Consider the following 360,410-nt stretch of genomic DNA (forward strand, 5'->3'; position numbering starts at 1 on the left):
TAGAAATGCTGAACCCGCAAAGAACTTTAGAGCGGGGCTATGCAGTGATTCTAAAAAAGGAAAAAGAGTTACTTCGGGCAGTACGTAATCCTAATGAGTTATCGGTAAAAACTAGCTATCAGGTTCGTTTAGCTGAAGGCCAGGTTGAGATTGAGCTAATCAAAGTAGGCAGCTGATTTTTTAAGCCCGCTCAAAAAACACTCCCGCTGGGACTTTGAATCTTTTTGCTAGAGCGTTAATTTGTCTTACATTTAGTTGTCTGGCTCCAGACAAGATTTGGGAGATAACGCTTTGATTGCCAACCTCTGGCAAGTCAGATTGTTTGAGTTGATGCTCTTCCATTAAAAAAGCCAATACCGCTTCAGGCTTTGGATCATCTATTTTGAAGTGCTCGTGTTCATAAGTGCGAATTAACTCGCTTACAAGCTCAAAGAGATCAATCAAGGGATGTTTTTTTGACGACGCGACAACATCGGACAGCATGTCTGCTAATTGCACCATTTTTTTGTATTGCTTTTCGGTGCGAATAGGGCTGAGATCAACAGTCTTGGATAGGTTTTCCCAAGCCTTTTTGAGGTCGTTAAGGTTCATTTTTTCCACCCATCCTTGTCAGCAGATCTAAAAACTTGCTTTACTTCTGCAGAATTTTTATAAGATCCGAATTCCATCAGCTTTCTCCATGACTGAAGAGGCTCAAGAGCATCTTTGTGAGGGCTAGAAAAATCTAATAGACGACGATTGGTGATGACTCTCATAAAACCATTATATTGCAATTTGCAATAATTAATCTGAAAGATTTTTAGCCCATAAGGACTCAAGGGAAATGCAAATTACAAAATATTTGGCTCGATCTCTAAGTGCACGCCAAATTCTTTTTTAACCTTCTCCTGGATGCATTTAGCAAGCCCCAAAATATCTTGGGCTGTGCCATTGCCGTGATTAACCAGGACTAGAGCTTGGTTTTCATAGACACCAACATTTCCCATGCGTTGGCCTTTGAAGCCACATTGGTCAATTAACCAGCCAGCCGCTAGCTTGCGCTTGCCGGCAGCATCAGGGTAAGAAGCCAGTCCTGGAAATTTATGAAGCAGGGTTTCGTATTGCTCATTAGGTACGATGGGATTCTGAAAGAAGCTGCCTGCATTACCGATGACTTTCGGATCTGGCAGTTTATGAGTGCGAATTTTACAAACCGCTAAAAAGATTTCTTCAGGGCTTGGGCTAGATTGTTCGGAAAACTGTTTTGCCAAATCTGCGTAATGAACGCGTGCTTGCCATTGCTTGGGAAGTCTAAAGACGACCTTTGTCACAATAAAGCGTTGGGGATTTTTCTTAAAGTAGCTATCGCGGTAAGCAAAGCAGCACTCTTCATTTGTAAGGGTGACAAAGGCATGACTATTGGCATCATAGGCATCAACAGAATCAATGTACTCACCGATTTCAACCCCATAGGCGCCAATATTCTGAATAGGTGCGGCACCTACCGTACCTGGAATAAGAGCTAAGTTCTCTAGGCCTGGCAAATTATTCTCTAAGGCCCATGCAACAAAGTCATGCCAATTGACGCCACCACCAACGGCTATCAGAGTCGAATTGGTATCGGAGGAAATAATTTCTTGCCCGGCGATATTCATAAGCAAGGTTGCACCGGGTAAAACCGTTGGCAAAATGACGTTGCTGCCACCGCCTAGAACGCGCCAAGACAATTTCTTCTCGGCTATTTGCGTCATCACTGCTGGAATTTGCTCGGGAGCGGTAATTTCATAGGCGAGCTCTGCGCTTGCCTCAAACCCAAAGGTATTGCGATGCTTAAGACCAAGGTTTGGGCTCGATTTTGGGCTTGGATGGGCATTTGATGCAAAGTTCATGCCACAATCTTATTCGAATGTCTGCTAAGTGCGCAGATAATTGCAAGATAACTCAAATCAATATTAAATAGATTAACCAAGAGATTAACTAAGGAGTAAAAAATGCCCTCATTTGACGTAGTTTGCGAACCGGATATGGTTGAGCTTAAAAATGCGATTGAGCAATCTAATAAAGAAATTAGTAATCGTTTTGATTTCAAGGGTTCAGATAGTCGAGTAGAGCAAAAAGACGAAACTCTGATCTTGTTTGGTGACGACGATTTTAAATTAGGTCAAGTGCGTGATGTGCTTTTTGGCAAGATGGCCAAACGTAACGTGGATGTTCGTTATCTGAAAGATGACAAAAAAGAGACTATTGGTAGCGATAAACGCAAGCAAACTATGAAGATCCAAAAAGGAATAACTTCAGATCTTGCTAAAAAAGTTGTCCGTATCATCAAGGACAGCAAGATTAAAGTCCAGGCAAGCATTCAGGGTGATGCAGTACGTGTCACTGGTGCCAAGCGTGATGATCTTCAAGCAACGATGGCTTTATTGAAAAAAGACGTTACCGAAGCGCCATTGGGCTTTAATAATTTCCGTGACTAATGCTGGGCTAACGGGTTCCTAAAAACCATTTGCTTATGAAGCTTATGTATATTATGATAATATACATAAATGATCGATCTTCATCAAATAGTAGGGTTTCAGTGGGATGCAGGAAACGCCTATAAGAGCCAGGATAAGCATGGAGTTACTCAGGGTGAGGCTGAGGAAATATTTTTTAATCAGCCTTTATTGATTTCTGGCGATGAGAAGCATAGTGAGGAAGAACGGCGCTATCTTGCGCTTGGAATCACTGGCGCAAAAGTGATGTTATCTGTAGTGTTTACTTTACGTAAAAAGGCAAGCTTAATTAGAGTGGTTTCTGCAAGACCAATGAGCAAAAAAGAAAGGGCATTTTATGAAAAAGCCTAACAAGATGATTCCCAAATTCAAGAACGAAAAAGAAGAGCGTGCTTTTTGGGAAAGAAATGATGCCTCAGATTATTTTGATCTGTCCAAGGCAGCAAAAGTGACGATGCCAAATCTTAAGCCTTCAACGGCGTCAATTTCTTTGCGCCTTTCCCAAAGCTTCCTAGAGAATATTAAAATACAGGCCAATAAGTTGGATGTCCCTTATCAGTCTCTGATGAAAATTTGGCTGGCTGAGAAGTTGGAAGAGGCTGTTAAGTAAGCGGTGAATAACTCTTTGTTTTTTGCCACAAAATCTCAACTACTATGACCCCTAAAGGTCAAATACATCCTGCAAGCGAAGCAGCAATCGAACGTTTTTGTGATGCTTGCTGGCTAGAGGATGGGTTGGCCAAGAATAGTCTATCGGCATATCGCAGAGATCTATTGTTATTGGCTCAGTGGCTCTATAAGGAGTCTGGCGCTGATTTATATTCAGTCCAAGAAAAAGATCTCACTGCTTATATTGCACATCGCCGTGCAGACAAGGCTACTACTGCTAATCGTCGTCTGACGGTATTTAAACGTTTTTATCGACATGCTTTGCGTATTAATTTAGTCAAGAACGATCCATGTATTGGATTACGCGCTGCAAAACAGGCATTACGTTTTCCAAAAACATTGAGTGAAGATCAAGTAAGCGCTTTGCTCAATGCGCCAGATATCGAAACACCTTTAGGTTTACGTGATCGTACGATGCTAGAACTCATGTATGCGAGTGGCTTGCGCGTCTCAGAAATCGTCTCCCTGAAAACCGTTGCGCTGGGTTTAAATGAGGGTGTTGTTAGGGTGGTGAATGGCAAGGGTGGTAAAGAGCGATTAGTGCCATTTGGTGGTGAGGCAGGTCAGTGGCTTCGTCGATATTTGGCAGAGGCCCGCACTCCCTTGTTAGAGGGTAAAACAACGGATGCCGTTTTTGTGGGGCGTCATACTGGTACGGGGCTGACAAGGCAGGCATTTTGGGCGTTGATTAAGCGTTACGCCACGGTAGCCAATATCCCAGTAGCTCTCTCACCCCATACACTGCGTCACGCTTTTGCAACCCATTTGCTCAATCATGGGGCTGATCTTCGGGTAGTGCAGTTGCTGTTAGGCCATGCAGATATCTCTACTACCCAGATTTATACCCATGTAGCAAGGGAGCGTCTTAAATCGATCCATCAGCAGCATCACCCTCGTGGATCATAATTGGAGTAGCAAAAGTGATTAAGATGATGCTATGACTCTGACCTTAGATTTTTTATTCATTCCAATTGCCTATCTCATTGGCTCTATTTCATTTGCAGTTGTGGTGAGTAAGTGTATGAACTTACCCGATCCCCATTCTTATGGTTCCGGTAATCCTGGTGCTACCAATGTGTTGCGTACTGGCAATAAATTAGCGGCCGCGCTCACTTTTCTGGGTGATGCACTCAAAGGTTACTTTGCAGTCATGCTTGCGCGAGTCTTATTGGGTGATCAGTCGTTAACGAGCACTATAGGATCTTGGGTCTTGTGTGGCGTAGTGCTTGCCGTTTTTCTGGGACATTTATTTCCGATATTTCATGGCTTTAAAGGTGGCAAAGGAGTCGCTACAGCTTGCGGAATTTTATTTGGCGTCAATGTAATCCTTGGCGCCGCTACCTTAAGCACCTGGATTATTGTGGCTGTATTCCTGAGATATTCATCTTTAGCTGCATTGGCTGCAGCCGTTTTTGGACCTATCTATTTTGTATTCCTATTTGGCTTTCAGCCGTTGGGAATTGCACTCTTGTTAGTTTGTATTCTCTTGATTTGGCGTCATCGTAGCAATATTAAAAACTTACTTAATGGCACCGAGAGTCGTATCGGTTCTAAGAAGAGTAAGACCTGAGGTGATTGCTAAAGTAGCTCAACAGTAAAGAAAGTATCTCCATGACAATCGCTTATGCCTGCATTCTATTTATGGGATTATTCCCATATGTTGCCGCTGGCATTGCCAAGAAGGGCTTTGAGCAATATGACAACAGTATGCCAAGGCAATGGTTAGCTAAGCAAATAGGCTTTAGGGCGCGCGCTAATGCTGCCCAAGCTAATCTCTTTGAATCACTGCCACTCTTTTTTGCGGCAGTGATTATTGCCGGTATCGCTAATGCACCTCAGGCCAGAGTTGATCTTCTTGCTATTGGTTTTGTTATTGCTCGGATTGCATATCTCGTTTGCTACATCGCAAATTGGCCCACTACTAGATCGATTGTTTGGTTGCTAGGGCTTATTTGTGTCATCTCCATCTTCTTTCAGATCTAAATAGAACAACCACTAATATGACAGTCAAAAAAACATCTAAACAAGTAGCCGCTAAGGTTGATGCTAAGAAGTCTGTGCCAACTAAATCAGCGACGAAAAAAGTTACCACCAAGGAAGATGAGTCCGGTCTTCCACTTTCGGTTGTGATACGCCGTCGTATCGAAGCACAAAAAGCACGCTTTCATGCCAATGACAATATTGCTGCATTTATTAAACCGGGCGAGTTAGAGGGGCTGGTTGAAGAGGTGTCACAAAAGATGCAGGCTGTCTTGGAGAGCTTAGTGATCGATACTGAAAACGATCATAACACCCGTAATACAAGCCAGCGTGTGGCTAAGATGTATGTGCAAGAAGTCTTCAATGGTCGTTACGTAGAGCAGCCAACACTTACGAAATTCCCCAATGTGAGTCGCCTTAATGAGCTCATGATTATTGGGCCAATTACCGTACGGAGTGCATGCTCGCATCACCTTTGCCCGATCATGGGCCGTATTTGGATTGGAGTATTACCAAGCAAGGAGTCTGCCTTAATTGGCTTGTCTAAATACTCACGTCTAACAGAATGGGTCATGTGTAGACCGCAGATTCAAGAAGAAGCTGTCGTCGAATTGGCAGATATGTTGGAAAAGAAAATTAAGCCGATTGGTGTAGCGGTTGTGATGGATGCCGATCACTTCTGTATGCAATGGCGAGGTGTAAAAGATCGCGACTCTAAGATGATTAATAGTGTGATGCGCGGTGCTTTCTTGAAGGACTCCAATCTACGCCGTGAATTTTTAGCTTTGATTGATCGAAAATAATTGAAATGAGATTTTCGTGTTTTCTGATTACCTTGCTTCTTCTCACGGATTGTATTAGTGAGCCTAGTAAAAACGAAGATGCCTCAAAAAATAATCAAGTTACTTACCGGAAGGATCTCAGAGAGTGTCAAGAAGACTACCCAGAAACAGGTAGCGGGGTTTATCTACGACAGCGTGCAGGTTGCATGAATTTGAAGGGCTGGAAATAACTTCTTTTGGCTGAAGTTTTGGTGAGAACAATTCTCATCTATATTTGTATATAAATCAGTAGCTTACAAGCTTGCTAGCAAGTGCAAATCTTCTCCACTATGATCAACAAAGTTTTGTAACTGTGTAACTTTTTGTTGTCTTACTTTTTGGAGAACCCATGAAAAATAGTCGTCGCCAATTTATGATTTTGTCTGCTGCCGGTGCCTGTACTTTAGCTTTGAACGGCAAAGTTCAAGCTCAAGCAATGGTTGCTGATACTGATCCACAAGCTGCTGCATTGGGTTACAAATCTGATGCCACCAAAGTAGATAAAGCAAAGTATGCCAAGTATGCCGCTGGTCAAGCATGCAGTAACTGTGCACTTTTTCAGGGTGGTGCTGCAGCAAGTGGCGGCTGTCCATTATTTGCAGGCAAGCAAGTTTCTGCTAAAGGTTGGTGCTCTGCTTATGCTAAAAAAGCTTAAGCATCGCCTAGGTACCGAGAAGCAGTTCACTGCTTTGACTAATAAAAAGACCGCTACAGCGGTCTTTTTATTTCCTGAAAATATCGAGGCTATCCAAGATCTCAGGTTTATGGTGGAATGCAATAAATAATAAAAACCTCTTTGAGGTTATAAATATGAGACATACAGCTAAATACCTCATCAAACATTATTCGTTCTACTTTGGCGGAGATCAGCCTGAGGTAAGTTGGGCCGAACGCCTGCGATCCTGTGCCGGTGCATTTGTTGGGTTGATATTGGTCTTTACCATCGCCAAATTACTAGGCGAGCTCACAGGCATAGATGAATGGTTAATGGCTTCGCTGGGTGCAAGTGCTTTATTGGTGTTTGCTTTGCCAGGCAGTCCGATGGCGCAACCCTGGGCAGTTATAGCGGGCAATACCTTATCTGCATTTATTGGGATTAGCGCAGCCATACTCATACGCGAGCCATTATTGGCGATGCCAATTGCGGCTAGCTTATCCATCTTGGGGATGTTCGTATTACGATGCCTTCATCCGCCAGCTGCCGCAGTTGCACTCATCGCAATCCTAGGTCATGTAACACACTATCGCTACGCTTTTTTCCCGGTGATGATCGATTCCATCTTGCTAGTACTTGCAGGTGCAGTTTATAGCAACCTGACTGGTAAGCGCTACCCAAATAGACCTCAGTAATGAGGCCTATTTTCTGGGCTAACTCTTTACTGTAATAAAGCTTATTTAGTTTTGGTTGCAGCGATTGATGCGATGCAGTCTTTAATGCCATAGTTGTGATACTTGCCGGCATTTTCTTTTTTCAAGGATTGGGCGCATTCGATTACCGAATTGCGTACATTAATTTTTGGTGTATTACTTGTTGTCATTTTTAGCTCCTAGCTATTTTTTAATTGCGGGTATTTTTCATAAAGCTTTGCATAGCTTTCTTGAAGAAGGCTATTATAAAAATCTTGATGCCATACTTCAAAACCATGAAAGCCCATCGGCAGCATGCCAGTCTTTTCGACCCAGTAGCTTGGATCCATTTCTAGGGAAAACTGGGCGGCTGTGAGTATTGGACATGCATGAAAATATTGATCTACCGAGCCCCAGTAGCCAAAAAACGCATCTTCCATGAAGAAGGTTTTGCTAATGTGACCTTCTTTGCGCTGGAGTAAATCCATCGTAGAAGAAATCTTGCGTAGGGATAAGCCGCCGTTTCCAACATGAAAACGTTTTGTATTTACTTTTATTGGCCAGCGATTGAATAGGAAGCGATATTGTGGAAAACCAATTTTCCAAGGGGCGCCATAGTAGTCGTAACCTTGATTACAAAATGTGAGAATTTGATTGCTCAACAAAAATGCATCGAGCTGATAAATGAGTAGATATTCGTATTGGCTTGCAAATGCTTGATAAAAAGCGCTACTGATCACTAAATCGTTATAGCTTTGCACGCTGACAAAATGTTCTGGTGAATAGCGCTGCACCTGTAGATCAGGCCATAAATCCAGGTAATACTGAATATTCAGACCCTCAGGGCAAACCAGGGTCACATTCGCAATATCTAGTTCCCGCAACTGGAGCAGGGAAAGAGTCTCAGTTTTGGTGGGTATGGTCTTGTAAACAGGAACCGCTGTCACATAGCGCTGGTGAGGGGTGGAGGGCATTTCTAGGGATTTATAAAGAAGCTAGCTGAAGGGGGTAGATTGGGGTAAATGAGACCCAATGGGCCTTACAATAAGGGTTATTTCGTCAAAATACATAATCTGTGACTGATATTACGACAAACACCCAAAACACCCCCATAATCCCCGTGATTTTATGTGGTGGCTCTGGTACTCGTCTTTGGCCTCTATCAAGAGCAGGTTTTCCTAAGCAGTTTTTAGTACTTTCTGCTGATGAATCTAAGCAAAGTCTGTTTCAGCAGGCTATTGAGCGTGTCCGCTCAGTTGGGGCATTAGACATTTCTCTTGCCAAGGCATTAATAGTCACCAACGAGGAACATCGCTTCTTGGCTCTAGACCAGTTGCGTGAACTCAAAAACTTACAAGCAACTTTATTGTTAGAGCCCTCTGGCAGAAATACCGCACCTGCATTAACCATTGCAGCGCTTCAAGCTCAAGAAATGGGTAACGATCCTATTTTGGTGGTTACTCCTGCGGACCAAACGGTAACGGACAAAAATGCTTTTGTCAGCGCTTTGCATCAAGCAGTCAGCATTGCGCAAAGTGGAGCCATTGCTATTTTAGGTGTAACGCCTACCGCGCCAGAAACTGGGTATGGATATATCAAAACTAAAGCTCAATCATCTGGCGAGCTTAACAAAGATCCCTCAGGATTTGTGGTGGAGCGCTTTGTCGAAAAGCCTGATGCCAATACAGCCGCTCAATATCTCAAAGAGGGCGGCTATTTTTGGAATGGCGGCATGTTTGTTCTCAAGGCCAGCGTTTGGTTGGCTGCCTTGACTGAGTTTCGTCCAGACATCCTTGAGTCAAGCAAAAAAGCTTGGCAAGACAAAACCGCCGACACGTCTGGAGATGCACTATTTGTAAGGCCAGATCCCAAATTATTTAATCAAATTCCGAGTGAGTCGATTGACTATGCCGTGATTGAGAAGTGCCCAAATTCAAAATATCCAATCAAGATGGTCGCGCTCGATGCAGGCTGGAATGATCTTGGTGCTTGGGATGCAGTATGGCAGGTCGGTGCGCATGATAAAGATGGCAATGTGACTAGCGGCGATACCTTGCTAAGCAATACAAAAAATTCTCTAGTGCATGCCAGCACGCGTTTAGTGAGCGCTGTTGGAGTAGAAAATCTCATCATTGTTGAGACTGCAGATGCTGTTTTGGTGGCTGATCGTAGGAATAGTCAAGATGTCAAAAGTATCGTAACTCAGCTAGAGCAACAAAAGCGTGAAGAGAAAAATCTCCATCGCAAGGTATCACGACCTTGGGGTTGGTATGACAGCGTAGATGAAGGCGAGCGATTTAAGGTCAAGCGTATTCAGGTAAAGCCAGGTGCCAGTTTGTCGTTGCAAATGCATCATCACCGCGCTGAGCATTGGATCGTAGTCAAAGGAACAGCAGAAATCACCAATGGCGATAAGGTGCTGATTCTGACTGAAAATCAAAGTACTTATATTCCACAAGGCCAAACACATCGCTTGGCTAACCCTGGTAAGACACCGCTAGAGATTATCGAGGTGCAATCGGGCAGCTATTTGGGTGAAGATGATATTGTGCGGTTTGAAGATACTTACGGCAGAAGTTAGAAAGCTAAGAATCATTGGTATTAAATTTATAATGACTTTAATTAAGCAATAATTGAAGTAAAACAAGTAATAAGAATAGAAAAGTAAACGGGGCTAGAAAAATGACCACGCAAAAAGTAGCGTTAATTACTGGTATTACCGGACAAGATGGCTCTTATCTAGCTGAGTTCTTGTTAGAAAAAGGCTACATTGTTCATGGCATTAAGCGCCGCGCCTCCTCTTTTAATACTGAGCGTATTGATCATATTTATCAAGATCCTCATATCAACCACCCTGATCTCATTCTTCACTATGGCGATTTAACTGATACCAGCAATTTGGTGCGCATTATTCAAGAATGTCAGCCTGATGAGATCTACAACTTAGGCGCTCAATCTCATGTGGCAGTTTCATTTGAGTCTCCTGAGTACACAGCAGACGTAGATGCAATTGGTCCACTGCGTATGTTGGAGGCTATCCGCATTTTGGGCTTAGAAAAGAAAACCCGCTTTTATCAAGCTTCTACTTCTGAGCTCTATGGTTTGGTGCAAGAAATACCACAAAAAGAAACCACCCCGTTTTACCCAAGAAGCCCTTACGCGGTTGCAAAGATGTACGCCTATTGGATTACCGTGAACTACCGTGAAGCTTATGGCATTTACGCTTGCAACGGTATTTTGTTTAACCATGAGTCTAAGCGTCGTGGTGAAACGTTTGTTACTCGTAAAGTGACCCGTGGATTGGCAAACATTGCCCAAGGCCTTGAGAAATGTTTATTTATGGGCAACATTGATGCCTTGCGTGATTGGGGTCATGCTAAAGACTATGTGCGTATGCAGTGGTTGATGCTTCAACAAGATAAGCCGGAAGACTTCGTGATTGCAACTGGTGTGCAGTTCACTGTTCGTGAATTTATTATCCGTAGTGCTAAACAACTCGGTATCACCCTCAAATTTGAGGGTAAAGAAGAAAATGAAAAAGCAATTGTTGCAGCCATTGAAGGCGATAAAGCCCCAGCTCTAAAAGTCGGTGATGTGGTTGTCCAAATTGATCCACGCTACTATCGACCAACTGAAGTTGAGACACTCTTGGGTGATCCAACTAAAGCAAAAACAAAGTTGGGATGGGTTCCAGAAATCACTCTCGATCAAATGATCGTCGAAATGGTGGCTAGCGATCTAGAGAAGGCTAAGCAGCATGCTCTCCTGGAAAAGCATGGCTACTCTGTGGCTGTCGGTAAAGAGAATTAATCTCAAAAACTCAATCTAAAAAATTAAGATAAACCCTGGCAAGTAAATACGTGAGTAAGGATCTGAACCAAAAGATTTATATTGCCGGCCATCGCGGTATGGTTGGCTCAGCCATCGTCCGAAATCTGCAAGCCAAGGGCTTTAATAATATTGTGACTCGCACGCATGCAGAAATGGATCTTACAGATCAGGCAGCGGTAAAAGCATTCTTTGAACAAGAAAAGCCTGATCAAGTCTACTTAGCTGCAGCTAAAGTAGGGGGTATTCATGCGAACAATACTTTCCCTGCTGAATTTATCTATGACAACTTGATGGTACAAAATAACGTCATCCATCAGGCGTTTAAAGCTGGCGTCAAAAAACTCTTATTTTTAGGATCTAGTTGTATTTACCCTAAGCTGGCTGCACAGCCAATGAGTGAGGATGCCCTTCTCACTGGCAAGCTTGAATCCACCAATGAGCCTTATGCCGTTGCAAAGATTGCTGGTATCAAGATGTGTGAAAGCTATAACCGTCAATATGGCCAAAGCCATGGTGTGGACTACCGATCAGTCATGCCAACTAACTTGTATGGTCCCGGAGATAACTATCATCCAGAAAACAGCCATGTAATACCAGCCTTAATTAGAAGATTTCATGAGTCAAAGATCAATAATGCTCCAGAGGTTGTTATTTGGGGTACAGGCAAACCCAGAAGAGAATTTCTCTATGTTGATGACATGGCAGCTGCATCCGTGTTTGTCATGCATCTAGATAAAGCAACATACGATAGTCAAACGCAGCCAATGCAAAGTCATATCAATGTAGGTTATGGCAGCGATGTGACTATCAATGAGCTTGCGCAAGCAGTGGCAAAGGCAACGGGCTATAGAGGCAATATTGTTTTTGATTCCACCAAACCTGATGGCGCTCCTAGAAAGTGGATGAGCTCTGAGCGATTAAATGAACTAGGCTGGACGCCAAAGGTCAACCTAGAAGAGGGTCTTGTCCAAGCGTATTTAGCATTTGATGGGCAATAGTTTTTACATCCCCCAATGAAATTGCCCTCTCAACTTTCCAAGTTTGATTATGCGGTGTATGCAATTTCTTTATGTCTTTGTTTTTTGCTGTTTAAGCAGTCTGACCTCACGCATACCAATAGCTCCTCATTTGCTTTCCTTTATGGGCATTTTTGGGATTTTTATGATTACAACAAATCGCGTATGGGGGATAACAATTACCTCCCGATTTTTTATTGGTTCTTTGCGCTATGGAATATCCCGCTTAAATTATTAGGGCTTCTTCCTGAAGTGACGGGTGAGACTTGGATGCTGGCTACCCCCATCCAAACTATCTGGTCCAAGCTTCTTTTGGCTGTTTTTTTCTTTTGCTCCGTTAGCTTGGTTGGAAAAATCTCAGAGCAAATTAGCGCTACCGCTCTCCCTAATAAAATAAATCAAGATGGCTTGCCACCACGCTACCTCTTCGCCACCTCACCGATTGCGATTTTTGCTGTATTTATCTTTAGCGGCTACGATATTTTTGCTGTCTTTTTTATGCTTTTGGGAGTGCGCGCCTATTTTGCAAAAAACTTTAATTGGTTTGCTTTGTGGTTTTCAGTGGCAATTTCTTTTAAGTATTTTGCAGTATTGATCTACTTGCCACTCGTTCTGTTAATAGAAAAACGTCTGATCTATTTGGTGCTATATGGCCTATTAGGTGTTTCCATTACCGCTATCCAGTTCGCCTTGTATTGGCATAGCGATATCTTTCTTGGGGAAATTTTTGGCTTGGTGAGCGCTAAGGCTACAGGCCATGCAGTGAGCATACGCTTCGTCATAGCCAACATAGCTTATGGCGCCATGTGCTTATATTTATATTTTTCTAAACTCGACATCACTGCTGATCCGCAAGCATGGTATCGGCGCACTATTTTTGCTTGCATTCTTTCCTATGCATTGTTCTTTAGTTGGGTGCTCTGGCATCCTCAGTGGATTATTTTAATTACCCCCTTTATTTGCCTTTCTTATTCCTTCACCCGCAATCAAAAAACAATGCTTTGCATTGAAATCCTCGGCTATCTAGGATTTGCCATTTATTGCATGAATAATTGGGTAGGTAACGTGGATAACACCATGATCTATGGCGGAGTTTTTGGCGGCATCCTGCCACAAATGCATACCTTGGCAAGCGATGTTATCGGGCATAAATGGATGGCACTATCAAGAACTTTATTCTATGGATTACTTTATGCGCCGCTGTTGATGATGGTTTTGGAGCGATTTGATCCCATGATTGCTCGAAAGAGTGATGGATCAAAGCTGGGCTTCTGGGCGATAGGGCTGAGTTCAGAAAGAACGCTCTTTGATATTCGGTTTTTGGTGGCGACGTATTTTTATATCTTAGTCACGGCAGTCTGCCTTTACCGAGGATAGCAAGTCCTAGCTATTGAGTTTTTCATTAGGATGTTTTATTTCAGAGATCCAATAACGCATTAGTAGTCTCTCGGCATTGACTGGCCTGGCTTCAATCTCGCGCAAGGCATTTTTTAAGAAGGTTGGGTTAACTTCCGACCACTCGCTTACCGAAATGACTGGAAGCTCATTAAACAGGTCATTGATCTTTGCCGATTTCACAATTGGAATGCACCCTAACAATAAAGCCTCCCAAGTACGGTGGCAATCTAGGCCAGCCCCGTGAGGGCTCAATACAAATTGATACTTAGATTGCAGCGCCCAGGTGTTTGTCATGGGTGCAGGCTCTGGCTGAAAGTAACAAACTGTTTTATCAATTACATCCAGGCATGCCTTGCGATCGGCTCGGTCAATAGAGAAGTGCCAGTTACAAAATATTTTTGTCTCTCGATCGGCCAAGGGCTGAGATTGCTCAGCAATCGTTTTGAGCTGCAACTCTTGTAAGGCCGGCAAAATAAAGCCACCACCCCATTGCAGAGGATCAGCCCACAAATTGTGAATATTGATACCAATGGGGAGAGAAAAAATTTTAGGGGCATCGACATCCCTGTTCTGCGCAAACCATCTTACTAAATAGGGATTCTTAAGCAAGGTTTCTAAATGAATACCAAGGATGCTGTGGTTAATTGGTAAATCACTATCCCCGCTCACCAAAATAAAAGGCTGATCAATTTTTGGTAGGACTTCTTTGGCGAAGTAAGTTAACCCATCGCTTGAGACGTAAACAGAGGGTATGAGATTGTCGGACTGTAAGGCGGTACAGGTATTTATTTTGGAGATGATGCTATCAAGATAGTCGGTATTGGCATGACTTGATCGAGGATCGGCAGGATGGACATCACAGGCAAATAGAATGGAGCGACTATTTACAAAGGTGGCATTCCTGATGGAGTAGTTAAAACTATCACCCAATAAGATTTTGGTCGCTATTTTGCGGCGGTCGTACTTTTTGAGGAGCTTCCCCATGAGTCGGTAAAAAGGTCTGTGAAGCATGGAAATGGTGTGATTTAATGGGTGAAAAGCTTATTTTGACTCAATTATGTGGTTGCACTAGAAAATCCTACCTGTTTAGGGTGGACCCAAGAAGTGTGATGGCGATAAACGGCGTTAGCGGTCTTACCTTGAGGTTTTAGGGGGGGCAAACCCCAAAATTGGTTATAATTTCGAGAACAAAGACTAATTTATTGCAATGCACCAAATTATGTCGTCAATAGGGTCAAAAAGCCCTTTTTTCTTGTAAAATCAAGGTTTTAATCGCTTAAAGGTTGTAATGAAGGCTGTCATATTGGCTGGGGGTCTAGGAACCCGAATTGCAGAGGAAACCTCTTCTCGCCCAAAACCTATGGTCGAAGTGGGTGGAAAACCGATTTTGTGGCACATCATGAAGATGTACTCTGCTCATGGAGTGAATGAATTTGTCATCTGCTGTGGCTATAAGGGCTACATGATCAAGGAGTACTTTGCGAATTACTTCTTGCATATGTCCGATGTCACTTTTGATATGGCAAACAACAATGCCATGCAAATTCACCAGCAATATGCAGAGCCCTGGAAAATCACCTTAATTGATACTGGTGAAAATACCCTAACGGGTGGTCGCCTTAAGCGTGTGCGCCAATATCTGGGCGATGAGGATTTTTGTTTTACCTACGGCGATGGTGTGGGCGATGTAGACCTCACTAAATTAATCGCTTTTCATAAAGCGCATGGTAAGCAAGCTACCGTGACTGCAGTTCAGCCCCCCGGTCGTTTTGGTGCGTTGGATATGAGCGGTACTGCCGTAAATAGTTTTGTAGAAAAACCGCATGGCGATGGTATGTACATCAATGGTGGTTTCTTTGTACTTTCTCCCAAAGTCATTGATCTGATTGAGGATGACTCCACAATTTGGGAGCGTAAGCCTTTGGAAAATTTAGCAACCTCCGGTCAGCTACAAGCATTTACGCATAATGGTTTTTGGCAGCCGATGGACACCCTGCGTGATAAACAACATCTCGAAGAGTTGTGGGCAAGTGGTAAAGCTCCATGGAAAGTTTGGGCATAAAAATGTCCGCACAGCCCAACCCCGAGGTTGCGAGCCGAGCTTCTATTGCTGCAGTCAATCCATCCTTTTGGAATGGTAGGCGGGTATTTTTAACTGGGCACACTGGTTTTAAGGGCGGCTGGTTGTCTCTGTGGCTCGCTTCAATGGGTGCCAAGGTGACGGGTTACGCATTGGCGCCAAATACAACCCCCAACTTTTTTGAAGTTGCCGGGGTTCAAGGTGATCTTGAGCAATCTCATATTGCTGATATTCGTGATTTGGATAAATTGCAAAAAGCAATGGCCGATTCCAAGCCGGAGATTGTGATTCATATGGCAGCCCAACCTTTAGTGCGCTACTCATATGCCAATCCGGTAGAAACCTATGCCACCAATGTCATGGGTACAGTCCACGTGCTCGAATCCATTCGTACGTTAGATTGTGTTCGTGCCGCTGTGATTGTTACTACCGACAAGTGTTATGAGAATCAAGAGTGGGCTTGGGGTTATCGCGAGAATGAGCCGATGGGTGGTCATGACCCCTATAGCAATAGCAAAGGCTGCGCTGAGTTAGTCACTAGCGCTTACCGCCAGTCATATTTTTCACCAGATAAATATACTCAACATAAAGTAGCTATTGCGTCAGCGCGCGCAGGTAATGTGATTGGCGGTGGCGATTGGTCTGAGGATCGTTTGATACCGGATGCCATTAAAGCATTTGAAGCGAAAGAATCATTGATGATTCGCAACCCCTTGGCTATTCGTCCTTGGCAGCATGTCTTAGAACCATTATCTGGCTACTTAGTATTAGCCCAATCTCTTTATCAAGAGGGTGCCAAGTTTGATGGCGGTTGGAACTTTGGGCCACGTGATGATGATGCAAGATCAGTGCAGGATGTAATTAATCTCTTAATTAAAAATTGGGGCTCTACAGCAAGCTGGACTCAAGACAAAAGTGAGCAGCCTCACGAAGCGCATTCATTAAAGCTGGATTGCTCTAAAGCTCGCCAGTATTTAAATTGGACTCCAAAGTGGAGCCTTGAGCAGGCGATTCAAAAAATTACAGAGTGGCAGCGCGGCTTTCAAAATCAAGTGGATGTGAAAAAATTGTCTCAAGAGCAAATCAAGATGTATTTGAAGGGTTAAAAGTAGTTGGTTTATATATTGAATGAAGTGATTTAAATAAAGTTAAGGCATTAAAAATGGTTAATAACGAAATATTTGAAGATTTATTTGTGCTGGAGATGGCGAGTAACCATCAGGGAAGCGTAGAGCGTGGATTACAAATTATTAGCGCTTTTTCCAAGGTAGCTCGTTTTAATAATGTGCGCACAGCCATTAAATTGCAGTTCAGAGATATCGATAATTTCGTTCATAAAGATTTCGTTGGTCGTGACGATATTCGCTACGTTAAGCGCCTAGCGGATACCAAAATGTCAAAAGAGGATTTTGGTATTTTGGTAGAGGCTATTCGTAAGAGTGGCTGCATTCCAATGTCTACTCCCTTTGATGAGAAATCAGTTGATTGGTGTGTAGAGTTTGAGATGCCAATTATTAAAGTGGCTAGCGCAGATAACAATGATTGGACCTTGCTGGAAAAAATTGCTACAACTAAAAAGCCAGTCATTATTTCTACTGGTGGTATGACTCAAAAAGATATGGACGATGTGGTTCATTTCTTTACGTCTCGCAACATCACCCTATCTTTGAACCACTGTATTGCCGCATATCCCCATGAGGATAATGAGTGCGAGCTAAATCAAATTGACTACTTGCGTCATCGGTATCCAGATTTAGTGATTGGATACTCATGCCATGAATACCACGATTGGTCAGCATCAATGTACATCGCTTACGGCAAAGGTGCTCGTACATTTGAGCGCCATATTGATATTGATGATGACGGCTTCAAAGTGGCCACATACTCTTCTTTGCCTGCGCAGATCGATACTTGGTTTAAAGCGTGGCATAAGGCTCAAGAAATGTGTGGCACCTCCGGTAGCCATAGAAGAAACTTTATTGACCGAGAAATTGCTTACTTGGATTCATATGTGCGCGGTGTTTATGCAAAACGTGACTTAGCGGCTGGGCAGACGTTGAGCGAGGAGGACTATTACATGGCAATTCCTTTGCAAAAAGGCCAAATATCTAGTCGTGAATTGATGTTGGGTAAATATGGACATAAATTATTAACATCATGCAAAAAGGATGAGCCGATCACTGTGAGTATTTTGGATACACCTTATTCAGGTGATCCCTCAATGCTTGAGGCCTTTAATAAAAGAGGTTTGTAGTCTAGGCCACCAACATTCGAAAGTAATCTACGATTACTTTCGAATAATCCTATTTGTATATGACCTCAACTTATTGTGGAATAGTGTTTGATCTTGATGGGACGCTGATTGATAGCGCCCCTGTCGTCGCAGACGTTTTGAATGGAATGCGCCAACAGCACTCTAAGGACGCTTTAGGTATTGATTGTTATAGATCTTGGAGCAGTGAGGGGGGTACTGTTTTGGTGGGAAATGCATTGGATATCCCGCCAAAAGATGCGGAGCAATTTGTTCCGGAATTTCGGAGGCGTTATTTTGATTATCCAACCCCATTCAATAGTATCTATCCTGGCGTTATTGAAATGCTAAGAGTATTCAAATCACGAAATATTCGCTTAGCAATTTGTAGTAATAAACCTGAAAATCTTTGCAAAAAAGTACTCAACGAAGTTAACTTAGATTCTTATTTTGATATTGTGTTGGGCGGAGATACGCTGACTAAAAGAAAGCCAGATCCATTGCCACTGATACATGTCATTAATGAGATAAGAATTAATCCCAACCAAATTCTTTATGTTGGCGATAGCTTGATAGATCAGAATACCGCTAGATCAGCAGGGATTGACTTTGCTTTTTTTGCTGGTGGGTATGATCCAAAAATTACCCTAGGGCCAAGTGATATTTCATTTAGCACTCACGATCTTTTCGTCTCGGATTTAATTTCTCAAGGAAAAATTAATGGGTAAAGATTGGAGTCTTCAGCAAGATCTGCAAAATATAGTCGACTTGTGCGAAAGAGAGCTCAAAGAGCTATCTTCGGCAAATATATTTATAACGGGTGGAACGGGATTTATTGGTTGCTGGATGCTTGAGGCAATTAGGCATTCAAATTTAACTCTAAAAACAAATATTCGTGCATCTATTTTGACTAGAAGTGTTGTTAATTTCAAAAACAAGGTGCCGTATTTAGCTGACTATGAGTTATTTAATTTTATCGAGGGTGATGTATCGGGCTTCATCTCACCCGCGGAAAATTATTCCCATCTTATTCATGCTGCCACCGACGCCAGCGCAGACTTAAATGAGAATGATCCGTTGCAGATGTTTAATACCGTCCTACAGGGCACTAAGAGAGCGTTAGATTTTGCAGTAGAGAAGAATGTAAAAAATGTTTTATTTTTAAGTTCCGGGGCGGTATATGGGCAACAGCCATGGGAAATGAAAAATGTGCCCGAGAGTTGGCTTGGCGGTCCAAATTGCGTTGATGCAAGGGCAACTTACGCCGAGGCCAAAAGAGCCGCTGAAATGCTCTGCGCTATCTATATGAAGCAATTTGGATTGAAAGTTTCAATAGCAAGAATCTTTGCTTTGCTAGGCCCGTATTTATCTTTGGATATTCATTTTGCAGCAGGCAATTTCATTCGAGATGCAATGGTTATGAAGAAGGTAATCGTTAATGGAGATGGTTTGCCTTGCCGGTCTTATTTGTATGCCTCAGATTTAGCTGTATGGTTATTTAAGATGCTGGCAGATAAACGACAGCTTCCCCCATTAAATGTTGGCTCAGACGAGTCAATTTCTGTAGGTGAATTGGCGGAAAAAGTATCCTCTTTGGTGGGGACTGGAGAGTATGAAATTCTGGCTAAGCCAGATATTGGCTGGAATCCAGGTATTTATGTGCCAAATACAGATCTGGCCTACAAAGAGTTGGGCGTTAGAAGAACGGTTTCATTGGCCGATGCAATTGTACAAACTGCGATCTGGAATGGTTGGAGAAAAAATGATGGCTAATAAATATTCACCAATTTTCCTATTTCTTGTATTTTCCTTAATTGGTGCGTGGAGGCAAATTATTGTTGCTTTTGGCGGGTGGAGTTTTTATTTTAGTCTACATGCATTATTTTTCGCCCTCACTGTAATATCAGTTTTTGTAGTGCTTAAAAAAATCCACAAAAGTCCAATTCTAGTTAGCGGTCAGAGGCATCAATATGTTAATGGTGATCCACTTTTATTTTTAAGGGCATTATTTTGTTTGCTAGTTCTCTTGCAGCATGGATTTGGAATAACTTTCCAAGCAGAAAGCCTTGGGCAGCATCTTTTCTCTGAGTGGGTATGGCTGTTACTGCCCTCGGCTTGGATGGGAGTCTGGGGATTTTTTGTCCTTTCTGGCTACTTAATGGGTAAAAGTTTTTTACTGGAGTCTACCCAATCAACAAAGAGGGTATCTTAGGATTTTATAAGAATAGGTTAATTAAGATCGTGCCCGGTTACTTTTTGGTATTAGCTTTAGGGGGCCTTTTACTGGAACCAGAAATATTTGACTATAAAAATTTATGGATTCTGGCTAGCACAGCTTTATTTGACTATGATGGCGCTCTTCCTTTAAACCCGGTAGGGGCATTATGGTCTATAGCAACGGAGATGCAGTTCTATGTTATATGCCCGATAGTTGCATTGCTTATTGCAACCTTAAACTTTAAAAAATACAGCCTTGCTAAAAATTTTATTTTTTTGGTTCTGCTTTTTGGCATCATGATGGTGTACAGACTTATAAATTTTATTGATGGGGGGTACTACTGGAAGACTGCTGTAATGACTCCAGTCGTTGGAAATTTGGATTTATTTTTTGGTGGGATGATTCTTTCCTATATCTTGACAAGAGATAGAAAGAATATTTTTAGTGTATTTATTGGCTTGATATTGAGTTTTATGTTTTATATTTTCGGCGCCTATGTTGTATCTTCAATATTTATAGGGAAGAATTGGTTGTGGAAAATTGGATATTTTGGTCCAACCTTAACTGGTTTAAGTGTTCTTTTGATTATCACTATTTTTGAAACAAATATTTCTGAAAAATTAAAAAATTACTTGATCATATTCATAAAAAAATCTAGTTTTTTTGGTTTGATTACTTATGAGATTTATTTGCTTCATGATCCAATTCAGAGACTCACTAGAGGGCTTTTTCCAGGTGAATTAACTTTAGAGAATTCACTGCTAGCCCTACTAGTTAGCACTTTAATTATTATTCCGTGTGCATATGTTCTCAATATATTTTTTGAGACAAGCTTTTCAAAATTTCGATATAAAAGAAACCATTAAAAATGAAGCTATCAGATTATGTAGCAAATAAAGTAGTAGAGCTGGGAGTAAAGCATGTGTTTATGGTTACCGGAGGGGGTGCAATGCACTTGAATCACTCTCTTGGTACCCACAAAGGTTTGGATTGCATATTTAATCACCATGAGCAGGCATGCGCAATTGCGGCCGAATCTTATTACAGGTTGACAAATCAGCTACCCATAGTAAATGTAACCTCCGGCCCTGGCGGCACGAATGCCATTACAGGAGTGTATGGGGCTTATGTAGATTCAATTGGAATGGTGGTTATTTCTGGGCAGGTTAAGTGGGAAACTACAGTTCGTAGTACCAACCTTCCTCTGCGTCAGTATGGGGATCAGGAGCTGGATATCGAGGAGCTAGTCAGGCCTGTGACCAAATACTGCAAGATGGTGACTGATCCGCAAGATATTCGTTATGAATTAGAAAAAGCCTTCTATTTAGCGTCTTCTGGGCGCCCAGGCCCCTGTTGGTTGGATATCCCGTTGAATGTTCAGGGCGCCAAAATTGATCCAGAAACGCTGCGAAGTTTTGATCCTTCTGAGCTTAATGATTTATGCTTGCGAGATGGGTTGGAAATAATTTGCAAGGATGTTTTGCAAAAAATTCAAAATGCAAAGAGACCGGTAATTTTTGCGGGAAGTGGTGTGCGCCTTAGTAGGCAGTATGAAACCTTTTTGAATTTAGTTAAAAAACTAGATATTCCAGTGGTAACTGGCTGGAATGCGCATGATGTCATCTGGAATGATCATCCAAATTATGCTGGTCGCCCTGGAACTGTTGGAGATCGAGCGGGTAATTTCGTTGCTCAGAATGCTGACTTGCTTCTAATTCTGGGAAGTAGATTAAATATTCGCCAAGTTAGTTATAACTGGAATTCCTTTGCAAGGGAGGCCTACAAAATCTGGGTTGATGTTGATGCAATTGAGCTGCAAAAACCTACTGTTAGACCTGAAATGCCGATTCATGCGGACTTAAAAGATTTTCTGCCAATATTGGTAAGCACTTCTTACCCCGGAAAAACTAAAGAGCATGAAGAGTGGTTAAAGTGGAGTAAGGAGAGAAACGCTAGGTTCCCAATTGTGCTCCCAGAGTATTGGCAGAGTGAAAAAATAAATCCATATTGCTTTGTTGAGGCCTTATTTAATGAATTGAACGAGGACCAAATTATTGTTGCCGGCAATGGCAGTGCTTGCGTGGTTAGTTTTCAAGCTGCAAACCTTAAGCACGGGCAAAGGCTTTGGACTAATTCGGGGTGTGCGACCATGGGATATGACTTGCCCGCATCTATCGGAGCTCATAAAGGCTCTGGAGGAAAGTCAATCGTTTGTTTGGCGGGTGACGGTAGCATTATGATGAATTTGCAGGAGCTTCAAACAATATCAGGAAATAGGTACCCAATCAAAATATTTATCCTAAATAACAGCGGGTATGTATCAATTTTTCAAACCCATCGTAATTTTTTTAATGGTGTAGAAGTTGGCGGAGGCCCTAAAAGCGGGGTGACCTTTCCAAACTTTGAAAAGGTCAGCAGAGCTTTTGATTTGCCTTATAGAAAAGCAACAAAACACTCCCAAATGAAAGAGGTCATCGAACAGACTATGTTGGAAAATGGGCCGTGTGTTTGCGAAATCATGATTGATGAAAATGTTTCGTTTGCGCCAAAGTTGGGAGCAAAGCAGCACCCTGATGGGCGCATTACTTCGCCCCCATTGGAGGATCTATCGCCTTTCTTGACGAGAGAGGTTTTACGTGAAAATATGATTATTGATTCGCCGCCAGAAGAATAAGTCATTGACTACATGAAAATTAAATTTTTAATTTTGAAAATGGCCTCTGACCATGAAAAAAAAATACGTTTTTTTGATCGCGGGAGGCGTCAATACTTTAGTAGGCTTTTTGGTCTACCCTTTGCTCTATTTAGCATTATCACCAGTGGGTTTCGGGTATATTCAGATACTTCTTGCAGCTCAAATCCCATGTATTACTTTTTCATTTGCTACAAATAAATACTTTGTTTTTAGAACGAAGGGGAATTTAAAAAAAGAGTATTTAAAATTTACGGTATTTTATGCAGTAATTTTATTAATAAATTTAATCTTTCTGCCAATCTTAGTAGAGATTTTTGGAGTAAGTCCTATTATTTCTCAAACACTATTTGTGGCATTGACCATAGTGACTAGTTTTTTTTGGCATAACTTTATTACATTTAAGCCAATTTGAGAAAGTGGATAATGAGTAAAAAATTAATTTCAATAGTTACGCCTACCTATAACGAAATTGAGAATATTGAGGAGCTATTAGATCGCGTTAAAAAGTCTATTGTTGGGCTGGATTATGACTTCGAATTTATAGTTATTGATAATAGTTCAGTAGATGGAACGCAGGAGAAGCTTAAAGAGTTGGCCCGTAAAGACTCAAGAATTAAAGTAATTCTAAATGTTAGAAATTTTGGGCATATTCGATCACCATATTATGGGATATTGCAGAGTCGAGGATCGGCAGCGATCTACTTGGCATCTGACTTGCAGGACCCGCCCGAGATAATCCCAGAATTTATAGCTCAATGGGAGGGGGGTTACAAGTTAGTTATGGCTATTAAGCCTTTTAGTCAGAGTAGTCGACTTATGCATTTTTTTAGGAAGGTGTATTACCGATTTCTTGATGCAATTTCTGAGGTAGAAATTATCAAGGACTCTACAGGGTTTGGGCTGTACGATAAAGAAGTCCTTGATCAGCTAAGAGAAATTAATGATCCATATCCATTCTTAAGAGGGTTGATATGCGAGCTTGGGTACACTGTAAAAACATTACCATTTGTGCAGCCCAGAAGATCGCGTGGGATTACTAAAAATAATTTTTATAGCCTCTTCGATATCGCAATGCTGGGAGTAGTCAGTCACTCCAAAGTTCCGATTAGAATTGCTGCATTTTCTGGAATCCTAATGGGATTTCTTAGTATCGTGACAGCTTTTATATTTTTAATATTAAAGCTAGTCTTTTGGAATTCATTTCCGCTAGGTTCAGCCCCAATAGTCATAACACTATTTTTTCTATTTGGAGTTCAATTATTTTTTATGGGAATTCTAGGGGAATACATCAGCTCTATTCATTCTTATGTTCAAAAAAGACCTGTAGTTGTAGAAAAAGAAAGAATAAACTTTGAAATTAAGTAAATATAATAATATTTATATAGAATTTATTAGTGTGTTAATAGGTATTACAATTTTATTATGCACTGATTTATTGATTGCTAAAAATACCCTGCCATTAACTGAGGGATGGTGGGAGGTTATTGCAAAAGAATCGAATAGCATGGAGCTATATAAAGATTTGTATATAGGTTTGCCACCTTTGTATATAAATTTTATTGCATTTCTTCAAGGGTTTACTGAAAATATATATATACTCAGACTAATATTTATTGGCATTCATTTTTTAGAAGCCTTTACATTAGCATATTTTTTCTCAAAATTCTTCAATTTCACTGTTAGTATGGTAGCTGTAATTATTTCCGAGCTATTAATTTCAACCTATATTACTACCTATCTAACAAAAGACTACCACTTATTTTTACAATTATTAATTAACCTGTATTTATTATCTTGCTTTTATTTTTATAAAACAAAAAAGTTTTATTCAATAATTGCACTAGGTTTATTTACGTCGGGAATATTATTAACCAAGCAAAATTATGGAGTTATATTATTTATCGCTAACTACTTCATATTTTTTACAATCAAAGGAAATTTCAAAAATAAACTAATAAGCGCAGCATTATTTACAATTTATGTATTTGCATTTTTATTTTTATATACAAATGCAAATGGATTGGGGTGGTTATCTACTTACATAGGTAATGATGCCAAGGGCGGAATAATAACAATTATATCCAGAGTATTGTCTGAAAAATCAACAATACAAATAATTCTATCGCTGCTTGCATTTTATGCCTGCTTTTCTATAAAAGATGGCGGGTGGTTAAATTTCATTAAAGAATCAGATTTTGATCGTATATCGACCAAATTTAACTACGTAAAAATCATAAAAATTATTATTTTTATGTTGGCTATATACCTTGGAGTGAGAGTATGTAGTAACAAAGATTTCAATTTGTGTATATTGATAGTGTATTTTTATTTACTATCTGGAATTATAAAATACTGGGGCATGTCAAAAAAAGGAATAGATTATATTGATTTTGGTATTCTTTCCATCCCATTAATAGCAATACTATATTGCAATACTTTAACTGCAGGGTATAACTTCTCAGGATTCCAGGTTGGGGTAGCAGTTTTGTTTTGTCTATTGCTATCTTTAATAGGTTCTATAAGTATTAATTTAAGAAATCTTGTATCAGCAATTTTCTTTATCATTATTGGAATAAATTTTTATAGCACCAAATACATGACTGCCTCCTACAATTGGTGGGGTTATCGATTGGACTCAATTGCGCAAGCTAATTACCATTTGGATAACAAATATCTAGCTGGATTAAATTTAACATCCGATTCTTATGATGTTATATCAAAAGTTAGTGAATTAAATTTAAAAAATAATAGTTTTTATATTTATCCGAATATTCCATTATTTTATTATATTTTTAATATTGATTTAAAGTCTAAATTTCCGGTTCTATGGTTTGACGTAGTGCCAAATAAATATAAAAGCGAGGCAGTTTCTGAATTTGAAAAAATTAATCCAGAATACGTTTTATGGCTTAAGCCTATGAAATCGACCTATGATGGGCATTACAAACTTAAGCAATCTGAATCAGTTATGACTTTAGTGGATCAGCATATATTAAGTAGAATAAATGCTGGAAAGCTAAAATTGATATGGTCTCGACCCATGGGAACCGTCGATTCAAAAAGCAGTGATATTGACTCACCGATCCTTGCAGTCATTGAATGCCAAAAATGTAGCGCTATCAACTTTGATGACCTGATTGCTAATTATTCAATTAGTTCTGTAAAGTTAATGAACTCTACGAAGAAAATTTATGAGATTGAATTTGCAAATGGCTTTAAATTTATTAATTTTGTAGATAATTACAACCCAACTATCATAAATTCGAATTACCCGATATTTTCAATTTACAAGAGAGTGGATCGATAATTGTTTGTATTTAATTTTATGGATGTATTTTTTTATTCATAAAAATAATGGTATTTTTATTATTTTGAAAAATGGTGTAATTAGTTGAATCAGTAATGAATTTAAATGTTTCCTGATCCATTAGGGCGGAATCAATATTATCGCCAAATTTTTCAAAAACTATAAATTTAACTGCTGGGCTAGAAAGAGTTTTTCTTATTTCGGGAATGCGTGAATGAGAATAAGAGGTTCCTACGTGCCACCAAAGTGGGAGATTTTCAGGCGGAATGAGGTTATATTGGCTATATAAGTACTCTAATCGTGGCCCAAACATAATGGCATTTTTTTTTTGTTGTTGTTGTTGTGGCCATAAAATTCTGTATTTCACTATCAACCTCTTGATGAAATTTTGTTGTTTTCAGATGAATAAAAAACTTATTGTTAATTTCGAAACCAAAATCTCTAAATCCAGATGGTGGCCCAGCTAAAATGATTTTTACTCTTTGGTATCCTTCAGCACTAAATATCAACAAAATTACCAGTGCAATTAAAATGCCCAATTTTTTATTTTGTAATTGGTAGTTGCAGAGGCTGGATTGAATTATCATGCCAATTCCTAGCGATGTGAAAAGTATTGGGAAGTCGCTACTCTTTACGTCAAAGTTTGTCGCGAGACATATTATTGATAGGATGCCAACGCACAGCGCTAAGACTGCAAATATAAAATTTGTAAACTTGTAGTTATTGGAGCGCTTAAGCGCAATGAATACTGAGGAATAAAATATTATTAAGATTAGTACTAATAAATTATATCCAGAGAGATCATATTGGTTGTTCAATACTGAATAGATTACTACTATTACACATAGTATTCCTGTCTCAATCCGTTCAATTTTTAAGATATTCTTGGAAAAAAATATTAGCGTAAAAATTAATACGCTGGTAAGAATGCCAAAATTTATGAGGTGATGAAGGCCTTCGCCAGATAGTATTGTCAGTGGAAATAATACCTTTACATCTATAAGGCTTAGATTCAGCGATGCTCTATTTTGGCTAATCAGTTTTATAGTATTAAGATAGTTATTTATATTTAATCCAATAGACCAGTTCAATAAATTAATCCAAATAAATCCACCTGAGGTTATAAAAAAAATATTTTTTATAACCTCAAAAGTCAATGCTTTGACATTTTTATAGGCCTTAATTTCGCTTAGCAAAATCAGCCCATTGACAAATAGAAAGGTAGGTAATCCTATATTCGGCTTTAATAATAAGGGAAAGGTGGAAATAATTAAAATAATATTTTTTAAGGGGCTAGATAAATTCGGTCTAGCCATATTTTCAGAATTTCTCGATATGAAATATATCGATGTTAAAAAAATTAATACACAGCAAAAAATATCAGAAGTATCTGAAATATAAAAATGACCATCAGTAATCAAAGTTGGGATGCAAATTAGAGTTAGTGAAATTTTAGATATAAAAACTGTTGACTTATTAATACAATTATTTTTTGCATAATAATTTATTAGATATGTAGATATTAAGAAAATTGCCGCTACAAATAATTGATTTCCATAAAAATAGGAAAGATAATTGTTCGAAAATGGGCGTGTAAAAATATGTACAATGAAGCTAAATCCTGGTGACATTGGATTATCAATTGAGTATTCATTGCCCATCCCAGATATTAGGATATTATTCGCAGAAATCATTGGTGATAAGTCGAAGCCTGCAAATCCCTTTCTACCCAGTTGCGTCGAAAATAGCGATGCAACTAATAAGACTACAACTTCCCATCTGGAGACTAAAATTCTTTTCATATTTTTAATTTCTTGAATATCATTTCTGGAATGTGGTTCACTATAAGCATGATATAAAGCCAGAATTGCGGTGTATACAACACAGATTTTTTTCGTAATATTGCTTTATGGATATCCTGTGCAACGCGATCTGGTGTTACCCAGGCAACCCCCTTTTTAAAGCTAGCAGTCATGGGTGTATCTACAAACCCCGGTTTCACTGTTAATATATTTACACCTGATTTATTGAGTCTTTGCCTCAGCCCCGATAAAAAAGTAGAAACCATTGATTTTGCTGATCCATAGACGTAGTTGCTTTGCCTTCCTCGATCTCCGGCTACTGAGCTTAATACGGCAATAGTTCCGCTGCCCTGAGATTCGAGTCTATTAGCCAATTGAGTAAGGAGTGCAATTACTGATAACCCATTTGTTTTTATTTCATTTATCGTTAAGCCGACCAATTGCTCGCATTTTTTCTGGTCTGATAACGTTCCATGCGCAATAAGCACAACATCAATCTTCTGTAGCGATTTAAACGCTGCATTAAGCATGGGCAGATGCAAGTCAAAATCATTCGCATCCATGGGGTAAATTAAAGCCTTAGATGCACCTCTAATCTTCATATCTTTGGATATAACATCTAATTGCTCCGCATTCCTGCCAACAAGGAAAAGCTCAGCCCCTTCGGTTGCCCATATTTTGGAGGTTGCCTGGGCAATTGATGAAGTTGCGCCTATGACGAGTATTTTTTTCACTGTAAGCCTAGTCTTTTGGATTGGTCGGATGAAAATTTGCCATGAGCCCCATATTTGGAGCGCACCTGCTCGAATTCCACCCAATTGGGATATATTTTCTTAAAAGTACTTTCAGATAGCAGCGCATCTTTTGTTAAATAAATTCTACCCCCCATATCTAGCACCATGCTGTCTAATTCTTTAAGTAGCGCAAACGTTTCTTTTGATATTTTAAAATCTAATGCCAATGTGTAACCTTCAATTGGAAAGGATAGTAGGTTTTGATTGGATTTCCCAAATACTTTTAACACCGCTAAAAAAGATCCTTTTCCACTATCTACAATTTTAGTCAGGATTTTTTTTAGGCCCTGCAATCCAACAGCTTTTGGCAATACAAATTGATATTGCACAAACCCTCCTGCGCCATAAAGGCGATTCCAGTTCCTAATGGAGTCTAGTGGATAGAAGTAGGGTTCAAATGGGAGGGTTATTTTATTTAATGCAGATGCTTTATGGTAATAAAATGAATTGAAGCATTTGATGGAGTGTTGGTTCAAGAGTCCAGATGGCATCTCAAATGGGATATTAAACCTTTTAGACTTGGCCATTTCTAGAACATTATTTTGTGCGTGTTCACCAAGCATTAAGAGGGATCGCCCTAGTTGCGCCCCTTTTGCCAGGCAATCAATCCAAGCTACAGAATAGGTGCTTGCACTATTATCTTCAAATTGTTGGCATACCTCCTCGAGGCAGTTTGCCTTTATTGTGGTTTGTGTAATCTGGCTGGATTGAATTTTCTTTAATTGAATTGTGGCGGAAATTATCATGCCTGTTAGACCCATTCCACCACAGGTCGCTATAAACAAGTCCGGAAAATTCATTCTTGATACATGGCACATTTCTCCTGTGCCAAGAATGATGTTAAATGAGATGACATGCTCTGAAAATGTTCCGTTTATATGATGATTTTTGCCATGCACATCGCTTGCAATTGCGCCGCCCAGCGTGACATATCCAGTCCCCGGGGTTACGGGTATAAACCAGCCCTTTGGAACAGCTAGCTCAAGAATTGTGCGTATTGAAACCCCAGCTTCACAAGTTAAGACGCCTGATTGCTCATTAAATTCAATGAAGTGATTAAGAAATGTAGATTGAAGAGCTGTGGTGCTATTAGCGCTATCGCCGTAGCTTCTGCCAAGTCCCCTTGGAATAAGGGTTTCAAGCCCTTTTATTGATTCAACGCAATCTACCCGTGTTTTGGGCTGTAAAATTTTTGCATCAGTAATGGGATATCTTCCCCAGCCATGAATTTTCATGCTAAAAATTTTCTATTTTTGTTAATAAATACAAAGCGCTTATCTAGCCAGTATTTAATAAAGTATCCAATTGAAAGCCCCAGAATTCCGCCAATGTAACGCATGAAACTGGTAATGAATATCAAGTGAAAAACATATTCAGTAATCCAAAAAATAGCGGTAGTAAATATCCCCATAAGGCTATACAAAAGAAATAAATGACCATCATGCGCCATGCCATTCGATTGAAAAGAAAATATGAAGCGCTTTTCTAGCACGTAGCGGAGCGGCAGCCCGGCGAGAGTCCCAATTAAAATGGAAATTGTAATCGCGTAACTTCCACTGTAGGCCATCATCGATATCATTTGACTGCCAATATTAACGAGAGTCGATAATCCGGCAAATAAAATATATAAGACAACAAGCCTGGGTGCTAATTTGATCATCACCATATCCTTGCTAGCGCAAAAGTGGCAAGGAAAAACATGCCAATTAACACGCTTGTTTTATCTTTTATGGCGAACACTATAGGGTCATCGTTCATTAAGCCCCTATCTACTTTGAGCCACATCCTGCTTACCCATAGAATCATTAGTGGAATGGCACCCCAAATAATTTCAGGGGTGCGGTATAGCCTGGCTACGTTATCGCTATTGAGATAAAGCGCCAAAACAAGTATTGCTGCATATCCAGAGGTCACTCCTAATTGCTGCACTAGGAAAAGATCTGCCGTGTAATACCCCCTCCCATCAGACTTTTCAACGCTAGTATTTAGATGTATTTTTAGCTCCGCGCAGCGTTTGATGAATGCTAGGGATAGAAATAGGAATACCGAAAAAGCAAGGAGCCAAAATGACAGTTGCACGCTTGCTGCGGCCGCACCAGCCACAATTCTTAAGGTGTATAGGATTGCCAGGAGTAAGCAGTCGATTAAAGCTAAGCGTTTTAGACCCCATGAGTATGCACACGTCAGTCCAAAATAAACTAATAGCCATTGTAGGAAATTTGCACCAACATAGCTTGTAATTAGCAGGCTTAAGAAAAGGGTTATTGGGGCAAGTACTATGCCCTTCCAAATCGGCGCGACTCCAGAGGCAAAGGGGCGAAATTTTTTCCGAGGATGTTTTCGGTCGCTTTCCAAATCCAATAAATCGTTTGCAATGTATACCGATGAAGCGCATAAGCTAAAAGATAAAAACGCAAGCAGAAGCTGAGTGCCAATTTCTCCTGAAATGAGTTCGTGGGCGGCTAAAACTGGCACGAATATAAGGATATTTTTAATCCATTGATGAAGTCGAAAGACTTTTATCCAAGTTCTAACGGTATTTTTTTCTTTGGGAAAAACATGCTGGACCTCTGTGAGTAAGCCTGCTTTTCGGGGCAAATCATTTGACCCATTAACTACAACTGCACGCCTAGATTTTTTCCAAACAGCTAAATCTGCCGACGAATTGCCAACGTAGTCAAAGCCATTCTCTCCATAAGCTTTAGCCAACGCACAAGCTTTACTTCTCCCGGCTAAATTAATTCGTCCATTACTAGCTATAGTGGCATCAAAAAAACCTAGATGGGTTGCGATTGCGCTGGCGATTGATTCGTCAGTTGCGGTGCAAAGTACTAATTTTCTACCCAATTCTTTCTGTGATTTAAGCCAATTAATTAAACAAAGGTTATAGGGTAGTAGAGCAACATTAATATCCACATAGCTAAATATTTTTTTTTAAATTTGGCCTTTCCTTGTAGTAGCCAAAATGGGATGAGGGCTAATAAATATGGCTTATGTCGAATAACTTTTAATAATGCTTCATGCAAAGTATCGGAATGAATTAACGTACCATCTAAATCCACTATTAATGGTTGAGTAATTATCAAAATTTATTAGCGCCTATTTAACACTTCAATTAAAAATAATTTGAAGTTTGTAGAAGTATTTATTTATATTTTATATGATTTATGAGGTTTTTTGTCTTTAAAGGCCTGTTCCTCCAGCATAGCGCATTGCTGTGTCCGGCTTTGTCCATCTTCCTCGCTTCATTAGGGTTGGCAGGCTTGCTCCAGAATTAATGAGATCTTGGGCCGCACCTACTCTAGTGGAGTGCCCGCTAATATTTTTAACTTGATCCTTAGGTATTTTTGCTAATATCGCCATTCTTTTATAGATGCGATTTATTTGTCCGGGACTTAAAGATTCAGATTTATGCCTATTATTTTTGATGCCCCTAAATATAAATCCTTCACTAATGTTGGCGCCATCAATCCAATCTTTAAGCGATGCTTGTGCCTTGGCGCTAATTCTAATTACTTTCCCAATTGCTTCTTGATCGGTTTTGCTTCTCCTTAGGCGAATTTGAGTGGGGAAATTTCTATCGTCACTTACTATATCTTCCATTCTTAGTGAGACCAGCTCGGTGCGTCTGCACAACGAAATGTATGCAAGGTGTAATAGCGCCCTATCCCTTAAGCCTCGTAAGTCATTTTTGGTTGTTGAAATCATTTTTTCAAGAACATCTTCGGTTATTCCATATGCTTGTTTGCTGGCTCGCCCAAGAGTGCGGTGCATTCTTCGCATTTCAATAGCAACATCTGGGTGCTGGGTTGGGTCATTGAATTGATTGAGTTTATGAATACTAGAGATGGCTGCTATAGCAATTCGGATGCTTGCAGATTTCAGCCTGCTTTTTGAGAGCAGTGCTATGTAAGTTGCAATATCTTTAGAATTGGCTGGAATAGAGCTCGCTTGTATGCTTTCACAAAACTCAATAAATCGTTCAAAGTTGGCTTTATATGCGCGAATTGTTGAAGGTGAATATGCGCCATCTATCCTCCGCATGGTTTCTGTTAACAGTTCTTTTGCTGTAGTATTCATATCAATATTAACCTCCATAAAAGACACTAATAGTGTCACATAAGAATTTAATAATGTCAATAATTACTTCCGATCAAGTACGTGCTGCAAAAGCCTTTTTGCGATGGTCGGGAGAAGATTTGGCTCAAAAATCGGGTGTTAGCCTCTCCTCTATACGAAGGGTTGAGTCTGCCGAAGGAATTCCAGAGGGGCAAAACCTGAAGACTTTGCTTTCAATTAAGGTGGCGCTTGAGGCAGGCGGTATTGAATTTGTCGGCACCCCAGACGATCGACCAGGCGTTCGCTTAGTTAATGCTGAGAAATAATTATGACTTTGCTGCCTAAATCGCGTCGTTCAGGTGGCCCAAAGACAGATCAAGGAAAACTAACATCTTCCAAAAATGCCCTAAAGACCGGTGTTTACTCAAAGCAAGAAATCCTCCCATTTGAAAGCGAGCAGGATTTTGATGGGCTCAAACAATTATTTATTCAAGATTTCAAGCCAAATGGGGTTACTGAGCTTTCTCTAGTTCATGAGCTCACAGTTCTTGCCTGGAAAAAAACTCCGATTAGAGAAGATCGAAAACAATTTTTTGCATGGCTTGCTTCAGGCAGTAGAGACGCCAGAGGAGTTTTATGCCGCCGGCTTTCCAAGGCGAGATCAAATCGATTGGCTCCTAAGGGATTTATCTATTTTTACTCATGAATTTATTTCTAAACATCGCGAGGAATTGGAATTGGCAAAAAGTATTCGCAAGCCTGAGGTTTTGGCTGAATTTCTGAAAACTGCACAAGAAAAACATTTCGAGTTTTACGAGCGACTTAAAGAGACGATTCGAAATCCCCCAAGAAAAGAGGGTGATGGTGTTCGATATATTGTGATCCATAACGGTTTGCCGGGATATCGCGAGGATGCTGAGAAAGTTACAGTCTCGGCGGTCGATAAAATCTTAAACTCTATTATTGAGCAATCCGAGGCTGTTCTATATATTGCTGAGCATTTAGAAAAGCTGATGCAATTGAAAGATTTGATTCGGGACCGACGTTTAAAAAATTTCATGGAAACATCGGGAGTTGCCAGGCCTTATCAAGAACTATCGCGTTCTTTCTTTAAAGTGTTGGCGGAGTTGCGTAAGCAACAAGAATGGCGTTATCAGAAGGGCTTAATTGAGGTTGCTACTAAAGCCTCAACTTTGCCGGTATCAAAAACGCGTAAAAAGTAACTTTTTACAAAACGGACTAATTCTCAATTGGAGGGGTGGGGAGTGGGGTAAGAACGCTAATACCTCTTATCAGTCCTAATAGATTACGGCACCAAACTCAAAAATAGATACTCAAAGAAGATAATTAAGTGCACAACGCCTTGTAATAGGGTAGTTCTACCGATAGCCAGTGTTAAGGCGCCAATAAAGAATGTTAGATACATCAAAGTCATATTCAGGTCGCTGATACCCAGGCTCAATGGAAGATTGAAGTAAATTGCAATGGCTGCAATAGTGGGGATTGAGAGCCCAATACTAGCAAGTGCAGACCCCAGGGCTAAGTTCAAGCTACTTTGTAAGCGATTGGCTTTGGCTGCCCTGACTGCTGCAAAACCTTCGGGCAAAAGGACCAGCATTGCAATTGCAATACCAACAATCGTTTTGGGTGCTCCAGCAGCCTTAACCCCAGCCTCAATGGCGGGGCTGAGCAATTCTGCTAATCCCACCACCACAATGAGAGAGGCAATTAGTAGCACTACGCTTACAGTAGTTTTGACGTTGCTTGGCTTGGGTGCATGAAAATTAATATCGTTTTTCTTATCCTCCACCTTCGGCAAGTAGTAGTCACGGTGGCTGACTGTTTGGAAGAATAAAAAAGCAGCATAGAGAGCAAAGGAGGCTATGCCTGCAAAGGCAAGCTGGCTTTTAGTGAAGTCTGGGCCTGGGGTGCTGGTAGTCACGATTGGCATTACTAAAATAAATGTAGCGAGCGCTGTCAAAACTGCTAATGCAGAGTTGGTGCCTTCATTGCGAAAGCTCATTTCATGATGGTGCAGGCCGCCAATAAAAATACATAAGCCAATAACACCATTGAGAACGATCATCACTGTTGCAAATACGGCATCGCGTGCGATGAATTCAGAACCCTCGTGCCCAGTTAGCATCATAGAGATAATCAGCGATACTTCAATAATGGTGACGCTAATCGCCAATACTAGGGCGCCATAGGGTTCACCTGTCTTATGAGCAATCACCTCTGCATGATGTACGGCTGAGAGTACCCCGCCAATGAGCAGGACGGCCATTAGGGCTATAAACCAAGTTTGAGAAGCCAGAGAGTGAAGAAGTTCCATGAATTAGCCTTATCGAATTAATTAAAATTCACAATTACAAAATAAGAGTTAAGCTTACAGATAAATCTGGGTTAAAAGTGATTCATCTAGTAAAACCGCTAATAGTTAGAGTTTAAAAGTAATTTATGAAAGCAATCATTCTTTTTGGTCATGGCGCTAGAGATATCCGTTGGCGCGAGCCCTTTGATCGACTTGCTAGTCTATGGCGTGCCCAGCATGCCGACACTCCGGTAGAACTCGCTTTCTTGGAAATGATGCAACCATCACTAGAAGAGGCTGTGACTTCATTGGTTAGTGGAGGCGCCACTCAAATTACTATAGTGCCCATCTTTTTTGGCCAGGGTGGGCATTTACGTAATGACTTTCCTGTATTGCTAGATGCTTGTCGGGAAAAATTTCCGAGGGTTAATTTAAGCGCGACGCCTGCCGTTGGCGAGGACTTGAGTGTCTTGCAAGCTATTGTTGATTTCGGAGCTAGAGCCCTCTAAATTTTCTTTAGAGCCTGTGGCATTACTATTTGTATTTCTTAGAGCTTCACCAACCATAATCAATGCTGGTGAATGACTATCAAACCAATCATTCGCTTTGCCAAGCGCTAATTCACCAAGAGTGCTAGACCACAGGCGCTCACGAGTGGTAGATACTGCCTCCAAAATTTGCACTGGTGTACTAGCAGTTTGATTGGGACTTTGCTCAATGAGTTGCGTTGCAATTTTGGCAGCATCTTTACGCCCCATGTAATAAACCAAGGTATCTGCGTTTGGGTATGTGATGGGTTGTAGGGTTTTATCTTGATTTAAAAGCGAGTGATCGGTGCCTTGAGCTAAGGTAATAAAGGCAACACTTCTGCTGATGCCTCGTAAAGTAAGTGACTGCTGCAAGCTTGCTGCACCAGCTAGGGCTGCAGTAATGCCAGGGACCACCTCAACAATAACGCCTGCCTCCTTGAGGGCGGTGATTTCTTCATCAGCCCTACCAAAGAGCATGGGATCACCACCCTTTAGACGCACGATGATTTTGTACTTTTGAGCGGCATCTACTAAGCGTTTATTAATAAACTGCTGCGCAGAAGAGAGCTTGCCACAGCGTTTACCGACTGCTACTTGCTCTGCCTGAGGACAAAGAGCCATCACCTCAGGATCAACAAGTGCGTCATAGAAAACAATATCAGCTTGTGCCAATAGTTTTGCTCCCCGCACAGTAATCAGATCTGCTGCACCAGGTCCCGCACCGACTAGATACACTTTTCCCAATTCGCCAGAAGCGCTTTGGTTTAAGGTGTTGCTCAGTTCTTTGCTCATGTTTGGATGAATCGTTTTTCTATAATCTTAGTTAGATGCTTAGTTCGCTTAAAGTTGCGCGCTTATCACGCCAGCTATTCTGAGTCGTCACTGAGAACAAATCAAATTGCTTGAGAGCAACATCCGTCTTTTGGTCTGGGCGTAATGCAAAACTATCAAAACCAACGCGGGCACCTTGTAAGAGTTGATCAATCAGCACATCACCAATTGCACGAACTTCACCAGTCCACTGAAAGCGATCACGCAGAAGTGCAGCGGTACTAAAGCTTCTACCATCTCTAAAAATCGGGAAGTATGCTGCTACTAGCGGCCATACCTTTTTGCCTTCTTCAATCAGCTCAGCATGCTTCAAGATATCGTCATCAGCAGCAAACCACACGCCAATATGACCTGCTTTTGTTTTGCTCTGAATGTCGGATTCTTGGTGATGTTGTACCCACCAAGCAAAAGGCACCAAAACATTCTGCTTGCCGTGCTCTAAATCAGGAAGGCCGCCTTCATCCTGGCTACCATTCCAGATAAGCCATTCATTAGGAGCTAAGTTAGGTTTGCCACCTTTAGGAAAATGCAAAATCTGATCATGTGCAGCAATTACAGTGCTATTACTTAGATTAGCTTGGCTCATGAAGCATCTCCCGCAACTTCTGCCTTCTCTTTCTTCTTGGCATTCTTGTAGGCAGCTTCTTTGAATGGGGTCACCCCAATTCTGCGATAGGCATCTATGAAAGACTCATCTTCGCTGCGATGATTTACATAAGTGTTGATCATATTAGTGATGACGTCTGGGATTTCATCTGCGTAAAAAGATGGCCCGATGACTTTACCGATTGCAGCATCGTTCCCTTGTTCGCCCCCAAGGGTAATTTGATACCACTCCTCACCGTCTTTATCGACGCCTAAAACGCCAATATTGCCAACGTGATGGTGCCCACAAGAGTTAATACAGCCCGAAATGTTGAGGGAGATATCACCTAAATCAAATAAGTAATCGAGATCATCAAAGCGCTCCTGAATGGCTTTAGCAATCGGTAGAGACTTGGCATTGGCTAAAGAGCAGAAGTCACCGCCAGGGCAGGCAATGATGTCAGTTAGTAGACCAACGTTCGGTAGAGCCACTTTTTGCTTCTTGGCTTCTTGCCAGAGCTCATACAGTTTGGATTGCTCTACATCAGCCAGGACTAAGTTCTGTTCATGCGTCGCGCGTAGTTCACCAAAACTATATTGATCTGCTAAATCAGCGATTGCCAACATTTGTGCAGTGGTGGCGTCACCAGGTGCTACTGAGCCATGTGGCTTAAGCGACAAAATCACGCTCGCATAACCAGGCACCTGATGCGGTTTCACATTACGCTCTAGCCATCTTGCGAAAGACGCTCTTTCTGCTTCGCTCGCTGTATTGATCACTTGTTGATCGGATAGCTTTGCTAGAGACAGATATGCAGGTTTGGTGAAATGCTTAGCAACACGATCCCACTCTGCCTGGGTAAAGTTGACATCGCTATCTTTATTAAATAGCCATTCACCTTCAACTTGGCGGGCAAATTCTTCTGGGCTTAAGGCTTTCACTAAGATCTTGATGCGAGCCTTGTAAAGATTGTCTCTGCGGCCAAAGCGGTTGTATACGCGCAATAGGGCAGTGAGGTAGCTCGGCAATAGCTGCCATGGCAATCCAGTCTTAATGAGTGAACCTAAGATTGGTGTGCGACCCATGCCGCCACCAGCATAGATGTCAGCAATGAGTTCGCCATTTGTATTTTTCTTCAATTCAATGCCAACATCATGGCAAAGGAGGATCGTGCGGTCTTCTTTAGCGCCATTAATCGCAAACTTAAATTTGCGTGGCAAGTGAGCAAACTCAGGATGCAGTGTTGACCATTGGCGTAACAACTCACATACAGGGCGTGGGTCTACATACTCATCACCAGCAACGCCAGCAAAGGCATCGCTTGTAATATTGCGTATACAGTTTCCTGAAGTTTGAATCGCATGCATTTCTACTTTGGCAAGCTCAGCCAAAATATCGGGTGTATCTTCTAATGTGACCCAGTTGTACTGGATATTTTGACGAGTAGTGAAATGACCATAACCGCGGTCATACTTCTCAGCAATCAAGGCCATCGTGCGCAATTGTTTGGAATTAAATAAGCCATATGGAATTGCAACGCGCAGCATGTATGCATGACGCTGGTGATAGAGGCCATTCTGTAATCGTAGGGGGCGAAACTCTTCTTCAGCAAGGCTGCCATCAAGACGTCTAGCTACCTGGTCTCGAAATTGTGCAACCCGTTGATTTACAAGGGTTTGATCAATGTGGTCGTATTTGTACATAGCCCACGATTGTCAGGGTTATTCAATATTCTTTCAAATACTTAAAAATCCATTCTATATAACCCATAGCTATATAGATGTGAGAAAACCCTAAGCTATTAAAAGTCTGCTTCAATAGGTTCGGAAGAATCAAAACAGAGGGCAACCAAAGCCCCAAAAACCCAAAAAATGGAGACAAGATGAAGAAATTACAGGCTATTGGCCTTGCGCTGACCCTAGGCGCTGGCTTATTGAGCAGCACAACTTTGCTTGCTGCCGATTATTCAAAGGCACCCTTGCCATTGAGTAGCACTCCCGGTAAAGGTTTCAGTCCAGACGGCCTGAAGAAAATCGACACTTTCTTTGCAGATCAGATTGCTAACAATCAATTGCCAGGAGCAGTTTTGGCTGTCGCTAAAAATGGCAAGTTAGTTATTTTCAAGCCCTATGGTTATGCAGATAAGACAATTAACAAGCCAATGACTACGGACGCTATATTTAATTTGGCATCCATGACAAAAGTGATGGCGACTGTTGGCGGCCTTACATTTTATGAAGAGGGCAAGTTGCCGCTCAATGCTCCCATTTCCAATTGGCTCCCCCAATTTAAAGAGATGAAAGTAGGCAAGGTGGATGCGGATGGCAACCTCACAACCGTGCCAGCAAAAAATCCGATAACCGTACAAGATCTCATGCGTCATACCAACGGCTTAACGTATGGTGGTCGTGGTACAACGCCAGTACATAAATTATTCCCAGCAGGCTCTGCTCCAGCGGCAGTGCAATATACATCTTCAGAATTTATTGATAAGTTAGCTAGCAATCCATTGCTATATGAGCCAGGTACCGCCTGGGATTATGGCTTTGGTATTGATGTGCTGGGCATCATTGAAGAAAAAATTTCAGGGAAGTCTTTAGGCGGCGTACTACAAGAGCGCATTTGGAATAAGGTGGGCATGCCCAATACTACTTTTCAGGTGGCAGAAAAAGATCGGGCTCGTTTAGCTCAGCCATTACCAATTGATCCGCTCACTGGCAAGCCCCAGAAAGTAGAGATTCTGAATCAAACAGTAAAGTTTGATTGTGGTGGTTCATGTGCGTTCTCAACTGCGGGTGACTATGTTCGTTTTGGTCAAATGCTGCTCAACGGCGGTAGCTTAGATGGCAAGAGAGTCCTCGGCCCTCAAACTGTGGCATTCATGACCTCGAATCATTTGAATAAAGATATTAAAAACAATGTGGGCGGTACTGAGCCAGGTCGTGTTGGCTATGGCTTTGGCCTAGGCGTAGCAGTACGCATGGAGCGCGGTCTCTCAGCGATTAACGGCAATATTGGAGACTTCACTTGGAATGGCGCCAATGGAACTATTTTCTGGGTAGACCCAAAAGAGCAAATGGTTGTGGTGATGATGGCCGTAGCACCCGGGGAGATTCGTAAAGTGCATCGTGAGGAACTTAATGCAGTGATTTATGGAGCGCTAGAAAAGTAACAAAAATGCATTAAATAAAAACATGCCACTCTAATACAGTGGTTTTTCTGTTCTTTAAAATAAGCGCAGCCACTAAAAATGGTTGCGCTTATTTTTTTACCCAATTCATTTGTTCCTGGAGATCGACATGACATAACTTATTAACAAGCATTTAAGGAATCTGTTATGTCACGCACAGTGAGACGTAAAAATCAAAAGCATGAATATGCATGGGTTTTAAAAGATTGGCATTTATTCATTCATGGGGGTCCAAGTGTTCGTCATGACCAACATTCGCTATTGGGTAAAAAAGTAATCGCACTATTTCATTCTGATAAAGAAGTCACTATGAGGAGTAGCGCACCGCGCTGGTATCGCAAGGTATTTGATCGGCGTCGACGCACCAGAAATGACAGGATGATGAGGCAATGGCTTGTGGATCGGGAATTTGATCCCGTTTTTGAGGCTAGCCATAAGCATGATGCCAACTGGTCATGGTGGTGAGTAGATATTTCATTATCTTTTTTATAAAATGTTTCTTATTATATACAAATAATATAAATTGTATATAATAAGAAACATTATGAGAGAAAAGATTAATCTACCCCAGGCCCATGATGTACCTTTATTGGCTCGTTTAGGTGCCCAAATTACGGCTAGAAGAAAGGTTTTGAAGGTTCGTGCCCAGGTTTGTGCTCAAGTCGCGGGTATTTCAAGGGTGACATTACATCGCATTGAAAAAGGAGAGCCCACAGTAAGCATTGGAGCTTATTTGCAGGTATGCGAAGCATTGGGTTTGCATTTGACTCTATTACCAATGGCTGGCGAAAAGGCAGATATCAATTTGCACGATCCCGAAATGCCCCATATCCGCATTAAAGAATACCCCCAATTAAAGGCTTTATCTTGGCAACTGAAGGATGACGAGTATTTAACGGATGCAGCAGCTATGTCTATTTATGAGAGAAACAAACGCTTTTTAGATTTCAGTCATCTTGAAGAGCGCGAGAGAGCATTGATGCAAAGATTGATAGATACAAGAGGAATGGAGCAAATACTTGTTTAGACGAAAACATCACCAAGCTATTGGAAATATTCTTCAGCAGTTGAATGGCGACCTATTGAGAGAGCATCGTTGTTACTTTGGCGGAGGAACTGCCATAGCGCTGATGAAGGATGAATATCGAGAGTCTGTTGATATCGATTTCCTGATTTCTGATAAAGAGCATTACCGTGAATTACGCAGTTTATTAACGGATACGGCGGGTATTTATTCAATTGCTAAAAAGGGCGCTAAATTGGTTTTAGCTCGGGATATTAAGGCGGATCAGTATGGTATCCGTACAATGATCCAGTCGGGCGATGTAGTTGTCAAATTTGAAATTGTCTTAGAAGGTCGCATCGTATTTGATGGGCCGGGTCCGAGCAATTTCGTTGAAAATATTGCCACGTTAACCAAGCTTGATTTGTTAACAAGTAAATTGCTGGCTAATTCCGATCGTTGGAATGATGCTGCAATTTATAACAGAGATATTATCGACTACGTAATGTTAGCCCCAAGCAAAATTGAATTAAATGCTTCATTAAAAAAAGCCCATCTAGCCTACGGTAACAGTATTCACCGGGATTTACAAAAAGCTAGTAATAAATTATTGGCTCATGATGGGTGGTTGGAGGAGTGTATGAAGATGCTAAAAATTGACATTCCAAAGGCACTTTTATGGCAAAAGCTAAATGATTTAATGCGTGACCACACAACTAATGAAAAGTTATATAGCCTTAAAACTTAATATAGCAAACGATGATGAAGTAAAAAAATTAATGGATCAAAAGTTAAAAAACATCGACCATACCCTAGCGTACTTGAAAGATAAATAAAGTACTACTTTGCTATCTTCTTGTAGAGCCAATGGAATTCTTTAAGACTTTGGAGAAAATGATCTTCAACTATTTGTTTATTAAAATTAGCCCCTGAGATTTTTTGATAAAGCATCTCATCCCGTTTGGTCGGGCTGATATTTGGAGGTCGATTGGGGATCTTTTTCTCTGCCATATTTGCTGGATTGTCTTAGAGATTAAACTCCCGATAGTGCCTATAGAGATTGGCAATCGATGCAAATCCCAAAGTCACAATGAGCACTGCAAACAAGTACTCAGTAGTAAGGTAGTTGAAGACTTTGAGCTGTATAAGAACGGCTGCGGCAATAAAGATGCCAGTAGATCCAAATGCCACTAGTTTGAAGTTGGGTATGAATGCACCCAAGGTAATGGCAATAAACACCAAGTAGAGAGCAGATACCAATTGATCTGCAGTCACAAAAATAGAATTCGTTAATTCAGGGTTTGTGAATTTACCCAAAATAGCAATCGCTAGAATGCTAGCCAGTATGGCAAAGTTCAGCTTTGCATTAGTCAGAATCGCTTTGAATTGATCGTTCATATTGCTTAAGTTAACGCAGCGCCATTACCATTAAAGACTAGGCTCATTCCTAGCCAGAGAAGAATAAAAGCAACTAATACAGTAAAGCCAATTTTCTTAAGAAAGAATTCAAGAGTATCCATATAGGCTTCATCATTGCGACCAAACCATTGGTTAAAACGTTTCCAAACTAGGCGGCCAACTACCAGTGGCAGCAGCATCGCAACAATGCCCAAAATGACAGTAAGGGTGGTGTCCATATAAACCTATTCTTTTCACTTAATTTTGTTCAGCATGAAACGCTGGGAAGTCATACAGAATACAAGGGTTATCTACCAAGATGGATTTTCTTAAAGCCAGGTCTGTAACCCAGTCTCCATAAAGGTCGCATAGATCTGCATCATGAGGCATTTTCTTCTTGACCATCACATGTGGCCAATCACTTCCCCAAATCAGTTGCTTGGGATTTGCCCTAATCACTGCATCATTGAATGGGCGCATATCAGAGTAGGGAAGATCACCATCGCAAATACGATAAGGCCCCGTCATCTTGACCCAAGCCTGCTGATTTTTGAGTAAATCTAATAAACCCTGAAATCCCTCATCATGGGTCCCATGTTTTGCATGGCTATAACCAAAATGTCCAAATACTAAATCTACAGGAAAGTTTTCAAAGACCTTGGCAAGGTTAGGATACTCATTGACATGCATCAGAAGCTCAAGATGCCACCCGAATGGTTTGATACGTTCGGCTAATGATTTGAGATTCTGTATCGGCAATCCAGCAGACTTATCGGCTACATCGACGATATTGCAACGAATGCCGCGCACTCCAGCGGCATGCAATTGCTCTAATTCTTGATCTCGAATATCGTTCACATTATTGGAAACAACTGCAACACCCCGAAATTTCTGGGGGTGTGCTCTCAATGCCGCAAGCATGGCTCGGTTATCGATTCCATAAACGCTTGGCTGAACGAGGACCGCTCTATCAATGCCTAACATGCCCTGTAGAGATTGATAGCTCTCTAATGTGGCGTCTGGCGGAGTGTAGATACGCTCCTTTGCGTACGGGAACTGGGATGCTGGTCCACAAACGTGTGCATGACAGTCAACAGCCCCAGCCGGAAATTCAATCTTGGGTGATCGAATCTCTGGATCTGGTGCTTGGCACAATGGTGCGTGAGTGTGAGAAGTCAAAGCTGAATTGATCGTATTCGTTATTGCGGTTCGATATTGGCATCTTTGGCAATCTTTTGATACTTTGCCATTTCTTCGCGAACAAATTTACTAAATTCTGTTGGACTCATAGGGGTAGCTTTGATTCCTTTGCTGTCATATGCATTCTTGACTTCAGGATCTTGCATTGATTGATTGATATCGGCATTGATCTTTTTCACAACAGCAGCAGGTGTGCCAGTTGGTGCCCAGACGCCAAACCACAATGCGATCTCAAAATTAGAATAGCCTTGTTCAGCAATACTAGGGATATCAGGCACGGCAGCATTGCGGGTTTTGCTGGTTACACCAAGAGCGCGTAACTTACCGCCCTTAAGTTGACCGATTGCAGTATCGAGTGGTGCCATGTAGAAAGCGGTGCGGCCAGACATCGTATCCTGAATCGCTTCAGGAGATCCTTTATACGGTACGTGAATCAATTTCACACCCATCATTTGATTGAAGTATTCGGCAGCCAAGTGAGTGGAGCTACCAACACCTGCAGAGGCAAAGGTAATTTCACCAGGCTTGGATTTGGCTGCAATCACTAAATCACGAATGGTTTGATATGGGCCATCAGCAGCGGTAATCATGACGTAAGGAGTTTGCCCAAGAATGGCGACATCAATCAAACTCTTAAGCGGGTCGTAAGGCAGCTTTTTATAAATTGCTGGGTTGGCTGCATAGGATGCCGATTGCACTAATAAGGTATAGCCATCAGGATCAGAGTTCACCACAACACCTGTCCCAATAAGTCCGCCTGCACCGGGACGGTTCTCAACAATGACGGGTTGTTTCCAGGTTTCGGTAAGGCTTTTAGCTACCACGCGGCCAGCAATATCTGCGCCCGAGCCAGTAGTCAAGGGCACAATCATTTTGACTGTACGGTTAGGGTAGCTTTGGGCGAGCGCCAGGCTGGTTCCAAGTGCGAGGCTCAGAATGAGAATGAGCTTTTTCTGAATAAACGATCTAAACATCTTGTCTCCTATGCTTTTATAAGCGTTTTATAGTTTTGTCTTTATACCTTCTTAGGTATTTCATTGGATAATCTACCATGGTCTCGGCAATATATAAATAGAGATAAACAGAGGCCATCAGATATTAAAAAGGTAGAGACAAATGACTCAATTGCAAGACACCCAAACCGTTAACGTCAATGGCGTTGATATTGCTTATCGATTTGATGGTCCCGAAGATGGACCGGTGCTTTTAGTGGCAAATAGTCTGATGGCGAATGGCAGTATGTGGGATTGGAATATGCCTGCATTTACAGATCGTTATCGCGTACTACGTTACGACAAACGCGGGCATGGAAAGTCTGGTGTTGCGCCTGGCCCATACACCATCGCACAACTGGCTGACGATGCTGCTGGTTTACTAGACGCCTTAAAGATTGAGAAAGCCCATTTTATGGGGCTCTCTATTGGCGGCATGATTGGCCAACAATTAGGCGCTCGTTACCCTGAGCGCATTCTTTCACTATCACTTTGTAATACCGCAAGCGAAATGCCGCCACGCAGCTTGTGGGAAGATCGTTTTCAAACTGCGCGCACTCAAGGTCTTACAGGCTTGGTGGATGGAACTATTAACCGCTGGTTCACTGCTCCATTTATCGAGCGAGCTCCACAAGATATTGAAAAGGTTCGTCAAATGATTTTGGCAACCAATGTCGATGGATATATTGCTTGTGGCAGCGCAGTGCGCGATATGGCGCAAAGCACCATGCTTCTCAAGATTAAAGCGCCTACCCTAGTGTTATCTGGTCGTCATGATCCAGCTTGCACAGTAGATCAAGGCATTGTGCTCAATCGCCTGATTGATGGATCGAGAATGGTTATTATTGAAGATGCAGCCCATTTATCGAATATCGAGCAGCCCGCTAGATTCAATAAAGCGGTGCGAGAGTTTATCGATTCAGTAGATGATCGTCTGTAAGGTTTGTATGAAGGTGTATTTCTAAATAAGCACTAATAACAAAGAGGGGTTTTATATGACCGATTTATCTGTAGATCAAATTAAAGCAATCCGCGCCAATGTATTGGGTGCAGCGGCAAAAGTTCCTGGAGCGCTAATTGGGCTAGGCATTTTGTTCATCATCCTTGGCATGATTGGCGTTGCTGGTCAGGTTCTTTTCTCCTTGGTATCTGTTAACGTGCTTGGCATTTTCTTGTTTGCTGGCGGAGTACTTCAAGGTATACATGCATTCAAATCTGCTGGCTGGAAAAGTGTCAGCGTTCAGCTCATCTTTGCTGTTTTGTATATTGGTGCCGCTATTTATGTTTGGGCCTTCCCAATCCCAGCACTAGAGGCAATCACCTTGTGGCTCGCTGCGATCTTCTTCATCACCGGCTTCTTGCGCTTAATCTCTGCATTTCAGCATCGTCATTTTGCAGAGTGGTTCTGGCTCGCACTATCTGCAGCGATTTCAATCTTGATGGGCGTACTCATCATGAATAACTTCCCATCCTCAAGCCTGTGGCTGCCAGGTCTCTTGATTGCCATTGAATTGCTATTGCAAGGCTGGTCATTATTGTTCTTGGGCTTTGCTGCCAAGTCACTCACGAAGTAATTTACTCATTCAATACAAAGAGCAGCGATCATGGCAATGAAAAAACAGACTTATACAAAAACTTAGCCTTGACCACTGCTCAGCGTATGAAGAACGCGGCTAAGACTCCTAAGCCTGGAGCTGCTGATGCAGTAGCAAAAACCAAAAAAGAGTTAGCAGAGGCAAATCCGATGCTAGCTTCTTTGATGGGCAAGAGTAAGCCCAGATCTAAGTAGTGCATTTTTAATCAATGTATGTGCAAGATATTGGGGTTTAGTCGGCATACCGTTGCCCTCTACTTCATTAGTCACACAGTAGTCAGTTGGGCGCAAATTGCGCCACCTCCAAACTACGATCAAAAGTTAAACGATATGGTGGTGAATGCCACCCGTTCAGGAACACCCTTGGACGAGATGTCACTTAACACCACCATTCTGACAAAAGATGTATTGGAGTCTTCTCCTGACCAAACCATTGATCAGGTCCTCAAGAATGTGCCTGGCGTCTTTTTGAATGATGTCCCTTATTACCAAAAAGACCCGACAGGCCAAAGCATCAACGTGCGCGGCTTAGGTTATGGTCGCACCCTAGTATTGATTGACGGTCTTCCGGCAAACGATGCTTTTTATGGAACGGTGCAGTGGAATCTAGTACCCATGTCTTCGATTGAGTCTGTCGAGTTTGTGCGTGGTGGCGTATCAAGCCTGTATGGGAACTACGGCATGGGCGGCGTGATTAACATTAATACCAAGACGCCTAAAAATAGCTCGCAAGATGTTTCTGCGAGCATTGGATCATTTGGCACGGGTAATATCGCCGCTTCAAAAGATTTAATTGTTTCTGATGCCATGCAGATGCGACTTTCTGCAGATTACTTCTCCAGCGAAGGTTTCCAGAACTACGCCACGATTTCTCCGGGGTCACCTAGCAATATTAAAAACGGTATGGGTACAGATGCGGTTAAGAATTCTAATATCCGTCTGCAAAATTATTTCAAGCCTAGCTCAGACACCAATGCCTTCTTGAGGTTGGGCTACAGCACTATGGCTGATTTAAGTAATAACTATGCCATTGCGCCTAATTTAATTCAGACAGCCGATGTAGCGGGTGGCTCAACCACGAATCTGGATATCGATAAAAAAGTTCAAGTGAATGTTTTTTATCAAAACACCAATTTTTATAAACAGACTGCTAACAACCTCACTACTGCACCCTATAAGCCTTACGTAAATGCTAATTACACAGATCCTTATTCAACGCTAGGCGCTTCCGCGCAGTACACGCATGACCTCAAGGCTGCAGGTATTGATCAATACATTATTGGGGTTGACGCCAGAAATATCTCAGCTTCAAACTTGACCAATAATTTGAGTAGTGCGGGTGCTGTGAACTCCGTTAGTTATGCGCAGGGTCAGCAAAATTTTTATGGCCTCCTCGGCCAAATTAAATCCAATGCTAGCGCCATCCCTCTCGAAACGACATTGGGTGCACGAGTCGATTCATGGAATAGTCAAACGCCAACGTCCTATAACGCAGGCGCCAATGGCGTTAATCCTGTTTACCAAAGCATCCCTAATCAAAGCAAGACTCAGTTAAGCCCATCTTTAGGTCTGGTCTATAAGGTCAATAGCGATTGGAATTTACGAAGCGCTGCCTATCAAGCCTTTCATGCGCCTAGCATGAATAACACTTTGCGCAGTTATGGCAATAATGTCAGTGGCTATTCATTGGCTAACCCTAATCTCACTCCTGAGACGATGACGGGTTATGAGGTGGGTACAGACTATCGATGGAAGAGTGGCTTTGCCCAGCTTACTGCTTTTAATAACTATATTCAGAATGCGATTACCAGCTACAAAATTACAAGTGCCAACTGGGCCCTTGCAAACAGTCTTTGCACTTCTTCGGGGATTTCAGGTTGCGTTCAAAATGCCGGGGGTGGCTACACCAACGTGAGTTACTACACCAACCAACAAAACCTCTTAAGTCGCGGTATTGAATTGCAATATCACCAGGATGTAAATGCGCATTGGGCATTGGATGGGGGCTATAGCTATACCAATACCATCCTGACCTGGAGTGCAACAACTGATCCCATTAATACTCAGGTTGGCGGCGTTCCTAAAAATATGGCTAATGCCGGTGTTAGCTATTTTCCTATTCCAGAGGCGAGCTTGACGACTACGGTTCGTTATGTCGGTAATTCTTGGATGGCAACAGGATCGCTACCAGTGCCTGCATATGCCGTGCTTGGATTAAAGGCAAATTACCAGGTAACCCCTCAAGCCTCCGTATTTGCCTCGGTAGTGAACCTATTTAATCGCCAATATGTCACTTTCAACATAGCTTCACAAGCATCCTCGTATCAGGCTGGTATGCCGCAGGCAATTACCGTGGGCGCAAGAGTCATCTTTTAGTAATTTGGTGCACTGCAGTAGTTGCTGTTTAATGTGAATGTATTCAAAATGCTTTAGGATTTAGCAAAATGTAGTTCAAAGCAGTAAAGACGTTAGTAAAAAAATAAAAGAAATCAGGAGACGTATCTATGAAATTAAAAACCATTCATTCTTTGATGTTTGCTGCAGGAATGGCAGTTGCTACTTTAGCAAGTGCTCAGGCTCCAGCGGCAGCGCCGTCTGCAGTGCCTGCTATTCCGCCAACATGGGCGCAAGGTAGAACTGCTGATGGCATGAATCCATCCTTAGCCCCAAACCCTCCTGGCATCTCTGCATTGCCTGCAGATGAAATTCCAGTAAGCAAGTTAAAAGTACCGGCAGGCTTCAAAATTGAGCTCTGGGCATCAGGTATGCCTAATGGCCGCTCAATGACAGAATCTCCAAGTGGCACAGTGTATGTGGGCACTCGCTTTACCGGTAATGTCTATGCCGTGGTAACGAAAGACGGTAAACGTGAAGTAAAAACGATTGCTAAGGGCTTGCATCGCCCTAACGGTGTGGCGTTTGCAAACGGCTCACTCTATGTTGCCGAACTGTCTCGCATTATTCGTTACGACAATATTGAGAAAAATTTAGACAATCCACCTGCGCCAGTAGTGGTGTTTGATGCACTTCCAAAAGATGAGCCGCATGGTTGGAAGTTCATGACTTTAAGTCCTGATGGTCAGTACTTGTATTTCCAAATTGGCACGCCAGCCAATATCGTGGTACCTCCATACACTCATGCTGCGATCGTGCGCTTGAATTTGAAGACTAATATTTTGGAATACGTAGCTACTGGAGTTCGCAATAGTGTCGGCATGGATTTCCAAAAAGGGACTAAGGAACTTTGGTTCACCAATAATGGTCGTGACTGGGCAGATGAAAATCTACCAAACGACACCTTGAATCGTTTATCTCGTCCAAAAGGCATGAACTTTGGCTACCCATTCTGTCATCAAGGTGACTTCTTGGATCCTGAGTTTGGTAAGGGCCGTTCATGTGATGAGTTTGATAAACCAGAAATGAAGCTAGGTGCTCACGTGGCTGCTCTGGGTATGCGTTTTTATAACGGCAATATGTTCCCAGCAGAATACAAAGGCAATATTTTCATCGCAGAACATGGTTCATGGAATAAAACTAAGAAATCCGGTTATCAAGTTGTACGCGTTGTCTTGGATGGTAAGAACAAACCAGTTAAGCTAGAACCATTCATTACTGGCTGGGTTGAAGGTGAAAACTTCTGGGGTCGTCCAGTAGATGTTCAAGTTCTCAAAGATGGATCGATGTTGGTGTCCGATGATGAGACTGGTGCAATCTTCCGCGTGTCATACGGCAAATGAAATTAATGACTAGTACTAAGGCCATCCTCGTGGTGGCCTTTTTTAATATTCCCTTTCTGTCATTCAATGCTGGTGCAGCACCACCAGATGCTGCTGCTGGCAAAGTCAAGGCACAAAGCTGTTTTGCTTGTCATGGTGAAAATGGCATTGGTATCTCCCCAGAGATCCCCAATCTTGCTGCACAACCCCCACTTTCGATTACCTATCAACTGATTCAATTTAGAGGGCAACAGCGTAATGGCGGGGCAATGGCAGCGCTTGCGGCCGGATTAAGTGATCAAGATATGCGTGATATTGCTGCTTACTATGCGGCCTTGCCACCGCCACCTGCAAAACCTGGCAATGCAGAAAAAATTGCCAAGGGTCAACAGATCTCCAGTACGCAATATTGCAATTCTTGTCATGGGGCCCAGCTGCAGGGACAAAAACACATTGCACGCTTAGCAGGTCAATCGCCAGAATATGTAATGACTCAACTGAAAAACATTCGATCTGGCACGCGCATTGATATGGATGGCACAATGGGTAGTGCAGCACGCGGCTTGAGTGATGACGATATCGAAGCTCTAGCTGCTTATGCCGCCTCCCTTAATTAACTTGCGTCAGATTCCTCTTTGCAGTCAAAAAACCATTTTCTTCTTGTCGATTTTTTAAAGACCTTTGCCTCTCTAACGATCATTCTTCATCATTTTTCGAGTTATGGTCAGATTGCTGAAGATGTTAGGCAACTTCTGCCGGGAATCATGACTTGGTTGTTTGAGTATGGTCGTTACGCTGTACAGATCTTTTTGGTAATGGGCGGCTACCTGGCCGCCCAATCCCTCACGCGCACAAGTGATCTTAAAAATCCGCGCAATGTCTTAAAGACAATCTTTAATCGCTACCTACGATTATTTGCACCTTATGTTATTGCTTTGCTCATCACAATAGCTTGTGCCTGGGTTGCGCGCTTCTGGGTGCAGGATGAATTTGTGGGCGAATCGGAAACGCTTGGCCAGTTCTTGGCACATTTATTTTTCTTGCAAGGTATCTTAGGCCTAGATTCAATCTCGGCTGGTGTTTGGTATGTTGCGATTGATTGGCAGTTGTATGCAATTCTGGCCATCATGCTTGGTATGTTTCCGGGCTATCGATCCGTTGTTTGGGTGTTGCTAGTTCTCTGTGTTGCATCTCTGCTGTATTTCAATCGTCATGGGGATTATGAAAACTATTTCATTTACTTCATGGGTGCCTACGGCTTAGGGGTGCTGGCGCAGCTTTGCAAAAACTTTCCTGATAAAGCAGTCAATCGCTTTGCTCAAATGTGGATTATTGTGATTGGCTTGGTGATTGCGGTATCAAGCTTTCATGAATTCTGGCTACGCAATATTTTGGCGTATGTCGTTACTATTGCATTGATCTTCTGGGGTGACTGGGCCTATAAAGATCAGAGGCAGGTTCATAAGCGACCTCAACATCAATCTAAAACCCACAAGTTAGTTAACGTGATTCTCTGGGGTAGTAGAAGATCGTATTGCGCTTTCTTAATTCATTTCTCATTTATCTTGCTGGCCAATACTTTGTATATTGCCTGGGGCATGAATCAGCGCCACGATGGCGTTATGGCGCTAGCCCTAATGATGATTGCTATTGCCGCTAGCTGGATGACAGCAACATATCTGTATCGCTGGGTTGAAGTGCCAGCTCGCAGAATCAAACTCTAAAGACCCATCTCTTTTAAGACGCGAAAGATTTCTCGATAAGCCTTTGGCGGTTTGTTTTGCTCTTTCTCTCTACGTGCATTCCGAATCAGAGTACGCATATTCTGAATATCCATATCGGGATACTTTTCAATCATCTTAGTAAACGTTTCGTCATTCGAAATCAGCCTGTCACGATAGCTTTCTAAGAAGTGCAATTTAGCCGTTTCTGCTTTGCTTACCCCTTGAATAGCATCAAGTCGTTTTTGGATTGCATCAAGCTCTTCTTCGTCCAAGAAGCGCATGAGCTTACCTAAGTATTGCTTGTGACGACGAATGGCTTCAAAACTTTTAATCTTGTTGGTCTCTGCAATTGCTACTTTGATCGCCTCATCCATAGGGATGGTTTTAAGGGCATCGCTACTTAAAGCCGCTAATACTTCCGCCAATTTCTGGCGCTCGGTCATTTGGCGCTTTAACTCCGATTTGCTCGGGCCTTCATCTTCCTCGGGAAGCTTGGGCGTACGATTTTTCTCATTGATATGCATATGGCTATTTTAGACGGGTATTGGGCTCTAACTATTCTTTACTCATTTTTTGCTTTAGAAGTCGTAAATCGGAACTGGAAAATAGCTGACTTCTCCCAATAATGGTTGACGGCTTTAATCTGCCTGCCTGAACGTATCTGCGCAAAGTAGGGAGGGAAATTTCTAAAAATTCCGCAGCCTCTTCTGCTGAAAAACTCGCATTTCTGAGATCTCCAAATACTTGATCATGGCTGTAGTCAGTCTCTTTAAAGGCATTTATTGCAATTAAAGAGAAAAATTTAATTCGTTCTTTTGCTGGCATTTGCTTCACTTGAGCAAACAAATCCTCTGCAGTAATAGATTGAATCATGTTTGCACCTCACTTTCTTTGCATGGTTATGAACTTTTAGTTCAATCGAATTGATCTTTTTAGCTGGGTATAAAAGTTTTCATGAGATCCAATTTGATAGAACTTAATCCAGGTAATACTCGGTTGATCAAGGCTTTGATCAAACTCATATGCCATTAAATATTCTTGTTTATTAAAGTGAAACTTATGCGCAAAAACTCCTTGAAGGTTGCCAGTTTTCTGTTGACCTATTTTGGGGTTGTTGCAGACCCTTATTACCTCATCTTCTATTGCCAACTGCAGTGGTCTCCGAGACTTTTTTACAAATTGGGCAAATGCTTTTTTATAGCTAGTTCTTATGATCTAATATTAGATCAAATATGATTCTATAACAAATCAACAAAAATACCAAAAAATACCTGATTTTTTGGATTGGTAAATAATAGGATGAACTTTTTTGTTGCAATGAAAACATGACTCAAGCAAATACTTACGACTACATCATTATTGGGGCGGGCAGTGCAGGCTGCATGTTGGCCAAGCGTTTGACCGAAAATCCTCAAAAGAGGGTTTTGCTGATTGAGGCAGGTAAGAGCGATAACTATATTTGGATTCACATTCCGGTTGGCTATCTCTATTGCATCGATAACCCAAGAGCGGATTGGCGCTTTAAAACCGTTGCTGAAAAAGGGCTGAATGGCCGCTCATTGCTATATCCCCGTGGCCGAGTGCTTGGAGGATGCTCCTCCATTAACGGCATGATCTATATGCGCGGTCAAGCGGGCGATTATGAATCTTGGGTGCAGGCCACAGGAGATGATGCTTGGTCTTGGGAGAATGCGCTCAAGCGCTACAAAGCATTTGAGGACTATCACAGCGATGCTGACCAATGGCATGGCAAGGGTGGCGAGTGGACTGTATCTAAGCAACGCCTGCGTTGGCCGATCATGGATCGGTTTAGAGATGCAGCAGTTGAGGCTGGCATTTCTGCGTCAGATGACTTTAATCGAGGCGATAACTTTGGCGTGGGTTACTTTGATGTCAGTCAACGTAAGGGCTGGAGGCTGAATACTTCAAAAGCATTTTTAAAAGAGGCGGTTAAGCGCAGCAACTTAACTGTACTTACTGAGGCAGTTGTTACTAAACTCAAAATTGATCCAATGACTAAAAACTGTCTTGGCCTTGAGTACCAGAAGAATGGGATAGCTAGTGAAGCGCGCATTAACCCAAGTGGCGAAGTGCTTCTGTGTGCTGGTGCGATTGGTAGCGTACAAATACTGGAGCGTTCAGGCGTAGGTTCTGCTGCGCATCTTCATAAACTAGGTATTCCAGTCATTGCAGACTTGCCTGGTGTTGGCGAGAACCTGCAGGACCATTTGCAATTACGCATGATCTATAAAGTCAGCGGCATTAAGACCTTAAACACCAAAGCCAATTCTTTGTTTGGCAAGATGATGATTGGTTTGGAATATCTCCTTAAGCGCTCAGGCCCCATGTCTATGGCGCCATCACAGCTCGGTGCTTTTGCTTATAGCTCGCCTGCACAAAAGAGTGCCAACTTGGAATATCACGTACAACCTTTGTCGCTTGAGCGCTTCGGTGAAGATTTGCATTCCTTTAATGCTTTCACTGCAAGCGTATGCAACTTACGCCCAACATCACGCGGAAGTGTGCACATCACTTCAACGGATCCTGAAGCGCCACCAGCAATTCACCCCAATTATTTATCGACGGATGACGATCGTAAAGTCGCAGCAGAATCTTTACGCTTGACGCGCAGTATTGTGCAAAGCCAGGCACTTAGACCTTATGCCCCGGAAGAATATAAGCCTGGTGCGCAGTATCAAAGTGATGAAGAGTTGGCTAAAGCAGCAGGCGATATTGGAACAACGATTTTTCATCCTGTAGGAACATGCAAGATGGGGCGCGCCGATGATTCGATGGCAGTGCTCGATTCAGAGTTGCGCGTGAGGGGCATTCATCATCTGCGAGTAGTGGATGCTTCTGCGATGCCAACGATTACTTCGGGCAACACTGCGGCACCAACCATGATGATTGCGCAGCGCGCAGCAGAATTGCTCACGCGTGAATAGTCCACGCAAGCCTCAGCTGAATTACCAGTTGCCAGCAAGTCATCTGCTCCTGGCTTTAGCAATCGTAGCCGTATGGGGCACCAATTTTGTAGTTGTATCAAAATCTCCTTGGCGAGCTTTCCACCATTTTTATTTGCCGCACTTCGTTATGTTTTTGCATTTCTGCCGGCTGCACTTTTGTTACCAAGGCCAAAGGTGTCTTGGATCAACCTTTGTGTTTATGGCTTGGCTGTAGGGGTAGGTCAATTCGGAGTGCTCTACTACGCGATCGATGGGTATATTTCTCCTGGTTTGGCTTCTTTGGTCATTCAGACCCAGGTATTTTTCACGATTGGTTTTGCCATGCTGTTTGCTAAAGAGCGACTGAAGCTCTATCAAGCGGTGGCAGTAGGTATCGCCATGATTGGTCTGGGAATTATTGCAGTGCATACCGATGCCACCACAACCGTTCTAGGATTGGCCCTAGTGGTATTTTGCGGCTTTTCTTGGGGTATCGCTAATACTGCCAGCCGGCGTGCAGGAGCCATCAACATGCTTTCTTATGTGGTGTGGGCTAGCGTTTATGCCATTCCACCCCTTTTTGCTATTGCCCTCATATTCGAAGGAGGGTGGGGATCCATGAGTAGCTCACTGACTTCTGCGCCTTTGAGTGCTTGGCTTGGAGTGTTTTGGCAGTCCTGGGGCAATACCCTGTTTGGCTACGGTGCCTGGGCCTGGTTGCTCTCTAAGCATCCTGCCGCCGTAGTCGCACCAGCACCATTATTAGTGCCCATATTTGGGATGGGGGCATCAGCCTTTTTCCTGGCTGAGCCATTGCCGGCGTGGAAAGTATTGGCGGCGAGTTTGGTAATCGCTGGTTTGGTGGTCAATTTATTTTGGCCAAGTCTGCGGAACCGCCTTACACGCTACTGTTGATCGCGCCTCACTGGCCCTGAGAGCTAGTGTAAAACCCTAATACAAAACCCTTTTTTTGGCCATGCATTAACAGTAAGATAACAATTCGTTATTTGTACTACCTATAAAAATTATTTATTCAATAGCACTTTTAGTCATGGAGACTTTATGAAGATTCGTCATCACATTTTTGCAGTAGCTGCTACTGCGCTGCTCGCAACTGGCGCTTACGCCGCTGATATCAAAGTAGGTGTTATTGGTCCATTCACAGGCGGCTCATCCTCAATGGGTGTAAGTATGCGTGATGGCGTGCGTTTGGCAGCTAAAGAAATTAACGCTGCCGGTGGTGTTAACGGCAATAAACTCGTTTTAGTTGAGCGTGACGACGAAGCCAAGAACGAGCGCGGCGTACAAATTACTCAGGAATTTATTAACAACGAGAAAGTAGTTGCTACTCTCGGTTATATCAACACTGGTGTTGCTTTGGCTTCACAGCGCTTTTATCAAGAAGCAAAGATCCCTGTAATTAATAACGTAGCAACGGGTTCATTGATCACTCATCAGTTCCCAAATGCTCAGGAGAACTATGTTTTCCGGACAGCAGCTGCTGACAATATTCAAGCACCGATGATTGCAAAGGAAGCAGTTGAAAAGCGTGGCCTAAAGAAGGTGGCGATTTTGGCTGACTCAACAAACTACGGTCAATTGGGTCGCGAGGACTTAGAGAAAGCGCTGAAGGGTTACGGCATAACCCCAGTGGCAACTGAAAAGTTCAATATTGGCGACGTCGATATGACTTCACAGTTACTGAAGGCAAAAAATGCTGGTGCAGATGTAGTATTGACTTATGCAATTGGACCTGAGTTAGCACAAATTGCCAACGGTATGGCAAAGTTAGGTTGGAAGAAGCCAATTATTGGTAGCTGGACATTGTCTATGGCTAGCTTTATTGATACTGCGGGTAAGAATGGTGATGGCGCAACAATGCCAGAAACTTTTATTCAACAACCAGCAACAACGCCTAAGCGTAAAGCTTTCGTTGATGCGTACTTAAAAGATTTCAAGCCTAAGAATGGCATCATCGCATCACCTGTTTCTGCTGCTCAAGGTTATGACTCTGTTTACCTTTTGGCTGCTGCAATCAAGCAAGCAAACAGCACTGAAGGGCCAAAGATTTTGGCGGCATTGCAAGATCTCAAGACCCCGGTTGATGGCGTTGTAATTACCTATAACAAGCCATACTCTGCAACCGACCATGAAGCAATCAAGGCAAAAGACGTTGTTATGGGCGTGGTTGAGAGCGGCCGTGTTCAGTTCTTGAATGCTGAGGATGCAACGGCTAAGAAGAAGTAATAGAAGAAGTAATTCTTGTAGTTCATGTGCAAGTCAGTACTTTTTGCACTGCAACATTTTTGAATGCAAAGCGCCGCCGTCAGAGCGGCGTTTTGCTTACAATGTCGGATTCGTCAATAAAACAGTTTTAAGTATCTTTTAGGCCAATAACAATGGACATGCTTGCACAAATCCTCTCAAGCGGTATCGCGGTGGGGATGATCTATGCGGTGATCGCTTTCGGTTTCCAGCTTACTTTTGCCACATCGGGCACATTGAACTTCGGTCAGGGTGAAGCCTTGATGTTAGGTGCACTGGTAGGTTTGACCTGCGTCGATACCTTTGGCATGAACTACTGGGCCATGATTCCCATTGTTTGTATCTTCGGCATGATCCAAGGTAGCTTTGTTGAGTTGATTGGTGTGCGTCCTGCAATCAAAATAAAGTCTGAGTTCGGCTGGATTATGTCCACAATTGCACTCGGTATTATTTTCAAGAACGTTGCTGAAAATATTTGGGGTCGTGATGCATTGCCATTCCCATCTCCTTTGCCAATGGAGCCGATGAGCTTCTTGGGCGCTAATATTTTGCCAATGGAAATATTAGTTGTGGTGGGTGCGTTGGTGATGATGTTATTGGTTGAATTCTTTAACCGTAAAACAATTTACGGTAAAGCAGTAGTTGCTACTGCAAATGATCGTGATGCTGCTGGCTTAATGGGCATCAACACCAGCATGGTGATCACCTTCTCATACGCCTTGTCCTCATTGACCGCAGCGTTTGCTGGCGTCTTGATTGCGCCTTTGACATTAACTGGCGCAACCATGGGCGGCGCCCTAGGTTTAAAGGCTTTCGCGGTTGCGATCATTGGCGGATTATCAAGCGGCCTCGGAATCATTGTGGGTGGTTTGATTCTGGGTATTGTTGAAACAGCTACTGGCTTTTATATCTCTACTGGTTACAAAGATGTTCCAGGTTTGATTTTGCTGTTGCTTGTATTGGCATACAAACCATCTGGTCTCTTCGGCAAATCTGCAATTAAGAAAGTTTAATGATGAAATTGAAGTCCTCCATTCCTCTATTAATTGCGATAGCTGGCTTATTTTGCTTGCCATTAGTTCTGCAGAATCCCTATTACATCCATTTAGCAGAAACAATTCTGATCTACACCATTCTTTTGTTTGGTTTGGATATTGTGGTCGGCTATGTAGGTCAAGTATCTTTGGGTCACGCTGCATTGTTTGGTATTGGTTCATATACTGCTGGCATCTTGTTTTTCCAGCTGGGCTGGCCAATTTGGATAACCATTCCAGCATCGATTGTTGTTACTGCCTTCTTTGGCGGGATCCTGGCATTACCAGCATTGAAAGTCGTAGGTCCTTATTTGGCGATGGTGACTTTGGCATTCGGAACGATTGCCCAAATTCTCATTAATGAAATGACTTGGTTAACTGAGGGGCCGTTGGGTATTAAGTTAACCTTGCCAGAGCTGATGGGAGCGCCAATGAACGTTACCGAATACTTCTGGTTGGTAGCGGTATTCTGCATCCTAGCCCTCATTGTCATTGACCGCTTGGTAAAATCACAAATGGGTCGTGCTTTTGAAGCTTTGCGTGATAGCCCGATTGCTTGTGACTGTATGGGCGTTTCTGTATACCGCTTTAAAGTGATTGCATTTGTCATTAGCGCAGGCTTTGCAGGCTTGGCTGGTTGCTTGTATGCCTATTCTGAGCAATACATCTCGCCCAACACCTACAACAATGAACTGGCCGTCCTCTTTTTGCTTGGCATCATCATGGGTGGACGTAAGTCACGCTTAGGTGCAGCGATTGGTGCAGCGATTATTGTTCTGTTGCCAAAACTGCTCGATGACATCAATCTATTCCGCATCGTGGCATCGATCATTGCAGTCGTGGTGGTGATTGGTGCTGCAATGGCTCTGTCCAAGAAGGTCACAACTCCAAGGCGTGTGGTAGTCCCGGTTGCTGGCGTAGTTGGCTTAGCAGTATTTTCTTTTTGGCTCAATAGTATTGCAGACTGGCGCCTAAGTATTTTTGGCTTCATGATTTTGTTGGTGGTGTACTACTTGCAAAATGGTATCGTTGGTTTTGCAAAGAGCTTCTATCAATCTATTGCGGGTAAGGCAAAAACTGTTCGTGGCGGTGATGCTGAAGTAGTGGATGACTCCATTAGCTTCATCAGCGCTGTTGGTAATCAAAATGCCGGTGCAGAACTCTTAAAGGTAGATTCTGTATTAATGCAGTTTGGTGGTTTGAAGGCCTTGAACAAAGTGGATCTCAGCATTAAGCGCGGCACCATTCATGGTTTGATCGGACCAAACGGTTCCGGTAAGAGCACGATGATGAACGTATTGACTGGTATTTATGTTCCGACAGCGGGTAACGTTTTGTATGCAGGTGAGAGCGTTGTTGGCAAAACTTCCTCTGACATCGCCTTGTCTGGTATTGCCCGTACCTTCCAGAACGTTCAGCTCTTTGGTGAAATGACTGCCATCCAAAATATTTTGGTCGGTTTGCATCACACCTTCAAATCTAATATGGTGGAAATTGCTTTGCACCTCCCACGTTACAAGCGTGAAGAAGCTGAAGCGCATGCTCGCGCTATGGCTCTGCTCAAGTTTGTTGGCTTGGATGATTTAGCAAACGAAGAGGCGCGCAATTTGCCTTACGGTAAGCAGCGCTTGCTTGAGATTGCCCGTGCATTAGCCCTTGACCCAGAATTACTCCTCTTGGATGAGCCAGCCGCTGGTTTGACTGCTCCCGATATTCAGGAACTCTTGCGCATCATTCGTAAGATTCGTGATAACGGCATTACTTTCATCCTGATTGAGCATCACATGGACGTAGTGATGTCAGTTTGCGATACCGTTTCTGTGTTGGACTTCGGTCAGAAGATTGCAGAAGGTAAGCCAGCTGAAGTTCAGGCAGACGAGAAGGTGATTCATGCCTACTTGGGCGCTTAATCACTAGAACCTATTGAATCGGTAAATACCATGTTATCTATTAAGAATCTTGAAGCAGGCTACGGTAAAGTTAAAGTCCTCCATGGCATCAATATTGATGTACCTAAGGGTCAAGTAATTACTTTGATTGGCTCTAACGGTGCCGGCAAAACCACCACAATGCGTGCTATTACCGGCATGATTAAGCCAACTGCAGGTGAAGTTACTTTAGGTGGTGAAAAAATTGATGGTTATGACTCTCATAAAATTGCTCGCCTAGGTTTGGCTCATAGTCCTGAAGGCCGTCGTGTCTTTACTACCATGTCAGTCACTGACAATTTATTGCTGGGCGCATTTCCACGCTTTACTGGTAGCCGCCCAAAGGGTGATATCAAGCATGATTTAGATAAGGCCTTAGAGATGTTCCCGCGCCTCAAAGAGCGTCGCAATCAGTTGGCTGGTACTTTGTCCGGTGGAGAACAGCAAATGTTGGCTATGGCTCGTGCCGTGATGCTGAACCCAGAGATCATTCTGTTGGATGAGCCTTCAATGGGCCTTGCGCCAATTTTGGTAGAAGAGGTTTTTAAGATTATTTCTAATCTCAAATCACAAGGTGTAACGATGCTACTGGTCGAGCAGTTTGCTGCTGCAGCTCTGAACGTGGCTGACTACGGCTATGTATTAGAGAATGGCAAGATTGCTACGCATGGTCCAGCAAGTAAGCTCAAGGATGACCCGGCAGTTAAGGCGGCATACTTGGGTGGAGCAGGTGGCCACTAAGAAATTACCTTAGTAGTTATAGAAAAAAGCCCTTAGAAATAAGGGCTTTTTCTTTAGTAGTAAGCAATACAAACTGGTTTTTCAAAAGACACGAAGGCCCTTAATAGTGAGGCTGATTGCAACAGCAAAAACCATCACTGCAAATACTTGCTGCAAACGAGGCCCACTCAGTTTTTTACTTATCATCATCCCTATGAGTAGTCCTGCTAGTGCCCCCAGAGAAAACGGGGCGGCAATCAGAAAATTCACATTACCGGATGCTGCGGAGTAGGCGACGCTTCCGCCAGATACCAAGGCTTGCACCCCTAATGAGGTGACGATAATAGATTGTGCAGATAAATTGGTATACCGTTTTAGAGCGGGAATGATGATGAAGCCACCACCGACTCCAAGCAGTCCAGATAAAAATCCTGCTAGGCCGCCCGTCATAAGAAGTGCTTTTGCGCAGGGGACATTCCAATTAAATTTACCAATAGCAGGATCTATTAAGCAAGGTGGTGCTTGCCGCAAAGAATCTGGAATTCCGAGAATAGATTGACGTGCTTTTACATATTGACTCAATGCAGAATAAAAAAGAGCGGCACTAAAAATTAATAGCAATGGGCCATTGGGAATGTGATTAGCAAGCCAAAAACCCAGAGGGGCTAATATCACCCCAAAGCTAGCCATGAAGATCGCTGCTTTATAGCGCAAGAGATTATTTTTTAGTCCCAGAAGGGCGCCCACACTTGCTGCAAGTGCAATTGCACAAAGAGCAATAGGGCTGGCATCCACCATATTCATGTGCAGGGCAAATACCAAGAGCGGTACGGACAGAATTCCGCCTCCAGCGCCAGTAAGACCCATCAATAGGCCTACTAATACGCCCAGCAATGGGCTGATGATTGAGTTATCCATTCCACTAGATTTTATAGGGGAATGAATTCTTTTATGCCTTAATTAGCGGCTGTACCACTCCCTATTCTCGAAGTCTGATGGGTTGGTGCATAAGAAAGATGGCAAAGAATAGCAAGCCAATAACCGAGTGCACATCAATCACCGTATCTCGCATCCATTCTGGGCCGTAATAGAGTAGCGCTCCAGAAATGATTAATGCACTTAAGAGGCTTAGTTGGCTAAATCCACTATGCCATTTTCGTCCTGACTTGAGACCTGCCTTAAGGTGAAAAGGCAGTATTGATCCAAGTGCCAGTGTTGCAAATATTGCAGCAATCCCATGTATTGCTAATACATTATGGTTGCCTAGCAATACTCGATTAATCTGTAGTTCATGTCCGAGGAGGTAGATGACCCCAGTAAGAGAGCAAATCATCATCCCAGAAGTGACAAACCACTTTTGCCATACCGGCATTTTCCCTAGGCGACTCATGTAGCAATCCTGATGGCCTGAGCTGAGAATTTCTTAAAGCAGGGATGATGTTGATTTTGAGATAGGGCCAGGACTTTTGTTAGAGCATCTGCATAGATACATTCTTTTGCCAATACTGAATAGGAGTCTCTTGATTGAAGAGTTGATTCTTCTTGTGATAAAGGATTAATGAGGTGACTATGTTGTTCATCTCGTTTTGCAAAATACAAACCACTGGTAGCTAGTGCTGCATTTTGCAGGGTGCCAATTTCGAGTAACTCCGAGGGCTGTCTTGGATTGCGGATATGAATAGGCCAAGAAGATTCACCAAACACTCGCAGATCTCCTCCGGCATTGACTGAACCAGAAAAGACGCCTTCAGAGATGAGTATCTTGACTGCCATATCTACTGCAAACCCTTTGGCAATACCCCCAAGATCTAAACATACTGGACGCCTAGAGATAATGAGCTCTGGCGCGAGAAAACTGATATCTTCGATGCCACCAAGATCATGGTTGCTAAAGGTGATATGGCGAGGCAGCAAACCAGCCGCCACTAGTCGGTGACCAATTCCACAATTAAACAAGCCACCAGAATGGCGATATATCTTTTTGGCAATACATAAGACTTGTGCTGTCCAAGGATGAATATCTACTGCTTTTTGGTGAGCAAGATGATTGATGCGATTCAGTTCGCTATTGGGGTTATGAAAACCCATGAGCTCTTGAATCTTTTGAATGACAGAGAACGCACGATCAATTGGTATTTGGCAATCCTCCTGATCGACCACGATTTCAACAAAAGTACCCAATAGTGGTTTACAACGCATCATCATTTGGTTTGTACTGGAATATTCTTGAGAGCCAGCTCATAAAGCACAGTTACTCGCTTAACGCCATCAGTCAAATGTTTGCATGACAAAGTCGCCCCACCAATATTCTGAATATCTTGATTGAGCTTGATGGGGTCTACTGAAGTTTTACCTACAAATTGTTTGCGCCACTGAGCCTCTGCCACCTCATAGCCATAGGACTCAAGGTATTCCAATATCTCAACGCCAGTAATGCTTCCTTTGGCATTGAGAGCGACAGCGTAAGTAATCATTTCATGCTTGCCTACGACCTCGTCGATCACGAACCAGCCGCCATTAGATGATTGCCAAATGCGATCTCCCCGAAAGGGGTGGCGAATACTAGATGCCGCCCGCATTCTTTCTTGTAGGTCATCAGTAATGATGAGGGGAGATTTACTCAATAATGCATTTGGGAACAGAATTTGCTGGGCTTGCTCGCTGGAGATATAAATCTTCGCTTGAACAATGATGGGGGCCGTCAATAGCGCTAACCCAGCTAGGGCACAGGGAGATGGTTTCCAGTTCATTGGATTGATTTCTACTCTATGGCTTAGTTGAGTGGAAAGCCCACTTTGAGGATGTATTCATTAACCGAGTGGCTATCCCATACCCGGGCATTGGAGCATTCCGCTTCGCCGCCACCCATGCAAGTCCCACCAGCAAGCTGATAGCGCCAGGCACCAGTTACCCACCAATCCTTTGCGGCATAGTGCAAATTGGGGCCGACAAAGGTGGCGCGCTGTACTTGATTGCGTAAATTGAGCTCTGAGTAGTCATTATGGAAACGGGCTTCTACGCCAGCTGACCATTTGGGAGCAAAGCGATAGCTAGCTCCAACTAAGATATCGAGCATCGATTCAGGAACATTGCCATTCTCGATAAACTTTAATCGTTCATTAGCAACAACAACGTTACTTGCTACTACTAAACGATCATCGATAAAGTTAGATTGCAGTAATAAGCGAGCTTCAATTTCATCCTTATTCCTACCCCAGCTTGGCTCTAAATAAAGACCAATACCAACAGGTGAAGTCACTGGATTGGTAATGCGGTAAATCGCCTCAAGAGACCCGCCTTCAATGCCACTCTTTCTATAAGCAGTTGAGGGATCATGAGATGAAGGTACCCCATAGCCGCCTGTGCAGGTGGGTGTATCACCGCATGCCTCTGGATTGGTGTAATTTTGATTGGCATCGGTGTAGTACGAATTGATATAGCCTGCAATTTGCAAATCATTGGTTACGCCATATTCCAGCTCGGTTCTTGCTGTCCAAGCATCATAAGTACCAGATGCTTGTGTTTGGTTTAGTTGCAGTCGTTGTTCAAACTCCAATTTATCTTTTGGTTGAAGATCTAAGGTATAGATCCATCCAAAGACACCTTCACCAGCATGAGCTAATGAGAAATGTAAGGTGGCAGCGAGGACGAGACTAAAGGCAATCAGTTTTTGAATGGTCAGTTTCATATTTATTCGAGAGAAGGGGTTGAAAGAAGTGGCTAAAACTTAAATGAGAACGGTTCTCAATATAGCAAATCAAATGAGAATGATTCTCAAGTGGTTAAAAGACCTTCTCTGAATAAATGGCTAAATTTGTAGGGTGATTTGTATTCCCTTGTAAGATTTCACTTCAATGGATTCACAAGCACTAGAAAAACTCGTACTCATGAAAATGCCTTACGGTAAGCATGCAGGGAGAGCTTTGGCAGATTTGCCAGGAAATTATTTAGCGTGGTTTGCACGCGAAGGATTTCCGAAGGGTGAAATAGGCGAGTTGCTAGAGTTAATGCACACCCTAGATCACAATGGATTGCGCGGATTGCTTGCACCCATTCAGCGGGCGCATGGCCTGCAAGCTAAATCAAAACTACTTTGAGCGAATGATGGCAGTAACGCGATTGCGTTCGTAGGTAACACCAGGGATATCTGGTGGGCTGCTTTGAATAGGACTGATGAATAAGGCGGTTTGCGATTCAATTTGCGAGGCGATCCGTTTGGCTAGCTCTTCATTGCGGTCATATTGAATCTGAATGCTTGCCACTTTTCCCTCCCGAATGCGGGTAACGATGCCATTGACCTTTTCTGGCGAGTACACATCAAAAAATACGGGGTACCACCCGCCAAGAACGGCCTTATTTGGCTTGGCATTGGGGGCGATTGCTTGGGTCTGCGAAGGGTCCTTATTCAACGGCAATTGAAAATCGATTCCCGTCTTCTCTATTAAATCTGCATAAGAGATCGGCGGGGACATTCGAGCCTCATTGGTGTTTTCAATCCAATAAGCCCACGCCAAATTTTTATTCGGGTCGTAAACCAATTTATACAGATGGCTTGGAATCGTTACCTGACCTCTACCAATGCTTCCTTGATTTCCAGTGGAGCCAGTAAAAACATATATATCGCCAGCCGCTCTTTTGGCATAAAGCCGGGTCGGTTCCTCTACATTCTTGGCCCAGATGCCCTGATTATTCTGCCTAGCCTGGGGCATCATATTGGCTAGCGAGAATGACTGTGCCATGGCTCGCTCGTTGCTCATATCACCCGCTGGGGCATTATGGCCACGGTCGTAGCCGCTACCTCGATAGTCAGAAAGTAGGGCGCGTTCTGAATATGGCAGCCTTGCCTCCTCATAGAACTGGTTACTTCTGCGGGGGTGCGGAGCCAGCAGTTGCTCGCGACTCAGCTTCTCAACTGTGTAGATTGGTTTCTTATCTTGCGATGAGTAATAAACCGCAAAGCTATCAAAGCAAAGATCCCGTCCAGCCTGGGTAGTTATAGGCACCTGTTGGTTTGGAAAGAGCTCATTACATGCTTCAAAGAGAGCAAAAGCCCTGATAGGAGCTAGCAAGCAAGCAAGAAGGGCTGCAAGAGTCAGGAGTTTGCGTTTCAATTTCATTGTTTATCAGTGTAGGGGCTGGCTTTAAGTAGCCTAAATCTTTTTTCTTAGCTCGCTGACTTATTAGCCCTTCAGCGAGTACTAATTTGCTCGGTAGCTGGGCTGGCGTGCTCCTCTAAACCAGCAATGGCCTTTAAAAATAATGCCTTGCAACATTTACTAGCTGTCACTATGGGTAGAAATTTGCGGACTTGAAAATACTAGATGTATGGTTTTTAGGGATGATTTTTCATTCCAAATAGTAAAAAAGTCAGAATTTAGACAATTTTTTATAAAATGAAATTAGTGCGCCCTAACATAGCTAAGCTATTGAAATATATAGATAAATTATCTATTTTTCAGGATATATTCGGGATCTCCCGTATTTCAAGACCTAAAAGTTATTGAAATGCCATTCTTTATTCTTGACTTGATATAAGAACCTTTTTAGGATGACCCATGTTTTTTATATATTGCGATGCAGCATAAATCAGCAGGACAGTAAGTTCAGCGGTTTTGAAGGTGTCGTAAAAATTGAATGAGTAAATGTTTATCTAACAATTTGAGTGAGATGCAGGGGGAGCAATCAGCAATGCTGGCTGCTAAAGAACTGCTAGCCCACGCTATGGCTCCAGTGTATCGAGTCATCAATGGCTTACTCGTTGTGACTGTATTCATGGTGGTAGGTCTTTGGCTTTCGGGTAACGGTACTAATGCAGGTCCATTTGACTTAGCTCGTGTACTAGTCCCTGATGAAGCTCGTAACATTGTTTGGAGCAACGGTTTTGGCATGCTCGATCAATACAAGAGCGGCAATGAAGTAGCCTCTTCATCTGCGCCTGAGACCGAGATTGCGGCTGTTATCTATAACAAGTCAAAACCCAATAATTCCGGCTTGGCATCTGCGAAGCAACAAACCGTAGCACTATTGATGCCCTCCGTCGCTCAAGTGCCGGTGAAGTCTATCTCTCATTTGGCTGACCGCATTCCAACCTCCAAGATTGATCCACAAGCCTTGGATAGCAATTTGATGGGCTCTATTCAGAATCAACGTGCTGTTGCTGATTTCTTTGAAAAGAAATACAGCCTCGATCGCGCCAAGATTGAAGAGTATGTGTCAAACACGATTTTGATTGCCAAAGAAGTGAATATTGATCCGGTATTGTTATTGGCGGTGATCTCTGTAGAGTCCAACTTCAATCCCAATACCAAGAGTCAAGCTGGTGCTGAAGGCCTCATGCAGGTAATGACTTCAGTGCACCGTGAAAAATATGCGCTTTATGGTGGTACACAACAAGCAGTTAAGCCTGAAGTAAATATTCGGGTGGGCGCCTATATCTTGAAGTACCTCATTGCTACTGCAGGCTCTTTACGTAATGGCCTCAAGTTCTACGTGGGCGCTGCTAATGCGGAAGATGATGGTGGTTACGCTGATAAGGTCATGGCAGAACGCAGTCGCTTAATTGGCCTTTGCCAGACGCGTTCTATAAACCGCTTGACCTTAAATGGCAAAGATTTACGCTCCTAATTGAATTAATAATGACGGATTAAAAAAGCCACCCTTGGGTGGCTTTTTATTTAGCGGAAGGCGACCTTACTTAGTTCACCCCATGTAACTCAACATCAAATACGAGTGTGGCATTTGGGGGTATCACTCCACCAGCGCCACGTGCGCCATAGCCCATTTCAGAGGGAATGATGAGAGTACGCTTACCGCCGATCTTCATTCCAGCAACGCCTTCATCCCAACCCTTAATCACGTGACCAGCGCCCAAAGGAAAGCTAAAAAGCTGGCCGCGATCGAGTGAGCTATCAAACTTTTGACCTTTATGGTCGGGCGCTTTTTCGTCAAAAAGCCAGCCGGTGTAATGCACGTCAACGTGATTGCCGGCGGTAGCTTCCTTGCCTTCACCAACAACGGTGTCGATTTTTTTGAGTTCAGTCATGATGTTTTCCTATTGGGTACAAATTGATCGGCTAGTATATTCTGAGCTTTAGATTCTTACTTCAAGCTTACAACATGACCAATTACTGGCTCAATTCTGCCTATCAAACCCTACTACCAAGCCCAGATGGACAGCTATTGGTAACAGACGACTTTTTGCGCACCTATTTATTGAGGCCTGAGCTTAGCTTAGTCGCTGAATCATGCGAGGCTGAACATTTACTCCACCAGCGCCTTACCGAAAACCCCCGTGCTCAAATTGCCGATCAGGATATTGCGGCTATGGCTGATCTGGATATTCAGGAAAACTATCGGGTCTGGTTGCGCTATCGCTCACGTCTATTAGCAGCGAGCTCCTTAGAAGCTTTCTACATGAGTCTTTTTAAAGGCGATGGTGTTGATGTGCCGCCTTTATTTGTGATGCAATTAGCGCAGATGTTTGTACGACACATTTTGGGTGAGAATGCACATCCACTTGAAGTGCGCATGGGAGAACTATTCTTTCGGACTCAGAAAATTACCGTCCTTGAGGACAGTATTGTTATGGGTGCGGATGAAGAGGTGGTCTCGCGTAATGCGCAGGCAGGTGAGTCTGGAAATATTATGGACTTGCTCAAAGGCAAATCGATGTTGACTCGCTCGGCTGATCTCGATGTTTTATATGAAGAAAATGCTGCTGAATATTGGGCGCGTAATGAAGGATTTGATTTTGCTGTCCAACTTAATTTTGGGCATGAGCCTATTAGTCATTTTTGCCGCGTGTTAGAAAAATGGATTGCACATTTCCTCGGGATTGCAGTGCGCATTACGCCGATGCAGCAAATCAGCGATCCTAAATGGTCATGGCATGTAGGCTTAGACGCATCAGCGACAGCAATATTAAATAAGCTCTACAACAAGGAGTCTGTTGAGTCTGATGAGCTTGAGAAAGTGATTTGTTTATTTCGATTGGACTTTATCGATGAAGCTGCGGTTACCAAAGCTCAGCAAGGCAAGCCAGTCTACATGGCAATTGCTGCAAATGAGCAGCAGCAGTTAAAGTTAAAGCCGCAAAACTTATTATTTAATTTACCACTCGCAAAAGTTTCTTAAGCTGTTTGGGTTTTCTTGTTTACGCCTGCCAGCCAAATTAGTGCTGCAGCAGTAATGATGACTGGAATAAGTGATCCTAGATTGAGGATATTCCAGCCTTGTGAAGTTATGAGTGCGCCAGATCCAAATGAGGTAAATGCCATGGTCCCAAATACAAAGAAGTTGATAGACGCCTGCGCTTTATCTCGCTCATTTGGTTTGTAGGCTGTCATTGCTAAAGATGTTGAACCAGTGAACAAAAAGTTCCATCCCACTCCTAGCATGAATAGTGCAATGAAGAACTGGTGAAGATCGGTACCGGTGAGTGCAATGCATATGCAGAGAAAGTTAAGGCTTACGCCAACACCCATCATTTTGAGAGCGCCAAAACGTTGAATAAGGGCGCCTGTAAAAAATCCTGGAGCAAACATGCCAATGACGTGCCACTCCAGAACGAGGGCGGTATCTGAGAAGGGTAAGCCACAGATTTGCATGGCTAAGGGGGTTGCTGCCATGAGAAGATTCATCACCCCGTAGCCCAATGCAGCACCAATAACGGCAACCATAAAGACGGGCTGTTGAAGAATGCTCTTGAGGGGGCGCCCATCCGAAAGGGAATGTTGGGTTTTAAATTCTTCTGGAAAATGGATGCACTGCATAAGCAAAATTCCAATCAAAGCGGCAATCGAGAGTGTGAGGTAGGCGCCCAAGAAGGCGGTATCGAAGAGGTTGCGAGTCCAGGAGGCTAAATTAGGTCCAATAACTGCTCCCAGAATGCCTCCAGCAAGCACCCATGAGACTGCCTTGTCACGCTGGCTGACTTCGGTTAGCTCCGCAGCTGCAAACCGATAAAGCTGTCCGTTGGCGCTGTAATAGCCGGCGATAAAAGTGCCAGCTACCAAGAGCCAAAAGTTTCTGCTAAACGCTGCATAAGCGCACACCAGGGCGGATAGCATCGCCACTAAGAGCCCTAGCTGGAAAGAGGTCTTGCGCCCAAATCGGTTTTGGGATTTGGCAACAATAGAGGTGGAAAAAGCAGCCCCAACAACATAGCCCATGACGGGTAGGGTGGCCATCCAGCTCAGTGGCGCTAAGCTGAACCCCACTAGGCCATTAATGGCGATAAAGGTAACGTTATTGGTTAGAAATAGACCTTGGCAAATAATCAGTAGCACTAGGTTTTTATTGAGTAAAGGGTGCTTGCTGGACATGACATGCAGTTTAAGGTGAATTTGTCATCCCCGCTATCTCGGGGGATTCCCTTAAATTGGGCAACATCTGCGGGTTTGGGGTGCAAATCCCCCCTTTTTGGCAATCTCGATGATTTAAAATTGAAGACTCGCCTCATTGGCAAAAAGGCCTATAAAACAGACCTGCTAAAAGCGATTTGCAAAATGCGGAATATGAGAGTGGCAGGGTAAAAACCTGACTCTGTAAATTTATCAATATCGAGGAAACGTTAATGGCTTCAGAGAAATCAAAGATTATTTACACGCTGACAGATGAAGCGCCGCTTTTGGCGACTTGCGCATTTTTGCCAATCATCCGCACTTTTACAGCGCCTGCTGGAGTAGAGATTGTGAAGAGCGACATTTCTGTTGCTGCACGTATCTTGGCCGAGTTTTCTGATTGTTTATCTGCTGAGCAAAAAGTTCCAGATAATTTGGCTGAGCTGGGCAAAATGACTTTGTTGCCAGACACTAATATTATTAAGTTGCCAAACATCAGCGCATCTGTTCCACAGTTGCTCGCAGCCATTAAAGAATTGCAAGCTAAGGGATACAAGATCCCGAATTTTCCAGATGATCCTAAAACGGATGAAGAAAAATCGATCCGCGCCCGTTATTCCAAGTGCTTAGGTAGCTCAGTAAACCCAGTGTTGCGTGAGGGTAACTCTGACCGCCGAGCACCGCCCGCTGTCAAGCGTTATGCGCGTAAGAACCCACACTCTATGGGCGAGTGGAGCCAAGCTTCTCGTACGCACGTTTCTCATATGCATGGTGGCGACTTCTACTCGAGTGAGAAGTCAATGACGATGACAAAGGCCTGTAATGTCGCCATGGATTTAGTGACCAAGAGCGGTAAAACGATTGTCCTCAAGCCAAAGACTGCTTTGCTGGCTGGTGAAATTATCGACAGTATGTATATGAGCAAGAAAGCCTTGTGCGAGTTCTATGAAAAAGAAATCGACGATGCTTATAAAACCGGCATGATGTTGTCCTTGCACGTGAAGGCAACCATGATGAAGGTTTCTCATCCGATCGTATTCGGGCATGCCGTGAAGATTTTCTATAAAGATGCTTTTGAGAAACACGCTAAGTTGTTTGAAGAGTTAGGTGTGAATGCCAATAACGGCATGAGCAGTCTCTACGAGAAGATCAAAACCTTGCCAGAATCCAAGCGTGAAGAAATTATTCAGGACTTGCATGCTTGTCACGAGCACCGTCCAGCATTAGCGATGGTTGATTCAGCTAAAGGCATTACCAACTTGCACTCTCCTAGCGACGTCATCGTTGATGCATCGATGCCTGCCATGATTCGTGTTGGCGGCAAGATGTGGGGCGCGGATGGTCGTTTGCATGACACTAAAGCAGTGATCCCAGAGAGTACCTTTGCCCGCATCTATCAAGAAATGATTAATTTCTGTAAGACTCACGGTAACTTTGATCCAACCACTATGGGCACTGTGCCTAACGTGGGCTTGATGGCTCAACAAGCTGAAGAGTACGGCTCACATGACAAGACATTTGAGATTCCAGAGGCGGGTGTAGCGCGTATCGTTGCTGAGGATGGTACGGTGTTGCTTGAGCAACATGTAGAAGAAGGTGACATCTGGCGTATGTGCCAATGTAAAGATGCCCCAATTCGTGATTGGGTCAAGTTGGCAGTTAATCGTGCACGTCTCTCCAATACTCCGGCCGTATTTTGGTTGGATGAGTACCGCCCACATGAGGCAGAGTTGATTAAGAAAGTTAAAACCTATCTTAAGGACTATGACCTTGAAGGCGTTGATATTCAGATCATGTCTCAAACCCGTGCAATGCGTTACACCTTAGAGCGCGTCATTCGTGGCAAGGACACTATTTCTGTTACTGGCAATATCTTGCGTGATTACCTCACTGACTTGTTCCCGATTATGGAATTGGGTACCAGCGCGAAGATGCTCTCTATCGTGCCTTTGATGGCCGGTGGCGGCTTGTTCGAGACAGGTGCAGGTGGCTCTGCTCCTAAGCACGTTCAACAGCTCGTAGAAGAAAACCATTTACGTTGGGATTCTTTGGGCGAGTTCCTGGCCTTAGCTGTCTCTCTAGAGGATATCGGCGACAAGACTGGCAACCAAAAAGTGAAGATCTTGGCTCGTACCTTGGATGAAGCTACTGGTAAGTTATTGGATAACAATAAGTCGCCTTCTCCGCGAACAGGTGAGCTGGATAACCGTGGTAGCCAGTTTTACTTGGCTATGTACTGGGCTGAAGCCTTGGCTGCCCAAACTGAGGATAAAGAGTTGCAGGCCTACTTTGCACCTTTGGCTAAATCACTCGCTGAAAATGAGCAAAAGATTACGACAGAGCTAAAGGCTGTCCAAGGCAAGCCGGCCGATATTGGCGGTTACTTTGTTGTCGATTCTGAGAAGTGCAAAGCAGTGATGCGTCCGAGCCCTACTTTCAATGCAGCTTTAAAGGCAATGAGGGCTTAATAGGTAGAAGCGATAGCCTAATACGTGAATTAGGCTTAATATAAAAAGGCAAACCCGAGAGTTTGCCTTTTTGTTGTTAGATACCCCATTCGATAGATCCATGCCAAAACCAACAGACCTCGTAGAGCTGACATACCTGAGTGAAGCGGTGTCTGATATGTCCTTTCTGGATCTCATGCGCCTGTTGGAATCTGCAAGAGCTTTTAATCTTGAGCTTGGTGTGACGGGAATTTTGTTTTATGACAACCAACAGTTCGGTCAAATTATTGAAGGTGAGCGCGCTAACATTATGAAAGTATGGAAGCGCATTCAAGAAGATAAGCGCCACCACCGAATCGAGCTTTTAGAAATCAGAGAAATTTCTGAGCGTAGCTTTCCTGACTGGTTATTGCGGTTTTATGGCGGAGAGACTCTTGTTGGGGACCATCCAGTATTAGCTGGAATGGTAGGCGGAATGGATAAGCATAGCCTTGCCTTACTGAACAAAATGCGTGAAGCACTGATTTAATTCGCCTGCCTAGCAATAAATCCTTATCGGTAGCAAAATGGTCGTAATACATCAACGGGGTTCGCCATGCCTTATATCGATAAAACCATTTTGACAAGTGACATCACACCGCAGGCCGTTTTTGAGAATCGCCGAGCCCTGATTAAGGCGGCCGCCGCAGGCAGCTTTGGTGCGGCACTCTCACCTTGGTTTTCAAGGCAGGCACTTGCTGCTACCCCGGATAAATTGAGCTCCACTCTAAACCCAGCCTACAGCACTAAAGATGAGATGACGCCTTATAAATACGTCACGAGCTATAACAATTTCTATGAGTTCGGGACGGATAAGTCAGATCCAGCTGCCCACGCGGATACTTTGCAAACCCGACCTTGGACTATCTCTATTGAGGGCTTGATTAAAAAGCCAATGACGCTAGATATCGATGCCTTATTGAAGTTGGCACCCATGGAAGAGCGTATTTACCGTATGCGTTGCGTAGAGGGTTGGTCTATGGTGATTCCTTGGGATGGCTACTCGCTATCTAAGTTAATCAATAAAGTAGAGCCACTGGGTTCAGCTAAGTACGTGGAATTTATTTCTTTAGCAGATCGCAAACAAATGCCTGGTGTGAGTAGCAACATTATTGATTGGCCCTACCGCGAGGGCTTGCGCATGGATGAGGCAATGAACCCGCTTACCTTGCTTGCGTTTGGATTGTATGGCGAAGTATTACCAAAACAAAATGGCGCACCTGTTCGGATTGTGGTGCCCTGGAAATATGGTTTCAAAAGTGCCAAGTCGATTGTCAAAATTCGGTTCACTGAGGAGATGCCTAAAACCAGTTGGAATCAATTTGATGCCCGCGAATATGGCTTTTACTCTAATGTGAACCCTCAAGTGGATCATCCGCGCTGGAGTCAGGCAACAGAACGCCGAATTGGTGATCCTAAAGGCATGTTTGCTCCGAAGATCAAAACCCAAATGTTTAATGGGTATGCTGATCAGGTCGCTAGCATGTATGCCGGCATGGATTTGAAAAAATACTATTAGTCAATGAACAAAATCTATTCAGCAGTTTTTAGCGCTTGCTTTTTGTTTATCAGCTTCCCAAGCTATGGACAAGTGGATGTGCCGGTGAAAACAATTGCATCTCTTGATGTTCCTCGTTACCTGGGAACTTGGTATGAGATTGCTAAATTTCCGAATTGGTTTCAAAGAAAATGCGCTAGTAACACTCAGGCAGTTTACTCAGCTAAGCCAGATGGAAATCTCAAGGTGCTTAATAGCTGCAAAACAGCAGATGGTGCAGTGACCCAAGCAGAGGGTGAGGCTAGACAAGTCGGCGCTAAAGATTCACCTAAGTTAGAAGTACGCTTCGCTCCCGCATGGCTCTCTTTTATTCCAATGGTGTGGGGCGATTACTGGGTGATCGATTTAGATCCTCAATATCAAGTCGCCGCTGTGAGCGATCCCAAAAGAGAATACCTTTGGGTTCTCTCTAGAACACCACAGCCCGATAAAAAGACTTATGACGAATTGCTACAACGTCTAGAGACCCAGAAATTTGACGTGCGTAAGCTAGAGTTAACGCAACAAACGACTCAGCCACAGAAGAATTAAATGAATCAGTATGTTTTACCGCCTGGCATTGAGGTATTTGAGAGGGGCTGGCTATCGGCTAATAATATTTTTCACTTTGGTGAAGAAGATGTCTCTCTGGTGGATACAGGATATTGTGCTCACCAAAATATGACGCTGAATTTGGTACACAATGCATTGGCTAAACATCACTTATCTACCTTAACTAAGGTAGTCAATACTCATCTGCATTCAGATCACTGTGGTGGTAATGCTGCCCTCATGAATGCTTATGATTGTGAGGTTTATATTCCCGCTGCAGAAGAGTTGGCTGTTAACGATTGGAATACTGATTTACTAAGCTATGACAATTTGGGTCAAGAATGCCCTCGCTTTAAGCATTCCGGATTACTGATTCCGGGGCAAGAAATCCTCTTGGGCAGATATCTTTGGAAGATCCTGTCTGCACCCGGCCATGATCCTCATTCAATCATGCTGTATCAGGAAAAACACGGCATCCTCATTTCGGCAGATGCTCTATGGGAGGAGGGCTTTGGCGTCATCTTTCCTGAGCTTTGGGGCGAGTCTGGATTTGAGGAGGTTGCACAAACCCTAGATTTGATTGAAAGCTTGCCGGTATCCCTGGTAATACCGGGGCATGGCATGCCTTTTATAGGCGTCATTAAAGCAATTGCTACGGCACGTTCGAGACTAGATTATTTGGCATCTGATCCCGATCGCAATGCGCGCCATGGGGCCAAAGTCTTATTGAAGTACAAGTTATTGGAATGGCGTGCCAAGAGCTTGTTAGAAGTAAATGATTGGATAATCAATACACCTGCACTTAGGAGTGCTGCTAATCAGCTGAATATGGGTATGGAGGAATTTTCAGCATGGTTGCCGCAGGCTTTAGTGAAGTCTAGAGCAGCCACTGTAGATGGAAAATATTTAATAGATCAAGCTTGAATATCAAAAGAGGAAATATGGAACATACCGTTTTAGTTACTGGCGCTACTGCTGGATTTGGTGAGGCAACTGCCCGCCGTTTTTTAGCTCATGGGAACAAGGTCATTGCTGTCGGAAGAAGGGCAGAGCGTTTAGATGCTCTCAAGGCATCTCTACCTGCTGATCAACAGAAAAAATTATTAACCTTAGTAGTAGACGTTTGCGATAGCGCAAAAGTAGATGCTTTGGCAGCTGCTTTACCTGCTGAATTTACTAATGTGACGGTACTAGTCAATAACGCAGGCTTAGCCTTGGGTCTTGAGCCCGCTCAAAAAGCCATCTTGAGTGATTGGGATCAAATGATTGATACCAATATTAAAGGTCTCGTACATATGAGTCGCGCATTCTTGCCTGGCATGGTGGAGCGTAAACGGGGGCATGTGATCAACTTGGGATCAGTCGCAGCTAATTACCCTTATCCAGGTGGCAACGTATATGGCGGGACGAAAGCATTTGTGAAGCAATTTAGTTTGAATTTGCGTGCTGATTTAATCGGAACCCCTGTGCGCGTGACTTGTATTGAGCCAGGTATGTGTGCTGGTACAGAGTTCTCTAATGTTCGTTTTAAGGGGGATGACGATAAGGCAGGTCAGGTTTACACCGGAGTAAAGGCTTTGAGTGCTGACGATGTAGCCGAAGCTATTTACTGGTCTGCGACTCTACCAAGCCACATGAATATTAACGTGCTCGAAGTCATGCCAGTTCAGCAGGCTTCTAATGCGTTTAATGTATACCGCGGAGAGTTTTAAGAGCTCTGGTCTTGCCAGCGATAAAACTTGGGATAAATGCGTAGCACTACAGGACCATTGAAATCCCAAGACTTACATGTGCCTAGGTAAAGTGGCGGCTTGTTTGTATCGGGATCAAATAATGCGCCCGGAATGGATTGGAAGGCAGCAGTAGCAAGACTATTCAGTAATTCGCGTAAATGGGTGCAGCCCGCAATGCCGCCTAAATGCGTTTGAATTGTTTTGCGCCAACCTTTTCCAATGCGTGCACCAACAAGTGCATCCATTGGTGGAATTACTTGTGGGCATTCTGGGTGTGGATGTGCATCCATCGACACCTCAATATCCTGAATGACTAGCTCGTTATTGATTGTTAGGCGAACCCACATATCATGAAAGGCCTCGCCCGGCTTCCAAGTGGTATTGCCAGTTACAAATGGCGTAGGTTTGTAGTCCTTGAGATGGCCCTCGATATCCCATAGACCATCTTCTCTGGCAAAGCCGCAGAAGGTAATTTCTCGGGTATGGATTGGGGTACGTGGTTTTGGTGTTGAAAGCATTCGGAATCAATTCAAATCTTTGCTGGGTCTATCAATGATAATCAATTGATCCAATAACAGGTAAAGGTGCTCTGTAGTATTCTCTGCAGCATATGGCAAAACCGATTTCCCTCGAAAAAATTCTCTTTAGCCAGGGCTTTGGCACACGTCGCTATTGTAGTGATTTGGTGTATGCCGACTTGGTCAAGGTGAACGGTGTTCTTGCTGAAGATCCTGAAGAGCGCATTCCAACAGAAGGACTTGTGCTCAATGTTGAAGGCAAGGATTGGGAGTTCCACGAAAAAGCCTATATCGCTTTTAATAAGCCGGCAAACTATGAGTGCTCGCATAAAACAACACATCATCCGAGTGTCTATAGCTTATTGCCCACCCCTTTCGTAGAGCGCGGCTTGCAATGCGTTGGGCGCTTGGACTTTGATACCACTGGCCTGTTGTTAATTTCAGATGATGGGCAATTTATTCATAAGATGACAACGCCTAAAAAGAACATTGGTAAGGTGTATGAGATCACAACACCTGACCCAATTACTTCGTCTCAAATAGATCATTTGCTCAATGGGGTTGTTTTAGATGATGACCCTCGGCCATGTTATGCCACCGCGTGCAAACAGCTTTCTGAAACCACCTTAGCTATGACTATAGTTGAGGGTCGGTATCACCAAGTAAAGCGCATGATGGCTGCAGTAGGGAATCATGTTGCTAAGCTACATCGGGTTGAAATTGGTTCATATGTGATGCCTATCGATTTGGCTGAGGGCCAATGGCGCTGGTTATATCCAGAGGATTTAAAACAGTTATCCCAAAGCGTAGAGTCAAAATGAGTGCAATAGTTCTATCTCGGGATTTCAATTATCAAGAAGCCATTCCCCTGTGGAGAGTGGAGCCATCAGGTATTCACATTACCCGTGAATTTATTTTCCAAGATTTCAAGCAGGCATTTGCATTCATGACGCTGTGCGCACAATATGCTGATGAAATTGATCACCACCCAGATTGGAAAAATTCTTGGAATAGAGTGGTGGTGCAGTTAAGCACCCATTCAGCTAAAGCATTGACTACTCTAGATATTCAGATGGCTAAAGCAATGGATGCTTACGCCTTGCAGGTGTAGCCCTAAAAATTAGTGCTCTTCGCCTTCGTGATCTTCTTCATTAAGGCTCATCAAAATTGTTGCCAATAAGCCATAGACCACTTCGGTAGAAATCATGCCGTCCTCGTCAAGCTCATCAATTAAGTCATTCAGACAGTCCTCTGTGGGCTCGTTTAATAGAGTCATGGCACATTCGCAACCATAGTCAAAATCTTCGTCGTTTGAGGGTTGATTTTCGTTTGTCATAAATATCCTTAATTTGAACCCTCAGAATAGCAAATTAGGCCCAACTTCGATAGGAATAAATGCCATTGGAAGGCGCTTCTAGCCCTAGCCTCAGGAATTGATGTGCGCCTGCAAAAATTCCAGAATGATTTATAGTCATTTGAAAATAAAACAGAGGAGACAACATGCAGCTAAACATCAATGGGCAAATCCACAATGTCGACGTAGAGCCCAATATGCCCCTGCTATGGGCTATTCGTGAGGTAATAGGACTGACAGGTACCAAGTATGGCTGTGGAATAGCCCAATGCGGCGCCTGTACCGTCTATATGAATGGCGAACCTGTTCGCTCATGCTCGGTTCCGGTATCCGCTGTTGGTGCCACTAAGATTACGACAATTGAATCTTTGTCTAAAGACAACTCCCATCCGGTACAAAAAGCCTGGATTGCACTAGACGTCCCCCAGTGCGGCTATTGCCAATCTGGTCAGGTCATGGCTGCCGCTGCCTTACTAAAAAGAACACCAAAGCCTACTGATGCAGATATTGATAACGCCATGTCGAATATTTGCCGCTGTGGCACGTATCAAAAAATTCGTGATGGCATTCATGTTGCATCCGGTCAGAAAACATTAGCAGAAGTATTGGCGCAATACCAAGCTTCTCCTGCGACTCGTGGTTAAGGGGGAGTCAGATGACAATCCAAAATACTTCGCGTCGCGACTTTATTATCAAGGGCAGTATTGCTGGTGGCGGCTTAATGTTAGGCATTGGCGCTCTACCTGAGTTTGCTTTGGCGCAATCTGGTGGTTCATATGATCAGAACTCACCAATGAAAACCGGCGAGCCAGAAGTTAATGCTTGGGTCAGCATCAAGCCTGATGACACTGTCTACATCAGGATCGCCCGTTCAGAGATGGGGCAGGGCACTCGCACTGGTTTGGCTCAACTAGTTACTGAAGAGTTGGAATGCAATTGGAAAAAAGTAAAAACCCAGTCTGCAACTCCAGGCCAGAGTTTGGCGCGTAAGCGTGTATGGGGTGAGCACGGTACTGGCGGTAGCCGAGGTATTCGCATCTCTGAGGACTATGTGCGACGTGGCGCTGCTGCTGCCCGCATCATGTTGGTTCAGGCTGCCGCGAATCAGTGGAATGTTCCCGTTAAGGAATTAAAAGTCGATAAGGGTGTCATTACTCATGTGCCAACTGGTCGCAAAACGACTTATGGAAAAGTCGCAGAGCTAGCATCTACTCTGACTCCTCCAGATCCACAGTCAATTACCTTAAAAGACCCGCGTAAGTGGACGGTGGCTGGTCAGCCTTATGCACGCATAGATACTGCCAATAAGGTAAATGGTACAAAAGTCTATGGTGCAGATCTGCAAATGCCTGGTATGTTATGTGCATCAGTGAAGTCTTGCCCGGTATTTGGGGGGAAGATTGTCAGTTATGACGAGGCAAAGGTAAAGAACTTGCGTGGTGTTAAAGGCGTAGTCCAAATTAATGATGCGACTGTTGCTGTAGTGGCAGATACTTGGTGGCGTGCAAACACTGCCTTGAATGCATTGCCGATTGTCTGGAATGAGGGCAAAGCCTCCAACGTTTCTCAGGGTGACATTGATCAGATGTTGCGTGCTGGCTTAGATGAGCAAGGCGACTTCTGGCAGCGAAAGGTGGGAGATGCTCCTGAAGTGATTAATAGCTCCGCTAAAAAAGTAGAGGCGATTTATTACACTCCATATCGCGCTCACGTCACTATGGAGCCGATGAACGCTACTGTAAAAATTAGTGGTGATCGCGCAGAAGCTTGGGTGCCTACTCAAAATGGGGAGGGATCGCATGCAGCTTTATCTGAAGCTACCGGGATTCCATTGGCCAATTGTGAAGTCTATAAATTAGATTCTGGTTGTGGTTTGGGTCGTCGCGGCTCTACGCAGGATTTTGTGACCTATGCAGCCAAGGTTGCCATGAAGTTCCCTGGAGTGCCCGTGAAGGTACTTTGGAGTCGTGAAGAGGATATGACACACGACTACTATCACCCAATTGCGATGGCAAAAATGAGTGCTGGCTTGGATGCAGGCGGCAATGTGACTGGTATGCACATTAAAGTAGCCGGCCAATCTATTAACGCAACTCTCGCACCCTCGGCAATTAAAGACGGTAAAGATGAGCGTCAGTTGCAAGGGTTGTATGAAAAAGGCCCTGACGCACAGCTCGGTTATACATTTCCAGCGCTCTTAACCGAATATGTCATGAAGAATACCCATGTGCCTGTCGGACCATGGCGTGGCGTAAACACGAACCAGAATGGCATCTTTATGGAATGCTTTATGGACGAATGTGCAAAAGCTGCTGGTAAGGATCCTGTCAAATTTAGACAGGCCGTAATGCAAAGTCATCCCAAACATTTAGGTGTTTTGAATGCAGCTGCTCAAAAAGCCAATTGGGATAAGCCTTTGCCTGCCGGAACGTATCGTGGTGTAGCGCAGTTCATGGGTTACGCAAGCTACTCTGCATGTGTTGCTGAAGTCTCTGTGGATGGCAATGTGGTTCATGTCAAACGTTTAGTATTTGCATTGAACTCTGGTCATGTTGTAAATCCCTATCTAACTCGCGAGCAAATCGAAGGCTCTGTAGCAATGGCTTTAGGTGCGATCTTCAACCCAGAAATTACAGTTGAAAATGGTCGCATCAAACAGCAGAATTTGGATTCTTATCCAATGATCAAGTTAGCATCTACTCCACGAATAGAAACAGTCTTGGTGCCAACCTATGATTTCTGGGGTGGGGTAGGCGAACCAACCATCTGCGTTGTTGGTCCTGCTGTTGCCAATGCGATTTCTGCTGCTATTGGTAGACCTGTGCGCAACTTCCCCCTCTATAAGGAAGGCTTGAGCTTAGCATAAGGCAAATTCCCTTTGTAGCTCAAATAAAACGACCCTATTTAGCATTGCCAGATAGGGTCGTTTAACATCATAGGATGATGTTTCTGAAAAGCGCCGTATTCCTACTCTCCCTAATTCCTTTGGGGCGCTTGGTATGGCTTGGATATGAGGATGGATTGGGCGCTAATCCTATAGAATTCATTACCCGCTCAACTGGTACATGGGCTTTAGTATTTCTATGCTGCACGCTGACCATGACGCCATTGCGTCTTGTTACCGGCTCGGTTATCTGGATTAAGCTGCGTCGCATGCTTGGGCTATTCTGTTTTTTCTATGCCAGCATCCATTTCAGTATTTGGCTTTTCTTAGACCAGAGTCTTGATCTGCAAGCGATGTTTCACGATGTGATCAAAAGGCCATTCATTACGATGGGCTTTGTAAGTTTGGTGTTATTGCTTCCATTGGCACTCACATCAAATCGATGGTCTGTGAGGCAGCTAGGAAAACGCTGGACCTTATTGCATAAACTGATTTACATCATTGCGATCACTGCTATTGCTCATTATTGGTGGCACAAGGCTGGTAAGAATGATTTACAAACGGTATGGATCTATGCTGGAGTGGTGCTAGTGCTTTTAGTTTTCAGACTACCATTGGTCAGTCAGTATTTTCGTCAACAACTAAAGAGCTAAATGAACCTTATTCGTATGAAGTTGACTATTTTGCTCTTGATCCTATGTTCTTCAGCAATGGCTCAAGCCCAGTCAAATCAAGGGGTTCAGACCTTTTCGCCATATACTCCTGAGCAATTAAAGGCATTTAATGATCAGAAGATTTCTCCGGCTGAAGGCCCTTTTGGTTCAGTAGATCCAAATCAGCAGCAAATGAATTTACAAAAAAGACCACCAGTCGATTCCCAATTTTTTAATGTACCTGCTGGTGAGCAGGAGGCAGAGGCGATTGAGACAGAGTCTACTGATCCTTATGAAGCAATGACCCCAGCCATTTCCTTTTAGGCTCAGAATTTATTCAGAGAAGGTGAGTTCGGGAATTGAAGAAAGACTTAAAAGAGCCATTGCCGATTCGGGAGTGGCATTTAACCATTTCTGAAATAGTTCCGGCCGTAGAGGTACAACAGTACGTTTTTCATCTTCAGGTTTATGGCAACGATTCATGAGAGGGTGCCTACCTGCCTCAATAGTGAGCATTGAAAATGACACAATTAATTCCCCAGTTTCAGGTTCGGTCCAAGTATCCCAAATAGATGCAATGGCCATTGGCTCACAATTGACTTGGGTAATCTTGGTGCGAACAGCTTTGCCAGATTCGTAGCAGGGCTCATAAAACGCATCTGCCAAAGCCAATGCATAGTGGCGCTTGGTCCATGCATGTTTGTAGGACGGCTTTTCGCTGACGGTCTCTAGTCTAGCGTTATAAGTCTTTCTACCAAAGGCCTCATCCTTAGCCCATGAGGGAATTAATCCAAAGCGGGCAGGGCCAAGCGCTGTGCGCTGTGTATTGTGACTTTTTAAAACAATTGGGCCTGGGTAGGTAGGAAATACGTCCTGTGCGCTAGTTACTGGCAGATCAAGATCAAAGTGGGTCTTGACCCAATCGGTATTAGTGGTTGTAAGGTATTGAACACACATAAGGCCATTTTACTGTGATGGCTACTGGTAGTATTGAGGTTCTCATATAGAAAGATTAACCTGAATGAAACTTTTTAGCCCTCAATTTAAGCCCCTGGCCATGCAATTTATTGCTGCTAGTTTTTTGACTGCCGCTGCTTGCGGATCTGCCCATGCTCAGCAAAGCGGTTTACCGGTAAATGCTGCTGCCTCCGTTAATGGCGCCATCATCACCAACGATATGGTTGAGCAAGGTATTCGTGCGGCACTTGCACAAGGGCAAAAAGATTCTCCCGAGTTACGTAAGGCTGTACTAGAAAAATTCATCGAAGTATTGCTTTTATCACAACAAGCGGAAAAAGATGGTTTAGCAAATTCTGATAAGGCAAATACGCAATTGATGATGATTCGTCAAAACTATTTAGCTGACCTAGAGCTTTCTAATTTCATGACGCAAAATCCTATTACCGATGCCGATGTGCAGGCGGAGTACAACAAACAAGTTTCTTCCCTTGGACCGCAGGGCATGATTGTGGAATACAAGATTAGCGACATTGCTGTTGCTACTGAGGCAGATGCGCAAGCGGCATTAAATAGAATTAAAAAAGGTGAGCCGTTTGATAAGGTTGCTAAAAGCGTTTCATTGGCCCCCAATAAGGCTCAAGGCGGCGCTGCAGGATGGGTTCAGGCAGGTCAAGTGCCACCCCAGATTTCAGCTGCTTTAGTGAATCTTGAAAAAGGCCAAACTTCATCCCCAATCGATCTTCAGCAGGGCTGGTATTTGCTCAAAGTGGAAGATAAAAAATCTAGCAAGCCACCTTCCTTTGAGCAAGCTAAGCAAGCTGTGCGTGCTGGACTAATCCAAAAGAGGCAGCTTGAATTTGTATCCCAAATTGCAAAGAACTCAAAGATTGTCGTTCAGTAATCAATGGCATTAAGGCCCGAGTGTTTAGTCGCTTCCCCAAATAAAAAGGACTCCTAGGAGTCCTTTTTATTTACGCTCAAGTGTGACAAAGTGAAAGTCGATACCATTTTCAGATCCCGGAGTCCGCTCCACTTCTTGCCAGTCTGATTCCTTAGGTACTTCAAAGAAGGTGTCACCACCATCAATATCCATCTCGATTTCAGTGATAAAGAGTTTGTCAGCCCTATCAAAGGCTTGTTTAAATAGTTGCTCGCCACCAATCACAAACACTCGAGGGGCTTCACTTAAGCGATTGAGTGCCTCATCAAGAGAGCTCGCAAGTTCTGCACCTGCAAGCTCATAGCTAGCGTTTCGGCTCACAACGATATTGCGACGACCAGGAAGTGGGCGACCAATCGATTCCCAAGTCTTGCGACCCATAATGACTGGGTAGCCCATGGTGACGCGCTTAAAGAACTGTAGGTCTGCCGAGATCTTCCAAGGCATTTGATTGTCTCGACCAATAACGTGATTGCGCGACCGCGCAACGATCATCGAGATAGCAGGTTGTGTCATGTCTAGATAATTTCTTAAATAGCTACCGGAGCTTTAATGTGGGGATGGGATTCGTAGCCCACGATTTCAAAGTCTTCAAATTCATAATCAAAAATAGAATCGGGTTTGCGCAAAATATTGAGCTTAGGCAGCGGGAAGAACTCTCTAGAGAGCTGGAGATCAACTTGCTCTAGGTGATTGCTATACAAGTGACAGTCACCACCAGTCCAAATAAAGTCACCCACTTCTAAATTACATTGTTGCGCCATCATATGAGTCAATAAGGCATAGCTGGCAATATTAAATGGCACGCCTAAGAAAATATCAGCGCTACGTTGATAGAGTTGGCAAGACAATTTGCCATCGGCAACATAAAACTGGAAGAAGGCATGACAAGGCGCTAAAGCCATGCGCGGAATATCGGCTACGTTCCATGCAGAAACGATAATGCGACGTGAGTCCGGATTCTTTTTAATGGTTTCTACAACTTCACTTATCTGATCAATGTGCTGACCGTTAGGTGCTGGCCATGAGCGCCACTGGTATCCATAAATTGGACCTAAATCGCCATCGGGAGCAGCCCATTCATTCCAAATGGAAACACCACGATCTTTGAGCCAATTGTTATCGGTACTGCCTTTGAGGAACCATAGCAATTCATAGATGATGGACTTGAGGTGCAGCTTTTTAGTGGTGACCATCGGAAAGCCATCCGCCAAGTTAAAGCGCATCTGGTGCCCAAACACGGAGATCGTGCCAGTTCCTGTCCTATCGGACTTTTGAACGCCTTTTGCAAGGACTTCTTTCATGAGATCGTGATATTGGCGCATAGAAAATTGGCTAAAAGTAAATGAACTTCTGTAAGGATAACTTACTCGGGTGAGGCTGGCTTTACCCCAAGCGCTTGATGAAGCTTGGGGGAGGTGGTGGTGTACTGCAATTGAATTTGCTTCTCTGGATTGAGGTATGCAGCAGCAGCAAAGGCAGCCAAAGCCGCCTCATGAAAGCCAGACAAAATGAGCTTCTTTTTGCCTGGGTAGGCATTAATATCACCTACGGCATAAATCCCCGGAATGCTAGTCTGAAATTTTTCGGTATCGACCACAATTTGCTTGCGATCAAGATCTAAACCCCAATTGGTAATCGGACCTAATTTAGGTGAAAGTCCAAAGAAGATCAAAAGATCATCTAGCGGTAATAGATTGGTATTACCATCAATATCGCTTACAAGGATTTCAGATAATCTATTGTCTTTACTTTCGTAGCCAGTAATTTGTCCGATCACTAGCTGAATTTTTCCAGTCGCGCAAAGTTCTCGCATCTTGGTGATTGATTGCGGCGCTGCTTTAAAGTCATCGCGGCGATGAATCAAGGTAACGCTAGCTGCTTTGTCTGCAAAATATAGAGTCCAATCGAGCGCAGAATCTCCGCCACCACAAATGACAATACGCTTTCCAGAAAATTGCTCTGGATGTTTGATGCGATAGAACACTTGTTTATCTACAAAGGCTTCAATGCCTTCTAAATCGAGTAAGCGGGGCTGAAAGGCGCCAACGCCAGCCGCAATAAATACTGTTTTAGCTAGGAAATGCAGATCTTGTGAGGTGCTGATTAGAAAGCGCCCATCGGCTTGCTGCTCAAGCCCTGTGACCTCTTGCCCTAAATGAAATTGCGGGCTAAATGGTGCAATTTGCTTGAGGAGATTGTTGGTGAGTTCGCGCCCAGTACAGACTGGAATCGCTGGAATGTCGTAGATGGGCTTATCTGGATAAAGCTCAATACATTGACCGCCTGCTTCAGGTAGCGAATCAATGACATGTGCTTTGATATCTAAAAGACCTAGCTCAAATACTTGGAATAGACCCACTGGGCCGGCGCCAATAATGACTGCGTCGGCAAGTGTGGGTGAGTGAAACACAAATCCTCTTTAGTAGTGTTGGTCTAGATGGCGACCGAACAAATTACTTTACAAGCTGATCAAGTTTGTTTTTGACATCTTTCCATTCGTCAGCATCTGGAAGTGCTGCCTTAGATTTGGTGATCGATGTCCATGAGGGAGACAACTCAGCATTGAGTTTGATGAAAGCTTGTTGATCTCCTGGTACGTCATCTTCTGCATAAATCGCATTGACTGGGCATTCTGGTACGCATACTGCGCAGTCGATACACTCATCAGGATCGATGACCAGGAAATTAGGACCTTCGCGAAAACAATCAACTGGGCAAACATCAACGCAGTCAGTGTATTTGCAGCGGATGCAGGATTCGGTAACAACGTAAGTCATGATGTTTAATCTAAAGAACCCCAAATTTGGGGTTGCTAAGTTATAAAAGCTCAATTTTAGCTGAAATAGCTCGATTTACTTGAGGTAAAGTTCCCCCTATGAATATCCAGACAAATACCCAAACTCAGGGCCAAAAGCCCAAAATCTTCGTCGCTAGAGCCATTTTTCCTGAGGCCTTGGCCAGATTGGAGCAATCCTTTGAGGTTCACTCAAACCAGGCGGATGAAATCTTTACTCCTGAGCAATTGCAAAAGGCCCTCTCTGGAGTTGCTGGAGCCCTAGTAACTGGTAGCGAACGAATTGATAGCGCTGCCTTGGCCAATGCGAAAGATCTAAAAATTGTCGCCAATATTTCGGTGGGCTATAACAACTTTGATGTGCCAGCGATTACAGCTGCTGGTGTGATGGCTAGCAATACACCAGATGTTCTTACTGACACCACTGCAGATTTTGGATTTGCATTGCTCATGGCTACTGCAAGGCGTATTACTGAGTCAGAGCATTGGGTAAGAAATGGCCATTGGGATAAGTGGTCGATTGTGAACAATCCTCTTGGGATGGATTTACATCACAGTACTATCGGCATTATTGGTATGGGTCGAATTGGTCAAGGCATTGCGAAGCGTGCGCTTGGTTTTGGTATGAACGTGATTTATCACAATCGCAGTCGTCTATCAGAGGCTGATGAACAATCGTGTGGTGCAAGCTATGTTTCAAAAGAAGAGTTGTTACGAACTGCTGATCATATTGTGCTCGTCTTACCCTATAGTGCTGAGAGCCACCATACCATTGGTGCAAAAGAAATTGCCTTGATGAAACCCTCTGCAACCCTTGTCAATATTGCGCGCGGTGGTATTGTGGATGATCTTGCCTTAGCTCAAGCACTTAAAGAGAAGAGAATTTTTGCTGCCGGATTGGATGTCTTTGAAGGCGAGCCCAAGGTTAATCCGGAGTTGCTTAAATTAAGTAATGTGGTGCTAGCCCCACATATTGCTAGCGCAACTGAAAAGACTCGCAGGGCTATGGTTGACTTGGCAATTGCTAATTTAAGAGCAGCGCTCGATGGTAAGAAACCACCAAGTCTGATTAATGTAGAAGTATTTAAGCCTTAGATCTTGATGTAAGGCATATCTGCAGGAATTAAAAAAGCCGAGAATTTCTCGGCTTTAATTTTTTCTACAGCATGAAGTATTAACTTATTCGGCGTCAATTTCTTCTGGAAGCTCACGCAGTGCTAATTCAATTCCACCAAATTTTTCTGCCACCCAGTTATACACTTTGCAGGCGAGCCAAAGTAAGCCAAAGCCTAGCAGTGCGTTCAGAATCAGAGCGGATAGGACGGTAAATCCTGGAATAGCACCATCCCGAATAAAGGCTACAAATAAAGCCAGCAAAACGATGGGTACAGAAAAACACAAGTAGACCAAGACTAAGGTTTTAGCTGTATGTGTTGGGTCTAGAAAGACGAGTTCTTTTTTGGTAAGTTTCATGATGACGCAATCTTAAAGCAGTCCATCAAAAAGCGCTATATCTACTAACTCGCCAGCAGCTATATTTCCTTGTTCGTGACCCAAGATAACAAAGCAATTTGCTTCACTCATTGAGCGCAAAATTCCAGCTCCTTGGCTGCCGGTCAGTCTCACGCTTGGCCTGCCCTGTGAGTCGCGACCCAAAATAGCGCGCTGGAATTCTGTACGACCGGGTTTTTTCCGAATGGCGGTTTCAGAAACAGCCTGAACTAGTGGGAGCTCAGTTTGGTTTGCTCCATTGAGCTGCAAAAGGGCGCTACGAACAAATTGATAGAAGGTCACCATAACAGCAACAGGGTTGCCTGGTAGACCAAAGAAAAGGGTTTTGCGAGCTGGAGATTTTCCGGGAACTGGTTTTAGGATGCCAAAAGCCATAGGGCGCCCAGGGCGCATTGCAATTTTCCAGAAGCCTACATCACCTAACTCTTGCATGATTTGCTTGGTGTAATCTGCTTCGCCAACTGAAACGCCACCAGAAGAGATCAAGACGTCTGCTTTGCTGGCTGCCTCAATAAATGCTTGCTTCAAAGATTCCGGGTCATCACGCACAATGCCGCAATCAATAATTTCTAGATCCAGTCGGTTCAGTAGACCAGTTAGGCTATAGCGATTGCTGTCATAAATGCTACCCGCATCTAGAGATTCCCCCAGAGAGCGAAGCTCGTCACCAGAAGACAAAATAGCCACTTTGAGTTTACGTTGCACCTTGAGAGTGGCAATACCAAGTGAAGCTGCTAAACCTAAATCGGAGGGACGCAGTAATCGACCAGCAGTAATGGCTGGTTTGCCTTTTTGTAAATCTTCACCCTTCAAACGGCGGTTCTCACCGGCCTTGAGTTGATCAGATGGAAAATGGATTGAGTCATCATCAATGGTGGTGAGCTCTTGCGGAATAACGGTGTCACAAGCGGTGGGCATTACTGCGCCAGTCATGATCTTCAGACACTGTCCAGGGCCGATCTTACCCTCGTAGGGCTTGCCAGCAAGGGCGGTGCCGACCACATCCAAATGAATCACTGGAGTGCTTAAATCTAGGCAACTCCCATGAAACGCATAACCATCCATTGCAGAGTTATCGGCAGCGGGTACATCGATTGGGGAGAGCAGATCTTCAGCTAGAACGCGATTAATCGCTTGGTCTAGAGAAACAATTTCAATATCTGCTGGATCATGAATAGCTGAAGATTCTTGCAGAAGTTCGCTAACTAAATTTGCAATTGCTTGACGCGCCTCATCCACATGCAATGAGGAGGTTAATAAGATGGGGCTATTGGGTGAGTGCTTCATGCTGAGAGCGCCTCTAAAGATTGCAATTCTTCCGGTGTATTGACGTTCGCAAATGCATTGTCTTCATCAAATACAACGGTGCTACTTTTTAATTCTTTAAACCAGCGATCAATCTTGAAGTCACCCTTCAACAGAAAGGCATTTAATGAATCTTGGACGTCAGTACGCATGAGAGAGAAAACAGGTTGAGACCAAATCTTGCCATCCGCTTCTTTGCTGGAGGCGTAAACCAACTGAAAGTCACCGCGCTCCAGTTCGCCAGCAAGCTTTAGGCCAAGATCGGTTGGTAGTAATGGTGAATCACATGGGGTGGTTAAGAGATAAGGGGTCTTGCAAGCCTTTAAGCCCACTGCAAAGCCTGCCAATGGTCCTGAGAAGTCTGGGGTTTCATCCATCATGACGGGATAGCCATAGGCTGCATATTTCGTAATGTTCCGATTGGCATTGATCACAATCGAGCCTACTTGAGCTTGAAGTCTGGAGATGGTTGATTCAATCAAGGGTTTTTGATGAAAGGGGATAAGACCTTTGTCGATGCCGCCCATGCGTTGTGCACGACCGCCTGCCAGTATTAGTCCGGTAATTTGCTCAGCTGAAATCATTAGCCACCGATGTAAGACATTTCGACCTTCCGGTTGCCTGTCGAAGGATTGGCGGTATGAGAGCCCCGAATTTCGGAGTAATGATCATCACGTCCGGACCAGGTATTCATAATCGCATTAGCAATTTCCAAATCACTATTGCCCGAGCGAAGTAAGGTTTTGAAATCAAAACCTTCATTTGCAAAAAGGCAGAGATACATCTGACCATCGGTTGAGATGCGAGCACGAGTACATTCATGGCAGAAAGTTTGTGTAACGCTAGAGATCACACCAATTTCACCGGATCCATCCGCATAGCGCCAGCGCTGAGCAACCTCTCCTGCGTAGTTTGGCTCCATTGACTCCAGTGGAAACACGGCATTGATTTGGGCAATCACTTCTTTGGAGGGAAGAACCTCAGACATGTTCCAGCCGTTAGAGCTACCAACATCCATAAATTCGATAAAACGCAGAATGATGCCACTACCTTTAAAGTGCTTGGCCATGGAAACAATCTCGTGATCGTTCGTTCCTTTTTTAACAACCATATTCACTTTGATGTTCTCAAAGCCTGCCTCTTGAGCGGCAACGATGCCATCAAGGACATCGCTTACTGGAAAATCAACATCATTCATTTTCTTGAAGATTTCATCATTCAATCCATCAAGACTGACAGTGAGTCTATGTAAGCCAGCCGCTTTGAGTGCGCTCGCTTTCTTGCGCAGAATGCTGCCGTTGGTAGTTAGAGTTAGGTCTAAGGGCTGCCCTGTCGGAGTGCGCACTGCTGCCAGCATCTCGATGAGAACTTCTAAGTTTTTTCGCAACAACGGTTCGCCACCGGTGAGACGAATTTTCTCAACACCTAGCGTGGAGAAGATGGTGGTGAGGCGAGTAATTTCTTCAAAGCTCAATAATTCTTTATGAGCAAGATAAGGATAGTCTTGATTGAATACTTCCTTGGGCATGCAATAGGTGCAGCGGAAATTGCAACGGTCCGTTACAGAGATGCGTAGATCTCGTAAAGAGCGACCGCGCTGATCTTGAGTGCGATCATGGGGCGCAAGCAGTTGCTCGTGAATAGACGGCGTAAGGCCTTTGCCTTCATCGATACGAATGGGAATCACTTTGGGGATTGCTTTTTCAACCATATTTGCAATTATGGCTGTGAAACGGGGTTTCTGCCAAACCGCCCAATATCCTTTTGGGATAAAAGGCGGTCTGGAGAAAAAGCTGTAAGGCTTAAACCGTTTTTTCTTGGCCGCCGGTTTCTACTAACACCATTGGGCCTTCAGGTAGGGTTGCGGCTGGCTTAGGTGTTCTACCCAAGTTATGCGCAACAGGCTCAGCCTGAATTTGGGTTTGCGCTTCTGCATGTTTGGAAGCATCGGTTGCAACCCAAATCATTCCAGCAGATTGCACAACGCTATGCAATGGAGTTTCTTCAAGCGCTTGGAAGGCAACCTTAGGAAGTTCTGGTGCAGGTTTAGTAATGACTTCAACCGTAGCAGCGGCAACTACAGCGACAGGCGCTGACGTTTGTGCTGCAGGAGTAGCAGTTTGTGCAGGACGATTTGACTGGCGTGGAGCGCGTGGTGCTCTTTCTTGCCTTTCCTGTTTCTCAGCAACAGGTTTTGCATTACCAAAACTATTCACAATGTTTTGAATCGGCATCGATGCAGATGCACCACCCATGCCTACAGGAGGTCCAGCAAAAGGGCTAGCTGAAGGGGCGGCAGTAGCTACAGAAGTTACATCGCCGTTTTCAGTACGCTCACCACGTTCGTTTCTATTGCGACCACGACCACGACGATTGCGACCACGACCACGACGCTCTTCGCCTTCCGCGCTTGGCGCTGCTTCGCTACCAGGAGACGCCTCAGTTGCCGGTGTTACAGCAGCAGGATTGGCTTGACGTTCAGGCTTTGGACCATTTTGGTTGCCTTGATTGCGATTGCCGTTACGGTTGTTACGGTTACCGTTGCGATTGTTGTTGCCTTCAGTGGTTGTACCTTCGGCTGCATTAGCTACCGGACGTTCTGTACGCTCACCGTTACGTTCACCGCGGCGATTGCGGCCACGATTGCGATCACCACCATTGCCATTGCGGCCTTGGTTACGACCACGGTTGTTGTTAGGCGCTGGCTTCTCTTCTACTGCTGGAGAAGATGAGAAGAGTTTCTTAATAAATCCAAAGAAACCACCGGAGCTTTCGGTCGCTACTTTTTCAGTGCGTGCAGGGCGTGGCTGGCTGACTGGCGCAGGCTGAGTTGGCGTAATGCCTTTCACTGCAGCTTCTGGGCGAACCCTCACATCAGCATCTTTTTTACTTACAGTGGTGTCGGTTTCCAATTCACGCGCAGCCTCTTCAGCCATAACGTAGCTTGCTTTTTGATCGTCCAAACGAGGATCGTCATGACGCAAACGCTCCAGCTTGTAATGTGGAGTTTCTAAATGCTTATTTGGAACCATCAAGACATTCACCTTGAAGCGAGTCTCAATCTTGATTACTTCAGCACGCTTTTCATTCAAGAGGAATGCAGCCACTTCGACTGGAACCTGTGTATGAATCGCGGCTGTGTTCTCTTTCATTGCCTCTTCTTGAATAATGCGCAGAACTTGCAATGCAGAAGACTCGGTATCGCGAATGTGACCTGTGCCGTTACAGCGTGGGCAAGTCACATGGCTACCTTCAGATAAGGCAGGGCGTAAACGTTGGCGTGACATTTCCATCAGGCCAAACTTGGAGATCTTGCCCATTTGAACGCGAGCACGGTCATGACGCAAAGCATCGCGCAAACGATTCTCAACATCTTTCTGAGCCTTGCTCGATTCCATATCAATGAAGTCGATCACGATTAAGCCACCCAAGTCACGTAAACGTGCTTGACGGGCGATTTCATCAGCAGCTTCTAAGTTAGTGCGGGTAGCAGTCTCTTCAATGTCAGAACCACGGGTAGCGCGAGCAGAGTTGACGTCCACAGAAACTAAGGCTTCAGTGTGGTCAATCACGATGGCGCCGCCAGATGGCAATGGCACAGTACGTGAGTACGCGGTTTCAATTTGGTGCTCAATTTGGAAACGAGAGAACAAAGGCACATCATCTTGATAGCGCTTTACTCGTGGCAAATTATCTGGCATCACTACTGACATAAATGCAGCAGCTTGTTCATAGATGTCATCGGTATCGATGAGAATCTCGCCGATATCGGGTTGGAAGTAATCGCGGATTGCGCGGATCACTAAACTAGATTCGAGATAAATTAAGAGTGGAGCTGAATTACCTTTAGCAGCTTCGTCAATCGCTTTCCACAATTGCATCAGATAACTTAAATCCCATTGCAATTCAGTAGCGTCACGACCAATACCAGCGGTGCGAGCAATGATGCTCATACCGTCAGGCACTTCTAATTGGGACATAGCTTCACGCAGCTCTTGACGGTCTTCGCCCTCAATGCGGCGGGAAACGCCTCCTCCGCGTGGGTTATTTGGCATCAATACCAAATAACGGCCAGCCAGGGAGACGAAAGAGGTAAGGGCAGCGCCTTTTTGGCCACGCTCTTCTTTTTCTACCTGAACAATGATTTCTTGACCTTCGCGCAGGGCATCCTTAATGGAAGCGTTGCGAACATCGATACCTTCTTTGAAATAAGTTCTGGCAACTTCTTTAAATGGCAAGAAGCCATGACGCTCTTCACCGTAGTTGACAAAGCAAGCCTCTAGTGAAGGCTCAATACGGGTGATAACACCTTTGTAGATATTGCCTTTGCGTTGTTCACGGCCGGCAGCTTCGATATCGATATCAATGAGTTTTTGACCATCAACGATGGCAACTCGCAACTCTTCTTGTTGAGTTGCATTAAACAACATGCGTTTCATAACACTCTCCTATGGGGGAGGTTGTCGTTGCGCGCTGCGTTAGGGATCAGTTCGATACCGCACAGGACGGTGCCTATAGCGGAATTTGAGTGTGGATCATGCAAATCTAAGCACTTTTTGCCTAGTTCACCCAGTTAACTGTTGGTTAAATCGGTGCCACACTTGACGATCGCCGCAGAGACCTCCTTTAGGTCATCAATGCAGGCGCGCGCCTGAAAACTGTCTTCTAATCGCGGGTCGCGGCATACGGCACACCAACCCTGCGCCTCATTACAACGGGGGAGGGGCAACCCCGGGAGTCTTTTAAAGGGCGACTCCAAGCTCCACGATTCAAACCTGACTTCAGGTTGGTCTCGGGCCAATAAATTGGCTAGAGCGTTGATTATACGGCACAAGTTGAATGACAATGGGGTATTGTTGAGTCCCTTGTCGTCCCAGAACGAGGCGATAAGAGAGATAAATCATGAAATCAGACCCAGTATCCAAGCCCTTAACGGTAAAAACGCCCACACCGCCAGCAGTCCATTTGCAGACGATTGGTCCGGAAGAGGCTGGCCAGCGTCTGGATAACTACTTGCTGCGTTGGGCCAAAGGCGTCCCCAAAAGCCACGTTTACCGAATTATTCGCTCTGGTGAGGTGCGGGTGAATAAAAAGCGGGCCGAACCAACCACCCGCCTAATTGAGGGTGATGTTGTCCGAGTTCCCCCGGTCCGAATTGCTGAGCCAGCTCAAATGGCAGCGGTCAATACTGCCCAGACCAAATCCCGTGCCAGGGGCTATTCCGACAAAATGCCCATTCTTTTTGAAGATGAGGCCTTATTAATAGTAGATAAACCTCCTGGCTTAGCAGTCCATGGCGGATCTGGAATTGCCTTGGGGGTTATCGAAACATTGCGCATTACGCGTCCAGAGCTCAAATTCTTAGAATTAGTGCATCGTTTGGATCGCGATACTTCTGGGGTATTGCTCCTTGCTAAAAAGCGCAGCGCCTTGGTGGAGTTGCATCGCCAAATCCGCGAAGGTCAAACCGATAAGCGTTACTACTTACTTGCCCATGGTGAAATTCAACAAGGTGCGCAAGTGATGCAGCTCAAATACCCATTACATAAATACTTATTGGCTAATGGGGAGCGCCGTGTACGCGTTGACCCAGAAGGCTTGCCCAGCCACACTGCTTTGCGCGTCACACAAACGATGAAGCGCGATGATGTTGCAATTACTTTGGCTGAGGCTCAACTTAAAACGGGGCGCACTCATCAGATTCGGGTACATCTGCAAAAATTAGGGCATGCCATTTTGGGCGATGATAAATATGGCTTTGAAGATCAAGATAAGCTCATTAAGTCTAAAAGACTTTATCTGCATGCCCACTTAGCAGGCTTTACCCATCCCCGCACTGGCGAGAAGATACGCATTGAGTCACCGCTGCCAGCTGAGTTTGCAGCGATGATGAAGGGCTTTGAAAAAACTGAATCGTAATATCCATGACTCAAATAGATAAAGCAGATCGCCGTTATGACCTGATTGTGTGGGATTGGGATGGAACCATCATGGATTCCACGCCAACGATCGTGTATTGCATTCAACAGGCTTGCCGAGACTTAGGATTCAAAGAGCCTGATGACACTTTGGCTAGTTCCGTTATTGGCTTGGGGATACAGGACTCTTTACGAAGAGCGGTGCCTTGGATTGAGCCCGCCCACTTTCCTAAATTGACGGACCGCTTTCGATATCACTATTTAGCAAAAGATCACGAACTCGATTTATTTGTAGGCATTCGGGAGCTCTTAGAAAAATTAAGAGCCGATCAATATCTGTTGGGAGTCGCAACAGGAAAATCTAGAGTGGGGCTGGATCGCTCCTTAAAGCATCATCAAATTGGCCATCTCTTTCATGAGACGAAAACGGCCGACGAATCTTTTTCCAAGCCGCATCCAGGGATGCTGCTAGAGTTATCCGATATTACGCAAGTTCCTACGCGTCGCATGCTGATGATTGGTGATACTACTCATGATCTGGATATGGCCGCTAACGCAGGTGTAGATGCGGTCGCAGTCACTTATGGCGCGCATCCACCAGACGCCTTAAAGACTTCACCGTCATTAGCGCATGTGGATGACGTACCGCAGCTTGCGCAATGGCTTAAAGAAAATTTATCAGCCTGATTTGAAATTTCAATAGCAATTTAATGAGCAATACTGAGGAATCGAGATGGAAAATAATCCAACCCCCAATTGGGAACGTCAAGCGCTAGAGCATTTACTTCTAGAGAATCTAAAAGAGACTCGTAAAGCGCGTCGCTGGAAAGCGGTGTTGCGTGTTTTGACTTTGCTGGTCATCGTCGGAGTCGTTCTATCCGTATTTGATTTTCATCTGCCTGGGCGACGGTATGAGTACTGAAAAACATACTGCCATGGTGACTTTGGAGGGCGAGATCTCTTCAAGCTCTATGGCTAATGCTATGGACATTAACTCATCATTGGTCTCGGCGTTTGAGAATGAAAATAGTGCTGGGGTAGTCTTGCGTATCAATAGTCCAGGCGGTTCACCAGTGCAGGCAGGAATGATTAATGATGAAATTCATCGTTTGCGCAAACTCTATCCCAAGAAACCATTCTATGTAGTCGTGGAAGATATTTGCGCTTCAGGTGGCTACTACGTTGCAGTAGCAGCAGATCAAATTTTGGTAGATAAAGCCAGCTTGGTGGGATCTATTGGCGTGATCATGGAAGGCTTTGGATTTACTGGCTTGATGGATAAGTTGGGTGTGACTCGTCGCATGATTACAGCAGGCTCTAATAAGGGCATGCTAGATCCCTTTAGCAAGGAAGAGCCAAGGCAAGTAGAAATGGTCAAGACCATGATTGATGAAATTCATCAGCAATTTATTCAGGTGGTTAAAGAAGGTCGTGGTACACGTTTAAAGGATGTGCCAGATCTTTTCTCTGGCCGGATTTGGAATGGTGAGCAAGCTGTCAAACTGGGCTTAGTAGATGGTTACGGCACCGTCGATTCGGTAGCGCGCGATATCTTTAAGGCGCCAGAAGTACTTGACTACACCATGAAAGAAAACTTTGCGGAGCGCGTTGCTAAACGCTTTGGTGCAGAAGCGGGCGCGGCAGCTGGCAAAGCGTTGGTGAAGACACCAGACCTTAAATAAGAAGATTAAATCAGCGAGAAACTCAAAAGAGTCCCTCATCTAGGCCAATAGTAGAAATACCGTTGGCCTATTTTGTAGTGGCGCGCAGGCCGCTTCATTTGGATAGCGCTTGCGCCAGTCTGCAATCGATAGGGTGGTAATCATTTCAGATTGAAGACTGAGATCAACGCCAAGACATAAAAGTGTTTGAGGTGCTAATGAATTCATGCAAGCCATTAGCATTGCGGTGTTGCGATAAGGAGTCTCAATCCAAATTTGGGTTTGCTGTAATTTTCGAGACTCAAGCTCTATTTGCTTGAGCTTGGCACTGCGCTCATGCGTGTCATGCGGTAAATAGCCCTGAAAAGCAAAGCGTTGACCATTGAGGCCGCTGGCCATCAGGCCCAATAAAATGGAGCTTGGACCAACCAAGGGCTTCACCTGAGCCCCCAGTTTGTGCGCAGCAAGAACCAATTCAGCGCCTGGATCGGCAACGCCTGGAACACCTGCTTCAGACATGAGGCCCATGTCATTTCCAGCAAGTAATGGTTTTAATAAATCGGCTGGCTTCACCGAGTCGCCATACTTCGCATTACGCGCAGCACCACGCCACTCGCTCATTTTCATTTCTTGAATCGTGCAAGCCAATGGTGAGATGCTATCAACCGCTTTTAATAAAGCGCGTGCCGTTTTTGCATCTTCCACAATCCAGTGTTTGAGCTTGGCTGTGCAAGTAATCGTTTCACTTGGCAAGACCCAAGGTAGCTGCTCGGTCCGGGCATCATCACCTAAGGTATTGGGAACTAAATAGAGTGTGCCGAGCTTTGCCATAAATTATTTCTTTGATGGAATTACAAAACCAGCATCACGCAGCAAGCCCGTTAGAGCAATGAGTGGCAAGCCGATAAGAGCAGTTGGGTCATCGCTCTTGATGGATTCAAGTAGGCTGATGCCGAGACCTTCTGACTTAGCGCTACCTGCACAGTCGTAAGGCTCTTCAGTAAGCAAATAGCTTTCCAATACTTCATCTGAGAGTTTGCGAAATGTGACTTCGGTCGGCACGCTCAAGGTAGTTTGTACATCACCCTTCATTAAACATAGCGCTGTATGGAAGGTGACTGTTTGGCCGCGCATGAGTTGAAGTTGTGCCATCGCTCTTTCAAAATTACCGGGCTTACCAATTGCAGCACCGCAAAGATCGGCCACTTGATCGGAGCCAATCACCCAAGCATTCGGGTGCTGTTTAGCAACAGCAGTCGCTTTTGCGTGTGCAAGTCGTAGCGCTAAATCGAAAGTGCTCTCGCCGGTGAGAGGTGTCTCATCTACTTTTGGGGAGATCACTTCAAACGGAATGCGCAGACGCTTTAGCAGCTTTCTTCGATATACCGAAGTAGACCCCAATATCAAAATTGGGTTTTGAGGCGAATTGGTTGAGTTACTCATTGATGCTGACTTTCTTGGATGCCTTGATTTAGACTGATGCCATGAATCGTAATCAAGTTTTACCTCAAGTTCAGTTATCGGCGGATCCGAGCGCTTTAAAGCGAGTCGATTTCTGTGCCCCACAATCCTATAAGGGTGCTGGTTTTTTAAGCATCTCAGACCTTCCTAGATTGGCTGAAGAAGCATCAACGGTTGTTTCGGGAGATGGATTTCATTGGGAGCTAGAGACCCATTTTGAAGATTCCCCGGGTGCGGAGCCTCGCCAAATCCTCAATTTGGGCCTAGAAGGGCGTCTTCACCTCATTTGTCAGCGCTGTTTACAGGATTGTGCGATCGATTTAGATGAAAAGCGCCGCTTTATCCTCGTTACCACCGAGGAAGAGGCTGAGGACTTTCCTCTTGAGGATGAAGAGCAGGAGCCTTTGGTCGTAAGCCAGCAATTTAACCTTCTAGAAACCATTGAGGACGAGGTTTTGCTCTCTATCCCCTTGATTCCAAAGCATCCTGAGGGCTTTTGCGAACCCCACGCCTCTGTTTTTGGGGTGGAGGACGATGAAGAGGCGCCTGTAGAGCGGGAAAATCCCTTTAACATATTGAAAAATATGAAGAAAAACTGAAAAGTCAGCCTTTGTAGTGATTGTTGTTCAGAGTACCCTTGATCGATAAATCAAGCATTTAGACGCTTTTCCATGCTAGAATATCGCCTTGCTTAGGAGTTCAATATGGCCGTTCAACAAAACAAAAAATCACCTTCCAAACGTGGCATGCACCGTGCGCACGACTTTTTGACCGCACCTGCTACGGCTGTTGAAGCCACAACTGGTGAGGCTCATTTGCGCCACCACATTTCACCAAACGGCTACTACCGTGGTCGTAAAGTTGTTAAAACTAAAAACGACTAATTTTTTAGTCTAAACAGATAGAAGCGGCTCAAGTTAAGGCCGCTTTTTTCTTGGATAAATCAATTGCAGCAATCAATTAGTTTATGAGCGTAACTCTTGCTATTGATGCCATGGGCGGAGATCATGGAGTCGTCGTGACGGTTCCTGCCGCCTGCGATTTTCTGGAAAAACATCCTGATGTCAAGATTGCTCTAGTAGGCGATCCCGAGTTGATCAAGCAAGTCTTGAGCAAATCCCCCAAAGCTCCGATGGAGCGCATTCAAATTATTGCAGCGAGCGAAGTGGTATTGATGGATGACCCCATTGAGGTTGCTTTGCGTCGCAAAAAAGATTCTTCTATGCGGGTTGCCATTGAGCAAGTGAAAGAAGGCGCTGCTGATGCGGTGATCTCTTCCGGTAATACTGGCGCGCTCATGGCGATCTCTCGCTACATCTTAAAAACTCTCGAAGGCGTTGATCGCCCTGCGATTGCTACTGCCATCCCCAATGAATTAGGACGTGGCACAACCATGTTGGATCTTGGTGCTAATGCCGACTGTGAGCCAATGCATTTGGTTCAGTTTGCACAAATGGCAAACGTGATGGTGCAGGTGGTGGATGGTAAACAAAACCCTTCGATCGGCCTTCTCAATATTGGTGAAGAGGTGATCAAAGGTAACGAGGTAGTGAAGCAAACAAGTGAGTTATTGCGTCAGACCAATTTAAACTTTTACGGCAACGTCGAAGGTAACGACATCTTTAAAGGCACTACTGATATTGTGGTGTGTGATGGTTTTGTGGGTAATGTTGTTTTGAAAGCTAGCGAAGGTTTGGCAAAAATGATGAGCGGCCTCATTCGTGAAGAATTTAATCGCTCCATCTTGACCAAATTGATGGCTATTTGTGCGATGGTGCCTTTGTTGCGTGTTCGCAAACGCGTTGATCATCGTCGCTATAACGGTGCTGTATTGTTAGGTTTACGCGGTTGCGTAATTAAGAGCCATGGCTCTGCTGATCGTTTTGGATTTGGCTTTGCCTTAGATCGTGCGTATGAAGCAGCGAAAAACCGCATGGTCGAAAGAATTGCCGCAGCCTTTGTGGCGGAGACAAAAGAATGAGTATTTTTGCAAGAGTGGCTGGAACGGGTAGCTACCTACCTGCACAACGATTAACCAACCATGATTTAGTTGAGCGTCTCGCTAAATCGGGTTTGGAGACTAGTGATGAGTGGATTACTACTCGCAGCGGTATTTCTGCGCGTCACTTTGCTGCAGAAAATGAACTCACCAGTGATCTTGCTGTGAAAGCAGCGCAATCAGCCTTAAGCAGTGCTGGCATCACTTCAGGAGACTTGGACCTCATCATTCTGTCAACCTCTACACCTGATCACTTGGGTGGTTTTCCAAGTACCGCCTGTGTGGTGCAAGATAAATTGGGTGCCCACACTAACTGTGCTGCATTTGATGTGCAAGCAGTTTGTGCAGGTTTTACTTATGCGCTTGCTACAGCGGACGCATTTATCCGTTGTGGGTCGTATAAAAAAGTATTGGTGATTGGCGCAGAAACATTCTCTCGTATCTTAGATTTTCAAGATCGTGGCACTTGTGTGCTGTTCGGTGATGGTGCTGGAGCAGTAGTGCTAGAGGCTTCAAGTGAGCCTGGTATTTTGTCTACCGCATTACATGCTGATGGTAGTCAACGCGATATTTTATGTGTTCCTGGGCGTGCTGGTAACGGTTCAGTACACGGCTCCCCGTTTATGACCATGGATGGTCCGGCAGTATTTAAGTTGGCCGTGAAGGTCTTAGAGCAAGTGGCGCATGAGGTTTTGGAAAAAGCCAATCTCAAGCCAGAGCAAATTGATTGGTTAGTGCCACATCAAGCAAATATCCGCATCATGGAAGGCACCGCTAAAAAGATGGGTATGTCGATGGATAAGGTCATCGTTACTGTGCATGAGCATGGCAATACTTCCGCCGCATCTATTCCACTGGCTTTAGATGCGGGTGTTCGTTCCGGTCAAATTCAACGAGGCCAGCATCTCTTGTTAGAGGGTGTTGGTGGCGGCTTTGCGTGGGGAGCAGTTGCTCTAAAGTATTAATTCAGTATCAATGTGCATTCATCCTATTTTTATTTTTAGTAAATTAATCTCATGACATTTGCATTCGTATTCCCAGGCCAAGGCTCTCAATCGGTTGGTATGCTCAATTCGATTTCTGAGCGCCCCGAAGTTCTCGCAACCTTGCAAGAGGCTTCTGATGCTTTAGGTGAGGATGTCGCAAAACTGATTGCTGAAGGGCCTGCAGAGGCATTGTCTTTGACAACCAATACACAGCCAGTCATGTTGACTGCTGCAGTCGCTTTTTATCGGGCTTGGTTAGCAGCTGGCGGTAGCGCTCCAAAAGTCATGGCAGGCCATAGTCTTGGCGAGTATTCTGCTTTGGTTGCAGCAGGTGTGATCTCATTTAAAGATGCCGTTCCTTTAGTGCGCTTTCGTGCAGAGGCAATGCAAACAGCAGTACCAGTAGGTACTGGTGGCATGGCGGCTATTCTTGGCCTAGACGATGCAGCCGTAATCCAGGTCTGTGCTGAAGCAAGCCTTGCATCGGGCGGAGTAGTTGAGGCAGTCAATTTCAATGCGCCTGGTCAAGTGGTGATTGCCGGTGCAAGTGAAGCGGTCACTAAAGCCTGTGAACTCTTAAAAGTAGCTGGCGCAAAACGGGCATTGCCACTACCAGTTTCCGCACCATTTCATTCTTCTTTATTACAGCCAGCCTCTGAAAAGCTGAAGGGCTACTTGGCGAATATCGAATTTAAAGCGCCAATAATTTCCGTGATTAACAACGTTGATGTGGAAATCTTGAGTGACCCGATTGCCATTAAGGATGCATTAGTGCGTCAAGCATCTAAACCTGTGCGCTGGCAAGAAACAATTCAAGCAATGGCTGCGCAAGGTGTGACTCAAGTGGTGGAGTGTGGTCCCGGCAAAGTATTGGCTGGACTTACGAAGCGTATTAATGATCAAGTTACTGGAGTGCCAGTATTTGATGAGGCTAGCTTGAATGAAGTGCTCGCCAGCCTGAAATAAAACTATCGATATAGCGGAAGATAAATATGAATCTCGACTTAAGTGGACAAATTGCCTTGGTTACAGGTGCCTCTCGCGGTATTGGTCAGGCGATTGCAGATGAGTTAGTCAAGTGCGGGGCCAAGGTGATTGGTACTGCAACCTCGGAGAGCGGTGCCAAAGCAATTGATGAGAGATTGAAAGCTTCCGGCGGCGCTGGTTTGGTTTTGAATGTCACTGCACCGAATGCTTGCGAAGAAATCATCGATCACATTGTCAAAGAGTATGGTGGCATCAATATCTTGGTGAACAACGCTGGCATCACACGTGACAACTTAGCAATGCGCATGAAGTCTGAAGAGTGGACTGATGTGATTGATACCAATTTGAGCTCTGTGTTCCGATTGTCTCAAGCTGTTTTGCGCCCTATGATGAAGGTAAAAGGTGGGCGCATTATCAATATCACTTCAATCGTAGGACATATGGGTAACGCTGGGCAGTTGAATTACGCTGCTGCAAAAGCGGGTGTTTCAGGTATGACTCGAGCTTTGGCTCGTGAAATTGGTAGCCGCAATATCACTGTTAACTGTGTGGCGCCTGGCTTTATTGATACGGATATGACACGCGCTTTGAGTGAAGAACAGCAAAATGCACTAAAAGTGAACATTCCTTTGGCTCGCTTAGGTAGCCCTGAAGATGTAGCCCAGGCGGTGGCCTTTTTGGCCTCCCCAGCCGCTGCTTACATTACCGGTAATACCCTACACGTCAATGGCGGACTCTATTTAGCCTAACGGCAAAGCAAGGATTTAGTCATTTTTAGGCGAATTTGCTAATTCGGTCCGCCAAACTGATAAAATCCTTCCATCGTTTTTTACAACCCCTGGGGAAATTAATGGACAACATCGAACAACGCGTTAAGAAAATCGTCGCTGAGCAATTAGGCGTCGCCGAAGGAGATATCAAGAATGAATCTTCTTTTGTGAACGACTTAGGCGCTGACTCTCTTGACACTGTTGAGCTGGTTATGGCTTTGGAAGATGAATTCGGCATCGAGATTCCTGATGAGGAAGCTGAAAAGATCACCACAGTTCAGCTCGCGATCGACTTCGCACAATCAAAAGCTCAGGGTTAATTCCCTAGTCTAGGTATTACTGTGTCAGTATCAAACGGCCGACGCCGGGTAGTAGTCACCGGCCTTGGTCTTATCTCACCTGTTGGTAATTCAGTTGACGTAGCTTGGTCCAATTTGCTCGCGGGCAAATCGGGCATTGCTACGATCACTAAGTTTGACCATACACCACTGAGCGTTCATTTCGCTGGTGAGGTCAAAGATTTCAATGTCGAAGAATATGTTTCTGCCAAAGAAGCGCGCCACATGGATACCTTTATCCATTTCGGTATCGCTGCGGGCACGCAAGCGATTCGTGACAGCGGTCTAGAAATTACCGAGCAAAACGCCGAGCGTGTTGGTGTGATGGTTGGCTCCGGCATTGGCGGTTTGCCAATGATTGAAGAGACTGGCGCCGAGCTTCTGGCTCGTGGCCCTCGTCGTATTTCACCATTCTTCGTTCCAGGCTCCATCATCAATATGATCTCTGGTCATCTCAGTATTTTGTTTGGCCTTAAAGGTCCAAACGTTGCTGCAGTGACCGCATGCACTACTGGATTGCACAGCATTGGTTTGGCTGCGCGTTTAATTCAGTATGGCGATGCGGATGTGATGGTTGCTGGCGGTGCTGAATCTACTATTTCTGCATTAGGTGTTGGTGGCTTTGCTTCTGCAAGAGCGCTATCTACTCGCAATGACGATCCTGCCACTGCTTCACGTCCTTGGGATAAAGACCGTGATGGTTTTGTTCTTGGTGAAGGTGCTGGCGTAGTGGTGCTAGAAGAGTACGAGCACGCTAAGGCGCGCGGTGCAAAAATTTATTGCGAGCTCCTTGGCTTTGGCATGAGTGGTGATGCGTATCACATGACCGCACCAAATATGGATGGTCCACGTCGCTGCATGGTCAATGCAATGCGCGATGCTAAATTAAATCCAGATCAAATTCAGTATTTGAATGCTCACGGTACTTCTACGCCTTTGGGTGACAAGAACGAAACCGAAGCGATCAAAGCAGCCCTTGGCGATCATGCTAAGAAGGCTCTTATCAACTCCACTAAGTCCATGACAGGTCACCTTTTGGGTGGTGCTGGAGGCTTGGAGTCAGTTTTCACGATTCTGGCTCTCCATAACCAGAAATCACCACCAACCATCAATATCTTCAATCAAGACCCAGAGTGTGATTTGGACTACTGCGCCAATACTGCCCGGGATGTGAAGATTGAGCATGCGGTCAAAAACAACTTTGGCTTTGGTGGTACTAACGGCACCTTGATTTTTGGTAAGCTGACCTAATATTCTCTTTATCTCCATTTTTTGGTTTTTACCAAGTAGGTCGATAGCATTATGAAAAAGCACTTTATTGCGCTCTTGGCTATTTTGAGTCTGGGCCAGCCTTTATTTATTCCTGTTGCATTGGCGGAAAGCCCTCGGGTAAGCATCCCAGATTTTGCGGATTTAGTTGAGCGCGCAAGTCCTGCGGTAGTTAATATCCGCACCACCGAAAAAGTCATGGTTCAACAGCAAGGCGGAATTCCAGGTCTTCCTGAAGATCAAGCAGAATTTTTCCGTCGCTTCTTTGGTGTTCCTATTCCCGGTATTCCCAATGGTCCAAAGCAAGTGCAGCCTGCACCAGGAAAACCACAAGAAGCTGATCGTGGTGTCGGCTCAGGATTCATTATTGAATCGAACGGTTTGATTCTCACGAATGCGCACGTGGTTGAGGGCGCGACAACTATTTATGTCACCTTAACGGATAAGCGCGAATTCAAAGCTAAGTTATTAGGCATGGATAAACGGACGGATGTAGCGGTTGTCAAAATTGATGCGCGTGATTTACCAAGACTACCTTTAGGTGACTCATCTAGAGTACGAGTAGGTGAGTGGGTTCTGGCAATTGGCTCTCCATTTGGTCTTGAGAACACGGTGACGGCGGGCATTGTCTCCGCTAAGAGTCGCGACACTGGGGACTATTTACCCTTTATTCAGACTGACGTTGCCGTCAATCCAGGCAACTCTGGCGGACCCTTGCTCAATACTGCTGGGCAGGTGATTGGCATCAACTCCCAAATCTTTAGTCGCTCTGGTGGCTACATGGGAATCTCATTTGCAATTCCAATTGATGAAGCGATGCGTGTTGCTGATCAGTTGCGTACGAATGGAAAAATGACACGTGGCCGTATTGGTGTTGCTTTAGGTGAAATGACTAAAGAGGTTGCTGAGAGCTTAGGCTTGGGTAAACCTCGTGGCGCATATGTGCGTAATGTTGATGCTGGTGGGCCCGCAGCAGCTGGAGGCATTGAAGCTGGTGATGTAATTCTGACTTTCAATGGGCATGACATTACCAAAGCAACTGACCTGCCTAGGGTGGTTGGGGATACTAAGCCTGGCACAACAGTGCAAGTTCAGGTATGGCGTAAAGGTGGCACGCGCGATTTGGCTGTCACTGTTACGGACGGCGAATCTTCTCAAGTGGCGAATAAGAAATCCGATGTTCCTGCGGCCAGTGTTTCCTCGGCCAATATATTTGGGGTTAATGTCAGCGAACTATCGGATGCCAAAAAGAAGGATTTGAATATTAAGGGTGGGGTTGAGGTCACAGGCCTGAGCGACGGTCCTTTAGCTCGGGCTGGCGTTCGTCCAGGCGATGTCATTATTCGGGTGGCAGATGCTGATATTTCAGGGGTAAAGCAGTTTGAGGCCCTAGTTAAAGGCCTTGATGCCAATAAGGCTGTTCCGGTCTTTATACGCCGTGCCGACAGTACTTTGGTCATCCCTGTAAGGCCAAAATAAGCCCTTTTTAGGCCAAAAAATGGGGTTTGGTGCCTTTTGGGCGCCACCCATTACAATCCTCTTAAGACGACTTTTTGCAGCGCATCATTGTGGTGCGTTCTGACAAGGCGTTTTCTTGAATGACTTATTAAGACGCTATGGATTTAATCCGCAATTTTTCTATCATCGCCCACATTGATCACGGCAAATCCACGCTCGCTGATCGCATTATTCAACATTGCGGCGGTCTCTCTGATCGCGAAATGGAAGCTCAAGTTCTCGATTCAATGGATATTGAACGTGAACGTGGCATCACCATTAAAGCCCAAACAGCAGCGTTAAATTACAAAGCTAAAGATGGCAAGATTTATAACCTCAATCTGATTGATACCCCAGGACACGTCGACTTCTCTTATGAAGTCAGTCGCTCTTTATCTGCTTGCGAAGGTGCTTTGTTGGTAGTGGATGCAAGTCAAGGCGTTGAAGCACAAACAGTTGCTAACTGCTACATGGCCCTAGAGTTGGGTGTTGAGGTTGTGCCGGTACTCAATAAGATCGACTTGCCTCAAGCTGATCCTGAGCGTGCAAAAAAAGAAATTGAAGATGTCATTGGTATTGATGCATCCGAAGCGGTCACATGCTCAGCTAAAACAGGCCTGGGAGTTGTTGATGTCATCGAAGAGATGATTGCTAGAGTTCCTCCGCCAAAAGGCAATGCAGCGGACCCATTGCAATGTCTCATCATTGACTCTTGGTTTGACAACTACGTAGGCGTTGTTATGCTGGTGCGGGTTGTCAATGGGACCTTAAAGCCTAAAGAAAAAATTACCTTAATGGCCAATGGTTCAAGCCATTTAGTTGAACACGTAGGCGTGTTTAGTCCAAAGTCAGTAGACCGCCCTGAGTTATCTGCTGGTCAGGTTGGTTTTGTCATTGCTGGTATTAAAGAATTAAAAGCTGCGAAGGTGGGCGATACCGTTACACATTCTCCAGGACAGCAAGGGCGAGTTCCTGCTAGTGAGCCGCTACCTGGTTTTAAAGAGGTGAAGCCACAAGTGTTTGCTGGTTTATATCCGGTTGAATCGAGTGAATACGATCAGCTGCGTGAATCACTGGAAAAACTTCAGCTCAATGATGCTTCACTCTTATACGAGCCAGAAGTATCTCAGGCCCTTGGTTTTGGTTTCCGATGTGGCTTCTTAGGTTTGCTTCACATGGAGATTGTGCAAGAGCGCTTAGAGCGCCAGTACGACATGAATCTCATCACTACCGCTCCAACGGTGGTGTACCAGGTTGAGCAATCTGATGGGTCTGTGATCTTAGTAGACAATCCCTCCAAGATGCCAGAGGCTAGCAAGATCAATACGATTCTTGAACCTATCGTGACAGTGAATTTGTATATGCCCCAGGAGTACGTGGGCGCGATTATTACTTTGTGTGTTGGTAAGCGTGGCATTCAGATGGATATGAACTACCTAGGTCGCCAGGTCAAGCTCACCTATGAATTGCCGATGGCCGAGATTGTTTTGGACTTTTTTGACAAAATGAAATCCATTTCACGCGGTTACGCTTCAATGGATTATGAGTTCAAAGAATATCGTCCAGCAGACGTGGTGAAGGTGGATATCCTGATTAATAGCGAGCGGGTTGACGCGCTTTCTGTAATTGTGCACAGAAGCAATAGTCAACATCGCGGTCGTGAAGTAGTTGCTAAGATGCGCGGCATTATTCCGCGTCAGATGTTTGATGTGGCCATTCAGGCGGCAATTGGTAGCAATATTGTTGCCCGTGAAAACGTGAAAGCATTGCGTAAGAACGTCTTGGCAAAGTGTTACGGTGGTGATATCTCTCGTAAACGCAAGTTATTAGAGAAGCAAAAAGAAGGTAAGAAACGTATGAAGCAAGTTGGAAACGTGGAGATTCCACAAGAAGCCTTCTTGGCTATTTTGCAGGTAGAAGATTAATGAACTTCGCTCTCATTCTCTTTATTCTGGTGATTGTTTCTGGTATTGCATGGCTTGCCGATAAGTTGTACTTTGCGCCTCAACGCAAACTGGCTGGTATCGATCGCATGCCTTTATGGCTGGAATACACCGCAGGATTTTTCCCGGTGATTTGCACAGTCTTCGTATTGCGCTCTTTCATTGTTGAGCCCTTCAAGATTCCATCGGGCTCCATGATCCCCACATTGCAGATTGGCGACTTTATTTTGGTAAATAAATTCACCTATGGCATTCGTTTGCCAGTCCTCAATCAAAAGGTAGTGGATTTAGGATCTCCGAAACGGGGCGATGTGATTGTGTTCCGTTACCCACGAGACGAGTCTGTGGATTACATCAAGCGCGTAGTGGCTTTGCCTGGTGATGTCATTGCTTATGAAGACAAACGTTTGACCATCAACGGTCAGCCTTTGCAATATAGCGGTGGCGAGCCCTATCTCGATCCTGAGAATATGCGTTACGCCAAACGCTATACAGAAACTTTCCCAACAGATTTGGGCGGTAATCGTCATGAGATTCTGAATGATCCTGATCGTCCTGCAACAGTATTTCCGACTGAGCGTTTTCCAGGCGCTGAGTTTTGCCAATACCAACCATCTGGTTTAACTTGCAAGGTTCCTGCAGGGCATTACTTTGCCATGGGGGATAACCGTGATAACAGTGCTGATTCTCGTTATTGGGGGTTTGTGCCCGACAAGAATATTGTGGGTAGAGCATTCTTTGTCTGGCTCAACCTGGGTAATCTAGGCCGTATTGGCGGCTTTCAGTAAAAAATCATGAACGCCCGCGCCGTTATCGAAACCGGATCGCTACAAGAGCGCCTCGGTTATACCTTTAAGAAGCCTGAGCTCTTAAACCAAGCCCTGACTCACCGCAGTCATAGTAAGAAGAATAACGAGCGCTTAGAGTTTTTAGGTGATTCAATTCTCAACTGTGTAGTTGCAGATTTACTTTATGAGCGCTACTCCGATTTGGATGAGGGCGATCTCTCTCGTGTGCGCGCGAACTTAGTCAAGCAGCAGGCTCTCTATGAAATTGCTCAAACCTTATCTTTATCTGATCATCTGCGTTTAGGCGAGGGTGAACTCAAGAGTGGGGGCTTCCGTCGCCCCTCTATTTTGGCTGACACCTTAGAGGCCGTCACAGGCGCTATCTTTTTGGATGGCGGTTTTGATGCAGCTAAGGCCTGTCTGCGCAAACTCTACTCAGTCATCTTGGCGCAAGTTGATCCTAAGACCTTAGGTAAAGATGACAAGACGCTCTTACAGGAATGTTTGCAAAGTTATCAATTGCCATTGCCTACCTATAACGTGACTGGCACAACGGGTGCTGCACACAACCAGCAATTCGAAGTAGAGTGTGTCATTCCTAGTTTGAAGGTGGCGGTTAAAGGTGAGGGCGCCTCACGCCGTGCTGCCGAGCAGTCGGCCGCGAAGACAGCATTGGCAGCAGTCTTAAAAGCATTGCCACAAGAATCTCGCAAACCCAAGAAAACACGGTCGGCTAAGAAAAAAGCAGCAAAGAAAGAAGCGACCGAAGAGCAGTTAAATCTTAAGCTGAAGGGCTAATCGTGTTTAGATGCGGCACTATCGCCATTGTTGGGCGTCCCAATATGGGCAAATCAACACTGCTTAATGCATTGGTTGGTCAAAAGATCAGTATTACTTCACGCAAAGCACAAACTACCCGTCACCGAATTTTAGGGATTCAGAATCGCGAAGAAGCCCAGTTCATCTTTATTGATACGCCAGGTTTTCAGACGCGTTTGATGAACACACTTAATAAAGCATTGAACCGGACGGTTACTACTGCCCTGCAAGATGTGAATGTGGCTTGCTTTGTAGTTGAGGCTGGTTACTTTGGCGAAGATGATAAAAAAGTATTAAAGCTGCTACCGGATGATCTACCAGTGGTGCTGGTTTTAAATAAGCTGGATTTATTTAATAGCCGCTTTCAGACACCATCTGAACGTGACCAGGCGTTGCTCAACTTTATGAAGGAGATGTCCAAGCCTTGGTGTGAGTTAGGCGGTCATGAAGATCAAAAGTGTGAGTTTGCAGAAATCGTTCCGATGAGCGCAAAGAGTCCTGGTGATATTGAGCGCCTCCTAGATGTGCTTGAGGGCTATTTGCCAGAAGCTGAGGCTGTATACGATGGCGATACGATTACTGATCGCAGTGAGCGCTTCTTAGCTGCTGAGATCTTGCGTGAGAAGGTATTTAGGTTTACTGGCGAGGAGTTGCCTTACACCTCTACGGTAGTAATTGATCAATTCAAGATGGATGGCAAGATGCGTCGCATTGCTGCAACTATTTTGGTTGACCGTGATAGCCATAAGGCCATGATTATTGGTCAAAAGGGTGAGCGTCTTAAAAAGATCTCAACTGATGCACGCATTGATATGGAAAAACTCTTCGATGGCAAAGTCTTTCTAGAGACTTGGGTCAAAGTGAAGCGTGGATGGGCCGATGATCGCGCTGAGTTGCGGGCTCAGGGTCTGGAATAAATTCCTATGGCTTCGATTCGTGTTGCTGACGAACCTGCTTTTGTATTGCATAGTATTCCCTATAAAGAGACCAGCTTAATTCTGGATGTCTTTACGCGGCAATATGGCCGCATGGCCTTAATTGCGAAGGGTGCGAAACGCCCTCATTCAGTATTACGTCCAGTCTTACAACGCTTTCAGCCACTCTTAGTATCTTGGAGTGGTAAGTCTGAGTTACGTACGCTTACAAAGTCAGAGTGGGTTGGGGGCATGCCCTCCTTAGTTGGTGATGCACTCCTCTGTGGTTTCTATCTCAATGAATTACTCGTCAAGTTTTTGGCGCGCGAAGACGAATACGAAAAACTCTACGATCGTTATGCAGAAACGATTAATGCTTTATCGAATCTGGAGTTTGAATCTAAAGGTTTAGAAGAAATTCTGCGTCCTTTTGAGTTATCGCTATTACAAGAAACGGGTTATGCAGCAGCTCTTGACCGTTGCGTTGAGACCAATCAAGCCCCTGATTCTCAAACACAATACGTGTATCAACCGGAGCGAGGGGTGCGTCCGGCTCAGGGCGATGACCCGGGGCATTGGCCGGTCTTGAAGGGGCAATCTTTGCTTGCCATTGCTGCAGGAGATTTTTCGGATGCACAGACCCTTTCAGAGAGTAAGCAGCTAATGCGCTTCCTACTGGGACTGCACCTACAGGATCAAGTCCTAACGACTCGTCAAATTTTGATTGATTTGAAGAAAATCTAGTAATCTACTGTCATGACAGCCCTAGTTGCCCCGAATGCCTTAGAGCTCGGCATCAATATCGATCACGTTGCCACTTTGCGTAATGCGCGAGGCACCGTGTATCCAGATCCATTAAAAGCGGCAAAGCTAGCCGAAGAAGCGGGTGCAGATCTAATTACTTTGCACTTACGCGAAGATAGGCGCCATATTAAAGATGCAGATTTATTAGCGCTACGCCCACTCATCAAGACTCGTATGAATCTCGAGTGCGCTGTGACTTCAGAAATGCTGAACATTGCTTGCAAGGTTAAGCCACATGATGTTTGCCTTGTTCCAGAGAAGCGTGAAGAGGTAACTACCGAAGGCGGTCTGGATGTTTTAGGAAAATTTGACGCAGTTAAGGCAGCGACTAAGCAACTGCAAGATGCAGATATTCGGGTTTCACTATTTATTGATCCAGAAGAAAAGCAGATTCAGGCAGCTAAGGATGTGGGCGCCACGGTTGTTGAGTTGCATACTGGTCGTTATGCCGATTTATCTGGTACAGAGCAAAGCAAGGAATTAGGGCGTATTCGTAAAGCAGCGCAATTTGCTAAAAGTATTGGTCTGCGAGTCAATGCTGGCCATGGTTTGCATGAGGGCAATGTGATGCCTATCGCCGCTATCGAAGAATTATCTGAATTGAACATTGGCCATGCAATTGTTGCCGAAGCTTTATTTAAGGGCTGGCAAAATGCGATTGAGGATATGAAGGCCTTAATGGTTCGCGGTCGTCATCAAGATCATATTCACCCTCTTTAATTACTTAAATATTGATGATCATCGGCATTGGTACAGACATTCTGCAGATTGGGCGCTTGCAAGCAGCATACGATCGCACTAATGGCCGTTTGGCTGAAAAGATTTTGGGCCCAGATGAAATGCTGGTCTTCAAACATCGTTTGGTCAGAAATCACAAACGCGGCATTGCATTTTTAGCTACGCGTTTTGCTGCCAAAGAGGCTTTCTCAAAAGCCATCGGTTTAGGAATGAGAATGCCGATGACATGGCGCTCATTGCAAACTCTCAATGAACCCAGTGGTAAGCCTGTCACTAGCTATCTCGGAGCCTTAGCTCAGTTTATGCAAGAGAAAAATTGGGAAGCACAAGTGACGGTGAGTGATGAACAAGATATGGCCATTGCTCATGTCATCGTTACTCAGAAATAAGCAAAAACCAATCTACAAAAATAAATGCAATCGAGATAGAGGAAGAGATGAGTAAATCCACCATGAATCCAGGCCCAATCACATTAGATGTCGTAGGTCAGGTTTTAAACGCAGAGGATCGCCGTCGTATCCTGCATCCTCTAACTGGTGGCGTCATCTTGTTTGGCCGGAACTTTGCTAATCGCAAGCAGCTGACTAAATTAACAGCTGATATCAAAAAACTTCGCTCCGATGTGCTGATCTCGATTGATCACGAGGGCGGTCGAGTGCAGCGCGCCAAAACTGACGGCTTTACCCACCTACCAGCGATGCGCAAACTTGGAGAACTTTGGAGTGCAAAGAATGATTCCACGCACGCGGCGGAATCTGCTGCCTTAGCGATGGCTGCTGCTACTGCCTGCGGTTATGTGCTTGCTACTGAGTTACGTGCTTGTGGTGTTGACTTCAGTTTTACGCCTGTACTGGACTTAGATTTTGGTCGTAGTGGTGTGATTGGCGATCGGTCATTTAGTCGCGATCCTCAAATTGTGTTTGCATTGGCCAAGAGTTTGAATGAAGGCTTGCGGCTTGGCGGTATGGCTAACTGTGGCAAGCACTTTCCAGGTCATGGTTGGGCTGAGGCAGACTCACATGTGGCTATTCCGGTGGATGAGCGCTCCTTATCTGAAATTTTGAATGATGATGCTAAACCTTATGAGTGGTTAGATTTGAGTTTGGCAGCCGTCATGCCAGCGCATGTGATTTATCCACAGGTGGATCAAAATCCAGCGGGCTTCTCTCAGATTTGGTTGCACTCCATCTTGCGTCAAGAGTTGGGTTTTGAAGGCGTTATCTTTAGTGATGACCTCTCGATGGAGGGTGCTAGTGTCGCTGGTTCGGTAGTGAAGGGTGCAGAAATGGCACTAGATGCTGGATGCGATGCAGTATTAATTTGTAATCGCCCTGACTTGGCGGATCAGTTGCTAGGTAAGCTGAAGGTCACTAAGAAAAAACAAGCAGAGTCAGCCACACGCTTAAATCGTTTGATACCTGCTTCATCAGCTTTGTCGTGGGATGAGTTGCAAAAAGAAGCGGAATACCAACATGCCAAAGGTTTGCTGAAGCAGTTCAAGTTAATCTCTTGAACTATGTGATTCCAGTTTTGATGACAATAAAAAAGCCCGGCATGCCGGGCTTTTTAACAGCGGTAGCTTGCTAATTAGTTGGCGCGGCTACGGTATTCGCCAGTACGAGTATCAATTTCGATCTTGTCGCCAGTGTTACAGAACAAGGGAACTTGCAATTCATAGCCGGTAGCTAATTTTGCAGTCTTTAATACTTTGCCTGAGCTGGTATCGCCCTTGACTGCTGGCTCTGTGTAAATGATTTCGCGAACGAGCGAGTTAGGCATTGCAACGGAGAGTGCTTTACCTTCGTAGAACACTACTTCACAAGGCATGCTTTCTTCGAGATAGTTCAATGCATCACCCATGAACTCAGCCTCAACTTCATACTGGTTGTAATCACCATCCATGAATACATACATTGGATCTGCGAAATAAGAGTAGGTGCAATCTTTCTTCTCGAGGATTACGACATCAAATTTGTCATCGGCTTTGTAAACGCCTTCGTTTGGCGCACCAGTTAACAAGTTCTTAAATTTCATTTTTACAACTGAAGAGTTGCGGCCAGAGCGGCTATATTCGGCCTTTAAAACGACCTGGGCATCAGTGCCAATCATGACTACGTTACCAACGCGGAGTTCTTGTGCTGTTTTCATCTTGCTATTCCTGGGTGCAGAGTGATTTTTCTGCGGTTTTTATCAAAAACAAGATTGTAACCGCCCGCAAGCCTTTATTGCTTGGTCTTAGGCAACAAACCCCAGTAGACGGGCTGCTAGGCCGCCATCCCCTTGTTTTTCGAGCAATTGGGTGCGCCAGGCTTTGGAATGGGTATTCCAGGCATCTAATGTTTTAAACCATTCAGAGGGCATAGCCCATGTCATTGCGGCAATGGTGGCTAGTCTCAACTCTTGATTGGCTTCTTCGAGGTAAAGGTCTAAAAAGGCAGCCAACTTCACTTCATGAGCGCGATCCTCTTGAGGGTAAATATGCCAAATAAATGGTTTGCCTGCCAATTGCGCACGCACAAAAGAGTCCTCGCCACGAACAATATTGAAATCGCATTGCGATAACACCCAGTCGTACTCATCTTGGGATACGAAAGGCATGGGGATTAATTGGAGATTGGGGGGTAATTCAATAGGTTGCTCGCCATAGAGGTTGAGCAGTTCTACATGACCATGTGTTAGTAAGACATCAATATTTTCACCAAGAGAGCCGAGGTCTGTTAACCATTTACGTAATGGCGCACCTGGGTAGCAAAAAATGCTGATACGTTTTGTATCCACTCGCAGCCTGGACCAGATCTCTTTTAAGTCATGTGGAATTTGATTGCTTACTATTGCGCCCTCTGGTGGAATGGGGTCTACCAGGATGCCGCCAGCCTGATCCTGAAATCCAGGGAAGAAAAAATATTTTGCAATGCCGTGCGATTGAGGGGATGCCTTTGCATGAAAGTCCACTATCCAAGGTTCTGCACTTAAGTACTCAAGGTTGATAATGATCGGCTTGATAGGGGCAATAAAAAGACTGGCTAGATAGCGCTCTGGTAATTCACAGCCAAAGGCTTCGATGACAACATCAGGGGTTTGCACGGGATGTCTCGCATTACTAAAGCTAGCCTCCCAAGGCTGAAGGTCAATTTTTTGCTTAATTGCAGGATCAACACCAGAAGCGAGTAAATTGAGGGTTGGTAGGTCGTCGCAGAAAATGCGTACCTCTTGGCCATGAAGGCTTGATAAGCTTCGGGCTAGACGCCAGCAAACACCGGCATCACCATAGTTGTCTACGATTTGACAGAAAATATCCCAACGCATGAGCAATTCGCTTTTTGAAACCCTTCAGCAGGATGTTAAACGGCTACCCGGATTACCGGGGGTATATCGCTTCTTTGATGAGGCGGGAAACATCTTATATGTAGGCAAAGCGCGCCACCTTAAAAAACGGGTATCCAGTTATTTTCAGAGCAAGCAGCTATCACCACGAATAGCGTTAATGGTGGGCAAAATCGCTCGCTATGAAACAACAGTAACACGGACCGAAACCGAAGCCCTCATTCTAGAGAACAATCTCATCAAAGAGTTGGCTCCACCGTTCAATATCTTATTTAGGGACGATAAGTCATACCCTTATGTGATGTTGACGGGACATCAATTTCCTAGGCTAGCCTCTTATCGCGGCAAAGTAGATAAACGCAATCATTACTTTGGCCCATTCCCCAACTCATGGGCAGTACGCAATAGCGTGCAAATTCTACAAAAAGTATTTCGCCTCAGAACATGTGAAGACTCGGTCTTTAAGAATCGTAGTCGTCCTTGCCTCTTGCATCAGATTCACCGCTGCAGTGCCCCTTGTGTGGGTAGGCTTAGTGTGGAGCAATATGGCCAAGACGTAGCGCAAGCCACTCGCTTTTTGGAAGGCGACCATGGCAGGGTGCTCTCAGAGCTCGAAAAAGAAATGCATGCACATAGTGATGCCATGGAATTTGAAATGGCAGCAGTATTGCGCGACCGTATCGCAGATCTCTCTAGCGTCCTGCAACAGCAATCGATGGATGCCGTTGCTGAAGGTGAGGGTGATGTTGACATCATTGCCGTTGCACAGATGGAAGGCATGGTTTGTGTGAACCTTGCGATGGTCCGCGGTGGCCGCCACTTAGGTGACAGAGCTTATTTCCCCAAGGGTTTACGAACTGCTTCGGGTGAGCTCCCACCCCCTGCAGAAATTTTGGAAGCCTTTATTGCACAACACTACTTAGATGAAGTGGATGGCAAGGATGGGCCCACAACGAATCTCATTCCTCCTGTTTTAGTGATGAATCATTCCTTGCATTCAATAAGTGATGATGTCAGTGAGCCTAATGAGGAGGCTCCAGATGATCTGCATGATTTATTAAATGCTCAGGCTGGTAAAAAGATTACTTTCTTGCATCAGCCTCAAGGTCAGCGTCGTCACTGGTTGGCCATGGCAGAAGGTAACGCCAAGATCGCCTTAACAAAACGTTTAGTAGAGACGGGTGGCCAGCTAGCTAGAGCACGAGCTTTAGTCGATATTTTGAGTCTTGATCTTGAGGGCTTAGAACATTTACGTATCGAGTGTTTTGATATCAGCCACACTTCAGGTGAGGCTACCCAAGCATCATGCGTGGTGTACGCTAAGAATGCAATGCAATCGGGCGAGTATCGCCGTTTCAATATTAATGACATCACACCTGGTGATGACTATGCAGCGATGCGTCAAGTCTTGCAAAGACGGTATGCCAATTTCCAAGAGCTTCCACCCGAAAAAATGCCACAAGTCATTTTGATCGATGGTGGCAAGGGCCAAGTTGAAATGGCTAGGCAAGTCCTTTCAGAATTTGGCATGGATATCAGTCTGATTGTTGGTGTCGCTAAAGGAGAGGGTCGCAAAGTTGGCTTGGAGACGCTCATCTTTGCCGATGGTCGGCAGGCCCTCGAGTTAGGTATTGATAGCGCAGCACTGTTATTGGTAGCGCAGATTCGAGATGAGGCTCATCGTTTTGCAATCACCGGCATGCGTGCCAAGCGCGCAAAAGCCAGAACGGTCTCTCGTCTTGAGGAGATTGAGGGCATTGGTGCCAAACGCCGTCAGAAGCTGCTTGCGCGCTTTGGTGGTCTAAAAGGGGTAGCCAATGCCAGTATCGAAGAGATTGCTAGCGTTGAAGGGGTATCGCTCACCCTGGCAGAGCAAATTTATCGTCAATTGCACTAGCTTTGATTTCTGATAATTGGTTTATGCTTATCTCATGCCATTTAATCTACCTATCGCCCTAACTTGGTTGCGTGTAGCAGCAATTCCATTGCTTGTGGCTGTTTTTTATCTCCCTAGTGATTGGCTTACCTCTTTCGATAAAAATTTGATTGCTGCGGTCATCTTTGTTTCTGCTGCAATCACTGATTGGCTTGATGGTTTCTTAGCTCGTCGCTTAAAACAAGAATCCGCTTTTGGCCAATTCTTAGATCCTGTTGCCGATAAACTCATTGTTGCAGCGGCATTATTGGTGTTGCTCAATATGGATCGCGTCCAAGTCTGGGTTGCTCTAGTAATCATCGGTCGCGAAATCACGATCTCTGCTTTGAGAGAGTGGATGGCTTTATTGGGTGCTGGTAAAAGTGTCGCCGTACACATGGTGGGTAAGTTAAAAACAACTGCGCAGTTAGTCGCAATCCCTTTTTTATTGCTCAATGACACCTTATTTGGGTGGTTAAATTGCGCCAAGATTGGCACCTGGTTGATTTGGGTTGCCGCATTCTTAACCCTTTGGTCGATGTTTTATTACCTCAAAAAAGCGCTGCCACAATTAGCAGGCAAAATCGACTAACCCCATATATGCCCGTCTGGCATGGCTTGGCGGGGTATTCAATGTACTTAATTTTTCAGTTTTACAGGGAATAATGCTTTCTGTTCGATTGTTTGTTAAACTATCGCCCTGTTATGCGGGAATAGCTCAGCTGGTAGAGCGATACCTTGCCAAGGTATAGGTCGGGAGTTCGAACCTCCTTTCCCGCTCCAAGTTCGATGGGAAGCCCTAAAAAGCTTCCCATTTTTGATTCAGGCATATGGCGCGTTGGCCGAGTGGTTAGGCAGGAGCCTGCAAAGCTTCGTACGGGGGTTCGATTCCCTCACGCGCCTCCAGCAATTTCGCTTGACGAAATAGGTGGAGCACCTAAAATACTTTCAGTACCTATATGAAAGTCGCATCTATTCTGTAAAGCGAAATATGATCAAAATCCACACTCTTAAACTGAGCGCTGTCGTATTGTCACTATCGGCATTGTTGGGCGCGTGCGCTAGTTCTGGCGACTCGCCAACAGGCACTCCTCAGGAAGTTCAAGAAGTTCAGGCGCAGTTATTGGGCGGCATGCCTTTGCCTGCAGCCTCAAAAATTATTGGTGCTGATTCATTAATCATAGGGCGTGGTGACAGCTGGGTTGGTCGAGTGGTTCTTTCTGGTGTTCAATCACCAACAGATATTTATGCTTTCTTCCAGTCAGAATATCCAACTGCTGGCTGGACAACAGTAAGTGCTGTGAAATCAAAAACGAGCATCTTAGTATTTACCAAGGGTGATCGCACTGCCACAGTAGAGTTGAATGAAGGTTCATTAACTGGACCTAAAACATTGATCACAATTACTTCATCACCAAAGAACGCTAACGTAGTGGCGCCTAGCAAGAAGTAACAGTTGTAGATTAGGAAATAAAAAGGCCTCCACTGGAGGCCTTTTCTTATGGGGGCTGAGCTTATAGGCCTTCGGCCCTAATTAGGCCAACTGCCTGACCTTCAATTGCAAAATTTGGTTGACGACTATCAACCAAAATATTTTTGAAGTCTGGGTTCTCGGCTTGCAATTCAACTACCAAGCCGTTGGCCGTTTTCTTCTGATTCCAGCGCTTAACAGTGACCTCATCATCAAGACGTGCAACTACGATGTCGCCGTTACGTACTTCGGTAGTTTTTCTAACGGCTAAATAATCGCCATCCAAAATACCTGCATCGCGCATGCTCATACCCTTTACTTTCAACAAGTAATCAGCGCCTTTGCTAAACAAGCTTGGATCAATCGGTACTTGCTTCTCAATGTGCTCGACTGCCATGATGGGTGAGCCTGCAGCAACACGACCAATCAACGGAAGAGTCAGCTGTTGTAATGCGCCAGATGGCAATGACAGCTGACGATATTGATTTGACTGTTGTGTTTGATTAAATCGTTGTGGAATGCGAATGCCGCGCGATGTGCCTGGCGTTAATTCGATATACCCTTTTTTCGCGAGCGCACGCAAATGTTCCTCAGCAGCATTTGCCGAGGCAAATCCTAGTTGAGTCGCAATCTCTGCGCGAGTCGGAGGTGAGCCGCTCTCATCGATCGCTTTGGTGATGAGTTCCAAAATCTCACTCTGGCGTGCGGTGAGTTTAGGGAGGGCAGTTAGCTCCTCTTGAAAATCGACTGTGTTTATGTCCATACTGGGATTGTATACAGCACTTTTTGATAATTCAAGCAATTTAAGGGCGATAATGGGGTATGAGCTCAATTGAACACAACTCTGAAAATTCACCCCATATATTGGTTCTCGGTATGGGTGGCACGATTGCTGGATTAGCTGCAAAACCCGAGGAAAACCCTCTTCAGTATGAGGCTGGCCAGGTAGAGGTGAGCTCTTTGCTTGCCCAGATTCAGTCGGTGATCCCTGGGGGAATTGAGCTGGTTTCCCGGCAAGTGGCCAATATCAATAGCCGTAACTTAAGCGAGGGTTTATTGAGTCAATTGGGGGAGTCCGTTAGAGAGTCCCTTTCTAATACATGGGTGCAAGGCATAGTGGTCACTCACGGCACCGATACGATGGAAGAGACCGGTGTCTTTTTGCAGTTAACTTGCGGAAAGCTTGCTCAAGATTTAGGCAAAAGAGTCATTATTACCGGGGCGATGTTGCCGGCCAATGTGCCTAAGGCGGATGGCCCTTCAAATTTACTGGATGCCATCCGCTGGGCCTCAACCCCATTGGATAACTGCCCTGGTGGGGTCTACGCCGTCATGGACGGCAGGGGGTGCTTAGCGATGGATTTGGCCAAACGCCACGGCACAGCTCTAAATGCCCCCATTCAAGCCTCTCCAAGTAGCTCCGTGGGCTTGATCAACCCGTCTTGGCTCTCCGGGGTGAAGGCGGTTCAGGAGGCTTGGACAGCCGATTTGCCTATTCCGAAGGGGGATGATTGGCCATGGGTTGAGATCCTGACTAGTCATGCAGGCGCTCGCTCAGAAACGATTACCCACTGGCTAGGCTCTAAGGTAAAGGGCTTGGTCCTGGCTGGTTCTGGCATGGGAGGTTTTCATGATGCCTGGAGGGAATCTCTCGTTGCGGCTGTAAAGCACGGCATTGCCTTGGTAAGGACAACCAGAACTGGTGCAGGTACTACTTGGCAGGATATTCCTGAAAAGGATCTGGTCGGATGCATGGCTTCAGGTACGCTTTCAGCCCCTAGGGCCAGAATTGCACTGCAGTTAGCGATCTATGCTGAAAAACAGGCTAAATTAGTCGGTAAATCCCTGACTTGGCAGGATTTTTTTGCTAGAATAGCGGTCTTGCCTGAAATTAGGTAAGGGTTTAAAAAGTGTTGTGAGCAGTACCTACAATTTGTTACTACCTTGTCACACTGGCGCTGATTTCATAACCATCAGAAATTAGCAAGACGCCCAGGTGACTCTATCCTTAAGGAGTGTTTGATGCGTCATTATGAAATCGTCTTTATCGTCCATCCGGACCAAAGCGAGCAAGTACCAGCGATGATCGATCGTTACAAAGCTACATTAGCAGCTGCGGGCGGCAAAATCCATCGTATTGAAGATTGGGGTCGTCGTCAGATGGCTTACATGATCGACAAGCTTGCTAAAGCCCACTACGTTTGCATGAACATTGAGTGCGACCAGAAAACTCTGGAAGAGCTCGAGCATGCGTTCAAATTTAACGATGCTGTTTTGCGTCACCTCATCATCAAGACTAAGAAAGCTGAAACAGAGCCTTCCATCATGATGAAAGAAGTGCAACGTGAAGAAGCACGCAAATCAGCTCAATCCGACGCTCCAGTAGCAGCGGCTTAAGTTAGAAATTTGAAGAGGAATACACAGACTAGAAAACGTATCAGAGAAGCGGAGCGGCGTTGAATCATTTCACCCTCACTGCAATCTTGGTATCTAAAGACGCGATTCGATTTACACCAGCAGGAATACCGGTGATGCATTGCCAGCTAGAACATAGCGGCCAAGCAAACGAGGTAGGAGTGGCTAGGAAAATTCAAATGAGCGTTGAAGCCATAGCAATCGGTCCGATACAAAAGGATCTTGAGCAAATGGATTTAGGAGCTGAGGCAGTGTTCGAAGGATTCTTGGCACCCAAGACTCTACGTAATCAAAGACTTGTTTTCCACATTACCCATATTCAATTGAAAAATTAAAGAGGAAATCATCATGGCGTTTGGAAAGAAACCCGATTTCAAAAAGAAACCAGCTCAGAACCCATTGTTCAAGCGTAAGCGTTATTGCCGTTTCACTGTTGCTGGCGTAGAACAGATCGACTACAAAGATGTAGACACATTGAAGGACTTCATTGGCGAAAACGCCAAGATCACTCCTGCTCGTTTGACAGGCACAAAAGCAAAATATCAGCGTCAGTTAGACACTGCTATCAAGCGTGCTCGTTTCTTGGCTTTGTTGCCATTCTCCGATCAACATAGAAAATAATTGGGAGCCCTCAATGCAAATTATTCTTTTAGAAAAAGTAACAAACTTGGGCAACCTCGGTGACGTAGTTCGCGTTAAAGACGGTTTCGCTCGTAACTTCCTAATCCCACAGCGCAAAGCGCGTCGTGCAACTGAAGCAGCAATTGCTGACTTTGCAGTTCGTCGTGCTGAGTTGGAAAAATTGGCTGCTGAGAAATTGGCTGCTGCTGAAGCGGTTGGCGTGAAGCTCAAAGACTTGGTTCTCGAAATCGGTCAAAAAGCTGGCGTTGACGGTCGTTTGTTTGGTTCTGTAACCAACCATGACATCGCGGATGCATTAAAAGCTAAGGGCTTTGCGATTGAGAAGTCCTCAGTTCGCATGCCTACTGGCCCATTGAAGATGGTTGGTGATCACCCTGTAGCGGTTGCTGTGCATACCGATGTAGTGGCTGACATCACGATTCGTGTAGTTGGCGAGCAAGCTTAAGTTTTAAGATCTGTACACTAGCCTCATGGCTGAATCCCGTTCACGTTCCGTGACACTGAATCCTGGCATGATGGGTTCTGGGGATGCAGTCGTGCAGGCTTTAAAAGTTCCGCCGCATTCTGTAGAAGCCGAGCAATCACTGCTCGGCGGTCTACTGATCGATAACTCTTCTTGGGATAACCTGGGTGGAGTCCTAAACGATAAAGATTTCTATCGCCCTGAGCATGCTCTGATCTACAAGGTCATTGCGCGTTTGGTTGGCGACAATCATCCTGCTGACGTCATTACTGTTCATGATGCAATTAAGTCTGAACAAGGTGGTGACCTCGTTAGTATTGATTACCTCAATTCATTAGCGCAAAACACGCCAAGTGCAGCGAATATTAAAGGCTATGCCGACATTGTTCGTGATCGCAGTATCTTGCGTCGCCTAATTGAAGTTTCAGACAGCATTGTCAATTCTGCATTTGTCCCTGAGGGGCGCACCGTCAGAACTTTGCTGGATGAAGCAGAGTCTCGCATCTTACAAATTGGTGAAGAGGGTAGTCGCAAAGCCGACTATCTCGAAATCGAACCCCTCCTTAAGGCAGTTGTTGCCCGTATTGATGAGCTTTATAACCGCCAAGGCGGCAGCGATATTACTGGTATTGCAACTGGCTTTCTGGATTTAGATAAACAAACCAGCGGTCTGCAAAAGGGTGACTTGGTGATTGTTGCGGGTCGTCCTTCTATGGGTAAAGCACAACCTTTAGACGCAAAAGTAAAAACAGTTGATGGCTGGAAGCTGATGGGTGATTTGCGTTTTGGTGATCGCCTCGCTTCTGTTGATGGCCAACATTCAATGGTGACTGGTATTTATCCGCAGGGCACTAAGCAGATATACAAGGTTACTTTTTCTGATGGGCGTCAAGCTGAGTGTTGTGACGAGCATTTATGGCGTGTGATGTATCGCGATTGGTCTGAGCCACGCGTTATCAATACAACTCGCTTAATGGAGATGCTGCAGTGTGTTCGATATAAAAATAGATTGTGGATTGATCCGGTCTCAGGAGAGTTTGGCCACTCAAATGCATTGCCAATTCATCCATGGGTTTTAGGAGCATTGCTCGGTGATGGAACTTTGGCCTTATCTCATGGCTCAGTGATGTTTTCCACCAAGTCTCCCGAGCTGATTGAGCGCATGAATTTACTTGCGAACTATGAGATGGAGTTGGTGCATGCTAACGCTTATGACTGGAGAGTAGTTTCGAAAGAAAGAATTGCTGCTAATGGTCAACGAGCAGCTGTAAGGACAAATTACTATAGAGCCGCTTTGGGTGAATTAGGTGTATTAGGTTGCAGAAGTTTTGACAAATATATTCCCGCCACTTATCTAGAGGCCAATAAGAATTCTCGTCTCGCGTTGTTCCAGGGGTTGATGGACACCGATGGTTGGATTGAGAAATGGGGCTCCATTCGCTTTTGTACAGCGAGCCAGCAATTGTCAGAGGATGTTGCCACTTTAGCTAGATCATTAGGTGGTTTTTGCTCAATTGCGCAGAAGCAGACTAGCTATACCTATAAGGGCGAGAAGAAGCAAGGCCGTTTGTCTTATGTTTTGAACATGAGCTTTGGCCCTGGTTTTGAGGCTTTTACCTTGCCTGAAAAGAAGGAAAGATTAAGAGCAAGCTGGGATCGTCAGCGCAGAATTTCATTTACAAGCATTGTTCCCTCCAGAATGTCTGAGGCGCAATGTATTTCAGTGAGCCATCCTCAAAGAACTTATGTAACGAATGATTACGTCGTTACCCACAACACTGCATTTGCATTGAACATTGCAGAGAATGTTGCCTTAGCTGAAGGCTTGCCAGTTGTCGTCTTCTCAATGGAGATGTCAGGCGAGCAGTTAGCAGCCCGCTTACTGGGATCGGTAGGGCGCGTCGACCAAAGTCGCATGCGTACCGGCAAGTTGCAAGATGATGAGTGGCCACGTGTTACTGATGCAATTGCTCGTTTAAGTAATACCCAAATCTTGATTGATGAGACTGGCTCTTTATCAAGCTTAGAGTTACGCGCACGCGCACGTCGTATTGCCAGAAACTTTGGTGGCACCTTAGGTTTGGTAGTGATTGATTACTTGCAGCTCATGAGTGGTTCTGGTTCTGAAAACCGTGCAACTGAGATTTCAGAGATTTCTCGCTCACTTAAATCACTTGCAAAAGAATTGCAGTGTCCAGTTGTTGCTCTCTCACAGTTAAATCGTGGCCTTGAGCAGCGTCCGAACAAACGCCCAATCATGTCTGACTTGCGTGAGTCAGGTGCGATTGAGCAAGATGCCGACTTAATTATGTTCATCTACCGTGATGAGGTGTACCACCCTGATACCACTACCGATAAAGGTGTGGCAGAGATCATCATCGGTAAGCAGCGTAACGGTCCAATTGGTACCGTACGCCTCAGTTGGCAAGGCCCCTATACCAAGTTTGATAACTTGGCGATGGGATCAGTTGCTTATTCATCTGGCGGTTACGAGCCGTTCTAAAGCGCTTCTATCTACTGGGAAGCAATCCGCCTTGCCTCAGTAAATTTGGCCGCCCAGTAGGGTGAGGTGATGTAGTCTAGCCGTACCGTGCCCCCAGCACTTGGCGCATGTACAAATCTTCCTTGCCCAACGTAAATACCAGCGTGGGAGTACTTTTCACCAGTGGTATTGAAAAACACCAAATCACCCGGGGCTGGTGGCTGGTTATCAACACTTCTACCTTGATTGCTCATTTGGGCAATTGTGCGAGGTAATTTAATGCCTGCTGCTTTGTTATACACATACACAATCAATCCACTGCAATCAAACCCACCTTTGGGAGTATTGCCCCCATAGCGATAGGGAACATCGACTAAGCCAACTGCGGCTATCGAAATATCTTCAGTCCCAACACTCGTATCCTGTTTAAATTGTGCAACTTTTGCCGGCCCTGAGTTGCCTCTAAAAACACTACACCCCGATAACACGAGAATCGTACAAATAAAAATGCCGCACCCCATAAGAGTGCGGCATGAGAGGATTTGCTTAGAGTGCGTCGGCAGCATGATCCGCAAGACGTGAACGCTCACCGCGTGCCAAGGTGACATGGCCACCATGGCGCCAGCCTTTGAAGCGGTCAACCACATAGGTAAGGCCAGATGAACCTTCGGTTAAGTACGGCGTATCAATCTGAGCAATATTGCCTAAGCAAATAATCTTCGTTCCAGGGCCTGCACGGGTTACGAGAGTTTTCATTTGCTTCGGCGTTAAGTTTTGCGCCTCATCGATTATCACAAACTTACTCACAAAGGTTCTGCCACGCATGAAGTTCATGCTCTTGACTTTGATGCGCGAGCGAATCAGTTCTTGAGTCGCGGCACGACCCCATTCACCAGCGTCATCATTGCGCTGCAAAACTTCAAGGTTGTCATCAAATGCACCCATCCAAGGCTGCATTTTTTCTTCTTCCGTTCCTGGGAGGAAGCCAATATCTTCGCCCACAGGTACAGTGGCGCGAGTGATGATGATCTCGTTGTAGCGTTTGCTATCTAAAACTTGCTCTAGTCCTGCAGCCAAGGCTAGTAAGGTTTTACCAGTACCGGCTTGTCCCAAGAGGGTTACAAAATCTACATCTGGGTTCATGAGCAGATTCATAGCAAAGTTTTGCTCACGATTACGGGCAGTTACGCCCCAGACATTATTTTTCTGGTGAGAGAAGTCTCTAAGAGTTTGCAAGAGGGCAGTCTTGCCATTGATTTCTCTAACATGTGCGTAAAAAGGTGTTGAGCCATCTGGATTCTCTTGATAGACAAATTGATTGACCAACATACTAGGTACAGCAGGACCAGTCACTCTGTAGAACATAGTGCCAGATTTAGAGTCTGCCCAGCTTTCCATATCCTTGCCATGTTTTGGCCAGAAGTCGGCTGATAAGGCCATGACTCCCGAATACATTAAGTCACGATCTTCTAAAACTTGGTCATTGAAATAATCTTCGGCAGGCAAACCAAGCGCACGCGCTTTAATACGCATGTTGATATCTTTGGATACCAACACCACTTCCTGCCCCTTACGGGTTTTTTGTAACTCGCTGACCACCGCCAAAATCATATTGTCGCCCTTACCCTCTGGCAGGCCCTCTGGCAATGCTTGGGTGGACAACTTGGTTTGGAAATAGAGTCGACCTGAAACATCTTGGTTGCCAAGCTTATTCAGGGGGATGCCTTCATCCAATGTGCCGCTGGTGCCAGCAACCAATTGATCTAGGGAGCGGCTAACGGTACGAGCATTGCGGGCTACCTCGGTCATACCTTTCTTGTGATTGTCCAACTCTTCAAGCGTGGTCATCGGCAAGAAAAGGTCATGCTCTGAGAAGCGGAATAAAGAGCTTGGATCATGCATCAAGACGTTGGTGTCGAGCACAAACAAAGAAGGGGGTCCAGTACGAATGACGCGCTTGGGTTTTGCTGGAGCTGTTGACTTGCTATCGTTGCGAGCTGGACTGCGATCTGCTTTGATCTTTTCTAGAGCCACTTCTGCTGCAGATAAATCTTCTTCTGCATCATTAGTCCAATCGGAACTTTCTACCACCACTGGTTTTGCTGGAGCTGGGCGTTTCTTGAGGTCGGGAGTATCTTTCCGACTAAGCTTCACTTGATCAGCAATTTGAGTTGGGATGGGTGGCAATGGCATGCAGACTCTCCTAAAAGAAAAAACCGCCAAGCGGAGTGCGTTGACGGTTTATTACGAAACTGGTTGCAAGAACTTCTAAAAAACGGAGGGGGTTGCTCCCCGAACCTGCTTTGAGTTGCTCAGGTTTCTGATTCAAACGGATTGTCAGACTTTCCCGTCGTTTACGGTGCATATGAATCACTTTACCCCAAAATTTGGGGTTTGCAAGCACCTCAGATCAAATTATTGTAAAAATTATTTGGCAGCTTGAGCGGCCTGTAATACCTCTGTCACATGCCCTGGAACTTTAAGGCCGCGCCACTCTTGAACGAGCTTGCCAGAGGAGTCAAATAGGAAGGTGCTGCGCTCAATACCGCGGACCTGTTTGCCGTACATATTCTTCATCTTGATGACGCCAAAGAGTTGGCAGAGCTTTTCTTCAGCGTCAGAAACCAGCTCAAACGGGAGCTCTAATTTGCTGCGGAAATTGTCATGAGACTTCAGGCTATCGCGGGATACACCAACGATCAGAGTATTGGCCTTAGTAAAGGCTTCGATATTGTCACGAAACTCACCGGACTCAGCAGTGCAACCTGGGGTCATATCTTTTGGATAAAAGTAGAGAACTAATTTTTTCCCAGTTGCAGACGCTGGAGAAAAAGTCAGGCCCGATGTCGCAGGAATAGAACATGCTGGAATAGGTTGGCCGATAGTGACTGTCATGATGATCTTTCGTTTGTAATTTATCTATTGGTATTACTAGTTCAGCTATTTTGAATAATCAATTCACCACTTCGGTTGGGTATTTCACCCCAAGTCAGTGGTAGTACCGCTATTTTATCCAGTTGATTGGTGGCCTTCCAGGATTGATGAAGCTCGCCCATGGTGACGAGGTCGTGACCCTGGTTTAGCCATCCAGCCAATAGCCGTTCAAAGGCAGGCAACAGCTTCTGACCCTCTAATTCAGCATGCAGAGTAAAGACTTGATCATTGGGGTTGCTCTGAGTGATCTCAAGGAGCTTTTTAACTGCCCCAAATTCATCTGCACCATCAATACCAATTAGTTCATCAAAGGTGGGGAGGGTAGTCGGATATTGCACGTGGTTTGCTTTGCCTGAGGCAAGTGCGAGTCGATAAGGTATCAAGTTGGGCTCAGCCCTTCCATCGGAGGAATGGGTAATTTCCCACTGGTCGAGTTGTTCAAATGCGGCTTCATTCATTTGCCAGCCAGCTGCCCCATAAGTCGCTGGTGCATGCCCAAAGATTTCCACAAAGCGATCCCAACTTCTTTGCATCATTGCCTTGGTCCATGCTGAGTCTTGATTGCGAACTGCATCTTGCCAAGCAACGTGGTCCCAAGTATGAATTCCTGTTTCATGGCCGGCCTCATCTATTGCGCGCATTTCTGCAGCTGCTTTTTTCCCGATATCAGGACCGGGAAGTAAAACGCCATAGAGTAGGGTTTTGATGCCGTAGTGCTCTACAACCGAAGTGCGACTCACTTTTTTTAGAAAACCGGGACGAAAGACTCTCTTTAAAGCCCAGCCAGTATGGTCAGGCCCTAGGCTAAATAGGAAGGTAGCTTTTAAGCCAAAGCGCTCAAGGGTACGAGCTAGATTAGGAACGCCCTCTTTGGTACCGCGTAAGGTATCGACATCAACTTTGAGAGCAATCTTAGCCATGAATCCTTGAGTCTATTTCTACTTATTCTTTATCAACTAAAGAACGGGCTTTTTCAACATCTTGGCGATATGCTTCAAAAATATTCTTGAGTGCATCTGCCATCGTCGTTGTCGGTTTCCAAGCCAATTCACTCATCGTGTTGTCGATGGCTGGAACACGGTTTTGAACGTCTTGATAGCCTTCACCGTAATATGCGCCAGAAGTAGTTTCCACAATCTTCACATCATTTGCTGTTTTAGCGTACTCAGGAATACTACGTGCGATGTCTAACATCTGATTGGCTAATTCGCGAACAGAGTGATTGTTCTTTGGGTTGCCGATGTTATAGATCTTGCCGTTTGCAATGCCGTCTTTATTGTCGATGATGCGCATCAGTGCATCGATGCCGTCATCTATATAAGTAAAGGCGCGTTTCTGTGCACCTCCATCAACTAAGTTAATCGGTTCGCCACGAACGATGTGACCTAAGAATTGAGTCACTACGCGGGAGGAGCCCTCTTTTGGTGTGTAGATGCTATCAAGTCCAGGACCAATCCAGTTAAATGGGCGGAAGAGGGTAAAGCGCAAACCTTCCATGCCATAACCCCAGATCACGCGATCCATTAACTGCTTGGAGCAGGCGTAGATCCAGCGTGGCTTATTAATTGGGCCGTAAACCATATTCGATTTGGCTGGATCAAACTCGCTGTCCTCGCACATGCCATAAACCTCAGAGGTTGATGGAAACACTAGGTGCTTTTTGTATTTAACAGCGGAGCGCACGATGGGGAGATTGGCTTCGAAGTCGAGCTCAAATACTTTGAGTGGCTGCTGTACATAAGTCGCTGGTGTAGCGATCGCAACCAAAGGCAAGATGACATCGCATTTACGGATGTGATATTCGACCCATTCTTTATTGATGGTGATGTCACCTTCAAAGAAGTGCATCCTCGGATGATTGATCAAATCACCCAAGCGATCATTCTGCATATCCATACCGTAGACATCCCAATCAGTTGTCTCCAGGATGCGCTTGGAAAGGTGGTGGCCAATAAAACCGTTAACGCCAAGAATGAGTACTTTTTTCATCTTTACTGCCTCGTTTTAATCTAATTTGTAGTGCTGCTTATTTGCTTGCTGGAAACCATTCCAAGATTTCAACTGCTTGGCGGTCGCCGCAAATGCCGAATACCCGATTATCAACCACTTGGATGCCTGTAGCCCCAAGATCTAGATTGGCAGGAAAAGGTCCTTTTAGGCTGGTTTTGGCCACAATCATGGTCTTGCTGTGGTGTTCAGTAAAAGCGCCTGGATAAGGGGGTGCAACAGCCCTGACAAGGTTGTGGACCTGTTGGGCGGTTTGATTCCAGTGAATTTGCCCATCTGCCGGCTTTCTGCCGCCAAAATAGCTGCCTTTTGCGAGTTCATTGGGCTTGCGCGGGACTTTTCCTTGAATCAGATCTGGCAGGACTTGATTGATGACTTCAAGAGCTGCTCCACTAACTTTTCCAAAGACATCTGTAGCGGTTTCATCAGGACCAATACTTGCCGATGCTTGACCAACAATATCCCCTGCGTCAGGTTTTACTTCCATCACATGTAAGGTGGCGCCAGTTTCAGTCTCGCCATGCAAGATGGCCCAATTGACTGGCGCGCGTCCACGGTACTTTGGAAGTAATGAGCCATGCATATTCAATGCAGCAATCTTGGCGCAAGCCAAAATCTTTGCCGGAATCATATGGCGATAGTAGAAAGAGAAAATGTAATCCGGTGATAGCGCCTCAAACTTCGGGATTAAATTACTTAACTCACTAGCGCTTGGTGTGATGTAAGGAATGCTTTTCTCTTGGCAGAGCTTGGCAACGCTGCCAAACCAAACATTCTCATTGGGGTCATCTTGATGCGTCACTACGAGATCAACCTCAATGCCAGCCTTGAGTAATGCCTTGAGGCAATGGACACCAACATCGTGATATGCGAATACGACTGCGTGCAATTATTTTTTCTCTAGAACAGTTTGCACAACATAACGCGGGCGATTACGGATCTGCTGATAGATGCGGCCGATATATTCACCCAATAAGCCAAGCCCAAAGAGCATTACGCCTATGAGGAAGAAGGTTAGTGCGAAGAGGGTGAATACGCCCTCTACCTCAGCGCCCAGAAGGAAGCGGCGGACTAATAGGTAGACGAATAGGCTGCCAGCAGCGAGGGATAAGAGCATCCCAAGTATCGAGAAGATCTGCAAAGGCATGATAGAAAAGCCGGTTACCAAATCAAAGTTCAAGCGAATGAGTTGGTAGAGGCTGTACTTTGACTCTCCAGCAAAACGCTCTTCGTGTTTAACGGTAATTTCAATTGGGTTTGCAGAAAAGGTATAAGCCAAGGCTGGTATGAAAGTATTGTTCTCATCACATTGACGCACTAAGTCAACAATGCGACGGCTATAACCGCGCAACATGCATCCTTGATCGGTCATGGTGATGCGAGTAATGTTTTCACGTAAATGATTCATGGCACGTGAAGCAAATTTTCTGAAGAAGCTATCGCGACGATCTGCGCGAATGGTGCCTACATAATCATGGCCTTTGAGTAGCTGCTCAGTCAATGCATCAATTTCTTCGGGAGGATTCTGTAAGTCTGCATCCAAAGTGATGATGTGTTCACCCTTGGCATATTCAAAGCCAGCCATGATCGCCATGTGTTGACCAAAGTTGCTATGGAATAAAACCGCGCGCGTAACGTCAGGGCGTAATTCAACCTGTTTTGCCAGAATGCCGGCTGAACGATCTTTACTGCCATCATTTACAAAAACGACTTCGTAAGCAATGTTGCGCTTGGCGGCAAGAGTATCAAGCGCTGGGTAGAGGCGGTCGAATAATGCTTGGAGACCATCTTCCTCGTTGTAAACGGGAATAACAATGCTGAGCTTCGGGTTGGCAACTAAATTGGCAGTCATGCTGCAATTTTGCCTGATTCTGAGGATTTAACCCAATAAGGCTAGTTTTTGCGGTGTTTCTTAAGGATTCCGACAAATCCGCTGGAGATGCGGCCAATATCTTCGTCTGCCATGCCTGGAAATAAAGGCAGGGTCAAAATAGAACGACCGATCCGTTCTGCTATTGGTGTATCACTTGCTTTATAGCCCCGCTCTTTGTAGAGGGTGAAACCAGTGATAGCAGGGTAGTGCACGCCAGTGCCAATACCAAGGTCTTTTAATTCGGTCATGATTTGAGCGCGATCACAATCGAGCTGCTCAAGTGGCAGTACTACTTGAAACATGTGCCAGTTGCTATCGCTAAAGTTTTCAACTGGTAGCTCTAATTTGAGATTTTCTAATCCAGCCAATTTCAATTCAGCACGGATCACATCAAAGTATTGGCGCGCCAATGCAGTACGTCGTGCTTGATAGGAGGGTAATTGTTTGAGTTGATGCAAGCCAATGACTGCGTTGACATCTGTCAAGTTATCTTTGCCGCCCAACACATCGACATCCATTCCATCCATGCCTTGGCGGGTTAAGCCTTGGAGTCGGAATTTTTCAGCAAGTCTAGCTTCGGCATCGTTGTTTAAAACAAGGCAGCCGCCCTCGATGGTAGAGAGATTCTTATTCGCTTGAAAACTAAAGCTGACCAGATCACCAAAGCTGCCGATCTTCTTGTCTTTCCATTGCGAACCAAAAGCTTGAGCAGCATCTTCAATCACACGCAGCTTGTATTGTTTGGCTAAACCATAGAGTTGATCCATGTCAACCGGTAATCCAGCTAAATACACTGGCATGATGGCACGGGTTTTTGGAGTAATTGCTGCCGCCACTTTATTTAAGTCCAGGTTGCGTGTAACTGGATCAACATCCACAAACACGGGTTTAGCGCCAACGCCAAAAATAACATTTGATGTAGCTACCCAGGAGATTGGTGTGGTGATGACTTCGTCACCTTCGCCAATACCAGCCACTTGCAATGCAATCTTCATAGTTGCAGTGCCATTAGCAAAACAACGCACAAGACGACCGCCAAAGTATTCGCTTAGCGTTGCTTCAAACTCTGCCAGTTTTGGTCCCGAGGTTACCCAACCAGAGCGCAGCACTTCAGCTACAGCATCAATGGTTTCTTGATTAAAGCTGGGGCGCGTAAAGGGGATGAATGCAGGGGTGTTTGACATGAGCTCTATATTACTGCGCCGTGTTGGCCATGTCTGGATGTTTCACAATCACTCTGCGAGAGTCGCGATCAACCTCCTGCATTGGCAGGTTCAAGCCTTGGAGGGCTACATACTGCTCAGGAACCATGATGGCATAGGCGGTTTGGTCATCTTTCCAGCGCACAATGAAAGCATCTAGGGTCGGGAGCCACAATTCTGGCTGTTGGTTTACGCCGAACTGAAGCTCATCTGGATCTTCAACCATGACCATGGTTCTGCCCAAATAAAACGGCATCGTGTGATCGAGTAAGCGCACGGAATAGATATTCACATTCGCAGGAATAGAAGTTTTCACTCTATAAGCTAGATCAATGCCTGATACAGCGCGCCCCAATGTTTCGTGACCAGTGCCAGCGATGATGGCGCACAAGAAAAAGCCGCTTGCAAAACTCACAATGCTTTGTAAGCCATTGCGCTTTGATTGCAGTGCTGCAAACGCACTAAAACTCAGTAGCGCTACTAATGCGGCAATCACCCAATATGTATATTGCGCATAGGATTCAATTTCATCAGGCCTTGCTTGCTTACCAATTTCCGCTAAGAAGAAAAAGCCAATACAAGCTAACAGCGCAAATCCGAGTGTTTGCATCTTCCATGACATGGCCATGGAGTTGGTGTGTCCCAATAGATGATCTAAACGATTACCGATCAATAAGGCTAGCGCTGGAAAGATGGGAATGATGTATCCAGGCAATTTGGAGTGCGACACGCTAAAGAACGCAAAGATCATCACAGACCAGCACACCAATAACCAGCCACTAGAGAACTCTCTTCTGCGCTCTTGCCAAGCTTGTGCGATCGAGCCAGGAATTTGTAATGCCCAAGGCAAGATACCAATTAAGAGCAGGGGCACGAAGTAATAGATAGGCCCTGTTCGGCTATGTGCGTCTTGGGTAAAGCGTTGAAGGTGCTCATGAATAAAGAAAAACTCCAAGAACTCTGGGTTGCGTTGCGCCACTAATACAAACCAGGGTGCAGTGATCAGGAGGAACAAAATTAATCCACTCAATAAACGCAAGCGTGTCCAGATTTTCCAGTCCCAAGTACTGATGGAGTAAGCAATTAAAACCATCGCAGGAATAACTGCACCAATGACGCCCTTTGATAGTGTTGCGAGTGCCATGAAGACCCAGCAAATCCACATCCAATTACGACTGCTTGATTTGTTATCAGTAGTTTCCGCAAACAAGAGGCTGCAAAGGGCGGCAACTAAAAAAGCAGATAGACCCATGTCTAAAGAATTAAAGTGGCCGCTAATTACCCACATCGGACTGGATGCTAAAACCACAGCAGCCAACCATCCTGCTCGTGCGTTATAGATGCGCGTACCAGTAAAACCAATTGCTAGGATTGTCAGAAAGCCAGTGAGTGCAGACCAAAGTCTCGCTTGCCAATCTCCTATTCCAAATACCTGGAATGTGATGGCTGTCGCCCATACTTGTAGTGGTGGCTTCTCAAAATACTTGTAGCCGTTATAGCGAGGGGTAACCCAATCACCCGTAACTAGCATCTCTCTGGCCATTTCTGCATAGCGACCTTCGTCAGAAGGAATGAGATGGCGGTAGTTCAGGGTCCCGAACCAGAGCAAGGCATAAATGAGGAGCAAGAGCAAAATCTTGCCGGGATGAAGTGCTGAAGACTGCCGAATTTGGCCAAACTGCATTAAGCAGGCTCCACAATCAGTGCTAGCAGGACTTGACGTCCTTCACCTACCAATATGTTGTAAGTGCGGCAGGCCGCTTGGGAATCCATGATTTCAAAGCCGATCTTGGCTTGGATGAGGGCTTTCAGGAGCTCGGGTTTGGGGAAGCGCTGACGACTGCCTGTGCCAATGAGGATTAATTCAGGTTTGAGATCGACCATTTGAGCAAAATGGCCTTCTTCTAGATCCCCAAAAGACTTTATTGGCCACTCAGAAATAGCCCCATTAGAACTAAGTAGAACCGCATGGGCATATGGGACGTGGTTGATCTCCACATAGCCATCGCCATAGCCAGTGATTGCATTGGCTCCAGAATGCGGGTCAGATTGAAGCTTCAAGTGGACTCTCTGTCATAATTATGTGGATTATAGCCAGCTGTTTTTTCCAAGATTTCAAGAACTTACCCTTTAATTTATTGTGAAACCCATCCTAAAGTCCCAAAAACTCAATCACGTCTGTTATGACATTCGTGGGCCCGTGCTCGAGTTAGCTCAGCGCATGGAGGAAGAAGGTCACAAAATCATCAAATTAAACATCGGAAACGTAGGGGTTTTCGGCTTCGATCCTCCTGAAGAGATTCAGTTGGACATGATTCGGAATTTGAGTAACGCCTCTGCTTATTCTGACTCTAAAGGTATTTTCGCAGCTCGCAAAGCGATCATGCAGTACTGCCAAGAAAAAGGCATTCAGGGCGTGACCTTGGATGATGTTTACACCGGCAATGGTGTGTCTGAACTCATCGTGCTTTCTATGAACGCTCTCTTAAATGATGGCGATGAAGTATTGGTACCCACCCCTGACTATCCGCTCTGGACTGCTGCTGTTAGTTTATCCAGTGGTACACCAGTGCATTATCTTTGCGATGAGTCTAAAGAATGGGCGCCAGACTTAAACGATCTGCGCAAAAAAATTACGCCTCGTACTAAAGCGATTGTGGTGATTAACCCAAACAATCCAACGGGCGCGATTTACTCTAAAGAAGTATTGCTTGAGCTCACTCAAATTGCTCGCGAACATGGTTTAATTTTGTTCGCCGATGAGATCTACGACAAAATGTTGTATGACGGCGAGAAGCATATTTCTTTAGCTTCTTTGTCTAACGATGTCGTCATCATTACCTTTAATGGCTTGTCAAAGAACTACCGCTCATGCGGCTACCGCGCAGGCTGGATGGTGGTTTCAGGTGATAAAGAGATGGTGCGCGATTACATTGAGGGCCTCAATATGTTGGCCTCCATGCGCTTGTGTGCAAACGTTCCTGGTCAGTATGCAATTCAGACTGCTTTAGGTGGATATCAAAGTATCAATGACTTAGTCAGCGATGGTGGTCGTTTGGCAAAACAACGCGATCTTGCTTGGAAACTCATCACGGAAATTCCTGGTGTGTCTTGTGTAAAACCAAAATCGGCTTTGTATTTATTTCCAAAGTTAGATCCCGAGGTTTACCCAATTGAAGACGATCAACAGTTTGTTGCTGATCTCTTGAAAGAAGAGAAAGTATTGTTAGTGCAGGGCTCTGGTTTTAACTGGGGCAAACCTGATCACTTCCGCGTAGTGTTCTTGCCTCATGAAGATGTTCTGAAAGAGGCGATTGGTCGCCTGGCACGTTTTCTTGAGCGTTATCGTAATAAGCATGGCCGCAAGGCTTCTTCAACTGCAGCAAAGGCATCATGAAACCGATTCAAGTAGGTCTATTAGGTATTGGCACCGTTGGTGGTGGCGTATTCACTGTTCTCGAGCGTAACCAGGATGAAATTACGCGTCGTGCTGGTCGTGGTATTCGCATTAATACTGTCGCTGATTTAAATGTAGAGCGCGCCAAGGAGCTCGTTAAAGACCGTGCGCAGGTGGTCAATGACGCCCGTGAAGTGATTAACAATCCAGAAATTGATATCGTTGTTGAGTTGATTGGCGGTTACGGCATTGCTAAGGACTTGGTTTTAGAGGCAATTGCCGCCGGTAAGCACGTGGTTACAGCTAATAAGGCTTTAATTGCCGTTCATGGCAATGAGATTTTCAAGGCGGCCCACGCTAAAGGTGTGATGGTGGCATTTGAGGCAGCAGTTGCTGGTGGTATTCCAATTATTAAAGCCTTGCGTGAAGGCTTAACTGCCAACCGTATTGAATGGATTGCCGGCATCATCAATGGCACAACCAATTTCATTCTTTCAGAAATGCGTGACAAGGGCTTAGACTTTGCAACCGTTCTCAAAGAAGCGCAACGCCTAGGTTACGCAGAAGCAGATCCTACTTTCGACATTGAAGGTGTCGATGCTGCTCATAAGGCAACCATCATGAGTGCCATTGCATTTGGTATTCCAATGCAGTTTGAAAAAGCGCACGTTGAAGGCATCACTAAATTAGCAGCAATTGATATTCGTTACGCAGAACAATTGGGCTATCGCATCAAGTTATTGGGCATTGCCAAGAAAACAAGCACTGGTGTTGAGTTGCGCGTACATCCAACATTAATTCCTTCGAAGCGTTTAATTGCGAACGTTGAGGGCGCCATGAATGCAGTGCAAGTGTTTGGCGATGCTGTTGGTACAACGCTTTACTACGGTAAAGGAGCTGGTTCTGAGCCAACCGCCTCTGCAGTGATTGCTGACTTAGTCGATATCACTCGCTTATTGAGCGCTGATGCTGAGCATCGTGTTCCTTACTTGGCCTTCCAGCCAGATGCAGTGCAAGACACACCGGTCCTGCCGATTGGTGAGATCACTACCAGTTACTACCTGCGTATGCGTGTAGCCGATCAGGCTGGCGTATTGGCTGATATCACCAAGATCTTGGCTTCGCATGGCGTATCCATTGATGCACTCTTGCAAAAAGAGGCTGATGAAGGTGAAAGTCAAACCGACTTAGTTGCGTTGACTCATGAAACCAAAGAGAAGAACATGCTTGCCGCAATTCAAGAGATTCAGAATCTCAAAACAGTTGCTGGCGAAGTGGTGAAGATTCGTTTAGAAAATCTGTCTTAATTAAATCCATGCGTTACCAATCTACTCGTGGCAATAGCCCACAACAATCCTTCTTAGAAATTTTGCTAGGTGGATTGGCGCCGGATGGCGGCTTATATTTGCCAATGCAATATCCACAGGTCACACCTGCCCAGCTAGATTCTTGGCGTGGTTTGTCTTATGCCGATCTAGCCTATGAAGTCTTAAGTTTGTATTGTGACGATATTCCAGAAGCAGACTTGCGCGCACTCTTGCGTAAAACTTATACCGAGCAGGTCTACTGTAATGGTAGGCCTCAAGACAATGCCAAAGATATTACGCCTATACATTGGTTGGGCGAAGAGAGCGGTACACGCGTTGGCTTATTGAGTTTATCTAATGGCCCAACTTTGGCCTTTAAAGATATGGCGATGCAGTTGCTGGGTAATCTCTTTGAATACGCTCTAAAACGCGCTGGTCAACATCTGAATATTTTAGGTGCCACCTCTGGCGACACTGGTAGTGCAGCTGAATACGCCATGCGCGGCAAAGAAGGCGTCAAGGTCTTCATGCTTTCGCCGCGCGGCAAGATGAGCTCCTTCCAATCCGCTCAGATGTATTCCTTGCAAGATCCTAATATTTTTAACTTAGCAGTAGCGGGTGTCTTTGATGACTGCCAAGATATTGTTAAGGCAGTAAGTAATGACCATGCCTTTAAAGCAAAGAACCAAATTGGTACCGTGAACTCCATTAACTGGGGTCGAGTAGTGGCTCAAGTGGTGTATTACTTCCAAGGTTATTTATTAGCAACCAAGTCAAGCGCAGAGAAGGTATCTTTCACTGTGCCATCTGGAAATTTCGGTAATGTATGTGCTGGTCATATCGCTCGTATGATGGGCTTGCCGATTGCGCATCTCGTTGTAGCAACGAACGAGAATGACGTGCTCGATGAGTTCTTCCGCACCGGCGTCTATCGTGCCCGCAAGTCAGCCGAGACTTTGCACACTTCTAGTCCATCCATGGATATCTCTAAGGCGAGTAATTTTGAGCGCTTTGTATTTGATTTCATGGGCCAAGATGGCAATGCAACTGCTGCCATGTTTAAGCAGGTCGACACGACTGGTGGCTTTGATATCTCTCAAGATGCTGTCTTTAAGAATCTTGGTAAATATGGCTTCCAATCTGGACGCAGCAACCACACCAATCGCTTAGAAACTATCCGTAATATTGATGAGCAGTACGGCGTCATGATTGATACGCACACTGCTGATGGCGTGAAGGTAGCTCGAGAGCATTTACAAGCCGGTATTCCCATGCTGGTGCTTGAGACCGCATTGCCGATTAAGTTTGAAGAGACGATTCAAGAGGCTCTTGGCCGGCCCGCAGAGTGTCCACCTTCGTTTAAAGACATTAAATCAAAACCACAGCGCGTCGAGAATATTGATGCCGATGTAAATCAGGTCAAAGATTTCATTACGACGCATCTCAATTAGATTTATAACTAGATCATTTAAAGCAACAATTCCTATTGTTATGACTAAGCCACCCATGTTGACTGCACAGCAGGCCTTAGATCATTTGCTCTCTCATGCAAACCCAGTTAGTGACAGTGAGAGCATTGCAATGCAGGCTGCACTTGGCCGTGTTCTTGCTGAAAATGTCAATAGTTTGGTAGATGTACCTCCGCTCGATAACACCTCAATGGATGGTTATGCCGTCAGAACTGCTGATATCCAATCTTCAGGAAGTATTCTCACAATTGCACAGCGTATTCCAGCGGGTTCAGTAGGCACTCAGCTAGAGCCTGGTACTGTTGCCCGTATATTTACCGGTGCTCCTGTGCCTCCCGGAGCTGATGCGGTCGTCATGCAAGAAGATTGCGCAATGCCTGAGGGTTCCGTAGATCAAGTTCAGGTCAACATTACTCCAGCAGTCGGTCAGTGGATACGCCGTCGAGGTGAAGATTTAACTGCTGGTAAAACCGCGCTTACTGCGGGAACATTTTTACGCCCCCAAGAATTAGGCGTTGCTGCCTCTGCGGGCTTAATTCACTTAAAGGTGAAGCGTCGCGTTAAAGTTGCTGCGTTCTTTACTGGTGACGAGCTGGCGCTTCCTGGTGAACCATTGAAGCCAGGTGGCATCTACAACTCCAATCGCGATACTTTACTGGCTTGCCTTAAATCCTTAGGTTGTGATGCTACGGATTTAGGTATTGTTCCGGATCGCCTAGATGCGACTAAAGCTGCGCTACGTAAAGCGAGCAAAGATCATGACTTAATCATTACCTCGGGTGGTGTATCGGTTGGTGAAGAGGATCACATTAAGCCGGCAGTGAGTGCTGAAGGAAGGCTCGATCTCTGGCAGATCGCAATTAAGCCCGGCAAGCCCTTGGCATTTGGTGCGGTTCGCAAATCGGACGAGTCAAAAGATGGTGAGGCTTGGTTTATTGGTTTACCTGGCAATCCAGTCTCTAGCTTTGTGACTTTCTTATTATTTGTGCGCCCCTTTATCTTAAAACTACAGGGTCGTGAAGAAAAGCCACATCAATCTTATGTAATGCGCGCTGATTTTGATTGGCTCAAAGCGGATCGCCGCAACGAGTTCTTGCGAGTCAAGCTCAATACGCAGGGTGGCCTGGATTTATTTCCCAATCAAAGCTCAGGTGTTCTGACTAGCGCCTCATGGGGCGATGGCCTGGTAGATTGCCCACCAGGACAGCCGATCAAAAAAGGTGACTTAGTCAAATACATCCCTTTTGATGCACTTCTTAAATAATCGGTTTACGATTCTCTAATGAAACTCGAATTGCGATTCTTTGCTTCTTTACGTGAGGCCTTGGGCATCTCACAGGAAAGTGTTGAGACCCCTGATTCAGTAAAAACTATTGCAGAGCTAAGAACCTATCTAGTAAATAGAGGTGGTGCATGGGCCCTTGCTTTGGCTGAGGGCAAAGCCTTACGCTGCGCACTTAACCAGCACATGGTTGATCCCAATACCCCTTTGCAAGACGGTGCTGAGGTCGCATTCTTTCCACCAGTTACTGGGGGTTAGTATGCCAATCCGAATTCAGGAACAAGATTTTGATATCAGCGCTGAATTGGCGGCGCTGCGCAAAGACGATCCTAGGGTAGGGGCGGTAGTCAGCTTTTTGGGTACCGTGCGCGACCTGAATGATGGCAGTCAAGTGAAGGGTATGACACTCGAACATTACCCTGGCATGACTGAAAAAGCCTTAGAAGAAATCATTGCCCAAGCAAAAGCCCGTTGGAATATCTTTAACACGCTGGTAATTCATCGTGTAGGGCCACTTCTCCCAGAAGATCAAATCGTCTTGGTAGCAGTAAGCAGTGCTCATCGAGGTGAAGCATTTGCCGCCTGTGAGTTCATCATGGATTACCTTAAGACTGCTGCCCCTTTTTGGAAAAAAGAAGATACGCCTGATGGCGCTCGCTGGGTAGATGCGCGTATAACTGATGAGGCTGCAATGGCTCGTTGGCAACAGAAATAAAACGGAACTGTTTTTTGCTTTAGAACGTGTATTGCTGCTTAGAAAGATATTCCATGAAGAAAATAACTACCTTCTTATTATTTGCTAGCTTCATAATGCATGCTTATGCTGCAAGCGATAGGCCAACTGTTCAAATTCAGGATGGTCGCCTTCAGGGTGTTGTTGAGTACAACATGAATGCCTTTAAGAACATTCCTTATGCAGCCCCACCAATGGGTGATCTTCGCTGGAGGCCACCACAGCCTGCTATCGCATGGAGTGGCACTAGGGACGCTAGTCGGTTTGGCGATGCTTGCCCTCAACCTTACGTCAAGAATTTAAGCACAGGCTTAGCTTTGCCTGGCAGCGAGGATTGCCTGAAGTTAAATGTATTCACTCCAAGCAAGTCCAGTCAAAATTTGCCAGTAATGGTCTGGATTCATGGTGGTGGCTTGCTGGTTGATGGCAGTAGAGATGCGCAATTTACCCCAATCAATTTAGTGAAGAATGGCGTTATTGTGGTGACCTTTGATTATCGATTGGGTACTTTTGGTTTCTTTGCTCCAAAGGAGTTAATCGAAGAGGCAAAAGCGAATGGTGAGCCCGTTGGCAATTACGGCACCATGGATCAAATTGCTGTTCTCAAATGGGTCAAAAATAATATTGCTGCATTTGGCGGCGACCCTAACAACGTCACCATCTTTGGGGAGTCAGCGGGCGGTAGAAGTGTGACGTGGCTGATGGTTTCGGATGCAGCAAGAGGCTTATTCCATAGAGCAATTGCAGAGAGTGCCCAGCAAAGCCCTTTGCGTGGGATGACTCAGAAGCATCTAGGTATGGCACCCGAGACCGAGGTTGATGCCAAATATATGGCGGCTGTAGGCGCCAAATCACTGAAAGAGATGAGAGCTCTTCCAGTGAAAAAGTTGGTACTGACTGCAGCCAATTTTGAGCAAGGTGAATTCGGTGGCCCTTTTGTTGATGGCCAGATTTTGAAGGGCGATCCCGTTCCATTATTTGCCGCAGGCAAGCAAGCAAAAGTTCCGTTCATGATTGGAACGAACTCCTGGGACTCTAGCTTTCTGGTTCCTGGTCAGCCGGCAGTGTTAAATGATTTTTTAAAAACTATCCACGAAGATCCTAAGATCGTTGAGATGCTTTATTCCAAGGTAAAAGATAAATGCATTTTGTCTTCAGACCTCATGGGGGATATGCTTTATCGCGGTAGTACCAAACTTCTTGCAGATAGCATGAATGGTATTGCCCCTGGCTATGCGTATTACTATGATTACCTGACTAAAAATATTCGTCCCGCTTACCCAGGTGTACCTCATACATTTGAGATCAGTTATGTTTTTGGTAGTTATGGGCTCATGCCACAGGCGCCAAAGAAAGTGGAGTCTGCCAATGACCATTGCGCCCGAATAGAAAAAGCAACTGCTGATCTAAAACAAAAAGGGGTGTGGGCAAAGTACTGGTACCCAATTACAGATAAAAATGATCCACAAGATATTGCGACGTCTGAAAAAATGTCTGCAAGCTGGGCTGCTTTTGCAAAGACTGGAAACCCAAACGTGAGCGGTCAAGCAAATTGGCCAATTTATAGCCTTAAGTCAGATGTCATGAGAAGTTTCTCTTACGATAAAGAGACCATTACGGATCTACTTAAGGAGCGCGTGGATTACCAGATGCTCCACTTGAGAGAGATTTTTGCGCTTGAGCGTCTAAAAGATGCGTTTTAAACATTGATATTAAAATATCTACTTAACCTTTTTAAAGACCCAAAATGACTATCTTCAAAAGATTTTTAGGCCTCATCAGTCTTGTGTTGCTCGCAAATGCAGCTTATGCCGAAACTTCGACTAACCCAATGCCAACTGTTAACGATAGCTGGCGTTTTTCTGCAACTATCAGCGCATGGGCCCCCGAGAGTCTAACAACCAATACGATCCGTGATCGTTCGGTGTCCTCGACCTCTTCAATTGATCAAAACATCAATGCGGCTGGACCAATGGCAATGTTCACCTTAGAGGCTCACAAGGGTAATTGGGGTTTGATGGGCGACTTGGTTTACTGGCAAAGTCTTGCCAGTGGTGGCGCCTCTAAATACGTCCGTGCCGCTGACGGCACCTTTTACGGAGGTTATAACGCTGCCGTCACCCAGACAATGTTCACTGGTGCGGCAACTTACACTGCACTCAATAATTCTTCTATCTATTTAGATGCTTTATTGGGTGCTAGATACATTTCCTCTACATCAACACTTTCTGATGCAACGCAGTTTGATCGTAATGGTAATGTGATTGCGGCTCGAGCTGGTAATCCTTCTCGTGTGAATCAAACGACTGATCCAATACTTGGCTTTAAAGGTCGCGCTCGCATTATGGATAGCTCATGGTTTGTTCCTTTTTATGCAGATGCTGGTAAAGGCCCTGGTTCAAATAATGGAACCTGGCAGGCATCCCTGGGTGTTGGTGATGCGTTTTCGTGGGGTGAGGTAGCTTTGGTCTATCGTGCTATGGGTTTCCATTTGAAAGATACTTCTGGTTCTTCTAATTGGACCAATGCAGGACCGCAGCTTTCAGCTACGATTAATTTCTAAAAATCTCAGCTGAAAAAATGAAGCCACTCTTCGGGGTGGCTTTTCTTTTTTTGAAGGATTTAAGTTTTAAAGAACCCCAGCTTTTGGTTCTTGGGTAAGCTCTTTAATTTAGCCTCGGCCTTAGAGGCTTCAGATCTGTCTGGGTGGTCTTGGGTGGCCAATAGGACAACCGGTCTGCGAGATCTCGTATAGCGCGCACCTTGCCCCGAATTATGGGCTTCTAGCCGATGTTCTAGACGGTTAGTGATGCCGGCGTAATAGCTGCCATCAGAGCACTCAAGAAGGTAAACAAGCCAAGTCAAAATAGCTCAAATTAGGGTTAAAAGGGGCTCAGAAAGCCTTGAAATTAGCATTATTGCCCTTATATTCTATAGATAGATATCCATGGAATACATGAGGCATAAAAAATGAGAATAGATAAATTAACAACTAAGTTTCAAGAGGCTTTAAGTGAGGCTCAGAGCATTGCTTTGGCCAAAGACAATCAGTACATCGAGCCAGCTCACCTATTGTTGGCTATGTTGCGTGATTCTGATGGCGCTGCCAAGAGTTTATTAACCCGTGCTGGTGTTAATGTCCCGGGCCTAGAAAAGGGCGTAGAGAAAATCATTAGTAATCTGCCAGAAGTCCAGGGCACTAGTGGTGAGGTTCAAGTGGGTCGTGATCTCAGTAACTGGCTTAACCTTTGTGAAAAAGAGGCCAATAAACGCAATGATCAATTTATTGCCGGCGAGTTGTTCTTGCTGGTAGTTGCTGATGACAAGGGTGAATTAGGTAAGGTTGCCCGTGAGAATGGTTTAAATCGTAAATCGTTAGAAGCGGCTATTGATTTAGTGCGCGGAGGAGAGTCAGTGAATAGTGCAGATGCCGAAGGTCAGCGTGAGGCCCTCAAGAAATACACCGTCGACTTAACTGAGCGTGCTCGTATGGGCAAGCTCGATCCTGTGATTGGTCGTGATGATGAGATTCGTCGCACCATTCAGATCTTGCAACGCCGCGGTAAAAATAACCCTGTGCTGATTGGTGAGCCAGGTGTAGGTAAGACTGCCATTGTCGAGGGCTTAGCCCAACGTATCGTCAATGGTGAAGTTCCTGAGACTTTAAAGAACAAACGAGTCTTGGTTCTGGATATGGCGCTTCTATTGGCAGGCGCTAAGTATCGCGGCGAGTTTGAGGAGCGCTTGAAGGCAGTGCTGAGCGACGTAGCAAAAGACGAGGGCCAAACCATCATCTTTATTGATGAAATTCATACGATGGTGGGTGCTGGTAAAGGTGACGGCGCTATGGATGCCGGCAATATGCTCAAGCCTGCTTTGGCGCGTGGCGAATTGCATTGCATTGGTGCAACTACCTTGGATGAATACCGTAAGTACATTGAAAAAGATCCTGCGCTAGAGCGTCGCTTCCAAAAAGTAATGGTTGAAGAGCCTAGTGTTGAAGCAACGATTGCAATCTTGCGCGGTTTACAAGAGCGCTATGAGCTGCACCATGGGATTGAGATTACTGATCCAGCGATTGTGGCTGCAGCAGAGCTATCGCATCGCTATATCACCGACCGTTTCTTACCGGATAAGGCGATTGACTTGATTGACGAAGCTGGCTCACGCATTCGGATGGAAATTGATTCCAAGCCAGAAGTGATGGACAAGCTTGAGCGTCGCTTGATTCAACTTAAGATCGAGCGTGAGGCAGTCAAGAAGGAAAAAGATGAGGCTTCTCAGAAGCGTCTTGGCCTTATTGAGGATGAGATCAAGCGTCTTGGCGCTGAATATGCTGACTTAGAAGAAATCTGGAAAGCAGAGAAGGGTGCTGTATTGGGTGCGGCCAATCTGAAAGAAGAGATTGAAAAAGTGCGCGCTGATATTGCTAAGTTGCAGCGCGAAGGTAAATTAGAGCAAGTGGCAGAATTGCAATATGGCAAGCTGCCTGAGCTCGAGGCTAAGCTCAAGTCTGCTGCTGCTGCCGAAGCGAAGGGCAATAAAGATGGTGTTGTAAAGAACAAGCTATTACGTACACAGGTCGGCGCAGAAGAGATCGCTGAGGTAGTGTCTCGTGCTACTGGTATTCCGGTATCAAAGATGATGCAGGGTGAGCGCGACAAACTGCTCAAGATGGAAGAGTTGTTGCATAAGCGTGTGGTTGGTCAAGAAGAGGCCATTCGTGCTGTGTCCGATGCGATTCGTCGCTCTCGCGCTGGCTTGGCCGAAGAAAATCGTCCTTATGGATCTTTCTTATTCTTGGGGCCAACGGGTGTTGGTAAGACAGAGCTTTGCAAGGCTTTAGCCGGCTTCTTATTTGATAGTGAAGACCATTTAATTCGTATCGACATGAGTGAATTTATGGAGAAGCATAGTGTTGCCCGCTTAATTGGTGCTCCTCCAGGCTATGTTGGCTATGAAGAGGGTGGTTACCTAACAGAGCAAGTGCGTCGTCACCCCTATAGCGTTATCTTGTTTGATGAAATTGAAAAAGCACATCCTGATGTGTTCAACGTACTCTTGCAGGTGCTCGATGATGGCCGCTTAACTGATGGTCAGGGTCGTACGGTAGACTTTAAGAACACAGTAATTGTGATGACCAGTAATATTGGTTCGCATTTAATTCAGTCGATGACCGACAAGAAACAATCGGAAATTAAAGAGGCTGTCTTTGAAGAGTTGAAGAACCATTTCCGTCCAGAGTTCTTGAACCGGATCGATGAGATTGTGGTGTTCCATGGTTTGGATAAGGGCAATATTGCGAACATTGCAAAGATCTTGCTCAAAAACTTGTCAGATCGTTTGGCTAAGGTAGATATGCAACTCGAGGTGAGCGATGCCGCCTTAAGCAAGATTGCCGAAGTTGGGTTTGATCCCGTCTTTGGTGCTAGACCACTCAAGCGAGCGATCCAGCAGCATATTGAGAACCCAGTCTCCAAGATGATTTTGGAGGGCAAGTTCGGTCCTAAGGATGTCGTACCCGTGGATGTGGATAAAAAAGGCGACTTTAGCTTTACCCGTCAGGTTCACTAATCTGTAAATGGTATTTTTGCAGGAATTTGCCTGCACCAGTAAACTCGGCACATGACTGTTACGCTTAGTAGGCGTGCCAGTGATGTCCGGGTTATTGGTCTCATTAGCCTAGCGCACGGCAGCTCTCACTTCTTTCATTTAATTCTTCCTCCCATGTTTCCATGGTTGAAGGATGCCTTCGCGTTGAGCTATGCCGAGTTGGGTTTGCTCATGTCTATCTTTTTTGTAGTGTCTTGCATGGTACAAGCAAGCTCAGGATTTTTGGTAGATCGTATTGGCGCTAGACCGGTGCTGTTTGCTGGCGTTGGCTTGCTTGCTTTTGCAGCTTTGATTTATTCCCAAAGCAACGGCTATCTCATGCTGATGGTAGGCGCTGTGATTGCTGGTTGTGGCAATGGCATCTTTCATCCAGTCGACTACACACTGATTAATCACAAAGTGTCTCCTGCCAATTTGCCCTATGCCTACTCGATGCACGGTGTCACAGGTTATTTGGGTTGGGCCGCTGCACCAGCATTTATGGTCGGCATTGCACAGCTATCGGATTGGCGCATCGCTTTTCTCTCCGCGGCAGCACTGGAAGCATTTATTTTGCTGATTCTCTGGCTCAATAGGAGTCAGTTGATAGATAACGTCAAAGAGCGCCATGCGAATACACAGGCTAGCGCTCAAGCCAACAATCCCGGTGGCAATCCAGAGAGCGCATTTGCATTCTTGAGGTTGCCTGCCGTTTGGTTGTGCTGGATTTTCTTTTTCTTTAGCATGGCATCTACATCTAGCTTGCAATCATTTTCACCCAGCGCCTTATTTAAAATCTATGCGCTTCCTGTTAACGTCGGCAATTATTTCTTAACGCTGTTAGCTCTAGGCAGCGCTGTAGGTGTTTTATTGGGCGGTTATTTGGCGGCAAAGTTACAAGCGCCTGAGAAAATTGTTTCCGCTTGTCTATCTCTGACAATAGCGATGTGTCTCTTGTTGGCTACAGGATTGATTTCAATTGACCTGATCCCTATTATTTTCTGTGTATTGGGTTTTGGATATGGCGTTGTGGCACCATCGCGAGACTTGCTAGTCAAACAAGCAACTCCCAAAGGGGTGGCTGGACGGGTTTATGGGATTGTGTATTCCGGTATCGACCTGGGCGCTGCAGTAGGCCCATTCATCTTCGGTTTCTTCATGGATGCTGGATTGCCTAAGGCCTTATTCCTTGGCATTGTCTTATTCCAATTGATGATTATTCCGACGGTCTTTAAAGTATCTTCCAATACTCCGCATGCCGCCTAGGCTAAGGCCGCTTTAATCTTTTTTGCAAACTCGACTGCATGTGGGTTGTCACCATGAATGCAGAGGGTGTCTGCCTGAATAATGATTTCACTTCCATCGATAGCCACTACTTTTCCATTGTTGGACATATCCATTACTTGCTTGAGCGCTTCAGAATCATCTTCAATCACGGCACGAGCTTGAGTGCGAGGAACTAGAAATCCTTCTTTGGTATATCTGCGGTCAGCAAATACCTCTTCCCAGACTGGAACATTCAACTCTTTTGCAGCATCAACTAAACAGCTTCCTGCTAAGCCATACAAAATCACGTCATTACCTAGATCCTTAACTGCTCTGACAATGCCTCTAGCCAGCTTGATATCCTTAGCTGCTTGGTTATATAAGGCGCCATGCGGTTTGACATGGTGAAGTCGATTACCCGCTGCATGGACAAACGCTTGTAGCGCACCTGCTTGATAGAGTACATAGTTATAGGCATCTTGTTCTGAGATTGCCATCTCACGTCTCCCAAAACCAGCTAAGTCTGGCAGTCCAGGGTGTGCACCAATATGCACTTTCTTATGAGTAGCCATCTCAACCAGTTTTTTCATGCGGGCTGGATCACCTGCATGCCAACCACAGGCAATATTGGTAGAACTAATGTAGTCGAGCAATAGAGCATCGTTACCCATTTCCCAGGCACCAAAGCCTTCACCCATATCGCTATTAATATCCATCATGAATTTCCACCACTTTGAATGATTGTTTCAATTGAATTGATTGTTGATTCTTGTAACTTTAATACTTCCGCATTTAATCGATCTGCCTCCTCAAGATCAATCGCAACCAACTGCACTTTATTGCCCGGTTTTACTTGTACTAATTTAGTAAGGTCAGATCGAATCACTTCTGCTAAACGCGGATAGCCACCCGTAGTTTGGTGCTCTGCGAGCATAACGATAGGTTCTTGAGATGGCGGAAACTGTACCGTCCCAAATGTTATGGCTTGAGAAGGGATGCCAGGTAAATCCTTTTTGAGTTTGAAGTTGCTTTGCAGCCGAACGCCCATACGATTGCTTTGATTGCTTACCGTCCAAACGGTGGACCAAAATAATTCTCTTTCTTTCGCTGGCAAGAGGGATAGATGTGGCCCTGCTAAACAATGTACTTTGGTAATTTCGCTTGTGGGTATAAAGGGCGAGCGAATATGCCACTTAGGAAAACACGGTAATGCATCTTCTTTATAGAGGGACTTTAAGAAAGGCGAATTAAGGACTGCCTTAGGATTCTTCAGAAGAAGGAGATCGCCTTTTTCCAGGCGCTTTGGTCCAATATCTGCGCTGATGTGAGAACCTACTCTGCCTAAGATATTGGGCAGGCTGAGACCTCCTCCAATCGCCAATACCGCACGAAAGCCCGGATTGAGTGAGCTAAATTTAAGGATGGTTCCCTTGTTGAGCCATACCGGTCGATTGCCAGGAATGCGTTGACCATTTACCATGCCATCGCAGTGTGCGCCCACCCACGCTACGCAAGTAGTTTCGTGAAAGAGAAGGCTTGGTCCTGTAGAAGTCATTTCAATTGCGGCCGCATCTAATGGATTGCCTACTAAAGCATTGGCAAGATGTAGTGATGACAAATCGCATGCTCCACCAGGGCCAACAGCCCAATGAGATAGTCCTGAGCGAGGATTATCTTGAATGCTAGAAAAAGTACCTGCTTGCAGAACTTCTATTGACCCTTTGATTTGATCTTCATCTAATGGGCGAATAATTTCTTTCGATCTATTTTTCTCATCCAGCTTCTGAAATGCATCAAGTGAAATTTCTTCGATTTGCATTTGATCTCCCGCCATAAATAGGCCCGGAGGGTTGTGCTCAATATCAAATAAAGAATTCGGTGATCTGCCAATGATGTTCCAGCCTCCAGGAGTGGCGCGTGGATAGATGGCCGTCTGTAGCTCTGCGATAGCTACGCTTCCCTTTGGGACTGAGGGTCGAGGTGAGGCTAGGCGCGGCAGAGATAGCTTGGGATCAAGCCCGCTGAAATAAGCAAAGCCGGGCATGAAGCCCAAAATGTCCACCGTATACAAGCGGCTCTTGTGGAGATTGATTGTTTCCTCAAGCGATAGCTTGCAGGCTTTAGCGATACCTAATAAATCCAAGCCAAGGTCTGGGTGATAGCAAACCTGAATGTGATGAATCTTAGCCGGATAAGTTTTACTACTATTCAACCTTTCTAGTTGATTGCCTAATTTTTCCAAATCTTCAAATGCTTGCTCACGAGTTTGAATGGTGTCAGCAGTAGGGTATTGCAATTGAATCACTAGAGAATCTAATCCAGGGACGATTTCAGCGGCCCATTCAGGCTTGCTGGCAAACAAAAGCCTGCTGAGCTCATGAATTTTTTTCAGAGCATTTTTTGATTTCGAGAAATCAATCAAAACACTGTGATCGCCAATTAGTGTGCAATGCATCATGAAAAGGTATTAAGGGTTTTCTCTAGTTTGCCCTGTGGGCGGAATAATTCGGTTATAAAGACATTACTCATTCATTAATTTAAAGCCTAAAAAATAAAGGAGACAAAGTGAGTCAACAAACAGATACTAGTCTGACCGGTTTCTATAAGGTCATGAACCCTAAAGAGAAGAAAACCTTTTGGGGTTGCTTCTTAGGTTGGGCTTTAGACGGCATGGACTTCATGATTTACCCATTAGTCATTGGCACCATTATTGCAGTATGGCAGGTTGATCGCGGCATGGCCGGTCTTGCTGTTACCGGTACTCTATTGGCTTCTGCATTTGGTGGCTGGTTCGCTGGTTACTTAGCAGACCGTATTGGTCGTGTACGTACATTGCAGTTCACGATTCTCTGGTTCTCTAGCTTTAGTTTGATTTGCGCATTCACGCAAGACTTCAATCAACTCATGATTGCTCGCGCACTCTTAGGATTTGGTTTTGGCGGTGAGTGGGCGGCTGGTGCAGTGTTGATGGGCGAAACCATTCGTGCTGAATATCGTGGCCGTGCAGTTGGGTCTGTGCAATCTGCGTGGGCGGTAGGTTGGGGCGCTGCCGTGCTCCTGCAAGCCATTATGTTTAGCTTATTACCAGCCGATATGGCGTGGCGTGCGATGTTTGTCGCAGGCTTCTTCCCCGCTTTGCTCTTGCTCTATATTCGTCGCAATGTAGAGGAGCCATCCATTGCAAAAATTGCCCGTGAGAAAGTGGCAGCAGCAGGTGACTCTCCATCCCTGTTGGAAATCTTCAAGCCTGGTATTTTGAAAACCACTATCTTAGCCTCGCTTTTAACTATGGGTGCACAAGGTGGCTACTATGCAATTACGACTTGGGTGCCAACTTTCCTGAAAGCGGAGCGTAAGTTAACTGTAGTGGGTTCAACAGGTTATCTAGCGTTCTTAATCGTTGGGAGCTTTGTTGGTTACTTGTTTGGTGCTTGGATGGCTGATCGTTTTGGTCGTCGTAAGTTGTTTATGACTTTCTCGCTTGGTGCAATTGTTCTAGTGCTCGCTTATACGCAGTTAGAAATTACCAATGAAATGATGATGTGGCTTGGTTTCCCATTGGGATTCTTTGCGAGCGGTTATTTCTCTGGCATGGGCGCATTCTTGACTGAATTATTCCCAACTCGCTTGCGTGGATCTGGCCAAGGTTTTTGCTATAACTTTGGTCGCGGTATCGGCGCTTTGTTCCCAGCTTTGGTTGGTTACTTCTCTGCTCAATATGGCTTAGCAATGGCCATTGCTATCTTTGCAGTGATTGCCTATGGCGTCTTCTTTATTGCTGCAGTCATTCTGCCGGAGACCCGAGGACGAGAATTGCAAGCTAACTAATAGATTGTCTGTGTCAGCAGTAGATATTCCGTTTTGCCCAGGACCGCCTGAACATCAGAGCGGTCCTTTTCCTTTTCAGATGCCTATAGGCGCTGTAGATACGCATGCGCATGTGATTAGCGCTGCTAGCTTTGTTCCTGATCGTTCTTACACCTCTCCGGAGGCTACTGAAGAACAATACATTCGGATGCTGGATGAAGTCGGTATGACGTATGGTGTCCTCATTCAAGTCAGCGTCAACGGTCAAGACAATGAACCTATACTCAAGGTGCTGGAGCGCCATCCCCAACGCTTGCGTGGAGTTGCAGTTCCCTTACTTAATCAAGCTGATGCCTACTATCAAAGAATGAAAGACGCTGGCGTTGTTGGTATTCGCATGAACTTGATGTTTTCGGGTGGTGGTTTAGATATCTCAAAGCTAGAGGAGTGTGATGCTTTAGCTAAAGACTGGGGTTGGCATATTCAATTTCTACTCGATGCAAATGATTTGCCGATACTCATGCCGCGCATGCAAAAGTTACAGTCGACTTTGGTGATCGATCACATGGGTTATCTGCGCACTTCAGTTGGGCTGCAATCTGCTGGTTTTCAGGCTCTGCATGAGCTTGTAAAGAATAGAGCCTGGGTCAAAGTATCTGGCGCTTATCGATTAACAGATCAAGCGCCACCGTATGCAGACGTAGTGCCTTATGCACAGGCATTAATAGCAGCTGCTCCAGACCGATGTATTTGGGGTTCTGATTGGCCACATGTAGCGAACTGGGGAATCATGCCTAGAGTTGCGCAAATGCTGGAAAGTCTAGCTTTATACGCACCCGATGAAGCGGTGCGTAAGCAAATTCTTTGCGCCAATCCACAACGCTTATATTTTTCATAATATGAAACGTCATTACACTGCGTAAAATGCGGTGCAATATGAGCGGGGCGTGTTCATTCCGTTGGATGGTGGGTGATTTCGTATTACGAAAATACTTTTCTAAGTAACTGAATATAAACAGTTAAATAATTTATAAAAACTTTGTAATTCCCCTTGCTAGCTTTTATTAACTCTCTAAACTCTTATATAAGACATAAGACTTGAAGTAGTCTTAAGAGGTCTCAAATTTTGAAGTACTTGTTTAACTTAGGGAGAAAAACATGGCAGATCGCAAAGCAGAAATTGCAGCACTACAAAAGGATTGGGATACCAACCCACGCTGGAGAGGCATCACTCGTGGCTACACGGCTGAGGACGTTGTACGTCTTCGTGGCTCATTAAAGATTGAGCACACTTTAGCCAAGCATGGTGCTGAGCGTCTTTGGGAATTGGTTAACAACGAAGCTTACGTAAATTGTTTAGGCGCCTTGACTGGTGGTCAAGCAATGCAGCAGGTAAAAGCTGGCGTACAAGCAATTTACCTTTCAGGCTGGCAAGTAGCGGCTGACGGTAATTCGTATGCAGCAATGTATCCAGATCAATCTTTGTATCCAGTCGATTCCGTTCCAAAGATGGTTGAGCGTATTAATAACTCATTCCAACGTGCTGATGAAATCCAAACTGCCAAAGGTATTAATAAAGGTGATCCAGGTTATATCGAGTATTTTGCTCCTATCGTGGCAGATGCTGAAGCTGGTTTCGGTGGCGTGTTAAATGCATTCGAATTAAGTAAAGCATTAATCAAGCAAGGTGCTGCAGGCGTTCACTTTGAAGATCAATTATCTTCTGTTAAGAAGTGTGGTCACTTAGGTGGAAAAGTACTGTTGCCTACTGCTGAATCAGTTCAGAAGTTGATCTCTGCACGTTTGGCTGCTGACGTGATGGGTGTTTCTACCATCATCTTGGCTCGTACTGATGCTGAAGCTGCTGACTTGTTGACATCAGATTACGATGCGAACGACAAGCCATTCTTGACAGGCGAGCGTACGCCAGAGGGCTTCTACAAAACACGTAAAGGCTTGGATCAAGCGATTTCTCGTGGTTTGGCATACGCTGCTTACGCTGATATGGTTTGGTGTGAAACGGGTACACCTGACCTTGATTTTGCTCGTCAATTTGCTGAAGCAATTCGTGCGAAGTTCCCAGGAAAAATGCTGGCTTACAACTGCTCACCATCTTTCAACTGGAAGAAAAACTTGGATGACGCAACCATTGCGAAGTTCCAACGCGAGTTAGGTGCGATGGGTTACAAATATCAATTCATCACATTGGCTGGTATCCACTCTATGTGGTACAACATGTTCGACTTGGCACAAGACTATATGCAGCGCGGTATGACTGCCTACATCGAGAAAGTACAAGAGCCAGAATTTGCTGCACGTGATCGTGGTTACACCTTTGTCTCACATCAGCAAGAAGTTGGTACAGGCTACTTCGATGATGTAACAACTGTAATTCAAGGCGGTAAGTCTTCTGTTACTGCATTGACTGGTTCTACTGAAGAAGAGCAGTTCCATTAAGAATCCCTAAGTAGTTGGTAGTAGCAGTAGCACCAATACTGCCGCGGCACCTAAATTACCCCATAAGGGTGACTTAGGTGCCTTTTTCTTATATATTGTTTCCATGGCTAATTGCACACTCTGTTCTGAAAATCACAAGCCCGAAGAGGGTGAATTGATATGGCGCGGGGATTATTGCCGCGTCATCTTGGTCAACGATCCAGACTTGCCTGGTTTTTGTAGGGTGATCTGGAATGCGCATATTGCCGAGATGTCAGATCTCACTTATGGTGAGCGTGATCACATCATGTCCTTGGTCTTTGCTGTTGAGGAGACTGTGCGTGAGGTAATGAATCCGGATAAGTTGAATTTGGCAGCCTTGGGCAATATGGTTCCCCATATTCACTGGCACGTCATCCCCAGGTTTCAGGATGATGCCTTTTTTCCAGGATCGGCATGGTCAGCTCGTACACAAGAGACCCCGAAATCTTCTTTGGAGGCCAGAAGAGCCCTTGCCAAAGAGTTACCGGCAGCAATTCGCTCTGCTATTTCTCAAATGCATTAAATTAGTAGAAATTCAGCAAAAAGCTGAACAGTAGTAAACATAATAAAAAAATAGATGGAGACAGGTAGTGATAGACAAAATCATTCCTAGCGTAGCTCAGGCTGTGCAGGATATTCATGATGGCTCGACCATATTAGTTTCTGGATTCGGTGGTGCTGGATCGCCAATTTACTTGTTGGACGCTCTTGCTGAACAAGGCGCTAAGAATCTGACGATCATCAGTAATAATGCTGGAAATTCTGGGGTTGGAATTGCTAAATTGATTGGCAGAGGTCAAGTTAGAAAAGTAGTGTGTTCATTTCCACGCCAACCGGAGTCTGGTGCATTTGATGATCTCTATCGTGAAGGTAAGATCGAACTAGAGCTAGTTCCCCAGGGTACTCTCGCTGAGCGCATTCGCGCTGGTGGTGCCGGCATTGGTGGTTTCTATACGCCGACGGGTTTTGGTACTGAGCTAGCAAATGGTAAAGATACACGTGTAATTGATGGCGTGAATCATATTTTTGAAACCGCCATCAAAGCGGACTATGCCTTGATTAAAGCGGACAAAGGCGATCGTTGGGGCAACCTGACCTATCACCGCACAGGCCGTAACTTTGGGCCCATTATGGCCACTGCTGCTCGTTGCACTATTGCGCAAGTCAATCAGGTGGTAGAGCTTGGCGCATTGGATCCAGAAAATATTGTGACCCCTGGTATTTTTGTGAAACGGGTTGTGCTTGTTGGAGGTAAATCATGATCGATCTGTCTAAAGTACAAAAACGTACTACAGCCGATATTGCTAAGCGTATTGTTCAGGACATCCCAGATGGTGCGCACGTGAACTTGGGGATTGGTCAGCCGATGTTGATCTGCAATCATTTGCCTGCAGATAAAGAAATTTTGATGCACTCTGAAAACGGCTTGCTCGGGATGGGTCCATTAGCCAAAGAGCATGAGATTGACGAAGAGTTGGTTAATGCTGGTAAGCAGCCCGTCACCATGTTGCCTGGTGCCTCCCTTTGTCATCATGCAGATTCTTTTGTGATGATTCGTGGCGGACATATTGATATTTGCGTCTTAGGTGCTTTTCAGGTTTCCGTTAAGGGTGATATTGCTAATTGGCGCACTGGCGATCCCAAGGCGATTCCGGCGGTTGGTGGTGCAATGGATCTTGCACTGGGTGCCAAAAAATTATTTGTGATGATGGAGCATCTCACTAAGTCAGGGCAGTCTAAGTTGGTGAATGAGTGCACCTATCCTTTAACAGCGCTAGCAGCTGTCGATTGCATTTATACCGACTTAGCAACCATTGCAGTAACCCCAGAAGGTTTGGTTGCTATTGATTGGGTGGATGGACTCAGTTTTGAAGAGTTACAAGAATTAAGTGGTGTGCCAATGCGTAAGCTTGGTAATTAAATTTGCGCTCAAGAATTTTCCTGATAGCCCTGCTGTGCTCTATTGGTATTGGATCTAGCTTTGCCGATACAAAAAGCGCATACCCAAGTAAGCCAATTCATTTGATTGTGGGTTTTTCACCGGGCGGTTCTGCTGATTCAGTAGGGCGCGCCTTGGCGGAGGGGCTTTCTACTCGGTTGGGGCAGCCCGTTATTGTTGAGAACAAAGCGGGCGCTAACGGTAATATTGCGGCAGAGCTTGTTGCACGCTCTGCCCCGGATGGGTATACCTTGTATTTCCCATCCATTGGTCATGCAGTCAATGCATCGCTCTATAAAAATCTCCCATACGACCCAATTAAAGATTTCACTGCAGTTGGTGGTGTATTTTCAGCGCCTAACATCATGGTCGTTCCCATCAATTCACCTTACAAATCTGTCGCTGAAGTTATTGCTGCTGCAAAAGCCAATCCAGGTAAGCTCACGTTTGCATCGAGTGGTAGCGGAACATCTGTGCATCTCTCAGCAGTGCTATTTGAAAAAATGGCTAAGATCGACATGATTCATGTGCCATACAAAGGGACTGGTAGTGCAATGCCGGATGTGATCTCCGGTCAAGTGGATATGAGCTTTCCAAACCTACCAAGTGGTTGGCCCCAAGTGAAGGCTGGTAATTTAAGAGCTTTGGGTGTCACAACCGCAAAGCGCTCAGCTGCCGCCCCAAGCGTTCCAACCATTGCTGAGTCTGGCTTGCCAGGCTATGACATGGCTACTTGGTACGGTATAGTTGCGCCAGCAAACTTACCGATCGATATTCGCAATCGCTTAAACAAAGAACTGCAAACTATTTTGGCTGATCCCAAATTTAAGGATAAGCTCATTGCGCAAGGTGCTGATCCTATGCCAGGAACGCCCGAACAATTTTCTGCCTTAATTAAAAGTGAAACAGAAAAGTGGCGCAAGCTGATTGCGCAATCACAGATTACGGTGGATTAGATTCACGAGTTATTGAACATCAGAATTTACTAAAGGAAGATTCATGTCATTTGCATCCAATGCCTGCATTGCCGGAATATATGAGCACCCATTAAGGGTGGCACCAGATCACACCGTTGCTCAGTTGCATGCTGAAGTGGCACGCGGTGCATTGCTTGATGCTGGTTTAACTCTAGACGACGTTGATGGCTATTTCTGTGCGGGTGATGCACCGGGAATGGGGCCTGTATCGATGGCGGATTACCTTGGTCTGAAGAAGCTCAAGTATTTAGACTCGACCGACACCGGCGGCTCCTCCTATTTGACCCATGTCAATCATGCGGCCCGCGCTATTGCCGCGGGGCAATGTAAGGTGGCCTTGATTACTTTGGCAGGGCGCCCTAAGTCTGAAGGCTCTAGTGGTACACAAGTGCGTAGTCAATGGGCTAGCGCTCCAGACTTTGCTTTTGAGAAGCCGTATTCACCAGCACCCCTTAATACTTATGCAATGTGCGCCATGCGCCATATGTATGAGTTTGGGACAACCAGCGAACAACTCGCATGGATTAAGGTGGCAGCTTCACATCATGCGCAGCACAATCCAAATGCCGCTTTAAAAGATGTTCTCACCGTCGAGGATGTTCTCAATTCTCCAATGATTGCCGATCCTTTGCATCGCGCTGATTGCTGTGTGGTGACTGACAGTGGCGGTGCACTGGTAGTGGTTCATCCAGATATTGCAAAGACTTTGAAAAAGCCCGTTGTGACAATGATGGGCGCAGGTGAAACTACCAAAGGCCAAATGGGTGGCAAAGTAGATCTCACTTATTCTGGTTTAGCTTGGGCTGCGCCACTCGCATTCAAGGAGGCGAAGTTAACGCCCGAACAAATTCGTTATGCCTCGATTTATGACAGCTTCACTATTACAGTCCTGATTCAGCTGGAGGATCTAGGATTCTGCAAGAAAGGTGAGGGTGGTAAGTTTGTTGAAGGTGGCCAATTAATTTCAGGTAAAGGCAAGCTTGCATTTAATACTGACGGCGGCGGCTTATGTAACAACCATCCCGCCAATCGCGGTGGTATGACCAAAGTCATTGAGGCGGTAAGGCAGTTGCGAGGCGAGGCACATCCTGCAGTGCAGGTGCCCAATCTAGAGTTTGCACTTGCCTCAGGTATTGGTGGTGCACTTGGCACTCGTCATGGCGCAGCCGTATTAATTTTAGGGAGACTGTAATGAGTCAGGTTAATGAAAAAAATTCAGCCAATAAAGAACATCGCTTACCAAGCCCCGTAAGCAATCCTGAAAACAAGGCATTCTTAGAGGCTGCGCAAAATAACCAATTGGTGTTGAAGTATTGCAATGCTTGTAAAGAAGCGCACTACTATCCTCGCACTATTTGTCCACATTGCGGCAGTGACGATACGACTTGGGTGAAGTCTGACGGCTTAGGGGAAATCTATTCCTATACGGTGATGAGACGTGGCGTAGAAGTGCCTTTTGCGATGGCCTATGTGCGCTTACAAGAAGGCATTTCGATGCTTACACATCTCACGAATTGTGATTTTGATGCTATTCGGGTTGGGCAAAAAGTGAAGGTGGTGTTTCAAGAAACGCAGGATGGGCAAAAAACCCATCTCTTTGAACCCATTTAAACGAAGAGATACTTATACGAGCCTCTTTAAAGCTTCGAGATAGTTCTCGGGGTTTAGAGGCTTAGTTTCACGCTGCGCCTCCCACATCACCTGGCCTAGGCATTCCATCATGAGGTGCTGAGCCTCATGTTTGGAGCCTAATTTCTTAGTCAGTTTTTCAGCAATATCTTTAATGCCGGGAGGTTGATCGATGGAGATCTGCTCGCTAATCGATAAATGCATGGACAGGTGTAAGAAGGGATTAGTTTCGCCACGTTCTGGTGTGTAGTCTTGTCCTAATGCACCTTCAGGATCGCTCAGTAAAGCATGATATTCCGGATGTTCTTCCATCCAGTCACCAGCAAGCGTCTCCATGGGATCAAGAATATGGTTCTCCATTTTCTTTTTCCAGGTATCACAAAAAAAGCGTCGTACTTCTTCACGGGTTGGATTAAATATCGCCACGCACTTTTCCTTTACCAGTTTTTTGTTTAAAGCCGCACAAAGGTTCTACGATGCATTGTGCGCAATCAGGGCTGCGTGCTTTGCAAGTGTATCTGCCATGCAGAATAAGCCAATGGTGGGCATCTAGTAGATATTCCTTGGGCACACGTTTAAGCAGCTGCTCTTCGACCTTGACAACATCCTTGCCGGGAGCAAGGCCCGTGCGATTAGAAACCCTAAAGATGTGGGTATCGACTGCAATTGTTGGTTGACCAAAAGCCGTATTCAGAATGACATTGGCTGTTTTTCTTCCAACACCTGGGAGTGCCTCTAACTCTTCTCTAGTTTGGGGAACTTGGCCAGCATGCTTTTCTAACAATAGGCGACAAGTCTCTTGAATATGCCTACCTTTGGAATTAAATAATCCGATATGCTGGATATAAGGTTTAACACCCTCTTCGCCAAGATCTAGGAAGGCTTGCGGTGTATTAGCTACTTTAAAAAGTTTCTGGGTTCCCTTGTTCACTGAGACATCGGTCGCTTGGGCGGATAAGAGAACGGCAATTAGTAATTCGAATGGGGAGTTGTACTCTAGTTCGGTGGTGGGCTTAGGGTTGTTCGCTTTGAGTTGCTCAAAAAATGCGCGACGCTTTTCTGGATTCATCATATCTTTTGCTGTGCCCTAGCAATTGCAGCGGCAATGATGGCGCGTTTGCGCTCTTTCTCTTTTTCTTCTTCTGCGGAAGTGGCCTCCTCTGCATTGACAGCTACTAACTTAGCTGCTGCCTTTTTAGCCAAACGCTCATCGTTATCTTTTTGTTCACGATCGAGGCGTACCTCGCGATCGTGATAGCGTTTGCGTGAGATGTCTGCCAATACTGGCGACCACGCATCCCAACCTGTCTTATCAGCAGTCACATCAATCATGCTGATGCAATCAACTGGGCATGGGGGAATGCAGAGATCACAGCCTGTGCACCACTCGGTGAGCACTACATGCATTTGTTTAGAGGCGCCCACGATAGCATCGACTGGACAGGCCTGAATACACAGCGTACAGCCAATACATTTTTGCGGATCAATGAAGGCGACAGGTCTTGGACGCTCTACGCCACACTCAGGATCGATAGTGGGGTGAAGGTTAAAAGCATCTTGCGGATAGATTGGGGCTAGGATCTGGCTGAGGCGCTCAATACCTTCGATGCCACCTGGTGGACAGCGATTGGGTAGCGTCTCACCACTGGCTAATGCCTCAGCGTAACCCCTACAGTCGGGAAAGCCGCATTTAGTGCATTGCGTTTGAGGAAGAAGATCCTCCAGGCGATCAGCGAGTTCGTTCACCTGGTTAATGTTCATGAAATGACGAGTTCCTAAGTAAATGAGAGACGCTGTGGTCTCTCATTTTATGGGTTTACTTTGCGTCTAGTTTGGGTAAACGCGCTTTGGTCTTTCGTTGCGCTGGCTGATGATCCCGAATAAAGGATTTAATTTTTGGATAAACCTTTTCGCGCCAACGACGGCCAGCAAAGATGCCGTAGTGACCTGCACCAGCAACTTCATAATGGTCTTTATGCTCTTTAGGAATACCAGCGCACAAGCCATGAGCTGAACGGGTTTGACCACTTCCAGAAATATCATCCAACTCACCTTCAATCGTAAGAAGGGCGGTTTTCTTAATGTCTTGTGGCTTGACTAGTTCGCCTGCAACTTCCCAGGTGCCGTTTGGCAATGAGTAGTCTTGGAATACGGTTTTAATTGTGTCTAAGTAGAACTTCGCATCTAAATCTAGTACTGCGTTGTACTCATCATAGAAACGAATATGCGCCCCGGCATCCTGCTCATCACCTCTAACTAGATTTTGGAAGTAATCCCAGTGTGATTGCAGGTGGTTTTGTGGGTTCATGGCAATAAAGCCAGTATGTTGCAAAAAGCCTGGATACACGCGACGTCCTGCTGCAGGGTAATTAGGCGGTACGCTATAAATCACATGACTCTCAAACCACTCGTGCGATTTTTGTTCAGCCAAGTTATTAACTGCGGTAGGAGACTTACGGGCATCAATTGGACCACCCATCATGATCATTGAGGCTGGAGTTTTTTCACCGGCTGAAGCCATCAATGAGATTGCGCCTAGAGTTGGAACGGTAGGCTGGCAAACGGAGATGACGTGCAAATTTTCTGCGCCGATAGAGCGAATAAATTCTTGAATATAGTGAACGTAGTCATCTAAACCAAACTCACCATCTTCAAGCGGAACAAGACGGGCATCAATCCAGTCGGTAATGTAAACCTTGTGATCTTGCAAGAGCGTGCGCACTGTATCGCGCAACAAGGTTGAGTGATGCCCTGATAGAGGGGCTACCACCAATACTGTTGGATCTTCTTTAAGCTTTTTGATAACTTCAACATCATCAGAAAAACGTTTGAACCGAACTAAGTTACAAAAAGGTTTTGCAATAGCAGTTCTTTCATGGATGGCAACTTCACTGCCGTATGCCATTACTGAACGAATACCAAATTCTGGCTTTTTATAGTTCTTGCCCAGGCGGTACAGGAGTTCATAGCTAGCAGCTAAACGCTCTGATCCCTGGAACCTTTGAAGCTGGATTAGAGGCGTTGATAAAAGCCTCAGAAGCAGCGCGCGCCCATGAGCTCATGGGTTGAAGTAAGGCTTTTTGGAACTCGTGTAACTGATAAAGCATGGTACCTCCTGTAATTCTGTATAGCCGCTTATTACGCTTTTTAAGCCAATACGCGGGCGATTGCTTTGGCTACTTTATCAATATTTTTGGTATTGAGCGCCGCCACACAAATGCGTCCAGTAGAGAGGGCATAAATGCCATCTTCTTTCTGTAAGCGATCCACTTGCTCAGCTGTTAGGCCTGAGTAAGAAAACATGCCACGCTGCTTTTCGATAAAAGCAAAATCTTGCTTTACGCCAGCAGCCGCTAATTTTTCAACTAAACCATGACGCATCGCTTTAATACGATCACGCATTTCTGCTAACTCGTCTTCCCAGAGTTGACGCAACTCAGGAGAATTCAAAACTGCAGCAGCAATTGCGGCGCCATGAGTTGGAGGGTTGGAATAGTTTGTACGAATTACGCGCTTTAATTGAGAGAGCACACGAGTCGATTCATCTTTACTTTGGGTCACGATAGACAAGGCGCCGACACGCTCACCATAGAGTGAGAATGACTTAGAGAAAGAGCTTGATACAAAGAAGGACATGCCAGATTCAGCAAAGAGGCGAACAGCAATACCATCTTGTTCAATCCCAGCTGCAAAGCCTTGGTAGGCCATATCCAAGAAAGGGATTAAGCCTTTGTTCTTGCAGATATCGATCACCTGACGCCATTGTGCTTCGGTGATGTCTGCACCAGTTGGGTTGTGGCAGCAAGCGTGCAAAAGCACAGTAGTGTTCTTTGGGAATGACTCTAAAGATTTCACCATGCCATCAAAATCAACACCACGGGTCTTGCCGTCAAAGTAGGTGTACTCAACTACTTCAAATCCAGCAGATTCAAAAATACCGCGGTGATTTTCCCAGGTTGGGTTGCTGATCGCGCAAGGCGCATTTAAGTTAAGGCGTTTAATAAAGTCGGCGCCAACGCGCAATGCACCAGTACCACCTAAACATTCTGCAGTAACCACGCGACCATCTTTAATTAGGGATGAGTCTGCGCCAAACAATAAATTTTGCACCGCACTGTTGTAAGGGTTTGGGCCCTCAATCGGAATGTAGCTGCGTGGTGAGTGTTTTGCCACAATGGCCTCTTCAGCTTTGATCACCGCTTTCAAGAGAGGCACCTTGCCTTCATCTGTGTAATACACGCCAACACCAAGGTTGACTTTGTCAGAACGCTGGTCGGCGACGTAGGCTTCTGTGAGGCCAAAAATAGGATCTTTAGGGGCTAATTGAACTGAGGCAAACAGGGTCATTTGAGGTCGAAAGTGGTGTTTAGGGTGTTTTAGGGGTATTTTTGCTAAAGATTGACGTTAAATTGATCTTAATTGCCTGGTTTTGAGGTCAGAACCAACTATTTCTTAATAAAAACGGCAAAATCATTGTTTGTACAAAATTCGCTGTGAAGAACTCTCACAGATGAAATGATAGCCGAGATGCCCCCTAAGTCACCCAAAATCGCTTCAAAAGCCGAAGTAAAAGAAGTACAAAAAACCCCTGTGGTTGATCCGTTGGGTGAGGTCGGTCACGATCTCGATCCAGCTAAGTTTGTCACTTTCCCAGATTCCCCATACCAGCTTTACCAGCCATTTCCCCCGGCGGGAGACCAGCCAGGCGCAATTGATGCCCTAGTTGAGGGGGTTGAGGATGGTCTGACCTTTCAGACCCTCTTGGGGGTTACCGGCTCAGGCAAGACCTTCACGATGGCCAATGTCATCGCTAGAACAGGGCGCCCAGCCATTATTTTTGCCCCAAATAAGACCTTAGCAGCCCAGCTCTATAGTGAATTTAGGGAGTTTTTCCCCAGAAATGCGGTGGAGTATTTCGTTAGCTACTACGACTACTACCAGCCAGAGGCCTATGTGCCTCAACGTGACCTTTTTATTGAAAAAGACTCTTCCATCAACGAACACATTGAGCAGATGCGTTTATCGGCAACCAAGAGCTTGCTAGAAAGACGCGACGTCATCATTGTTGCTACCGTCTCTGCGATTTACGGTATTGGCAATCCCGGCGACTATCACAGCATGGTGATGACATTGCGTCCTGGTGACAAGATGAGTCAACGCGATATTTTGATGCGACTCATTGCTATGCAATACGATCGCAATGAAATGGACTTCAAGCGCGGCGTGTTTCGCGTGCGCGGCGATACGATTGACATCTTCCCTGCCGAACATAATGAATTGGCAGTGCGCGTAGAACTATTTGACGATGTGATTGAGAGCTTGCAGTTCTTCGATCCACTGACTGGAAAAATTAGGCAAAAGATTCCGCGCTTTACTGTCTACCCAAGTTCACACTATGTCACTCCACGCGAAACGGTTCTCAAAGCAATTGAAACTATTAAGACCGAGTTACGCACACGACTTGATGAATTTGTAAAAGATGGCAAGTTAGTAGAGGCCCAGCGTTTAGAGCAGCGTACTCGCTTTGATTTAGAGATGCTCAATGAATTAGGCTTCTGCAAGGGTATTGAGAACTACTCACGTCACCTCTCGGGGGCTGCTCCAGGCGAGGCGCCGCCTACGCTCGTGGACTATCTCCCCAATGATGCATTGATGTTCTTAGATGAGAGCCATGTCCTTATTGGGCAGCTTAACGCGATGTACAACGGGGATAAGTCACGTAAACATACTTTAGTGGAGTTTGGTTTCCGTTTGCCTTCTGCAATGGACAATCGCCCACTTAAATTTACTGAGTTCGAAACCAAAATGCGCCAAACCATTTTTGTTTCTGCAACTCCAGCTGATTATGAAAAAGAGCATCAAGGACAGGTAGTCGAGCAAGTGGCTAGACCAACTGGTTTAGTCGATCCAGAAATTGAAGTATTGCCAGCAAGTACGCAAGTAGATGACCTGTTGGATCAAATTCACGAACGCGTCAAAGTGCATGAGCGTGTTCTGGTAACTGTATTGACAAAGCGGATGGCAGAGCAATTAACCGACTATCTCTCAGACAATGGCGTAAAGGTGCGTTACGTTCACTCAGATATCGATACTGTTGAGCGCGTTGAAATTTTGCGTGATCTGCGCCTAGGTGTATTTGATGTGCTCGTGGGCATCAACTTATTGCGCGAGGGCTTGGATATTCCGGAGGTGTCTTTGGTGGCCATTTTGGACGCCGACAAAGAAGGTTTCTTACGTTCCGAGCGCTCCTTGATTCAGACGATTGGGCGTGCAGCCCGAAATGTTCGGGGTAAGGCGATTCTGTATGCCGATAAGATCACCAATTCGATGCGCCTGGCCATGGGTGAGACTGAAAGACGCCGTACCAAGCAAGTTGCATTTAATAAGCTCCATGGAATTGAGCCTAAAGGGGTCAAAAAGCGCATTAAGGACATTATTGATGGCGTCTATGACGTTAAAGAGAAGCGTCAGGAGATGCAGGTGGAGCAGGAGCGTGCTCGCTATGAAGATATGGGTGAGAAGGACCTGGCATCTGAAATCAAGCGTTTAGAGAAGCAAATGAATGCCGAAGCCAAGAATCTGGAGTTTGAGAAAGCCGCCAGCACCCGTGACCGACTCACTAAGGTGAAAGAAATGGCCTTTGGAGCGAGGTCTAGAGACTCAGTATGAGGATTGGGTAGCTAATTCCTGGCTTTGAGAGGGGATTTTTGGGATAATTCCCGAGCAGTTTACTGGGTCTTATGGTAAAGTTGAGTGGAATGGTCGGGTATTACCCGCCTGATCGTTAGCTGTCCATAACAATCCATTACCAAGGTGACATATGAGACTTACAACCAAAGGTCGTTTTGCAGTAACCGCAATGATTGATTTAGCCCTGCGTGAAACGCATGGTCCCGTAACTTTGGCCGGAATTAGCCAAAGACAAAAGATTTCCCTTTCCTATCTCGAGCAGTTGTTCGGCAAATTGCGCCGTTTCAACATCGTGGAAAGTACTCGTGGTCCTGGAGGTGGTTACACCTTAGCTCGCCCATCTACTGAGGTGAGCGTCGCTGACATCATCGTAGCTGTTGATGAGCCGCTCGACGCTACTCAATGTGGCGGAAAAGGGAACTGCCACACTGAAGATGAAGGTCAGGGCCGTTGCATGACTCATGACCTGTGGAGCAATCTCAATTCCAAAATGGTTGAGTACCTTAGCTCAGTGAGTCTAAAAGATTTAGTTCAGCAGCAAGAAGGGCGCGGCATTGTGATTCAAGATATGCGCCAGAAGAAGTTGAAAGTTGAAAGTGCTAAAGCTGATAAACCAGCGCCAGCACTTGCAGCGAAAAAAGAAGTTGCCCCTAAAGCGCCACTAGTTAATTCTGTATTTAATTTGGCGCGGCAAAGTTAATCGATTTATTGAGTAGTACTAAACCTAGAAATTAAAAATGAACGCACCACAAGACCTTCCTCTGCAACCGGTTCCAATGTTTAGTCCTAAGCACTTCCCGGTGTATATGGACTATTCAGCAACAACACCGATTGATCCTCGCGTGGTCGATAAGATGTTGCCTTACTTGCGTGAGCAGTTTGGTAACGCCGCTTCCCGTAGTCATGCGTATGGCTGGGCTGCTGAAGAGGCGGTTGAGTGGGCGCGTTCAGAAGTAGCCCAATTAGTTCATGCTGATCCAAGAGAAATCGTATTTACGAGTGGTGCCACTGAAAGTATTAACTTGGCGCTTAAGGGTGCTGCGCATTTCTACAAAGAGCGCGGTAATCACATCATCACCGTGAAGACTGAGCACAAAGCAACTTTAGATACATGCCGTGAACTCGAGCGCGAAGGTTTTGAAGTGACTTACTTAGATGTATTGCCAAATGGTTTGATTGACTTCGCGCAACTAGAGCTTGCAATGAAGCCAGGTACGATTTTGGCTTCAGTGATGTATGTCAACAATGAAATCGGTGTGGTTCAGGATATTCCTGCGATTGGCGAGTTGTGCCGTGCACGTGGTGTGATTTTTCATGTGGATGCAGCACAAGCAACTGGTAAGGTTGATATCGATTTAGAAAAGATCAAAGTGGACTTGATGAGTTTTTCTGCTCACAAGACTTATGGTCCTAAGGGTATTGGCGCCTTGTTTGTGCGTCGTAAGCCCCGTATTCGTATTGAAGCTCAGATTCATGGTGGCGGTCATGAGCGCGGCATGCGCTCTGGCACCTTGGCGGTTCATCAAATCGTTGGCATGGGCGAGGCATTCCGGATCGCTCGCATCGAGATGATTGAAGAAAACAAGCGTATTCGTGGCTTGCGTGATCGCTTGTTAGCTGGTTTAAAAGATATTGAAGAAGTTTATGTAAACGGCGATATGGATGACCGTGTGCCGCATAACCTGAACATCAGCTTTAACTATGTTGAAGGTGAGTCCATGTTGATGGCCTTGAAAGATTTAGCGATCTCATCAGGATCTGCTTGTACTTCTGCATCTTTAGAGCCTTCTTATGTATTGCGTGCTCTAGGCCGTAACGATGAGTTGGCACATAGTTCTATCCGTTTTACCCTAGGCCGTTTTACGACCGAGGAAGAAGTTGATTTCACGATCAAGTTAGTGAAAGAAAAAATTGCGAAGTTGCGTGAGCTCTCCCCACTATGGGAAATGTACAAAGACGGAATCGACTTGAGCACGATTCAATGGGCCGCACACTAATAGAAATATAGAAAAGTTAAAGAGGAAATACCATGGCATATAGCGACAAGGTCATTGACCATTATGAAAATCCCCGCAACGTTGGCTCCTTTGAAAAAGGTGACGAGAGCGTAGGTACCGGCATGGTTGGGGCGCCTGCCTGCGGCGACGTGATGAAGTTGCAGATTCGCGTGAACGATCAAGGCGTAATTGAAGATGCTAAGTTCAAGACTTATGGCTGTGGTTCTGCCATTGCTTCTTCTTCATTGGTTACTGAGTGGGTTAAGGGTAAGACTTTGGATCAAGCGCTTGAGATTAAGAACTCATTGATCGCTGAAGAGTTAGCTTTGCCGCCAGTGAAAATTCACTGTTCCATCTTGGCTGAAGATGCAATTAAAGCTGCCGTTGCTGACTACAAAGAAAAGCATCCAGCGAAATAATTGAACTGAGAAAATAATGGCAATCACCTTAACTGACAAAGCTGCAAAGCACGTTAACCGCAATCTAGAGAAGCGTGGCAAAGGTTGCGGCTTGCGCTTGGGTGTTCGCACCACCGGTTGTTCTGGATTGGCGTATCAGTTGGAGTATGTAGATGAACCAGCACCTGAGGATCAAGTATTTGAATCGAACGGTGTGAAGGTATTTATTGATCCAAAGAGCTTGGCTTATTTGGATGGAACGGAACTGGATTTCGTACGCGAGGGTTTGAATGAAGGTTTTAAGTTTCAAAATCCTAACGTAAAAGATGAGTGTGGTTGTGGCGAATCTTTCCGCGTCTGACGATTATTTTCGCTTCTTTGGTCTAAATCAGCAATTCAAACTCGATTTGCCTGCATTAGATCAGGCTTATTTAGCAATTCAGAAAGAAGTTCACCCCGATCGCCACGCTCGCGGAAGTGAGACTGAGCAACGGCTTGCCATGCAAATGGCTACTTTGGCCAATACTGCATTTCAGACCCTCAAAAATCCAATTCAACGTGGGCTATACCTTTGCCAACTGCATGGAGTGGATGCCAAGCTAGAAACCAATACAGCAATGCCTGCCGCTTTCTTGATGAAGCAGATGGAATGGCGTGAGAACCTAGATGAGCAAGCTGAAGATTTGCCAGCGCTTGAAGCAATGATGATTGAGGTAGAGCAATCAAAGGCCGACATCCTTGCTGAAATCACGCAAGCCATCGATGGAGCAAAAAATTATGTACGCGCCGCAGAATTGCTGCGCGGTTTACTCTTTATCGACAAGTTTGCTATTGAGCTCGATGACACTATTGCAGCCTTAATCTAGCTCGTACCAGCTAAACTCTTTCTTCTATGGCCTTATTACAAATCTCTGAACCCGGCAAATCGCTTGCACCTCATCAGCGTCGTATTGCTGTCGGCATTGATTTAGGTACTACTAACTCCTTGGTGGCCATCGTTAAAGATGCTTTACCTCAGGTATTACCTGATGAACAAGGTCGCGAGCTTCTGCCTTCAGTAGTGCGTTACCTGCCCAATGGCCGCACACAGGCAGGGTTTGAGGCGCTTGAAAGTCTAGTGATGGATCCGAAAAACACGATTGTTTCGGTGAAGCGTTTTATGGGTCGCGGCTTGACTGATGTTGAGCATATCGAGAGTACTCCATATGATTTCGTTGATCAGCCTGGCATGCTCAAGCTGAGAACAGTTGCTGGCGACAAAAGCCCAATTGAAGTTTCTGCAGAAATCCTCGCACGCTTGCGTCAATTGGCTGAAGACTCAGTGAATGATGACATTGTTGGAGCAGTGATTACGGTGCCTGCGTATTTTGATGATGCACAGCGCCAAGCAACCAAAGATGCTGCTAAGTTGGCTGGCATTGAAGTGCTTCGATTGCTTAATGAGCCAACAGCTGCTGCAATTGCTTATGGTCTAGACAATGCTTCAGAAGGTGTCTACGCTGTTTATGACTTGGGTGGCGGCACCTTTGATATCTCCATTCTACGGATGAGTAGAGGCGTATTTGAGGTGCTTTCTACGGGCGGTGATTCAGCCTTAGGTGGTGATGACTTTGATCACCGCTTGTATTGCTGGGTGATCGAACAAGCCAAACTACCGCCTTTATCAATTCATGATCACCGTACCTTACTCCAGGCCTGTAAACATGCCAAGGAGCAGCTTAGTCATAATCCTCTAGCGCGTGTCCATGAGACTCTCGCAGATGGCACGGTCGTTAATGTAGGCGTTACCCAGGCCCAGTTCTTTGAGATTACTCAGAATCTAGTAGCCAAGACGCTGACGTCCTGTAAAAAAGCTTTACGCGATGCAGGCTTGAAGGCTGAAGATATTAAAGGCGTTGTCATGGTGGGCGGGTCCACTCGCATGCCAAATGTACAACGCGCTGTCGGTGAGTTATTTGGTACACAGCCCTTAAATAACTTAAATCCCGATCAAGTTGTAGCGCTTGGTGCTGCAATGCAGGCGGATTTGCTAGCAGGTAACCAAAGCAAGGATGATGAGTGGCTCTTATTGGATGTCATTCCACTTTCTCTTGGTCTGGAAACCATGGGTGGTCTGGTAGAAAAGATCATTCCACGCAATACCCCGATTCCAGTGGCAAGAGCACAAGATTTCACGACCTTTAAAGATGGTCAAACAGCATTAGCGATTCAGGTAGTGCAGGGTGAGCGTGAGTTGGCTCAAGACTGTCGCTCGCTAGGCCGTTTTGAATTGCGCGGTATTCCTGCAATGGCTGCAGGCGCTGCGCGCATTCGGGTGACATTTCAGGTTGATGCAGACGGCTTGTTGTCTGTAAGTGCTACTGAGCAAGGCTCAGGGGTGCAGGCTTCGATTGATATTAAGCCGTCCTATGGCTTAACAGATGCTGAAATTACTCGTATGTTGCAAGATGGATTTGCGTCTGCCAAAGAAGATCTGCTTTACAGATCTTTGCGTGAAGAGCAGGTTAACGCACAGCGCTTACTAGATGCTGTGCAAACTGCGTTAGCGAGTGATCGCCACCTTCTTAATGCCGAAGAGCAGAAGGCTATTGATCATGAGATGGCGGCACTACAAAAGATTTTGAATGAAGAGACTGATAGTGCAGTTGTGCGCAAGGCGGTCGATCATGCTGCCAAAGCGACTGATGAGTTTGCTCAAATGCGTATGAATGCTAGCATTCAGAAAGCTTTATCTGGCAAGAATGTTGCCGAAATCTAAAGCAGAAGATAAAAGTAAAAAAACCAATACTAAATAAATAGAAAAGTACCATGACCCAAATCGTCGTTCTTCCCCATAGTGAGTACTGTCCAGAAGGTGCAGTGGTTGACGTTGCGCCTGGAACTTCGATTTGCGAGGCACTGCTCGAGAACGACATTCCGATTGAACATGCCTGCGATATGGTCTGTGCTTGTACGACATGCCACGTCATTGTGAAAGAGGGGTTCAATAGCCTTAATCCTCCCGATGAAAACGAAGAAGATATGCTGGATCGCGCTTGGGGTCTAAACCCTCAGTCCCGCTTATCTTGCCAAGCGATTGTGGCCAGAGAAGATATCGTGATTGAAATACCCAAATACTCAATCAATCACGCCAAAGAAAATCACTAAGTAGGTTCAATATGAGCGCTAAGTTGGTGCATGAGGCTCAAAACAATGCACCGACCCTAAAAGCCAAAGCTGCCAAGCTCTAATATGAAGGTGTTCATTCTGTAGTTTTTTTTATGTAGTACCTCCATAGATTTCTTTTAAGCCATCCTTCGGGGTGGCTTTTTCTTTGGTGCAAAGGGTAATTACTTATATGGTGTAAGACAAATAAAGCTATCCTCACTCTTATTGAAATATAAATTTGGAGGAGACATCCATGAATTCGGGGAACTTTACCAATAGACGTAAGGTCATTACTGCAGCACTAGCAGGTGGAGCGAGCTCACTATTGCCTAACTGGGCTAGAAGTGCTGAAAATATTCAACTGCCGATTGCTTATGGTGAGCGAGAGCTCATGGCTTTTCCAGAAAAAAAGCCGATGATTGTGTTGACCTCTCGGCCGCCGCAATTAGAAACCCCATTTAAGTACTACGACAATCATGTTATTACGCCCAATGATGAGTTTTTTGTGCGATATCACATGGCAGGCATTCCAACCTCGATTGATCCCAATACCTATCGCCTCAAAGTTGGCGGCAATGTTGGAAAGCCATTGGAAATTTCTTTAGAGTCCCTCAAGAAAAATTTCCCCTCACAAAGGATTGTGGCAGTTAATCAATGCTCTGGTAATAGCCGAGGATTATTTGAGCCCAGGGTAAATGGCGGTCAACTAGGTAATGGGGCTATGGGTAATGCAGCATGGGTTGGTGTTGCCCTCAAGGATATTTTGAACGCCGCTAACCCAGGGCGGGGTGCTAAGCAAGTGACTTTTAATGGCTTAGATCAGCCGGTACTCCCAAGTGACTCTGATTTTGTGAAGGGTCTTGATATCGATCACGCCATGGATGGGAATGTCATGGTTGCCTATCAAATGAATGGCACTGATATTCCCTTCCTCAATGGCTACCCAATTAAGTTAATTGTTCCGGGTTATTACGGAACCTACTGGGTAAAACACCTCAGCGAAATCAATGTAGTCGATGACGTGTACAACGGCTATTGGATGAATCCAGCCTATCGCATTCCGGACAATGATTGCAATTGTGTTGCTCCTGGAACTGCGCCATCCAAGACCATTCCCATTAATCAATTTACGATTCGCTCATTCATTACTAACTTTACAGATAGCAGCATAGTTACAGTTGGCAAGCAAGTTCAGGCGCGCGGGATTGCATTTGATGCAGGCTATGGCATTAAGAAAGTTCTTTTCTCCCAAGATAATGGCCAAAACTGGACCGAAGCTAGGCTTGGTCAAGATCTAGGCCGTTTTTCTTTCAGAGAGTGGCGTGTGGAATTTACTCCAAAGCAAAAAGGATTGCTAGATCTAAGGGTGAGGGCGTTCAACCATGCTGGCCAAGTGCAGCCAATGAGTGCAACTTGGATGCCGGCTGGTTATATGCGTAATGTGGTTGAAACTGTTAAAGTGACTGCGGTTTGAGGAGTTAATGATGAAAAAAATACTAGCCCTCATTTCACTTCTGGTTATTGTGTCTGTCGCGAATGCAAAGACGATTGAGCTACCTGCTGACACCATTCAATGGCGACCATCCCCTTTGCCGGGATATCAAATTGTTCTGCAAAAGTGCACTACTTGCCATTCAGCCCACTATGCTGAATATCAACCTCCAAATACTGGAGTGGGCTACTGGAATGCCCAAGTTTTGAGAATGAAAAATGTATTCAAGGCACCTATTACTGATGAAGAAGTCCCAGTAATCGTGGAGTACTTAAATCAAACCTATGGTGCAAACCGAAAGTAGCAGTTTACTTGCGTGAATATAAAAAGCCACCTAGCGGTGGCTTTTTAATTATTGAGCCACAGCCTCACGAATCATTCCTGCCGCAACCGTATGGTTTGTAGCTTCATCGATCAAGATAAATGCACCAGTGCGTTGAGATTGATCAAATAAGTCCGCAACAATCGGCTTTTGTAAGATGAAACCCACGCGGCCAATTTCATTAGTTGATAGTGCATGAGTATCACTGGCATTAGCAAGCGTTTGAACATCCAATACTTGCTGGATATTTTTTACTTTAGCCCCCACCGTATTAGTCGTGTGACGTAAGGCATATTTACGACTGAGGGAAAGTGGTTCACTATCTAGCCAGCACAAGTCAGCCGAGATCTGTTTGCTAAGAACTGGTGGCCTGCTATCTTCAGCGCTAATAAACAAAGATCCGCGTGAGATATCAATATCTTCAGATAGTTGAATAGCAACTGCCTGTCCAGTTTCTGCAGAATCAACCGCATTGCTGCCATTGGTTTGCTTGCTGCTGGAGCGATTGCCAAGATAGATTACTGCAACAGTTGCTTCAGATCCGCTAGGCAATACTTTGATCTTCTGGCCTTTACGAATGCTGCCAGATTCAATCTCACCAAGGTAGCCACGGAAGTCATCAGAAGCGCTGCCGTCCTGACGAGCTACATACTGAACTGGGAAGCGTAAGGCCAGTTTTTCTGACTCTGGGCTAGTATCAAGACTCTCTAACCACTCAAGCAAAGTAGGACCTTTGTACCAAGGGGTATTTTTGCTGGCGGTAACTACGTTGGCACCAAGCAAAGCAGAAATCGGAATTAAGGTTGGTTGAGGTAGGCCAATCTTTTGAGTCAGATCTTCAATAGAGGTCTTGATGGTGTTGTAGACCTTCTCATCAAACTCAAACAAGTCCATCTTGTTAATTGCAAATACTACATGACGCAATCCCAATAAATGCACAATCGCAGCATGGCGTTTGGTTTGTGCCAATAAAGTAGCTGGACTCGTCTTGAGATCTACACGAGTTGCGTCAACTAGGATCACCGCTACATCAGATTGTGATGCGCCAGTCACTAAGTTACGCGTGTATTGCTCATGGCCTGGGGCATCAGCCACAATGAACTTGCGCTTAGGAGTTGAGAAGTAGCGGTAAGCCACGTCAATGGTGATCCCTTGCTCACGCTCTGCCTCTAGACCATCAGTCAGGAGGGCTAAATCAACGCCAGCATCAGAAGAGGTGACGCGAGCATGTTTGGTTTTAGAAAGAGACTCTAATTGATCCACCAAAATAGACTTGGTGTCATAGAGGAGTCGGCCAATCAGTGTGCTCTTACCATCATCTACGCTACCAGCGGTAATGAAGCGCACTACATTTTGATTTGCTGATTGAGTCATCAGAAGTAACCTTCTTTCTTGCGGCGCTCCATCGAGGCCTCATTGGTTTGATCGTCCATGCGAGTGGCGCCACGTTCAGTGATTTCGGTAATTGCTGTCTCAGCAATAATCTCTAGCGGGTTAGCTGCAGTACTCAATACCGGGCAAGTGCAGCTAATGTCACCAACGGTACGAAAACGTACGCTTAAGATTTCGCTAACATCGCCAGCAGCTTTTGGTGTGACATCGGTGACTGGTACCAAAAGATTGTTCTTCTTCACCACTTCACGTTGGTGTGTGTAGTAGATGCTGGGTAAGGCTAACTTTTCACGGGCAATGTATTGCCAGATATCGAGCTCAGTCCAGTTGGAGATGGGAAACACACGCATATTCTCGCCTTTGGCAATGCGGGCGTTATAAAGATTCCAGAGTTCAGGGCGCTGGGCCTTTGGATCCCATTGGCCAAACTCATCGCGGAAGGAGAAGATGCGCTCTTTAGCGCGAGCCTTTTCTTCATCACGACGCGCACCACCCATCAATGCATCGAATTCATATTCAGCAATAGTTTCAAGCAGAGTTACAGCTTGTGCCGCATTGCGTGAGTCAGTTTCTTTGCGCAGGCGTACAGCGCCTTTTTTGATGGAATCTTCTACATGACCAATAATAAGCTTTACACCAGTATTTTTAACGACGTCATCACGGTATTGAATCACTTCAGGGTAGTTATGACCGGTATCGATATGCAGAATAGGAAAAGGCAACTTTACAGGACGATCACCAAACTGAAAAGCCTTGCGAGCCAAGTGGAACATCACAATGGAGTCTTTGCCGCCTGAGAAGAGCATCGCTGGGTTGGAACACTGGGCCACTACTTCTCGGATGATGTAGATCGACTCAGCTTCTAGCCCATCTAAGTGATCATCGAGTAATTTTTGTTCTGACATTCTGTAAATTATTTCTACTAAGTTTTAATGATGAATTTATTGATTAACGTGCAAACCACATTCTTTGCTATCGCTTTGGAGCCACCACCAGCGGCCAGCACGGATATCCTCACCCTTCTTCACCTGACGGGTACAAGGCTCGCAGCCAATGCTGGGGTAGCCCTTAAGGTGTAGCGGATGAATCGGCACATTCTCTTGTTTGATGTAAGCCCAGATATCGGCTTCACTCCAATCAAACAAAGGATTGAATTTAGCGATGCCTCTGGCATCATCTAATTCCTCAAAATTGAGTTCAGTACGTGTGGTGGATTGCTCGCGACGTTGACCGGTAATCCAGGCATCAGCACCAAGTAATGCTGCATTCAGTGGTTTGATCTTACGAGCGCCACAGCATGCTTTCTTGGGTTCTTCACCATCGTAAAAGCCATTCATGCCATATTGATCAACAAAGGCTTGAACATCACTTTCTTGTGGATAGACTTTTTCGATGGCTACGCCGTAATGATCTTCCGTAGTTTTAACCATATCCACTGTTTCCTGATGGAGACGGCCGGTAGCTAAGGTAAATAACTTAATCTTGGCATTTGCCTTACTAATAGCATCAGTCACAACCATATCTTCTGCAGCCAAGCTAGTGGCGAAGCGCACGTCAGTAAAACGTTTTGAGATATCCAATAGCCGCTCATGAAGAATGGCTGTCTTATCAGCTAATTGGGCTGGGGTAAGGGTGCTAGGTGGTATCGACCAAAATTCTGGGGCAATCATGAACAGACTAATTTAACGCCAACTAAAAATAAGGTTGCAGCAAGGGTGGTTCTTGTAGCCCGCTCAGACAAAGTGCTCGAGAGTTTGGCGCCCAACCAAATGGCAGGTACAGAACCTAGCAAAAGCCCAAACAGCAAATCAAAATGCACATTACCAAGCCACCAATGACCAATTCCAGCTAGTGCCGTTAAAGGTACTGCGTAAGCAATGTCAGTCCCAGCAACTTGTGCAGGCTTCAGGTATGGGTAAAGAACCAAAATGAGTGTGGCACCAATTGCACCAGCCCCAATAGAAGAGATGGTTACCAATACACCAATTACAGCACCAACAGAAACTGTAGCAATCTTTAAGTTGGTTCCGCTGGGTAAAAAGTTAGGGTTGTCTTGAACCCATTTCAATATCTTTGCTCTGAATAAAAGGGAGGCGGCTGTTAGTAATACAGAGACGCCAATTGAAATGCTAATGAGGTGATTGAAATTCTTTGAGACGGGCCCTACATATTTGAGGGCAAGAATAGACAGGATGGCGGTGGTGAGGCTACCAGCACAAAGTAAACGAACGATGTCCCAGCGAACATTTCCATGCAGTCTATGGGCAACTGTTCCGAAGCCCTTGGTAATGGCAGCAAAAGCTAAGTCTGTTCCAACTGCGGTTGTTGGTGCTACACCGAAGATGATGGTGAGCAAGGGGGTCATTAATGACCCACCGCCAACACCAGTCATGCCAACCAGCAGGCCAACTAGTGCACCGGAAATAATAAATTGCGAGGAGTCAATAAAAAATTGGATCATGTAGATCGTTTCCCTTGCTTAAGCAAATGATTGCTCGAATTCTTCGAGCTTGATTGCATTCATGAGAAACAGAATTTGACGTTGAAAGCTTTTACGCTCCTCAACTTGATCGTGAGGCAAGCGGTCATGCTGACGCAGTAAGTTAGTAATAACTGGGTTGAAGTGTTCTCTAACTGGTGACATTGCAATTCCTTGGTAAATATCTCGTTAAATAGAATTTACCAAGGGGTCTATATATCCACAAGAAATATATAGCGATATCTAAATTACTTTTAGATATATAGAGCTGGTTTGATCACTTCTCTACGAATGCACGTTCGAAAACATAGTCACCCATTTGGCCAAGGCTTGGGGAGACTTTGAAGCCCTTAGCATCGAGCATCTCCGAAGTTTCTTTGAGCATGGAGGGGCTACCGCAAATCATGGCGCGGTCTACTGCTGGATCGAGTGGCGGCAAGCCAATATCTTTAAAGAGTTGGCCTGATTCAATCGCGGTAGTGAGACGACCAGTGTGTTTGAAGGCTTCGCGAGTTACGGTTGGGTAATAAATCAACTTTTCACGAATCAGTTCACCAAGGTATTCGTCTTGCGTGAGTTCATCTCTGATGTAGTCGGCATAAGCTAGTTCGCTTACTAAACGTACACCATGAATCAAAACTACTTTCTCAAACTTTTCGTACGTCTCTGGATCGCGAATGATGCTCATGAATGGCGCTAAGCCAGTGCCGGTACTGAACAAGTAGAGATGTTTGCCTGGATTTAAATCGTCAAGCACTAATGTGCCAACAGACTTTTCGCTCACCAAGATAGGATCGCCAACTTGAATTTTCTGAAGACGTGATGTCAGTGGACCATCTTGAACTTTAATACTCAAGAACTCCAAATGCTCTTCGTAATTAGGGCTAGCAACGCTATAAGCGCGAACCAAAGGTTTGCCTTCTACCTCGAGACCAATCATCAAGAAGTGGCCGCTACGAAAGCGTAGGCCTTTATTGCGAGTAGTAGTGAAGCTAAAAAGAGTGTCGTTCCAATGGTGAACGGTGAGAACAGTTTCGGTGTTGTATGCGGCCATAAATGCGTATTGTAAGAAGATAGCAAAACAGTAATTATCCCATTCTTGAGGCTTTAATTCAGGGCTAATCCTAGGAAAAATAGGACTCAGTAGTGATATAGGTCGCACTTTTAGTAATAAAGCACGGGTTTATCTAGGGTTACCAGTCCTTTGGCTATCATCTCTATATGAAAAGAATCCAGTACTTGTTTCTCTCCTGTCTTAGCTTGAGCCTAGTCATTTTTGCGGTGATCCTGCAGCAGACGGGCTATCAGGGAGTGAGTTTCTTGCCATGCCCCTTATGCATTTTGCAACGGGTCGGCTATCTCGGAATCGCTATTTCTTGCCTTTTAGCTGCTGGCATTGCTCCTCTGAAAAAGCTATTTCATGGCTTGGCTATTGTGGCGGCAGGATATGGGGTTGCAGTTGCGGGGCATCATGTCTGGCTGCTATCTCACCCAGGTGAGTCCTGCGGAATCGATCCCTTGGAGCTGTGGATCAATCAATTTCAACTTGCAAGTGCAATACCCTGGCTTTTTAAAGCAGACGGTTTGTGTTCGGCAAAGCTCCCGGCAATTCTGGGCTTGCAAGTGCCTGAATGGTCTCTACTTTGGTTTGGGGTGCTCTTGCTGGTCTTATTGCTCAGCTTCTTCAGAAAACCGAGATAGCAAAATCACCGGCCTCGATTAGGGCTAATCTACTTTTGCACCAGAATCTTTTACCAATTTTGCCCACTTCGGTGTCGAGCTAGCAAGATAGTCGCTAAGTACTTTGGGTGAACTAGCTACCACTTCAAAACCATCGGCAATTAATTTCTTTTTGATCTCGGGATCATTTAGGCTCGCAACAATTTCTTTATTCAGCAAGCGAATGATGTCATTTGGCGTACCAGCGGGCGCTAAAAATCCTTGCCATGAATTTAATTCATAACCAGCAAGCCCAGCCTCTGCAATGGTGGGTATGTTTGGTGCGCCAGTAGAGCGCTTCATAGAACTGACGCCTAAGGCGGTAAGCCTACCTGACTCAATATGCGGCAGGGCTGCAGCTAGCGTAACCATTAAGGCATCAACGTGCCCCGCAAGCAAATCAGCTACTGCGGGAGCTCCACCCTTGTAGGGAATGTTATTGAACTTGATTTCTGCTTTTGTCTCAAGAAGTGCGGCTGCGAGATGTCCTGGGCTGCCATTGCCTGCATTGGCCATGCTCAGTCCATTTGGATCTCTTCTGGCAACCTCGATAAACGTTTTGAGATTTTTCACTGGCAGTTTTGGACCCACAACCAATACTTGCGGTGCAGTAATCGCCAATGAGATTGGAGCAAATTGATCTAACTTATAAGGCAGGGTAGGGTAGAGCGCGGGATTGATGGCAAGGCTATCCCAGCCCACCAGCAATGTGTACCCGTCAGGCGCTGCTTTGGCAATATATCCAAAAGCAATATTGCTACCACCACCAGGCATATTTTCAACAATCACCGTTTGATTGAGTCCTGCTGTTAATTCTTTTGCAACTGTCCGTGAAAGAATATCCAAGCTGCCACCGGGAGCAGCCGGAACAATCAATCTGATGGGTTTATTGGGCCACTGCGTGCTTGCTCTCGCAATCAGCGGGCTCGCTGAAATTGCAGCTAAAGATAGGAGGGACTTGAGAAGTCTGCGGCGAGAAGTAAGCATTCAGCGTAGGGTTGTTAGAAGTTTTAACCTAATTGATTCTAATTCTGAAGAGTGTCTATATAGGCGATATCAATAGTGTTTTTAGTAATTAGCTTATGCATTCAGCTTGTTTTACAAAAATGGGCTCATGCCATAAGATATCAAGCGATATGAAGCCCATTTCGGCTTATTTCCCTTTTTGTAGGAATGACTATGACTTACTTTACAGATAACTCACAAACAATTGGCAAGACCCCATTAGTGCGTCTAAATCGCGTTACTGATGGTGCTAAAGCCACTGTGCTTGCCAAGATTGAAGGGCGTAATCCAGCCTACTCAGTCAAATGCCGCATTGGCGTGGCCATGATTAACGATGCCGAAGAAAAAGGGCTCTTGGGCCCCGGCAAAGAACTTGTCGAACCAACTTCTGGCAATACTGGGATTGCTTTGGCCTTCGTAGCAGCAGCGCGGGGTATTCCACTCACGCTGACGATGCCAGAAACCATGAGTATTGAGCGTCGTAAATTGCTGACAGCTTTAGGTGCCAAGATTGTGTTGACCGAAGGTCCTAAAGGCATGAATGGTGCAGTTGCTAAAGCGAAAGAAATTGCTGAGTCTGACTCTAAGTATGTATTGCTCCAGCAATTTAGCAACCCATCTAATCCTGCGATTCATGAAAAAACTACTGGCCCAGAAATCTGGGAGGACACTGACGGCAAGATTGATGTGTTTGTTGCTGGCGTTGGAACGGGCGGCACAATTTCGGGTGTTGGACGTTACATCAAAAACACAAAGAAAAAGAATATTGAAGTGGTTGCAGTAGAGCCAACAACTAGTCCAGTCATCACTCAAAAACTAAATGGTGAAGAAATCAAGCCAGCTCCACACAAGATTCAAGGCATTGGCGCTGGATTTGTTCCAGAGAACCTTGATTTATCTGTGGTTGATAAGGTTGAGCAAGTAAGTAATGAAGAGGCGATTGAGTTTGCCCGTCGCATTGCTAAGGAGGAAGGTATTTTGGTTGGTATCTCTTGTGGTGCAGCTGCTGCAGTTGCTGTCCGTCTGGCTAAGAAGCCTGAGTACGCAGGTAAAACAATCGTGGTTGTGTTGCCTGATACTGCGGAACGTTACTTGAGTTCAGCTTTGTTTGAAGGTGTGTTTGATGAAAAAGGTTTGCCTGCTTAAGGCGATCTCTTCATCGATGGGTTGGCATCAAAAAAGGCACCCTAGGGTGCCTTTTGTTTTTACTCTTCTTCGCGACGTAAGTGCGGGAAGAGAATCACATCACGGATGTTTGGCGCATCTGTGAGCAGCATCACTAAACGGTCGATACCAATACCGCAGCCGCCTGTTGGGGGCATACCATATTCGAGGGCGCGGATGAAGTCATGGTCAAAGTACATTGCTTCTTCATCACCTGCTTCTTTTTGTTCTACTTGCTTGCGGAAGCGATTGGCTTGATCCTCAGCATCGTTCAACTCAGAGAAGCCGTTGGCAATCTCGCGACCGGTAATGAATAACTCAAAGCGTTCAGTAATGCCTGGTCGAGTATCAGACTCTCTAGCAAGCGGGCTTACTTCAATTGGGTAATCAATGATGTAAGTTGGCTCCCATAGATGTTCCTCGGCGACTAACTCAAACAAAGCCAATTGCAGTGCTCCAATGCCAGCATTCTTGAGGGTTGGAGAATCGGGATTCTCACCACCTTTTTTCAACTCGGCACGAATAAAGGCGATATCTTCGAGCTGGGCTGCTTCATAGTTCTTGCCCGACTGGCTGCAATACTTGAGGATCGCTTCATTAATGGTCAGGCGTTGGAATGGTTTACTCAAATCCAATTCACGACCTTGATGAGTCAATACTGCTGTGCCTTGTGCATCCATTGCCGCTGCACGAATTAGGCCTTCAGTGAAATCCATCAACCAACGGTAGTCGGTATATGCCGCGTAGAACTCCATCATGGTGAATTCTGGGTTATGGCGGGGACTGACGCCTTCGTTGCGGAAGTTGCGGTTGATTTCAAATACACGCTCAAAGCCACCGACCACTAAACGCTTGAGATAAAGTTCAGGCGCAATACGCAAGAACATCTGCATATCTAAAGCATTGTGATGCGTAATAAAAGGTTTGGCAGCTGCACCGCCTGGAATGGGGTGGAGCATGGGAGTTTCTACTTCCATAAAATCGGCATCCAGCATATGGCGACGTAGCGATGCAATGGCATTGCTACGGGCTTTGAATGTGTTGCGACTCTCTGGGTTGACGATCAAGTCTACATAGCGTTGACGATATTTGGTCTCAAGATCAGAGAGGCCATGAAACTTATCTGGCAAAGGACGCAAGGATTTACTCAGTAAGCGCAAGTTACTACTCTCAACCGAGAGCTCGCCTTTATTGGTCTTGAAGAGATTGCCTTCAGCAGAAATAAAGTCACCCATATCCCAGTGCTTAAAGGCGCCATGGGTATCTGCACCAGTAATTTCATCATTAATATAAAACTGGATTTGGCCTGTGCGATCTTGGATGGTGGCAAAACTTGCTTTACCCATCACGCGCTTGAGAATCATGCGGCCAGCAACTTTCACATGAATCTTCTTCTCGGCCAACTCTTCTTTGGTCAAGCTGTCGTAGTGGGTATGTAAGTCGGCAGCTAAATGGGTTGGCACAAAGTCATTCGGAAATGCGACACCATTTTCACGTAACTTCGCAAGCTTTTCACGTCGCTCCGCAATGATGTGATTCTCATCGACTACTTCAGTAGCTGGGGCTTGGGTATTAGATGAATTCGTTTTATCGTTCATATTCGTGAGTAATTAAACGCCTTGTTTCAGGCTGGCTTCAATGAAGGCATCAAGATCACCATCCAATACTTTTTGAGTATTGGAGATCTCAACGTTAGTGCGTAAATCTTTGATGCGGCTTTGATCCAAAACATAGGAGCGGATCTGATGACCCCAGCCCACATCCGTTTTGCTAGCCTCCAACTTGTCTTGCTCTGCACGACGCTTTTGCATCTCATGTTCGTAAAGACGTGACTTGAGCATGCTCATAGCTTCAGCACGGTTACGGTGTTGGCTGCGATCGTTCTGACACTGCACCACAATCCCTGTTGGAATATGGGTTAGGCGCACCGCAGAGTCAGTTTTATTAATGTGCTGACCGCCTGCACCAGAAGCGCGGTAGGTATCAGTGCGAATGTCTGCGGGGTTGACTTCAATCTCAATCGAATCATCAATCTCCGGATAGACGTAGATAGAGGCAAATGAAGTATGGCGTCCATTAGATGAATCAAATGGAGACTTACGCACTAAGCGATGCACGCCCGTCTCAGAGCGAAGGTGGCCATAAGCGTATTCACCATCGACTTTAATGGTGGCACTCTTGATACCGGCAACGTCACCATCCGATTCTTCCAGAATCTCGGTTTTGTAACCTTTGCGTTCACAATATTTAAGGTATTGACGATAGAGCATGCTTGCCCAGTCGCAAGCCTCAGTGCCGCCAGCGCCTGCTTGAATATCAATAAAGCAATTGCAAGAATCCATCTCATTGTGGAACATGCGGCGGAACTCAAGATCATTAACAATCTTGCTATAGCCTTCAACGTCTAATTCAATTGCGGCGATTGTTTCAAAATCACTTTCTTCTTTAGCCATGTCGAAGAGTTCGATGGCGCCAGTGATATTGGTATTTAAATCCGTAAGGGTAGCAACCACGCCGTCGAGCAATTTTTTTTCTTTGCCGAGTGCTTGGGCTTTCTTTTGATCATCCCAAATTGTGGGATCTTCCAGGATCGAGTTAACTTCAGTAAGGCGACGTGACTTTACTTCGAAGTCAAAGATACCCCCGAAGAGCTTGCTCACGGGTGAGCAGGTCGGACAAGGTATTTGAAATAGTATTTAGTTGTTCAGCTTCCATACCCTAATTATAAGGGGGTTATTGCATCCGACTCTCTGCTGCGGACCTAGTTGCTGGAACTCTCATCATGCGCCTCAATCATCAGCTGAACTCGGGCTTGGCCCTGATAACGATCGGTTACTAGGCGGTAAGCAAGTTTGGCTTTGGCCGGCAAGGTTTGGGTACGGTTAAACCAGACAGCCGTTAATGGCTTAGCTGCTTGTTTGTCTTCTGCTGGGTCAGAACCTAGCGGACGCAACAGCAGGCGTAAATGCTTTTCTTTCATGAGGCTTTGCTGGGTGATTTCGAAATCTCCGTAGAAGACGGGCTGCGGAAAGCCTTGACCCCAGATCTCTTCGGCGAGAAGGTCACTAATCTCAGAGGTAAATTCAGAAGGCTGCAGGGTGCCATCATGTGGATGGCGACGCTCCAGGATTTCATCCGTTAATAGACTGTTTGCTACTTCCTGAAAGCAGGCATCAAACTTCTCAAAATCACTTTTGCGGATTGTCAGACCTGCCGCCATTGCATGACCACCAAATTTAAGAATCAAGCCCGGCTCGCGTTTTGAAACGATATCGAGCGCATCCCTTAAATGAAATCCAGTCAGCGATCGGCCAGAGCCACGTAACTCTTCTCCAGTGTTGCCATCGGGCGCAAATACAATCGCAGGGCGGTTAAAACGTTCTTTTAAGCGTGAAGCCACAATGCCAACCACCCCTTGGTGCCACTCAGGATTCCATAAGCAAATGCTTGTGCGTTGCGCCATCGTTCCCGCAAGTTGATCTTCTGAGAGATGAGCAAGCGCAGTTTCTTGCATGCCAGTTTCAATCACACGACGCTCACGATTAATGCGATCGAGTTCCTGGGCAAGCGTCATTGCTTCATCGACGTCGTCAGTCAGTAATAGGCGAATGCCTAAAGTCATATCCGCTAAACGCCCGGCAGCATTGAGTCTAGGGCCGATAGCAAATCCTAAGTCAAACGTGTTGGCCTTGCGGGGATCGCGAGTTGCTGCTTGAAATAGCGCTTGAATGCCAGGTTGAGAGATACCAGCCCGAATGCGTTTCAAACCATTAGAAACTAAGACGCGATTATTGCGATCAAGTTGCGCAACGTCAGCAACGGTACCTAGTGCAACGAGATCTAAGAGGTTCTCCACTTTAGGTTGGGTCTCGTTAGTAAATTTACCCCGCTTACGTAGTTCTGCACGTAGTGCTACTAATACATAAAACATGACGCCTACACCAGCGAGAGCTTTGCTAGGAAACGTGCATCCAGGTTGATTGGGATTCACAATCGCAGTCGCATTTGGCAATCGATCACCAGGCAAGTGATGGTCGGTCACAATGACCTCCATGCCAAGTTCGCGAGCGCGATCTACACCAGCTTCACTGGCAATACCGTTATCTACTGTAATGAGATATTTAGGTTTCGGTGTTTGTTGTGCTGCGAGCTCAACGACTTCAGGCGTTAAGCCGTAGCCCATCGTAAAGCGATTGGGAACCAGAAAATGAATAGGGGTATCGGGCCCACCCAACATCCGCAGGCCTCGTAGGCCTACCGCACAAGCTGTAGCCCCGTCGCAGTCGTAGTCTGCCACGATGAGCATTGCTTCTTTCTTCTCCAGAATATTTGCAAGCAAGCTGGCAGTGCTGATGCAACTCTTCAGTTCAGTTGGAGAGATCAGGTTTTTTAATTCCAGCGAGAGCTCTTCGGGAGATTCCAATCCACGAGCAGCATATAAACGCGCTAGCAAAGGATGTAAACCACTTTGCTGTAACCAAGTGGCAGTGCGTTCAGAAAAAGGGCGTTGAGAAAAAAGACTCATGACGAAATAATTTCATGCCAGGTAAGGGGCTCAGCTTTTTTCCAGAATGCCCAAGATTTTTTTAATAGGTCTTTTTGAGTGATGATGCGCTCTCGTACTTTGCCATTAGGAAAATCAATGATGAACAATTCATCTAGTTGTTTATCAGCGAGAGCCTTGTTCACTTGTGGCCATATCGACTCTGGCTGGTTCAGCCATGCAAACGCTCCGACCAGTGTATCGGCTTTGATAGTAGGGCTGCATGGGATGCTTAAATACTTCGCCAGCCCTGTCAACATGGGGTGTTCACCATAAATCTGTTGCGACTGTTTAATGGCTTCAGGCGCATGAACATCATTGAGTTTGCCGATGCCACTAATCCATAAAGAGTTAATACTTGGTAGGCCACGTTGCTCACGCTCTTCATTTGTGGGATCGATATGCCAAAGCATCTGTACTTCATTTTGCAATTTGCGCCAACGTTTTGCCAGTCCTCCTTCATGGGTGTCTCGTGGCATCCACCAATCAATATTACGACCATACGCTTGATCAATGCTGTATGTTGCTAGGCTTGCAAAAAGACCTGCTGGAATAAACCAGTAGTACTGGTTATGAAACAACACTGAATTTTGAAAATCCTCTTCAATAAAGGGAAGCGCTGCTTTAAGAAGTTGAGAGGATTCAGTTTCTGTCAGATCGACCTGATTCTGGTTCATCAAAATGAGATGGTCACGTGTAGCATGTAAATGGACAGGCTGTAAGCAAGCGATCTCTAAATGAGGATTTACCTCCTGCTCGGACTGTCCCACCAGCAGAATGGGTGCAATTGGCACTAGATCGCCGAGCAGAAAGCGTTCATGGGGCAGCCCTTTTAGTGGCTGATCCCCAATGTCTTGATCCTCTAAGACATCTTCCCCCGATAACATCAGGGTAAAGCGCCTTAGAGTGCTTTCGGCGTTTTGAGGGGAGGTAGCGTTTGCAGTCATTTCCCTGATTTTAGGTGGCATTTACGTATTCCATCAGTTTGCCCGTGCAATTGTCTAAACTGTGGCTATGTTGAGACTTCCTATTGAGCTAGAAATTGGCTTGCGCTATACCCGCTCCAAGCGTCGCAAGACGGTTGGCAAGCGCGATGGCTTCCTTTCCTTTATTTCCGGAATTTCCACTGCAGGCATTGCTTTAGGGGTTGCCTCGCTTATTGTGGTCCTATCAGTGATGAATGGTTTCCAGAAAGACGTACGGGATCGTATGCTCTCCGTTCTATCCCATGTAGAAATCACCTCACCAGATGGTTTGGCAGACTGGGAACCGCTTGCTCTAAAAGTGGCAGCGCAGCCACACGTCATTGGTGTTGCGCCAATGGTCAGCTCCCAAGGCTTGCTTACTCGCGACAATGTCATGCGTGGCGTTGCGATTCGAGGAGTTGCTCCGGGCGAGGAGGGTAAAGTTTCTGATCTACCTAAACAATTTGTTGCCGGTAGTATTGATGATCTCAAGCCTGGAAGCTTTGGCGTTGCCTTAGGTGCTCAACTGGCGTCTTTGGTTGGTGCTCATGTTGGCGATCGCATTAATCTCATTGTTCCTGAAAGTGATTTAACGCCTGCAGGTGCTATGCCGCGTATGCGCACTCTCCAAGTGGTTGGCATTATTGATAGCGGTCACTATGAATACGATAGCTCTTTAGCTGTGATGCATTGGAAAGATGCTGCAGCCTTGCTGCGCCTTCATGATCCATCAGGCTTACGTGTCAAGGTAGATGATATGCAGCGTGCACCAGAAGTTGCTAATGAGCTTGCTGCTGTAGTACCCCAGGCTTTATGGATTACAGATTGGTCACGCTCAAATCGCAACTGGTTTGCAGCTGTTCAAACTGAAAAGAAAATGATGTTCATCATATTGACTTTGATTATTGCAGTAGCCGCATTTAACTTAGTTTCTACTTTGGTAATGACGGTCAATGAGAAACAGGCAGATATTGCGATTTTGAGAACGATGGGTGCGAGCCCGGGTTTAATTCAACGCATTTTCTTAGTACAGGGTTTGGCAATTGGTTTGCTGGGATCTTTAGCAGGCGTTGGATTGGGTTTGCTCATCGCACTCAACATTGATGTGATTGTTCCTGCGATTGAAGCTATCTTCCGCGTGCGTTTCTTGCCACGCGAGGTCTACTTTATTAGCGAGTTGCCATCTGATGTTCGTTTGGGTGATGTGGTCACGGTGGGTTTAATGGCCTTTGGCTTATCGGTGCTGGCAACTTTGTACCCTAGTCGTCGTGCTGCAAAGGTTCAGCCTGCGGAGGCTCTGCGCTATGAGTGATCTGCCAAAACCAGTATTAGTAGCCAGAGGCCTCGCCAAGACTTACGGTCAAGGGCCTACTGCGGTAGAGGTCCTTAAATCGGTTGACTTGGATGTTGCAGCCTCTGAGAAGGTGGCTATTGTGGGTTCATCTGGGTCTGGCAAGAGCACATTGCTACATTTATTGGGCGGCTTGGATACTCCAAGTTCTGGCTCGGTCTTATTGGATGGTGCCAATATCAATCAGCTATCGGTTGCTAAGTTAGATCGCTTGCGCAATCAGAGTTTAGGTTTTATTTATCAATTCCATCATTTATTGGATGAGTTCAGCGCAGTGGAGAACGTGGCATTGCTCTTGCGCATACGTGGCCTCAGTAACGAGGAGTCAATGGAGCGCGCCAGCAAGATGCTCAAAGCCGTAGGCTTGGCAAAGCGTGAATTACATACACCTGCTGAGCTATCTGGTGGCGAGCGTCAGCGTGTTGCGGTAGCTAGGGCATTGGTTGGCAATCCAACTTGTGTGTTGGCTGATGAGCCTACTGGAAACTTAGATACCGAAACTGCTGATGGTGTGTTTGATTTGATGTTAGATATTGCTCGCGAACAAGGCACTGCCTTTGTGATCGTGACGCATGATCCAGTACGCGCTAAACGTTGTGATCGTATTTTGCATTTAGAGCGCGGAGTATTAAAGACTTTCGCGCAATGACCCAGCATCCCATGTGGATCGATACTCACTGCCATCTGGATGCACCAGAGTTTTCAAACTCCTTGCTATCAATTATTTCAGCTGCAAGTGAAAAGGGCGTAAAAGCTATTTTGTTGCCTGCAGTTAAAGCCGCTGATTGTCAAAATATAAGAGCACTAGCCTCTCAATATAGCAATGACATTCCGGGTTTGGTTTATACGCTGGGCATTCATCCTTTGTATACCAATCAAGCCCATGAAGACGACTTAGCCATTTTGGAAGAGCAAATCACCCAATCACTATCTGATCCTCGATTTGTGGGTGTTGGTGAGATCGGTTTAGATTATTTCGTCGAAGGTTTAGATCCTCATAAGCAAGAATATTTATTTCATGCGCAATTAGATTTGGCTCAGAAGTATCAATTACCCGTGATATTGCATGTCCGTCGCTCTCAGGATGCTATTTTGAAAGCTCTCAGAGCTCGAACAATTCCTGGTGGGATAGCACATGCATTTAATGGAAGTTTTCAGCAGGCCGAGCAATTTATTGGACTGGGATTTAAGTTGGGGTTTGGTGGTGCAGCAACGTATGAGCGAGCACTACAGATTCGCAGGCTTTTAACTGAGCTACCGCTTGATAGCCTTGTTACCGAAACAGATTCGCCCGATATTCCACCAGCTTGGTTGAGAGATGAGGGCATTGCATTTAATGAGCCTGCTTTTCTACCTCGTATTGCTAAACAGTTGGCTGGTATTCGTGGCGTTAGCGATCTTGAATTTGCATCTGCTGTATGGCGCAATGCCATGCAAGTATTACCACGTTGGTCGGCGCTCTGTGCCAACAATTCAAATCTAACCTTAGCCTCTTAAATCCTTGCGCTTAGCGATAACGGCATTTATTGCCGGGGGATCATTCCTTTTCTTTTTGCCACAAGTTCCATCTGGCTGGCTGCTGACATGTTTTGCGGTCAGTGCACTCTGTTCATTTTTCTTATATCTACAGCCTCGCTCTCAATGGTATCGGCAGATTTTGATAGGCATCTTGCTATTTAGTATTGGCTTTGCATGGAATGCGCGCTATGCGGAAAATCGTCTAGCAAACATTCTGGATATTGAGTTAGAGGGAAGGGAATTAGGCGTAGAAGGTAGAGTCATCGCCTTGCCACAGAGTAGCTCTACAGGCGCCAAATTTGCATTTGAAATCGATCATCTTCTATCTGGTAGGGATGAAATTGCACCATTTCCAAAGCGAATCTATTTAAGCTGGCAGCCTGCGTGGAGGAGCAATCAGACCATTCCTGAAATCATTCCTGGCCAACGATGGAAATTGAAAGTCAAACTCAAAAGACCTTATGGTTCATTAAATCCATACACCTTTGACTTTGAGCGTTGGTCTTTTCATCAAGATTTTGGTGCCAGTGGCTCAGTAAGGTCTGGTGAGCTTTTGCTACCTCAAGAGATTGGCTATGCTGAATTTGCCTTGCGAATGGAGTTGGCACGCTGGAAGTTGCGTCAAAAGATTCAATCACTTTTACCTAAGGATGCGCGCTATGCGGGCGTGATCATTGCTTTAGTGATGGGCGATCAAAATGCGATTGATCAAGAAGATTGGCAAGTATTTAATGCAACGGGCATAGGGCACCTCATTTCTATATCAGGTTTGCATGTCACTATGTTGGCCGGTATTGGCGCCTCTCTTGCGGCAATGCTCTGGCGCCGCCGTACTTGGCCTCTTCTCATTCCGATTAGCAAGGTTGCCGCAGCTTCTGGATTTGTAACGGCATTTATCTACGCATGGTTGGCTGGATTTCAGATACCGGCGCAACGAACGATGTATATGGTTGGTGTTGTAGCTTTCGCACTTTGGACCGGTAGGAACCCACGATCTTTTGATATTTGGTGGTGGGCACTGGCTTTTGTTTTAGTGGTTGATCCAATGGCGCCTTACACCCCCGGTTTTTGGCTGTCATTTGGAGCAGTTGCAGCCATTCTCTTTGCGATGGGTAACTCTTCGGGATTGCTTGGGATACCCACCGGTAAAGAGCTAGAAGTGCATTGGTTGAGTCGTGCGTGGCAAGCCTTGCGTGAGGCATGCCGTGTTCAAGCAGTTGTCACGATTGCGCTATTACCATTCACTTTATATTGGTTTTATCAAGTCTCAGTAGTCTCACCGTTTGCCAATGCCTTTGCGATTCCTTTGGTGAGTTATGTGGTGACTCCTCTAGCTATTGCCGGGGCATTATTGCCAGACTTTATGGGGCGATGGCTCTTATTGCCCGCACACCTATCCATGGAATATTTGGGAATCATGTTGGAGTGGATGGCTGGTTGGAGTTGGGCGGTCGCTTGGTCTAGGCAGCCAGAATGGTGGCTCTTACTTTTATCAGGAGCCGGAATTATTTATGCCATTCGTCCTGGGGAGTTACTTAAGGATTATCAATTGAGAGCGCTGGCTTTGCTTCCCTCATTATTCTTATTTACTCCACTAAGTACTTTAGGAATTACCTCCTTAAAGCCAGGGGAGTTTAGGGCTACGGTGTTGGATATTGGGCAGGGTACGGCTGTATTGATTGAGACGCGTAGCAAAGCGCTCTTATATGACACGGGTCCCATTCAAGGGAAAAGAGATGATGCTGGGCAAAGAGTGATTCTGCCTTATTTACGAGGTAGAGGAATTGCGCACATTGATCGTATGGTGATTAGTCATAGTGATAGTGATCATGTTGGAGGGGCGGCGTCTTTACTGAAACAAGTTTCATTTGGTTCGATGATGGGTTCTTTGCCCAATAACAATGCATTGTTATTGAATTTGCAGTCTAGAAAAATCCCCAGTCTTCCCTGTCGCTATGGCCAGCATTGGAATTGGGATGGTGTCGATTTTTTGATTTGGCATCCACATGAAGAAACCCTTTTTCAGGATCAATACTCTATGAAGCCCAACGAAATGAGTTGCGTACTTGAGGTGCGCAACCAAAATCATTCTTTGTGGCTAACGGGGGATGTCGAAAGGCAAGGTGAATCTCACGTTATTGATCGTTTGGATGGGCCCGCTCTCAATTCAATTGGTGATCGCGAGTTGGTGTTTATGGCCCCACACCATGGCAGCAAAACTTCTTCCTCACTGGAGTTACTTAAGAAGTTAAATCCAGAAATTGCTTTTGCGCAGAATGGCTATCGTAATCGTTATGGTCACCCACATCCAACAGTTACTGCACGATATGCAAACATGGACACCCCGTTTTATCAAACACCGAGAACGGGAGCGCAACTCTGGTTCTTCGGCTCAGGCTCTAAGCACTCCGTCAAATTCTGGAGACAAGAGCTTGATCGCTTATGGCACCGCAAAGATGCCCAGGATTACTGAGAAAGTTTTCTTGCTTCTTGAAGTTGAGAAATGAAAAATTGCTCAAATGCAATTGCAAGAAATGTCATCATGATGCCAGCACCAAGTACGAGCGAGAAAATCACAGTAAGGATGACAAGCCAGCCCGATTGACTGCGATCCTGTTCTGCAATGCCAGGGTTAAATTGAGCATCCCATTTTTCATCAGGGCGTAAACCAAAGGTAATAGTGGTGAGCCAGCTGGCTTCTAAGGCAATAAACCCAAAAGTGAGAAGTACCCAGCCTGGCGCTGAAATAAAGCGCGCATCTTTCAGAAGGCCCCAACCAATAACGCCGCCTATCAATGCAAGCAATTGTGTCCAAGCCCAAAAGGATTTGATTCCCTGTAGATAAAAACAATTGAGACCGCTACCAGGAAAAAATAATCCGAGTGCGCAAAATAGGAGTTTGGATTTTTTCATGGCCTTGTTGAATAGGTAATTAGTTTATTTATTGGCAGTAGGGCGTTGAACAAAACTTAGCACTTCACGGTCTGTGCCAATCATGAGTAACTGGTCGCCATTACGAACGATGCTGCGGTAATCATTGAGCTCATAGAGAAAGTCATTCTCTAATTCCATACGCTGTGGGCTGCAGGCCATTTTGGTGCTGGTGATTTTGCTTAGACTGAAGCCGCGAGCATCTTCATCCAGTTCTGCAGTAAAGCGATTGCACCCAGTTGAGCCACTGATACGTTGACCGTTAGCATCAAAGGTAATTTGAATAGGGTTGCTGGCCTCGCCCTGAGGAATTGGTCTGGCGCGCACCTCACCATTGCTATTGGGTGCCAGATTCCAGCGATTGAGCTCCCATTTGGTATTACGCAGTTCGCTGCTAGGAGGGCTGATTTTGGCGCCGCAGGGTGGAATCACGTTCGCACAAGCACTTAAAAGGCCTATTCCCACCCAAGAAAGTGCAACCAGGAGGCTTTTTGAGCTCACTCTGTTGATGGTGAAAAAGGGTGTTTTTAGGAGCATATTGTTATAAGTATTTGATTTATATGTATTTTTTATATTACTATCGCTACTATTCTACTGGTTTAGACGCTTAAATAGGTGGAAGAAGTAGGGGTTTTCGTCTAGAATATGAGGTTTTCCGCTTTACCGTACGTTTAGTTGGTGAGCTGGAGCCCAAGGTTTTTTGTAGAAATTTCATTGGGTTGTAATCAACCTGTTTTCATTTTTAGATTTTAAGGAATAAGTATGGTCGTCATTCGACTGGCACGCGGCGGCTCTAAGAAGCGCCCTTTTTACAGCATCGTTGCTACTGATAAGCGCAACCGTCGTGACTCGAACTTTATCGAGCGCATTGGTTACTTCAATCCACAAGCAGCTGCATCTGAGCAAGCTATGCGCATTGCTCAAGATCGTTTGACTTATTGGACTGGTGTTGGAGCGCAAATTTCTCCAACGGTTGTTCGTTTAATTAAGAACAATCCTGCTGTTTAATATTCGCTTACTAAAAGCGTCATCTTGAGGATGATGCTTTTAGTGACGAAATTGATTGGTAGTTTCATTTTAGGAAGATAGGGTGGCTTGCAAATGAGTACACCTTCCCTAAATGATTTGATCGAGCTTGGCGCTATTTCTGAGGCGCAAGGTTTGCAGGGGCAAGTGAAGGTTAGACCTCACTCTCCAGACCCTGTAGGACTTCTCTCTTCTAAAGCAGTTTGGCTTTCACTAATCCCGCATAGGGATGCTGGCGTTTCTGCGTCTGTAGAGCAAGCCTCATTGACTCAATACAAAGTTAAGAGCGCCAAGATGCATAGCGGCAATGTAGTCGTTGCGCTAGAGGGCGTCACTGATCGTGATCAGGCTTTGGCTCTCAAGGGAGCCCGCATTTTGGTTGCGCGTGATGCCTTTCCAAAAGCGGAGAGTGATTCTTATTACTGGGTTGATTTAATTGGTTGCCACGCAATCAATTTGCAAAATGAATCCCTTGGTGATGTTATCGACGTTACTGAAAATGGCGCACATGGCGTAATCGCTATCGGCGATGCTGGTACTAAAAATATTCAATACTTAGTTCCCTTCGTAAAAGAAGTGGTGCAAAACGTAGACTTACCAAACAAGACGATCACGCTCGATTGGCAATTGGACTGGCAATAAAAACATGCGCTTTGATGTTGTCACCTTATTTCCGGAGATGTTTTCTGCGCTCACACAGTGGGGCATTACTGGTCGCGCATGTGAGCAATCTTTAGCAAGTATTCATCTTTGGAACCCACGAGATTTTTGTTCTGATGCTCGTAAGACGGTAGATGATCGTGCCTATGGTGGTGGACCAGGCATGGTGATGATGGCCAAGCCCCTCGAAGATGCGGTTACCGGTATCAAGGCCTCCCACCAGGCTGCCGGAGTAAAAACGGGGCCAATTTGTCTTTTAGCTCCTCAAGGCGAGCGTTTTTCTCAAAAAATGGCGTCCGATATCCTGAATATGGGCAACTTAACCTTTGTTTGTGGTCGCTATGAGGCAATAGACCAACGTTTTGTTGAGCGGAACGTTGATTTGCAGCTTTCCATAGGTGATTTTGTGCTTTCTGGGGGTGAAATCCCCGCTATGGCCATGATGGATGCGGTTATTAGGCTGATTCCTGGGGCTCTTGGGGATGGCCAATCTGCCACTCAGGACAGCTTTATGAACGGTCTTTTGGACTATCCGCACTACACCAGACCAGAGGTTTATGAAAATTTATCGGTGCCGGACGTGCTTTTAGGCGGACATCACGCTAAAATAGCGGATTGGCGTCGGCAGAAGTCTTTAGAGCTGACGTTGAGGTTGAGGCCGGACTTAATTGATTTGGCCAGAACCAATGGGTTGCTAACCCGAGAAGATGAACAATTTCTTCGCTCGCTGTGAATTCAGTAGTGATTTAAAGGTTTGGTTTTTTGGTTTAGTGAAATTGTTTTAACTGCATCCTCTATTAGGTCCGTTGATTTATATCTCGGGATTAAACGCTAATACGATGTTTAAGGATTCAAAATGAATTTAATTGAAAAAATTGAGCAAGAAGAAATTGCTCGCTTAAGTGCTAACAAAACTTTGCCAAGCTTTGCGCCTGGTGACACAGTAGTTGTTAGCGTAAACGTAGTTGAGGGTACACGTAAGCGTGCCCAGGCCTTTGAAGGCGTTGTGATTGCTAAACGTAATCGCGGACTTAATTCCAGCTTTATCGTGCGTAAGATTTCTTCTGGTGAAGGCGTTGAGCGTACTTTCCAAACTTACTCACCATTAATCGCTAGCGTTGAAGTGAAACGTCGCGGTGATGTACGTCGTGCTAAGTTGTACTACTTGCGCGATCGTTCTGGTAAGTCAGCACGTATTAAAGAAAAACTTCAAGCACGTGTTAAACCAACAGCTGCTGTTGCTGCTGAATAATTGCTGCTTTGAAGCAAACCAAGAAGGCGGCCTAGGTCGCCTTTTTTGTTGCCTTAGAATATGACTATGCCCAAAACCTCAAAGCCCGAAGAAGATGCAATTAATGTAGCTGCGCCCCCAGGCTTTAATGCGGAAGCCATTCCGATTCATGAGGTTTGCGCTGGCGATAAAAAGGTTGCCCCTGAATTTCTGCAGCCGCAGGGATTGAGGCAGCGTCTTCAATGCCCTCCAGAATGGCAGCCTGAAATTACGGATGAGAATCGTCACGTCATTGCGGCCGACATTATTGCTCGTCGTCAGGCGGTCGGAAAAGTAACCAGAGCAGCAGTATTAATTCCGTTGCTATTGAAAGAAGATGGCCTCTCTGTTTTGCTGACTCAAAGAACGAATCATTTACGTGATCATGCTGGGCAGATTAGTTTTCCAGGTGGGCGTATGGACCCCGAGGACTTGAGTCCAAATGACACTGCCTTAAGGGAGAGTCAAGAAGAGATCGGTTTAGATCCTCAGCGGGTAGAGATCATCGGACATCTTCCTCAATATTTGACGGTATCTGGTTATAGCGTTACCCCTGTAGTAGGATTAGTCCAGCCTCAGGCAGAATATGTCTTAGATGAGTTTGAAGTGGCCGATATCTTTGAGGTGCCACTGAATTTTTTATTAGATCCTGCCAACCATCAGGTTAGACTGTGGCAAAGTGAGCAGGGCGGGCGTCGTTTTTATTCAATGCCTTATGAGGGCCGCTTTATTTGGGGTGCTACTGCGGGAATGTTGCGTAACCTTTATCATTTATTAAAAGTATGACTTTCTTTTCTATCCTCTTCGCCCTCATTGCTGAGCAATATCGCCCAGTGACTTCTAGCCATTGGATTGCGCGTATGAGCGCCCGTTGGTTGGATTGGGTCGCTGCTGAATTCGGTGGCAAGACTGACGCAGGTGCAAGCCCGGTGGGCGCGCGTATGGCTTGTATGGTTGCATTCATTCTGCCAACCTTCTTAGTATTTATGGTGTACGTCACTTGCATGGTGACTTATCCGATTCTGGGTTTCTTGTGGAATATCGTAATTGCTTACTTATTCTTTGGCTTCCGTCAGTTCAGCCACTCCTTTACTGCAGTTCATGAAGCAATTGAAGCGCATGATTTGCCTGCAGCACGCTTAGCCCTTGCTGAATGGTATGGCCCAGAACTAGATACCTCAGAACTTTCTGAAGCCGAGGTAATTTCATTCGCGCTTGAGCGCGCCATTATTGGTTCACATCGCCATGTCTTTGGTGTGCTCTTCTGGTTCATGATGCCAATGGGTCCTTCAGGTGTGGTTCTCTATCGCTTGGCTGACATCGCTGCACAGCGTTGGTCTGAGCTTGGCGATTACAACCTGAGCGAAGCGGCGCGTCATTTCTTCTATGTATTGGATTGGATTCCATCCCGAATCACTGCGATGGGCTTTGCCATTGTTGGCAACTTTGAGGGCGCAGTGTATGCATGGCGCTACTTGACCCAGAAATGGGCTGACCCATTGAATGCAGTGATCTTGGCAGCAGGTAGTGGTGCACTAGGTGTGCGTTTGGGTGAGCCTTTGAGTGAGCCGGATAGTGATGAGGCCTTGCGTATGGCTGAGGCTGGAGAGCCGGTGGCGTATGAAGTTGGTCTTGAGCCGACTGAGCGCACAATGCGTTCTGCGGTAGGTTTGGTGTGGCGCTTAGTTATCGCTTGGATGGCTTTGTTGCTAATGCTGACCATCGCTCTTTGGCTTGGCTAATTCCCTGAATTTGAGTATCCGCTGTTTTTGAGTCTGAAAGCAGCTGCCTAAATAGCGCCAGTCTTTCTGGCGCTATTTCATTTCTGTCTACTGCATCACGTACAGCGCAATCCGGTTCAGACTGGTGGGTGCAATTATGAAAACGGCATTTGCCTAACAAGTCTTTAAATTCTCTAAAGGCATGTTGTAACTCGCTGACCGACATATGAGCCAAACCAAATTCTTGAAAGCCTGGTGAATCAATGAGTGCGCCGAGTTTTCCAGATTCGCTTCGACCCCAAGCTTCAGGCAATTCAAAATAGCGGCAAGCAGTGGTAGTGTGTTTGCCAGTATCTAAGCGAACTGAGTATTCCTGAGTGAGTGCCGCAGCATTGGGAACCCAAGCATTGAGTAGACTAGATTTACCCATTCCTGATTGGCCTACAAAAACAGATACCTTGCCTGCGATTACGGGGCGCAAGAGTTCAATTGAGGTGCTATCAAATTTTGCCGATACTTCGCTCACTGGATAGCCCATGCGGGCATAAGGCGCAATGATTTTGCGAGCATGTTCTAAGTTATCTTTGAGATCGCACTTATTGAGCAAAATATGTAAACCAATTTGATTGGCTTCAGCAGCTACTACGGCTCTTCCCAAGAGATCGGGCGAGAAAGCAGGTTGTGTTGCTAGCACCACTAAAATTTGATCAACATTAGAGGCAATAATCTTGCTCTTGAAAGCATCTGAACGATACAGAATGTTCTCGCGAGGCTCAATCTGAATGATGCGTGCTTGATCAGCCGAGGTCATTTCCAATAGCATGCGATCACCAACAGCGCCGATATGTTGTTTTGCTGGAGTGCTCACCTGAATGAGTGGGCCGCTGGGCGATTCATTATCGAGTGCGTCCGCAACTAGACGCTGCGCTAAATAATGCCTTCCATAAGAAGCGGTCAGTAGCGCGTGAAATTGTTCCATGCTATTAGATTGCTCTAGCTAAAACGCTGCAAGTTAGCGATGCGCAATGGGGCAGGAGGATGCGAGCTATAGAAAGCGGTATAGATCGGATCAGGCGTCAGGGTTGAAGCATTATCTTGATATAGCTTCACTAAAGCAGAAATCAAATCTTTGGCTGACGATTTTTCTGCAGCAAAGCCATCGGCTTCGTATTCGTGTTTGCGTGAAGCAAGGCTTCCTAGTGGCGTAAGGAAGAAGCTAAATGCTGGCGATACCAACATAAATAGGGCGAGAGCTAGGCCACCGTTATAGCCATTGAGATTGGGCATGACGCCCAGATCGGTATAAAACCAAACTTGGGTACTGATCCAACCCAGTAATGCAAACATTGCAAAGCTCAAAGCAAAAGAAACGATCAGACGCTTGCGAATATGTTTGCATTTGAAGTGGCCTAGTTCATGTGCAAGAACCGCCTCTACTTCGCCAGGATTGAGTTTTTCAATCAGCGTATCAAAGAAGACAATCCGTTTTGCTTTTCCCATGCCCGCAAAGAATGCATTACCGTGCGCACTCCGCTTGCTACCATCCATGACAAACAAGCCTTGGCTGGCAAAATCGCAGCGGGTAAGCAAGGCTTCGATTTGGGTTTTGAGTGGACCATCTTCTAGGGCCTGAAACTTATTAAACAGGGGTGCAATAAATGTTGGGAAGATCCATTGCATTAAGAGGCTAAATACGGAGAGTACTGCCCAAGCCCAGAGCCACCAGAGGCCTCCTGCTTTGAGCATGAGAGTCAGAATTACCCAAAGCAATGGCAAGCCAATAAGCCCGCCAAGTGCGATCCCTTTAAGCATGTCGGTAAAGAATAATTTTTTACCCATGCGGTTAAAGCCAAAGCGCTCTTCTAAATGAAATTGTTTGTACCAGGAAAAGGGAAGATCAATCATTCCCGAGATGATGGCAATGGAAGCAAGTAGAGCAATTTGCTGACCAATGCCTTCGCCCATGAATTGCAGTAGGATGAGATTCAGAATTTCTAGACCACCCAATAAAGTGAAGGCAATTAAAATAACGGCGCTCACACCATTTTCTAAAATACTAAGGCGTAATTTGGCGATGGTGTAGTCGGCAGCTTTTTGATGTTCAGCCAGAGTCACTTTTTCAGCAAACTCCGGAGGTACGGTATCTCGATGTCGGGCAACATAGCGGATTTGACGTTGAGAGAGCCAGTGGCGGAGGCCAAAACTGGCGATAAAGGCGATTAGGAAAACAATTGTGAAGGTCATGAGATCATTATAGATATGAGCGAACAAACGAATACAGCAGCAGGCAAGGTGGCACCGGCTAATGAGCACCTCATTTGGGTGGATATGGAGATGTCAGGGCTTAACCCCGAAACAGAGCGGATTCTCGAGATCGCAATTATTGTGACAGATGCCCATCTGAATACCATTGCAACAGCCCCTGTTTGGGTAGTGCATCAAGAAGATGCTCTATTGGATGCCATGGATGCTTGGAATAAGGGTACCCATGGCCGCTCAGGCTTGATTGACAAAGTCAAAGCCTCCACCATGGATGAGGCAATGGTAGAAGCAGAATGCATTGCCTTTTTGAAGAAATATATCAAGGCCGGTATTGCCCCGATGTGTGGCAATACCATTGGTCAGGACCGTCGCTTTATGGCTAAGTACATGCCTAAGTTAGAGGCCTATTTTCATTATCGAAATGTGGATGTATCCACTTTAAAAGAACTCTGCAAGCGTTGGCATCCCGAGTTGGTAAAAGGTTTTACCAAAAAGCAGGCACATACTGCTTTGGCTGATATTGAAGAATCGATTGAAGAGTTGAAGTATTACCGCGATAAATTTATCGTGCCACTTCCTCAATAAAAAAGTCCGCAATTGCGGACCTCTTGGTGGGCCTTACTTCTTAAGAGCACTCTTGGGTCGGAAGGCTTTGATGACCTCTTCATTGGTCTCAATATAGGGTCCACCAATGAGGTCAATACAGTAGGGTACGGCGGCAAAGATGCCGGGCACAATCGATTTACCGTTCTCATCCTTGAGGCCCTCTAGAGTTTCTGCGATTGCCTTAGGTTGACCAGGTAAATTAATGATCAGGGCAGCGTGGCCTTCGATTTCACGAAGTACTGCAGTTTGTCTAGACAGAATGGCTGTGGGTACAAATTTAAGGCTGATCTGACGCATTTGCTCGCCAAAGCCTGGCATTTCTCGTGTACCAGCTTCAATAGTGGCTTCAGGAGTTACATCCCTAAGAGATGGGCCAGTTCCACCAGTGGTCAGTACCAGGTCGCACCCAAACTCATCTACCAACTCAATAATCGATTCCGTAATGATTTCTGTTTCATCTGCAATGAGACGCTCATGAAAAGTGCAGGTATTGCTAATTGCCTTCATGAGCCATGCTTGGAGCGCCGGTATGCCTTCATCCCGATAAACGCCCTTGCTGGCGCGGTCAGAAACCGAAATCAGGCCAATTTTGACCTCATTAGGCGTATTGCGTTTCAGGGCTTCGGTATGCTTCATGTTTCTATTCTAGCTATTATTAGGGCATGTTTACATATTCATCTAGCCAGTTTCAAGAAATTATCAATTTCATGCTCAAAGAGGCCAAAAGAAGGGGCGCCTCTGACGCGGTCGCGGAGATCTCCGAAGGCCAAGGGCTTTCAGTAACCGTTCGCAAGGGCGAGGTTGAGACCATTGAGCAAAGTCTGGATAAACAGGTGGGGGTGACTTTATTTTTGGGTCATCACCGAGGTAATGCCAGCACGAGTGATTTTTCAAAAGAGTCTTTAAAGGCCACCGTAGATGCTGCGTATCACATTGCTCAGCATACCGCTGAAGATAATTGCGCTGGTCCAGCCGAAGCAGAGTTATTAGAAAAAAATCCACAGGATCTGGATTTATTCCACCCATGGGATATTGATGCAAAGCACGCAGTAGAAATTGCGCGTATATCAGAAGGCGCTGCTTTTGCAGTGAGTAAGCAAATTCAAAATAGTGATGGTGCATCAGTCTCTGCGCACCATGCCCATTTCATGATGGGAACCTCACACGGATTTATGGGTGGGTATCCATTTTCTTCGTCACTATATTTCGTGCGCACCCATTGCAAGTGAAGGTGGGAAAAAATACTCACATGCAACGGGATGATTGGTATTCCAGTTCGCGTATTCCCGAGGAGTTAGCCGATCCTGCGGCAATTGGTAGGTATGCGGCTCAGCGTGCACTCTCACGTTTAAAGGCGCGGTCGCTCACTACACGCCGCTGCCCTGTGATCTTTGAGGCGCCCTTAGCGGCGGGCTTACTTGGTGGTTTGGTGCAAGCAGTGTCTGGCGGAGCTTTATACCGTCGCTCGAGTTTTTTGCTCGATAGCCTCGGAAAACAAGTGTTACCTAAACATGTCAGTCTTTTTGAGAATCCCCATCTCAAAGCAATGACAGGTAGTGCACCATTTGATGAAGAGGGTGTGAAAACTGCTGCTCGTACGGTTGTCGATAAAGGAATTTTGGAGGGCTATTTTCTCTCTACCTATTCTGCGCGCAAGCTAGGTATGCAGACCACTGGTAATGCAGGTGGTTCACATCACCTAACACTGCAAAGCAAGAAGACGCCGAAAGGTGGATTGCCTGCGCTCTTAAAAGAAATGGGAACAGGTTTGCTTGTGACTGAATTAATGGGGCAGGGTGTCAATTATGTGACTGGAGATTACTCTCGCGGTGCATTTGGCTACTGGGTTGAGAATGGTGAGATTCAGTATCCAGTGGAAGAAGTAACGATTGCCGGTAACTTGCGCGATATGCTTTTAGATATTGCTTTGATTGGTAGCGATACCTTAATCAGAGGTACCAAGGAGACGGGTTCAATTTTGATTGGATCAATGACGGTTGGTGGAAAATAAACCTAGCAATAGAATCTGCAATAAATATTAAAAAATACTGAAGGGAGATTGGAATGCAAAGACGCTCTTTTTTAAAGAAGGCAACGATAGGTGCAGGAGTTGCAGCGATTGGTGCCCCAGCAATTGCACAAAGTTTGCCTACGCTCAACTGGCGTTTGGTGTCTAGCTTTCCTAAATCTCTGGACACTCTGTATGGCACTCCGGAAGTCTTTGCAAACTCTTTACGTAAGGCGACGGACGGTAAATTTAATGTCAAAGTCTTTGCAGCTGGTGAGCTTGTGCCGGCATTGCAGGTGCTTGATGCTGTTCAAAATGGCACCGTAGAGTGCGGTCACACAGCTAGTTATTACTACTTAGGTAAAAATAGCGCCTTCATTTTTGATACTGCAGCTCCATTTGGTATGACTGCCCGTCAGCAATCCGCATGGATGCTGCACGGTAATGGCATGAAGTTAATGCGTGAACTCTATGCAAGCTACAACATTGTCAACTTTCTGGGTGGTCAGACTGGCACTCAAATGGGTGGTTGGTTCCGGAAAGAAATTAAATCACCAGAAGATCTTAAGGGGCTCAAATTCAGGATCGCTGGTTTTGCCGGTCAAGTATTGGCAAAGCTAGGCGTTGTCCCGCAACAGCTACCCGCTGGTGAGATTTATTCAGCCCTAGAAAAGGGCACCATTGATGCCGCCGAGTTTGTTGGGCCATACGATGATGAAAAGCTTGGCTTGGCAAAGGTAGCCAAAAAATTATTACTATCCGGCCTTTTGGGAGGGAGCTGCAGGACTATCCTTTTTGGTGAATAAAAAACAGTGGGATGCATTGCCGCCGTCATATCAAGCAGCATGGGAGGCAGCTTGCTTTGAGGCCCATACTGATATGTGCGCAAAGTACGATGCCCTCAACCCCCCTGCCTTACAACGTCTTTTGCAAAATGGCGCCGTATTGCGTAAATTTAATACTTCTGTAATGGATGCCTGTTTTAAAGCCAGCCAAGAGACCTATGCTGAAGAGTCTGCCAAGAATCCGCAATTTAAAAAGATCTTTGATGACTATCGCGTCTTTAGAAATATGGAAGCGCAGTGGTTTGGGGTTGCTGAGCAAGCATTTGCTCAATACAGCTTCAATAAAAAACTGTAAGAGATTGCTTTGCTTTCATCCCAAGGGCTCAATTAAGCCCTTTTTCTTTTTTTAAGTCTATTCCGCACTACACTAGAACAATGATTGCCAATCAACTGTCAGCATTGTGAATCTCTCCACTATCTGGACGCGTATTAAGCAGCATCCTTTATCAAGGGTAGGTCCAGGTTTAGTCACTGGAGTTGCTGATGATGATCCGAGTGGTATCGTCACTTACTCTCAAGCTGGAGCGCAGTTTGGCCTCAATATGTTGTGGACCATGCCCTTTGCATATCCCTTGATGTCGACTATTCAAGTGCTGTGCGCGCGTATAGGTCGAGTCACAGGAAGAGGGCTCTCAGCTAATATGAAATTGGCATTTCCTCCGGCCGTACTCATCATCCTTGTCGGTATTCTCTTGATTGCCAATGTGCTCAATATTGCTGCTGATATTGCAGCGATGGGTGAGGTTGCTCAATTAGTCACTGGAATTAATTGGCACATCATGACTGGAGTGTTTGTTTTATTCACGCTACTGCTGCAAATCTTGATTCCTTATAGACACTATGTGTTTTTCTTGAAGTGGCTTTCCCTATCCTTATTGGCTTATGGTGCGGTTCTCTTTACAGTGCATGTTCCTTGGGGTGATGTCATTTGGAGTACCTTTTTCCCAAGCTTTCCGATGAATGCAGATTCTGCGGCAGTAGTAGTGGGTGTATTTGGTACAACAATTAGCCCCTATTTATTCTTTTGGCAGGCATCGCAAGAGGTGGAGGATATGAATATGCGCCATGAGAAAAGCTTGCTCAAGGACGTTGACGAGCCTGGAAAGTTAGAGATTCATTCTGAACTGCGTAGGATTTCTTGGGATACCTGGAGCGGTATGTTGTATTCCAATGTGGCTGCCTACTGCATCATTTTGGCAACTGCAGTCACTCTGCATGTTGCAGGTATTCGGGACATTAATACAGCTGCTGAAGCTGCTTCAGCATTAAGACCCCTAGCAGGGGAATTTGCCTTCCTTTTATTTGCGCTGGGTATTCTAGGTGTGGGGCTCATGGGTGTGCCAGTCTTAGCTGGATCAGCGGCCTATGCTTTATCAGAAGTGTTTGGATGGCGATCTAGTCTTGAAGACACTGCAAAGCAAGCTGGTAAGTTTTATTTAATCATCGCCCTAAGTGTGTTGGGCGCTTTAGCAATTCAGTATTCGCCTATCAGCCCTATGAAAGCCCTGTTTTGGAGTGCAGTCCTCAATGGGGTAGTTGCAGTCCCGCTAATGGTTGCCATCATGATTCTCTCTTCTAGTACCTCAGTCATGGGGCCACACGTAGCCACTAGTAGTATGAAAATATTTGGCTGGCTAGCAACCGCCTTTATGGCGATAGCAGCGATCTATATGTTTATCGCTTAAGAATTGATCAAAACACTTTGCAAGAAGCGGGAGATATCCATTAGCTCTTCATGATTGACAGAGTGCTCCATAGGATATTCATTCCAGCTCACTTGATGCCCCATTTTTTCTAGCATGGCATAGGACGCTTCAGCGCGTTCAGGTACCACAACTTCGTCATACAGGCCATGTGCCATAAAGATTGGCGTAGTTTGGTTAGCGGAATGCTTTTCCGTATGGAGTGACATTGCCAATGGTAGGTATCCGGATAAAGCCATAATGCCAGCGAGCTTGTGTGGAAAGCGAAGCCCGGTGTGTAACGCCATTGCACAGCCTTGCGAGAAGCCTGCCAAAACAATCTTGTTATAAGCAATCCCACGACTGGCTTCACGTTCAATAAGTTCAGTTACGGACGCGGCCGATTGATGAATGCCATCAGTATCTTCTTGATCCATCAGATTTCTGCCGATGATGTCATACCAGGCAGGCATCACATAGCCGCCATTTACCGTCACTGGCATGCTGGGCGCGCTTGGAAAAATGAACCGAATAGCCGGGCATCCCTGAAGGTGTAACTCAGGAACAATGGGTACAAAATCATTACCATCAGCACCTAGACCATGCAGCCAAATAACAGCAGCACTAGGGTTGGGAGCAGTTTCTAATTCGATGCAAGGCAACATAATGATTTCGCTTTCCTTAAAAGACTATCTTTCAGTATGAGTCTATTCTAATGGGGTGTAGTATGTTTATAAGAATTCTGATTGCTATCGGAGGTGCCCAATGAAGCCGTTTTATATAGACTATCCGCAAGAAAAGATTGAAGAGCATCAGCATGCATATCGATGTTCTTATTGCAAGATACCAACGACTATTATTTTTGGCCTATTAGAGAATCATGCCGATAATTGCACCTACCGTACTCAACAGAGTCAGTGGGCTCAATTGGGGGCAAAGCTAAAACCCCAACAAAAACATTTTGATGAAGCCCATGCTGACGAGGTCGATTAAATGAAAACCTATCCAATTGCAATTGAATTAACTGTCTGGTTTGATTTGGGTCTGAATCAATACGAAGTTACCATTGATAGCGTATCGAAGATTTCTATTAAGCGAACCGATGATGTCCTGCATAGCCGTGAACTTTCTGATTCAGAATCACAAATACTGCTGGAAGCCATTGAAACCTTGAAGGTTCCAGTCACCGAGGAAATGAAGGCAGACCCAGAAAACAAAGCTAGTTCAAGTTATGAGTTGATTATTGAATCCGCCCATTTCTCATTGGAATTCAATTGGGAGAATTTGGATGTAGAAGCGAGCAGCTCTAATACGTTTGAATCTATCATTAAACTAGCCAGCCTAATCCAGAGTTTGGACTTGGATCACTAGCTGAACTAGCCTATGCCTCAACTACTACAAAATCTCCTTGGGAGATTTTTTCTCTAAATTGAGAGAATGAAAAGAGTGCTTTAATCTTTTTGGTATTGATAACTTCTATCTTCCCCTCTGGAGTCAGATTGGCAAGATACTCTCCCTCCGGAAAGAGGGCCTCAGGCACACTTTCAGTGTTATGGATTTGGGCGTTAAGGACTAAAGATTTGGTAATTTTGATACGCATACCCTATCTTAAGTTCTAGAAATTAGTAGTAATTTCCAATCTGCACAATAAAGAAAATTGCATGCACCAATTGGGTGTTTACCGATTGGGGGGATTAGAAGCCAAATAAAAAGGACGCAAGACTGCATTAATAGTGGGAATTGACTCCTAGCTCGCACTTAAGTAGTGCAAGTCATTGAATTGACACAAAAAACAATGTTGTTTAATGACTTAAGCAAGTAAATGGTCACCTCATCATTGTGTTTATTAATTCCATATGAAACTCATCTCTGCAATCATTAAGCCTTTTAAATTAGACGAGGTGCACGAGGCTTTGTCGCATATTGGTATTAATAGTATGACTACTTATGATGTGCGAGGCTTTGGGCGGCAGAAAGGTCATACTGAGCTTTATCGTGGGGCTGAATACGTCATCGACTTTCTATTGAAGGTAAAAATAGAGGTTGCTGTTGATGATGAGATGCTGCCAGAGGCTTTGCATGTGATTTCAAAGTCAGCATTTACTGGCAAGATTGGCGATGGAAAAATCTTTGTTAATACCATTGAAGATGTTGTCCGCATTCGCACTGGAGAGAGTGGTTCACCTGCACTTTAGCTTGTATGCAATCCCCATTTCTTTTTGTATATGGCACGCTCAAATCGGAAGCGATCAATACCAATGCTCAGTATCTGCATCAACATGCACAGCTTCTTGGAAGGGCTAGGTGGCCAGGTAGGCTATACCTCATCAGTAACTACCCAGGTGCCGTACCCTCATCATCCAATAATGAATTTGTTGATGGGGAGCTTTGGAGGCTAAACGATCCCGATCAATTGCTTGCTACATTGGATGTCTATGAGGAGTGTGCGCCGAGTAGCCCAGTCCCACATGAGTACAAAAGATCTCTTGAATCAGTTCAATTGATTGCTGGGGAAAAGGGTGGGACTCACATTATCCAAGCTTGGGTTTATATCTATAACCTTGATATTGCCCGCTTCAACAGAATCAATGATGGCAACTTTGTGAATGGCAATCACAAGCTTATTCGCCGCGTACTTTAAAGTCAGCGGCGCCATGAAACGCTTACTCAAAAGACCTCATTTCTTAATACACCCAAGATAGCTTAAGTAAATTGATTAGTGGGTCGGGGGTAATGGCTAATGGACCAAGGAATGGGTGAATAAACAAAACCAGGAAGTACAAAATGCCTACCACCGTTGAGCTCAAAAAGATAATCAGCACAATGTGTATTCGTTTGGACTTCATTTGAAAAAGGCAGGAGAACACCAAAAAAAATCATGAGACTACTTACAAGTCCGAACCAGGCTGGTGGAGATAAGGCAAAGCGTGCGTTATAGACTCGACTTCTTCGAAGCTCTGTTGCTTCAAGCGTGAGGCGAAGTAATTGCTGGTGCGCATTAGTCTCACCAGCATTCTGTGGTTTGAGATGGATTACTAGGTCTTCGATAGATAGCAATTCTTTGTAAGCCTTGATGCTAAATTGGTCATTGCTTAAAAGAGGCCACTCTTCATTGATCACAGTGGTGACATAAGACTTCAGCTCTGCTTTTCCATTGCGTTCAACCTCGGGTGGAAATGCAGCAAATACGCGGTACATATTGTTTAGTGTGCTTGCCTCTTTGGCAACGGCATCACTTACACCGTTATAGTTTTGCCAAACCAATACGGTCACAAAAGCAAACACTAGGCTAAAGACTACTCCCATCGCGTTATAGATATAGCCAGCAAATTCTGAATCTTCTCCGAAGAGCACATTCGGAAAGAACTTTTGGAACAAGCAAAATACCAAAAAGCAGATGGCTAAAACGATTGCCAATAATTCAAAGCGAAGACCAATATCATAAGAGATCAGTAAATATCGAAGGATGGGCAGATCCATAATGTTGATGATTGGCTATAGGATTGTGTAAGAGTATTTTGACTGAAGTGTACCCAATTTCCTATCCTGCAAATGATTGAATAGCCTTATCCAAAGCTAAAATCCGCTTGGCATCCTGAATATGAAGCTCTTCAATCAATTTACCGTTTAGGACGACTATTCCAGCGCCAGATTGGATGGCCTCTTCATAAGCAGTAATTCTGGCTTGGGCTTCTTCCACTTCCTGTGGGGATGGTCCAAATAGCTCATTGGCATCGGCAATTTGACTTGGATGAATCAGGGTCTTGCCATCAAAACCCATGTCTCTGCCTTGAATACAGGATAGTCGCAATCCAGCTGCATCATCCAAAGAGAGATGAACCCCATCCAATACACACAAACCATATGCTCTTGCGGCCAGGATAGATAGAGATAGTGCAGTTTGGGTCTCAATTCTGCTTGGAGTGTGCCGCGCGTGCAAATCTTTTACAAGATCAGATGTACCAAGAACAAGTACCTCAAGGAGCGGATGTGAGCTGGCAATTTCTTCTAGTTTGAAAATAGCCTTTGGTGTTTCAATCATCGCCCAAATGGTGAGGTCAGGGCGCGCATTCATCTCCTTAAGTGCTTGAGCTACTTCTTGAACTTGCGCGGCTGATTCAACCTTGGGGAGTACGACGGCATCTGCTTTGCTATTAGCAAATGCCTTTAAGTCATCCAAGCCCCAAGGTGTGTTGAGACCATTGATTCGAACAACTGCCTCACGGTGACCAAAACCAGTTGCTAGTGCAGTGAGAATATTTTGTCTTGCGCCAACCTTGGCATCTGGTGCTACAGCATCCTCTAAGTCAAGAATGAGCGAGTCGGCGGCTAAAGTTTTGGCCTTCTCTAAGGCTCTTGTATTGGCCCCAGGCATATAGAGCACGGAGCGGCGGGGTCTGTTGATATTAATCATAGTTGGGGGTGCGGATAAGCTTGCAAGCTGGCTTGCTTAGTTCAGCTTGATATTGAGGAGGCGCTCAGCATTACCACCTAGAATAGCAATCCGATCAGTATTGCTCAGGCCGGGGGTTGCCATCACGTGCTCTACCGGAAATTCTTCCCAGGGGATAGGGTGGTCTGTACCAATCACAACCTGGCTAGCGCCGACTTGAGATACTAAGTATTGCAATGCTTCTGGCGTAAAGACCAGTGAATCAAAGTACAGTTGCTTAAGATACTCAGAAGGTTTTTTCTTGAGAACAATATTGGGATCACAGTTTTGCGGTGATACAAAGCAACTATGATCCATGCGGGGGGCATAGGAGCCTAAAAATCCACCACCATGTGCTGCTAATACTTTTAGCTGTGGATATTTATCCAGTACGCCTTCGTAAATCAGATGTTGTAAAGCAATGGTTGTGTCAAGCGGATTACCAATGACATTAGACATCCAGCCATTTCCTTTGAAGCGTTGGGCTAGTTGTGGCGTGCTTTGTGGATGAATGAAGAGGGTAACGTTCAGCTCTTGCGCCTTGGCTAGCACTGGATGAAATTTTGGGTCTGAAAAATCTTGACCTAAAACACTGCCGCCAATTGCAGCGCCTTTAAGACCTTGTTTTTTCTACTGCATATTCCAGTTGCTCAACAGCCAGATCTGGAAATTGCATGGTTAATGAGGCAAATGCTGCAAACTTCTCTGGCCTTAGCGCACAGAGCTCTGCTAAATGCAGGTTATTGAGGCGGCAAATTTCAGCTGCCGTTTCTTTATCTTTGCGATACCAGAAAGGATTGACACTTAGCACCTGCATATCAATGCCTTGGGCTTCCATTGCCTTAATTCGTTCATTAATCTTAATGAAGTGTTCCGGAACACCTTTGGTTGGTGGCGGTACAGAGGCTGCATCTTCGCCCATCAAGTCAATTGCATCCTGAAACATGCAATGAGCATGGACATCAATCGTTTTGATGCGCTTGCCATTAATAAAGACGGGGGTCACCCTTTTCTTGGTCTCAGTATCTGCAGCGTGAGCTAGTCCACACCCGCAAAAAAATAAGCCCCCCAGTGCTTTGCCAGAGGTTTTTAAGAATGAACGGCGATTATTCATAGTTAACTTTCAAGTGTGATTAAGGAACTACATTCATGCCACTATTTTTTATGGGGCCAACTGCATTGGGTGAGCTTAAGAATTGAATCAATTTTTTAGCGGACTCTTGATTGGGGGAGTTCAACACAATTGCGGCGGCAAAGGTTTGAACCAGCTGAACACTATTGGGGATAGGGCCTACATAATCAATGCCGGGAATATTCACGAGTTCGCTACTAGGCTGAACAGCAATGTTTGCTTCGCGTGCGGCCAATATCGCCGCTGATTGAGCCCCGCGTTCGGTTACTTGAACTGATATTTGATTGCTAACACCAAGCTTGGGGAATAGTTCTTGGGTTAGATATATGCCACTGGTACTGCCTGGAACCACAATTTTTTTGGCTTTAACTAATGCATTAGCAAATGCACTGACGGTAGAGATATCTGGCTTGGGATTGCCTGCGGGGATAGCAAGCCCAAGGGGAGCTTGCGCGAGGTCAACATCAGAGCCTTGAAGAATTTTATTTTGTTCCATAAGCTCAGTAAGCCCTTCGCGGGACAAGATCACCACATCTGCAGTGGTACCGGCAGCAAGCTGTGCTTTGATGGTTTTGGGACCAGATCCTTGGGATGCGCCAGATTTTGTGACCACTTTAATTCCGGTTGCCTTTTCAAAGGCGGGAAGCATCTGCTTATAAGGGCCAGAAAAGCCACCTGAGATCATGACTTCAAGTTGTGCCATGGCTGGGGTGCTTAAAAGGAAAGAGAGTGCGCATATTGAGAAGAATTTCATGTCTTTGACCAAAAGATTTCAGAGTATTTGCAGCAAATCTCTTTACTGTAAATGGATATAAAGTATCACAGCTCGGGTTTGAGGGTTGCCCTTTGTTTTTTCAGATTGCCAACAAACTTGAATACTGGCTGTAATATTCCCTAATAGCATTGCCATCAATTCTAATTTAGGGTATCTCATGGAAAAAATGCATTTCACTAGGATGGACCAGGGTACTACTGCAGATTTTGAGGTCATGAAAAGGGTTCATGAGCATACGCTGGCCAATTTGCCTGAGCTCCTCTACACGCTACTAGAAAATCTTTCTAAAGATACAGCGTATAACATCACCCGAAAAGAACATTGCTTACAGGCTGCTACCAGAGCTTTGCGAGATAAACGTGATGAAGAATATATTGTTGTAACCCTATTTCATGATATTGCTGAGCCATTAGGCCCCTTTAATCATGGCGAAGTGATCGGGTCCATCTTGCACCCCTTTATCTCTAGAAATAATTATTGGATGCTGCAGCAGCATGGATTATTTCAAACCTATTTTTATGGGGATAAGATTGGTGTAGATCCTAATGCGAGAGATCAATTTAAATCTGATCCAGCATATGAGCAAACAGTAGAGTTTTGCGCTAAGTATGATGAAATCTCATTTGATCCCAATTACAAAAGCGAGCCTCTGTCGACATTTGACCCCATGGTAAGAAGAGTGCTCAAGAAGCAATGGGTTGCCCCATAAATTGATGCCTTCGTCTTCACAATGCTTGTGTAGCCTGTTTAGCCCTGTTTAAAGTGCAGGGGAAAGATAACTCACGTTGAGGAGCGCCGCCATCTAATGACTGATAAAACAAAATTGCAGATAGAGGATCCAGCTATCCCTGAGGATGTTAAAGCCGACGAGCATTCAGAGCATCTTTCTGATAGCGAGCGTAGAGCCAAGTACGGTGCCAATGGATCAAGGAAGGCTGCCCTCAGCAAGAGGGAAATGATGGAAGAGTTGTCGCGTCAAAGATTTCCCTGGGAAGAGTGAGTCTGCGCGAAGACCATTTTCATGGTTACGCTGACAAAAGAAAAAGCCACCGGTAGGTGGCTTTTGTATTTCTGGCAGATCAGGAAAGATTCGAAATCGCGACCAAGAGATTAAAAGATGCTGCTTACGTATCTAATGATGTTTAGTAGTAGCTCATTGGGACAGTCTTACCCCAAAATATTCGATAAGAGTAAAAGGTGTAAAGCAGGATTGCTGGCAAGACAATTGCAGTGCCCCAAAAAATCAACCAAAGAGATTCGGTTGCAGCTGCAGCTTGCCAAATTGTCATTTGATCAACAATGATGTAAGGAAAGAGGCTGTAGGCAATGCCGAAAAATGAGAGCCAATAAATTGCCACGCTTGCAACAAAAGGAACCCACATTTTTTGGTGTGGATTCGAAGACAAGGTCTTCAGAGTTCGCTCAATGATGATAAAAAGGATCAGAGTAGTTAATGGTATCGGCGCTAAGTAGATGATATTTGGCAGGGCAAACCACTTAGTCATAATTTCAGGGCTAAAAAATGGTGTTGCAATGGATATCAATCCAATTCCAAGCGCTGTGAAGCCCAGACTGACTTTGGCCCAGTGAATAGCCTTTAATTGCAACGCGCCTTCAGACTTCATGATCAGCCAAGTTGAGCCTAAAAGGGCATATCCAGCAGGAACGCAGGCACCCACTAGGAGAGCAAATAACCAGCCCAGTAAACCAGAGTCAAAGCCCACGATATGACGCCCAATCATGACCCCTTGAGCTATGGAGGCAATGACGCTGCCTAGGTAAAACAGAAAGTTCCACAGTGGCTTTTGATGGGATTGAACCTTGACCCGAAAATCAAAGGAAACGCCCCTCAAAATTAAACCAGCCAGCATGATAGCCACGGGGATATAGAGTTCAGTCAGAATAATTCCGTGTGCTAATGGAAATGCAACTAGTAGTAGTCCAACACCTAGAACCAGCCAAGTTTCATTGGCATCCCAAAATGGGCCGATAGAAGAAATCATCATGTCCTTTTCTTCATCAGTTGCTCTATTCAGAAGAATCCCAACACCTAGGTCATAGCCATCTAGTACAACATAGGAGAGCACGGCAATACCCATGGCTACCAAGAAAAATAGTGGCAGCCATCCTGAAGCTTGGCTCAGATCGGGAATCATATTTAGTGGCATTGTGAATTTATCTTATTGGGCATAGGAGTTAGACGAGCTTGTAATCGTATTGCTTGCTGGGGCTTTGTCCCCTTCGCGAGCGAGGTAAAAAACCACCCCAATGTAAGAAATAATAAGTGCGATATATAAGAATAAATACATCAGCAAGCTACTCAGAACAATACCTCCCGCTATTGTTGTAGCGGCATCAGCGGTGGTTAGCACCCCGGTAACGATGTAGGGCTGCCGACCAATTTCAGTGACGTACCAGCCTGCAACCACAGCAATCCAACCAGAAAAAGTCATTCCAACCAAAATTTTGGCCATCCAGGGTTTGATATCTTGCGACTTATAAATTTGCCAGCGTGCCATCCATGAAACCAATAGCATCAGTAGACCCATGCCAACCATAATACGAAAGGCAAAAAATACTGGAGCTACTGGAGGAATTTTGTTGGGGAAATCTTTTAAGCCTTGCACTTCACCATCCCAGTGATGGGTAAGATATAAGGAGGCTAACTTAGGAATGCTAACTTCATAGAGGTTACTCTGTGTCTTTTGATCTGGAATGGCAAAGATTACAGCTGGTATACCAGAGCCAGATTCCCAGATGCCTTCCATTGCAGCGAGTTTGGCAGGTTGATGTTGTAATGTATTTAGTCCATGTGCATCACCAAGGATGATTTGAATAGGCATCAAAATTGCTGCTGTAGTGATGGCAATTTTAAGAACAGCTTTATTAGCGGCAGACTTACTGCCTCGGAGTTGCCTAAAGGCTGAAATGCCAGCTAATAAAAATGTCACTGTAATAAAGGCTGCAGTGAGCATATGCGCTAAGCGATAGGGCATAGAAGGATTAAATACGATGGCAAACCAATTAGTAGCATGTGCTTGGCCATCAATCATTTCAAAACCTTGCGGTGTTTGCATCCAAGAATTTAATACGATGATCCAAAAAGCAGATAAGGTAGTACCAAAAGCGACTAGAAAAGTTGCGATGGTATGAACGCGTTGAGAAACTCTTTTGCTGCCAAACAGCATTACTCCTAAGAAGGTAGCTTCCAAGAAAAAAGCAGTGAGTACTTCGTAGGCAAGTAATGGGCCTGCAATATTGCCGATGGTCTTCATGTATCCAGGCCAGTTAGTGCCAAACTGAAAACTCATGGTGATACCACTGACTACCCCTAAAGCAAATGTCAATGCAAAAATCTTTACCCAAAATTGGTATGCCTGATTCCAGCTGGAATCGTGGGTTCGGTTGAATTGAACTTTGAAGTAGAAAAGAAACCATCCCAAAGCAATAGAAATGGTTGGGAAAAGAATATGGAAGGTAATATTTGCGCCAAACTGAATGCGACTAAGCACCATAGGGTCAAGCATTGTGAGCCTCTTAAGCAATGGTTGGATTTATCCATTACTTTATTCTCAAAACTCAATTGATGCTTGAGGGCTCAAATATGAAGCGATTAACCCTTTAGATCCCATATTGTTTAAGGTGTTGATCAATCAATTTGAGTGAACCCAAAGAAAAAGCCCCAGATTCCCTTGGGGGCTTTTGTATAACCGGTGGGTCGGGCGAGATTCGAGCTCGTGACCAACGGCTTGAAAGAGTTAAATGGACCCTTAAAACGACGCTGTACAAGGCTAATCTAGGTCGGTAAGCGTTAAGATTTGCCCTGGGTTACCCCGTAATTAATCTGTTATAAATTTTCGGTATAGTTTTACTTAATTCAAAATTCATAAATCTTCCTTCAATCACCCTAGGGACTAAATGCTTTCCTCTGGTTTGACATCTTTTATAGCTGTTTTTGCAGCACTTTTCCCGGTTATAAATCCCTTGGGTGATGGACCTATTTTTCTTAATATGGTTCAGGGTTGCTCTGAGGGAGTTAGAAAAAAGTTGGCTCGAAGTGTGGCCATTAATTGCTTCTTGATGCTTTTAGGTTCTATGTTGATAGGCCCTCAATTGCTGCTCTTTTTTGGCATCTCGTTACCAGCACTAAAGCTTGCTGGTGGTGCAGTCGTGATTGCGATGGGTTGGAATTTACTGAACCAACAAGGCTCATCTGATCACAATACCAATTCATCATCTCAGATTACCGATGCCACTGCAGGTACTAGCGCTTTCTTTCCTCTAACTATGCCATTGACAGTTGGGCCTGGATCTATTGCAACAGCAATTTCGCTAGTTGCAGCCGAGCAGGATGATAGAGGTTTTCACATTCTGACTGAATTACCTGCCGTGATTGGTGCTACAACAGCCCTAGTTGCACTGTCGCTAGTGATTTACTTGGTATATCGCGAATCATCGGGGATTCAGCGACTTCTAGGCGCAAATGGCACCAATGTTTTGATGCGCTTATTTGCATTCATTTTGCTGGCAATTGGTGTGCAAATTTTTCTAGGCGGATTTAATGGATATGCCCTTGAGTTGTCAAAATTAATTACAGCACACTAGTTAGCATTAATTATCTTAGTTTTATTTTCTCTATTTTTAGGAGGCAGTTATGTGTACATCTCTTTTAACATTCGATGCTGACGGGAAGGCTTATCTTGGTCGTGGTATTGAGTATTCTCGCCTCATGCCGACTCAAATTTCATACTTGCCGGCAGGAACCATAGTTGAGTCTGCAACCCCAGATGGCAAGCAGGGAAAAACTTTTAGCACTCAATATCCTATCTTGGCGTTTGTTGGCCAATCGATTCCTTCAGCAAAATTTCCAGCGGTATTTCAGGGAACCAATGATCAAGGACTCTCTTTTGGTGCTCAGACACTCATCAATTCAAGCTCGCCAACTGTCGGTAATGATCCTTCAAAAATACTCTCTGTAAATGATCTTGGCGCATGGATTTTGGGTAGCTTTAAAAGTGTTCCCGAAGTTAAGGCAGCATTACTCAGTGGTGAAACAGAGTTTTGGTTACCATTAGTGCCAGACTTTGGAAATACCCCTTACCAAGAGCACTATGCTGTTTTTGATAAAAACGGAGGTGCTATTGTTATTGAATTCTTCAACAATAAGTTAAATGTCTATGACAATCCGGTCTATGTCATGACAAATCAGCCGCAGTTTCCATGGCACCTAGAGAATTTAAATAACTACACATTTACCAATCTTGATCAAAATACAGGACAACTTGGAAAAATGAAGTTAGTTTCAACTGATGCTGGAATTGCGTTGGCTGGATTGCCGTCCTCTCAAACTTCTGTTGGTCGATTTGTTAAGGCAGCTTTTTACGCAAATTATGTTCGCAAAGCCACAAATCCGGATGATGCTATAACAACGTTGGCCCACATTATGAATAACTTTGACCGTCCTTATGATCTAACTGTGGATGGAGCAGGTTCAGTGGGTGATGGCCCTGGAGGGGATAGCCAATCTACTGAGGTGAGCTATGTTCTCTTTCTGCACGACCTGTCCAGAAACCTATTCTATGTTCGATCTATTAATGCCATGAACTGGTCAGTGATAGATATTAATAAGTTGAAAGACGTTAAGGAAATCAAATCGATCAATTCATATGATGTTAATCAAGCGGGAGCAGATGCTTTTACGAAGTTTTATCAATAAGTCCTATTAATTGACTATAAAGCCACCTTCGGGTGGTTTTATTTTGTCTGTTAACCCGACATCACACTAACTATCAAGAAACGCGACACCTCTGAGGTGCTTACGGTCGCCCAGTCTCAATCCAGCGTCCGCCATCCTGGCCTATAACGAACCTATAGATCGTCAATTGTCACCAACAGTAACTACATTAAACCAACCTCAAAAAAAGCCCCCTAGATCTCTCTAGAGGCTTTTGTATTGCTGGTGGGTCGGGCGAGATTCGAGCTCGTGACCAACGGATTAAAAGACTTCAGAATTGTACTTAACAGTAGTCAATACATTAACTAAAGCCTGTGGGGAAAGTGGTGTGAGATAGGCAGGCGGTCTCTTGGTGCTGGATATGATCTCTTGGAACTCCTCTGGTGTCGACAGCGTCATAGCGGAGTGCCCGGTTACGTGCTACTTAGTTTATTGGTTTAATCGACATATACCAAGTGGATACTTAATTAAATTGACTACCTTCGGGTGGTTTCTATCTTGCAAGATGATGGGTTGGGTTATATAAGGCAGCATCTATGATTTGGAGACTTTTTGGCAATCCGTTTGTTAATATCTTTGAGCATTGCTTCGTCGGGCTCTTTCCAGTTGGCTCCAGATTGGTTTGCCATATAAATAACTGCAGATGCAAATTCAGCGACAGTTAAGTCCGGCTTTCCTCCTCTTGGGGGCATTGCTCCAACGCCGTGATAACCATCCGAAGTAATGTGTGCCTGACCTTCTTTGATTAATTTTGCCCATTGTTTTTTATCGCCAACTATCGGGGCCTTATTTAATCCAGAAGCATGGCAATTAGAGCAAACAGCTTTATAAGTTTCTTCGCCGTTGGCCATGGTCAATGAGCTCAGCAAACACATACTTAGGAATAGTAAATATTTCATATTTTTTGTTGGAAATGTAATCAATGAAGTCTATGTCTAAATCTACTTGATATCAGCCCACATTATCTTATTGAATTTTGACAGATTTTTTAGGGTAAACCAGTAGGCATGTAAGTATTCAAAAAGAGCATACTTGCTCGATGATATCTAGATATATAGATGCATAACCAATAAAAATAATTAGGAGACAGGTATGAATGAGAATAGCGATCGCCGTCTTTTCTTAAAAGGCACTACTTTGCTTTTGGCACAAGCTGGCATGATCGGCAACGTATTCGCAGCAGGTGAAGCTAAAGCTAATGTAGTGGGTGAGGGTTTGACTCGCTACGTAGCAGAATTTATCTGCAATACCCAGTTTGACAATATTCCTGCATCGACCTTAGCACTTGGTAAAAAATCATTTCTGGATGGCCTGGGCTTAGCAATTTCTGGAAGCGCAACAGAGTTAGGTGACATTGTCCGTAAGCACATTGCTAGCCTCAATATTCGTTCTGGGCCGGCAATTATTATTGGCACCAATATCACCACCGCCCCTCGATTTGCGGCATTTGCAAATGGCATTGATATTCATGCTGATGATTATGATGATACTCAGCTTGCTGTAGCTAAAGATCGTGTTTATGGTTTATTAACCCATCCCACTGCACCCGTTTTACCATCAGCTTTGGCTATTGGCCAATTGACAAAATCTACCGGTAAAGAGGTGATGCTGGCCTACCAAATTGGCGTGGAAGTCGCATGTAAGGTTGCTGAGGCAATCAATCCGCGCCACTACCAAGCAGGATTTCATTCAACGGGAACTTTAGGGGCTATTGGGTCTGCCGCTGCTGCTGCAAAACTATTGCATCTTGATGTACCCGCAACGATTAGGGCTCTGTCTATTGCTGCAAGTGAGGCTGCTGGATTGAGGGAGAACTTTGGAACGATGACCAAACCCTTTCATGCAGGAAGAGCCGCAGAAAGTGGAGTGGTTGCGGCACAATTTGCTCAGGGAGGTTGGACTGCAGCCGATAAAATTCTAGAAGCCCCCAGAGGATTTTTTAATGCTGCTGGCGGTGGATATGATGTCAAGGCTATTCAAGGAAAGCTTGGCAACCCCTGGACATTTGATGATCCCGGAATATCGATTAAGCCTTTTCCATGTGGCTCACTAAATCACCCTGGTATGACAGAGATGCAAAGGCTTATTAAGGCAAACAATATAAAGGCAAAAGATGTAGTGCGGGTGCGAGTAGGTACGAATAGCAATATGCCAAACGCACTCATACACCATCGGCCAACTAATGAGTTACAAGCAAAATTCTCAATGGAATTTTGTATGGCAATCTTGCTCTTAGAGGGGCAAGCAGGCTTGGCGCAATTTAATGATCAGGTGGTTAATCGCCCAGATGTGAAGGCGATGATTGAGAAGGTAGATTTTGTCGTAGACCCTGTAGCTGAGGCTGCTGGATACGACAAGATGACAACTATCATCGATATCAAAATGGCTGATGGCCGAACAATCTCAGGTCGAGCAGACTTTGGTAAGGGTAGCCCGGCTGACCCTATGAGTTATGACGAGGTGGCTGTTAAGTTTTTACAAAATACCGATTTTGCTAAGTTCCCACACAAGAAGGCAGAGAACGTCATTGCACTAGTAAGAAATTTTGAGAATATTGGGAACATTGATCAATTGGCCAAGCAGTTAACCAGATAGCATTCTTCAATCAGAGAAGGTATACAGGAGACAAAAGATGCACAAAAATAAATTAGCACAATATTTTTTAACACTAGCAGTAGGCTTTATTGCAGCAACTGCTCACGCTCAAACTACCTTGCCAGGCGGCTTTATAAAAATGACGCCTAGCGAAATTGTTTGGAAAGATGGTGAAAATGGAATTAAAAATACCGTTTTATTTGGAGATCCCAATAAGCCTGGTCTTTATATTGTGAGAAATATTTTCCCAGCTGGAGTGATGAGTACGCCGCATTCACACGATCAAGATCGCTGGGTTACGGTAATCAAAGGTACTTGGTACTCTGGAACAGATGCTAGCTGGGATCCAAAGAGCACTATTGTGATGCCAGAGGGAAGTATCATGTTCCATCCAGCCAATGCAGTCCACTTTGACGGTTCTTTAAAGGAACCCGTGGAAGTTCAAATCATGGGTATGGGCCCCGTGAAGACAACTTATATTTATCCAAGTGAAGGCAAGTATGGCAAGCCCCATAAATTAAATTAAGTTAGTTTTTTTGGTTGATGCTTGCTTGCTGCTGCCCCTGCATCGGGCTTTAGTTTTAAGTATCCCCATAGAGAAATTAGGATGAGCGCTCCAACCGTAAAGAAGGTGATCCGAAAATCCATTGCCGAAGGGCTATTAATATCACCATCTCTTAGCATGACGGTAATGTGAACAATGGCTGCACCCAAAGCAACGCCTACGCCCTGTGCAAGCTGCCCAATGGTGCTAAAGAGGGTATTGGCGCCACTCATCTTTTCTGGGGGTATATCTACAAATGCCAAGGTTTGTATACAAGTAAATTGCATCGAACGACTAACTCCATAGATAAACATGGCTAGGACAATGCCAATAATGCTTGTATCAGGAGAGAGCATCCCGCATATCATGGCGGCCATAGCAGCAATAAATCCGTTGCCAAGCATAATATTGCGAAAACCAAAGCGCTTTAATAGCATGGGTGTCAAAGGTTTTAAGCCAATATTTCCAAGCATTGCTGCTAAAAATAATAAACCAGACATAAAGGCGCTATAGCCAAACGCAATTTGAAACATCAATGGTGCCAAGAATGGGGTTGCGCCAATTAATACTCTTGTGAAGGACCCCGAAAAGAATGTAATGCCAAAGGTCGGTACTTTTAGCACCGAGAAATCTAATAATGGATGGGGGTGTTTTTTTGCATGAAACCAAGATGTAACCCCGCAAGCTATTCCTAGGGCGCTATAGCCTACGGCTGATTTGCTAAAGCCTTCGCTGCCAATTGATTCAACGCCAATGATTGTGAAGGCTAGCGCGCTGCCAATAATGAGAAAGCCAATGTAATCGAGCGGACGTTTTTCTATTTGGTGATCATTTGAAACGAATTTTCGGATAAGCCCTATACCCAGTAATCCTAGGGGCACATTCAGAATAAAGATCCAGTGCCATGAAAAGTAAGTAGTCAAGAATCCACCCAGGGGCGGTCCAATTACAGGCGCAACCAACCCAGGCCAGGTTATTAAAGCGATTGTTTTCACTAATTCCGATTTTGAGGTTGTTCTTAAAACAATCAGTCGCCCAACAGGGACCATCATTGCTCCACCAATGCCCTGAAGAATGCGAGCGAGCATAAATTGATTTACTGTTTGACTAAGGGCACAAAGGACCGAGGCAAAAGTAAAGATACCAACAGCAGAGCCAAATACAGTTTGAGATCCCAGGCGGTCTGAGAGCCATCCGCTTATAGGGATGAAGACTGCTAGCGTAATTAAGTAGGCTGTAATGCCGACACTCATATCGACGGCATTTACTCCCAATGTTTGAGCCATCTGGGGTAGTGCAGTGGTGATCACTGTGCCATCTAGGTTTTCCATAAAGAAGGCTGTAGCCACTATCAATGGAACAATATTTGATTTGTGTGCGGATGTATTCATATGCACATATTTTAGGATCTAATTGCATCAAGAATTGGGCTCATAATCCAATGAGGTTCACCGAGCCCGTGCTGGGTTAGTAATACGTTGGTGGTCGGCTGATGCATTCGCTGGGGATGGCTTGGAGTATGAAAAAATAATGGGTTTTTTCTAAGTTGCCTATAGTCGAGTCGGTTCCCCAGCATCCGCCATCCTGACCCATAACGACCCCATAGATCATCCATTGTTTCGATCAGTCACCGCATTCCATCCAACAAAAAGAAAAAGCCCCTAGATTTCTCTAGAGGCTTTTGTATAACTGGTGGGTCGGGCGAGATTCAGACTCGCGACCAACGGATTATAAGAAGCTCTGGCTGCTCAAGGCCTGCAAATAAATCAATGACCTAAAAGTCCTCAATAAATATGAAATTAAGTATGCGAACGATTTCTAGACAATTTCATAAGTCAGGAGTATGACTGCAGCGCCCATACAGAGCAATGCGAGCATAAAGAACTTGTCCGCAATATCTTCAAAATAAACCTTCTTTGAATGGCTTCGAATAGATAAGTATGAAAAGATGGAGCTTGCTAGAAAGATGAGGGCATCAAGAGCTAAGAGATCATCGACCCAGTAAGCCATTCCTCTATTGGTCTGGGTTAGTTTGACAATGCTGATAACGGTCATACATACCCCAAGCATTGCGCCTGAAGTCGGAAGAATGTGACCGCTTAAATTATTTGGCTTACGCATTTATTGATGAATATAGCCTGGCAAAGACCCTGACCCAGAGTTTTGATTGGGCTGCGGTGAGCCGCCAAGATCAGGTAAGTTGTACTGTGGTTGGCTAGGAGTCAACCTTTTAGGGCTTGCATTAATAAAGGTGGGAACTTTGCTATCAAATAGCGTCTTTTGCTCAGTGCTGAATAATTTGTAAAGTGGTTTGGCGGCTTCTTCTACCTCTTTTAGGCTGGTGTATCGGCTTTTCGCATCTTCAGTCGATTGATTGAGATATTTCAGCCCATCAACAGTAGTGGGAGTTTCGTTGTTTAATCTAGCCCTCTCATTGGCAACATCACTGGCATAGAGTCTTACCTTGCTTGAAAAATTAGCCCAAGCCTTACTTTGTTCGGGGGTTGGCTTAAGGCTCTCTTCAAGCTTAGATAAGCCGGTTTCTATTTGCTCATAAGTGAGCAAATGTGATCCGGGAGCAGGGATAGCAATATGGCTATTTGTCGAAGCGCCGGAAGAGTCGGGGTTAGAGGGATTGCGTCCTGCCCCCCTGCGCATGCCGGGCATTCCAGGGATTCCAGAGCCTTGTGATCCACCCCATTGTGCATAAGACTCTTGAATAGGCAAAATTGCTACTAAAACTAGAAAACTCAAGATAATTGAGCGTGAAGTCATGAAAACTCGGGTCATTTTTTCTAAACTAAATGTGTTTAACTATTGTTAGACGGTGAATTTGGCAAATACTTACTCTAAAAATGAAAATAATTATTTTGTCCTAGTCGTAAGTTTTCTGGGGGTGCCTGCGTCTAAATAGTAACTAACAAGGAGAAGTCAATGAAAAGAACGATGCAAGGCTTGATTATGTCCAGTATTTTGATGGTAAGCGCCATCAGCATAGCTAGCGCCGCTTTACCGGAGCCACAAGATCCCCAGGTGGTTGCTAATATGAGTTTTGAGCAACGTCTGCAAATGTCTAAAGACTTGCGGGAGCAATTTAAGCAGGCTACGCCTGAAGAGCGACGTGAGTATCGTCAAAAACTTCATGCCAAATTTAAGGCATTAAGTCCGGAAGAGCGTAAAGCATTAAGAGAAAAAATGCATGCCCAGTGGAAGGCTTTAAGTCCTGAGCAAAAGAAAGAGTTAAAGGAAAACCGCAAGGCAATGATTGCCGCAATGACCCCTGAAGAGCGCGCTGAGATGAAAAAAGAGCGTGAAGAATGGATGAAGGCGCACCCTCAAGAAAAAGAACATTGGAATAAGCCAATGAGTAATTAAGGATCAGTTTGAGTTTATTTTCAAATAAGCAACACCGTATTGAGCGGGCTTTATTAAAGAGTGCGGTAGCAGGAAATTCTCAGGCATCAAAAGAAGTGATTGGCTTGCTGAGTTCTCCTGCTTACTCTTTAGCCTGGAAGATGCTTGGTAAAAAAGAAGATGCTGAAGATGTTGTGCAAGAAGCCTTTATTCGACTTTGGAAAAGCGCAGATACGTTTTCGGGTAAATCAGGGTTATCCACTTACTTTTACACAATCGTGAGTCATCTTTGCTTGGATAAGATCAAAAGTATTAATAAAGGCTTTTTTGAGGAGTTTGATGAATTTGAGCATCACCCAATTCAGGAGGTCGAGTGGAATCTTGCGGAGGGTATTGAGCCGGAGATGATAAAAAGGGCCATGAATTCCTTAAGTGCTAAACAAAGAATGGCGATGTTGATGTGGGCTTATCAGGATATGACAGCCGAGCAAATTGGACATGCGCTTGAGATGAATAAAAACAGCGTTGATCAGTTGCTATATAGAGCCAAGTTGAAATTAAAGGCAGAATTGGAAAAAGGTGAATCTTATGCGATCGAACGATAAAATGGATTTAAAGAAAGTGCTGGATCAAATTGAGGTTCAAGACTCTTCTAACCATTTTGAACAACGCATTTATCAAGATTGGCAACAGACGGTCTCCAATGGCAGCCAACCAGCACATCGATTCTCCAATGTTTTAGTTCTCGCTAGATTGCATCCTAAAATTGTTGGATTGATTGCAGTAGTAGCTATTACAGCCTCTGTGTTGTTAGGTCAACATCTCCTGACGTCACAGGATGAAGAGTTGCACAGGATTGACGCCTTGTCTGAACTGAGTCTTTCAACTATTTAGTTAATCTATGTGTTTCTTGACCTTGAGCTTAAAAGAAAAAGCCTCTAGATTTCTCTAGAGGCTTTTGTATAACTGGTGGGTCGGGCGAGATTCGAACTCGCCACCAAGGATGTCTAGGCCGTAAGTTGCCGCTGCTTAATGAGTTCTGCGGCAGGGATCCGTACTATCTTGCCATTAACTGTGGTCACGATTGCAGTATTGGTTTGGATTGCTAAGTCTATTGCTGCTTGACCTGCTCGTTGCATAGCGTAGTAGGATCCTGCGATATCGGGATCCGAAGAATTGCGAATGTCTTTGCTTGGTGTAGTCATGGCTAACCTTGATCTATTTGTTCGGGTGGTGTTTTGTCACCATTTAACAATACCCATGATTTTACAACTTTTTGATACTTTGGGAGATTCTCTAATCCTGCTCGATAGCGCCTACGAATGACTTCTTCAGGAATGTTATGCCCGCCCTGTGCAACCCGCTCCACTACACGAGAGATGGCTAATTCAGGAGAGCTTAGTGCAATAAACCAGAGCTTAATTGCGTAACCTAAGCCTTTCCACTCTTGAATGCGTTGTAGATAATGGGTGCCAGATAAAGTAGTTTCAAATGCAAAGCTTTCGCCCGCTTTAGTATATTCATCTAATTCATTGAGCATCAAGCGAGCAGCCTTGAATGCAACAGATTCAGGATTAAAAGGTGCTAATCCAGCTGCTATAAGATCAGCATTAATAAAGCGAAATGTATGGGCTTCTTGCGGTAAGAAGTTTTTGGCAAAAGTAGTTTTGCCAGCCCCATTGGGTCCTGCAATGATAATAATTTTTTTATTTATTGCAGACATCATTTGGGTTGATTTGCGGCATAACGTTGTTTGGTTTCTTCCAGAATTTGCGCAATACTCTTTTTGCCAGCAACATAGTCAGCGAGGTTTTGCTCTAACTGTTTAGTGGGTGTAATGTCTTCAATCCGAGCAGAGGCCACAGCACTAGAAACCTTATATTGGCGTACCTGAGATTGGGTTGAAGACTTTGTTGGCATGGATCTATTTTAGTGGCTCTAGATCTGCTTTCCTAGTCAAAAAATGGCCCTAAAACGGGCAGGGAAGGACTCTTTTTGATTAATATCTTGGGAAATAAAAAAGCCCCGCAAAAGCGAGGCTTAGTGATGCTGGTGGGTCGGGCGAGATTCGAACTCGCGACCAACGGATTATGGATCCTTGGCCCTTATCGATTCCGCCCCGGGCCACCAAGAAACACCACAACCACCTGAAGGTGGTTTTTTCTATGGGATCTGTTATAAATTGATTTAACTATTAATGGAGCTTATATGACCCAGTCTTCCCGCCGTGCTTTCTTAAAAACCTCTGCTGTTGGGGGCGCATCAGCGGCATTGGGTAAATCTACTTTTGCTGAGCCACAAGCTACCAAAAAAAACGCGATGGATCACGTAGTTTTGGTGATATTTGAGAATCGTTCTTTTGACAATATTCTTGGACACCTTTATCAGCCGGGTGAGGTTCCAAAGTTTGAGGGTGTTATTGGTAAGGGCCTTAGCAATCCGGTGCCATCATGGGCTCAGTATCCCGCGCCAAATGGCAGAGTTCCATTTGGTCCAGCTACCTACATGGATGGTCCAAATCCAGATTCAGGCGAAGAGCATCCACATACGAATACACAGATCTACAACATCTTGGATGAGCGCAATCGCTTTAAGATGGCCAGTCAGATGACAGCGCCATACAATGCGCCTGAATCCTCTTTGGTTAGACCATCAATGGATGGCTTTGTGACAGACTATATTAGTACTTTCACTGCTGAGATGGGTCGTCAGCCAACCTATCAAGAGTATTCACAAATCATGACTGGCTACACGCCAGAGCAAATTCCAGTGATTAGCAGTTTGGCAAAAGGATTTTCTTGTTTTGATCATTGGTACTCTGAAGTGCCATCACAAACTTTTACGAATCGCTCATTTTGGACTGCCGGGACATCATCGGGTTTTGTGGTGAACGATCCATCAACCAACTTCTTGTTTAAAAATACCGCTGAGACGATTTTTAATCGCCTAGAGGCACATGGTAAAACTTGGAAGATTTACGTTTGCGAGCCTGATCCGATTTCATTTACTGGCTTGATTAATATGCCGAGTTTGAAGCCATATTTCAAAACCCATATTGTTCCGTTTTCTGAATATGAGAAAGATTGCGCGAACGGTACATTGCCAGATTTTTGTTTGATTGAGCCTAACTTGCTCGCAGCTCATAATGATTATCACCCTGCATTTGGCAGGGCCTTGATCCAAGGCATTGATCTTCCAATTGATCCGCCATCGTCGATTTTGGGTGGAGAAGCCTTTTTAACTCGTATCTATAACGCTTACAAAGGCATGGGTACGACGCAAGCAGGATCAAATGTGCTCAATACCACTTTGTTTATTGGTTGGGATGAGCCAGGAGGCACCTATGATCACGTTGCGCCGCCCTTGGTACCGGCGCCAGATCCATCGGTACCAAAGGGTCAAGAAGGATTTGATTTCCGTAGATCAGGCTATCGGGTTCCTGCGGTAATGATTTCACCATGGATTCCCGAAAAGACGGTTTACACAAAAGAGTTCCGCCATACATCCATGATTGCGAGTTTGCGCAAAGCATGGAACCTTGGAAAGCCGTTTACTGCTCGTGATGCAAATGCGAGAACGCTGGAATCTTGCTTTACCTTAAATACCCCTCGCGATCCAAGTACATGGCCCACTCCAATCGCGCGACGAGTGCCAGAATACAAAGCGCCAGACTTAAATGATCTGCCGCCGGCATATTCTGGATTAGCTAAAGCAATGATTCCGGGAGTGGTGAAATTAGCGCATGCTGAAGGTTATCAAACTCCCTCTATGCCAAAAGATCCTAACGGCCTAATTACTCCAAAACAAGGTATTAAGATTGCTCTAGAGTTGGCGGCTGAGATGTTTCCTCAGTTAGCGCAAAAAGGAAATATCAAGAGTCAGTATTAATCTTTCAAAAGGATAAAATACCCTGGGCCCTGGTCGATTCCGCCCCGAGCCAACAAGAAACACTGAAACCACCTTTCGGGGTGGTTTTATTTTGTCGGTTAACCCGACAAATCACCATCAAGTGTCCGGAAAAGTGACGCTTGTTTTGTCGGGTTAACCGACAAAGCCTCCTCTTTATGAACTGTTTTAGGCGCCATAACCTTTTGAAATCCTAGTGGTTTTCTTTGGATGTCTGCTCTCATAACCTGAGAACCTAAAGTAAACCCAAAACTAATAAAAAGTAAGTCAGGAATATAAATGGTGAGGTTTTGTCAGTTGAGCGTTACTTTAAGTAACGCTTGTGAGCTTAGAAAAGTGTGTAGACAGCACTACACATTTTCTGAGTGTGGCAAAAAAGTCGGCTAGTCGCCCTTGAAAAGAGAAGATTAATGAGTGATCTTGTATCAGTCAAAATAGTTTTCAACTAAATTACATCTCAATATGGGCACGAAGGCCAAAGAAATTGACTGGCCCCCTGGCAGCGTTATAGGCTGGATTTGCAATGCGCTGGTAGTCGGCAGACAGATATAGCTCTTTATAAACCTTGGCGCTGTAAAAAGTCTCCAAAATCTGTTCTGTTTTGTAGCTTAGATTGCCATCCCCAATGAAGGGGGACATCCCACCCATTTGTAGATATGTTCTTTGTATTGGGGCAATGCCATTTATTGCAAAGCCAATACCTAGTGTGTCATTAGGTCTAGACCAATTGCCGCCTTTGATGCTGACCCCTCCAAGAGGGAGCGGCTAATGTCCACAGTTTGGGTTTCGGTATTGCCGGGATTCCAACTCCAGCGGCCAAAAATTCCGACCTCATCATTGATGGCTTGCTCGATGTTTAAGCCATATCCCCAGGAATTTTGGGCAGCAAGTCGAGTGTTTGTTACATCGGGAATTGATCCGGACTGCTGTCCAAGTGCTACTGCACTTTGATAATTGCCCATATATGCGTGTTGTTGATAGTAAAGCGCTCTTACTGCGCCAGGTTTACCCCACAATTCATGTTCATGAGTTAACTCAACTTGATTAGCGTAATCTTGAGTCATGCTGTAATCGAGTTGGGCGGTATTGGGAATGGTTGGCATTGCTAACCTTGCTGCTTTCAAGGTCCAATCGCCTTGATACCATTCTGCTACGGCGCCATAGGTATAGCCTTTAGTGTCGGCAGCATAGCTATAGGCGCCCATGGAAAAGATGGCAAAGTTTTGAAATTGCGTTCTGGGATCATGGCTATAGCTGTTTTGATCAAAGAAATCTAGGGTGGCAAACTTTCCAAAGCTGACCACGATTCTATTTTTATCAAGGTTACCCGCTAATTGATTTGGGCCTCCTTCAATATGTTCTTTACCGCCGCCAAGGCCAAAGGTTTGGCGAATGAATGCGCGAGCGGTGTAGTAGACAGGTGGGGCATAAGAACCTTTTTGCAATTCACCATTTTGAAATCCGCCCAAGCCGACCAACTGTCCATTAAATGGAGTACCTTCAAACATTTCTGGGTTCCAGTAGACTTCAGCGCCTTCCCAAAGTCTGGCGCCTAGAAAAGCAGTTGCACTTAAGGTGTAGCTTTTGCCTCCCCCGCCTTCTGATTTGTTGAGAAGACTGTTTTGCCCGTAGTAAGGGGAGTTGAAATTATTCTTTTGCTGAACAATGTAAGTGGACTGCCCATGAATGCTCCACTGCTCTGTTTCACCCTCGACAGAAACTTGACTATCGACTGTAGGTGAGTCACTTACAGGTGATTCAGCCAAAACAATAGGCATATCACTAACCGGCGCCTCTGCCTTTACAGCAGAAGATAGGCCGCCCAAATAAAGGGCGCTAATTAGGCCAATAAAGGCTGTGCGGTTTGTATTAAATGAGAAAAACATCAGAAATGTCAAATATACTTAATGAGAATTGTTCTCATCTTAGCATATAATTGAGAATGACTCTCAATTGGAGAAATACCCATTGAATGCGGCTTAAACATCAAATACCTTAGAATCAGACAATGCGCTTGATGTCTATTGCCACCCTCATCTTTATATTCAATATAGTTTTTATGCCTGTATTGGGGGCGGCTCACGAGCAATCACATCAGACTCAGGAGGGCGTCGCCCAAATTACTTGGAATGATGATCAATCTAGTAATGGCTTATTTCAAATAGTTCACGATGATCATCATGATCAAGCAAGCTCCAGCAATCCAGACCATCATGATGGCGATCATCAGTGTCATCACATTTCAGTAGTTGGTATGGTGGGATCCAGCAATACTTCAGTAGCTCGGGATCTCAAAAGCTATAACGCAATTGAGCCACTTTTAACCCTGGAATTTTTCCCAACCAGAATCGAGTATCCGCCCAGAAACGCTTAAACAAATAGCCCTGAACTCAATCTCTTGCGATTGAGCATTCCACATTTGTTTAAGGTTTTATATGAAAGCGATAAGAGTTGCTTTATTTGCTTTAGCTTTTGCTTCAAGCATTCATAGCTCAGCAGTATGTGCCGAAGAGTCTATTGATGACCGTACACTGATTTTGTTGGTAGGTCCCGCAATCGAGAAAAATAAAGTAGATGGTTCAAAAGCCTATGGCACTTCATTGGCTGTTGAATTTACGGCGATTGAACATCAATTAGAAATTGAAGTGGGAACGCAGTATCTGAGTACATCCAATCCAAAAGAGCTCGGAGCCCAAATCATCTTTAAAAAACCATTTGAGTTGGCATCCGATATTGAGCTTGGTGTAGGCTTAGGGCCTGCTATTTGGAGGAAAACAAGCTCTCCCAGTAACAATCTTCAATCAGGAGTTGCCTTTGTCGCCGATTTTATGTTTTGGACAACAAAGAAAGTTGGATGGTATCTCAGTCCCAGTTATACCTACGGCACAAGTAGTGGTGCCGAAAGGGTAATTGGGCTTTCAGTAGGATTGTTGTTCTCAATGTAAGTATCGGATGAGACATCCTCGGCCCTGGTCGATTCCGCCTCGGGCCATTAAGAAATACTAAAACCACCTTCGGGTGGTTTTTTTGTGAGCGTTACTTTAAGTAACCCTTGTGAGATTTTAAAAGTCTGTAGGCTGCACTACACAGTTTTTGTTCACACTTAATGAAATCTAGTCAACACGTCCTCGGCTCCAGTAGACCCCAGAAGATAAGAAAAATTCATTTATTTGTATTGTCAAATCACCAAATTTATTTCAGAATAATCATGCATATTCATTTGTACTGGTTGGATGGATCTGCGCAAAAAGCTAAAAGCTTTTGAGCCACCTCTCGGGGTGGTTTTTTATTTACACCTGCTTTAAATGCCTCTACCTAGTGCATTTTCACCTTAAATGATGCTCATTTTTGGTGCATTTGCCTGTTTTTAGTGATCATAAGTTCTTGCACCAACTTGAAACATTCTTTAATCAATGCAGGCCTTAAGTATTCGAGCCCACATGATTAATTTACTCAAGAGGTGAAACATGAAGCGTAGATCAATTTTGAAGTTGTCAGCATTAGCTGCGGCTTTGAGTTTTACAGGTTTAAGCCATTTAGCAATGGCTCAGAGCAAGGAGCCGATCAAGGTTGGTATCCTGCATTCTTTATCTGGAACGATGGCTATTTCTGAGACATCCCTCAAGGATATGGATTTGATGGTGATTGATCAGATCAATAAAAGTGGCGGTGTTTTAGGTCGTAAGTTAGAGCCAGTAGTTGTCGACCCAGCTTCAAATTGGCCATTATTTGCCGAGAAAGCCCGACAGTTATTGTCAAAAGATAAAGTAGCTGTTGTATTCGGTTGCTGGACTTCTGTTTCACGTAAATCTGTATTGCCAGTATTTGAAGAGCTCAATGGCCTGCTCTTCTATCCAGTGCAATACGAAGGCGAAGAAATGTCTCGTAACGTGTTCTACACCGGCGCAGCACCAAACCAGCAGGCTATTCCTGCAGTTGAGTACTTGATGAGCAAAGAGGGCGGCGGCGCTAAGCGTTGGGTTCTTTTGGGTACAGACTATGTATATCCACGTACTACAAACAAGATTCTTCGCGCATTCTTGAAGTCTAAAGGCGTAAAAGAAGAGGACATCATGGAAACCTACACTCCATTTGGTCACTCTGACTATCAAACTATTGTTGCGAACATTAAGAAATTCTCTCAAGGCGGTAAGACAGCGGTTGTATCCACTATTAATGGTGATTCAAACGTACCATTCTACAAAGAATTGGGTAATGCTGGAATCAAGGCAAAAGATGTTCCTGTAGTCGCCTTCTCTGTGGGTGAAGAAGAATTGCGTGGCGTTGATACCAAGCCATTAGTTGGTCAATTGGCGGCTTGGAACTACTTCATGTCCGTTAAGAATCCAGTAAATGATGAGTGGAAGAAACAATGGGCCGCATACTCTGTAGAGAAGAAGCTGCCTGGAGCTAGCAAGCCTTTGACAGATGATCCAATGGAAGCTAGCCGTACTGGCATCTTGATGTGGAAGGCTGCTGTTGAAAAAGCCGGCACAACGGATGTTGATGCTGTTCGTAAGGCAATGATTGGTCAAAAACTCAATACTCCAAGTGGTTACGAAGAAGTGATGGGTGCAAATCACCATTTGTCTAAGCCAGTCATGATTGGCGAGATCAAAGCTGATGGCCAGTTCAATGTGATTTACAAAACTCCAACAGCTATTCCAGCTAAACCATGGAGCCAGTATATCGATGGCAATGCAGGCAAGCCTGATTCAGTTCAGTAATTATCAATAGAAATTCCCTCCCTCAAGCGGGGGAGGGCTTTCAATCATCTTTATGAAACCCTATTTTTTTTCAAAACTAATCCTTTCGGCCATTTGCATTTTGGCCTGGGGGATTACTTTTGCGAAAATGAATGCAACAGACTTAAAGCCTTTGTTTGGCGATAACTTTGATACCAAAGTTAAAGTAGTTCAGGATTTATCTAAAGAAGGCAGCCCGGAAGCCCTTCAAATTCTGGAGGCTTTAAGTGCCGAAACTCTTTTTTCATCCCCTCAAGCAGTCGTCATCCAAAAGGGTGATCAATATATCGATGCCTTAACTAGCCAGCCAGTTTCTGTGAAGGCAGATGAGCTGCAAGATGTTGTTCTGAATAATCAATTACGTAGCAAAGTTGATAGTGCATTGCTGGGTTTGCAGCTGGCATCTCCTGATCCGCAGGTTCGAACTAAAGCTGTAGATGCATTAATCAAAGATCCAGATCCAGATACATTCCCATTGGTTGAGAATTTACTTGCTACAGAGAAGGATCCATCACTTAAGCCAAAAGTTCAGAAGCTTTGGGCACTTTTGGCTTTGCAGTCGGATAACCAAGAGTCAAAATTAAAAGCGATTGAGTTGTTGGGTGACAGTGGAGATCCTCAAGTAGCGGCCTTGTTGGCGCCATTGGCTAAAGAGGGTGGTCCAGTTCAAGAAGCTGCCGAAAAAGCGCTGGCCAAAATTAAGAAGTCTGAGTTTAGCGGTGAGATTCTCGGTAATGTGATTGCTGGCTTTAGTTACGGCAGTATCTTATTGCTCTGTGCTTTGGGTCTTGCTATTACTTATGGCTTGATCGGGGTCATTAATATGGCTCATGGAGAGTTCCTCATGGTGGGTGCTTACGCAACTTATGTGGTTCAAGGATTCTTTAGGCAATACGCCCCGGGTTACTTGGATTGGTATTTATTGTTCGCTTTACCGGTGGCTTTCTTGGCTGCAGCCGTAGTGGGAATATTGATTGAAAGAACGGTTATTAAGTTTCTATATGGCCGTCCACTTGAGACTTTGTTGGCTACCTTTGGTGTTAGCCTTTTGATGATTCAACTGACCCGAACTATTTTTGGTGCTCAAAACGTTGAGGTTGCCAATCCAACGTGGATGTCCGGTGCGATACAAGTTTTGCCGAATCTGGTAGTTCCGTATAACCGAATTATTATTTTTGGATTTGCTATTGCAGTAGTCATTGTTACTTGGCTGGTACTCAATAAGACTCGTCTTGGTCTATTTGTCAGGGCGGTCACACAGAACCGTACTATGGCAGCATGCGTAGGCGTCAAAACAGTTCGGGTGGATATGTATGCCTTTGCCTTTGGTGCAGGTATCGCAGGTCTCGGTGGTGTAGCCCTTTCCCAAATTGGTAATGTCGGCCCCGATCTTGGCCAAAGTTATATTGTGGATTCATTTATGGTGGTGGTCCTTGGTGGTGTTGGCCAACTCGCAGGAACTATCTATGGTGCCTTTGGCCTGGGCATTACCAGTAAGCTGCTTGAGCCATTCATTGGCGCAGTTTTGGCGAAAATTGCTATTTTGGTATTCATCATCATCTTTATTCAAAGACGTCCACAAGGCCTCTTCGCATTAAAAGGAAGGAGCGTTGATTAATATGGATATCAAAAAGCTTGCCCCTTCCTCTGGTTTTAGTTTGGCAATTCCTGAGCGTGAATCCATTCTAAGCAAACGTGCATATATTGCCCTTGCTGCATTAACCCTTTGTGTGCTCATTGGTGTGCCAGTATTTTCTTTGCTAGTTCCTGAAACAAGCATGTTTTATATGTCCGCCTATGCGCTGACATTGATTGGAAAAATTATGTGCTTTGCAATTGCTGCTCTAGCGCTAGATTTGGTATGGGGGTATTGTGGAATTCTCAGTCTGGGACATGGCTTGTTCTTTGCCATTGGTGGCTACATTATGGGTATGTACCTCATGCGCCAGATTGGTACTGATGGCGTATACAAAAGTGAGCTCCCGGACTTCATGGTGTTTTTGGACTGGAAAGAGTTGCCCTGGTTTTGGAAAGGGAGTGATCATTTTTGGTGGATGCTCTTGATGTTGATTCTGGTTCCTGGGTTAATTTCATTGGTGTTTGGATACTTTGCGTTCCGCTCCAGAATTAAAGGCGTGTATTTCTCCATCATTACCCAAGCTTTGACTTATGCTGCAATGCTGTTGTTCTTCAGAAACGAAACTGGCTTTGGCGGCAATAATGGCTTTACTGACTTTAAGCGTATTTTGGGCTTTTCCATTAGTGCGCCAAGCACACGTGTAACGCTATTCCTAATTACTTTCTTGGTGTTGCTGGGTAGCTTTATTCTTTGCCGTGCGTTAATTACTTCCAAGATGGGTCGTGTGATTACTGCCGTTCGGGATGCGGAGTCGCGTTTAATGTTTTGCGGCTACAACCCACTGGGGTTCAAGCTGTTTGTTTGGGTGGTCTCTGCCATTTTGTGCGCGATAGCTGGAGCCTTATTTGTTCCTCAGGTTGGCATCATTAATCCAGGAGAAATGTCACCAACCAATTCAATTGAAATGGCAATTTGGGTTGCTGTTGGCGGACGTGGAACTCTCCTGGGCCCTATCATTGGCGCCTTTGCAGTCAGCGGTGCGAAGAGCTTTTTTACTGCAAACTTTGCAGAATATTGGCTATTTTTCTTGGGATTGATGTTTGTTCTGGTGACATTATTTTTGCCAAATGGATTGTTGGGCATTTATCACCAATTCTTTAATAAGAAGGGTGGTTCTAAATGAGCGCACACTTTTTAGAAAAAGGAATTGATACCTCCCATACTGGAATTTTGTATGTTGAGGATCTCTCGGTTAATTTTGATGGTTTTCAGGCAATTAATAAATTATCACTGACGATTGATTTGGGTGAGTTGCGCTGCGTCATTGGTCCAAATGGCGCTGGTAAAACAACCTTGATGGATGTTATTACTGGTAAAACCCGCTCAAATATCGCTGATATTGATGGCTCTGTTTATCTTGGCTCTACTATTGATCTCATGACTATGAATGAGCCTCAGATTGCCCAAATTGGTGTGGGTCGTAAGTTCCAGAAGCCTACTGTATTTGAGCATCATCCTGTTTGGGAAAATCTTGAGCTTGCCATGGCTGGCGATAAATCTTGGCATCACTCTTTGCTTGCCAAAATAGATTTTGAAGGACGTCGCTTAATGGAGGCTGTGCTTGCATTAACGCAGCTCGAATCTGAGGCCTATCGTGAAGCCGGCCTTCTTTCTCATGGTCAAAAACAACGTCTGGAGATTGGCATGTTGCTCATGCAGCAGCCAAAGTTATTGTTGCTGGATGAGCCTGTTGCAGGCATGACCGATGAAGAGACTATGCGCCTGGCTGAATTGCTCAATTCATTACGTGGCCAGTGCTCCATGATGGTTGTAGAGCATGATATGGAGTTCGTGGCCGCTTTAGCTGGAGAGAAGGGTAAAGTTACTGTACTGGCTGAAGGTTCGGTATTAGCCGAAGGTACTCTAGATGAAGTGAAGCGCGATGAGCGTGTGATCGAATCTTATTTGGGGCGTTAATCATGTTGATCGTTAAGGACCTCAATCAGTATTACGGCGGCAGTCATATCCTGCGTAATGTCAATTTTGAAGTACCCAAAGGCCAGTTGACAAGTCTACTTGGTCGCAATGGTGTGGGCAAGACTACCTTACTGAAAGCCTTAATGGGTGTAGTGAAGGTAAAGACGGGTTCAATTGCTTGGGATGGTAAAGAGCTCGTGAATATGTCGCCATGGTCAAGAGTTGACAATGGCTTTGCTTATGTTCCTCAAGGCCGAGAAATATTTCCTCGGCTAACAGTGGAAGAAAACTTGCTGATTGGCGCCGCAAAATTTTCTAGTCCGAAGAATATTCCTTCCTATATCTACGAATTATTTCCGATTCTCTCGGATATGAAGGCTCGTCGTGGAGGAGATTTATCTGGTGGACAGCAGCAGCAGTTAGCAATTGGTCGCGCCCTGATGTCCCAGCCCGAACTGATTATTTTGGATGAGCCTACGGAAGGCATTCAACCATCGATCATTCAAGATATTGGGCGCTGTTTGCGCAAGTTAGTAGATGAGATGGGCATTACTGTTTTGTTGGTTGAGCAGTATTACGATTTTGCTAAAGAGCTCTCAGATAACTATATTGTGATGCGTCGTGGTGAGGTGGTTGCGCAGGGTAAAGGCGCTGATATGGACATTAACGGTGTCCAGGAGATGATTTCGGTTTAAAGTGGATACTCATATCCACTGAGATGGTTTAACCACATGTTTTTGGCTCCAGATAACGCAGTAAAACAGCTCTTTAGGTCTCTAAGTCCTAGTTGGCTAGCTAAGCTGAGCCTGTCTTATGAGCGCACCGCAATCGGCACGGTCCTTAAGAGAAGTTTGCATGAAGGTCCATTGCGAGTTCAGAAAGCGTTGTACCCGGAAGGGGATGATATCTGCCATACGGTGATCATTCATCCGCCAGCTGGTATTGCCGGTGGCGACACCTTAGATATCAAGGTTTCTATTGGCGCGAACTGTCATTCAGTGTTATCAACACCTAGCGCAACGAAGTGGTACAAATCCTTTAAAAATCCAGGAACTCAAAATATCCAGTTTGAATTAGGAGATGATGCGAAGTTAGATTGGCTGCCTCAAGAAAACCTTTTTTTTAAGGGATCAAACGCCAATGCTATTACCAAGTTAAATCTTTCTTCCAGCGCTTCTTACATCGGTTGGGATGCTCTGATGCTCGGGCGTCATGCATCTGGCGAAGAGTGGTCTAGCGGCCATGTTCATGTATTGAATGAAATTAGGCGTGACGGTAAGCTAATATGGGTTGAGAATGGCCATATTGACGCAGAAGATCTTTACTCGAAGTCTCTTCCCCAATTGGGTCATTGGCCAGTATGCGCCACTTTAGTCGCTATAGGACCAAGATATTCTCAGGATTTACTTGAGCAGTTATCTGCGATGATGCCTTGGAATGATGTGATTAGGGCAGGCATTACTTTGATGCCGCAAGGTGTTTTGGTCATGCGTGCGGTATCAACGGATATTGAGCTGACAAGAAATTTGATGATTGAGATATGGACTATATTAAGACCAATCATTCATGGTGTAACAGCTCAGCCATTGAGGCTTTGGGCTTCTTAAAATAGTTATAGAGGTGAGATATGGAATTAACGCCACGCGAAAAAGATAAATTGCTGATATTCACCGCAGCGCTCCTAGCAGAGCGAAGGAAGGCTAGGGGTCTAAAGCTGAACTATCCAGAGTCGGTTGCTTTAATTAGTGCTGCCATTATGGAGGGGGCTCGCGATGGAAAAACGGTTGCCCAGCTCATGCATGAAGGGCAGACCATTCTTGCTCGTGATGATGTCATGGAGGGTGTCCCAGAGATGATTCCAGATATTCAAGTTGAAGCAACTTTCCCCGACGGTACTAAGCTGGTTACTGTCCATAACCCAATTGTTTAGGAGGCTATTGAGATGAGAGTTCTTAATAAAAATAGATTGATGGCTGTAACTGGCTTTCTAAGTGCGTTATTTTCAAATCTGGTTTTTGCTCATCCAGGGCATGATCTTTCTGTAAGCTTTATGTCTGGCTTATTGCATCCATTTAGCGGTCTAGACCATTTCCTTGTGATTGTGCTGGTTGGATTTTGGAGTGCATTTGTATTGAAGAAAATCTGGCTTGGACCAAGCGTATTTATGTTTGGTATGTGCTTGGGCGTCTTAGCTGGATTAGTCGGAATACCTATGAATTTCTTTGAATTTGGTATTGCTACATCAGTAATTGTGATTGGTTTGTTGTTGATGATAAGAAATCAATATTCGCCAAAAGCAATTTTGCTCTTGATTGGTGCCTTTGGCATATTCCATGGTTTTGCTCATGCCCAATTACTCGCAGATTCATCGCTTGCTATTTCATTGGTAATCCAGGACGTCGCTGGGTTGGTCCTTGCAACTGCTGCATTACATTTGTTGGGAGTCCTATTAGTAAAACTTCTTAAAGAGAAAACAACTGTTATCGCGAAGATGACTGGTTTTGCTAGCGTGATCTACGGTTGGGTGTTGATAAGCCAGCTTTCATTTGCATTGCTGGGCGGAGCATCAGTATGAGTTCATCGGTGGGTTCAAGCAATGAGCGATTTATTCCTGGGCAGATGTTTGTTGAACCTGGGGATATTGAGCTCAACGTTGGCAGAAAAACACTTTTACTTGAGGTTTCAAATAGTGGCGATCGACCAGTGCAAATCGGTTCGCACTTTCACTTTTATGAAGTGAATGACGCCTTATTATTTGAGCGTGAAAAAACAAAAGGGTTGCGCCTTAATATTGTTGCTGGTACAGCGGTTCGTTTTGAGCCTGGCCAAAAACGCACTATTGAATTGGTCGAAATTGCAGGCGATCAGAAAGTGTATGGCTTTGCAGGTCGTGTGATGGGGGGTGTGTAATGGCTAAGGTAAGTCGTCAAGCCTATGCTGAGATGTTTGGCCCAACTGTTGGCGATCGCTTAAGGCTTGCTGATACTGGCCTCATGATTGAGGTTGAAAAAGACTTCACCATTTACGGGGAAGAGGTCAAGTTTGGTGGTGGCAAGGTGATTCGTGATGGCATGGGTCAAAGTCAGAGACAGTCAAAAGATTGTGCTGATACCGTGATCACCAATGCCGTCATCATTGATCACTGGGGAATTGTTAAGGCCGATATCTCTATTAAAGGTGGTCGGATTTCAGATATTGGCAAAGCGGGTAATCCTGATATTCAGCCAGGCATTACATCCGTCATTGGCCCTGGCACAGAAATTATTGCGGGCGAAGGCATGATTGTGACTGCAGGTGGTATCGATACCCATATCCACTTTATTTGTCCTCAGCAGATTGAAGAGGCTTTAATGTCCGGAGTGACCACCATGATTGGTGGTGGAACTGGGCCTGCGACCGGTACTTTTGCAACGACTTGCACTCCTGGCCCATGGCATATCCAAAGAATGTTGCAATCCATCGATGCTTATCCAATGAATATTGGATTATTGGGCAAAGGAAATGCCAGCTTGCCAGCCGGCTTGCGTGAGCAGGTTGACGCTGGCGCAATTGGCTTAAAACTTCATGAAGACTGGGGCACTACACCTGCGGCAATTGATTGTTGCTTGAGTGTTGCTGATGAAACAGACACCCAAGTCGCCATTCATACCGATACCTTGAATGAATCTGGCTTTGTGGAAACTACATTGGCTGCATTTAAAGGGCGCACTATTCATACCTACCATACAGAAGGTGCTGGCGGTGGGCATGCCCCCGATATTATTCGTGCCTGCGGTGAGTCTAATGTATTGCCATCATCGACCAATCCCACCAGACCATTTACAGTCAATACTTTAGATGAGCATTTAGATATGTTGATGGTGTGCCACCATCTAGATGCCTCTATCGCTGAAGATATTGCGTTTGCGGAGTCTCGTATTCGTCGTGAGACGATTGCCGCAGAGGATATCTTGCATGATCTTGGTGCCTTTTCAATGCTCTCTTCTGACTCTCAAGCCATGGGTCGTGTTGGCGAGGTCATTATTCGTACTTGGCAAACCGCTGACAAAATGAAGGCGCAACGCGGATTATTGCCCGGCGATACTAATCGCCATGATAATTTCCGTGTAAAGCGTTATATCTCTAAATACACTATTAATCCTGCGATTACCCATGGTATCTCGCATGTTGTGGGCTCTATAGAAGTGGGCAAGTATGCGGATTTGGTGTTTTGGAAGCCTGCATTTTTCGGGGTCAAACCCTCTTTGATACTGAAGGGCGGATCGATTGCCGCTGCAGCAATGGGTGATCCCAACGCTTCTATTCCGACACCGCAGCCTGTTCATTACCGCAATATGTTTGCAGGTATTGGACAAGGTATTCGTCACAGCTCATTAACCTTTATTTCACAATCGGCAATGAATGCCAATATTCGTGATGCCTTTGGCTTGGAAAAGCAGGTAGAAGCAGTCAAGAACTGTCGATCCATTACCAAGGCAGACATGGTTCATAACGATTGGCAGCCAAAAATTACCGTGGATCCAGAAACCTATCAAGTGATCGCAAATGGTGAATTATTAACTTGTGAGCCGGCAAAAGTATTGCCAATGGCGCAGCGTTATTTCTTATTCTAGGAAAAAGAATGCCAGAACCAATCCGTGTTGAGAAAGTGATTTCCAAAGGGCAGGGTTTAGCTAAGGCGATTTTAGCTAGAGCTCTAGAATTAAAGCTGCCATTTGAGATGCGCAATAAAAGCCGTTTTTCAGAAAAGCTATCGGATGGTCGTGAGGCGCACTTTTTTCTGCCTAGGGGTAACGTATTGACTACAGGCGATATTTTGATTGGCGATGATGGCTCTATGATCCGAATCGCTGCAGCCGATCAAGAAGTGGTCACCATTGAGTCTAAGGATGCGCATCAGTTAATGCGAGCAGCTTACCACTTGGGTAATCGGCATATTCCCGTGCAGGTGGGCCAAGGATTTTTAAGGATTGAGCCTGACTCGGTGCTTGAAGGAATGATTCATCAATTGGGTTTAGAGGCTAAGCATGAATCTGCTCCCTTTGAGCCTGAAATGGGTGCCTATGGCGGCGGACACCGTCACAGTCATGCTGAAACTTTTGATTCTGACTATGCCTTAGCTCAAAAAGTCTATGCAGAGCATGATAAGCCACATGTTCATGGGTCTGGCTGCTCACACCACCATGGCGATCACGACCATTCTCATGAGCATTGATCTAAATGAAATCACTGCATTAATGCAGTTAGCTTCACCAGCATTACCAATTGGTGGGTATAGCTATTCTCAAGGTTTAGAAGCTGCCATTGATTCTGGCTTGGTAAAAGATGCCTCAACTGCAGAGGCATGGATCAAGGATGTTTTTTTAGGCGTTTTTGCGAGATCTGAGGCGCCGCTTTGGCTTCTCTGTTATGAAGCGTGGGCTAGCAAGGATATTGACGAAGTAAATAATCTCAATGAGTATTTCTTGGTAACTCGCGAAACCTCCGAGTTGAGATCTGAAACAGAGCAAATGGGTTGGTCTTTGTTGCAAATTGCTCAATCCCTCAGTTGGGGTGGGGATAATCTTAGTAACTTAGCTGCAATTAATCCTTTGTCCCTTTTGGCGGCCCATAGCTATGCATGTTTTCATTTGAATGTTCAGACGAAGAATGGTCTTGCCGCATATGCATTTTCTTGGAGCGAAAATCAAGTGGCAGCTTCACTCAAGGCAATACCTTTAGGTCAAGTTGCAGGACAGCAGGCATTAACAAAGATCCGCTTACTTGTGCCTGAGATGGTTCAAGAGGCTGAAAAAAGAGCTAAATCAGGTTTATCAATGATTGATAATTTTTCGCCGATGTTGGCTATCTTGTCATCAAGACACGAGACTCAGTATTCCCGATTATTCCGTTCGTAAATTAAGTAAAAATATGAGAACAAAAAAGAATCCCCCGTTACGAGTTGGCATTGGCGGTCCAGTAGGATCAGGAAAGACAACTTTGCTTGAAATGCTTTGCAAGGCAATGCGTGATCAGTACGATTTGGTAGTGATTACGAATGATATCTATACAAAAGAAGACCAGCGTTTACTTACGGTGGCAGGAGCGCTAGATCCAGAAAGAATTATGGGTGTTGAGACGGGCGGCTGTCCACATACTGCTATTAGAGAGGATGCTTCTATCAATCTTGAGGCAGTTGATCGTATGCAAAAGCAGTTTCCAGATGCCGATATTATTTTTATTGAATCAGGCGGCGATAACTTAGCAGCAACCTTTAGCCCAGAACTTTCTGATTTAACAATTTACGTTATAGATGTTGCTGGGGGAGAAAAAATTCCTCGTAAAGGTGGCCCAGGTATTACAAGATCTGATTTATTGGTCATTAATAAGACTGATCTTGCTCCTTATGTTGGAGCATCCTTACCCATTATGGAATCGGATGCCAAAAAAATGCGCGGAGATAGACCTTTCATCATGGGTAGCGTTAAATCTGGAAATGGCTTGAAGGAGATTATTTCTTTTATCGAAGAAAAAGGACTTTTGAAGTGATAGATTTGCACTATTTCTAGCTACCTAGATAAATCCCCACCAGCGGAGCGTCTGTTGAAAGTGTTTGCGAATCAGCTTAGTGGATTTATCTGCATTTCCAGAAATGAGTGCATCAATAATTTCAAGGTGCTCAGTCATCGCTGGAATGATTCGATCAGGTAGGGGCGGTCTTGATCTTTGTATGATCCACAGGCAATCCTTGTTATGTTCGTAAGATTGTTGCGCTACCCCATTATTAATAGAGCTTCCTAAAAGCGAGTGCATTTCCCAGTCCACTTCCATTGCCTCATTTTGGAGTTTTGCATTAATTCCCTTTTGTGCAGATTTGAGTATTTGCAGATGTTTTTTCTTGAGGTTGATGAGATGCGTGATAGTGACCCTTGAATTTTCAATTAAATCTCGTGCTCCCTCTTGGTCAAAAATACTGCGTAAATGAAAACATTCCTTGATTAAGGTTGGGGAAGCTTGCATTACTACCAAACCCTTTTTGGGTAGCACTGTCAGGAAACCTAAAGATTCGGCATGTTTTACTGCCTCTCTGACGGGCGCCAAGGGAAGCTTGATGATGGTTACTAGATCCGAGATGGAAATAAATTGCCCCGCCTTTAAATTGCCATTTATTAGCAGGGATTTAAGAATTAAAAAGGCTTTATCTGCCATCAATGGAGGCTGCAATTGGCCACCTTTAGACGATTCAGTTATGGCGATATTTTTCCGCATAACTCATTATATTTGTGATTAAATGCTATCTAACATGTTAGATAGCATTTAAGTTGCACAAATTTGGGGAAATTTGCCCCATTCGAAGGCAAAAGTGCGTTCTTTCTAAGTCTAATGCAGGCAGGATTAACCTGTAGGTCACGCAAATTAAAGCAACACTTGATAGGAATAGATATGAATATTAGAAAATTGATGCGTTATGGAGTGGCTAGTTTTGCTTTGTTATCAACGCTAATCTCATTTAATGTCTGGGCAGATGCATTGGCGAATGCTAAAAAAGCGGGCGTTATCCGTATTGCAGTGCCACAAGATTTTCCGCCATTTGGAACTGTAGGCCCCGATTTAAAGCCTCGTGGATATGATATTGATACGGCCAATCTTATAGGGAAAGATTTGGGTTTGCGGGTCGAGCTTATCCCAGTAACAAGCACGAATCGTATTCCTTACCTAACTACTGGCAAAGCCGATTTAGTCATTTCGAGTTTGGGGAAGAATCCTGATCGAGAAAAGGTGATTGACTTTTCGGTGGCCTATGCACCCTTCTATAACGGTATCTTTGGGCCCACAGACATGACTGTAAAAGGTGCAGCCGATCTGGCTGGAAAAACAATCGGTGTCACGAGGGGTTCTATTGAGGATCTGGAGTTAACTAAGATTGCACCAGCAACGGCAACAATTAAGCGCTTTGAAGATAATAATTCGACGAGCTCAGCGTATTTGACGGGGCAAGTCCAACTTATTGCTACTGGCAATGTAGTGGCAGCTGCAATTAATGAGCGAACTAAGTTGCGTCGCTTGGATACAAAGTTTCTCATTAAAGATTCACCTTGCTACATTGGTGTCAATAAGGGCGAGCCAGAATTATTGGCGAAAGTAAATGAAATTATTACCAAGTCAAAGAAAGATGGATCTTTAGATCAGGTTTCTAAAACATGGTTGCAGGCTCCCTTGCCAAAAGGTTTGTAATTAATGGCTTATCAGTTTAATTTTTCTGCAATATCTGAATACAGTGATGTATTGGTGTCAGGCATTGCAGAAACTTTATTGCTGACATTCATTGGGTCAGTATTTGGTTTGGTTTTGGGTGTTGTTGGTGGGGTATCACGTGCATGGTCAATTCGCCCTTTAAAGTCAATCTTTACTGTTTATGTAGAAATAATTCGAAATACTCCTTTTCTGGTTCAACTTTTCTTTATTTTTTTTGGGTTGCCTGCTTTGGGTGTGCAGTTAAGCGACTGGCAGGCTTCAATTCTTGCGATGGTCGTCAATCTTGGCGCATATTTGACTGAGATTATTCGAGCTGGGATAGAGGCAACTCCCAGGGGTCAAATAGAAGCCGCAGAATCTTTGGCGATGACTAAGTTTCAGATTTTTTGGCATGTAGTTTTGCCGCCTTCTTTGCTTAAAGTATGGCCATCAATATGCAGCCAAATCATCATTGTGATGCTTGGTTCTTCAGTATGCTCCCAGATAGGCACGGAAGAGTTGACTTATGCCGCCAACTTTATTCAATCAAGAAATTTCCGGGCATTTGAAACTTATTTTATTGTGGCTGGAATCTATTTTATTTTGGCATTATTCATGCGCAGAATAATGATTTACCTAGGCGGTCGATTTCTCGGTGGGCAGAAAAGATGAATGATATTTCTTTGTCCGATATTGTGATGAATCTTGCCTTGGGGCTGGTTTGGACCTTTGGCTTATCAATGATAGCGTTCATCTTTGGTGGTTTGGTTGGGCTTGCGCTGTTGTTTTCTAGAATTTCAAAAAATAAACTCAGCAGAAGTTTGACAAAAATCTATATTGAGATTTTCCAAGGTACGCCGCTGTTACTTCAGTTATTCATTATTTTCTTTGGCGTTAGCTTAGCTGGACTTGAAATACCAGCATGGCTTGCTGCAGGTCTAGGGTTGACATTATTCACCAGTGCATTTTTAGCTGAAATTTGGCGCGGATGCGTTGAGTCGATTCCGAATGGGCAGTGGGAGGCATCTGCGAGCCTTGCTATGAATCATTTTGAGCAGATGAGATATATTATTTTGCCCCAAGCTTTTCGCATTTCTATACCACCAACCGTTGGATTCTCTGTGCAGGTTGTGAAGGCTACCGCAGTTACTTCAATTATTGGTTTTGTGGAATTAACCAAAACTGGAACAATGTTAGCTAACGCAACATTTCAACCATTTCTTGTTTTCGCATTTGTAGCCCTTGGCTATTTTTTATTGTGCTATCCATTGTCATTTTTGTCCAAAAGATTGGAAAGGAATCTGCATGCCGCTCGTGCAAGTTAAGGGTTTACATAAATCCTTTGGTTCAAATCATGTTTTAAAAGGTATTGATTTGGATATTGGCGAGGGGCAGGTGGTTGCTCTTATCGGCCGAAGTGGTTCTGGGAAAAGCACGCTCTTGCGGACAATAAATGGACTGGAATCTTTTGACTCAGGTTCTATAGATGTAGATGGCGAAAGGATTGATTCTCTAAATACAGATTTACGTGCTTTGCGACAAAAAGTAGGAATGGTATTTCAACAATTCAATTTATTTCCGCATAAAACTGCTGGCGAGAATGTAATGCTGGCAACCCAGGTTGTAAAAAAACTTTCGGATGCTCAGGCTAAGGAATTGGCTGCTGAGATGTTAGCTAAGGTTGGCTTATCCGATAAATTTAACTCCTTTCCGGATCAGCTTTCTGGAGGTCAACAACAGAGAGTCGCCATAGCTCGTGCTTTGGCAATGAAGCCAAGAGTTTTATTGTGCGATGAGATTACTTCAGCCTTAGATCCTGAGCTGGTGAATGAGGTGCTCGCTGTAGTGCGTGGGTTGGCATCAGAAGGTATGACTCTTGTCATGGTGACCCATGAAATGCGATTTGCCCGTGAAGTTGGTGATTCATTAATTTTTATGCATCAAGGCTTGATCCATGAGTCTGGGGAGCCAAAAGAGCTATTTTCAAATCCAAAAACACCCGAGCTCTCTGCTTTTATTAATTCTATTAATTAAATATGTCCGAATATTCTATTTTGCGCTCTAAACCATTTGTAATTCCAGATTGGGCAAAACAATCAATTAACTTAGCAGATCCTCGCCTAGGGGCCAAAGCAACTGATTGTTCTGATGATTTTTTTGCCGCTAAAGAGAGGATGCTTAATCCTGATCCAGCGATATTTATTATTGGCAAGTACGATGATCATGGGAAATGGATGGATGGTTGGGAGTCTCGGAGAAGACGTATCCCAGGAAATGATTGGTGCATTATTCAGTTGGCCGCACCAGGAAAGATTCAGGGCGTTCACATTGACACCAGTTTTTTTACAGGAAATTTCCCAACATCGGCCTCTCTTGATGGTTGTGTGGTTGGCATGGACCCTAAAAGTCCAGATAGCTGGATTAACCTCTTCGAAAAACAGAATCTTAATTCAGATAGCCATCATTTTTTCCGGATTCCGGAAGACAAGAGTCAATTAGGAATTTCGTATTTGCGGTTAAATATTTTTCCAGATGGCGGCATCGCTAGGTTTCGAGTATTTGGCAAACCTATTGGAAAAAATATATGCGATGAAAATGGATATTTAGAATTAACCTCCGCATTAAATGGTGCCTATGGAGTTGCTTGGAATGATGCACATTTTGGTGTAGTCTCTAATATGCTCTTGCCTGGAAGGGGCATTAATATGGGCGAAGGGTGGGAGACAAGAAGACGTCGTGAGCCAGGAAATGATTGGTGTGTAATTGCCCTTGCTCAAACCTCAAAACCTCTACGTTGCGAGTTAGATACGGCTCATTTCAAAGGTAACTATCCAGATAGGTTTTCCTTGCAAGGCGCTAATCTCAAGGGCGATATCGATCAGTCAGTTGATCAATCTGAAAAATGGGATTTTTTACTTCCAGAGCAAAAGTTAAATATGGATCAGCAACATTTTTATCAAGATGAATTATTGGATATTGGTCCAATTACTCATGTCAGATTAAATCTTTATCCTGATGGTGGTGTTTCCCGTATACGGTTATGGGGTGAGGTTGAGAAAAATGATTGAATCTCAGATTAAAGCTAGGTCAATTACTCGTGATGACTTCTCCCCATTTGGAGAATTGTTAATGTGCGAAGGTGCTGTTACATACGCATGTAATCAAGGTAGGGCAACCCGTTATCATGATCTACTGAAAAATATTGATGTTTCAGAAGGGGTGGGTAGGGTTGGATTGAGTATTTATAAGAGCACCCCTTCTTCTATTCCATTTAAAATTGAAGCAATGGAGAGACATCCATTGGGAACCCAGGCCTTTATTCCAATGACTATGGATCCCGAATCTAGGTATTTGGTTGCCGTTGCGCCCGCAGGTGAGTTTGATAAAAATAAAATTCTTGCGTTTATTGTTAATGGGCAAATAGGGGTTAATTACAAAAAAGGGGTATGGCATTTGCCAATTGTTGCCCTAGATACGGATATGGATTTCTTAGCGGTTGATCGTATCGGAGTCGGAATTAATTGCGATGAAACTTGCTTTTTCCCTGGCGAATTAATCATTAAATGATATGGACCGTTGCTTTAAGTAACGGTCACCCACTTTAAAAAACCTCAAGGAGTAACGAGCTATTTTGGTCGCTGCTCATAGAAGTGTGTGTAATTTCAAAGACACAGGTTGATAGATTAAATTCCTAAATCAATAAGATCTAGTCGCACGAATGCTCGCACACGGATAAACAAAGTGGTCGGCCAAATCCTAAATCGAAGTTCAGCCACAAGTGTCCAGAAACGCGACACTTGTAAGTCGCTCACGGTCATCTAGCGCCTAACATCCTGACTCATTAAGGCCTAATAGACTTCTGATTGTGTCGAGCAGCCACCAATACATTCCACATCACCAAAAGAAAAAGCCCCTAGATTTCTCTAGAGGCTTTTGTATTACTGGTGGGTCGGGCGAGATTCGAACTCGCGACCAACGGATTAAAAGACTTTAAATTTGCATGTAAAGTGATCTAACGTAGGGAGCCCTTTATTTTATTAGGCTCAGTAATTGCAATTTAATTGGTTTGCAAGATCATTAAAATCTTTGGCGTGGTAATTAGTGAAATCTTCACGATGCAAATCCTTTCTTGTGAAGTTGGGCCCAAACTCTAGCGGCCTTTCGATGAAAGCGGTTTGAAGCCCACAGGCTTTTGCTGCCAGCAGATCATCCTTGTGAGCTGCTACAAGCATGACTTGTTCAGGGCGAACGTCAAAAGTCTCTGCAACCCCTAGGTATGTTTCAGGATCAGGCTTGTAGTGCCGAAACACTTCTGCCGAAAGGATTAAATCCCAGGCAAGTCCGGCATTCTTGGCCATGTCCGCAAGAAGGCCGAGATTGCCATTAGATAGGGTAACGATAGTAAATTTGCTTTTTAATCTTGCTAAGCCTTCAAGCGTATCTGGCCAGGGATTCAGACGATGCCAAACAAGATTCAATTCGTATATTTGCGATTCTGATAGGGACGTAATATTGAAATCTCTCAAGATCTCATCAAGAATCATTCGATGTAAATCATCAATCTTTGTCCATGGTAGGCTTCCAGAACGAACCTTTGCCATTGCGGGTTTATAGCCATCTCGCCATGCTGTGGCGAATTCATTCCCATCAACTTGCAGGCCAAGTCTTTTCACTTCAGCTGCTATAGATCCATGCCAATCAACTACTGTGCCAAAGACGTCAAATGCTAGTATTTTGGGGGCGATACTCATTTTATAAAGTTCTTTTGTTAGGGGTCGATATTAAGAGAAAGGGCTAGCTAATTACTGGATATTAGCTCAACCCTAAAGAAAAAGCCCTTAGATTTCTCTAGAGGCTTTTGTATCACTGGTGAGTGGGGCGAGATTGGCTGCGCCGAAACTTCGTTCTCTAACTTACGACCAATAAATAAAAAGGCATCAAGTTGTTATAAAACAGTAACTTTGACATCGGCATAAACCTGCCAAGAGGGCACTGTGATATCTGCGAGTGGTCTAAAAGTGCCGGAAGTGAATTTATAGAATTTCTGGGGGCTCGATAGCTTCTTTATGAGGTATTCGTTTAACTGATGCTTAGTTTGTCAGGTTAAGCGAAGAAGGCTAAGTGGGTAGGCGCTTAATTAGTTAGAGGGCTCTCAAGTAAGTTTTTATTCTGAGAACTATTTTTTGAGTCGGTAACCTGTCTTAAAGATCCAAACAACTACCGCGATGGAAATTATTAAGAAGGCCATCGTCATTCCAATACTTATCCAGAGAGCAACGTCTTGAATTCCATAAAAACTCCAACGAAATCCACTAATTAAATAGACGACAGGATTAAGTAAGGCAACTTTTTGCCAGAAGGCTGGCAAGACCGAGATTGAGTAAAAGCTGCCACCTAAAAACGTGAGGGGGGTGATGATCAGCAGGGGTACCACTTGTAGCTTTTCAAATCCATCAGCCCATATGCCAATAATAAATCCAATCATGCTGAAGGTGATCGAGGTGACCACTAAATAAAACACCATCCAAAGTGGATGATCTATCTGAAGCGGCACAAAAAAAGCGGCAGTCATCAGAATGATGAGCCCTAAAATAATGGATTTGCTTGCAGCAGCACCCACATAACCCAAAACAATCTCTAAAGGGGACATCGGTGCGGAAAGTAATTCATAGATCGTTCCGCTAAATTTTGGAAAATAGATGCCAAAGGACGCATTCGAAATACTTTGGGTTAGGAGAGAGAGCATGATGAGTCCGGGCACTATAAATGCGCCATAAGAGATGCCCTCCATTTCGGTTATGCGCGAACCAATTGCTGAGCCAAAAACAATAAAGTAAAGCGATGTAGAAAGAACAGGTGCAATAATGCTTTGCATTAGAGTGCGACGAGTTCTTGCCATTTCAAACTTATAAATGGCGCGGATGCCATAGTAATTAAGCTTCATGTGCCATTCCTTTTGCATTGACTAGGCTGACAAAGATTTCCTCTAGCGAGCTTTGTTTTGTATGTAAGTCCTTGAAAACAATGCCTAAGTTAGATATTTGGTGCAATAGCTGAGCAATATCAATGTCTTTATTCTTAGAGTCAAAGTGATAGGTCAGCTCATACCCATCTTCAGAGAGAACAATTCCTGGCGTATCCAATTCTTTTGGTAGGCTTTCAAGAGGATTTTGTAATTGGAGAGTTAGCTCTTTTTTCCCTAATTTATTCATTAAGGCCAATTTATTGTCGACCATGATGAGCTCGCCACTACGAATGATGCCAATACGGTCGGCCATCTCTTCGGCTTCTTCTATATAGTGGGTTGTGAGAATTACGGTAGTGCCATTTTCTTTGAGAATTTTGACTAAATTCCACATATCTTTTCTAAGGCTTACATCAACTCCAGCAGTAGGCTCATCTAGGAAAAGAATTTTGGGCTCATGAGAGAGCGCTTTAGCAATCATGACTCTGCGTTTCATGCCGCCGGATAACATCATAATTTTATTGTTGCGCTTGTCCCACAAAGAGAGATCTTTGAGAATTTTCTCAATGAGCGATGGATCTGGCGGCTTTCCATAAAGACCGCGACTAAAGGTTACCGTATTCCAAACAGTTTCAAACGAATCTGTAGAGAGTTCTTGCGGAACCAAACCAATCAGCTCTCTGGCTTGACGATAATCATCGATGATGTTTTTTCCATCCACCAGAACCTTGCCGCTGGTCGGATTCACAATCCCACAGATGATGCTAATTAGAGTAGTCTTACCGGCGCCATTTTGCCCAAGCAAGGCAAAAATTTCGCCCTTAGATATCTCCAGGTTAATATCTTTGAGGGCCTGAAAACCAGATTGATAAGTCTTGCAAAGATGGGTAATAGATAGAATATTCATATTGGTAGATCATATTGGAAAGTTGCCGAAATTGCAGATTGGTAATGTGAATCTATAATCGATATTGAAAGAATCTGAGACCCCCAACAACTTGGATATCCCATATGGGTAAATTAAGTATTCCAATCAAAATTGACGGATTACCCCAAAAGACTTCCTATTTAAATTAAAGGCAATATATGAATACATTTGATGCAATCCGCGAGCGCAGAGCAATAAAGTACTTTGACCCAAGCCATCAATGTACTCAGCAAGAGATTGATCAGCTGATTGAGTTGGGAATGCAGGCTCCATCTTCTTTTAATATCCAACATTGGCGTTTGGTCAATGTCACCGATAAAGCCCTAAGAGCAAAATTACGCGAGGCGGCAAATGACCAGGCTCAGGTTACTGATGCATCTCTGTTATTTGTTGTGACGGTAGATATCAAAGCATGGGAAAAAGATCCAGCAAGATATTGGGTAAATGCTCCAAAAGAGGCTCAAGATATTTTGGTGCCTTGGATTCACCCTTTCTATTCTGGCAAAGAACAGCTTCAGCGCGATGAGGCCATGCGCTCAGCTGGCATCCTATTGCAAACGATGATGTTGTCAGCCAAAGCAATGGGCTATGACTCTTGTCCAATGGTAGGTTTTGATTTTGACAAGGTTGCCGAGTTAATCCATTTACCTAAAGACTATGCAATTGCTGCAATGTTGGTAATTGGTAAAGCGGTTAAACCTGCCTGGCCAAAACCTGGATTTATTCCTAAATCAGAAATGATGGTTGAAAATCACTTCTAAATAAAGCCACCTGCGGGTGGTTTTTAAATGGATAATTAGTCGATATGGGCAATAAAGCAAAGTATTGGGCAAAGTAGGTGGGTCGGGACTGTCGCAAAATTAACTCATAATCCAACTCCTTCTTCATATGAAACGCAATCAGAATAAGGCTCACCTAAGGGCAAGATTCCCCATGTTGAAATTGGGTCAATTTGTTTCAAATGATGAGTTTTTTGTTTCCAAAATTGCGCAAAAAGAAGACTGGGTACTTCCAATGCGTATTTTGGCTATCTCAACAGTAGTTTTTTTGACTCTTGCTCCATTTGCAACTCTTCAGCTCAGAGAGATCCCAGCATTTATTGCCTCATATGAGGCAGCCTTAGTTATTGTTAGTCTAATTACAGCAGTTTTTCTTTATGCGCAGTTCTATATCCTAGGGATGCGCGCTTTGTTTGCTCTTGTAGTGGCATATCTCTTTTCAGCATTTATTGCTATTGTTCAAGGTGAGCTCGAACTGCATAGCATCGGTCCTTGTCTACAGTCGCTCAAAGAGCGGGGTAGTTGCTCCCACTCCCCGGGTGGAGGTATTAGATCTTCCTAATACAGTTTTTTCTGAGAAATCAGCATTTTGCTGTCGTGCAGCAATCTTAAAAAAGTGTTAATCTGTCTAGGTATTAACCCTAATACATTTAGATAAGGAGCCTTAAATGACACAATTATTGAGCCTCTTTAATCAGGTTTTCGGTGTTGCTAGCACTAGCCATGATTTAGAGCGTTTTATCGTTGCCAACAACCCTGCTTGCGAGAAGGATCTGGAGGAGTTAACTCAGGACTACCTCTATCACTGCACAGGTTTAAGGGGGCTATAAATCATGAAACATATTCTTAGTTTGATGGAAGAGTTGGCGCAAGCCTGGAAAGTAGCTCGGGAATGGAAGGCCAAAAATGCTGGCGTTATTACTCTCTGGGACTGAGGCTAGTCTCACAACGGAGTTCCTTACTCGCGGTCGGTATTGGGAATATGCTACTTGGCTGAAGTCTCAAGATGCTGAGACACTCCACACTTATTTCGGCCATGCCGTTTCTGAGGATGCCATTGATGAATTGGTCAATAAATTTAGCGCTAATAACAAAAGTAATCATATTTTGGTTGCTAAGGTAAATGGGAAATGGGTAGGAACTATTCATATTGCTGCGCATGGTAGAGAGGTAGAGTTCGGCCTCATGGTTGCGAAGCAATATCGAAAGCTGGGCGTTGCTAGTGTGATGATGGAAGAGGCCATTATTTGGTCGCGAAATCGTTCTTATACTGATTTGTATATGCACTGTATAACTTGGAATCAACCAATAAAGAATCTGTGCCTCAAACATGGTCTCAAGGCGCGCAATATGCTGGGTAACTCCGAAGCAAAGCTAGAACTTAAATCTCCTACGATTATTACTTTTTTTAAAGAGAGAATAATTAATGCTCAAAGAAACTGGTATGGCGCCATAGACGCTGGAAGAGGTTGAATACAGCCGGATTGTAATTTTTTAATCCAGAATCAATATGCAACGCCCTCAAGCCCTGGAGCGGGTGTTGAGATGGCAACGCCTCAGAGCTTAAGGGATCAGTTGCCCCTGACCAAAAGAGCGCCACTATTGCTGATCAAGTTGTAGGTCTTGGCGAACCTAGCTCTGCTTCGTCACAGCTTAATAGTCAGGGCGCCCAAATGACTGCAAAGTGTGTACTTGGTATTGCTCAGAACGTCATTATTTCTCCTTTGTTTGGGTATGCGCTATACCCAAAACAGTATGGGGGGGTATACCAAAGGGGCTTCAGCGATTATTTCTATCCCGCGAACTGATGCGGCTTTAAATACCAATGCCACTACTCTATTGGTTAGTGTGGGGAGTAGTTATAAAGTTGCTTCGCAAGTAATCACGTTTGCTAGTGCTGGCGTGCAGACTAATACCAATAACACCGATAATGTGTACTCTACAACTGGCATTAATGGTCTAGCCCTGTCTACTGTTGGCATTCCCTCTAGGGTGGAATTTTTTATCTTTATGTTGTCGGCTTTTTTACCCCCGAGGCCAGTAAGAGTGCTAAATTTTGTTTTGGACTTTGTTAGTTCATAATCAGAAAAAAGAAATGATTAACTTTCATTTGTTACTGTGATTACTGCATTTTAGGATTTTTTATGCCCAGCTTTATCTATCGATTTTCTAATTTGACAATAATGCTATTTTTTATTGTTTTAATTACTGCGGCAATGGATGGATTTCCCGTCCTGCTTCAATTGCTTCCCTTTTTGTCCCCTAGTGAGGAAAGTACAAAATCAGGCCTATCTTTATTTGGTCCCATTGCCTCAAGCCTTGGTTTATTGATTGGTTTTTTATTAAACCAGGCGCAAACAAATGTGCGTGAGGTTGAGGGAATTGTATCCACAGAAGCGGCAAGAATAAATAATTTAGATCGACTATTGCTCAGGTTTGGAAGTGAAAGGGCTCTAGAAATCCGCATTCAGTTAAAAGCATATATTGAGTCAATCATTTCTATTGAGTGGCCAAAGCTTGCTGAGGAAAGTGGTAGCAAAGAAACCCATATGTTGTGGCGCAATATATCCCAAAATATTTTTAAATTGGATCCAACAAACCCAAAACAGGTAGCCCTTTACTCAGATATTATTAAAAAGTCTGAAGAAGTAGCGGAAAGTAGAGAAACTCGAATTGATAGATCAGACAAGCGTTTGCCCACATTATTTTGGGTGGTGATTTTTGTATGTCTCGGTGCTCTTATTTGCCTTAATGCACTATTTCTTCGCACTGGTCATTACATTTTTGGCCTTACCATTCTTTCTATTGCGTATGGTGGATTGATTTCATTGCTTGTAATTACCGATCAACCGTTCAAAGGGCAGAATGCGATCGCTCCATCTGCTTTAGTTAAGATTCTCGCTTCAATTAAGACTAGGATGGAATAGCGGCATTCCTGCTGATTATGGCGCCAGAGCGACGAGAGTGGAGAAACCACTTTCGAGCGCTCTTTATTCGCTACTGACTGCTTGAGTAGTGGGTTTTCGGTTGGTAAGGGTATCCCTTGAGATTGGTGTCCCACAATCCTTATATACCAAACGTCTGCAGCTATCCATCAGCTTATCCTGCATTTTTATTCCACTAAAAGAAAAGCCCCTAGACTTCTTGGGAGACTTTCGTATTACTTGGTGGGTCTGGCAAGATTTGCACTCGATACCAACGGAGTAAAAGACTGAAAATGGGCACTCAAAGGCAACGCATATATTTATTAAACAATTCCCTAGATTGAGAGTTCATTGAAATTGAATTAGAGGGGGGTGATTGGCAATGAGTCAATTTTGGATTATGAAAATCACCAACGCACTAGCCAATTTAATATTGTGTGTAATATGATTGGATTGGAGATAAGACATACTAAATAAAACTTACAAAAAAATGAAAAATTCCCTTACTAAAAATTGGCTAATAACTTTTGTATTGGCTTTTATTTTTTCTTCCACAAGTTACGCAGATAACGCTGCGTCTTGGCCAACTAGGCCAATTACTATCGTAGTTCCATTTGCTGCTGGAGGAACAACAGATATATTGGCTAGGGATATCAGCCAAAAACTGGGTGAATCATTAAAGCAACCCATTGTTATTGATAATAAGCCGGGGGCAGGCGGTACGTTGGCAGCAGGGTTGGTTTCTAAGGCTAGCCCAGATGGTTACACCTTGTTTATGGCTACTATTGCCCACGCTATAGCCCCCAGTTTGTATAAATCAATGAGCTATGAATTTACTAGGGATTTTGATCCCATTGGATTGGTAGCATTTACTCCGAACGTCCTAATTGTGACACCCAGCTTGCCGGTCAATACCACATCGGAATTGATTGCTTATATTAAGGCTCATCCTGGCGCTGTAAATTATGGTTCAGCAGGAGGGGGCAGCACCGAACATCTTGCTGGAGCCTTATTTGGAATGATGACTGGTACTAGCGCAGATATTACTCACGTGCCATACAAAGGTGGCGCACCAATGATGGCTGATTTAATGGCTGGCCAAATACAAATGGCTATTGAAACAAGCCCTTCCGCACATCCCCAAGTCGTTTCTGGAAAAGTGAAGGCATTAGCCGTTACCACAATGAAGCCCTCCCCGGCTTATCCAGGAGTTCCAACGCTCAATGCTTCAGGGGTTAAAGGATATGATTTCATTACATGGTTTGCGTTGATGGCTCCCCATGGAACGCCCCCTGAAATAGAGGCTAGATTAGCGTCAGAGTTGGCTAAAGTTCTAAAAGACCCTGCCGTGATCAAGAATTTTACTGAGCAAGGAGTTTCTCCTGGAAATATGGGACCAGGTCAATTAAAGGCTTTTATACAATCTGAAACTATGAAGTGGGGTAGGGTTGCTAAAGAGTCTGGCGCCAAAATTGAGTAATTGGGTGCCCATAACATTTGAACGAATGATCCGTAAGTTCTTTATGCAAAGAGCAATTTAAGAAAGATTTTTATCATGACCAAATTTGCATTTCCCAATCTCATCATTGCTTTGGTTGGTGGCTTCTTGTTAGCGGCTAGCGCCTTTCCTGCTGATATACAAGTTGTTAGCTCAGGAGGCTTTGCAGCAGCCTATAAACAATTGGCCCCCGAATTTGAAAAGCAAACAGGTAACAAATTAATTTCAGGGTGGGGTCCATCTATGGGCACTACAAAAAATGCCATACCCGTTCGCTTGGATCGCGGTGAGGAGATTGACGTTGTGATTATGGTCGGCAGATCATTGGATGATTTGATGGCCCAGGGAAAACTTCTTCCCGGTAGTAAGGTGGTTTTAGCAAACTCACCAATTGCTTGCGCCGTAAAGCAGGGGGCCCCAAGGCCAGATATCAGTACGGTTGCTAAATTTAAAGCGGTATTGCTCAAAGCAAAAACAATGGCTTATTCCGACAGTGCTAGCGGCGAATACATCAAAAATGAATTGATGGATAAGCTGGGCATTAAAGATCAAATGGCTGGCAAGGCTAGACAAATCCCTGCAACACCAGTTGGTGAAATTGTTGCAAGCGGAGAGGCTGAAATTGGGTGTCAACAGCGTAGCGAGCTTAAAGCTGTTAAAGGTATCGATATTATTGGCTTGATTCCTCAGGAGGTTCAATTGATTACTCCGTTTTCTGGTGCTGTAGTTGCAAGCTCCAAAGTACCGAATGAGTCTAAAGCATTATTAGACTTTCTAAGTTCTCCTAAAAATGCACATATTGTTGAAGAGACGGGTTTGGAGCCGGCAGCCAACATAGGGCATTAACACTTTTAAACCCATTTGCCAGGGAATGCAATTTGAATGCTGAAGCCGCGACCGCACCAACGGATTTAAGTGCAACCTATCCAAGGTTGTTTAATTAAATACCCCCAAAGCTCCTAAGCATCCTCCAATTAAAAGAAGTAACAGCATGGGAATTTTAGTTTTTAGAACTAGGGTAACCGTTGCCCCAACTAACAGCCAAAGACCCCATTGATCCCGACCACCTCCATTTGCGCTTGCTAACACAACTCCGGAGGCAATCAAAAGGGCGATCACTATCGGACTCATTCCCGCCTTGAAGGAACGGACAAGTTTGCTTGCTTTATTTTTTTCTACCCAACTGGAGGTAAAGTAAAAAATAATGCTGCTTGGAATGACGTAGGCAAGCAAACAAGCTACGCCACCAATTAGTGCAACAAAATAGCCCCCAGATTGCAAGCCTATGTTCCATCCAAGCAAAGTCAGAAAGAGAATATTTGGCCCTGGGAAGGCCTGGGCAAGGACAATGGAGTTAGTAAACTGCGTATTCTCAATCCATTGATGATCATTAACGAGGTAGCGATGAATGTCAGGAATCAATCCCATCGGACCTCCAAATGAGAAAAGAGAGAGCATCGAAAGGTGAGTAAGTAAATTCAACCAATCCGGTGGATAAATCATTTTGCATGCCCTATCTTCTGATCTAGTTTGAAGTAACTCATCGCGCAAGCAATAGGCCCAAGACCTAGTAGGACGGAAGATAGTGGGAAACGCAGAACGGCAATCATTCCAAAGCAGGCGATGCTGAAAAAAGCGCAAGGGATCAACCCCAATGGATTTGCCTTAAGGGGGCTAATGAGTTTGGCGCCAGTGGCAATCAGAAGTCCTGCTGAAACTGCACCCATGCCACGCAAGGCTCCTATAAGATGGGGGTCTTGCCCAAAATAAGTAAATGCGCTTACTGAGCATAGAATCAGAATCATTGGGAATAACATGATGCCCGTTACTCCTGCTGCTGCCCCGGCAATGCCAAAATGACGTGAGCCAATCATGATGCTCAGATTCATGACGGCTGCGCCTGGCATTGTTTGAGCTACAGACCACTCTTCTAAGAATTCTTTCTTAGATAACCATTTCTTCTTTTCAACAATCATTTCTTCTGCAAATGCCATGATGCCTCCAAAAGCTTTTAGAGACAGGCCGCTAAAAGATAGAAATAGCTCCCTAGGAGATTGGGGTTGGTTTAGTTGTATATTTTCCATAGCATGATTTTCCGGTAAATCACAGAATGCTGCATAAAATGCAATGGAAATCCTTGGTATCAATCGGCTCAGCATAAGTGTCCGGAACACGACACCTGAAAGTCGCTCACGGTCCCCCAGCGCCTGATATCCGCACCTCAATTACGGTCCAATAGACTTCCTATTGTTCCCAACAGCAACCACATTTCACCGGCCCCAAAAGAAAAAGCCCCTAGATTTCTCTAGAGGCTTTTGTATAACTGGTGGGTCGGGCGAGATTCGAACTCGCGACCAACGGATTAAAAGTCCGCTGCTCTACCGACTGAGCTACCGACCCAGTAAGCCCTAAATTATAGCAAGAAGTTTGTAGTCCACCCTGGGGTCTAGCTTGCCTCCCCGTAAGCCCTTGTAGTTACAAGTAGCTTACGTATTGACTCTTCGGGCAACGGGAGGATTTTTGGAAAAATAGTCCTTAATTCCTCTCAAAATGGCGTCCGCAATCCGGTCTTGATAGCCATCATCATTTAATTTGGCCTCTTCTTGGGGGTTGCTAATAAAAGCGGTTTCTACAAGGATAGAGGGGATGTCTGGAGCTTTCAGAACGGCAAAGCTGGCTTGCTCCACTTTTCCCTTATGCAGAGATGCAAATCCACCGATTTGCTTGAGGATGGAGTTGCCTACTTGTAATGAGTCTTTAATTTGGGCGGTGGTGGACATATCTAGAAGTAGATTCGCTACTTGCCGATCTTGAGTCTTGATGTTGATGCCGCCAATCAGATCAGAAGCATTCTCTTTATTTGCCATCCAGCGCGCCATCGTGCTACTGGCACCCATTTGAGAAAGGGTAAATACAGAGGCACCTTTGGCATTCGATTCAATAAATGCATCCGCATGAATTGATACAAATAAATCTGCTTCAACTCGCCTAGCTTTTTGAACTCTGACATGGAGTGGTACAAAGTAATCCCCATCACGGGTGAGGTAGGGCCGCATATAGGCTTCATTCTCAATTTTGTCTTTGAGTCTTTTGGCAATCGAGAGAACAACATGCTTTTCTCTAGAGCCCATAGAGCCAATCGCGCCTGGATCTTCACCACCGTGTCCTGGATCGATTGCAATGGTGATCAAGCGTTTGTATTTGGCTTGTGCTGGAGCCTCTTTGACCTCTGGGATAGCCTGAGCAACGGGCGGCTTGGGGGAATCTTTCTTAGTGGCAAATTGCGCAATGAGGTCTACTTCTTCGTTTGATTTGGTCAGAGCGCTTTCTTTTTTGGCGCTACTCTTGACCAACTCCATTAAAGGGTCTGGTGGGGTAGTGGGATATAAGTCAAACACCATCCGGTAGTTGTATTCAGCTACGGGATCAAGTGTAAAGAGCTGCGGCTTGATGGGCTCCTTTAGATCAAACACGAGGCGGACAACCCCAGGCTGAAACTGACCTACTCGCACTTGAGAAACATAGGGATCATTTGGCTTGATCTTCGCAACGAGATCCTTGAGCGTGGGATTGAGTTCTAAACCTTGAACATCGACTACTAGGCGATCTGGATTAGTCAGAATCTGCTGAGTAATCGGCAGGGGTGTATCAGACTCCAGGGTAATACGCGTGTAGTCTTCTGAAGGCCAGACGCGCACACCTAAAATCTTGGCACCCCAAGCAATATCGATTTCACCTAATAGGAGGACAAGCCCGAGTAATTTTGCTGAAGACTTCAAATGACGCCTTCTTGCTAAATCTGTTTTTGACTTGCTAAATGGATTGCTCATCTATTGCTTGATGTTCTTTAAGACGATGACACCATCATTTAATAGTGCATTGATTGAGATCAAACGTTCATTCTCAGTGGCGCCAGCAGTTAACTCAAGCTGTAAATCAAATGCGGGTAAAGATCCCTCGGCTTTTTCTGGCCATTCAATGATGCACATACCGGGAATATCGAAATACTCAGCAAAGCCTGCTTCTTGCCACTCCAAGGGATCACGCATGCGATAAAGGTCAAAGTGATGAACGGTAAAGGGAATATTGTTGGATTTGAGAGGATAGGGCTCACAAAGGGTGTAAGTAGGACTCTTCACCTTACCTGTGTGACCCATGCTCTGGATGAGGTGTCTAGCAAATGTCGTTTTACCGGCTCCAAGGTCGCCCTCTAGGGAGATATTGAGATGTGATTCTGGATGGCTTTGAATAAATTGCTCAAGGCTGGTGGCAAGTCGCTTGGCAAGGTCAGCAGTATCTGCTTCTTGCCTACAATGTTGCTTCAAGGTTTCCTGTGTTTGAGCCATTGTTCTAGTTTATTCAATTATTACGCTACATTCTGTATTCATATGCCTTTATCTGCCAATTCTGCCGCTTTAAATGAGCCTGAGCTACGTGCTTGGCTTGGGGAGAAGGCTACTGAGTTGGGTTTTGATGCCCTACGCATCACCGATACTGACTTAGGCCTTGCGAGTGAGCGCTTAAGGGAATGGCTGGCAGAAGGGCGTCACGGCCAGATGGAATACATGCAACGCCATGCTGATCTGCGTTCAGATCCTCAGTTGCTTGTGCCAGGCACCGTGCGAGTGATTTGTGTCACGATGAACTATCTTCCAGAAGAGCTGAACTTTGATGTCGAGTGGAAAAGATTAGAAGATCCTAGCCAGGCAGTGGTCTCCATGTATGCCAGAGGGCGCGATTATCACAAAGTGCTCCGCAATCGCTTGCAAGATTTTGCTAAAGCCATCGAAGAAAAAATTGGGGCGTTTGGATATCGCGTATTTACTGACTCTGCACCTTTGATGGAGGTAGAGTTAGCGCGCAAAGCAGGTTTAGGTTGGCGTGGTAAACATACGCTTTTACTCAATCGCGAATCTGGATCTACCTTCTTCCTAGGCGAGATCTTGGTCGATGTGCCACTACCAGTAGATGAGCCGCAGGAAGAGCACTGTGGCACCTGCACATCATGCATTGATGTCTGTCCAACCCATGCAATCACTGCGCCATATCAATTGGATGCACGCCGTTGTATCTCTTATTTAACAATTGAAAATCCAGCGACTATACCTTTGGAGTTTCGAAGAGCAATGGGTAATCGCGTTTATGGCTGCGATGACTGTCAACTCATTTGTCCATGGAATAAATTTGCCAAACGTTCACAGTTGCCCGACTTTGCACAACGTCACGGACTAGGTCAAGCAAGTCTTCTCCATCTATGGTCCTGGACGGAAGCAGAATTCGAGCAAAGACATGAAGGAAGTGCCATTCGTAGAATTGGCTACAACAGATGGCGTCGTAATTTAGCGGTGGCAATGGGTAATGCCTTGGCTAGCCCATCAGTTCCACTCACCACAAAGCAAGATATTCGTAAGGCTTTAACAGAGGGGCTGGTATCAGCAGACTCTTTGGTAGCGGAACATATTCAATGGGCACTCGATACCTCTGACTAGGCAAGTATTCGCCCTAGATCTACAATCATCTTATGTCATCAGCCGATCAACCCTATATAGACCCTAGCGAAATCGCGCTAGAGGGCTCTGCGGCCGAACGCTTCAAAAATCCTAAAGAAGCATTTTGGGTGGGGATGCGCGATGCGGCTGGCGCACCAGCAATGGTGCTTTTTGCCGGTATGGTGGGTTTTGGGGCGATGGGCAAAACCAATGGCTTTGATGTGTGGTTCACCACCTTCACTTCATTTTTTATGTTCGCCTTACCAGGGCAGGTGGTCTTGCTGGAGATGGCGATTACAGGTTCATCGGTAATTGCGATTGCTTTAGCAGTGACATTAACTTCAACCCGTTTTATCACCATGACGGTGACCCTCTTTCCACAGTTTCATCAAAAAGATCGTAATCGTAGTTTGTATGCCTCAGTGCATTTATTGGCAATGACTGCATGGGCGATCTCGATGCGCGAGTTTCATGCAATTGAGACCAAGCATCGCTTAGCGTATTTTGTTGGGCTAGGCTTACTCTGTTGGTTGATTTCTATTCCCGGGACTATTCTGGGTTTTTATTTGGCAGGCATGGTCCCGCCAGCAGTCACTCTTGGTTTAGTGTTTATCAACCCCCTATTTTTCTTGCTCACATTCACCGAAGTAAAGCCTTGGATTAATCGCATTGCCATTTTTTTGGGATGCATCTTTGGACCGATATTTTTCGCTATCGATCGTGATACCAGCTTGTTAACTGCAGGGCTTGTGGGTGGTACTTTGGCCTACTTTATTGATCGTAAATTCTTGCGCAAGAAAGCAGGGTTAATCGGTTGAATAATGCGATAGAAACCATGAATTCAGCACTCTCTGGTTGGGGTCTATGGATTGCTTTGGTGGGCGCTTGTCTTGGCACGTACTTCTGTAGGGCCATTGGGGTAATGCTGTCGCAAAGCATCAACCAAGATAGCGAAATCTTCCGCTGGTTAGCTGCAGTGACTTACACCATGGTTTCTGCTTTAACCATTCGCCTGATTGTGATGCCCCTAGGATTAATGGCGACTGTACCTTTATGGATTCGGATTCTGATTTGCGCCCTAAGTATTGGCGTCATGGTCTCCAAACCTACTAAGCGATTGGTTCCAGCCTTATTGACTGGAACCCTGCTCATGGTGGGTTATGGTGTGATTCGTTAAGTCACCCAAGCCACTTCATTCAGCAATTAATATTAAAGATGTGCTGCCAATATTTTGGCGATATGTACCGCCTCTCTTTGGGTGCCATCAGCAATCTGGTGACGACAGCTCGTACCGTCTGCCACTACCCAGCTATCGGGTGACTTGCGAATACTAGGCAGCAAACTAGCCTCGGCCATCTGCTTAGAAACTTCAATATGCTCGGCTTCATAACCAAAACTGCCCGCCATGCCACAGCAAGAGGATTCAATGAGCTTAGGCTCTGCATTGGGAATCAGCTTGAGTAATTCCATTGCAGGTGTGACTGCAGCAAAGGACTTTTGATGGCAATGACCATGGAAAAGCACTGGCTTGCTCGCTGCTTTTAGATTCAGATTGAGTTTGCCCGCTTTGACCTCGTTCGCTAAAAACTCTTCTAAGAGCTGCGCATGCTGAGATATTGTCACTGCGCGTTCACCAAAGCCCATAACTAAAGCCTCATCTTTTAATGTAAAGAGACAAGAAGGCTCAAGACCAATGATAGGAATATTTTTATCTGCATAAGGTGCCAGGTGATTAACTAGCTCACCCAAGGTTTCTTTGGCTTTATCCACCATGCCGGCTGCAAGATAGGTTCTGCCACAGCAAAATTCTTTAGAGCAGGCATTTTTTTCTGTATTGGCTGCTTTGCTCTGACTCTTGTGCGGAATATGAATTTGGTAGCCTGCTGCCGTGAGCACTTTGATGGCGGCGATCAGATTTTCATCTTCAAAATAGGCGTTGAAAGTATCCGCTAGCAGTACCACTCCTTTTTGTTTCGATAGCTCATCAGCACTGTATTGATATGGCGTAATTGCTTTTGGATTGCTCCAGAAAGTATTGCTCTTCCAAATAGGCAAGCTTCTTTGGGCAGAGATGCCCATGATCCACTCTTGTAGTTTGGCAATCGGTGTAATGTGATTGCGTAAATTGAGTAGCGCTGGCAAGAGTGGAATGCTACTTATCGTACCCGCATATTTTGGTAAATAGGCAACCGCTAAATCACGCAATGAATGACCAACCCGTTTTTTATAGGCAGATAGGAACTCAATTTTCATCTTGGCCATGTCTACACCAGTAGGGCATTCTCGGCGGCAGGCTTTACAGCTTACGCACAGCTCCATCACCTCTTTGATAGCATCACTACCAAGTGGGGATGATTCATCTTTCATATCGAGTTGATTGGAAAGCGCAAGACGTAAAGTATTGGCTCTGCCACGTGTGAGATGTTTTTCATCACGAGTAACGCGATAGCTGGGGCACATCACTTCAGCGTCGAACTTGCGGCAGTGGCCATTGTTGTTGCACATCTCTACTGCTTTAGCCAATCCCATAGCAGGGTCGCCACCAGTTCCCGGTGCGCTTGTCTCTTCAGTAACAGGATTATTTTGGACGTTCCAGGCAGACCAATCTAAGGCGGGCTGCAATGGAATCACTTTGTAGCTTGGTGGAAATCTAAAGTTGCTCGTATCATCCATCTTTGGTGGATTAACAATCTTCCCGGGATTAAATAATCCCTTTGGATCAAAAGTGGTTTTGATCTCTGCCAGAGCTTCTGTGATTTTGGGGCCAAACTGCCAAGAGATCCACTCGCCGCGACAGAGACCATCGCCATGCTCACCACTATAAGCACCTTTATATTTGCGGACCAAGGCGGAGGCCTCTTCTGCAACTGCACGCATTTTCTGTGCGCCATCTCTACGCATATCCAAAATAGGGCGTACGTGTAATGTACCTACTGAAGCGTGGGCATACCAAGTACCACGTGAACCATATTTAGAAAAAACATCTGTTAATGCTTGCGTGTAATCAGCCAAACTCTCTAAGGGGACTGCACAGTCCTCAATAAAACTGACGGGCTTGCCATCACCCTTGAGGCTCATCATGATGTTGAGGCCCGCTTTGCGTACTTCCCACAAATTCTTTTGCAGACTGGCATCCGGCATTGGCACTACTGAGCCTGGAAGCCCTAAGTCACCCATGAGCTCCTCTAATGCCTTCAGCTTCTCTAATAGTGGGGCATGTGCCTCACCAGAAAACTCCACCAACAAAATCGCTTCTGGAGTTTGGGCTGTGTGATCAATGAGCGCGGTCTCAATTGTCTTTTTAAAGCTAGGGTTGCTGCGTGCTAGATCAATCATGGTGCGATCCACTAGCTCTACTGCAGTAGGCCCCAACTTGACGATATGTTGTGCACTATCCATCGCCTTATAAAAACTGGCAAAGTTCACAATGCCAAGCACTTTGTGTTTTGGTAAAGGCGCTAACTTGAGTTTGAGAGATTTGAAATACGCTAGCGTACCTTCGCTACCCACTAAGAGATGCGAGAGATTAACGCTACCATCTTGGGTATAAGGCAATTCACTTTGCGGATGAAAGATGTCCAGGTTATAGCCCGCTACTCGTCTAAGCACCTTTGGAAAATGGGTTTCGATTTCAGGTTGCAGAGTAGTGGCTAGGCCTTTAACAAAATCACCCAATTGCTTAGCAACACCAGAGCTGTTCGCGTAATTGCCAAACTCAGCAATTTGACCATTGGCGAGCCAAGCGTTAATGCCCAAAACGTTATGCACCATATTGCCGTAAGCAATCGAGCGGCTCCCGCAGGAGTTATTGCCTGCCATACCACCAATAGTTGCCTGACCAGCAGTAGAGACATCTACCGGATACCAAAGGCCATGTTGTTTGAGGGAGCCATTAAGGTGATCGAGCACCATGCCGGGCTCAACCTCTACATAAGTTTTATCTAGATTGAGATCGAGAATATTTCTGAAGTATTTGCTGTTATCAATCACCAATGCGGCACCAGTAGTTTGGCCACACTGACTTGTGCCACCACCTCGAGGCAATACCGGTACACCCAGTTCAGCTGCAATCTGGATCGCTGTTGCAATGTCTTCTGCGGGTCTTAGGCACAAATAACGCCACTGGCATGGCTTGGTAAATGGAGGCATCAGTTGCATAGCGACCGCGACTAGCGCTATCTGTCATGACTTCACCGGAAGTCTCTTGGCGTAGGCGTTTCGCTAAAGCGGCCTGGTCCACCATCAGCTCTTTGAGGTCTAAAGGTTTATTCATTTGATTATCTCCGCCGCTAATGGGCTTGCGGCTTCAGCCTTTAGTAGTTGCACTACAACATCGCGTTTGTTCATCACATGCTGCATCATGATTTTGCGCATTCTCTTGCTATCGCGAGCCTTGAGGGCATCGAGCATTTCTTGATGCTCTTCAACTGCCTTCTCCCACTTGACACCGTCTTGGTTAGAGCGAAAGCGTAATGCCTCGATACGTGCATTCACTTGTGAGAAGAGGCGAGTTAGTACCGGATTGTTGGCAGCTTGATTAATCAGATGATGAATTCGGAGGTTAAGTTTGTAATAGCTTGATAAATCACGTCGCGCATACGAAGCCATCATTTCATACTGGAGGGCCTCTAATTCAGAGAGGGCGGCATCACTAATATTGTTGGCGGCGAGCTCTCCAGAGAAACCCTCTAAGTCTGCGATGACATCAAAGGTATGAATTACATCTTCTAGGCTGAGTTGCAAGGCAATTGCACCACGATTGGCAATCAGCTCAACCAAGCCATCTGCAGCTAGGCGACGAATTGCTTCCCGGATTGGGGTGCGGGAAACATTCAAACTTTCAGCTAGCGCTCGCTCATTCAATTTACTACCGGGGGTGATTTTTCCCTCAACCAATAGCAATCTGAGCTTTTGGAATGTCGCTTCATGCAGATTCTGGGAATTTGGCAGCTCTGTGACCGTCATAGTGAGAACCTAAAATTTGTATACAAAAATATGAATAACTCATCATAAAGCATAAATAATGGGTTTTAATGCCTTATTCAATGATTTATTTTAAATAATTTGTATACAAAATAGAAAATTACCAAAAATTATCTTACACTAGCTGCAGAACAGACTTTCAGAATTGACCCCTAATAAACATACCCATAGCGAGACAAAGCATGTTGAAACTAGATAACCACGCATCAGGACGCCATTTTTTACACATTCCTGGCCCAAGCCCGGCCCCGGCACGTGTATTGCGTGCCATTAGTTACCAAACCATTGACCATCGTGGTCCTGAGTTTGGTCAATTTGGTTTGAAGGTGCTCGATGGCATCAAGAAGATTTTTAAAACTGAGCAGCCGGTCATCATCTATTCCGCATCTGGAACGGGTGCATGGGAGGGTGCCATGGTCAACGTGCTTAATCCCGGCGATACCGTTTTGTTTTATGAGACCGGTCAATTTGCCAACCTATGGCGTGCTCTTGCACAACGACTCGGATTGAAGGTGGAAGTGGTGGGTAAAGTTGGACAAGACTCTTGGCGTTGGGGTGTTGATGCTTCCGTAATTGAAGAACGATTACGTAAAGACACACAACATGAAATCAAAGCAGTATGCGTAGTGCATAACGAAACTTCTACCGGCGTTACTTCGAATATTGCGGCGGTTCGTAAAGCGATTGACTCTCTGAAGCATCCAGCCTTGTTATTGGTGGATAGCGTGTCTGGCTTGGGTTCTGCGGACTATGAGCATGACAAGTGGGGTGCTGATGTGACGGTGTCTGGCTCACAAAAAGGCTTGATGTTGCCACCGGGCATTGGCTTTAATGCCCTGTCTCCAAAAGCAATTGAAGCAAGCAAGCACAGTACTTATCCAAAATCATATTGGGCTTGGGATGAAATCCTGGAGTCCAATAAAAATGGTTACTGGCCAACAACACCGAGTACCAATTTAATGTATGGCCTGCATGAAGCGATGGACATGATGATGGCAGAAGGATTGGATACGATCTTTGCTCGTCACCAACGTTTGGCTGCAGCATGTCGTGAAGCTGTTAATGCATGGGGTTTAGAAATCCAGTGCCAAGACAAAGAGTGTTACTCACCAGTTCTTACTTGTATTGCTACGCCCGAAGGAATGGATGCTGATGTATTGCGTAAGCATGCTTTGGAGAAATTCAATCTTTCATTGGGTACTGGCCTTGGAAAAATTAAGGGTAAGGCATTCCGTATTGGTCACTTAGGCGACTGCAATGAATTAAGCCTAATGGCTGCCTTAAGTGGTGTGGAAATGAGTTTGGGCTCTATGGGCTTTAAGCCAAAGGCTAGCGGTGTTGTGGCCGCCCAAGAATTCCTCAAATAATCACATTTGGGTGGAGACAGGGTGCAAATGAGCTAAACACAGGGTGGAGCAGGGCCTATAGGACTGAGCCAGGCTACACCCTTTATAATTCAAGCACTTATATAGATAGCACTTTCATCATATAAAACATATTCGAGACAAAAGGATTAAACATGTTGGCAACTAAACCGTATTTAACTCAAGCTGATGTTCAAAAGATTTTGGATGCAGCAGATAAACATGCTGCTAAAAATAATTGGGCAGTCACCATCGCCGTTTGTGATGATGGTGGTCATATGTTGGGTTTGATTCGTCGCGATGCTTGTGCTCCCCTTTCTTCTTATATTGCACAAGAGAAAGCTCGTACTGCGGCAATGGGTAAGCGCGAGACACGTGTTTATGAAGAGATCATTAATAACGGGCGCCATGCATTTTTATCAGCCCCTCATGTTTCAGGCATGCTTGAGGGTGGCGTCAATATCGAGGTAAATGGGTTTACCATCGGCGCAGTCGGCGTTTCCGGCGTTAAATCTGCGGAAGATGCTGAGACCGCTAAGGCCGGCATTGCCGCCATCTTGTAAGTTACCTTGACAAATACTGCTACTGAAATAAATTCATCTAACGGGGTTGGCGACTCAGTCGTTCCTAGCGCTGACCCTAGTGTTACTCCACCAGCAACAATCACTTTTGCTGATTTTGGTTTAGATCCGCTGATTCAAAAAGCGGTCGCTGAACAGGGTTACAACACTCCTACTCCGATTCAAGCTCAATCGATCCCGCATGTATTGGCGGGAAGCGATTTAATGGGTGCCGCGCAAACAGGTACTGGCAAAACAGCCGCCTTTGTATTGCCAATCATTCAAAAGATTCTGCGTCACGCCAGTAATAGCGCTTCACCAGCACGCCACCCAATTCGCGCGCTGGTCTTAACACCCACCAGAGAGCTGGCTGTGCAGGTTGCAGAAAATGCGGCCAATTACTCTAAACATGCTGACTTACGTGCTGCCGTTGTCTATGGTGGCGTAGATATGAAGGAGCAAGTAGCAATTCTGCGTAATGGCGTTGAGATCTTGATTGCAACCCCTGGTCGTCTCTTGGATCACATTGGCTCGAAAGTTGCGAACCTCTCTCAAGTCGAGATTCTGGTTCTTGACGAAGCAGATCGCATGCTCGACATGGGATTCTTGCCGGATCTGCAGCGCATCATTAATTTGATTCCAGCACAAAGACAAACGCTACTATTCTCAGCAACATTCTCACCAGAAATTAAAAAACTGGCGCAAAGTTATTTGCGGACACCGGTGACGGTTGAGGTGGCGCGTCAAAACGCTGCTGCCGATACTGTCAAGCAGGTGATTCACATGGTGTCGTCAAGTGATAAGCAACGTGCGATTGTGAAGGTGCTAGAGAACCGCACACGACAGGGTTTATCACGTCAGTGCATCATCTTTACTAATAGCCGTTTAGGTTGTGCCAAGTTGGCGCGTGCCTTAGAGCGCGATGGCATTAATGCTGGCGCGATTCATGGCGACAAGAGTCAGGGTGAACGTACTTTGACTCTAGATGCATTTAAATCGGGCGCTATCGAGGCCTTGGTAGCGACCGATGTAGCAGCCCGTGGGCTAGATATCCCCGATATGCCTTGCGTGATTAATCACGAACTACCTTACAACGCTGAAGACTTTATTCACCGCATTGGTCGAACAGGTCGCGCGGGCAGTACAGGTGATGCGATTGCCTTGGTAGATGCTAGTGAAAAACGTTTACTGGATGACATCGAAAAATTGATGAAGCGTAAGCTGGACATCAAACCTTTGCCTGAGGGAATTCCTTCATACGCTAAGCCATCTAGTAGTGCTGCGCCTGCCAAAGGGGCAGACCCATTCTTCTACAAACCATACGAGCCAACTGCAGCAGTGCAGTCAGTGGGTGATGCCGTAAAGCCTGAAGAGAAAAAAGTCGGCATTGTGGCGGCTAAGCCAGCCGTGGGCGCTTTGTTGGGCGGCTTCAAAAAGAAATAAAGCCATCAAAAGCAAGCAGACTCTGCCTGTTAGCTTTTCCAGGCATGAGTGGCTGCTAAAAGCCACTCTGCAATGGTGATACTCTCACTATCAGGCAATTCATTTAATCCTAAATGTTGTGCAGCCTTGCGTAATTCGGTAAGTGCATGTTGCGCATCTTGCGTATTAATTTGGTTTGCCAAGGTCTGCTTACTGAGCTTTTCACCATGCTCATTTAAAACCAGTGGCAGATGCTTATATAGGGGTGTTGCGTAGCCCAACATATTCTGTAGATAAATTTGTCTTGCGGTATTGCTGAGCAAATCTGCGCCGCGCACGATATGAGTGATCCCTTGCTCAGCATCATCTACTACAACGGCGAGTTGATAGGTAAACAGACCATCACCTCTTTTAAGGACGAAGTCACCCACTTGCTTGTTGAGATCTTGGCTTTGTTGCCCCAGAGATAGATCCTCAAACGCAATCTGGCAATGAGGAGGTAGAGCGATTCGCCAAGCAAGCTTACCCCCGAGAATTACCTCGCTTGAATTCATCTCCAATGATTTTGGTCGGCAAGTGCCGGGATAAATCTGCTCTTGATTGCGGGGAGTATGAATTCCTAGCCCATGCAGGGTATTGGCGATCGTTTGTCTGGAGCAGGAGCAAGGGTAAAGATATTTGAGCCCGTTCAGGCGCTCTAAAGCCCGTTGGTAGCGTTCCTGCTGTTGTGACTGATAAGTGGGTTCATCGTCCCAGAAAAGCCCACAGGCAAGCAATTGAGACTGGATTTGCTGGTCAGCACCCGGGATGCATCTTGGGGTGTCTAAATCCTCGATTCTGAGTAGCCATTTACCCCCATTTTTACGGGCATCCAACCAGCTTCCTAAGGCGGCGACCAGGGATCCGGCATGGAGTGGTCCGGTAGGCGAAGGGGCAAATCGCCCGCGATAGCCGTCGGCTGGGGATGAGGGGTTTTTAAGTGTAGACACAGCTAAAATCATCTCATGGCTTTACCCCGTTTTGTTCATCTTCGCATCCATTCCGAGTTTTCGATAACGGATGGAGTCGTGCGCATTGATGATGCAGTGGCAGCTGCTGCCAAGGATGAAATGGGGGCATTAGCCTTAACCGATTTAAGTAATTTATTTGGTTTAGTGCGGTTTTATACGGCCGCTCGTTCTGGCGGGATTAAGCCGATTGCCGGAGCGGATGTTTGGGTGAGCAATCCCCAGGATCCAGACCAACCACATCGACTGCTCTTGCTAGTCCAAAACCATTCTGGCTATCTCAATCTTTGTGAGCTACTCAGTAGGGCTTCTTTAGAAAATCAATCTCGTGGCCGCGCTGAGGTCGATTCAGCATGGTTTAGTGAGCCTGCGGCAAAAGCTGAAGACAAAAAAGCGAAGAGAACACTTGCCTATGGATTAATTGCGCTCTCCGGTGCGCGCATGGGTGAAGTTGGGAGTGCATTATTGGCGGGTCAAGAGGATCAGGCCAAGATTGCTGCAAGACGTTTTGAAAAGCTCTTTCCTAAATCGTTCTATATCGAAGTTCAACGTGGTGGTCACCCCCAGGATGAAAAGCAGCTCCAGCTAGCCTGTCATCTAGCGAGTGAGCTAGACCTTCCCGTAGTAGCAACGCACCCTGTGCAGTTTATGCAAAAGAGTGACTACATAGCTCATGAGGCACGGGTATGTATTGCTGAAGGTGAGCTGCTGGGTAATCCGCGTCGTCAAAAGAAATTCAATGAAGAGCAGTATTTTTTAAGTCAAGCAGAGATGGAGAAGCGCTTTGCTGATTTACCGGCCGCTATTGCCAACTCAGTAGAGATTGCCAAGCGTTGTAATTTATCTCTGGTGCTTGGTCAGCCGCGCTTGCCGGATTTTCCAACGCCGCCTGGCATCACTCTTGATGATTATTTATTGCAACAGTCCGAGATTGGCCTAGCGCGCCATATGGAGCGTAATTTCCCAGATGCTGAAGAGCGTGCCAAAGAAGCGCCGCGTTACCACGAGCGTTTGGTGTTTGAGGTGAAGACAATTTCTCAAATGGGATTTCCGGGTTACTTCTTAATCGTTGCAGACTTTATTAACTGGGCAAAAAATAATGGCGTGCCAGTAGGTCCTGGTCGAGGATCAGGCGCAGGCTCTTTAGTTGCCTATTCATTAGGAATTACAGATCTAGATCCACTACGCTACAACTTACTTTTTGAGCGCTTCTTGAATCCAGAGCGGGTATCGATGCCCGACTTCGATATCGACTTTTGCCAACATGGTCGTGACCGTGTGATTCAGTACGTTAAAGATAAATACGGTAAAGACGCAGTTAGCCAAATTGCTACCTTCGGCACGATGGCTGCTAGAGCGGCGATTCGTGACGTCGGTCGCGTTTTAGAGCAGGGCTATAACTTCGTTGATGGTATTGCTAAGCTGGTTCCGAATAAGCCAGGTCAATACATGACCATTGAAATGGCCAAGAAAGAAGAAAAGCAACTAGCGGAACGCGAAAAGAATGAAGATGAAGTCCGTCAACTGCTCTCCCTGGCCCAACAATTAGAGGGCATGACTCGTAACGTGGGTATGCATGCTGGTGGCGTACTGATTGCCCCGGGGCGCCTCACTGATTTTTGCCCTCTGTACACTCAAGAAACAAAAGAACAAGATAGCAGCTCTGTCATTAGTCAGTTTGATAAAGATGATGTAGAGGCGATTGGCTTAGTCAAGTTCGACTTCTTAGGTTTGACCACGCTCACGATCTTGGCGGCAGCTGAGCGTTGGATTAAGGCTCTACATGCCGACCGCAAAGATTGGACGATTGGTGATATAGCGCTAGATGATGAAAAAGCGTTTGATGTTCTCAAGAAAGCCAATACGGTTGCGGTATTTCAGCTAGAAAGTCGCGGCATGCAAGGCATGCTGCGTGAGGCCAAGCCTGACCGCTTTGAGGACATTATTGCTTTGGTGGCTCTGTATCGTCCAGGTCCAATGGATTTGATCCCAGACTTTATTGAGCGTAAGCACGGCCGACAAAAAGTAGAGTATCCAGATCCACGTATCGAGCCCGTTTTGCGAGAGACCTACGGCATCATGGTTTACCAAGAGCAGGTCATGCAGATGGCCCAGATGATTGGCGGGTATTCATTGGGTGGCGCAGACATGTTGCGACGCGCGATGGGCAAGAAAAAACCGGAAGAGATGGCGCAGCATCGCAAGATTTTTAGTGATGGCGCAAAAGCGGGCGGTATTACTGAAGGTAAAGCCAACGAGATTTATGACTTGATGGAGCGCTTTGCGGGGTATGGATTTAATAAGTCCCATGCGGCTGCTTATGCACTCTTGGCTTATCAGACTGCATGGCTGAAGGCTTACTATCCTGCCGAATTTATGGCAGCCAACTTATCGCTTGCGATGGATGACACCGATAAGGTGAAGATTCTGTATGACGACTGCTTGGCAAATCAGATTCGAGTGTTCTCTCCAGATATCAATACTGGAGTCTATGAGTTCACACCGCTGCGTGCTCCAGATGCGGCACCAGATGCACCCCTCAGTCATATTCGTTATGGCTTGGGGGCTGTTAGGGGTACTGGTGAAGCGGCAATCGAAGCAATTGTGAAAGCTCGCCAAACTGGTGGGCCATTTAAAGACCTGTTTGATTTCTGTGCACGGGTTGACCGTAGGCAAGTGAATCGTCGTGCGATTGAGGCATTAATGCGCGCAGGTGCATTTGATAGTCTCTATCGAGATTCCGTGCCTGCAGGTGGAAATCTGTACGACATCCGCTCGACCTTGCTTGCCTCCTTAGCAAGGGCAATCGAAGCTGCAGAGCAAGCAGAGGCCTCGATTCATCAAGTGAGTTTGTTTGAGGTTGCTGGTGAGGATCACCGCCATCTACCAGAATTGGTTCGTGAACCAATCTGGTCTGAGAAAAAACGTCTTCAAGAGGAAAAAACGGCTTTAGGCCTTTGCCTAACGGGACACATGTTTGATGCTTATCGTGACGAGACTGCTCACTTTATTCGTCAGCCTTTGTCAAAAATTACTGAAGGCAAGGATCAACTGATTGCAGGCATCGTCACCTCGGCCCGCATGCTTACCGGCCAGCGCGGCCGCATGATGATCGCAACAATTGATGATGGTACTGCCGCACTAGAGGTGACGTTATATAGCGAAGTCTACGAACCAAATCGTTCATGGCTAAAAGAAGATGAATTGCTAGTCGCTAAAGTCAATGTCACGCCAGATAAATTCTCTGGTGGAATGCGAATTGTTTCTGAAGCGGTAATGGATATCACTGGGGCGCGCATGCGCTTTGCCCGTAATGTTCATGTATGCATTGATTCAGCGGTAGATGTCAGAATGTTACGAAGCCAAATCGGACCCTACCTGATGTCGAATCGGGCACGCGATCCTAAGTTCGGTGCGCACATGGCTAGCGCAAAAGATGGTGTGAAGGGCTTAATGCTGACGGCAGCTGTGACCACTAGTGGTGGTGCGTGCTTGATGCAATTCCCAGAAGAGATGCGAATTTACCCTGACGATGCTTGTTTGCATAGTCTTAATCAACTATTGGCATCAAAGCAAAAAGACCCTGTTCTGGTTCAGTACCACTAAGCTACTCAGCCTCAGGGTTGCCCTAATACTTTTTCTATAGCATCTATTACTTGGGTTGGCTCAAGTAAGTCTAGGCATTCACTATAGCTATCGGCGCGATCTAAACAACCCGCTTTTCGGCAGGGTACACACTCCCCGGGGCCTTGCAAGATAGTAATATTGCCAACTGTTTGAGAGCGGGCGCGCAATTGGTATGGTTGATCGCCAATAAAGCCATTGGGCCAGGGCCCGAAATTTGTGGGTGGTGTAGCGCCAAATAAAGTAATTGTCGGGGTATTGCAAGCTGCTGCTAAATGCGTAATAGAGGTATCGACGCCGATATATAAAGAGGCTGCCCTCAACAAAGAACCAGCCTGCGGAATCGAAAGCTTACCAGCGGTATTAATTACCTGCTTGCGAATACTGTCCTCAAGTAGCGAAAAAATGTCATGATTGAGCTGCAGATCTTGTTTCGAGGGAGAGGCGCTCAGCACTACCTGAAACCCCCGTTTCGCTAAATAAGTAATGATTTTTTGCCAATACGCTAATGGCCAACGTTTATATGCAGTTAATGGGCCAGGATGTATCACTACATAAGGCTGAGTGAGTTCTCCAGCAATGACGGGTGTTAACGCCTCACCAATCGGTGGGGTGACCTTAATGGGCTTAGAAAATAATTCCAAGGGATTGCGGAAAAAGACTTCAAGCAAGCGTAGTTTTTCAGCAATGACATGCTGGCTAAAGTAGTCAACATCAACGGTATGCATGCAGATGAACTTCTTCCAGGCATTTTGTCGATTCGATTTATCTGTAGCCTTACTTTGCTTACCTTGAGGATGCCCTCCTAAAACGCCTACACGGTGAAAGGCAGAGACCAAACCATAGAGATAGGCTCTGTCACTTGGTTGGGTAACAAACGCAAGATCATAGCGCTGAAATAAACGGTTAAAGAGTGAGAGGTACTCCCCAAATCCTGGTCTATCGGAGGTTTCGATGACTTGTGCAATATCAGGATTGCCCTTGAGCATCTCCAATTTACCTCTGTAGCCCAAAAAATGAAACTCTGCATCTGGCCAAAGTTCACGAGCTTTACTAATGAGAGGTGTTGTAACCAGCACATCCCCGATTTGCCGTGTGGCAATGAATAAAACTTTCTTTGGTTTAAGGTTGGAAAAGTGAGTCATAGTGTTAACTCTTACATTGCCTTTGCCAAAATCTTTTCACGAACTCGGCGGGCATTCTCAGCAGCATTACTTTGGTCGTGTATCTTATGAAAGAGGTGCAGTACTTCAGTTGACCATGATCCCGACTTCCGTTTGATGTGATGGCGTTGCAAGCGAAAGATAAAGTCAGCATCTTCATGACCCCAGCCAGTCATCGTTTCATCAAAACCATTGATTGCCTCAGCATCTGCTTTCCAGCAAGCCATATTGCAGCCTTTAATGCGACGCCAAACAAACTTTTGATAGTCCCGCCATCCGCCATTCCCAAATTTAATTTTCAGGGGCCAGTACTTATTGATGCCGCCACGCAAACGCTCACTTAAGAGTTTGGAGTGAAATAGTGAGAAGTCCCAAGCTGGCCAGGTAAGCAGGCCTTGAGTGAGCTTTTCATCAAGCAAGACTCTGCTGCCGGTAACTAGATAGCCTTTTTCTGAAAGCTGGCGATGACGTGCAACAAAATCTGGCTGAACAATGCAGTCGCCATCTAAAAAAATGAGGTAATCCCCTTTGGCAGCAGCAATCGCTTGATTCAAGATTTTGGTTTTCCGAAAGCCTTGATCGTCTTGCCATAGATGCGCAATAGAAATAGGGTGGGATGCTTTAAAAGTGTCGATGACTTGCTTAGTACTATCGCTTGAACCATCGTCAGCAATCATAATTTCAAAATCACGGTCTGCTTGGGTGGCCAGTGATTCGAGGCAGAGCTTAAGGGCTTGTGGCCAGTTATAAGTAGCCAACAAAATGGAAATCATTTACGGGCTTCCTGGTTTAGGTGCCAGAGTTTGATATAGCGATAGTAGGTTCCCTGACCATTCGAAATGGCCAAAGCAAATCCTTGGGCTCCATCCAAGAATCCAGCGCGAATGATGTAAGTGCGGATAAAGGCCCAGACTCCATGCAAGACTGCTGTTAAAGGATTGCTGGTTTTGCCTTTGGCAAAAGCTTGCTCAGCCGAGGCCGTTGAATAACGGTCCAGTTTTTGCAAGACTTGGGAGTAGTTCATAAAACTGTAATGCAGCATGGGATTCTCTAGCTTAGCCACTTGCCCTTTAGGAATGAGGCGTTCGTGTACCAGGTCATCGGAAAAGCGGGCGGTCCCCCGCTTAAAAAGTCGGTCAACATAGTCTGGACTCCAGCCAGAGTGGCGGATAAAGCGACCGCAATACCAAGACAGCCTAGGAATGGCAAAACAGTCAATATGGGCGCTATGGTGAATGGCCGTCAGAATTTCTGATCTTAGGGCGGGGGTAAGCCGCTCATCGGCATCTAAAGATAGAACCCATTCACCTGTAGCGAGCTCTAGGGCGCGATTCTTTTGGGGGCCAAAGCCCGGCCAATCCGATGGCTGAGCAATGGTAGCGCCATGATTTTGGGCGATTTCTAGAGTGCGATCAGTGCTATTGGTGTCGACCACGACAATCTGCTGGGCAATGCCTTCCAATGAGGCCAGGCAATCCTCTAAATTGGCCTCTTCATTGCGGGTGATGAGTATGACGGATAAGGTGGGCATAATTCATTATATGAATGCTCAAGACCGTACCGCCCTAAATCGCTTAATTACCTACCTGAAGCCCCATATTGGGCTGATTATTGGCTCCCTGATAGCTATGGCTATTGTTGCGGGGGCTGAGACCTCTATACCTGCCTTGATGAAGCCTTTACTAGACCGCGGGTTCACTGGTCAGCTCAATAGCAAGTTATGGCAAGTGCCAGTTTTCTTGGTAGGTTTGGCCATGGTGCGGAGCTTGGCACAGTTTTTATCGAATTACTTACTTACCCGAGTGATTAATGCGGTTCTCTTGAAGCTTCGTGAGCAAATGTTCCAAACCTTGTTGAATGCAAGTACTACTTTTTTCCAGAAGAACTCCGCTTCTAATTTAATTAATGCGGTTGTTTTTGAAGTAAATAATGTTCTCTCAGTTATGGGGGGGATGCTGATTAGCTTGGTGCGTGATTCTCTCACTGTAGTGGGCTTGATGGGTTACTTGATTTACCTCAACTGGCAATTAACTTTGGTCGTTTTATTTATTTTTCCAGTGATCGCATTGATCATGACTAAGATTAATCGGCGACTACGATCCCTGAATCGTGAGCAGCAGAATTTAACTAGTGAGCTTGCCTACATCGTTGAAGAGTCTGCTGCTGGCTACAAAATTGTTAAGGTGCATGGCGCTCAAGAATATGAAATGAACCGCTTTAAGCTGAAGGCAGAGCGCCTGCGCCAATTTGCCCTGAAGTCTGCACTAGCAGGCGGTCTAAATCAGCCGATTACCCAATTGATTGCCTCCATGGCCTTGTCTATCGTGCTGGTGATTGCTTTGATGCAATCGGCAACCGAAGGTACTACGGTTGGTGGTTTTGCCTCTTTCATTACTGCAATGATGCTAGTGATCTCGCCCTTAAAGCATTTGGCAGACATCAATCAGCCATTGCAACGTGGTTTAACGGCTGCAGAAATGATTTTTGGTTTGATGGATCAGCCTTTTGAAGAAGATGAGGATCGTAGATTGAATATGCGATCTTTGGATAAAGCCAAAGGCGCTATTCGATTTGAGAATGTTGGATTTTCTTATCAGCAAGAAGTGGGGCGTAAGGATGCCTTGACTGATATTAATCTCAATATCAAACCAGGTGAAATTGTGGCTTTTGTTGGACCATCTGGTGGCGGCAAATCAACCTTGGTGAATTTGATTCCGCGCTTCTTCAAGCCAACGAGTGGACATATTTATTTAGATGATCTGCCTTTGGAGGACATTGTTCTTTCTGATGTTCGTAAGCAACTGGCTTTTGTAAGTCAGGATGTCATTTTGTTCAATGACACCATTGCTGCTAATGTGGCTTACGGCGCCGCCACTGAAGAAGGCATAGATCGTGGGCGCGTCATGGAGGCCTTGGAGGCTGCCAATCTAAGCGCTATGATTCGTGAGCTTCCTGAGGGAATAGATTCCTTGGTGGGTGATAACGGCAATCGTCTATCCGGCGGCCAGCGCCAGCGCTTGGCTATCGCTCGTGCTATCTATAAAAATGCACCAATCCTTATTTTGGATGAAGCCACTTCCGCTTTGGACTCAGAATCTGAGCGTCAAGTACAAGATGCTTTAGAGCGGTTAATGGCGGGGCGCACCACCTTAGTGATTGCCCATCGTTTATCAACCATTGAGCATGCAGACCGTATTGTGGTTTTAGAGCATGGCAAGGTGATAGAAAACGGTTCGCATGAAGAGTTGATCAAGCAAGATGGCTTATATGCCAATTTGCACCGTATTCAATTCTCAAACGCTTAAATAGTTTTTGGTAAGTCGCTTAACTAAGAACAATATCGTATTGTTCTTGTTTGAAGCTGCCTTCAGCCTGAAGTGTAATTGGCTTGCCAATAAAGTCCCCGAGCTGTGCTAAAAATTGATTCTCTTCTTCAAGGAAGAGATCAATCACATCCGGCGCTGCCACGATACGAAATTCACGGGGATTAAATTGACGATGTTCACGTACGATTTCACGCAAGATTTCATAACAAATCGTCTGAGCAGTTTTGATTTCACCTTTGCCCATGCAGGTAGCACAAGGCTCACAGGTGATATGGGCTAGAGACTCGCGAGTTCGTTTGCGCGTCATTTCTACCAAACCTAATGCTGAAAATTCACTAACCGAGGTGCGAGCATGATCGCGTTCAAGGTTGCGCTTTAATTCATAAAGGACGGATTCTTGATGATCCTTGCCCATCATGTCGATGAAATCAATGATGATGATGCCGCCAAGATTACGTAGACGAAGTTGACGAGCAATCGCTTGGGCTGCTTCCAAATTAGTTTTGAAGACTGTGTCATCTAAATTACGAGCACCTACATAGCTACCAGTATTTACGTCAATCGTAGTCATCGACTCCGTTTGGTCGATCATTAAATAGCCACCGGACTTCAGGTCGACTCGTCTTCCTAAAGCTTTATTAATTTCGGCGTCGACATCAAACAAGTCAAAGAGGGCGCGCTCACCACGATGCAGGGTTAACTTGCCCAATAGGTTAGGCATATAAAGAGTGGCAAAGCCTTTGAGCTTCTCAAAATTTTCTGCAGAGTCTACGCGAATCTGCGTCGTTTCTTCGCCAGCAACATCCCGCAAGACCCTTTCAGCAAGGCTTAAGTCTTGGTAAAGGAGGCTAGGAGCCGCTTTAGATTTAACAGCCTCACGAATATTTTCCCAGGTAGTTCTGAGATAGCGCATGTCATGCTGCAATTCTGTATCCGAGGCATCTTGAGCGCTAGTACGTACGATGATGCCGCCTTTTTCATCCTCAGCCATGAGACCCGCCAAGCGCGCTTTGATCGCCTCACGCTCTTCTGGTTGATCAATGCGTTGTGATACACCAATATATTTTTCCGTGGCAACGTCTGTGCCAGCAGGTGGCAGGTAAACCAAATTACGACCCGCAATACTGAGCTGGGTTGTCAGGCGAGCGCCTTTGGTGCCCAAGGGATCTTTAAGAACCTGCACTAATAGTGTCTGACCTTCAAATAATAGCTTCTCAATTTGGGGCTGTGGATTGCTTTGCGTAATATCGGCCACATGCATAAAAGCTGTGCGCTCCAAACCAACCTCAATGAACGCAGATTGCATGCCCGGTAATACACGAACCACTTTTGCTAAATAGATGTTGCCAACAATCCCACGCTGGCGAGTACGCTCAATTTGGAGCTCTTGCACTGCACCTTGCTGAATTAATGCAACCCGCGTTTCTTGTGGGGTGATATTGATCAGTATTTCTTCATTCATATGCAGTGAACTTGGGCGCGCTTGAGAAGTTGAACAGTTTCATACAGTGGTAGACCCATGATACCGCTATAGCTGCCCTTAATCGAAGGGATAAAAGCACTGCCGCCCCCTTGAATGCCGTAAGCCCCAGCTTTCCCAAAAGGCTCTCCGCTAGCAATATAAGCTTCAATGAGCTCTTCAGAGAGGTCTGCAAATTGAACCTCTGAGATCTGCACGATAGAGATAGGGGGCTCATTTGGCTTGACCGTAATTGCTACAGCTGTAAGTACTTCATGGATCTTTCCGCTCAGCATCCTCAAAATGCGTAAAGCATCACGAGCGTCAGTTGGTTTGCCTAGGATTTCACCATCAGGACTATTGGGTAAGCTTACGGTTGTGTCGGCACATAATATCGGCGCCCACGGCAATCCACTTTTTCCCCAGCGCTCGAGTGCCACAGCACTTTTTGCTAAGGTTACGCGCTCTACATAAGCGCATGCTTTTTCATAAAGAAGGGGGGTCTCAATGCTTTCAGTATCTTCACCGGCTTGTGCAAGAAGCAATTTAAATTCAACACCAATTTGTTTTAAGAGTTCTTGGCGTCGTGGGCTTTGTGAGGCGAGATAGATAAAAGAATTCAAGGTCTTACTCGCGGTGATATGGGTGGCCTTGCAGGATGGTCCACGCGCGATAGAGCTGTTCAACAAGCATCACTCTGGCCATTGCATGAGGTAAGGTCAGGCTAGAGAGGCGCCACATGGCGTGAGCACTCGTTTTGAGGCTGGCATCTAAGCCATCTGCTCCACCAATCAAAAAGGTGATATCAAAACCTTCTTGGCGCCAGCCTGCTAGTTGAGTGGCTAGGTTTTGAGTGGTTTGATCCTTACCCCTTTCGTCTAGTGCAATCACTCTCGAACCCTTGGGGATAGCGGCTGATATCTTGACCGCTTCCTTGGCGGGTGTGAGATCAGGCTTGATTTCTTTAATTTCGATGCTGCAGTCTGCAGGCATGCGCTTGATGTAGTCATGGGTTGCAGTGGCAACCCAATCTGGCATTTTATGACCAACAGAAACAATCGTTAGGCGCATTAGCTATATTCAAAATGAACAAAAAAATAATTATTCGTCGTCTTCTGATTCACTAGCTTTAACAAGACCTTTGGCGCCAGCCAATTTCACGCGTACAGGTTTAGCGCCCCACATGCCTTCGAGCTGATAGTAGGAGCGCAACATTGGTTGCAGAATGTGAACGACGATATCGCCACAGTCGACAAGTACCCATTCACCAGTTTCTAAACCTTCAATGGAGATGACTTCGCCACCTTTGGCGTTGACTTCTTCTTTCACAGACATTGCCAAAGAGCGTGTCTGGCGATTGCTTGAGCCGGTAGCAATAACTACGCGATCAAATAACTCGCTAAGTTTGGTAGTGTCATAAACGCGAATATCTTGCGCCTTCACATCTTCGAGGGCATCAATAATGACACGTTGTAATTTACGTAAGTCCATGGTTTCTATCAATATTATTTAAGTGTTGAGGATGATCTTAGCTTGATTACTGATACAAGCCCAGATTTGCGATGATTTCTAGGGTGTGCGATGGAACTTCCTCGACCCCGATAGAGTTGCGCGTAAGGGTTTTGAGGCGGCTCCTCAGGTCGGTAGAAGATAGATCTATCGAGAGACTTTCATCGATATAGATGAGGCCAGACGGACAATTTTCAAGGGCGCTTGGCTCTAAAGTTTGATGTTTTGCTAATAACTGCTTCAGTTCAGGGCTTCCTGCTGGCTCTAGCTCGTGATTTGGTCTACTTGCTACTGCAATATGAATGGATCCCATTAACTCTTGCCATGCACGCCACGTAGGCAGGGTCATGAGCGAATCTGCTCCCATTAGCCAGATCAGGCTCGCATCATTGCCAAAGCGATCTCTTAAAGCTTTCACAGTATCAATCGCATAACTAGGTCCTGCGCGATCTATTTCAATTCGATCAATGCACACCTGAGTCGGTATCTTGAGATACAAAAATGCTCGTGCCAAATCAATGCCAGCAGCTTCGGTTAACTGAAAACGAATTGGAGCAGGGGTAATTCCAGAACCCTTTTGCCATGGCTCACCACTTGGAATGAGTAAGAGAGCGTCTAAGCGTAAGAGCTTTGCAAAATGACTGGCTAGCTTAAGGTGGCCAATATGTGGCGGATCAAAGGTGCCGCCGAGGATACCGATTTTTTTACGAGCGCTCAAGCTAACCAATCGCGTGGTTTAAGGTAATAGTCATAGAGCTTGGCTTCGGGGGTGCCTGGCTCAGGATGCCAGTTATAGCGCCACTGAACGACTGGGGGCATCGACATCAAAATAGACTCTGTACGACCACCAGAGTGCAGACCAAAAATCGTTCCTCGATCAAAAATAAGGTTGTATTCCACATAGCGGCCACGACGATATTCTTGGAACGACTTTTCTTCTGGGGTAAACACGTCTTGGTAGCGACGCTCTACTATAGGCAGGTAAGCATGAATAAAGGCATCTCCCACTGCACGCATCATTGCAAAGCTTTTTTCAAAGCCTAGTTCATTAAAGTCATCAAAGAATACGCCGCCGATACCGCGAGGTTCTTCGCGATGCTTTAGGTAAAAATATTCATCACACCATTTTTTAAAGCGTGGGTAGAGCTCATCACCAAAGGGGTCTAAGGCATCTTTGGCAGTTTGATGAAAATGGGTGCAATCTTCATCAACACCATAGTAAGGGGTGAGATCAAAACCGCCACCGAACCACCATACCGGCTCCTTATCGGGGGCTTGTGCAATAAAGCAGCGCACATTCATATGGGTAGTAGGGACTTTTGGGTTGTTGGGGTGAAAAACCAAAGACACACCCATCGCTTCAAAACTGCGACCCGCTAGTTCAGGGCGGTGATGCGAGGCAGAAGGCGGCATTTGATCGCCGCGAACATGAGAAAAACCTACCCCGCCTTTTTCAAGGATGTTGCCATTATCCAAAATGCAAGTACGCCCATAGCCTTTGAGTTTGCTGTCTTCTGGCTTATGCCACTCGTCCGCAATAAAAGCTTTCCCATCTAAAGCGCCCATCGCCGAAGTAATGCGATCTTGCAGACCTAAAAAATATTCTTTCAGGGCTGCAATATCAATTTGAGTTTGAGGTGCTGACAAGGAATCTGTACTTTTCAATATTTATTTAATTGCGCGATAGCCAATATCTTTGCGATATTGCATCCCATTGAAATGAATCTGCTTAATGACATCGTAGGCTTTTTGTTGAGCACCTCGAACGGTGTCGGCTAAACCCACAACACACAATACACGCCCACCCGAGGTCACTAATTTGCCTTCATGTAATTTGGTACCAGCATGGAAAGTGAGTTGATCTTCGGTATCAGCAGGAATGCCGGTAATGACATCACCATTGCGTGGAGTATCTGGGTAATTATGTGCAGCTAGAACTACTCCTAAGGCGGTGCGACGATCCCATTCAAGCTCTACTTCGTTGAGTTTGCCATCTACTGCATGATCAAGGGCATTGACGAGATCACTGCGTAAGCGTGCCATGATGGGTTGAGTTTCCGGGTCGCCCATACGGCAATTAAATTCTAAAGTTTTGATCTTGCCATCGGGAGCAATCATGAGTCCTGCGTATAAGAAACCTGTATATGGCAGACCATCCGCCTCCATGCCCCTCACAGTTGGCATGATCACTTCACGTAAAGCGCGCGCATGGATTTCCGGGGTAACAACGGGAGCAGGGGAGTAAGCGCCCATGCCGCCAGTATTAGGGCCTTGGTCAGCATCTAATAAACGCTTGTGATCTTGGCTGGTTGCCAGTGCAAGAACATGCTTGCCATCTACTAAAACAATAAAACTGGCTTCTTCGCCAGTAAGAAACTCTTCGATTACCACGCGAGCACCAGCATTACCTAATTTGTTATCGGCAAGCATCATCTCTACCGCTGCATGAGCTTCATCTAGGCTCATTGCTACCACTACACCTTTGCCAGCAGCTAAGCCGTCGGCCTTAATCACGATTGGCGCGCCTTTAGCATCAATGTAAGCATGTGCTTCTAAAGCACTAGTAAATGTTTGGTATTCCGCAGTCGGAATGCCATGGCGTTTCATAAAAGCCTTGGAGAAATCTTTTGAAGACTCCAGCTGGGCGGCTAATTGAGTTGGACCAAAAATGCGCAAGCCATTATTGCGAAAAACGTCGACAATGCCGGCAGCTAAGGGCGCTTCAGGACCAACAACGGTGAGATGAATCTTCTCGCGTTTTGCAAAATCAGCGAGCTCTTGTAAACCAGTGATGGGTAAATTCTCAATACCAGCTGCCGCCTGTTTAGCTGTGGCGGTGCCACCATTGCCCGGTGCCACATAAACGGTTTGCACTTGAGGCGACTGCGCTAGCTTCCAAGCCAATGCATGTTCGCGTCCACCAGATCCAACGAGAAGAATTTTCATAACGGGTGATATCTTAAATAATTGAGTGGGTTATAGAGCTGCGTTTGTAAATACTTCTTGAACGTCATCAAGGTTTTCCAAGGCATCGAGCAGTTTCTGCATGCTTTCGGCTTGCTCGCCTTCGAGTGCAATCTCTGTTTCAGGACGCATGGCAACGGTTGCTAGTTCAGACTTCAGTCCTGCTTGCGCTAGGGCATCTTGCACCTTACCAAAATCAGGCACGGGTGTTAGTACTTCAAACGAGCCATCATCATGCGCAATCACATCTTCAGCTCCAGCATCAAGCGCAACTTCCATTAATTGATCCTCGTTGCTGCCAGGAGCAAATAACATTTGACCGCAGTGTTTGAAGAGGAATGCAACCGATCCTTCGGTGCCCATGTTGCCACCATTCTTATTAAAGGCATGACGAACCTCTGCTACGGTGCGGGTGCGATTATCAGTTAAACAATCCACAATGATGGCAGCCCCATTGATGCCGTAGCCTTCGTAACGAATCTCTTCGTAACTCACACCTTCTAATGTGCCGGTGCCGCGTTGAATCGCTCTTTGCACGTTGTCATTAGGCATATTGGAGTCTTTGGCTTTATCAACGGCCAAGCGTAAACGTGGATTGGTTGCGAGATCACCGCCACCCAGTTTGGCAGCGACAGTAATTTCTTTAATGAGTTTGGTCCAAATCTTGCCGCGTTTTTCGTCTTGACGACCTTTGCGGTGCTGAATATTGGCCCATTTCGAGTGGCCGGCCATACGGATAAGTCCTTTTAATAATTTGGCTATAAGAGGCTATTTTAAGGGGTTCTAGACCCGAGGTAGGGGGCAGTTAGCCAATTTTTGTTACACTCTCATGGCTTAGCTGTAACAAAGTAGTCAATTAAGCAGAATTTCCACTGCAAACACCTGCCTCGGTGATGGAATTGGTAGACGTGCCGGACTCAAAATCCGGTGCCGCAAGGCGTGGCGGTTCGAGTCCGCCCCGAGGCACCATTTACTGGTTATTCAATCCGTAAATCTTTCCCCAGCATTAGATTTCGTAGGTATCAGCTTTCTCATTCATGGCCTGCTCAACAATCTTTTTGGTGAGCGTGGGCGAGAAGAGCTCGATGAAGGTGTAAACAAATGATCTTAAGTAAGCCCCTTGTTTAACGCCAATGTGCGTCACATTGTTGCCAAATAAATGACCGACTTGAATGACTTTAAGATTGCGATCTCTATCTGGGTCGTATGCGTGACCAGCAACAATGCCGATACCCATACCCGCTTCAACGTAAGTCTTAATGACGTCAGCATCAATTGCTTCCAAAATAATATCGGGAGTGATATTGCGTTGAGCAAAGGCAGCATCAATCTTGCTGCGCCCTGCAAAAGCTTTGTCATAGGTGATGATGGGATACTTGGCAATCTCTTCAAGCGTTACCGATGCTTGATTGAGTAATGGGTGACTCAACGGCACCATGACTACATGTTGCCATTGGTATCCAGGTAAAGCTAGTACACCAGGAGTATTAGCGATCCCTTCGGTTGCGATGGCGATGTCTGCTCGATCATGACTGAGTAACTCGGCGATTTGACCTGGACTACCTTGTTGGATGCTGACGCGAACCTTAGGAAAACGTTTTGTAAATTCAGTAAGTACTTTTGGTAAGGCATAGCGTGCTTGAGTATGGGTGGTGGCGATCACAAAGTTGCCTTGATCTTGACTGGCAAAATCTTTGCCCACTCGCTTCAGTGTTTCGACTTCATCTAAGATGCGTTCGACTGAGCTCAGAATTCGTTTGCCGGGCTCTGTGAGAGAGCGGATACGCTTACCGTGACGCCTAAAGATTTCAACGCCAAGCTCATCTTCCAATTCAATAATGGCTTTAGACACGCCCGGTTGGGAGGTGAAAAGTGCCTTAGCAGCTGTAGTGAGATTGAAGTTTTGTCGAACAGCCTCACGTACAAAGCGGAATTGGTGCAGGTTCATATGGGATTCCTATCTATATATCTACAAAGATATAGGAATCAAATTCTATATGAATTTTGGGTATTAGGTTTCCGAAACTCGCCGTAAGGCAAACAATGCCAAGAGGAAGTAGAGCATTGGCGGTATCAACGCTGTCAAGAATGCTGGCCATGCACTTAAGAGTCCAACATTGGAGAACAAAGAGTTGAATAGCTGAAAACTCATTCCCAGCATGATGCCGCCAAATACTTTGATGCCTACGCTACCAGCCCTGACTTTTAAATAGGCAAACGGGAGCGCTAAAGCCAACATCACAAAAATCGTGAACGGGTAGATCACTTTTTTCCAAAAGGCGATTGAATGTCGTTGTGTATCTTGGTTGTTCTCGTTCAGGTGAGCAATGAAACGGCCCAAACTCAGAATCGACATTTTTTCTGGACTAATTAATAGCACGCTCAAAATTTGCGGAGTTACTTCAGACTCTAAAGTCAGAATGGGGTGCGTAAATGTTTGCGCTGAAAAAACAGGATTGAGCGGATCGGTTTGCTTAGTTTCTTTAAAGCGAGTTTCAGTAACATCATTTAAAACCCAAATACCGGTTTCATCAAAGTGTCCAGAAGGGGCTGTGCGAATGGAGAGCAGGTTATAGGTATCACTAAATTCATACATCCGAATATCGCCAATATCATTGTCCTTGTCGACCTTGCCTACGTTGACGTAACGAACGCCTGGACGAACGGGACCACTACCATCTTCATCTCGAAGGCGGTCTTTCACCCAAACACCAGTCTTAAATTGTGAAGAATAGGTTGCGCCCAAGGCCTTCATGCGGATTTGCTCTGACTTGGCTTCTGTATAGGGTCCTGCCCATTCACTCATGATGAGCGTAAGCAAAACCAGCGGCAATGAAATCTTGGTAAGTGCAATCAAGCCTTTTTTCACATCCAGACCAGCAATGCGCAAGATAGTGAATTCAGACTGGCTGGCTAACATGGCAAATACATAGATGCTGCCAATCAAGGCTGCAATTGGAGTAATCTCGGAAATACGGCTTGGAGCTTTGAGTAGGACATGAAGCAAAGCAAGTGGCAGGGTGTAGCCACCTTGAACCGAGCCCAGCTCGCTTAGGATGTACAAAAAACAAAAACAATGCAACCAAGGCAAACAAAATAAATCCAAATGCCGCATAAATTTGCTTAGCTAGGTAACGCTCGTAGATGTAGGGAAAGAGCAGTTTCATTTATTTGCCAGGGCAGCAGGTAATTGGCGGCGCCACCATTTAATGGATGGGTTAATGCGATTACGAATTAATGCAGTAGCTATTAATAAGGCCAGCAGATGAATAGGCCAAATGCCAACAAAGACACTGAATTTGCCTTGAGCAACAAAGTTCTGAGTGAGATTCAATAAGTTGCTGTAGATTAAATAGATGAGTACCGCATAAAACATGGCAGTGTAGTTACCAAGGCGTGGGTTTACATACGCCAGCGGAATTGCAATGAGTACAAGACCAAGCGCCATTAGCGGAAGTCCAATACGCCAGAGTAGTTCAGCTCGACTTGGATTCACAAAAGCAGGATTGGGTTCATTAATTAATTCCTGAATTGTTTTCTCCCGGTCACGCGGAGCTGGCGCTAAGGTTTCCTTGCTACGTATCTTGGTTGTGTAATCTTTGAACTCCAGGATTCTAAAGTCAGGCTGGGTGGGCTGGCCTTCATAGCGGCGGCCATTGTGAAGGACAACGGATTTTTCTCCACCCTCAGAATTTTTAATAAAGCCAGTAGATGCAACGGCGATGCTAAGACGCCCGTTCTTATTGTCTGCAACAAAAATATTCTTTACTTCGCTCTTATTAACATCGAGTTGTTCGATAAAAAAGACACGTTCTGCTCTGGCAGATTCTTTAAATTGGCCAGCAGTCACCATCGAGACATCATCTCGTTGTTGGAAGCGTTGGCTAATGAGGGTGGTCTCTCTGTTAGCCCAAGGCCAAACAAATAATGCAAGAAGCGCAATGATGATGATGAGCGGAGTAGCAAATTGCAAAATGGGGCGAATCAGATTGCTGATGCTTAAACCGCTGGCAAACCAGACAATCATTTCAGAATCTTTGTACCAACGCACCAACACAATCAAGGTGGCTACAAATAGGGAGACTGTTAATAAGACGGCAAGATAGCCCAGGGTAGCCAAGGCAATCAATACGACTGCATCCTCTGGGTTTACTGCACCATTTGCCGCATAACCTAGGATGCGGATTACCAAAGTAGTCACCATGATGGTCACAAGGACCAAAAAGACGCCGCCTGTAGTAAAGCTGAGTTCTCGGCGAAGGGCATCTTTAAAAATCATGAATGGCTATAAATTGGTCGGTATAGGGTTTTGAAGGGGTTTAAATGACTGGTTTTTGTGCGGGCAAAGTAGGTTAATCTCATGTCGGAGGATAATGGATAAACATCCTGAATTAACATTCTTTAGTCCTCAAATCGACCTAAAAATACTGCCATACATTATGACAATTCAATTTAGTACCAAGATTTTCTCCCAGGCGGACCTGCAAAGTCCAAAACTCCTCAAATCGAGCCTTAAAAGCTTGCTTGCTATCAGCACTGATTGCCTCGTTCTTGGGTACTCAAAAGCAGACTTTGACAGTTTCTCTGGGACTAAAGGCGCCAAGGTCAAGACTGGTATTTTGGCGGAATTAGATCTTCTGTTGGGAGGTTCTCTTGGTCACGTCAGCACGCTCGGTGATTTGGACGGCAAGCAAGCCTCGGTTTGCATATTGAGAGCTGAAAAGTCTTGGTCTGCAAATGCGGTCAAAGCAAAGCGAATTCTTTTGCTAGGAATGGGCGATTTGCAATCGAGTGCGGATAAAAGTTTATTGACGTACTCTAAAGTTGCTCGTGCGGGATTGAAGGCTTTAAGTGGTGGCGCTATTGAGAATGCGCTCTGGTTTGCTCCTAGCTTTACTTTATCAAAAGCATCCGAAACTATCGCCCAAGAAGTGCGTCTCACTATTCAATATGCTGGAGATCAAGCTTATCGCTTTGGTGTTCGTCAGCCTGCGATGAAATTCAAGGCCAAAGACAATGCGGATACTTTTAAGCATTTGGTCTTTGGGGGTAATGATGCAACTGCTAAAGAATTAAAGCTGGCTGTTGAGCAAGGCTCCGCAATGGTTGAGGGTATGAATTTAGCGAAAGACTTGGGCAACCTTCCTCCGAATATTTGCACGCCTACTTATTTGGGTAAAACCGCGCAGAGCTTGGCGAAGAAGGCTGCTTTGAAGGTTGAGGTTTTAGGGCTTAAGCAAATCGAAGCTCTGGGTATGGGCTCATTTCTATCGGTTGCCAAGGGCTCTGAGACGCCACCCCAATTTATTGTGATGCGTCATCAAGGTGGTAAGGTTGGTGAAGCCCCTATTGTTCTGGTTGGCAAAGGAATCACCTTTGATACCGGCGGTATTTCTTTAAAGCCAGGCGAAGCTATGGACGAAATGAAATACGACATGTGTGGCGCTGCCTCGGTGATTGGCACAATGTATTCCGCTGCATTGATGAAGTTGAAAAAAAAATGTCATCGGTGTAGTGCCTACTTGTGAAAACATGCCCTCTGGTAAAGCAACTCGTCCAGGCGACATTGTCAAAAGTATGTCGGGTCAAACAATTGAAATTCTCAATACTGATGCTGAAGGCCGTTTGATTTTGTGTGATGCCTTGACCTATGTAGAGCGCTTTAAACCTAAGGCCGTGATTGATGTAGCAACCTTAACTGGCGCTTGCATCATTGCATTGGGTCATGTACACAGCGGCGTATTTTCTGACGATGAAGCCCTGGTAAGCGATTTGACTAAAGCCGGCCATGATTCTTTAGACACGGTATGGCGTCTGCCTTTAGATGCCGCCTATCACGAGCAACTGAAATCCAACTTTGCTGATGTAGCCAATATTGGCGGACGTCCCGCTGGCAGCGTTACTGCAGCTTGCTTCTTGTCTCGCTTTACCGAGAAATATAAGTGGGCGCATTTGGATATTGCTGGTACTGCGTGGAAGAGTGGTGCCGCTAAAGGTTCAACTGGTCGACCAGTACCTTTACTAGTAAATTACTTGCTTGAGCAAAAGTAAACCAGTAAGAATCTATGGCGCGAATTGATTTTCACAGCAATGTTGGCGATAAGCTTGAATATGCTTGCCGCCTCACGCGTAAAATCTGGAGCGCAACCCCTGAAGGCGAGCCTGTTCGCAACATCGTTATCGTTGGTGAAAAAGTAGACCTAAAAAAATTAGATGATCTGCTTTGGACATTTAGCATCACCGATTTTCTGCCGCATTGTTATATTGAAGACGAGGGCGCCGCTGAAACTCCTATTGTGCTCACCGATAACTTCACATCTCCATCTCTGAGTACGATTCCTCATGCAGATGTCATGATTCATCTGGGTATGCGTATGCCACAAGATGTATCCGCACTCGTTGCTAGATTTCCCCGTATCGTTGAGGTAGTCACTGTGAATGAGGTGGAGCGCTTGGCGGGCCGCGAGCGTTTTAAGGCCTATCGTGACTTGGGCCATGAGTTGCATAACTTTGATCAATCCAAGAGTTAAGTTGCACTTATCATGTTGATTCATCCCCAGTTTGATCCAGCAGCCATTCGTATTGGCTCCTTCGCAATTCATTGGTATGGTCTGATGTATCTCTGTGCCTTTGCACAATTTTTATTACTAGGACGATTACGGATTCGCGCTCCTCGCTATCAGGCATTGGGTTGGACTTACAAAGACCTTGAGGATTTATTGTTTGCAGGCGTCTTAGGTGTGGTGCTTGGAGGTCGTTTGGGTTACACCCTGTTTTATATGCCTGACTTTTATCTCTCTCATCCACTCAGTATTTTTAAGATTTGGGAAGGCGGCATGTCTTTCCATGGGGGCTTATTGGGTGTTTTGGTAGCTCTCTGGTGGTTTGCTAAAAAACGCCAAACCACTTTTTTTTGTAGTGAGTGATTTAGTGGCACCCCTAGTACCATTTGGCCTTGCCTTCGGGCGTTTGGGCAACTTTATTAATGGCGAGCTGTGGGGAAGGCCTACGGATCTACCATGGGCAATGGTGTTCCCTTTGGTTGATTCCATTCCTCGTCATCCATCGCAAATTTATCAATTGCTCGGTGAGGGCATCTTTCTGGGCATCATTCTATGGGCCTATGCAAGTAAGCCTAGACGAATCGGACAAATTTCTGGTTTGTTCTTGCTGGGCTATGGTGTTTGCCGTTTCTTGGCTGAGTACGCGCGTGAGCCAGATGCATTCTTAGGTCTATTGGGCCTTGGCTTATCTATGGGTCAGTGGTTGTGCGTCCCGATGATTATCTTTGGCATCTATCTGATGCGCCGTCACTCAGAAGTCTCACCCGTATAAAGGTTTACTGATTTTGCTTAATGATGAAGTGACGCTCAGGAAGCTAGAAATACTCTGCTCTTTTGTCAGAACGGGCAGCTTGGTAAAAACCGCTGAAGAGTTGCAGTTGAGTTCAGTCAGCATTCACAAGGCCTTGCACTCACTTGAAGCTGGAATTGGCTGCCCCTTATTTGTAAAAGAGGGTCGCCAATTAAAGGCGCTTCCCGCAGCGCTGTACTTGGCTGAAGCAAGCGTAGATCTTCTCGGTGATGTTGAGCGAATTCTCAAAAAAACCAGAACCAAAGCTGGCGTGGAGAGCGGGCAAATTCGCCTGGGTTCTATGTACTCCTTAACAGCCAACATTATTCCCAGAATCATCATGGGCACGAAGATTCGCAGGCCAGATCTAGATATTGATTTATATCTGGGCTCCAACGAAGATCTCATGAAAAAGCTCTATGAAGGCAATATTGATGCTGTAGTCATTGCTGCACCATCTGATGATTCCCTTGATGGAGTGGAGGTAGTCCCCTTATTTGAGGATGATCTGTATTTAGCCTCCTCTAAGGGAAGCAAGCCCAAAGATAGTAGCGTTGACTTATCGGAGTATGAGTTTGAAAAATTCTTAACGCTCCAAGACGGCTTTGCGACTACTTCTGGTTTTTATGATGCTTTCAAATTGGCTGGATTTAAGCCTAACGTGGTGATGAAGGTGGGCGATATCTTCTCTTTGATGAATATGGTCTCCAGCGATATGGGCAGGTCTTTGCTCCCGGGCAGGGTGAAGGCGCTAATGGGTGATGCTATTGAATTTACCCCCCTTCAGTCGAAATATCGGGTAACACAGCGTATTGCCTTGATGTATCTTCAGGCTAATGAATCTAATCCGAATATCTTGGCTCTAGCTGCTGAAACCCGCATGTTGCATCGCAATAACAAATAATGCGCGATCTTCTTCTCCAATAATCATTAACATTAGGTTAATGAAAATACATTTAACTTAATTGATTACCCCCTGGGTCGGGAATACATTGAGGGATTATTTTGTTGAACATTATTGGATAAAAACCTCATGCTGGAAAAGTTAGCAAAAGCTCGATATTTTTCTCGCGTCACTGGCGCGGTAAATCGGCTCATTTCTGAGCGAGGCGAGTCCAATGCAGTCAGTATGGCTGACGATGTCATTAACAACTATCGCAAGCTCTCCAAAGATCAGCACATCAAATTTTTCACCTTCCTGTTTGAGAAGCTCAATCCAGATGCCGCAGCGGTGATGACTGCAGCACAAAATTTTTCTGTTGAAGCGAGTGCTCGTAATTACATTAAGTTGCAACGCGTGACTGAGCCTCCAAGACAGGAGTTATTTCGACGACTCAATCGAGCAACTAACGGTACAGCTGCCTTAGTTGAAATGCGACGCGATCTTTTGCAGTTGCTTGAAAAGCAGCCCGAGTTAACTGCTGTTGATTTTGATCTGCGTCACTTATTGTCTTCTTGGTTTAATCCAGGCTTTTTGAAGATGCATCGAGTCGACTGGAAATCCCCAGCAGAAGTGTTGGAGAAGTTAATTCAGCATGAGGCAGTACATGCGATTGATGGCTGGGATGACCTGCGGAGGCGCTTGCAGCCTGATCGTCGTTGCTTTGCATTCTTTCATCCGCAGCTGCCAAATGAACCTTTAATCTTCGTGGAGGTGGCTTTGCTGCCTGAGATTCCAGCGGTGATTACTCCCTTGGTAGATAAGAAGGCTGAGACCGTTCATCAAAGCTCGCAATACAAGGTTGCCGCGTTTTATTCGATTAGCAACTGTGAGCCTGGCTTGCGTGGTGTTTCGATGGGTAATTTCTTAATCAAGCGCGTTGCTGAGCAATTGCATGCAGAGTTCCCTGGTTTAAAAACATTTGTCACGCTCTCACCAATTCCAGGATTTATTGATTGGGTTACAGCAGGTGCTGATATTGGCGGAGATAAAACTGGTGTTCAGTTAAAGCCAGCAATTCGAACAGCTCGTGAACAAGCATTAGAGGCTATTGGTTTGGCTAAACGCTCATGGACGGAGCGTTTGAGCTCTGGTTGGCATCCCGATAATGCTACTGAAAAAGAAAAGAATGCTTTGCTTTGCCTTGCCAGTATTTATCTGGCATTGGGATCCGCTGGTAGAAACGGCAATCCAGTAGCGAAATTCCATTTAGGTAATGGCGCTAAGTTACATCAAATTAACTGGGCTGCTGACCTCTCGCGTAAGGGTTTACGTCAGTCAGCAGCACTAATGGTCAATTATTTATATGATCTCTCGGCAGTTGAGGAGAATCATGAGCGCTTTACACAGGGCGAAATCGATTATTCGCGGGCTGTAGGTCGTTTAATGCAGTCATAAGAAGAAATTTTGGAGGAGAGTCTCTAAAGCAGAGTTCATAGAGTATTCGCTTTAGAATGGGGCATTAAGAAGCCGGCGGCCACAAATCTGGCAGTGTCCTTAGTTGTGAGTAATAAAAAATAATAGTCATTTAGGAGATGAACATGACAGATACAAAAGAAATATCTCAATTGCGTCGCGCATTGCTACTGGGCGCCGCCGGAGCAACTGTTGCGGGTTATGATTTGAGCGCATTTGCTCAGTCAGGTGCTAAAAGTTTAAAAATTTCTCACCAATTTCCTAGTGGTACAGACTTCCGAGATCGCCTTTGCAAGAAGTTCGGCGACGAGGTGACCAAGAAAACGAACGGCGAATTGAAATTCGACGTTTATCCACAGTCTTCATTAATGAAGACTAATGCCCAATTTAGCGCTTTGCGCAAGGGCGCCCTAGACTTTAGTTTTTATCCAATGCCTTATGCGGGCGGTGAAGTTGTTGAGGCGAATATTGGTCTGATGCCAGCATTAGTTACCAGCTATGAGCAGGGTGCAAAGTGGAAGAATGCTGAAGTTGGCAAGATCTTAAACAAGGTTATGGAATCCAAGGGAATTGTGATCGTTAGCTGGGTATGGCAGGCTGGTGGAGTTGCAACCCGTTCCGGTCCAATCTTAGTTCCAGATGATATTAAGGGCGTCAAAGTTCGCGGCGGAAGTCGTGAATTTGATGCGATGCTGAAGGCTGCTGGAGGTTCTGTAATGACCTCTATTCCCTCGAACGAAGTATATCAAGCGGTGCAAACAGGATCATTGGAGGCGGCTTACACATCCTCAGCCAGCTTAATGTCATTCAAGCTTGCAGAGCTCACCAAAAACTTCACCTCCGCCAAAAATAAATCCTATTGGTACATGTTAGAGCCACTCATGATGTCTAAGACGGTATTCGATTCATTAACACCAAAACAGCGTGATGTGATTATGGCTGTCGGTGCCGATATGGAAAAGTTTGGCACTGAACAAGCTAAATTGGATGATATTGATGCTTCGATTGCCTTTGCTAAGGCAGGTAATAAAGTATTTGAGCTAGATATGTCAGTGGTGGATAAATGGAAAGCGGTGGCAAAAGCCTCTGCATGGAAGGAATTCTCTGAACGTAACGAAACCTGTGCGGCCATGATGCGTTCTGCAGAGAAGATCTCGTAATATGTTTAAGATCTTAGAGGCTGCTGACAGAGTAATGTCAGCAGCAAATAAATGCTTGGTATTGTTGGGCTCAATAGCGCTGATGGCTGCCGCTTTAATTCTGAGTTACAGCGTCATGTCTCGCGGCTTATTTCATGCTGCTAATGACTGGCAGGACGAGGCCGCTTTATTTTGCTTGGTCGGCGTAACATTTCTCTGTAGCTCATATGTTCAAGAAAAGCGTGGGCATATCGGCATCTCTGCGATCGAGGGTTTATTGCCACACCCCGTCAATAAAGTTCGTGCCGTTGTTATTGATGTGATCTCATTCCTTTTCTTCGCATTCTTTTCTGCTAAGACTTGGGACTTGCTCCATGAAGCATGGGTAGATGGACAGGTTACGAACTCCACTTGGGCGCCCCCATTGTGGATTCCATACTCAATGATGTTTGTAGGCATGATGTTGCTTACATTCCAATTATTTTTGCAAATTTTCATCAGAAAAGCGGTGGCTCCTGATGCGGTTAGAGGGGGTCACTAGGATGTCTATTCTCACGATTGGGCTTTTGTTTGCTGTAGTAACTCTGTTAATTATGTTCTCAGGGATTTCAATTGCTTTTGCGCTTGGTATTGTGGCAATCATCTTTATGTATTTCTTCATGCCCGCTTCCTCTCTAGATACTGTGGCGCAAAATGTCTACGAAGAGATGTCCAGCATTACGTTAATGTCCATCCCGCTTTTTATTTTGAAGGGCGCAGCGATTGGACGTTCGCGTGCAGGTAAGGATTTATACGACGCTCTCCACGTTTGGATGGGTAAGGTGCCAGGCGGTTTGGGGGTTGCTAACGTGTTTGCATGTGCATTGTTCGCTGCTATGGCTGGCTCAAGCCCTGCAACCTGCTCAGCGATTGGCAGCGCTGGTATTCCAGAAATGCGCAAACGTGGGTACTCACCAGGTTTTGCGGCTGGGATTATTGCCGCTGGTGGAACATTGGGGATTCTATTGCCGCCTTCGATCACGATGATTTTGTACTCCGTTGCGGCAGAACAATCTTTGGGACGTCTATTCTTGGCGGCTATTGGTCCAGGAGTAATGTTGGTTGTATTTTTCTCGGCTTACACCATCTATCGTTTCCGTAAAGAGTATGCAACTGCTTACCAGGCTTATGAAGTTAATAAGTCTGCCAATCCTATTTTGGATCGTCAGACTTACACTATGCAACAAAAAATGAGCTCCTTACCTAGGGTTCTGCCATTCTTGGTCTTGTTGATTGGCGTGATGGTTGCTTTATACGGCGGCTACGCCACACCAGCAGAAACTGCTGGACTGGGCGCAGTGTTTGCCTTTTTATTAATTGCTGTGATTTACAAGATGTGGCGCTTTAAGGATCTTTATCCTTTATTAGACGTCACCATTCGCGAATCTGCAATGTTGATGTTCATCATTGGAATGTCTTTGTTATTTGCTAATGTGATGAGCTATTTGCACCTGAGCCAATCGGCTGCTCAAGCTATCGTTGATTTGGGTGCGTCTCGTTGGGTTTTACTGGCAGCAATTTTGCTCATGGTGATTGTTCTAGGCTTCTTCTTGCCGCCTGTTTCGATTATTTTAATGACTTCGCCTATCTTCCTGCCGCCTCTACGCGCTGCTGGTTTTGATTTAATTTGGTTCGGTGTGGTGATGACCATTGTGATGGAGACTGGGCTGATTCATCCGCCTGTTGGACTGAATATTTTTGTTATCAAAAATATTGCTCCGGACATTACATTAAAAGAGATCATCTATGGCGTGATGCCATTTGTATTCATCATGCTTTTTTCTGTCATATTGCTTTGCGTATTCCCAGAGATAGCTACCGGTTTATCTAATTGGGTAATGGGCGCACCACTAGTTTAAGAAATCAAGGAATTTTCATGAATTTGTATTCAGTATTGGAAAAAGGTTTTCCAAAAGATAAAAAAGCGTGCGCTATCGAAACGCATGATGGCCTCTATTACTCTTGGGGTGATCTAGAGGGCGCAACGGCAAAGATAGCCAACTTACTGAAAAGTCTTAAGCTACCCGCAGGTTCACGTGTTGCCGTTCAGGTTGAAAAATCTCCTGAGGCCTTATTTTTATATCTGGCCACTATTCGAGCAGGGTATGTCTATTTACCTCTCAATACCGCTTATCAATCTGCTGAGATGCAGTACTTTATTGAAAATGCAGAGCCTGCTGTAGTAGTTTGTAGCGGTAAGAATTTCTCTTGGGTATCCAAGGTTGCATCTAAGGCTGGTACCAAACAAGTATTTACCTTAAACGAAGATCGCACAGGTACTTTGCTCGAGCGTGCTGGTGGATTGAGCGACACATTCAAGACCGTTGCTACTAAGGATGATGATTTAGCTGCGATCCTGTATACCTCTGGTACAACGGGCCGCAGCAAGGGTGCTATGTTGACCCATAAGAATTTGTATAGCAATGCACAAGTCTTGCAAAAATTCTGGGGCTGGAAAAAGGGTGATGTACTTTTACATGCATTGCCAATCTTCCACGTTCATGGTCTGTTTGTTGCAGCGCATGGTGCATTAATTAATGGTAGCAAGATGATTTGGTTGCCACGTTTAGATGTGTCGCAGCTGATTCATCATATGCCGCAATCAACAGTCATGATGGGCGTACCTACTTTCTACGTACGCCTCTTGGCTGATAAGGGCTTTACCAAGAAGGTAGCCCGCAATATGCGCTTATTTGTTTCGGGTTCAGCACCTTTGTTGACTGAAACATTTAACTCTTTCAAAGAGGTGATTGGTCAGCCTATTCTTGAGCGTTATGGCATGAGTGAAACCGTCATGTTGGTTTCGAATCCTTACAAAGGCGCTCGCGTGGGCGGTTCAGTGGGATTGCCTTTGCCTGGCGTGCAGGTACGCGTTGTTAATGAAGACAATAAAGCTTGCGGCGTTGATGAAATTGGCAGCATCCAAGTTAAGGGCCCAAATGTATTTAAGGGCTATTGGCGTATGCCGGAGAAGACTGCGGAAGAGTTCACCAAAGATGGTTGGTTTAAGACTGGTGACGTTGGTCGCTGGGGTGGGGATGCTAATGGCGGTAAAGCACCTAAAAACTATTTATGCATCGTTGGCCGCAGTAAAGACTTAATTATTTCTGGCGGTTACAACGTCTATCCAAAAGAGATCGAAAGTTTTATTGATGACATGGATGGTGTTGATGAGAGCGCAGTAATCGGTATTCCGCACCCTGACTTTGGTGAAGCTGTAATGGCAGTGGTTGTGCCTAAAGCTGGAGCAAAGTTAAATGCCGAAGCCATGATCGCTACCCTGAAAACGCAAATTGCCAATTTCAAGATACCAAAACGTTTAGAGATTGTTGGTGACTTGCCCCGAAATGCGATGGGTAAAGTGCAAAAGAATATTTTGCGTCAGCAATACACCAGCTAGTTAAAAACCAAATGCCTTGCGGCTTTCGTTAAACATGAAGGCCGCAAGGAAAAATAGCATTACGCCAAAGACTCTTTTAAGTTGAGCCACATCCAGCTTTCTGGCCAGCTTGGCTCCCCAAGGTGCAGTAAAAATACTCACCCCTACAATGCAAGCAACGGCAGGTAAGTAAACAAATCCCATCGATCCAGTTGGTAGAGTAGGATTGCCCCAGCTGCCGTACATATAACCCAGGGTTGCTGCAGCTGCGACTGGAAGGCCCAAGCCGGATGATGTAGCCATGGCAGTGTGGGGTTTGACGTTGCACCACAACATAAATGGCACGGTCACAAATGCGCCACCAGCACCCACTAAGCTTGCAAGCCCACCTGCGAATGCCCCAAATGAAAATAGACCAAGCGATCCCGGTAGCTCTCGACCTGGTTTTGGTTTTTTATTGAGCAGCATCTGAATGGAGGTGTAAACAATAAAGATAGCAAAGAAGAGTGAGAGCCAAGAGGTTTTTAATGCTTCGAATAATTCGCTGCCACCAATCAGGCCACCAAAAATCATTCCAGGACTAAGTGATGCCACTAATTTCCAATCGATTGAGCCATGTTTATGGTGAGCCCAAATTGCGGAGGAGGTGGTGAATAGAATGGTGCACATTCCAGTGGCAATCGCCATGTGCACAATCACTTCTTGGTTGAAGCCCAGATGATTAAAAACCAAGATCATGAACGGCACTAGGATCATGCCGCCACCGATGCCCAGGAGTCCCGCAAGAAATCCAGAGATGCTCCCACAGAGCATCAACATCAAGATGTCGCTCAGTAACATGAATTCCCCGCCTTGGCCGCTAGGCCGTCATCCTGAACCCTAAGGTTCAAGGTGGAACGGCTACTCTGTTTCGGGTGCATTAAGAAATTCAGGGAGTAACCAAGTCTAAGTTGGCACTGTGAACTTGCAAAACGCTCACGCCCACAAGGTAAAGATCGTTCCGGATGCTTGCGCATCGGTTCAAGGAACTATTGGCCTTGGCGAACCAGGCAGGGAAAGGGTTTGCATCAAAGAGTCTACTTGCTCTTCAAGCCCAGCAATTTCTGCTTGAAGACGAGCTATTTCATCGGAGCTGACATTTGAAGAGGCGCTTTGATGGGTTTGATTCTTTTGCAATGTAATTAAGTCACCTGCAATTTTGAGCGCTGCCATCATGCTGGCTCGTTCAATGCTGCGATTACCACCACCGATGGCCAATTGAATTTGTTCGTCAACCAAGACACAGGCCGCACGAAGTAGGGGTTCATGTTCAGCGCTGGTCGCTAAAGTGATCTTTTGACCGGCAAGAGTTACTTCAATGCGTTGTTGGCTCACTGTCGTCCTCTGAGTTGGTTGGTGGAATGACTTCGCCAAGTAAGTTTAATTGGCGACCATCACTTTGTTCTGGTAGGCGACTCAAGATACGTTGTACCCGTTTTTGAGCATCTTCAATCTTGCCCTCAAGCAGAGTGCGACTCTGATTGAGATTGCGAACAGCATCTTGGATTAAAGATAGCTTTTCGGAAAGGCGTTTAATGGATACGCTAAGGGTATCCAGATCTTCATCGCCAGTGGAATGAGGGTGGAGCTCGTTCATAATGGCATTGTAGTCTGAAAACAAGAGGTTATTTCACTGTGTAGCGAAGACCTACGAATACATTAGATCCGGCATTGGCATAGCCGTAGCTAGTTTGATACTGCGAATTAAATACGTTATTCCATCTAATGAAAGTTGAGAGGCCTTTTTCCAGCTGATAGCTGCCGTAAAGACCAACCAAGGTGTAGCTCGGTAAATTATTGACATTCGCCGTCTGATCGGAGTTGACTCCCCCCCATCTAGCCCCAGTTAACGTGAAATTTGATCCCACATTCAATTTATTTAACTTGTAATCAATGAGTAGATTGCCAACCCAATTGGCTCGATTGGGTACATCTAGCCCTGTGGTTTGATCTACAGTACTCATGGCATCTGCAGATGCCTTTAAAGTTAGATTGGAAAATCTTGCATCAGCCCCTAAGGAGGCGCCCTTAATTTGGACTAAGCTGAAGTTGGCTGGATAAGATCCGGAATAATAGGCGGGGTTAGCACAACCATAGTATGGATCGCAGTTGATTGGGATAATAAAGTTTTCAATCCTGTTTTGATATGCAGTGAGGTGTAAGCCGTAGGTCTGAGTTTCGTAATGAATGCCACCTTCTAAGTTTTTGTTAGTTTCTGGTAATAAATTCGTGTTTCCATAACCGGGGTAGTAAAGATCATTAAATGAGGGTGCTCTAAAGCCAGTGCCGTAGTTCACATTCACCCTTAATTCCTTGGTTAAAAAATAACCATAAGCAACGCTATAGGTAGCCTTTGATCCATATTGGGAAATTTGGTCATTTCTAACTGATAGTGTGGCTAGGCTATTGCCACGTTTTAATTCATAAGCACCCGCAATTGAGTTAGTTGTTCTGAGCTGACTGACATTGATGTTGTTACAGGCGCCAGTCGGGCCGTAATTGCAGTATGTTGAATACGCCGAGTTATCCATATTGGCGTATTGCATATTTCGCTCTAAAAGAACTTGTAATTTATCTGACCCAATTTTGATATCGTTTTGCCAGAGAAAATCGTAGGCAGGAGTGACTAGCTTGTCATTACTTTGAATGGTATTTGCTTGGGTTGCATTAGTTGAGCTCGACATCTGAAATAAGCTATTCCAAATATCCGTTAATTGATTTCGTGAGAATGCTGAAAATATCGACAATTGATTCATCCCGCCGTCCACGTTAGCGGAGCCACCTAAGTAATCGTAACTTGGATATAACCAATTATTTTTACTGGCAAAAATTTTCACACCCAACTCTTGTCCTTGAGACCAGGTATTTGAGATCGAGCCTGTAGCTCCAATTCTCGTGTAGCCAGTGGCGACGGTAGGATATGGCCCCCATCCGCGATAGTTTGATCCGCTTGGATTAGCTGGATTATTACTTGCAACAGTATTAAATCCAGCAGAATTTTCTTGGCTCACTCCGATGGAGAATTGGGTTGTTTTTTCGCTCCCAAGTGATCCTGATGCTGAAGCGCTGGAAATGCTTGTGTTGTATGTTCCATAGCCTGCTGAGACATCAAATTCAGTTGTGGCGCTACCTTTTTTGGTAAATATTTGAACTACGCCACCCATTGCATCTGAGCCATAAAATGTGCTTTGTGGACCATAAATGATTTCAATATGATCAATTAATGAGAGTGGGATGGCGTTCCAAATTGCGCCGCCTCCAACGGAATCGACTTTTACACCGTCAATCAATATCAAGCTTTGAGCATTACTCGTACCTCTTAAGTAAACGCTCGATATATTTCCTGATCCACCGGAGCTAGAAATCTGGACGCCTCTTTGTTGTTGAAGTAAATCGGGCAGGCTCGACTGGGCTGAATTTTCAATCTCATCTCTACTGATGTATGTGTAATCTGCTAATACATCATTCCCGGACTTGGGTGTTCTTGTTGCGGTTACTATGATTGGGTTGATGGGGTCCAATGAATTTGTTATGGATACGCTCGAATTGCTTTGCGCAAAAACATAACTGCTTAGCGTGAGAATGCTGGCGCAAATTAGGGCGCCAAGATGTTTACTTCCGAACTGCTGCTGCATTTTTGACCTTCCGTTATCGAATGCCTAGCTCACTTCCCCGTAAGCTGGGTCGAACAGAATTTCCGGTACAGGAGTTCGGGCGTCAATTTGGCGTTTGATCGAGAGATCTGACGCTGTCATCGGCGCGCGAAGATCCCCGTCCGCAAAATTCCACCTGTCTTGGCCGGTATCCGGGCTAGTAAATGTCAGAATTTGGCCTTCCCATGCGATTGACGCGCACAGTGGCGTTTCAGATTCCTGACGCCCCTTACTGCGTATTTGGAGCGTATTTACCTACCGTTGCGGGGGCAGCACACGTTTAGTGTTTCCCGTTTAACTTTATTGCACTGCAATAAAGCACCACGACTCCTGAATTCTAGCCGATAGAAGGTCTTTGATACCTGATTTGGCTCATAAAAAGCCTACAATAGAGGGTCTAGGATGAAGGATTCATGACAGCATTAGATAAGCACCTCGAAAAAAACCTAATTCGGCTACAGCTGAGTCAAAACTCAGTCTTGAAAAGCTTGGATCCGGCAGCTATGGCAGATTTAGAGCGCCACCTGGAGATCTCAGACCTCAGAAAATCAGAAATCTTGCTTCATCAGGGTGATCACCAGATGGAGCAATACTTTGTGCTTGATGGAATTTTGAAGCGCATTGTCTCTAGCGCAGATGCAAAAGAAATGATCCTGCGTTTTGCCATTGAAAAAGATATCGAAACTAGCTATGCTGCCTGGCGCCTGAAGACAGCCGCCCCATATAGCATCGCCTGTGTCACTAAAGCCCGCGTAGCCCGCATGCCAATGAAAAAGTGGGCTGAATTCCTAGAAGAGCATAAGCCTCTCAAAGAGAGTTTTGAATTCGAGGTGATGCGTCTGATGAGCGAGATCATGGCTCATACCATTACCTTGCACATGTTGGATGCCCCAGGCAGGGTAGAGCGCTTTTTGCGCAAATACGAGAACCTTTTTGAGCTTCTCCCTAAAAAAGAGTTGGCCGCTTATCTCAATCTCTCCCCAGAGACCTTGAGTCGCCTCAAAACCAAGCATAAAGAGCTTTTTATCTAGGCTTCAGGACCCTGTAATTACAGGATTTAGAGGGAAATTGACCGAAGTCAATGATGATCCCGACCCCCAAGCCTAATATTCATCTCAGCCTAAGCGGGGAGTAAAACCCGTCGTGCGATTAATAACTTTATTGGAGACAGTAGCGCAAGCTAGATTGCATTAGCCCTTACTCAGAGCTATCCGTAATTCACCTAAAAATTCTATGACAACAGACAACCAAAATACCCAATTAACTGATGGCTTTCACCTCGTTATTGATGCACTGAAAGCAAATGATCTCAATACGATTTTCGGTCTCGTAGGCATTCCAATTACTGACCTATGTCGTTTAGCTCAAGCAGAAGGCTTGCGCTTTATTGGTTTCCGTCATGAGCAGCATGCTGGTAATGCTGCAGCGATCGCTGGTTACATGACTCAAAAGCCTGGTATCTGTATGACTGTTTCTGCACCAGGTTTCTTGAACGGATTGACAGCATTGGCAAACGCCACTGTGAACTGTTTCCCAATGATTTTGATTTCCGGTTCAAGTGAACGTGAAATCGTTGACTTGCAGCAAGGTGATTACGAAGAGATGGATCAGCTCAATGCTGCTAAGCCATATTGCAAAGCTGCCTATCGTATCAATCACATTGAAGATATCGGTATTGGTTTTGCTCGCGCAATCCGTGCTGCCGTTTCTGGTCGTCCAGGTGGCGTGTATTTAGATTTGCCAGCCCAGTTGCTTGCTCAAACAATGCCTGCAGAAGAAGCCAAGAAAACCATCTTCAAGGTAATCGATCCAGTCCCACGTCAAATCCCAGCAGCAGATGCTGTTGCTCGCGCATTAGACGTTCTTAAAGGCGCTAAGCGTCCATTGATTCTGTTGGGTAAGGGTGCTGCCTATGCTCAAGCTGATCAAGAGATTCGTGATCTGGTTGAAAAATCTGGCATCCCTTATTTACCAATGTCTATGGCAAAAGGATTGTTGCCAGACAATCACCCACAATCTGCTTCTGCAGCACGTTCATTTGTATTGGCTGAAGCTGATGCAGTGTTGTTGGTTGGTGCGCGTTTGAACTGGTTGCTGGCGCATGGTAAGGGCAAGACATGGGGAAAAGAGCCTAAGAAATTTATCCAAATTGATATTCAGGCAAACGAAGTCGATAGCAACGTACAAATCGCTGCACCGTTGATTGGTGATATTGGTTCATGCGTTGGTGAACTCTTGAAGGGTATCTCTGCTGTTCCTAAGCCAAGTGCCGAGTGGATTGCTGCGATTACTGAAAAGAAAGACAAGAATCTTGCCAAGATGGCAGAGACTTTGGCTAAAGAAGCGAACCCAATGAACTTCCATGGTGCATTGCGCGTCATTCGTGATGTCATCAAGAAGAACCCAGATGTGAACTTGGTGAACGAGGGTGCTAATACTTTGGATTACTGCCGTGCCATCGTAGATATGTACAAGCCACGTAAGCGTTTTGACTCTGGTACATGGGGCATTATGGGTATTGGTATGGGCTACTCCATTGGAGCTGCTGTCATTAGCGGTTTGCCAACAGTTGCAGTTGAGGGCGATAGTGCATTCGGCTTTAGCGGTATGGAATTGGAAACGGTTTGCCGTTACAACCTGCCAATTACTACTGTTGTTTTCAATAACAACGGCGTATACCGTGGTACCGATGTAAATCCTACAGGTGGCGCTGATGTTGCCCCAACTGTGTTTGTAAAGGATGCACGTTACGACAAGATGATTGAAGCATTTGGTGGTGTGGGTTACTACGTAACTACCCCAGCAGAATTAGAAGCAGCATTAACAGAAGCCATTGCTGCCGGTAAACCAGCCCTCATCAATGCTGTTATTGATGAAACTGCAGGTACTGAGAGTGGACGTTTAACAAACCTAAACCCATCCACAGCAGCTGCTAAGAAGTAATAAAACATTAATATTTTCGGACTACATTTGCAGTAAACAAGAAAGACTTAAGGAGAAACAACTATGACTAAACCATTAGACGGTATTCGCATTATTGACTTCACACACGTACAAGCAGGTCCTGCATGTACTCAGTTGTTGGCATGGTATGGCGCTGACGTAATTAAAGTAGAGCGCCCAGGTTCTGGTGACGTAACACGTAGCCAGTTGCGCGACATTCCAGGCGCAGATGCTTTGTATTTCACAATGCTCAACGGTAATAAGCGTTCTTTGACACTTGATACTAAAACTCAAGAAGGTAAAGAAGTGTTAGAGAAGATGATCAAGACCTCTGACGTCATGGTTGAAAACTTTGGTCCAGGCGCTTTGGATCGTATGGGATTCTCTTGGAAGCGTATCCAAGAATTGAACCCAAAAATGATCATGGCTTCTGTAAAAGGCTTTAGTGATGGCCACTCATACGAAGACTTAAAAGTGTATGAGAACGTAGCTCAGTGTGCTGGTGGTGCAGCTTCTACTACTGGTTTCTGGGATGGTCCTCCTACCGTTTCCGCTGCCGCTTTGGGTGACTCTAATACTGGTATGCATTTGGCAATTGGTATTTTGACTGCTTTGATGCAGCGCGCGAAGACTGGTAAAGGTCAAAAAGTTTCTTGCTCAATGCAAGATGCAGTATTGAACTTGTGCCGTGTTAAGTTGCGCGATCAACAACGTTTGGACAAAGTTGGTTACTTGGAAGAGTACCCACAGTACCCACATGGTTCATTCACTGACGTAGTTCCACGTGGCGGTAACGCTGGTGGTGGCGGTCAGCCAGGTTGGGTGTTGAAGTGTAAAGGTTGGGAAACTGATCCTAACGCATACATCTATTTCACTATTCAAGGTCACGCTTGGGAGCCAATTACTAAAGCTTTGGGCAAACCAGAGTGGGCAACTGATCCAGCTTACATGACTGCTGAAGCTCGTCAAGACAAGATTTTTGATATCTTCGCAACGATTGAAGATTGGCTCAAAGACAAGACTAAATACGAAGCTGTGGACATCCTCCGCAAGTTCGATATTCCATGTGCTCCAGTTCTCTCCATGAAAGAATTGGCTGCATCACCAGACTTGCGTAAGAGCGGTTCGATTGTTGAAGTTGACCACAAAGTACGTGGCAAGTATTTGACTATCGGCAGCCCAATCAAGTTCTCTGATTTGGAAATCGAAGTGAAGCCATCTCCTGTATTGGGTGAGCACACTGATGAAGTGTTGACTGACCTAGGTTACAGCTCAGATGACATCGCTAAATTGCATGCAGCAAAAGCAGTTTAATCACGATTAATATCGCTGTTAAGTAAAGGGCGCTCCTAGTGAGCGCCTTTTTTATTCAGAAAAGCAATATACAGATTTATCAAAAAGACATAGACTGTTTCCATGAATACCAATATCGATTTACATCAGTTAGTGGAGTGCGTTGGTGATGCAATCATTGTGGCCGATTCCGATGAAAAGATAGTGTTGTGGAATCCTGCAGCTACTCGCATCTTTGGTTATTCAGAAGCAGAAGCCTTGGGTAGCACTTTGGATTTAATTGTCCCGGAACGCCAGCGTCAGAGACACAACGAGGGCTATAGCCACTCAATGCAGACCGGCACCACTCGCTATGGCACTTCTTTATTAAAGGTTCCGGCCAAACATCAAGATGGCAGCATGCTGTCGATTGCCTTTACAGTTGGCATGCTTTTTGATGAGAATCACCAGGCCAATGGGGTGGTAGCCATTATTCGAGATGAAACTGCTCGTTTTGCTGAAGAAAGGGCTCTCAAAAAGCGCCTCTCTGACCTTGAAAATTCTCAGCCCTAGCAATACTTAGGCTCCATGGGGCTTAAATAGAGTTTATGCCCAAAAATTGTGCATCTGCTGATGAGCCTGATTACCCGCTGGTAAAATCGCCTTAATTCAAAATTTCATTCTTATTGGGACTTAAATCATGGCAAAGGCACTAGAAGGGGTCAAAATCCTCGACTTTACGCACGTTCAATCAGGGCCAACTTGCACTCAGTTGTTAGCTTGGTTTGGTGCAGACGTGATCAAGGTAGAAAAATCAGGCGAGGGGGATGCAACACGCGGTCAATTGCGTGATATTCCCGATGCGGATAGTTTGTATTTCACGATGTTGAACCATAACAAGCGTTCCATCACTGTAAATACCAAAACCCAAAAGGGTAAAGAAATTCTGGAGCGTCTGATTAAAGAGTGTGATGTTTTGGTTGAGAACTTTGCGCCAGGCGCACTCGATCGCATGGGATTTTCTTGGGAGCGTATTCAGGAACTCAATCCAATGATGATCATGGCTTCTGTTAAAGGATTTGGCCCTGGCCCCTATGAGCATTGCAAGGTATATGAGAACGTAGCGCAATGCGCAGGCGGTTCTGCATCGACCACCGGTTTTGATGATGGCCCACCCATGGTCACTGGTGCGCAAATTGGTGACAGTGGTACTGGTTTGCATTTGGCGTTGGGTATTGTTACTGCGCTGTATCAACGAACTCACTCTGGCCGCGGTCAGAAAGTATTGGCAGCAATGCAAGATGCAGTCTTAAATTTGTGTCGTGTGAAATTGCGCGATCAACAACGTCTTGAACGTAACGGCGCAATGAAAGAGTATCCCCAATACCCAAATGGCCAGTTTGGTGATGCTGTGCCCCGTGCTGGCAATGCCTCTGGCGGTGGTCAGCCAGGTTGGATTGTCAAATGCAAAGGTTGGGAGACCGATCCTAATGCCTATATGTATGTGATTGTCCAGGCTCCAGTTTGGGAGGCGATTTGCAAGGTGATTGGTCGCGAAGACTGGATTACGGATGTTCGCTTTGCTTCTCCAATGGCGCGCTTGCCTCACTTAATGGAAATTTTTGGTGAGATCGAAAAATGGACTATGACTTTGAATAAGTTCGAGGTTATGGATGTGTTGAATAAATACGATATCCCATGCGGCCCAATTTTGTCGATGAAAGAAATCGCAGAAGAACCTGCGTTGCGCGCTACTGGAACTGTGGTGGAAGTGGATCATCCTATTCGTGGCAAGTACCTCACTGTTGGTAATCCCATTAAGTTGTCGGATAGCCCAACTGATGTTGAGCGTTCACCACTACTTGGTGAGCACACCGATGAGATTCTGAGTGAGTTGGGTTACTCCACTGATGAATTAATTGAACTTCGTCACGACAAGGTTATTTAAGATGCGGGTTGCGTTGATTGGTAGTGCCGACTTTGGTAAAGCCGCATTAGAAGCTTTTTTAGATCGTGGTGATGAAGTGGTAGCTGTATTTTGTCCTCCAGATAATCCCAAATCAACTAAGCCGGAAGCGCTTAAAGAAGCAGCGCTAGCAAGGGGTTTGACTCCACTGCAATTTTCTTCCCTGAAGGGTTCTGAGGCTGCTCAGGCAATGATTGATAGTCAGGCTGATATCTGTGTCATGGCCTATGTACTGCAGTTTGTGCCACAAGAACTCTGCAAAATCCCAAAGCACGGCACCATTCAATATCACCCATCACTATTACCAAAGTACCGCGGCCCTAGCGCGATCAATTGGGCGATTGCTTTAGGTGAAGAAAAGACTGGTTTAACAATCTTCCGTCCATCTGATGGCTTGGATGAAGGTGAAGTGATTTTGCAAAAAGAAGTGGCGATTGGGCCTGATGACACTCTTGGTAAGATTTATTTTGACTACCTTTTCCCGATTGGCGTAAAGGCACTGTTAGAGGCGGCCGACTTAGTAGTGGCTGGCAAACATCAAGAACTGGTTCAGGATGAGTCACAAGCAAACTATGAAGGCTGGTTTGATGCGAATGCTGCTCAGATACATTGGGCAACACACATCAGTCAAATTCATAATTTGATTCGCGCTTGTAATCCAGCGCCTGGTGCATGGACCAAGTTTGGTGAGCAAAAGGTTCAGATCTATGATTGCCATAAGCATGTGGCTGCTACCTTTGGCGCAGTCAAAGGCAAGCCTGGTGAAATTACTCAAATCACTCTAGATTCTTTATTTGTCAGCTGCCATGGCGGGCAGATCGAGGTCCTCAAGGCTAAGGGGGGCGCAGGGAAGGTGAGTGGTGCTGAATTAGCTAAGGAGCTGAATCTAGCAGTAGGGCAGTTCTTTAACCTGTAAATTCCTTGGCGCTCCGAAGGGTTAAGTTAATAATCCTTTGTTGCGCAGCTGAGCGAGCCGGATTGGATAGCCTGAATGAAGGTCTCATAGTCATGCTCGTTTTGCTTTGCATATAAGCTTGCAAAATGAACGAGAGAGTCATCTAAAGCTTCACTGTTACCGCAGTATCCCGCAAGCGTAGCTGCATCCCCGGAGCGAGCATGTGCATTAGCTAAAGCCCAGCCAAAGAGTTTGGCAAAATCAGGAAAGACTTTTGCATTGATGCCATCGTTCCCAACCGAAATTCCACCTTTCATATCGCGTAACTGTCGAACATAAAAATCGACTTCACGTGTTCTGCCAAAACCCAGAAAAAGATCTGGCGCTCCTTGAATGAGGGATTGTCCATGCACTACGCGCTCGCCCTCGGAGGTAAATTGAGCGCTTGGAAAATATGGAGCTAAAACGGATTGTTGAGCCTGTTTGGTCTGCAAAAAAAGCGCGTCATTTGCGTCCAGGCCCTCAAAATATAGGACCCAGCAGGAGGTTCCCACGCTGCCAACCCCGACTATTTTTCGTGCCCAATCAATCCATTTGTAGCGCAGTAATAAATGGCTGCGATCTGGTGGCAATGACTGAATATAGGAGTTCATGCCCTCATCATTGAGCTCTGAAATCTTTCCGCCATGAACGGAGAGTTCAAGATGTTCAATAAAAGGAGGGTTGTTGATCAACCGAATCCCTGCAGCGGTTTTTTGCGTTAACTTACCAATTAAGCCAGCATTATTATTTTTTCGAGCTTTATCTAGCAAGCCCTTTAAATATTTTTGACTTGCAGCGCTTCCATATTTGACGGCAATGCTCTTTAAAACCTTTTCATCGATATAGGTACGCTTCATATCAACATAAGGGACTGAGGCATAGTGATGAAGGTAGTTGCGATAGGCTGTAACAATATTGCGAACAATCATTTCACCATACGCATGGTCTTGACCTAACTGCTTGGAGGCAATCAGGGCGCTTGTCGTAAGGCGTTTTAAATCCCAATCAAAGTTGCCAGGAAGGGTTTCATCAAAATCATTGATGCCAAACACGAGTTGGTGCTCTGAAGTGGAGAAAAATCCAAAATTACTCACGTGCATATCGCCACACAACTGAACCTGAATAGGCACACTTTGAGTTTTAGCCAAGTCATTGGCCATAATTGCAGCGCCACCCCGAAAAAAAGCAAAGGGATTGGCGGCCATCCGAGCATGGCGGATAGGGATGTACTCAGGAATGCGCGTTTTAGCCTGCTCAAGCAATGTATCAATCGGAGATTGACGTTTGCCTTCGACATTGAATTGCCCAATTGCAGATCGACTTGCCTGCTTGCGGATCGATTTCCCTAAGGCGAAGCGCTCTTTTAGGGTGAGATTTTTTTTGAGAAATGATTCGTATAGTTCACTCGACATGTTTTGATAATCCGATGTGTCTATTTAAGGGTGACGCAAATTTGCAAGAGAGAGGCTCAAGCAACTCTGAATATCTTCTGCCTAGAGATTAAATCTCTAGGTTGTCGATCAAGCGGGTTTTGCCAAGCTTGGCTGCCGTCAGAATAACTAGGGGCTCACCAGCTTGCAGATTTTCATTAGTGGCGGGTGCTAGATCACCTTGCTGGCGAATCGCGATGTAATCTGGGTTCCAGCCGCGTCCAGTGAGCTTAGTAACTGCTTCTTTTTCAATTTCAGATAAAGCCTGTACATTGCGATCGCTTAACTGTAAAACACGGTTACGAACTTCTTGTAAGGTCTTTTGTAATTCCGGTGCTTCTGCACGTTCTTCTGTCGAAAGGTAGCCGTTGCGTGAAGAGAGGGCGAGACCATCATCTGCACGAATAGTTTCACCAGGAATAATTTCTACCGGTAGAGAAAACTGCTTAGCCATTCTGCGAATAATCATCAACTGTTGATAATCTTTTTTACCAAAGACGGCTACTTTGGGTTGCACGCATGAAAACAGCTTTAAGACCACTGTACAAACGCCTTTAAAGAAGCCGGGGCGGAACTCCCCCTCGAGAATATCGCCTAACTGCTGCGGTGGGTCAACCCGATACTCTTGAGGCTGTGGATAAAGGTCTCGCTCAGTTGGCGCAAAGAGGATGTACACCCCTTCTTTTTCCAGTTTCTCGATATCCGCTTGCATTGTGCGAGGGTAACTGTCGAAATCCTCGTTCGGGCCAAACTGTAAGCGGTTTACAAAGATGCTGGCCACCACTGGATCGCCATGCTGTCTAGCTAAGCGCATAAGTGATAGGTGACCTTCGTGCAGGTTGCCCATGGTTGGTACAAACGAGGCACGGTTTTGTCCGCGCAAATGGTCGCGCAACTCCTGAATGTCGCTAATAATTTTCATGCAACAGGGGTGTAGGCGAGGCGCACGTAAATTGGTGCATAAGGCTCAGCCTGAGTAATCTCTACTAAAGCCTCACGAGAGAGTTCTAGCATTGCGATAAAGTTAACGATCACAACCGGAACACCTTTGCCGGACTTAATGGCATCTTCAAACAGCTCGCTAAACTCTACAAATTTTGTATTTTGTAGACGACGCAAGATACGGGTCATGAAGTCACGGACAGAGAGTTCTTCACGAGTAATGGTGTGGTGCTGAGTCAGTTTTGCGCGATGAAGTACGTCACGCCATGCCATTTGCAGATCTTCTAGGTTGACTTCTGGCCAAGTAATTGCAACGGTGGTATCCACAAAACCATGGGCTACTTGGAAGTCGCGACCTTGTTGTGGAATTTGATCGAGCTCTTGCGCGGCAAGTTTCATGCGCTCGTATTCCAATAGGCGACGAACTAATTCTGCGCGAGGATCTTCTACTTCCTCTTCGCTATCCGCCTTCTTCATTGGCAAGAGCATGCGAGATTTAATTTCAATCAACATTGCGGCCATTAATAAATACTCAGCAGCAAGTTCAAGGTTGTGATGACGAATTTGGTCGATATAGCTCAGGTACTGTTGAGTAACCTGTGCCATCGGAATATCTAGCACGTTGAAGTTTTGCTTACGAATCAGATACAGCAAAAGATCCAGCGGTCCTTCAAATGCTTCCAGAAAAACCTCTAGCGCATCGGGTGGAATATAGAGGTCAGTAGGAAGTTTAAAAAGCGGTTCGCCATAAAGCTTGGCGAATGCTTCCGACATTCCATCAGTTACCGATGGAGTGCTATCAAGTAAATCGGATATCGGCTGAGTACTTGGCTCAGTCATTCGAATAAACGTAAGCGCGTTGTTTTAATTGAGCGGCTTTTGCACGACGCTGATCTTCAACGCTCAGTGGCTCTTTATCCCAAAGGAGGGCGCGGCCAGCCTGCTGCTCTGCCTCGAGGTTGGGTTTCTCGGTTTTAAGTTCATTTAAGAACTGGGTGAATTCAGATTGATATCTAGCCATGACATTTCCTAAAATACTCAATAAATTCAATAACTTATAAAGTTAGTGATAAAAGTGAATTGAGGACTACGAGCACCATTATAGGTGCTTTTTAGGCCCTTTTTTACAAGTTTGCAGCCAGCAAAGCCTCAATTTGAGGGGCTTCCACCCGAGTCATGAGGTGCTTGTAGGCTTGAATAGGATTCTTGCTAGAAAGTGGGGTGCCAATATCTGCCCAGGATTGTGGTGCCAAAGAAAGGAATTGCTCTACACCGGCAGCAACCTGCGGGATGACTGGCTTGAGATACAGGCTGAGCATGCGGAAGGCTTCTAAAGTCACGCTACAGACGCGTTGTAAATCTGGCTCGCGAGCGGGATCTTTGGCGATTTCCCAGGGCTTGTTCTCATCTACGAAGCCGTTGACTTTATCGGCAAGCTCCATGATCGAGCGTAATGCTTTTGCGTACTCGCGTCCTTCATAGAGTGCGGCAATTTTTTCACTAGCCTCAGCGATTTCTTTGAGTAAAGGATTGTTCATTGCCTCATCAGAAACAACGCCACCAAAACGTTTTACTAAGAACCCTGCACTGCGACTGGCAATGTTGATGTACTTGCCCAATAAATCACTATTCACGCGAGCAACGAAGTCATTCAGATTTAAATCTAAATCTTCCATGCTGTCATTGAGCTTGGTAGCAAAGTAATAGCGGAACCACTCAGGATTAAAGCCGCATTCAATCACGCTATTTGCAGAAATTAATGTGCCACGAGACTTACTCATCTTCTCGCCATCAACCGTTAAGAAGCCATGAGCAAAGACATTGGTTGGCGTGCGGTAACCTGCAAATTTCAGAGTTGCTGGCCAAAACAAGGTATGAAAATACAGAATGTCTTTGCCAATAAAATGGTACTGCTCAGTCGTGGTGTCTGGCTTAACCCACTCATCAAAATCAAGGCCCTTAGCCTGACAGTAATTGAGGAAGCTGGCGTAGTAGCCTATGGGAGCATCAAGCCATACATAGAAGTATTTGCCAGGCGCATCAGGGATTTCAAAGCCGAAATAGGGGGCATCACGGGAGATATCCCAATCGCCTAATTTACTTTCTCCAGGCTCGCCAACCCATTCTTTCATCTTGTTGCGAGCTTCAGGTTGGAGTGGTGTTTTTACTTGAGTCCACTCACGCAAGAACGCCTCACAACGTGGGTCAGATAATTTAAAGAAATAGTGATCAGAAATCTTTTTAATCGGAGTTGCACCACTGACTACCGAAAAGGGGTTCTTTAAATCAGTAGGTGAATACGTGGCACCACATTTTTCACAGTTATCGCCGTATTGATCTTTTGAGCCACACTTAGGGCACTCACCTTTAATAAAACGATCCGGCAAGAACATTTCTTTTACTGGATCGTAAGCTTGTTCAATCGCACGTTTCTCAATTAGGCCAGCATCACGCAGCTTGATATAAATACTTTGCGCTAACTTTTCATTCTCGGGACTATCGGTGGTGTAGTAGTTGTCAAATGAGATAAGGAAGTTATCAAAGTCGCGCTTATGCTCTTTCCAAACATTAGCAATCAGCTCTTTTGGAGTAAGACCCTCTTTTTCTGCGCGCAACATGATTGGGGTGCCATGAGTGTCATCGGCTCCAACGTAATGAACTTCATGACCACGCATGCGCTGAAAGCGAACCCAGATATCAGTCTGAACGTACTCCACTAAATGACCGATATGGATCTGACCGTTGGCATACGGTAAGGCGGAGGTGACTAGAAGGCGGCGCTGGGAGCTACTCATGTAAAGCGGACTTAAATAAGAGGGTTAAATGGAATCAATTCCCAATTATGCTGGGTAGAGCAATGATTTTAGTCTGCGGTTAAAGTAAAGCCCCGATTGCAAGCGATAAAATTGGTTTAGACCTCATTTAGAAAGTGCCTCATGGCTGCAAAACCCAGTATTCAAATGTCACAAGCCTCCGTGCCTTTGGTGCATGAGGTGGAGGTAATGGACGAGGCCGGACGGAGCAAACTGGTGCATGTCCCTGGAGAGCGGCCGTTAACGATTTATCTGGACAAGCGCGAGGTAGTGACCTTAATGACCCTGGGAAGTGCCCCTGAGGCCCTGGTCTTGGGGTATCTACGGAATCAGCGCCTAGTGGAGTCGTCTGATGACATTGAGAGTATTCAGGTTGATTGGGAAACCGATTCTGCTGCAGTAAAAACTCGCCGCAGCACCGTAGATATTGATGCTTTGACCAGCAAGCGCGTAGTAACAACCGGTTGTGGTCAAGGAACCATGTTTGGTGGCCTGATGGAGGAGATGTCTGAGATTAGACTGCCCGATGGACCAAAACTGTCCCAAGAGGCAATTGTGGCTTTGGTAGACGCTATTCGGACTCATGACACGATCTACAAAAAGTCTGGCTCAGTTCATGCCTGCGCTGTATTTGAGCGCGATGGGGAGCACGGAGTTCGCCCCCTTCACTTTATTGAGGATGTAGGTCGCCATAACGCGGTTGACTCTATTTCTGGTCTGATGTGGCTAGCTGAAAAACCGGGCAAGGATTTAATTTTCTTTACTACTGGCCGCCTCACCTCAGAAATGGTGATCAAGGGTGCTCAAATGGGCATTCCTTTCTTGCTGACTCGGTCAGGGGTCACCTTAATGGGCTTGGAGCTGGCTCGCAAGACTAACCTCACTATCCTGTCCCGCTGCTCTGGTAAACACTTTGAGATCTATAACGCCCCTGAGCGGGTGGTATTTACCCAAAACAAGCAATAAATTAATGGGCAGGGTTGGGTGAAGGTTTTACAATTCCGCCATGACTATTAAATCTGACCACTGGATCCGCCGCATGGGCGAGCAAGGCATGATCAGCCCATTTGAACCTGGGCAAGTTCGCCAAGACGCCGCCGGCAATAAAATTGTGAGTTATGGCACATCAAGCTATGGCTATGACATTCGTTGTGCAGACGAATTCAAGATCTTCACGAACATTAACAGCACGATTGTTGACCCTAAGAATTTTGATGAACAATCGTTTGTCGATTTCAAGGGTGATGTCTGCATCATTCCACCAAATTCATTTGCCTTGGCAAGAACAGTGGAGTATTTCAAGATTCCTCGTAGTGTATTGACTGTTTGCGTTGGTAAGAGTACCTACGCACGCTGCGGCATTATTGTGAACGTCACTCCATTCGAGCCAGAGTGGGAAGGCTATGTCACTTTAGAGTTTTCCAACACCACACCATTACCAGCAAAAATTTATGCTGGCGAAGGATGTGCGCAAGTGCTCTTCTTTGAGAGTGATGAGGTATGTGGCACATCCTATAAAGACCGCGGTGGTAAGTATCAAGGTCAGCGGGGCGTAACCCTGCCTAAGACCTAATTTTTCTTCACGCAAATCCGAGTTCGCGAACCTAAAGGGTAGTCATGAAATTTCGTTTCCCAATCATCATCATTGATGAGGACTTCCGTTCCGAAAATATTTCGGGTTCTGGTATTCGCGACCTCGCCGAGGCGATCGAGAACGAGGGCATGGAGGTCATTGGCCTCACTAGTTATGGCGATTTAACTTCGTTCGCACAACAAGCATCTCGTGCTTCTTCATTCATAGTCTCGATTGATGATGAAGAGTTCGTATCTGATTCTGAAGATCACGATCTGCCTGCCTTAAATAATTTGCGTGCATTTATTACTGAAGTGCGCAAGCGTAATGAAGATATTCCAATCTTCTTATATGGCGAGACTCGTACCTCACGCCATATGCCTAATGACATTCTCCGTGAGTTGCATGGCTTCATTCATATGAATGAAGATACGCCAGAGTTTGTAGCGCGTCACATTATTCGCGAAGCAAAGGTCTATTTGGATTCACTTGCGCCACCATTCTTCCGTGCGCTGACCAATTACGCCTCTGAAGGTTCTTATTCATGGCATTGTCCTGGGCACTCAGGCGGCGTTGCATTCTTAAAGAGCCCTGTAGGCCGAATGTTTCACCAGTTCTTTGGCGAGAACATGTTGCGTGCTGACGTTTGTAATGCGGTGGAAGAGTTAGGACAACTTCTAGACCATACGGGGCCTGTATTACAGAGCGAGCGTAATGCAGCTCGTATCTTTAATGCTGACCACTTGTTTTTCGTAACTAATGGCACTTCTACATCGAACAAGATTGTTTGGCACTCGACTGTAGCTCCTGGCGATGTAGTTCTGGTTGATCGCAATTGTCATAAGTCAGTCATTCATTCCATCACCATGATGGGCGCGATTCCAATCTTCTTAATGCCAACTCGAAATCACTTGGGCATTATTGGCCCAATACCTAAAGAAGAGTTTGAGTGGAAAAATATCCAGAAAAAGATTGATGCTAATCCTTTTATCAAGAACAAGAATGTCGTGCCACGTGTCATGACGCTGACTCAGAGTACTTATGACGGTATTGTGTACAACGTTGAGATGATTAAAGAGATGCTCGATGGCAAAGTAGATTCATTGCATTTTGATGAGGCTTGGTTACCGCATGCTGCTTTCCATCCGTTCTATAAAGATATGCATGCGATTGGATCAGATCGCAAGCGCACCAAGAAAAGTTTGATGTTTGCTACCCAATCTACCCATAAGTTATTGGCTGGATTGTCACAAGCTTCACAAGTGTTGGTTCAGGATGCAGAAGATACTAAGCTAGATCGAGATTGCTTTAACGAGGCCTATCTCATGCACACCTCAACTAGTCCGCAGTACGCGATTATTGCCTCATGCGATGTCTCTGCGGCGATGATGGAGTCTCCTGGTGGCACAACCCTGGTGGAGGAATCCATTGCGGAAGCGATGGACTTCCGCCGTGCGATGCGCGAAGTGGATGATAAGTTTGGTGCCGACTGGTGGTTTAAGGTCTGGGGCCCAGATCATTTGGCGGAAGAGGGTATTGGAGAGCGCTCTGATTGGGTATTGGAGCCAAACGCAAGCTGGCACGATTTTGGCAAACTTGCCAAAGACTTCAATATGCTCGATCCAATTAAGGCAACCGTGGTCACCCCTGGATTGGATATCGAAGGTAACTTTGGATCTATGGGTATTCCAGCGAGCATTGTTACCAAATATTTGGCTGAACATGGTGTGATCGTAGAGAAGTGCGGCTTGTACTCCTTCTTCATTATGTTCACCATTGGCATCACTAAAGGCCGCTGGAATACGCTCGTAACTGAATTGCAACAGTTCAAAGACCATTTCGATAAAAATGCTCCGCTATGGAAGGTCTTGCCTGAGTTTGTCGCTAAGCATCCACGGTACGAGCGCGTAGGCCTCAAAGATATTTGCCAGCAAATTCATGAGTTCTATAAGAGTCGTGATGTTGCACGTATGACTACGGAGATGTACACCTCCGATATGGAACCAGCCATGATGCCATCTGAGGCTTGGGCAAAGATGGCGCATAAGGAAGTGGATCGTGTTTCGCTTGATCAACTAGATGGCCGCGTTACAGCGATGTTAGTAACGCCATATCCGCCAGGTATTCCGCTCCTAATTCCGGGTGAGCGCTTTAACAAACGGATTGTTGATTACCTCTATTTTGCAAGAGACTTTAATGCCAAGTTCCCAGGCTTTGAGACCGATATCCATGGTCTCGTGAAGGCCGATGTCGATGGTCGCAGCGAGTATTACGTCGACTGTGTGAGGCAGGAAAGAGACATCACCCTCTAATAAATAAGGCCCCTAGGGGCCTTATTTATTACTACTTCAGGAGGACTGAAGGAGAGGCGGGGATACTTCCCGGAATTTTTTGAAGCGACATGAACTGCGATAGTAATTTGATGGCTAGAGGTGAGTAGCCGTTGTTTTCACTTGGAATGCTATAGAGATTGCCATCCAAACCTTCGATACTTGAAAACGGTCTTGGAGTAGATTGATTTTTATTCACCACAAAAAGAGCATATTCGTTGGACTTGCCTGTATTGCTATTAAATGTAGTTGCGGTTGGTGGCAAGGTTACAATGTAGGGCTTTTCAGCTAGTTGAGCTTTTACAACTTGCCCTAAATATTCAAAAATATTATTCGTTGAGCGAATACGAATATTTAACTTGGGCTGCGATTTTTTCTCAAGACTGGGCTGATTGATTCCTTGAGCCAGAGTTTCTTGGCAAAAAAATGCTATCACCATATTCTTGGCGAACAAAGTTTTCATACTTATTTGTATTGATACAAAGTTTATATTTTTTAGATACTTGGATTGGCTGAAACTTGAGCTCAGAAGAGTCGCCTACTTTTTGTAATACGATCCCCGATGCTTTCATCGCCTCAAAAGCATTGTCACCGAAGGTAGACTTCAAATGAGCAACAGTAAGAGGCGGCCCAATTTTTTGCGAAGTATCTACTACATAAGCTCCAAGACCATACGAGATCAGTTTATAAAGGTGTTTTTGGAATTCAGGATGGTCAGGTCTCAAGGGGTTATTAATCAGTGTGAGCGACTCACCATTGGCTTTTGTGATTTCAATTTCATCTACCACTAAGCTTAAGAGAACCTCTTTTGGAATGTGATTATGTTCAAAATATTTCACATCCTCGATTGGAAGTTCATTGAGGTAACCCTTCCAAAATACCGCATTATCAAGAGAGGATTGAGTAAAGTTAAAGCTATTGCCAACCGATAATGAAACTCCTGGCGTAATGCTATTTAAGCCACCATTGATCGGTAGGTAGGCCGCATTGTATGGAATGATGCCGCCTGAAAAAAATCCGCTGGCGTATGGATTGACTGTAATCGAACCAGAGCCATTGATATTGGGCATATCTAAGAAACTGACAGGGCGATTTTCTGAAGAACGTAAGATGTTCTGAAAGATCATATTGATCTGGTATTGCTCCAGAATATTTGCATATTTTGCAGACATCTCACTAAAGTCAGGAGCCATTGGGGTATTGCAGCCGCCAAGCGTAATCATCAAAGTAAAGGCAGCAAGCGTTCTGCAAGCTCTGGAAAGTAAGTTCATTTTTTTAATTGGTAAGAATAGTTTTGCAAGCGTAATGGTTTTTTGCTAAAAAAGACTGGGTCAAGGCACAAATTTAGGACAATTAGCCTTGCTTAAGTTGCGGCAAGACCTATTTAGCGGGCTTATCTAGCTGAAAGGTTATCGGGGCATCCTCATCTGCTTTGCCGGCCGAGTCTGACTTGCCTTCCTCGCCTGTGAAGTTGAAATCCTGACTCTGAACAATAGCAGCGGGCTTATCTAGTAGGGTCGTGACTAAAGCTGGGAAGGCCATGACCACTACCACCATCACGAGTTGTAAGCCGACCCAGGGCAGGGCGCCCCAGTAGATATCGCTGCTTTTGACTTCTTTGGGTGCTACGCCTCTTAAATAGAAGAGAGCAAAGCCAAAAGGGGGATGCATAAATGAAGTCTGCATATTCACACACAGCATCACGCCAAACCAAACCAGTGCTGCACTCGCTGCTGCTTGAGGATTGCCATTCATGGAATCGAGCAATACTGGTGAGAGAAGCTTGACGGCAACGGGTGCCAGCATGGGCACTACGATAAAAGCGATCTCAAAAAAGTCTAAGAAGAATGCCAAGAAGAAGACAAAGAGATTGACGACGATTAAAAATCCAATCCAGCCGCCTGGCAAGTTAGAGAAAAGTTGCTCTACCCAGTGACCGCCATCAACACCCTGAAAGACTACTGAGAAACAGGTGGATCCAATCAGAATGAACACTACCATTGCGGTGATGCGCATGGTGTTCTGATAGGCCTCTTTAATAAGTCCCTTCAGGTTAGGAATGCTGGCCCTCCGAATCCACGCAAGCAGTAAAGCGCCCATCGCACCCATGGCACCAGACTCTGTCGGGGTGGCGATACCGGTCATGATCGTCCCGAGCACTAAAAAGATCAGCACAGCTGACGGAATAATGCCCATGAGACATTTTTTCCAGAGTGCCCAGCCCTTAAGATTGAGCTCGCCCTCAGGAACGGGCGGTAAATAGTCCGGCCGAACGCGTGACAGAACAAACGTATAAAGAGCAAACAGGCCTATTTGCAAGAGCGATGGACCCCAAGCCCCTAAGTACATGCTGCCCACATCAGCACTGCCACTTTGGGTTTTAAGTTGATCCGCTAGAACAATAAGAACTAAAGAGGGCGGAACAAGTTGTGTAATGGTTCCAGAAGCTGCTAAAACGCCCGCAGCGTAGCGCATGTTGTAGCCGTAGCGCATCATCACAGGTAAAGAGATCATCGCCATAGCGATCACCTGAGCAGCTACTGTGCCGGTAATGGCACCCAGAATAAAGCCGACGATGATGACGGAGTAGCCTAGACCACCGCGCACTCTTCCAAAGAGTTGTCCCATGGAGTCCAGCATCTCTTCCGCAAGACCGCAGCGCTCAAGAATAGCCCCCATAAAAGTGAAGAAGGGGATGGCTAATAAAAGATCATTAGCTAGTACGCTGCCAAAGATACGTTGAGGAATAGCCTGTAAAAAGGGTATCCCAAAAAAGCCCTCGGTCATCGCAATGACGGAGAAGAATAGACCTGCCGCCATCAGAGAAAACGCCACCGGAAAGCCAATCAACATAAAGATGACAAGTCCGCCGAACATGAAAGGAGGCATCCATTCCAATGGAATCATTGCATCGGCTTTTCGTAATGAAGGTCTTCTGCCGGCAAGGTGGCTTCACCTTTGAGGGCGCCGATTCGCTTGATGATTTCTGAGATACCTTGCAAGCTAAGCATGAAGAATCCAAATGGCACAACAAATTTAATAGGGTAACGAGCCAGTCCCCCAGAATTCATAGAACCTTCTCCAACTAGCCAGGATGGATAGAACAGCGAAGTCCACGATAGCCAGCAAAACAATAAACAGGCGGGCATTAAGAAGAAAATAAGTCCAAATAGATCAACCCAAAGCCTGCCGCGATCAGACAGATGAGAGTAAATCAGATCAACGCGGACGTGTTCGTTGCGTTTGAGAGTATAGGAGGCGCCCAGCATGACGGATGCACTAAAGAGATACCACTGCAGCTCTAGTGGCCAGTTATTGCTGATATCAAAACCGTAGCGAAGCAGGGCATTCGCTGCTGAAACTATGCAAGACAACAAAATCATGATGCTGGCTGCATTACCAAGCATCTGATTAACGTGATCAATACCCCTAGAGAGCTTGGACCAAAACCCCATTCGCTTTAGAGGTCAGCACGACCCCGTTTGATTGCAGCGATGACTTGTGCGGGAGCTGTGCCACCTGCATGTTGGCGAGATTGCACAGAGCCATCCACCGTTAACAACGCAAAGACATCATCACTGATCATCTCAGGGCGATTATCTAAGCCGCATGCAAAGCGCAATTCGGAAAGACTTAAATCGGTCAACATGCAATTTCTGCCGACACAAGCTTTAACAGCATGTGCCACAGCTTCATGGGCATCACGGAAGGCCAAGCCCTTTTTCACCAAGTAGTCAGCCAAGTCTGTCGCCGTTGCAAAACCCTCTTCAGCAGCCGCTTTCATAACATCGGCTTTTACTTCGATATGCGGAACCATATCGGCAAAGATACGTAAGGTGTCTTGCACTGTATCAACCGCATCAAATAGTGGTTCTTTATCTTCTTGATTATCTTTGTTGTATGCAAGCGGCTGACTCTTCATCAACGTTAGTAAAGAGATCAAGTCACCATAGACACGGCCGGTCTTGCCACGTGCCAATTCTGGGACGTCGGGATTCTTTTTCTGCGGCATGATGGAGCTACCAGTGCAAAAGCGATCTGGTAAATCAATAAAGCCAAAGCGTGGACTCAGCCACAGCACCAGCTCTTCAGAGAGGCGGGAGATATGCATCATTAGGATCGATGCGAAGGCGCAGAACTCAATAGCAAAGTCGCGATCAGATACGGCGTCTAATGAGTTATTGCAGATGCCATCAAAACCCAGCGTTTTAGCTACTTGTTCACGATCGATTGGGTAGGTAGTGCCTGCCAATGCAGCAGCGCCTAAAGGCAAGCGATTAAAGCGAGCACGTAAATCTGCAAGACGACTTGCATCACGACTAAACATTTCGTAATAGGCCATTAAGTGATGACCAAAAGTAATGGGTTGCGCCACTTGTAAATGGGTGTGACCTGGCATGATGGTTGCAGCATGCTTCTCTGCTAAATCTAGCAAAGCCAAACGCAGCGTTTTTAAAGTAGCGGCAATCTCATCTACGCTACCGCGTAGCCAGAGGCGTAAATCGGTTGCCACTTGATCGTTACGTGAACGGCCAGTATGTAAACGTTTGCCAGCATCACCAACTAATGCTGTGAGGCGAGCCTCAATATTGAGATGCACATCTTCAAGTGCTAATTGCCAGTCGAACTCGCCAGCCTCAATTTCACTCTTAATTTGAGCCATACCTTTTTGAATATCGGCTAAATCTTGGGCGCTGATGATTTTTTGGGTTGCCAGCATCTGGGCGTGCGCCAAGGAGCCGGCGATATCAACCATAGCAAAACGTTGATCAAAGCCGATGGAGGCTGTATAGCGCTGAACAAGTTCGTCAACGGGTTCGGTAAAACGGGCCGACCAAGCTTGGGCTTTGTTGGCTAAGGAATTTTTGGATGAGCTCATAAACACAGTATATTGGTGTAGGTCTTTGATTATTTTAAATGTTATGCCCCAAACCCTGAATTCTGCATCCCCATCCCCCGCGCCAGCAGCCCCTAAGCGCCTTGTGATCGCCTCCCGTGAAAGCCGTTTAGCCATGTGGCAGGCGGAGCATGTGCGAGATTGCCTCAAAAAGCTCTATCCAGGCTGTGATGTGCAGATTCTGGGGATGACTACCCGAGGAGACCAGATTTTGGATCGAGCGCTCTCTAAAGTGGGCGGCAAAGGCCTTTTTGTAAAAGAATTAGAAGCTGCACTAGAAGATGGGCGTGCAGATTTAGCGGTGCACTCTCTAAAGGATGTGCCTATGGTGATGCCTGAGGGATTTGAGCTTGCTTGCGTGATGGAGAGAGAGGATGCGCGTGATGCCTTCGTATCTAATGATTACGCTAGCCTAGAGGATCTCCCAAAAGGCGCCGTTGTTGGTACATCGAGCCTACGTCGTGAGTCAGTTTTGCGCGCAAAGTTTCCTCATATAGAAATTCAACCCTTACGTGGCAACTTAGATACACGCATGGGCAAACTAGATCGTGGCGAGTATCAAGCAATTATTTTGGCAGCAGCAGGTTTAAAACGCTTAGGTTTAGAAAGTCGCATACGCGCCTACCTTCCTTACGATCCCTATACACCAGCAGCAGGTCAGGGTGCGCTCGGCATTGAGACGCTCAGCAAACACCCCAACATTAAACAATGGCTAGCCCCACTCAATGACTTGCCAACCTTGTATGCCGTCTCTGCAGAGCGGATGGTTTCTCGTCAACTAGGTGGTTCATGTGAAGTGCCTCTGGCAGCCCATGCAGTTTGGGATCAAAACCAAATGCAAATTCGCTCCTTTGTTGCTAGTACTGATGGCAAAGAAATCTGCCTCGCTAATGGAAATGCTTCTGTCAAATCAGTAGAAGATGCCGAGGCGCTAGGGCTCTTAGTAGCGCAAGATCTGCTAGCGCAAGGCGCTGCTGATTTAATCCCGAAGATAGTTAAATAAGAATCCAGTAATAACGATGAGTACGAAAACTATTGTCATTACTAGACCCAGTGGTCAAGCAAGGCAATTGATTGAGGTGCTCACCCAAGCGATCGAGAAGAGTGGGGTAGCTAAGCGAACCTTCCCTGAAATACTCTCACTCCCCTTGTTGACGATTGTTCCTAAGGACAATTTAGCACTGGCTGATCATATTGCCAGCGCATTAAAGGATGCTGATCTAGCAATCTTTGTTAGCCCTAATGCGATTGAATCTGTCATGCGTTTACTAGAACGAGATTGGCAAGATTTTTCCAAGAAGATCATTCCCATTGGCGTGATGGGTGGTAGTAGTAAGTTGGCATTGCAAAATCACGGTATTGGATTTGAAGAAACCCCAACGCCAATTGTGATTCCAACAAGTAATGAGCACTGGGATTCAGAGGGCTTATGGCAGGAGCTGCAGGGCCTAAAGTGGGATTGGACTAATAAAAAGATTGTGATTTTTAAAGGCGAGGGCGGCCGAGATTGGTTGGCCGATACCCTGAATAAAGCAGGCGCCACCATAGAGACTATTTCTACCTACACTCGCATTCCTTTGGATGTCGATAATCCAGCATGGCAAGCTATTGGGGAAATGGATTTCAGTAAATCACTTTGGTTATTGACGTCATCTGAGGCGGTGCGATATCTGGGAGATATTGCTACAGATCAATTTGCGCAAACGCTCGGGAGTGCAAGTGCATTGTGTCCACACCACAATATTGCTGATGCCGCTGAGCTGATTGGTTTTGGGGAGGTATTTACAACCGAGCCAGGAGATGAAGCTCTAATTAAAGCCACATTGGCTTGGCTCACTATTTCGTAGTGGAGTAGTTCAATAAAGCAGGTAAGAAAATCTCATTGACCAGAATGGGATGACCCTTTAAGCGATAAAGGGTGCGTCGTGCCCATAAGGGCGAGCTCAGGCCAGTATGGTCTTTGAAGCATTTTTTCCATAAGTCGCTACTTTTGTCTAGACGGGCAATATCACGTGATGGCTTTGCCTTGGAGTGCATGCGCGTTTTAGCAAAGAGCACTGCACCCAATGGCTTTGTACCAAGACGCAATACTGAGTGATTACTACCACTTGAACTCAAAGTAGGGATAACGCTATGCGCCATGACCAGAGGAGTGTTATCAACACAAAGCATCACTTCGCGAACGCGGCAGCGTCTAATCTTTAAATGAAAATAGCGACTCTCGTCGCTATTTAAGGTTTGTGGGCAATCACGCAAAACCTGAACTTGCAGTTTTTGCCCAATCACCTTCTCAATTTTTTGGGTTAAAGACCCAGTGTCGCTTAGCCATGGTTGCCACTTTCGTGGCGCCCGATGAACTTCACCAGAACCGACTCGATTCCATGCAGAACGGAGACGATTGCGGTGAGTCATTTTTAGCTGCCGCTAAAGTTACGACGTTGGCCGCCAGTCTTTGGTTTAGCAAAGCGTGGGCCGCCTGCTGGACGTGAGTCACCAGAGCGTGCTGGACGTGAATCCGCAGAGCGAGCAGGGCGTGAGTCAGCAGAACGAGCTGGACGTGAATCGCCAGAACGACTTCCGCCGCCATTGCCACCACCAGAACCGCCACCGCCAAAGCGTGACTCAGAGCGTGCGCCAGAGCCATAACGACCGCCACCACCGCCTGAGCGATTGCCACCAAAACCGCCGCCTGAGCGACCGCCACCAGGGCGACCACCGCCACCACCAAAGCTTGGCTTAGCTTGTGGCTCAAGACCAGCGATTACAGAAGCAACGATATCTTGCTGTGTAAAGCGCTCGATATTGCGAATCTTGGCACGATCACGATGCTCAACCAAAGTAATTGCTACACCATTGCGACCAGCACGTCCTGTACGACCGATACGGTGCGTGTAGTCCTCTGGTTTCATTGGCAAGCCAAAGTTAATCACATGGCTGATACGTGGTACATCAATACCGCGAGCCGCTACGTCAGTTGCTACCAAAATCTTGGTATGACCTTTACGTAAAGATTCGAGGCGACGCATACGAACAGCTTGGGGCATTGCACCGTGAAGGGCAGTTGCTTCATAACCATTGGCACGCAATGTGTCAGCGATCTTTTCGCTTTCAACTTGAGTACTTGCAAACACCACTGCTTGATCCAAAGAGGCATCAGCCAAAATGTGCTCAAGAAGCTTGTGTTTATGTGACATGCTGTCAGCCCAATGCAACTTCTGCTCAATGTTGGCATGCTTCTCACCTGCGTGAGCAAGTTCGATACGCTTAGCATCTGTAGTCAACTCGTTTGCTAAAGACATAATCTTCGGCGCGAAAGTGGCAGAGAACATCAAGGTTTGGTCACGACTTGCGCAACGTTTATCAATTGCTTCGAGATCATCAGCAAATCCCATGTCGAGCATGCGATCAGCCTCGTCAATCACGAGCTGTTTAACATCATCTAAGCGAATTGCTTTGCTATCGCACAAGTCAAGTAAACGACCTGGGGTTGCAACAACTAACAATGCACCTTTCAATGCTTGGATTTGTTTACCGTAAGGCATACCACCCATCACAGTGGCAATACGAATCCCTTTCATGCCGCGAACTAAGTTCACCGCATCGGCAGAAACCTGCTGAGCTAATTCGCGGGTAGGGCAGAGCACTAACACTTTAGGTTGTGCGCGACCTGGTACAGGTGAATTACTCGGGTTGCTTTCGATGAGTTGATTAATCAAAGGCAATAAAAAGGCTGCGGTTTTACCGCTACCGGTTTGGCTGCTGACCAATAAGTCACCACCAGCTAAGGCTGCAGGTATAACCTGAGCTTGCACAGAAGTGGCTTGGGTATAACCCAGTTCAGCAACGTTTTTAAGGAGTGATGCCGCTAAGGCAAAGTTCTGAAACTCAGTTCCAGTGCTCTTTGAGTCTTGTGACTCGTGTTTAGTTTCTTTAGAAAAAGTCATGCTATTACACATCCCCTTTAAGGGATGTCTCCGTATGTTGCACCCATGGTTTTTTATAGGGTGCGATGGTCAAAGGCATCGACCATCAGACAAGCGGCAGCGCGTTTTATGAACTTCGGTGTTTATGACTTCTAAACGGTACGCTGAAATAGAGCTGGGGGGCGATGAATCAAATTGCTTAAAAAAGCCTCTCATTATGACAGTTTGAGACTGTGATTACAAGGGTTTTCCCCAAATACCTCATTTAAGGGTGCGCAATAGACGTTCTATCTTTTTACCGTAAGGTGGATGAGCGGGTTTTGTGCCCTTCATTAAATTGGTACCTAGTAGACCGCGCACCTCCAGAATCGACTTTTGATAGCTGAAGGTATCAAAGCCTGCTTTGCCATGATATTTACCCATACCACTTGAGCCAACTCCACCAAACGGCAAAGACTCAAGGGCGGCATGCAAGAAAACATCATTGATCGTGACACCTCCAGAGCGTGTCTTTTCTAACACTTGTTGCAAATTTTTCTTATTCTTACCAAACCAGTAGAGCGCCAATGGATGAGGCCTCTTGTTGATGTATTCAATTGCAGCAGCAGAATTTGGGACAGTCACTATGGGCAGAATCGGCCCAAAGATTTCTTCATGAAGCACACGAGCATCTTGAGGTACTTGGATTAAGGCAACGGGTTCAAAGCGTCTACCGCCTGCAGAAGGATTATTGAGCAAGGGAATTGCTTTAGCGCCGCGGTCTATTGCATCACTAAGGAGGTGTTGCCAGTATTGCAGTTGTTCATCATCAATTGGCCCAGTAAGTTCTTTGGGATCACTAAATTGCTGATGAGCTGCAGTTTGTAATTGTTGAATAAATGCGTCTTGTAGACTTTCCTCAATGAGGACATAGTCTGGTGCAATACAGGTTTGACCGCTATTGAGAAGCTTGCCGTAGGCAATAGATGCCGCCACATCTTTAAGTTTGGCAGACGAATCAATCATGGCTGGGGATTTGCCACCTAACTCCAAGGTAATGGGAGTAAGGCTTTCAGCCGCTGCACGCATTACTTTTTTACCGATTGCTTCTGAGCCTGTAAAGAATAGATGAGCAAAAGGCAGCGCAGCAAATTGTTCAGCAACATCGGAGCCGCCAGTAGTGACACAAAATTCACTAGGATGAAAATACTCTTGAATCAGACTTGCTAAAAATCCAGAAGTGCGGGAACTGCGTTCGGATGGTTTTAACCAAACCCGGTTACCGGCTGCAAAAGCGGCAATGGCCGGAAGCAATGCTAATCGCACCGGGTAGTTCCAGGGGCTCATGATGCCAACTACACCAATCGACTGACTTTCAATCCAAGCTTCGGATCCTCCCATGTAAAAAGGGATCTCCACTTGTACTGGCTTCATCCACTCTTTGAGATGTTTACGGGTATATGCGCAAGCTTGGTATAGCCCTTTGAGCTCAACTAAGCGAGTTTCTATAGAATCTCGAACTCCAAAGTCAGCTACAAGAGCTTTGCAAAGTTTTTCTTCATTGGCCGCAATCATTTTTTCGATTCGACCAATTCGCTCAAGTCTCACTTCGATGGTTGGGTTTGGTTCAGCGGTGTAGGCCGCCTGGATTTCATCAAGTTGGATAGTGAAGCGATTCATATTGGATTAATAGTTGGCAAGCATAGGAATAAGGCATTAGGATAAAGCCATGAGCGAAATTACCGATAAAACTTCACCCCAATTAGAGAGAGCCACCCTCGGAGGAGGATGCTTTTGGTGTCTTGAGGCTGTGTACCAGCAAATTTCTGGCGTTAAGAGCGTCGTCTCTGGTTATGCCGGAGGTGCCAGGCCGAACCCCTCTTATGAATCTGTCTGCACGGGCGCTACTGGTCATGCTGAAATTGTGGATATTGAATTTGATCCCCAGCAGATCTCATTTAGGGATTTATTGGAAATTTTCTTTGTGATCCACAACCCCACAACATTGAACTACCAAGGCAATGATCATGGAACGCAATATCGTTCAGTCATCTTTACGCATAGTGATGAGCAGGCCAGGATCGCTCGCGAGGTTGTACAAGAGCTAGAGGATTCCAAGATCTACGCTGATCCAGTAGTGACGCAAATTGATCCAGCCCCAACGATTTATCCGGCAGAGGATTATCACCAGAATTATTTTCAGCAGCATCCCCATCAAGGGTATTGTGCTGCTGTGGTCGCTCCAAAGTTGGCTAAATTTAGAGCTAAATTTAAATCACTGATTGCGCCGCAGTACGTCTAAAAATCTATTGGCGTCATTAAGGCGCAAGTCGATTCACTACCCAAGTATCTCCATTGAGCCTGTAATGAATGCGGTCATGTAAGCGCGATGGACGACCCTGCCAAAACTCAATCTCAGTTGAGCGTAAGCGATAACCACCCCAGTGCTGCGGGCGCGGTGGGGTATCACCAAATTCTGCTTTGAAGCGTTTTTCGGCCTCTTCTAGGAATTCTCGATTCGGAATGGCTGCACTTTGTGGGGATGCCCAAGCGCCAATGCGGGAGGCGGGAGGGCGGGAGTGGAAGTACTGGTCGCTCTCTTCTGCGCTAACCCGTTCTACCTTCCCTTGAATACGTACCTGACGCTCTAATTCGTGCCAGTGAAAAAGGAGGGCTGCCTGAGGGCGAGCCGCTAGATCCTTGCCCTTTTGGCTTTCGTAGTTCGTAAAAAAGGTAAAGCCATTTTCGTCGGCGCCTTTTAGTAAGACAATACGAGCTGATGGATTTCCGGCTGTATCTGCAGTAGCCAAAGTCATGGAATTGGGTTCTGGACACTCCGCCTTTACTGCCTGGTCAAACCAGAGTTGAAATAGCGGGAAAGGATTGTGCGGAACTTCGGTTTCGGAAAGCTGACCAAAGGTATAGTTTTTACGAAGTTGAGCAATGGAGTCCATTTATTCAGTATAAAGAGAAGCTATGGCAGAAGACAAGCAAGAGAGCAGTATTGAGGATCGTCGCTTTGGAGGGGTTTCTAGACTCTACGGCACCGATCTGCGTGCTCGCTTTCAGAAAGCGACGGTTGTCGTAGCTGGTTTAGGTGGTGTTGGTTCTTGGGCGGCTGAAGCGTTGGCGCGAACTGGCATCGGTCATTTGGTGCTAGTGGATTTCGATCACATTTCTGAGAGTAATACCAATCGTCAGTTGCATGCCTTTGAAGGGCAGTATGGCAAAGCGAAAGTTGAGGCAATGACTCAACGTATTTTGCAGATCAATCCAGAAATTCAATTGACTGCTTGTGATGAATTTTTAGAGCCCGAAAATCTTGATCGCATTATTCCTGGCGATGCTTATGTTTTAGATGCTACTGATTCAGTGCAGACCAAAATTGCTCTGTCAGTTTGGGCTAGAAAAGGCGATCGCTCCTTGGTAATGTGTGGAGCAGCAGGTGGCAAGACCGACCCTACTTCTGTGCGTTGCGACGATTTATCGCACACTGAGCAAGATGCTTTATTAGCAAAGGTGCGACAGGGACTTAGGCAGGACCATGGTTTTTCTAGAAACCTCAAACACAAAATCGGTATCAGAGCGATTTACTCTCATGAGCCTCGCGCTGGGGCATCGACTGGGGGTCTAGCGTGCTCTGGATATGGCTCTACTGTCATGGTTACGGCGGCTTGTGGCTTGGCAGCAGCAGCTGAAATTCTGAATTTAATCGGTCACGATCCTAAATCTACTGTAAATCCTTAAGGGGATTCCCTGTAGGAAATTACTGATTCTGTTGCAGTCATGCGCGGTGTGAGACTGTCGCTCACCATGCTTTAAAAGCAATTTCAATATTCAGAGTCTCTACTTTTAATCATTTAGTCACTTTAGTTATTTTCATCCCCTAGTACAGATGACAAGTCCTCCCTAGACTTTGCTTCGTTGGTAAATCGCCAACGACAAATCGAAAGGAGGTCTCACTTGCAGACTGAACAAACTGGCTTAAAGCGCCATCTCAAAGTAAGGCACATTCGTTTAATGGCCTTAGGTTCAACGATTGGCGTTGGATTATTTCTTGGATCAGCGAGTGCAATTCAAATTGCTGGACCTTCCATTCTCTTGGGTTATCTACTTGCTGGCATCGTCGCATTTATTGTTCTGCGTACGCTTGGTGAGATGGCAGTGCATGAGCCTGTAGCAGGCTCCTTTGCTGCCTACGCTAATACCTATGTTGGACCACTTGCGGGATATATGGTGGGTTGGGGCTATTGGACCTATTGGATTGTGGTGGGTATAGCGGAGGTCACTGCGGTTGGTATCTATATGGGGATTTGGTTTCCGGAAACCCCTCAATGGATTTGGGCACTCTCTTCAATTGCCATGATGGGCATGATCAATCTCATTGCTGTCAAAGTATTTGGTGAGTTTGAGTTTTGGTTTGCTCTCATTAAGGTAGTAGCCATTGTGGCAATGATTGCCTTAGGTGGTGCAGTTATTTTGTTTGGCTTTACGAATGACTGGCAGCCCATTGGATTGAGCAATCTTTGGCAACACGGCGGCTTTTTTCCTAATGGCATTACTGGGATGTTGCTTTCCTTGCAAATGGTTTTATTTGCTTACGTTGGCATCGAGATGATTGGCTTATCTGCAGGTGAAGCTGAGAATCCCAAGAAAACTATCCCAATGGCAATTGACTCATTAGCCTGGCGCATCTTGATTTTTTACATGGGTGCGATCTTAGTCATTTTGGCGATCTTTCCTTGGAATCAGGTTGGGCAGCAGGGCAGTCCATTTGTAGTGATGTTTGAACGTATTGGCTTACGTGAAGCGGCGGGGCTCATCAATTTTGTGGTGATTACGGCAGCATTGTCATCTTGTAACGCCGGCATCTTTAGTGGTGGTCGACTGTTGTACGCCTTATCCAATAATGGCTATGCCCCTGCGCCATTTGCTAAGTTGTCCAAATATGGCGTTCCTCATCGTGCGGTAATGGCAACAGTGGCTGTATGTATGTCTGGCGTGGTACTGAACTACTTTGTTCCTGATAAAGCCTTTCAGTACATCATGGCTGCCGTCACCTTTGTGGGCTTGATGGTGTGGATTGCCATCCTGTTTACCCAAATGAAATTCCGTCGATCTTTAACTAAGGCGCAAGTGGCTGAGTTGGGCTACCGCGCACCTTGGTGTCCCTATTCCTCATGGTTTGCTCTGGCATTTATTTTCTTAGTAGTCGTGCTAATGGGCTTTCATGAGGATGCACGGATTGCATTGATCTTGGGTCCGTGTTTACTGGGCGTGTATCTCGCGATGTTTTATCTCGTCGGGCTACATCGCAAAACGAAAACTAACCATGAATTTAAATCATAGGAGATAGAAATGATTATTGGTGTTCCGCAGGAAGTAAAAAATAATGAGTTTCGAGTGGGCTTAACCCCAGGCAATGTCAGTGGCTTATGCAGGCAAGGGCATTCAGTGTTAGTGCAAAGAGGTGCTGGAGAACAAATCGGTCTGAGTGATGAGTCCTATCGGATTGCTGGAGCTACTTTGATTAATAGTGCAGCAGAGGTCTTTCAGAAGGCAGAGATGATTGTGAAGGTGAAGGAGCCTCAGCCACAAGAATGTGCCATGTTGCGCGAGGATCAAATTCTGTTTACCTATTTGCATCTTGCCCCAGATCCAGCGCAGACCAAGGCCTTAATTGCTTCAGGCGCCACTTGTATTGCCTATGAGACGGTAACCGCAATGAATGGAGCCTTGCCACTACTTGCGCCAATGAGTGAGGTGGCTGGGCGGATGTCGATTCAAGCAGCAGCCTCACACTTGGAGAAAACACACGGTGGTTTGGGTGTCCTGATGGCTGGGGTCCCTGGCGTCTCGCCTGCCAAGATCGTTATTTTGGGCGGCGGGGTTGTTGGTCGTAATGCTTTGCAGATGGCGGTAGGCATGGGCGCGGATGTTTGCATCTTTGATCGTGATATTGATCGCTTGCGTCAGATTGATATGTTCTATGGCAATCGCGTACGCACTTTTTATTCTGATAGCTTGTTGATTGAGCAAGAAGTGTGTGAAGCGGATGTAGTGATTGGTGCCGTCCTATTACCGGGTGGAGCTGCGCCAAAATTAGTGACCCATGAAATGGTCAAGAAGATGAAAGCTGGCGCAGTCATTGTGGATGTCGCGATTGACCAAGGGGGCTGTTTTGAAACTTCAAAACCCACTACGCATGCTGATCCCACTTTCTTGGTCGATGGCGTATTGCACTACTGCGTTGCCAATATGCCAGGTGCCGTAGCAAGAACCTCTACCTTTGCTTTAACCAATGCTACTTATCCCTTTGTGGAGGCTTTAGCTAATCGTGGGGTGGTGAAGGCTCTATCCATCGATCATCACTTGCGTAATGGCCTAAGTGTCCATAAGGGAGTGCTGACTTCCAAGCCTGTTGCACAGGCGCAGGGCTTAGATTTTGCTTTAGCTGAGGAGCTGTTTGTGGCCTAGCCCTCACATCCATGGATTAGTGGGGTCAGTTACCTGAGGATATAAACTGGACTGACTCTATTTAATGAAATCATAAATTCCATGGATTTTTCTGCTTTAACTCTCTCTGCTGGTGTCGTTGCGCTAGCAGAGATGGGTGACAAAACCCAATTACTGTCTTTAATGTTGGCCGCACGTTATCCCAAGCAAGCCTTAGCTATCATTGCCGGCATCTTCATCGCAACCATTGCCAACCATGCGTGCGCAGCATTTTTGGGTCATTGGATAAGTACCTTAGTTTCTCCAGAGATGATGCGTTGGATACTGGGAGCAAGCTTTTTGGGGATTGGTTTATGGCTATTGGTTCCCGATCACATTGATGATGCTGCAGAATCAAAAGTGGCTGATCGCGCATTTCAGGTATTCATTCTGACGGTTGTCTTGTTCTTTTTGGCTGAGATGGGTGATAAGACGCAGATTGCCACCATTGCTTTGGGCGCTAGATATGATGATGTTCTATCTGTCACTGTTGGCACCACATTGGGGATGATGTTGGCGAACGCTCCAGCGGTTTGGATAGGGCAGAAATTTACTCAGCGCATGCCTATTAAATGGGTTCATGCTGTAGCAGCAGTTACCTTTATCGCCATTGGGGTGGCAACCCTTTTGTGGCATTGAGCTAGGCAAATAGCGCAAGTCCAGCCCAAGACTTAAAATAAGGGCATGAAAACTGATCTGCCACAGAGCTTTCGTCGGCTCGAATACCATCCCCCCGTTTACACCTTTGACCAAGTTGAGTTGGATATTGCTTTAGATCCGGCTCGCACGATTGTCAAAAGCCGAATTGAGGTATTGCCCGGCAAAAGTTTTGAGCCAGGCTCACCCTTGGTATTGGTTGGTCAAGAACTTGAGTTTGTTAGTCTGCGCATTAATGGTGAGGCCCATCGTCATTTTGAACTGACCCCAGAAACCTTATCAATTCATTCTTTACCAAACGATGGCAAAGATAAGTTCACGCTTGAGATCATCTCCATTTGCGTGCCTGAGAAAAATACTACCTTGATGGGTTTGTATGTTTCAAACGGAAATTTCTTTACTCAATGTGAGGCAGAAGGTTTTCGCAAGATTACTTATTTCTTAGATCGTCCAGATGTGATGGCGCGCTATCGCGTCACTTTGCAAGCACGTGAAGCTGAATGCCCTGTGTTGCTATCGAATGGCAATCTATTAAAAGAGGAAAAGTTGCCTAATGGCTGGCACAGCGCTACTTGGGAAGACCCATTTCCGAAACCTTCATATTTGTTTGCGCTGGTAGCTGGCAAGCTCGAATGTATTGAGGAGACGATCACCACCAGCAGTGGTGCCAAGAAGTTATTGCAGATTTGGGTGGAGCCGCATGATCTTAAAAAGACCCGTCATGCAATGGATTCCTTAATTGCCTCAATTCATTGGGATGAGAAGCGCTTTGGTTTGGAGTTAGATTTAGAGCGATTCATGATTGTGGCGGTAAGCGACTTTAATATGGGCGCAATGGAGAACAAGGGCTTGAATATTTTCAATACCAAGTTTGTTCTAGCCCAACCCGAAACGGCAACTGATGCTGACTTTGCCAATATCGAGAGTGTTGTTGCGCATGAATACTTCCATAACTGGACTGGTAATCGTGTCACCTGCCAAGACTGGTTTCAACTCTCCCTTAAAGAGGGTTTGACAGTATTTAGAGATCAAGAGTTCTCAGCGGACCAGATGGGTAGTGAGTCGGGAAGGGCAGTGAAGCGCATCGAAGACGTGAGATTGTTACGCCAGTTACAGTTTCCAGAAGATGCAGGTCCGATGGCGCATCCTATTCGTCCGGATGAATATCAAGAAATTAATAACTTCTATACCGTCACCGTATATGAAAAGGGTTCTGAAGTTGTGCGTATGTACCAAACCTTGCTGGGTAGAGAAGGTTTCCGCAAGGGTATGGATCTTTACTTTAAGCGCCATGATGGACAGGCGGTTACTTGCGATGATTTCTTAATGGCCATGGCGGATGCCAATGGCAAAGATCTCACTCAGTTTAAAAACTGGTACAGCCAAGCAGGCACGCCAAGAGTCAAGGTGGAAGAGCATTACGATGCTGCCAAGAAGCAATATCACCTCACTCTGACTCAAAGCTGCGGTGCTACTCCTGGGCAGCCTGTGAAAAAGCCATTTCATATTCCGCTCAAGATGCGTTTAATTACTGCTGCTAATGATCAGGCAGAGCAATTACTAGAATTAACTGAGCCCACGGAGTCATGGATATTTGACAATGTCAATGAGCGTCCCGTTCTATCCATTAATCGTGACTTTTCTGCGCCGATCAACATAGATTTTGAACAAAGTGAAGCAGATCTTTTAACCTTGTTCTCTAGTGATGACGATCCCTTTAATCGTTGGGAGGCTGGTCAGAAGCTAGCAATGCAAATGATTTTGAATAATCGCTTGCCAGATGCTGGCCTGATTGCTGCTTATCGCACTCTTTTGTTAGACCCCATGCTAGATCCTGCGTTTAAAGAGCTTTCTTTAACGCTACCTGCTGAGTCTTATCTATATGAGCAGTGTGCTAGCGTAGACCCGCAGAAAATCTTTGCCGCTCGCCGCGCATTTCGTAGAGAAATTGCCAAGCAGTTGCAATTGGAGTGGGCCGCTTTGTATCAACAGAACCAAACACCAGGGCCATTTAAGTCCGATGCGCTTGACTCTGGCAAGCGCGCACTTAAAAATCTTGCGCTGAGCATGTTGTTAGAAGCGGATCCAAAGATTTGGGCACCGATGGCGGTTAATCAATATCAGATTGCTGACAATATGACCGATCGTTATGCGGCACTTGCTGCACTAGTGATTCATGGTGCTAAAGCCGCAAGCGATTGTTTGACTGATTTTTATAGCCGTTTTGCAAATGATGCATTAGTGATTGATAAGTGGTTTGCTTTGCAATCGAGCCGTCCGCCAGTAGATGGTCTTGAGTTAACGCTCGCTGATGTCAAGCGTCTGCGTGACCATCCGGCATTTAAACTCAACAACCCAAATCGTGCTCGTAGCGTGATTCATGCTTTTTGTGCGAACAACCCGGCAAGTTTTCATCAGCCTGATGGTAGTGGCTATGAGTTTTGGGCGGACAGCGTATTAGCCTTGGATGCCATCAATCCTCAAGTAGCGGCTCGCCTCGCAAGGGCGCTAGATCGCTGGCGTTTATTTGCCCAACCCTATCAAGACCGCATGAAAGCGGCTCTAGAGCGGGTTTCAGCATGCCAGACTCTCTCTCCAGATGTGAGAGAGGTTATTGGAAAGGCCTTAGGAAACTGATTTGACCGTCTATCTTCAATGAAGTTGTTGGTTATAAGAAACGCCAAGTTGGACAGCCAGCAAATCTAGTTGTTTATCAAGAGTCCAAATGAGCGCATTTTCTGAGAGAAGCGTAGAAGCCAGTAGTGAAATATCAATAGCGCCACAGCCAGAATCGTAGAGTTTATGTGTTTCAATAAAATTCATTGTTTCTTCTGTGGTTGCTACTGTTGCCTGTCGAAGCATCTTTAAATAATTCAGAGTTCTTGAGCGTGGCGATGGCAGAGATCCGCTTGCTAGTTCAATCAGAATCAAAGGATGACATAAGATTTGATCATTTGCCAACAAAGATGCAAATGATGCGTTTGATTTCCTGAAGTGGGATACCCACACCGAAGTATCAGTCAAAATCATTGGCATATTTACTGCCCACCATTATTTTTTCGTACGAGGGATAGCTTTCATTTGAGGTGCTTTTCCGCCTAATGCAGCAAGTCGTTTAGCGCTCTGAACGCGTACAAAAACAGTCATCGCTTCGCGAAAAAGGTCTGCTTTATCCATTCCGGGATCCGCAAGATCTAGTCCGGTTTGATATAGGTCATCATCAATTGTTACGGTGGTTCTCATTTAGCCATCCTCATCAAAATTGATGCAATTAAGCATCAATATAAACATCATATAAGAGAATGAATAACTTGGCTAGCTGAAAAACTGGATTGTCATGGCTTGGGAAGCTTCATTTGTGGTTAAACCTCAATTACAGGGCAAAATAGAACCTATTCTTAATAGCGCCTTGGAGAAATCCTTTTGTTTAGTTCTCATATTAATTTCAAGCAATACCTAGCTTCTACCAAACCAAAAGGGGCGGAAGTGCCTGCTGGTCTTCAGGATCTACTTACCGCCGTAGTTAGCACCTGCTCAACTCTCAGCCATGAAGTGGCGCAGGGCGCATTGATAGGTTTACTGGGCTCCGCTGGCACTGGAAATGTGCAAGGTGAAGTTCAGCAAAAGCTTGACATCATTGCCAATGATTTATTAATTGAGGGTGTTAAAGGCTGCAAGTCACTTGCAGGTTTGGCATCTGAAGAAATGGAATTGCCAGTCCCTGTGCAGGGCACTGGTGACTATCTTCTATTGTTTGATCCACTAGATGGATCTTCTAATATCGATGTGAATGTCTCCATTGGAACTATTTTCTCAATATTGAAAAAACAAGATCCACAAGCACCCCTGCAGACATCTGACTTTCTATTGTCAGGCCGTCATCAAGTGGTAGCGGGTTATGTGGTCTATGGTCCACAAACCACGATGGCACTGACTTTGGGCGACGGCGTCGTCATGTTTACCCTGAACAAGGTAACAGGCGAGTTCTTATTAATCAAAGACTCCGTCACGATCTCACATTCCACTAAAGAATTTGCAATCAATATGTCTAATATGCGTCACTGGGCTGATCCAGTGCGCCGTTATGTAGATGAATGCTTAGCTGGTGTTGGCGGCGCACGTGAAAAAGACTTCAATATGCGCTGGATTGCCTCTATGGTTGCTGATGTCCATCGCGTACTTTCCCGTGGCGGTGTCTTTATGTACCCTTGGGATCAACGTGAACCTAATAAGCCCGGTAAGTTGCGTTTGATGTATGAAGCAAACCCCATGAGCTTCTTGGTAGAGCAGGCTGGTGGCGCATCAACCAATGGTAAAGAGATCATTATGGATTTACAGCCTACTGATTTACATGAGCGCGTCTCAGTGATGTTAGGGTCTAAAGAGGAAATTGATCTTTTACAACATTACCACTCATAATCAGACTGGTAATTGCCTATAGGGCGCCTAGAAAAGAAAAACCCAATCAAGCGATTGGGTTTTTTGCTAATAAAGCTCTCAAAAAGTACGAGACCCTAAGGTTGAACTTTCTCTTTGAGGTAAGCAAGGGATTCTTCTACTTGGTCAATTAAGATCAGACAAACATCGCCTTCGGAGACTTCATCTAAGGCGGTATCAATTGCCAAGAATTCCCCATGAATCTCTTTTATCTGTTTGGCTTTAGTGGCGCCCACCAAACCTTCTTGTAAAAGTCTTAATACTTCACCATCTTCACGACCACGTTGGCAAGCATCTTGATAGAGGATGACATTATCAAATGCATTTCCTAAAATGCGCGTGAGATCACGAATATCTTCATCGCGACGATCGCCGGCACCACTCACAACGACGTGACTTTTCTTGGGTTTCATCGCAGCCACTGCACTGGTTAAGGCACGCATGGCATCGGGATTGTGACCATAGTCAGCGATGACGGTTGCGCCTTTATGTTTGAACTGATTAAAGCGACCGGGTACTGCGTTAGCAGTACTCTCAAAGCTATGTAGGCCGCGAGCAATCTTTTCTGCATCTAAGCCCAATGCCCAAGCGGCGCCAATAGCAGCCATGGCGTTTTCAATCTGGAAGCCTAGAACACCATTTTGAGTAAGCGGAATTTCGCTGACAGGGAAGCGATACATGACGCGTGAGCCTTTGGACGCAATAATATAAGCGCCATCAAAGTAGATCACTTTTTTATTCTTGGCACGATGTGCCGTAATGACAGGATGATGCTGATTTTGAGCAAAGAAGATCACTCGTCCAGAGCACTTATCACCCATCTTTGCAACCATCGGATCAGCCGCATTCAAAACGGCGGCGCCGGTAGGAGCTACGTTTTGCACAATCACGCGTTTGAGAATCGCTAAATCCTCAACGCTAGTGATGTAGTTCAACCCTAGGTGGTCACCTTCACCAATATTGGTCACTACTGCCACTTCACAGCGATCAAAACCTAGACCTTCACGTAATAAACCACCGCGGGCAGTCTCGAGAACAGCAGCATCTACATCAGGATGCATTAACACATTGCGTGCACTCTTTGGACCGCTGCAATCACCAGTATCGATTAGTCGGTGGTTGATATAGACACCATCAGTACCGGTCATGCCAACGCGTAGACCTGTTTCATTCAAGAGATGAGCAATGAGGCGTACAGTGGTTGTCTTGCCATTGGTGCCAGTAACGGCAACCACTGGAATACGTCCATCTTCACCAGCTGGGAACATCATATTAATAATGTCTTCACCAACTGGACGACCTTTGCCATAGGAAGGCTTTAAATGCATCCGCAAACCAGGCGCCGCATTGACTTCAACAATGCCGCCGCCTTGCTGCTCTAAAGGTTTGTAGATAGATTCACAAAGGATATCCACGCCGGCAATATCTAAGCCAATCATTTGCGCAGCAGCGACAGCGCTAGCAGCAACATCAGGGTGGACATCATCGGTAACATCTGTAGCGGTACCGCCGGTGCTAAGGTTGGCGTTATTGCGTAATAAAACGCGTTCACCGGTTTTAGGAACATATTGCGGTGAAAGGCCATTGCTTGCCAAGTGGGCTAGGGCAATGTCATCAAAACGAATTTTTGTTAATGCAGTTGCATGACCATCGCCACGCAATGGGTTCTGATTCTCTTTTTCAACGAGCTCTGCTACCGAAAGCTTTCCATCACCAACGACTTGAGCTGGCTCACGGCGTGCTGCGGCTGACAAGCGATTGCCTACAACGAGGAGGCGATAGTCAGCGCCTGGAAGATAGCGTTCGACAATCGTTTCTCGGCCAAAGCCTTGGGTTACTACAAAACCTGCACGAACTTCTTCTTCCGTTTGGATATTGGCAACAACACCTTTACCTTGGTTACCATCTTTGGGCTTGAGAACAATTGGGCCGCCAATCTTTTGCGCTGCGCGCCAAGCATCATCGGCGGTGGTAACCACTTCCCCGATGGGTACGGAGACGCCCGCAGCAGCTAAGAGGTTCTTTGTGAGCTCTTTATCTTGCGCAATGGCCTCTGCAATAGCGCTGGTGTTGCTGGTTTCTGCGGCCTGAATACGTTTTTGTTTGCTTCCCCAGCCAAATTGCACCATGCTGCCTTCAGTCATGCGGCGGTAAGGGATATTGCGCTGAACAGCCGCATCCACAATTGAGCCAGTACTTGGTCCAAGGCGCACATCTTCATAGAGTGCTTCTAGTTCAGATAGGGCGGCAGCTAAATCAAAAGGTGCATCGTTGAGCGTTGCCTGGATGAGTGCAAAGCCAAAGTCAAATGCCATGCGACCAACGACTTCTTCAATATATTCCACGACAACTTGATATACACCTTCATCCACGGTCTGTACTGTGCGGCTGAAGGTAACGGGGCAACCTGCTTGTGCCTGTAAGCCAAGTGCAGCGTGTTCAAGTGCATGAGCAAGCGATAGGGCTTCGGTATGACCCCCGCGACGCATGCTTCCTAATTGCGGAAAGCGTTCTCGAATTTTGGTTTCAAACTGAGGGATTGCATCAATTGAGCGCTCAGATGCATCGCAAGTCACAATGGCTTCTAAAGCAGTATGACGGCTCCATAGATTGGGGCCACGTAGCATACGAATACGGGTGATTTCCAATTAGGCCCCTATTGCGGTTATAGCTTCTGGCACAAACGTTTCTGCACCAGCTTCAATGACATTGAACGGAATATCTAAAGCCCAAGCAGCAGCTATAGCAGCACCCAGATTCATGGTCTTCCATGGAGAGGCGCTACTGGATTCGGAATGACGCGGCACCGGAATGGATTTCTGATCCAGCTTGCCAGATTTCAGGGTAATTTGTTGTTTGCCAACAAGCACCACGCGACCACCATTTTGCAGATGAGTCTTCACCACCTCTGAGTCGGAGTTTTCGCTAAAGAAAATCACGTCACCATCACAGAGCTCAGCCATTTGCACGCACATAGGATCATCTGCATTTAAAACCCCTACACCGGTTGGCAACACCACATCAATTTGAGTGCGCACAACGCTAAAGACTTGATCCTCATCGTAGATCGCATACTGCGGGAAATTGGCTTGAGGATTCACGTTCAGAACAACCCCAACTTGGCAACGATCGTAGGCTAAGCCTTCAATCAACATAGAGAGGTGATTGTTCTCGATGACCGCTGCTTCAACGGCACGATTGAGAAGGGTGCGACGGGCATTTTCCCAATTTGAGACATTAGTATTGGGAATAGCGCGGTTGCCAAAAAACAAACCTTTGCTACAAGAAAGGCCAACATACACATTTGTAAGACGCAAAAAGTGCGCAACCATTTCGGCAACGGGTGTTTTCCCACTTTCACCGCAAATACCTACTAAAGGAACGCGGAAGTCGGCGCCGGGAGGGAAGAGGTGGTTGGCAATTTCTTTGCCAACCGGTTGTGCTTTGCCGCTTGCAGGTTTTAGATGCATTAATAAACCTGGGCCAGCATTCACTTCCACAATTGCGGCATTTTGCTCTGCAAGTGGGCGACCAATATCTTGAGCTACCAAATCAACGCCAGCAATTTCTAGACCCACAACACGGGCAGCAAGAGCAACTTGACTAGCGACATCGGGATGAATGAGGTCGGTTACATCAAAGGCTACGTTACCGTTACTTTGAATGAGAACCTTATGATCGAGAGCGGGAATACTTTTACCGGTCAGTTGTTGACGCGCTAATTCGAGTTCAACCGCAGAGTCAATACGAACAGGATTGAGTGGATGTTCTTCAGCAGTGCCGCGACGAGGATCAGAATTAATCTGAATCTGAATCAATTCTTGAACAGTATGTTTACCGTCACCGGTGACCCAAACAGTCTCACCTTTAGCAGCTGCAACTACTTTATTGCCCACTACCAGTAAGCGATGTTCATCACCAACAATATGACGTTCAACAAGCACTTCGCTACCTTCATCAATCGCAACCGCATAGGCCGCTTCAATTTCTTGTTGGGTGTACAGGTTGATAAAGACGCCACGGCCATGATTGCCATCAATGGGTTTCACCACTACCGGCAGGCCAATATCTTGGGCTGCTTCCCAGGCATCATCAGGGCTAGTGACGGTTCTACCCTCAGGTGTAGGAACGCCGGCGCTACGCAAAAGGCTCTTGGTTAAATCTTTATCCCTTGAAATGGTTTCAGCAATTGCGCTGGTCTGGTCCGTTTCCGCGGTCCAGATGCGACGTTGTTTGGCGCCGTACCCGAGCTGTACTAAATTGCCTTCAGATAATCGAATGGATGGAATGCCGCGCTCTTCCGCTGCATTAACGATGCAAGCTGTGCTGGGTCCCAGTAACAAGTCATCACCGATATCGCGCAGCTTTTCAATGGTGTCTTGAACTAAGGCAACGCAATCTTGCTTATCTTGAGCGAGCGCTAGGTAGAGGTCACGAGCATATTTCAGGGCGGTGAGGGTAACCTCTTCATTGATTGCGCTCACCATCACTTTGTAGACGCCACGACGATCGCCATCACGTGCTTTACCGAAACCACCTGGAATACCTGCTAAGTTTTGTAGCTCCAGTGTGAGGTGCTCCATGATGTGAGCTGGCCAAGTGCCTTCTTCAACGCGCTTAAGAAAGCCACCAGTTTCCCCATAGCTGCAGCGATGCTCGACCAAGCTAGGGAGGGCTTTGACCAAGCGATCATAAAAGCCGGGAATGAGGTTGGAAGGGTAGTCTTCCAAATCCCCAATATCGATCCAAACCTCAATGACGGGGTGGTAAGTCCACATATTGGGGCCACGGAGATGCTTAACGCTCAGGATCTCGATGGATTTATCTAGTAATTGGGGCATGTATGGTGTTACGAGGGCTCGGCGCCTACCTTGGGGGTGGCACGCTAGACAGTCTCTCTGTTTATAGTTTTAATTAAAAATCCACAAAAATAGCAAAAATACATAAAAAGGCTTAGTTCATTAATTTAACGGTTTTCCACCCCCTAAAGTTGACAGGAGCAATAAATCTAAAAAATCTAGCTCCACTATACTTTTGAGGTTAATGAAGCCACAAACCCTACCTTTTGCTCCCGTACTGCCAAGTGATTGGCAAGTCATTCTTGAGGGCAAGGACTCTCCAATTCAAAGCCCTGAAGCCCTAGAAGCAATACTGGCTTGGGTTGAGCTGGATTTAGGTGCAGACCTACGCTTTGAAAAAAGCCTCCTTTTACTGACAGAACAGGGTCTGTTTTGGACCGATGGCCGGCAGTTTGAGTCTTGGCCAATACGCGCTGGGGAGCAATTGACTCATGGAGATCATGCGGGGGTGGGTCATTTAAAGCTGGAAACACCCGATGCCCTTCAAAGAATTTGGTATTTCACCTTGGCGGTTAACCCCCAGGTTTTGCGTCTGCAATCGAGTTTCAGAAAATTCACCCGTGGCGATCAGCATAGCGAGAGCGAACTGACTGAGTATGACAAACAGGTATGCCCAGTTTGCTTAAGCCCTAAACCAGCTAACTCCGATGTTTGCCCAACTTGTGATCCTGAAGATGATCAGCCGCCTTCAACTTGGACTTTATTTAAGCTGTGGCGCTTTGCAAAGCCTTATCAAAACCAGCTACTGCTAGGATTTGTGCTGACACTGCTATCGACTGGTGCAACCTTAATTCCGCCTTACCTCACCATTCCTTTAATGGATCATGTATTGATTCCGTATGAGCGCGGTAACCCGATTGATTTTCATTTGGCCGCCACTTATTTGTTTGCATTGTTTGGTGCTGCGATCGTTGCCTGGGGTTTAGGTTGGTGGAAAACGTATTTGTTGGCTTTGGTGAGCGAGCGGATTGGTGCTGATCTTCGCAACACTACTTTTGAGCATTTACTTAAACTCTCGCTGGAATATTTTGGGGGTAAGCGTACTGGTGACTTGATTGCCCGTATTGGTGCGGAGACCGATCGTATCTGTGTCTTCCTCTCTCTTTATGCATTGGACTTCGCGACCGATGTGCTGATGATTACTATGACTGCAGCGATCCTGGTGTCAATTGATCCTTTGCTAGCTTTAGTGACCTTAGCGCCTTTACCATTTATCGTATGGATGATTCATGTAGTGCGCGATAAATTGCGTTTTGGTTTTGAAAAGATTGATCGCATTTGGTCTGAAGTAACGAATATTTTGGCTGACACTATTCCCGGCATTCGCGTTGTGAAAGCATTTGCACAAGAAGATCGTGAACTCAAACGGTTTGTCGATTCAAATAAGATGAATCTCCAAATCAATGATCGTGTGAATCGTGTTTGGGGATTATTTTCTCCAACTGTCACTTTGCTTACTGAGACTGGTTTGTTAGTCGTGTGGGGCTTTGGTATTTGGCAGGTAGCACATCAAAAAGTCACTGTCGGCGTATTGATTGCATTCCTTGCTTACATTGGTCGTTTTTATGTACGCCTAGACTCGATGAGTCGGATTGTTTCCCATACCCAAAAGGCGGCTGCTGGCGCAAAGCGCATCTTTGATATTTTGGACCACGTATCGAGTGTTCCCGAGCCCATCAATCCTGCGCCGCTTGGGCCGGTAAAGGGCCGAATCTCCTTGCGCGGTGTGGGTTTTCGCTATGGCAACCGCGCAGTATCTAAGGGTATCGATTTAGATATTGCTCCCGGCGAGATGATCGGTTTGGTAGGGCACAGTGGCTCAGGCAAGAGCACCTTGGTCAACTTGATTTGCCGTTTCTATGATGTTAGCTCTGGCTCGGTTGCCTTGGATGGGCGCGATATTCGCAGTATTGGCATTGCTGACTATCGCAAGTGTATTGGCCTAGTATTGCAAGAGCCTTTTTTATTCTTTGGCACGATTGCAGAGAATATTGCTTATGGCAAACCTGATGCTACCCGTGAAGAAATTATTGAAGCTGCACGTGCTGCTCACGCTCACGAATTTATCCTTCGCTTACCGCTTGGTTATGACTCGCTTGTTGGTGAGCGTGGACAATCTCTATCTGGCGGCGAGCGTCAACGTATCTCTATTGCGCGAGCACTCTTAATCAATCCAAGTATCTTGATTTTGGATGAAGCAACATCATCAGTCGACACGACAACTGAAAAAGAAATTCAGCGTGCATTGGATAATCTGGTTAAAGGTCGTACCACCATTGCAATTGCGCACCGTCTCTCAACCCTCAGGAAGGCGGATCGTCTTGTAGTGTTAGATAAGGGTGAGATAGTCGAGATTGGTTCACACGAGCAGCTAATGGAAGCCCAAGGGGCTTACTACACCTTGTATCAGGCGCAGTTGCGTCACGCTGCTGAATTAGTAGAAGGTGGAGCCATTGGCGAGAGCCTAGAAGAAGATCAGCAAGAAAAACAAGACGAGCTGCAAGAAGAAAAACTGCAAGAGATCGCTAAAAATATTGGAGGTGGAGTGTGACGCAAGTTCATCAGCAAGCCACCCATCAGCTCAAGCGTGACTCGCTTGGACGTTTAGTTTTTATTGATGCTCATGGCCACTCTCATATTGGTATATATCCAGTAAGAGCATTTCCAATTACCGCACCAGGAGCTGGAGTTGGCATCATGGATCAATCTGGTAAAGAAGTGCATTGGTATCCTGATGTTGCAGCAATTCCAAGCTCAGAGCTCAAGCTCATTGAAGAAGAGTTGGCTGCTCGTGAATTTATGCCAGTGATTGAGAAGATTACAAAAGTTTCTACTTTTGCTACCCCAAGCGTTTGGGATATTGAGACTGATCGCGGACCAACTCGTATTCGTCTCAAGGGTGAAGAAGACATTCGTAGGATTGCGGGCAATACGCTCTTGATTGCAGACTCTAATGGCCTCCAATTCTTGATCAAGGACTCCACCCAATTGGATAAGGTCAGTAAGAAGCTTTTAGATCGTTTCCGCTAGAATTTACCTGGAAAGCCGCTTTAGCTCAGTTGGTAGAGCAGTTCATTCGTAATGAAAAGGTCGCCAGTTCGATTCCGGCAAGCGGCACCAGCCTTCTACCTCTGAAATTCATAAATAATCAATAAAAACAATACTTTATAAAAAATTACCACCTATTTAATTAGGATAGATTCCTTGCCAATATTGCATTGCCCTGAAATATTATTAGGGTTATACTCTAGGTACTAACCCTTAAGGAGATTCAAATGACTGTTCTATTGAATATGATTAACCAGCTTTTTACTGAAAGCAAAGAAGCAGAGAAGCAAGCTTCTCACTATGATTTTGATGGCGCATACCGCGGCCTGTAATTCAAATTCGCTCAAATCAAGCCACCTACGGGTGGCTTTTTTATTGCTACTTTTTAATGAGAAAAAGATAAAAATACTTTGAAATTCAATTGCTTGTATTAGGGGTAATCACTAGTGCATGAATAGAAAATTCTTGATGCCCATCAAGATAATAAAGGTGATGATGTTTGAGAATTATGCAGCCCTAAAAAAGGGCAATGAATTTATAAAAAATATATAAGGAGCGCAAATCGTGAGTAAGCCTTGGCATAACCGTTGGGCACAATTGGTATTTGGAATTATCTGTATGGGGTTGGTTGCCAATCTTCAATATGCGTGGACTTTATTCGTTAACCCAATTCAGATTAAAACTGGATGGGCTTTGTCTGCGATTCAATTGTCTTTCTCGATCTTCATCGTTGTGGAGACTTGGTTAGTTCCAGTCGAAGGTTGGATGGTAGATAAGTTTGGCCCACGTATCGTTATTCTGATCGGCTCAGTCTTTGCTGCGGCAGGTTGGGTAATGGATAGTTATGCTAACTCAATAGAAATGCTCTACGCAGCTGCTGTAGTAGCTGGTATCGGCGCTGGTTGCGTATACGGCACATGCGTTGGTAACGCACTCAAGTGGTTCCCAGATAAGCGTGGCTTAGCTGCTGGCTTAACTGCTGCTGGCTTTGGTGCTGGTGCAGCGATTACAGTTATTCCAATTGGCAACATGATTTTGTCTGATGGTTATGAGCATGCCTTCTTGTTCTTTGGGCTTGCGCAAGGCGCTTTGATTTTCTGCCTGGCATTGTTGATGACAAAGCCAACTCCACCAAAAGGAGTGCAAGCCGCTCCACGTATCGTTACTACCAAGGTTGATTACACCTCTGGTGAGATGATCAGGAAGCCTTTATTCTGGTTGATCTATGCAATCTTTGTGGTGGTTGCTGCGGGTGGCTTGATGGTCACTGCGCAAATTGGTCCAATTGCTAAGGATTGGGGTCTGGCAAAACTACCAATGGCTTTATTTGGTACAACCTTACCGTTGCTAACCATGACCTTGTCAATTGACAATCTTTGCAATGGTTTCACACGCCCACTCTGCGGATTTATCTCCGATCGCTTTGGTCGTGAGAATACGATGTTCTTCGTGTTCTTCGGCGAAGGCTTATCGATGCTTGGTTTAATGCATTTTGGTCATGATCCAGTAGCGTTCATGACTTTTGCTGCATTGATCTTCTTATTCTGGGGTGAAATTTTTTCAATCTTCCCAGCAATTTGCGCAGATACCTTTGGTGTAAAAAATGCTGCTGGTAATGCCGGCACCTTATATACAGCCAAAGGAACTGCTTCATTGTTGGTGCCCTTGGCCTCTGTGCTCTCAGCAAGTGGTGATTGGAATACGGTGTTTGTTGCAGGAGCAATCGTTACTATCACTGCCGCATTTTCAGCGAAGTTTATATTGGCGCCTGCTCGCAAGCGCTTTATTGAAGCCGCCAATAAGAATGCCGGTCACTAATTAATCAGGCAATTCATCCAAAAGGGGTCTTCGGACCCCTTTTTATTTGCCCAAAAATCAGCAAACTGAAGAACTGAGTGGAATCAGATAAAATTCCCCAGTTATGAAATTCTCCAAAAACCGCCTTATTCACTGGATTGCAGCTGCAGCCATTGCGATGAGCGCTCTTGCCCCTGCGGTCTCTCAGGCAGTATCGCTTGTGAAGGGTGGGCACGGTTTTGCGATGGAGATTTGCTCAGTAGACGGCAGCAAGATGCAGGTCGATATTCAGGGTGAAGATCAAGACCTGGCCAACCAAGCTCAACCTTGCCCTTATTGCGTCACTCACAATTTCATCACACCAGCATTCAATACCAATCTCACATTTGCTGCGCCAAGTACTTTTGCCTTGCTTCCTCAGCTTTTCTATCAATCACCTAAACCACTTGCACTTTGGGTAACCCCTCCTTCAGCAGCCCCTCCAGCACAAGCCTAAATCTATTTAGGGCATAGCCTAGCTATGTAATTTACTAGGGCGGAAATCTTTTTTCCGTTTTGAATTGTGTGGAGTAAAAAATGAATTTAAAAAAATTAGTTATTGCAATGGCACTCGCATTGCCGGCAACTGGTGCAATGGCTTGTGCAAGCTGTGGATGTAGTTTAAATACCGATATCGGTACGCAGGGTATGGGCTCCTCTCAGGGTTGGACCTTTGATTTGCGTTATGACAACTTAAATCAAAATCAATTGCGCTCCGGAACTGGAACTATCTCTCAGAATCAGGCAGCAAATACCATCAATCCTAAAACTGGTTTGCCTGCAGAAGTTGAAGGGTTTACTCAAAATAATTATGTCACTGCATCTTTGGATTACAACAATGGTGAAACATGGGGGGCGACAGTGGTTCTTCCTTACATTATGCGCAGTCACATGACATATGGCCCGGACACTGATCCAGGTGATGGATCGGGTTACCCAACGGGGGCAAACGGATACTCATCACAAGCTAATGGTTTTGGCGATATGAAAATTATTGGCCGTTACTTTGGGTTTGCTGAGCAAAAGGATTGGGGCATCCAATTTGGTGTGAAGTTGCCAACAGGAAGCAATAACCAAACGGCCGTTGGCAACAGCGGAAGTATTGTTGCTGTCGACCCTGGGCTCCAATTAGGCACAGGTTCTACTGATGCCATTATTGGAGTCTATAAGTTTGGAATTATTCCAAAAACAGAGGATTGGGGTTATTTTGGTAACGTCCAATATCAGGCAACCGTAAAACCAACTAATGTGCCTTCTACTATTGCTGCCATAAATGCAGCAGGCGGGGTTGGTAACTCCTATCGCCCAGGCAATGCATTAAATATCAACGTTGGCACCAACTATCAGGGTTGGGATAAATGGGTGCCAACTTTACAGTTCAACTATTTATACAAAACAGCTGATAGTGGAACGGCGGCAGATACATGGTCTACTGGTGGTACTTTGTTATATGCAACCCCGGGTATTTTGTATAAGTTAACTGATCAGACTCAGGTATATGCCAACGTCCAGTTACCGGTTTATCAAAATTTAAATGGAATTCAATTAGCGCCATCATTTATTGCGTCGATGGGTGTGCGAGTGCATTTCTAATTATTGATTGGTCAAAAGCGGGGTAACGAGTTCTTCGAGTAGTTTGGTATCGACCTTTGGGTCACCGGTCATACCATTCTTTCGAAGTACTCCCTGTTTGTCGATGATGAATGAACTAGGTATACGCCAGATTCTGCCGTAGTCAGAGTAATCCATTTGTTTTTTTTCTAGCAAATAGAAAGGAATAGTTCCGCATGATTTGTTTTGCTTGTTCCATATCAGCGGGCTTATCCATTGTGATGGCAAGCACTTCAAATCCTTTTGCTTTATTTTTCTTAAGATAGGATTCGATGGCTGGCATCTCTTCTCTACAAGGCTCGCACCAGCTAGCCCAAAAGTTCACTAAAAAAACTTTACCTTTATGGTTCATTAGTGAGAAAGGCTTGCCATCAATCAGCGTTCCTTCTATATTGGGTGCAGGCTCTCCTAGCTCAATGCCAGCATATGCCGAGCTGAACAATATTGTGGTCAACAGGATAAAGATCTTGAGACAAGAAGGGCGAGGAAATTTACGCATTACAACAAGTATTTTATGAAAATTGAATAAAGGAGTAGGTAATGATAAAGAGTAATTTAGGTTTAGTGTCTAGAGTAGTGGTTTGTTTTGGTACGGCAGTGATTCTGAGTTCGCAGGTCTTAGCCCAGTCAGTCAAGGTAGATGCGGTAAGTGTCTCCGATGCCTATACCCGCGCCACCGCTCCGGGCCAACAAGTCGCCGGTGGTTTTATGAAAATTGAGAACAAAGGCAATGCGCCTGACCAGTTGTTGTCTGCGTCTTCTCCTGCTGCGGGCGAAGTGCAATTACATGAAATGGCAATGGACGGTAATGTCATGAAGATGCGCCAAGTAAAAGATATTGCTGTGCCAGCAAACGGCTCGGTTGAATTAAAACCAGGTGGATTTCATCTGATGTTCCTCAATCTTAAAGGCCCGTTTGTGGCGGGTGAGTCTGTTCCGGTGAAACTCAAGTTTGCCAAAGCTGGAGATGTGGAAGTGAAGTTCCCCGTGAATGCTCCGGGCGCTATGAAGCACTAAGTAGTTCTGAGAGCTATGAAATAAAAAAGCCCCTAGTTTTACCTAGGGGCTTTTGCTTTGCTGAAATGCTGATTAGCTTAAATCTAAATCCAGATCAGTAACAGCACCTTTGCTAGCGCTGCTTGCTAGGCTTGCATACTTAGCCAAGAGGCCGCGGGTGTAGCGTGGCTTAGGTTGCTTCCAGGCTGCACGACGTTTGGCAATCTCTTCATCGCTGACATTGAGCTGAATGAGGAGCTTATGAGCATCAATGGTTACAGAGTCACCTTCATTAATGAGGGCAATCGTGCCACCTACATAAGCTTCAGGAGCAACGTGTCCGACTACCATGCCCCAAGTTCCGCCAGAGAAGCGACCATCGGTGATCAGGCCTACAGATTCACCTAGACCTTGACCAACTAAGGCGGAGGTAGGAGAGAGCATCTCGCGCATACCAGGACCGCCTTTAGGGCCTTCATAGCGAATGATGACGATGTCGCCATCCTTGATCTTTTGCGCCATGATGGCTGCCATTGCATCATCTTCAGAATCAAATACACGGGCAGGGCCGGTAATGGATGGGTTCTTCAAGCCAGTAATCTTGGCAACGCAACCTTCAGGGGAGATATTGCCCTTCAGAATTGCTAAGTGACCTTGCTTGTACAAAGGATTGTCTAAGGTGCGAATGACTTTTTGATCGGCGCGCGGTACCGATGGAACATCCTTCAAGACTTCAGCAATGGTTTTGCCAGTAATCGTCATGCAATCACCATGGAGCAATCCACCATCTAACAAAATTTTCATCACTTGTGGAATGCCGCCAGCTTGATGTAGATCAGTCGCCAGATAAGTGCCAGATGGTTTCATATCCACGATTACGGGAACTTTTTTGCGAATGCGCTCAAAGTCATCAATCGTCCAATCGATTTCTGCCGCGCTAGTAATTGCCAAGAAATGCAAAACCGCATTGGTTGATCCGCCCACTGCCATGATCACACTCACAGCGTTCTCAATGGATTTCTTGGTAATGATGTCACGTGGACGCAAGTTATTTTTGATTGCTTCTACAAGAACACGTGCAGACTCAGCAGCGCTAGCCACTTTTTCTGCATCTACGTTAGCCATAGTAGAGGAGTAGGGTAGGCTCATGCCTAGGGCCTCAAACGAGGAACTCATCGTATTGGCTGTATACATACCACCGCAGGAGCCACTACCTGGGCAGGAGTGTTGTTCTACACCCTTGAGATCTTCTTCGCTCATACGGCCAGAAGTAAATTCACCAACTGCCTCGAATGCAGAGACAATATTGAGGTCTTTACCTTTGTAATGGCCTGGCTTAATCGTGCCGCCATAAACATAAATTGCGGGAACGTTGGTGCGGGCAATCGCCATCATGCCGCCCGGCATATTTTTATCGCAACCACCAATCACTACTACACCGTCTTGCCATAAACCATTGACACAAGTTTCAATGCTGTCGGCAATCACTTCACGAGATACGAGCGAGTACTTCATGCCTTCAGTGCCCATGCCAATACCATCTGAGACTGTAGGTGTTCCAAAGGTTTGGGCCTTTGCACCCGCTTCTTCCAATGCAATTACGGCAGCATCGGTTAATTTTTGCAATCCACTATTGCATGGGGTGATGGTGGAGTGGCCATTAGCAACACCCACCATTGGCTTGGTAAAATCCTTTTCTTCGTAACCCATGGCGTAATACATCGAGCGGTTAGGTGCGCGAGCGACTCCCTCGGTGACCATGCGTGAGCGTTCATTAAGGCGTTTCATGCTTATTACTCCAGAAAAGGTTTATTTCGAAAGGCTCTATTGTGCCGTGAGATGTGGTTTAAGGTGCCCATCCCTTATTGGGTTTGTAGCCCACTTGAATGTTGCGCTGCAATACAAATACCAATGAAATCATGTTTCTAGTATATAAATATTAGCTTTATAGCTAATAGCTTAAGAAAAGAGGCTGCAGTACATTCACTCATCTATTCATTTTTCCTTTGAATTCAATGACTAAAGTTGGCCATATTTACCTAATTGACGATGATGAGTCCATGCGGATTTCATTAGCTCGGATGTTGCGCGAGCTGGGTTACTTGGTTGAGGACTATGCGTCAGCCAAGGTTTTTATGGAAAAGTCAGTGCCTGTATCCCCTGCGGTTATTTTGTTAGATATGCAAATGCCAGATATGAGTGGCTTAGATTTGCAGGAGCAACTCCAAAAGCTTGGTCGTAAAACCCCCATCATATTTGTGAGCGGCCAAAGCCACCCCCATCAAATTGTGCAGGGCCTAAAGAAGGGCGCCTTGGATTTTCTATTTAAGCCATTTAACTTAGAAGAGCTCTTAAAAGCAGTGGCTGAGGCGATTGATTTTGATAGCCGTCAACTAAAACGCGTTTCTATTGATGTAGAAACAAAAAGCGAGTATGAGAGTCTGACCCCAAGAGAGCGAGAGGTCTGCGCTTGGTTGGTTAAAGGTCTTCTTAATAAGGATATTGCCGTAAAACTCGGGACAACGGATGCCACTATCAAGGTTCACAAAGCAAGGGTAATGGACAAGATGCATGTTGATTCTGTGCAAACCCTGGTAAAGAAATACCTAGAGTCAGATCTAGAGCACCATCCGCTATCAAAGTCATTGGCTATATAGCCATTTGCTGAAGGGCTTATTACTCTTGAAAGATTTTGGGGTTAGTATCAAATAAATTACTTATAAATGAGATATTTACCGAATCGTGAATAAGCCAGTCAAACTTCCAGAGATACGAAAAGAGGCTTTTACTAAGGCTCGAGAAAGTCTTGGTTTAAGCGCGAAGGATTTAGCTGGTAAAGCATGTTTATCTAGCCGTCAAATCGAGCAGATAGAGAACGGGGAGGTAAGTTCGTTTTACGGACCGCAAGTCAAAATTACTGCTGCCAAAAAAGTGGCTGCCATATTAAATCTCTCAGAAGAAGATGCTTTTGATTTTGGAGAAATGACTCCAAGTAAAAAAGGCGAAGTGAAAGATGTAGTGGAAGAGACAAAAATAAGTGCTGATTCAAGTGCAGCCAAAAGTAATGAGAAGTTAAAAGCAATCGTTCCTGAGAAAAAAATTCAATCTCAATCATCAAAGCCAGCTGCAGAGGACGCAAAACCCTCCGCATCTAAACAAGATCTCAATCAATACGCCTCAGTAAAAAATCCCAAGAAGCAAATCTTTTTGCTGTTAGGCATTACTGCGGCTTTAGTATTTTCTATTGTGAACTTACGGCCATTGTTTTTTCCAGAGCCGGTAAAAGAAGAAACTGTAGTAATTGAAGAGGTTTCGCCTACTCCTCCCTCAGCCGAGGCGGTAGCGGAATCTAAGCCTGCTCCTGCAACGACTCCTGAGCCTGTTACGGCCGCACCCTTAGCGGTGGCAGCAGCTTCTTCAGAGTGTCCTTCTGCAGATGCCACGGCAATCAATTACAGACCAGATGCGCCTAAAAAGGCTGGCGACATGGTGTATTTGCAATCAAAGACAGCGCAAACAGTGTGTGTTATCGATGCCAGTGGAAAAACCCAAAACAAAACTTTAGAGCCGGGAGTGGGGGTGAGTATTTATGGAAAACCACCTCTCAAGGTCTTGACCTCAGGATTGTCTCAGGTGGATATTTATTACCAGGGCGCAAAAGTGCGCCCTTCCAATACAACGGCTAAGACTATTAATTTGGAGTCGGCTGAAATTGTTCAGCCTTTGGCTCCAACAGATTCTCAGTTGCGTTAATTAAACTGCTGCTTCGTTGGTTTCACCAGTGCGAATGCGGATGACTTGTTCGACTGCGGTAACAAAAATTTTGCCATCACCAATTTTCCCAGTGTGAGCCGCTTTAGTAATTGCATCGAGTGCTGTCTCAAGACGGTCATCCGAAACCACTGCTTCAATCTTTACCTTGGGCAAGAAATCAACTGAATATTCAGCGCCACGGTAGAGCTCGGTATGACCCTTTTGGCGACCAAAACCTTTTACTTCTGTTACGGTTAGGCCAGTAACGCCTACTTCAGCCAAGGCCTCGCGAACTTCATCGAGCTTGAACGGTTTAATAATGGATGTAATGAGTTTCATGTGTTCCCCCTATGGAAATCATCATACCTAGAAGTCGTGGAAGTGCCAAATTGACGCCCCCGAAAGTGCTGGGGCAGGGCCTAGGCCCTAAATTGCGAGGTAATGGGGTAGCGCCAGTCACGACCAAATGCGCGAGTGGTAACGCGTACCCCAGGAGGAGCTTGACGGCGCTTGTATTCATTAAGCTTGATCAGGCGAGTTACCTTTTCTACACTCTCAGCATCAAAGCCTGCGGCGATGATTTGCTCGATAGATTGGTTTTGCTCCATATAGCGCTCAACGATGCCATCGAGTACTTCATAAGAGGGAAGACTATCTTGGTCGGTTTGGTCGGGACGCAATTCAGCGGAGGGTGCGCGCGTCAAAATTCGTTCTGGAATGACGGGGGCAAGACTATTGCGATAAGCGCATAAACGATAGACCAAGGTCTTAGCAATGTCTTTGATGACTGCAAAGCCGCCAGCCATGTCGCCATAGAGGGTGCAGTAACCTACGGCCATTTCACTCTTGTTCCCAGTAGTGAGCACCAGTCGCCCTGTTTTATTAGAAAGTGCCATGAGCATCGTGCCCCGCACGCGTGCTTGTATATTTTCTTCGGTAGCGTCTATCTTTGTGCCCTTAAATTGCTCTGCTAAAGATTGCTCTAAGGCATCAACCGGGCCACTAATAGGAATCTCATCGTATTGAACGCCTAAGTTCTTGGCCATCTCACGGGCATCAATCCAGGAAATATCAGCTGTATAGCGTGAGGGCATCATCACAGTGCGCACTTTATCCGCGCCTAAGGCATCTACTGCAATAGCAAGCACAAGAGCAGAATCAACGCCACCAGACAAACCAATGATGACGCCAGGAAAGCCATTCTTATTGACGTAATCACGCACTCCTAGGACTAAAGCTTGATAGGCTTGTGCCTCAACACTTTGCGCTGGAGAAATAGAGCCTTTTTCAAGCTCGCCGCTGGCGTTTACGCTCACCAACCCAAGAGCAGTTTCAAACTGGGGGAGGGACATGACTACTTCGCCATGACTACTTAAAGCAAATGATCCACCATCAAATACCAATTCATCTTGACCACCAACTGCATTGACATAGACCAAAGGCATTTTGGTTTGATCAATATGGGTACGCAAAACATCAATGCGTAAGGCTTCTTTTTTCAGATGATAGGGTGAAGCATTAGGTACGAGCAAGATTTGTGCCCCTGCAGCATGTGCTTGTTTTGCTGGACCAGGATGCCATGCATCCTCACAGAGAATTACGCCGTACTGAATGCCATCGCATTCAAATACACAAGCTTGGTTTCCGGGCACAAAGTAACGTACCTCATCAAACACTTCATGATTAGGCAATTCTTGTTTTGCATAACCTGCAATGACTTTGCCATTTCGTAAAACGGAGGCATAGTTTTGCAAGCCTACTGATGTTTGTTTTGGGTGACCAACGATCACTGTAAGGTCTGAATACTGCGCCAACTCTCTCATCAAGAGTTCAAGCTCTTGATTGGCCGCTTGAATAAAAGCAGGACGGAGTAATAAGTCTTCTGGGGGATAGCCTGTAAGAGAAAGCTCAGGCGTCACAACCAGCTTGGCGCCTTGTGAAAAGGCTGCTTGAGCAGCCTTGTGAATCAGTTGAGCGTTACCAGCCAGATCACCCAGTAATGGGTTCATTTGGGCTAAGGCAATTTTCTGCGCGCTCACTCCGAATCACAAAGCCTATTTAGTATTTAAAAATTAAGCGTTTTCTTTGTTGTAGCGCTCAATGCCCTCAAGAATTTCTTTATGAGCATCAGCAACGCCACCCCAACCTTTAACTTTTACCCACTTGCCTTTTTCGAGATCTTTATAGTGCTCAAAGAAGTGTTGAATTTGATTCAAGCGTAATGGGTTCATGTCTTCCGGTTTTTGCCAGTGGGTATAGATTGGCAAAATCTTATCTTCAGGTACGGCTAACAATTTAGCGTCTTGACCGGCTTCATCTTCCATCTGCAAGATACCAATAGCGCGGCAGCTCACTACAACACCAGGAATGAGTGGGAACGGAGTAATTACGAGGACGTCAACAGGGTCACCATCACCAGCGATGGTTTTATTGATGTAGCCATAGTTGCACGGATAGTGCATTGCAGTACCCATGAAACGGTCAACAAAAATTGCGCCACTCTCTTTATCCACTTCATACTTAATAGGGTCTGCATTCATGGGGATTTCAATAATGACGTTGAAGCTCTCAGGGATCTTTTTACCTGGCTTGACTTTGTCGAGACTCATACATACTCCGAATAAAGATTAGTAAATACCCTGATCCTAATGAGGGGGCGCAGGGGTGATTCTGCTACATACTGATACGGCTTAAAGACATAGTTTAAAGCTTTCAGAAACCGGGTCTGCCTAAGCGCTAGTAATACAAAACAATAAAGATTAACTTTAGGGAGTTCAAGCATGAGTAATGTCACTTTAGGCTTGTATTTTGCCTTGGCGTGCGGTGTCCTGGCCGTGATTTACGGTTTTGTGATGCGCGGCTGGATTTTGAAGCAAAGTACGGGCAATGCCAAGATGCAAGAGATTGCTGAGGCGATTCAGCAGGGTGCAGCAGCCTATCTTTCGCGCCAATATAAAACGATTGCGGTAGTTGGAATAGTCCTGGCTATTCTGATGGCGCTCTTTTTGGACTTTGCGACAGCAATTGGCTTTGTAGTCGGCGCGGTTCTCTCTGGCGCCTGCGGTTTCATTGGTATGAATGTTTCAGTGCGTGCAAACGTGCGTACTGCTGAAGCGGCTACCAAGGGAATGAACGAAGCACTTAATGTTGCTTTTAAGGGCGGCGCTATTACCGGTATGTTGGTGGTTGGCCTTGGCCTCCTTGGTGTTGGTTTGTTCTTTATGTTCCTGGTATCAATTGGTGCTGGACAAGACCTCTCCTCTGTATTGCATCCGCTGATTGGTTTGGCATTCGGCTCCTCTTTGATTTCGATCTTTGCCCGTTTAGGTGGCGGCATCTTTACTAAAGGCGCTGACGTTGGTGCTGACTTGGTCGGTAAAGTTGAAGCAGGTATTCCAGAAGATGATCCACGTAATCCTGCGGTGATCGCTGATAACGTAGGTGATAACGTAGGTGATTGCGCTGGTATGGCAGCCGACTTATTTGAAACCTACGCGGTAACGCTGATTGCAACGATGGTCTTGGGTTCATTAATGGTTGCTGGTGCTCCAGTAGCTGCAATTATTTACCCATTAGTACTGGGTGGCGTATCCATCATTGCTTCCATCATCGGTTGCTCTTTTGTTAAAGCAACGCCTGGTATGAAGAATGTGATGCCAGCTTTGTACAAAGGACTCATCATTGCAGGTGGTTTATCACTAGTAGCCTTCTATTTTGTAACGAACTTCATCATGCCTGATGATGCCCTCGGTATTCCAGGTAGTCAGTGGCGCTTATTCGGTTCAACAGTGGTTGGCTTATTGCTGACAGCTGGATTAGTCTGGATCACTGAGTACTACACCGGCACTCAGTTCAAGCCAGTACAGCACATTGCTGAAGCTTCTACAAAAGGTCATGGCACCAATATCATTGCTGGCTTAGGCATTTCGATGAAGTCGACTGCTTATCCAGTGTTATTTGTTTGTGCAGCGATTTATGCCGCTTACTGGTTAGCTGGTTTGTATGGCATTGCAATAGCAGCGACAGCAATGTTGTCAATGGCAGGTATCGTCGTTGCGCTTGATGCATACGGCCCAATTACCGATAACGCCGGCGGTATTGCTGAAATGGCAGGCTTGCCACAATCAGTGCGCGATATTACAGATCCATTAGATGCTGTTGGCAACACTACTAAAGCAGTGACTAAGGGCTATGCGATTGGATCCGCTGGTTTAGCTTCATTGGTCCTTTTTGCGGACTATACCCATGCCCTAGAAAGCATTGGTCAGCAGGTTTCTTTTGACTTGTCTAATCACATGGTCATCATTGGCCTCTTCATCGGCGGCATGATTCCTTACTTGTTTGGTGCGATGGCGATGGAAGCGGTGGGTCGTTGTGCGGGCGCGGTTGTTGAGGAAGTGCGTCGTCAGTTCCGTGATATTCCGGGAATCATGGAGGGCACTGCTAAGCCTGAGTACGGCAAGGCTGTAGACATGCTCACAGGCGCAGCTATCAAAGAAATGATCATTCCTTCATTGCTACCTGTAGTGGCACCAATCGTTGTTGGTCTATTGCTTGGCCCTGCGGCATTGGGTGGCTTGCTGATGGGCACGATTGTGACTGGCTTGTTTGTGGCAATCTCAATGTGTACCGGTGGCGGTGCTTGGGACAATGCAAAGAAATATATCGAGGAAGGTAACTTCGGCGGTAAAGGTTCTGAGGCGCATAAAGCAGCTGTGACTGGTGATACTGTGGGCGATCCCTACAAAGACACTGCGGGTCCTGCTGTTAATCCATTAATTAAGATCATCAACATCGTGGCATTGCTCATCGTGCCATTGCTGCCAGTGATTACAAAATAACAGCGTTGTAGAGTTAAACAAAAAGCCTAGCAATGCTAGGCTTTTTGTTTATGGGCCTAAGATGAGCTGCCATGAGGAGCTTATTGTTGAGGTGTGAGTGAAATTGAGATCATAAAAATCCAAATCGACCCAAGTAATGCAACAACATTCCCTAAGGGGTTTGTTGATAAATCTAAATTAGATGCAACCACTGAAGAGCAAATCATGCAGCAAGAAACGCAAGATGATCTGGAGTGGGAATGCTTTATTAATAATGCCCCTACATAGATGCTAAGAAGGGTATTTTTGGGGCTTGTATAGGCACTTAATGCAATATACAATTGCTATATACGCTGGGAGATGAATGAAATGGCTATTTCAACTGTTTTTACGAATAACCGGACTCAAGCCGTAAGGTTGCCTGCCGAAATGCGGCTGCCGGAAAATGTTCGCAAGGTGAATATTCGCGCAAAGGGTCGGGAGAGAATAATTGCCCCAATTGAAAACATGTGGGACAACTACTTTTTGGGCGATGCTCGTGTAAGTGATGATTTTATGAATGAAAGAGGCTCTCAAGAGCAAGGCGATAGAGAGCCTCTCTAATGCTTAAGTATTTGCTAGATACCAATATTGTTATTTATGTAATGAAGCGAAAGCCGATAGAGGTGCTTCAGGTCTTCAATAAAAATGCCAACCGAATGGCTATCTCAACAATTACGTTGGCAGAGTTGATGTATGGCGCAGAAAAGAGTCAACAGGTTGAAAGTAATCTTAACAACATTGAAGACTTTGTAAGTCACTTAGAGGTTTTACCCTATGACATAAATGCAACTCAGCATTATGGTCAAATTAAAGCATTCTTGGAGGGTAAGGGTAAACCTATTGGAGTAAATGATATTCATATTGCGGCTCATGCTAGAAGTCATGGTTTAACCTTGGTAACAAATAATCTATCCGAATTTAAAAGAGTCCCTAATCTTGCTCTTGAAAATTGGATTTAGAAAAAACGTC

General features: G+C 45.2%; 367 protein-coding genes, 5 tRNA genes, 1 other RNA gene, 12 pseudogenes and 1 riboswitch (1 of these 386 cut by a window edge). Of the genes and pseudogenes, 229 read left to right on the forward strand and 156 right to left on the reverse strand.

Going from position 1 to position 360,410, the window contains the following annotated elements:
- Positions 1 to 176: the end of an exodeoxyribonuclease VII large subunit gene (xseA, locus tag A9236_RS06700; protein WP_071464639.1), read on the forward strand. 1,033 nt of this gene lie to the left of the window's left edge; the window shows 176 of its 1,209 coding nt (coding positions 1,034-1,209); its start codon lies off the left edge, out of view; it ends in the stop codon at positions 174 to 176.
- 4 nt (positions 177 to 180) lie between these two features.
- On the opposite strand, the gene A9236_RS06705 is transcribed toward xseA, so the two are convergent.
- Positions 181 to 591 (reverse strand): type II toxin-antitoxin system HigA family antitoxin, encoded by a 411-nt coding sequence (locus A9236_RS06705; RefSeq protein WP_071464640.1) that lies wholly within the window; start codon positions 589 to 591, stop codon positions 181 to 183.
- A 239-nt stretch (positions 592 to 830) separates the two neighbouring features.
- Positions 831 to 1,868: a UDP-N-acetylmuramate dehydrogenase gene (gene murB, locus A9236_RS06715; protein ID WP_071464642.1), complete on the reverse strand. Its 1,038-nt coding sequence runs from the start codon at positions 1,866 to 1,868 to the stop codon at positions 831 to 833.
- A 102-nt stretch (positions 1,869 to 1,970) separates the two neighbouring features.
- Here murB and A9236_RS06720 point away from each other — a divergent pair, with 102 nt between their 5' ends.
- From A9236_RS06720 to A9236_RS06760, 9 genes are all read left to right on the forward strand, one after another.
- Positions 1,971 to 2,456 carry a YajQ family cyclic di-GMP-binding protein gene (locus A9236_RS06720; RefSeq protein WP_071464643.1) on the forward strand — a complete coding sequence of 162 codons (486 nt, stop codon included), beginning with the start codon at positions 1,971 to 1,973 and terminating at the stop codon, positions 2,454 to 2,456.
- A gap of 69 nt (positions 2,457 to 2,525) precedes the next feature.
- A complete protein-coding gene (locus tag A9236_RS06725; RefSeq protein ID WP_071464644.1) occupies positions 2,526 to 2,825 on the forward strand; it encodes a BrnT family toxin in 300 nt (99 codons plus the stop codon).
- Positions 2,812 to 3,084, forward strand: coding sequence for a BrnA antitoxin family protein (locus tag A9236_RS06730; RefSeq protein WP_071464645.1), 273 nt, complete (start codon positions 2,812 to 2,814; stop codon positions 3,082 to 3,084). Before A9236_RS06725 ends, A9236_RS06730 begins: the two co-directional genes overlap by 14 nt.
- A gap of 44 nt (positions 3,085 to 3,128) precedes the next feature.
- On the forward strand, positions 3,129 to 4,049 hold the full coding sequence (gene xerD / locus A9236_RS06735) for a site-specific tyrosine recombinase XerD (protein ID WP_071464646.1): 921 nt from the start codon (positions 3,129 to 3,131) through the stop codon (positions 4,047 to 4,049).
- A gap of 31 nt (positions 4,050 to 4,080) precedes the next feature.
- Positions 4,081 to 4,713, forward strand: coding sequence for a glycerol-3-phosphate 1-O-acyltransferase PlsY (gene plsY, locus A9236_RS06740; protein ID WP_071464647.1), 633 nt, complete (start codon positions 4,081 to 4,083; stop codon positions 4,711 to 4,713).
- Between the two features lie 41 nt (positions 4,714 to 4,754).
- The gene (locus A9236_RS06745) at positions 4,755 to 5,126 is read left to right on the forward strand and encodes an MAPEG family protein (RefSeq protein ID WP_071464648.1); all 372 of its coding nucleotides are present in this window, start codon (positions 4,755 to 4,757) and stop codon (positions 5,124 to 5,126) included.
- Between the two features lie 17 nt (positions 5,127 to 5,143).
- Positions 5,144 to 5,926 (forward strand): GTP cyclohydrolase I, encoded by a 783-nt coding sequence (gene folE / locus A9236_RS06750; RefSeq protein ID WP_083393428.1) that lies wholly within the window; start codon positions 5,144 to 5,146, stop codon positions 5,924 to 5,926.
- Between the two features lie 367 nt (positions 5,927 to 6,293).
- The gene (locus A9236_RS06755) at positions 6,294 to 6,599 is read left to right on the forward strand and encodes a high-potential iron-sulfur protein (RefSeq protein WP_071464649.1); all 306 of its coding nucleotides are present in this window, start codon (positions 6,294 to 6,296) and stop codon (positions 6,597 to 6,599) included.
- Between the two features lie 155 nt (positions 6,600 to 6,754).
- Positions 6,755 to 7,294, forward strand: a complete 540-nt coding sequence (locus A9236_RS06760; RefSeq protein WP_071464650.1) for an HPP family protein — start codon at positions 6,755 to 6,757, stop codon at positions 7,292 to 7,294.
- A gap of 41 nt (positions 7,295 to 7,335) precedes the next feature.
- Here A9236_RS06760 and A9236_RS11075 read toward each other — a convergent pair whose 3' ends face one another.
- Together A9236_RS11075 and A9236_RS06765 are read right to left on the reverse strand one after the other, a co-directional pair.
- Positions 7,336 to 7,482, reverse strand: coding sequence for a hypothetical protein (locus A9236_RS11075; protein ID WP_161485609.1), 147 nt, complete (start codon positions 7,480 to 7,482; stop codon positions 7,336 to 7,338).
- Between the two features lie 9 nt (positions 7,483 to 7,491).
- Positions 7,492 to 8,265 carry a DUF5672 family protein gene (locus tag A9236_RS06765; RefSeq protein WP_071464651.1) on the reverse strand — a complete coding sequence of 258 codons (774 nt, stop codon included), beginning with the start codon at positions 8,263 to 8,265 and terminating at the stop codon, positions 7,492 to 7,494.
- A gap of 101 nt (positions 8,266 to 8,366) precedes the next feature.
- Between A9236_RS06765 and A9236_RS06770 the strand changes: the two genes are divergently transcribed.
- The 4 genes from A9236_RS06770 to A9236_RS06785 all read left to right on the forward strand — a co-directional run bounded on the left by A9236_RS06770 (position 8,367) and on the right by A9236_RS06785 (position 13,515).
- On the forward strand, positions 8,367 to 9,872 hold the full coding sequence (locus A9236_RS06770; RefSeq protein WP_071464652.1) for a mannose-1-phosphate guanylyltransferase/mannose-6-phosphate isomerase: 1,506 nt from the start codon (positions 8,367 to 8,369) through the stop codon (positions 9,870 to 9,872).
- A gap of 101 nt (positions 9,873 to 9,973) precedes the next feature.
- A complete protein-coding gene (gmd, locus tag A9236_RS06775) occupies positions 9,974 to 11,101 on the forward strand; it encodes a GDP-mannose 4,6-dehydratase (RefSeq protein ID WP_071464653.1) in 1,128 nt (375 codons plus the stop codon).
- A 50-nt stretch (positions 11,102 to 11,151) separates the two neighbouring features.
- Positions 11,152 to 12,120: a GDP-L-fucose synthase gene (locus tag A9236_RS06780; RefSeq protein ID WP_143070590.1), complete on the forward strand. Its 969-nt coding sequence runs from the start codon at positions 11,152 to 11,154 to the stop codon at positions 12,118 to 12,120.
- 15 nt (positions 12,121 to 12,135) lie between these two features.
- Positions 12,136 to 13,515, forward strand: a complete 1,380-nt coding sequence (locus A9236_RS06785) for a hypothetical protein (protein WP_071464654.1) — start codon at positions 12,136 to 12,138, stop codon at positions 13,513 to 13,515.
- A gap of 6 nt (positions 13,516 to 13,521) precedes the next feature.
- Here A9236_RS06785 and A9236_RS06790 read toward each other — a convergent pair whose 3' ends face one another.
- The gene (locus A9236_RS06790) at positions 13,522 to 14,520 is read right to left on the reverse strand and encodes a hypothetical protein (RefSeq protein ID WP_071464655.1); all 999 of its coding nucleotides are present in this window, start codon (positions 14,518 to 14,520) and stop codon (positions 13,522 to 13,524) included.
- Positions 14,521 to 14,824: 304 nt separating this feature from the next.
- Here A9236_RS06790 and rfbF point away from each other — a divergent pair, with 304 nt between their 5' ends.
- From rfbF to A9236_RS06845, 11 genes are read left to right on the forward strand one after another with little or no spacing between them, the layout of a single operon-like run.
- A complete protein-coding gene (gene rfbF, locus A9236_RS06795; RefSeq protein ID WP_071467810.1) occupies positions 14,825 to 15,598 on the forward strand; it encodes a glucose-1-phosphate cytidylyltransferase in 774 nt (257 codons plus the stop codon).
- Between the two features lie 2 nt (positions 15,599 to 15,600).
- Positions 15,601 to 16,722 (forward strand): CDP-glucose 4,6-dehydratase, encoded by a 1,122-nt coding sequence (gene rfbG / locus A9236_RS06800; RefSeq protein WP_071467811.1) that lies wholly within the window; start codon positions 15,601 to 15,603, stop codon positions 16,720 to 16,722.
- A 56-nt stretch (positions 16,723 to 16,778) separates the two neighbouring features.
- Positions 16,779 to 17,870 carry an N-acetylneuraminate synthase family protein gene (locus A9236_RS06805; RefSeq protein ID WP_071467812.1) on the forward strand — a complete coding sequence of 364 codons (1,092 nt, stop codon included), beginning with the start codon at positions 16,779 to 16,781 and terminating at the stop codon, positions 17,868 to 17,870.
- Between the two features lie 59 nt (positions 17,871 to 17,929).
- Positions 17,930 to 18,595 (forward strand): HAD-IA family hydrolase, encoded by a 666-nt coding sequence (locus A9236_RS06810; protein ID WP_083398920.1) that lies wholly within the window; start codon positions 17,930 to 17,932, stop codon positions 18,593 to 18,595.
- Positions 18,588 to 19,640, forward strand: a complete 1,053-nt coding sequence (locus tag A9236_RS06815) for an NAD(P)-dependent oxidoreductase (protein WP_071467814.1) — start codon at positions 18,588 to 18,590, stop codon at positions 19,638 to 19,640. The genes A9236_RS06810 and A9236_RS06815 overlap by 8 nt, the downstream gene beginning before the upstream one ends.
- A complete protein-coding gene (locus A9236_RS06820; protein ID WP_143070591.1) occupies positions 19,630 to 20,079 on the forward strand; it encodes a hypothetical protein in 450 nt (149 codons plus the stop codon). Before A9236_RS06815 ends, A9236_RS06820 begins: the two co-directional genes overlap by 11 nt.
- 26 nt (positions 20,080 to 20,105) lie before the next feature.
- Entirely contained in the window at positions 20,106 to 20,951 is an 846-nt protein-coding gene (locus A9236_RS06825; protein WP_369821199.1) for an acyltransferase family protein, read from the forward strand.
- Positions 20,952 to 20,953: 2 nt separating this feature from the next.
- Positions 20,954 to 22,759 carry a thiamine pyrophosphate-binding protein gene (locus A9236_RS06830; protein WP_071467817.1) on the forward strand — a complete coding sequence of 602 codons (1,806 nt, stop codon included), beginning with the start codon at positions 20,954 to 20,956 and terminating at the stop codon, positions 22,757 to 22,759.
- 52 nt (positions 22,760 to 22,811) lie between these two features.
- Positions 22,812 to 23,192, forward strand: a complete 381-nt coding sequence (locus A9236_RS06835; RefSeq protein WP_071467818.1) for a GtrA family protein — start codon at positions 22,812 to 22,814, stop codon at positions 23,190 to 23,192.
- An 11-nt stretch (positions 23,193 to 23,203) separates the two neighbouring features.
- Entirely contained in the window at positions 23,204 to 24,145 is a 942-nt protein-coding gene (locus tag A9236_RS06840) for a glycosyltransferase family 2 protein (protein WP_071467819.1), read from the forward strand.
- Positions 24,132 to 26,087 carry a hypothetical protein gene (locus A9236_RS06845; RefSeq protein WP_071467820.1) on the forward strand — a complete coding sequence of 652 codons (1,956 nt, stop codon included), beginning with the start codon at positions 24,132 to 24,134 and terminating at the stop codon, positions 26,085 to 26,087. Before A9236_RS06840 ends, A9236_RS06845 begins: the two co-directional genes overlap by 14 nt.
- A 16-nt stretch (positions 26,088 to 26,103) precedes the next feature.
- Here A9236_RS06845 and A9236_RS11300 read toward each other — a convergent pair whose 3' ends face one another.
- The 7 genes from A9236_RS11300 to A9236_RS06890 form a co-directional block, all read right to left on the reverse strand.
- Complete coding sequence (locus tag A9236_RS11300; protein WP_143070592.1) at positions 26,104 to 26,454, reverse strand: hypothetical protein; 351 nt, start codon at positions 26,452 to 26,454, stop codon at positions 26,104 to 26,106.
- Positions 26,369 to 27,889 carry a hypothetical protein gene (locus A9236_RS11005; RefSeq protein WP_143070593.1) on the reverse strand — a complete coding sequence of 507 codons (1,521 nt, stop codon included), beginning with the start codon at positions 27,887 to 27,889 and terminating at the stop codon, positions 26,369 to 26,371. The genes A9236_RS11300 and A9236_RS11005 overlap by 86 nt, the downstream gene beginning before the upstream one ends.
- The gene (locus A9236_RS06870) at positions 27,886 to 28,623 is read right to left on the reverse strand and encodes an SDR family oxidoreductase (protein ID WP_071467825.1); all 738 of its coding nucleotides are present in this window, start codon (positions 28,621 to 28,623) and stop codon (positions 27,886 to 27,888) included. The genes A9236_RS11005 and A9236_RS06870 overlap by 4 nt, the downstream gene beginning before the upstream one ends.
- On the reverse strand, positions 28,620 to 29,918 hold the full coding sequence (locus A9236_RS06875) for an FAD-binding oxidoreductase (RefSeq protein ID WP_071467826.1): 1,299 nt from the start codon (positions 29,916 to 29,918) through the stop codon (positions 28,620 to 28,622). Before A9236_RS06875 ends, A9236_RS06870 begins: the two co-directional genes overlap by 4 nt.
- Positions 29,915 to 30,343: a GtrA family protein gene (locus A9236_RS06880; RefSeq protein WP_071467859.1), complete on the reverse strand. Its 429-nt coding sequence runs from the start codon at positions 30,341 to 30,343 to the stop codon at positions 29,915 to 29,917. Before A9236_RS06880 ends, A9236_RS06875 begins: the two co-directional genes overlap by 4 nt.
- Positions 30,343 to 31,599: a UbiA family prenyltransferase gene (locus A9236_RS06885; protein WP_236638754.1), complete on the reverse strand. Its 1,257-nt coding sequence runs from the start codon at positions 31,597 to 31,599 to the stop codon at positions 30,343 to 30,345. The genes A9236_RS06880 and A9236_RS06885 overlap by 1 nt, the downstream gene beginning before the upstream one ends.
- Before the next feature lie 267 nt (positions 31,600 to 31,866).
- Positions 31,867 to 32,823 carry a site-specific integrase gene (locus tag A9236_RS06890; RefSeq protein WP_143070594.1) on the reverse strand — a complete coding sequence of 319 codons (957 nt, stop codon included), beginning with the start codon at positions 32,821 to 32,823 and terminating at the stop codon, positions 31,867 to 31,869.
- On the opposite strand from A9236_RS06890, the gene A9236_RS06895 reads away from it, so the two are divergent.
- Both A9236_RS06895 and A9236_RS06900 read left to right on the forward strand, forming a co-directional pair.
- Positions 32,817 to 33,068: a helix-turn-helix domain-containing protein gene (locus A9236_RS06895; RefSeq protein WP_071467828.1), complete on the forward strand. Its 252-nt coding sequence runs from the start codon at positions 32,817 to 32,819 to the stop codon at positions 33,066 to 33,068. The genes A9236_RS06890 and A9236_RS06895 overlap by 7 nt on opposite strands.
- A 207-nt stretch (positions 33,069 to 33,275) precedes the next feature.
- Positions 33,276 to 33,965, forward strand: a complete 690-nt coding sequence (locus tag A9236_RS06900; RefSeq protein ID WP_071467829.1) for a hypothetical protein — start codon at positions 33,276 to 33,278, stop codon at positions 33,963 to 33,965.
- 83 nt (positions 33,966 to 34,048) lie between these two features.
- Here the strand turns inward: A9236_RS06900 and A9236_RS06905 are convergent, their stop codons facing one another.
- Positions 34,049 to 35,077, reverse strand: a complete 1,029-nt coding sequence (locus A9236_RS06905) for a calcium:proton antiporter (protein WP_071464669.1) — start codon at positions 35,075 to 35,077, stop codon at positions 34,049 to 34,051.
- Between the two features lie 125 nt (positions 35,078 to 35,202).
- Between A9236_RS06905 and A9236_RS06910 the strand changes: the two genes are divergently transcribed.
- Positions 35,203 to 35,565, forward strand: a complete 363-nt coding sequence (locus A9236_RS06910) for a sirohydrochlorin chelatase (protein ID WP_071464670.1) — start codon at positions 35,203 to 35,205, stop codon at positions 35,563 to 35,565.
- On the opposite strand, the gene cobA is transcribed toward A9236_RS06910, so the two are convergent.
- The 3 genes from cobA to A9236_RS06925 form a co-directional block, all read right to left on the reverse strand.
- Positions 35,488 to 36,330 carry a uroporphyrinogen-III C-methyltransferase gene (gene cobA, locus A9236_RS06915; RefSeq protein ID WP_071465111.1) on the reverse strand — a complete coding sequence of 281 codons (843 nt, stop codon included), beginning with the start codon at positions 36,328 to 36,330 and terminating at the stop codon, positions 35,488 to 35,490. The two genes, A9236_RS06910 and cobA, sit on opposite strands and share 78 nt — an antisense overlap.
- A gap of 79 nt (positions 36,331 to 36,409) precedes the next feature.
- Positions 36,410 to 37,003 carry a DUF934 domain-containing protein gene (locus A9236_RS06920; protein ID WP_083393431.1) on the reverse strand — a complete coding sequence of 198 codons (594 nt, stop codon included), beginning with the start codon at positions 37,001 to 37,003 and terminating at the stop codon, positions 36,410 to 36,412.
- Entirely contained in the window at positions 37,000 to 38,706 is a 1,707-nt protein-coding gene (locus tag A9236_RS06925) for a nitrite/sulfite reductase (RefSeq protein WP_071464671.1), read from the reverse strand. Before A9236_RS06925 ends, A9236_RS06920 begins: the two co-directional genes overlap by 4 nt.
- Before the next feature lie 179 nt (positions 38,707 to 38,885).
- On the opposite strand from A9236_RS06925, the gene A9236_RS06930 reads away from it, so the two are divergent.
- From A9236_RS06930 to A9236_RS06945, 4 genes are all read left to right on the forward strand, one after another.
- Entirely contained in the window at positions 38,886 to 40,175 is a 1,290-nt protein-coding gene (locus A9236_RS06930; RefSeq protein ID WP_071464672.1) for a serine hydrolase, read from the forward strand.
- 165 nt (positions 40,176 to 40,340) lie between these two features.
- A complete protein-coding gene (locus A9236_RS06935; protein WP_071464673.1) occupies positions 40,341 to 40,658 on the forward strand; it encodes a hypothetical protein in 318 nt (105 codons plus the stop codon).
- 79 nt (positions 40,659 to 40,737) lie between these two features.
- The gene (locus A9236_RS10870; protein WP_083393432.1) at positions 40,738 to 41,220 is read left to right on the forward strand and encodes a helix-turn-helix domain-containing protein; all 483 of its coding nucleotides are present in this window, start codon (positions 40,738 to 40,740) and stop codon (positions 41,218 to 41,220) included.
- Positions 41,213 to 41,944: a nucleotidyl transferase AbiEii/AbiGii toxin family protein gene (locus tag A9236_RS06945; RefSeq protein ID WP_071464674.1), complete on the forward strand. Its 732-nt coding sequence runs from the start codon at positions 41,213 to 41,215 to the stop codon at positions 41,942 to 41,944. Before A9236_RS10870 ends, A9236_RS06945 begins: the two co-directional genes overlap by 8 nt.
- 278 nt (positions 41,945 to 42,222) lie before the next feature.
- Here the strand turns inward: A9236_RS06945 and A9236_RS06950 are convergent, their stop codons facing one another.
- The 4 genes from A9236_RS06950 to A9236_RS06965 are packed head-to-tail and all read right to left on the reverse strand — an operon-like array spanning position 42,223 to position 44,768.
- Entirely contained in the window at positions 42,223 to 42,594 is a 372-nt protein-coding gene (locus A9236_RS06950; protein ID WP_071464675.1) for a hypothetical protein, read from the reverse strand.
- A gap of 5 nt (positions 42,595 to 42,599) precedes the next feature.
- A complete protein-coding gene (locus tag A9236_RS06955) occupies positions 42,600 to 42,833 on the reverse strand; it encodes a hypothetical protein (protein ID WP_071464676.1) in 234 nt (77 codons plus the stop codon).
- A 19-nt stretch (positions 42,834 to 42,852) separates the two neighbouring features.
- The gene (locus A9236_RS06960; protein ID WP_161485611.1) at positions 42,853 to 43,773 is read right to left on the reverse strand and encodes an amidohydrolase; all 921 of its coding nucleotides are present in this window, start codon (positions 43,771 to 43,773) and stop codon (positions 42,853 to 42,855) included.
- 20 nt (positions 43,774 to 43,793) lie between these two features.
- Positions 43,794 to 44,768 (reverse strand): tripartite tricarboxylate transporter substrate binding protein, encoded by a 975-nt coding sequence (locus tag A9236_RS06965; RefSeq protein ID WP_071464678.1) that lies wholly within the window; start codon positions 44,766 to 44,768, stop codon positions 43,794 to 43,796.
- Between the two features lie 142 nt (positions 44,769 to 44,910).
- Here A9236_RS06965 and pcaD point away from each other — a divergent pair, with 142 nt between their 5' ends.
- The 7 genes from pcaD to A9236_RS06995 all read left to right on the forward strand — a co-directional run bounded on the left by pcaD (position 44,911) and on the right by A9236_RS06995 (position 51,820).
- Positions 44,911 to 45,726, forward strand: a complete 816-nt coding sequence (pcaD, locus tag A9236_RS06970) for a 3-oxoadipate enol-lactonase (protein ID WP_071464679.1) — start codon at positions 44,911 to 44,913, stop codon at positions 45,724 to 45,726.
- Between the two features lie 55 nt (positions 45,727 to 45,781).
- Positions 45,782 to 46,360: an HdeD family acid-resistance protein gene (locus tag A9236_RS06975; RefSeq protein ID WP_071464680.1), complete on the forward strand. Its 579-nt coding sequence runs from the start codon at positions 45,782 to 45,784 to the stop codon at positions 46,358 to 46,360.
- Between the two features lie 68 nt (positions 46,361 to 46,428).
- Positions 46,429 to 46,575 carry a hypothetical protein gene (locus tag A9236_RS11080; RefSeq protein WP_161485612.1) on the forward strand — a complete coding sequence of 49 codons (147 nt, stop codon included), beginning with the start codon at positions 46,429 to 46,431 and terminating at the stop codon, positions 46,573 to 46,575.
- An 18-nt stretch (positions 46,576 to 46,593) separates the two neighbouring features.
- On the forward strand, positions 46,594 to 48,756 hold the full coding sequence (locus A9236_RS06980) for a TonB-dependent receptor (protein ID WP_071464682.1): 2,163 nt from the start codon (positions 46,594 to 46,596) through the stop codon (positions 48,754 to 48,756).
- A gap of 128 nt (positions 48,757 to 48,884) precedes the next feature.
- Positions 48,885 to 50,117 (forward strand): sorbosone dehydrogenase family protein, encoded by a 1,233-nt coding sequence (locus tag A9236_RS06985; RefSeq protein WP_236638758.1) that lies wholly within the window; start codon positions 48,885 to 48,887, stop codon positions 50,115 to 50,117.
- 5 nt (positions 50,118 to 50,122) lie between these two features.
- Positions 50,123 to 50,713, forward strand: coding sequence for a c-type cytochrome (locus tag A9236_RS06990; protein ID WP_161485613.1), 591 nt, complete (start codon positions 50,123 to 50,125; stop codon positions 50,711 to 50,713).
- 18 nt (positions 50,714 to 50,731) lie between these two features.
- Positions 50,732 to 51,820, forward strand: coding sequence for an acyltransferase (locus tag A9236_RS06995; RefSeq protein WP_071464683.1), 1,089 nt, complete (start codon positions 50,732 to 50,734; stop codon positions 51,818 to 51,820).
- Here the strand turns inward: A9236_RS06995 and yjgA are convergent.
- From yjgA to A9236_RS07010, 3 genes are read right to left on the reverse strand one after another with little or no spacing between them, the layout of a single operon-like run.
- A complete protein-coding gene (yjgA, locus tag A9236_RS07000) occupies positions 51,817 to 52,344 on the reverse strand; it encodes a ribosome biogenesis factor YjgA (RefSeq protein ID WP_071464684.1) in 528 nt (175 codons plus the stop codon). The two genes, A9236_RS06995 and yjgA, sit on opposite strands and share 4 nt — an antisense overlap.
- 31 nt (positions 52,345 to 52,375) lie before the next feature.
- Positions 52,376 to 52,693, reverse strand: a complete 318-nt coding sequence (locus A9236_RS07005; protein ID WP_071464685.1) for a helix-turn-helix domain-containing protein — start codon at positions 52,691 to 52,693, stop codon at positions 52,376 to 52,378.
- A gap of 36 nt (positions 52,694 to 52,729) precedes the next feature.
- Entirely contained in the window at positions 52,730 to 53,035 is a 306-nt protein-coding gene (locus tag A9236_RS07010; protein WP_369821171.1) for a type II toxin-antitoxin system RelE/ParE family toxin, read from the reverse strand.
- A gap of 110 nt (positions 53,036 to 53,145) precedes the next feature.
- On the opposite strand from A9236_RS07010, the gene A9236_RS07015 reads away from it, so the two are divergent.
- The 6 genes and pseudogenes from A9236_RS07015 (at position 53,146) to A9236_RS07040 (ending at position 60,733) form a co-directional block, all read left to right on the forward strand.
- Entirely contained in the window at positions 53,146 to 54,765 is a 1,620-nt protein-coding gene (locus A9236_RS07015) for a GMC family oxidoreductase (RefSeq protein ID WP_071464687.1), read from the forward strand.
- A 28-nt stretch (positions 54,766 to 54,793) separates the two neighbouring features.
- Positions 54,794 to 55,680: pseudogene (locus A9236_RS07020) on the forward strand (EamA family transporter).
- Between the two features lie 147 nt (positions 55,681 to 55,827).
- Positions 55,828 to 57,012, forward strand: coding sequence for an ABC transporter substrate-binding protein (locus tag A9236_RS07025; protein ID WP_071464688.1), 1,185 nt, complete (start codon positions 55,828 to 55,830; stop codon positions 57,010 to 57,012).
- Between the two features lie 152 nt (positions 57,013 to 57,164).
- On the forward strand, positions 57,165 to 58,043 hold the full coding sequence (locus tag A9236_RS07030; protein ID WP_071464689.1) for a branched-chain amino acid ABC transporter permease: 879 nt from the start codon (positions 57,165 to 57,167) through the stop codon (positions 58,041 to 58,043).
- A gap of 2 nt (positions 58,044 to 58,045) precedes the next feature.
- Entirely contained in the window at positions 58,046 to 59,974 is a 1,929-nt protein-coding gene (locus A9236_RS07035; protein WP_071465117.1) for an ATP-binding cassette domain-containing protein, read from the forward strand.
- Positions 59,975 to 60,004: 30 nt separating this feature from the next.
- Entirely contained in the window at positions 60,005 to 60,733 is a 729-nt protein-coding gene (locus tag A9236_RS07040) for an ABC transporter ATP-binding protein (RefSeq protein ID WP_071464690.1), read from the forward strand.
- An 81-nt stretch (positions 60,734 to 60,814) separates the two neighbouring features.
- On the opposite strand, the gene A9236_RS07045 is transcribed toward A9236_RS07040, so the two are convergent.
- From A9236_RS07045 to A9236_RS07065, 5 genes are all read right to left on the reverse strand, one after another.
- On the reverse strand, positions 60,815 to 61,630 hold the full coding sequence (locus A9236_RS07045; RefSeq protein WP_071464691.1) for a sulfite exporter TauE/SafE family protein: 816 nt from the start codon (positions 61,628 to 61,630) through the stop codon (positions 60,815 to 60,817).
- 61 nt (positions 61,631 to 61,691) lie between these two features.
- Positions 61,692 to 62,102, reverse strand: coding sequence for a hypothetical protein (locus A9236_RS07050; RefSeq protein WP_071464692.1), 411 nt, complete (start codon positions 62,100 to 62,102; stop codon positions 61,692 to 61,694).
- The gene (locus A9236_RS07055) at positions 62,099 to 62,917 is read right to left on the reverse strand and encodes an FAD:protein FMN transferase (RefSeq protein WP_236638762.1); all 819 of its coding nucleotides are present in this window, start codon (positions 62,915 to 62,917) and stop codon (positions 62,099 to 62,101) included. The genes A9236_RS07050 and A9236_RS07055 overlap by 4 nt, the downstream gene beginning before the upstream one ends.
- Complete coding sequence (locus A9236_RS07060; protein ID WP_071464693.1) at positions 62,914 to 63,462, reverse strand: FMN-binding protein; 549 nt, start codon at positions 63,460 to 63,462, stop codon at positions 62,914 to 62,916. The genes A9236_RS07055 and A9236_RS07060 overlap by 4 nt, the downstream gene beginning before the upstream one ends.
- Positions 63,463 to 63,485: 23 nt before the next feature.
- A complete protein-coding gene (locus A9236_RS07065) occupies positions 63,486 to 64,400 on the reverse strand; it encodes a DUF6662 family protein (RefSeq protein WP_083393435.1) in 915 nt (304 codons plus the stop codon).
- Between the two features lie 166 nt (positions 64,401 to 64,566).
- On the opposite strand from A9236_RS07065, the gene A9236_RS07070 reads away from it, so the two are divergent.
- Positions 64,567 to 64,809, forward strand: a complete 243-nt coding sequence (locus A9236_RS07070) for a DUF3820 family protein (RefSeq protein ID WP_071464694.1) — start codon at positions 64,567 to 64,569, stop codon at positions 64,807 to 64,809.
- On the opposite strand, the gene A9236_RS07075 is transcribed toward A9236_RS07070, so the two are convergent.
- Positions 64,801 to 65,829 (reverse strand): DNA/RNA non-specific endonuclease, encoded by a 1,029-nt coding sequence (locus A9236_RS07075; protein ID WP_071464695.1) that lies wholly within the window; start codon positions 65,827 to 65,829, stop codon positions 64,801 to 64,803. The two genes, A9236_RS07070 and A9236_RS07075, sit on opposite strands and share 9 nt — an antisense overlap.
- A 517-nt stretch (positions 65,830 to 66,346) precedes the next feature.
- Between A9236_RS07075 and A9236_RS07080 the strand changes: the two genes are divergently transcribed.
- A complete protein-coding gene (locus A9236_RS07080; RefSeq protein WP_071464696.1) occupies positions 66,347 to 67,336 on the forward strand; it encodes a transglycosylase SLT domain-containing protein in 990 nt (329 codons plus the stop codon).
- Between the two features lie 70 nt (positions 67,337 to 67,406).
- Here A9236_RS07080 and A9236_RS07085 read toward each other — a convergent pair whose 3' ends face one another.
- On the reverse strand, positions 67,407 to 67,754 hold the full coding sequence (locus A9236_RS07085) for an FKBP-type peptidyl-prolyl cis-trans isomerase (RefSeq protein WP_071464697.1): 348 nt from the start codon (positions 67,752 to 67,754) through the stop codon (positions 67,407 to 67,409).
- Between the two features lie 74 nt (positions 67,755 to 67,828).
- Between A9236_RS07085 and A9236_RS07090 the strand changes: the two genes are divergently transcribed.
- Positions 67,829 to 68,845 carry a DUF6352 family protein gene (locus A9236_RS07090; protein WP_071464698.1) on the forward strand — a complete coding sequence of 339 codons (1,017 nt, stop codon included), beginning with the start codon at positions 67,829 to 67,831 and terminating at the stop codon, positions 68,843 to 68,845.
- Here A9236_RS07090 and A9236_RS07095 read toward each other — a convergent pair.
- On the reverse strand, positions 68,842 to 70,035 hold the full coding sequence (locus tag A9236_RS07095; protein ID WP_071464699.1) for an MFS transporter: 1,194 nt from the start codon (positions 70,033 to 70,035) through the stop codon (positions 68,842 to 68,844). The genes A9236_RS07090 and A9236_RS07095 overlap by 4 nt on opposite strands.
- A gap of 251 nt (positions 70,036 to 70,286) precedes the next feature.
- Here A9236_RS07095 and A9236_RS07105 point away from each other — a divergent pair, with 251 nt between their 5' ends.
- The 6 genes from A9236_RS07105 to A9236_RS07130 all read left to right on the forward strand — a co-directional run bounded on the left by A9236_RS07105 (position 70,287) and on the right by A9236_RS07130 (position 76,340).
- A complete protein-coding gene (locus tag A9236_RS07105; RefSeq protein ID WP_071464701.1) occupies positions 70,287 to 72,521 on the forward strand; it encodes an NADP-dependent isocitrate dehydrogenase in 2,235 nt (744 codons plus the stop codon).
- Positions 72,522 to 72,621: 100 nt separating this feature from the next.
- Entirely contained in the window at positions 72,622 to 73,029 is a 408-nt protein-coding gene (locus A9236_RS07110) for a BLUF domain-containing protein (RefSeq protein WP_071464702.1), read from the forward strand.
- 66 nt (positions 73,030 to 73,095) lie between these two features.
- Positions 73,096 to 74,058, forward strand: coding sequence for a protein-methionine-sulfoxide reductase catalytic subunit MsrP (msrP, locus tag A9236_RS07115; RefSeq protein ID WP_071464703.1), 963 nt, complete (start codon positions 73,096 to 73,098; stop codon positions 74,056 to 74,058).
- 3 nt (positions 74,059 to 74,061) lie between these two features.
- Positions 74,062 to 74,628: a lipocalin family protein gene (locus A9236_RS07120; protein WP_071464704.1), complete on the forward strand. Its 567-nt coding sequence runs from the start codon at positions 74,062 to 74,064 to the stop codon at positions 74,626 to 74,628.
- Positions 74,629 to 75,552, forward strand: coding sequence for an MBL fold metallo-hydrolase (locus A9236_RS07125; protein WP_071464705.1), 924 nt, complete (start codon positions 74,629 to 74,631; stop codon positions 75,550 to 75,552). It begins immediately after the preceding gene.
- Between the two features lie 17 nt (positions 75,553 to 75,569).
- Positions 75,570 to 76,340 carry an SDR family NAD(P)-dependent oxidoreductase gene (locus A9236_RS07130; RefSeq protein WP_071464706.1) on the forward strand — a complete coding sequence of 257 codons (771 nt, stop codon included), beginning with the start codon at positions 75,570 to 75,572 and terminating at the stop codon, positions 76,338 to 76,340.
- Here the strand turns inward: A9236_RS07130 and A9236_RS07135 are convergent.
- Complete coding sequence (locus A9236_RS07135) at positions 76,337 to 76,879, reverse strand: DUF2889 domain-containing protein (RefSeq protein ID WP_071464707.1); 543 nt, start codon at positions 76,877 to 76,879, stop codon at positions 76,337 to 76,339. The genes A9236_RS07130 and A9236_RS07135 overlap by 4 nt on opposite strands.
- A gap of 92 nt (positions 76,880 to 76,971) precedes the next feature.
- On the opposite strand from A9236_RS07135, the gene A9236_RS07140 reads away from it, so the two are divergent.
- Both A9236_RS07140 and A9236_RS07145 read left to right on the forward strand, forming a co-directional pair.
- On the forward strand, positions 76,972 to 77,700 hold the full coding sequence (locus A9236_RS07140; protein ID WP_071464708.1) for a pseudouridine synthase: 729 nt from the start codon (positions 76,972 to 76,974) through the stop codon (positions 77,698 to 77,700).
- Positions 77,697 to 77,990, forward strand: a complete 294-nt coding sequence (locus A9236_RS07145; protein ID WP_071464709.1) for a 4a-hydroxytetrahydrobiopterin dehydratase — start codon at positions 77,697 to 77,699, stop codon at positions 77,988 to 77,990. Before A9236_RS07140 ends, A9236_RS07145 begins: the two co-directional genes overlap by 4 nt.
- A 9-nt stretch (positions 77,991 to 77,999) precedes the next feature.
- Here the strand turns inward: A9236_RS07145 and A9236_RS07150 are convergent, their stop codons facing one another.
- The gene (locus A9236_RS07150; RefSeq protein WP_071464710.1) at positions 78,000 to 78,215 is read right to left on the reverse strand and encodes a hypothetical protein; all 216 of its coding nucleotides are present in this window, start codon (positions 78,213 to 78,215) and stop codon (positions 78,000 to 78,002) included.
- Between the two features lie 164 nt (positions 78,216 to 78,379).
- Here A9236_RS07150 and A9236_RS07155 point away from each other — a divergent pair, with 164 nt between their 5' ends.
- From A9236_RS07155 to A9236_RS07170, 4 genes are all read left to right on the forward strand, one after another.
- Positions 78,380 to 78,877: a (2Fe-2S)-binding protein gene (locus A9236_RS07155; RefSeq protein WP_071464711.1), complete on the forward strand. Its 498-nt coding sequence runs from the start codon at positions 78,380 to 78,382 to the stop codon at positions 78,875 to 78,877.
- An 11-nt stretch (positions 78,878 to 78,888) separates the two neighbouring features.
- Positions 78,889 to 81,099: a molybdopterin cofactor-binding domain-containing protein gene (locus tag A9236_RS07160; protein ID WP_071464712.1), complete on the forward strand. Its 2,211-nt coding sequence runs from the start codon at positions 78,889 to 78,891 to the stop codon at positions 81,097 to 81,099.
- A gap of 77 nt (positions 81,100 to 81,176) precedes the next feature.
- A complete protein-coding gene (msrQ, locus tag A9236_RS07165) occupies positions 81,177 to 81,770 on the forward strand; it encodes a protein-methionine-sulfoxide reductase heme-binding subunit MsrQ (protein ID WP_236638766.1) in 594 nt (197 codons plus the stop codon).
- Positions 81,771 to 82,094 (forward strand): hypothetical protein, encoded by a 324-nt coding sequence (locus A9236_RS07170; RefSeq protein ID WP_236638769.1) that lies wholly within the window; start codon positions 81,771 to 81,773, stop codon positions 82,092 to 82,094.
- Between the two features lie 9 nt (positions 82,095 to 82,103).
- On the opposite strand, the gene A9236_RS07175 is transcribed toward A9236_RS07170, so the two are convergent.
- Positions 82,104 to 82,727, reverse strand: a complete 624-nt coding sequence (locus A9236_RS07175) for an SOS response-associated peptidase (RefSeq protein WP_071464714.1) — start codon at positions 82,725 to 82,727, stop codon at positions 82,104 to 82,106.
- A 64-nt stretch (positions 82,728 to 82,791) separates the two neighbouring features.
- Here A9236_RS07175 and A9236_RS07180 point away from each other — a divergent pair, with 64 nt between their 5' ends.
- Complete coding sequence (locus tag A9236_RS07180) at positions 82,792 to 83,631, forward strand: peptidylprolyl isomerase (protein ID WP_071464715.1); 840 nt, start codon at positions 82,792 to 82,794, stop codon at positions 83,629 to 83,631.
- A 66-nt stretch (positions 83,632 to 83,697) separates the two neighbouring features.
- Here A9236_RS07180 and A9236_RS07185 read toward each other — a convergent pair whose 3' ends face one another.
- Genes A9236_RS07185 through fdxA form a run of 4 tightly spaced genes read right to left on the reverse strand, consistent with a single transcriptional unit; the run spans position 83,698 to position 86,450 of the window.
- On the reverse strand, positions 83,698 to 84,186 hold the full coding sequence (locus A9236_RS07185; RefSeq protein WP_071464716.1) for a dihydrofolate reductase: 489 nt from the start codon (positions 84,184 to 84,186) through the stop codon (positions 83,698 to 83,700).
- A 14-nt stretch (positions 84,187 to 84,200) separates the two neighbouring features.
- Positions 84,201 to 84,995, reverse strand: coding sequence for a thymidylate synthase (locus A9236_RS07190; protein ID WP_071464717.1), 795 nt, complete (start codon positions 84,993 to 84,995; stop codon positions 84,201 to 84,203).
- 41 nt (positions 84,996 to 85,036) lie between these two features.
- Positions 85,037 to 86,083, reverse strand: a complete 1,047-nt coding sequence (locus A9236_RS07195; protein WP_071464718.1) for an NAD(P)/FAD-dependent oxidoreductase — start codon at positions 86,081 to 86,083, stop codon at positions 85,037 to 85,039.
- Positions 86,084 to 86,126: 43 nt separating this feature from the next.
- Positions 86,127 to 86,450, reverse strand: coding sequence for a ferredoxin FdxA (gene fdxA / locus A9236_RS07200; protein WP_071464719.1), 324 nt, complete (start codon positions 86,448 to 86,450; stop codon positions 86,127 to 86,129).
- Positions 86,451 to 86,548: 98 nt separating this feature from the next.
- Between fdxA and A9236_RS07205 the strand changes: the two genes are divergently transcribed.
- On the forward strand, positions 86,549 to 87,562 hold the full coding sequence (locus A9236_RS07205) for a D-glycerate dehydrogenase (RefSeq protein ID WP_071464720.1): 1,014 nt from the start codon (positions 86,549 to 86,551) through the stop codon (positions 87,560 to 87,562).
- An 84-nt stretch (positions 87,563 to 87,646) separates the two neighbouring features.
- Here the strand turns inward: A9236_RS07205 and A9236_RS07210 are convergent, their stop codons facing one another.
- The 5 genes from A9236_RS07210 to A9236_RS07230 all read right to left on the reverse strand — a co-directional run bounded on the left by A9236_RS07210 (position 87,647) and on the right by A9236_RS07230 (position 93,723).
- Positions 87,647 to 87,940: a hypothetical protein gene (locus A9236_RS07210; RefSeq protein ID WP_071464721.1), complete on the reverse strand. Its 294-nt coding sequence runs from the start codon at positions 87,938 to 87,940 to the stop codon at positions 87,647 to 87,649.
- Between the two features lie 12 nt (positions 87,941 to 87,952).
- Positions 87,953 to 89,266, reverse strand: coding sequence for a gephyrin-like molybdotransferase Glp (gene glp / locus A9236_RS07215; protein ID WP_071464722.1), 1,314 nt, complete (start codon positions 89,264 to 89,266; stop codon positions 87,953 to 87,955).
- Positions 89,263 to 89,868: a molybdenum cofactor guanylyltransferase MobA gene (gene mobA / locus A9236_RS07220; RefSeq protein WP_071464723.1), complete on the reverse strand. Its 606-nt coding sequence runs from the start codon at positions 89,866 to 89,868 to the stop codon at positions 89,263 to 89,265. Before mobA ends, glp (A9236_RS07215) begins: the two co-directional genes overlap by 4 nt.
- The gene (gene moaA / locus A9236_RS07225; RefSeq protein WP_071464724.1) at positions 89,868 to 90,995 is read right to left on the reverse strand and encodes a GTP 3',8-cyclase MoaA; all 1,128 of its coding nucleotides are present in this window, start codon (positions 90,993 to 90,995) and stop codon (positions 89,868 to 89,870) included. The genes mobA and moaA overlap by 1 nt, the downstream gene beginning before the upstream one ends.
- Before the next feature lie 91 nt (positions 90,996 to 91,086).
- Positions 91,087 to 93,723 carry an Rne/Rng family ribonuclease gene (locus A9236_RS07230; protein ID WP_071464725.1) on the reverse strand — a complete coding sequence of 879 codons (2,637 nt, stop codon included), beginning with the start codon at positions 93,721 to 93,723 and terminating at the stop codon, positions 91,087 to 91,089.
- Positions 93,724 to 94,186: 463 nt separating this feature from the next.
- Between A9236_RS07230 and A9236_RS07235 the strand changes: the two genes are divergently transcribed.
- The 3 genes and pseudogenes from A9236_RS07235 (at position 94,187) to sppA (ending at position 96,884) form a co-directional block, all read left to right on the forward strand.
- Entirely contained in the window at positions 94,187 to 95,203 is a 1,017-nt protein-coding gene (locus tag A9236_RS07235; protein ID WP_071464726.1) for an RluA family pseudouridine synthase, read from the forward strand.
- A 5-nt stretch (positions 95,204 to 95,208) separates the two neighbouring features.
- Positions 95,209 to 95,889 (forward strand): HAD-IA family hydrolase, encoded by a 681-nt coding sequence (locus A9236_RS07240; protein ID WP_071464727.1) that lies wholly within the window; start codon positions 95,209 to 95,211, stop codon positions 95,887 to 95,889.
- Between the two features lie 46 nt (positions 95,890 to 95,935).
- Positions 95,936 to 96,884 (forward strand): annotated as a pseudogene (sppA, locus tag A9236_RS07245) (signal peptide peptidase SppA).
- A gap of 39 nt (positions 96,885 to 96,923) precedes the next feature.
- On the opposite strand, the gene A9236_RS07250 reads toward sppA, so the two are convergent.
- Positions 96,924 to 97,694: an SAM-dependent methyltransferase gene (locus A9236_RS07250; protein WP_071464729.1), complete on the reverse strand. Its 771-nt coding sequence runs from the start codon at positions 97,692 to 97,694 to the stop codon at positions 96,924 to 96,926.
- Between the two features lie 3 nt (positions 97,695 to 97,697).
- Entirely contained in the window at positions 97,698 to 98,306 is a 609-nt protein-coding gene (locus A9236_RS07255) for a Maf family nucleotide pyrophosphatase (protein ID WP_071464730.1), read from the reverse strand.
- Between the two features lie 41 nt (positions 98,307 to 98,347).
- Here A9236_RS07255 and A9236_RS07260 point away from each other — a divergent pair, with 41 nt between their 5' ends.
- The 17 genes from A9236_RS07260 (at position 98,348) to nagZ (ending at position 113,689) form a co-directional block, all read left to right on the forward strand.
- Entirely contained in the window at positions 98,348 to 98,923 is a 576-nt protein-coding gene (locus A9236_RS07260; RefSeq protein ID WP_071464731.1) for a YceD family protein, read from the forward strand.
- 105 nt (positions 98,924 to 99,028) lie between these two features.
- On the forward strand, positions 99,029 to 99,208 hold the full coding sequence (rpmF, locus tag A9236_RS07265) for a 50S ribosomal protein L32 (RefSeq protein WP_011902241.1): 180 nt from the start codon (positions 99,029 to 99,031) through the stop codon (positions 99,206 to 99,208).
- Between the two features lie 83 nt (positions 99,209 to 99,291).
- Positions 99,292 to 100,305, forward strand: a complete 1,014-nt coding sequence (gene plsX / locus A9236_RS07270) for a phosphate acyltransferase PlsX (protein WP_071464732.1) — start codon at positions 99,292 to 99,294, stop codon at positions 100,303 to 100,305.
- Positions 100,302 to 101,288 (forward strand): beta-ketoacyl-ACP synthase III, encoded by a 987-nt coding sequence (locus A9236_RS07275; protein WP_071464733.1) that lies wholly within the window; start codon positions 100,302 to 100,304, stop codon positions 101,286 to 101,288. Before plsX ends, A9236_RS07275 begins: the two co-directional genes overlap by 4 nt.
- A 51-nt stretch (positions 101,289 to 101,339) precedes the next feature.
- Positions 101,340 to 102,275 carry an ACP S-malonyltransferase gene (fabD, locus tag A9236_RS07280; RefSeq protein WP_071464734.1) on the forward strand — a complete coding sequence of 312 codons (936 nt, stop codon included), beginning with the start codon at positions 101,340 to 101,342 and terminating at the stop codon, positions 102,273 to 102,275.
- A 26-nt stretch (positions 102,276 to 102,301) separates the two neighbouring features.
- A complete protein-coding gene (fabG, locus tag A9236_RS07285) occupies positions 102,302 to 103,045 on the forward strand; it encodes a 3-oxoacyl-ACP reductase FabG (RefSeq protein ID WP_071464735.1) in 744 nt (247 codons plus the stop codon).
- A gap of 101 nt (positions 103,046 to 103,146) precedes the next feature.
- Positions 103,147 to 103,386 (forward strand): acyl carrier protein, encoded by a 240-nt coding sequence (gene acpP, locus A9236_RS07290; RefSeq protein WP_071464736.1) that lies wholly within the window; start codon positions 103,147 to 103,149, stop codon positions 103,384 to 103,386.
- Positions 103,387 to 103,407: 21 nt separating this feature from the next.
- Entirely contained in the window at positions 103,408 to 104,655 is a 1,248-nt protein-coding gene (gene fabF / locus A9236_RS07295) for a beta-ketoacyl-ACP synthase II (protein WP_071464737.1), read from the forward strand.
- A 51-nt stretch (positions 104,656 to 104,706) separates the two neighbouring features.
- Positions 104,707 to 106,152, forward strand: a complete 1,446-nt coding sequence (locus tag A9236_RS07300) for a Do family serine endopeptidase (protein ID WP_071464738.1) — start codon at positions 104,707 to 104,709, stop codon at positions 106,150 to 106,152.
- A gap of 137 nt (positions 106,153 to 106,289) precedes the next feature.
- The gene (lepA, locus tag A9236_RS07305; RefSeq protein ID WP_071464739.1) at positions 106,290 to 108,095 is read left to right on the forward strand and encodes a translation elongation factor 4; all 1,806 of its coding nucleotides are present in this window, start codon (positions 106,290 to 106,292) and stop codon (positions 108,093 to 108,095) included.
- On the forward strand, positions 108,095 to 108,901 hold the full coding sequence (lepB, locus tag A9236_RS07310) for a signal peptidase I (protein WP_071464740.1): 807 nt from the start codon (positions 108,095 to 108,097) through the stop codon (positions 108,899 to 108,901). The genes lepA and lepB overlap by 1 nt, the downstream gene beginning before the upstream one ends.
- 6 nt (positions 108,902 to 108,907) lie before the next feature.
- Complete coding sequence (gene rnc / locus A9236_RS07315) at positions 108,908 to 109,699, forward strand: ribonuclease III (RefSeq protein ID WP_071464741.1); 792 nt, start codon at positions 108,908 to 108,910, stop codon at positions 109,697 to 109,699.
- 44 nt (positions 109,700 to 109,743) lie between these two features.
- Complete coding sequence (gene era, locus A9236_RS07320; RefSeq protein WP_236638828.1) at positions 109,744 to 110,637, forward strand: GTPase Era; 894 nt, start codon at positions 109,744 to 109,746, stop codon at positions 110,635 to 110,637.
- 6 nt (positions 110,638 to 110,643) lie between these two features.
- Positions 110,644 to 111,378, forward strand: coding sequence for a DNA repair protein RecO (gene recO / locus A9236_RS07325; protein ID WP_071464743.1), 735 nt, complete (start codon positions 110,644 to 110,646; stop codon positions 111,376 to 111,378).
- 12 nt (positions 111,379 to 111,390) lie between these two features.
- On the forward strand, positions 111,391 to 112,158 hold the full coding sequence (gene pdxJ, locus A9236_RS07330) for a pyridoxine 5'-phosphate synthase (protein WP_071464744.1): 768 nt from the start codon (positions 111,391 to 111,393) through the stop codon (positions 112,156 to 112,158).
- A gap of 14 nt (positions 112,159 to 112,172) precedes the next feature.
- Positions 112,173 to 112,565, forward strand: coding sequence for a holo-ACP synthase (acpS, locus tag A9236_RS07335; RefSeq protein WP_083393436.1), 393 nt, complete (start codon positions 112,173 to 112,175; stop codon positions 112,563 to 112,565).
- A gap of 47 nt (positions 112,566 to 112,612) precedes the next feature.
- Positions 112,613 to 113,689: a beta-N-acetylhexosaminidase gene (gene nagZ, locus A9236_RS07340; RefSeq protein WP_071464746.1), complete on the forward strand. Its 1,077-nt coding sequence runs from the start codon at positions 112,613 to 112,615 to the stop codon at positions 113,687 to 113,689.
- Between the two features lie 74 nt (positions 113,690 to 113,763).
- Here nagZ and efp read toward each other — a convergent pair whose 3' ends face one another.
- Positions 113,764 to 114,324 (reverse strand): elongation factor P, encoded by a 561-nt coding sequence (gene efp / locus A9236_RS07345; protein WP_071464747.1) that lies wholly within the window; start codon positions 114,322 to 114,324, stop codon positions 113,764 to 113,766.
- Between the two features lie 87 nt (positions 114,325 to 114,411).
- Positions 114,412 to 115,482 (reverse strand): elongation factor P maturation arginine rhamnosyltransferase EarP, encoded by a 1,071-nt coding sequence (gene earP / locus A9236_RS07350; RefSeq protein ID WP_071464748.1) that lies wholly within the window; start codon positions 115,480 to 115,482, stop codon positions 114,412 to 114,414.
- Between earP and uvrC the strand changes: the two genes are divergently transcribed.
- From uvrC to A9236_RS07375, 5 genes are all read left to right on the forward strand, one after another.
- Positions 115,481 to 117,397 (forward strand): excinuclease ABC subunit UvrC, encoded by a 1,917-nt coding sequence (uvrC, locus tag A9236_RS07355; protein ID WP_071464749.1) that lies wholly within the window; start codon positions 115,481 to 115,483, stop codon positions 117,395 to 117,397. The two genes, earP and uvrC, sit on opposite strands and share 2 nt — an antisense overlap.
- Positions 117,398 to 117,431: 34 nt before the next feature.
- A complete protein-coding gene (pgsA, locus tag A9236_RS07360) occupies positions 117,432 to 118,007 on the forward strand; it encodes a CDP-diacylglycerol--glycerol-3-phosphate 3-phosphatidyltransferase (protein ID WP_071464750.1) in 576 nt (191 codons plus the stop codon).
- Between the two features lie 115 nt (positions 118,008 to 118,122).
- A tRNA-Gly gene (locus A9236_RS07365) sits at positions 118,123 to 118,198 on the forward strand.
- Between the two features lie 49 nt (positions 118,199 to 118,247).
- Positions 118,248 to 118,321, forward strand: a tRNA-Cys gene (locus A9236_RS07370).
- A gap of 85 nt (positions 118,322 to 118,406) precedes the next feature.
- A complete protein-coding gene (locus tag A9236_RS07375) occupies positions 118,407 to 118,868 on the forward strand; it encodes a hypothetical protein (RefSeq protein ID WP_071464751.1) in 462 nt (153 codons plus the stop codon).
- 61 nt (positions 118,869 to 118,929) lie between these two features.
- Here the strand turns inward: A9236_RS07375 and lexA are convergent, their stop codons facing one another.
- Complete coding sequence (gene lexA, locus A9236_RS07380; protein ID WP_071464752.1) at positions 118,930 to 119,649, reverse strand: transcriptional repressor LexA; 720 nt, start codon at positions 119,647 to 119,649, stop codon at positions 118,930 to 118,932.
- A 59-nt stretch (positions 119,650 to 119,708) separates the two neighbouring features.
- On the opposite strand from lexA, the gene A9236_RS07385 reads away from it, so the two are divergent.
- The 6 genes from A9236_RS07385 (at position 119,709) to dnaB (ending at position 124,909) form a co-directional block, all read left to right on the forward strand.
- On the forward strand, positions 119,709 to 120,785 hold the full coding sequence (locus tag A9236_RS07385; protein WP_071464753.1) for an asparaginase domain-containing protein: 1,077 nt from the start codon (positions 119,709 to 119,711) through the stop codon (positions 120,783 to 120,785).
- Positions 120,786 to 120,908: 123 nt separating this feature from the next.
- Positions 120,909 to 121,283 (forward strand): 30S ribosomal protein S6, encoded by a 375-nt coding sequence (gene rpsF / locus A9236_RS07390; RefSeq protein ID WP_071464754.1) that lies wholly within the window; start codon positions 120,909 to 120,911, stop codon positions 121,281 to 121,283.
- Between the two features lie 59 nt (positions 121,284 to 121,342).
- Complete coding sequence (gene priB, locus A9236_RS07395) at positions 121,343 to 121,636, forward strand: primosomal replication protein N (RefSeq protein ID WP_071464755.1); 294 nt, start codon at positions 121,343 to 121,345, stop codon at positions 121,634 to 121,636.
- 13 nt (positions 121,637 to 121,649) lie between these two features.
- Positions 121,650 to 121,922: a 30S ribosomal protein S18 gene (gene rpsR, locus A9236_RS07400; protein ID WP_068948002.1), complete on the forward strand. Its 273-nt coding sequence runs from the start codon at positions 121,650 to 121,652 to the stop codon at positions 121,920 to 121,922.
- A gap of 13 nt (positions 121,923 to 121,935) precedes the next feature.
- Complete coding sequence (gene rplI / locus A9236_RS07405) at positions 121,936 to 122,388, forward strand: 50S ribosomal protein L9 (protein WP_071464756.1); 453 nt, start codon at positions 121,936 to 121,938, stop codon at positions 122,386 to 122,388.
- Positions 122,389 to 122,458: 70 nt separating this feature from the next.
- A complete protein-coding gene (gene dnaB, locus A9236_RS07410) occupies positions 122,459 to 124,909 on the forward strand; it encodes a replicative DNA helicase (RefSeq protein WP_369821172.1) in 2,451 nt (816 codons plus the stop codon).
- A gap of 11 nt (positions 124,910 to 124,920) precedes the next feature.
- On the opposite strand, the gene A9236_RS07415 is transcribed toward dnaB, so the two are convergent.
- The 10 genes from A9236_RS07415 to A9236_RS07460 form a co-directional block, all read right to left on the reverse strand.
- A complete protein-coding gene (locus tag A9236_RS07415; protein ID WP_071464758.1) occupies positions 124,921 to 125,454 on the reverse strand; it encodes a C40 family peptidase in 534 nt (177 codons plus the stop codon).
- Positions 125,435 to 127,081 carry a PhoH family protein gene (locus A9236_RS07420; RefSeq protein ID WP_071464759.1) on the reverse strand — a complete coding sequence of 549 codons (1,647 nt, stop codon included), beginning with the start codon at positions 127,079 to 127,081 and terminating at the stop codon, positions 125,435 to 125,437. The genes A9236_RS07415 and A9236_RS07420 overlap by 20 nt, the downstream gene beginning before the upstream one ends.
- 234 nt (positions 127,082 to 127,315) lie before the next feature.
- Entirely contained in the window at positions 127,316 to 127,783 is a 468-nt protein-coding gene (locus tag A9236_RS07425) for a peroxiredoxin (RefSeq protein WP_071464760.1), read from the reverse strand.
- A gap of 41 nt (positions 127,784 to 127,824) precedes the next feature.
- The gene (locus tag A9236_RS07430; protein WP_071464761.1) at positions 127,825 to 128,742 is read right to left on the reverse strand and encodes a polysaccharide deacetylase family protein; all 918 of its coding nucleotides are present in this window, start codon (positions 128,740 to 128,742) and stop codon (positions 127,825 to 127,827) included.
- A gap of 22 nt (positions 128,743 to 128,764) precedes the next feature.
- Positions 128,765 to 129,811, reverse strand: coding sequence for a bifunctional UDP-4-keto-pentose/UDP-xylose synthase (locus tag A9236_RS07435; RefSeq protein ID WP_071464762.1), 1,047 nt, complete (start codon positions 129,809 to 129,811; stop codon positions 128,765 to 128,767).
- A 37-nt stretch (positions 129,812 to 129,848) separates the two neighbouring features.
- Positions 129,849 to 130,718 carry a formyltransferase gene (locus A9236_RS07440; RefSeq protein WP_071464763.1) on the reverse strand — a complete coding sequence of 290 codons (870 nt, stop codon included), beginning with the start codon at positions 130,716 to 130,718 and terminating at the stop codon, positions 129,849 to 129,851.
- Positions 130,719 to 131,681, reverse strand: coding sequence for a glycosyltransferase (locus A9236_RS07445; RefSeq protein ID WP_071464764.1), 963 nt, complete (start codon positions 131,679 to 131,681; stop codon positions 130,719 to 130,721).
- A gap of 41 nt (positions 131,682 to 131,722) precedes the next feature.
- Entirely contained in the window at positions 131,723 to 132,886 is a 1,164-nt protein-coding gene (locus A9236_RS07450) for a DegT/DnrJ/EryC1/StrS aminotransferase family protein (protein WP_071464765.1), read from the reverse strand.
- A gap of 10 nt (positions 132,887 to 132,896) precedes the next feature.
- Positions 132,897 to 134,588, reverse strand: a complete 1,692-nt coding sequence (locus A9236_RS07455; protein WP_071464766.1) for a glycosyltransferase family 39 protein — start codon at positions 134,586 to 134,588, stop codon at positions 132,897 to 132,899.
- On the reverse strand, positions 134,588 to 134,965 hold the full coding sequence (locus tag A9236_RS07460) for an Mth938-like domain-containing protein (RefSeq protein ID WP_071464767.1): 378 nt from the start codon (positions 134,963 to 134,965) through the stop codon (positions 134,588 to 134,590). Before A9236_RS07460 ends, A9236_RS07455 begins: the two co-directional genes overlap by 1 nt.
- A gap of 79 nt (positions 134,966 to 135,044) precedes the next feature.
- Between A9236_RS07460 and A9236_RS07465 the strand changes: the two genes are divergently transcribed.
- The 8 genes from A9236_RS07465 to A9236_RS07500 are packed head-to-tail and all read left to right on the forward strand — an operon-like array spanning position 135,045 to position 143,655.
- Positions 135,045 to 136,301, forward strand: a complete 1,257-nt coding sequence (locus A9236_RS07465; protein WP_071464768.1) for a pyridoxal phosphate-dependent aminotransferase — start codon at positions 135,045 to 135,047, stop codon at positions 136,299 to 136,301.
- On the forward strand, positions 136,298 to 137,608 hold the full coding sequence (locus A9236_RS07470; RefSeq protein WP_071464769.1) for a homoserine dehydrogenase: 1,311 nt from the start codon (positions 136,298 to 136,300) through the stop codon (positions 137,606 to 137,608). Before A9236_RS07465 ends, A9236_RS07470 begins: the two co-directional genes overlap by 4 nt.
- A gap of 8 nt (positions 137,609 to 137,616) precedes the next feature.
- On the forward strand, positions 137,617 to 139,059 hold the full coding sequence (gene thrC / locus A9236_RS07475) for a threonine synthase (protein WP_071464770.1): 1,443 nt from the start codon (positions 137,617 to 137,619) through the stop codon (positions 139,057 to 139,059).
- 55 nt (positions 139,060 to 139,114) lie between these two features.
- Positions 139,115 to 140,341: a gephyrin-like molybdotransferase Glp gene (glp, locus tag A9236_RS07480; RefSeq protein WP_071465121.1), complete on the forward strand. Its 1,227-nt coding sequence runs from the start codon at positions 139,115 to 139,117 to the stop codon at positions 140,339 to 140,341.
- Between the two features lie 18 nt (positions 140,342 to 140,359).
- Positions 140,360 to 140,617, forward strand: coding sequence for a molybdopterin converting factor subunit 1 (gene moaD, locus A9236_RS07485; protein WP_071464771.1), 258 nt, complete (start codon positions 140,360 to 140,362; stop codon positions 140,615 to 140,617).
- Between the two features lies 1 nt (position 140,618).
- A complete protein-coding gene (gene moaE, locus A9236_RS07490) occupies positions 140,619 to 141,074 on the forward strand; it encodes a molybdopterin synthase catalytic subunit MoaE (RefSeq protein ID WP_071464772.1) in 456 nt (151 codons plus the stop codon).
- Between the two features lie 53 nt (positions 141,075 to 141,127).
- Entirely contained in the window at positions 141,128 to 142,795 is a 1,668-nt protein-coding gene (locus A9236_RS07495; protein WP_071464773.1) for a carboxylesterase/lipase family protein, read from the forward strand.
- A gap of 44 nt (positions 142,796 to 142,839) precedes the next feature.
- A complete protein-coding gene (locus A9236_RS07500; protein ID WP_071467830.1) occupies positions 142,840 to 143,655 on the forward strand; it encodes a hypothetical protein in 816 nt (271 codons plus the stop codon).
- 59 nt (positions 143,656 to 143,714) lie between these two features.
- On the opposite strand, the gene A9236_RS10875 is transcribed toward A9236_RS07500, so the two are convergent.
- Positions 143,715 to 143,957, reverse strand: a complete 243-nt coding sequence (locus A9236_RS10875) for a GIY-YIG nuclease family protein (RefSeq protein ID WP_071464775.1) — start codon at positions 143,955 to 143,957, stop codon at positions 143,715 to 143,717.
- Between the two features lie 105 nt (positions 143,958 to 144,062).
- On the opposite strand from A9236_RS10875, the gene clpB reads away from it, so the two are divergent.
- Complete coding sequence (gene clpB, locus A9236_RS07505; protein WP_071464776.1) at positions 144,063 to 146,666, forward strand: ATP-dependent chaperone ClpB; 2,604 nt, start codon at positions 144,063 to 144,065, stop codon at positions 146,664 to 146,666.
- A 51-nt stretch (positions 146,667 to 146,717) separates the two neighbouring features.
- Positions 146,718 to 147,950: an MFS transporter gene (locus A9236_RS07510; RefSeq protein ID WP_071464777.1), complete on the forward strand. Its 1,233-nt coding sequence runs from the start codon at positions 146,718 to 146,720 to the stop codon at positions 147,948 to 147,950.
- On the opposite strand, the gene A9236_RS07515 is transcribed toward A9236_RS07510, so the two are convergent.
- Together A9236_RS07515 and A9236_RS07520 are read right to left on the reverse strand one after the other, a co-directional pair.
- The gene (locus A9236_RS07515; RefSeq protein WP_304442063.1) at positions 147,947 to 148,666 is read right to left on the reverse strand and encodes a 5-oxoprolinase subunit PxpA; all 720 of its coding nucleotides are present in this window, start codon (positions 148,664 to 148,666) and stop codon (positions 147,947 to 147,949) included. The genes A9236_RS07510 and A9236_RS07515 overlap by 4 nt on opposite strands.
- Positions 148,666 to 150,405 carry a 5-oxoprolinase/urea amidolyase family protein gene (locus tag A9236_RS07520; protein WP_236638772.1) on the reverse strand — a complete coding sequence of 580 codons (1,740 nt, stop codon included), beginning with the start codon at positions 150,403 to 150,405 and terminating at the stop codon, positions 148,666 to 148,668. Before A9236_RS07520 ends, A9236_RS07515 begins: the two co-directional genes overlap by 1 nt.
- Before the next feature lie 155 nt (positions 150,406 to 150,560).
- Here A9236_RS07520 and A9236_RS07525 point away from each other — a divergent pair, with 155 nt between their 5' ends.
- The 9 genes from A9236_RS07525 to A9236_RS07565 all read left to right on the forward strand — a co-directional run bounded on the left by A9236_RS07525 (position 150,561) and on the right by A9236_RS07565 (position 158,762).
- Positions 150,561 to 151,778: an MFS transporter gene (locus A9236_RS07525; protein WP_083393457.1), complete on the forward strand. Its 1,218-nt coding sequence runs from the start codon at positions 150,561 to 150,563 to the stop codon at positions 151,776 to 151,778.
- Positions 151,779 to 151,788: 10 nt separating this feature from the next.
- A complete protein-coding gene (locus tag A9236_RS07530; protein WP_071464781.1) occupies positions 151,789 to 152,655 on the forward strand; it encodes an amidohydrolase in 867 nt (288 codons plus the stop codon).
- Between the two features lie 260 nt (positions 152,656 to 152,915).
- Positions 152,916 to 154,214 (forward strand): isocitrate lyase, encoded by a 1,299-nt coding sequence (gene aceA / locus A9236_RS07535; RefSeq protein WP_071464782.1) that lies wholly within the window; start codon positions 152,916 to 152,918, stop codon positions 154,212 to 154,214.
- Between the two features lie 103 nt (positions 154,215 to 154,317).
- A complete protein-coding gene (locus tag A9236_RS07540) occupies positions 154,318 to 154,758 on the forward strand; it encodes an HIT family protein (RefSeq protein WP_071464783.1) in 441 nt (146 codons plus the stop codon).
- 67 nt (positions 154,759 to 154,825) lie between these two features.
- The gene (locus A9236_RS07545) at positions 154,826 to 155,497 is read left to right on the forward strand and encodes a 3-oxoacid CoA-transferase subunit A (RefSeq protein ID WP_071464784.1); all 672 of its coding nucleotides are present in this window, start codon (positions 154,826 to 154,828) and stop codon (positions 155,495 to 155,497) included.
- Complete coding sequence (locus A9236_RS07550) at positions 155,494 to 156,156, forward strand: 3-oxoacid CoA-transferase subunit B (RefSeq protein ID WP_071464785.1); 663 nt, start codon at positions 155,494 to 155,496, stop codon at positions 156,154 to 156,156. The genes A9236_RS07545 and A9236_RS07550 overlap by 4 nt, the downstream gene beginning before the upstream one ends.
- Positions 156,157 to 156,158: 2 nt before the next feature.
- Positions 156,159 to 157,130: a tripartite tricarboxylate transporter substrate binding protein gene (locus A9236_RS07555; RefSeq protein WP_071464786.1), complete on the forward strand. Its 972-nt coding sequence runs from the start codon at positions 156,159 to 156,161 to the stop codon at positions 157,128 to 157,130.
- A 43-nt stretch (positions 157,131 to 157,173) separates the two neighbouring features.
- Complete coding sequence (locus A9236_RS07560) at positions 157,174 to 158,343, forward strand: thiolase domain-containing protein (RefSeq protein WP_071464787.1); 1,170 nt, start codon at positions 157,174 to 157,176, stop codon at positions 158,341 to 158,343.
- Complete coding sequence (locus tag A9236_RS07565; protein ID WP_071464788.1) at positions 158,343 to 158,762, forward strand: Zn-ribbon domain-containing OB-fold protein; 420 nt, start codon at positions 158,343 to 158,345, stop codon at positions 158,760 to 158,762. The genes A9236_RS07560 and A9236_RS07565 overlap by 1 nt, the downstream gene beginning before the upstream one ends.
- Before the next feature lie 12 nt (positions 158,763 to 158,774).
- Here A9236_RS07565 and A9236_RS07570 read toward each other — a convergent pair whose 3' ends face one another.
- The 5 genes and pseudogenes from A9236_RS07570 to A9236_RS07590 all read right to left on the reverse strand — a co-directional run bounded on the left by A9236_RS07570 (position 158,775) and on the right by A9236_RS07590 (position 163,127).
- A complete protein-coding gene (locus A9236_RS07570) occupies positions 158,775 to 159,200 on the reverse strand; it encodes a DUF1841 family protein (RefSeq protein WP_071465122.1) in 426 nt (141 codons plus the stop codon).
- Positions 159,193 to 159,849 (reverse strand): endonuclease III, encoded by a 657-nt coding sequence (gene nth, locus A9236_RS07575; RefSeq protein WP_071464789.1) that lies wholly within the window; start codon positions 159,847 to 159,849, stop codon positions 159,193 to 159,195. The genes A9236_RS07570 and nth overlap by 8 nt, the downstream gene beginning before the upstream one ends.
- The gene (rsxB, locus tag A9236_RS07580) at positions 159,849 to 160,541 is read right to left on the reverse strand and encodes an electron transport complex subunit RsxB (RefSeq protein ID WP_071464790.1); all 693 of its coding nucleotides are present in this window, start codon (positions 160,539 to 160,541) and stop codon (positions 159,849 to 159,851) included. Before rsxB ends, nth begins: the two co-directional genes overlap by 1 nt.
- 55 nt (positions 160,542 to 160,596) lie before the next feature.
- Positions 160,597 to 161,887: pseudogene (locus tag A9236_RS07585) on the reverse strand (polyhydroxyalkanoate depolymerase).
- 40 nt (positions 161,888 to 161,927) lie between these two features.
- Complete coding sequence (locus tag A9236_RS07590; RefSeq protein ID WP_071464792.1) at positions 161,928 to 163,127, reverse strand: amino acid aminotransferase; 1,200 nt, start codon at positions 163,125 to 163,127, stop codon at positions 161,928 to 161,930.
- Between the two features lie 168 nt (positions 163,128 to 163,295).
- Between A9236_RS07590 and uvrB the strand changes: the two genes are divergently transcribed.
- From uvrB to A9236_RS07640, 10 genes are all read left to right on the forward strand, one after another.
- Positions 163,296 to 165,449, forward strand: a complete 2,154-nt coding sequence (uvrB, locus tag A9236_RS07595; RefSeq protein ID WP_236638777.1) for an excinuclease ABC subunit UvrB — start codon at positions 163,296 to 163,298, stop codon at positions 165,447 to 165,449.
- Positions 165,450 to 165,600: 151 nt separating this feature from the next.
- A complete protein-coding gene (locus A9236_RS07600; RefSeq protein ID WP_071464793.1) occupies positions 165,601 to 166,170 on the forward strand; it encodes a Fe-S cluster assembly transcription factor in 570 nt (189 codons plus the stop codon).
- Between the two features lie 37 nt (positions 166,171 to 166,207).
- The gene (locus A9236_RS07605; RefSeq protein ID WP_071464794.1) at positions 166,208 to 167,467 is read left to right on the forward strand and encodes an IscS subfamily cysteine desulfurase; all 1,260 of its coding nucleotides are present in this window, start codon (positions 166,208 to 166,210) and stop codon (positions 167,465 to 167,467) included.
- 32 nt (positions 167,468 to 167,499) lie between these two features.
- Positions 167,500 to 167,886, forward strand: a complete 387-nt coding sequence (iscU, locus tag A9236_RS07610) for a Fe-S cluster assembly scaffold IscU (protein WP_071464795.1) — start codon at positions 167,500 to 167,502, stop codon at positions 167,884 to 167,886.
- A gap of 16 nt (positions 167,887 to 167,902) precedes the next feature.
- Positions 167,903 to 168,226 carry an iron-sulfur cluster assembly protein IscA gene (iscA, locus tag A9236_RS07615; RefSeq protein ID WP_011903328.1) on the forward strand — a complete coding sequence of 108 codons (324 nt, stop codon included), beginning with the start codon at positions 167,903 to 167,905 and terminating at the stop codon, positions 168,224 to 168,226.
- Positions 168,204 to 168,731: a Fe-S protein assembly co-chaperone HscB gene (hscB, locus tag A9236_RS07620; protein ID WP_236638779.1), complete on the forward strand. Its 528-nt coding sequence runs from the start codon at positions 168,204 to 168,206 to the stop codon at positions 168,729 to 168,731. Before iscA ends, hscB begins: the two co-directional genes overlap by 23 nt.
- A gap of 26 nt (positions 168,732 to 168,757) precedes the next feature.
- The gene (gene hscA, locus A9236_RS07625; RefSeq protein WP_071464797.1) at positions 168,758 to 170,623 is read left to right on the forward strand and encodes a Fe-S protein assembly chaperone HscA; all 1,866 of its coding nucleotides are present in this window, start codon (positions 168,758 to 168,760) and stop codon (positions 170,621 to 170,623) included.
- Between the two features lie 50 nt (positions 170,624 to 170,673).
- The gene (gene fdx / locus A9236_RS07630; protein WP_071464798.1) at positions 170,674 to 171,012 is read left to right on the forward strand and encodes an ISC system 2Fe-2S type ferredoxin; all 339 of its coding nucleotides are present in this window, start codon (positions 170,674 to 170,676) and stop codon (positions 171,010 to 171,012) included.
- Between the two features lie 253 nt (positions 171,013 to 171,265).
- The gene (locus A9236_RS07635) at positions 171,266 to 172,486 is read left to right on the forward strand and encodes a molybdopterin-dependent oxidoreductase (protein WP_071464799.1); all 1,221 of its coding nucleotides are present in this window, start codon (positions 171,266 to 171,268) and stop codon (positions 172,484 to 172,486) included.
- Positions 172,487 to 172,496: 10 nt separating this feature from the next.
- Positions 172,497 to 172,808, forward strand: coding sequence for a cytochrome c, class I (locus tag A9236_RS07640; protein ID WP_071465124.1), 312 nt, complete (start codon positions 172,497 to 172,499; stop codon positions 172,806 to 172,808).
- Positions 172,809 to 172,856: 48 nt separating this feature from the next.
- Here A9236_RS07640 and A9236_RS07645 read toward each other — a convergent pair whose 3' ends face one another.
- From A9236_RS07645 to A9236_RS07665, 6 genes are all read right to left on the reverse strand, one after another.
- Positions 172,857 to 174,200: a sulfate adenylyltransferase subunit 1 gene (locus A9236_RS07645; protein WP_071464800.1), complete on the reverse strand. Its 1,344-nt coding sequence runs from the start codon at positions 174,198 to 174,200 to the stop codon at positions 172,857 to 172,859.
- Positions 174,200 to 175,123: a sulfate adenylyltransferase subunit CysD gene (gene cysD / locus A9236_RS07650; protein WP_071464801.1), complete on the reverse strand. Its 924-nt coding sequence runs from the start codon at positions 175,121 to 175,123 to the stop codon at positions 174,200 to 174,202. Before cysD ends, A9236_RS07645 begins: the two co-directional genes overlap by 1 nt.
- Positions 175,124 to 175,159: 36 nt before the next feature.
- Entirely contained in the window at positions 175,160 to 175,888 is a 729-nt protein-coding gene (locus tag A9236_RS07655; protein ID WP_071464802.1) for a phosphoadenylyl-sulfate reductase, read from the reverse strand.
- Positions 175,885 to 176,679, reverse strand: a complete 795-nt coding sequence (locus tag A9236_RS07660; RefSeq protein ID WP_071464803.1) for a sulfite exporter TauE/SafE family protein — start codon at positions 176,677 to 176,679, stop codon at positions 175,885 to 175,887. Before A9236_RS07660 ends, A9236_RS07655 begins: the two co-directional genes overlap by 4 nt.
- A gap of 18 nt (positions 176,680 to 176,697) precedes the next feature.
- Positions 176,698 to 176,862, reverse strand: coding sequence for a hypothetical protein (locus A9236_RS11085; protein ID WP_161485614.1), 165 nt, complete (start codon positions 176,860 to 176,862; stop codon positions 176,698 to 176,700).
- A 112-nt stretch (positions 176,863 to 176,974) separates the two neighbouring features.
- Positions 176,975 to 177,751, reverse strand: coding sequence for a ferredoxin--NADP reductase (locus A9236_RS07665; RefSeq protein WP_068949677.1), 777 nt, complete (start codon positions 177,749 to 177,751; stop codon positions 176,975 to 176,977).
- A 167-nt stretch (positions 177,752 to 177,918) separates the two neighbouring features.
- Between A9236_RS07665 and A9236_RS07670 the strand changes: the two genes are divergently transcribed.
- Positions 177,919 to 178,398, forward strand: coding sequence for a disulfide bond formation protein B (locus tag A9236_RS07670; protein ID WP_071464804.1), 480 nt, complete (start codon positions 177,919 to 177,921; stop codon positions 178,396 to 178,398).
- Between the two features lie 24 nt (positions 178,399 to 178,422).
- Here A9236_RS07670 and A9236_RS07675 read toward each other — a convergent pair whose 3' ends face one another.
- The gene (locus tag A9236_RS07675; protein ID WP_071464805.1) at positions 178,423 to 179,403 is read right to left on the reverse strand and encodes a tripartite tricarboxylate transporter substrate binding protein; all 981 of its coding nucleotides are present in this window, start codon (positions 179,401 to 179,403) and stop codon (positions 178,423 to 178,425) included.
- A 186-nt stretch (positions 179,404 to 179,589) separates the two neighbouring features.
- Between A9236_RS07675 and cysK the strand changes: the two genes are divergently transcribed.
- Positions 179,590 to 180,567, forward strand: coding sequence for a cysteine synthase A (gene cysK / locus A9236_RS07680; RefSeq protein WP_071464806.1), 978 nt, complete (start codon positions 179,590 to 179,592; stop codon positions 180,565 to 180,567).
- Positions 180,568 to 180,626: 59 nt separating this feature from the next.
- On the opposite strand, the gene lysS is transcribed toward cysK, so the two are convergent.
- The 4 genes from lysS to A9236_RS07700 all read right to left on the reverse strand — a co-directional run bounded on the left by lysS (position 180,627) and on the right by A9236_RS07700 (position 186,096).
- Positions 180,627 to 182,183 carry a lysine--tRNA ligase gene (lysS, locus tag A9236_RS07685; protein ID WP_071467831.1) on the reverse strand — a complete coding sequence of 519 codons (1,557 nt, stop codon included), beginning with the start codon at positions 182,181 to 182,183 and terminating at the stop codon, positions 180,627 to 180,629.
- A 12-nt stretch (positions 182,184 to 182,195) separates the two neighbouring features.
- Positions 182,196 to 183,300 (reverse strand): peptide chain release factor 2 gene (gene prfB, locus A9236_RS07690; protein ID WP_143070596.1). Its coding sequence is split into 2 segments (ribosomal slippage): positions 182,196 to 183,218 and positions 183,220 to 183,300, totalling 1,104 coding nucleotides; the frame shifts between segments, so codons are not numbered across the junction.
- A gap of 46 nt (positions 183,301 to 183,346) precedes the next feature.
- Positions 183,347 to 185,110 (reverse strand): single-stranded-DNA-specific exonuclease RecJ, encoded by a 1,764-nt coding sequence (gene recJ / locus A9236_RS07695; protein ID WP_071464808.1) that lies wholly within the window; start codon positions 185,108 to 185,110, stop codon positions 183,347 to 183,349.
- Positions 185,107 to 186,096 (reverse strand): hypothetical protein, encoded by a 990-nt coding sequence (locus A9236_RS07700; protein ID WP_071464809.1) that lies wholly within the window; start codon positions 186,094 to 186,096, stop codon positions 185,107 to 185,109. Before A9236_RS07700 ends, recJ begins: the two co-directional genes overlap by 4 nt.
- A 49-nt stretch (positions 186,097 to 186,145) precedes the next feature.
- Between A9236_RS07700 and A9236_RS07705 the strand changes: the two genes are divergently transcribed.
- The 4 genes from A9236_RS07705 to A9236_RS07720 are packed head-to-tail and all read left to right on the forward strand — an operon-like array spanning position 186,146 to position 191,435.
- On the forward strand, positions 186,146 to 187,405 hold the full coding sequence (locus A9236_RS07705) for a lipoprotein-releasing ABC transporter permease subunit (RefSeq protein ID WP_236638830.1): 1,260 nt from the start codon (positions 186,146 to 186,148) through the stop codon (positions 187,403 to 187,405).
- On the forward strand, positions 187,398 to 188,093 hold the full coding sequence (locus A9236_RS07710; protein ID WP_071464811.1) for an ABC transporter ATP-binding protein: 696 nt from the start codon (positions 187,398 to 187,400) through the stop codon (positions 188,091 to 188,093). Before A9236_RS07705 ends, A9236_RS07710 begins: the two co-directional genes overlap by 8 nt.
- 11 nt (positions 188,094 to 188,104) lie before the next feature.
- Positions 188,105 to 188,941: a TatD family hydrolase gene (locus A9236_RS07715; protein WP_071465126.1), complete on the forward strand. Its 837-nt coding sequence runs from the start codon at positions 188,105 to 188,107 to the stop codon at positions 188,939 to 188,941.
- A gap of 55 nt (positions 188,942 to 188,996) precedes the next feature.
- Positions 188,997 to 191,435, forward strand: coding sequence for a DNA internalization-related competence protein ComEC/Rec2 (locus A9236_RS07720; protein ID WP_236638781.1), 2,439 nt, complete (start codon positions 188,997 to 188,999; stop codon positions 191,433 to 191,435).
- Here the strand turns inward: A9236_RS07720 and A9236_RS07725 are convergent.
- Both A9236_RS07725 and A9236_RS07730 read right to left on the reverse strand, forming a co-directional pair.
- Positions 191,429 to 191,875 carry a hypothetical protein gene (locus A9236_RS07725; protein ID WP_071464812.1) on the reverse strand — a complete coding sequence of 149 codons (447 nt, stop codon included), beginning with the start codon at positions 191,873 to 191,875 and terminating at the stop codon, positions 191,429 to 191,431. The two genes, A9236_RS07720 and A9236_RS07725, sit on opposite strands and share 7 nt — an antisense overlap.
- Before the next feature lie 24 nt (positions 191,876 to 191,899).
- Positions 191,900 to 192,394, reverse strand: a complete 495-nt coding sequence (locus A9236_RS07730; RefSeq protein WP_236638785.1) for an META domain-containing protein — start codon at positions 192,392 to 192,394, stop codon at positions 191,900 to 191,902.
- Between the two features lie 261 nt (positions 192,395 to 192,655).
- On the opposite strand from A9236_RS07730, the gene rpsP reads away from it, so the two are divergent.
- The 6 genes from rpsP (at position 192,656) to A9236_RS07760 (ending at position 196,591) form a co-directional block, all read left to right on the forward strand.
- Entirely contained in the window at positions 192,656 to 192,901 is a 246-nt protein-coding gene (gene rpsP, locus A9236_RS07735; protein ID WP_071464813.1) for a 30S ribosomal protein S16, read from the forward strand.
- 93 nt (positions 192,902 to 192,994) lie between these two features.
- Positions 192,995 to 193,561: a ribosome maturation factor RimM gene (rimM, locus tag A9236_RS07740; protein WP_071464814.1), complete on the forward strand. Its 567-nt coding sequence runs from the start codon at positions 192,995 to 192,997 to the stop codon at positions 193,559 to 193,561.
- 4 nt (positions 193,562 to 193,565) lie between these two features.
- Complete coding sequence (gene trmD, locus A9236_RS07745) at positions 193,566 to 194,312, forward strand: tRNA (guanosine(37)-N1)-methyltransferase TrmD (RefSeq protein ID WP_071464815.1); 747 nt, start codon at positions 193,566 to 193,568, stop codon at positions 194,310 to 194,312.
- Between the two features lie 123 nt (positions 194,313 to 194,435).
- Entirely contained in the window at positions 194,436 to 194,831 is a 396-nt protein-coding gene (rplS, locus tag A9236_RS07750; RefSeq protein WP_071464816.1) for a 50S ribosomal protein L19, read from the forward strand.
- A gap of 66 nt (positions 194,832 to 194,897) precedes the next feature.
- On the forward strand, positions 194,898 to 195,635 hold the full coding sequence (locus tag A9236_RS07755; protein ID WP_071464817.1) for a CoA pyrophosphatase: 738 nt from the start codon (positions 194,898 to 194,900) through the stop codon (positions 195,633 to 195,635).
- Complete coding sequence (locus A9236_RS07760) at positions 195,632 to 196,591, forward strand: CobD/CbiB family protein (protein ID WP_071464818.1); 960 nt, start codon at positions 195,632 to 195,634, stop codon at positions 196,589 to 196,591. The genes A9236_RS07755 and A9236_RS07760 overlap by 4 nt, the downstream gene beginning before the upstream one ends.
- Here the strand turns inward: A9236_RS07760 and rsgA are convergent.
- On the reverse strand, positions 196,536 to 197,549 hold the full coding sequence (rsgA, locus tag A9236_RS07765; RefSeq protein WP_071464819.1) for a ribosome small subunit-dependent GTPase A: 1,014 nt from the start codon (positions 197,547 to 197,549) through the stop codon (positions 196,536 to 196,538). The two genes, A9236_RS07760 and rsgA, sit on opposite strands and share 56 nt — an antisense overlap.
- A 14-nt stretch (positions 197,550 to 197,563) precedes the next feature.
- Positions 197,564 to 198,814 carry a M48 family metallopeptidase gene (locus A9236_RS07770; RefSeq protein ID WP_071465129.1) on the reverse strand — a complete coding sequence of 417 codons (1,251 nt, stop codon included), beginning with the start codon at positions 198,812 to 198,814 and terminating at the stop codon, positions 197,564 to 197,566.
- Between the two features lie 15 nt (positions 198,815 to 198,829).
- Here A9236_RS07770 and orn point away from each other — a divergent pair, with 15 nt between their 5' ends.
- Entirely contained in the window at positions 198,830 to 199,417 is a 588-nt protein-coding gene (gene orn, locus A9236_RS07775; protein WP_071464820.1) for an oligoribonuclease, read from the forward strand.
- A 33-nt stretch (positions 199,418 to 199,450) separates the two neighbouring features.
- Here the strand turns inward: orn and mog are convergent, their stop codons facing one another.
- Positions 199,451 to 200,074, reverse strand: a complete 624-nt coding sequence (gene mog, locus A9236_RS07780) for a molybdopterin adenylyltransferase (RefSeq protein WP_071464821.1) — start codon at positions 200,072 to 200,074, stop codon at positions 199,451 to 199,453.
- Positions 200,075 to 200,145: 71 nt separating this feature from the next.
- On the opposite strand from mog, the pseudogene pmbA reads away from it, so the two are divergent.
- The 3 genes and pseudogenes from pmbA to A9236_RS07795 all read left to right on the forward strand — a co-directional run bounded on the left by pmbA (position 200,146) and on the right by A9236_RS07795 (position 203,976).
- Positions 200,146 to 201,449: pseudogene (pmbA, locus tag A9236_RS07785) on the forward strand (metalloprotease PmbA).
- A gap of 53 nt (positions 201,450 to 201,502) precedes the next feature.
- A pseudogene (locus A9236_RS07790) lies at positions 201,503 to 202,586 on the forward strand (TRAP transporter substrate-binding protein).
- Between the two features lie 106 nt (positions 202,587 to 202,692).
- Positions 202,693 to 203,976, forward strand: coding sequence for an NRAMP family divalent metal transporter (locus tag A9236_RS07795; protein WP_071464824.1), 1,284 nt, complete (start codon positions 202,693 to 202,695; stop codon positions 203,974 to 203,976).
- Here the strand turns inward: A9236_RS07795 and A9236_RS07800 are convergent.
- Positions 203,973 to 204,638 (reverse strand): alpha/beta hydrolase, encoded by a 666-nt coding sequence (locus A9236_RS07800; protein ID WP_071464825.1) that lies wholly within the window; start codon positions 204,636 to 204,638, stop codon positions 203,973 to 203,975. The two genes, A9236_RS07795 and A9236_RS07800, sit on opposite strands and share 4 nt — an antisense overlap.
- Before the next feature lie 100 nt (positions 204,639 to 204,738).
- Between A9236_RS07800 and A9236_RS07805 the strand changes: the two genes are divergently transcribed.
- A complete protein-coding gene (locus A9236_RS07805; protein ID WP_071464826.1) occupies positions 204,739 to 204,966 on the forward strand; it encodes a hypothetical protein in 228 nt (75 codons plus the stop codon).
- Positions 204,967 to 205,344 (forward strand): hypothetical protein, encoded by a 378-nt coding sequence (locus tag A9236_RS07810; RefSeq protein WP_071464827.1) that lies wholly within the window; start codon positions 204,967 to 204,969, stop codon positions 205,342 to 205,344.
- A 10-nt stretch (positions 205,345 to 205,354) separates the two neighbouring features.
- On the opposite strand, the gene A9236_RS07815 is transcribed toward A9236_RS07810, so the two are convergent.
- A complete protein-coding gene (locus A9236_RS07815) occupies positions 205,355 to 205,573 on the reverse strand; it encodes a hypothetical protein (protein WP_071464828.1) in 219 nt (72 codons plus the stop codon).
- A 256-nt stretch (positions 205,574 to 205,829) separates the two neighbouring features.
- Here A9236_RS07815 and A9236_RS07820 point away from each other — a divergent pair, with 256 nt between their 5' ends.
- A complete protein-coding gene (locus A9236_RS07820; RefSeq protein WP_071464829.1) occupies positions 205,830 to 206,168 on the forward strand; it encodes a P-II family nitrogen regulator in 339 nt (112 codons plus the stop codon).
- A gap of 5 nt (positions 206,169 to 206,173) precedes the next feature.
- Entirely contained in the window at positions 206,174 to 206,614 is a 441-nt protein-coding gene (locus A9236_RS07825) for a gamma-glutamylcyclotransferase (RefSeq protein ID WP_071464830.1), read from the forward strand.
- Positions 206,615 to 206,676: 62 nt separating this feature from the next.
- Here the strand turns inward: A9236_RS07825 and A9236_RS07830 are convergent, their stop codons facing one another.
- The 5 genes from A9236_RS07830 to A9236_RS07845 form a co-directional block, all read right to left on the reverse strand.
- Complete coding sequence (locus A9236_RS07830; RefSeq protein ID WP_071467832.1) at positions 206,677 to 207,453, reverse strand: DUF4239 domain-containing protein; 777 nt, start codon at positions 207,451 to 207,453, stop codon at positions 206,677 to 206,679.
- A gap of 61 nt (positions 207,454 to 207,514) precedes the next feature.
- Positions 207,515 to 208,387 (reverse strand): CoA ester lyase, encoded by an 873-nt coding sequence (locus A9236_RS07835; RefSeq protein WP_071464832.1) that lies wholly within the window; start codon positions 208,385 to 208,387, stop codon positions 207,515 to 207,517.
- Positions 208,388 to 208,423: 36 nt separating this feature from the next.
- Positions 208,424 to 209,008: an amidohydrolase family protein gene (locus tag A9236_RS11435; RefSeq protein WP_201721749.1), complete on the reverse strand. Its 585-nt coding sequence runs from the start codon at positions 209,006 to 209,008 to the stop codon at positions 208,424 to 208,426.
- A 10-nt stretch (positions 209,009 to 209,018) separates the two neighbouring features.
- A complete protein-coding gene (locus tag A9236_RS11440) occupies positions 209,019 to 209,519 on the reverse strand; it encodes an amidohydrolase family protein (RefSeq protein ID WP_201721726.1) in 501 nt (166 codons plus the stop codon).
- A gap of 19 nt (positions 209,520 to 209,538) precedes the next feature.
- On the reverse strand, positions 209,539 to 210,240 hold the full coding sequence (locus tag A9236_RS07845) for an extracellular solute-binding protein (RefSeq protein WP_161485615.1): 702 nt from the start codon (positions 210,238 to 210,240) through the stop codon (positions 209,539 to 209,541).
- Positions 210,241 to 210,469: 229 nt separating this feature from the next.
- Between A9236_RS07845 and A9236_RS07850 the strand changes: the two genes are divergently transcribed.
- Positions 210,470 to 211,021 carry a phosphohydrolase gene (locus A9236_RS07850; RefSeq protein WP_071464835.1) on the forward strand — a complete coding sequence of 184 codons (552 nt, stop codon included), beginning with the start codon at positions 210,470 to 210,472 and terminating at the stop codon, positions 211,019 to 211,021.
- A gap of 96 nt (positions 211,022 to 211,117) precedes the next feature.
- Entirely contained in the window at positions 211,118 to 211,312 is a 195-nt protein-coding gene (locus A9236_RS07855) for a hypothetical protein (RefSeq protein ID WP_071464836.1), read from the forward strand.
- Between the two features lie 142 nt (positions 211,313 to 211,454).
- Here the strand turns inward: A9236_RS07855 and A9236_RS07860 are convergent, their stop codons facing one another.
- Together A9236_RS07860 and A9236_RS07865 are read right to left on the reverse strand one after the other, a co-directional pair.
- On the reverse strand, positions 211,455 to 212,480 hold the full coding sequence (locus A9236_RS07860; protein ID WP_071464837.1) for a cytochrome d ubiquinol oxidase subunit II: 1,026 nt from the start codon (positions 212,478 to 212,480) through the stop codon (positions 211,455 to 211,457).
- A 12-nt stretch (positions 212,481 to 212,492) separates the two neighbouring features.
- Positions 212,493 to 213,839 (reverse strand): cytochrome ubiquinol oxidase subunit I, encoded by a 1,347-nt coding sequence (locus A9236_RS07865; protein WP_071464838.1) that lies wholly within the window; start codon positions 213,837 to 213,839, stop codon positions 212,493 to 212,495.
- Between the two features lie 391 nt (positions 213,840 to 214,230).
- Between A9236_RS07865 and A9236_RS07870 the strand changes: the two genes are divergently transcribed.
- On the forward strand, positions 214,231 to 214,917 hold the full coding sequence (locus A9236_RS07870) for a MarC family protein (RefSeq protein ID WP_071464839.1): 687 nt from the start codon (positions 214,231 to 214,233) through the stop codon (positions 214,915 to 214,917).
- 49 nt (positions 214,918 to 214,966) lie between these two features.
- Complete coding sequence (locus tag A9236_RS07875) at positions 214,967 to 216,028, forward strand: linear amide C-N hydrolase (RefSeq protein WP_083393439.1); 1,062 nt, start codon at positions 214,967 to 214,969, stop codon at positions 216,026 to 216,028.
- A gap of 536 nt (positions 216,029 to 216,564) precedes the next feature.
- Here the strand turns inward: A9236_RS07875 and A9236_RS07880 are convergent.
- On the reverse strand, positions 216,565 to 216,969 hold the full coding sequence (locus tag A9236_RS07880; protein WP_236638790.1) for a cytochrome c5 family protein: 405 nt from the start codon (positions 216,967 to 216,969) through the stop codon (positions 216,565 to 216,567).
- A 169-nt stretch (positions 216,970 to 217,138) separates the two neighbouring features.
- Between A9236_RS07880 and A9236_RS07885 the strand changes: the two genes are divergently transcribed.
- On the forward strand, positions 217,139 to 218,641 hold the full coding sequence (locus A9236_RS07885) for an MmgE/PrpD family protein (RefSeq protein WP_236638792.1): 1,503 nt from the start codon (positions 217,139 to 217,141) through the stop codon (positions 218,639 to 218,641).
- A 37-nt stretch (positions 218,642 to 218,678) separates the two neighbouring features.
- Entirely contained in the window at positions 218,679 to 219,167 is a 489-nt protein-coding gene (locus A9236_RS07890) for a cupin domain-containing protein (protein WP_071464841.1), read from the forward strand.
- On the opposite strand, the gene A9236_RS07895 is transcribed toward A9236_RS07890, so the two are convergent.
- The 3 genes from A9236_RS07895 to A9236_RS07905 all read right to left on the reverse strand — a co-directional run bounded on the left by A9236_RS07895 (position 219,164) and on the right by A9236_RS07905 (position 221,960).
- Positions 219,164 to 220,576 (reverse strand): MFS transporter, encoded by a 1,413-nt coding sequence (locus tag A9236_RS07895; RefSeq protein ID WP_071464842.1) that lies wholly within the window; start codon positions 220,574 to 220,576, stop codon positions 219,164 to 219,166. The genes A9236_RS07890 and A9236_RS07895 overlap by 4 nt on opposite strands.
- Positions 220,577 to 221,003: 427 nt before the next feature.
- Positions 221,004 to 221,306: a hypothetical protein gene (locus A9236_RS07900; RefSeq protein ID WP_071464843.1), complete on the reverse strand. Its 303-nt coding sequence runs from the start codon at positions 221,304 to 221,306 to the stop codon at positions 221,004 to 221,006.
- Positions 221,307 to 221,960 carry a Spy/CpxP family protein refolding chaperone gene (locus tag A9236_RS07905; RefSeq protein WP_071464844.1) on the reverse strand — a complete coding sequence of 218 codons (654 nt, stop codon included), beginning with the start codon at positions 221,958 to 221,960 and terminating at the stop codon, positions 221,307 to 221,309. It lies immediately after the preceding gene.
- Positions 221,961 to 222,119: 159 nt separating this feature from the next.
- Between A9236_RS07905 and A9236_RS07910 the strand changes: the two genes are divergently transcribed.
- The 3 genes from A9236_RS07910 to A9236_RS07920 are packed head-to-tail and all read left to right on the forward strand — an operon-like array spanning position 222,120 to position 223,433.
- Complete coding sequence (locus tag A9236_RS07910) at positions 222,120 to 222,560, forward strand: DUF3106 domain-containing protein (RefSeq protein WP_071464845.1); 441 nt, start codon at positions 222,120 to 222,122, stop codon at positions 222,558 to 222,560.
- Positions 222,561 to 222,568: 8 nt separating this feature from the next.
- Entirely contained in the window at positions 222,569 to 223,144 is a 576-nt protein-coding gene (locus A9236_RS07915; RefSeq protein ID WP_071464846.1) for an RNA polymerase sigma factor, read from the forward strand.
- Entirely contained in the window at positions 223,128 to 223,433 is a 306-nt protein-coding gene (locus A9236_RS07920) for a hypothetical protein (protein WP_143070597.1), read from the forward strand. The genes A9236_RS07915 and A9236_RS07920 overlap by 17 nt, the downstream gene beginning before the upstream one ends.
- Before the next feature lie 113 nt (positions 223,434 to 223,546).
- Here A9236_RS07920 and A9236_RS07925 read toward each other — a convergent pair whose 3' ends face one another.
- Genes A9236_RS07925 through A9236_RS07935 form a run of 3 tightly spaced genes read right to left on the reverse strand, consistent with a single transcriptional unit; the run spans position 223,547 to position 224,459 of the window.
- Positions 223,547 to 223,744: a hypothetical protein gene (locus A9236_RS07925; protein WP_071464848.1), complete on the reverse strand. Its 198-nt coding sequence runs from the start codon at positions 223,742 to 223,744 to the stop codon at positions 223,547 to 223,549.
- A 2-nt stretch (positions 223,745 to 223,746) separates the two neighbouring features.
- The gene (locus A9236_RS07930; protein WP_071464849.1) at positions 223,747 to 224,265 is read right to left on the reverse strand and encodes a zeta toxin family protein; all 519 of its coding nucleotides are present in this window, start codon (positions 224,263 to 224,265) and stop codon (positions 223,747 to 223,749) included.
- On the reverse strand, positions 224,262 to 224,459 hold the full coding sequence (locus tag A9236_RS07935; RefSeq protein ID WP_071464850.1) for an antitoxin VbhA family protein: 198 nt from the start codon (positions 224,457 to 224,459) through the stop codon (positions 224,262 to 224,264). Before A9236_RS07935 ends, A9236_RS07930 begins: the two co-directional genes overlap by 4 nt.
- A gap of 288 nt (positions 224,460 to 224,747) precedes the next feature.
- On the opposite strand from A9236_RS07935, the gene A9236_RS07940 reads away from it, so the two are divergent.
- On the forward strand, positions 224,748 to 226,427 hold the full coding sequence (locus tag A9236_RS07940) for an alkaline phosphatase family protein (protein WP_071464851.1): 1,680 nt from the start codon (positions 224,748 to 224,750) through the stop codon (positions 226,425 to 226,427).
- A gap of 468 nt (positions 226,428 to 226,895) precedes the next feature.
- Here the strand turns inward: A9236_RS07940 and A9236_RS11445 are convergent, their stop codons facing one another.
- Positions 226,896 to 227,186, reverse strand: coding sequence for a carbohydrate porin (locus tag A9236_RS11445; RefSeq protein ID WP_083393441.1), 291 nt, complete (start codon positions 227,184 to 227,186; stop codon positions 226,896 to 226,898).
- Positions 227,147 to 228,331: a carbohydrate porin gene (locus A9236_RS11450; RefSeq protein WP_083393442.1), complete on the reverse strand. Its 1,185-nt coding sequence runs from the start codon at positions 228,329 to 228,331 to the stop codon at positions 227,147 to 227,149. The genes A9236_RS11445 and A9236_RS11450 overlap by 40 nt, the downstream gene beginning before the upstream one ends.
- Positions 228,332 to 228,453: 122 nt before the next feature.
- Between A9236_RS11450 and A9236_RS07950 the strand changes: the two genes are divergently transcribed.
- The 15 genes from A9236_RS07950 (at position 228,454) to ureG (ending at position 241,274) form a co-directional block, all read left to right on the forward strand.
- On the forward strand, positions 228,454 to 228,819 hold the full coding sequence (locus A9236_RS07950) for a hypothetical protein (RefSeq protein WP_071464852.1): 366 nt from the start codon (positions 228,454 to 228,456) through the stop codon (positions 228,817 to 228,819).
- Between the two features lie 61 nt (positions 228,820 to 228,880).
- Positions 228,881 to 229,390 (forward strand): hypothetical protein, encoded by a 510-nt coding sequence (locus A9236_RS07955; protein ID WP_071464853.1) that lies wholly within the window; start codon positions 228,881 to 228,883, stop codon positions 229,388 to 229,390.
- 522 nt (positions 229,391 to 229,912) lie between these two features.
- Complete coding sequence (urtA, locus tag A9236_RS07960) at positions 229,913 to 231,172, forward strand: urea ABC transporter substrate-binding protein (RefSeq protein ID WP_071464854.1); 1,260 nt, start codon at positions 229,913 to 229,915, stop codon at positions 231,170 to 231,172.
- Between the two features lie 52 nt (positions 231,173 to 231,224).
- Entirely contained in the window at positions 231,225 to 232,808 is a 1,584-nt protein-coding gene (urtB, locus tag A9236_RS07965; RefSeq protein WP_071464855.1) for an urea ABC transporter permease subunit UrtB, read from the forward strand.
- Position 232,809: 1 nt separating this feature from the next.
- Positions 232,810 to 233,952: an urea ABC transporter permease subunit UrtC gene (gene urtC / locus A9236_RS07970; RefSeq protein ID WP_071464856.1), complete on the forward strand. Its 1,143-nt coding sequence runs from the start codon at positions 232,810 to 232,812 to the stop codon at positions 233,950 to 233,952.
- Entirely contained in the window at positions 233,949 to 234,746 is a 798-nt protein-coding gene (gene urtD / locus A9236_RS07975; protein WP_071464857.1) for an urea ABC transporter ATP-binding protein UrtD, read from the forward strand. Before urtC ends, urtD begins: the two co-directional genes overlap by 4 nt.
- A gap of 2 nt (positions 234,747 to 234,748) precedes the next feature.
- Positions 234,749 to 235,441, forward strand: coding sequence for an urea ABC transporter ATP-binding subunit UrtE (gene urtE / locus A9236_RS07980; RefSeq protein ID WP_071464858.1), 693 nt, complete (start codon positions 234,749 to 234,751; stop codon positions 235,439 to 235,441).
- A 36-nt stretch (positions 235,442 to 235,477) separates the two neighbouring features.
- Positions 235,478 to 236,353, forward strand: coding sequence for an urease accessory protein UreD (locus A9236_RS07985; protein ID WP_071464859.1), 876 nt, complete (start codon positions 235,478 to 235,480; stop codon positions 236,351 to 236,353).
- Positions 236,354 to 236,373: 20 nt separating this feature from the next.
- Complete coding sequence (locus A9236_RS07990; RefSeq protein WP_071464860.1) at positions 236,374 to 236,676, forward strand: urease subunit gamma; 303 nt, start codon at positions 236,374 to 236,376, stop codon at positions 236,674 to 236,676.
- Positions 236,677 to 236,688: 12 nt separating this feature from the next.
- A complete protein-coding gene (locus A9236_RS07995) occupies positions 236,689 to 237,321 on the forward strand; it encodes a HupE/UreJ family protein (RefSeq protein WP_071464861.1) in 633 nt (210 codons plus the stop codon).
- On the forward strand, positions 237,318 to 237,656 hold the full coding sequence (locus A9236_RS08000) for an urease subunit beta (protein ID WP_071464862.1): 339 nt from the start codon (positions 237,318 to 237,320) through the stop codon (positions 237,654 to 237,656). Before A9236_RS07995 ends, A9236_RS08000 begins: the two co-directional genes overlap by 4 nt.
- Complete coding sequence (gene ureC / locus A9236_RS08005; RefSeq protein ID WP_071464863.1) at positions 237,656 to 239,359, forward strand: urease subunit alpha; 1,704 nt, start codon at positions 237,656 to 237,658, stop codon at positions 239,357 to 239,359. The genes A9236_RS08000 and ureC overlap by 1 nt, the downstream gene beginning before the upstream one ends.
- Before the next feature lie 8 nt (positions 239,360 to 239,367).
- The gene (ureE, locus tag A9236_RS08010) at positions 239,368 to 239,961 is read left to right on the forward strand and encodes an urease accessory protein UreE (RefSeq protein ID WP_071464864.1); all 594 of its coding nucleotides are present in this window, start codon (positions 239,368 to 239,370) and stop codon (positions 239,959 to 239,961) included.
- Positions 239,951 to 240,643, forward strand: coding sequence for an urease accessory protein UreF (locus A9236_RS08015; protein WP_071464865.1), 693 nt, complete (start codon positions 239,951 to 239,953; stop codon positions 240,641 to 240,643). The genes ureE and A9236_RS08015 overlap by 11 nt, the downstream gene beginning before the upstream one ends.
- A gap of 13 nt (positions 240,644 to 240,656) precedes the next feature.
- Positions 240,657 to 241,274, forward strand: a complete 618-nt coding sequence (ureG, locus tag A9236_RS08020; RefSeq protein WP_071464866.1) for an urease accessory protein UreG — start codon at positions 240,657 to 240,659, stop codon at positions 241,272 to 241,274.
- 24 nt (positions 241,275 to 241,298) lie between these two features.
- Here the strand turns inward: ureG and A9236_RS08025 are convergent, their stop codons facing one another.
- Positions 241,299 to 241,994 carry a GntR family transcriptional regulator gene (locus A9236_RS08025; RefSeq protein ID WP_143070598.1) on the reverse strand — a complete coding sequence of 232 codons (696 nt, stop codon included), beginning with the start codon at positions 241,992 to 241,994 and terminating at the stop codon, positions 241,299 to 241,301.
- Positions 241,995 to 242,186: 192 nt separating this feature from the next.
- Here A9236_RS08025 and A9236_RS08030 point away from each other — a divergent pair, with 192 nt between their 5' ends.
- From A9236_RS08030 to A9236_RS08055, 6 genes are read left to right on the forward strand one after another with little or no spacing between them, the layout of a single operon-like run.
- A complete protein-coding gene (locus A9236_RS08030) occupies positions 242,187 to 242,960 on the forward strand; it encodes a transporter substrate-binding domain-containing protein (RefSeq protein WP_143070620.1) in 774 nt (257 codons plus the stop codon).
- Positions 242,961 to 242,963: 3 nt separating this feature from the next.
- On the forward strand, positions 242,964 to 243,632 hold the full coding sequence (locus A9236_RS08035) for an amino acid ABC transporter permease (RefSeq protein WP_071464868.1): 669 nt from the start codon (positions 242,964 to 242,966) through the stop codon (positions 243,630 to 243,632).
- Positions 243,629 to 244,285: an amino acid ABC transporter permease gene (locus A9236_RS08040; RefSeq protein WP_071464869.1), complete on the forward strand. Its 657-nt coding sequence runs from the start codon at positions 243,629 to 243,631 to the stop codon at positions 244,283 to 244,285. Before A9236_RS08035 ends, A9236_RS08040 begins: the two co-directional genes overlap by 4 nt.
- Positions 244,266 to 244,994 carry an amino acid ABC transporter ATP-binding protein gene (locus A9236_RS08045; protein ID WP_071464870.1) on the forward strand — a complete coding sequence of 243 codons (729 nt, stop codon included), beginning with the start codon at positions 244,266 to 244,268 and terminating at the stop codon, positions 244,992 to 244,994. The genes A9236_RS08040 and A9236_RS08045 overlap by 20 nt, the downstream gene beginning before the upstream one ends.
- Before the next feature lie 2 nt (positions 244,995 to 244,996).
- On the forward strand, positions 244,997 to 246,028 hold the full coding sequence (alc, locus tag A9236_RS08050; protein ID WP_071464871.1) for an allantoicase: 1,032 nt from the start codon (positions 244,997 to 244,999) through the stop codon (positions 246,026 to 246,028).
- A complete protein-coding gene (locus A9236_RS08055; RefSeq protein ID WP_071464872.1) occupies positions 246,021 to 246,527 on the forward strand; it encodes an ureidoglycolate lyase in 507 nt (168 codons plus the stop codon). The genes alc and A9236_RS08055 overlap by 8 nt, the downstream gene beginning before the upstream one ends.
- 476 nt (positions 246,528 to 247,003) lie before the next feature.
- On the opposite strand, the gene A9236_RS08060 is transcribed toward A9236_RS08055, so the two are convergent.
- The 3 genes from A9236_RS08060 to A9236_RS08070 form a co-directional block, all read right to left on the reverse strand.
- The gene (locus A9236_RS08060; protein ID WP_071464873.1) at positions 247,004 to 247,711 is read right to left on the reverse strand and encodes a haloacid dehalogenase type II; all 708 of its coding nucleotides are present in this window, start codon (positions 247,709 to 247,711) and stop codon (positions 247,004 to 247,006) included.
- A gap of 425 nt (positions 247,712 to 248,136) precedes the next feature.
- Entirely contained in the window at positions 248,137 to 248,904 is a 768-nt protein-coding gene (locus A9236_RS08065; protein ID WP_071464874.1) for an ABC transporter permease, read from the reverse strand.
- Positions 248,894 to 249,832 (reverse strand): ABC transporter ATP-binding protein, encoded by a 939-nt coding sequence (locus tag A9236_RS08070; protein ID WP_071464875.1) that lies wholly within the window; start codon positions 249,830 to 249,832, stop codon positions 248,894 to 248,896. The genes A9236_RS08065 and A9236_RS08070 overlap by 11 nt, the downstream gene beginning before the upstream one ends.
- Positions 249,833 to 250,011: 179 nt before the next feature.
- Between A9236_RS08070 and A9236_RS08075 the strand changes: the two genes are divergently transcribed.
- The 4 genes from A9236_RS08075 to A9236_RS08085 all read left to right on the forward strand — a co-directional run bounded on the left by A9236_RS08075 (position 250,012) and on the right by A9236_RS08085 (position 252,105).
- A complete protein-coding gene (locus A9236_RS08075) occupies positions 250,012 to 250,614 on the forward strand; it encodes a nitroreductase family protein (protein ID WP_071464876.1) in 603 nt (200 codons plus the stop codon).
- Between the two features lie 172 nt (positions 250,615 to 250,786).
- The gene (locus A9236_RS08080) at positions 250,787 to 251,194 is read left to right on the forward strand and encodes a hypothetical protein (protein WP_071464877.1); all 408 of its coding nucleotides are present in this window, start codon (positions 250,787 to 250,789) and stop codon (positions 251,192 to 251,194) included.
- A gap of 106 nt (positions 251,195 to 251,300) precedes the next feature.
- A complete protein-coding gene (locus tag A9236_RS11090) occupies positions 251,301 to 251,462 on the forward strand; it encodes a hypothetical protein (protein WP_161485616.1) in 162 nt (53 codons plus the stop codon).
- A gap of 76 nt (positions 251,463 to 251,538) precedes the next feature.
- Positions 251,539 to 252,105: a GNAT family N-acetyltransferase gene (locus A9236_RS08085; RefSeq protein WP_071464878.1), complete on the forward strand. Its 567-nt coding sequence runs from the start codon at positions 251,539 to 251,541 to the stop codon at positions 252,103 to 252,105.
- 386 nt (positions 252,106 to 252,491) lie between these two features.
- On the opposite strand, the gene A9236_RS11455 is transcribed toward A9236_RS08085, so the two are convergent.
- Complete coding sequence (locus A9236_RS11455) at positions 252,492 to 252,614, reverse strand: hypothetical protein (RefSeq protein WP_255400111.1); 123 nt, start codon at positions 252,612 to 252,614, stop codon at positions 252,492 to 252,494.
- Between the two features lie 162 nt (positions 252,615 to 252,776).
- Here A9236_RS11455 and A9236_RS08095 point away from each other — a divergent pair, with 162 nt between their 5' ends.
- The 3 genes from A9236_RS08095 to A9236_RS08105 all read left to right on the forward strand — a co-directional run bounded on the left by A9236_RS08095 (position 252,777) and on the right by A9236_RS08105 (position 255,900).
- Complete coding sequence (locus A9236_RS08095) at positions 252,777 to 253,559, forward strand: DUF4239 domain-containing protein (protein WP_071467836.1); 783 nt, start codon at positions 252,777 to 252,779, stop codon at positions 253,557 to 253,559.
- Between the two features lie 487 nt (positions 253,560 to 254,046).
- Positions 254,047 to 255,036 carry a tripartite tricarboxylate transporter substrate binding protein gene (locus tag A9236_RS08100; protein ID WP_071464881.1) on the forward strand — a complete coding sequence of 330 codons (990 nt, stop codon included), beginning with the start codon at positions 254,047 to 254,049 and terminating at the stop codon, positions 255,034 to 255,036.
- A 126-nt stretch (positions 255,037 to 255,162) separates the two neighbouring features.
- Positions 255,163 to 255,900 carry a substrate-binding domain-containing protein gene (locus tag A9236_RS08105; protein WP_369821174.1) on the forward strand — a complete coding sequence of 246 codons (738 nt, stop codon included), beginning with the start codon at positions 255,163 to 255,165 and terminating at the stop codon, positions 255,898 to 255,900.
- Positions 255,901 to 255,990: 90 nt separating this feature from the next.
- Here A9236_RS08105 and A9236_RS08110 read toward each other — a convergent pair whose 3' ends face one another.
- The 5 genes from A9236_RS08110 to tsaE form a co-directional block, all read right to left on the reverse strand.
- Positions 255,991 to 256,557 (reverse strand): chromate transporter, encoded by a 567-nt coding sequence (locus A9236_RS08110; RefSeq protein ID WP_071464883.1) that lies wholly within the window; start codon positions 256,555 to 256,557, stop codon positions 255,991 to 255,993.
- A complete protein-coding gene (locus A9236_RS08115) occupies positions 256,554 to 257,138 on the reverse strand; it encodes a chromate transporter (protein WP_071464884.1) in 585 nt (194 codons plus the stop codon). Before A9236_RS08115 ends, A9236_RS08110 begins: the two co-directional genes overlap by 4 nt.
- Positions 257,139 to 257,378: 240 nt before the next feature.
- Positions 257,379 to 257,454, reverse strand: a tRNA-Lys gene (locus tag A9236_RS08120).
- A gap of 86 nt (positions 257,455 to 257,540) precedes the next feature.
- On the reverse strand, positions 257,541 to 258,884 hold the full coding sequence (locus tag A9236_RS08125; RefSeq protein WP_071464885.1) for an N-acetylmuramoyl-L-alanine amidase: 1,344 nt from the start codon (positions 258,882 to 258,884) through the stop codon (positions 257,541 to 257,543).
- Entirely contained in the window at positions 258,885 to 259,400 is a 516-nt protein-coding gene (tsaE, locus tag A9236_RS08130) for a tRNA (adenosine(37)-N6)-threonylcarbamoyltransferase complex ATPase subunit type 1 TsaE (protein ID WP_071464886.1), read from the reverse strand.
- A 42-nt stretch (positions 259,401 to 259,442) separates the two neighbouring features.
- On the opposite strand from tsaE, the gene queG reads away from it, so the two are divergent.
- The 3 genes from queG to A9236_RS08145 are packed head-to-tail and all read left to right on the forward strand — an operon-like array spanning position 259,443 to position 261,720.
- Positions 259,443 to 260,543, forward strand: coding sequence for a tRNA epoxyqueuosine(34) reductase QueG (gene queG / locus A9236_RS08135; RefSeq protein WP_071464887.1), 1,101 nt, complete (start codon positions 259,443 to 259,445; stop codon positions 260,541 to 260,543).
- A 32-nt stretch (positions 260,544 to 260,575) separates the two neighbouring features.
- Positions 260,576 to 261,361 carry an AzlC family ABC transporter permease gene (locus tag A9236_RS08140; RefSeq protein WP_071464888.1) on the forward strand — a complete coding sequence of 262 codons (786 nt, stop codon included), beginning with the start codon at positions 260,576 to 260,578 and terminating at the stop codon, positions 261,359 to 261,361.
- A 17-nt stretch (positions 261,362 to 261,378) separates the two neighbouring features.
- Complete coding sequence (locus tag A9236_RS08145; protein ID WP_071464889.1) at positions 261,379 to 261,720, forward strand: AzlD domain-containing protein; 342 nt, start codon at positions 261,379 to 261,381, stop codon at positions 261,718 to 261,720.
- A gap of 32 nt (positions 261,721 to 261,752) precedes the next feature.
- On the opposite strand, the pseudogene A9236_RS08150 reads toward A9236_RS08145, so the two are convergent.
- Positions 261,753 to 264,816: pseudogene (locus tag A9236_RS08150) on the reverse strand (FAD-binding and (Fe-S)-binding domain-containing protein).
- Positions 264,813 to 265,508, reverse strand: coding sequence for a GntR family transcriptional regulator (locus A9236_RS08155; RefSeq protein ID WP_071464891.1), 696 nt, complete (start codon positions 265,506 to 265,508; stop codon positions 264,813 to 264,815). The pseudogene A9236_RS08150 and the gene A9236_RS08155 overlap by 4 nt, the downstream one beginning before the upstream one ends.
- Positions 265,509 to 265,708: 200 nt before the next feature.
- Here A9236_RS08155 and A9236_RS08160 point away from each other — a divergent pair, with 200 nt between their 5' ends.
- From A9236_RS08160 to A9236_RS08170, 3 genes are all read left to right on the forward strand, one after another.
- Positions 265,709 to 266,893 (forward strand): alanine--glyoxylate aminotransferase family protein, encoded by a 1,185-nt coding sequence (locus tag A9236_RS08160; protein ID WP_071464892.1) that lies wholly within the window; start codon positions 265,709 to 265,711, stop codon positions 266,891 to 266,893.
- Positions 266,894 to 267,048: 155 nt separating this feature from the next.
- On the forward strand, positions 267,049 to 267,453 hold the full coding sequence (locus A9236_RS08165) for a heme-binding protein (protein ID WP_201721750.1): 405 nt from the start codon (positions 267,049 to 267,051) through the stop codon (positions 267,451 to 267,453).
- Positions 267,454 to 267,459: 6 nt separating this feature from the next.
- Positions 267,460 to 268,893 carry a DEAD/DEAH box helicase gene (locus A9236_RS08170; protein WP_071464894.1) on the forward strand — a complete coding sequence of 478 codons (1,434 nt, stop codon included), beginning with the start codon at positions 267,460 to 267,462 and terminating at the stop codon, positions 268,891 to 268,893.
- A 29-nt stretch (positions 268,894 to 268,922) separates the two neighbouring features.
- Here the strand turns inward: A9236_RS08170 and gluQRS are convergent, their stop codons facing one another.
- On the reverse strand, positions 268,923 to 269,873 hold the full coding sequence (gluQRS, locus tag A9236_RS08175) for a tRNA glutamyl-Q(34) synthetase GluQRS (protein ID WP_071464895.1): 951 nt from the start codon (positions 269,871 to 269,873) through the stop codon (positions 268,923 to 268,925).
- A gap of 3 nt (positions 269,874 to 269,876) precedes the next feature.
- Between gluQRS and dnaE the strand changes: the two genes are divergently transcribed.
- Positions 269,877 to 273,485, forward strand: a complete 3,609-nt coding sequence (gene dnaE / locus A9236_RS08180; protein WP_071464896.1) for a DNA polymerase III subunit alpha — start codon at positions 269,877 to 269,879, stop codon at positions 273,483 to 273,485.
- A gap of 11 nt (positions 273,486 to 273,496) precedes the next feature.
- Here the strand turns inward: dnaE and A9236_RS08185 are convergent, their stop codons facing one another.
- From A9236_RS08185 to A9236_RS08195, 3 genes are read right to left on the reverse strand one after another with little or no spacing between them, the layout of a single operon-like run.
- Positions 273,497 to 274,648: a glycosyltransferase family 9 protein gene (locus tag A9236_RS08185; protein WP_071464897.1), complete on the reverse strand. Its 1,152-nt coding sequence runs from the start codon at positions 274,646 to 274,648 to the stop codon at positions 273,497 to 273,499.
- An 11-nt stretch (positions 274,649 to 274,659) separates the two neighbouring features.
- Positions 274,660 to 275,439 carry a glycosyltransferase family 2 protein gene (locus A9236_RS08190; RefSeq protein ID WP_071464898.1) on the reverse strand — a complete coding sequence of 260 codons (780 nt, stop codon included), beginning with the start codon at positions 275,437 to 275,439 and terminating at the stop codon, positions 274,660 to 274,662.
- A complete protein-coding gene (locus A9236_RS08195) occupies positions 275,436 to 276,197 on the reverse strand; it encodes a glycosyltransferase family 2 protein (RefSeq protein WP_071464899.1) in 762 nt (253 codons plus the stop codon). The genes A9236_RS08190 and A9236_RS08195 overlap by 4 nt, the downstream gene beginning before the upstream one ends.
- A gap of 10 nt (positions 276,198 to 276,207) precedes the next feature.
- On the opposite strand from A9236_RS08195, the gene msbA reads away from it, so the two are divergent.
- Positions 276,208 to 277,971 carry a lipid A export permease/ATP-binding protein MsbA gene (gene msbA, locus A9236_RS08200; RefSeq protein ID WP_071465132.1) on the forward strand — a complete coding sequence of 588 codons (1,764 nt, stop codon included), beginning with the start codon at positions 276,208 to 276,210 and terminating at the stop codon, positions 277,969 to 277,971.
- Between the two features lie 19 nt (positions 277,972 to 277,990).
- Here the strand turns inward: msbA and rng are convergent, their stop codons facing one another.
- The 8 genes and pseudogenes from rng to A9236_RS08240 form a co-directional block, all read right to left on the reverse strand.
- A complete protein-coding gene (gene rng, locus A9236_RS08205; protein WP_071464900.1) occupies positions 277,991 to 279,454 on the reverse strand; it encodes a ribonuclease G in 1,464 nt (487 codons plus the stop codon).
- Positions 279,451 to 280,074 (reverse strand): nucleoside triphosphate pyrophosphatase, encoded by a 624-nt coding sequence (locus tag A9236_RS08210; protein WP_071464901.1) that lies wholly within the window; start codon positions 280,072 to 280,074, stop codon positions 279,451 to 279,453. Before A9236_RS08210 ends, rng begins: the two co-directional genes overlap by 4 nt.
- Positions 280,075 to 280,078: 4 nt before the next feature.
- The gene (gene rlmH, locus A9236_RS08215) at positions 280,079 to 280,522 is read right to left on the reverse strand and encodes a 23S rRNA (pseudouridine(1915)-N(3))-methyltransferase RlmH (protein WP_071464902.1); all 444 of its coding nucleotides are present in this window, start codon (positions 280,520 to 280,522) and stop codon (positions 280,079 to 280,081) included.
- 33 nt (positions 280,523 to 280,555) lie between these two features.
- Positions 280,556 to 280,942, reverse strand: a pseudogene (gene rsfS / locus A9236_RS08220) (ribosome silencing factor); the annotation flags it as partial.
- Positions 280,943 to 280,988: 46 nt separating this feature from the next.
- On the reverse strand, positions 280,989 to 281,678 hold the full coding sequence (locus A9236_RS08225) for a nicotinate-nucleotide adenylyltransferase (RefSeq protein ID WP_083393459.1): 690 nt from the start codon (positions 281,676 to 281,678) through the stop codon (positions 280,989 to 280,991).
- Positions 281,675 to 282,586: an oxygen-dependent coproporphyrinogen oxidase gene (gene hemF / locus A9236_RS08230; protein WP_071465133.1), complete on the reverse strand. Its 912-nt coding sequence runs from the start codon at positions 282,584 to 282,586 to the stop codon at positions 281,675 to 281,677. Before hemF ends, A9236_RS08225 begins: the two co-directional genes overlap by 4 nt.
- Positions 282,587 to 282,628: 42 nt before the next feature.
- Complete coding sequence (gene purD, locus A9236_RS08235) at positions 282,629 to 283,906, reverse strand: phosphoribosylamine--glycine ligase (protein ID WP_071464905.1); 1,278 nt, start codon at positions 283,904 to 283,906, stop codon at positions 282,629 to 282,631.
- A 30-nt stretch (positions 283,907 to 283,936) separates the two neighbouring features.
- Positions 283,937 to 284,656, reverse strand: coding sequence for a YebC/PmpR family DNA-binding transcriptional regulator (locus A9236_RS08240; protein WP_071464906.1), 720 nt, complete (start codon positions 284,654 to 284,656; stop codon positions 283,937 to 283,939).
- A 152-nt stretch (positions 284,657 to 284,808) separates the two neighbouring features.
- On the opposite strand from A9236_RS08240, the gene A9236_RS08245 reads away from it, so the two are divergent.
- Positions 284,809 to 284,893, forward strand: a tRNA-Leu gene (locus tag A9236_RS08245).
- Between the two features lie 37 nt (positions 284,894 to 284,930).
- Here A9236_RS08245 and A9236_RS08250 read toward each other — a convergent pair.
- From A9236_RS08250 to lptF, 3 genes and pseudogenes are all read right to left on the reverse strand, one after another.
- Positions 284,931 to 285,872, reverse strand: coding sequence for a CysB family HTH-type transcriptional regulator (locus A9236_RS08250; protein ID WP_071464907.1), 942 nt, complete (start codon positions 285,870 to 285,872; stop codon positions 284,931 to 284,933).
- A 63-nt stretch (positions 285,873 to 285,935) separates the two neighbouring features.
- Positions 285,936 to 287,091 (reverse strand): annotated as a pseudogene (gene lptG, locus A9236_RS08255) (LPS export ABC transporter permease LptG).
- Complete coding sequence (gene lptF, locus A9236_RS08260) at positions 287,088 to 288,203, reverse strand: LPS export ABC transporter permease LptF (protein WP_071464909.1); 1,116 nt, start codon at positions 288,201 to 288,203, stop codon at positions 287,088 to 287,090. The pseudogene lptG and the gene lptF overlap by 4 nt, the downstream one beginning before the upstream one ends.
- A 166-nt stretch (positions 288,204 to 288,369) precedes the next feature.
- Here lptF and A9236_RS08265 point away from each other — a divergent pair.
- From A9236_RS08265 to A9236_RS08305, 9 genes and pseudogenes are all read left to right on the forward strand, one after another.
- A pseudogene (locus A9236_RS08265) lies at positions 288,370 to 289,975 on the forward strand (leucyl aminopeptidase).
- A 14-nt stretch (positions 289,976 to 289,989) separates the two neighbouring features.
- Positions 289,990 to 290,454, forward strand: coding sequence for a DNA polymerase III subunit chi (locus tag A9236_RS08270; protein ID WP_071464910.1), 465 nt, complete (start codon positions 289,990 to 289,992; stop codon positions 290,452 to 290,454).
- A gap of 12 nt (positions 290,455 to 290,466) precedes the next feature.
- A pseudogene (lgt, locus tag A9236_RS08275) lies at positions 290,467 to 291,259 on the forward strand (prolipoprotein diacylglyceryl transferase).
- Positions 291,260 to 291,287: 28 nt separating this feature from the next.
- Positions 291,288 to 292,181: a LysR substrate-binding domain-containing protein gene (locus tag A9236_RS08280; protein ID WP_255402243.1), complete on the forward strand. Its 894-nt coding sequence runs from the start codon at positions 291,288 to 291,290 to the stop codon at positions 292,179 to 292,181.
- 129 nt (positions 292,182 to 292,310) lie between these two features.
- Positions 292,311 to 293,615: a malonyl-CoA decarboxylase domain-containing protein gene (locus tag A9236_RS08285; protein ID WP_071464913.1), complete on the forward strand. Its 1,305-nt coding sequence runs from the start codon at positions 292,311 to 292,313 to the stop codon at positions 293,613 to 293,615.
- A 143-nt stretch (positions 293,616 to 293,758) separates the two neighbouring features.
- Positions 293,759 to 294,793: a TRAP transporter substrate-binding protein DctP gene (dctP, locus tag A9236_RS08290; protein WP_071464914.1), complete on the forward strand. Its 1,035-nt coding sequence runs from the start codon at positions 293,759 to 293,761 to the stop codon at positions 294,791 to 294,793.
- Position 294,794: 1 nt separating this feature from the next.
- Positions 294,795 to 295,313 carry a TRAP transporter small permease gene (locus tag A9236_RS08295; protein ID WP_071464915.1) on the forward strand — a complete coding sequence of 173 codons (519 nt, stop codon included), beginning with the start codon at positions 294,795 to 294,797 and terminating at the stop codon, positions 295,311 to 295,313.
- Position 295,314: 1 nt separating this feature from the next.
- Positions 295,315 to 296,670 carry a TRAP transporter large permease gene (locus A9236_RS08300; RefSeq protein WP_071464916.1) on the forward strand — a complete coding sequence of 452 codons (1,356 nt, stop codon included), beginning with the start codon at positions 295,315 to 295,317 and terminating at the stop codon, positions 296,668 to 296,670.
- 17 nt (positions 296,671 to 296,687) lie between these two features.
- A complete protein-coding gene (locus A9236_RS08305; RefSeq protein ID WP_071464917.1) occupies positions 296,688 to 298,211 on the forward strand; it encodes a malonyl-CoA synthase in 1,524 nt (507 codons plus the stop codon).
- Here the strand turns inward: A9236_RS08305 and A9236_RS08310 are convergent, their stop codons facing one another.
- The 5 genes and pseudogenes from A9236_RS08310 to A9236_RS08325 form a co-directional block, all read right to left on the reverse strand.
- Positions 298,212 to 299,030 (reverse strand): sulfite exporter TauE/SafE family protein, encoded by an 819-nt coding sequence (locus A9236_RS08310; protein WP_071464918.1) that lies wholly within the window; start codon positions 299,028 to 299,030, stop codon positions 298,212 to 298,214.
- Positions 299,031 to 299,249, reverse strand: a non-coding RNA gene (gene ssrS, locus A9236_RS08315) — 6S RNA.
- Positions 299,250 to 299,348: 99 nt separating this feature from the next.
- Positions 299,349 to 299,564: pseudogene (locus tag A9236_RS11540) on the reverse strand (cell division protein ZapA); the annotation flags it as partial.
- Complete coding sequence (locus A9236_RS08320) at positions 299,545 to 299,826, reverse strand: hypothetical protein (protein ID WP_071464919.1); 282 nt, start codon at positions 299,824 to 299,826, stop codon at positions 299,545 to 299,547. The gene A9236_RS08320 and the pseudogene A9236_RS11540, both read right to left, overlap by 20 nt.
- Before the next feature lie 28 nt (positions 299,827 to 299,854).
- Positions 299,855 to 301,864: a TonB-dependent receptor domain-containing protein gene (locus tag A9236_RS08325; RefSeq protein ID WP_083393443.1), complete on the reverse strand. Its 2,010-nt coding sequence runs from the start codon at positions 301,862 to 301,864 to the stop codon at positions 299,855 to 299,857.
- Positions 301,865 to 302,007: 143 nt separating this feature from the next.
- Positions 302,008 to 302,223, reverse strand: a riboswitch (cobalamin riboswitch).
- A 72-nt stretch (positions 302,224 to 302,295) separates the two neighbouring features.
- Here A9236_RS08325 and A9236_RS08330 point away from each other — a divergent pair.
- The 6 genes from A9236_RS08330 (at position 302,296) to A9236_RS08355 (ending at position 308,979) form a co-directional block, all read left to right on the forward strand.
- Positions 302,296 to 302,913 (forward strand): Crp/Fnr family transcriptional regulator, encoded by a 618-nt coding sequence (locus tag A9236_RS08330; protein ID WP_071464921.1) that lies wholly within the window; start codon positions 302,296 to 302,298, stop codon positions 302,911 to 302,913.
- Between the two features lie 202 nt (positions 302,914 to 303,115).
- Positions 303,116 to 304,825, forward strand: a complete 1,710-nt coding sequence (oxc, locus tag A9236_RS08335; RefSeq protein ID WP_071464922.1) for an oxalyl-CoA decarboxylase — start codon at positions 303,116 to 303,118, stop codon at positions 304,823 to 304,825.
- A 63-nt stretch (positions 304,826 to 304,888) separates the two neighbouring features.
- Positions 304,889 to 306,139 carry a formyl-CoA transferase gene (gene frc / locus A9236_RS08340; RefSeq protein WP_071464923.1) on the forward strand — a complete coding sequence of 417 codons (1,251 nt, stop codon included), beginning with the start codon at positions 304,889 to 304,891 and terminating at the stop codon, positions 306,137 to 306,139.
- Positions 306,140 to 306,241: 102 nt separating this feature from the next.
- Positions 306,242 to 306,670 (forward strand): PAS domain S-box protein, encoded by a 429-nt coding sequence (locus tag A9236_RS08345; RefSeq protein ID WP_071464924.1) that lies wholly within the window; start codon positions 306,242 to 306,244, stop codon positions 306,668 to 306,670.
- A gap of 127 nt (positions 306,671 to 306,797) precedes the next feature.
- Positions 306,798 to 308,045: a formyl-CoA transferase gene (gene frc / locus A9236_RS08350; protein ID WP_071464925.1), complete on the forward strand. Its 1,248-nt coding sequence runs from the start codon at positions 306,798 to 306,800 to the stop codon at positions 308,043 to 308,045.
- Positions 308,017 to 308,979, forward strand: coding sequence for a methionyl-tRNA formyltransferase (locus tag A9236_RS08355; RefSeq protein ID WP_236638797.1), 963 nt, complete (start codon positions 308,017 to 308,019; stop codon positions 308,977 to 308,979). Before frc (A9236_RS08350) ends, A9236_RS08355 begins: the two co-directional genes overlap by 29 nt.
- 26 nt (positions 308,980 to 309,005) lie before the next feature.
- On the opposite strand, the gene A9236_RS08360 is transcribed toward A9236_RS08355, so the two are convergent.
- The 5 genes and pseudogenes from A9236_RS08360 to metG form a co-directional block, all read right to left on the reverse strand.
- The gene (locus tag A9236_RS08360; protein WP_071464927.1) at positions 309,006 to 310,412 is read right to left on the reverse strand and encodes a DUF2252 domain-containing protein; all 1,407 of its coding nucleotides are present in this window, start codon (positions 310,410 to 310,412) and stop codon (positions 309,006 to 309,008) included.
- Positions 310,413 to 310,500: 88 nt separating this feature from the next.
- Positions 310,501 to 311,352 (reverse strand): pantoate--beta-alanine ligase, encoded by an 852-nt coding sequence (gene panC, locus A9236_RS08365; RefSeq protein ID WP_071464928.1) that lies wholly within the window; start codon positions 311,350 to 311,352, stop codon positions 310,501 to 310,503.
- Positions 311,349 to 312,212 (reverse strand): ScpA family protein, encoded by an 864-nt coding sequence (locus tag A9236_RS08370; protein WP_071464929.1) that lies wholly within the window; start codon positions 312,210 to 312,212, stop codon positions 311,349 to 311,351. The genes panC and A9236_RS08370 overlap by 4 nt, the downstream gene beginning before the upstream one ends.
- Complete coding sequence (locus A9236_RS08375; protein WP_071464930.1) at positions 312,205 to 312,393, reverse strand: DUF3460 family protein; 189 nt, start codon at positions 312,391 to 312,393, stop codon at positions 312,205 to 312,207. The genes A9236_RS08370 and A9236_RS08375 overlap by 8 nt, the downstream gene beginning before the upstream one ends.
- Before the next feature lie 109 nt (positions 312,394 to 312,502).
- Positions 312,503 to 314,167, reverse strand: a pseudogene (gene metG / locus A9236_RS08380) (methionine--tRNA ligase); the annotation flags it as partial.
- A gap of 141 nt (positions 314,168 to 314,308) precedes the next feature.
- On the opposite strand from metG, the gene A9236_RS08385 reads away from it, so the two are divergent.
- Genes A9236_RS08385 through A9236_RS08395 form a run of 3 tightly spaced genes read left to right on the forward strand, consistent with a single transcriptional unit; the run spans position 314,309 to position 318,070 of the window.
- Complete coding sequence (locus tag A9236_RS08385; RefSeq protein WP_071464931.1) at positions 314,309 to 315,151, forward strand: formate dehydrogenase accessory sulfurtransferase FdhD; 843 nt, start codon at positions 314,309 to 314,311, stop codon at positions 315,149 to 315,151.
- Between the two features lie 40 nt (positions 315,152 to 315,191).
- Positions 315,192 to 315,758 carry a dCTP deaminase gene (dcd, locus tag A9236_RS08390; protein WP_071464932.1) on the forward strand — a complete coding sequence of 189 codons (567 nt, stop codon included), beginning with the start codon at positions 315,192 to 315,194 and terminating at the stop codon, positions 315,756 to 315,758.
- A 44-nt stretch (positions 315,759 to 315,802) separates the two neighbouring features.
- Positions 315,803 to 318,070: an arginine/lysine/ornithine decarboxylase gene (locus A9236_RS08395; RefSeq protein WP_071464933.1), complete on the forward strand. Its 2,268-nt coding sequence runs from the start codon at positions 315,803 to 315,805 to the stop codon at positions 318,068 to 318,070.
- Positions 318,071 to 318,101: 31 nt separating this feature from the next.
- Here A9236_RS08395 and A9236_RS08400 read toward each other — a convergent pair whose 3' ends face one another.
- The 5 genes from A9236_RS08400 to argH form a co-directional block, all read right to left on the reverse strand.
- Entirely contained in the window at positions 318,102 to 318,551 is a 450-nt protein-coding gene (locus tag A9236_RS08400) for a hypothetical protein (protein WP_143070600.1), read from the reverse strand.
- A complete protein-coding gene (locus A9236_RS08405) occupies positions 318,466 to 319,359 on the reverse strand; it encodes a hypothetical protein (protein WP_071467838.1) in 894 nt (297 codons plus the stop codon). The genes A9236_RS08400 and A9236_RS08405 overlap by 86 nt, the downstream gene beginning before the upstream one ends.
- Positions 319,360 to 319,468: 109 nt before the next feature.
- Positions 319,469 to 320,995, reverse strand: a complete 1,527-nt coding sequence (locus A9236_RS08410) for a TRAP transporter large permease subunit (RefSeq protein ID WP_071464935.1) — start codon at positions 320,993 to 320,995, stop codon at positions 319,469 to 319,471.
- Positions 320,992 to 321,543 carry a TRAP transporter small permease subunit gene (locus A9236_RS08415; protein WP_071464936.1) on the reverse strand — a complete coding sequence of 184 codons (552 nt, stop codon included), beginning with the start codon at positions 321,541 to 321,543 and terminating at the stop codon, positions 320,992 to 320,994. Before A9236_RS08415 ends, A9236_RS08410 begins: the two co-directional genes overlap by 4 nt.
- Positions 321,544 to 321,548: 5 nt before the next feature.
- A complete protein-coding gene (gene argH / locus A9236_RS08420) occupies positions 321,549 to 322,967 on the reverse strand; it encodes an argininosuccinate lyase (RefSeq protein ID WP_071464937.1) in 1,419 nt (472 codons plus the stop codon).
- A 43-nt stretch (positions 322,968 to 323,010) separates the two neighbouring features.
- Between argH and hemC the strand changes: the two genes are divergently transcribed.
- A complete protein-coding gene (gene hemC / locus A9236_RS08425; protein ID WP_236638799.1) occupies positions 323,011 to 323,988 on the forward strand; it encodes a hydroxymethylbilane synthase in 978 nt (325 codons plus the stop codon).
- A gap of 16 nt (positions 323,989 to 324,004) precedes the next feature.
- Positions 324,005 to 324,832: a uroporphyrinogen-III synthase gene (locus A9236_RS08430; RefSeq protein ID WP_071464938.1), complete on the forward strand. Its 828-nt coding sequence runs from the start codon at positions 324,005 to 324,007 to the stop codon at positions 324,830 to 324,832.
- On the opposite strand, the gene A9236_RS08435 is transcribed toward A9236_RS08430, so the two are convergent.
- The 3 genes from A9236_RS08435 to A9236_RS08445 form a co-directional block, all read right to left on the reverse strand.
- Positions 324,822 to 325,397: a chorismate lyase gene (locus tag A9236_RS08435; RefSeq protein WP_071464939.1), complete on the reverse strand. Its 576-nt coding sequence runs from the start codon at positions 325,395 to 325,397 to the stop codon at positions 324,822 to 324,824. The genes A9236_RS08430 and A9236_RS08435 overlap by 11 nt on opposite strands.
- A 2-nt stretch (positions 325,398 to 325,399) precedes the next feature.
- The gene (locus A9236_RS08440; RefSeq protein ID WP_071464940.1) at positions 325,400 to 326,929 is read right to left on the reverse strand and encodes a DEAD/DEAH box helicase; all 1,530 of its coding nucleotides are present in this window, start codon (positions 326,927 to 326,929) and stop codon (positions 325,400 to 325,402) included.
- Positions 326,930 to 327,169: 240 nt separating this feature from the next.
- Positions 327,170 to 328,567 carry a coniferyl aldehyde dehydrogenase gene (locus A9236_RS08445; protein ID WP_071464941.1) on the reverse strand — a complete coding sequence of 466 codons (1,398 nt, stop codon included), beginning with the start codon at positions 328,565 to 328,567 and terminating at the stop codon, positions 327,170 to 327,172.
- A gap of 49 nt (positions 328,568 to 328,616) precedes the next feature.
- On the opposite strand from A9236_RS08445, the gene msrA reads away from it, so the two are divergent.
- Entirely contained in the window at positions 328,617 to 329,189 is a 573-nt protein-coding gene (gene msrA, locus A9236_RS08450) for a peptide-methionine (S)-S-oxide reductase MsrA (protein WP_071464942.1), read from the forward strand.
- 16 nt (positions 329,190 to 329,205) lie between these two features.
- Here msrA and pdxH read toward each other — a convergent pair whose 3' ends face one another.
- Entirely contained in the window at positions 329,206 to 329,841 is a 636-nt protein-coding gene (gene pdxH / locus A9236_RS08455; RefSeq protein WP_071464943.1) for a pyridoxamine 5'-phosphate oxidase, read from the reverse strand.
- Positions 329,842 to 329,863: 22 nt separating this feature from the next.
- Between pdxH and A9236_RS08460 the strand changes: the two genes are divergently transcribed.
- The 5 genes from A9236_RS08460 to pepN all read left to right on the forward strand — a co-directional run bounded on the left by A9236_RS08460 (position 329,864) and on the right by pepN (position 336,676).
- On the forward strand, positions 329,864 to 330,634 hold the full coding sequence (locus A9236_RS08460; protein WP_071464944.1) for a ThiF family adenylyltransferase: 771 nt from the start codon (positions 329,864 to 329,866) through the stop codon (positions 330,632 to 330,634).
- 273 nt (positions 330,635 to 330,907) lie between these two features.
- Positions 330,908 to 332,236 (forward strand): amino acid permease, encoded by a 1,329-nt coding sequence (locus A9236_RS08465; RefSeq protein ID WP_369821175.1) that lies wholly within the window; start codon positions 330,908 to 330,910, stop codon positions 332,234 to 332,236.
- A gap of 9 nt (positions 332,237 to 332,245) precedes the next feature.
- Positions 332,246 to 333,364, forward strand: coding sequence for an alanine dehydrogenase (gene ald, locus A9236_RS08470; RefSeq protein ID WP_071464945.1), 1,119 nt, complete (start codon positions 332,246 to 332,248; stop codon positions 333,362 to 333,364).
- An 81-nt stretch (positions 333,365 to 333,445) separates the two neighbouring features.
- Positions 333,446 to 334,021 (forward strand): TMEM165/GDT1 family protein, encoded by a 576-nt coding sequence (locus tag A9236_RS08475; RefSeq protein WP_071464946.1) that lies wholly within the window; start codon positions 333,446 to 333,448, stop codon positions 334,019 to 334,021.
- Positions 334,022 to 334,066: 45 nt separating this feature from the next.
- Positions 334,067 to 336,676 (forward strand): aminopeptidase N, encoded by a 2,610-nt coding sequence (gene pepN, locus A9236_RS08480; RefSeq protein ID WP_071464947.1) that lies wholly within the window; start codon positions 334,067 to 334,069, stop codon positions 336,674 to 336,676.
- A 15-nt stretch (positions 336,677 to 336,691) separates the two neighbouring features.
- On the opposite strand, the gene A9236_RS08485 is transcribed toward pepN, so the two are convergent.
- Both A9236_RS08485 and A9236_RS08490 read right to left on the reverse strand, forming a co-directional pair.
- Complete coding sequence (locus A9236_RS08485; RefSeq protein ID WP_071464948.1) at positions 336,692 to 337,075, reverse strand: type II toxin-antitoxin system VapC family toxin; 384 nt, start codon at positions 337,073 to 337,075, stop codon at positions 336,692 to 336,694.
- A gap of 15 nt (positions 337,076 to 337,090) precedes the next feature.
- Positions 337,091 to 337,282 (reverse strand): DUF2191 domain-containing protein, encoded by a 192-nt coding sequence (locus A9236_RS08490; RefSeq protein ID WP_071467839.1) that lies wholly within the window; start codon positions 337,280 to 337,282, stop codon positions 337,091 to 337,093.
- 180 nt (positions 337,283 to 337,462) lie between these two features.
- On the opposite strand from A9236_RS08490, the gene A9236_RS08495 reads away from it, so the two are divergent.
- On the forward strand, positions 337,463 to 338,458 hold the full coding sequence (locus tag A9236_RS08495) for a class 1 fructose-bisphosphatase (protein WP_369821168.1): 996 nt from the start codon (positions 337,463 to 337,465) through the stop codon (positions 338,456 to 338,458).
- 95 nt (positions 338,459 to 338,553) lie between these two features.
- Here the strand turns inward: A9236_RS08495 and cphA (A9236_RS08500) are convergent, their stop codons facing one another.
- Together cphA (A9236_RS08500) and cphA (A9236_RS08505) are read right to left on the reverse strand one after the other, a co-directional pair.
- On the reverse strand, positions 338,554 to 341,124 hold the full coding sequence (gene cphA, locus A9236_RS08500) for a cyanophycin synthetase (RefSeq protein WP_071464950.1): 2,571 nt from the start codon (positions 341,122 to 341,124) through the stop codon (positions 338,554 to 338,556).
- The gene (gene cphA / locus A9236_RS08505; RefSeq protein WP_071464951.1) at positions 341,125 to 343,317 is read right to left on the reverse strand and encodes a cyanophycin synthetase; all 2,193 of its coding nucleotides are present in this window, start codon (positions 343,315 to 343,317) and stop codon (positions 341,125 to 341,127) included.
- A 202-nt stretch (positions 343,318 to 343,519) separates the two neighbouring features.
- Between cphA (A9236_RS08505) and A9236_RS08510 the strand changes: the two genes are divergently transcribed.
- The 6 genes from A9236_RS08510 to A9236_RS08535 all read left to right on the forward strand — a co-directional run bounded on the left by A9236_RS08510 (position 343,520) and on the right by A9236_RS08535 (position 349,812).
- Positions 343,520 to 345,886, forward strand: coding sequence for an ABC transporter ATP-binding protein (locus A9236_RS08510; RefSeq protein WP_071464952.1), 2,367 nt, complete (start codon positions 343,520 to 343,522; stop codon positions 345,884 to 345,886).
- Positions 345,883 to 346,365, forward strand: coding sequence for a DUF1854 domain-containing protein (locus tag A9236_RS08515; protein WP_071464953.1), 483 nt, complete (start codon positions 345,883 to 345,885; stop codon positions 346,363 to 346,365). The genes A9236_RS08510 and A9236_RS08515 overlap by 4 nt, the downstream gene beginning before the upstream one ends.
- 14 nt (positions 346,366 to 346,379) lie before the next feature.
- Positions 346,380 to 346,455 (forward strand) — tRNA-Thr (locus tag A9236_RS08520).
- Positions 346,456 to 346,947: 492 nt separating this feature from the next.
- On the forward strand, positions 346,948 to 348,201 hold the full coding sequence (gene oxlT / locus A9236_RS08525; protein WP_071464954.1) for an oxalate/formate MFS antiporter: 1,254 nt from the start codon (positions 346,948 to 346,950) through the stop codon (positions 348,199 to 348,201).
- Between the two features lie 103 nt (positions 348,202 to 348,304).
- On the forward strand, positions 348,305 to 348,676 hold the full coding sequence (locus A9236_RS08530) for a DUF2946 family protein (RefSeq protein ID WP_071464955.1): 372 nt from the start codon (positions 348,305 to 348,307) through the stop codon (positions 348,674 to 348,676).
- Positions 348,677 to 348,756: 80 nt separating this feature from the next.
- On the forward strand, positions 348,757 to 349,812 hold the full coding sequence (locus A9236_RS08535) for a hypothetical protein (RefSeq protein ID WP_071464956.1): 1,056 nt from the start codon (positions 348,757 to 348,759) through the stop codon (positions 349,810 to 349,812).
- Here A9236_RS08535 and A9236_RS11095 read toward each other — a convergent pair whose 3' ends face one another.
- The gene (locus A9236_RS11095; protein ID WP_161485618.1) at positions 349,813 to 349,968 is read right to left on the reverse strand and encodes a hypothetical protein; all 156 of its coding nucleotides are present in this window, start codon (positions 349,966 to 349,968) and stop codon (positions 349,813 to 349,815) included.
- Positions 349,955 to 350,329 carry a TlpA disulfide reductase family protein gene (locus tag A9236_RS08540; protein WP_083398922.1) on the reverse strand — a complete coding sequence of 125 codons (375 nt, stop codon included), beginning with the start codon at positions 350,327 to 350,329 and terminating at the stop codon, positions 349,955 to 349,957. The genes A9236_RS11095 and A9236_RS08540 overlap by 14 nt, the downstream gene beginning before the upstream one ends.
- Before the next feature lie 41 nt (positions 350,330 to 350,370).
- On the opposite strand from A9236_RS08540, the gene A9236_RS08545 reads away from it, so the two are divergent.
- Entirely contained in the window at positions 350,371 to 350,847 is a 477-nt protein-coding gene (locus A9236_RS08545; RefSeq protein ID WP_071464958.1) for a copper chaperone PCu(A)C, read from the forward strand.
- Between the two features lie 72 nt (positions 350,848 to 350,919).
- On the opposite strand, the gene ilvD is transcribed toward A9236_RS08545, so the two are convergent.
- A complete protein-coding gene (ilvD, locus tag A9236_RS08550; protein WP_071464959.1) occupies positions 350,920 to 352,614 on the reverse strand; it encodes a dihydroxy-acid dehydratase in 1,695 nt (564 codons plus the stop codon).
- Positions 352,615 to 352,841: 227 nt separating this feature from the next.
- Between ilvD and A9236_RS08555 the strand changes: the two genes are divergently transcribed.
- Positions 352,842 to 353,483, forward strand: a complete 642-nt coding sequence (locus tag A9236_RS08555) for a response regulator transcription factor (RefSeq protein WP_071464960.1) — start codon at positions 352,842 to 352,844, stop codon at positions 353,481 to 353,483.
- 85 nt (positions 353,484 to 353,568) lie between these two features.
- Positions 353,569 to 354,579, forward strand: a complete 1,011-nt coding sequence (locus A9236_RS08560; protein ID WP_071464961.1) for a helix-turn-helix domain-containing protein — start codon at positions 353,569 to 353,571, stop codon at positions 354,577 to 354,579.
- Here the strand turns inward: A9236_RS08560 and glnK are convergent, their stop codons facing one another.
- From glnK to ppa, 3 genes are all read right to left on the reverse strand, one after another.
- Positions 354,580 to 354,918, reverse strand: coding sequence for a P-II family nitrogen regulator (glnK, locus tag A9236_RS08565; RefSeq protein WP_071464962.1), 339 nt, complete (start codon positions 354,916 to 354,918; stop codon positions 354,580 to 354,582).
- A gap of 80 nt (positions 354,919 to 354,998) precedes the next feature.
- Entirely contained in the window at positions 354,999 to 356,618 is a 1,620-nt protein-coding gene (locus tag A9236_RS08570; protein WP_071464963.1) for an NAD+ synthase, read from the reverse strand.
- A 33-nt stretch (positions 356,619 to 356,651) separates the two neighbouring features.
- The gene (ppa, locus tag A9236_RS08575; RefSeq protein WP_071464964.1) at positions 356,652 to 357,188 is read right to left on the reverse strand and encodes an inorganic diphosphatase; all 537 of its coding nucleotides are present in this window, start codon (positions 357,186 to 357,188) and stop codon (positions 356,652 to 356,654) included.
- Positions 357,189 to 357,359: 171 nt separating this feature from the next.
- Between ppa and A9236_RS08580 the strand changes: the two genes are divergently transcribed.
- The 4 genes from A9236_RS08580 (at position 357,360) to A9236_RS08590 (ending at position 360,400) form a co-directional block, all read left to right on the forward strand.
- A complete protein-coding gene (locus A9236_RS08580; protein WP_071464965.1) occupies positions 357,360 to 359,420 on the forward strand; it encodes a sodium-translocating pyrophosphatase in 2,061 nt (686 codons plus the stop codon).
- A gap of 93 nt (positions 359,421 to 359,513) precedes the next feature.
- Complete coding sequence (locus tag A9236_RS11100; protein WP_161485619.1) at positions 359,514 to 359,687, forward strand: hypothetical protein; 174 nt, start codon at positions 359,514 to 359,516, stop codon at positions 359,685 to 359,687.
- A 72-nt stretch (positions 359,688 to 359,759) separates the two neighbouring features.
- Entirely contained in the window at positions 359,760 to 360,002 is a 243-nt protein-coding gene (gene vapB / locus A9236_RS08585; protein ID WP_369821169.1) for a type II toxin-antitoxin system VapB family antitoxin, read from the forward strand.
- Positions 360,002 to 360,400: a type II toxin-antitoxin system VapC family toxin gene (locus A9236_RS08590; RefSeq protein WP_071464966.1), complete on the forward strand. Its 399-nt coding sequence runs from the start codon at positions 360,002 to 360,004 to the stop codon at positions 360,398 to 360,400. The genes vapB and A9236_RS08590 overlap by 1 nt, the downstream gene beginning before the upstream one ends.
- Positions 360,401 to 360,410 lie beyond the last annotated feature (10 nt).

The sequence above is a fragment of the Polynucleobacter sp. QLW-P1DATA-2 genome, assembly GCF_001870365.1.
Lineage (GTDB): Bacteria > Pseudomonadota > Gammaproteobacteria > Burkholderiales > Burkholderiaceae > Polynucleobacter.

What these genes read in the sequence shown, in the direction of transcription:
- A9236_RS11095 (WP_161485618.1), bottom strand. Translation starts at nt 349,968, where the DNA reads ATGGATTACTCTGACTACGGCAGAATCTGGCGTATACCTAGTTCATTC.
- A9236_RS07435 (WP_071464762.1), bottom strand. Translation starts at nt 129,811, where the DNA reads ATGAAAAAAGTACTCATTCTTGGCGTTAACGGTTTTATTGGCCACCAC.
- A9236_RS07430 (WP_071464761.1), bottom strand. Translation starts at nt 128,742, where the DNA reads ATGGCTAAGATTGCTCTCAAAGTTGATGTCGATACCTTACGCGGTACC.
- rsxB (WP_071464790.1), bottom strand. Translation starts at nt 160,541, where the DNA reads ATGAACATTAACCAGGTGAACGAACTCGCTGATCGCCTGGAGGATCTT.
- A9236_RS06785 (WP_071464654.1), top strand. Translation starts at nt 12,136, where the DNA reads ATGAAATTGCCCTCTCAACTTTCCAAGTTTGATTATGCGGTGTATGCA.
- A9236_RS07240 (WP_071464727.1), top strand. Translation starts at nt 95,209, where the DNA reads ATGACTCAAATAGATAAAGCAGATCGCCGTTATGACCTGATTGTGTGG.
- A9236_RS07805 (WP_071464826.1), top strand. Translation starts at nt 204,739, where the DNA reads ATGAAGCCGTTTTATATAGACTATCCGCAAGAAAAGATTGAAGAGCAT.
- iscU (WP_071464795.1), top strand. Translation starts at nt 167,500, where the DNA reads ATGGCATATAGCGACAAGGTCATTGACCATTATGAAAATCCCCGCAAC.
- A9236_RS07920 (WP_143070597.1), top strand. Translation starts at nt 223,128, where the DNA reads ATGCGATCGAACGATAAAATGGATTTAAAGAAAGTGCTGGATCAAATT.
- A9236_RS08000 (WP_071464862.1), top strand. Translation starts at nt 237,318, where the DNA reads ATGAGTTCATCGGTGGGTTCAAGCAATGAGCGATTTATTCCTGGGCAG.
- A9236_RS07065 (WP_083393435.1), bottom strand. Translation starts at nt 64,400, where the DNA reads ATGAAACTGACCATTCAAAAACTGATTGCCTTTAGTCTCGTCCTCGCT.
- A9236_RS08540 (WP_083398922.1), bottom strand. Translation starts at nt 350,329, where the DNA reads ATGCGTAAATTTCCTCGCCCTTCTTGTCTCAAGATCTTTATCCTGTTG.
- rpsF (WP_071464754.1), top strand. Translation starts at nt 120,909, where the DNA reads ATGCGTCATTATGAAATCGTCTTTATCGTCCATCCGGACCAAAGCGAG.
- A9236_RS06755 (WP_071464649.1), top strand. Translation starts at nt 6,294, where the DNA reads ATGAAAAATAGTCGTCGCCAATTTATGATTTTGTCTGCTGCCGGTGCC.
- A9236_RS07955 (WP_071464853.1), top strand. Translation starts at nt 228,881, where the DNA reads ATGAAAGCGATAAGAGTTGCTTTATTTGCTTTAGCTTTTGCTTCAAGC.
- dcd (WP_071464932.1), top strand. Translation starts at nt 315,192, where the DNA reads ATGACTATTAAATCTGACCACTGGATCCGCCGCATGGGCGAGCAAGGC.
- era (WP_236638828.1), top strand. Translation starts at nt 109,744, where the DNA reads ATGGGCAAATCAACACTGCTTAATGCATTGGTTGGTCAAAAGATCAGT.
- A9236_RS06790 (WP_071464655.1), bottom strand. Translation starts at nt 14,520, where the DNA reads ATGGGGAAGCTCCTCAAAAAGTACGACCGCCGCAAAATAGCGACCAAA.
- glnK (WP_071464962.1), bottom strand. Translation starts at nt 354,918, where the DNA reads ATGAAACTCATTACATCCATTATTAAACCGTTCAAGCTCGATGAAGTT.
- A9236_RS07150 (WP_071464710.1), bottom strand. Translation starts at nt 78,215, where the DNA reads ATGACAAACGAAAATCAACCCTCAAACGACGAAGATTTTGACTATGGT.
- A9236_RS07725 (WP_071464812.1), bottom strand. Translation starts at nt 191,875, where the DNA reads ATGAAAAAATCCAAACTCCTATTTTGCGCACTCGGATTATTTTTTCCT.
- A9236_RS08405 (WP_071467838.1), bottom strand. Translation starts at nt 319,359, where the DNA reads ATGAACTTACTTTCCAGAGCTTGCAGAACGCTTGCTGCCTTTACTTTG.
- A9236_RS07275 (WP_071464733.1), top strand. Translation starts at nt 100,302, where the DNA reads ATGAGTATTTTTGCAAGAGTGGCTGGAACGGGTAGCTACCTACCTGCA.
- A9236_RS08330 (WP_071464921.1), top strand. Translation starts at nt 302,296, where the DNA reads ATGACAGCATTAGATAAGCACCTCGAAAAAAACCTAATTCGGCTACAG.
- A9236_RS08440 (WP_071464940.1), bottom strand. Translation starts at nt 326,929, where the DNA reads ATGACTTTTTCTAAAGAAACTAAACACGAGTCACAAGACTCAAAGAGC.
- A9236_RS07130 (WP_071464706.1), top strand. Translation starts at nt 75,570, where the DNA reads ATGGAACATACCGTTTTAGTTACTGGCGCTACTGCTGGATTTGGTGAG.
- ppa (WP_071464964.1), bottom strand. Translation starts at nt 357,188, where the DNA reads ATGAGTCTCGACAAAGTCAAGCCAGGTAAAAAGATCCCTGAGAGCTTC.
- A9236_RS06810 (WP_083398920.1), top strand. Translation starts at nt 17,930, where the DNA reads ATGACCTCAACTTATTGTGGAATAGTGTTTGATCTTGATGGGACGCTG.
- A9236_RS08305 (WP_071464917.1), top strand. Translation starts at nt 296,688, where the DNA reads ATGAATTTGTATTCAGTATTGGAAAAAGGTTTTCCAAAAGATAAAAAA.
- rfbF (WP_071467810.1), top strand. Translation starts at nt 14,825, where the DNA reads ATGAAGGCTGTCATATTGGCTGGGGGTCTAGGAACCCGAATTGCAGAG.
- A9236_RS06805 (WP_071467812.1), top strand. Translation starts at nt 16,779, where the DNA reads ATGGTTAATAACGAAATATTTGAAGATTTATTTGTGCTGGAGATGGCG.
- A9236_RS07170 (WP_236638769.1), top strand. Translation starts at nt 81,771, where the DNA reads ATGAACCTTATTCGTATGAAGTTGACTATTTTGCTCTTGATCCTATGT.
- A9236_RS07590 (WP_071464792.1), bottom strand. Translation starts at nt 163,127, where the DNA reads ATGACCCTGTTTGCCTCAGTTCAATTAGCCCCTAAAGATCCTATTTTT.
- A9236_RS08070 (WP_071464875.1), bottom strand. Translation starts at nt 249,832, where the DNA reads ATGAATATTCTATCTATTACCCATCTTTGCAAGACTTATCAATCTGGT.
- A9236_RS08400 (WP_143070600.1), bottom strand. Translation starts at nt 318,551, where the DNA reads ATGAAAACTTTGTTCGCCAAGAATATGGTGATAGCATTTTTTTGCCAA.
- A9236_RS07300 (WP_071464738.1), top strand. Translation starts at nt 104,707, where the DNA reads ATGAAAAAGCACTTTATTGCGCTCTTGGCTATTTTGAGTCTGGGCCAG.
- A9236_RS06880 (WP_071467859.1), bottom strand. Translation starts at nt 30,343, where the DNA reads ATGATCAAATTAGCACCCAGGCTTGTTGTCTTATATATTTTATTTGCC.
- A9236_RS10870 (WP_083393432.1), top strand. Translation starts at nt 40,738, where the DNA reads ATGAGAGAAAAGATTAATCTACCCCAGGCCCATGATGTACCTTTATTG.
- A9236_RS07835 (WP_071464832.1), bottom strand. Translation starts at nt 208,387, where the DNA reads ATGATTAATATCAACAGACCCCGCCGCTCCGTGCTCTATATGCCTGGG.
- A9236_RS08110 (WP_071464883.1), bottom strand. Translation starts at nt 256,557, where the DNA reads ATGATTTATCCACCGGATTGGTTGAATTTACTTACTCACCTTTCGATG.
- A9236_RS07230 (WP_071464725.1), bottom strand. Translation starts at nt 93,723, where the DNA reads ATGAAACGCATGTTGTTTAATGCAACTCAACAAGAAGAGTTGCGAGTT.
- A9236_RS07255 (WP_071464730.1), bottom strand. Translation starts at nt 98,306, where the DNA reads ATGAGTAACTCAACCAATTCGCCTCAAAACCCAATTTTGATATTGGGG.
- A9236_RS08435 (WP_071464939.1), bottom strand. Translation starts at nt 325,397, where the DNA reads ATGACTCACCGCAATCGTCTCCGTTCTGCATGGAATCGAGTCGGTTCT.
- pgsA (WP_071464750.1), top strand. Translation starts at nt 117,432, where the DNA reads ATGCCATTTAATCTACCTATCGCCCTAACTTGGTTGCGTGTAGCAGCA.
- A9236_RS07385 (WP_071464753.1), top strand. Translation starts at nt 119,709, where the DNA reads ATGAGCTCAATTGAACACAACTCTGAAAATTCACCCCATATATTGGTT.
- A9236_RS07565 (WP_071464788.1), top strand. Translation starts at nt 158,343, where the DNA reads ATGAGTCAGGTTAATGAAAAAAATTCAGCCAATAAAGAACATCGCTTA.
- hscA (WP_071464797.1), top strand. Translation starts at nt 168,758, where the DNA reads ATGGCCTTATTACAAATCTCTGAACCCGGCAAATCGCTTGCACCTCAT.
- cysD (WP_071464801.1), bottom strand. Translation starts at nt 175,123, where the DNA reads ATGTCAGAACAAAAATTACTCGATGATCACTTAGATGGGCTAGAAGCT.
- A9236_RS06950 (WP_071464675.1), bottom strand. Translation starts at nt 42,594, where the DNA reads ATGAACGATCAATTCAAAGCGATTCTGACTAATGCAAAGCTGAACTTT.
- A9236_RS07940 (WP_071464851.1), top strand. Translation starts at nt 224,748, where the DNA reads ATGACCCAGTCTTCCCGCCGTGCTTTCTTAAAAACCTCTGCTGTTGGG.
- clpB (WP_071464776.1), top strand. Translation starts at nt 144,063, where the DNA reads ATGAGAATAGATAAATTAACAACTAAGTTTCAAGAGGCTTTAAGTGAG.
- A9236_RS07925 (WP_071464848.1), bottom strand. Translation starts at nt 223,744, where the DNA reads ATGACTACACCAAGCAAAGACATTCGCAATTCTTCGGATCCCGATATC.
- A9236_RS08580 (WP_071464965.1), top strand. Translation starts at nt 357,360, where the DNA reads ATGAGTAATGTCACTTTAGGCTTGTATTTTGCCTTGGCGTGCGGTGTC.
- A9236_RS07930 (WP_071464849.1), bottom strand. Translation starts at nt 224,265, where the DNA reads ATGATGTCTGCAATAAATAAAAAAATTATTATCATTGCAGGACCCAAT.
- A9236_RS06725 (WP_071464644.1), top strand. Translation starts at nt 2,526, where the DNA reads ATGATCGATCTTCATCAAATAGTAGGGTTTCAGTGGGATGCAGGAAAC.
- A9236_RS08385 (WP_071464931.1), top strand. Translation starts at nt 314,309, where the DNA reads ATGGCTGCAAAACCCAGTATTCAAATGTCACAAGCCTCCGTGCCTTTG.
- A9236_RS07660 (WP_071464803.1), bottom strand. Translation starts at nt 176,679, where the DNA reads ATGATCCAATTTTTTATTGACTCCTCGCAATTTATTATTTCCGGTGCA.
- fabG (WP_071464735.1), top strand. Translation starts at nt 102,302, where the DNA reads ATGAATCTCGACTTAAGTGGACAAATTGCCTTGGTTACAGGTGCCTCT.
- A9236_RS07040 (WP_071464690.1), top strand. Translation starts at nt 60,005, where the DNA reads ATGTTATCTATTAAGAATCTTGAAGCAGGCTACGGTAAAGTTAAAGTC.
- A9236_RS07235 (WP_071464726.1), top strand. Translation starts at nt 94,187, where the DNA reads ATGAAATCAGACCCAGTATCCAAGCCCTTAACGGTAAAAACGCCCACA.
- A9236_RS06990 (WP_161485613.1), top strand. Translation starts at nt 50,123, where the DNA reads ATGACTAGTACTAAGGCCATCCTCGTGGTGGCCTTTTTTAATATTCCC.
- cysK (WP_071464806.1), top strand. Translation starts at nt 179,590, where the DNA reads ATGACTATGACTTACTTTACAGATAACTCACAAACAATTGGCAAGACC.
- A9236_RS07935 (WP_071464850.1), bottom strand. Translation starts at nt 224,459, where the DNA reads ATGCCAACAAAGTCTTCAACCCAATCTCAGGTACGCCAATATAAGGTT.
- alc (WP_071464871.1), top strand. Translation starts at nt 244,997, where the DNA reads ATGTCCGAATATTCTATTTTGCGCTCTAAACCATTTGTAATTCCAGAT.
- A9236_RS08325 (WP_083393443.1), bottom strand. Translation starts at nt 301,864, where the DNA reads ATGCAGCAGCAGTTCGGAAGTAAACATCTTGGCGCCCTAATTTGCGCC.
- nagZ (WP_071464746.1), top strand. Translation starts at nt 112,613, where the DNA reads ATGAGTAAATCCACCATGAATCCAGGCCCAATCACATTAGATGTCGTA.
- recO (WP_071464743.1), top strand. Translation starts at nt 110,644, where the DNA reads ATGGCTTCGATTCGTGTTGCTGACGAACCTGCTTTTGTATTGCATAGT.
- A9236_RS07495 (WP_071464773.1), top strand. Translation starts at nt 141,128, where the DNA reads ATGAAGAAAATAACTACCTTCTTATTATTTGCTAGCTTCATAATGCAT.
- A9236_RS11090 (WP_161485616.1), top strand. Translation starts at nt 251,301, where the DNA reads ATGACACAATTATTGAGCCTCTTTAATCAGGTTTTCGGTGTTGCTAGC.
- msrP (WP_071464703.1), top strand. Translation starts at nt 73,096, where the DNA reads ATGCCTTATATCGATAAAACCATTTTGACAAGTGACATCACACCGCAG.
- urtC (WP_071464856.1), top strand. Translation starts at nt 232,810, where the DNA reads ATGGATATCAAAAAGCTTGCCCCTTCCTCTGGTTTTAGTTTGGCAATT.
- gmd (WP_071464653.1), top strand. Translation starts at nt 9,974, where the DNA reads ATGACCACGCAAAAAGTAGCGTTAATTACTGGTATTACCGGACAAGAT.
- A9236_RS07045 (WP_071464691.1), bottom strand. Translation starts at nt 61,630, where the DNA reads ATGGATAACTCAATCATCAGCCCATTGCTGGGCGTATTAGTAGGCCTA.
- trmD (WP_071464815.1), top strand. Translation starts at nt 193,566, where the DNA reads ATGCGCTTTGATGTTGTCACCTTATTTCCGGAGATGTTTTCTGCGCTC.
- A9236_RS11455 (WP_255400111.1), bottom strand. Translation starts at nt 252,614, where the DNA reads ATGCCAACAGTAGACAGGGCTAGACCATTAATGCCAGTTGTAGAGTAC.
- A9236_RS07420 (WP_071464759.1), bottom strand. Translation starts at nt 127,081, where the DNA reads ATGCCATTGCCACCCATCCCAACTCAAATTGCTGATCAAGTGAAGCTT.
- A9236_RS06830 (WP_071467817.1), top strand. Translation starts at nt 20,954, where the DNA reads ATGAAGCTATCAGATTATGTAGCAAATAAAGTAGTAGAGCTGGGAGTA.
- moaE (WP_071464772.1), top strand. Translation starts at nt 140,619, where the DNA reads ATGCCAATCCGAATTCAGGAACAAGATTTTGATATCAGCGCTGAATTG.
- A9236_RS06875 (WP_071467826.1), bottom strand. Translation starts at nt 29,918, where the DNA reads ATGAAAATTCATGGCTGGGGAAGATATCCCATTACTGATGCAAAAATT.
- A9236_RS07005 (WP_071464685.1), bottom strand. Translation starts at nt 52,693, where the DNA reads ATGATTCAATCTATTACTGCAGAGGATTTGTTTGCTCAAGTGAAGCAA.
- A9236_RS07175 (WP_071464714.1), bottom strand. Translation starts at nt 82,727, where the DNA reads ATGTGTGTTCAATACCTTACAACCACTAATACCGATTGGGTCAAGACC.
- A9236_RS07205 (WP_071464720.1), top strand. Translation starts at nt 86,549, where the DNA reads ATGAATATCCAGACAAATACCCAAACTCAGGGCCAAAAGCCCAAAATC.
- pcaD (WP_071464679.1), top strand. Translation starts at nt 44,911, where the DNA reads ATGACTCAATTGCAAGACACCCAAACCGTTAACGTCAATGGCGTTGAT.
- A9236_RS08490 (WP_071467839.1), bottom strand. Translation starts at nt 337,282, where the DNA reads ATGAGAACCACCGTAACAATTGATGATGACCTATATCAAACCGGACTA.
- A9236_RS07770 (WP_071465129.1), bottom strand. Translation starts at nt 198,814, where the DNA reads ATGACCTTCACAATTGTTTTCCTAATCGCCTTTATCGCCAGTTTTGGC.
- A9236_RS11005 (WP_143070593.1), bottom strand. Translation starts at nt 27,889, where the DNA reads ATGAAAAGAATTTTAGTCTCCAGATGGGAAGTTGTAGTCTTATTAGTT.
- A9236_RS08445 (WP_071464941.1), bottom strand. Translation starts at nt 328,567, where the DNA reads ATGAATCGCTTCACTATCCAACTTGATGAAATCCAGGCGGCCTACACC.
- cphA (WP_071464951.1), bottom strand. Translation starts at nt 343,317, where the DNA reads ATGCCCCAATTACTAGATAAATCCATCGAGATCCTGAGCGTTAAGCAT.
- A9236_RS07755 (WP_071464817.1), top strand. Translation starts at nt 194,898, where the DNA reads ATGCCCAAAACCTCAAAGCCCGAAGAAGATGCAATTAATGTAGCTGCG.
- ureG (WP_071464866.1), top strand. Translation starts at nt 240,657, where the DNA reads ATGAGAACAAAAAAGAATCCCCCGTTACGAGTTGGCATTGGCGGTCCA.
- A9236_RS07145 (WP_071464709.1), top strand. Translation starts at nt 77,697, where the DNA reads ATGAGTGCAATAGTTCTATCTCGGGATTTCAATTATCAAGAAGCCATT.
- A9236_RS07035 (WP_071465117.1), top strand. Translation starts at nt 58,046, where the DNA reads ATGAAATTGAAGTCCTCCATTCCTCTATTAATTGCGATAGCTGGCTTA.
- lexA (WP_071464752.1), bottom strand. Translation starts at nt 119,649, where the DNA reads ATGGACATAAACACAGTCGATTTTCAAGAGGAGCTAACTGCCCTCCCT.
- A9236_RS06955 (WP_071464676.1), bottom strand. Translation starts at nt 42,833, where the DNA reads ATGGACACCACCCTTACTGTCATTTTGGGCATTGTTGCGATGCTGCTG.
- A9236_RS08415 (WP_071464936.1), bottom strand. Translation starts at nt 321,543, where the DNA reads ATGGGGTTTTGGTCCAAGCTCTCTAGGGGTATTGATCACGTTAATCAG.
- ureE (WP_071464864.1), top strand. Translation starts at nt 239,368, where the DNA reads ATGCCAGAACCAATCCGTGTTGAGAAAGTGATTTCCAAAGGGCAGGGT.
- acpP (WP_071464736.1), top strand. Translation starts at nt 103,147, where the DNA reads ATGGACAACATCGAACAACGCGTTAAGAAAATCGTCGCTGAGCAATTA.
- A9236_RS07050 (WP_071464692.1), bottom strand. Translation starts at nt 62,102, where the DNA reads ATGAGTCGCCTAGGGAAAATGCCGGTATGGCAAAAGTGGTTTGTCACT.
- A9236_RS08195 (WP_071464899.1), bottom strand. Translation starts at nt 276,197, where the DNA reads ATGCCCACCTTATCCGTCATACTCATCACCCGCAATGAAGAGGCCAAT.
- A9236_RS06910 (WP_071464670.1), top strand. Translation starts at nt 35,203, where the DNA reads ATGAAAGCAATCATTCTTTTTGGTCATGGCGCTAGAGATATCCGTTGG.
- A9236_RS07860 (WP_071464837.1), bottom strand. Translation starts at nt 212,480, where the DNA reads ATGCCACTAAATATGATTCCCGATCTGAGCCAAGCTTCAGGATGGCTG.
- A9236_RS08025 (WP_143070598.1), bottom strand. Translation starts at nt 241,994, where the DNA reads ATGCGGAAAAATATCGCCATAACTGAATCGTCTAAAGGTGGCCAATTG.
- A9236_RS06840 (WP_071467819.1), top strand. Translation starts at nt 23,204, where the DNA reads ATGAGTAAAAAATTAATTTCAATAGTTACGCCTACCTATAACGAAATT.
- A9236_RS08030 (WP_143070620.1), top strand. Translation starts at nt 242,187, where the DNA reads ATGCGTTATGGAGTGGCTAGTTTTGCTTTGTTATCAACGCTAATCTCA.
- pdxJ (WP_071464744.1), top strand. Translation starts at nt 111,391, where the DNA reads ATGACAGCCCTAGTTGCCCCGAATGCCTTAGAGCTCGGCATCAATATC.
- uvrC (WP_071464749.1), top strand. Translation starts at nt 115,481, where the DNA reads ATGAGCAATTCGCTTTTTGAAACCCTTCAGCAGGATGTTAAACGGCTA.
- A9236_RS06730 (WP_071464645.1), top strand. Translation starts at nt 2,812, where the DNA reads ATGAAAAAGCCTAACAAGATGATTCCCAAATTCAAGAACGAAAAAGAA.
- A9236_RS07015 (WP_071464687.1), top strand. Translation starts at nt 53,146, where the DNA reads ATGACTCAAGCAAATACTTACGACTACATCATTATTGGGGCGGGCAGT.
- A9236_RS06760 (WP_071464650.1), top strand. Translation starts at nt 6,755, where the DNA reads ATGAGACATACAGCTAAATACCTCATCAAACATTATTCGTTCTACTTT.
- A9236_RS08460 (WP_071464944.1), top strand. Translation starts at nt 329,864, where the DNA reads ATGGCAGAAGACAAGCAAGAGAGCAGTATTGAGGATCGTCGCTTTGGA.
- A9236_RS07905 (WP_071464844.1), bottom strand. Translation starts at nt 221,960, where the DNA reads ATGACTTCACGCTCAATTATCTTGAGTTTTCTAGTTTTAGTAGCAATT.
- A9236_RS07470 (WP_071464769.1), top strand. Translation starts at nt 136,298, where the DNA reads ATGAAACCGATTCAAGTAGGTCTATTAGGTATTGGCACCGTTGGTGGT.
- A9236_RS06930 (WP_071464672.1), top strand. Translation starts at nt 38,886, where the DNA reads ATGAAGAAATTACAGGCTATTGGCCTTGCGCTGACCCTAGGCGCTGGC.
- A9236_RS07060 (WP_071464693.1), bottom strand. Translation starts at nt 63,462, where the DNA reads ATGAACTGGAAACCATCTCCCTGTGCCCTAGCTGGGTTAGCGCTATTG.
- A9236_RS08250 (WP_071464907.1), bottom strand. Translation starts at nt 285,872, where the DNA reads ATGAACCTGCACCAATTCCGCTTTGTACGTGAGGCTGTTCGACAAAAC.
- A9236_RS07510 (WP_071464777.1), top strand. Translation starts at nt 146,718, where the DNA reads ATGACTGTTACGCTTAGTAGGCGTGCCAGTGATGTCCGGGTTATTGGT.
- lptF (WP_071464909.1), bottom strand. Translation starts at nt 288,203, where the DNA reads ATGATTTTTAAAGATGCCCTTCGCCGAGAACTCAGCTTTACTACAGGC.
- thrC (WP_071464770.1), top strand. Translation starts at nt 137,617, where the DNA reads ATGCGTTACCAATCTACTCGTGGCAATAGCCCACAACAATCCTTCTTA.
- A9236_RS07600 (WP_071464793.1), top strand. Translation starts at nt 165,601, where the DNA reads ATGAGACTTACAACCAAAGGTCGTTTTGCAGTAACCGCAATGATTGAT.
- A9236_RS06980 (WP_071464682.1), top strand. Translation starts at nt 46,594, where the DNA reads ATGTGCAAGATATTGGGGTTTAGTCGGCATACCGTTGCCCTCTACTTC.
- acpS (WP_083393436.1), top strand. Translation starts at nt 112,173, where the DNA reads ATGATCATCGGCATTGGTACAGACATTCTGCAGATTGGGCGCTTGCAA.
- urtE (WP_071464858.1), top strand. Translation starts at nt 234,749, where the DNA reads ATGTTGATCGTTAAGGACCTCAATCAGTATTACGGCGGCAGTCATATC.
- A9236_RS06820 (WP_143070591.1), top strand. Translation starts at nt 19,630, where the DNA reads ATGATGGCTAATAAATATTCACCAATTTTCCTATTTCTTGTATTTTCC.
- A9236_RS07085 (WP_071464697.1), bottom strand. Translation starts at nt 67,754, where the DNA reads ATGACTGAACTCAAAAAAATCGACACCGTTGTTGGTGAAGGCAAGGAA.
- A9236_RS08270 (WP_071464910.1), top strand. Translation starts at nt 289,990, where the DNA reads ATGGCGCGAATTGATTTTCACAGCAATGTTGGCGATAAGCTTGAATAT.
- A9236_RS08395 (WP_071464933.1), top strand. Translation starts at nt 315,803, where the DNA reads ATGAAATTTCGTTTCCCAATCATCATCATTGATGAGGACTTCCGTTCC.
- uvrB (WP_236638777.1), top strand. Translation starts at nt 163,296, where the DNA reads ATGATAGCCGAGATGCCCCCTAAGTCACCCAAAATCGCTTCAAAAGCC.
- A9236_RS11075 (WP_161485609.1), bottom strand. Translation starts at nt 7,482, where the DNA reads ATGACAACAAGTAATACACCAAAAATTAATGTACGCAATTCGGTAATC.
- A9236_RS08430 (WP_071464938.1), top strand. Translation starts at nt 324,005, where the DNA reads ATGAGTACGAAAACTATTGTCATTACTAGACCCAGTGGTCAAGCAAGG.
- rpsP (WP_071464813.1), top strand. Translation starts at nt 192,656, where the DNA reads ATGGTCGTCATTCGACTGGCACGCGGCGGCTCTAAGAAGCGCCCTTTT.
- A9236_RS06965 (WP_071464678.1), bottom strand. Translation starts at nt 44,768, where the DNA reads ATGTTTAGATCGTTTATTCAGAAAAAGCTCATTCTCATTCTGAGCCTC.
- A9236_RS07855 (WP_071464836.1), top strand. Translation starts at nt 211,118, where the DNA reads ATGACTGATAAAACAAAATTGCAGATAGAGGATCCAGCTATCCCTGAG.
- A9236_RS07645 (WP_071464800.1), bottom strand. Translation starts at nt 174,200, where the DNA reads ATGACTCAATCAGCAAATCAAAATGTAGTGCGCTTCATTACCGCTGGT.
- purD (WP_071464905.1), bottom strand. Translation starts at nt 283,906, where the DNA reads ATGAAAATTCTTCTCGTTGGATCTGGTGGACGCGAACATGCATTGGCT.
- queG (WP_071464887.1), top strand. Translation starts at nt 259,443, where the DNA reads ATGCCTTTATCTGCCAATTCTGCCGCTTTAAATGAGCCTGAGCTACGT.
- A9236_RS07670 (WP_071464804.1), top strand. Translation starts at nt 177,919, where the DNA reads ATGAAAAGAATCCAGTACTTGTTTCTCTCCTGTCTTAGCTTGAGCCTA.
- A9236_RS07250 (WP_071464729.1), bottom strand. Translation starts at nt 97,694, where the DNA reads ATGGCAAAGCTCGGCACACTCTATTTAGTTCCCAATACCTTAGGTGAT.
- msrQ (WP_236638766.1), top strand. Translation starts at nt 81,177, where the DNA reads ATGTTTCTGAAAAGCGCCGTATTCCTACTCTCCCTAATTCCTTTGGGG.
- A9236_RS07030 (WP_071464689.1), top strand. Translation starts at nt 57,165, where the DNA reads ATGGACATGCTTGCACAAATCCTCTCAAGCGGTATCGCGGTGGGGATG.
- A9236_RS07190 (WP_071464717.1), bottom strand. Translation starts at nt 84,995, where the DNA reads ATGCGCCAATATCACGATCTCATGAAAGAAGTCCTTGCAAAAGGCGTT.
- rsgA (WP_071464819.1), bottom strand. Translation starts at nt 197,549, where the DNA reads ATGGAACAATTTCACGCGCTACTGACCGCTTCTTATGGAAGGCATTAT.
- lysS (WP_071467831.1), bottom strand. Translation starts at nt 182,183, where the DNA reads ATGAACGATAAAACGAATTCATCTAATACCCAAGCCCCAGCTACTGAA.
- A9236_RS08060 (WP_071464873.1), bottom strand. Translation starts at nt 247,711, where the DNA reads ATGAGTATCGCCCCCAAAATACTAGCATTTGACGTCTTTGGCACAGTA.
- A9236_RS07900 (WP_071464843.1), bottom strand. Translation starts at nt 221,306, where the DNA reads ATGCGTAAGCCAAATAATTTAAGCGGTCACATTCTTCCGACTTCAGGC.
- A9236_RS07135 (WP_071464707.1), bottom strand. Translation starts at nt 76,879, where the DNA reads ATGCTTTCAACACCAAAACCACGTACCCCAATCCATACCCGAGAAATT.
- A9236_RS07950 (WP_071464852.1), top strand. Translation starts at nt 228,454, where the DNA reads ATGCGCTTGATGTCTATTGCCACCCTCATCTTTATATTCAATATAGTT.
- mobA (WP_071464723.1), bottom strand. Translation starts at nt 89,868, where the DNA reads ATGATTTCAGCTGAGCAAATTACCGGACTAATACTGGCAGGCGGTCGT.
- A9236_RS07870 (WP_071464839.1), top strand. Translation starts at nt 214,231, where the DNA reads ATGCTTTCCTCTGGTTTGACATCTTTTATAGCTGTTTTTGCAGCACTT.
- xerD (WP_071464646.1), top strand. Translation starts at nt 3,129, where the DNA reads ATGACCCCTAAAGGTCAAATACATCCTGCAAGCGAAGCAGCAATCGAA.
- A9236_RS08095 (WP_071467836.1), top strand. Translation starts at nt 252,777, where the DNA reads ATGCCCAGCTTTATCTATCGATTTTCTAATTTGACAATAATGCTATTT.
- A9236_RS07675 (WP_071464805.1), bottom strand. Translation starts at nt 179,403, where the DNA reads ATGCTTACTTCTCGCCGCAGACTTCTCAAGTCCCTCCTATCTTTAGCT.
- urtB (WP_071464855.1), top strand. Translation starts at nt 231,225, where the DNA reads ATGAAACCCTATTTTTTTTCAAAACTAATCCTTTCGGCCATTTGCATT.
- A9236_RS07895 (WP_071464842.1), bottom strand. Translation starts at nt 220,576, where the DNA reads ATGAATACATCCGCACACAAATCAAATATTGTTCCATTGATAGTGGCT.
- A9236_RS08040 (WP_071464869.1), top strand. Translation starts at nt 243,629, where the DNA reads ATGAATGATATTTCTTTGTCCGATATTGTGATGAATCTTGCCTTGGGG.
- A9236_RS07550 (WP_071464785.1), top strand. Translation starts at nt 155,494, where the DNA reads ATGATCGATCTGTCTAAAGTACAAAAACGTACTACAGCCGATATTGCT.
- A9236_RS07450 (WP_071464765.1), bottom strand. Translation starts at nt 132,886, where the DNA reads ATGTCAAACACCCCTGCATTCATCCCCTTTACGCGCCCCAGCTTTAAT.
- A9236_RS08360 (WP_071464927.1), bottom strand. Translation starts at nt 310,412, where the DNA reads ATGTCGAGTGAACTATACGAATCATTTCTCAAAAAAAATCTCACCCTA.
- A9236_RS08190 (WP_071464898.1), bottom strand. Translation starts at nt 275,439, where the DNA reads ATGATTTCCATTTTGTTGGCTACTTATAACTGGCCACAAGCCCTTAAG.
- A9236_RS07445 (WP_071464764.1), bottom strand. Translation starts at nt 131,681, where the DNA reads ATGACTGCCAATTTAGTTGCCAACCCGAAGCTCAGCATTGTTATTCCC.
- folE (WP_083393428.1), top strand. Translation starts at nt 5,144, where the DNA reads ATGACAGTCAAAAAAACATCTAAACAAGTAGCCGCTAAGGTTGATGCT.
- A9236_RS08240 (WP_071464906.1), bottom strand. Translation starts at nt 284,656, where the DNA reads ATGGCCGGCCACTCGAAATGGGCCAATATTCAGCACCGCAAAGGTCGT.
- A9236_RS07715 (WP_071465126.1), top strand. Translation starts at nt 188,105, where the DNA reads ATGTGGATCGATACTCACTGCCATCTGGATGCACCAGAGTTTTCAAAC.
- A9236_RS07700 (WP_071464809.1), bottom strand. Translation starts at nt 186,096, where the DNA reads ATGCCACCTAAAATCAGGGAAATGACTGCAAACGCTACCTCCCCTCAA.
- A9236_RS08310 (WP_071464918.1), bottom strand. Translation starts at nt 299,030, where the DNA reads ATGTTACTGAGCGACATCTTGATGTTGATGCTCTGTGGGAGCATCTCT.
- A9236_RS06925 (WP_071464671.1), bottom strand. Translation starts at nt 38,706, where the DNA reads ATGTACAAATACGACCACATTGATCAAACCCTTGTAAATCAACGGGTT.
- panC (WP_071464928.1), bottom strand. Translation starts at nt 311,352, where the DNA reads ATGAAAATTATTAGCGACATTCAGGAGTTGCGCGACCATTTGCGCGGA.
- A9236_RS07075 (WP_071464695.1), bottom strand. Translation starts at nt 65,829, where the DNA reads ATGAAATTGAAACGCAAACTCCTGACTCTTGCAGCCCTTCTTGCTTGC.
- urtA (WP_071464854.1), top strand. Translation starts at nt 229,913, where the DNA reads ATGAAGCGTAGATCAATTTTGAAGTTGTCAGCATTAGCTGCGGCTTTG.
- A9236_RS08045 (WP_071464870.1), top strand. Translation starts at nt 244,266, where the DNA reads ATGCCGCTCGTGCAAGTTAAGGGTTTACATAAATCCTTTGGTTCAAAT.
- A9236_RS07655 (WP_071464802.1), bottom strand. Translation starts at nt 175,888, where the DNA reads ATGATTGCCCCAGAATTTTGGTCGATACCACCTAGCACCCTTACCCCA.
- A9236_RS07800 (WP_071464825.1), bottom strand. Translation starts at nt 204,638, where the DNA reads ATGTTGCCTTGCATCGAATTAGAAACTGCTCCCAACCCTAGTGCTGCT.
- A9236_RS08545 (WP_071464958.1), top strand. Translation starts at nt 350,371, where the DNA reads ATGATAAAGAGTAATTTAGGTTTAGTGTCTAGAGTAGTGGTTTGTTTT.
- A9236_RS08100 (WP_071464881.1), top strand. Translation starts at nt 254,047, where the DNA reads ATGAAAAATTCCCTTACTAAAAATTGGCTAATAACTTTTGTATTGGCT.
- A9236_RS08080 (WP_071464877.1), top strand. Translation starts at nt 250,787, where the DNA reads ATGTTGAAATTGGGTCAATTTGTTTCAAATGATGAGTTTTTTGTTTCC.
- A9236_RS06975 (WP_071464680.1), top strand. Translation starts at nt 45,782, where the DNA reads ATGACCGATTTATCTGTAGATCAAATTAAAGCAATCCGCGCCAATGTA.
- A9236_RS08160 (WP_071464892.1), top strand. Translation starts at nt 265,709, where the DNA reads ATGTTGAAACTAGATAACCACGCATCAGGACGCCATTTTTTACACATT.
- orn (WP_071464820.1), top strand. Translation starts at nt 198,830, where the DNA reads ATGAGCGAACAAACGAATACAGCAGCAGGCAAGGTGGCACCGGCTAAT.
- A9236_RS08285 (WP_071464913.1), top strand. Translation starts at nt 292,311, where the DNA reads ATGCTGGAAAAGTTAGCAAAAGCTCGATATTTTTCTCGCGTCACTGGC.
- A9236_RS08295 (WP_071464915.1), top strand. Translation starts at nt 294,795, where the DNA reads ATGTTTAAGATCTTAGAGGCTGCTGACAGAGTAATGTCAGCAGCAAAT.
- A9236_RS07560 (WP_071464787.1), top strand. Translation starts at nt 157,174, where the DNA reads ATGTCATTTGCATCCAATGCCTGCATTGCCGGAATATATGAGCACCCA.
- yjgA (WP_071464684.1), bottom strand. Translation starts at nt 52,344, where the DNA reads ATGCATATCAATGAGAAAAATCGTACGCCCAAGCTTCCCGAGGAAGAT.
- A9236_RS07845 (WP_161485615.1), bottom strand. Translation starts at nt 210,240, where the DNA reads ATGGCACAACTTGAAGTCATGATCTCAGGTGGCTTTTCTGGCCCTTAT.
- efp (WP_071464747.1), bottom strand. Translation starts at nt 114,324, where the DNA reads ATGAAAACAGCACAAGAACTCCGCGTTGGTAACGTAGTCATGATTGGC.
- A9236_RS07820 (WP_071464829.1), top strand. Translation starts at nt 205,830, where the DNA reads ATGAAACTCATCTCTGCAATCATTAAGCCTTTTAAATTAGACGAGGTG.
- A9236_RS08370 (WP_071464929.1), bottom strand. Translation starts at nt 312,212, where the DNA reads ATGACTGAGCCAAGTACTCAGCCGATATCCGATTTACTTGATAGCACT.
- A9236_RS08065 (WP_071464874.1), bottom strand. Translation starts at nt 248,904, where the DNA reads ATGAAGCTTAATTACTATGGCATCCGCGCCATTTATAAGTTTGAAATG.
- dnaB (WP_369821172.1), top strand. Translation starts at nt 122,459, where the DNA reads ATGGGTTCTGGGGATGCAGTCGTGCAGGCTTTAAAAGTTCCGCCGCAT.
- A9236_RS07120 (WP_071464704.1), top strand. Translation starts at nt 74,062, where the DNA reads ATGAACAAAATCTATTCAGCAGTTTTTAGCGCTTGCTTTTTGTTTATC.
- A9236_RS11440 (WP_201721726.1), bottom strand. Translation starts at nt 209,519, where the DNA reads ATGAATAATCGCCGTTCATTCTTAAAAACCTCTGGCAAAGCACTGGGG.
- A9236_RS07110 (WP_071464702.1), top strand. Translation starts at nt 72,622, where the DNA reads ATGCCAAAACCAACAGACCTCGTAGAGCTGACATACCTGAGTGAAGCG.
- A9236_RS08510 (WP_071464952.1), top strand. Translation starts at nt 343,520, where the DNA reads ATGAAGCCACAAACCCTACCTTTTGCTCCCGTACTGCCAAGTGATTGG.
- urtD (WP_071464857.1), top strand. Translation starts at nt 233,949, where the DNA reads ATGAGCGCACACTTTTTAGAAAAAGGAATTGATACCTCCCATACTGGA.
- A9236_RS07850 (WP_071464835.1), top strand. Translation starts at nt 210,470, where the DNA reads ATGGAAAAAATGCATTTCACTAGGATGGACCAGGGTACTACTGCAGAT.
- rplI (WP_071464756.1), top strand. Translation starts at nt 121,936, where the DNA reads ATGCAAATTATTCTTTTAGAAAAAGTAACAAACTTGGGCAACCTCGGT.
- A9236_RS07605 (WP_071464794.1), top strand. Translation starts at nt 166,208, where the DNA reads ATGAACGCACCACAAGACCTTCCTCTGCAACCGGTTCCAATGTTTAGT.
- dnaE (WP_071464896.1), top strand. Translation starts at nt 269,877, where the DNA reads ATGGCTTTACCCCGTTTTGTTCATCTTCGCATCCATTCCGAGTTTTCG.
- rimM (WP_071464814.1), top strand. Translation starts at nt 192,995, where the DNA reads ATGAGTACACCTTCCCTAAATGATTTGATCGAGCTTGGCGCTATTTCT.
- A9236_RS07095 (WP_071464699.1), bottom strand. Translation starts at nt 70,035, where the DNA reads ATGTCCAGCAAGCACCCTTTACTCAATAAAAACCTAGTGCTACTGATT.
- A9236_RS07515 (WP_304442063.1), bottom strand. Translation starts at nt 148,666, where the DNA reads ATGGATATTAATAGCGATATGGGTGAAGGCTTTGGTGCCTGGGAAATG.
- frc (WP_071464925.1), top strand. Translation starts at nt 306,798, where the DNA reads ATGGCAAAGGCACTAGAAGGGGTCAAAATCCTCGACTTTACGCACGTT.
- argH (WP_071464937.1), bottom strand. Translation starts at nt 322,967, where the DNA reads ATGAGCTCATCCAAAAATTCCTTAGCCAACAAAGCCCAAGCTTGGTCG.
- A9236_RS07540 (WP_071464783.1), top strand. Translation starts at nt 154,318, where the DNA reads ATGGCTAATTGCACACTCTGTTCTGAAAATCACAAGCCCGAAGAGGGT.
- A9236_RS06705 (WP_071464640.1), bottom strand. Translation starts at nt 591, where the DNA reads ATGAACCTTAACGACCTCAAAAAGGCTTGGGAAAACCTATCCAAGACT.
- vapB (WP_369821169.1), top strand. Translation starts at nt 359,760, where the DNA reads ATGAATGAAATGGCTATTTCAACTGTTTTTACGAATAACCGGACTCAA.
- A9236_RS07455 (WP_071464766.1), bottom strand. Translation starts at nt 134,588, where the DNA reads ATGCAGTTTGGCCAAATTCGGCAGTCTTCAGCACTTCATCCCGGCAAG.
- A9236_RS08555 (WP_071464960.1), top strand. Translation starts at nt 352,842, where the DNA reads ATGACTAAAGTTGGCCATATTTACCTAATTGACGATGATGAGTCCATG.
- A9236_RS08475 (WP_071464946.1), top strand. Translation starts at nt 333,446, where the DNA reads ATGGATTTTTCTGCTTTAACTCTCTCTGCTGGTGTCGTTGCGCTAGCA.
- A9236_RS07995 (WP_071464861.1), top strand. Translation starts at nt 236,689, where the DNA reads ATGAGAGTTCTTAATAAAAATAGATTGATGGCTGTAACTGGCTTTCTA.
- A9236_RS07500 (WP_071467830.1), top strand. Translation starts at nt 142,840, where the DNA reads ATGACTATCTTCAAAAGATTTTTAGGCCTCATCAGTCTTGTGTTGCTC.
- A9236_RS07815 (WP_071464828.1), bottom strand. Translation starts at nt 205,573, where the DNA reads ATGCGTATCAAAATTACCAAATCTTTAGTCCTTAACGCCCAAATCCAT.
- ald (WP_071464945.1), top strand. Translation starts at nt 332,246, where the DNA reads ATGATTATTGGTGTTCCGCAGGAAGTAAAAAATAATGAGTTTCGAGTG.
- A9236_RS08075 (WP_071464876.1), top strand. Translation starts at nt 250,012, where the DNA reads ATGAATACATTTGATGCAATCCGCGAGCGCAGAGCAATAAAGTACTTT.
- A9236_RS06765 (WP_071464651.1), bottom strand. Translation starts at nt 8,265, where the DNA reads ATGCCCTCCACCCCTCACCAGCGCTATGTGACAGCGGTTCCTGTTTAC.
- A9236_RS08115 (WP_071464884.1), bottom strand. Translation starts at nt 257,138, where the DNA reads ATGGAAAATATACAACTAAACCAACCCCAATCTCCTAGGGAGCTATTT.
- A9236_RS06985 (WP_236638758.1), top strand. Translation starts at nt 48,885, where the DNA reads ATGAAATTAAAAACCATTCATTCTTTGATGTTTGCTGCAGGAATGGCA.
- A9236_RS07260 (WP_071464731.1), top strand. Translation starts at nt 98,348, where the DNA reads ATGAATCGTAATCAAGTTTTACCTCAAGTTCAGTTATCGGCGGATCCG.
- A9236_RS08485 (WP_071464948.1), bottom strand. Translation starts at nt 337,075, where the DNA reads ATGCCAATGATTTTGACTGATACTTCGGTGTGGGTATCCCACTTCAGG.
- glp (WP_071465121.1), top strand. Translation starts at nt 139,115, where the DNA reads ATGTTGACTGCACAGCAGGCCTTAGATCATTTGCTCTCTCATGCAAAC.
- A9236_RS07640 (WP_071465124.1), top strand. Translation starts at nt 172,497, where the DNA reads ATGAAAAAAATACTAGCCCTCATTTCACTTCTGGTTATTGTGTCTGTC.
- A9236_RS07665 (WP_068949677.1), bottom strand. Translation starts at nt 177,751, where the DNA reads ATGGCCGCATACAACACCGAAACTGTTCTCACCGTTCACCATTGGAAC.
- A9236_RS08015 (WP_071464865.1), top strand. Translation starts at nt 239,951, where the DNA reads ATGAGCATTGATCTAAATGAAATCACTGCATTAATGCAGTTAGCTTCA.
- A9236_RS07635 (WP_071464799.1), top strand. Translation starts at nt 171,266, where the DNA reads ATGAATTCGGGGAACTTTACCAATAGACGTAAGGTCATTACTGCAGCA.
- nth (WP_071464789.1), bottom strand. Translation starts at nt 159,849, where the DNA reads ATGAATCCAGAAAAGCGTCGCGCATTTTTTGAGCAACTCAAAGCGAAC.
- A9236_RS07525 (WP_083393457.1), top strand. Translation starts at nt 150,561, where the DNA reads ATGAACCCTAAAGAGAAGAAAACCTTTTGGGGTTGCTTCTTAGGTTGG.
- A9236_RS06935 (WP_071464673.1), top strand. Translation starts at nt 40,341, where the DNA reads ATGTCACGCACAGTGAGACGTAAAAATCAAAAGCATGAATATGCATGG.
- A9236_RS11085 (WP_161485614.1), bottom strand. Translation starts at nt 176,862, where the DNA reads ATGTCACCAGTTAGAGAACACTTCAACCCAGTTATTACTAACTTACTG.
- A9236_RS07760 (WP_071464818.1), top strand. Translation starts at nt 195,632, where the DNA reads ATGACTTTCTTTTCTATCCTCTTCGCCCTCATTGCTGAGCAATATCGC.
- rplS (WP_071464816.1), top strand. Translation starts at nt 194,436, where the DNA reads ATGAATTTAATTGAAAAAATTGAGCAAGAAGAAATTGCTCGCTTAAGT.
- A9236_RS07375 (WP_071464751.1), top strand. Translation starts at nt 118,407, where the DNA reads ATGATCAAAATCCACACTCTTAAACTGAGCGCTGTCGTATTGTCACTA.
- A9236_RS08375 (WP_071464930.1), bottom strand. Translation starts at nt 312,393, where the DNA reads ATGGCTAGATATCAATCTGAATTCACCCAGTTCTTAAATGAACTTAAA.
- rnc (WP_071464741.1), top strand. Translation starts at nt 108,908, where the DNA reads ATGAACGCCCGCGCCGTTATCGAAACCGGATCGCTACAAGAGCGCCTC.
- A9236_RS08085 (WP_071464878.1), top strand. Translation starts at nt 251,539, where the DNA reads ATGCTGGCGTTATTACTCTCTGGGACTGAGGCTAGTCTCACAACGGAG.
- msrA (WP_071464942.1), top strand. Translation starts at nt 328,617, where the DNA reads ATGAGCGAAATTACCGATAAAACTTCACCCCAATTAGAGAGAGCCACC.
- rfbG (WP_071467811.1), top strand. Translation starts at nt 15,601, where the DNA reads ATGTCCGCACAGCCCAACCCCGAGGTTGCGAGCCGAGCTTCTATTGCT.
- A9236_RS08345 (WP_071464924.1), top strand. Translation starts at nt 306,242, where the DNA reads ATGAATACCAATATCGATTTACATCAGTTAGTGGAGTGCGTTGGTGAT.
- A9236_RS07125 (WP_071464705.1), top strand. Translation starts at nt 74,629, where the DNA reads ATGAATCAGTATGTTTTACCGCCTGGCATTGAGGTATTTGAGAGGGGC.
- pepN (WP_071464947.1), top strand. Translation starts at nt 334,067, where the DNA reads ATGAAAACTGATCTGCCACAGAGCTTTCGTCGGCTCGAATACCATCCC.
- dctP (WP_071464914.1), top strand. Translation starts at nt 293,759, where the DNA reads ATGACAGATACAAAAGAAATATCTCAATTGCGTCGCGCATTGCTACTG.
- oxc (WP_071464922.1), top strand. Translation starts at nt 303,116, where the DNA reads ATGACAACAGACAACCAAAATACCCAATTAACTGATGGCTTTCACCTC.
- A9236_RS07985 (WP_071464859.1), top strand. Translation starts at nt 235,478, where the DNA reads ATGTTTTTGGCTCCAGATAACGCAGTAAAACAGCTCTTTAGGTCTCTA.
- A9236_RS06815 (WP_071467814.1), top strand. Translation starts at nt 18,588, where the DNA reads ATGGGTAAAGATTGGAGTCTTCAGCAAGATCTGCAAAATATAGTCGAC.
- A9236_RS07520 (WP_236638772.1), bottom strand. Translation starts at nt 150,405, where the DNA reads ATGCATTGCACACTAATTGGCGATCACAGTGTTTTGATTGATTTCTCG.
- A9236_RS08535 (WP_071464956.1), top strand. Translation starts at nt 348,757, where the DNA reads ATGAATTTAAAAAAATTAGTTATTGCAATGGCACTCGCATTGCCGGCA.
- rlmH (WP_071464902.1), bottom strand. Translation starts at nt 280,522, where the DNA reads ATGCGCCTAACGATTGTTTCTGTTGGTCATAAAATGCCAGATTGGGTT.
- pdxH (WP_071464943.1), bottom strand. Translation starts at nt 329,841, where the DNA reads ATGGACTCCATTGCTCAACTTCGTAAAAACTATACCTTTGGTCAGCTT.
- iscA (WP_011903328.1), top strand. Translation starts at nt 167,903, where the DNA reads ATGGCAATCACCTTAACTGACAAAGCTGCAAAGCACGTTAACCGCAAT.
- ureC (WP_071464863.1), top strand. Translation starts at nt 237,656, where the DNA reads ATGGCTAAGGTAAGTCGTCAAGCCTATGCTGAGATGTTTGGCCCAACT.
- A9236_RS06895 (WP_071467828.1), top strand. Translation starts at nt 32,817, where the DNA reads ATGTCAATAATTACTTCCGATCAAGTACGTGCTGCAAAAGCCTTTTTG.
- glp (WP_071464722.1), bottom strand. Translation starts at nt 89,266, where the DNA reads ATGAAGCACTCACCCAATAGCCCCATCTTATTAACCTCCTCATTGCAT.
- lepA (WP_071464739.1), top strand. Translation starts at nt 106,290, where the DNA reads ATGGATTTAATCCGCAATTTTTCTATCATCGCCCACATTGATCACGGC.
- A9236_RS07055 (WP_236638762.1), bottom strand. Translation starts at nt 62,917, where the DNA reads ATGATGATGCGTTGTAAACCACTATTGGGTACTTTTGTTGAAATCGTG.
- moaA (WP_071464724.1), bottom strand. Translation starts at nt 90,995, where the DNA reads ATGGTTGAAAAAGCAATCCCCAAAGTGATTCCCATTCGTATCGATGAA.
- A9236_RS06900 (WP_071467829.1), top strand. Translation starts at nt 33,276, where the DNA reads ATGAGCTCACAGTTCTTGCCTGGAAAAAAACTCCGATTAGAGAAGATC.
- A9236_RS06835 (WP_071467818.1), top strand. Translation starts at nt 22,812, where the DNA reads ATGAAAAAAAAATACGTTTTTTTGATCGCGGGAGGCGTCAATACTTTA.
- rng (WP_071464900.1), bottom strand. Translation starts at nt 279,454, where the DNA reads ATGAATGAAGAAATACTGATCAATATCACCCCACAAGAAACGCGGGTT.
- A9236_RS07080 (WP_071464696.1), top strand. Translation starts at nt 66,347, where the DNA reads ATGAGTAAATGTTTATCTAACAATTTGAGTGAGATGCAGGGGGAGCAA.
- A9236_RS08155 (WP_071464891.1), bottom strand. Translation starts at nt 265,508, where the DNA reads ATGACGGTCACAGAGCTGCCAAATTCCCAGAATCTGCATGAAGCGACA.
- A9236_RS08410 (WP_071464935.1), bottom strand. Translation starts at nt 320,995, where the DNA reads ATGATTCCATTGGAATGGATGCCTCCTTTCATGTTCGGCGGACTTGTC.
- A9236_RS08300 (WP_071464916.1), top strand. Translation starts at nt 295,315, where the DNA reads ATGTCTATTCTCACGATTGGGCTTTTGTTTGCTGTAGTAACTCTGTTA.
- fdx (WP_071464798.1), top strand. Translation starts at nt 170,674, where the DNA reads ATGACCCAAATCGTCGTTCTTCCCCATAGTGAGTACTGTCCAGAAGGT.
- A9236_RS07415 (WP_071464758.1), bottom strand. Translation starts at nt 125,454, where the DNA reads ATGCTGCCGACGCACTCTAAGCAAATCCTCTCATGCCGCACTCTTATG.
- A9236_RS11450 (WP_083393442.1), bottom strand. Translation starts at nt 228,331, where the DNA reads ATGTTTTTCTCATTTAATACAAACCGCACAGCCTTTATTGGCCTAATT.
- moaD (WP_071464771.1), top strand. Translation starts at nt 140,360, where the DNA reads ATGAAACTCGAATTGCGATTCTTTGCTTCTTTACGTGAGGCCTTGGGC.
- A9236_RS06905 (WP_071464669.1), bottom strand. Translation starts at nt 35,077, where the DNA reads ATGGAACTTCTTCACTCTCTGGCTTCTCAAACTTGGTTTATAGCCCTA.
- A9236_RS07825 (WP_071464830.1), top strand. Translation starts at nt 206,174, where the DNA reads ATGCAATCCCCATTTCTTTTTGTATATGGCACGCTCAAATCGGAAGCG.
- A9236_RS07890 (WP_071464841.1), top strand. Translation starts at nt 218,679, where the DNA reads ATGCACAAAAATAAATTAGCACAATATTTTTTAACACTAGCAGTAGGC.
- recJ (WP_071464808.1), bottom strand. Translation starts at nt 185,110, where the DNA reads ATGAGTCTTTTTTCTCAACGCCCTTTTTCTGAACGCACTGCCACTTGG.
- tsaE (WP_071464886.1), bottom strand. Translation starts at nt 259,400, where the DNA reads ATGGCTCAAACACAGGAAACCTTGAAGCAACATTGTAGGCAAGAAGCA.
- gluQRS (WP_071464895.1), bottom strand. Translation starts at nt 269,873, where the DNA reads ATGATTTTAGCTGTGTCTACACTTAAAAACCCCTCATCCCCAGCCGAC.
- mog (WP_071464821.1), bottom strand. Translation starts at nt 200,074, where the DNA reads ATGAAGCATACCGAAGCCCTGAAACGCAATACGCCTAATGAGGTCAAA.
- fabD (WP_071464734.1), top strand. Translation starts at nt 101,340, where the DNA reads ATGACATTTGCATTCGTATTCCCAGGCCAAGGCTCTCAATCGGTTGGT.
- A9236_RS07830 (WP_071467832.1), bottom strand. Translation starts at nt 207,453, where the DNA reads ATGGATCTGCCCATCCTTCGATATTTACTGATCTCTTATGATATTGGT.
- rpsR (WP_068948002.1), top strand. Translation starts at nt 121,650, where the DNA reads ATGGCGTTTGGAAAGAAACCCGATTTCAAAAAGAAACCAGCTCAGAAC.
- hemC (WP_236638799.1), top strand. Translation starts at nt 323,011, where the DNA reads ATGCCCCAAACCCTGAATTCTGCATCCCCATCCCCCGCGCCAGCAGCC.
- aceA (WP_071464782.1), top strand. Translation starts at nt 152,916, where the DNA reads ATGGCAGATCGCAAAGCAGAAATTGCAGCACTACAAAAGGATTGGGAT.
- A9236_RS07180 (WP_071464715.1), top strand. Translation starts at nt 82,792, where the DNA reads ATGAAACTTTTTAGCCCTCAATTTAAGCCCCTGGCCATGCAATTTATT.
- A9236_RS07865 (WP_071464838.1), bottom strand. Translation starts at nt 213,839, where the DNA reads ATGCTTGACCCTATGGTGCTTAGTCGCATTCAGTTTGGCGCAAATATT.
- A9236_RS08035 (WP_071464868.1), top strand. Translation starts at nt 242,964, where the DNA reads ATGGCTTATCAGTTTAATTTTTCTGCAATATCTGAATACAGTGATGTA.
- msbA (WP_071465132.1), top strand. Translation starts at nt 276,208, where the DNA reads ATGAATGCTCAAGACCGTACCGCCCTAAATCGCTTAATTACCTACCTG.
- A9236_RS07160 (WP_071464712.1), top strand. Translation starts at nt 78,889, where the DNA reads ATGACAATCCAAAATACTTCGCGTCGCGACTTTATTATCAAGGGCAGT.
- murB (WP_071464642.1), bottom strand. Translation starts at nt 1,868, where the DNA reads ATGAACTTTGCATCAAATGCCCATCCAAGCCCAAAATCGAGCCCAAAC.
- A9236_RS08530 (WP_071464955.1), top strand. Translation starts at nt 348,305, where the DNA reads ATGAAATTCTCCAAAAACCGCCTTATTCACTGGATTGCAGCTGCAGCC.
- earP (WP_071464748.1), bottom strand. Translation starts at nt 115,482, where the DNA reads ATGCGTTGGGATATTTTCTGTCAAATCGTAGACAACTATGGTGATGCC.
- A9236_RS07990 (WP_071464860.1), top strand. Translation starts at nt 236,374, where the DNA reads ATGGAATTAACGCCACGCGAAAAAGATAAATTGCTGATATTCACCGCA.
- A9236_RS08145 (WP_071464889.1), top strand. Translation starts at nt 261,379, where the DNA reads ATGAATTCAGCACTCTCTGGTTGGGGTCTATGGATTGCTTTGGTGGGC.
- A9236_RS08140 (WP_071464888.1), top strand. Translation starts at nt 260,576, where the DNA reads ATGTCATCAGCCGATCAACCCTATATAGACCCTAGCGAAATCGCGCTA.
- fdxA (WP_071464719.1), bottom strand. Translation starts at nt 86,450, where the DNA reads ATGACTTACGTTGTTACCGAATCCTGCATCCGCTGCAAATACACTGAC.
- frc (WP_071464923.1), top strand. Translation starts at nt 304,889, where the DNA reads ATGACTAAACCATTAGACGGTATTCGCATTATTGACTTCACACACGTA.
- lepB (WP_071464740.1), top strand. Translation starts at nt 108,095, where the DNA reads ATGAACTTCGCTCTCATTCTCTTTATTCTGGTGATTGTTTCTGGTATT.
- A9236_RS07210 (WP_071464721.1), bottom strand. Translation starts at nt 87,940, where the DNA reads ATGAAACTTACCAAAAAAGAACTCGTCTTTCTAGACCCAACACATACA.
- A9236_RS07070 (WP_071464694.1), top strand. Translation starts at nt 64,567, where the DNA reads ATGGATTCACAAGCACTAGAAAAACTCGTACTCATGAAAATGCCTTAC.
- A9236_RS07875 (WP_083393439.1), top strand. Translation starts at nt 214,967, where the DNA reads ATGTGTACATCTCTTTTAACATTCGATGCTGACGGGAAGGCTTATCTT.
- A9236_RS07140 (WP_071464708.1), top strand. Translation starts at nt 76,972, where the DNA reads ATGGCAAAACCGATTTCCCTCGAAAAAATTCTCTTTAGCCAGGGCTTT.
- A9236_RS06920 (WP_083393431.1), bottom strand. Translation starts at nt 37,003, where the DNA reads ATGAGCCAAGCTAATCTAAGTAATAGCACTGTAATTGCTGCACATGAT.
- A9236_RS08320 (WP_071464919.1), bottom strand. Translation starts at nt 299,826, where the DNA reads ATGAACGAGCTCCACCCTCATTCCACTGGCGATGAAGATCTGGATACC.
- A9236_RS08590 (WP_071464966.1), top strand. Translation starts at nt 360,002, where the DNA reads ATGCTTAAGTATTTGCTAGATACCAATATTGTTATTTATGTAATGAAG.
- A9236_RS08055 (WP_071464872.1), top strand. Translation starts at nt 246,021, where the DNA reads ATGATTGAATCTCAGATTAAAGCTAGGTCAATTACTCGTGATGACTTC.
- A9236_RS07155 (WP_071464711.1), top strand. Translation starts at nt 78,380, where the DNA reads ATGCAGCTAAACATCAATGGGCAAATCCACAATGTCGACGTAGAGCCC.
- A9236_RS07810 (WP_071464827.1), top strand. Translation starts at nt 204,967, where the DNA reads ATGAAAACCTATCCAATTGCAATTGAATTAACTGTCTGGTTTGATTTG.
- A9236_RS07090 (WP_071464698.1), top strand. Translation starts at nt 67,829, where the DNA reads ATGACCAATTACTGGCTCAATTCTGCCTATCAAACCCTACTACCAAGC.
- A9236_RS08465 (WP_369821175.1), top strand. Translation starts at nt 330,908, where the DNA reads ATGGCCTTAGGTTCAACGATTGGCGTTGGATTATTTCTTGGATCAGCG.
- ilvD (WP_071464959.1), bottom strand. Translation starts at nt 352,614, where the DNA reads ATGAAACGCCTTAATGAACGCTCACGCATGGTCACCGAGGGAGTCGCT.
- rpmF (WP_011902241.1), top strand. Translation starts at nt 99,029, where the DNA reads ATGGCCGTTCAACAAAACAAAAAATCACCTTCCAAACGTGGCATGCAC.
- A9236_RS07910 (WP_071464845.1), top strand. Translation starts at nt 222,120, where the DNA reads ATGAAAAGAACGATGCAAGGCTTGATTATGTCCAGTATTTTGATGGTA.
- plsY (WP_071464647.1), top strand. Translation starts at nt 4,081, where the DNA reads ATGACTCTGACCTTAGATTTTTTATTCATTCCAATTGCCTATCTCATT.
- A9236_RS07425 (WP_071464760.1), bottom strand. Translation starts at nt 127,783, where the DNA reads ATGACAGTCACTATCGGCCAACCTATTCCAGCATGTTCTATTCCTGCG.
- A9236_RS06720 (WP_071464643.1), top strand. Translation starts at nt 1,971, where the DNA reads ATGCCCTCATTTGACGTAGTTTGCGAACCGGATATGGTTGAGCTTAAA.
- A9236_RS07025 (WP_071464688.1), top strand. Translation starts at nt 55,828, where the DNA reads ATGAAGATTCGTCATCACATTTTTGCAGTAGCTGCTACTGCGCTGCTC.
- A9236_RS06745 (WP_071464648.1), top strand. Translation starts at nt 4,755, where the DNA reads ATGACAATCGCTTATGCCTGCATTCTATTTATGGGATTATTCCCATAT.
- A9236_RS07105 (WP_071464701.1), top strand. Translation starts at nt 70,287, where the DNA reads ATGGCTTCAGAGAAATCAAAGATTATTTACACGCTGACAGATGAAGCG.
- A9236_RS07710 (WP_071464811.1), top strand. Translation starts at nt 187,398, where the DNA reads ATGAGTGATCTGCCAAAACCAGTATTAGTAGCCAGAGGCCTCGCCAAG.
- plsX (WP_071464732.1), top strand. Translation starts at nt 99,292, where the DNA reads ATGAGCGTAACTCTTGCTATTGATGCCATGGGCGGAGATCATGGAGTC.
- A9236_RS08125 (WP_071464885.1), bottom strand. Translation starts at nt 258,884, where the DNA reads ATGAGCAATCCATTTAGCAAGTCAAAAACAGATTTAGCAAGAAGGCGT.
- A9236_RS08185 (WP_071464897.1), bottom strand. Translation starts at nt 274,648, where the DNA reads ATGACTCACTTTTCCAACCTTAAACCAAAGAAAGTTTTATTCATTGCC.
- A9236_RS07885 (WP_236638792.1), top strand. Translation starts at nt 217,139, where the DNA reads ATGAATGAGAATAGCGATCGCCGTCTTTTCTTAAAAGGCACTACTTTG.
- A9236_RS07185 (WP_071464716.1), bottom strand. Translation starts at nt 84,186, where the DNA reads ATGACACAACCTGCTATCTCGATGATCGTTGCGCGGTCGCGCAATCAC.